Genomic DNA, 461,373 nt, shown 5'->3' on the forward strand with positions numbered 1-461,373 from the left:
TGTGTAAACACGGTGTAAGTAAGACTCCTGGAAGAACACCAGGTTGATAGGTTAGAGGTGTAAGCATGGTAACATGTTCAGCTGACTAATACTAATAAGTCGAGGGCTTGACCTTAATATATATATAGCGTAAGCTTCAAGCGAAAGCGAGAAGATAATTTCACTGTGCAATTTTGAGAGAATATAATTTTCTCAATCTGGTGATTATGGCATGAAGGTAACACCCCTTCCCATACCGAACAGGTAGGTTAAGCTTCAATGCGCTAATGGTACTGCAGGGGCAACCTTGTGGGAGAGTAAGTCGTCGCCAGGTAAACAAAAAAACACTAAGTCTAACTTAGTGTTTTTTATTTTATATTAAGCCTAGAAGGTTCATTGAATTGATGGAAATATTCAGGCTCTAACATACCACTGGGCTTGAGCTTCATACATTTTAGCGTATTTGCAACCCTTATTCATTAACTCTTGGTGAGTTCCTATTTCAGCAATTCTACCGCAATCCATAACCACAATCCGGTCAGCTATTTTAGCTGAGCCTAGTCTATGAGTAACAATAATGGACGTTTTGCCCTTGGATATAGATGCGAACTTTTCATATATCCTTGTTTCCTCTACTGGATCAATGGCTGCTGTTGGTTCATCAAGAATTATCATGTGGTGGCTCTTGTAGAAACCACGAGCGATGGCTACCCTTTGCCACTGTCCACCAGACAAATCTATACCATCAAACTCACGAGAAAGCATGGTATCAAAGCCATCTTTGAAGGTTTCATCTCCTACATTAAGGTCAGCTTTTTCAGTGGAAAGCTTTAAAAATTCATCTGAAATATTCTTAGTGTCGCTTATAGTTATATTTTCGGAAAGATTCATTTTATATTTTTGATATTTTTGAAACACCCCTGAGGTATGTTTGTATATTGATTTTGCAGATATTTTTCTAGTATCAATGCCACCAAACTCTACCGCACCTTCTGTTGGCAAATATAATCCTGTTATTAGTCTTACAAGAGTTGATTTACCGGAACCATTTTCTCCTACGACGGCAATGATTTCTTTTGGCTTTATTTCTAAGTTTATATCCTTTAAGGAGTAATTTTTTGCTGATGGATATATGAAATTTACATTTTTAAGTGAAATTCCATTCTCAGCACTAAGCTCTATATCCTTACCGCCTCTTTCAGGAAGGTCAAAAAAATTAACAAAATTTCTTACTGTTCCAAGCTCTTTTGTTAACTTTCCAATGTACCTACATATTATCTCTTCCATTACACCAATCATAAAACTTATTGATGCAAATACTGCAGCAAAAGCCCCTATGGTGATGTTTCCTTTAAATAAAGAACGGAATAAAAGATAAAGTACTCCCAAATAACCTGCAAGGGTTAAAAGCTTCATGTAAAGTTCCATAAGTCCCGTCTTCTTTTCTGCCTTCCATACCTTTTGTCCTAAAAGATCCATGGAACCTTTATAAAGGTCTGCAAAGTAGTTAAAACTACCTAAAATACGAGTTTCCTTAAAATACTCTCTATCACATATACAACCTTCGTAATAATCATATTCACGACGTATAGGTGCTATTTCATTTTCAAGCTTATCAAAGACAGTTACTCGTATAAGTTGAGAAAAGGCTACAGGTATAAATATGAATACTATAGATACTGCCAGTATCTTATCAAGTCTAAAAAGATATACTCCCATAAATAAAAAATAAGGTAAATAGAAAGCAAATAAGCCTGCAAGAACTATGAATAATCTAATACCTCCGGTAGCACCCTTTTGAGCCTTGTTTATACTATCTAGCAGCTCAGTATCTTCATATACTAAAGGGTCAATATTTGCAGATTTGTCATTAATCTTTTTAAATAAATGTCCAGATGCTTTAGTTTCAAAAACACCATACAGAAAATTAGTAACACCATTTAATATTTGAGAAATGATAATAACAAGGCCCAACATAAATGCCAACATAATTGCTCTATCTATTGTTCCATTACCACCTACAGTTTTGTTTACTCCATCAAATAATTTTTGAGTTGCAAAGGTAATAATACCAAAAGATACCCCATGAAAAAAATCAAGTATTAAAAGTGAAATTGCAAGAATTGGACAATAATGGAACAACATAGGAATAATCTTGGCTATGATTTTAGTTAGAGATATTTCTTTTTTCTTTTCCATTATATATACCATCCTTTCTGACTTTCATACATTTCTGTATAAACTCCATTTTTATTTATAAGCTCATTATGACTTCCACTTTCAAGAACTTGTCCATTACCAAGTACAAAAATTTCATCTGCAAGCTTAGTAGAACCTAAACGATGGCTTATAAATATAGTAGTGCCCCCGCGACTTATCTCCTCAAACTTTTCGTAGATGTTGCTTTCACTTATAGGGTCAAGAGCTGCCGTAGGTTCATCCAATATTCTAAGAGGTGATGGGTTTATAATAGCTCTCGCCATAGCTATACGCTGCCATTGTCCACCGGAAACATCGACGCCCTTACTTTTAATTTTACCAAGAGGGGTATCCATCCCCTGTGGAAGAACATCTATTACATCATCAAGTGACATAGTACAAACAGCATCATGAATAAGTACATCATTTTCTCCATTTTTAACACCATTTATCCTACCAATAGAGATATTGTCCTTAAAGGAAATGAAATATTTAGCAAAATCTTGATATACCACTGAACATAATGTTTTAAGGTAGCTTTGACTGTATTTCTTTATACTTTTACCATCAATTAATATATCACCTTCATATTCATCATAAAGACCAGTTATAAGCTTTGTTATAGTTGTCTTACCTGCTCCATTTGATCCTACAAAGGCATAGTGTTTTCCGTGCTCTATAACAAAGGACATTCCATCTAATATATAATTTTCAGTCTCAGGATATTTAAACCGCACATTCTTAAACTCTAAACTCTTAAATTTAACAGTAGTTTTTAGAGGATTATCAGTAGCTCCTTCTTCTTCCTTAAGAGAAGAGAAATTTGTTAAATCCTTTAAATACTCAATATTTTTTGTAAGTTCACTTACAAAAAAGGAAAGTGTCCAAGATAACATTTGAACAAGTGAAGTCACTGCACTCACAAGGGATATAAACATACCAATAGTTATAAGTCCTGTTGCTACAGGTTTTATAAGTACTATTATTATAAAAATGGATATAAAAGATGTAATAATACCTCCTGCTTTCATCTTTAAAAACCACTTAGCTTCAGTCTTTAGAATTATCTTTCTAGATATTTCATATTGCTCCCACCACTTTTTATTGATGCTATTACTAAACCCAAATAAGGTTCTTTCATCTACACATTCTCTTCCCGTAAGCACTTCTTTAAGATATTCATATTTTCTTTTGTACTTTGATGTTTCTTTATCAGCCTCATAGGTAGCCTTTCCACCTTTCATAGATAACATAAATAGTGGAACAGAAACACTTAAAATAATTAAAGCAGCCCACCAAACCTGAGATATAAGTATAATTAAAAGACCAGCAACCTTTATAATCATTGCTATTAGATTTAGAAAGTTGCTATAAGCCCCACTTAATTTAGTTTCTGGTTCCTTGCAAACTCTTGAAATTAAATCCCAACTATCACTATTTTCTATGTATTTATAAGATAACCTTGCTCTTTTTTCTACTATGCCTAATCTAAGATCTTCTCTAAGCTTAATTTCTAGCTTAACTTCCACAAATTTTATAAGTCTTGCTGAAATCCAGCTATAGCCAACTAGTGCAACTACAAGGAACATTGATGGGAAAACTTTTTTAATATCTCCACTGGAAGATACCACTAAAATGGAGATATCTATAAATTTTGCAGTAGCCAGTATTAACAAACTAGGAACGATACCATCTAATATTTTTGAAATTGCTATTAGTATCCCATACAGTGGTGAACACTTTAATGGAAGTCGTGCAATATCAAGTACAGTATACTTTTTATTTTCAATTAGCATATTTAATCCCCCTAAACCTAAATTATGTATATAATTAGATGAATTCATACAAGTAGTATTATAATGATATTACAAATTATACATAAAAGCAACAAATTTACCCAATGAAATTCTGTTGCTAATATTGTAAAATTAGTTTAAATATGATATAATTTGTTGGTGGGGAGTCAACTGTTTAAAAATGGTGGGCTTTTTTTGTTTTCCTAAAATTAAGGCCTCCTCCAAAACAACTAATTAAAAATTGTTTTGGAGGAGGCTTATTATAAAAAAGGAGTTGTAAGTAGATGGTAAAAATGGATTCTATATTTAATGAATTTCCTATGCTTGAGACTGAAAGATTTATATTAAGAGAGGTAGTGGAAACGGATTATCCAGCTATATATGATATATATTCTGATGAGGATGCAGTAAAATACCAGCAAATAAAATCTATGTCAACTATTGAACAAGCAAAGAAATCAGTGGAGTTTTTTATAAATGGATTTAAGACTAAAAAGTTTATTAGGTGGTGCATTGCACTTAAAAAAAATGATGATGTTATAGGTTTAATAACACTTCATGATTTTGACATTTGGAATTCAAAATCAGAGATAGGTTATATGCTTAATAAAAAATATTGGGGACAAAATATAATGAGTGAAGTCTCGAAAAAAGTAATAGATTATGCATTTGAGGTTATAGAGCTTAATAGAATAGAGGCATTGATAGATCCTGAAAATATTGCCTCAATTAAATTAAATATAAAACTCCGATTTGAAAAAGAGGGTTTAAAAAAAGAAGCAGCTTATAATAGAAGAACAGGTAAATATGAAGATAGGTTGATATTTGGAATTATAAAAAGTAATTGGTAAACTGTCATTTATTTTAAAATAAACACCTTTTCTATATTTGCTAATAGTATATTGATCAAAAGTATAGTCATGGTAGTTTACATAAAATATTGAAACAGTAAACTTAATATGGTGTAACATTTGCAAAAATTGCGTAACTATTGCAAGAAAAAAGTTGACACATGTCAGATTTCATGATAATATCATTCCCAACAGGAAAAACTAATTAGTTTAAATTACTAATATTATACAAGAATTTAAAAACGATGACGAAGAAAAAAACTATGGGAAAGTTGATTACAGAGAACCGGACAAGCTGAGAACCGGATTGACTAGATAGAAATAATCACTTCAGAGTTGTATGGCTGAAAATTAGTAAGCTATACCGTAAGGCCGCGTTAAAAAGCCAAGGTTTGATAAGAACCTACAGAGTCCTATTTACCGTAAGGTAATAGTTAAATAGAGTGGTAACGTGTTAATCACACCTCTATATGTATTTTTATACATATAGAGGTGTTTTTTTTATGAATTTTGAAAGAGGAGGAGATTTTCTTGGAAATAATAACACAAGCTGATGAGGATGATATTAGATCTTTATGAAAAACCATAGTAAAAAAATATGACAACAAGAGGAGAGAGAAAATTATGAAAAAGAAAGTTTCATTATTATTGGCATCATTATTGGTAACAGCTTCATTTACAGGTTGCGGTAAAAATACAGCATCAGCAGCAAAATCGGAAACTATTAAGGTTGGTCTAAATTATGAATTATCCGGGCCAGCAGCTACATATGGACAAAGTCTAGTTAATGGAATTGAGCTTGCCTTTGAAGAAATAAATAACAAGGGTGGGGTTCTTGGTAAAAAGATAGAAATCGTTAAGGCTGATAATAAATCTGAAAATACAGAAGCTGCAAATGTAGCTGCAAAACTTGCTACAAGAGATAAGGTTGTTGCAATGCTGGGACCTGCAACTTCAGGAAATACAAAATCTGCAGCACCTATAGCTGTTCAAAATAAAGTTCCGCTTATATCTGCTTCTGCTACGGCAGACGATGTTACTGTAGATAGAAATGGTAAAGTGAGAGAATTTGTATTCAAAACTTGTTTTAGTGATTCCTTCCAAGGAGTTGTAATGGCAACCTTTGCCTATAAGGATCTTGGCAAGAAAAATGTAGCGTTACTTGTAGACAACACAAGTGATTATAGTAAAGGACTTGCAAAAAGCTTTAAAGAAACCTATACAAAGCTTGGTGGTAATCTTGTAACAGAGCAGGCCTATCAAGCTAAAGAAACAGATTTTAAAGCAGTTCTTACAAAGATAAAAGGGACAAAGGCAGATGTATTATTCCTTCCTGGTTACTATGAGGAAGTAGGCTTAATTGTAAAACAAGCTCGAGAATTAGGAATTACTATGCCAATCCTTGGAGGAGACGGGTATGACTCACCGAAACTTTCAGAGCTAGCAGGAAAGACAGCCTTAAATGATGTTTATTTTACTAATCATTATTCTTCTAAAGACACAGCGCCTGAAGTTGTAAAGTTCCAAAAGGCATTTAAAGCAAAATACAATAAAAATGCAGATGCATTTAACGCTCTTGGGTATGACATGGTATATTTACTTGCAGATGCTTTAAAGAGAAGTGGAGAGGTTGATGCTATAAAACTTAAAGATGCTCTTGCCTCCACAAAAGACTTTAAAGCAATTACAGGTAAAATTTCCATAGATAAGAATCATAATCCGGTAAAAGCAATCACCATACTTCAAATGAAAAATGGAGAACAAACTTTCTTGAAGAAACTCTCTCCACAATAATATATTTAAAGTTAATTAAAAAAATAGCACAGAAAACAAATGCTGTGCTTTTTACTAAATTTAGAAGGAAGTGATATAAAGTGAAACAACTTTTACAACAGCTTATCAACGGTCTTACTTTAGGAAGTATATATGCATTAATAGCTTTAGGCTACACTATGGTATATGGGGTTATAAATTTAATAAATTTTGCTCATGGTGATATATATATGCTGGGAGCCTATATCGGGTTTGCAATTACAACTTTTTTTCATCTAAGTTTTTTCTCAGCACTGGTTATCACTATGCTACTATGTGCGATTTTGGGGGTTGTACTTGAAAAAGTGGCATATAAACCCATAAGAAAGTCTACTAGAATCGCGGCACTTATCACTGCAATTAGTGTTTCACTATTTCTAGAATATGGGACCATGTACTTTGTAAAAGCAGAAACTAGAACTTTTCCAGAGGTAATTACAAGTAAGAGTTTACAGCTGTTTAATGGAGCAATTGTTGTAAATACTATTGAAATCTACATCATACTCACCACCCTAGTATTAGTGGTACTGCTTCAATATGTAATACATAGAACAAAAATGGGAAAAGCAATGAGAGCGGTAGCAATGGATAAAGAAGCGGCACAATACATGGGCATAAGTATTGATAAAACAGTATCTTTTACTTTTGCAATTGGTTCTGCTCTTGCTGGAGCGGCAGGAGTCCTTGTCGGAGTATATTATAATTCTATAAATCCTCTTATGGGAGTTATACCTGGACTTAAAGCCTTTATCGCAGCGGTAATAGGTGGGATTGGTATTATACCTGGAGCTATGATTGGTGGATATTTCCTTGGTATGACAGAGACTATGGTAAGTGCCTATGGAGGCTCTTTATATAAAGATGGAGTAGCCTTTGCAATTTTAATACTCGTACTTTTAATAAAACCCAATGGACTTTTAGGTCGAAATGTAAAAGAAAAGGTATAGGAGGTATAACATGAAAATAGTAAATAGAAACAATGTCTTTGGCTCATCTATAGTGATTTTACTATATATATTGGGACAAGTACTCATAAATGCTGGAATTATAGATTCGTATATTTTTCTTAATATAGTAGTTATCGGAATAAATATTATACTTGCTGTAAGTCTTAACCTTATTACAGGATTCACTGGTCAGTTTTCACTAGGACATGCGGCCTTTATGGCAATTGGAGCTTATGTGTCAGCTGTAGCTACTATGAACTTTGGACTCCCCTTTGCATTAGCTCTGATGCTTGGAGCTGTAAGTGCAGCTCTAGCTGGTATTGTTATAGGAATTCCTACATTGAGATTAAAAGGTGACTATCTAGCTATTGCCACTTTAGGATTTGGAGAAATAGTAAGAATTATAATTTTGAATAACGAATATGTAGGTGGGGCTAGCGGATTAAATGACATTCCTCAAAGTACAAACTGGACATGGCTTTATTTTATGACCGCGGCTACAGTTATACTTATAAAAAATTTCATAAATTCAAAGAGTGGAAGAGCTTGCATCGCAATTCGTGAAGATGAGATCGCTTCAGAATCCATGGGCATTAACACTACTTTTTATAAAGTACTTGCCTTTGCCATTGGTGCTTTTTCGCAGGTATTGGGGGCGCTTTATATTCTGGATATTTCTTTTTTATAAAACCAGAAGCCTTTGGATTTATGAAATCTATAGATATACTTGTGATTTTAGTATTTGGGGGTATGGGAAGCATTGAGGGCTCTATTGCAGGTGCAATTGTACTTTCTTTAATCTCCTTAGCACTTCAAAATATACCTGAGCTTAGAATGGTGATTTATTCTGTTATACTTTTCCTTATTATGGTCTATAGACCTCAGGGACTTATGGGAAATTATAAAATGAAACTATTCAAGAAAGGAGGTCTTGAAAATGTCAGTACTAAAAGTAAGTAATTTATCTAGATTTTTCGGAGGGGTAAAGGCCGTATCTGGTGTTAATATGGACATAAAGCATGGTGAAATAATAGGTCTTATTGGTCCTAATGGTGCAGGGAAAACCACTTTTTTTAACTTGCTTACAGGTATATACAATCCGACGGAAGGAAAGATTGTATATAATTTTAATAAGGGAAACCCCATAAAAAATAAAGCACCTTATAAAATTGCCGCTTCTGGCGTTTGTAGAACCTTTCAAAATATAAGACTTTTTAGCAATATGACAGTAGAAGAAAATGTAAAAGTAGGACTACATAAAAATATACATTATGGGGTATTGTCATCTTTCTTTAGAACGGGTAGATTTTATAGTGAGGAAAAAGTTGCACAGGAAAAAACAATAGAACTCCTTAGAGTCTTTAATCTTTATGATAAAAAAGATTACTTAGCTAAAAATTTGCCTTATGGACAGCAAAGAAGACTGGAAATAGCAAGAGCACTTGCATCAGGTCCTAAAATTCTTCTTCTTGATGAGCCTGCTGCTGGTATGAATCCAAATGAAACAAAAGAATTGATGGAACTTATAACTTGGATTAGAAAGCAGTTTGATATTACTATTTTGCTTATAGAACATGATATGCCTCTTGTAATGGCACTATGTAGCAGAATTTATGTGCTTGATTATGGTCAGCTTATAGCAGAAGGAACACCAGAAGAGATAAAAAGGAATCCTAAGGTTATAAAAGCCTATCTTGGGGGGGAGGATGAAGCATGTTAGAACTAATTGATGTAAACATATATTATGGTGCAATCCATGCATTAAAAGGAATAAGTTTAAATGTACAGGAGGGTGAGATTGTTACCTTAATTGGTGCCAATGGAGCCGGTAAAACTACTGCCCTTAAAACTATATCAGGAGTTTTAAGGCCAAAGAGTGGGAAGGTGCTATTTAAAGGTAATGAAATACAAAAAATAAATGCAGAAAAGCTAGTGGGTCTTGGAATTTCCCATGTACCAGAAGGCAGAAGAGTTTTTATGAATATGTCCATTATGGAAAATCTTGAAATGGGGGCCTATTCAAGAAAGGATAAATCTGAAATTAAAAAGGACTATGAAAAAATATTTGCAACCTTTCCAAGACTTTTAGAGCGTAAAAATCAAATGGCAGGAACGCTTTCAGGAGGAGAACAGCAAATGCTTGCTATTGGGCGTGCGCTGATGGCAAGACCTAAACTTCTTCTTTTAGATGAACCTTCTATGGGACTTGCACCTTTAATGGTAAAACAAATTTTTTCTATAATAAAAGATATTAATGAAAAGGGAACTACAATTTTACTTATAGAACAAAACGCAACTATGGCGCTTAAAATTGCAGATCGGGCTTATGTTATACAAAATGGATGTATTCAAATGACAGGGAACGCCCATGAGCTTTTAAATGATGATAGTATAAAAACTGCCTATCTTGGAGCATAAAGGGCCTTAGTAATTTTACAAATAAAAAAGTGCTGTAATTCCTTAAATTAAAGGAGATACAGCACTTTTTATTATATTGATTTTAATTTGAATTACTTTTTTTACGAACAAAAATATTTTAATTAAATATATAAAATGTTAATTATAGTGTTTAGGTAAATAGTGCGTAAAGCAAGAAAACAGGATATAATAAAGTAGAGTCACTGGCGAGTTTAATTCTACCATAGAGCAGAAATGGGCAATTTTAGTGAAAATTCAAATGAAGAAGGAGTTTTATTTTATGAATGAATTAATTAAAGAAATTGAGTATAATAATGGAAAGTTTCCAGAGGAGCAATTAAAGGAAATAATAAGTCGCAGAGAAGAATTTATACCTGAATTACTCCAGATATTAGAAAATGCTAAAGAGAATTATGAAGAGATTTTAGATAAACCTAATTATTTTGCACATATATATGCAACTTTCTTGTTAGCACAGTTTAAAGAAAAGAAAAGTTTTAAGTCAATTATAGATTTAATTAGTTTGCCAAAGGAAATTCCAGATGATATTTTTGGAGAATTTCTTACAGAAGATTTACATAAAATTTTAGCCTCAGTTTGTGGTGGAGACACAGAGCCAATAAAGAGATTAGTGGAAGATAGCAATGTTAATGAATATGTTAGATGTGCTGCTATTAAATCATATATTGTACTACTAGGTGAAGGTGTTATATCACAAAGTGAAGTTATTGAATACTATAAAAGTTTATTTGAAGTAAAACTTGAGAGGGAATTTTCACAAGTTTGGAATGAGCTTATATATGATTCTTGTGAAGCAGGTCCTAGTGAATTGTATAAACACATAGAAAAAGCTTACGCAGATGAATTAGTTGACGAGGAATGTATATCTTTAGAAGAAGTAGATGGGGCTGTTAAAATTCATGATAAAACAAAATTCCCCAAATTAAAAGATGAGGGGTATTCATTTATTGCGGATACTATAGAAGAGCTAGGCTGCTGGAGATGTTTTACTAAGAGTAGTGAGACTAAATCACAATTTATGCTAGGGATTAATAAGATGAAAAAAAATAACAAAAACAAAACAAATAAAAAGCAGGTAAAAGCTACTAAAAAGAAGCAAAGAAAAAAATAATATAACAGCCTAGAGCTAGGAGCAGTAGTGGAAATATAAGAAAAGAGATGATCATATGATAAAAGAAAAATTTGAAGATTTTAAATTAAGTAGTGACTTATTAAAAGCAATTAGTATGTTGAATTTTAAAGATTTAACAAAAGTCCAGAAACATGTTATACCGGCTGTGCTGGCGAAAAAGGATGTAGTAGTAAAGTCCCAAACAGGAAGTGGTAAGACTGCAGCATATGCCATTCCTATTTGCGAACTTGTAGATTGGGAAGAAAATAAACCTCAAGCATTAGTGCTTACACCAACAAGAGAACTTGCTATGCAAGTCAAAGAAGATATTTTTAATATAGGTAGATTTAAAAGACTTAAAGTAGCTGCAATTTATGGGCAGTCACCTTTTTACAATCAGAAAAAAGAACTCCAGCAAAAAACACATGTAGTTGTTGGCACACCGGGTCGTATTATAGATCATTTGGATAAAGGCACATTGGATACATCAAATATAAAGTATCTTATAATAGATGAAGCCGATGAAATGCTTAATATGGGATTTGTAGATCAGATAGAAATAATAATAAAGAGCCTTCCAAAAGAACGTGTCACCATGTTATTGTCAGCTACAATGCCTAGTGATATAGAGAATTTATGCAGAAGATACATGAAGGACCCTATGCGCATTGACATAGAGGACCAAAATAAAGCTGCAGATAGAATATGTCAAGAAAGATATGATGTAAATGAACAGAGTAAAATAAAACTTTTAAGCGATATAACAGTAGTAGAAAACCCAGATAGCTGTATCATATTTTGTAATACAAAAATAAAGGTAGATGAGGTTTATAATGAGATGGTTAAGCTTCATTATACTTGTAAGAAAATACATGGTGGTATGGAACAAAGTGATAGATTAAGAGTAATGAATGATTTTAAGAGTGGTTATTTTAGATATTTGGTAGCTACAGATGTTGCAGCTAGAGGGATAGATATAGATAATATTACCCTTGTAATTAATTATGATATACCAGAAGATAAGGAAAGCTATGTTCATAGGATAGGAAGAACTGGGCGCATAGGAAAGCTGGGCCACGCAATTACTTTTGTTACCCAAAATGAAAATAGATTCTTAGATGATATAGAGGAATATATAGGTAAAGAGATTCCGCTTAAGACAAAACCAGAAGTGGAAACTGTAAACAATGCCAAAGAAGAATTTGAGGATAAAATGAATACAAGACCTGAAATTAAAGAGGCAAAAGGCGCAGAGCTAAGCAAAGAAATTATGAAATTACATATTAATGCAGGTAAGAAAACAAAGATGAGGGCCATGGATATAGTAGGTACTCTTTGCAATGTTAAAGGAATGACAAAGGATGATATAGGAATCATCAATATAGTTGATATATCTACTTTTGTAGAAATATTAAATAATAAGGGTGAGTCGGTGTTCCAGGAATTACAAAATACACCTATCAAAGGCAGACTTCGTACCGTAAGTAAAGTTGATATGTAATAATTATTTTTTATAACATGCACAATTTGTAGTTAAACTACATACAATATAATTGTTTAGTATATATAATAAGGATACCGCAGGACACAACAGATTAAGAATGATTATTTAAAATAGATAGTACGCCTAACTATCTATTTTGTTTTTTCAGGATCTTTAGCTACTTCAATGCCAAATTCTGTTTCAGTCTGATCAGGTAGCTTGGTACGAGCTTTTATATTAAAATTCACTTTATCTTTTGAAAAACATACTACTGCGGATGTCACACCAAGAACAGCTATTAAGGTAATACAAAACAGCATGAACATTTGGATACTATCCGACATTTATTCTTACCTCCCTTTATTTTTGTTCCTGCGGTGTCCCATAAATAGGGAGATATTAAATCTGTTGTGAAAATATTAACTACATCTATTAATGTAAATATGTGGTATAAGTATAATATATACCTATATCAACTTTAATTCAATATTTAATATAATACAATAAGTTACAAGAAATATCACTAGTGAGTTCCGTTTAGGTAATAAAATGTACGTTATGAGGATTATGTATTGTATTATATAAAAAAATAAGTAAACTTTAATTATAAGGATGAATGAGGTAGGTGATAATAATATGTTTAACATCTTTAATACTTATAGCAATGAATCAATGGTAATGATTTTATTCATATACCCATTATTAGTTGTCCTTACATCTTTAGTAATGCAACTTATATTTAAGAGAATGCTTATTATTTTATTGATTAACTTTGTATTTTGGTTGATTGTAACATTTACTATATTTAATCCAGGGTTTTTAATTTGGTGTTTTATATATACCTTCATTTCCATGTTTGGAACACTGATTGGAGATTTAATCATTATACATAAGGAAGGTGCTATTAAAAAAAGATAAAAATATAAGAATTGCTGTTTAAAATAGTTTTCTGAATACTACCGTTGATATTGTAAATAAATGATTGAGAATTAATAATAAATAAATATTATAGTAACTCTGTTACTGGAATTAAGAAGGAGAAAATTTTATGGCTATTCGGAATATTTTATTTGATTTGGATGGAACTTTATTAGATACAAATGAATTAATTATACAATCCTTTAAACATACTTATCAAAAACACTTGAATAAACAAGTGGGTAACACAGAAATTATTAAAAACTTTGGGGAAATTTTAAAAGTCACCTTAGATAGGGAACTTGGTGAGGACGGCGCTGAAGGTATTAAAACCTATCGAGATTTCCAAGTTGGAAACTTCGAAAAGCTAATTACCATCCATAGTGGGATAAAGGAAGGGGTAATAGAGCTTCATAATCAGGGCTATAAACTTGGAATTGTAACTTCACGTTTAAATGAATCCGCCTTGAGGGGGTTAAACCATTTTGGACTTAAGGATTATTTTGAAAGTATTGTAGGAGCAGATAATACTGATGTACATAAGCCAGACCCTACTCCAGCATTGATGGCTTTAAAAGAATTGGGAGGAAAACCTGAGGAGACATTACTTGTGGGGGACAGTCCCTATGATATCTTATGCGGAAAAAATGCAGGAATTACTTCTGTGCTTGTTGGTTGGAGTGCATTACCTATGGATATGCTTCTTAAGCATGAACCCGATTATGTTGTAGATAGCATGGAAGAACTGGTGTCATTAGTTGAAAAATTAAAGGATTAAAAGCTTTAAAGAAATTTAAAAACTTATATTCAACGTTATAGGAAAATCAGAGAAATAAGGATACCGAATTTGGTATCCTTATTTCTCTGATTTTAATAATTAAGATGTTATTAATTATATATAGTGAATCTTGTGTAGCATGAACTCTTGGTACACTGTTAACATCAGCAATGAAGCGGAAACTTCTATTATAATTTTCGAAATAATAAAAAAAATCTGAAAATAATAGAATTACTGACATAATAAATCTTCTTTAATCTATATATAAATATATTAGATAATATATTTAATTATCTTTTTAAATATGTTATTCTTACTACGCTTTCGTTTACGTAAGCAGATGTATCTCTAAGAGATAACGATATATTTTTTCCATTCCATGGGAATGAAGCTACATTCGTACTATAGTTATCTTTTATTAATCTTATTTCTACGGGACCTTTTTCTGAAAGATCTTCTATGTTATTCCCTATACTGCCATTCTTCATAGCGTTAAATGCAGTGCTTACAGACCATATACCCCCATATGGTTGAGGTAAAAATAATCCAGCAATGAGTTGTGCACCAGTAGATGTATTTGATCCTTTTATTGCTCTTGCAAATTTACGTGCAGCAGGAGCAGGTAAATACATATATTCAATAGTTTGTCCAAATCTTGGAGCTGATAACTTTGTGGTTATACAAGCTGCATTATAACCAGCAGGTATATTATATTTTGCAGTTTTGGCTTCAGCTATAGTTGAATTTACTCCTATTAATAAAAACAATGCTAACAAAAAAGAAAACCCTTTAAATTTATTTTTTCTCATGTTCAAACCCCTTTCAAAAAAATATATTTAATTTATACAGTCAATAATTCTATATGTACATTATTACATATTTCCAGTTATTATAGTATCGTTAACATTGTGCGGATTTGCAACCTTAAGCAGTGAAATTGGTTAAGTATGCCTATTGTATAAGTGCTAAAGCTTTAGCCACTTATTTTAGTAATCAGCTCTTACTAGTAGAATTAATTTCTAGGTAATCAGTTTTAGAATTTATAAACATGGAATCACTAATAGTAGTATAATAGGATGGTGTTCTATTTGATAGAATACTATATCCACAAGTAACGTGAGATTTAAAATTAACTATTCATGAATGAGTTTTGCTTACAAAAGGAAAGGAAGTGACTATTTGGTGTTTTTGTGTACGTATAGCACACTATCTCGCTAAATATAATACATGGAAATAAAAGAAATAAAGGGAAATACATTTTGTATTGATACTGGAATGACAGACATACCTTTTTATAAAGTTAATAATCAAGAAATTATTATGTTGGATTCAGGATGGGCAGAAGGGGAAAGAGAAGGAATAGATAAGCTTCTGGAAAAAAATAACTTTAAGGTAGTTGCTATAATATGTAGTCATGCTCATGTAGACCATATAGGGAATAATGCGTATTTGAAGAAAAAATATAACTGCGTTATTGCTATGCCAGCTTATGAAGCTCTTATTTGCAGTTCCACAGTAAGTCTCAAGCTTTATTATAATAGCCAAACTTTATCTGAGGTTACAGAGCATTTTGGACATATGGTTTGTGAAACAGACATTATGATTTTGGATAACCAGGATAGCATAACTGTTCATGGCATTAAATTTAAGATTATTCATACACCAGGACACAGTCCAGCACATATATGTATCACTACCCCTGATGATGTTGCATATTTAGGTGACACCCTTATAAGCTATGAAGTCATGAGGGGTGCTAAAATGCCCTACGCATATATACTCAGTGAGGATTTGAAAAGTAAATTAAAGCTTTATGACTTAAAATATAGCAAATATATAGTGGCGCATAAAGGTATGTACGATGATATTACAGAACTTATAATTGATAATATAAACTTTTATAAGGGCAGGGCTTCAAGAATATATACCCTTATCGAAGGAGCTATGACAATGGAAGATATCCTAAAGGCTGCTATTGAAAATTTTAATATTCATGTAAAAAGTAAATATAGATATACCATAATAGTAAGAATGTTAAGATCCTATGTTGAATATTTAAATGAAACAGGAATGATAGAGTTAAATATGGATAAGGGGTTTCTTAAATATTCTGTAGTTGGTGCCACCCACGTGGCAAGTGGCAAGAACGCTTTGAAGTAGATATAATGAAAGATAATTCTAATTGTGAAAAATAAAAAAAGCACTCATAAAATGAATGCTTTTTTTTGGTGCAGATGACAGGAATTGAACCTGCACGCCGTAAAGCGCTAGATCCTAAGTCTAGTGCGTCTGCCGATTCCGCCACATCTGCATAGATTGTGATTAATGAAAACGTTTCATTAATATAAATTATATTATCATCTATTCCTATATATGTCAATACAATATTTTATTTGTTTTAAACAGGTAAGGAAAAAAGCTTTTATAATACGTGAAGACCCTACATCTCTTATGTTTACAACAACACAGGAGATGTAGGGTCTATTTTTAAAGTAAAGCATTTATTATTTTGCTTTCATTGTTTTTAGATATGGTGCCTATAGCAACAAGGGTATCTAGCCTTCTATGTAATTCTAGCTTTTTTGAATCATCATTAGGAATTTTAGCAAGATTTATTACAGCAGCCCTTTGATCACCATTTATAGTTCCCAGTGAAATTAACTTATCAAGTTTGGACAATAAAATGTCATTAATAGTTTTAGAGGTTGATTTTTTGCAATAGTTAAAGCAATTTAATATAGTGATTTCTTGATCTTTTGTTATAGTTTTACTTGTAACAAGGGTACTAATATCAATCAGTACCTCGGGGTTAGTTTCAGAAATAGGATATAAATTCATAATTTCTTTTTTGTGAAGCTCAGTAATAGTTCCTAAATCTATAAGGGTATTTAGTCTAGAACTAAAATTATCCTTAATAGCTTTTGAAATAGAATTTTTATAAGTTGCAAAAAGATTGCTTATAATAGCTTCATCTGTTTTAGAAACTGCTCCAGTGGGAGATAATTTATCAATATTTGAGTTTGGCATTGGTTGTTTATAAGTTACAAGGTATTTTATCACAGCGGCCTTTTGAAATTGGTTAATACTGCCTGAAGTAACAAGACCATCTAATTTACTTATAATATTGATACTGTTTTTATAATGTTGTGCATTTGAAGTATTATTATTTTGTGATTTACTATTTGATAAAGTAAGTGCGTAAGCAGGTAAACCTGAACCAGATATTGATACTATAATCGCTAGTACAGCAATTTTGTTAAATTTAACTTTTTTAATTTTTTTCATTAATATTTCCTCCAATATGTATATTTTATTGTGTGAAATCTGAAATTTAATCATAAATATACCATATTAATAGTATATTACATTTTAATGACAATGGAGTGGCAAAATTATTAACTTTTAATGAAGGCTATACAAGAGCGAGTGACTGTCAAAAAGTGTGGCGGTTTATTTTTATGCCCAGCATGCTTGCTGAGTCTATAGGTAATATAGAGGCTATTAGGTAAGCTCTTAAAAATTATAAGTAGAAGGGTTAGAATTTGTAAGGAAATTTATTAAAAAGGAGCTACAATAAATGATAGAAATATCAAATTTACAAAAATGTTATGGAGATATAAAAGGATTACGTGATATAAATGTGGAAATAGATGAGTGAGATATATATGGCCTTTTAGGAGTAAGTGGAGCAGGGTAATCAACTCTATTAAGGTGTATAAATGGACTTGAATCATATGAAGGTGGTAGCCTAAATAGAAGGTATTGTTTTAGTAACAAAGGAAGAAAAAGAATGGGCAAAGGAAGTTGAAGAAGCTTTAACTAGTAATGAAGTTAAAATCTTTATAAAAGAAAAAAGTAAAGGAACAAAAACACCTCTATTTTAATTTATGAAGGCTAAAGATAAAAAATATAAAAATAGATAATACTATAAATTAGAAGGGAAGGTGGAAGAGTGGGTATTTTTAGAGATGAAATGACGTCTATTGAGAGAAGAGAAGCTTATTTTAGAGGAGAAGAAGTAGACAGGTTACCTTGTGCTATTATGTTTGAAGAAACAGCAGCAGTATACGCAGGTATAAATGTTAAAGAATATTATTTTGACTCTGATAAAATGCTTCAAGCTGAAAAATTTATAGTAAGAGAATTTGGAGCAGAAAGCTGTGGAATTAATGTAACCTTAAGGGGAATGGCTGAAGCCCTTGGAAGTAATATAGGCTATAGCGCTACAAGAGCTTCCTTTTTAATAGATCCTGTTTTAAAAGATTATAAAATGTTAGATAATATGGATATTGTAAACCCTTATAAAGATGGTAGACTTCCAATAATATTAGAGGCATTGGGTAAGATAAAAAAGGAATTAGGCAATGAGGCAAGTGTAGGAAGTGGAGTATCAGGGCCTATTAGCGCAGCTGCCTTAGTTAGAGGCACAGAGAATCTTATGAGAGATTTTCTACAAAACAAAGAAGGCTTACATAAGCTATTAGAATTTATAACAGAGTGTAACTTAGCCTATGTTCGCGCAGTCTATATGGAACATGGATTAGTCTGTGGCATAGGGGATCCAGTATCTTGTGGAAATTTACTAAGCCCTAAGCTGTTTAATGAATTTTCAAAGCCATATCTTAAAAAAACTATAGATGGAATATATAAGATAACAGGTAAAAAGCCATCACTTCATATATGTGGAAAAACAAAAGGAATTTGGAGTGAATTACGTGATCTAAATATATCGGCTTTTAGTGTTGATAATTGTGAAGATATAGAAGAAGTGAAAAATATACTAGGGAATAAGATGTGTATAATTGGAAATATTGATCCTGTTTCTGTTATAAGAAATGGAACAGTTGAGGATGTGTATAGAGAAGTTAAAAACTGTATACAAAAGGGAGCAGATAGTCCAAAAGGGTATATAATTGGAACAGGATGTGATATTCCTAGCGGCGCTCCAATTGAAAATATAAAAGCAGTTATAGAGGCAACTAAAAAATATAGTGGTAGAGTTTCTATTGGGAAAAGAAATAAATAGGACTTTGAAATACTTATAATTTATAGAAAAATATACAACAAATTCCTATAGTGTTGTATAATAGAGTCTAGCATAAATATTGTTAATATATTTATGCTAGACTCTATTATTATGATACGGGGGATGGCGAAATAAAATGAAAAACATTTATAAAATAGCAATTAGTATTATTACAGTAATATGCGTTATATTTACACCGGCAAATTTTGCTTTTGCATCAACGAAAACAAGTACTATACCTAAAAATATATATAAGTATGTAGCACTAGGGGATTCTATAGGTTTTGGTATGAGTGCATCAGAGGGAAAGGATTATGTTAGTTTATTTGGTGATTATTTAAAGTCGCAACCTGGAAATTCTAAAATCCAAATTTACAATTTGGCAAAACCTGGGGATACAACTGAGGACTTACTTAATAAATTGAAAAATAATGTTTCTATGAAGGATACTCTTAAGGATGCAACTGTGATAACTATAAGTATTGGTGGAAACAATTTATTGTCCACTGTTATTCAAGAAGTTTCAAGGGCTTTTGCTGTGAATTCTAATAATAATCCCAATTTTATGAATGAGATAGCAGCTGCAATTACCTCAAATCCTAAAAAAGATGCCATAATAGAAGGGCTAACTAAATCGCGAAAATTACCAATAGCTTTAGCAGAAGGAGTAGTACAATTTGTTAAACAATGGGATGATATAATCAAATCAATAAATACACTTGCACCTAAAGCAAAAGTTTATGTTACAACTATATATAATCCATTTAATTCGCAGGATTCTTTACATGATTTTTTTGAAAAATATATAAAGGTTATAAATGGAATAATGGAAGTAGGTTCAATTCCAGGCAGCTATAAGGTCGTGGATAGTTATAAGGTATTTAAGGATTATAATGGGACAGACCCCTTAGTTAATTTTAATGTAGCTAAAGGGAAATTAGACCCACATCCTACAGATAAGGGTCACAGCGTAATTTTCCAAGCACATATTGATAGGAGTGCACTACTTGAAACAACCATTGCATCATTTGCTGTTAATAAGGCGGAAAGAAGCAAATCTCAGAGAGATATTCTGTTTGCAAAAGTGTTAGTGTCACAACTACCACCAGTTACAATGAAGTCTGAATTTGAAAAGAGAATAGAATTTCTATCTAGAATTTAATTAAAGTCTTAATAGGTATAATTAACACTGCATATGAATCGTTGTCCATATGCAGCGTTTTTATATTTTCTAGGGATTAAGACATCCTAAGAAACAACTAATTAACATGATAGAAAATATAATAAATAGGAGAATATAGTTATGAAAAAAAGCAAACTTATTAAAAATTCTGTAATATATACTATTGGAGATTTATTGCCAAAAGTAATTTCAGTTTTTATGATTCCAATATATACAAATCCGGCTATCTTAAGTATTAGCCAAAAGGGAATAGTAGATCTTATAATGCCTGTTGGATCTATATTTACTACTTTCTATTTATTGGGATTAGATGCAGCACTAAGTAGATTTTATTATAGTGATAAAGATGAAGAAAAGAGAAAAGTACTTATTAGTACTTTATGGATATTTTTATTTGCATATACTTTGATATTAAGTGTTTGTTTAATTATATTTGGAAGAGGATTAAGTAAGTTAGTATTTAAGAATGTACCCTTTGACCCATTCTTTAAATTAATGATTGTAAATTGTTTTTTTTCTACTTTTTCTGTAATGCCATTAACTCTTTTTAGAATGAAAGAACAAGCATTTAAATTTGGTATTTGCAACATATTAACCACAGTTTTAAATGTAAGCTTTTTTATTTATTTTGTAGTTTTTTTAAAACAAGGAGCAACAGGAAATATAAAGGGATATATTCTGTGTAATTTTGTATTTGCAATATTATATTTGGTATTAACATTTAAGGATTTAAAATGTAAATTTTCCGTTCCTATTTTAAAAGAAAGCTTAAAGTATGGTATTCCCCTTATTCCACATGCTATTGGCGGATGGGTTCTTAATGTTTCGGATAGGTGGTTTATTGATAGATACAGAGACCTTAAACAGGTAGCTATTTATGGATTAGCATATCAAATAGGTTCATTATTAGATTTTTTAGTTGGAGCCTTAAATAAGGCTTATGTTCCATTTTTCTTTAAAACCATAGATGAGAATGAAAATGCTAAAACGATATTCGAGGATATATTAAAATATTATTCAGTACTGATTCTTTCATTAGGATTAGGCATTGCTATGTTTTCCAAAGAAGTAATTATACTATTGGCTCGCGGTAAGGTTTACATGGTAGCATATAAGATAATACCTATAATTATATTAGTTTCAGTTGTTCATGGATACTATTTTATGAGTGTAAATAGTATATTTTATGCTAAAAAGACTAAATTTTTAGCAACAGTAACGGCTATATCAGCAGTTATTAATATAGTACTTAACTTTATATTTGTTCCTAAGTATGGGATGTATGCAGCAGCATATACAACGCTAGTAGCATACTTATTTTCTTCTATAGCCACATATATTGTTGCACAAAAATGCTATTATATAAAATGGCATTGGAAGGTTATTATTATGAATATGGCAATATGTTTGGGTACTTATCTTATAAGTATGATAGGGTTTGGTAATGTATTTATCAATATAATTTATAAAACAGTTATATATGTAGGATATATTTCAGTGCTATTTATGTTTAAGATACTTTCTTTTGATAAGTTTTTATATTATAAAAGCAAGATTTTAAAAAGATAAAGAGTGGATTTTTTCTTTTTTATTCTCTCTTCACTTTAGCTTTGTCTATTAACTTTTTAAAAATTTTAAGCATAACGGGATGATCTTTTGCCATCATCTCTGGATGCCATTGAACGCCTAATATAAATCCGCCTCCTTCTTTTTCAATTGCTTCTATAACACCATCCTTTGAAATAGCGGATATTTTATAGCCAGGTGCTACTTCTTTAATAGCTAGGTGATGAAAACTATTAGTCATAACTGTATCACCAAGTATTTCATGTAATTTTGTGCCTTCTAATATTTGCACAGTATGTGTGGCCACACTTGGTAATGAGCCTTGATTATGTTTTATAAAGCACCCATCAATATAAGATAAATCTTGATGTAAACTTCCGCCACCGGCTACGTTCAAAATTTGTTCGCCTCTACATATACCTAAAATAGGCTTGTTCATTTCCAGGGCAATTTTAACTAGCTTTATATCAAAAGTATCTCTTTTAGGAAGAATTCCACCTAAATTTTGGATGGGTTCTTCCCCATAAAGCAAGGGATTTACATCATGACCACCAGAAAGTATTAATGCATCAATGACCTCAATTTGGCTTATTAATACGTTTTCATCATATACCATGGGAATAATAAATGGAGTTCCACCAGCATTAGCTACTGACTGAACATAATCGTCATTAACATATGATCTCTCATAGCCAGGAAAATTTCCGCCTTGATCTATTATCAGACTACCTGAAATTCCTATTATTGGTTTTTTACTCATAATGTTGCCTCCTAGAAAATATAGTTTATTGTTATGTTTTAATGGGGTTTCATCCTCCAAAGATGCTTAAAGACGGGGATGTAGCGGAATGCTATGTGAAAAATATAGGGACTATTGCAATTACAGTTTCTACGTCTAAAAATCAAGCAAAATGATAAAAGGTATTTAATATATAATAGGGACTGAATCAGTCCCTATTATATATTAATGGTAGTTATTTTTCGTATTTTGAAATTAATTGGATATTATACATTTCTATATCGGTTAATTCTCCATCAGAGCCTTGAAAGCTAGGATTTGGTTTATACCAAGATTTTTTTCCGAAATAACTCTTAAATTGTTCAGCTTTAAATACAAACCCATGTCTAGCAAAGATTTCATTTCTAGCTAAAGGTAAGTTTTCTTTCATTAATTTAGAAACATCGGATTCTATTAGCTTTTCACTTGCACTTTTAGGAAAGATATAATAATCTGGGGAATTGAGGTTACTTATATCAGTTTTATCTACAGATGCAGGAACAGCTGGTTTTATAGTAGTATCTTTTTTAGGGGTAGTTTCAGTAGGTGTAGCTTTATTTTTTGTGGGTGCCTTCTCCAATTTTTTAGAACTATCAGAGAAAAATTTTGAAAACGAAATGTAATAGCTGCCAAAACCTACAGATAAAAGGAGTATTAAAATTCCAAGTATAATAAAACCTTTGGGCTTAGTGTGTTTAGTATTACTTTTTTTTGAATTAGTTTGTTTAGTATTAATTTCTTTTGAAGTAGTATTTAAATCTAAAGTCGATTTTTTTTCAGCAGGTACTAAATTATTAAATATATTTTTACTTCCACATTTTCTGCAAAAACTAGTGCCATCTTCTAATTCATAACCACATTTAGAACAATACATAAATTATCGTCTCCTTACTAAGCTGTATATAACTAGTATACTAAAACAAAGGTAGGTTTTAAAGGTTATAATACAGAAAAATTATCAATTCATAATAAGTTTATATTGTAAACCAAGTAAGGTTCATTGGAGTGGCGTGAGTGTTGGTTAGAAATAGGAGGAAATTGAAATATAGGGAATATTGTATAAATTCAATCTATTTGCAATGATTTTGTAATAAACAATTGAAAATATGCGATATAAGTGGTAATATATAGTAATAAAGTGTTCTGTTATTATGAAAATTATTACTATAATAAAAAAAATAAAATATAGGGTTAGTGAGGTGAACATGATTAAAAGTAAAAGGAAATATTACTTTATCGCTATATTATTTGCAGCGTTTTTCATTATAGGTACCTGTGAAACATATGCTAATTCTGAGAACACTAAGAGTATAAGTGTTGTAATGGATGATAATTATCCACCTTATTGTTTTCGAGATAGTTACGGAAATTTGCAAGGCATAACTATTGACCAATGGAAACTTTTCCAGGTCAAAACAGGAATAAAACCTGTAATCACTGGTATGGAATGGAGTAAAGCATACGCAGCTATGAAAAATAGTGAATTTGATGTAATTGACACAATTTCTTATAATGTGGAAAGAGAAAAAATATTTGATTATACGGAGCCTTATGCAGTAATTGATGTTCCAATTTTTTCTCAAAAGAATATTTCGGGAATTACTAATGTAGAGTCTTTAAAAGGCTTTACTGTAGGAGCAAAAAAAGGTGATAATAGTATCGACATTCTTAAGAAAAATGGAATTACAAACATAATAGAATATAATAGTTCAGAGGATATTGTTAAAGCTGCTAAGGAACAAAAACTTGTAATATTTGTTTTAGGTAAATCTCCAGGACTTTATTATTTATATAAAATGCAAATCCAGGATAATTTTAATTATTCAAAGTCATTATATACAAGCAAATTTTATAGGGCAGTAAAAAAAGGGGATACAAATATCCTAGGGGTTATAAATGAAGGATTTTCTAAGATATCAAAAGCTGAATATGAGTCAATTGATAAAAAATGGTTTGGGAAAACCAAGCGGAACTTTTATAAGAGTAAGTTTTTTAAGAGTAAGTTTTTTAAGTTTAGTGTATTTGGAATAATAGGCATTACTTTATTTGTATTGCTACTTATTGTTTGGAATAGGTCATTACATAGCAAGGTTAAACAGAAGACAAAAGAATTATATGATTCCATTGAAGAACTACAAAATAGTGAGTCAAGAAGCAGAGCACTTTTAGAAGCCATTCCAGATATGTTTATTTTGGTTAATAAGTATGGCAAAATCATCGATTATCATTCAATGGAAGAGAAAATCAAATGTTTTAATAAGGAAAATTATATAAATAAAAATGTTTATGATATATTGCCTATTGAGATATCTAAACAAATTACATTTTTAATTAATCAGGACTGTATAATAGAAAAAGTTCAGACAATTGAATATTGTTTAAATATAGAAGATGGTAGGAGAGATTTTGAAGCTCGATTGGTAGCGAGTGGAAAAAATACTGTGTTAGGTATTATTAGGGATATAACAAAGCGAAAACAAATGGAACAAAAGTTAGAATCTTTAGGGTACCAAGATCAATTAACAGGATTATATAACAGAAGGTTTTTTGAAGAACAGGTAGCACTATTAGATTTGGAAGAGAACTTACCTTTAACTATTGTTATGGCGGATGTAAATGGCTTAAAGCTTGTCAATGATTCATTTGGACATGCTGTCGGAGATGATTTGCTTAAGGTGGTTGCTAAAGTTATTTTAAAGGGGTGCAGAGCTTTTGACATTGTTGCTAGACTTGGAGGAGATGAGTTTGTCATTCTGCTATGTAAAACAGATATTTATGAAACTGAGCAAATCATTAAGAATATACAGATAATCGCCCAAGAGGAAAAAGTAGGGTCTGTTGATATATCGATTTCTTTTGGATATGAAACAAAGAATAGTATAAGTGAAAAAACTCAAGAAATTTTCAAAAAAGCTGAAGACCATATGTATAAAAGAAAGATATTTGAAGGCCCTAGTATGCGGGGGAGAACAATAAACACTATTATTAAGACCCTTCATGAAAAAAATAAAAGGGAGGAGCAACATTCCCATAGAGTTTCCTCATTATGTGAAAGTATGGGTAGAGCTATTGGGCTAAATGAAGTAGGAATTCATGAACTCAAAACCGTTGGCTTGCTTCATGACATAGGGAAAATAGCTATAGATGAAAATATACTTAATAAGCCTGGTAAGCTTGATGAGAGTGAAAGAGATGAAATTGAGCGTCACCCTGAAATAGGATATAGAATACTTAGCACAGTGAACGATATGTCTGAAATGGCTGAATATATATTAGCTCATCATGAAAAGTGGGATGGTAGTGGATATCCTAAAGGTCTAAAGGGTGAAGAAATACCACTTCAATCAAGAATAATAGCTATAGCGGATTCTTATGATGCAATGACTAGTGAAAGAAGTTACCGAAGTGCCTTATCGGAAGAAATTGCAATTGCTGAATTACAAAAATATGCAGGTATTCAATTTGATGAAGAACTTATAGTGGTGTTTATAGAAAAAGTGTTAGGCAAGTCCACTGATTAGTTTAGAGACATTTCAACAGCATAGGTGATGATTTAATTTAAAGTCTGTTTTTTAGCAGGCTTTTTTTATTATATAGAAAAGATTGTAAAATATATTGACTTTGTACTAAAGTAGTGCTAAGGTTATAGTATCAAAGTAGTACAAAGAAGATTAACTGTACATATTCATAAAAATAATAAATAAGAAAGGGAAATGATTATGAGGAGTATGGATATAAAAAATAAAGATGGATTAACTGAAAAAGAGTTTTTAGATAGTTATATACCAGGCAATTATAAAAGTCCAGCGAACACTGTGGATATGTTGCTTTTTACGGTAGATGATGTACCTATAAAAGGGAAAGACCCAGATAAAGCACTTAAATTGCTTTTAATAAAAAGAGCAGACCATCCATACATGGGATGCTATGCTATTCCAGGAGGGTTTGTACATATTGATGAGGCCTTAAGCACTGCTTGCTTTAGAGAATTGAAAGAAGAAACTAATGTTGACAGCGTATATTTTGAACAGTTAAAAACTTTCGGTGATTTAGTAGAGCGAGATCCAAGAATGCGAGTTATTTCAATAGCTTATTTGGCCTTAGCTGATAAAAGTAATATTAAGCCAGTAGCTGGAGACGACGCTTCTTATGCACAATGGTTTACGGTAAGCAAAGATTTTATTACATCTAATAATTCAGGAATAGAGAGAGTTGATACCTATAATCTAACTTTTGTTTCTGATGATGGTGAGGTCAAGATAGGGTATCTTGTCACTGAGAGATTTATTAAAAATGGTATTATTTCAATTAAAGTACCTTCTTATGAGCTTTTAGGATGGAGTAAAGAGGAGCTTGCCTTTGATCATATTGATTTGGTATATTGCGGCATTGAAAGATTAAAAAATAAAATAGAGTATACACCAATAGCATTTACTCTTTTACCTAAATATTTTACCTTAAGAGAAATTCAAAAGGTTTATGAAGCAATATTAAATGTAGAAAAACCATTTTCAAGAGCTAATTTTAGAAGAAAAATTAAAAAAATGGTAATAAAGACTGAAAAAGAAAAATTAACCTCAGGAAGACCTGCAATTTGCTATAGGTTTAATGAAAGCTGGGAACATAGCTTTTTTGACGAATAATGGAAAATAAATTATATTAAATTAAATATAAAAATAGGGAGGGTGATTTATATGATGGCTTTAATGATAAATAAAATATTTGATATGGAAAAAGAAATAAGGGGTAAGAACGTTAACTTATCAGACCTTTCAAAAGAAAAAACAGCGCTAATTATAGTAGATATGGTAAATGGATTTGTACACCAAGGTGCATTATCATCACAAAGAGTTACAGAGATAATAAGTAAATTAGTAACTATTAATGAAAGGACACTTGGGTATAAAAAAATATTTTTTTTAGATCAGCATGATGAAAATTCAGTGGAGTTTAAAAATTATGCTAAACATTGTTTAAAAGATAATATAGAATCAGATCTTATTCCAGAGTTAAGAGGTCAGGATGTTACCTGTAATAGCAACACTACAATGATATCTAAAAATAGTACTAATGGTTTTCATGCACCAGAATTTAAAGTATGGCTTGATGCGAACGAGGAGAGCATTGAAAACTATATTATTGTAGGTTGTGAAGTAGATATTTGTGTAAGTCAGTTTGCTACAACACTAAAGACATACTTCAATCAAAAAAACCTATGCAGAAGAATAATAGTTCCTGTGGACTCCGTTGAAACCTTTGATTTTGGAATTCACGATGGAGATTTAATGAAAGTTATTTCACTATGGGAAATGCAATCAAATGGTATAGAAGTAGTAGATAGTATAATTTAAAATTAAGAAGGAGCGATATAAATGAGTAAATTATTAAACAAATTTAATCTTAAAGATGAAAGAAACCTTTCAATGTTAATGGATTTTTATGAACTAACCATGTCAAATGGGTATTTTGTAAATGGGCTTTCAGATACTATTGTGTATTTTGATATGTTTTACAGAAAGAATCCAGATGGAGCAGGTTACTCAATAGTTGCAGGTCTTGAGCAACTTATTGATTTTATAAAGAAGTTGAAATTTACAGAAGATGATATTGATTATTTAAGAAGCAAAGGAATTCTATCAGAGGAATTTTTACAATATTTATTAAGCTTTAAATTTACAGGAGATGTTTATGCAATACCTGAGGGAACACCAGTATTTCCTAATGAAGCACTTGTTACGGTTAAATCAAAGGTAATTGATGCACAACTTATTGAAACAATGCTTTTATTAACAGTTAATCACCAAAGTTTAATTGTTACTAAGGCCAATAGAATTGTTAGGGCTGCAAAAGGTAGACCAGTTTTAGAACTGGGGGCAAGAAGAGCACATGGAGCTGACGGAGCTATAATGGGAGCAAGAGCTTCTTATATAGGGGGCGTAACTGGCACTGCCACTGTAATGGCGGAAACAATGTTTGGAGTTCCTGCAACTGGTACAATGGCTCATTCCTGGATACAATTATTTGGAGATGAATATAAGGCATTTGAGACCTACGCAAAAACTTACCCAGATTCTTGCACATTGCTTGTTGATACTTATAACGTTTTAAATAGTGGTATTCCTAATGCTATTAAAGTTTCCAGGGATGTGCTAGAACCAATTGGAATGAGATTGAAAGCAATTAGGTTAGATAGTGGAGACCTTGCATACCTTTCTAAGAAAGTAAGAATTATGCTTGACGACGCAGGTCTTACAGACTGTAAGATAGTAGCTTCCAACAGTTTAGATGAATATATAATTACGGATTTATTAAATCAAGATGCTAAAATAGATATATTTGGTGTTGGTGAAAGAATGGTTACTGCTAAGTCAGAACCGGTATTTGGTGGAGTTTATAAATTAGTAGCTGTTGAAGAAAACGGAGAAATTTCACCAAGAATTAAATTAAGTGAAAACGAAGAGAAAATTATTAATCCAGGATACAAGATGATTTGGAGATTATATGATAAAAATACACATAAGGCAATTGCTGATGTTATCACATTGGCGGGCGAGGTTATAAATGAAGCAGTATCTTATACTATCTTTGACCCAGTTTCTATTTGGAAGAAGAAAAGAGTCACCAATTTTTATGCTAAAAAGCTTCAAGTTCCAGTTTTCATTAAGGGAGAATGTGTATATGAATTACCAACCATAGAAGAAATAAGAACTTACTGTAAAAACCAAGTAGATAGCATATGGGAGGAAGTTAGGAGATTTTCTAATCCTCATAAATACTATGTGGATTTATCTCAGGAACTTTGGCTGGTTAAACAGGAATTAATTAAAAGGTATAAAAATTCAGAAGATAAAAATGAAGCATAGTAAATAAAATAGTATTTAGGAAGGGAGTCTTGTTATGTTAGGTTTTAGGTTTATTAAGTTTCAGCCAAGCGAATATGTCCTAAAGTATAAAAATGGTAAAGTAGTTAAAGAGGGCACAGGGATATATTTTAACTATTATGGTCCTACTACTTCTATTGTTGTAGTTCCAATAGGAAGTAATGATGAGCCTTTTATGTTTGAAGGATTAACAGTGGATTATCAAACTGTTACAATACAAGGTCAAGTTACTTATAGAATAATTGATCAGAAAAAAGTATGCAATCTTTTGAATTATACTTTGGATACTAGTGGAAAAGGTTATGTTTCAGATGATCCAAAGAAGCTAACACAGAGGGTTATAAATATAGTTAAGGTTTCTACTAAAAAACACCTTGAAAGTTTACAACTTAGAGAAGCTATAAAATCTACGGAAAACATAGCACAAACTGTGATTACTGAAATAAAAGAAATTGAAGAAATAAATTTACTTGGCATTGAGATTTTGGGGCTTTCTATCCTTAATATACAACCCAATAAAGAGACCTCAAGGGCCTTGGAAGCACAAGCTAGAGAGCAAATTTTAAAAATGGCAGATGAAGCAGTATACGAAAGACGCAATGCTTCAATAGAGCAGGAAAGAAAAGTAAAGGAAAATGAGCTTAATACTGAAATAGCTATAGAAAATAAGAAAAGACAAATCAGAGAAACTCAACTTGAATCAGAAAAAGCTATAAAGCAAAAGGAAAACGAACTTAAGGATGAAAATATGAACTTTGAGATTTCCCTTGAAGGAAAAAGAAAAGAGCTAATTGAGAAAGCAGTGGAGAATTCTAAAGTAGAGGCAGATGAAAAGGCTTATGAGTTATCCTCCATAATGAGGGCTTTTGACAATATAAACCCAAATGTAATTCAAACACTAGCAAGTATGGGTATGAAGCCTAATAAGCTAATCGCAATTGCTTTCCAAGAGATGGCAGCAAATGCAAGCAAAATTGGTCAATTAAATATTACACCTGATTTGCTTTCAGATATTATAAAAGGATCAAAATAATCATGAATAGGTTAACCGAAAATAAAATTATAATTATAAAGAGAAGAACAAGGCTTGAGGAACTTATTGTACGGTACAATACTGTGGCGCAAGCTAAGTTTTATATCGAACATCTAGGAGCAGATTTTTCAGATTATATTTTAGAGGATGAAAACTATAAAAGAGTGGTAAAGCAGGCCTTTGAAACTCTTAGTAGCATTGGACGGGTACAACTTGTGGATAGAGAATATGTGCCCAATTTTATCTTTGGAAGGGAAGATGTGGTAATAGTTATTGGACAAGATGGCCTTGTGGCAAATACACTTAAGTATCTTGAAAATCAGTCATTAATTGGTGTAAATCCTGATCCTAAAAGATGGGAAGGTGTATTATTGCCTTTTCAGGTATCAGATTTAAAGCTTGTGATGCTTGATGTATTTAATAAAAAAAGAAGTATAAAAGAAGTAACTATGGCTAAAGCTTCATTAAATGATGGGCAGGTTATATATGGAGTGAATGATTTGTTTATTGGACAAAAAACTCATTCATCTGCAAGGTACCAGCTTCAGCAAGGCAGTAATAAAGAACAACAGTCTTCTAGCGGCATAATAATTTCTACAGGTCTAGGATCAACTGGGTGGTTAAAAAGTGTTCTTTCAGGTGCTTACAGTATAGTAAATAGTGTGTCCCAGAATAAAATTAATAACACAAGGTCAGAAAGAATAGATTGGAGCGAAGAACATTTGTATTATTCCGTAAGAGAGCCTTTCCCTAGCAGGAACTCTGAGGCAAATCTTGTCTTCGGTAAAATATCAAAATATGTACCTCTTAAAATTCTTTCTTCAATGCCAGAAAATGGAGTAATTTTTAGTGATGGTGTTGAAAATGATTTTTTAGAGTTTAATTCGGGAATACAAGCTACTGTTACTGTGGCTGAGAAGAAGGGACACTTAGTTATTTAGTTGAGGTATATAATTAAATTGATTATTGACTTGGTATAAATCAGAGTGTATTATTTTTGTAGTACAATTTATGGGTTTGGAGTTGAATTAATTGAAAATAGAATTTGATGAGTTTACACCTATTTTCTTTCAGGTTATTAGTTTTATTAAAATTCAGATCATTACTGGAGTTATGAAATCTGGTACGAAAATACCTTCTGTAAGAGAGCTTGCAAAGAAGTTTGAGATTAACCCTAACACAGTTCAAAAATCTTATCAGGAGCTTGAGAGGGTAGGACTTCTAAGAAGTGAAAGAGGCTCGGGTAATTATATCACAGAGGATTTGAATATCATTACTAAGGCTAAGAATGAAATGGCTAATGAGGCTGCCACTAATTATATTGAAAAAATGAACAGTTATGGATATAGCCCTGAAGAAATAATAGATATAATTAATAAGTATCTTGGGGGGTGTGAGTAATGGGAGAAATATTGAGTGTTAATGGACTATCAAAAAAACATTTTAATAAAAAGATTCTTGATAATGTTGAGTTCAATTTAGGAATAGGGCGTATAATGGGGATTTTTGGCCCTAATTCTAGTGGCAAATCAACCTTGCTTAAAATTATTGCTGGAATAACAAGCTATAATTCAGGTGAAGTACTGATTGGTGGAAAAGCAGTAGGATTTGATACAAAATCCTATGTTGCGTATCTTCCTGAAATAGGGTGTTTTGAAAAATGGATGAGTATAAAGGATTGTATAAGGCTATATTCATCATTTTATAAGGATTTTGATAGGGAAAAGGCTGAAAAAATGGTGAGTACTTATGGAATGACTACTAAGGACAGAATATCATCCCTTTCTAAGGGAAAGCAGGAGATTTTGAATGTTATTATTACATTTTCTCGAGATGCAAAGCTTTATTTACTGGATGAACCTTTAGCATCCATTGACCCAATGGCCAGGGAAAAGATCATAGAAATGTTTTTGGATAATTTTCATGAGGAGTGTTCTATAATTATGGTAACTCACCTCATAAAAGATGTTGGTAAAATATTTGATGATATTATTTTCATGGACAAAGGTAGTATAAAATTATTGGGAAATGTGGAAGAGTTAAAAATGAATACAGGGAAATCAGTTGAAGAAGCTTTTAAGGAGATGTTCGTAAATGCGTACATTAGTTAAATATCAGATTTCAAAAAGAATTAAATTTTCTGTGGGAATTATTATAGGACTAATTTTAATTAATACATTTTTTACTGGAATAATTGAGATAGGTACAAATAATAGTAAGAATCCATATGAAGGATATGATATTGCATTTGGAATTTCACTGGCGGTTATAATTCTATTACATATTATATCTATGAAAAATGAATTTTATAATGATAGAGGTAAACTGCTGTTTTCTTTTCCAGTAAGGGGATATTCTATAGTATTATCAAGGCTTGTAATATTACTGATAGATGTGGTTTTAGCTGCGTTTCTAAATTTATTTGTAAGCTTTTTAGTAAGGCTTGTAGTTATACAGAATTTTAAAGTTCCTATAAAATTCTTAAAGGAAACATTAGGCGTTATTTCTAGTAGTTCAATATTAGTTATTGCTATTATAGTAATGATGTTTTTATTTGTGTACTTTGCCATTGCTTTAAGCGAAACATTATTTTATCAAAATGGTATAGCAGGATTAATATCTACTATTGTGATGTTTGTGCTTTATGGATTCGTAGTTACTTCTATTTCCTATTTATTAAATTTGTTTATTACTTTAAAATTGCCAACGGGAATCCCAAATCAAGGGGAAGTTATGTTTATTATACCTGTAGTTGAAAATTCATATTATAATATTACAAATATATTTCTGGTAATTGTTTTTATGATTGCTAGCTTCATTGGTTGTTCAAAAATTATAGATAAACATTTAAATTTATAATTAAGCATATTTATAAAAATGTTCATATTAACAGTGAAAAAAAACACATTAAGATTTTACTTAATGTGTTTTTTACGTATAAAGAAATAAAGAGGAAAAGGTTACTATATTTGTAAAAGAACTCTTGACTAATAAAAAAACAAAGTGTATTGTTGTAATAGTACAAAGTGTATTAATGATACGATACAATGTCTGATTTAAAGCTGAAACAATTGAAATTAGAAATTGATGAGCCAATTTGGGAGGGGTGTAATATGGAACTTAAAATTAAAAATTTATCAAAAAAGTATAATAATAATGTTTGGGCTTTAAAGGATTTAAATCTTGAATTGAAATCAGGGGTTTGTGGACTACTTGGTCCTAATGGAGCAGGAAAATCAACTATGATGAGGATAATTTCCACTATTACAAAAGCAACAGAGGGTGAAATATTATGGAATGGTAAAGATATTGGGAAAGAACCTAATGCAATAAGGAAAGTTCTTGGATATCTACCTCAAGATTTTGGTGTATATCCGAATCTTAATGCAGTGGAGTTTCTAGAGTATATGGCAGGTATAAAAGGAATCAATGGAAGGGATACAAAAAAAAGAATCGAGGAGCTGCTTGATCTTGTAAACCTAAGAGATGCTAAAAAGAGGGCTCTATCAGGTTATTCAGGAGGTATGAAACAGAGAGTTGGAATTGCACAGGCACTTTTAAATGATCCTGAAATTCTTATAGTAGATGAACCAACCGTAGGGCTCGATCCTGAGGAAAGAGTAAGATTTAGAAATCTTATAAGTGATCTTTCCATTAATAGAATAGTAATATTTTCCACGCACATAGTATCCGATATAGAAGCCACAGCTGCCAGCATTGCAATAATCTCCAAGGGACAGCTACTAACTCATTCAACACCAGAGGGGCTTTTAAATGAAGTGGAAGGAAAGGTATGGGAGTGGGTGGTTCCTGAAAATGAACTGGAAATAGTAAGAAATAATTGGATTATCAGCGGTACAATAAGAAGAAATGATGGAGTGCATATTAGAGTTGTATCACCTAAAGCCCCTAAAGAGGGCCTTCTTAGTATTGCTCCAAACCTTGAAGACGCTTACTTATACTTTATATCAAATAATAAAGGAGAGATAAGGTAATGAAAAAACTTATTGTCCTATATAGTATATGTAAAGCAGATTTTTTAGAACGTACAAGAAGATATAGCTTCCTTATAACTATGTTTATAACAGTGTATGTGGCATTTTATGTGATACCTACACCTGATAAGTATGGAAAGACTTTAACCTTACACCTAGGAGTTTATAGAGGTATTTACAATTCAGCATGGATTGGGATTTGTGAAACCCTTGTTGCAGTGACATTTCTTTCGCTTTTTGGCTTTTATATTGTTAAGGGCACTATTGAAAGAGATAAGGCTACAGGAGTTGGGCAAATTATTGCAACTACGCCTATAAGTAAATTTGATTATATGTTTGGGAAATTTTTAAGTAATTTTATATTTCTTTCATTTATGGCCTTTATTATAGGTATAGTGGCACTCATAATGCAATTTATTCGTGCTGAAGATATGAAAATTAACTTATGGAATTTATATTCACCATTTCTTATGATTGTGCTTCCTATGATGGCACTAGTGGCTGCACTGGCACTTTTATTTGAAAATATTAAGTTTCTTAGAGGAGGTTTTGGGAATATAGTATACTTCTTTCTGTGGACTGGCTTTATTGTAACTTCAATTGCTGTCAAGGGGAAAAGCAATGTTTTTATTGGAGCTTTTAGTGATATATGTGGAGTAAATATAGCTGGAAGTAGTTTTAAGAAAGCACTTAGTGGGTTTTCAGATTATAATGGTGATTTAGTTATAGGAACGTCTCCAGAGCTTGCAAATAAAGCGTTAAAGGTTTTTCATTATAATGGTATTAACTGGACTAGTGAATATATCATAGAAAAGATCATCTTAATTCTTTTCGCAGTAATATTAGTTTTTGTGGCTTCTTTATTATTCAAAAGATTTGATTCATATGTAGAGAAGGTTACTAAAATTAAAAAAGCATCAAGGACTGAAAAGGAGAAAGGGTATGATAAAAAATCATTTATCGCTATACCAGCATCAAAACTCACAAGACCAAATCATAAATATAGCTTTATTAATGTGCTGAAAAATGAGCTTAAGCTTATGTTAAAGGGTATAAAATGGTGGGGGTATATAGTAGTTTTAGGAGTGATTATTGCATCAGTAGCAAGTAGAGGAAATGATGCAAATAAAATAATTTTATCAATCTCAATGATATTGCCAATATTAATCTGGTCTAAAATGGGGACCATGGAAAATAGATTTGGCACAAATCAATTAGTATTTACCTGTGAGAATATTATAAAAGCTCAGTTCTTAGCGGTATATTTATCAGGGGTAGTTGTAGCAGTCTTGATAAATTCAGGCTTTTTTATTAAATTTGTAGTCACTGGAAATTTTTCAGGAGTATTATGCTTAATATCTGCTTGTGTATTTGTACCAGCTATGGCCTTTGCACTTGGTAGTGTAACAGGTGGAAGTAAGATTTTTGAGGTGATATATCTTTTAATGTGGTATATGGAACCTTTAAATGATATGCCATATCTTGATTATATAGGTGTTACTAAATATGCTGTTAACCTTGGAATTCCATATGTTTATGGGGCAGTAGGAATTTTACTACTTGGAGTTGCTTTAATTGCTAGGAAAAGAAGGATGGTAATATAAATAGCCTATGCCGGTTTTGTGGACATATTTTCTCAAGATGGAAAATCAATATATTACTCACTAAATATAAAAGAAATAGAGCAGTCATTTAAAATGATTTTGAATTATATAAAAGAGGGGGAGGTTTAAATGATACGAGATATTGAGGAGATGTCACTTAATGCATTTCCTGCATTACAAAATATGGTATATGATGGATGGGTGTTAAGATTTGCAGATGGTTATGCAAGGAGGGCAAATTCAATTAATCCATTGTATTTTTCAAATGAAAACATAAATCAAAAGATAAAAAACTGTGAGGAAATTTACAATTCAAGAAATTTAGATGTAATTTATAAAATAACACCTAATGTTTATCCAAGCAACCTAGATTCAATATTGGAGGATTTACATTATAAAATAGATGCTGCTACTAGTTTGCAGGTATTAGAATTAGATAATATATCTGAGCCTTCAAATGAAAATATAATATGCAATAATGATATTAATGAGGCGTGGCTAAATTATTTCTGTGAAATGGACAATATTTCAGATAAGAACAAAGTTATATTGAAAAGCATGCTTAAAAATATTATACCCCAAAAATATTTTATTTTATTGCAGGTAGAGGGTAAGATTATTGGCTGTGGATTAGGTGTATTGGATAAGGGATTTATTGGAATATATGATATTGTTGTGGATAAAGATTATAGGAACAAAGGATATGGTAGGGAGCTTGTGTTAAATTTATTAAAGCTAGGAAAGAAAGATGGGGCAAAAAAAGCTTATCTTCAAGTTATGCTAAATAATCCGCCAGCTCTAAAGGTGTATTCAAATATAGGGTTTAAAGAAGTATATAAGTATTGGTATAGGGTTAAATCTGCGTAAAACCCAAGAAGTTTTTATTTTTCTGTAACTATTTTTTACTTCTATGTAACTATTTAATGTCAAATAAGGTTTAGAATAGAAACATAGACAGGAAAAAATAATTAAGGGGTGTTTTATATGAATAGAAAAGCTATATTAACTTTTTCGCTAGTGGCTTCTTTAATGTTTACAGGGGGATGTAGTGCACCAAGTCCAAGTGAATTAATAGTGTCACCTAAAATTTTAGAATCACAGGTTAAAAAGGAAGACATAAATTCAATAGCAAAACAATTTTTACCTAATAAATCAAAACTAGTAGATGTATCAAAGATAGCTACAGGAAAGTCTGTTATTAAGGCGGATTTTGATAATGATAAAAAAGATGAGATTATAGGATTTTTTGATATTCCAGAATCCTTTGAAAAGGGGTTTGTGGTAATTAAAGAAAAAGACGGAAAATGGAATAAGATTTATGAGTATAAAAATCAAGGGAACAATATATTAAAAAGTGAATTTATAGATTTATATGGAAATGGTAAAAAAATCTTGCTATTTGGAAATCTTATTTCTACCCATGCAGGGACGACATATAACTTATTTACGTTTAATGATGATGAAATGAATAAAGTAGATTTAGGAATATGGAATAAGATGGAGATATTAAATACTTCTTTAGAAAATGATAAAAAGGGATTTGTTTTTGCAGGATGGTCAGTATGTGGACCAGATAAATCCTATAGAATTGACTTAATTAGATTTGATGGTGAAAAATTCACTTATGCTAAAGATTTATATCCACAATATTTTAAAAATGTAGTAAAATACTATAAAGATATAATGGCTAAGAACTCCAAGGATGTTGCACATTGGTACTTTTTAGCGGATTCACAGGTGAAAACAAATATGTACAATGATGCTATTAACTCTATAAAGATAGGCATTGATGCAAATAATGATAAAAATGGAACGTTTAAATTTTTTACTGACACTGAATTTTATTTACTAAAGGCACAGTCATTAAATGGGCTTAAAAAATATGAGGAAGCAAAGATTGTTTCGGAAGATGCAGCAGCAAAACAACTTAAGAAACTACAAGCAAATAATATGGTTAAAGATGATAAAAATGATTTTAGTTATATGAACGATGAAAAAACTTTATCAAATATTTATTTGGAACTTGCAAAATCATACTATAAACTAAAACAAGATGATAAGGGAATGGGATATTATCAAAAATATTTGGACGTAATTAAAAGCCTTGAAAAAAAGGAGTATTTTAAAAATGAAACTGTAAAAGACCATGTAGAATTGAGTGAAATAAAATAATAATTTGGGGTGTGGAACTTAATGAATGAAAAGGTTCTTGTTGTAGAGGATGAAAAACATATTAGAGACTTTATAACTTTAAATTTGTCGTTAAGTAAATTTCAAGTTATAGAAGCATCTTCTGGGGAAGAAGGACTGATTAAATATGAAACTGAAAAACCTGATGTAGTAATTCTTGATATAATGCTACCTAATATAGATGGTTATGAGGTATGTAAAAGATTAAGGGGAAAGGGTTATGACTGCTGCATAATTATGTTAACAGCAAAGGCACAGGATATGGATAAAATAATAGGGCTAGATATTGGGGCTGACGATTACATGGTCAAGCCCTTTAATCCTATGGAACTTATTTCAAGAATAAATGCTAATTTAAGAAAAATAAAAAGAAATAATGTTAATTCAGATAATCTTATCTATAGACAATTGGAACTTAATAAGTCATCAAAAAAGTTCTTCAAAAATAGTGTGGAAATAGAATTAACCTTTAGAGAGTTTTGTCTTATAGAAGTATTTATGGGAAATATAAATAAAGCACTTTCTAGGGAAAATCTTTTAGATTTAGCTTGGGGAGAGGACTTTTTTGGAGAAATAAAAACTGTTGATGTTCATGTAAGGAGAATAAGAGAAAAAATAGAAGATAATCCATCGAAACCTATTTACATAGAAACGGTTTGGGGCGTAGGCTATAGGTTTGGGAAATGAAGGGGGTTATGCTTTGAGAAGTATTAAGACAAGGCTTACAGTAAGTTACTTAATACTTATAATTATAATTGTAGTTATATTTGAGACTATATTTATGATTAGTATAAAAAAATATTATATAAGCGCCATTGAAAATACATTGAAAAATCAAGCTGAGATATCAAGTAATTTTTTCAAGAAATACTCTGTGGGTACAGATATTTCAAAGGCATCTAATGATATAATGGACAATTTATCTTATTTAACAAACTCACAAATTCAAATAGTGGACACAAATGGAATAGTAATTAACGATAGTAAAGGCGTTTCAACTGGAATAAAGATAAAATCACCAGATATTGATGAAGCACTAAATGGAAAAATAGCAGTATTCAAGGGCAAATATAAAGAGAGTAGCGAAAGTGTAATGGCAGTTTCAAAGGGTTTAACATCAAATGGTAGTAAGGTTGGAGTTATACGATTTATAACATCAATGGAAATGGTAAATAAACTGCTTAAAAATATATTTTTCATATTTGTGTTAATAGGAGTACTTGTTATTTTAGTCACAGCAATACTCAGTTTCATTATGTCTAAAAGCATTATAGAGCCTTTAAAAACTGTAACAAATGCAGCTAATGAAATGGCCAGTGGTAAATTTTCAATAAAAGTAGATAAAAAATATAATGATGAAGTAGGTGTGATGGCGGATACTTTAAACTATATGTCTGAGGAAATATTAAAAAATGATAAATTGAAAAATGAATTTATCTCATCAATATCACATGAACTTAGGACACCATTAACCTCTATAAAAGGATGGGCATTAACATTAAAAAGAAAAGAATTTACGGGTGAGGTTAAAAGAGAGGAAGCACTTAATATTATAGTTGAAGAAAGTGAAAGATTGGCACTAATGGTTGAGGAGCTTTTAGACTTTTCAAGATTTCAATCTGGTAGGATTACTCTTCACGTTGATAAAATTGATATAGGGAAACTTTTAAAAAATATAATTATGGAATTTCAGCCAAGAGCACAGAAAAGTGGAATTATGTTAACTTACAATATTTACGAAACTACAATTATTGATGGAGATAAAAACAGGCTAAAACAAGTTTTTATAAATATATTAGATAATGCATTGAAGTTTACAAATGAAGGGGAAGAAATTTGTATATCCTATGTAGAGAATGAGGAAAATATAGCAATAACCATTAAAGATAATGGTATAGGAATAAGTGAAGAAGATTTAAAAAATATTACCAAAAAGTTTTACAAAGGAAATTCAAAAAAATCAGGAAGTGGACTGGGACTTGCAATATCAAGTGGAATAGTAAATCTACATAAGGGTGAATTAAATTTTGAAAGTGAGTATGGGAAGGGAACTAAGGTTGAAGTGAAATTGCCTAAAAAATAAATAGAACATAAACTGTCATTTTTATTGTGGTAATTACGTCATCGGGGGTAAGATGACCGTGTTTAGTATGATTTACAAAAGGTATATGGAATAGCTTCTTAGCTAGACTATATACCTTTTAATAATGAGGCTGATGTGAAAAAAATATATAAAGAATTAGCTAAAAAAAACGATAATATAAACAAAAGAAAGATTAGGAGGAAATTATGAAACAAGCAAATGATAAAAGCTTTAAATTATTTAACAGAGCAAAGAAAATAAATACAATTATATTAACATCAATTTTACCTGTATTTCTATTAACGGTTATGACTATAGGAATTTTTGCTTATAATAATGCAAAAAAAACGATAAGTACTGAGATTGAGCAAAAAATGAATCATCAATTAAAAGAAACAATAAATTCCATACAAACAGATTTACAAAAAAACGGTCAAATTCCAGCTTCAATATCAAGAAGTGTGGAATCTATGGGTAAAATTATGAAAAAAGATAATTTTGTTTCTCTTACACAAAAAAGTATAAGTACCAATGAGGATACTTTTGGACTTGGAATATGGTTTGAACCTTATAAATACGATGCAACTTTAAAGTATTTTTCGCCATATGCATTTAAAGAAAATGGGAAACCGAAATATTCAGATGAGTACATAACTACACAATATGAATACACTAAAGAGGAATGGTATACTTTGGGTAAAAACACTGAAAAGGTTGTTGTTTGGTCTTCTGCATATGTTGATGCCGTAACTAAGGTTGCTATGGTAACAGCTACAGCTCCTTTTTATGATGCTAATCATAATTTTATTGGAGCTACTACAGCGGATATGAGTTTAGAGGCGATTCAAAAGAAAATAGCTGGAATTAAAGTTGGTAATTCTGGGAAAGCTGTCCTTTTAAGTGGTGATGGAACATATCTAGCAGGTACTAGCAAAGAAAATATAATGAAATTGAAGATTAAGGACAATTCTAACAAAGCTATAGCCGAAGTAGGTCAAAAAATTATAAAAGATAAAAATGGTAATGCTGGGTATAAAGATGTGGATGGTAAAAAACAAGTCTATTATCAAATAATACCTGAAACCGGTTGGATAGTTGCATTAGTAATGCCTGAAAGTGAACTTTATGCATCACTCCAAAATTTAATGTTAAAGATTACTGGAATTCTAATAGTAGCTTCCATTTTAATTATTATTGTAGTTCTTCTATTTAGTTCATACATAACAAAAAATATAAAGAGAGTAAATGATCTTTCTTTTGCTATCGCAGAAGGTGATTTAACTAAAATATTAGATGTTAATAGTAAAAATGAATTAGGTGAAATGGGAAGTAACTTAAATAAAATGACTAATAATTTAAGAACGCTAATTACAAGTACCATAGAAAGTTTAGAACAGGTTGTAGCAACATCAGAAGAGCTTACAGCAAGTTCAGATCAAACTCAGGAGTCAGCAGAAGAAATATCATTAGCTATTCAAAAGGTTGCTCAGGGAAGTGAAGAGCAGGTAGTGATTGCTCTTGATGCATCAAGAGTAGCAAAAGAGATATTTATAGGTATAGAACAAATATCACAAAATGTTCAAGAAGTTACCAATGTTTCACTAGCTACATTTACCAAAGCTGAAAAAGGTAATGGAGTTGTAAATTCTGCTGCCCAATATATGAATAATATTAGTGAAAAAGTAGCTATTTCCTCACAAGTAGTATCGGTATTAGGAGAAAAATCTACGGAAATAGGAAGTATAGTATCTTTAATAACATCTATTGCAGAGCAAACTAATTTATTAGCTTTAAATGCGGCTATTGAAGCAGCGAGAGCAGGAGAACAAGGTAGAGGTTTTGCTGTCGTGGCTGATGAAGTAAGGAAACTCGCAGAGCAATCGGCGGTGGCTGCAGGAAGTATATCTGGATTAATACATGAAATTCAAAGTGAAATTGTAAATGCGGTGCAAGCTATGAATAATGGAACTATAGCTGTGAATGATGGAACTAGAATGGTTAATGAAGCGGGTAAATCCTTTGCGGATATATTGCAGGATGTTAATTCTATGTCATCTCAGATGCAGGACATATCTGCTGTAGTAGAAGAAATAAGTGCAGGTACTCACAATATGCTTGAAGGTGTTGAAAATGTATCGAGAATATCTAGTGAATCATCAGGAAATTCTCAAAATGTATCAGCTAGCTCACAGCAGCAGACAGCATTAATGAAAGAAGTAGCGAGTGCTGCTGAAAACTTAACTACAATGGCTGCAGATCTACAAAATTCCATGAGCAATTTCAAATTGTAATGCTTTATGATTTTTCAAAATACAAGAAAAAGGGAGTTCATTTAATGAGCTCCCTTTTAGTGCATTTATACGCAGATTATGTTGACGCCTCTTAAAGAATACATAGATAAGGCTGATATAGAAGGATTAAGAGAGTTTTTTTGCGCAGGAGAATTTATTTAGTTTTCATAACAGTTAGTTTTTTAAGCCTTATCGTAAAAATAAGCTTTTTTATGAAGGATTAAATGTAACTTAGGAAGAGCTAAGCAATATAGGACTAAAAGATTGGTAATATATAATTATCAAGGAGAAATGGAGCTGATTATATATGACGCAAAAACATTTATTAGAAACTGAGGGTTTAACTAAAGAATATAATGGTAAGAAAGTGGTGAATAATCTAAGCATTACAATATATGAGGGAGATGTTTATGGATTTCTTGGACCAAATGGGGCGGGAAAAAGTACAACTATAAAGAGTATCATGGGCCTCATAAAGCCTTCATCAGGAAAGGTTATTATAAACGGGTATGACGTTCATAGTCAAAGAGAAAAGGCTATTGAAAGGATAGGTGCTATGGTAGAAGCACCAAGTTTTTATGGTGGATTATCAGGTTACAAAAATCTTCTTCTCATGGCTAATCTTTATGAACTTCCAAAGGAGAGGGTGAAGGAAGTACTTGAAATGGTAAATATGACTGAAGCTGCAAATAAAAAGGTTTCAAAATATTCCTTAGGTATGAAACAGAGGCTTGGAATTGCAAGAGCTTTTTTAAACAATCCCAATATAGTTATACTAAATGAACCTACCAATGGATTAGATCCTCAGGGCATAAAAGATATAAGAAAATTAATACATGATTTATCCGAAAAGTATGGAGTAACTTTTCTGATATCATCTCATATATTGAGTGAAATTCAAGCTGTATGTAACAGAATAGGAATTATAGAAAAAGGTTGTTTAAGGGTTCAAGGTTGTGTAGAAGAACTATTAAATACCGAGGAGGAAATAATCGAAATTCATACAAAAGAAGAGGAAAAGACTGCAAGGCTTCTCACAGGTATGGATATTTCAATGAAGATTGAGAAATTTGAGAGTGGTATAAGAATTAGGCTTAAAAAGGGTAATTTTCAGAAGATAAATAATCTACTAGTTTCCAATGAAATAAATATTGAAAATATATGCTGCAAGGAAAATTCTTTGGAGGATTACTTTTTAAATATAATGGAAGGAGAAAGAAAATATGCTTAAGATTTTTAAAAATGAGATAATAAAAATGGTTAGTAGTAAAAAGTTTTATTTACTGTGCGCTATATTAATTTTCAGTATAATCCTCATGGGTGCAGTGGGTTCTAGAATTAATGCAAATAATTTTGTGGTAGCAACTTTAGATGGTATGGTGATGAAACCTATAGTGCCAATATTTATGGTGTTGGTTATAGTAGAAGTTTTAACAGAGGACTACAGCCTTGGAACTATGAAGTTTTCTTTGATGACAACTATAAAGAAAAGTGATTTTATAATTGGAAAGCTTTTATTTATATCTTTATATGCATTGATATTTATGGCTATTAGTTTTATTTTTAGTTATATTGTAGGGACTATTATATTTGGATTGGGTGGAAAAGAAGAGACTATAAAAAATCTTGTTTACAATATTAAATGTTATGGCGTTCTAATACTTCCTTTACTATCCTTTTGTGCAATGATAAGTTTAATTGCGCTATTTATTAATAATAGTGGTGCAATGATTGGTTTAGGAATAGGAATTACTGTTATATTAAGTATGCTTATGCTTGTACAAAAGGATGTAATTTACTTTATGCCAGGTGGAGGAATGTATGCTGCGTCCTACATAAATAAGAGCGGTCCACACAGTATATTTTTATTCGCAATAATTGCTGTTATATATATAATAGTATTTTCGCAAGTAAGTTCATTGATTATAAAGAAAAAAGATATAGTGCTATAGATATCCATAAGATTCATGATTGTTATGAATTAAGATTCTAGCTTAACCTAGGGTTGAATTTTTGATATTATATTCAACTATGTATCCATTGGTATAAAGACGAAATCAAGCTATACTAAGAGTATAGGGCTTTATAATAAAATCATGGAGTGATAAACAATGAATAAATTATCAATAGGTGAAGTTATTTTTAAATTAAGAAAAGAAAAAAATATTACTCAAGAACAATTAGGGAATTTTATTGGTGTATCAACAGCAGCGGTATCAAAATGGGAAGGTGGAATTTCGTATCCAGATATAACACTATTACCTATTCTTGCAACTTTCTTTAATGTTTCTATAGATAAGTTATTGAACTTTAAAATCGAACTTTCAGATGAGGAAGTTATGAAAATATTTAGTGAATGCGAATCTTTATTTAGCAGTGGGGATTTAGATAAAGCAATAGATAAGAGTAAGGAGTATATATTAAAGTATCCAGGATGCTATTATTTAAAGCTTAGAATAGGGTTATTATTTAGTTTTTATTCTTGTAAAGCGGCAAATAGTGAGGAAAAATTCATGAACATTATATGCTATGCAATAGAATTACTTGAGGCCGTAGCACAAAATTCTAGCAAAGAAGAATCAGTTGAGCGGGCACTATATCAACTTGGTGCTCTTTATCAAGTTGTGAAGGAAGAAGATAAAGCCCTAGAGGCTTTAAAAAAAATTCATAAAAGTCAATTAGACCCCGATGTTATACTTTCAAGCATATATATGCAAAAGAATGAAATGAAAAAAGCTAGAAAGTTACTTCAAAGTAAGTTGTATAAGAATATAGAGGATATATGTATTATATGTTTAGGGTTGGCTAATTCATATATGAAAGATGAAAAAGATTTAAATATGATAGAGAGATACTACAACCTGTCTACTAATATTCAAAAAACTTTTTCTCCTGAAGGAGATTCAGTATTTAGGTTATCAATGGAATATTTGAATTTTGCCCGAACTTACTTACAATTTAATGAGAAGAAAAAGGCAATGGATATGTTACATAAAATGATAGAAGACATACGTAGAAATGATATGGATAAACCAGAGATATTTAGATATATTTGGTGCTTTAATGAAATTCCTGATGGAGAGCGAACAATAACAATGAATTCATATGAAAATATATTCGAGATTTTTCGTCAAGCAGTATTTGATTCAGTTAGGGAAAGTGGCGATTTTATAGGCATTATTAATAAATTAAAGGATTTAGAGAGAAAATCTGTTAACGACATTGCAGCTTCCAGGGTGATAACAAATTAATCGCTAGGATTGAAATAAAAACACTCATAGAAGTAGTAAAGTCGCTTCGCTCATAAATACACCCGGGAGTCATGAACAAATTGTGAACACAATTTGTTTTGCTATCGTAAAAAAATTTAATCAAAACTATCTTAAATTTACACAATTAAGCCCATTATAAAATATTATATGGTAACTTCCAATGAATAATTAACATAATATTCGCATTAATGAAGAATTAAAGAAACAAGCAGAAATCCTTTTTTCGGATTTTGGTATGAATATGACAACCGCATTTACTATTTTTGTAAAAGTAGTTGTTAGAGAGCGAAAAATACCTTTTGAAATTGCTGCAAGTGATTCTTTTTATAATGAATCTAATATGGCACACTTGAAAAAATCTATCAATCAACTTAATCAAGGAAAAGGTACAATACACGATATTGTTGAGGTAGAAAATGAAGAAAGTATGCTCTGATGAATCTTGGAGTGATTATGTTGAGTGGCAGTCACAGGATAAAAAACATTAAAGAAAATCAATCAACTTCTTAAAGATATAGATTGCAACGGATATACTGGCATTGGAAAACCCGAACCATTAAAATATGAGTTACAGGGTTTTTGGAGTAGAAAAATTGATGGTGAGAACCGTTTGGTATACCGCATTGAAGACTTCAGAAGGAGATTTTATACTCCTACTGAAGTTTTTTCTTTTTTCTGAGAATAAAGATGATTTAGTGGCTACAGTAAGTATGTAGATTACCTGCAACAACTAACGGTTTTCTCATAAAATAGCTTTGCATTAGTCAAAAACTAATGCAAAGCTATTTTAAATTCACTATTTTAATGAAAACGCGAGGAATAAGTAAATGAAAAAAATTATAAGAAAACATTTTATGATCTTATTGATAGAAGAAAACCGGCAAAAATTGAAGACTGCATTATTAATGCTAGAGAGGGTCTTCATCTGCTACCCAATAAACATATAGAAGAAATAAATGCAGAATTTCATAGAGCAGCTAGAATTGATTTATACCTCAGCGAAAAACTTAAGGGACTTGAGCAACTTGAATATGATGAAGGAGCTACCACGGAATTTTTAAAAGTATAGAGAGGTTGCTGAAAGGAATTGCCTAATCCAAAAGAACAAAATAATTTTGAAAAATTAAAAATTGAAATGCTTGTGAAAAAAAGGCAAGCAGAAGAAAATAGCAATACTAAAAAAACGAAGAAGATAAACTAATTAGAGCAACTTATTATCTTCGGGAAAGTCAGAATAAAAATCTTAATAAATTAGATAAAATGACTGGTAAAGGGAAAAATGATATTTCGTACGTTAAGGAAAATAAGATTCCGAAAATGTAAATGCTTTACTTATTAAGACTGTAAATCAGATTGTGTTTATATTCAATTTAAGGTAACAATGGTATAATCAAATAAATATTTTATGTAACAACAGTAAAATAATGTTTACTTGTAATGAAATTAGAATTATTTATTGTAATATTTAAGGGGGCTTATTAAATGAAAAATATGATATTAGAAAATGGAAAATCAGTTGTTATTAGAGAAGCAAGAGGTTCTGACGCAATTAAACTTTTAGAACATGTGAATACAATCAGTAATGAAACGGATTTTTTAACATTTGGATAAGGAGAATTTATAATGAGCGTTGAAGAGGAAGAAAAACATCTTGAAAATACATTGAGACAAAACAACGCTATATTTATAATTGCTGAAATTGATGAGAAGATAGTTGGATGTTTAAACTTCATGGCAGGTTCAAGACCAAGAGTAGCACACACTGGAGAATTTGGTGTAAGTGTTTTAAAAGAATATTGGGGAAATGGAATTGGAGCGGAACTAATAAAACAATTAATTAACTGGTGTAAACAGTCAGGGTCAATAAGAAAAATAAACTTGATAGTTAGAGATGATAATTTTTCAGCAATCCATGTATATAAAAAATTAGGATTTACACAAGAGGGGATAATAACTAGAAATTTACAGATTAACGATAGATTCTATGATGCTTTATTTATGGCGTACACAATTAACTAATATGATTTAGAAAATTATTTTTATAATATGGTGTCACTATTGTAAATAATTGCGGAGTAAAGATTATTTAACGGAGGTATTAAGATGGAAAAATATAAAGATTTATTTACTAAGAAATTTTTGTTTGTTTTAGCATGCTTTGCCGTAATAATTGATTTATCTGCCTTGATTTATGTTATTTATGCACATGATTTAAGAGTAGTAATTGTGGTAATGCTTGTAGCATTACCATCTGCTGGTTCAATTTATAGAGGATTAACTGGTTTAAAAAAGTAAATACAAAATATAACATAACATTGGTATGTTATATCCTTGCAAGAAACTTGATTCACATCTTTCCTAAAATGCGTCGGACTCGTAAAAAACTACGGTTCTAACGATTAGTTATATAATTTTACACTCCGCCGGCAGTAAGCTTGCCTCATCCGACACTAAAGTTATAGACGAAGCTTATTATTTCTTTTCAAGTGTCTAAGGGGTAGTGCTTGGAAATTTATACTTTGTAGTCACCATCCCTAATAGATAATAAAAGGAGCTAATATCAATGAAAAAGCATTACATATTAATTGTCATACCTATAATTATTTCAACTATAGTAATTTTTAATGGCTGCAGGAATAGTGAAGTAAGCAACGATAAGCAAAGTACAAGTAAACATACTGAGAAAATAAGTGAGACTTATAAAAGTATCTATGATGATGAAGAGCACATAGCTAATAATTGTGGAGGAGCCTATTATTCAACATATGCGGGCAATATAAAGAATAAGGAGATTGTTAGTTTGGAAGTTGAGGGGTATTATGGAGCAGTAAATTATTGGATTTTAGATGCAAAGGAAGCTGGCAAGATAACTTTAAATTATAATTTGGAATTTGGTAAAGAAGGAAAGTATAAGCTACTTTTATGTACTCCGGATAAAAAGCTTATAACAATATTTGAGCATACTTCAGGTAAGGGTAATGAAAAGAATGAGACAACAATAGATATAGCAAAAGGGGTAAACAGAGTAGTAGCTATTGGAAATAATGCTAGTGCAAAGGTATATGTATCAATTAAAACACAAGGAAATATAGAGACTAAAAATTCTACAAGTAATGACCAATTATTAGGGGGATTTGCCAGGGCGCTTTGCCTGAGCGTGCTAATGAAATTTTTGATTTTTTAACAGGAGGAATAAATATGAATAAGATAATAAACATATGTTTTTCACAAAGTGCAGGAGCAACTTTAGAACAGGCTGTAAGTACCAACGAACTTCAGGATAATAAAAAGGTTATAGTTCTTTTTGATAACCTTTCACAGGGAACTATAAAGGGTGGAGTAAATATTGAGCAAAGAATTAATTGGTATAATATTCTTGAGAGAGCGGATCCATTAAATTTATTTACTGATTCCGATATAGAGGAGTTAAAAGAAAATTATAATGCATTTCACGATGGAATTTCTAAGCTGGATAGCGGTGATACTTTATACCTCTGGTATGGATCTAGCCAAGAGTTCTGTGGAATGCTATATACCTTAGAATTTTTAAAAGGTAGGAAGCTAAATATATATATAATAGATGTAAAAGATACAGTTATTAAACATGAAGAGGATGTATTCCAAGCTAAGGATATGGGAGAAATCATACCAGAAAACATAGAAAAATATGCTGCTGCAAAAAGAAAGCTGGATTCAAATGAATATAAACAATTTTTTGATGATTGGGAATCATTAAAAAAGGATGATTCTATATTACGTGTTCTTAAAGATGGAAAAGTGAAAAGTGTAAATGAAAATTATTTTGATATAGATATACTAAAATATACACCAAAAGAATTTAGAAATTCTATGAGAACTTTAGGTAATGTGGTAGGTAAAAGTGAAGATAGAATTTCGGATGAGTATATATTTTGGAGAATAAAAGAACTGATTAAATCAGGAAAAATAGAATACAACGGCAAGTTTGGATTCATGGGAATGGAAATAAAAATAACAAAAGAAGGATTGAAATATCTTAGTACTGACAAAGATGCAATGAAGATTTGGGAAGAGGATAGAGAAGAGTCAAAGCAGGAACAAGAGATGAAAGATAAATATAGAGAAAAAGGTAGAATGAAAGAAAAAATAGATATAGCGAAAAAATTAAAGGATGTATTAGATATGGAGACTATAGCGGATAAAACAGGATTAAGCATAGAGCAAGTTAAAAATATAGAGAAAAATTAATGTAAGAAATGATTAGATTTAAGATATTATGTTATTTTTCTAGGTATTATTGGTGTGCGAACTTGAAAGGAGTATGAAATGAATAATATAGTTAATATATGTTTTTCAGAAGGTGCAGGAGGAAAATTTAGAGTTGCTATTAGGATGAGTGAACTGGATGCCCAGCAAAAGGTTATAGTTCTTTCAGATGATCTTTCACATGGACCTATAAAGGTTGGACTGAACATTGCAGAAAGAATTAATTGGGGGAGTATCGTTGATGAAGGGGAGTATTTTGCGAGTTATGGTGCAGAGGACTTAAAGGAAAATTATAATATATTTTACAATGAAATTTCTAAAATAGATGACAAGGATACTTTATACTTATGGTACGGTTCCAGTCAAGAGTTCTGTGGAATGTTATATGCCTTAGAACTTTTAAAGGATAGGAATTTAAATATATATTTAATAAATGCAACAGATACAGTAGTAAAAGATAAAGACAATGTGTATTTAGCTAGAGATACTGGAGATATTGTACCCCAATATATAGAAAAATATACCAGTGTAAAGCAAAAACTGAACTCAAATAAATATAAACAACTTCTTGATACATGGGAATTATTAAAAAATGATAACTGTATATTGCGTGTTTTCAAAAATGAACAAATAAAAAGTGTAGATGAAAATTACTTTGATATAGATGTATTAAAATACACCCCAAAAGAATTCAGAAACTCAGCTGAAATTGTGAGGTCTATAATGGAAAACAGTGATGTAGAAATTTCCTTTGATTATATATTATGGAGAGTAAGAAAATTAGTTAAGTTAGGAAAAATTGATTACACATGCTCTGAGGCATGCCAGGGTAAATTTGAGAGCATGGAAATAGAAATAAAGATAACAGAGGAAGGATTAAAGATTCTAAGTACCAATCAAAAGGCTATGAGTGTTTGGAAAAACAATAAAAAATCTTTAAATGAAGAAGAATATATGATAAATGAATATATAAAAGAAGGCAGGTTAGAAGAGAAAATAAGTATAGCTAAAAAGTTAAAGGATGTATTAGATTCAAAAATCATAGCAGATAAAACAGGATTAACTATAAGACAAGTTAAAAATTTATGATTAAGCAAGATATTTTTAGTAGTTAAGTTACAACTGTAAAAAAACGCAGAAATTATTTATATCTTGCTTATTTTAATTTCCACTTCAATCGTACTACGTGGAGGTGTTCTAATGAAAATTGATCGTTTACTAGGAATAACAATACATCTGCTTAATCGAGATAAAGTATGTGCCCGTACATTGGCAGAAAGATTCGAAGTATCACAAAGAACTATTCAGCGGGACATTGAATCACTAAATTTAGCGGGGATACCAGTTTCATCAAGTGCTGGCACAAATGGCGGTTACGAAATTATCGATAGCTTTAAACTCAATAAATCAATAACTAATACTGAGGATTATTTATTCATTGTAACAGCTTTAAAAGGATTATGTTCGGCTTATAACAATCAGAAATTAGAAGCAACTATAGATAAAGTATTACTGACATCTTTTCATAGTACTGATCTGAAACAGAAAATATTTCTTGATTTTAATGTCCTACGAGAGGGAAATAATACTGATAAATATCTAAAATTTTTAGAAAATTCAATTGCTGAAGAAAAGTCAATATGTTTTGATTATACTAATGCTGACAGTGCTATCACTCACAGATTAATCGAACCGCTGGCGATTACTTACAAATGGTATTCATGGTACCTGCTTGGCTATTGCACGAATAGGTGTGATTATTGTTTATTCAAACTCAGCAGAATTGAGAATTTAGAAAAGACACAAAAAAACTTTACTAAGGCGCATAAGTCGCCTGATATTTTACTTCTTAATCAGGAGAAACAAGATAACAGACAGTATTATGATATTAAACTTTTGTGCAAGAAAAAAGTTAAAATACAAGTATTAGAATATCTTAAAGGAAAAATAATAAATGAGTATGATAACGGAGATTTTTTATTAGCGATCCATGTACCTAAAAATGAAAGAATGTGGTTTTCAGTGCTTTTAGGATTTGGTAATAATATTACAGTTATAGAACCTGATGAGTTAAAAAATAGCTTGAAAGAAAAAGCAATAGAAATTTTAAAGTTGTACCATGAATAGCGACATACAGCTGTCATAGATCATCCTGTATAATAAAAGCAAAAACAGGAGGTTTTAGGGTGAATTTTTATGAAGAAAAAGGAATTGGATGTTGTGGCTTAGCATGTGTTTTATGCAGTGAGGAAGATTGTTTAGGGTGTCACAAAGATGGTTGTAGCAACAAAGGATCATGTAATATTTGTAAGTGTTGCAAAAGTAAAGACATGAATGGATGCTTTGAGTGTTCTGAATTTCCCTGCGATGAAAAAATGATGCAAAATATTCGTATTCGTGCTTTTAATCGCTTTGCTAAAGAAAAAGGGGTAGAGAAATTAGTAAAATGTCTAAAAATAAATTATAATAATGGAATTACATATCACGTTTCCAATGGCTTAAAAGGAGATTATGACAGCCTTGATTCTGAAGAGGAGATAATAAAGATTATAGAATATGGAAAAAGAAATAATCCTTTTATAAAGTGTCCAGTATATGAAACTGATAACTTAATATTTACAAAAGTTAAGGATGAAGACGCAATAGAACTATTTAAGTGTTATTCAGACCCAATTACTAGGAGCCATATTAACAATGACAATTGCGGTGGTGAATGGGATACCCATAATATTGATGTTGTAAAAAAAGGTATTATTGGATGGAAAGAAGAATTTGATGCAAAATTTTATATTAGATGGAGTGTAACACATAAACATACAAATACTATAATTGGTACTATAGAAATAGCACCTGTTCCTAATACAACAAGATTTCTAGATGGTGTTTGTCGAATTGGCATCCTTAGGATTGATATTCTATCATCTTTTGAAGATGAAGAGGTATTCTCTGAAATCTTAAAAATGGCAAAAGATAATTTTTATACAGATTTCGATATTGAAAATATTATAATTAAAGCCACCAAAGATGATACACAAAGGACCCTAGCCTTGGAAAATAATAGGTTTGAGAAGTGCGGAAATAATAGTATTGTGCCCTATAATGATTATTATTTAAAAAGAAAGTGGTGATTATTATTTCACCAAACAATTATGAAAAACAACAAATATGTAATTATTTAGTTAGATATCAACATTTATGTGATGATTCAATACTTCAAGTCAAAGATAGTATTGTAGAATATATTCGTAAGGTTGGGTGTATTCAGTATGACCCTCTAAATGTGGTAGGTCGAAATCCTGATTTGGTATTACAATCTCGATGTAGCTGTTATCAAAAGGGTGATATTGAAAAATATCTTTATTCTGATAGGGTTCTGTTTGATGTGTGGGACAAAAATATGTCCATATGCGCTGTAAGCGATTGGCCATATTTTGAAAGATATAGGAAAAGCTATTTGAATTGGTGTAATGAGCACAAAGATACCATTTACAAAATAACTGAGTATTTGCAAGTGAATGATTTTGCATGTTCCTCAGATTTTGCCTTTGATGAAAAAGTAGGTTGGCATTATGGACCACAGAGACTTGCAAAGGCAGCCTTAGAGTGCATGTGTTACGCCGGAATTGCTGTTGTTCACCATAAAAAAGGTACAAGAAGATATTATTGTCTATCTGACACGTACATATTAGAAAAGTATTTTACAATGCAGGAACGTTACACTACAGAGGAAGAATATTTTAAGTGGGTTGTACTCCGTAGAATTAATAGTATTGGTGTATTATGGAATAGACAGAGCGATGCTTGGCTTGGTATAAATGGACTAAAAAGTGAAGAGCGTAATAGAACATTTAATGCTTTACTCAATGATGGAAAAATTTCTAAAATAACTGTGGTTGGCATGAAACAAGATCTATACATTGCGACTGAAAATCTGGAACTGTTGCAAGCTTCAATAAAGAATCCTATTAAAAGTAGTTACGCTAGAATACTTGCCCCACTGGACAATTTACTTTGGGATAGGAAATTAATTGCTGAGTTGTTTGACTTTGAATACAAATGGGAAGTATACACTCCTATTGTAGAACGAAAGTATGGTTATTATGTTTTACCCATACTTTGTGATAATAAATTAATTGCTAGGATTGAAATGGAAACAGATAAGAAAAGCAAAACACTGATTGTTAAAAATTTTTGGGCTCAAGATGAAATGGATATTTCAGAGTATAGAAATAATATAATTTCTGGAATAAATAGATTTAAAGAATATAACCTTTGTGACAAAGTAAAAATTTGCTGTAGTATTTAAAAATGATTAAAGGAAACTATGTAAACGAATGAAATAATTAGAAATGAAGTAAGTGAGGAAATAGCCTATTCCGGTTACGTTGAAGCCTGTGATTTTATATTCTTAAGTTTCTGCGTATGAAATGTAGGCCAGTCAATAGAAAATCAGATTGATGGTGCTCTCGATAATATGAGTGCAGGATTAGAAAAGGTGAATCTTAACCTTGAAAATTGAAATGCTTGCGAAGAAACTATTAAATATTAGGGAGGGCTTATTGTGATAAAACAAAAAAAAATAGCAATGCTCATTTATCCAGGGTTTAGCAACTATGAAATAAGTATATTATCAGCAATGTTTAAGATTTTCGAGAAAGAAATTGATGTCTTTTCGGCTGAAAAAAATCCTGTTGATAGCGAAGAGGGGTTCCATTTTATTCCTGATAAAAGACTTGATGAATTTATCATAGATGATTATGATTGTTTAGTGTTACCTGGTATGTGGTGTTTTCCTAATGTTTTAAATGACGACAGGTATATAACTTTTTTAAGACAGTTCAAAAATAATAGTAAGATTATCATTGCAAGTATATCAAGTTCTCCAATATTATTGGCAAAGGCTGGTGTACTTGATGGGAGAAAATATTGTGCAGGTTTATATGAAGAAGATATTGATATGTATGATTTTATTAATCGAGACTATATTGTAAAAGCACCTCTTGTAACAGATGGAAATATTATTACTGCAATGGGGAAAGCCTACAGAGAGTTTTCAATAGAAGTTTGTCGTAAGTTAAATTTTGATTGTGATGAAAATTGGTTTAGTGGAATAAAAAAACCAATTATATCAGAGGACTACACATTTTTTAGAAATGTTAAGTAGTGATTTCAAAAAAAATTTAGTTCGTAACATTCTAAAAGCCAGTTCTAACAATAAATGTTCAATATGTGGATGCTATGAAATTGGGAAAGGTAAACTTAAGGGGTATGCTGATATTTGCACGAATTGTGGTCATATTTTATCCATGAGAGTCGAAAAACCAGAAAAATTTAAGTGATTCGGGATATTCTTATTAAGCATCACAACTATTAAAACAGAATAATACCTTAAAATGCCGTAAAATTCAGAAATTGAATTTTACGGCATTTTTACATCTTACTTCAAGAAAATGAGTAACTAAGGTACTTGAAAGGGTGTTTTTTATTACACTTGTTCTTATATAAGAAACAGTTTGCGGAAGTGGCTGTGGATAATATCTATATGCTAGAGCTTGTCACTTTTGCCACTTGCCACGTGGGTGGCACTATGAAATGTTAATAGGAAATAAAGTGGTAAAAAAGGGATTTCGGAAGTGAGTATAGAAAATTATAAATAGATGAATTTATTAAAAGTGTTATGTGCACTTAAGGATTACTAGGAGGATTTAAATATGGGATTATTCAACTTTATTAAAAATCAATTTATTGAGGTAATAGAATGGACTGATAATACTACAGATACAATGGTATATAGATTTCCAGTAGAAAACAAAGAGATAAAAATGGGAGCGCAATTAACTGTAAGAGAATCTCAACTTGCGGTATTTGTTAACGAGGGTGTTATAGCAGACGTATTTTATCCAGGTAGATATATTTTATCTACTGAAAATATGCCTATAACTACTAAGCTAAAATCATGGAAATATGGTTTTAATTCTCCTTTTAAAGCAGAAGTGTATTTTGTTAATTCAAAACAATTTACAGATCAAAAATGGGGTACGTCAAATCCTATAATGATGCGTGATAAAGAATTTGGTATGCTTAGATTAAGAGGATACGGTATTTATTCCTATGGAGTTACTAATGCTGAAATATTCTTAAAAGAGGTTTTTGGAACTAATCAGCGTTTTGATACTGAAAGTATTTCAGGACAATTAAAACGTACTATTCTATCAGGTATTACAGATTTACTAGGTGAATCAAAAATACCTGCACTGGATCTAGCTATGAATTATGATGAGTTAAGCGAGCAAGCTAAAAACAAATTACAACCTAAATTTTATGAATTTGGATTTGAACTTAAAACGCTAATAATTGAAAATTTGTCTCTTCCAGAAGAAGTTGAAAAAGTTATGGATAAAAGAACCTCTATGGGAGTGCTTGGAAATCTAAATCAGTATACTCAGTATCAAGCTGCAGAAGCAATAAGAGATGCTGCTCAAAATCCAGGTATGGGTGGTGTAGGAGCTTCCATAGGAGCTGGGGCAGCTATTGGGAATGTTATGGCAGAGTCATTAAAAGGAAATTCACATTTGCAGAATTCTTCTGAGGCTAGTACAGTTCAATGTCCTCACTGCCATTCACAAGTGTTAAACAATCATAAATTTTGTCCGGAATGTGGAAAACCATTAGAGCAGTTAAAGAATAAATGTAATAAGTGTGGAGCAGATGTTGATAGTAATGCAAAATTCTGCCCAGAATGTGGTTGTTCTCAGAATTTAGAAAAGTTCTGCTCAAATTGCAAAGCTAAAATGTCTCCAGGCGCAAAGTTCTGCCCTGAATGTGGAACTGCCAATGCTTAGACTTTAAAAAAATACTATGACGAAAAATATGCTAGCGTACTGACAATTTTTAAAGAAGTGTATTAGGGGGAAAATAATATGGCGGAAACACCTTGTACTGAAAATACTAATACTAAACAGGAACAAACAGAACGTTTTCTTTGCCCTTCCTGTGGCGGTAATATGGTATTTGATCCTAAAAAACAAAAATTAGTTTGTCTATATTGCTCTAGTGAAAGTGAAGTTAATTTTGAAAAAACAAATATAATTGAAAATGACTTTTATACCGCAGAGAATACTGGTAATAAAAATTGGGGAAATGAAAAAAGAATAATTAAGTGTGAGAGTTGTGGTGCTGAGACATTGCTGGATGAAAATAGCACAGCACAGTTTTGTGCCTTTTGTGGGTCTTCACATATAATAAAAACCCAGGAAGCTGCAGGTATAGTACCTGAGTCACTAATACCCTTTGTTATATCAAAAGATAGAGCGGGAGAATTATTTTCAAATTGGATAAAAAAATTATTTTTCGCTCCTAGAGCACTTAAATCTAGCTATAACAGGGACAAAATGAAGGGGGTATATATACCTTTCTGGACATATGACAGTGACACATTTTCAGATTACACCGCAGAAAGAGGCACATACTACTACGTAACTGAAACTGAATGGGTTGAACAGGACGGTGAAAGAAAGCAGGTTACAAAGCAAGTTAGAAAAACATCATGGAGCTATGTATCTGGAGATTATTCTAAATTTTTTGATGATATATTAATTAATGCGTCAGCGCAAATTAATAATCATATAATAAGCAAATTAGAACCCTTTAATCTAAATGATCTGGTCCAGTATAAACCGGAATTTTTATCAGGTTTTTTGGCTGAAAGATATAGCATAGATTTAAAATCAGGTTGGAAAATAGCTGAGGATAAAATAGAAAGTGATTTAAGAGGTGAGATTAGGAATCATATAGGTGGAGATGAAGTAAGAAACTTAAGTTTTTCAACTTCCTATGATGCTATAAAATTTAAACATATTTTATTACCTATATGGATTTCTGCGTATATTTATAAAACCAAGGTATACAGGTTTATGATAAACGGGCAAACCGGTGAAGTTGATGGTGAATCTCCAGTTAGTATTGTAAAAGTAATGTTACTCATTTTAGCTATTCTAGCTGTGATGGGTGGAGCATATTTCTATTTTTCAAATAAGTAGGTGATGTGCAAGTTTACTAAATAAAATAAAATTATATATTTAATAGGGACTAACTCAAAAGAGATAGTCCCTTAACCTTCTGCTTAAATCAATATTAACTTTAGTTGATAAAATAGTAATAATTTGAAAGAAGAGTTTTTAGCGCGTAAATATATTATTAAACCAAAAGCTTACAAGCTCCATTACAAATCATATTAAAAGGCATTGGTAAAGCTGCACAAAGGGTAGGACAGAGTGCACTACCAGCCGAACAAGCTCCTTTACATATAGATTGATAGTTTATTGGCAAAAGACTACAAGCGCTTTCACATAAACCACTTGGAGATATACTATTGTCTGTATCAACAATATATGAGGAACTTCTAGAAATTGGTTTTGATTGAGTTGGCAACATCATATGAATTCACCTCCCTTCATAGCTATGCAGAAATATTTAGAAGCGAATACACATAATTTTACAAGCGGTTTTTGCTGGCTCTGGTAAATTATCGCATTCCTGACATGCATAGAACATACTTGGCTTTATATTTCTATTATTTAAAATAATGTTTGTTGAATTTCTTATAATAGGTTTTGACTGATCTGGTAATTTCATAATAGTAAAACCTCCATTTAATTTTAATAATTAAATGTTAGTATCTCTAATATAGAGATTAATATATTTCCCAGGAACGTACAGTACCTATTGAAACAGGAACTACATCACTAACATCTAATGTAAAGAAGTATACAATTCTTGCTTTTTCAAGTCTATTTTTTGGATCAAACATGGTTAGTTTTATATCCCAACAATCGGAATTAGGTCGACAAATCATACTACGCTCGGCTTCTATTGTATCTAGAGACAAATTTTTCAATATTGCTGAATCAAGAACTTCCTGAATCTGGGCTAAATTGGTTCCTGTATAATTTAGTGCACGTTCCTTAGAAGTTATTCCAAAATTTCTGAGTTCATAATATACTCGTTTAAGAAAATTAGCCATAGTGTCTTTCTTTGTTTGTAAATCTTTTTGACAGTTTAGATCAATATGATTCAGTGGTTTTTTAAGGACAGATTCAATTAACTTATTAACAGACCAGTTATACATGCCTCTTAATTCAGGTACAATTACAGGAACGGTATAACCATTCATTAAAGTTACATTTCCCAAAACAATGCCAGGAATAGAAACAATATCACTAATTCCATCGCTCATATCCTTCAGAAATTCTCGTAGAATTTTATATCCTTCAGATCCAAAAACACCTAGGGGCTGAATTGCATAAATTGGTGTAGCTTCTTGATTCAGAACCCATATAAGTGATGCAGCGTGAGTTGAATTTTTTTCAAGATAATCTAATAATTGATTAGGTGAATAAGGATTAGGATGGGGATTTTGGGAACTACTCATCATTTGAGTGAATGAATCACGGCGAGCCTCACTACCAAAATCGTAGCCTATATTTCCAAGGGCATAAACAAGGGCTGGAGCTGAATTTTTGCTATTACAGCCACAATCAGAGGGTGCTACATTACATGATTTTAATTCTTCAGTATTTTTATTAGGATCAATGGGACTATTAGAATCATTTCTATTTTTCGAAATGGTGGTTGTATTATTATCTTCATAATTCATAAATTCTGAGCTTCCTTTCATTTTCAAATTATTTTCACTTAAATTTGATAATATATCATAAGAATTGTCAATCAATGATTTAGAACTTGCATTTATTAGTAGACGTTCTAGAGTGCCAGAAATATTTAGTTTACCTACTAAGCGGCGTTCCTGTTCTAAATTGCTGTTTAGCTCGCAAGAGGAGGCACTATTTAAAAGTGCATCTCTTATTACTATAGGATTAGGAGTGATTCCATGCTTAATTTGATAACTTAGTAAAAGAGAAATAACTCCTGTAACAATAGCGGTTGCAAAGCTTGTGCCACTTTTAGCAATAACTCCGCCGTAAGGAACAGCTCCAAAAATATTTTCACCAGGAGCAAGAATTCCTTGAATTTGATATGCTCCGCCCCAGTTACTGTATTTATTAGGTGATCCATGTGCATCCATAGCACCTACCGCAAGAACAGAAGGAGCAGCGGCTGGGACATGCAGACACCTACAACCATCATTTCCGGCGGCGGCAACAATAAGCACTCCTTTTTCTTGACAGTACTTAATTGCATCGCTTAAATAATGCTCGGGCTGTCCATCTGCTGCAAGCTGTCCACCACTAATATTAATAATATGAGCTCCAAGTTCTACAGCTCTAATGATAGCCCTAGCTAAATCTGATTGGTTGCATTTTACCTTTCCACTAATATCTTCCGAATATATTGGCAATATGATACCTTTACATCTTGGTGCGATTCCATGAACCCCTCCAGAATGTTGTCCTAATATGATACTAGTTACATGGGTTCCATGTGTTATTGCTCCTTTAATCCTATTAGAATGCATTACTGAATCTACTTCATCAATTTGAGCACCATTAAAACATGGATGTGATAAATCAACTTGTCCATCTAATATAGCAATACAAATGCGGGGATCTCCCGTTGTTAGAGACCATAGTAGTTGCAATTCATTTTCAAACATATCATAAGATGTTAAATTTTCGCTATTTTCACTTAAAGACAGTTTATTAGATGTTTGAACAAATTCAGTATTCGTTTTAGGAGACATAAATGTTAGTATTTTTGAAATTTCCTTAAGGACTTTAGTAATCTCCTCTTGGGTGGTTTCTTTTGACAGACTAAAGCGTATACTTGAACATATTTCTGAATCTGTTAATCCCATTGCTTTTAATACATGGGAATTCCCAATGTTATTGTTTGAGCATGCTGAACCATGAGATATATATATTCCATTTATTGAGAGTTTTTCAAGAAGTTCTTTTCCAGGAATTCCAGAAAATTTAATATTTGTAGTATTACATAATCTTAAAGAATTCAGTCCATTTATTGATGCCTTAGGCATAATTTTAAGAATACCTTGTTCTAATAGATCTCTATATTTAGTGATTTTTGGAATAATTTCATTTAATTTATTAAAAGTAATTTCACAGGATTTTCCTAAACCAACTATAGCAGGCAATGACTCGGTTCCACTACGTTTTCCTTTTTCTTGACCGCCACCTTTTGTTAACGGGACTATGCTATCAAGCTCACGAATATAGAGAGCACCTGCCCCTTTGGGAGCATGTATCTTATGGCCTGATATAGTGAGGAAATCTACTTTTAATTCTTCAATATTTATAGGCATCTTTCCTATACCTTGAACTGCATCACAATGAAATGGGATATTGTAATTTCTGGCAATTTTGCCTATTTCTCTGATTGGAAATATAACACCAGTCTCATTGTTTGCTAACATAAGTGAGATTAAAGCTGTATTTTTATGAGTTTTTATAGCTTCTTCTACTTGGCTAGGAGATATTAATCCATTCTTATCTACAGATAGATAAGTCACACTATGCCCTTTTTCTTCTAGAGCATGAAATACTTCTAATACAGACGAATGCTCAACCAGAGATGTTATAAAGTGATGTTTTCCAATTAAACTATTAGCTAAACCATTAATTGCAAGATTATTACCTTCTGTTCCTCCAGAAGTAAAAATAATATTTTCAGAATTGCACCCTAATAATGCTGCCACTCTTTTTCGAGCTATTTCTAAAACTTCTTTTGCATTTTGGCCTACCTTATGAAAGCTAGATGGATTTCCATAATTATCATTTAGTAGGGGAAGCAGTTCAACCAGTACTTCTGAATCAACATGTGTGCTTGCATTATTATCCAAATAAATAGGAGTCATTTTTGTTTGCACATCCTTCAAATTCAATAAGTTGTTCTATTTACAATCATAATATATGATGTTTTTAATAATAGGTTACATAAATAAAAAAAGTGCCAGGCACTTGGTCAAAAATATATTAGCTTTATTGGATATGTATAATGATTTGGAGTATATTATAATTAGAAACTTTTAATTTGATAAAGTTTTAGTATAACAACCTAAATGTAAATAATGGAAATGTTTAAATTATAAAAGGAGTGATTTAGTTGATTAAGCTAGTATTAATAAGACATGGCGAAAGCCTTTGGAATAAAGAAAATAGATTTACCGGTTGGACAGATGTAGATTTATCAGAGAATGGTTTAATTGAGGCAAGGAAAGCAGGTGAAATTCTTAAACAAAATGGTTATACCTTTGACATAGCATATACTTCTGTATTAAAAAGGGCAATTAGAACTCTTTGGATTGCACTGCATGAGATGGATTTAATGTGGATTCCTGTATATAAGTCATGGAAACTCAATGAAAGGCATTATGGCGCATTGCAAGGGTTAAACAAGACGGAAACTGCAGAAAAATATGGAGATGAGCAAGTTCATAAATGGAGAAGATATGTAGACGTAAGACCACCAGAACTTTTGAAAACTGATGAAAGATATCCAGGGAAGGAATTAAAATATAGTAAATTAAGAGAAGATGAGATTCCTACAACTGAAAATTTAGAGGATACTATAAAAAGGGTAATGCAGGAATGGTTTGGGGAAATAGCACCCAAAATTAAAGATGGTAAGAAGGTTATAATTTCTGCACATGGAAATACGCTAAGAGCATTAGTGAAATACCTGGATGACATATCTAGTGATAATATTGTAAATTTGAATATACCTACAGGAATTCCACTTGTGTATGAATTAGATGATAATTTGAAGCCTATTCGTCATTATTATTTAGAGCTAGATGGCAAGTTGCCTCAAGATGCAATTCCAAAAACATTCAAGGAATAAAATTAGACTTGAAATACTAAAAAAACCCTGGATAATCACATTAAAATGATGACCTGGGATTTAATATACACAATATTAAGTTTAATTAAATAAAAGGGTTGAAAGATGAGTATAATAATGTTACTGTGGACATATATAACGACATAGTAATAGTAATATAGTCGATTTATGAATGTAATGAATAAACTAGGAAGTGAAAAAAATTAAAATGGAGGTGCAATATGACAGAATCAAAAAATAAATTAGAAAATACAAAGGATAAAGTTGTGGGAAAAACCAAGGAAGCTGTTGGAAAAGCCACCGGTAACCAAGAAACGGAACTTAAAGGAAAGCTTCAGTACCAAAAGGGAGCTATAAATGACAAGGTTGACAACGTCAAAGATAAGGTTGCGGAAAAGATAAATGATACCTTAGATGAAAATGAAGAGGACAAAGGGAAGTATTAGTCCTTCTTTCAAATAAAGATTTTTCATAGATAAAAAGACATAAAAAAGCCTGTATCTAATTTATTTACTAATTAAGATACAGGCTTTTTTTTATTTACTTTACTTAAATATACAAAAAGTTTAAAATTAGTATTAGATACAGGTTAAATTATTATTTGCGAAGGAGGTATAAGCAGTATTGAACTCCATATTGAAAAATATACAGGAAGCGGTAATTAAATATGCAAATATTATATCCCAGATTCTTCAGGTAGAAGTTGAAATAGTAGATGATAATTTAATTAGAATAGCAGGTACAGGGATTTATAAAGATAAAATAGATGAGGATATATCAAAAGAAGGATATGTTTATAGAAAGGTTATAAAATCTGGAGAATCACAAATTATATATGAGCCAGGAAAAGATAAACTTTGCATCCCTTGCCCTAAAAGAGAATTTTGCGGGGAAAAATTTGAAATGAGTACACCTATAAAGTTAAATGAGAATACTATAGGGGTAATTGGATTAATATGTAGTAGCAACGAGCAAAAGGAACATCTAATGGCAAGCTTTGATATATACATGGCCTTCCTACAGCAGATTTCTGAGTTTATAAGTAGTACCGCCTATGAAAAAAGAGAAAAAATGAGAACACAGACCTTGCTACAACTTCTGAATTTTGTTGTAGATAAAACTGAGCAGGGGGTACTTATACTAGACAAAGACAATTGTATTACAAATATAAATGAAAATGGTTTGAAAGAACTAAATTTATCAGGAAATTTTATAAATCACAGTGTTCAAATTAAGATAAGTGGAGATAATGTTTTTGATCTTCAGGAATACAAACTAATGGTAGATAAAGAGGTTTTCTTTGTTATTGGTAGCATACACCCTATAAAATTTAATGAAGCACAATATGATAGGATGTTTTTCTTTCAAGATGCAAAGAAATTTAAAGAAAAGTTATCAAATTTTGCTGCCTTTAATAAAATAATAAAGAGTGTGGACATTTTTGGTCAATCAGAACAAATTTTGAAATTAAAGCAAAAAGTTAAGAAAATTGCAATGTCTTCATCTACAGTACTTATAACTGGAGAAAGTGGTACTGGAAAAGAGATGTTTGCAAGAGCTATACACGATGAAAGTAACAGGAAGGACAAGCCTTTTATTGCTATAAATTGTGGTGCTATTCCAGATATGCTTTTGGAAAGCGAACTTTTTGGATATGCAAAAGGCGCTTTTACTGGTGCAGATCCTATGGGTAAAATGGGCAAGTTTGAATTTGCCAGTAAAGGTACCATTTTGCTAGATGAGATTGGGGATATGCCTCTTTATCTTCAAACTAAACTTTTAAGAGTCTTGCAAGAGAGAAGTATTACAAGGATAGGATCAAATAAAACTATTGATATTGATGTTAGAGTCATAGCCGCAACAAATAAAGATTTAGTAAAAGCCATAAGAGAAAACAAATTTAGAGAAGAGTTATACTATAGATTAAATGTAATTCCACTTGAAATTCCGCCTTTAAGAGAAAGAAAAGAAGATATAAAACTACTTATAGAAACTTTCATTGAGAAATATTGCAATTTATTTAATAAAAATTTTTTAGATATAAAATTAGGGGATGACATATGGCAAATATTCTATAACTATGAATGGCCAGGTAATGTACGAGAACTTGAGAATACTGTGGAGTATATTATTAATATGATGGGAACTGATGGTATAATAACAAAAGAAATTTTACCTAAAAGTATTTTTCATAATACATCTAATATCTTTAATAATGAAGATGAGATATATACACTAAAACATCTTGAAAAAAACGCAATAAAAAACGCACTGGAAAGATGCGGTGAAACCACTGAAGGTAAAAAAAATGCAGCTATAAAACTTGGCATAGGAATAGCAACATTGTATAGAAAAATTGAAGAATATAATTTATCAAAATGATAATTTATTATTCATTAACATTTTGAATGAATGAAATTCAGACAATATATATTTTTATCATAATGATAATATTTATCATTATGATATTTTTTTTAAATTTTTTTAAAAAAAATGAGCAGGACTCATTGGTATCGGCTATGCTGCTAAGCAATGAGATTGGCACAATTATTGCGTGAATATTATAAATTAGTGGTAGCAAGTAGGAAAAGTAAACCACAGATAGACTTACTTATTAAAAATTTTGAAGAGAATAAATAAAATTATATATGCAAAGAGGAGGATTTTAAGTGAAAAATTTAATAGATTTAACAATCAATGAAGAGCAACTTAAAAAAACCGTGGAGAGTGCTAAAGAAAGAAATGTTGTTATACCAACTTTTGCTCAGATGAAGGACCCTAGTAAGATACCAGCAGAAATCAAAGAAAAACTTAAGACTACTGGTTTATGGGATATTGATCCTGTTAATTTGTTCAGAATTTCCTGGAAAAATCAGCCTGTGAAAGAGGGCGGACTATATAATGAACTGCCAAACTATATAGAAATTCCTTCAGAAATATCCGGTGTTAAAGCAAGAATTTTTGCTATGGTTGGAAAGTATTTTCCTGTTGGATGCCATAAGGTTGGAGCAAGTTTTGCTTGCTTAGTTCCACGTTTAGTTACTGGACAATTTGATCCTACTTACCATGAAGCAGTTTGGCCATCAACAGGCAATTACTGCCGTGGTGGAGCATATAACTCTGCACTGCTTGGGTGCAAAGCTGTTGCTATATTACCTGAGAATATGAGTAAAGAACGTTTCGACTGGCTTAAACAAGTGGCTGGAGAAGTTATTGCAACTCCTGGTTGTGAAAGTAATGTAAAAGAAATTTATGATAAAACTTGGGAACTTAGAAATACTAGAGATAACGTTGTTATATTTAACCAATTTGGTGAACTTGGCAATCATTTATGGCATTATGAAGTAACTGGTAATGCTATGAACGATATTATTAAAGCTGAAGCTGGTGAAAATGGAAGATTTGCTGGTGTATGCTTAACATCCGGTTCTGCAGGTACACTTGGAAGTGGAGACTTTATGAAAGATCAATACCCAAATTCTAAAATAGCAGTTGGTGAAGCGTTACAATGCCCAACATTACTAAATAATGGTTTTGGTGATCATAGAATTGAAGGGATTGGTGATAAACATATTCCTTGGATTCATAACGTGAAAAATACAGATATGGTTGTTGCTATTGATGATAATGATGCATTGGCTATGTTTAGGCTCTTTAATGAACCAACTGGTCAAGAGTATTTAAGAGAGAAGGGCGTTTCAGAGGAGTTAATTACTAAACTTGCATATGTTGGTATATCTGGTGCAGCAAATATATTAACCTGTATTAAATTTGCCAAATACTATGAGTTAACAGAAAATGATATGGTAATGACAGTACTTACAGATTCAGCAGAAATGTATGGATCAAGACTAAAAGAAATGCAAACAGAAAGAGGCAGAGATTACTTAGAAGTTGATGCTGCCATTGACCATAACAGAAGTGTTTTAGGTCTTAGAACAGACAGTATGGAAGAGCTAACTTACCAAAGTAAAAAACGAATTCACAATCTTAAGTACTACACTTGGATTGAACAACAAAAATACGATTTGGATGAGTTAAATGCACAATGGTATGACTATGATAATTATTGGGGAAAATTGCATCAAATGGGACCAGAACTAGATAAATTGATTGAACAATTTAATGAAAGAACTGGACTTGTAAACTCAAAATAAGCCATAAGAAAAATAACAGAAGCTATTGCCTAAGGGTAATAGCTTTTGTTATTTTTTAGTAAGTAAATAAAATTATGAGGAATTTGGGTTTTACCCCCTGAAAAATAAAAATATTTACGTATAAATAAATGGAGGGATAACTAACAAGGGATATTTAAATTGTGATATGTCATGTTTAAAGACCTAGTTATCTTTATTATTAAGGTCATTAAGAGATTAATCTACATAGGGAGGACTAATAAACTTATGAAAACATTCAATAAAATGAAATTAAAATCTTTACTACTTACACCACTACTGGTGGTTATGATGTCAGCACCTATAACAACTATGGCGGCCCAACCTACATTGAACTTAGGAACAACAGCAGGATTCGCTGTTTTGGCTGGATCTACTATTACTAATACTGGAACCACAACAATCAACGGAAGTGTGGGAGGAAATGTTGGACTATCTCCAGGTACTGTATTCTCTGGTAAGGAAAGCGTAACAGTGAGTGGTGGTGCTGTACATATTGCCGATACTGTAGCAGTTAAGGCAAAAGAAGACCTGGTAACGGCCTATGACGATGCAGTGGGAAGATTACCTGTAACTCGTATTCCTAGTGAACTTGGTGGGACTGTTTTAACTCCGGGCGTTTACGATTCAGCTGATGGTACTTTTCAGATAACTGGAAAAGTAACCTTGGATGCTAAGGGTGATCCTGATGGAGTTTTTATATTTAAGGCTGCATCCACATTAATAACGGCATCAAACAGTAATGTTAATCTCATTAACAGTGCTCGGTTCTGTCGAACATTTTGGAGCGTTGGAAGTTCTGCTACATTAGGAACAAACTCTAATTTTGTAGGACATATTTTAGCAATGGCGTCCATAACAGCCAATACTGGTGCAACCATTCAAGGACAATTGTTGGCAAGGAATGGTGCGGTTACGCTAGACAACAATACCATAACAAATGGGATATGTGAGGCGGTAACAACTCCGATTCCAACGCCAACGCCAACACCAACACCAACACCAGAACCAACACCAACACCAACACCAACACCAACACCAGAACCAACACCAACTCCTGAGCCAGCTATTCTTCATGTAATTAAACATGTTGTTAATGATGATGGCGGAAAAGCAATTGCCTCGAACTTTAAACTACACGTAAAGACTTCTGGTAATGATATTGCCAAAAGCCCAGCACCTGGTGTTGAATCACCGGGAAATACATACACCCTAGCTGCAGGTACTTATTCACTTAGCGAAGATGTTTTTGCTGGATATACCGCAAGCTATAGCGGCGATAGTGATGCTAAGGGTAATATAACTTTAGCTCCTGGTGATAATAAAACCATAACCATAACTAACAATGACATTGCATTACCACCAATTGTAAGCGGTAATGGAGAAGGAGGCCAACCGGTAGTTAATGCACCTGCTGTTGTTGCTCCGGCACCTGCTATCGTTACGGCGCCTGTGACCGTGGAGAGAGATGTTACAAAAACTGTTACAGGAGGACAACTTCCAAAAACATCAACACATTTGTACGAGCTACTCCTTTTAGGTGCTGTTTTAACAATGGGTGGAGCACTAGGCTGGAAAACCAGAAAGCGTTATGAATAAAATAAAACAATCAAGGGGCAAGCACTCCTTAATTAGGATCTTATCCTTGAGTTTTATAGTATTTGGGATAGGTTGTATATCCTACGCAATATTCAATATATGGCCACAATCTGGATATTATGCGAATAATACCCAAGGAGGCTATGTTGTTCCTAATGTTGCTACGACAGAGATAAATAAGATAAAGGAAAACAGTGCGCGTCCTATAGAAACAAATCCTTCACAGGATATGTCAGCACCTAATAAAGCACTTTACCCTGAACATATTGCGGAGGGTGATAATATTGGAAGTCTTAGCATCCCAGTTTTAGATCAGAAATTGCCTATCATTCAGGGCACAGGCGCAGCGGAACTTAAAAAAGGTGTGGGACATTTCACTCAAAGTGTACTTCCTGGAGAAGAAGACAATTGTGTTATTTCAGGGCATCGTGATACGGTGTTTAGGAAAATAGGCAAGTTGAAAATAGGTGATGAACTTATTGTGCAAACAGCTGCGGGTAAATTCACCTATGAAGTAAGTGGCACGCGAATTGTTCATGAAAATGACAAAACTGTTATCGTTCCTCTGGACCATGCAGTTTTGACATTGACAACGTGCTATCCCTTCAATTTTATTGGCTCTGCACCGGATAGATATATAGTCTCAGCAGACCTCGCACAAAGTAGATAAAATATAAAACGCCAGGTGGGTTGCAGATTATATTGCAACTTGCCTGGCGTTTTTTTTAACAACTCATATTTTTATAACTTGTCTTCTAGATTCTCAATTACACTTAAGACTTATTTATAGTATTTTTCTTATTTGATATCTTTGCAATTAAAGGTAAGATAAGTCCGAGTCCTAAAAGAACAAATGGTGTTAATAAATTAAGTACAAGTTGGAAAGTATACTCTGATGTGTTTGGTTTTGCTTTTGGAAACATTCCCATGATACATGCAAATGCTGTAAATGCAAAACACCACAACCCTATTATGAATGCTACCTTATCATTCTTTATAAATTTATATTCAGATGAGAATTTCTTTTTAGCAAAGCCTCTTAACGCCATATATGCTAAGAATACCCACAAATACCTTATTGGCATAACAATTGAGTTTAGGTCTAATAACCAGTTGAATAGTGTATTCATATCTCCAATACCTAAGGCTGGTACAATTATTAAAATTCCAACTAAAACAGCAGTCATTTTGTATCCATTAATTGGAGCCCCATATTTATTTGTTTTCATTAGACTAGCAGGAATATATTTTTTATCTCCTTCTGCAAATAATATTTTTAAAGGAGCATCAATTGAAAATGCTAATGCAGAAATTTGAGCAAGCATATTCGCAATTGCATATAAGATTAAAAGCAAGTTTCCTACACCATAGTAGTTACCTAATGTTTTAAATGCATAGTACTGTCCATTCATTTTTAAATCTACTGGAATGTTATTTGCATCAAACATCATTCCCATTGCAACTGAACCGAGTAGTGCTGATACTGCAACCATTATTGCAAGTACAATCATCCCCTTAGGAAAGTTTTTTGATGGATTTTTTGTATCGTTAACATAAGGGGCTATTTTTTCACAGCCACCTACTGCAAACACTAGCATAGATATTGTAGTAAAGTATGCAAAGTTAAAATCTGGTATAAATGATTTTAATGTTATATGTGCTGTTGCAATTTTTACGCCTGTAATTGAAGGTGCTGCAATCATCATCACTATGTATAACATTGACATTACAAATACGGATATCCCTGCTATGGTTCCTATTTTCTTCAAGGAATTAACACCTCTAGACGCAAACCATAAGAAAAAGAGAAATAGCAATAATGTTATTGATTGCAACACCAGTGGGCTGAAACCTTTAATGAATTTCCCATTTTGTGTTGTTACCCAACCTAGTGCTATTAAAATTGACTGAGGTTTTTGTGCTAAATAGGGTACATGAACTACCCAATAAGTCCATCCTGCGAGATAAGCGAGTTTTGGACTCATTGTAGATTTTATCCATGTACTAACCCCTGCTTTACCATCTTTAAAAGTAGAACCTAATTCTCCTACCATTAGTGCATAGGGTACAAAATATAATGAAATAATAAGTACCCATGATCCAACAACTTTTAAACCTTGATTGGCAAAGTTATTAACAACATTTCCAAATCCCCATACCATAACAAAAGCTATAAGTGCAAGATTTTGCCACGTAAGTTTTTTAACTCCTGTCTCGTTCATATTATGAACTCCCTCCAATTAATTAATGATTGTATTCAATCGTTTACAGCGACCATATTTAGCCAATTTTTTTTGATATCTATTTATAGTAACATTATTCGCGTATTTTTGCGATATTTAATGTCATTTTATTTTGAATTTGAATTATTGCATGTTATTTTTGAGTTCTTACTATGCTTTTTAAATAAATTGTGCTTTGTTAATTTTATTAGCAAAGCACAATTTGGTGTCAAAGTTTATAACCTCATGATGAATTTTAATATAATTTTAAATTTATTAAAAAAATATTTATAAAACATGGAGAAGAGAATAGATTTGTAGTATACTTAACTCAGAAATGATACCACAAATTACAATCATATTTAAAATTATACAAACTATAATATAATTAATTAAATATGAAAACTATGGGGACTCGGGAGGAATATATGAAAAATATCTTTAAATCAATTATGTTAATGATTTTAACTTTTGCATTGTGTATACCTATGCAAATAATAGTTAAGGCTAGTACGTATACGGATATAGGGGTTAAAAATAATGTGGTAGTAAGTAAACCTTGGACAGTGAGTTTTAATAAATCACTTAGCTCTAATACTGTGAATACCACAAATATTAAGGTTCTTGGAGAGGCGAATAAAAACATAGATATTGATGTTAGTTTAGCTAATAACAATAAAAATGTAATAGTAAGGCCTATAAAGAATTATGAAGCTAATAAGGAATACACTTTGATTGTGACAGAAAAGGTTAAGTCTGCAGATGGGAAGGTTCTTCCGAAAGAAGTCAGGATGAATTTTAATACTGAAAGTGCAGCTACAAAGCCAAGTGAGTTTACTGTATGCATTGATCCAGCTCAGTACTATAAAGACATAACTGGTGAAAATGGTGCTAAGGCTAAGGATGTAAACTTAAATACAGCGTTAAAACTAGGCAATATCCTAAAAACAAGGGGATTCAATGTAGTATATACTAGAGACAGTGATTCAGTATCTTGGGACAAGCTTAACGAGGATAATGCAAAAGCTGCAATAGCTAACAAGGCAAAGGCCGATGTATTTTTAAGCATAAATACCAATTCATATTCTTCAGACACTGCAAATGGTATTGAAACATATTATCTATCTGATATTAGTAATAATAATAAGGTATTAGCAGGGTTAATGCAAACCGAACTTATAAAAGCAACAGAAGCTAAAGATAGGGGAATAAAAGCGGCAAGTAACGAAGAAAATTTGGCAATATTAAATAAGACAAGCTGCCCTGGGGTAGTTTTGGAATTAGGATTTCTAAGTAATCCAGAAGAAGAGATATTATTAACTAGTGCAGATTATCAAAATAACGCTGCAAAGGCTATAGCTAATGGGCTAATGAAATATGCGGGTTTTGCAAATACAGACACTAGTTATGATTCTCTTTTTCAAATATCTTCAGTGGCAGATATAAGTGTTAATTTAGAAATTGGTGGCAAATATACATTTCCTAAAACTGTACTGGCTACTATGAGTAATAACTCAAAAAAAGAGGTTGGAGTAGAATGGCTTCAAGATTTAGTTTCTTTTACTAAGTCAGGTACTTATACCTATGAAGGAGTTATAAAAAATTATAATAAGAAAGTTAAAGTTACAATTAATGTAAAAGAGGCAGTTAAAAACAAGTATAGTGTAGTTTTAGACGCAGGGCATGGAGGAGCAGATTCAGGAGCAGTAGGACAAATGGGTACTAAAGAAAAGACTATAGTACTGGCAATTACTTTAAAAGTAGGAAATATATTAGCTAAGAATGGTGTGGGAGTCACATACACAAGAACAACTGATAAAACTCAGGGTCTTCAAGAAAAATGTGATGTTTCAAATAATGCTAAACCAAATTATTTTGTAAGTATTCATGCAAACAGCTATTCAGCTTCTACAGTTAGTGGCATCGAGACTTTCTATAATAGTGGTAGCGCAGCCGGACAAAAACTAGCTCAGGCTGTTCAGACTGAATTGATTAAAGCGACTGGAAGAGTAGATAGAAAGATTAAAACTGCAGGTTTTTATGTTTTAAAAAATACCGATGCTACTGCTATATTGGTAGAAACATCCTTTGTTTCTAATCCAACAGAGGAAAAACTATTAGTTACACAGGCTTATCAAACAAAGTTAGCTCAGGCGATTTCAACGGGAATTCTTAAGAGTTTAGGAATAACTAGAATAGTATTTTAAAGTATAAATTATGTTGAAAAAGAGTGGAATATAAAATATAATGGTACCTATAGGAAGGACACTTTGAAAAAAAGTATTTGGACTATAGGTATTTTTTTCGTTACTAATATACAAAATTTTATTTATGGCAAAGAATATAAAGTAGATATGCAATAAGTATTAGTTGATTATATGTCGTTAATACTGATATAATCATACTAATAATGACACCTTACTCTTGAATCTTTGTTGGGTTCAGATACAACAATTATATCGGAAGGAGGGCGTCATTACTTTTTATATAGACATAAGGGAGGAATTTGTTTAATGGCAGAAGAAGATAAGAAATTAGGACTTGGGTTACTTGTTGCTTTAGGGATAGGTACTATGATTGCATCAGGTATTTTTAATAGCCCTACTGACTTAATAGTAACAACAAATCCAATGGCAGTTCTCATTTCATGGGGTATTGGAGTTTTTGGTGTAATAATGCTGGGACTGGTATTTTATTTGCTCTCAAATAAGAAACCAGAGTTAAAAGGTGGAATTTATTCCTATGCTAAAGAAGGCTTTGGTGATTTTATAGGCTTTAATTCAGCGTGGGGTTACTTTACAAGTTCTTTCATTGGTAATGTTGCATTTGTTATTTTAATTTTTAAGACTATAAATAGTTTAATTGGAGAAGGATATTCAATGCCACCTATTTTAGCATTTTCACTTGCATCTATCCTTTTGTGGATATATTATTTTGTAATAGCGAGGGGCATTAAACAAGCTGGTATACTGAATTTAATAGTTACAATTGGTAAAGTTATACCACTACTTTTAGTAATTATATTTGGTTTTTCAGCCTTTAAATTAGGTATTTTTAATGTGGAAAATTGGCAGACAATTTTAGCATCCAATGGAAATACCGCTAGTTTAGGAAAACAGATAAGTGGAGCAATGGGAACAATTTTATGGTGCTTCGTAGGTGTTGAAGGTTTAGTAGTTTTGTCTCAAAGAGCGGAATCCCAAATAGTGGTTGGAAAAGGAACAATAATTTCACTCATTATAACAGCAACACTTTATATATCAATATCTATATTGTCAATGGGTATAATACCTGCTAAGGATTTAGTTGCAGCGCAAACACCACTGGCAGCAGTTCTCGCACAAACTGCATTGGGAAGTTCCGGAGCTATTATAGTTAAAGTGGGAATTTTAATTTCTCTTATGGGTGCTTTGCTTTGCTGGTTTTTGCTAACTACAGAAATTTTGTATACTCCAGCAGCACAGGATGGGCTAATGCCTAAGTGGTTTAAAGTGAATAATGATAAAAATGTACCTATAAATGCTCTTTTATTTTCAATTGTGGCAACACAAATAGGTCTTCTAGCTATGCTTTCGGAAGCTTTGCAAAAGGCTTATTACATTGCCACACATATTTGTACAACAAATATATTAATACCATATTTGTTATCTTCTATGTTTGCATTTCAGGTATTTAATAAAGAAAGTGGACATATTAAGGAGAAAATTATAGCAGTACTCGCATGTATATATTCAATTTATGTTATATATGCAGTAGGAATTGGATATTTAGGACTAGCATTTATAATTTATGCATTAGGGATAGGGTTTTACTTAAAAGCTAAAAAAGAGAAAAATGAAGTCATTATTAAGAGGGAAAAGGTGGCAATGATAGCTATGGTTATAATAGCCATAGTTATGATAGTAGCGGCGGCTACGGGCAAGATTTCTGTTTAACGACATTTCAGAAGGAAGTCTCCCACTTCTATGAGTGGGGGTAATATGCTATAACAAAAAGAAAACTTCAGTGGGAGGATAACAATTGAGAATTGTTATCTACTCCAGAGCCCTACAAGGGGGTAAATCTCCTTCTGAAGTCGTTAAATGTAGCATCGCAGATGATGATTTAATAATATTTAGAACTTGTTGAGATAAAACAGCAAGGAGTAATATAAAGGGCTGTGTCAAAACAGAATTATTTTCTGTTTTGACACAGCCCTTTTTTATTTTCTCAATAAACTATAGAATAAACATAGCAACTAAAGTTGTAACTGCCAGCCTTTATTTAATATCTACTTTGGAACTTTTATCTACAATATTCCACCAAGTCTTCCCAGGGTTTAATGGTAAATCATTACCGTCCTCATCGGTTAGAAGAGTTTGCGAAGTTGCATTTTTCTTAGACCAGTGCATTTTAACAAACTTACCATTGCTAATAACATAACCATTTCCATTGCCTACAAGAGCAATGTCTAAATGAAGTTCATCCTTTTGTGTTTTTATGGAAGTGATTTGCACCACTATATTTTTAAAGGCTAAGGGAAGCTTATTTTCTTTATTAATTGAAGACACTTTATCCATGCTCTTAAAGTAAAGACCATCTTTATAGGCATAACTAGTGTTATAAAGGTTGTTTATTCTTAAAAATACATTTGTAGCTGGCGAAAGTTTATCGCTATCCCAATAGATTTTGTCAAATTTTAAATTTACAATAGGAGCTTTTACATATTTTTTTGTTTTAACAAGCTCTCTTAATTTTTCCGTAGAAGTATAAAGATTATGAGGAGCTTTCCTTTGGTTATCTCGCCAATAAGTAGAAGCATAGGCCATTTCATTCATACTCATTAAATTTTCGTTTTTAATTTCGTCTAGAGCCTCTTGGCTGCCTCCACAATGAGCAAAGGGAAGGTTATATTCTTTTGAAATATCTAAGAAATAAGATCTGGCACTTCTAATTGGTCCAATCTTCTTAGCATCGCCGCTCTGAAATAATGCAATGAATCTTGGGGTTCCACCTTCAGCCAGGGTTTCATATACTATATCTGCAGCGTTTATTCCCGATTGAGGTCTTGCAGCTTCTGAGTTTTCAACTATGGCAAGTACAGCAATATTATCTAATATTTCTTTTTTTACATCTTCACCTGTATAGGGGGCAAAGTATTTTTGCTGGATTTTAACAGGGGCCTCTATTTTTGTAGGTTTTGATGGGCTAGGAGTAGTACCAGGTTCAGCTTTTTTGGTACAACCCTCTACAACAAAGCACATTGAAATAATTATACATAATAATAGCTTAGACTTATTTTTCAAATTAAACATCTCCTTAACAAATTCAAAAATAGTAAGAGTGTTACTTCTTGTATCACTACTGTACATGATACAAAAGGAAAAACATTCTTTCCTCTATTTTAAACTATTCGAATTATGGTGTATATAGTAGCAGGATTATATTAATAATACACCCAAAAGGTTAAAAAAATTCTAAATAACATTATAATTATATATATGTATGCAAATATGGTATTATATATATTAAATGTATAATATTATTTAGAAGTGTAATTTTTGTGAGTTTAATTTTAGATGTACTAATAAATAGGGGGAATAAATCTTATGGAAAACCTTAATGAAAAAATAGTTTTGAATTTTTACCTAGAGCAAATAGAAAATGATAATATTGAGTTTTTAAAAAACAAAAATAAATATAAGGAAATAGTAAAAAGTCTAGTTTTAGAGCTTCGGGATGAAGACAACATGCATAATAAAATAGAAATATCTAAAAAGTTGTGGAAAATTTTATTTGAAGCAGCTATGAGCTACATAGATTCTGACAAACGAGGATATGATGATTTATTTAAATTTTTCGATAAATATGTTAATTTTGAGGAGCTTATATTTGCTTCTGATTCTTTTTATAGAGATCATACTCTTCATTGTCTGTGGGTATATTTCTTAGGTGAATACATAATAAAACATAAGGAATTTAGCTTTATGTTAGAAAATATGTATAAGGAAAATAATCGTCTTACAAAATGGTTAAATAATCTTGAGGAATGTAATGAATATGATATATTTACTGAAATGATATCTTTAATGAAACAAGTGATAAATATTAAAGCCGATGATTCCATTAGATGTGTCTCTGCGCTTACCCATGATTTAGGGTATCCTATAAAAAAAATAAGCAAAATCAATAAGTGTATAAAAGAAATTCTTCCTCATTTTTCTATAAATAACTATGATGAATTTAATTTTAATTATACAGAAATACAACAAAAATTTATTGAGGACTTAATTAATTTTATAAGCATTGATATTAATAATGACTTTAATGTTACAATGGATACTATTGATACTAAAAATCTAATTGAAAGAGTGTTGGAATTTATTAAAGAAGAGAATATTATGAAAGTAAATCACGAGGAGTTATTAAAAGTTACAGAAGAGGAAAAGTTAATTTTAAAAAAAATGCTTAAACTGACTCCTAAGATCTTTAACAACGTTTCAAGTCGCATGAGATATTTTAACGATTTTGAACAGTATAATCACGGCATAATGAGTGCTTATTTGTTAATGAAAACCGTAAGCTCTTTTAGCAAGTTAAAATTAAGCTATATAGATTATGCAAATGTACCATCACGCGGTATTGATTTTTGTGATATTATCTCTAAACAAAATATTTTGAAGGCTATAACGGACCATACAAGTAGCTTATATCAAATAAAGTCTATTGAAGATCATTCATCTTTCTTAACACTTATAGATGAATTAGAAGAATTCTCTAGAATTTCTAGAGCAAATCAAAACAGACAGTATATTAACGAATTCTGCAAAACAAATATTTACATAGAGGATGCTGTGTTTAGAATTGATTTTACCTTCGATAACATTAAAATTGATAATTTAGATCCTGAACATGCCTTTAAAGCAAGATGCCACCGCTTCTTAAGCTTATTTGACATTACAGATATGGATGAAAACCTAAAAATTAAATTAAGATGTATTGGAAAACTTCCTTACGATAACAGTATATATGAACTAGAAATTAGAAGAAAGTTTGCTAATATTACTGTAAATGCGGTAGAACAAGATATTCCTACTTATTTAAAATCTAATCAGTTCTACTGTAAAGAAGAATATATAAATATGTAAAGTTACATCTAGCACTAGGGTAACTCTTGATTTTTAGACAGGAAACAACAATGAAATGCTATAGTTATAGCATTTCATTGTTGTTTATAAGGGGCAATCAATTATTATTCCTAAGGTTAGGTTGTAGTATTAGAAATTAATAGGTTGTGATATAATAAAAATAAATTTAAATTTAGAACAAAAAATATAGATAAATTTAAGGAGATAAATAACAATATGGATAGATTAATAAAGATTAATACTAAAGAGGATATATTTGCAGAATATAAAAATACACCAATCAGTGTTTTATTAGAATACCATAACTTAAACACCCACTATGAAGCTGTAAGTAGTCCACAGATGTTAATAGGAATGTGCATGGATAATAGAAAATATCTTCATATACCAGACAATTTCGCATATATCATTCGTTCTGGTGGAGGAACTTTGCGATTTAGTGAATTTAAGGTTTCTTATACAATAGCAATAGGAAAAATTAAAACTATTGCACTTATAGCTCATAATCATTGTGGAATGGTTAATCTGATGTCGAAAAGGGAGCAGTTTATTCAGGGACTTGTTGATGTAGTGGGCTGGGATAGGCAAAGGGCAGAAGATCATTTCATGAATTTTGCTCCAATGTTTGAGATTGGTAATGAGATAGAGTTTGTTTTGGAAGAGGCGAAGAGACTAAGAAATAAATACCCTAATATTTTGATAGCACCACTTTATTATAATCTAGATGACAATCTCTTATATTTGATTAATGAGGATTAAAAAGTTTAACCTTTACCTTGCCATTGAATTTATTATAATGTAAAGTAGTAAGAGAAACAATTTTAAAAGCGAGCTAGCTACGAAGGGGAGGGTAAAATGAAAATAGATAAAAAATTATTAAAATACTGCTTATATGCTACGGGCACCGTGCTTCTAATTTACATAGGTATAACGATTTTAAATAATATAGGTGGTATATTATCACTAGTATCAAGTACATTAGGGAAAATTATTGGACTTGTGAAGCCGCTTCTTATGGCATTAATAATTGTATATATATTGAAACCTGGGGTGCAAATTATTGAAAAGTTTTTAGAAAAGAAAAGAATATTTAGAAAAGCAGCTACTAGAAGAGCAGTTGGAATTTTAGCAGTGTACACATTAGTAATTGCTGTTTTCCTAGCTATTGTTAGTGGAATATATATTATGGTTGGCGGGAAAATTTCCAATAATATAACCATAGCTAATATGACTGAATACCTAACTAATTATTTAAAGAATTCCACATTGTCAGTTAGTGCTATTAGTGAAAAATTAGAAAGGACAAACATTTCAATACTAGGAGATTTGAATGGTAAGATTGCTAAAATTGTAAGCTATGTGCAATCATATCTTACTACAAGTATTGGAACAATGACAGATTCTGCCGTATCTATAGGAGGGAATATAGCTTCGTTTTTTATAGCTATAGTGTTAAGCATTTATTTAATACAGGACTCTAAGTATTTTGTGAACTTATGGAATAAAATTTTTAACCTTATATTTGGGAAAAGTAAATCAGGAAATAAAATAAAAGAAATATTATCTATTATAGATGATACATTTTATAAATATATAAGAGGTCAATTATTAGAAGCTTGCATTGTAGGAGTTTTATCAGGTACAGTACTGTATTTTATTGGAATAGATTATGCTTTTGTAATAGGAATTATTGCAGGTATTTGTAATATGATACCATATATCGGGCCTATTGTTGGAACTATTCTTGCAATAATTATGGCACTACTAAGTGGACAACCTATTACAGCAGTATGGGCAACTATTGGAATGGTTGTAGTTCAACAAGTAGATAATAACTTGCTGGCACCTAAAATTGTTGGAAATAGTGTGGGATTACATCCTGTATTCACTATGCTTGCTATTATTATAGGTGGAAGTGTAGGTGGACTTGTAGGGATGCTTATAGCTGTACCTGTTGCGGCTTCTTTGAAGGTATTAATTAGTAAATGGTATGCTTCTCATATGGAACAATTAACTACAGATGAAAATAATGGTGAGGAATAATTTCCGCATGATGGGAAAGGGCATCTGCATAGTTAATATGCAGATGCCCTTTAATCTCTTAGAATTATTTCCATTATACTACTCTTCTTGCTGTGTTATAATTTGGCATATACTTTAGATCTGCAATTTTAACGCTTGACCCTGGTTTGGGCGAATGTATAAACTGTCCATCTCCAACATAAATGCCAACATGACTTATTGCGGCTCCAAAAAAAACCAAATCTCCTATACGTAAGTTAGATTTACTAACTGCTGTACCTTTTGCTGTTTGACTTTTGGCGGTGCGTGGTAATGTTATGTCAAAATGATTATAAACATGCATAGTAAAACCAGAGCAATCAAATCCAGCTGTGGTAGTTCCACCCCTTTTATAGGGTATACCAGTGAGTTTTTTTGCATAGGCTACAATAGTAGCACCTGTAAGCTTAGTTTCTTTTGCAGCTAATTCAATACTGTTTGTTCCAAATACAATTTCTGTAGCTTGTACATTTGTAGAGCATATACTTATTGAACCTGCAAAAACTAAAGCAAGAGCAAAAGATGCCACACGTTTAAACTTTTTCATCAATATTCCCCCCATGTTTATAACTTGTAACCCTTTTGTAACCGTTTCCTAATTGTAGTATTCTACATAAATATGGGATTTCCTTCTATAAAACAAATATTAATGTAATTATATTAAGTTATATTGAAAATCCGAGAGGTTACTGCTGCTATTTGCTTAGTAAGGGTTATATTAAAGATGATGCTCAAAGGTAATGAATATACTATTAAAAGGAGAGTAAAATATGATTAATAAGTTAAAAGACATGTTTAAAAGGGTTTACTGCCATGAGGCAGAAAAAGTTTTTTTTGCTCCAGGAAGGGTGAATTTAATAGGAGAGCATACAGATTATAACGGAGGTAATGTTTTTCCTTGTGCATTAACTTTTGGTACCTATGCACTAATTACAAAGAGAAATGATAAGAAAATAAGATTTTATTCAAGGAATTTTGAAGTTTTGGGGATAATTGACGTGAATATAGATGAGATAGAATATAACAAAAAAGATGATTGGGCAAATTATCCTAAGGGAGTAATTTGGGCTTTTGAGAATAATGGTATGAAAATAGATAGTGGATTTGATATATTATTTTATGGAAATATTCCAAATGGCGCAGGATTATCTTCTTCTGCATCTATAGAAGTGCTTACAGGTATTGTTTTAAAGGATTTATATAATTTTGATATTGATATGGTTGATATCGCAAAATGTAGTAAAGAAGCGGAAAATAAATTTATAGGTGTAAATTGTGGCATTATGGATCAGTTTGCTATAGCAATGGGCAAAAAAGATTGCGCAATACTTTTAGATACAAACACATTAAAATATAAATATGCGAGTATCAAGCTTAATGGAGCAACTATAGTAGTAGCAAACACCAATAAAAGAAGAGGACTTGCTGATTCTAAATATAATGAAAGAAGAACAGAATGCGAAACAGCTCTTAAAGATTTGCAAACTGTTCTCCAGATAAATTCTCTTTGTGAATTAAATGAAGAAGAATTTGAAAAAAATAGACATCTTATAAAAGATGAAGTTTGCGTGCGGCGTGCAAAGCATGCTATTTATGAAAATCAAAGAACTTTAAAGGCTGCAGCAGCCCTTGAGAATAGTGATATAGAGTTATTTGGAAAGTTAATAAATAAATCTCATATATCGCTAAGAGATGATTATGAAGTTACAGGCATAGAGTTAGATACGTTAGTTGAAATAGCTTGGAAAACCCCAGGAGTCATAGGATCAAGAATGACTGGTGCAGGCTTTGGAGGATGCACAGTAAGTATAGTTAAAGCTGAATGTGTAGATGATTTTATTAAAAAAGCTTCGGCGGAATATAAAATAAAGATAGGATATGAGGCAGTGTTTTATGTAGCTCAAATAGGTGATGGTGCAAGAAAAATATAATAGGTTCTGTTTGAAATTTTCATAAAAACAATATAAGTGGGTTTGAGGACAAATAAGGGGTGGTAACATGATGGTGAATATTTCCATAGAGGTTCAAAAGCTACTTTATTATGCACTAAGAAAGCAATTAATAATACCTGCGGATATAATATATACAAGAAATAGGCTTTTAGAAGCTTTATCACTGCATGAAATTGAAAATGAAGCCCTTGGGGATAAGGACTATGGAATACAACAAGTTTTAGATAATATAACGGATTGGGCCTATGAAAATGAAAAAATAGAAGACAATGGTATAGTTACTAGAGATTTATTTGATACAAAAATAATGGCTTGTTTAATAGGAAGACCATCGGAAATAATAAGAGAATTTAAAAAACACTATAATGAAAGTCCAAGGAGTGCAACAGATTATTTTTATAAATTGTCAATTAGTTCAAATTATATAAGATGGGAAAGAGTACAAAAGGATTTAAAGTGGAAATGTGCAACAACCTTTGGGGATATAGATATTACTATTAATTTATCCAAACCAGAAAAGGATCCTAAAGCCATTTCTAGGGCGAAGAACTTAAAGGCAAGTGGCTATCCAACCTGCTTACTTTGTAAAGAAAATGAGGGTTATTCAGGTAGGGTAAATCATCCAGCAAGAAGTAATCACAGGATTATACCAATTGAATTAAATAGTGAAAAATGGTTTTTGCAATATTCTCCTTACGTTTACTATAATGAACATTGTATAGTACTTAAGGGTGAACATGAGCCTATGAAAATATGTAAAAATACCTTTAGGAGGCTACTAGATTTTGTACGCCAATACCCACATTATATCTTAGGATCTAATGCAGACCTTCCAATAGTTGGAGGCTCTATATTAAGTCATGACCATTTCCAAGGTGGAAACTATGAATTTGCTATGGCAAAGGCACCTGTGGAGGAAGAATTTGTTGTGGCCGGGTTTATGGGAGCTACTATTGGTAGAGTTAAGTGGCCTATGAGTGTTGTTAGAGTAGTGGGTAATGATAGAGAAACCTTGGTTAATTTAGCCTATTATATTTTAAATAGTTGGAGGAATTATTCAGATGAAAATGCTGATATAAGGGCATTTACTGAGGGGATGCCCCATAATACAATAACACCGATAGCTAGAAGACGAGGTGATGATTATGAGATGGATTTAGTTCTAAGAAATAATAGAACCTCAGAAGAGCATCCAGATGGAATATTTCATCCTCATGAAGAATTACACCATATAAAGAAAGAAAATATTGGTCTTATTGAGGTTATGGGACTTGCAGTATTACCTGCAAGACTAGAAACAGAGATAAAAGGACTTAGTTATTATTTAGTAAATAAGAATAAAATTAATGATTTGGACAATTGCACAGAGCTTGTGAAACATAAAAAATGGGCATTACAATTAGTTCGAAAATATTCAAATATAAATGAAACAAATGTAGGTGAAATATTAAAAAAAGAAATAGGTATAATATTTTTAGAAGTCCTAGAACATTCCGGAGTATTTAAAAGGGATGAAAGTGGAATAGGAGCTTTTAGTAGATTTATAAATAGTCTATAGAAAAAATAAGTGAGTGTGAAAATTATGACAACAATAAAAGACTACTGTTAAAATACACATGGAGTTTATGGGCGAAACAGCAGTAGACTTAATGATTGAAAAGTTAAAAGATGGAAGATAAATAGCTAAAAAAGTAGTTATACCAACAAAGCTTATAGTGAGGGACAGTTGCTGTGCAGTAAATAAAAACCTATAAAGTATAAATATCTATTATAATACAGAAATTTATACTATAATAGATATTAACAAAGATTAATTATTAATTTTCATTACTAATAATAGGTTAAGAGGGAGATATTTATGTATGATATAGTTATTATAGGAGCAGGAGTAGTAGGATCCGCTATAGCAAGGAATCTTTCAAGATATAATTTGAAAATTGGCATTTTAGAAAAAGAAGATGATGTTTCAACTGGAGCGTCAAAAGCCAATAGTGGAATAGTTCATGGTGGATACGCAGCTAAGTATGGTACATTAAAAGGACAATTGTGTGGAAAAGGTAACAAAATGTACAGAAAGCTCCAGGAAGAACTAAACTTTGGATACAGGAAAACAGGAGCTTTGGTCATTGGATTTAATGAAGAGGACGAGAAGAAAATTGTGGAGCTTTATGAAAATGGTCTAAAAATGGGATGTGATGATTTAGAGATAATAAGAGGAGAGAAACTAAAAGAAATAGAGCCAAATTTAAATAGTGATGTAACGGTAGCACTATATGCTAAAAGTGTAGGGGTTACTTCACCTTATGAATTTACTATTGCATTAGTAGAAAATGCTATTACGAATGGTGTAGAGCTTAAGCTTTTAAGTGAAGTATTATCTATAGAAAATCTAGAAGAAAAATTTATTGTACATATAAATAAAGAGGACATTGAAGCAAGATACGTTATAAATGCTGCTGGGCAATATAGCGATAAAATAGCTAATATGTTAGGTATGGATGATTTTAAAATAATGCCTAAAAAAGGTCAATATATCTTGATGGGAAAAGATCAAGGTCACTTGGTCAATACTGTTATTTTTCAAGTGCCCACAGATAAAGGCAAAGGAATATTAGTAACTACCACTTATCATGGCAATTTTATGATAGGACCTAACTCAGAAGAAATAAGTGATAAAGATGATGTAGCAACTACAACTAAGACTTTAAAAGATGTTATAGACACAGCTAGAAGGTCTATACCTGATTTTGATGTAAGAAAGACATTAACTACTTTTTCGGGTATAAGAGCTAGTAGCAATACAGGGGATTTTATTATTGAAGAAAGCCCCGTTAAAAGATTCATAAATGTTGCTGGTATAGATTCACCAGGACTTACATCATCACCAGCAATAGCTGAGATGGTAGCAGATATACTTGTGAAATCAGGAGTAGTGCTCCAGGAGAAAGATAATTTTATTTCACATAGAAGTGGAATAATAGTTAAAAAAGATAATAATTTTCATGGAAAAATTGATGATGAAGATCCAGAAAAGAATATAATATGCAGATGTGAGGTAGTTACAGAAGCAGAAATTGTGGATGCTATTCATAGAAATATACCTATTAATTCTACAGATGCTATTAAAAGAAGGACAAGAGCAGGAATGGGAACTTGCCAAGCTAATTTTTGTAAATCTAGAGTCAAGGCTATAATAGCTAGAGAACTTAATATGGATGTGGACAAAGTAACAGTAAGAGGAAATAGTTCATCTAAAGCACCTGTTAGAGCGCAAGTAAATTTGATTAGGAAATTGAAATAAAAAAAATAATGGTAGGTTAAGTTTGGATTATATTTAGTTAAATAGTAATATAATACAGGCCAATGAAAGACAATATTATTTTATGCTAGAGGAATAAGTTCGACATTTTAGCAAAACTGTGATATTATTATTAATGCGAGTAAGCCAGACAATCGCTGCTGTAGAAATACAGGAGAGGAAAGTCCGAGCTCCATAGGGCAAGGGTGCTGGCTAATTACCAGTGGAGGCGACTCTAAGGAAAGTGCAACAGAGATATACCGCTAAAGGTATTCTTAAAGGTCAGTTTTTCTGAACTTTTGAATATACTAGTAAGGATGGAAAGGCGAGGTAAGAGCTCACCAGCGCAATGGCGACTTTGCGGCTATGTAAACCCCATCTGGAGCAAGATCGAATAGGAAAGCATTTTGGGACTGCCCGTCCCGCTTTCGGGTGTATCGCTTGAGCCTATTGGAAACAATAGGCCTAGATAGATGATTGTCTAATACAGAACTCGGCTTATAGACTTACTCGAACAAAAACATTAGCATTTGCTAGTGTTTTTTTTATTTTCTTAATAAATTTGTAAGAATTATGATAAGTATTTTGTAAAAAGTACCCTGTATAATTAGTTATAGTTAGTTATATTGGGGGGAATGTCAAATGAAAAAACCAAAGTTAATTATAGTTGTGCTAGTGGTAACAAGTTTAGCAATAATCTTTTCAAAAATTATTAAACAGAATGCACAAGCAGAAGGAATATACTTAAGTCAAAATGTCTATAATTATCTAGAGACTGGGTCAAATCAAAGAGCTGTCTATAGTCGAGCCATAAAATTAAATCAGGGTAGCACGGCGAATACCTGTGTTTATTTTATGTCAGAAGTGCTAAGGGAAAATAATATTATGCTACCTATGGAAACAAGCAATACGCAGCAACTTATACCTTTACTTACAGAGAAGGGATTTGAAAAACAAAGGGATTATAAAAAATTAAGGCCTGGAGATATATGTTTCACTACAGATGATAATAAGGGTTTTCCAACTCACACCTATGTATTCATGAAATGGGTAAAGGAAGGGAACTACGATTATGCATATATATGTGACAATCAAGCAAAGGATTATAAGGGTAAAGTCTATCATATTCGGAACATAAATGTTGTAACTAAAGCTAATGGTGCTGATAAAGATGCTTTTTCGTTCTTCATGAGAAAGGGATGATTGTAAAGTTTTCTAGTTAAGATATATAATAGGGGTATAAGGGGTGATTAGCGTGAATAAGTTTAACGTTTTAATTGTAGATGATGAGTATGAAATAAGGGAAGCCATAGAAATATATTTAAAAAACGAAGGTATAACAGTACTTCATGCTATAGATGGTATAGAAGCCTTAGAGATTTTGAAAGCAGAAGAAGTTCATCTTATATTAATGGATATAATGATGCCTAGAATGGATGGAATTAAAGCTACTTTTAAAATTAGAGAAAGTAAAAACATTCCAATAATAATGCTATCAGCTAAATCAGAAGATAGCGATAAAATACTAGGTCTTAATATAGGTGCAGATGATTATATTACAAAGCCGTTTAATCCAATGGAACTTATAGCTAGAGTTAAGTCCCAGCTGAGAAGATATACAAGCCTTGGAAATTATAAAGAATGTGAGAATGAGATAAATGTACGAGGACTTATATTAAATAAAGACTCAAAAATGGTAACAGTGGAAGATAAAGAAATGAGTCTTACAGCTATTGAATATAAGATATTGGAACTTTTAATGGCAAGCAAGGGAAGGGTATTTTCAATTGAAGAAATATATGAAAGAGTTTGGGAAGAACCTTTTTATAATGGGGAAAATACTGTGTCAGTTCATATAAGGAGAATAAGGGAAAAGATAGAAATAAATCCAAAGGAACCTAAGTACTTAAAGGTGGTGTGGGGTATTGGATATAAAATCGAAAAATAAATATGTATTTATTACAGCTTTTATTTTATGTGTATATATGTTGGGGCTTTCAGTACTTTCAGCAACAGACTTTGTAAAAAATAAAAGTTATTTAAGACCAGAACCTTATTTTAGTAGTTCGGAATTCAAGAATGAATTAGTTGGTTATTTTAATAATATACAAGCATTAAATGGTATATATAAAGATTATTCACATAAGTCAGTTGATGAAAAAGTTACAAAAGATGAGCTGATGTCATCTAAAACAGTGTATGATTCTAATTTTAAAAATAAGGAATATGAAATAAATGATAAGTATAAAAATGATATAGTAGCAGCGGAGCAACAAGGTAATAAAGCAAAGCTAAGTAGGCTAATAGATGCAAAAACTAAAGAGCTTGATGAATTTAAAAAGGAAAATTCAAAAACTTTAGAGACTTTGAAAAAGGAAGTTGCTGCATATAAGACTAAAGACTATGAGAATATTAAAAGAGCTGTAGAGGGGAAAACTATAATAAAATATTACATAACAAAGGGTAAAAACAATGTTATAGATACCAACATAGAAAATGTTTCAGATATAGATTTATATGTAAAAAACAATGCATTGTACAGTATAAAATTTCCTGAGAAATCTTTAGTGAATAATAATGAATTGGTTTCAATAAATCAGTCTTTAGGTACTAATGGAGAAGCATATTTTATTATTCCTAAGGATATAGATCAAAGCAGTTATATATATAATAATTATAATTATTATAATTCCGTAAGACAAAGAATTGTTAAGGAGTCTATTATAGGATTTGTGGCATTTGTTATAGGGCTTATCATGCTAATATATATATTAAAGAAAAATAATGAAGAAATAGATTTTATTCAAAAATTAACGAAATGGTATAATAAGGTGCCTCTAGACTTGAGGATATTTATATTTATAGTTTACTCATTTATAATGAATTTATATATAAATAAGGTAGCGTTTTTCTACAAACCATATAGTTTTGGACATCTTTATAAACTTACTATTGTAGTATTTTATATATTTTACTTTATATTTAATGTAAGGGTGGCAGTTAATTTAAAAACAAACAAGGAAGAATTTAGGTCTGAGGTAAAAAAATGCTTATTTCATAAAGTCAGCCCTATAGTTCAAAGCCCTAAGTTTAAAGTAAGACGTATTATTTTACGTGCGGTAGTATTTGCACTATGTGTATTTGCTGCATTTATTGCATTAATGAAGGAGTCCATGCTCATAATAATACCAATAGCATATATATTTTGTTACCTGATGTTTATGTTAATTCACAAATTTAATAAAACAAGAGATTTTAATAATATTATAAAGGGGACAGAAGAAATAGTTTCAGGAAATCTTAATTATACTATAAAAGAAAGAGGGAGAGGTGATCTTTTTAAACTAGCCCATAACATAAACAATATGAAGGCTTCTTTTAAAAAATCCCTTGAAAATGAGATAAAAAGTGAAAGGCTTAAGTCTGAACTTATAACTAATGTGTCTCATGATTTAAAAACTCCACTTACATCCATTATAAATTATGTTGATTTGCTAAAAAAAGAAGGCTTATCTAAAGAAGAATCACAAGGGTATATAGATGTATTAGATAGAAAATCTCAGAGACTTAAAATACTTATTGATGACTTATTTGAAGCATCTAAGATGGCTAGTGGCGAAGTGGAACTTAATATAGAAAAAGTAGATGTAACTGCACTACTTTCGCAAGCCTTAGCAGAACTCCATGAGAAAATTAACAATTCATCCTTAATATTTAAGTTAAAGATGCCTAAAGAAAAGGTATATGCTAATTTAGATGGGAAAAAGACTTGGAGAGTATTTGAAAATCTCATAAATAATATACTAAAATACGCGCTTCCGAAAACTAGAGTATATATTGAGTTAGTAGTGGATGATGAAAAAATAATTATAACTATGAAAAATATTTCCTCTTATGAAATGGATTTTGACAAAGAAGAAATATTTGAAAGATTTATTAGGGGAGATAAGTCCAGAAATACTGAAGGGTCAGGTCTAGGACTTTCCATTGCTAAGAGCATTTTAGAGCTTCAAGGAGGAAATCTTAGTATTGAAATTGATGGAGATCTATTTAAAGCCAAGGTAACTGTCCCATGCTTTCAACCAGAAGCTTAATTATTGTTCCAAAAAATAAAAACAGAGCTTGTCAGTTTACTGACAAGCTCTGTTTTAAGCAATATAAATATTAGGCTACTATATCTCTTTTAGTAAATCCTATATAGGAAATAGCATTAAAGATTACAAAATAAACTATAAGTATAATAATTGAAAAGGTCATTGTCATTCCTTCAACTAAAGGCTGTCCAGTAATATATTGATTCAAATTAGTATTTGCAAACAATATATATTTTGCCCAATTAAATTTCATACTGAGTAGTTGTGTTATTCCTGGTGCTACAGTTAAAAGAAAAACACCAATTCCTATAGCCATTGAACTATTACGGAAAACTGAAGAAATCATAAATGCTAAAGTAACCATCATAACTAAGTTTATACACTGAAGTCCGTAAACCTGTATCATATGTGATATCATATTAACTTCAGTAACTATTCCATTAGTATTTGTAAGGAATGTTGTACCTGCACCTTTAAAGCTAAATAATATTCCTCCAACAAGGGATGACACTAATAAAAGTACCAAAAGCATTAAAAGAGTATATCCTAAAACAGAAATATATTTTGAAATTAGAATTTTAAAGCGTTTGGAAGGTCTAATTAGTAATAGTTTAATTGTGCCTCCTGAAAACTCATTGGCTACTATTCCACCACCCATTACAATGGCGAAAAGTGCTATTAAAGTTATTAAACCACTTGTTGAATCTACAAATCCCCATAAGGAGTTTTCTTGCACTGGTTGTATGTCGTTTTTAAGACGATATTCATTAGTTTGTAAATTCTTTTTATATACATCTTTGTCATCTTTAGGTATTTCTGGATTAGCTAGATCTTTCTTAATATTTTGATTTTGAATTGATATATCTGCTTTCCAATCACTTTTAGGCGCCTGGGTGCCTGTAAATCTAGTTACCAGCCCAAGTGTTACTATAATAGCAACTAATAGTCCCATCATTATCCACGTACTAATGCTATGAGAAAGCTTCATATTTTCATTACGAACTAAATTAATCATCTTACGCAATTTCATTACCCCCTGTCATTTCTAAGAATTTTGATTCTAAACTTTGTTGTACTTTGCGGACACCGTAAATTTTAATTCCCTGGCCCACAAGTTTTTCAACGAGTTCAGGAACTTTTTCTATGGTTTCACTAATTTCAATTTCCTTATCTTTAATTTCTGGTTTATATTTGCTACTAAGACTTTCTAAATATGATTTTGCTTTTGTAATTGGAGTAACAGTTAGCGCTATAACTGAATCTGACTCCTCTTCAAGCATTTCTTTCATATCCTGGATTCTAACCAATTTCCCGTTTTGTATTATTCCTACTCTATCGCACATAAGTTCCATTTCTGAAAGTAAGTGACTTGACACAATTACTGCAACATTTTCTTCTCTTGCAAGGGTTCTTAAATGACTACGTAGTTCATGAATACCAGCTGGATCCAGTCCATTAGTAGGTTCATCTAGTACCAATAATTTTGGAGAATTAAGTAGTGCTTGCGCAATCCCTAGTCTTTGGCGCATCCCTAGTGAATATGTTTTTATTTTGTTATTTATTGTTTTTTCAAGGCCAACAAGTTTTATAACCTCATCAATACGTTCCCGCTTTAAATCTGGGTACATCCTCCAAAAATGTATAAGATTTTGATATCCTGTTAAATATTTATACAAATCTGGATTTTCAATGATCCCACCTACTTTAGCAATGGCCTTTTCAAAATCTTTCTCAATATTTAATCCGTCAATATACATTTCACCTTTAGTAATAGACATAAGTCCTAAAAGCATTTTAATAGTAGTAGTTTTACCAGCACCATTGGGTCCGAGGAATCCAAACACCTCACCGGAACGTACGTCAAAAGTAAGATCGTCTATTATTACCTTTTTACCGATTTTCTTTGTAACATTCTTGATTTGTACTATAGTTTTCATTTTCATGTTCAACCTCCAGATATGATTTTAATTTTCAGTTTTTTATACTATAATTTAAGATATTTTAAAACTATTAAAGCTTATGATAAATCTAATTTTTTATCTATTAGATAGGTAGTGGTTATGAAAAATCCAGCAAAAGTAATAATTTCAAATATGACGTTAGCAATATTAATATTTAATGCTACGCCTGAAAGGGAAAAACTAGAATTGGGTGTTTTAAAACTATTAGCTAGTGTAAAACCACCAAAGTTAAGTGTTTGAGGAAATGCGGTTGTAATTTTAGTAGACAGCCAGCTTATTGCTATTGATAGTATTATAAAAATTATAAAAGAACCTATTTTGCCTAATTTTTTACCTTTTAAGGCTACTTTTCCAATAACCATGCAGAAGTATATAAAGGTTAAGGAAGAAACAAGGCCCCATATATATACAATTATAGAGAAGAATACTTGACTGAGCTTGAAATCTTTAAATAAATCTAAAAATGTTTTGTCTGGTACAGTAAAATTAAACATTAAAATGGATACGAAAAGAACAATAGATATTTGAATTAAAGCAGTTATCAGCCTTGAAGTTATTATTGACATACCAGATTGCGGAAGTGTAAATAATAGGTAACCTTCATCTCCATGCAAATATTTGCTCATAATTTTTAATGAAGATATAAATATTACTACTATGGCACCAATAATTAAGCAGGTAGATAATCCGGGTACTGCAACGCCCCAGGTATCTTTCTTTGTCATAAGAAACAGGTTAGCAATTATAACAGATATACAAATGCCGAGTATGGTTAAAAAAGTTGATCTTAATTCATATTTTATAAGCTTAAACATTACTTAAATACCTCCCTGTATAATTCATCAATTGACTTTCCCTTACTCATTCGTAATTCTTCTGCATTACCTTGAAGTACTATCTCTCCATGGTCTATGAAGACTACATCATCGAAAATTCGCTCTATATCATTTACAAGATGTGTTGTAATTAGCATGGAACTATTTTCAGTAAAATTATTGACTATAGCATTTAATATTTGTTCTCTAGTAGTGGGATCTACACCACCAAGTGGCTCATCAAGTATATAAAGCTTTGCGGATCTTGAAAGTACCAAGGTAAGCTTTAACTTTTCCTTCATTCCCTTTGATAGGCTTTTTACAGTGCTGTTTTCATCAAGTTTCATAAATTTGAGCATTTCTATTGCTTTTTTTTCATCAAAATCAGAATAAAAGTCCTTGAAATACTTCATAGCATCCTTTATTTTCATCCACTTTAGAAGATACTCATTATCAGGCAAATAGGAAACTATAGACTTTGTATAAACACCAGGTCTTTGACCATCTATGAGTATTTCTCCACTAGAGGAATGCAGAATGCCAGCTGCTATTTTTAAGAAGGTAGTTTTACCGCTACCATTGGGACCAAGAAGTCCTACAATTTTACCAGGCATTATTTCCAGATCTACTCCACGTAAAGCTTTTTTGTTTAAGTAGGACTTACAAATTCCTTCAGATTTTAATATATTAGTCATTCTGTTTTACCTCCGTAGTTTCATTTGAAACAGATTCAATTATTTCACTCGTAGTAAAGCCTAAGCTTTTCATTCTAAGTATAAAAGAATCGATAACTTCCTTTGCCATTTCTTTCTTTAAATCATCTACCATATTTTTACCCTCCCCCACGAATGTTCCGGTACCTCTTTGTGTAAAAACTATTCCAAGTCTTTCAAGTTCTTGATAGGACCTTTGAAGTGTATTCGGATTTACTCTCAAATTGCCTGCCATTTCTCTTACAGAAGGTAATTTGTCATTTGATTTTAGTTTTCCTGTAACGATGTCCATTTTTATAAGGTCCATAATTTGTAGATATATAGGCGTTTTGTCATTAAATTCTGTATTCATTGTTCCATCTCCTTTCAGAAAGTGCATCTATGTTCTAGTGACATATGTTAATAGTACACTAGAACATTAGCAGTGTCAATATGGAAATTAAAATAATTTTATTATATGATTATTAGGTAGCAGAAAATTAGAGTGTTATTCAGTGGCTAAAGCTCTGTGAAATTCATCTGTTATAGATTTAAGCTTATCCTCATAAGCTAACAGTGAAAGCCCTGTAAGTGCTATGGCTTTAGCACCGATAATTAAGGCCTCATCTCCCTGTTTTGATATTGCTGCATCACAAAATTCACTAGTATGACCTACTAAAGTGTCAGGTCCAATTTTAATAGTTGGCTGAATTGTTGGAACAACATGGCTTATATTTCCTACGTCTGAGGAACCTATACCAGATGCTTTTTTTCTATCTGTATCAAATCCTAAAAAATTTAAATTTTCTACAAAGATATTATCAAAAACACTATTTTTAAGCATATTATCTACCCTATTTTGAAAAGTTATAATATTGACTGCGCAGCCAGTAGCAAGAGCAGCTCCCTTAGCTATATTTTTAACCTTAGTTGTTACTTCATCGCAACTTTTACGAGTGGCAGCTCTAATGAAAAATCTTGCTTTGGCATATTCAGGAACAATATTTGGAGCATCTCCTCCATGAGTTATTATGCCATGTATACGTGCATCCTTTGATAAATGCTGTCTTAAGGCATTTATACCATTAAATAATTGTATAACACCATCTAGCGCATTTATACCTTTTTCAGGGCAAGCAGCTGCATGAGCGGGTCTGCCTATAAATTCAAAGTCTAATGGATCTACACATAGGGAATCACCTGTAATGCCAGTTCTGCTTGAAGGATGAGCAATTATACAAGCATCTATGCCTTTAAGTAAACCATACTTTACAAAGCTTGCCTTTGCACTTCCATTTTCGCCTCCTTCTTCTGCAGGAGTACCTAAAACTATTATTTCTCCTCCTACCTCATCTATTACTTTTGATAGAGCAATAGCAGCAGCAACGCTAGTGGTACCAATAATATTATGACCACAAGCATGCCCAAGGTTTGGAAGAGCATCATATTCTGCTAAAAAACCAATAGTTGCACCTTTTTTTTCTTTGGAGCACTTTTTTGCTATAAATGAAGTTTTATGACCAGCTACTCCTTTTTCTATATTAAATCCCTGTTTTTCTAGTGTTTCAGTAAGAATATTTGAAGCAAAAAACTCCTGGTTTCCTAGTTCTGGTCTTTTATGGATGCTGTGACTTATTTGTATGTAATTTTTTTTGTTGGCTTCAATGTTTGATAAAATTGTGTTTTTAAATTCGTTGATTTTTTCTGATGTAAATTTCATACTTGTTCCTCCAGTTTTTTTACGATTTGACGGGTGTACCGAAAATTAGAATTTTGAATTATAAGATAACTGTGCGTGCATGAAGTAAATAATTCATTTTAAACAAAAAAGCCTCTTCTATGAAAAGAAGAGGGTTAATTTATAGTTAAAATATAGCCATCTTATCTTTCAAGAATCATTTTGCTGGAATTGGCACAGTATTCTAAAAGAACCCGCTGCCGAGGTTTCAAAGGGCCAGTCCCTCCACCTCTCTTGATAAGAATTTTGTTATTAAGTTGTTTAAAAGTTATAATAAGGCTTTTATTTAATATTGTCAACAGTGGAAAATATTTTAGTTTCATTGTTGACATTTTTAAAAGTAGTAAGTATAATGAATCTCAAGCAATCAAAAATTGCAAAAATAAAAATTTAATAATTATTCTTATCGAGAGAAACTGAGGGATTGGCCCGATGAAGTTTCAGCAACCACATGTTATTATTTGCATGTAAGGTGCTAAGTCCATCAGAACATTGCTTCTGAAAGATGAGTGAAGGTACTATTAAAAGTCAACCCTTCTATGGGTTTTTTTATGTATTTATCCTCTTCTTTTTGAAAAGAAGGGGATTTTTTTATTGAGATTTTTAGTGGGGTTTCAGATGATAAGGTGATGATTTAAGGAGGGGAAATATGATTTGGATTAAAGGAGTAAGAAAAGTTTATGTAAATAAACAGGGAACAGTTGAAGCATTAAAAGAAATTGATCTACATATTGAAAAGGGTAAAATTTTTGGAATAATAGGATACAGTGGAGCAGGAAAAAGTACATTAATACGCTGTATAAATTTATTGGAAAAACCCACCTGTGGACAGGTTATAGTTAACAATAAAGAATTAACCAAGCTACCTGAAAAAGAGCTAAGAGACAGTAGGAAAAAAATTGGGATGATATTTCAACACTTTAACTTAATGAGCAGTAGAAATGTATTTCAAAATGTTGAGTATCCACTCAAGGGAAATAGCTATACTAAGGAGGATAAAAAACAAAAAGTTTTAAGTCTTCTAGAGTTAGTTGGCCTTAGTGATAAAATTCTAGCATATCCATCACAATTAAGTGGAGGTCAGAAACAGAGGGTTGCTATAGCTAGGGCCTTAGCAAACGATCCACAGGTTTTATTGTGTGACGAAGCAACTTCGGCAATAGATCCACAGACCACAGGGTCAATCTTAAAATTGTTAAAGGAAATTAATGAAAAGCTAGATTTAACTATAGTAATCATTACCCACCAGATGGAAGTAGTAAAAGAAATTTGTCATGAAGTTGCGGTAATGGAAGACGGACAAATAGTTGAACGTGGAGAGATAGTTGATATTTTTACAAATCCCAAGGCTGGAATAACCAAAGAATTTATATCTACTGTTTTTAATTATGATAAGATATATGATTTCCTATGCGATGTAGAATTTGCAGAAGGGGAAACTGTAGCTAAAATATCATTTGTGGGACAAAATACGGGACAGGCCTTTATTTCTAAGTTATCTAGAAAATTTAAAATAGATGCCAGTATCTTGTTTGGGAATATTGAAATTATTCAACATATACCTATTGGCAATTTAATTGTAAAGTTTAATGGAACTAAGGAAGGGATAGTAGAATCAATAAAATATCTAGAAGAAAATAATATAAATGTGGAGGTGATAGAGCATGCATCAGTTTTTAGTAAATTACCTGCCAAATGTAGTGGAATTATTTCCTGATATGATAAAAGCATTATGTGAAACCATTGGAATGGTGAGCATATCAGGATTTATTTCTACACTTATAGGAATTCCTTTAGGAATCATTTTAGTAGTTACAAGGCCAGATAATATTTTAGAGAATAGTGGGATTTACAACGTAGTGGGTAAAAGTATAAATATATTCAGAGCAATACCATTTGTAATATTACTTGCTGCAATAATACCTTTTACTCGTCTTGTGGTTGGGACTACTATTGGAATGAAGGGGGCTTTAGTCCCACTAGTTATTGGTTCGATTCCATTTGTGGCAAGACAAATTGAATCAGCCCTTTTGGATATTGACAAAGGAGTTATAGAAGCAGCTCAGGCCATGGGATCAAGTTCTTTTGAAATAATATATAGGGTTTTACTTAAAGAAGGACTGCCTGGAATTGTATATGCACTTACCATTACTACTGTCAGTTTGATTGGATTTTCTGCAGTGGCTGGAACTGTTGGTGGAGGAGGCTTAGGAGATTTCGCAATCAGATATGGTTATCAATATTTTAAAACGGATATAATGGTGGCAACAATATTAATTCTTCTTGTATTGGTAACATCAATACAAAGTTTTGGAGAATTTATACTAAAAAAATTAAATCATTAAAACAAAGATAGTGTTAACACTATCTTCAAAATAAAGGGGGATTTAAAATGATAATAAAAAAAATATCAATGTTAGTAGTAATAGCGTTAATTACAATAACTGCTTTAGTAGGTTGTGGAAGTTCAAAAGCGGTAAGCACTACTCCAAGCAATACACCAGCTAAAAAACAAGTAGTTAAATTAGGGGTTACAGGGGATGAACATGTGCTTTGGGATAAGATAAAAATAAAATTAGCTAAAGAAAACATTGATTTACAATTAGTAAACTTTAGCGATTATATAAGACCTAATCAAGCATTAAGTGATGGGGAAATTGATGCAAATGCATTCCAAACCATAGGCTATTTTAATAAATTTAAAGCAGATCATAAATTAGACCTTACATCAATAGGAAATACTGTTTTAGCACCTATGGGAATATATTCTAAAAAAGTTATGGATATAAAAACTCTTAAAGATGGAGCCAAAATTGCTATTCCAAACGATGCAAGTAATGGTGGAAGGGCACTTATATTGCTTCAGGAAGCAGGATTAATCAAATTAAAGGATGGGGTTGGTATAACTCCTACAATAAAAGACATCATAGAAAATAAAAAGAAGCTTAAGATAGTTGAACTTGCAGCTACACAAATTCCAAGATCAATACAGGATGTAGATATTGCTGCTATAAATAATGGTGTTGCAGTAGATGCAGGGTATTCACCACTTAAAGATTCTATTTTTACTGAAGATGTTAAAAAAGAAAGTGTAAAAAATTACTTTAATATAATCGCTGTAAAGACTAGAGACAAAGACAATGCAACCTTAAAAAAGTTAGTTAAGGCATACCAAACAGATGAAACAAAGAAAGTTATACAAGAATTATACAAGGGCGCTACTTTACCAGCATTTTAATTAAGCCTAGCGGGGCTAATGCTTATTGTTGCTTATTTTTGACACCACTCTGTGTATATGATATGATGAATGCTGTTCATCGGAGGGTATATAGATTACTATATGCTGGATAAGATGGTTGGATAAAGCCAACTGCCTTATCCAGCATTTTTTTTTATTTATGGGAGGTTTATTTATTATGGAACAACAAAACAATTTAACAGAGGGAAAGGTTATCCCCACACTATTAAAATTTGCTTTTCCTTTTCTACTCGCAAGTTTGCTTCAAGCACTCTATGGTGCAGCTGATTTGCTTATTGTTGGGCAATTTGACAATTCGGCGCAAGTTTCTTCGGTGGCTACAGGAAGTCAGATTATGCAGACAATTACAGGAGTTATTCTTGGATTAAGCACAGGTGGCACTATTTTAATAGGCCACTATTTGGGTGCGAAAAAAGATAAAGATATTGCAGATTCAGTTGGGACTATCATTTGCATCTTTGGTATAATGGCCGTTATTTTGACTACAATTATGGTGCTTCTTACAGGTAGTATTACAAATTTAATGAATACACCAACAGAGGCAATTAAACACACAAAACAGTATATACTCATCTGTTCTTGTGGTATCCCATTTATTATTGGTTACAATGCGTTAAGCGGTATTCTAAGAGGGCTAGGCAATTCAAAAGCACCGTTATTTTTTATTGCGGTAGCTTGTGTAACGAATATTGCTGTAGATTTAATTTTAGTGGGTGGCTTTAATATGGGGGCACCAGGAGCCGCAATTGCTACCATATCTGCTCAAGCTATAAGCTTCATACTTGGGGTATTTTATATAAAAAAGATGGGTTTTGCCTTTGAGTTTCATCGCAGTCATATTAGGCTTAAATCAGGGAAGGTAAAAAAGGTATTTAAGTTAGGACTACCAATTGCATTGCAGGATGGTTTAATTAACATTTCTTTTATAATAATTACAGCAGTTATTAATAAAATGGGACTTACTGCTTCTGCATCTTTAGGTGTTGTAGAAAAAATAATTATATTTACGATGCTTCCAACTATTGCATTTGCTTCAGCAATTGCAGCAATGACAGCTCAGAATATGGGGGCGAAGAAGCCGGAAAGAGCAAAACAGTGTTTGTACATAGGCATAGGAGGTTCTTTAATCATCGGAATAATATTCTATGTATATGCACAGTGGAATCCAACATCACTGACATCATTGTTTTCGAAAGATACGCAGGTAATAGCAACAGCTGCATTATACCTTAAATCATACAGTATCGACTGTATCTTGGTATGTTTTGTCTTTTGTATGAATTCATTTTTCAGTGGTTGTGGCAATTCATTATTTCCAATGATTCACAGTCTTATTACTACCTTTAGCATTCGTATTCCAGTCTCTTTTGCACTAAGTAGAGTTCCAGGTATAACACTATATGAAATTGGGTTTGCGTCTCCACTAGCAACATTTGCATCACTTGTGATGTGCATGATCTACATGAGGTCTGGAAAATGGCATAATAATTAAGTGGATTTGTAACTATTTTGTAGTGTAATTGACATTGATTTGATATAAAGTGGTAGAGAAAATCGCATATAATAAGTATTAATAGATAAGCTTATTAGAAGGAGCGATTTTTTATGAAAAAAATAGCTACATTAGCCATAGTGGTATTATTAACATTATTCACAGTGGCATATACATCAAAGGCTATGACTAAAGGGAATAATCCACCTACAAAGGAAACAGTTCAAAATGAACTGCCAAATGATGAAAGTGCTAAAGAAGCTTCTGAAAAAAATATCAGTTTTAAAAAATATATTAAATTGATAGGTCTAAGCAAAAAAGAACTTATCACAAAGCTTGGTGAGGAATCAACTACTATTGATGAGGGGGGACTGGAGTTTTCACAATTAGATATTCGAGTTTGGTTTAAAGATTATGGGAATGGCCCAGTAGACCAAGTATACATTGATAATAAGGATGTGGATTTTAATGGGGCAAAACTTGGTAGTAAAATAGGCAGTTTTCAGAGTGTATTCGGAAAAGCAGTGGAAGAACATATAACTTTTGCATATAGTAATTTTAAATATAATGGAATAGTGTTATCTGTATATTATGATCCAAAAACAGAAACAACTTTTGCAGCATATATTTTAGATAAAAATGTTAACTAAGTGGGTGGTTATAAATAGGAGTACTAGTTACTTTGTTAGAAAGATGCAGAGTAACTAGTGCTTTTATATTTATAAAAATTTACGTTTTCTATGAGGTCGGAGCCTAAGTATTGCTGCTGGTTTGAGGTTTTAAGTAACCAGTGATATAATAAAATATGGAAATAACCAATTTACTAGCAGAAGCAGTTTTAAATTTATATTAAGGGGTTGAACATGAAAATGAAAACTATTGTACAAATCAAGAATGTTACAAAGAAAATTGGAAAAAAAGTAATAATAGATGACCTTACTTTTGACGTACGTTCCGGTGAGGTGTTTGGATTCCTGGGGCCAAATGGAGCGGGTAAAACTACTACTATTAAAATGCTTTTAGGACTTATGTCTATTACTAAAGGTGAAATGTATATTGATGGAATTAATGTGGAGAAGGATTTTGAAAAGGCCATAGCTCAAGTAGGTGGAATTATTGAAAATCCAGATTTGTATAAATATTTAACAGGGTATCAAAATCTCCTTCATTTTTGGAGAATGTATCCAGATATAAAGAGGGAACGTATTGATGAGGTTATAAAAATTGTGGGACTAGAAAAAACAATACACAACAAAATAAAGACATATTCACTAGGGATGCGCCAAAGGCTAGGGGTTGCACAAGCACTTATTAACTCTCCAAAACTATTGGTACTAGATGAACCTACTAATGGACTAGATCCTGCTGGTATTCATGAATTGCGTAATCATTTGAGGACCCTTGCAAAAGAAGAAAACGTTGCAGTAATTGTATCAAGTCACTTGCTTTCAGAAATGGAGCTTATGTGTGATAGGGTTGGAATTATACAAAACGGAAAACTTGTTAGAATTCAGGATATGAAGGAAATGCTTGAAGATGAGGCAGATTCGGTTATAGCTCTAACTGTTACGCCAATTGAAACTGCAAAGGCATATTTAGAAAGTCTTAGTAGCAAATATAAACCAGAAATAAAAGATAAGGAAATCGAAATCATAGAAAATATAGAAAATATACCTGAGCTCGTTGAAAAACTTGTGGGCAAGGGAATTAAAATTTACGGCGTTCGCAGGGAGCAACAAAGCTTAGAGAAAAAATTCTTAGAAATGACAGGGGGTAACGAAATTGCGTAAGATGGTTAATTTAGTTCGTAATGAAAACATGAAGCTTTCTCATAGCATTAGTACATGGATAATGATGGGGATATTAGTTGCTATTATAGTAGCAGTTGGGCTCTTAACTAGATTTACAGGTACCCAGGCGCCTAAAAGTGATTGGAAAGCAGATATAACAATTGCAAATCAAAATATTAAGAAAGATCTAGCTAATCCCGAAATACCTAAAGATGACAAAGATGTATATAAAAAGAATTTGCAATCTAATGAATATCGTCTTAAACATGATATACAACCAGTGCAAGGTAACTCCTTATGGGGATTTGTAGAAGGAATGGGCGGTATAATATCTCTAATCGCTCTTTTTGCAATTGTAATGGGTGGCAAAATAGTAGCAAATGAGTTTTCCGAGGGTACAATTAAACTATTACTAATTAGACCTTCAAAGCGATGGAAAATTTTACTGTCTAAATATATTGCTGTTATAGGATATACTCTTTTAATGCTTTTGGTGCTTTTTATAGTGTCATTCCTTCTTGGAGGAATATTATTTAGCTTTAGTGGTGCAGGTACTCCATTCCTTACAAGTTCAAGTGGGAAAATTACTGAGGTTAATATGATAGTACACATTTTGGAACTTTATGGACTTAAGTCTATAAACTTAATTATGATGGTTACTTTAGCATTTATGATTTCTACAGTTTTCCGTAATAGTTCAATGGCTACAGGAGTTGGAGTTTTCCTTTTAACTATAGGAAATGTCATAACACTAATGCTTACTAAGTTTAATTGGTCAAAATATATTTTGTTTGCAAATACAGATTTGAACCAATATATTACTGGGGAGCCTTTAGTTAAAGGTATGACAATGAAATTCTCAATTATTGTACTAATAGTTTATTTTGTAATTTTCAATGTTATTTCATATATAGGATTTACTAAAAGAGATATAGTAGCATAATATTACAAAAAACAGAATAAATAAGTATAAAATTAAGGTGCCGCAGTAAAACGGCACCTTAATTTTATTTAGATAATTCTATAGATTTTTGAGTTGTTTTTCTAAGAGCTGAAATAATTGCATTTCTAAAGCCTTTTTCTTCAAGAGCAGCTACACCTTCTATAGTAGTTCCACCTGGAGAGCATACCATGTCCTTTAAAGCACCAGGATGTTTTCCTGTTTCTAGTACCATTTTGGCAGAACCAAGCACTGCTTGAGCTGCAAATGTGTAAGCTTGATTTCTAGGCATTCCACCTAGGACCGCTGCATCAGCCATTGATTCAATGAACATATATACAAAAGCTGGAGATGAACCACTGACCGCAGTTACTACATCCATTAATTTCTCATCAACTATTTCTGCTTTCCCAAAACTTTTAAATATATTAACTATCTCAGAAAGTTCTGATTTTGTAACCATTTCACTGGGGCAAATTGCAGACATTCCAGCGCCTACAAGTGCTGGGGTATTAGGCATTACTCTAATTATCTTAAGTTTTCGGCCAAACATCTCTTCTGTGCTTTTAATAGCTTTCCCAGCTGCAATAGTAACAATTATTACATCTTCTTTAATTTGATCTTTTATTTGTTTTATTACTATGGGATATAAGTTTGGTTTTACTGATAATACAATAATATCAGAAATTTTAGCAACTTCATTATTATCCGTAGTAGTCTTTATACCATATGTTAGAGTAGCTTCAGCTAAACTCTTTTCATTTAAGTCACCTACAATAATACTGCTAGGTGTTACTAAATTAGCATTTAATATTCCACCGATCATTGCCAGGCCCATGTTGCCACATCCAATAAATCCTATTATTTTATTCATATTATACCTCCGCTATTTTTTTAACAGCCACATCCACCAAAGGATTGATCTGTCCTTCCAATTATCTCATCTTGAAGCACCTTGTCTAGGTTATTAAAGTAATCACTGTATCCTGCAACTCTTACTATCAAATCATTATAATCCTCTGGATTTTTTTGTGCAGCGAGTAGTGTATCACTACTTACAATATTAAATTGAATATGATGACCATCTAATCTAAAATATGACCTTACCAAATTTGATAAATTATTCAAGCCATCTTCACCTTCTACAACAGCTGGCGTAAATTTTTGATTGAGTAATGTTCCTCCAGTTTTTAAGTGATCCATTTTTGCTGCAGATTTAAGAACTGCAGTTGGTCCGTTTACATCAGCACCTTTGTCAGGAGAAATCCCTTCAGATACAGGCATAAAAGCTTTTCTTCCATTAGGGGTAGCTCCAATAACTGAACCAAAGTAAATGTGACAGGTGGTAGGAAGCATATCTATTCTATATTCTCCACCTTTTCCATTTTTTCTTCCAGTTACTTCTTTATAGTAGGAATTAAATATTTCTCTCATAACATCATCAGCATAATCATCATCATTGCCATATTTTGGAGTTTTGCCTTTTAGTAGCTTTAATATATCTTCATGCCCCTTAAAATCAGTCTTCATTGCTTCTATTAATTCATTCATAGTAATGCTTTTATCTTCAAATACATGTTTTTTTATAGCTGTAAAGGCATCAGTAATTGTGCCAATACCAACACCTTGAATGTAGTTCGTATTGTATCTTGCACCTCCTGCATTATAATCTTTGCCTTTTGAAATACAATCGCTGGTTAATACTGAAAGGAAAGGTTCTGGCATAAGTGTTGCATATAATCTTTCAATAACTCTATTTCCTCTCATTTTTATATCTATAAAGTGTTTTAATTGTTTTTTATAAGCTTCAAATAATTCATCATATGTCTTGAACTTTGATGCATCTCCAGTTTCAAGCCCTAATTTTTTTCCACTCATTAAATCAATTCCATTATTAAGTGTTATTTCCATTACTTTAGGTAAGTTAAAGTAGCCTGTTAAAATATAAGCTTCTTTTCCAAAAGCACCTGCTTCAACGCAGCCACTAGTGCCTCCGCATCTTGCATCCTCCAGTGTTTTACCAGCATTAACAAGTTCCTGAGTAACTGCATCAGCATTGAACATTGAGGGCTGACCTAGGCCTTTTCGGGATATCGCGCAAGCTGCCTTTACAAACTTTTGCGGGCTTTTTTTACTTATTTGTACATTTGAACTTGGCTGTAAAAGCTGCATTTCATCTATTACATAAAGAAGAAGGTAACTTACATCATTTACTCCATCCTGGCCGTCAGCTTTAACTCCACCAATGTTTATATTTGCAAAGTCAGTATAAGTTCCACTTTCCTTTAATGTTATGCCAACTTTAGGAGGTGCGGGTTGGTTGTTAAACTTCACCCAGAAACATTCTAAAAATTCTATAGCCTCTTCTTTAGTTAATTCTCCATTCTCGATTTCACTTTCATAAAAAGGGTTTAAATGTTGATCAAGTCTTCCTGGATTGTATGCATCCCAAGGATTGAGTTCTGATATAACGCATATGTGAGCAAACCAATACATTTGAAGAGCTTCCCTAAAGTTTCTTGGAGCATGTGCAGGAACCTGTGTACAAATTTCAGCTATTTCTAAAAGTTCATTTTTTCGTATTGAATCTGATTCTTTCAGGGAAAGTTCCTTTGCATAGTCGCTGTAGCGCCGGCCTAAAATTATTACTGAGTCGCAAGCTATATCCATTGCATCTAATTGGTTTTTTTTATCAAGAGCCTCGTCATCATTATAAAAATCAAGCTTTGAAATAGCATTAGCTATATCCACTTTAAAATCCAAAAAGCCTCTTTTAAATATTTTATCATCACCACTTGTATGACCTGGTCCTCTTTGTTCCATGAATTCTGTAAACATTGCGGCTGCATAGCATTCCTTCCATTCCTCCGTCATGTTTTCAAGTATTCTATATCTCATTGATTTCTTTTCCCAGGCAGGTATGATTAAATCCTCTTGAATTTTTCTGCTTTCTGTGTCAACCTTAAAGGATATTCGCTGCCTAGCATTCATAACATCAAAATCTTGCAAAGTATGGCAACATAATTCTGGATAGGTGCAAGTTGAAGCAGGGGATTCACCTCTTTCACCAACAATTAATTCACCATCATTAATGCAAAGCTCTTTTTTTAACATAATCTCTTTTAAAACCAATGCGCGAAGTACGGGAATTGAAACTGTGCCCTCATATTTTTTGTAAACTTCATCAACTATTATTGCTCTTTCCATAGAAATGTGTGGGATTGCACGTAAGCTTTGCTCTCTTAATTTTTTTACTCTTTCACTCATCATAATACACTAACCCCCTATTATAATTTTTATTCCAGCATTTTTGAATTTATCTGCAATTTTATCTATAACTTCGTCCCTTGGTTTTTCCATACCTGATAATTTATATGACCTATTAAGTCTTCTATATTTGTCCATACCCATCTTATGGAAAGGTAATAAATTTACATGCATTATATTTAGCTTAGATAGGAAATTAACTGTAGCATCAATATTTTCATCATCATCATTTATACCAGCAATTAGTGGTAGCCGTATATAAATAGTGCTACCCTTTCCCGAAAGATTTTTTAGGTTTTCTAAGATTATAGTATTTTCCATGCCTGTGTATTTAATGTGTTTTTCATTGTTCATATGTTTAATATCAAATAGAAAAAGGTCTACCTTATCAACTATTTTTTCAAATTGTTCCCAAGATGCATAGCCGCTGGTGTCAACTGTTGTATGGATACCTTTATCTTTGCAAATTTTAAGGGTATTGTATAAATAATCTGCATGCATTAATGGTTCCCCTCCAGAAAATGTTACTCCACCATTTGATTCTTCATAAAATACTTCATCCTTAATTATTTCTTTCATAAGGTTCTTAACGGTTATATCTTTTCCTACAAGTTCGCGGGCATTACTTAGGCAAAAATCACTGCACTTTCCACAAAGAGTACATTTGCTTTCATTAAATACAGGGAATCCTTGTACCAATTTTATGGCTTTTGCCGGGCACCTTTTGACACATGTGCCGCAGCCAGTACATCTTTCCTTAAAGAACATGATTTCAGGATTTGGATTTTGACTTTCTGGGTTATGGCACCACCAGCAATTTAGCGGGCATCCTTTAAAAAAAACTGTAGTACGAATTCCAGGACCATCATGAATTGAATACTTTTGGATATTGAAAATAGTGGATGATGTCAAATAATTCGCCCCCTGTTTATTTTTTGAAAAGATTTGGAGTATGTACCGTTAGTATTTTTACTATTATACCATATGAAAACGTTTATCTATGACTTATTTGTATATGATAGTAGTTGTTTTTTTTGAAAATTGCATTTTTTTATTAAAAATATTATAATATGTTTGTTATTTAATATACTATTTTTTTTATTGACATATTTTCATCAATATTATATGATAGTCACCATAGGTAACTACTATTTTGAAGGAGAGACTAATTTATGGATAAAATAATATTACTTTTAAAGTCACTTGAATTAAATGATTCTGAAGCAAAAGTTTATGTAGAACTCCTAAAGAATGGTCCTTCAACGGGTTATCAAATTAGTAAGATCTCTGGGGTAGCACGTTCGAAAGTATATGCAGTACTTGAAAACTTGGTTCGGAAGAATTTTTCAATTTGTTCAAAATCTGAAAATCCTAAATATTACACCTGTATTCCTGTAAAGGAACTCATATCAAAAAAGAAGGATAACTATAACTCCTTACTTGAAGAGATAGAAAGTGAACTTTTAGAATATGATAAAAGCATAAATATGGATTTCATTTGGCATATAAAAGGTTATAATAATATTTTTGATAAGTGCAGAGAGATTATAAAAAATACAAAAAAAGAACTTTTCGTTCAAATTTGGCGGGAGGATATAGATGAAGTTTTTGATGAATTGAAATTATTAGAATCAAAGAAAATTGATCCTCTAGTTATTTTGTACAGTGCAGATCATAAATACGATGTTGATTTAAACATTTTGTATAAGCATGGTTTTGAAAGTGAAAAAATTAAAGATATTCCTGGAAGATGGGTTACTATAGTGTCCGATTCAAATGAAGTATTATTTGGTTGTATAGAAAATAATAAGATATGTGAAGTAATTTGGACACAAAATTACTCAATGGTTTTTATGGCTAAGGAATATGTGAAACATGATGCTTATTGTCTTAAACTTATAAAATCAGTCAATAATTCCGATAGCAAAGAACTTAAAAAATCTGTGGGCAATATTAGAAATATTTTCGAAAAAATATAGTTATATTTGAAGAAATTCTTCAAATATAAAATAGGTGGTATATTAATAAATATTTTTAAAGGTTGGTTGAAATAAACAATATAGGAGGTACAAAATGTTATTACTTACAAAACATGATATAGAAAATATTTTTAATATGAAAAATGCAATTGATTCGGATAAAACCGCTTTTAAATTATTTTCACAGAATAAAAGTGTGGTTCCATTAAGAACAAATATTGATATCCCCAAATTGTCAGGTCAAAGTCTGTTTATGCCAGCTTATGTGTAGGACATAGATAGTATAGGAATAAAGATAGTTTCTGTATTCCCAAAGAATGTTGAAAAGGGAATCCCCTCAGTACCTGCAAAAATGATACTGATGGATGGAAAAACTGGTGACGTCTGTTGCATAATGGATGGCACATATCTTACGCAGTTAAGAACAGGAGCAGGTTCTGGTGCTGCCACTGATGTACTTGCCGTTAAAAATGCTGAAAAAGGAGCCCTAATAGGTACTGGCGGACAAGCTGAATGTCAGTTAGAGGCAATGTTAACAGTTCGAAAACTTAAATCAGTAAAAGTCTTTGATATGAATTTACAAAGGTCACAGGAGTTTTGCACAAGAATGTCTGAAAAATTTGCTAAATTCGATACAGAAATAAGTTTTGCAAAAACAACACAGGAAGCTATTGAAAATGCAGATATCATAACAACTGTAACAACTTCAAAAATGCCTGTTATTGATGGGAAATTTGTAAAAAAAGGTGCTCACATAAATGCAGTAGGTTCGTACACTCCGGTTATGCAGGAAATAGATGAATATACAATAAAAAATGCGGATAAAGTATTTGTTGACTCTAAGGATGCAGTTCTTTCAGAATCAGGAGATCTGATAATACCAATAGATAAGGGTATTATTGATAAAAGCAGAATAGACGGAGAAATTGGTGAAGTTCTGCTAGGAAAGATTGAAGGAAGAAAAAATGATAATGAAATAACCATTTATAAAACAGTAGGTATAGCCGTTATGGATGTTGTAACTGCGTATGATATTTACAATTGTGCATTAAAAATGAACATAGGCACGGTTATAGATTTATAATCAAAGGAACAAAAACACTGATGATAAACATCAGTGTTTTTGTTTTTTTTTGATGATACAAAATACAACTTACATAACTTAGTAATAAAAGGCAAATACTATCTTATATTATATTGGATAAAAGGATGGTGTTTTTATGGATGATAAAATAGATAAGGCTAAAAGTAAAACTGACCAAGCTAAAATTATGGGGGTAAAAATACCTGAGGATGGGTACTGGGGTGATTATACCTCGAAAACCTGTGGTAGTGTTGGCGGAGCTACAAGTGGCAATTTTACAAAAGATGCCGGTACAACCTCTAATGAAAAGTAAATCCTATTAAAGATTATAAGTAAGACTTGTTTAAACTCAAGTCTTCTTCTTTTTTATAGTGATGATTTAAAAATAAATAAATAGCCCTAAAACAGGATGAATTATTTTTGTGGATTAGAGAACAATAATTATTAATCAATGCATTAATAATTATGCTAAGGAGGAACAAAATGAAGTCAAGTAGTAAAAGCAATAATAAATTAACATTGATATCATTAGTCTTAATGATTTTTACTTCAGTGTTCGGATTTAATAATATTCCAAGATCCTTTTATTTAATGGGGTATGGAGCCATTCCATGGTATATAATATCAGGCATTACTTTTTTCATTCCCTTTGCGCTAATGATAGGTGAATTTGGTGCAGCCTTTAGAAAAGAAAAAGGCGGTATATATTCATGGATGTCCAAATCAGTAAGTCCTAAGTATGCCTTCGTTGGAACATTTATGTGGTATGCTTCTTATATAGTGTGGATGGTTAATATTTCCAATGCAATATGGATTGTGTTTTCAAATGCTATATTTGGAAGAGATACAACTGCAAGCTGGTCATTGTTTGGATTAAATTCCACACAAACAATAGGAGTATTAGGTGTTTTATGGATAGTGGGTGTAACATTTACAGCAACTAAAGGCTTAGATAAAATTAGAAAGGTAACTTCGGTGGGCGGTGCTGCGGTTATGTTACTAAATGTTATATTAATATTTGGAGCAATAACGGTTTTAATAGGAAATGGCGGTGGATTAGCACAACCTATTGAAAGTGTTTCATCATTGCTAAAGTCACCCAATCCTAGTTATCAAAGCACAATTTCTATATTTGCATTTTTAGTATTCGCACTATTTGCTTATGGTGGAATAGAGGTAGCTGGAGGATTAGTAGATGAAACCGAAAATGCAGAAAAAACATTTCCAAAGGGTATTATCTTTGCTTCAATAGTTATTGCAGTTGGGTACTCGATAGGTATATTTACGGTTGGTATATTTACTAACTGGGGTAATGTTCTTTCCCTAAAGGGAGTACATATGGGTAACGTTGGGTATGTAACAATGAATAATTTAGGATATCAATTAGCACGTGTATTCAGAGGTAGTGAAGTTTTCTCAGTATCAATGGGTGATTGGATGGCTAGATATGTTGGAATCTCAATGGTTTTAGCATTAACGGGAGCTTTCTTTGTCTTGGCTTATTCTCCATTAAAACAAATAATTGAAGGTACTCCAAAGGAGTTATGGCCTGGGAAAATGGGAGAAATTAAAGACGGAATGCCGCATAATGCCATGTGGATTCAATGTATAGCAGTAGTTGTGATGGTATTACTATTATCTTTTGGTGGGGAAGCAGCTTCAAAATTTTTTAATAAATTAGTATTAATGACAAATGTAGCAATGACACTTCCCTATGTATTTATATCAATAGCATTTATTGCATTTAAGAAAAATAAAAATATTAAAAAATCCTTTGAAATTTTTAAAACCTACCGTAGTGCGTTAATTTGGGGTATTATTGTTACTTTCACGGTAGGATTTGCAAATTTCTTTACAATAATACAACCTGCAATGGATGGAGATTTGTCATCTACAATTTGGAGCATTGCTGGACCATTATTTTTTGCTATTGTTGCGTTAACAATGTACAACAGATATGAAAAGAAAACCATGAATAAAATTTAAATAAAAAACAAGCCAATATCAATAAACTTGACATTGGCTTGTTTTTGTAACATTTAGAGTAAGTAATCCACATGCTAAGATATTATGAATAAATATCAGAAAACTCAATGTTAATTGTTTGAAGTTCACTTCTTATACTTTTATTTTCAATTGTGTCACAAGGAACTGCTACTAGTCTGTTTGGAAATTCTATTGTAAATTTGCTGCCTTTTCCTAGTTCACTTTGTAGATTTATCCTTCCACCATGTAGTTCAACAATTGATTTAACAAGACATAATCCTATACCACTTCCCTCAGCATTTCGAGATAGTGACTTATCAACCTGCTTGAATCTTTCAAATATAACATCTAAATAATCAGTTTCAATTCCTATACCCGTATCTTTTACAGATATTTCAACACTATCAACTTTATCGTGTATATTTACGGAAATTTCATCTCCAGCCAGAGAAAATTTAATTGCATTTGAAATAAGATTTAGCATAACCCTTTCAATATTAGTGGGGTCACAAGAAATATTTTTCTCCTCTATGTCAGTATCAAAAATAATCTTTAGTCCCTTATTTTCAACATATTCTGATACGGATTGAACAATGTCATCAATAACATTAACTATATTTTCATTGGACATATGTAACTTGAAAAAACCAGATTCAATTTTGGATAAATCTACTAAGTTATTAACTAGTTTTAATTGCCTATTGCAGTTTTGCTTTATAACATTAATATACTTTTCAAGATTGTCTTGATTTTCTATTATGGAATTGTTTTTTACATATAAGCCAAATAGTTGAGTGGTACTAAAAATAACATTTAAAGGAGTTTTAATCTCATGTGAAATGTTTATGAAAAATTCTTCCTGCATTTTCAAGTTCTTTTCCAGTTGTAGCTTAGCCCTAGTTTCTTTAGTTATATCAATTATAATTGCGATTACTTGCTTGATGTTACCCTCCAGGCCAAGTATTGGTTGATATAATACATTTACGAATATTTTTTTTCCAAAGACAATTAACTCCTTATATTTTATGTAGGATGTTTCTTTCTTCTCCTTAATCATTTGAAAATGGTAAAAAACATCAGTTTTATCAAACTCGGTAATGATATCTCCATAATTTTGTCCTTTAACAATATCAATAGAGTTCATCTCAGGATTTAATCCCTCTATAATATTTAATGCCTTTTGGTTAATGTCAGTTATACTAAAATCAGGATATGATAATCTTATAAATGGTAAATCAAGGGTATCTATGGTTGTATGCAGAAGGTCAAATTGACTTTGCAATATTTCTTCATGTAACACAGTTTCTGTAATGTTATTCCAACACTGTATTCCTGCAATAAAATTTCCCTTATCATCATAAATAGGAATGCCATTTATATTATAAAAAGTAATACTATCATTAATTTTCATCACTCTATACCCCAATATTTTCTCGCCTCTTAATATCCTAAAACCGGGCATATCTTGGAGTTGGATTAAGTTGCCATCAATATCATAATATTTATTTTCTTTAAGACTATCTCCTATTTTACTGAAATTATGAAATGTAGAGGGGAATATGTCCCTGGCTGATCGATTAAATGTTGTATAGTTACCATTTTTATCAGAAATGAACGTGGCCTCAGATATATTTTCAATAATTGCCTTTAATTTTTCATTGCTAGCATATATTGTTTGCTCAAGATCCATTTTATTACTTATATCACTGCCAGCTACATAGATAATTCCTTCATCCCACTCAAATTTTATATTCCATGAAATCCATTTGTAATTGCCAGCCTTGCACTTATATCTAGATTCTAAATTTATAATATTTTGTCGCTCTTTATGAGCTAATAATAATGAATTATTTAGGCTGTTTTTATCAGCCGGATGTATAATAGAAAATAAATATAACTCTTTTACTTCATCATTACTATATCCAAAAACATTATTAAAAGCTGGATTTGCATATTTAATTCTACCATCCAAAAAAGCGATACATAAAATTTGTGGAGTTAAGTTTACCATCTTTTCATAATTTTCTTTATCTAATGTTGAATTATTCAATATTGGCTCCTCCTAAAGAAAAATAAACTTTATCAATTATTTAAAATAACAGCATTTATATTTTTAGTTTAAACGTACTTTATAATTCTATCACTATTTAACACCTTTAGAAATAACTTTCGAAAGCAGTAAGCTCATTTTGACTAATCTATATTTTTATTTTAATTTTGCAATGCTGTAGAAAACATCCACACCTGTTTTAATAATACTATCTGGGAAATCATAATCAGTGGTATGAAGTTGGGGCTGTAATTTGCCATCACCCAGGCCAAACATTGCACCTTTTATATTTTTTAAATAGTACCCAAAATCTTCAGACCATCTAAAGGGATACTGAAGTTCTTCATAAGTATAATTATTATTAGTGCACACTTCTAGTATTTTATTAATACATATATCATGATTTCTTGTTTCTGGAAACTCATCAGAATAGCTAATTTTGAAGTCTATTTTATGCAACCTGCAGCACTGCTTCACAAATAATAATATGCTGTTTTCAAGTTTCATTAAATCTTCTTCATTTTCTCCTCGTAATGTTAATAAAATTTCACCTGAGGCTGCAGCTGTGCCAAAGGACCTTTCTCCAATATTGATATTTACGATAGTGCAAAGAACCATTCCACTATAAATACTGGAACTAGTACTACTATTTAAAAAATTAATAATATCAGCAGCGGCATATGAGGGGTTTATTCCAAACTCGGGATAAGCCGCATGAGAGGGAGTTCCCTTTAAATTAATTATAATTCCTTTTGAAGCACAAGCAAATACACCTCTTTTATAAATAAGGCTTCCCAGCTCATAACCAGGAATATTATGCAGTGAATATATTTCATCAATTTTATTTTCCTGTAAAAAACCATCTTGAACTATTTTTTTAGCACCTTCGCCTGTTTCTTCAGAAGGTTGAAATAATAAAAATATATTCTTATGTTCTATTGGTTTTTCTTCTATTTCTAATGCTAGGCCTGCGAGTATTGCACAATGTCCATCATGCCCACATTTATGAGCGGCTGTTATATTATTAGATTTATATTGAATATCTATTGTTTCTAACATTGGAATAGCATCCATATCTGCTCTAAAGGCAATATTCATGACATTTTTATTTGCTGTTTTTTCTGCAATGAAATATCCATCTTTCAGAACGATGTTGAAATTAGTATTATTTCTTAGGAAATCTATTAAAATCTCCATAGTTTTATTTTCATGTCCTGAAATCTCAGCATTTTCATGAAGTTTATGTCTTAAATTTATACACAGAAGCTGATTGTGATTATTCATTACTATTCACCCCTTTATAATGTGCTATGTTAGATTATTATTAATATAATAGATCATTTTAAATATTTTTTCAACTTTTCTATGGTTATAACTTGATTGACCTAAAATATTGGAGCATTGTAGATCCTATAAAATCGTTAAAAGGGGAATAGGCCAGGTACCTGAGGGAAAGCTTATTTTTGTAATAATTATATTCACTAGCTAGCAATTATATATATAAATAACCCAATGCAGTTTAAGCACAGCATTGGGTTATACTACTTTCTTTTAATTTAAGTAATAAACTATTCTCCTATATCATCTTGATTTGTCATATGCATCATAGGATTCATACCCATTTGACACATAGGCATCATGTGCATCATAGGATTCATACCCATGTTTTGATCCATAGGCATCATGTGCATCATGGGATTCATACCCATGTTTTGATCCATAGGCATCATGTGCATCATGGGTTTCATGCCCATCATTTGATCCATAGGCATCATTTGCATCATTTGACACATACACATTTGCATCATGTGCATCATATGCATCATATGCATCATAGGGTTCATTGGCATCATGTGTGTCATGGGTTTCATACCCATCATTTGATTCATTGCCTTATCTTTAGATTTCTTGGACCTCATTGAATAATCTTCCATATATATCTCCTTATAAACATTTTATACAATATATTAATATGAGAAATAGTATTTTGTGTTACTGTTTTTTGTAAATGCAACTCTAAAATTCAACAAGCCTATTTAGGCGCCAGTAAAAAATAGAGGGGCGATGATAAGTTTGCCAAAGATTGACTATTCTGTATTTTCAGTATATTATGTAAGAAAAAGAATAATTAATTTTAAATTATAAAGAATTTGTGCGGAAAGACTACTCTCTTTAGGTGTGGGAGTTTCAGTATTTTGTTTATACAGATACCTAAAGCATTGTTGTAAAAAAGCCCCAGTGAATGAGTACATTTACTGGGGCTTTTTTGGTATATTAAATATCTAAGATATTTAATGAAAAAGAGCAATCAATATTTCAAAATTTGAGGGTGGTTTTTATGGAGATAAAAAATGCTATTCAAAAAATAATTAATGAAAATAAGGGTAATGTTGGTATAGCTATTAAAAATATCAGCACTAATGAGATTCTAAATTTTAATGAACAACTGGTATTTCCATCAGCAAGTACAATTAAGCTTGTGATTATGGCAGAAATATTGAGACAAGTTAAAGAAAAAAAAATTTCTTTAGATGAAACAATTAAAATAACTGAGGAAATTAAAACAGATGGCGATGGAATACTAAAAGAATTAAATAATGACAATAAATATACTCTGAAAGAAATATTAATTTTAATGATTATTATAAGTGACAATACAGCGGCTAACATTCTTATTAATAGGGCTGGGATTGGAAATGTTAATAAGATGGCTATGGACCTTGGAATGAATCATACAAAATTACAGCGAAGAATGATGGACTCAGCTGCGGCAAGAGCAGGTAGAGAAAATTTAACTTGTGCAGAGGATATGTCTATATTCTTTGAATTATTATATAATAAAAAAATACTTAATGAAGAATACAGTAATATTATGATAGATATATTAAAAAGGCAGCAAGTTGATGGAAGGATCACACTCTATTTGCCTGAAGAGGTGATTGTTGCCCACAAAACAGGCGACCTATATAACCTTGAACATGATGTTGGTATAGTATATCTTAATAGCTGTGATTATATTATCTGTATTCTAACTAACGACACAGAGACCAACAAAGATGGACGAGAAATAATAGGTAAGATATCAAAATTAGTGTACAATGCTTATAACAAATAAGGTAAATGGAATTTAAGGAGGAATTTTCATGAAAATAACTGATATAAAAATAGGACGAATATCTGTTCTGCTTAGAACACCATTTAAAACTGCTTTAAGAACTGTAAATAGTGTGGAGGATGTTATAGTGGAAATACACACTGACACAGGTAATATAGGTTTTGGCGAGGCACCACCAACAGGGATTATAACAGGTGATACTACAGGAGCCATAATAGGAGCTATAGAAGATCATATAAAGAAAGTTATAGTTGGCATGAAAATAGAAAATTTTGAGGATCTAATGTTAAAATTGCAAAGTTGCATTTTAAAGAACACCAGTGCAAAGGCCGCAGTTGATATAGCGCTATATGATTTATATGGGCAGTTATACGGGGCACCACTATACAAGTTGTTAGGTGGGTATAGAAGTGAAATATTGACTGACATAACTATCAGCGTGAATGATCCAGAAGAAATGGCAAAGGATAGTTTAGATGCTATAAACAGAGGGTACAGTACTTTGAAAATAAAGGTAGGAAAAGATTCCCTGCGAGACATGGAAAGATTGAAAGCAATAAGAAGAACTGTAGGTTATGATGTTAATCTTAGAATTGATGCAAATCAAGGTTGGAAGCCAAAGGAAGCTGTAAATGTATTAAGAAAAATGGAGGATGCAGGACTACAAATTGAGTTTGTAGAACAACCAGTTTCAGCTCATGATATAGATGGACTAAAATTTGTAACAGATAATGTATATATACCTGTTTTAGCAGATGAAAGCGTATTTTCTCCTATGGATGCACTAAATATCCTGCAGAGGAGAGCTGCAGATTTTATAAATATAAAACTTATGAAAACAGGTGGGATATATAACGCTCTTAAAATATGTTCCTTAGCAGAAATCTATGGAGTTGAATGTATGATAGGATGTATGCTTGAAGCAAAGGTAAGTGTAACTGCTGCTGTACATTTAGCTTGTGCAAAGAGTATTATAACTAAAATTGATTTGGATGGTCCTGTTCTATGCAGTGGGGATCCAATAAATGGAGGCGCAATATTTAATGAATCTAAAATAATACTTACAGATGCAGTAGGACTAGGGATACAATCTATAAATTATTAAATAACAACTATACTCCAAATTGTTATAGCTAAATTAATTTTTTTGATATTCTGTATAATATTTAGGGGAATTGTGCGTAAGGTAAGAAAAAGGTTATAATAAATTGAGACTTATGTTAATTGATATTGTGATAAATGCATAAAAACAAAGGGGAAAACAATGATAAAAACAAATGCCATGCGAATGTTAGATAAAATGAAGGTAGAATATGATGTTATAACTTATGATGTAAAAGATGATAAAATAGATGGAATATCTGTGTCAAAAAAGATGGGTAGAGATGAAAAATATGTCTATAAAACTTTAGTTACCCAGGGGATTTCTAAAAGTATTTATGTTTTTCTAATTCCAGTTAGAGAGGAAATAGACTTTAAGAAAGTAGCTAAAGTAGCTAACGAGAAGACAATAGAAATGTTAGATTTGAGTGAACTCCAACACTATACTGGGTATATTAGAGGAGGATGTTCCCCTATAGGTATGAAGAAACAGTATAGAACATTTATCCATGAAAGTGCTCTTGAGATACAAAGCATAATTGTAAGTGCTGGGAAAATAGGATTTCAAATAGAAATTAATCCGAATTTGTTAAAGGATATTGTTGAAGGGGAATTTGAAGATTTGATAAAATAAACTAATAAATTTAAGAAAATAATAACATAAATTTCCTTGCGTTTGCAGGTTTCGACTTAAAATGTTATACTTAACACAAGATAAACTTAGTAAATTAAGCATTTGCAGTAGATGAGATTGTAGTCAACGATGTGTTTAAAACTGATTAGATTGTTGGAAGTCTTTTAAGTAAGGTGAAAAAATGCATAAAAAAATTTTTATAACTGCAATAGAAACAGGGCATACTATGTTAGATAGTGAAATATGATAGACAGTTGAAGTTCAAGCACTCTACATTTAACAAAAAGGTTAGAGTTTTTTTGAATTTATTTATAAGTAAATTTTGAAGGAGAGATTATGCGAAAAAGTGGAAGAACACCGTTAATGAGAGCAAAGAAATTAGAAAAAGTATTAAATATCGGAGAGATATATTTGAAACTTGAAGGAGCTAATCCTTCAGGACATAAATATGACCGTATTTCAGAGGTTTTAGTAAAAGATGCTGTTGCTAATGGTTTTAAGCAAATTTTAGTTGATGGTTCTGAAAGTTACATAAAATCAGTAATGCTATTTGCAAAACTTAAAGAACTTGAAGTCAAGGTTCCACTGTTCAAAAATGAAAAATGGAAAATATCTCGTTTAGATAAAGATATTTTACTAGATTTGCGAGAAAAAAAAGATAATTTTTCACGTCCCCAATTAAGAAATATAGCAGAGCAAAGCAACATGTACTTGACCTGTGAATGGGATTTAAACACCATTATAAGTCATCTCATCTTTGAGGACATGACTAAAGAATGTTTGGAACGTATGGATTTTAAAGTGGATACTATAACCACTAAATTAGGATTTGGGTATACACTTTCAAGTATTTATAGTGGCTTAATAAAAAGCTGGGTACATGAAGAATTGAGTGAAATACCTCAATTATTATGTGGGGCTAGTTCATCATGGCAAGAGGATCTCAATCAATATGTTAGGAAAATGAACATTAGACAAATTGAAACTAATAACACTAAAAAAACAGTTTTGTATTCACCAGGCAGAGATACAGATATAGTTGAAAGCATTAATAAAATTATTGTGGAGACTGGTGTCGAAATGTTTGGCATTGAAGAAGAAGATCTCAAGCAGGCAGTTACTATGCTACGTGAAACAGAGGGCGTTGTTATTTCAAGGAAAGAAGCGTATGCAATGGCAGCCTTTATCAAGAAAGCGCAACAAGGGTTGCTTAAAAATGGAAAGCATTTAATTATTCTGAACGATGCAAGAAGTGAAGTTGAAGTATGTGAAATTACAAGTTTTGATGATAAAAACAAAGATGATTTACTGGAGATGACACGAACTTGGCTAGCAGCTTATAATGATTCAGTGGGAGAGACCGTAGATGCTATAGAAAAGGCTATGAAGGAAGGATTTTTGTTAATAGCCAAACGAAATGGAGAAGAACAAGGTATCTGTATTGTTGTAAATATGGGATTTGAGACGTTTATTTCCACTTATCATTTAGCTTATATTGGTGTTAAACCCGGTAATAAAGGACGTGGTGTGGCATCAGAACTGATTGGGCGGGCAATAGAACTTACAGATGGTAATCTGTCACTTCACGTAGATCTTGATAATAAGCGTGCGAAAAATCTTTATCGTAAGATGGGATTTAACCATGTATATGATCGTATGATTTATAACCATCCAATGGATTAATCTAAGAGGTTGAAATTAGTGAAATATATTTAAATAGAGTATTAGAAATAGTGAATAGATAGTGTGAAATAGCTATCTATTCACTATTTTTTTTGTTACAGATATAATAAAGGACCAAAATACATATATTAAATGGACACTGTTGCATATCTTGCTATTTTAGCTTAAGTTATGCGATGAGTATAAATTTTGAGAACTCAAAATCATATGAGGGATGTGTATTATGGATAAAAAGAGAAGTTTTATTGTGGTTGAAGGAATAGTTCAAGGTGTAGGCTTCCGTCCATTTGTATATAATCTAGCAAAAGATTTTGGGTTAAAAGGCTGGGTGAATAATAACTCTCAAGGAGTTTATATAGATGTTGAGGGATTTGAGGAAGATATAGATAGGTTTTTAAAAGCTCTTAAAAATAATACGCTTCCTCTTGCTAGAATAGAAAAAATAACAATAAAATCTGGTAGTGTCTTAAATTATTCTAGTTTTGAAATTAAAGAAAGCCAGGTGAGTTTAGATAAAATCACTTTTATATCCCCTGATATAGCTACTTGTAGTGATTGCACAGAAGATATACTGAATTTAAATAATAGAAGGCAAGGCTATGCTTTTACTAATTGTACAAATTGTGGTCCCAGGTTTTCTATAATTAAAGAATTGCCTTACGATAGGGGACTTACTACAATGAGTGAATTTAAAATGTGCGAAAAATGTAATAGTGAATATTTAGATCCTACAAATAGGAGGTTTCATGCACAACCAAATGCTTGCAGGTCATGTGGTCCGGAGCTTTGGCTAGAAGATTCTAAAGGTAATAGACTGGATATAGATGATCCTATAGACTTTGCTCAAAAACAGCTTTGTGAAGGGAAGATATTTGCCATAAAAGGTCTAGGCGGGTTTCATCTTGCCTGCGATGGATTAAATGAAACTGCAGTGGATAATTTAAGGAAGCGGAAAAAAAGACCCTTTAAGCCTTTTGCGGTTATGATAAAGGATATAGAAACAGTAAAGAGTCATTGTAGAGTGTCACAGCTAGAAGAAAAAATATTAACTGGGATAAAAAAACCAATTGTTATTTTAAATCAAAAGGAAAGTTATGATTTACCTGGAAACATTGCACCTAATCAAAAAACATTGGGAGTAATGCTGACCTACACACCTATTCATATTTTATTGTTTTCAGCAAAACTTAAGGTGCTTATTATGACTAGTGCAAATATTAATGGTTTACCTATAGAGTATAAAGACAGTTCTGCAAGAGTAGGACTTACAGGTATCGTAGATTATTTTCTCATGCATAACCGTGAAATATATGTGCCAGTTGATGACTCTGTTTTAAAGGTTGTAGACAAACAACAAACAATCATAAGGAGAGCTCGAGGCTTTGTACCTGAACCTTTTAAATGGAATAATACTAGAAATATCTTAGCTTGTGGCCCTAACATGAAAAATACTTTCTGCATAAGTAAAGAGGGGTCTTTGTTTTTAAGTCAATTTAATGGTGATCTAGAAAATTTAGAGACTTTTGAACACTATAAAAAAAATGTTGAGCATTTTAAAAAGATATTTTCTTTTTCTCCCCAATTTATAGCCCATGATATGCATCCAGGATATATGTCAACTGTGTATGCACTAGAATATGATTTGCCTAAGATAGGGGTTCAGCATCATCATGCCCACATAGTTAGTTGCATGTTTGAAAATAATTTAGATGCAAAGGTTATTGGAGTTTGTTTTGATGGAACTGGTTATGGCACTGATGGAAAAATATGGGGTGGAGAATTTTTTATTTGTGACCGTCTTGGATTTACAAGGGTAGCTCATCTTGATTATATAAAAATGCCTGGAGGTCAAAAAGCTATTAAGGAACCCTGGACAATGGGAGTTTCTTATGTTTATAAGGCTTTAAGTGCACTAAGCAGTAAAAATGAAGTTAATGACATTATATTTGAGTTATACGGTAAAAAAGGTATTGATTTAATGAATATTTTAAATTCAAATATCAATTGTCCAAAGACCTCCAGTATGGGAAGGCTTTTTGATGCTATGGCAAATATAATTGGGATTTCAGAGGTGGTTACCTATGAAGGGCAGGCGTCCATTGAACTTGAAGCTATATCAGATATGGATATTGAAGAATCATACACTTATAAAGTGTTAAAACAGGATATGTATATTATACAGGCCTATGAAATGATTATTGAGGCTTTAAATGATAAAAAAAAGGGCGTATCAGGTAGAATTATTGCTTCAAAATTTCAAAATACTATTGTTAATTTAACTGTCAGTGTTTGCCTGCGAATTAGAGAAGAGGTAGGTATAAATGAAGTTGTTTTGAGTGGAGGTGTTTTTCAAAATTCTTTTTTATTAGAGAAAATATGTTGCAATCTCAAAAGAAATAATTTTGGAGTTTATACTCATAAAGATTTACCTTCTAATGATGGAGGTGTAGCGATTGGGCAGATAATTATAGCTAATGCAATTATTGGAAATAATTGATGAAATCGTAAATCCATTTTTTTAATTTAGGCTATATTAATGTAATTATTTAGATGTTTAATACAGTTTTATAGTTATTGTAGTGGTAGCTCCTATGTTATTAATGTATGAAGTAAGTATTTGGATAATACACTTAAATGAAAGAAGAAAAAGGAGGAAGGGAAATGTGTCTAGCAATTCCAGGAAAGGTTTTAAGTTTAGACGGAAATAGAGGTATTGTTGAGGTTGGAAATATGAGAAGAGAAGTATATATGCATCTAGTGCCATCTGTAGATGTGAATGAATATGTACTTGTGCATGCGGGTTGTGCAATTCAAATGATAGATGAAGAAGAGGCAAAAATAACCTTAGATATCTTCAAGGAGCTTATAGAAAATGAAATTTGTTGACGAATTCAGAAATAGCGAATGCTCTAAAAAACTAGTTGAAAAGTTAAATAATATTAATACAGAAAAGATAAACATTATGGAGGTTTGTGGTACTCATACTATGGCTATATTCAGATATGGTATTAGGGATGTTCTTCCTGTCAATATAAATCTGATATCCGGTCCAGGTTGTCCTGTTTGTGTCACACCGCAAAGCTATATAGATACAGCAATAACACTTTCTGAAAAGGTGGATGTAATTATTGCAACCTTTGGGGATATGATGAAAGTTCCCGGAAAAAAAGGGTCACTAAGTGTGAAAAAGGCAGAAGGTGCAGATGTAAGAATAGTATATTCACCTATGGATTGCCTCCAAATGGCTTCACAAAACCCTTCTAAAAAGATAGTATTTTTGTCAGTGGGTTTTGAAACTACGGCTCCTATGGCAGCAATTACTGCTATAGAGGCTAAAAAAAATAATATAAGTAATTTATTCTTTTTTGTGGCCCATAAAATTGTTCCACCAGCTATGGAAGTACTAGTTCAAGATGTGGAATTGAAAATAGATGGTTTTTTACTACCTGGGCATGTTTGTGCAATTATTGGCACAAAACCCTATGAACTTTTGAGTAGAGATTATAATATACCTGCCGTAGTTACAGGGTTCGAACCACTAGATATACTTCAAGGTTTAAATACATTAGTAAGCTTAATAAGTAAAAAGGATTATAGGATTTACAATGAATATAAAAGAATAGTTAAAACTGAGGGTAACATATATGCTTTGGAATATTTAAATAGTGTTTTTGATATTGTGGATAGTAGTTGGAGAGGAATTGGTAGAATATGTGGAAGTGGCTTGGAGTTTAATAGTAAGTATGAACATTTTGATGCAATTAAGCATTTTAATATAAATTATGAAGAATATGATGGTAGTCCACGCTGCAAATGTGGAGAAATACTAAAAGGGAAAATTAAACCAATAGATTGTCCACTTTTCAAAAAAATTTGCAATCCAGAAAATCCAGTTGGTTCCTGCATGGTTTCATCAGAAGGTACCTGTGCTGCATATTATAGATACCACAAAGACACTAAATAACAGGAGCGTAAAAATTGATAATGGTTATGTGATTATAAGGAGAATACAGGAGGGCTTCGAATGAAAGGCAAGATAACTCTAAGTCACGGAAGTGGCGGCGTACAAACTAATAAATTGATTAATGAAGTGTTTTTTAAATATTTTAATAATGATATTTTAAATCAGATGAATGATGCAGCTCAAATAGATATAGATTTTAAAAAACTTGCTTTTACTACGGATTCTTTTGTAGTAAATCCAATATTTTTTAATGGTGGTAATATTGGTAAATTAGCAGTTTGCGGTACTGTAAATGATATAGCCGTAAGTGGAGCAAAACCACTTTACCTAACAAGTGCTTTTATTATAGAAGAGGGCTTCTCTATTGAAAAATTAGAAGAGATTGTGAAGTCTATGGCAGAAGAAGCCAGGAGAGCTAGGGTAAAAATTGTAACTGGAGACACAAAAGTTGTGGAAAAAGGCAATGTGGATGGAATTTATATTAACACTTCTGGTATTGGTAGAATTTATGAAAATGTAAATATTAATTGTGCCAATGCAAGACCGGGAGATGTAATAATAGTAAATGGAACACTAGGAGACCATGGTATGACCATAATGTGCGCGCGAAATAAACTTGGTCTGGAAGGGAATTTAAAAAGTGATTGTGCCTCCTTGAATTCCTTAGTAGATACAATGCTTGAAGCGTATCATGGAATCCATGTTATTCGTGATGCTACAAGAGGTGGAATAGCAGCGGTACTTAATGAAATCAGTGAGTTTAGCAATGTAACTATAGCTCTTGAGGAAAATGCTATACCATTAAAAGAAGAAGTAAAAGGTGCAACTGAGATTCTGGGACTTGATCCATTATATATTGCCAACGAAGGAAAACTTTGTGTTTTTGTACCAGAAGCCTATGCGCAAAAGGTACTGAGTGCAATGCGTGAGCACCCGCTTGGTCTTCAAGCAGCAATTATAGGGAAAGTTACTGGAGAGCTGGGGCAAAAAGTTTATTTAAACACAGTGGTGGGTGGAAAAAGACTAGTTGATATGCCATCTGGAATTCAGCTTCCAAGAATATGTTAGATTTAGTACAATGAAGATACAGTTTGATTTATGTTTTTTAACTTTAGCCTGCCCCAAAAATAATAAATAGCAGCAACCAGTTTATTCAGGCTGCTGCTATTTATTATTTTTATATTATTACTACAGGTTTGATTAAATCCTGAGGTTTATCCTTCATTATGAGAAGGGCTTCTTCAATTTTATCAAAACCATGATAAACATGTGTTACTAATCTACTTAAATCAACACGGTTATATTTTACCAAATCAATTAGCCTTTCCATTCTAAGACGGCCTCCAGGACAAAGACCTCCAACTATTGTTTTATGAGCCATTCCACATCCCCATTCAGCGCGAGGTATTGGAAGGAAATCGCCTTCACCGTGATAGTTAACATTTGAAACAACTCCACCTGGTTTAACAATACTTACAGCTTGTATTAGTGTTTCAGGGGTTCCACCTGCGATTATTACACGGTCAACACCTTTTCCATTAGTCAAATCCATTATTTGCTTTGCAATATCACCAGTTTTATAATTTACTATTTCTGAAGCACCATAAAAATATGCTGCTTCAACACAGGTTGGCCTAGAGCCTACTGCTATTATTCTACCAGCACCACGCAATTTAGCACCAGCTATTGCCATTAGTCCAACTGCGCCAATTCCTATGACAGCAACACTTGAGCCTACTTCAATATTTGCCAGTTCTGCACCATGAAAGCCTGTAGTCATCATATCTGTTATCATAACAGCACTTTCTAAAGAAATTTCATCTGGCAAAAGAGCTAAGTTCATATCTGCATCGTTTACATGAAAATAATCTGCAAAGACACCATCTTTAAAATTTGAGAATTTCCAACCTGCAAGCATTCCACCTGAATGTTGTGGAAAACCTGCTTGAACCTCTAGGGTTCTCCAATCAGGAGTTATTGCAGGAACTATTACTCTATCTCCTACTTTGAAATCTTTTACTTCACAACCTACCTCATGGATTATACCTACAGCCTCATGTCCTAAAATCATATCATTTCTGTCCCCAATTGCTCCTTCATATACAGTGTGAATGTCTGATGTGCAGGGTGATACTGCTAGTGGACGAACAATTGCATCATATGGACCTGCAACTGGTTTCTTTTTTTCAATCCAGCCTACATTATTGATACTTAACATTGCAAAACCTTTCATTTCAAAAACCTCCTAATATTTTGGTATTGTTATTATAGCTTTTGTTTGAATAGGGTTGATATTTTATTAACTATTAAACCATAATAATTTTATGGTTTAGTAGTTAGCCTTATATTTAAAGCTATTTTTTTAACAATCTTTTTATATTGTACAGTTATACTATTAGCAATAGTCATGCCAAAAAAAAATACATTTAATAGAGCCAGTGAGTAGCCAATCCACATTTCAACAAAATAAAAGTGATGTAAAACGCAACGGTTTCTAATGAAACATCGTTGTATTTCGCAACACTGTTGTAATTTTAAACAATATTTAATTGAAACAATTGTTTTTTATTTAACAATAGATTTTAAAAAAATAGTTAAACAATAAATAATATTAGAGTTAGCTACTATGATTTTTTATTTTTGAATAGATAGTACTTCTATTTATTCCTAATATTTTAGATGCCTTAGTTATATTTCCACCGCATTTTTTTATGCAATTTATTATTGCCATGTTTTCCCATTGTTTCAATGTATACATATCATATTGAAAGGTTTCGGTTGAAAGAGGGGATTCCTTTTTTTCTAATGATTTATCTTCAAAGTTAAATGAAGTATCTCCATCCATATTTACAATGTTTTCAATACAATTTTCTAATTCACGAACATTGCCGGGCCAAGTATAATTTACGAGCGTTCTATAAATATCATAGGATATTTTGGGTACAGGTTTATCTAGTTTGATAGCTTTAGCTTTTAAAAAATACTCAATAAGTATTTCAATATCTCCAACTCGCATTCTTAGTGGTGGAAGGAATATAGGAATTACACTTAATCTATAATATAAGTCTTCTCGGAAATTCCCGTTTTTCACTTCGGTTTTCAAATCTTTATTTGTAGCAGCAATAATTCTTACATCTACATTTATATATTTGTTTCCACCCACTCTATTAAAACAAGAAGTTTGCAGTACGGTTAAAAGGTGTACTTGCATTTCAAAGGGCATTTCTCCTATTTCATCAAGAAATATAGTACCGCCATTTGCAAGCTCAAATTTTCCGAGTTGTCCACCTCGTTTTGCACCTGTAAAAGCTCCATCTTCATATCCGAAAAGTTCACTTTCTATTAAGCCTTTTGTTATTGCTCCACAATTAATTGAAATAAAGCTATTATCTTTTCTACTACTATTGTTATGAATTGACTGAGCTATAAGTTCTTTACCTGTTCCACTTTCGCCTTGAATTAGAACCGTTGAGGGACTATTTGCAATGTTTTTTGCCTGCTCAATTACTTTGATTATTACTTCACTGTTTCCAATTATGTCCTCAAAATTGTAGCTTGCATTTTTACCGGTGCGCTTGTTAGCCAAATTATACATATTTTGATACTTTTCTACTTTTAATTGACTTTCAATGGACTTAACTGCAGCCACAACTAGCCCTAAGGTATGAGGATGAGCTAACTGACGTTTTCCCGTTAAATTTAGACAACCGATAATAGTGCCTTCTTCATTATGAATAATCGCTGCAGAACATGTTAACGTATGATATGCAGTAATGTAATGTTCTTCACCTGAAATTTGAACTGATAAGTCCTCATGAATCGCAGTCCCAATTGCATTTGTGCCAGTACTTTTTTCACTCATATCTGCACCTTCCACAATGCCTACTTCTGCCATACATTTAATTATATTATCATCACCTGTAATAAAAAGCACAAAACCTACTTTGTCTGTAAGATATAATGCAAATCCAGATCCTTTTAAAAAATTATATAGTGTTTCCATAAATGGTCTAGATATTTTTATTAACTGACTATTCCTATCTAAAGAATCATGGAATGCCTTTCCTTCAAGTGTTGTTGTAGGAAATATTCTCTGCACATTAATTTTGTATTTCCTACAGTTATTTTGAGAGCTTTTTATTATATCTTTGAAATTATATTTTTGGCTCATAAACTTCACCTCTTTAGCGTTCAACGTAATTATATCACAGTCCATTGTTCCACCCTTAATAATAAGACACATAGATAAAATAAAATGGATCCTATGTCAAGGACATTTAAAAAAGACTATGCAACTAAAAGTTGATTTCTGTATTGTACAGGAGTCAACTTTTTTAATCCCCATTGATATCTATAGTTATTATAATAATCCATATAATTATCAATTAGATTCTGTAAATCAGTGAATGTATCGCAACTTTTATAGTCAATCTCATCCTTCATGTGACCAAAAAAAGATTCTTGTGGGGCATTATCCCAACAGTTTCCCCTTCTAGACATTGACTGTCCAAGTTTATATTTTTTAAGTAGTTTTTGAAACCTTAGACTAGTATAATGAACACCCTGGTCTGAATGTATAAAAGCTTCTGAAGTCAATAATTTCTTATGCGATTTAATTAATTTTTCAATCGTTTCTGTTGCAATATCTAATGTAATGCGTCTTGATAAGTGATACGAAAGTATTTCATTTGTAGAAGCATCTTTAATCGTTGATAAATAAGCCATACAGGAAGCTCCATATGGCATATAGGTGATATCTGTTAACAAAACTTTTCCGGCTACGCCCTGCTTAAATTCCCTATTTAAAAGATTTGGTACAACGGTATGCTCTCTAGTGGCTTTCATCATTCTACGATACGGATTGGCTTTTCTAATAGGGCACTTAATATTATATTTACGCATAATTCTTTGAATACATTTTCTATTAATAATTAAATTGAACTCTTGCTCTAGTACCATCTTAATAGAACGTGAACCCTTCTTGTAACCCCTATGGTCAAATGCCTTAAGAACTATATTCCTTAACTCCAAATCTCTTTGTTCTCGAATATTACGTGTAGATTCTGATTTTAGGTAATTATAATAACCTGATCTTGATACTCCAATTACATCACATAGATGCCTAATCGTATTTTTATATTTAGATTTAGAGAGGATGTTCTGAATAAGTGCAAAAATTGAAGAAATCCGTAAACTACCGCTTTTCACCTGCCTTTCTTGCAGTTCGATTTTTTTTAATAGTTCTGCTTCCGCCTTCCAGTATTCAATCTCAGCATCTTTTCTTGTGATTATTTCTTCTAGGGTTAATTCATGTTTAAGTGGGCGTCCGCTGCTAAATTTTCTAGTATCTCTAAGTCCTAATTCGCCAGACTCCTTATAAGCCTTGCGCCATCTCTTACTAAATGACTTGATTCTATTAGTACCAAGTGCTTCTATATCGAACCCAGCATCTTGAAAAATCTGAGACGTTAATTTTTCCATTATATGCTCAGATACAAATAAGGATTTGAACTCATCTGTATATGTAATTCCCTTTTCACTAACTCGTTTAATATATCTATTTTTTGAGAGTGCTAAAATTTGTTCATTAGTAAATACTTTTCTAATCATAATGCCCACAACCTTTCTAATTTAATTGTACAAAAAAAGATCCCATATGAATAGACTTTTTTAGTGTCTATCACATAGGATCCATTTTAAAATATCTATGTGTCTTATTATTAAGTATTATTTTCTAATACCATAACCACCATATATAGTTTTAGTATCCATTAGAGAAACTACGGCCTTTATATGTGAATTTTGTATTATTTTTAATATTTGAGATTTTCTTTTTCTTTTAACATGTAATATAAGCATTTTTTTATCTTCCTTTAATCCTTCTGCATCAATAAGAGTAACCCCTACATTTTCTGCTCTCAATATTTCAGCAAGTGTATTGCCATCTTTTTCAGATACTATTGCATTTATGGTCATAAGTCCTAGCGCTAGTTTATCTTCTAAAATACAACCAATATAATTTCCACAAGAAAATCCTAATGCATAAATTACCATTTTGAATGGTTCTTTACTTATTCCTACAAGTACAGTACTAATTACATATAACCATATAAGTACTTCAAAAAAACCAATAATAGCTCCATAAAATTTTTCACCTCTAGTTATGAGTACTACTCTAACTGTGGTTAAGGAAACCTCAATTATTTTAGCGAAAAAAATAAGGATATAACTAAACATACGCAACGCTCCTTTATGAAAACATATAATGCTTGTGCGTCTTCTAATAAATAGCATGCTCCTTTTAAGGCATTTTTACAAGACTTATTCATGAAAGTTAATACATATTTAATTAAATTTATTATTGTGCAAAAACTCTATTTAAAATTGCTTACATTATAAAGTAGCAATGTATAATTTTACATGATATAGTAACTATAATATATAAATATATGTTATTAGGAGGATAAAAATGGATTATATCAATGAAAATGTGGTTTTATGTTTTTATTTAGAGCAAATTGAGAAAAACAATATTGTATTCTTAGATGGAAGAGAGGAGTTTAAAGAAAGAATAAAAGAAAACATAGTAAAATTAAGAGATGCAGAGGACATGCATGATAAAATACAGACAGCTAAAAATTTGTGGAAATCATTATTTACAGCTTCCATGAGTTACATTGACTCAGATATGAGGGGTTATGATAAGTTATTTACTTATTTTGATGAATATGTTAACTTTGAAGAATTAATCTTTGCTTCTGATTCTTTTTATAGGGATCATACACTACACTGCTTATGGGTTTACTTCCTTGGAGAATATCTCACCAAGAATGAAGAGTTTAGTCCATTGTTTAATAAATTAGATTTACAATCCAATTCTATAGCTAATTTAGTATCAGTAATAGAGAACTCTAGCATAGCAGATATTTTAAAAAAGTTCACTGATTTCGGTCATGCTGTGGATGCATCAAAATGCAAAGATTCAATATGGTGCGTAACCGCTTTAACTCATGACCTAGGATATCCTATTAAAAAAATCTATAAAATAAATAATTGTATAGGAAAGGTATTACCTTATTTTTCCTTGGAGAATTATAATGAATTTAACTTTAACTATAGTCCTACTCAACAACATTTTGTAGAGAATTTTATAAAACTTATGACTATGAATATATCATTTTCAAATGATAATACGGGCAAAAAATTAGAGGAATTGACTGTTAGAATTTTTGATATAGATAAAAATGGTAGCATGCTGGGGCTAAATGAAACCGAAATAAAGAATTTAACTAATGGAGAACGTGAAATCTTAAAGGATTCTTTAAAATTTAAATGTGTAATTAAAGAAAATCTAACCAAACGATTACAGTTTTTTAACGATTTTGAACAATATCAACATGGTATTATGAGTGCTTTTTTGCTTATGAAAACTGTTAAATCCTTTAGTAATATTAATTTTAATTATACTGATAATCTAAATTTAGAGCTCAAGGAGCTTGATGTTAAAGCATTGGAAACTAAAATGCAAATACTAAGTGCTATTTCTGACCACACAAATGAAGCCAAGCAAATAAAAGGAATAGATGAGGTTTCAGATATGTTAATTCTAATAGATGAATTAGAAGAATTTTCAAGAATATCTAGAGCTAATATGAACAGACAATTTATACGTGAGTTTTGTAAATCAGATATATACTTTAAGGATGGCGTAATTAATATAGATTTTATATTTGATAACGAAAATATTAAGAATCTCGATCCAGAAAAAGCGTTTAAGGGAAGATGCAAGAGATTTTTAAGCATATTTAATATAAATAAACTGGATGAAGATTTAAAAATAAAACTAAGATGTATAGGTAAACTATCTTATGATAACAATGTCTATAGCCTAGAAATTGCAAAAAAATATGCCAATATTACCATTAACGATGTAGAACAGGATATACCAAAATATTTAAAATCCAATGAGTTTTACACTAAAGCAATGTATATGAAGCTATCATAACATGTTACTTAATAGGTGTTAGGGTGGGTTTTGTGATGAAACTTACTAGAGTTTTTTATGAAGTGATACATAATAATATTAACACTGTCACAATTAATAGTAAATTAAGTTAATGGGGGTATCATAGGTGAGTAGAGAAAAAGCATGGTTTGTCTTTCATAATGAGGTAGTACCACAAATAAGAATATTGGATGAAAAAGGAATGTTGAAATTTGAAAGTACAACATATTCTGATAAAGATTGGGATAATGGAGTGTGCGTTGTGACCAATAAAGGAGAAATCCATATTTTAGAAGATGGTAAAGTAGTTGATGACGGTAATTTATTGAAATTGTAGAGGATTATAAATTAATTTTGAATAAACATAAAAAAATAGCCCCAAAATATATTAGTATATTTTGGGGCTATTTAAAATCGACGTGAAATCAATGGACCCAAGAGGAATAGTTGCATTCAAAAGTGTTTAGAGAATACAAAAAACTTGGTGAAAGTAAGAGTTTAAAAAAACTATTGACATAGTAAGACAAATTACATACTTAGATAGTAAAGTTTTCTAAAATATGATATTATTACATTAAAATTATAATTTAAATATTATAGAAAATAAAAAAATGTAGTGTAATTTAAATTTTAAGGGGGATACAAATGAAAAATCAAAAATCAAAGACATTAAAGAGAAAGTTAGTTTTTATAACCTTATCTATTTTTTTAACAGTATTAGTATTAAGTACATTTATTGTAAGCTTTCTCATAAAAAATGAGATGAAGACTGTTTTATTAAATAAATCCTTAGAAACTGCAAAAGAAATTTCCTATGAAGTAAATAATATACTAGATACAAAAGAAGTTAATATTGAAGCCTTGCAAAGTTTTGTTGTTAACAAGGCAAAGCAGAGTAATATTACATATGCAGTTATAATAGATACTAATGTTAAGGCCATAGCTCATAGTGATAAGGAGAAAATAGGAAAGGTTTATGATGATGACTATACCATAGACGGAGCAAAAAATGGGAATATAAAAACCTCTAGGTTTTATGCAGATGTTCAAAAGTATTGGACATATGACATTATGGTTCCAATATATGAAAATAAAACACTAATAGGAGTACTTGATATTGGTATACCAGAAAAGGGTATAACAGAGGTTGTAAATAAAATACTACTTATTCAATTCATACTACTTATTATTTCACTTATAGTAATTAGTATATTACTTATGATTATTTTTGGTAAAGCTCTCGCCCCACTTAATAAAATGGTAGTTGGGCTTGATAAAATAGGGAAATTTGATTTGACTGATAGCGATGAAATCAGTGAACTTATAAAACGACAAGATGAGATGGGCAAAATAGCAAATTCAATACGCAATATGCAAAATGGAGTGTCTTCTTTGATAAAAGGAATTATGGATAATTCACAAAATCTTAGGGGATCATCTGAGGAACTTTCAGCAACCATGGAGGAATTAACATCAACAATTGTAACGATAGATGGCGCTGTTAAGAATATTGCAAATGAAATTCAGGAGTCAAGTGCAGCAACTGAGGAAATAAGTGCATCAGTAGAAGAAGTAGACTCAAGCATTAATGAGCTTTCACAAAAGGCAGTGGAAGGAAGTAATAATGCAAATGGAGCAAAGGAAAGGGCCACAGAAGTTAAAAAGAGTAGCGAAAAGGCTATAGAAGATACTCAAAAACTATATGCTGAGAAGCAAGATAAGATGCTAAAAGCAATTGAAGATGGTCAGGTAGTAGATAGTATCAAGGTTATGGCGGATACCATAGCAAGCATTGCAGAACAGACTAACCTACTTGCACTAAATGCTGCTATAGAAGCAGCAAGGGCTGGAGAGCAGGGAAGAGGGTTTGCAGTAGTAGCTGATGAGGTTAGAAAGCTTGCAGAACAATCATCACAGGCGGTAACAAGTATTCAAGAAACAATTATAAGGGTTCAGGATGCATTTAAAAGTAGTACTGATACCGGTAGTGATATATTACAATTCATTAATAAAGATATATATGAACAATTTGATGCTTATGGAGAAGCAGGAAATCAGTATTATAATGATTCTGATTTTGTAAGCAAAAAGTCAGAGGAAATTGCTTCTATGTCAGAACAGATTACAGCAACAGTAGGTCAAGTAAGTGAAGCAGTGCAGAATATGGCGCAATCTTCGCAAAAATCCAATGAACAGGCTGAAACAATAAAAGAGAGTATGGATGAAACTACGAAAGCCATAGAACAGGTAGCTATTATTGCGCAAAGTCAATCTGAATTTGCTCAAAAGCTTAATGAAATGGTGAAAGAGTTTAAGATATAAATAATAAGCTATACTTGCAGCTACGCAATATAGTAAAACATTTGATTTTAAATAACACAGGGAAAGAAAAATCAAGGAATAGAATTAAAAGTCTATAAGATTTAGATAAAAGTCCAGCAAATTTAAAAAATTTGCTGGACTTTTATCTATTCTATAGGACCTTTTTTTTTATTAAAAATATACATATAGATATTATGCAGTATAATATCTATATGAGTAAATGATATCTATATAAGTAAATGATATGAAATAATTAATTTAAGGAGAAATATATGACCCATATCCTATGGATAAAAGGGTTTTATGGAGGATTTAGTTATGAATGAACTAAGATATAGACAAGTGCATTTAGATTTTCACACCAGTGAATATATTCCTATGGTAGCTCAAGAATTTGAACCAGAAAAATTTGTAGCTACTCTGAAAAAGGCAAATATAAACTCTATTACCTGTTTTGCAAGATGCCATCATGGATGGCTGTATTATCCGTCAAAAATTACACCTGAGTTCATACATCCTAATTTGGTAGATAAAAATCTTTTATTAGAGCAAATTGAAGCTTGTCATAAAAATGATATAAAGGTTCCTATATATACTACTGTGCAGTGGGATGGGCATATTGCAAAAATCCATCCGGAGTGGTTAGCGGTGGACGAAAATGGTGAGTTTATTAACAGTCAAAAGATAGCGAAGCCTCATTTTTACTACACTATTTGTATAAATAGTGGCTATAGACAGTATTTTAAGGAACATCTTCAGGATATTATTGATGTAGTTGGAGCAGAAAATGTAGATGGGTTCTTTATGGATATTCTTTTTAAAGTAGATTGTAATTGTGTGAATTGTATCAGTAAAATGACTGCTTTAGGATTTAACCCTGAAGCTAAGCATGAGAGAATTCAATATTCTATAGTGATGCTGGATGAATTTAAAACAGAAATAACTCAGTTTATAAAAAATAGGGTTCCGGGTGTCAGTATTTTTTATAATAGTTCACATATAGGTCCTAATAGCAAAAAAAGTGTGGAGGAGTGTACTCATTTAGAACTAGAGTCTCTTCCTAGTGGGGGCTGGGGTTATGATCATTTTCCAGCAACAGTGAGATATGCCAGAAGTTTAGGAAAGAATATATTGGGTATGACAGGTAAGTTTCACACCTATTGGGGAGATTTTCATTCTCTTAAAAACAAGGCTGCATTAGAATTTGAGTGTTTTAATATGTTAGCTTTAGGTGCAGGTTGTTCCATAGGAGACCAACTTCATCCTAGCGGTAAGTTGTCTGAAGGGGCTTACCAGTTAATAGGGTCAGTATATGAAAAAGTAAAAGAAAGGGAAGACTACTGCATAGGTGCAAAGCCAATTTCAGAAATTGCAGTATTTACACCTGAAGAATTTTACTCCTTTAAGGATTATGATTTAGGGATTCCACCAGCCTTAATAGGAGCGGTGAGAATGCTTCAAGAGCTTGCTTATCAGTTTGATATCATAGACAGTAGCTTTGATTTTAATAAATATAGATTACTGATTTTGCCAGATTATATAAATTTCATACCTAAGTTTGAAAATAAGCTTATTAAATATGTAGAAAATGGTGGTAAGGTAATTGGTAGCTATAAATCTCTTTTAAGTGAAGAAAGCAAAATAAGTAGTTTGTATGGTATTTCCTATGAGAAGGAGTCAGATTATTATAGGGATTTCATATTACCAAATGAAGTTATAGGAAAAGGCTTATATAAGGAAGAATATGTTATGTACCTTAGAGGAATGGAAACAAAAGTTCAAGAGGCTGAAGTTTTAATGTATTCTGTAGAACCCTACTTTAATAGAGAAGGCGATATGTTCTGTTCTCATCAACACACTCCATCCTCAGGAAAGCTTGGCTACCCAGCTGTAACCAAGAAAAATAATGTTATATATTTTTCTCATCCTATATTTAAAATTTATCGAAAAAATTGCGCTAGGTGGTGCAAAGCAATAATGAAGGATGCTATAGAACTACTTCTTAAGGACAAACTCCTTACCCACAATGGACCCTCTACCATTATTACAGCTTTAAATACACAGTGCGAGGAGCATAGAGACATACTACATGTTCTACACTATATAACTGAAAAACGTTCAGAGGATATCTACACTATAGAGGATATTATTCCAATCTACAACACAGAATTCAAAATATATGTTGGGGATAAAAATATAAAATCATTAAAAAAAATTCCTAAGCTTGAAAGCATAGATTTTCAAAGATTAGACAACTGTATAATCTTTAATCTAGACAAAATAGAAGGATATAGTATGGTTTCTATAGAATACTAATCAGAAATAAATGGAATCACTGAGGAGCGCTTCCATTAAATATAAGTATTTAAGGGATGGGTAGAGAGGGGGTAGACTACTATGTCATTTATTTTAGAAGTTTGTGTGGATTCAGTAGAGTCAGCTATGGAAGCAGTAAAAGGTGGAGCGAATCGTCTTGAACTTTGCAGTGCTCTAATTATTGGAGGTGCTACACCTAATATAAACTTATTTAAATTAATAAAAGAAAAAACCAATATACAAGTGAATGTTTTAGTCAGACCTAGATATGGTGATTTTTGTTATACAGAAGATGAATTTGAGATAATGAAAAGAGATATCCAAATGTTCAAAAAAGCTGGTGCCAATGGAGTAGTTATAGGAATGCTAAAACCAGATGGAACCTTGGATATAGATAGAATGAAAGAGCTTATAGCAGAGGCAGAAGGAATGCATATAACCCTTCATCGCGCCTTTGATGTTTGCAGAAATCCTTTTACTACCTTAGACGAGGCAAAAAAATTAGGAATCAGTTCTATTTTGACCTCAGGTCAGAAAAATAAATGTACGGAAGGGAGAGAACTTTTAAAGCAGTTGGTAGAAAAATCAGAAGACAAGATTGAAATTCTCATAGGAAGTGGTATAAATTCAGGTAATGTAGAGGATGTAATAAGATATACTAAATCCTATGCGGTACATACTTCTGGAAAGATGGAAATTAAGAGTGATATGAAATATAGAAAAGGAGATATAAGTATGGGATTTCCTATACTTAGTGAATATGTTATTCTAAGAACTCAAAGTGAAGAAATAGCAAAGGTTAGAGAAATTTTAGAAAAGCTTTAGATGAAATGGACAAGTGAATGAGTATAGAATGTGTAAAAGGAGATGGAATATGGTATATACAGAGGAGGTAAAACAATATATAAATTCTAAATTCATAGAATCATTAGACTTATTTGGATATAAAAGAGAGGATATACTTTATAAGCTTTCCTTATGTAAGGAAGAGGATAGGTTTTTAATGGAATATTTATATTCTACAATGACTATAAGTGACATCTCTAATTATGATTTTGAACTTTTTTATAAATATGTTAAACATGCTGTACTTTTAAGGGCAAATACTCCTTGGGGTGATAAAATTCCTGAAGATATTTTTTTGAATTATGTGCTTCACTACCGCATTAATAATGAGGCTATAGAAGACTGTAGAAAAATATTTTATGATATGATATATCATAGATTAGAAAATAAAAGCATGTATAAGGCGGTTTTAGAAGTTAACTATTGGTGCGCTGAGAATGCAACATATAAATCAACGGATGAAAGAACAGCCTCACCTCTCACAGTATTAAAATGTTCATATGGAAGGTGTGGAGAAGAATCTACTTTTACAGTTACGGCTCTTCGAAGTGTGGGAATACCAGCAAGGCAGATATATACTCCGAGATGGGCTCATTGTGATGATAACCATGCTTGGGTAGAGGCATGGTGTGATGGACGGTGGCACTATCTGGGAGCATGCGAGCCAGAACCAATGTTGGACAAAGGGTGGTTTACCACAGCAGCTTCTAGAGCCATGGTTATTCATAGTAGGGTATTTTCAGGTTATTGCAAAAATGAGGATATAATATCAAAGAATAAGGCAGTAACAACTATTAACAATATTAGTAAATATGCTGATTCAAAAGCTTTTTATGTTAAGGTTATAAATTCAAAAAATGTGCCTGTAGAGGGCGCTGTAGTGAGATTTGAAGTGCTTAACTATTCTGAATTAACACCTGTAGCAATATTGTGCACAGATGAAAAAGGATTAGCCTACATAAATATTGGACTTGGAACCATAGCTATTTATGTAGTGAAATATGGTAGATTTATTTATAAAATGGTTGATACAAGAGTCTCCACGGAAATCATATTTAACATTGATGATGCAGTAGATTATGAAAAGGAAATGCATGGACAAAAAATTGATATAGTACCTCCAGTTGATAAAAGGGCTTTGCCTTACAACATAACAGAAGAAGAAAAAGACACAGGAAAAAAGAGATTTGAATATTGCAATAAAACTCGAGAAGAAAAGAACAATAAAATAATGGCGGCTATAGACAAAATTAAGTATTTAGGTAAATATGATTCTGAAATTAGAGATATACTATTAGCTGCTATGGGAAACTATACTGAAATATTACAATTTTTAAATTATAATCTTAATGATGAGGACTTAAAAAAGAGGATAGATTTATTAATGTGTTTATCAAACAAGGATTATGTAGACATCAGATGCAGCATATTAAATTCTCACATTAATAGTATTGATGGTTTTGAGGGAAATTATCCTAAAAAAATATTTTATGAATATATACTTTGTCCAAGAATATACCTGGAAAAAATTACGGATTTTAGGCAACCTATTATTAACTATTTTACTAGTAATATAAAAGATAGCTTTATAAAAAATCCTACAAAGGTATGGAATTATATTAAGGAAAATATAGCAGAACTTCAAGAGTATGACTATGAAGAGTTATATGCCACCCCTGCAGCAGTACTTAAAATGGGAAGGGGTAGTCTTATGTCTAAGAAGATTTTTTTTGTTGCTATATGCAGAAGCATAGGTATACCTGCTAGGATAAATAATAGTGATTTATCTATAGAATATTATAAATATTATAATGAAAGTCGCGGAAGCTTTATAAAGGTAGAGGATAAATATAACTCAGTAAATTCTCAGGTTATAATTAATAATAGGAGTAAAATAGAGATTAAGTACTATCAGAATTGGACTATAGCATTATTAGAAAATGGAGTGTATAGAACCCTTGTTTTAAGTAAGGATATATTACCGGGCAATAAAGTAAATATTACTGTTGCTGCTGGGTATTATAGAATTTTAACCACCAACAGATTACCTAATGGAAGCACATTTGTAAATAAGCATACTTTTGAGGTTAAGCACAAAAAAACAAAATCTATAAATATAAGCCTTAGAGATGCGAAACTTTCAGACATGTTGGAAAATTATGAGCTTCAAGATTTTAGGCTTAGGGATAATAATAGAAATTTAATACATGCCACTGATTTAATAAAAGATGAAAAAAGCATCATTATATGGATAGAAGCAGGCAAAGAGCCTGCGGAGCATATCCTAAATGAAATGATAGAACGGCAACAAGATTTTAAAAATATAAAGGGACAAATTATATTTGTGCTAAGAGACACTTCTGCAAAGCAGAATAAAACATTACAAAGAGTGTATGAACTAATTCCAAGCATAAAAACTTATTTTGATGATTTTACTGAAAATGTAAATGCCATAGCTAGAAGAATGTATTTAGATCCAGATAAACTTCCTTTGGTGCTTGTTTCTAATAATTGCAATAATGATCAAGAAATTAACAATAAATGTATAAATGGAATCTATGCCTGTAGTGGATATAATGTGGGTATAGGAGATATGTTAATTAAAATTATAAAGTCATAATTACTGAACTTATAAAAAAAATGTGGCTACTTGAAAAAATAAAAAACAGTATAATAATAAATAAAAAATTCCAATATTGATATTTAATAAAATTTATGGTAATATTGGATTAATTAGTTTTTAATATACGGAGGTGAAAATGATGGCTAAGCTCTTTTTAGAAAATACAATTTTAGATAGACTACCGATGGCATTATCTGGAATTACGCATACTGATTTCAATTTTACGGGAGAAGTCTGTCCAAAATTGAATATATCACTAAAAAGAAGTGAGTTATCTTTGCCTTAAATACATTATAATTATGTTATTTTGAAACCAGGTGGGGATTGTCTTGCCTGGTTTTTTACTGCGATTATATAATGGATTAGTTTAACTGATTTAGAAAAATCAAAATACAAAACTCCGGCAAGGGCTTCTTGCTGGGGTTTTATTATTTTGCGAGTCAAAATCTATATTGTAAATACAGAGGAGGAATTAATAATGATAGAACTTGCGTTAAAAGAAGTAGAAAAATATTTTGGAGGTAATAGGATTTTTGAAAATATTACTTTCGAAGTTCAAAATGGAGAAAGAGTTGGGTTAATAGGGAGAAATGGATGTGGTAAAACTACAGTTTTTAAAATTATTGCTGGTGTGGAAAGCCAAGATAAAGGTAGCATATCCATAAGGAAAAATGCTACTGTAGGATATTTACATCAAATACCAGATTATCCGCTGCAGTTTAAAGTAATAGATGTTTTAAAAATTGCTTTCCAAATTCAATACCAAATAAATAGGGAACTTAAAATATTAGAAGAGCAAATGGCGAGTTTAAAGGACAGTGAATTAGAATATGCATTAAGAAAATATGGTAAGCAAAATGAACTTTATGAAGCAAAAGGTGGTTATGAAATAGAAGAAAAAATGAGTAAGGTATGTACTGGATTAAAGTTTACTGAGGAGTTTTTAAGTAGAGAATTTATAAGTCTAAGTGGTGGTGAAAAAACCATAGTAATATTAGGGAAAATTTTACTTGAAAATCCAGACATACTTCTTCTAGATGAACCTTCAAATCATTTAGACGTAACATCTATAGAATGGCTTGAAACTTATCTTAAGGGGTACAAAGGTACAGTAATAGTTATTTCACATGATAGATATTTTTTGGATAGAGTTGTAACAAAAATAGTTGAAATTGAGGATGGGGAAACTTCACTTTATAATGGTAATTATTCTTATTACGTAAAAGAAAAGGAAAGAAGGGTTGTTGAACAATTTGAAGCATTTAAAGATCAACAGAAAAAAATAAAGGCTATGGAAAAAGCTATAAAGCAATTAAGGGAATGGGCTATTCAGGCGGATAACGAAAAATTCTTTAAAAGGGCAGCAAGTATGCAAAAAAGGTTAGATAAAGTAGTAAGAGTTGATAAGCCAATAATAAATCAACCTAAAATTCAATTGGATTTTGGGGAGACTGATAGATCTGGCAGGGATGTAGTAAGTATTAAAGGTTTATGTAAAAGCTTTGACCAAAAGCAAATATTAGAGGATTTAAATTTAGATATTAGATATGGTGAGCGTACTGCTTTATTAGGAGATAATGGAAGCGGTAAATCAACTATTATAAAAACACTTTTAGGTGAAGTTCAGGGGGATTATGGCGAAGTCAAGTTAGGGTCTAACACCAAAATAGGATATCTTCCTCAAAATATAATTTTTAATAATGAAGATTTAACTGTGATTGATGCTTTTAGAGAGGATATGTTTATCTTGGAAGGCCCAGCTAGAGGAATACTTGCTAAATTTTTATTTTATGGGGAGAGTGTTTTCAAAAAGGTTAAAAATCTTTCAGGAGGAGAAAAAAGTAGACTTAAGCTTTGCAAACTAATTCAAAATGATATAAATGTATTGATACTTGATGAACCTACAAATCATTTGGATATAGATTCAAGAGAAAATCTTGAAGAAGCTTTAATGGAATTTAGTGGAACTATATTATTTATATCTCATGATAGATTTTTCATAAATAAGCTTGCAGTAAGAATATGTGAAATAGAAGATAAAAAGATTGTAAGTTACCAGGGAAATTATGAATATTACAAAGAAAAGAAAAATGAATTTAAGCGAAATAAAATAGAGACTCCTAATAAGGAAAAAGAGAAAAAGTTAAAATATAGAGAAAACACTCAAAAACAAACAAGCAATAATAAACTAAGGGAAGTAGAAACCTTAGAAAGTAGAATACAAGACCTTGAAGCAAAACTTAAAGAGATAGATATTGAAATGAATCAAAAGGGCCGTGAATATGAAAAATTGTTAGAGCTAGGTAAAGAAAAAGAAAAAGTTCAAGAACAATTAGATAAAGCCATTGAAAAGTGGATGGAAATAGAAAACTCTTAATAGTGGGGGGTGGCAAAATGGAACATATAAATAAATTAAGAAAAAACGTATTTAAAAATTATATCTTTACTTTTATTAATAGATTTGATCTTACACGCGGAATATGGATGATATATTTAGCATCAAAAGGTTTATCTTTGGCGGAAGTTGGATTGGTAGAAGCTATCTTTCATATAACTTCATTTCTAATGGAAATACCTACTGGAGCAGTAGCGGATGTTTGGGGAAGAAAAGCTAGTAGAATATGTGGGAGAATCAGCGCATTAATAGCTGCTATTATATTAATATATTCAAATAGTTTTTGGGGCTTTGTAGTAGGATTTATAGTATCAGCATTGTCTTACAATTTAGAATCAGGTGCAGGGGAAGCGTTATTATATGATTCTTTAAAAGAAATAGGTGAAGAAAAAAAATATATGAAGACATTAGGTATAAATGAAATAATAACGCAAACGGCTCATACCTGTGGGCTATTAGTTGGTGGTTTTTTATCTAATTATGGTTATATTTATGCTTATGGTATAACTATATTAGTTAGCATGGGATCTATAATCCAAGCCTTTTCTTTTACTGAACCTAATATTAAAATAAAAATTGAAGAGAAGAGCTTCAAAATATTAAAAAACCAAGTAGTTGAGAGTTTTCACATTATAGCTGGAAATAAAAAACTAGCATTTTTAATTGTGTTTTCCCAAGGGATTTTTATGTTCAATGCAAGTATATTCTTTTATTTTCAGAACTACTTATTGGATAAGGGGATTTCAAAAGGAAATATAGGTGTAATACTAGCTATTTCAGCATTAGCAGCTGCGATTACAGCATCTCAAACACATAAAATTGAGAGAAAAATAGGGGAGAAAGTAATCGTATCATTATTTCCTATAATTATAGCTATGTGTATATGGGGAGTCGCCTTAAGTAAATACTATTGTATATTTTTTATAGTAATAAATACTATAGATTCTATTGTTTTTGTAGCAGTTGGAGATTATATAAATAAATTAATACCTTCAGAGAAGAGGGCCACAATACTTTCAATGGCAAGCATGATATTTAGTTTATACATGATAGTGTTATTCCCTATTATAGGTAAACTTGGAGATGAATTTTCTTTGCAAATTGCATTTCAGGTTTTAGCTATGGTAGCAACTATTATGGCAGTTATAAATATTATTGTTCTTAGGTGTAATAAAAAAAATAGATAATTTTAAATAAATCACTTTAAATACCCTAAAATGACCTTTTGTGATATTACTTTCTCAAAGTATATGTTAAAATATCATAATTAGACTTATAATAGTATTTAAATTAGGAATTTCAAAGAATTGCTAGATAGTATAGTGGTTAGTTTATTTCAGAAGACACATATTTAGATTGTAGAAGGAGGAGTTTTATTGTGAAAAATGAATTATTAGAAAAATATGCTCTTTTATTGGTGAAAACGGGAATTAATATTCAAAAGGATCAAACACTTGTAATCAAATCTCCTATAGAGTGTGCTGATTTTGCTAGAACTCTATCTAAAATTGCTTATGTTGAAGGTGCTAGAGAGGTAGTTATAAATTGGGTGGATGAATTATCTTCAAAAATCAAATTCATGCATGCTCCAGAAGAGGTTTTTGAAGAATATCCAGACTGGCAGAGAGATTTTTACTTGTCAAATGTACGCAAGGGAGCTGCTTTTTTAAGTATTTTAGCCTCTGACCCTGAACTTATGAAGGATGTTAACCCTGAGAGGATGGCGAAATCAAATAAAGCAGCTAGTAATGCAATAAAAGAATATAGAGATAGGCTTATGAGCAATAGAAATGTTTGGTGTGTTGCATCAATTCCAACTATAGCCTGGGCAAAAAAAGTTTTTCCAGAATTATCAGAGGAAGCGTCAGTGGAAAAACTTTGGGATGCTATATTTAAAACAGTAAGAGTAGATACAATCGACCCTGTTGCTTCATGGGAAACACACAAAAGCAATCTAAAGAAAAGCATGGATTTTTTAAATGGCAGTAACTTTAAATACCTAAAATATAAAAATTCATTGGGAACTGATCTTCTCATTGAACTTCCAGAAAATCATTTATGGCTTGGAGGATCGGAATATTCACCAGAGGGCGTAGAGTTTATAGCTAATATGCCGACTGAAGAGGTATTTACACTTCCTAAAAAAAATGGAGTTAATGGAACAGTATTTTGCTCAAAACCTTTAAACTATAATGGGAACTTAATTGAAAAATTTTCCATTACTTTTAAGGATGGGAAAATTGTAGATTTCAAAGCAGAAAAGGGTTACGATATTTTAAAGAGCATAATTGAAACTGATGAAGGATCACATTATCTTGGTGAAGTAGCACTAGTACCATATGATTCCCCTATATCAAATTCAAATATACTGTTTTACAATACACTTTTTGATGAAAATGCCTCTTGTCATTTGGCTATCGGTAAAGCATATCCAGTATGTATAAAAAATGGTGAAAATTTAAGTGACGAGGAGCTTTCAAAATCAGGAGTTAATGATTCCACTGTGCATGAAGATTTTATGGTTGGCACAGAAGACCTGCAAATAATAGGGATTAAAGCAGATGGAAGTGAAATACCTGTATTTAAAAATGGGAATTTTGCATTTTAACCATATGTCAGCGTAGCAAGTGATGATTTAAATATCATAAAAAATAACAAGTAAGTATGTTATCATACCGACTTGTTATTTTTTTATTATCTATATTTTTCTGAATAAAACACAAATACATGTAAATAATTACAATGTATATAATAAATAAGATAATAAGGAGTAGACAATGGAAATAATTGATTTGAAAAAAATGTTAGATAAGAAGCTAGAACCTGTTTGCAAATTAGAAGGAAAACTCTTTTTAAGGGAAACGGTAAAAGTTTTTGATGACTTATTTAAGGACTCAGACATTACAAATTATTACACTTATAATATTCAGAATAAAGAAATGTCTTCTATTAATGTAGGGAGTGAAAAAATATTACTAGATTTTTTTCAGCAAAAGGAAGTAGAAGGAGAAGATGGTTTTTACTATGTTACTGTTAAAAAACAACTTTTAATTAATGAATATACATTGAATAGTGTTAACATTAATACATCTGAGATTACATCAGTATTTAAATTTGAAATGGACACGCGATTTGATAGTTTGCTATTAGAAAAATTAGATGTGGCTAAATTTTTAGTATTTTTCAAGGAAGAACATAATTTAACATTTGAAGAATTTGAGAGTTTTAAAACGCCCATTGAAAGTTATGGGTATGAAAAGGCAATACTTTATAATGTAAATAGTGGTGAGAATTTTGAAGTAAAGGATAAAGCGTTCTTAAGGGGAGTCCGCTCCGTATTTTTTAAGACCGCTTTAAAAAATGAACAATGTGTAGTTTATGAAGAAAATTATTTAGAACCTTATGATAAAGAGCAAATATATAATGAGGTGCATAGGGGAAGAAAATCTAAAAGAGATCAATTTTTTTACTGGGATAGTCTTAAATACTTAACATTAAAAAAATTCATTAGTGAAATTGAAGGTAGCTATAAAAAATTAAGCTTTGTAGATATTGAAAGTCAGGGGCTTGATGGTTATGAGTTTTTTTCTGGAGTAGATAAAGACAACATATATTATGAAGTAAATAAGTTTGGGAAAAAAAATAGTGACGCTATGATTATATTAAACAAGAAAAGTTTTGAAAAAAGCACTATTGCATTACTTTCAGAATGTGAGGGTGGTGCATTTATAAATTCTTCCGCTTTTTCTTGGAACTTAGATGGAAAGTATAAAGTTGTTTTTAGACAAAGTATTATTTCTGATAAGCAATTAAAAGTGAAAGAAATTATAAATGGTAATATTGATTATACTTATGAAAAAAAATTAGGATATCCAAAGGGGTGTATAAATAGTCGTTATTTAATTACTTCTACTAGTAGAGAGGGACAAAGTACGTCTATTATTGATATGGAAACAAATAAAATACATACATATAAAAGTGAACATACAGTTTTTGATGATTATTTAGTTTTATTTTAAACTATAAATAGAGGAAAAAATGTATTTATGTGTAATTATATAGTATGGTAATTATTGTATCAAAAGGGGGATAAAATTAGATATGATTCTATATGCTCATATTGCTTTTATAGTTATTTTTTTAATACTTATTATTTTTTTCCTTTTTACAAATATTTTGAAACTTACAACAGTAAAGAAAGAGATGGTAAAAGAAAAGAAAATACTTCAATCTATATTAGATTCAACTGGTGATGGTATTTTAGTTGTGAATAAAGATGGAAGAAAAATTCACAATAACAATAAATTCGCTAACATGTGGGGAATGTCTGAAGAAATTTTAGAGAGAAATAATAATATAGAAATGATTAATTATGCTAGAAATCAATTATCGGATCCAAATGAACTTGATATAAGTATAAAAGCAAAACTTAATGCTTTGCAAAGGGAAATAGATTTTATTAATTTTAAAGATGGAAGAGTATTTGAATTGTTAGTTCAACCGTTAATAATAGAAAATAAATCTAGTGGTATGGTTTGGAATTTTAGAGACATTACAGAAAAAATACAAATAGACCAGTTGCAGAAGGAAGTTAAGATAAAAGAAAATTTAATAGAAAAGGCAAAGGAATATGAAAACAATAAGGATCAATTTTTTAGTACCATATCGCATGAATTGAAAACACCTTTAAATATAATATTAGGTGTTGTTCAATTAGTAGATAAAACTTTTTGTCAGGAAGAATTTTGTACTAATCATGAAAAACTAAAAAAGTATATGAATATATCTAAGCAAAATTGCTTTAGACTGGTAAAACTAATTAATAATTTAATCGATATTAGTAAGTTTGATTCAGGGTTTATGCATATGGAGTATAAAAATTATAATATTGTTAGTGTGGTAGAAAATATTACTCTTTCTATTGCAGAATTCGTAGAGAGCAAAGGAATTCAACTTATATTTGATACAGAAATAGAAGAAAAAATAGTTTCCTGTGATGCAGAAAAACTTGAAAGAGTTATGTTAAACTTACTTTCTAACTCTATAAAGTTTACAGAATGTGGTGGGACTATAATAGTGAGCATATATGATAAAGGGGAAAGTATACTGATTTCTGTAAAAGATACTGGTATAGGAATACCATCAGATATGAAGGAAAAAGTATTTGACAGATTTACACAAGTGGATTCTATTTTAAGGAGAGAAGCAGAGGGAAGTGGAATTGGACTTTCACTAGTAAAAGCAATTGTAGAACTTCATAAGGGAACAATTAATTTGGAAAGCAGTCTTGGGATTGGAAGCGAATTTATAATGGAATTCCCAGTATTAGTAGTAGAAGAACAATCTTATGTTCAAGAAGAAGTTGCCGCATCCATTCACAGCAATGTAGAAAGGATAAGTATTGAATTTTCTGATATATATTCATAAAATTATAATGATATAATCACATTTTAATTCAAAATAAACAGGGCGACATGATTTTTAAGTGGCAATATTTAATTGAAAAAATTAAACACAATATACAAATATATATTGTAAATTTTTTTAAATATGTTAAAATAAGTATATACATGGTGATGAAAAATTATTATGTAGAAGAATCTAATCTGATAAACAACATATCCTCTTTTGTTTAGGAAATTATTGTTAATCAAATTTAGATCTTAATTTTCAAATAAAAGGGGGAATATTTAAAATGGCAGACAAAAATCTTATTTGCAAAGACTGTGGGAAAGAATTTGTATTCACTGAGGGCGAACAAGCTTTTTACAAAGAAAAAGGATTCGAAAATGAACCACAAAGATGCGTTGAGTGTAGAAAAGCAAGAAAACAACAAAACAACAAGCCATCATTCAAAAGATAGTATGAATAAGTAATGCATACCCTATAAGAATTAATCTTATAGGGTTTTTTATATAATTTGACATAATATTAAGATAATTATTCGAAATTTATTTTTTATAATTTAGTCATAAACAAAATAAAAAATATTGAGAATTCATCATATATAAGAGCAGTGGATAGAATACTGTTATGTAGTAAAAATCTAGTGCTCTTATATTACGTTGTAGATATAGTATCTATTATTTCAGTAGGAATACATTCAAAAACAGCATAGGAGAAATAAAAGTGGATATTTTAATTAAAAGAAGAGAAACTATGTAATATAAAAAACAAAATGGAATTAAATTTTAATAATTCTATTTATGATTATCTATGAGAAAAGGGGATGGTAATTGCAATGGAAAATGGAGAGCTAAATGGAAATATAGATTTGATCAGAGCTGGGCTCGGCACGCAAAGTCCTATGGTAGTAAAGCATTTTTATATTGGTATGGATGAACCTTTGGAAGCTGCTATTATCTATGTTAATGGGATTACAAACAAGGATATTATTGATAGGGACATATTAAATCCTCTGATGATTCATATAGGAGAAAATTTATATGGAAAGGCGAATATAGGAGATTATCTTTGTAAAAGATATATTTCTATGAGCAACACATCCGTAGAATTAGATTTAAATGTAGTGGTTGATCATCTTAAAAGAGGTAAAACTGCAGTTTTAATAAATGGCGCTCTAGAAGTTATAATAGCTGACACTACAGGGGGACAACAGAGGGCAATTATGGAGCCTATGAATGAAACAGCAGCTAAAGGTCCAAGAGATGGTTTCGTAGAAAATTTAGAAGTAAATGTTAGCCTTATTCGAAGAAAAGTAAAGGATAAGAATCTCACCATTGAGTCATTTAATGTAGGAAGAAGACTTCAGAGTGACGTGGTAATGGTTTACATAGGCGATATAGTAGATAAACAGGTATTGGAAGAATTAAAAAACAGAATAGAAGCCATTGATGTAGACTCTGTACTTTCAGTTGGAAAGCTAGAGCAATATATTGAAGACTATACTTATTCAATGTTTCCACAAGCCTATAGTACAGAGAGGCCAGATAGAGCTATTGGAAATATGTTAGAGGGAAGAATAATTGTTATTGTAGAAGGAACACCAATGGTTCTTTTATATCCAGCAACATTCATGCAATTTTTCCAGGCCACGGAGGATTATACTCAAAGAACTGTGATAGCATCTTTTGCAAGACTTCTTAGAATTTTGGCGGCAATTATTGTTGTTACCCTGCCTTCTATTTATTTAACATTAATAAAGTTTAATGTAGAACTTATTCCCATAAAATTTGTAACCCCTATTGTTCAATCAAGGGTAGGAATTGCTTTAACTCCATTTTTAGAGATTATGGCTATGGAATTAGTTATAGAGTTTTTAAGAGAGGGTGGATTAAGACTACCTACGAAAATAGCTCAAACCTTAAGTTTAGTAGGTGGTATTATTATAGGTGATACTGCAATTAGATCTAAAATAGTGAGTCCTACTACCTTGCTTATAGTAGGAATTACAGTAATCACTACTTTTTTAATACCTAATTATGATATGTCGCTTTCTATTAGATTGTTACGGTTTCCCATGCTTATACTAGCAAATCTTATGGGCGTATTTGGAATAGCTGTAGGATGGTTTTTAATTTTAGTTCATCTTTCCTCTTTAGATAGTTTAGGTGTACCATATTTTGAATTTCATAAAAGTGACATGAAGGATACCTTTATTAGAGCACCCTTGTGGAAGATGAACAAACGGCCAGAGGCTATTCCCAATGGAAATCCAATAAGGCAGACGAATTTTAGGAATAAGTTTAAGAAAAAAAGGTAGTGAATGAAATGCAAGGAGGCGCGAGTAAAAAACAAAGTTACTTAACTGTAAATCAGTTTGCACTTATTATATTTGGTAGCATTGTTGGAGTTGGTGTTTTATCACTTCCCAATGGTGTAGTAAAAGTTGCTCATCAGGATGGATGGATTTCTACTTTAATAGGGGGAATATATCCCTTGTATGTTGTCATAATAGCTAGCTATATTAGCAAAAAGTTTCCGGGTGATAGTATATTAGTATTAAGCAAAAAATATTTTGGTAAAGTCTTTGGAAGTCTGTTTAATTTAATTTTTGCTACTTATTTTATTTTTATTGCATCAATGATAGCTAGTTATTATACAAATTTAATGCGAAATTATATAGTAGGATTTTTAACTCCTTTTAAAATCATAGCTATCCTATTTATTTGCATTATTTATGCGGCTTCTAGAGGTTTGAAAGTAGTAGGGAAAATTAGTGAAATTTCTTTTTATTATACATTAATTCTCCTTTTATCTACTATAGTAGCGCTGAGAGATGCCAATATGGTGAATATTTCCCCTGTATTTGGTTCTGGTATTAATTCAATATCAAAGGGAATTGTGAAATCAGTTTTTAGTTATGCAGGAGCTGAAATAATTTTACTGATTTATCCTTTTCTTAAAGAGAAAAATAAGATGCTGAGCTCTTCAATTATAAGTGTAGCTATAGTTATAGTTTTGTATGCATGGTGCGTTTTTATAACCACTTATTATCTAGGTCCGGATATTGTGAGTAAAAACTATTGGTCACTTTTATTGGTGATGGGAAGTGTAACAGTATCAGTAATCAATAATTATAAATATGTTTTTATGACTTTTTGGAGTTTAATTGCATTCAAAAGTATGAGCATTAACGGATACGCAAGTATGCATATTATAAAAGATTTTCAACCTAAAATAGAAATGAAAAAAATTTGTTTTTTAATATATCCAATTCTTGTATATTTAGCCCTAACATATGGCAATGAAATAAGTAGACAAAGCATTAGTGAAAGTATTATGCCTTACTATGTGATATTTAACTTAGTATATATGACGGCTATTGCTGTATGTATATTTATTAAGGGAGGAGGTAAAAATTGAATAAGAAAAAATACATAGTCATAATAATAGGTATTTTTGTTTATGTATTTATTATGCTTGGGCAAGGCAGGGCTCCTATTGAAGATGTAGCGATTATTAATGGCATTGGCTATGATATAGAGAGAAAAGGAGAAAATATCATTGAATATATTGTACCGATTAGTACAAATATTTATAAGCCTAGTGGCACCCAAGTGAATTTAATATTTAAAGATGGAGGTCAAAATTTAGGAGAAGTAATTCAAAAAAGGCAACAACAGATGGATAAAAAGTTTATCCAAGGCCATGAACGGGTAATATTGATTAGCGATGATTATGCAAGGTATGGTTTAAAAACTTTAATAGAGGATAGATTTAGAAATTCAGAAGCAAATGATATGGCTTATATGGCAGTATGCAAAGGGAAAACAGAGGATTACTTAAAATATCAGAAAAAGGGGTACAGCAACTCTTCAGAGTATGTGGGTGGGCTCATAGAAACTTATGGTGATTACAGTTTTTTTTCTAATAATTATAAACTAATAGATGCATATGTGAGGATTGGAGCTGAGGGTAGAGAGTTGGTTCTTCCATATATAGATATAACAGAAGAAGGAATAGAAATTACTGGTGTGGCTATTTTTAAGCAGGATAAAATGGAAGTAGTTGCAGATATAAAAAATGCTAAGATTCTTAATGTGTTGAAAAACGATGCAGTAAAAGGGATAATTTCACTACAAAAGAGTCCTAAAGAATACATTGATTTTGATGCAAAAACTGGTATAAGAAAAATCAAGTGTTATAAGCAAGGAAATAAATACAGTTTCATTATTGACTTATCATTTACAGGTACAATTTCTAATAATGAAATGTATGTTGATATTATAAAAAATATAAACAAAAAAAAAGAATTTGAAAAAAACATGGCGAAAAGTATAGAAAAAGAATGTTATGATTTTATAAAAACAATGCAAAATGATTATAAGATTGACTGTATTGGGCTGGGAAGAGAAGCGGCTGCAACCTATGGAAGACGAAAAGGCGAAAATTGGAACGAGGTGGTTTCCAATGCAGATATTAAAGTAAATGTAAAGGCTAAGGTGGATTTACAGGGTAGAGGAGATTATTAAGGATGCAGATAGAAAAGAAAAATCTACTAACTCCAAATGAAGTTACATTTTTATTAGTAGGAATTATGCTGGATATAACAGTAGCAGGGTTACCTAATGATGTAGTGGAGGCTGCAAAACAAGATGGGTGGATTTCTGTAATAATAGGGGCTATATATCCAATATATGTAGCGCTCTTAGCTATATATGTTAGCGGGAAATTCCCTAAGGACAATATTTTAGTGTTGAGTAAAAGATACATGGGTAAGACCATTGGAACAATATTAAATTTTCTTTTTTTACTGAGTTTTTTTAGTTATTTTCCACCCTTGATTTCAACCTTTGCCATAATTACAAGAACTGAAGCAATGCCTGATTTAACTCCACTAAAAATTTATGTATTTTTATTTTTTGTAGGAGCATACACGGCCAGTAAAGGAATTAAAGTGTTGGGAAGGATGGGGTCTATCACTTTTGGGATGTTATTAATAATCATAATACCTACTATTTCTATTTTAAAACAAGGAAGCTATTTAAATATAAGTCCTATATTCGGATCAGGCATATTAAACATTTTAAAAGGGAGCATGGCTTGTGTTTATGATTACTCATTAATGGAACTTATATTTTTAATTTATCCATTTATAAATGATAGTAGCAAGATAAAGAACTCTGCTTTAAAGGCAGTAGGGATTACTACTATTATATATACCTGGGTTACTTTTATAACTATGTATTATATGGGAAAAGATATTATTCCTAAGACAATATGGAGTTTTTTTACGGTTACATTAGCAGTAAAAGTTGAAGTAATAAACAATTTTAGATATATTTTTGTAGCTTTTTGGATGATTATTGCAATTAAATCTGTAGCTATTTTTAATTATGTGTGTGTATTTATTTTAGATGATATTAAAAAGATAAAAAGCAAAAAGATAATATATGTAGCTATTGCTACTTCTGTTATTATCATTGCAAAGACTTATTATGGCGATAAAGTAGCGTTGGACCAAATTACAAAGTATACATCTAACATAAGTACTATATACAATTTAATATATATAACCTTGATCACAATTTTAATATGGATAAAAAAAGGAGGTGTAAAATGAAAAAATATATGAATATAATATTTATTGTTTTTTTATTCAGTACTTTCTTTCTTGTGTTTTTTACCGGTGAAAAAATGAGATCACTCAGTGTGGAGGATTTAGGTATTTCCGTGGGAGTTGGGATGGGGATAGATAAAAATGGAGAAGGCGATATAATATATAGGGTATCTACTACTGCTAATGAATATAAACAAGATGAAACAATTGAAAGTATATTAGGTACTGGAGTAGGTAGTACTATTGGTATAACAAGAGAAAACAGACAAAAAAAAATAGGAAAAGAATTTTTTTTAGGACTTTCAAAAATTTATTTAATAGAAGAGGGTTATGCTGAATATGGAATAAGAGCGTTAATAGACGTTAATTTTAAGAATCCTGTGGTTAATGATGATTCATTTTTAGTGGTGTGTAAAGGTAGGAATGAAGAATATTTTAAATATAACATCCCAGGATATGATAATTCTGCGGAGTATATAAGCGATATGATTAAAAGTTCATCAAACTATAATTTTTTCAAGGAAAACTATATGTTTAAAAATGCATTATTATCAATGGATGCAGAGGGGAAAAATATAGTTAGCCCATATATTCAAATGATGGAAGATGGGATTAAAATAACAGGAATGGCAGTTTTTAAAAAGGATAAGCTTGCTGCTATTTTAGATATCAATGATACAAAATTAATGAATATGCTAAGGGAAAATAAGGTAAATGGCATATTAGCTATAAAAGATGATTCAGGAAAATATATAAATTATGAGGCTCAATCTAAAAGGAAAATAAAATGTATAAAAACAGGGAATAAATATACTTTTATTATTGACTTAAATTTGAAAGGAGAAATTATTAACAATACTTTATACAAAAACATGGCAGAAGATACAAAAATAATGAAAAAGTTTGAAGAAGACATGGCAAAAGAGGTTAAGGAAATGTGCACTGCTTTCTTGGATAAGATGAAGAATGAATATAAAGTAGATCTTTTGCAGCTAGGGTGGGTGGCTGTAGCAAAATATGGAAGAGATACAGGCGTAGATTGGGATGAGGTTATTTGTAACTCTGACATTATTGTAAATGCAAAGGTTAATGTAGATAAAGTAGGAAGAGGGGAGTATTAAATATAAGATAAGTATGAAGAAATAGAAGGTGATCCCTTGTGAAAAGGAAAATAATAATAATTATGTTTTTAGCGGCCTTAATAGTTCCTGTTTATGCAGAAAAATTAAAGGTAACTCCCATGGAACAGTTAAATATAGCAGCAAGTTTTGGGTATGATATTGTCAGAGAGTTAAATGGTAATGTGCAATATAGCATTCCTTTTACTATATATGATTTCAAAAAGAAGGAAAAAGAAAGTTCAAGGAGAATTGCTGAAAAGGCGGAAATTACTGAACAAGGTAGTACTAATGTAAAGTCTAAGGCAGGTAGTATTGGTGAAACAAGAGAACAAAGACAATTGAATTCTAGCAAACCTATAATAATCGGAACTGAAAAAATAGCTATAATAAGCTCAGATTCAGCAAAGTATGGCATCAAAGACATAATAAATATACTGTTTGCCAATGCGAAAACTAATGATAGAGGTGTTTTTTCAATATGCAAAGGTAAGGCAGAAGATATAATGCGTTTTAATGTTGAAGGGTATCCTAGTTCTGCAGATTATATGAGCGGAATAATTGGTAATGCAGCAAGGTATAATTTTTTATATAACAACTATACACTATTGAATATATATGTAGCATTGGAATCAGAAGGAGAAAATTTAGTGCTCCCTTATCAAGAGATAAAAGATGAAAAGATTTCTATTACAGGTATGGCTCTATTCAAAGGCGATAAAATGGCTTATGTATTACCTATGAATGAGGGTAAAATTATGAATATGCTTAGAGAGAAAACAGGAAAAGGGATTTTAAGTTTGCAGGAAGACCCAGCTAAGTATATTAGTTATGATGCAGTGGTTAAAAGGAAGGTGAAATGTAATAAGAAAGAAGGAAAATATGAATTCAGCATTGAGTTAGATTTTAAGGGAGACATCATAAATAATACCTTATATAAAGATATGAAAAAAGAAAATGAAAGTGAATTTGAAGAACTCATGGAAAAAAAAATAGAGAATATGTGTTACGGTTTTCTTGATAAAATGAAAAATGTTTATAAAATAGATTGCTTAAATTTAGGAATGGTTGCTGCAGCCAAATATGGCAGGGAAACTGGGGTAGATTGGAATGAAGAGGTTTGTAATGCAGACATTAAAGTAAATGTAGTGGTGAAAATTGATAAAATTGGAATTGGACAGTACTAAATGTATATGGAGAGTAAATATGATGGATAATGTAAAAAAGAACTTGTTGGAAGAGGGCGAAGCTACAGCAATCTTAGTAGGATTTATAATCGGAACGGCTATTCTATCATTACCAAATGCAGTTGTACAGGATGCAAAGCAAGATGGGTGGATAGCTGTATTAGGTGGTGGTCTACATCCTATATATATAGTCTTGGTATCTATCTATTATGTGAAAAAACATCCCAACCAGGATATATTGGCTTTAAGCAACATATATTTAGGTCGGATTCTAGGAACTATTTGCAACATTTTATTCATGGCGCAATTTTGTGTTTTTACAATAGAAGGTATTGTTAGTTTAAGTAATATTTTTAGAGTATATGCAACACCATTTTTAACACCAATAAAGATTTTTATTCCTACCATCCTAATAGCCATATATTTAAGTAATAAAGGGATAAAGGTATTGGGAAGAATCAATAAGATATCCCTGTATGTTATTTTTATTTTAACATTAGCACTATTAACAACAGTAAAAAATGGAAATTATTTAAATCTGTTTCCTATATTCGGATCAGGTGTTAAAAATATTTTTAGTGGCAGCATTGAATCTGCCTTATCCTATGGAGGTATGGAAGCAATATTTCTAATTTATCCATTTGTAAAACAAAAGGAAAAAATAAAAAAGATAACTTTAAAGGCCTTACTTATTACTATGGCAATTTATGTTTGGGTTACTTTGATATGTATATATACTTTAGGTTACAAGGTTACATCTAAAGCCATTTGGCCAGTTTTACTAGTAACAGAAGGATTAAATGTATCAGTTCTAAATAGTTTACGATTTTTATTCTTATTTTTATGGAGTATAGCAATGCTTAAGAGCATAGCAAATGTATACTATGCATTTACATATAGTATAAGTCATATATTTAAAATCAAAAATAAAAAGAAAATTTACTGGTTTTCATTTCCAATTGTGCTTTTTTTATGTTTGACAATTAAAAGTGAAATGCAAAGAAGAGCCATCCTTGGATATCTAGTTCCTAAAATAACGTTGTTTATTATTGCATACATTTCTATTATTGCTATATTGATATTTATAAAAGACAAAAGTCGAAAGTAAAGTTTACACTTGAATAACCATTATGGGTCCTTTTAATCACACTAGCGACATATATTGGTTTTTAATAAAGTTGTAAATATATGATATGAGCAGGTAACTAACCAGAAACCGGTTGTGTACCTGCTCTTTATGATTGTGGTAAGTAATACTATTTGTTATGAGATAATTTAGAACGTTTAGTGAATTTATCATTATTTGCATCTATTTTTTCACCATTTTCAATGCCAATATCCCCGCCACTTTGCGGAAACATTTTTCTAAGTTCAGCCTTAGTTTTTTTATCAGTTTTCATGTGACTTTTATTATTGTCCATAAATATCCCTCCTTTTATATTAATTTATAAAGCATCTTCGAAATATAATTAATATTATATTTTATTTTTTCGGATTGCTTATATTAATATAACCCTAATATCATGAAAATATTTGTGCGAAAAAATATCATAAAAATTATTTTATTCACAATTAACCAAATAAAATAAAAATTTATAAAATTTGTATTTATCAATTTTAAATAGTGTGTATAATACTAATATGGAGTATTTTATTTATATAATTTAAAAATAGTTTATGAGGAAGTGACTTAATATGCCTTTTAATGTATATGATAGAAATAGAAAATATTTAGGATTTATTCAGTGTGCATATCCACAATATACAAATGTATTTATGGTTGCTAGTACAGATGAAAAGCTTTCGGACAAGGATTTTAATATAAATAACATTAAATCTGAATTAGCTGGATTTTTGGGTTGTAAAAACATTTTAGGAAAAATTAATGAACCAAGATTAACTAAAAGTATAGACAATATAATAAGTAAAGAATTTGGTAAATTCAAAGATAATACTTATAATGAATTATTGAAACTGGTATATCTTAGAATATTACGGTATGAAGAAAAAAAATATTCTAAAAATATTAAAAAAGAACAAATTAATGCGTATTTTTTGATTGACATTAATAATGTTGTAATTGAAAATAACTCTATAATTATAGATGAGGAAATAGATTATATTGAAAATGAAAAACTAGAAAATTATATTCCTATGGTTGCAAAAATCATTGATTATCCAAGAATACAAATTGACAGCATATCCTCAGGACAGGGTTTGTTATTAGGCGCAGATCTTGCTGATTTATCCTTAAGAAACCATGTTCACAAGACAAAATTAAAAATAAAATCAGGGAATTTTGTTTATGAAATTAATTTACCTGTAGAACTGTACTTAAAAAAAGGTGATACAATTCAGATTTATGTAGATAATAGAGTTATTAAAAGAGTATTTTGCGATGGTATAATATATGACTTCTAATATTTTATAAGTTAAGCGTTTTTTCTTAGACTATGCTATAACAAAAGTATATTTTGCTAGAAATTCGTTCACTTAGCCAAGTAATTCTAAAAATTATTTTATTTACAGTTGCTAAAAAACATAAACTCGCTCCGCTCAAACATATGTTTTTCTTAACGCAACTGTAAATAAAATAAATTCTGAATTACTAAGGCACATTCAAACGCATTTTACGCAATATATACTTTTGTTAGCATAATCTAAGAAAAAAATCTAAGTTCTAAAAGGATTATTATTATTATTATTATGGGGGTAAAAACGATATTAATCTATTTAAGAAAGCTGACCTAATATTTATGCAGATAGGAGAAATGGATATGTATATTAATGAAACAAAATTAAAAGTAAGATATGTAGAGACAGACCAGATGGGAATCGTTCATCATTCAAATTACTATGCTTGGTTTGAAGTAGGTAGAGGGGAGTATATAACAGAAATAGGGATGACATATAAAGAAATGGAAGAAAACAATATTATGTTACCAGTGGTAGAGAGCTCTTGTAGGTACATAGAAGGGGCAAAATATGAGGATATAATTATGATTCAAACATTTATGAAAGAGCTAAATGGTGCAAAGGTAATATTTAATTATAATGTTATAAGAGAGAAAGATGGAAAAATCTTAGCTAAAGGTAGCACAACACACGCTTTTGTCAATGAAAAATTTAGAGTAGTAAATCTTAAAAAAGCTAATGTAGATATGTGGAATAGGTTTCAAAAACTCTTTGAAAAGACAGAATAACGTCCTATTAATAATAATGAAAACAATATTTAGTTAATTAGGGGGAAGAAATGATTTTTGAAACTTTAGGTTATATTGGTGAAAAATTAAATGAAAAGGGAGTTGTATGGGCAGTAGGGGCTTCTATCTTATTGCATAATTATGGGCTTATAGAAAATCCTAATGATATAGATATTTTAGTAGATTTAAAGGATATTGAAAGAGTAGACAAAATTCTAAAAAGTGTTGGAGAAAAGAAAATTAGAGAAAAATCAGATTTATATTCAACAAAATATTTTTATGAATATGTTGTCCATGGATTTGATATTGATGTTATGGCAGGACTTAGCATTAATTATAATAGTGGAACATTTGAATATATCTTTGATCATACTTCTATTTCAGACTTCGAAAAAATTAATGGAGTAAATATCCCATTATCTTCTTTAGAAGATTGGTATATACTATATCAATTAATTACTAATAGGGAGGTAAAAGTAAAGATGATAGAAGATTATCTACTATTAAATGGAGTAAAGAATCCTACTTTATTTGAAAGATCATTAAGAGGTAACTTACCAAGTGAAGTTAGGGATAAAATTCAAGGAATATTAAAATCGTAATATTCCTGTATTATTTCTTAGTATGGGAAAATCTAGTACCACTATAGTGAATGTGATTTTTTAACTCTATTGTTTTTTCTTGGATTCTGCTAACAAAAGGATATATCACGTAAAATGCATGTGAACAAGCTCTAATAAATTGTAGAATTACTTAGCGCTGTGAATGCATTTCTAGTGATATATCCTTTTGTTATAGCAGAATCCAAGAAAAAACTCGTAGTTTAGAAATTACTTAGCAAGCTGCGTAAAATAATGTTTAGGGATAAAACCTTTCTTAATACCTTCTGTTACTAGTAAATAGGTTGCGGTAGTATCAAATCTAGCATCATGAAAATTTGCAGTATCTCCAAAATATTCATTACTCTTTAAATTTATTTGATTTTCATTTAATTGGAGGAATTTAATGGCTTCTGATAATTTGGGGTTTTTATAGCCACCACGTACAGTGTAAAGTTTGCATACATCTTTATAATATTTCATTGTACAAAATATATGTTTAGGGTCAAGAGTATGTCCACAATTTTTAAGCTCATGAGTTAAAAATTTTATATCAAAATTAACATTGTGGCCTATAAGAATATCTGCATCTATAAAATCATTAATAAAATCTTGGTATAAATCTTCAAAAGTTTTGCCATCACTTAGTTCAAATAGTGCATCTACACTAAAACCATGAACATCTTCTGCAGAGGGTTCTACGTAGTCTACTGTAAAAAAAATATTTTTACCTATTGTTTTTATAGGCTTATAACTGGTATCAACAAGTATATAACTTAACTGACATATGTTTCCTGGTCTTATACCAGTAGTTTCTGTATCAAAAAAAATCATTTTCATTAAAATACCCTCCTGCGGTTGTCTGGGGCATAGAACAATTATGGATTGTTCTGCCTACTCTATTTGTTCTTTTTCACTTTTTTTCAAGCCACTATATACAAGTTCGAAAGATAAATCCACTAGAAATAGGATTTTATCATCAGAAATGGAACCATCAAAAATTATGGTATTCCAATGTTTTTTATTCATATGATACCCTGGAATAATTGCATCAAAGTCTCTACGTAAATCCTGGCACATAAAAGGCTCACATTTCAAGTTAACTTCCAGTATTGGCTTATTGATATTTGTTAAGGCAAACATTTTAGAGCCAACCTTAAAAACTAGTGTTTCATCATCAAAGGGAAAACATTCTGTAACACCCTTTTTACTTAGGCAATATTTTTTGAAAGTTTCTAAAGATAACATAATAAATCACCCTTTATTTTTTTATTCATTAAAAATAACGTTACGTTAATTATAGCATAGATTTTATATCTTTATATATTAGAGAATATTGTATATACTATTTATAAAACCTTCTTTATGTACATGAAAATAAATCAAGCTAGAATAGAATAGACTATTATGCTTACTTGTTATTTGTTTGTGCCTTTAGATGAAATGGAGTTATGTGTATGATTGAACTAATAAGAAGTCTTACTAATAATTTAGGGTATGTCATTCTTATCGCTTTTTTTGTTTCTAGGATAGGAAGCTTTAAGAATATCGTGCAAAGGGATAAATTTAAAAAAAGAGATTTAATTATGCTTTCAATAATTTTTGGATCATTTGGAATTTTGGGAACCTACACAGGAACACTGGTTAATGGCGCTATTGCCAACACTAGAATTATTGGTGTAATGGCAGGAGGAATACTCTGTGGCCCTTTTGTAGGGCTTATGGCAGGAGTAATTGCTGGAATGCACAGGTTACTTGTAGATATTGGAGGAATTACATCAATACCCTGCATGATAACCACTATAATTTCAGGAATATTTGCAGGAATATTATATAAAGTATCAAATGAAAATAACAAGTGGGGCTATGGGTTAATTGGTGGCCTTCTAATGGAAATTTTAGAAATGATTTTAATACTTACAATGGCACACCCTTTTAGCAAAGCTTTAACTATTGTAAAAAGTATATATTTTCCTATGAGTTTTACTAATGCTATAGGTATTGCAATCTTAATAGTGATAATTCAAAAAATATATGAGGAAAAAGAAGAGATAGCAGCAAAGCAAGCACAAATTGCACTTGAGATAGCTAATAAAACTTTGCCATATTTTAGAGAAATGGATGAAAATTCACTAGAACAGATATGTAGTATAATAAGAGAGTCTATTGGTGCAGATGCGGTGGCTATAACAAATAAGGAGTATATATTAGCTCATGTAGGTGTAGGTGCTGACCATCATATAAAAGGGCATAGGATTATAACGGAGGCTACAAAAAAAGTTATTCAGGAGGGGAATTTGGTTTCCTTAACTAATGCAAATCAGATAGATTGTCCTAATATAAATTGTAATTTAAAATCTGCAATTATTGCTCCTTTAAAGGAAGGAAATAAGATGATAGGCACATTAAAAATATATTATTGCAAAGATGACGCAATTTCCTTTAGAAACATAAATTTAGCTGTAGGATTATCTCAAATTATTTCCACTCAACTTGAAATAAGCAAACTTGGAGAGTTAAAGCATATGGCAAATAAGGCTGAAATAAAGGCACTGCAAGCTCAAATAAATCCTCATTTTTTATTTAATGCACTAAATACTATAATTTCCTTTATTAGACTTAATCCAAATCGTGCAAGAGAATTAATTATAAATTTATCCACTTACTTAAGGTATAATTTAGAAGCAGGTGAGAAACCTGTGGATATTTATAGAGAACTTGAGCAGGTGAAAGCTTATATAGAGATAGAAAAAGCAAGGTTTGGGGAAAAACTTCATATAATTTATAATATTGAAGATAATCTAGATGTTAAAATTCCAAGTCTTATAATTCAACCAATAGTAGAAAATGCTATAAAGCACGGTATTTTAGAGGGAAAAAAATATGGAACAGTAACAATTGAAATAAAAAAAAATATTGGCGATAACATTATGATAGTAATTGAAGATGATGGAGTGGGTATTTCAGAAGAGATTATAGAAAAAGTCTATGAAAGTAAAATGGAAGAAAATAAAATAGGCATGTCAAATGTTCATAATAGGTTAAAATATATTTATGGTGAAGGATTAAAAATAGAAAGACTCGAGAATGGTACTAGAATCCATTTTAATGTTAGGAAAATAAAGGAGTGACAATGTGAACTGTATTATTGTTGATGATGAATTTCCTTCAAGAGAAGAACTAAAGTATTTCATAAACAATTTCAGTAATATTAAAATTGTTGAGGAATTTGATGATTCGATTATCGCGCTAGAGTACATTGAATTAAATAAACCAGATATTATTTTTCTGGATATTAATATGCCCAAGCTGGATGGAATGGCACTGTGCAAAATTATTAGCCACTTCCCCAAAAAATCTCTTATTATTTTTATTACGGCTCATAAAGATTATGCTGTAGACGCTTTTGAAATTCAAGCTTATGATTATATATTAAAGCCCTATTCCGAAGAACGTATAGTTAGTACATTGAAAAAAATTGAGAAATGTTCAGATGAAAAATGTACAAATAGTAAAATAACACTTTGGAAAGATAATAAAATGATTGTAAGGAGCATAGCTCAAATTTCTTACTGTGAAGCAAAAGAACGAGAAACACTAATTTATATAGAGGGGGAACAATACAAGGTAAGTTGTAGTATATCAGAATTCTATAAAAAGCTTCCAAAAGAATTGTTTTTTAGAAGCCATAGATCATATATAATAAATATTGATAAAATAATAGAAATAATCCCATGGTTTAACAACACTTATATGCTAAAACTACAAGGAGAGAACGTGGAAATACCAGTAAGTAGAAATAATATAATTGAGTTTAAACGAATAATGGGTATATAAAAGCACTTCATGTGCTTTTTTTGTTTTTTCATGTATGAAATCGTCTTCAATTCACAAAAACCTATTATAATTTAGTTATTAAAACTTTATAACTAGATTATAGAAGGAGGAATTCATATGATATCGTTTATTTTAGCAATTATTGCTCTTATTGTAGGTTATTTTATTTATGGCACAATTGTAGAAAAAGCTTTTGGTGCAGATGAGAAAATTAAAACTCCAGCTGTGAGGTTGGCGGATGGTGTAGATTTTGTTGAGATGCCTGAATGGAAGATTTTCTTAATTCAATTTCTTAATATTGCAGGACTCGGACCTATTTTTGGTGCAATAGCAGGTGCAATGTGGGGACCCGCAGCATTTTTATGGATTGTCTTTGGATGTATATTTGCAGGAGGAGTTCACGATTATTTTTCAGGTATGTTATCAGTAAGACATGATGGTGCAAGTATTCCTGAAGTTGTAGGAAAATATCTTGGTAAAGGCTTTCAAAATTTTATGAGAGTGTTTTCAGTAATACTTTTAGTGCTTGTAGGAGTTGTGTTTGTAACTGGACCAGCTAGTATATTAAAAGGTTTAACAGGAATGAATGTTACAGTGTTAATATATATTATATTTGCATATTATTTAATAGCAACAATGGTTCCAATAGATAAGCTTATTGGAAAAATATATCCTATTTTTGGTTTTTGTTTATTAATCATGGCAGTAGGTGTTGGTGGTTCCTTGATTTTTGGAGGATATCATATTCCAGAAATAATACCAGCCAATTTGATAAATATGCATTCAGCCCCAGGTAAAAATCCAATATTTCCTATGTTATTCATAACCATTGCTTGTGGAGCTATATCAGGCTTTCATGCAACACAATCGCCTTTAATGGCAAGATGTATATCTAGTGAAAAACAAGGTAGAAAAATATTTTATGGTTCAATGATAGTAGAGGGAATAGTTGCATTAGTTTGGGCAGCGGCAGCAATGAGTTTCTTTGGAGGAGTAGGAAAGTTAAATGCTACTATGGCTTTACCAGGTCATACAGCAGCATGGGTAGTAAATGAAGTTTCAATTGGGTTGCTTGGAAAAGTTGGCGGAATCTTAGCTATACTTGGAGTTGTAGCTTGTCCTATAACCTCTGGGGATACAGCATTTAGAAGTGCAAGGTTAACTATAGCTGATGCATTTAAATTTAAACAAGGTCCTATTATAAATAGATTTCTTATTAGTATTCCACTATTTTTAGTAGGGTTCATGCTAACTAAGATGGATTTTGCAATAATATGGAGATACTTTGGATGGTCAAACCAAACTTTAGCTACTATAGTCTTATGGACAGCAGGTATGTATATGGTTACTATAGGTAAAAAACACTGGATGGCTACAGTGCCTGCTACATTTATGACTGCAGTATGTACCTCTTACATTTTAATTGCACCAGAAGGTTTTAAGCTTTCTCAAGGAATTGCATATCCAGTAGGAATTATAGCAGCAATTGCAGCAATGGTAATTTTCTTAGTTGCAGCAAAAAAGGTAGAAGTAAAGACAAAGGTAAAAATGTAGATATTTTATAAATCCCCCTTTATAAAATAAAAAGGCTGTTAACATAATAATTATGTTAACAGCCTTTGCTTATTTGCTTTTTATAATTTTACCATTAATCATTACAAATTCTACTTTACTTCTTAAATCAAAGGGATGTCCACTATATATAACAATATCAGCATCCTTTCCAAGTTCTAAGCTTCCAACTTTGCCTTGGATACCAAGTATTTCTGCAGCATTTATAGTTATTGATTTTAGAGCTTCTTCTTCATCCATACCCTCTCTTGCAGCAATGCCAGCACATACTGGAAGATATTGAAGTGGAATGACTGGATGATCTGTCATTATAGCTACCTTCAGGCCAGCTTTGGAAAGAATTCCTGGGGTTTCAAAAGTTAGATTTTGAAGTTCTACTTTTGATCTATTAGATAGTGTGGGGCCTAGAATTATTCCCTTTTGAATACCCTCTTTCAAATAATCTACAATCAAGTGCCCTTCCGTGCAATGGTCAAGGGTTATATCTATGTCAAACTCCTTTGCAATTCGAAGTGCAGTGAGAATATCATCTGCTCTATGAGCATGAGCTTTTAAAGGTATTTGTTTTTTTATAACCTTTGCTAGTGCTTCCATTTTCATATCGAAATCGGGTACTTTATCAGGGTTTTCTTTGGATTTATTTTGTTTTTCTATATACATCTTTGCTTTAAAAAGATTTTCCCTGAGGATAGCAGCAGTGCTCATTCTTGTGCTTGGAGATTTTTTTTGAGCATGATATACTCTTTTAGGATTTTCACCAAAAGCTACCTTCATAGCAAGACAATCATTTACAATCATATCGTCGATCCTATCTCCATAGGTTTTAATAACTGCAAACTGTCCACCAATTACATTAGCGCTGCCTGGACCGGTTGCAACAGTTGTTATTCCAGCTTCTGACGCATCTTTAAAACATATGTCTCTAGGATTAATTGCGTCTATTGCTCTTAAATGAGGAGTAACGGGGTCAACTGCCTCATTACCATCAGCACCTTCAAAGCCCATTCCGTCTTCCCACATTCCTAGATGACAGTGAGCATCAATCATTCCTGGCATAACAAATTTACCTTTAGCATCAATTATTTCTGCATTGCTCGGTGGCCTTACGTCATTTCCAATAGCGATAATTTTATCGTGATCAACTAAGATCATTCCATTTTTGAAATTCTCCTTGGCCATTGTATGTATATTGGCATTTTTAATTAAAATCATATAAAAACCTCCTCAATTTCCAGCGATTTTATAGCAAATGAGATGAAAAAATCTATTTCGCTATATTAATATTTTTAGATTGAATATATTATACTAAAGATATTATAACATATTTTTCTAAATATTATTAAAGTCAAAATTCAAAAAAGATAAATAAAAAAAACTGATTAGAAAGTAAAATTTCTAATCAGTTTTTTCTTTTATTCTAAAATATTTTCTTGGAAAGTTTTTCATATTTAAAGTGTTCATAAGCAAACTCTAATCGAGCTTAAGTTATCTTCTATGCTCCACAAGATCAATGGCTCCTAGTACTATGTGAGCCAAGCCAAATCCAATAACGCCTGCTTCAATCATAGGAAGCACATTTTTCTTTTTCATATTATTTCTTGAAAACGATGCACCGGCAGCGGTTACAACTGTACCTAGCATAGTTGGAATTAATCCTTCACGCATATTAAAAACCTCCCTTTTTAATTTTATGTTATTATCTTTTACAAATGCGAGGTTTTTAATACTGCAAAATATATAGAATATATGCTTTATATTTCTAGCGGATTAATCATTGAAACCTTTAAGAAATTTATTAAGAGTATTATCAGTTTTTTTTGGATTTTTATAGCTATCAGAATGCTTATTAGTACTGTGTTTTTCTTTTATTTCAAATGAATTATTCTTAGAATTGTCATAATTCTCAGTGGTTTTAAAAACTTTTACACTTTTGGCTTTTTTATTGTGAAAGTTGTCTTTAATTTTATCTGGAGCAACAAATTTTTTTATAGTTGATGAGTTATTATTAGTATTTTTGTTTTCAGATTTAGCATCTTTGTTGATTTTATTATCCTTACTTTTAATTGTTTTGTCCTTGTTTTTAATTTCTGAGGACTTATCTTTTATTTTATTAGTATTAATGTGTACTGAAGGTTTTTTTAGGGAATCTTTCAAAGTATCTTCATCTTTATTAGTGGACTCTTTTTTATGACTATTAGAATTCAAAGTGGATATATCTATTTTTTTATTATTAGCTGTAATATCCAGTTTCTTATTATTACTTGAAGATGCATTAATTATAATATTTAGATTATTACTATCTATAATATTTTTAAAATTAGAAATATCTATAGAGTTATCTTTATTCCCTTTAATATCAAGACTAATAATTTTTTTATCATTTACATATTCAGCGTTTATAAAATTATCAGCTTTTGCTTCATTAACTAAAAGCTCAAGACCGTCATCTATAGATTTATTTTTTAGTTTAATATTACTAAGTATTAGTGAGCCATCTGAATTTAGTGCTTTAAAACTAATGATTTTATTCCACCTGTTAGCTTTAAGAGAAACAGAGGGGTTAATATTGAGAAGTATAGTTGTAACTGGAGCGTAGTAAGCATGAGCAAAAGAACTTGAAATAAGTAGAAACATTAATGAAGCAGCCGTTATGGCATATTTGTAGTGAAACAAGTTTTTCTTATATAGCTCTCCGGTGTGAAGTTCCCCTATCTTAGGTAATACTTTACTTGCTTTTATATACACAAACTCTCCACTTGAGGTCATAATTCCAGCTTTTTTATTCATAATACACATTACAATACCTGTTTTAATCATTTAATTCACCCTCTTTTATATTTAGATAGGATTTTAGATACACATATTCTGGATTTATAAGTATCAATATTAAAGAAATTATATATATACGCCATTTTTCAATTAATTTTCTATTTGAGGCAGTTAATATTATTATTTCTTTAGTTGGAAGCCTTCGTTTAGTCTTTAAATGATTAAGTATTGATTCTTCTCTAGCGCATAAAAAGGCAACATTTAATAGATTACTTCTAGTATCTTTGTGAGAGGGGGATAAATTAATGAGAGAATCAAAATTTATTTTGTATTTTAATAGCTCCTCTGAAAATAAATTTATTTCATAAGCTCTAAATTCATTATCAATTTCAATTTCAAAATTGTTAATAGAATTTTTACCATCTATATAATCCACACTCCCCTTACTGTTATCAAAGATTAGACTTGGACAAGTTTTATTTTTTCTGAAAAAATCTATAAGTGCGTTTTTAATAATTATTTTAACAAAACCATAAAAATTTCCTTTAGTTTTATCATATTTGTCGCAGGCTATGTTAAAAGCCATAAGAGAGATACTAAGTTCTTCATCATTTTCCCAAATCAAGTGCCTTTTGCAGATTTTACTTGTAGTTGAATAAATAAAACCTTTGTTCGATTCAATAAAATTGCTACGATTTTCGAAAATTAAAACATCCATATTAAAACTTTGTTCTTCATCTAAAGCCACGACTGTTTTTTTGTTTTTATGAAAAAGAAGTTTCAAGTTCATTTGTCCACCCCTTATATTCTGTATACGTAAATACTACCAATTTTAAGAGGGAAAAGAAACATAAATATATTTTTGAAAGAAATATAAAATATAATTCAAAAAATAATAGAAATACCCTCTAATAAATCTTACCATGTTTCGTATATATAAGGGAAATGAAAAATATGGGATAACATTTAACATTTGATATCTACGTAAGAACAATATGAGGAGGAATTAACATGAAAAAAGTAGCTATTTTAGTTGCAGCCATAGCTTTTACAGTAAGCATAAATACAAAGGTGTTTGCAACAGGTGCTGAAAATTCAGTTACTACAAGTACAAGTATTGATGCAAATATAAGTGAGGTTGTTGATAAGGATACAGGAATTATGCCAGACAGTATGTTTTATTTCTTTGATAAGGCCTTTGATAATCTTAAAGTATTTTTAACCTTTGATGATGCAAAGAAAGCAGAAATAATTTCACAAATAGTAAATGAAAGAATAGCTGAATATGACAGTATGACAGAAAAAGAAAAATATGATTTGGCACAAAATATAATTAAAGAATTAGATAAGTTAAGTGAAAAATTAGATGTATTGGAAGAAGATAATGATAAGGAGGTTAATATAGAGCATAAGGAAGCAGTAGCTAGCATGGTAGAAAAAAGACATTTGTTAAATACAGCAAGACAAGAGTATCAATCAGTAATGGTTGATTTAAAACAAGCTACAAAATCTGGTGATGAAGTGGCTATAAAAGCTGCGCAGGAACTATTAAAAGTAAATGAAGATTTATATAAAAATGCTAAAGAAGCATTTAAAACAGCTTTTGAAGAAATGAAAGCAGTTAAAAAAGATATTGTGAAAAGTGATGAAAAGATAGAACAACCAAAAGTAACAGAAGAAAAGGTTGAAGAAGAAAAAGTAGAAAAAGCAAAAGAAATAAAAGAAGCTAAAGAAATAAAAGAAGCTAAAGAAGCAAAAGAAGCGAAAGAAGTAAAAGAAGTAAAAGAAGTAAAAGAAGTTAAAAAAAATATAATTAGAAATGAGAATAAAAGAGAAGAAATAAAAGAAAAATTAGAAAATATACAAATTAGAAATGATAATAAAAAAGAAGAAATAAAAGAAAAATTAGAAAACATACAAATTAAAAATGATAATAAAAAAGAAGAAATAAAAGAAAATAAAAAGAAATAAATAGAACCTTAGTCATTTAGAATAAAAGTTCTCATCTAGGTAAAAATAAGATATTGTAATATAAAATTACAATATCTTATTTTAATTTAGAGGAGGAAAATAAAATTTATGAGAAAAACAAAGTTACCAAAAGGCCAGCATGAAGAACAAGTCGAAAATGTAAAAAATATGCTCCAAAGAGGTATGGGTCTTATTGAAATTATAGACTTAACAAGTCTAAATGAAGAGGAAGTCATAAAAATCAATAATGAACTTAGAGGTGAATAGTAAAAAAAATGACGGGGAGTCCCGCCATTTATTTATTTATTATTAATGCCTGCAACAAAATTTAATTCCCGAACTGCAGCTAAAACCTGTTCCTTATCCACAGTACAAGTAGCAGTGGAAAGACCATGTTTTTCTAAAATGCTAGTTACTTCAGCATGAGTAATAGCAGTAGAAGGATATTCTCCTTGTATTCGTAAATCTAAGTCACTATTATCACGTTTGAAAGATACAAAATATTCACCTGCATCATTTTTATCTAGTACAAAACCTTTAGCCATTATTATGCCCCCCTTTTTTACACAAATAGTACAATTATAGTATAGTGCACAGCTAATTAATTATCAAAGTATTTTATTTGCACAATAAAATGTATTAAACAAAATAATAAGTAAAAGATAATAAATGTAATAAGTAAGTTAATAAATAAATTTAAGGAGAGAAGATTATGCCCAAAAAAGGAATGAGTAGACCACAAGTTCAACCAAAAGGGGATAAAAATAAGAAAATGAAGGGTGACGATGCAAAAAGAGTTCCCGAAATAGGAAAATAATAAAAAGCTGCTTATAGGCAGCTTTTTATTATGATTGGACTGCACACCTAATATTTTACAGCTATACTGTAAAATATTTAAACTTATTCATTATTAATGAATTTATTGATTGTTTTTAAATGGATATTAGAGTAAAATCTACATATATGAAATAATAAAATAATACATTTATATTTTAGGGGGATTTTAGTGCAGAAAGTTTATAAGAAGATTTTTTTTGGATTGATTTTTATGGTTTTTATTTTGAGCAAGTCTTTTAATGTTCTAGCAGTTAATTTAGAAGGTGAACAAAAGGTTACAAAGGATAAAATTTGGACAATAACTTTTAATTATTCTATTTTATTTGATGAACTAGCCCATGACAATATTACTGTAATAAATAATCAAGGGCAAAAGATGAATGTAATTTTAGAACTTAGTGAAGATAAAAAAAAGGTCATAGTAAAACCACCTCTTGATGGGTATATAGAAGGCGAAAAATACCAATTAAACATAGGCGATAAGTTACAGTCGATTGAAGGTAAGCCACTAAATAAGGCTGTCAGTATTATGTTTGCGGTAGAAAAGCCAGTGTCTATTGTAAAAGTAAATAATATCAACTTATCTATAAAACAAGGACAAGCATTTATTCCTCAAAAAAAAGTAACAGTAGATTTAAGTAATGGTATACGTCAGGATAGGGATGTTATTTGGGATAGCAGTATTGTAGATACAACTAAAGTAGGAATACATATTTTTAAAGGAAAAGTTGAAGGATATGAATTAGAAGTAATTTTAACTTTAACAATTTTAAAAGTTGAAGTTAATTATAATGATATGGTAAAGGCATCACCAGTAATTGCCACTATATCACGGGATTCAAATTTATATGCTGAAATGTCTACTAAATCTAATAAACTTGCCTTAGTAAAAAAGGGAATCAAGGTAGAGGTTATTAAGGACAGCGGATATAAATGGTATTATATAAAAACTAATTTAGGGAAATATGGCTGGGTAGAAGCATATAGTTTAATAATACCTAGTGATCCGGCAACAAACACAATTAAGCTTTCAACAGCACAACTAGAAGGCTATGTGAATTTTAAAAAATTTAAAAGTAATAATAAATATTTCATGTGGGTAGATCTTAACCGTCAAATTGTTAACGTATTTCAGGGAACAGAGGGAAAGTACAAGCTTTTAAAAACTATGAGTTGTGCAACAGGAAGAAATATTTCTCCTACAGTGAGAGGTACTTTTGCAATTCAAAACAGGGGGACTTGGTTTTTCACAGGTAAAAGTGGAGCGAAAAATTGGGTGGCATGGAATGGACAATATTTATTTCATTCTATAATTATGGACGCCAATGGAAATGTAAAAGATTATACCTTAGGGAAAAGGGCCTCTGCTGGATGCATAAGATTATCAATAAATGATAGTAAATGGGTGTATGATAATATGCCTAATGGAACAGCAGTGTGGGTTAATTAACCAATAGTAAGGTGAATAAGTATACATTAATATTTTTTAAAATTGGCTTAATGCAAATTAAACACCATGTTGAATTATCTCAACATGGTGTTTAATTATCACTATGAATTTAAAGTAAACGTTAAATTCATGCCTTATTCATATAACCCAAATCCAGTAATAACTAGTGTATCCCAATCAGTTTCTTCATTTTTAACCCAAGTGTATTCAATACATAGCTGTTTTAACCAGGCATTAAGGCCACTACTTTTTTTACTGGCATTTGGCGCTTGTCTACCGAAACTTTCTTTTATGGTTTCAAGTAATTCTATTTGATCGTCTTTTCCCATCTCTTTATCTAACATTTCTTCTATAACATCGCAGCATTCTTCATAACATTTTTTATCCTCAGCATACAATTCATCTGCCAGGAGCTGACGTTTGTTATTTAGTGTATCTCGGACAACATTAATTTCTTCTAAATTTGATAAGTATTTTTTAGCTATGTTCATAGCGGCAATATCATTATCTATTCTAATTATTGCTCTTTCTAATTTTGCATTTCTCATTCTAATCTTCTCACTTTACATTTTTTATTTAGTCATTAATTTAGGCATCTTGAAAAAAATAACTATTGTGAATGCTTGTTATTTTTTTCAAGATGCCTAATGACAATAAATCAATTATATCATAAATTTACTATGATACAAAGCTCTTCGTATATTAAGGCTTTTTCTAGTGGTAACTCAAAAATTATTTAGAATAAAAAAATCAAAATTGTTGAAATTATGCGAGAAAGAGTATAATATTAGAAATATATCAAACAATTAACATTTGAATGTAGGATTATCTACTCTAGACAAAAGGAGGAAGGAATAATGTGGAAAAATTAAAGGGTGTCTTAAATAATATTTATGGTGGCAAGGTTCTAGATGTAGGCACCGGTAGAGGCGAATTTATCGATTTACTTAAAGAAAACTTAAAGGATTACACCGAGATAATAGGTATAGATATGAATGATATTGCTTTGGAAAAGGCAAAAGAGAGATTTAAAGATGAAAATATAGAATTTATAAAAATGGATGCAGAAAATTTGAATTTTAAGGATAACACTTTTGATATAGTATGTCTTTCAAATTCTATACATCATCTGCCAAACATACAAAAAGTTCTTAATGAAATGAAAAGGGTTTTAAAACCAAGTGGATATTTTTTACTTCAAGAAATGTTTTGCGATAATCAAAATAAAACGCAACTTACCTATGTTTATTTCCATCACTTTATTGCAGAAATTCAGACTTTGATCGGAGGATATCATAATAAAACACTAAAAAAACAAGAAATATTAGATATTGGTAATAGTTTAACACTAGAAAAATTAATATATTTTGAATGTAATTATGAAGAAGATAATCCAATGAGCGACGAGGAATTAAAAGGTATGCATAAAGCTGTAGATGATTATGTTGAGAAAACTAAAGATTTTCCTCAATATGAAAGTTATAAAGATCAGGGACAAATTATTAAAGAAAGACTTTCAAATATAGGGGTGTCCCTTGCTACAGAATTATTTGTTATGGGAAATAAATAATTAAAAGAATTTAAAGATTAATTGAAAATTTAAAAAACAGGGGTGATATTTCATGCTATCAAAAATATTAATCGAGGAAGTATTAAGCAAAGCTTTATGTACAGGAGGGGATTTTTCAGAATTATTTTTAGAGGACACTGTAAAAAATAATATATCAATGGTTGATGGAAGAGTAGATAATTCTGTATCTGGAAGAGAGTTTGGAATAGGTATTAGAATATTTAAAGGTCTTAATAGTGTATATGCATATACAAATGATGCAAGTCGCGAATCCTTATTAGAAACAGCTTACAAAGCGGCCTGTGCTGTAGGAAATATTAATAATGAAAAAAGTATAGATATAAACTTAACAGAAAGAATATGTTCAAACATTCATCCGATTTTATATGTTCCATCCACTGTTAGCAACTTAAAAAAGGTAGTGGAAATGAAAAAAGCCTATACTGCAGCTAAAGATTATAGCAGTGAAATAGCTCAGGTAACCATAAATTATGGAGACGTGGACCAAAAGGTTTTAATAGCAAATAGTGAAGGCTTATTAACTAATGATAGAAGAATAAGAACAAGAGCATTTATACAAGCGGTAGCCAGTAATGGAGTAGAAAACCAAATGGGTGTCCAAGGTCCAGGAAGAACAATGGGATTTGAAATGTTCCATGCTATTAATATTGAAGAAATAGCAAGACAAGCTAGTAAAACAGCTGTTACTATGTTACATGCAGCAGTTTGTCCAGCAGGGAAAATGCCTGTAGTAATAGATAATGGATTTGGTGGAGTTATATTCCATGAAGCATGTGGCCATGCTTTAGAAGCTGCAGCTGTAGCAAAAGGCAACTCGGTATTTGCAGGCAAATTAGGAGAGAAGATTGCATCAGACAAGGTAACGGCAATTGATGATGGTATTATGCCAAATTTATGGGGTTCAATAAATATTGACGATGAAGGAACTCCAGCTAAAAGGAATGTATTAATCGAAAATGGTATTCTAAAAGGATATATGATAGACAAATTAAATAGTAGAAGAATGAATATGGAGATTACAGGAAGTAGTAGACGGGAATCCTATAAGTTTGCACCAACTTCAAGAATGACTAATACCTTTATTGCTCCAGGTAAAGATGATGAAAATGCTATTATAAGCACAATGCAACAGGGCTTATATGCAAAACAAATGGGTGGAGGTTCCGTAAATCCTGTAACAGGAGAATTTAATTTTGCAGTAGTGGAGGGGTATTTAATTAAAAATGGTAAAATAGATAGCCCAGTAAGAGGAGCTACATTGATAGGAAAAGGATCAGACATATTACTTAATATTGATATGGTAGGAAAAAATTTAAAGCATGGTCAGGGAATGTGTGGCGCATCAAGTGGAAGTGTACCAACAAATGTTGGACAGCCTATGATTAGGGTATCAGAAATTACAGTAGGTGGAAGATAGGAGGGATTTATATGTTATTAAATGAATTTGCAGAAAAATTATTTAAAAGAGCTGAAGAAGCTTGCTTTAGCGAGTATGAAATATATTACGAAGCAGGAGAAAGTTTAGACATAGAAATATTTAAAAAGGAAGTAGATAAATATAGTTTAAATAAAACTATGGGTATAAGCTTTAGAGGTATTTATGAAGGCAAAATGGGATATGCATACACAGAAATTATGGACGATGAAGCAATAGAATTATTAGTAGAAAAAGCAAAGGCAAATGCCCAAATTATTGAGAATGAAGAGAAAGAAATTATTTTTGAAGGTAGCAACAAATATGAGGATTTTAATGGATATAATGAGGACATTAACAGCATATCACCTGAAAATAAGATAAAACTTGCAATTGAGCTTGAGGATGAAGCTTACAAATGCAGTGAGTATGTTAAAAATACAGGAGGATGTTCTTTAGGAACAACAGAAAATGAAAGAAGAATAATAAATTCAAAAGGATTAGACATTAGCACTAAAGCAAACGGCATATATGGATTTATGGAACCCGTTGTTACTAAGGAGGGAAAAACTAATAATTCCTATGCATATAAATTTACAAATGATATGGCGGAATTTGATATAAAAAAAATTGCAAGAGAAAGTGTAGATGAGTCTTTAGCTTACTTTGGTGCAGAATCAGTGAAAACAGGTAAATATAGAGTATTATTTAAAAATTCAGTATCTTCGGAATTTCTTCAAACCTTTGGAGGAATATTTAGCGCTGACAATACTCAAAAGGGATTATCACTATTAAAAGGTAAAGTAGGAGAAACTATTGCTTCTGAGAGTTTAACAATAGTTGATAATCCATTTTTAAAAGGGAGTCTATGTTGTACACCTTTTGATGCAGAAGGTGTAGCTACATATTGTAAGAATATAGTGGAAAAAGGGAAGCTAAAAACATTACTTCATAATCTTAAGACTGCTACAGTGGAGACATTACAGAGTACAGGAAATGCCTCAAAAGCATCCTTCACGGCGCCTATAAAGGTTGCGCCTACAACTTTATATATTGAAAAAGGAATAAAATCCTATGAAGATATGATTAAAGCCTTAGATAATGGAATTATAATAACCGAGGTACAGGGAACTCATTCAGGAGCTAACCCTATATCAGGAGATTTCTCACTAGCAGCTAAAGGCTTTTTAGTAGAAAGCGGAAAAATAATAAGACCAGTTGAGCAGATAACTATAGCTGGTAACTATTTTGAAGTGATGAAAGATACTTTGGAGGTCGGATGTGACTTTAAACTAGGAATACCAAGATCAGGATCATGTTTTGGTAGCCCCTGCGTTTTAATAAGGGAAATTTCAGTTGCAGGTCTTTAGGTAAAAGTAGAAAGTAATTGTGGACAGCTTACAGCTGTCCACAATTACCTTCTACTTTATTTTAGCTTCTAATTCACTTAATATGTTAATATATCTATCTTGAAGACTATTTTTTGTAGCCTCAGTTTCTACGGCCAAGCATAATGTATCTACTTCTGCTAGCTGATCTTTACTTAATCTTTTTTGTGCGAAAGTATAAATGGCGGTATCTTCCTTGTCGATGTGTCTATGAAGTAAGTCGGTATATGCTATAGCGTTGGCAATTATATCTACTCTTGAGTCATTATCGCCAGATTGAAATTTAACTAAGGCTGCTTCTAGATTGCTCATAAAAAGTCTACCCAAATCATGTTCAACTAGCATGCCCATAATAGGACCATTCGCTATTCTCTCACCTAAAACTTCACTCATTTTTTTGAAGAGAATGACCTCTTCTTTATTATGATGGTGTTTGTCTGCATAATTTCTAACAAAATCAATAACAATATTAAAGTCATTATAATCCACTTCTTCATTGTTAAGTACTTTAATAGAGAATTTGCGAACCACGACTAACATTCTTTTTATAATTTTATGTTCTTCCATCATTAATTCTATAGCATTCATAATAGTTCCTCCTAAAATTAATATTTTATGGATTAAGTAAACTTAGTTTTAGCTGTTTATAAGAAAATTATAAACATCTATACTTTAGTTTAACCCAAAAAGTATATTATATAAATATCTTAAAATTGATAATTATTATTAATTAATAATATATCATACAAAAATCTGAAAGTAAATGCTACTTGCTACATAATATCAAAAAGGATATATTGTTATTAACTGTATTTTAATATTAGCTTTTGCATAATTTAGATGAATATGTATAGTTAGTTTTATAGTCCTAAATATTAGTTTTAAAATGTAAAAGTTTTAAATAAAAGTATTTCGAGTAACGAAGAAATATAGTGATTATTGGAAAATAATATGATATTCTTAAAATATAAATAATGGATGGAGAGGATAGACATGATTGATTTGAATATAGGACAAGTAGCGGCTTTTGTTACGGCTATTTGTTGGACAATAACGCCTATTGCTTTTGAAGCAGCTGGAAAAAGAGTAGGTTCACTTTCTGTAAATTTCATAAGACTTATTATAGCATTTTTCTTAATAGGGATATTTACATTCACTACGAGAGGTATGTTTTTGCCACTAGATGCTTCAATAAATACGTGGTTATGGTTAAGTGTTTCTGGGGTTATAGGATTCGTTTTAGGAGATCTATTTTTGTTTGAAGCCTTTGTCCTTATAGGATCAAGGATATCCTTATTGATTATGGCGGTGGTTCCACCAATAACAGCATTAATTGGTTTTTTTATTCTAGGTGAAAGACTTACAGTTTTAGATTTCCTAGGAATGTTTATAACTATGGGTGGAATATTTCTTGTTATATTAGTGAAAGGATCTAAGGAGAAAAAAGTAAAATTATCTCATCCACTAAAAGGCATTTCCTATGCATTTATTGGTGCAATAGGACAAGCTGTAGGCATGGTGTTTAGCAAATTAGGAATGGGAAATTATAATGCTTTTGCTGCAACTCAAATTCGAATTATAGCAGCTACAGTTGCTTTTGTAATAATAATTACATTAAGGAAGAATTGGAGTAACTTAGCTCTAGCAATGAAAAATTTTAAAGCCCTAAAATACATTTCTATAGGGTCATTTTTCGGTCCATTCATAGGAGTGTCTTTATCATTATTAGCTGTGCAATACATATCTACAGGAGTAGCTTCTACAATTTCCTCAGTTTCCCGTATTTTAATTATACCAATTTCTATAATTGTATTTAAAGAAAAAGTATCAGCAAAAGAGGTATTGGGAGCAGCTATAACCATAGGAGGAGTTGCATTATTGTTTATCTAAAGTTGAATCTAGGGATTTTAGTATTGAAAAATTAAATTCAATAATTTAACAATAAATAAAGCAAAATAAGGAATATTGATGATATAATTGACTTATACTTTATTAAGTATAAATAGTACTTTAGCTAAAGGCTGACTACTTCACAAGTAAATTTACAAAAAAAAGAATATTTCGAAAAGGAGTTGATGTTATGACAATTAATTACGCACACAGAGGTGCAAGTGCATATTACCCGGAAAATACAATGCTTTCCTTTAAAAAGGCTTTAGAAATGGGTGCTACAGGAATAGAAACAGATGTGCAGTTAACAAAGGATGGTGTGTTAGTACTTATTCATGACGAGATGGTTAATAGGACAACTAATGGAGAGGGATTTGTAGCAGACTATACCTATAAGGAATTAAATAAGTTAGATGCTGGTTCTTGGATGGGTGAGGAGTTTGCAGGGATTAAAATTCCTACAGTAGAGGAGTTAATTTACCTAACTTTGGATAAAGATATTATTATTAATTTTGAAATTAAAAATGGAATAGTATTATATGAAGATATTGAACAAAAACTTATTGATCTAATTTATAAGCATAAAATAAATCGTAAAGTTATTTTATCTAGTTTTAATCACTATTCTATAGCTATGTGTAATAAAATTTCTAAGGGAATTAATACAGGAGTACTATATATGGAAGGGATTTATAAGCCATATAATTATGCAAGCACTGTTGGAGCAAATGCTATTCATCCATATTTTCATGCAATAAATGAACAAGTAATAAAGCAAACCCAAAAGCATAAGACTCAAATAAATGTGTTTACTGTGGATGATGAAGAGAAAATGAAATTTTTCTTAGATATGAAAGTTGATGGTATTATCACAAATTGTCCAGATATTCTCAATAAAATAATGTTAGACAACAATTAATAATTGTTTCGTGCTCCAGAGCACCACAAGGAGGATTATGAAAAAACTGGATTATAAAAAGGTTTTTTTACTGGGAATAGGCTTTTTTGCAATTAGTGTTACTTGGTCTATATATAATGCTTTTGTTCCTAAAATATTAAGCAATTTTATAAGTAGTACAACGATAATAGGGTTCATTATGACTATTGATAATTATTTTGCACTGTTCTTGCAACCTGCAGTTGGAATATTAAGTGATAAGGTTGATACAAAACACGGAAAACGAATGCCTTTCATAATGGTAGGGATGCCACTAGCTGTAGTGTTTATAATACTTGTGGCAAATTATAAAAATTTGCCTATGTTAATAACATTCATAGTGCTTATGAACCTTTCTATGAGTATCTTCAGATCGCCTGTTGTAGCTCTAATGCCGGATATAACTGCAAAGGAAAATAGAAGTAAGGCAAATAGTATAATAAATTTAATGGGTGGAATAGGATCGGTTATAGCATATATTGTAGGCTCTAAGCTATGGGATGTAGACCAGAAATACCCATTTTATCTTGCAGCCATATTAATGTGTTTTTCTTTTATTCTACTTTTTAATTCTATAAAGGAGAGACGAGATGTAGAACATTATGAAAAAGATGAAGAAGTAAATAATGGCTTTGTACGAAGCATAAAGGAAGCTGTAAAAAACAAGAGTGTACTGTTTTTATTATTAGCTATATGTAGTTGGTTTATTGGGTTTGCAGGCGTTGAGACATTATTTACATTGTATGGTGAGAAATATTTAGGAATAAAGACAAGCGCAGCAGCATTTTCATTTACCTTCATTTCAATTGCATTTTTGATATCTGCAATTCCAGCAGGGATTTTGGGAACTAAGTTTGGAAAGAAAAAAACAATTACAGCTGGAATAGTGGGTATTGTAGTTAGTTTTTTAATTATAGCTTTTATGAGAAATATTCTATATATTAGAGGAATGTTTTTAATATGTGGATTTTTCTGGGCACTAATTAATATAAATTCTTATCCTTTTGTTACAGATATGGCTCCAAAAGGAAAAATTGGCACATTTACTGGGCTTTACTATCTTACAGCCTCTGTAGCAGCTATAATATCGCCACCACTTTTAGGTTTTATAATCGATTTATTAGGTTATAAATATATGTTTTTTTATGGAGCTATATTTTTTCTCATAGCTATAATATTTATTAATAAGGTAAAAGTTGAAACCCTAGGTTAGATAATACATGAATTTAATATATTTGGAAAAAAGAATGTAGGTACGAAATATAATTGTGCAATGCATTCTTTTTATTTAATAGGAAATTAAAAAAGTTAAAAAATATGGATTATTTGAAATTTTTAATTTAAATTGTCATAATTATGACACCGTCTATATAAAAAATAATGATATTATATAAATAAAATTGTTATTTAAAACAGGAGAGGCTAGGGGAATTATGAAAAATAAGAGTAATGTATATTTAGTTTTAGGCATATTATGTGAAGGTTACTTTATAGGAACAATAATATTTGGAGGAAGAGTAACTTTTGCTGAGTTTTATCTGGCCCTTGGAGTATTATTAATAACACTAGGATTAATTAAACGTAAAAGTAAAAGTGAATATATTTTAATAAGACCAGGCAGGACTCGAACAGCAATAAAGATATGTTTTTTTATAGGACTAGCTTCCTTTGCAGTTATTGAAGCATGCATAATTCAATCAGCTATATCAAAGCATACAGATAAAAGTGATTACCTAGTGATTCTAGGGGCAGGAATTAGAGGAGAAGTTCCGTCAACGGCACTATATCAAAGGCTTTATGCTAGCCTAGAATATATTAAAATCAATCCTAAGGTTAAGATAGTAGTATCTGGGGGGAAGGGTTCAGGGGAAAGTATTACTGAAGCAGAAGCTATGGAAAGATTTTTAATAAAACATGGAGTAGCGGAGAAGCAGATAATAAAGGAGGAAAAATCAACCAGCACTTTAGAAAACATGAAATTCACAACAGATATTTTGCAAGCATTAGAGGAGAGTGAAAATATAGAAGTAACTATTGTAACAAATAATTTTCATATGTTTAGAGCTAAATTTTTAGCAAAAAGGCAGGGATTAAAGGTATATGGATATCCAGCTGCGCTTCATCCAATGCTAGTGCCTACTTGCTTTGTTCGTGAGTATTTAGCAGTGATAAATTCGTTTATATTTGATAGATAATTATTAATACAAAAGAATGTAGCTGTATTTGTTAAGCAAATATAGCTACATTCAAATAGAAAAAATTATTTCATAAGCCCTCTCATATATCTAGTAGAAGCAAAGCATTGCTCTCCATTTATCATATATATTATTCTTTCTTTTTTATCAATCCTATTTATCATATCTCTATTTACTATAAAAGAACGGTGACATCTATAAAATCTGTCATCTAATGTATTCTCAATATCCTTTAGGGTACCATAAAATTCAACCTGTTTATTTTGTGCGTGTATTCTAACCTTGTGTATTTGCTCTGAAGTTTCAAGAAATAATATATCTCTATATTTAATATTTAAAACGGAATCATCACAAGTTACAGTAAAGAATTTATCAGTATTATTATTTTTAGAGTAGTAAAGATTATTAGATTTTTGTATGCACTTGTTTACTCGTTCTTTAATGTTTTGATAATTATCTTTTAGAATATAATCCATAGCCTCTACTTTATATTCAAAGGTTAAAAAGCTCATTTCAGAATGAGTTGTTATGAATATTATAAAGCCATTAGGGTCTAATTCTCTTATTTTTTCAGCTAATTGTAAACCATTCATAGATGCATGTAAAGATACATCTAAAAAATATATTCCTATCATGTCTTTGTTGTTTTCCATATAATCTAATATTTCTTTTGGGTACTGTGATGCTATAGCAAGTTCCATATCAAAATCTTCCATAAGGATTGCATTTTCTACTATTTGGGTTATTTCTTCACGTTGATTTTTATTATCTTCACATATAACAACCTTTAACATAACATCGCCCCTTCTATAAAGTGAATTTTATCTTACTTTATATATGTAAGTTTTTATGCGTTGTAATTATAATTAGATATACTTTCATAAGTAGAGAAGTTCTCTTTTGAAATGTCTTTAAATTTAATTATTAATTCTTGTTTAAATATTTGATTTTCAATAGAGGTGTTTAGGAAAACATTAGTATATTTCTTATTTAATATTTCCTTAACATTCAGAAGACCTAAGCCTCTATTGCTTCCTCTTGTTGAAAAACCTTTTTCAAACATTTTATATATAGGTGGAGTATTAATCTCACAAGAGTTTATAATAACCACAGCTACAGAATTTTTTCTGTTTATAATACCAAATTTTATATTAGACTCATTGCAATTAATAGTTGATTCAATAGCATTATCAAATAAAATGCCTATAATTCTACAAAGGTCTATAATATCCATATCAATTCTTTCAATATCTTCAGCTATATCTATGAACACATCAATTTTCTTACTGAGAGCTTGTACAACTTTAGAAGATAGTAATCCTTTTAAACCTGTAACTTTTATATGCTGTAAAAGTCCAAGTTTAGTATTTTCACTTTGTGTATTTTTACTTAGGGGAATTATATTTTCAGTAAAATACTTTTCTAGTTCATTAATGTTTTTTTCGACAACATACCCATTTATAGTTGATATTATATTTACATAATCATGCTTAAACTTTCTCATTTCATTATTTATATATTCAAGATTATCTGTATATTCTTTTAGCTGCTTAAGATCTTCTTGCCTGTGCTTATATAAAATATCTTTTTTCACATAATTGCCATAAAAAATCGTTATGCTTATAGTAGATATAAAATAGATTGCAAATAGGAAAATATTCAAAATAACTACAAATTTGCTTGTGTTTACAAATCTATTTATCATTGCAAGAATATACAGTACTATACCGGCAGTAATTATATTAGTTAAAACTAAGATAGTTAGTTTTATGTTTGCATTATCCAAATATTCAAGAAAGTTTATCCGCTTAATAAGGGAGCCTATTAATTTACTTAATAAAAAACATACTGTGAAAACTGTTAAAAGTAAAATGGCATAAAGAATTTTATTCGTAAATAATTCTTTCGTTGATATTTTAAATAAACTTAAGAAGGAATATCCACATAGGAGATCAATAGTTAAAAACAATAATATAGATAATACTATATTTATTATATTAATTATTACTTTTCTATTTTTAAAAAACAAATATGCAAAATTTAATATAAAAATTAATGGTATACCTAAAGAGACATTTACTATAAGCGCTAATAATGTTATTAAGGAATTGATTATGCTTAATACTGCGAAATCTTTATAATTTAGTTTTACTGAATTTAAATTAAATGAAATAAATGTAAACATTAACCCAGAGGTTAATGAGTTAAACATTATATATACCATAAAAAATTCCCCTTTTATAGATAATTATAACACAAATTGTAAATTATAAAAATATTTAAAATTAAAAACATTGCGTTTATGACAGAAACTATACATTATGAGACTTTTGTATAGTTTTGTTTCAAAGTAGTGGTAGCATTAGCATGTAAGGTGCGTTAAGAAATAAATCAGAAGCAACTTGAGTATGAAAGGTGGGGTAGGGATGGAAATAATAATAAAAGATTTAAATAAGAGTATAGATGGCAAACAAATATTAAGTAATATTTGTTTGCATATAAAATCAGGAGAGGTATTTTCACTTGTTGGACCTAATGGAGCAGGAAAAACAACATTAATTAGAATATTATTAAATTTATACAAGAGTGATACTGGATTCGTTACAATAAATGGTGTAGATGTAAAAAGTAATGAATTTAATAAAGTAAAGGAAAATATAGGGTTCGTTCTAGATAATATAGGATTATTTAAAGATTTAACTGCAGAAGAAAATTTAGAATTCTTTTTTAGAATTTATAAAAGTAAAATAGACGCTAAAACAAGACAATCTGAAATCGACAAATTGTTAAAATTAGTAAAATTGCATGACGAAAAATCAAATAAAGTGATCTTTTTTTCTAGAGGGATGAAACAAAGACTTGCTATTGCAAGGAGTCTTATAAATGAGCCAAAACTTATTATTTTAGATGAACCGTTAAGAGGATTGGATTTAGATGGTATGTGGACAATTAGAAAAATTATACAAGAACTATCACAAAAAAACTGTACAGTTTTTATTAATTCACATAATCTAGATGAAGTGGAAAGATGTTCAAATCATGTTGCATTTATAAATCAAGGTAAAATTATTGAAGATGGAAATCTAGAACAATTACGAAGTAAATATCAAAAAGAAATTTATATTGTAAAAGTAAAAAAAATTGGAGCATGGATCGAAGAATTAAAAAATTTAGAGGAAGTAGATAATGTTATTGTTAGTGAAAATACTCTAAATATATTTCTTAAAAAAGATGATTTTGAGTTATTCGAATGGTTTTCTAAAAAGAATATAATTATATTAGAATTAAAAAAGGAAAATAAAAATTTAGAAAATATATATTTAGATATCATAGGAGAATAAACATGAAATCAAAAGTTTGGAATGTTTTTTTATGGAAGGAATTTTTAAATTACAAAAAAATCATTATCAATATGTGCATTTTTCTTGCAATTTCTTATTTTTTTATATTCAATAATAAGGATATTATAACTAATATCCATTTGATTTGTTGTAATATAGTAATTTTTTCTATGATGGCTTCAATGATAGACACATTTATGAATAATATTGACATGAATAACATGGAAATATATCTAGCAACTTCTTTGAGTTTAGAAGAAATTATATTTAGTAAAGCAATATGTATTTTTATTAAAATGGTTATACAATTCGTATTACTAATAGTTGGAATTTTGATAATAGTGCCCTTGGGTTTGAATTTCAATATAATAAGTTTTGTGACATTTATATTTTTGTTAATTTCATTAAAATATTTTATAATATTATTGGGAACCATAGCTACTATTTATTTAAAAAAATGTAAATCTTTAATTATTGTTCTACAAATGCTTATGTTTATTATAGTGAATATTACTTATATAGTAGATCATACTTTAAAATTTCAGTTAAGCATAATAATTATGGTAGGTTTGATTTCGCACTTGCTTACAAAAAAAATATTGCAAAATTGTGTTTATGAAAATATAGTTGAAAGGAGTATAAAACGATGAGTGCTATCTTATGGAGAAAAATAAAGATTATAACAACTAGCAAGTTAAAAGTATTTATTTTTTTTATAAATCCATTTATAATTCTACCTCTATTCTACTATCGACAAATAAACATAGAATCTATTGTGGTAATTTTCCCATATATATTTACTGGAATATGTACTATGTTATTTTTTTCTATGGAAGATTTAATATTTTCTGAGGTCATATTAGCTACGCCCATAACTCTTAAAAAAATTTGGGTAACAAATGCCTTATTTACATTAGTTGTAGCATTTGTTTATGCAGAAATTACATTAGCAATTTTTATTTTTACATTACATTCGTTGAATTTAATTCAAGGATTAAGCATATTAAGCATAATTTTAAATGTTTCAGGAATATTCTTTACGTTTGGAATGCTTTTGGCTTCAACTTTACATTTGTCAGATTACAGTAAAAGCAAACAATATTTCTCTTCAGTTTTTGCAGGAATTAATGTTTTAGTTGCTTTTGTTTTTATAATAAAAGGCGATATATTGAATGTTACATTTAATGTGCTTATAATAGTGCTTGTTGCAACTATATTACTAGTGACAATATCTTTTATGCTGTTTAAAAATGGGAATAAAGAAAGATTAATAATCAATACTCAAAGTTTCATAAATAATATTGATGTTGATGAAAATATAATAAGTGAGTGATGTAGATATGTTTAGTTTTAATAAGAGTATTAATTTGAAAAAAGAGTTTGTTTTAATATTAGATTTTTTTGAAAAAAATAACATGTCGTGTATATATTCTAGGGATTATATACACGACAAAAACGAGCTTTTCAATAAAAAATTCATAAATTTAAAATTAATGGACGGTTTTATCCGAAATTATGCAACTGATAAAAAGCACTTATAGAGGAGTTGAAAAAAATTAGAGCAATAAAAATACTGTTTTGGTGCATTAATATAGGATTAATAATTAATATTATGACTTTTCAAATTTTTGAAGAAGTATCAGAAAGGTTACTAATAATTTTATCCGCATTATATCTAATAAAATTATTTGTAAATATAATTTTCGGCAATAAAAAGAAGAGATAGGAAAATAATTTATTACGAAATCCCTATATTTAATATTAGGGATTTTTTAATTTGCATTATCCCTTATATAAATTTATCTAATATATGTATAATGCGATTAAAAAAATGTGAATTCAAACAGATATTTTGGAAAAATACAAGCAATTATAACTTGATTTTAAAACAAGATAACATGCATATGTATATGAATATTTATACGACTATATTCATCAGAGGCTAATTTAAAAGCTATTATATTATTCTTCAAACAACGTATTTAAGCTTTATGAATTGTAATATGTTTAGAATATACTAAAATGAACTATTGACTTATGCATTAAGATGCAATACAATGTATAAAAGTATATGGTTTACTTTAGAAATTTAGGGGGTAATATAAATGTCAAACACACAATTATTTCAATCAAAAAAAGAATTAGTAGGTTTTATTTCGGAGTATCTCATTAAACATGATGACACAATAGCAATCATAAAGAAAGATTTAAGAAAAGATGTAATTAAGTCTTTACTTATAAATGAAGATTTTAATATCTTTAAAGATCTTTCTGATTCAGAGGAAAATGTATTATTTCTAATTAAGACAGGTGATAAACAAGGAAAGAATTTAAGCCTTAAAATCTGCGATGCACATAATCAAAACACTAAAGCTTTTAAGATGGTGGATATCGATAATATATTACTTGTTGATAATTTGATTACTAGTGACGAAGCTAGAAGTATTACTTACTATAAAGAAATTACAAGAATGAAATTACAATGAAGTTATCTTCCGTCAATGAAATCTATTTGAGATTTCCTATTATCTTAATTCATTCCAAATACATACTCTATTTATAAAGTAACCAACTTATTTAGTTCATAGTAAGCTGGTTATTTTTATGGTTTCAAAGTTTATAAATTCATATATTCTTCTTTTGTGTAGAATACCTTTGACTTTAAATATCTAGGTATATTTTGTTCTTCTCCATTTATAGTTATATTGGCATATTTATTGGCTATTTCCAAAGTATAGACATTGTCATCATAAGAAAGAGATGCTATGCACCTTAATCTTATTTTTAAACCTTCAGTAATAGCTGAAATTCTGAATAAACTTAGGAACCTTTTACATCTGCTTTTAAATGCAAATTCTGGGTCTAAATCTTCTAATTTCTCATTGTCAAAAATAAAATCTATTTGAAACCATCCATCCACCACAGAAATATCTGTTTTACAAAATTCATTTACATATTGTCTATTTTGGTTTGCTCTTGATATTCTTGAAAATTCCTCTATTTCATCTATAAAAATAAGGAAATCTGAAAAATCAGTTAAATTTTCAATTTGATATTTAGCACTTACTCCCCTAAAAAATATACCCAAAGACAATGCAAAGTATGGTCTCTATAAAAAGAATCTGATGCAAATATAAGCTCTTCAAACTTTACATACTCATCAAAATAATCGAATAAATCATCATAGCCTCTTTTATCATAATCAACATAACTCATAGCCGCTTCAAAAAGGTTCTTCCACAATGCCTTTGCAGTTTCAATTTTGTCATGCATTTCGGAAGAGAATGCTAGAAAGAAAATAAATACACATAGAATAAAATGGTATAATTAGAATTATAAATATAAAACTAGGAGATTTAATATGAACAAAATTTTAATAATAGAAGATGATTTGAAACTTAAAAAGTATATGCAAGAATATTTAAATGCCTATGAATATGACACCATTCTCTTAAATGACTTCGGGAATGTATTAGAAGATGTACAGAGCATAGACCCTAATCTTATAATATTAGATATTAACCTTCCAACCTTTGATGGTTTTTATTTTTTAAAAATAATTAGAAATAAATCCAAGGTTCCAGTAATTATTGTTTCAGCTAGAAGCGAGGAGGGGGAACAAATTAGAGGAATGGAGCTAGGGGCAGATGATTATGTAACAAAGCCTTTTAGTATGGGGATATTACTGGCAAAGGTAAATGCTGTGCTGAGAAGAACAAATAATGTAGTTGCTACTGAAGAATTTAATGTTGGCGGACTAACTTTGAATAGTGATAGTATGAGGTTAATGTTTGAAGAAAAGATAGTAGAGCTTAGTAAAAATGAATACAAGCTACTAAAGTTATTTATGAGTAATGATGGAAAGGTTATAACCAGAGAAGAATTACTGGAAACATTATGGGATGACACGGCTTTTATTGATGACAATACCTTAACGGTGAATATAACTAGGGTTAAAAAGAAACTTAAAGATTTGAAAGCTGAAAATTCAATTGTAACAAAACGAGGAGTGGGATATGTGTTTAACTAAATTAGTGTTAATGGTTTTGAAAAAAGAAAAAATTTCCATAATAATATATTTACTAAATGCGGGAGTTTTAGTGAGCTTTTATTATTTAATATTTAATAGTAGAGAAATTATATATCCTATAACTGTAAGTCTATTTTTCTTAATTATTTTTATTATTTATAAAACTATTGAGTATAACAATTTCTATATAAGCCTTGATGAAGCTAAAAAAAGTCCCAATTATAAGGGGAAATCTGATAGTAATAAAGAAGTTTTTGAAGCTATTAATGAAATACATGATAGCTATATAAACAAGTTTTATAAGATGCAAAATAGGATAAAGGAAAGAGATACCCTTATGGCTCAATGGGTGCATAATATGAAAACATCTATAACAGTTATAGATTTGGCTTGTGAAAAAGGGTTAAAAGAGTTAGGTAGTAGCAATGTTATTGATGACATAATAGAAGAGAATAAGAAGCTGGAGGATAACTTGGAAGAAACTCTTAATTTGTTTAGATTAGATGAATTTGCAAAAGATTATATTCCAGAGAAAATTAATCTAAGGGATCTGGTAAATACTGCTGTTAATAATAAAAAAAGAGAATTTATATATAGTAAGGTATACCCTAAGGTTATTATAGATGAAAAATATAATATATACACAGATAAAAAGTGGTCAAAATATATGTTAGAGCAGATAATAGCTAATGCAATAAAGTATTCAGAAAAAGAAAATAGCTACGTTACATTTAGTTTAAAACAGGAGGGTAATTACATAACATTATGTGTAGAAGACAAAGGTATAGGTATAAGGAAGGAAGATATATCGCGAGTATTTCAGGCTTTTTTTACTGGGAGTAATGGTAGAAATAATAAGAAGTCATCAGGAATTGGGCTATATATGGTTAAGCTGGTGGCTGATGAATTAGGTCATGAAATTCATATAAAGTCTAAGGTAGGAGAAGGAACTATAGTAGAAATCAGCTACCTTTCAAAATTGTAAGGTTAAGTAATGTTTTTCAATTAGAGAATTGGGACATTAGATTTATACTTAAGCTACAATAAAGGAGTGGATTTATATGGAAATATTACAAATTAAAAAACTTACTAAAGTTTATAATGCGTTTAAAGACGCAAAGGAAGTTATAGCACTTAATGAGGTAAGTTTTAATGTGGATAAGGGTGAGTTTATAGGGATAATGGGACCTAGTGGAAGTGGAAAAACTACACTATTAAATATATTATCGGGTATAGATAAAGCTACCTCAGGAGAAGTTCATATTAATGGACAGGATATTATTAAAATGAAAAAGGATGAGCTAGCTTTATTTAGAAGAAGAAAGGTAGGCTTTATATTTCAAGATTTTAATCTTTTAGATAGCTTAAGTGTTAAAGAGAATATAGCGTTTCCACTAATAATAGATAGAGTTAATCCAAGAGAAATAGACCGAAAAGCTAAAGATATTATGAAGTACTTAGGGATAGAAGAGTTGCAGAAAAAGTACCCTTATAATATATCAGGTGGAGAAAAACAAAGAACAGCGGCTGCTAGAGCACTCATATGTGAACCTTCAGTTATATTTGCTGATGAACCAACAGGTAATTTGGATTCAAAGTCTTCAAAAAGTATAATGACAACTTTTAAGAATATGAATGAGGAGAAAAGCGCTACAGTAATTATGGTAACTCATGATGCCTTTGCAGCATCTTTCTGTAAAAGAATAATTTTCATAAAGGATGGGGCTATAAGATTAGAAATAACATCAGATGGTGATAGAAACAAATTCTTTGATAAAATTCTAGAAGCACAAAGTGTTATAGGAGGGGAGAAATAATGACTTTTTCTTCTATAATCATAAAGAACATTAAGTTTAATTTTAAGAAATATATAGCTTATTTTATAGCTAATAGTTTTATTATTGCTGTTCTACTAATGTATGGTAGTCTAGTGTTTAGTAAGGAATTTATAGAAGGTTCTAATGCGAATAGTTTAACGGATAACGTAAATGCTACGTTGGTGCTCATGATTGCATTTTCAATTGTCTTTATTTCTTATACAACTATATCCTTTATAAGGTATAGGGGAAAAGAATTTGGAGTATATCTGACTTTAGGGGTTACTACTAGGGATTTAAGGAAGATATTATTTATTGAAAATATTCTAATACTGTTTGCGTCGCTGGTAACAGGTATGATAGTTGGAACCTTGTTTTCTAGGCTATTTTATATGATAATAGGTAAAATACTTTGGATTGACAATTTTAAACCTAGCCTAAATATAAAGACTTACATTATGTGTTTAGTTATAGCGTTAATTATTTTCTTGATAAATTCAATATTTCAACTGATATTTGTAGGAAGGCTATCAATAATAGAACTTATAAAATCCTCTTCTAAAGCAGGGATAGGTAAGGGTAAATATATAATTGGGGGAGTAGCTTCAATAGCGTTAATAACGGTATTGATTCTTTTTCCTAAAGTAATGAGGCGTGAAATATTTAAAGAAAGTGAAAGAGCAATGCTCATAATTATTATAACAACAATAATAGCACCTTATTTTATAATAGGATCACTAATATCTATGGTAAATAGAGTGCTTATGAATTTTAAAAAGACATACAATAATAATCTTTTAGTATTATCTAGTGTGCAGCATAAGTTTACATCTTATAAAAGTGTTATTTACTTAGTTTTCATATTGGCAGCAGCAGCTATTACTTTAATAAGCATGACATATAGTATATATGCCACAATAGATACAAACATAAACGCTAGGTATCCTTATGATATTAGATTTATGGAAAATACTGTGCTTAACAAAATATCAGACAAGGAGCTTAAAAACATAGTAAAAGCCAGTGGTGGAGAAATAAAGCAGCATAAACTTTTAGAAAGCATAGATCTTATGGAATACAGAGTTTATGAAGGCAGGGTTACGGAAAACGGAAATATTGCTGTCATAAGCCAGAAAAATTACAATAAGCATATGGGTACAAATTTGGTTGTAAATACTGGCGAACTAGTGCAGGTACGTAACTCTGCTACAGATAGTAAATATGAAGATAGTGACGTAATTATTAATTTCAATGATTTATCTAAACAAAAGGAACAAATTGCTAAGTTTGAAAAAGATAAGAATATAAGTAAAGAGGCTTTTTTAGCTAATATGGATAAGGATAGCTATATATATGTTGAAAAAAATAAAATGAAATACACAAAAGGCAAATTTACTAACGATTCTTACTCATTAGCCTATTCAATGGGAACAGCTCTTATAATTAATGATGAAGATTATAAAAAAGTAAAAGAAAAGTTAGGACCAAAGGTTGTTTCGTGCGACCATTTGATTAATTTAAAAGACCCTAAAGATTATAAAAGTTTTAATAGTATTTCAAGTGAACTAAAGAGAGTGAATCACGGAGATGAATCTTTAAAACCGGAATTTAAACAGCAAATTTTAGAAGAAAATATAAGAGAAAATGGTTTTATGCTTTTCTCAAGTTTATTTTTAGGAATGATGCTGTTAATATCCAGTGGAGTTGTATTATATTTTAAGGTGTTAACTGGTGTTGATGAAGAAAAGGAAAGAGTGAAAAAACTGGTTCAATTGGGCATGACAGATAGTGAGATATCAAAGGTTTTAGCAAAAGAACTTGCAATAATATTTTTTACTCCAGTAGTTTTGGCTGTTAGTTTAATAGCATATTTTTTATCAATAGCATTTGGAGTTGCAGCAAATGGGGAGTATATGTTTAATAAATCACTTTGCGTTTTTGCAGCTTATATAGTTTTACAAATGGTAGCTTTCTTTATTACAAGGGGGAGGTACATTAGGGAAGTAGTTGGATAGTATTGTTTTTATGATTTGTTTTCAGCACTTTTTTATAGTCATTCCACCTTTGATTTTTCTGAATAAAACAACAATTCCTCAATTGCATTTATAGTTTGCCGTGTAACTTGTAAATCTTATGCTATTTTAACTTGTATTATAAAGGAAATATAACTGAGTGTAAAGGTATGTTTACACTAGATATAATATACTTATTACTTTGAGTTATTTTAAACCGCGTATGTTGTTTCAATATAGAATTATGGTTATAATAAAGAATATAGGAAGTAAAGATTATATGTACGTGTAGTGAAGAGTGAGGTGAAAGAAAAAGTGGAAACCGAAAATATAAGGAATTTTATAAATAGTTCATCGCTTGGTGTTTATGAAAAATACATTATAATTAGAGGAAATCATAAGTATTTGGTGAAGTCAGGAAGAGGTAGCACAGAAAAAGAAAGTTCAATATTGGAACCAGTAACAGAATGTATTTGCTATGAATTGGCAAAATTAATGGGGATAGATTGTGCAGAATATACATTAGAAAAAAGAAATGGTAGATTGGTTTCAGTTTCTAAATGGTTTTACAATGAAGAAGAAGAACGATTTTATAGTGCCAACAGACTGATGAGAATACTTGGTATAGCTAGAGAAAATTTATATAATAAATTAGTTGAAACTTTTCCTGAAATAAAGATAAATTTAAATAATATGATTATTTTTGATTATATTGTAAATAATACAGACAGGCATTTGAAAAATTTTGCTTTTCTTGAAAAGGATGATAAATTAAGATTTGCACCTATTTATGACAATGGATTATCTTTAGGTTCACATTTAGATGAAGAGGATTTAATAAATGAAGGCATGGATGATTTATTATTAGACGCGGACTATGCTAAATGTTTTGAAAGTAGCAATAAAAAACAATTAAGACTAGTAGATAAACATAGTTTAAATATTGATATTGATTTTGAGCAAATAATAGATAAGTACAAAGAGCATTTTAGTGGAAAAAGAGTGGATTTTATTTTGCAATTGTTGAGAGAAAGAATAAAGGAGGTTAAAAGATGCTTCCCAAATCAGTAATTGAAACAGTAGAGCTTATGAATAAAGATTATTTTTTAGGACAATTGTCCTATGATATAGTGTCAGAAGAATATAGTTTTAAGCGAAATAAAGAAATTAATGATTTAAAGTTATATCCAGCAGAATTTTATGGATTGTTTGAGTTTAAAGAAATAAAAGTACAAAGTGATGTTATTAGAGAATTTATAGTTAATAGGATAATACCATATAATCGGATGAATTTGAGTAAATATCTTAAATATTATGATATGGAATTTTGGGATGAATGGGAATTGTTTTTAAAAGCAAAGGGAATGTGTTTTTTGGATACTTTTTGGGTAAGAAGAAATAGTAAAGAAACTTATATAAAATGTCATATTAAATTTACTAACTCTGTTAGGGATGATTTATTAACAGAAGAATATTTTTTAAAAAATTAAGGTGGGTTCATATTTTTATATAGGGATATCATGGTTCAAGTGGATTTAGATTTAAATCTACTTGTGCTTTTTATTTCTCATGATGATATTGTGTTTTGGCTTGAGGATAGAGTTGTCCCAAAAGAGAGAGCCAATATTGATGAGATATTAAAAGCCATGGGATTAATTGATTATGATTTTTGGCAGTTATGCAGAAAAACTAGAGCGATGTGATTAGAAGATTATTTTTGGTTAAGTAAAGGGGAAAAATATGAAGAGGTTCATTTAAGATATTTAGCAGAACATAATAGAATAAATTAAACTCCAATACCTTTTGAAGCAAAAGCATATCCAAGTGAGTTTAAAATTTTAGATAATAATAAAGTTATTAGGAATATTACTTATGGGATTATATAAGGAAAAGATAAATATAAAAATGCTTTGTTATTAAATAATCATTTTATAACAAAGCATTTTTTATGTTAGTTCATAGTGCTCAAGTTTGATATATACCTGTTTATGGGCTTTCAGTATAATTACATTAATGTTAAAATTTTATTGCGCATTAAAACTATAACTGCGATAAAGTTAACATAAAGATTTTTTTTATAAAAGAAGTTTATAAATTTATGCGCTAGATATTGAAAGGAGAATGAAATATGGACAACAATGCACTAAAAATGAGGAATTTTTTAGAATTAAGTGGTAATTTAGTTTATTTAAAAAAACAAGGTAAAGAACATATTGAAAAATATTGGGAAATGTTTGAAGAGTCTAGCGTTGAGGTAACGGTTTTTACTGGAACACAACAAGTGTTTAGTAAATCAAATCTTGAAAATTTTGTGGAAAATATATCGTCTGATAATAGTAGGGTTGATTTTTTAATTTTTTCGAAAGAAACAAATAAAATGGTTGGTGAAGTTGTTATTAATGATATTTATAGAAATAATAGAAGTGGTAGCATGCGAATTTTGATCAATAGAAAAGAAGACTTTAACAAAGGATACGGTAGTGAAGCCTTAATTTTAGCTTTACATTATGGATTTGGAATGTTTAATTTACACAGAATAGAATTAGAAGTATATGATTATAATGAACGTGGCATTCATGTATATGAAAAAACAGGATTTAAAAAAGAAGGAATCAAAAGAGACGGATGGTTTTTCAACCACAAGTATTATGATGTAATGACCATGAGTATTTTGGAGGATGAATTTAGGTGGAAATATATTAGTAGTCAGGATTCATTAAGGGAATTTCTATAAAAAAATAGCTAATTAATTATAAAAATCATACTTCATTTTTAAATAATTAATTAGGCTCTTCATATAAAAAAGTATCTTTTCTTAAGATACTTTTTTATATTGATTTCAACAAGTCACCATTGAGATATACAATTGCAATTAAATTATATTTACAATAAAACACCAATAAAATACTTGAGTAGCAAGCTATATATGATTTTGTTCTATAAGTATGCACAAATTTAATATATAGAATTTGTGCATACTTATAGAAAATTCAAAATCCATAGACTTAAAGCAAGGAATAAATTATTATATAAGTGATTAAGCATCAGAAAAAATAACAAGTCAATCATGCCGCAGATATTTTTTGAAGATGACTTAAGCTATTAAAATATGATTTTATAGGAAAGAAGGTATGCAGGATGTTTGGAAAAATTAAAAGTTTTGAACGTTTAGGAAATAAAATAAAAATAAGTTTTGAAAAGAGAATAGGAGAAATAGAAGTAATATCTCCCTATATAATAAATATATTTGCAGCTTTTAAAAGAGAGGAACATTTTTCAAGAGCTATTGAAGGTGAGAAAACTCAAAGTTGTGATATAAAAGTAATTGGGTATGAGGATAGAATAGAAATTCATACAGAAGCTGTAAAGGTTTTAGTATATGATAACTTTAAAGTAGATTTTTTTGATGTAAACGGTATAGCACTTTGTGAAGACTATAGAGGTAGCAGAGAACCCTTCATAAGGCGGGGTAATGGTAGTATTGCTGAGGGAGAAGGACATAAAACAGAAAACAATTACGATTTACATAAAATCGAAGTGATTAAGACTATGAAGGGAAATGAGTACTTTTATGGTTTTGGAGATAAAACAGGACCTTTAAATAAAAAGGGCTATCAATATGAAATGTGGAATACTGATGATCCATCACCACATGTAGAAAGTCATAAAGCTCTTTATAAATCTATACCTTTCTTCATTACTCTAAAAGAGAAACAAGCTTTTGGAATATTTTTTGATAATACTTTTAAATCTAACTTTGATATGGGTAAGGAAAATTCTAACTACTATTACTTTGGTGCAAACGATGGCAATCTAGATTATTATTTTATAGCAGGACCAAAGATTACAGATATACTAGATAGATATACTTATCTTACAGGCAAGACACCACTGCCACAAAAATGGACTTTAGGTTATCAACAGTGTAGATGGAGTTATGCATCAGAAAGTAGAGTGATGGAGATTGCAGAAAACTTTAGAAAAAAAGATATACCTTGTGATGTACTATATCTAGATATTGATTATATGGATGGGTATAGAGTATTTACCTGGGATAAAGAGAAGTTTGAAGAGCCTAAATTAATGATAAAAAAACTTAAAGAAATGGGATTTAAACTTGTTACAATAATTGATCCTGGTGTTAAAAAAGATAAGGGCTACAGTATATATGATCAAGGTATTAAAAATAATTATTTTGCTACAGATAAGGATGGAAATCCCTATGTAAATGAAGTATGGCCAGGAGATTCACTATATCCGGATTTTTCAAAACCAGAAGTTCGCCAGTGGTGGAGTGAAAATCAAAAAATCATGATGGATGCTGGAGTAGAAGGTATATGGAATGATATGAATGAACCTGCTAGTTTTAGAGGACCACTGCCAGATGATGTTATGTTTGATAATGATGGTAGACTTAGCGACCATACAGAAATTCATAATGTGTACGGACATCTTATGTCAAAGGCTACATTTAAAGGGATAAAAAAACACACAGGAAAAAGACCTTTTGTTGTAACAAGAGCTTGTTATGCAGGTACTCAAAAGTATTCTACTGCTTGGACAGGTGACAATCAAAGTTTTTGGGAGCACCTTAGAATGTCTCTTCCTATGCTTATGAATCTAGGGATTAGTGGGATTACGTTTTGTGGCACTGATGTAGGCGGGTTTAGTTCTGACTGCACAGCAGAACTTCTATCAAGATGGGTGCAGGTAGGGTGCTTTACCCCATTGTTTAGAAATCATTCAGCAATTCATACAAGAGATCAGGAACCATGGGCTTTTGATAAAACAACTGAGGATATAAATAGAAAATATATAAAATTAAGATATAAGCTACTTCCATATCTTTATGATTTGATGTGGACTTCAGAGAATACAGGGCTTCCAGTAATGAGGGCTTTAATGTTACATTATCAGCAGGATGAAAAAACTTATGAAATAAATGATGAGTTTATGTTTGGTGAGAATATTCTTGTGGCACCGGTTTTAGAGCAAGGTCAAAAAGCAAGAACTGTATATTTACCACAAGGAACTTGGATAGATTACTGGACAAAAGAAGTTATAGAAGGAGAAAAATATATACTTCGCGAAACTCCTCTTGACGTATGTCCAATATATATTAAGGCTGGTAGCATAATTCCGAGTTATGAGCCACAAAGTTATGTAGGTGAGGCTCAGAATAAAAACCTTATACTTGATGTGTATTTAGGTAAAGGGAAATATGTTCATTATGGAGATGATGGTGAAAGTTTTAAATATAAGGATGGAGAATATAATTTATATGAATTTACTATGGAAGAGTCACAGAAAGCGGTAATTATAAATATAGACAATGTTCATAATAATTATAAAACAACTTATGAAAGCTTTACATTTAATATTAACAATTTTATTGCTAGAGAAATATTAGTAGATGGAAAAGCAATTGATTTTAACATTAATAAGGATGAGTTTGAAAAAACCACATTTGTAATTTCAGCTAAAAACTCAAAGATATCCATAAGATAATAAGGCATAAGCAAATAGTAAAAACCCCAAGCAACCTTGGGGTTTTTACTATTTGAAAGAGCTTTTAGAGAATATGAGCTAGTATAACTGAGTGAACTTAGAAAATGAAGTTTATTTGTTAGGAGAATAAAATAAAATTCACTTAACATTTAATAGTTTAGCCATATTATTTTTATTTAAACATATGTGAAAGATTATTATATAAAAAAATACATTTATAAAAATTAGAAGTTGATGTTAACATTAAAAAATAGGAACATAAGAGTAAATCTTATGTTCCTATTTTTTATATTTAAGATCATTTATTCATTGCAGAATAAACTATAGATTCTTTATTTTCTACCCGTTTTTTCTGTAACACAATAGCACAAATAGTAATAGTATATACTATAGATTTCACTATGAATCTTACATTTAACCAAGTGTATCACAAAATCTTTAGCAGTAAGAGTAAAGGTAGAATGTAGTAGATTTAGTGTAATATATATAATTCAAAGATTATATTTTGTTAGATTAAGAGGAGGATAATATTATTTATGAATATTAATTATAAATATAAAGATAGTGAAATGGCACAGTGTAATGATTCTCAAATTGCAGCTTGTTCTTTAGAAAGGCAGGCTTGTGCAACCGTTACTACTCAAGCTGAATCAATAACTGAACAAATGGATGTAGATCCTTGTGTTATTAAATGCGGACCTGTAGTAGTTAAGATTCCAGTTGTAATAGCAGAGACCAATATAACAATCCCTGTTGAAGCTACTATCACATTAGATCAAACAGTTATGGAAGTTAAACGTATTAAAAAGAATGTATTTTTAACTCAATCTCGTCTTATCCCATTTTCTCATGACAGCCGTAATTGTACTGGAATATTATTTATAGCAGGGTTTATTAGAAAGAATATTGAGTATGCAACTCAAACTTGTCCATCTGGTGTAAATGTAAATGTATGTGGGGATATAAGGCACTGTACAGTTCAAGTTCCTTTTAATTTCACTACTAGAGTTACTTTCCTTAGACCACCTATTTTTACTGAAAACACTACTCCAAGTGAACTAGAATTCTTTACAGATAAACTTGCAGGCTGCGATGCTTGTGCAGATCCAGTACTTGGACGTAATCCTTGTGATCAAAATTTCTATTTCACAGAATACTTTAATGAAAAACCTTTTGTTGAATTAGTAAGGGCAGATATTACTGAAATAGATATTCACACAAATCCAACTTCAAACTGCCAAACTCCTACAGAGCAAAGGTTCACGGAACTCACTGAAAAAATAGTAGTTAATTTAACACTAAAAGTTTTACAAAACCAACAAGTAAGAATTACAGCACTTTAATCTTTACTTTAGATATTAATTAATTTATATTCTCTAGACCCAAAGCTTACTAAGAGTGGTTTTGGGTCTGTTTCTTAGGAAGAGTTACATTTAAAGTTTTTTAGGCTATAGCATTTTTAATAGGAGGAGAAGTTGTGTTCACAATAAACAATTCAATGGAATATGATGATATCCGGCATAAGAAAAAATGTGATGAAGAACATTATAATGAAAAGCAACATAAAAGGGAACATGATGATGAAAGGCATAAAAGAAAACAAGAGGAAAAGCAACATAAAAGGGAACATGATGATGAAAGACATAAGAAAAAACAAGATAAAAATCAACATAAAAAAGATTATAATGATGAAAGGCATAAGAGAAAACATAATAAAGAACATCATAAAAAGGATCATGATAATGAGCCACATAAAAGAAAACATCACAGAAAAAATCATGACGAAGAACATCATAAAAGGGATCATGATGATAATCTACTCCAAATAAAACCGGATAAAATTTATTTTACAGAAAGAGATTTATTTAATTTTTTTAAAACTTATAGTGTAGAAAATGATAAATATGTCCCCTTGGAAAAAAATTCAGAAGATAAAAAACCTGATATATCCAAGGAGGATGACATAGATAATAATGTAGAAGGCAAAAACCTTGATTTATCCAATGAGGATCACTTAGAAAGTAATGTAGAAGATGGAAACTATAACTTATCAAAGGAGGATACCTTAGAAAAAGATATAGAAGACAAAAACTATGATTTATTCAAAGATGATGACTTAGAAAACAATGTAGAAAATGAAAACTGCAATTTATCCAAGGACGATAGCTTAGAAAATAAGAATTATACTTGTTTTGGAGATTTGCATAATGAAGACTTCCTAGAAGAAAATCATAACGCCATTGTAAATGAAGAGGTTCTAGAAGAAAATCATAATACCATTGAAGCAGAAGAGTTCTCTAAAGATACGCTTAATAATAAAGTGGATGAGGTTCAAATTGTGAATTGTAAAACAAGGGTTACTTCTGAAATTCTAACTCTTTGTGATAATATTACTCATACTTCTGAGGTCACTGTAGAGCCTGTAACAGTAAAAATTCCAGTAGTGCTAACAGAATGTACTATAACTATTACTGTTGAGTCTTCTCTTAAGCTAGAGGATGTTGTATTAGAAATTAAACACATTAGAAAAAATGTATATTTAAATCAGTGCGAACTTATTCCGAGCTCCGAAGATGGTAAACCCAATACTGGAATACTATTTGTAGATGGCTTTATTAGGAAAAATATAGAATACAGCACTAAAGACCATAATGATAATGGAGTATCATGCGGAAAAGTTAAACATGTTACAGTTAATGTTCCTTTTAAATGCACTACCAGAGTAATGTTTAAGACTTACCCTAAGTTTAAACCAAATAATTATCAAGATGAAGTAAAAATACTACAAACTAGCATTGAAGTTTACAAGCCCTGTGAAGAAGACATAATTGGAGAAGATATTCGAGAGCAAAGTTTTAAAATAATCGAATACTTTAATGAAAAAGTATTTTGTGAATTAATTAGTGCTGAAATTATTGAATCTGACATTATTGAAAATTCAATAAATAAAGAGTGTAAAATACCTTTAGAAGGCGAATTTCACAACATAACTGAAAAGGTAGTGCTGTCATTAACAATAAAATTATTACAAAATCAACATGTAGATATTTCAAAAAAAAGTTAGTAGTGCTGTAACGCAAAACATAAATTGCAATAGTATATAATAGAAAGATTATACTACAAATCTTATATTTTACTGGGTAGCTCGCCAACTTTTCAATCATACGTATACTTTCGTTTAATAAAAAGGAGGATAATTTATTATGAATATTGATTCTAAATTAAATCAAGAAAATCCAATAAACACAGGTAATGATTCATATATTGCAGATATTGCAGATTGTTGTTTAAAAAATAATCATTGTGCAACAGTTACTACTCAAGCTGAAACAATAACTGAAGAAATTGATGTGATTCCTACTGTTATTTGTGCTGGGAATGTAGTAGTTAAGCTCCCTGTTGTGCTAGCAGAGACAAAAATAATAATTCCGGTAGAAGCTACTATCACATTTGACCAAGTAGTTATGGAAATTAAACGCACTAAAAAGAATGTATTTTTAACTCAATCTCGTTTAATTCCATTTTCTCAAGACAACCGTACTGGCACTGGGATATTATTTATAGCAGGTTTTGTTAGAAAGAATATTGAGTATGCAACTCAAACTTGTCCATCAGGTACAAGTATAAATGTATGCGGAGATATAAGGCACTGTACAGTTCAAGTTCCTTTTAACTTTACTACTAGAGTTACTTTCCTTAGGCCACCTGTTTTTAATGAAAACACCACTCCAAGTGAAATAGAATTTTTTACAGATAAAATTGAAGGCTGCGATAATTGTGCAGATCCTGTACTTGGACGTAATCCTTGCGATCAGAGTTTCTTTATCACAGAATTCTATAATGAAAAACCCTATGTTGAATTAGTAAGAGCAGATGTTACTGAAGTTGATATTCACACAAATCCAACTTCAAGGTGTGAAACTTCTACAGAGCAAAGGTTTACACAACTTACCGAAAAAGTAGTGATAAATTTAACACTAAAAGTATTACAAAATCAGCAGGTAAGAATTTTGGCAGTCTAGGACATGTCTACCAGAACTACATGAGGATTGTTAAAATACAAAAAAACAGTAAACATAAGAGTAAATCTTATGTTCCTGTTTTTTTATACATAAATTTTTCGGTATTACATGGATACATCTTATTCTTGTAAAATGTTAATTAAAGACATTATTAATACATGGGGAGTACCTTACTAGTAGTTAAATATATGTGATTTTTCATGTTTTCTATATCTAATGTAGCATTTTTTAATTTAAATGTTGATTTAATAGGAATGTCTATATTTATTTTGGATATTATGATGGGAACTGTTGATAGGATGTTTTTATTATGATTAGTATTTATATTTTCAGGAATTTCATAAATATGTTTGCCAGGAGTATTCGTGTTAATATTAGATTTATCCTTAATACATTGTGTATCATCTTCTATATTTTCTTCTTGTATAGGAAATATACATTCTGCATTCATTATATTTTTTGTGTTCTTTTTGAAACTTAAATTATTTAAGTTTACTTTGTTTTTAAGATTAATATTTGGTGGATTTTTTATAGGTTTTTTGTTGAAATTTTCATTATAATATGATTGCTGTAAAATCTTGATAATAATAATTAGGGTTAATATATTTAATTTATCGCAGTTACTGTATGGTATCATAGAAAAATACTCCTTTCTCACAAAAATTAGGTGCCTGAAATTCCTACTTTTATTAAGGCATTAAGACCTACTTTATAATATGTGGAAAATAAAAAAAGAGTTACTTTTAATAGGGTTATATTTTAAACTCTAAATATCAAAGATAAAAGTATAGAAGGGTTGAAATAATATAGTTAAATGAAGTAATATATAGACAAGTAGGATATAATAGTCTTGTAGTAAAGCACGGAAAATAAAATAAACTTGATTAAAACAGTGAGGTTGGTAATTATGTCGCAGCAAAATATTTTTGATGAAGAAGTTAATATTAAAGAGAAAATAGAAATTGAGATTAAGAAGCCCAATAAGTACAACGTAATCATTCACAATGATGATTATACAAGTATGGAGTTTGTTGTGCAGGTTTTAGTTGGAGTTTTTAAAAAACAGGTTGTGGAAGCCACGAAAATTATGTTTGATGTCCATAAAAAAGGTAGAGGCATTGCAGGAATATATAGCTATGATGTAGGCGTAACAAAGATTATTCAAGCTATGGAGATGTGTGAGGAAAGTGGCTTTCCATTAAAATTAACATTAGAAGAGGAGTAATTATGCAATTAGATAATATAGTAAATGAGATTATTACAGCAGCTTATAATGAAGCTCAAATGTCCAATCATGAATATTTCACACCAGAACACATTCTTTACGCCTCTTTATTTTTTGAAGAGGGAATTGATATAGTAGAGAATAGTGGTGGTAATGTTAAGAGACTAAAAAAACAGATAATTAAATTCTTAAAGGAAAATATAGAGGTTGTAGAAGATGCGGAGCCAATACAAACCATTGGAATCCAGACAATTTTATCAACAGCCGAAGATCACGTTATGCTTTCGGGAAAAGAGCTGGTTAAGATTGGTGATGTGATTGTAGCCATGTATGATGATGAGGAAAGCTTTGCCTCATATTTTTTGAGAAAACAGCAAATGAAAAGACGGGATCTTCTCAATTACATAGCTCATGGTATTTCTGTAGTAGATACTTTTGACTTTGCAGGGACAACAAACCATGAGGAAGAAGAAGCAGTTGAATTTGAGGAAGAGGAAGAGGAAGAAGAAGAGTCAGAACACACATATGATGAGGAAATGAATTTTAGTGAGAAAGAAGATTTTTTAAGTAATTTTACTGTGGAGTTAACGCAGAAAGCAGGCAGGGGAGAAATGGATCCTCTTATTGGGAGGCAAGATATTCTGCAAAGGACACTGCAAATATTATGTAGGAGACTTAAAAATAATCCAGTACATGTAGGAGAACCAGGAGTAGGTAAAACTGCTATCACTGAGGGTCTTGCACAACTAATTGTAGAAAATAAAGTTCCTAAGATATTACAGGGAAGTAAGATATATTATTTGGATATGGGTTCTCTCCTAGCAGGAACAAAGTATAGAGGCGATTTTGAAGAACGCATAAAAAGAGTATTAAGGGAGATTAGTAAAGAAGAAAAGCCTATAGTATATATCGATGAGATCCATACCATTGTTGGAGCTGGTGCAGTTTCTGGAGGATCAATGGATGCTTCTAATATTTTAAAACCCTTTCTTGCAGATGGTAAGGTAAGATTCATTGGTTCAACTACTTATGATGAATATAAAAAGCATTTTGAAAAAGATAGTGCACTAGCTAGAAGATTCCAAAAGATTGAAGTGCCAGAGCCATCAACTGAAGATACTTTTAATATTCTTATGGGACTAAGGGATAGATACGAAACTTACCATAAAGTTACGTACAAGGAAGAAGCTTTAAAAACAGCGGTAGAATTATCTAGCAAGTATATTAATGATAGATATCTTCCAGATAAAGCTATAGATATTATGGATGAAGCGGGTGCTTATGCTAGGCTTAATGCTCAGGATAGTGAAGAAAATATTGTTATAACAGAAGGTGCAGTAGAAAAAATAGTAGCTTCTATTGCAAAGATTCCAGAGCAAAGCGTATCAAATAATGAAACCTCAACACTAAAAAATCTAGACCAAAATTTAAAGAAACAAGTTTTTGGGCAAAGTGCCGCTATAGACACTCTAGTAAGAGCTATAAAGAGATCTAGGGCAGGGTTTAATGATGAAGAAAAGCCAATAGCATCTCTTCTTTTTGTGGGGCCTACAGGAGTAGGAAAGACAGAAGTAAGTAAGCAATTATCAAAGAGCCTCGCTATTCCACTTATTAGATTTGATATGAGTGAATACCAAGAAAAGCATACTGTGGCTAGACTTATTGGTGCACCACCAGGATATGTAGGTTATGAAGAGGGTGGATTATTAATCGAAGCCATTAAAAAAAATCCCCATTGTGTGCTACTGCTTGATGAAATCGAAAAAGCTCACCCGGATGTATATAATGTGCTACTTCAGGTTATGGATTATGCTACTTTGACAGATAATACTGGTAAAAAGGCAGATTTCAGAAATGTTATTTTAATAATGACATCTAACGCAGGAGCAAGAGAAGCTAGCAAAAATATAATTGGATTTGGAGACAGAATAGAATCAGGGGGAGCAGTTACTAAAGAAGTGGAACGTGTGTTTTCTCCAGAATTTAGAAATAGATTGGATAATATAATTGTATTTAATAAAATAGACGAAGCTATGGCGCTTCAAATAGCTAAGAAAGCTATGAAACAGTTCCAGGAAAAGCTTTTAACTAAAAATATTAAATTAGAGGTAACAGATAATTTGTATGCTTGGTTAAGTAAAAAGGGCTATTCAGAGGTTTATGGAGCTAGAGAAATTAATAGAGTAGTTCAACAAGAGATAAAGACCTATTTTGTTGATGAGGTATTATTTGGAGAACTTTCCAAAGGTGGTAGCGCCACAATTGATATTGTGGATGGTAAACTTACAATTATTAAAGGGAAATAATAAAAAGATGTTGCTTTTCAATGGCAACATCTTTTTATTAGAATTTTTTTATGCCTATTTTCTTGGAATAATCTCTATCCAGTAGCCATCAGGATCCATAATAAAATATATTCCCATAGGTTTATTTTCAAAACAGATGCATCTCATTTTTTTATGGTGCGCATAGGCTTCCTCAAAATTATCTGTAACTACAGCAAGATGAAATTCATTTTCGCCTAAATTGTAGCCTTCGGTTCTATCTTTAAGACAAGTGAGCTCTAACTTATGATTAGTAGTTTCATCACCTAAAAACACAAGAGTGAAACTATTGTCGGGCGCATTAAATCGTCTAGTTTCTACAAAGCCAAGTGCCTCCTTATAAAACTTTACACTTTTTTCTAAATCCAATACGTTTATATTATTATGGTCAAAAGAAAACTTCATTTAACATAACCACCTTTTGGGATAATTTAATATATCACATATACTATATCATCATTATATATTTGTGATAAAATAAGGGCAATAGATTTATTATTTATCAAAAATATTTTAAATATAAGGAGATATAATTATGGAAAAGATAAAAGCAAAAATATACTATATTTATCATAGTGGCTTTGCAATTAAAACTAAAAATCATTTTTTAATATTTGATTATTATAAAGAGCCTATAGAAAATGATGCAACTCATAGACCCTCAGATGTATTGTCCCCTAAAAATATTAAACAAATGAAAAATGTGGTTGTGTTTGCTTCTCATAGTCATGAAGATCATTTTAACTCTAGTATTTTGGAATGGGAGAATTATAACAGTAATATAAAATATATATTTAGTAGTGACATAACAATAAATAAAAATAGACCTAGTTATAGCTTTATAGAAGAAGGTCAGGAAAGAACATTGGGCGACCTTTATGTAAAAGCTTATGGTTCAACGGATATTGGCATATCTTTCCTCGTAAAAGTGGATGGATTAACTATTTTTCATGCGGGAGATCTTAACTGGTGGCACTGGGAAGAGGATAGCTTAGAGGAGCAGTCCTTATCGGAGTCTTCATTTAAAGCTCAGATAGACAAGTTAAGTAAAGAAAAATCAATTGATATAGCGTTTTTTCCTGTAGATCCAAGACTCCAAGAATCTTATTATATAGGTGGAGAATATTTTGCTAAAAAAATTCAACCTAAATTACTTATACCTATGCATTTCGGAGAGGATGTAAATATTACTAGTGAATTTGCAGATAAAATGAGAAAACAAAACATAAATGCAGTCGGAATAGATTATTCTGGACAAGAAATAATATATTAAAATTTATTTTTAATATATTTGAATAAATATATTGATTTATGTTAATGATTTAGGTAAACCAAATAAAAAAGCACTTGATGCAGTATTTTTTTTAGTCCCCCTAAATTAATATTGCATGAGGTGCTTTTTTTATTTACATAATTTAATAATTGTGATAACTTTATTGAGGAGAAGTTAGAAATAGTAAGTAAAGATCAGAAAGTGGGATAAAGTAAATGAGAATAGAAACTAAAAATGAAAAGATTTTAAATTATATTTATATTATGGTTGGAGCAACAATCCTTGCAGCAGGGATAAATATGTTTTTGGCAAAATTAAAGCTAGTAACTGGTGGAGTATCAGGTCTTGCAATTATAATTCAGTATGTAACAGAAAAACATTATGGAAACGGAGTGCCTTTATGGCTTACTAATATTGTTGTAAATATACCATTATTCGCCATAGCTGTAAAACTTAAGGGAAGACAATTTGTAGGAAAATCTATGTTTGCAGCAGCATACTTATCTTTTGCCTTGTTTTATACAAGCTTTCTACCTGCACCAGAGGTTGATTTTTTGCTAGCAAGTATATTTGGTGGGGTATTTGTTGGTACAGGCTTAGGCTTTGTATTAAGAGCGTCTGCTAGTACTGGCGGCACTGATTTAGCTGCAAATATCATAAAGATTTATTTAAAGGATGTACCAATAGCTAAAATTATACTAACACTAGATTCAACTATAATACTATTAGGCGCCTTTGTATTTGGAGTTGAAAAGGCGATGTATGCCCTAATATCCGTATATATAGTTTCTAAGGTTATAGATAGTATACTAGAAGGAATAAATTTTTCGAAAGCGGTATTTATTATTTCAGATAATTCTAAGGAAATAGCGGAAACATTAATGAAAGATTTAAAGCGAGGTGTTACAGGAATAAATGGTACAGGAATGTATACAAAGGGAGAAAAGCAGGTGCTATTTGTAGTAGTTGGTAAAAATCAAATAGTACATCTTCAAAAAATGGTTAAAGAAATAGATGCCAGTGCATTTATTACTATCGCTGATGTGCGGGAAGTGTTAGGAGAAGGATTTACAGAATAAAAAGGTGATATGCTAAATAAAATTAGGCAACATTTTCAAAGTATATTTGGAACCCTTCCTGTGCAAACTATATTTAGAAAGGAAGTGAGTATACTATGAGTGATAGATTAAATAGCAAGCCTGTTACCTTTGATCATCCTGAAAAACTTACACAAGGAGTATCATTAGAAGAAGGGGATATTGTAGCAAAAACTTTTATCAATGAAGAAGATGGATGTGTAAAATCAAACATCGTTATTGAAAACAAGGCAACTGGAGAAATAGCTAAGAGAGATTCGGTTATTGGTGAGATAGTTGAAGATGAATATGAAGAGGTCGATGAAGACGAAGAATTTTAAATAGATATATTTTTTAGTATTGAATATAATGTGGATAATTTAAGAAGAGATATTTAAGAACACCTATTAGATTATTAATAGGTGTTCTTAAATTTTTAATAAAATAAACAAGCTTAATTAGGCTAAATTATTTTTGTTTTTATTAGTACTTAGAAAAATAATTTGAGAATATAAGTACAAGTGTATTATAATTAATAAATATAGTTAAAATACATATAATATAAGGGGTGGCAATTATGTTTTACATAGGAATAGATATAGGCTCAACAGCAGCTAAAGTAGCAATATTTAAGGAAGATAAATTAGAAAAATACTTTGTAATGCCTACAGGATGGAGTAGTGTTGAAACTGCCAATACTATAAAAGAAAAACTGGAATTATTGGGAATAAATAAGGAAAATTCAAAGTCAGTAGCAACGGGTTATGGAAGAGTATCTGTGCCTTATGCAGACAAAACTATAACAGAGATAACTTGTCATGGTAAGGGGGCGGCATATTTATTATGCTGTGACTGTACAGTAATTGATATAGGTGGACAAGATACAAAGGTTATTACTGTGGAGAATGGTATGATAACAAATTTTATTATGAATGATAAATGCTCTGCAGGCACTGGTCGGTTTCTAGAAATTATGGCTAATGCTTTAGGAATGGATATAGATTCACTTTGTGATTTAGCAAGGCAAGGCAGTGGAATTACCATAAGCTCCATGTGTACTGTTTTTGCTGAGTCTGAAGTTATTAGTCTTATAGGTAGAGGAGAGAAAAAAGAGGATATAGCCTATGCTATTGTGGACTCGATAGTTAGTAAGGTTAGTTCATTATGTGGAAAACATTCAGAAGGATTTAATTACTTTCTTACAGGGGGGCTATCAGGGAATGCATATATTTTAAGTAGTCTTTCAGAAAAATTAGCGAAAGAAGTTAGTACAAATGAATTAGGAAGATATGCGGGTGCTATAGGGGCGGGGTTAATGGCCAGAAAGTTATAAGTAGCTGAATAGAATATTTCAAAGGAAACACATAGTTCATGAGTTTTTGATAGATAATTTAAAAGCAATTACTTTTAAAATTATTGGCTGCTCATATAAAATAACACGAAGCCATGTGAAAATAAATGACAAGTCAAAGGGGCTAATATGACTTGTCATTTACTTGAATGTGCCTTATATTTTTTATATGCAATTCTTCAATGCTAGTGTTATTGTTTCACTTGTAGCTATAATAAAGTCATCCATCTCTTTTTCATTTAGGTAAATAAAGTTTTCTTTTGTTTCTTCATTTTCTCCTAAATAATATTCTGTAATACGTTTAATCTGCAGTTGAAATGCATTTTCAGGAAAGTAATCTAGATAATCTGGTACTGTCTTTATATCTTTAATTACTGTAAAAAATAAGCATTTAGGATTATTTTTTAAATATAGAAAGTCTAATCCATACCAATCTTTTTTTATCGTCCAAATAAACTTAGGGTCTTTGTCTAAGCCTTCTTTATGTAAAACTCCTTTTTTCTTTTCAGCATAAAGCTTTGACCACTCTATATCAGTTAATAAGTGCACATAATAGCCTAATATAAATGAAGATAAATTCTTATCTTGTTTTAAACTAGGACTGTTTACGTATTTGTCATAGAAGGCTTTAGCGTTTATTTTATTTTGATCATCTAACCAGTGTGTAATTTTTTTTGAAGGTGTAAAACTGCTGTAATCTTCATTAGGCACTCCTGAATCGGGACCTATATTGCCTACTACAAATGGAGAAGTTTCTAAATCGTATCCCTTATTTAAAATATTTTCTGCTATTCTAAGATGAGCTATCCATGTAGCCATATAAATCACTCTCTTTCTAATATTACAATATTTAAAATATAACATAAAATACATAGCGTGGTTTGTGGCATTATCTTTGTCAAAACAATAAAAGTGGAGATAATAAAAAATTCTGGTAATTTGTACTAGAATTTTTTAAAGTAATTTCAAAATTTAAAGATTAATTATACTATTGTAGCGATTGATACAACTATTAATTTTCTTTATATACCATGTCTACAGCTAAACCGGCAGCTAGTAGCAATATAATTTTATCTTGGGTATACTCGCCTTCATCTAAAGAAATCATATAATTATCTGCAGATGTGAATAATTCTTTTCCTATTCCAGACCATTTTTTTGTAATAGTGCCCGCAGATTTTCCATTTTGAAAAATATTAAAGTTCCAACCCTTCCAATCTCCTTTTAGTTCAGCTATTTCATTTCCATTTGAATCAAAAACCCAAAAACCTCCGCCTAAAGTTAATATTTTACCTTTAAAATATCCCTTGTAAGTTCCAGCGCCATCATATACACTGACTTTTGAGCGTAGAAATGTGAATGGTTTTTTTATTGTAAACGCAATTGAATTGGTTTCTGTATCACTAACGTTTATTTTATTAGGGAGCATTCCCTTACCTAGAATTAATCGTAAAAAATAAACCAATGGACCAGGTTCTTCTTTAGCAAAACCAATTTGTGTATTAAGCGTTGGATCAAAAATATCATATATCCCTGAAAATTTCATAAATTGTACCTGTTCTTTAATAAAAAAATTCTTTTTATCTAGTAACATAACATCAGTCCTTCCAAAATAGTTTTATTTTAATATTTAATTTATAAGTGCATATTATTTTACATTTAAATCAATTATACATAGCAAATTGATTTAAATATAAAAACGATAATAAAGATTTATTATAACATATTTATGGTAAATATGTTAAATGCTCATAAAGTTAATGGGGATTCAAATATTTTACTTACCAAAACAGTGGGAGCGTACTTAAAACAAAGAAGGCCAATTTAAAGCTTTATACATTTATTATAAAAGAAATTTTTGCTTAATAATATAAAAAAATTGACATTTATCATTATGAATATTATAATTAAAGTTATAATACAAAAATAATTAATTTACATGCTAATTATTATAAATTTTTAATTTAAAGACTGTGAAGAGAAGAGTAAATATAAAAAGTAGTCATAGCGAGTTGGTGGTGGTGAAAGACCAATACAAAGTTTATATTGAAGAACATCTCAGAGTTTCTAACCGAAATCCTTAGGAGAGTAGGCTTAGACGGGTTCAATCCGTTAATAGTTGTACAGTATCGAATTTATAATTCTGTACTGATTAGAGTGGTCATATTTTATGACAAACTGGGTGGTACCGCGAAATTATAGCCTTTCGTCCCTTTATTATTAAGGGAGGGAAGGCTTTTTTATTTTTAATATTAGTACAAAATTATAAGGAGGGCAATTTTATGGAAAAATTGTTAGTAAAACAAATTTACAGAGAAAAAGAAAAGTATAGTGATTGCGATGTATCTATCTCAGGATGGATAAGAACTTTAAGATCTTCTAAAGCATTTGGATTTATAGAAATTAATGATGGAAGTTTCTTTAAAAATATTCAAGTGGTTTTTGAGGAAGGTTTAGATAATTTTTCTGAAATAGCTAAATTGCCTATAAGCTCTTCTTTGACTATAGAAGGAAAATTAGTTGTAACACCAGATGCTAAGCAACCATTTGAGCTTAAAGCTACTAAAATAGTTTTAGAAGGAATGTCAGATGTTGATTATCCATTGCAAAAGAAAAGGCACTCTTTTGAGTATTTAAGAACTATTGCACACCTTAGACCAAGAAGTAATGCTTTCTCAGCAGTGTTTAGAGTTCGTTCACTAACTGCTTTTGCTATCCATGAGTTTTTTCAAAAGAGAAACTTTGTATATACACATACACCAATAATTACTGGTAGTGATTGCGAAGGTGCAGGTGAAATGTTCAGAATATCTACCCTTGATTTTAATGATATGCCTATGGGTGAAAACAAAAAAGCTGATTTTTCACAAGACTTTTTTGGTAAAGAAACTAGCTTAACTGTAAGTGGACAGCTCGCAGCAGAAGCTTTTGCACTTGCTTTTAGGAGCGTTTATACCTTCGGACCAACGTTTAGAGCAGAAAATTCTAATACAACAAAACATGCAGCTGAATTCTGGATGATAGAGCCTGAAATAGCTTTTGCGGATTTAAATGATGATATGATGCTTGCAGAAGATATGATGAAATATATTATAAAGTATGTTATGGAAAATGCTCCTGAAGAAATGGAATTTTTCAACAGCTTTGTAGATAAAGGTCTAATTGAAAGATTAAATAGTGTTGTAAATGCAGAATTTGGTCGTGTGACATATACTGAGGCCGTAGACATTTTACAAAAATCAGGAAAGGAATTCCAGTATCCAGTAACTTGGGGCTGTGATCTTCAAACTGAGCATGAAAGATATTTAACAGAAGAAGTGTATAATAAACCATTATTTGTAACTGACTATCCAAAAGAAATAAAATCTTTCTATATGAGAATAAATGATGACAATAAAACAGTTGCAGCTATGGATTTACTTGTGCCAGGAATAGGAGAAATTATAGGTGGAAGCCAAAGAGAAGAAAGACAAGACGTTTTAGAAGCTAGAATGGAAGAATGCGGTCTTAATAGTGAAGATTACTGGTGGTACTTGGAGCTAAGAAAATACGGCGGAACTAAACATGCTGGATTTGGATTAGGATTTGAAAGGGCTATTATGTATATTACAGGAATGAGTAACATTAGAGACGTTATTCCATTCCCAAGAACAACTGGTAGTGCTGAATTTTAATAATAGTTAAATTGATTTATATGTTAATCTCTTAGCTGGTAGGCTGAGAGATTTTTTTCCTTTAAGATCTCTATAAAGTTTGACACATGATTGAAATAGTATATAATTTTGTATAATATGAGAAAATATAAATAAGGAGGGGACTCGCATGAAAAAAATAATTAAAGAATATGTCTTAATAACTATTGGGCTAGCACTTGTAGCTGCAGGATTTTATTTCTTTTTAGTTCCAAATAATTTAGCTGTAGGAGGAGTTAGTGGCCTTGCTATGATTATAAATTTGTATGTGCCAGCTCTTTCTATTGGAGCCATAATGCTTGTACTAAATGTAATCCTATTCATTATAGGATTTATATTTATAGGATCTAGCTTTGGAATTAAGACAATTTATTCTAGCTTGGGATTATCAGGTATGATATGGGTTTTAGAGAAGGTATACCCTATGACAGGCAGTATAACAAATGATTTATTTCTAGAGCTAATCTTCGGGATATTAATTGGAGCAGTAGGCATGGGTATGGTGTTTAACCAAAATGCTTCCACAGGAGGAACTGATATAATAGCTAAAATACTTTATAAGTATTTTCACTTAGATATAGGAAAGGCTTTGCTTTTGGCTGATTTTTTCGTAACTATTTTCGCAGGTATTGCCTTTGGACCTAAAATTGGAATGTATGCACTGCTTGGAGTTATTATCAATGGGTTTACTATAGATGCAGTTATTGCAGGAATGAATATTTGCAAAAAAATTGAAGTAGTTAGCTCAAGAGGTGAAGATATAAAAAGATTTATTATTGAAGATTTAGGTAGAGGAGCCACTTTGTATACTGCTAAAGGAGCTTATACAAATGAGGAAAAAGAAGTTATAACTACTGTTTTAGGTAAAAAAGAATTTATAAGATTAAAAATTTATATAAAAGAAATTGATAAGAAAGCTTTTATAATCACATATAACGTACATGAAATTCTTGGAGAGGGTTTTAAGGACATAAACGAATAAAAAAATATAAGCTACTGACAAAGTCAGTAGCTTATATTTTAATAATGTGAAATATGTTCTTAATTAAGCTTCAACTGGAGCGCCTACAGGACAAACGCCAGCACAAGCTCCACAATCGATACAAGTATCAGCATCTATAACATATATAGAATCTCCTTGGCTTATAGCGTTAACTGGACATTCAGGCTCACAAGCACCACAACTTACACATGCATCAGTAATTTTATATGACATAATAATCAACCTCCTTTTTTAATAATCCACGTACATAGTAACATAATTGTCCTAATAAATAAAGCGTTTTTTGTAAATAGAAAGTTATATAGACATTAACAGAAATGCCATAAAGTAGAACACTATAAATATTAATTGTACAAAATAAAAACCATAGAATTCAATCTATGGTAAATTAGAGGTGCCTAATTTGTCAGTATTAAAAAGTTGGGTATTAAATTAACTGAATTAAATATAGTTACAGCTAAAAACTAAATTTAAAACAGTTAACTTAATACATTGCTAGTTAGTAACTTTTAGCTGTATCTATATATTAAAGATGAGCTCATCTACTTAGCTGTGAGTTAATAACTATCGGTAGTATTATATGTAGGCAATTCATAAACTATTCAATGTAAATAAAAAATTATATTTTTATATTTGGTTATAATAATGAAAAAGCATATAAAACATTTTCATAAAGTATAGAAAAATGTAGAATTTATAGTTTTGAATAGTTTTTTTAATATAGTGAATATCATTACTTGATAAATAAAAAAATAAGAGTTATTATATAAGTGATGATTTGTTTTGATAATAATGTATTATATGAATAAATTTACTAAATAAAATAATGGGTGGTGTTTTCATGATAGCAAACATTTACATGGAAAATTTATTTGAAAAATATAACAAGAATTTTAATATAAGCAAAAACATAGAGTTATGTGAAAAAAAAATAAGTCTATTTGCTGAATACAAAGGCATAGGAGCACGAACTTTTATTACACAAAAGGATGTTATTGATAAATTTGAATTTAATGAGTACTGCATTGTAAACGATTACAATAAAATCAGTATACAAGAGGTTGTAGAATATACAGAGTATTTAAAGACATTAATAAACACTTTGGTAAAGCCTCATAGGGAGCACAAGAGTTCTACAATTACAGGAGTAATTGTATGTAGTACACCTATAGATAAAAGCACTGAAAATTTCATAAAAAAATTCAGGTTTACAAAACATTACAAGTTATATTTTCATGGGTGGAGTGATATACGATTATTATTAGTTGATTTAAGTAATAATTTAGTTATTTCAAATAAGCAGGGCAACAGCGTAAAAAAGGTGTATATTCCTACATCTTTATAATAAATAAAGGGGGCATATCAATGAATTCAATAGTATTATTACTTCTAGGAATCATTATTTTCTTAACGGCTTATATTACGTACGGTGGATATCTAGCTAAAAAATGGGGCATTGACATTAAAAAAGAAACACCGGCTCACACAAAATTTGATAATATAGACTATTGTCCGGCAGATGCAAAAATTCTCTTAGGACATCATTTTTCGTCAATTGCTGGTGCTGGGCCTATAGCAGGTCCAATTCAAGCTGCTGTTTTTGGTTGGATTCCAGTTATATTATGGATTTTGATTGGTAGTGTTTTTATAGGTGGTGTGCATGACTTTGGTTCATTATTTGCATCTATGAGACATGAAGGAAAATCTATAGGTGAAATTATTCGTATTAATATTGGCGAAAGAGGTAAAATGATATTTAATATTTTTGCATGGGTTACATTAATCCTTGTAGTTGCTGCTTTTACAGATATATGTGCTTCTACATTTGCATATGATGCCATGAGTCCTACACTTCTTACTGGCGCTCAGGCAGGAACTGCCTCCATATTATTCATTTTTCTTGCTATGGCCTTTGGATTTGTTGTTTATAGAAAAAATGCTGGAATTGGATTATCTACAATTGTAGGTGTTGCTCTATTATTTGCATGTATATGGATTGGTTATTCTTTCCCTTTTGTTAAGCTTACTAAATTCCAATGGGATATTGTTCTTTTGATTTACATTACTTTGGCATCCATACTTCCTGTTTGGATGTTACTTCAACCTAGAGATTATTTATGCTCTTTCTTACTTTATGCAATGCTAGGTGGTGCAGTACTCGGAATATTCTTAACTCGCCCTACTATGCAGCTCGCTGGTTTTACATCATTTAAAGTTAAGAATCAAACACTATTTCCATTCTTATTTGTTACTGTTGCCTGTGGAGCAGTTTCAGGTTTTCACTCTTTAGTAGCTTCGGGTACTACTTCAAAACAAATTTCTAAAGAAGGTGATGCAAAACTTATAGGGTATGGTGCAATGCTAATAGAAGGATTAGTTGCAATAGTTGCACTTATTTCTGTGGGCTATGTTGCAAAATCACAAGGTACACCAGCACAGGTTTTTGCGGGTGGAGTTGCAACGTTTATGAATAGTTTTGGAATACCAATGCAAATCGGAAAAGTTTTTGTAATTCTTGCCTTCTCTGCATTTGCTTTAACAAGCCTCGATACTGCTACAAGAATTGGTAGATATATATTCCAAGAATTTTTTACCAATGCATCTGAAAAAACAAAGAAAACATATGCAAACATGTATACCTCAACGTTTATAACTGTAGCTGCAGCAGCTGCATTATTAGCATATGGTTATCAAAAGATTTGGCCAATATTCGGTTCGGCGAATCAATTGTTGTCAGCACTAGCGTTACTTGCGGTAACTTCATGGCTTGCAAAATGTGGAAAGAAAACTGCTATGACTTTAATCCCTATGATCTTTATGTTTGCAGTTTCACTTTCAGCATTATTCCTACTTATTAAACAATATTTATTCAGCGCAGAAAAAAATATGATTCTTGGTACTTTTGCAGTTCTTTTATTTGGTCTTGCAATAGTGCTAATAATAGAAGCTTATAGGTCCTTAAGTGGTAAATCAAAAGGTAAAGATGTAAGTATTTAAAAAATTGACTAACTATTTAACGACATTTCAGAAGGGAAGTCTCCTACTTCTATAAGGGGGTAAATCTCCTTCTGAAGTCGTTAATATTGCAGCACCGTAGGTGATGATTTAACTTAAAAGGTAGAGCAAATTCATGATTTTCATGAACATACTCTACCTTTTTTAATTTACAATTAATTATTCACAACACTTTACATAATTTTATGGTGATGCCACTTGCCACGTGGGTGGCACTTTATTTGAGTAATTTAAGTGCTCTACTAACAACATTTTCTGTTGTAAATCCAAATTCTTTGAATAGTGCTTCAGCGGGAGCAGAAGCTCCGAATCTATCAATAGCTATTACATCGCCATCAAGACCCACATATTTATGCCAACCAAAGGAAGAACCTGCCTCAACTGCTAATCTAGTTCTTACATTTGAAGGCAATATAGCTTCTTTATATTCTTTTGATTGTGCTTCAAAGAGATCTAAACAAGGCATACTTATTACTCTAGCCTTTATACCTTTGTCATTTAATAACTTAGCTCCTTCATAAATAAATTCTACTTCAGAACCAGAAGCCATTAAAATGATATCCGGGTTTTTACCTTTTTCTTCATAGGTTTTTAATACATAGGCACCTTTTAGTGCTTCTATTGAAGTTTCGGCGTATAGTGGAAGATTCTGTCTTGTAAGTATTAATGCAGTAGGAGTTGTCTTTGAAGTCATTGCAGCATACCAACCAACAGCGGTTTCTCTAGAATCAGCTGGTCTAAACACATTAAAGTTCGGTAGAGCCCGAAGTGCTGCAAGATGTTCAATAGGTTCATGAGTCGGTCCGTCTTCACCAACTGCTATACTATCATGAGTTAGAACATAAGCTATTGGAAGATTCATAAGGGCAGATAATCTCATAGCACCCTTCATATAATCACTAAATACAAAGAAAGTTGAAACAAAGGTTTTAAGACCTCCATGTACATAGATTCCATTTGCAATAGCTGCCATTGCGTGTTCTCTTACTCCAAAATGAAGATTAGAACCATTTCTATCTTCTCTTGAAAAATCACCCATGTCCTTCATATATGTTTTATTAGAAGGTGCAAGATCGGCTGAACCACCTATAAGGTTTGGTACATATTTAGCTAATGTATTTATTATTGCTCCAGAAGAGTTTCTTGTTGCGGCTTTGCCCTCAAACTTCCACATTTCCTCCACTTTAAGTAAATCTATAGGAAGTTCTCCACTTTGCCATGCTTCATATTCTTTAGCAAGCTGTGGATTTGATTTGCTGTACTGAGCATAAAGAGTATTCCATGCAGTTTCCTTTGCTTTAAGATCTGCTTTTACATTTTCCATATGCTTAGTTACTTCACTTGGAACTGTAAATGGTTCTTCACTCCAGCCCATGCATTTTTTCATTTCAACTATATTATCTTCACCAAGTGGTTCGCCATGTGCTGAGGAAGTCCCTTGTTTTTTAGCACAACCAAATCCGATAATAGTTTTAACTACAATAAAGGAAGGTTTATTTAACTCAAGTTTAGCATTTTCAATGGCATTACCTATTGCTTCCATATCATTGCCGTCTTCTACATATAACACTTGCCATCCATAGGCATCAAATCGCATGCCTACATCTTCTGTAAATGCAATACTTGTACTGCCTTCTATAGATATGCTATTTGAATCATACATTACGATAAGTTTAGAAAGTCCTAAGGTACCTGCAAGGGATGCTGCTTCGCCAGAGATTCCTTCCATATTGTCCCCGTCACCACATATAGCAAAGGTATAATGATCTACAATCGCATGATCTTTTGTATTAAATTTTGCTGCAAGATGACTTTCAGCGATTGCCATACCTACTGCATTAGCAATTCCTTGACCTAATGGTCCTGTGGTAACTTCAACACCATTTGTATGACCGTATTCTGGATGACCAGGTGTTAAGCTTCCCAATTGTCTGAAATTCTTTAAGTCTTCAGTAGTTAGGCCATATCCAAAAAGATGGAGTAGTGAATATTCAAGCATTGAACCATGTCCTGCAGAAAGCACAAATCTATCTCTATCCTGCCATTTTGAATTGAGAGGATTATGTTTCATATGGTTTGCCCATAGTGTATATGCCATTGGTGCCACTCCGAGAGGTAGCCCTGGATGTCCTGAATTTGATTTTTGTATTGCTTCAGCTGATAAAACCCTTATAGTATCTACGGTTAATTGTTCAATTTTACTCAATTTAATTTCCTCCTTATTTATACAACTTAATGTTTATGTTTATTTAAATTACTTATAATAGGTAAATGTCCTATTATAAATATAAAAGATAATCCTATATATTGCAAGAAATTATCATTTTTCTTAAAATATTTTTTGAATATCTCATAAAATTTGTAATTAATAATAATATAGCATAGAGTATACTACTTAATCCTTATATTTATCACCAAACAATTTTTTCTGAAAACTATACTTTAATACAACATCCTTATTTTTCCGGCCATAGCGCTAGGAATAATTCTCTCATCTATTCCAATATAATCCATTTTGCCCTTCTTTCTGATATTAATAGAGCTTTTAGTTAATGGTTTGTAACATATTATAGAACTTTTCAAAGCTCATAATTTAATTATAATATACTATATAGTTTAGCACACATAGAGATATATACAAAAAACTTAAGGGGACAGTTAGGTACTATTTTAATTTTATTAAATAGTACCTAACTGTCCCCTGCTTTTATCTTTTTTTATAGCATGCTTTATCCTTGAATATTTTCAGTATTTTTTTTAAGCTTATCTTCAATTTCAAGTAGTATTTTTTGTTGATAAAACATTAATAAATAACATATAGCACTAGCCATAAATAATAATATAAAATTAGAAACTTTATACAATACGAAGCCTATAACTAAAAAGCTAGCAAAATTTAATAGCGTAATATGAATTTTTTTAATGGAATAGTATGCTGCAGTTTTAAGAATATCTTTCCAACCTAAATAAAATCTTGAGATTATTGGGAATACATAAAGACTTATTAAAAAAATAAAAGCAATAATAATAAAAATAAGCGAAGTTACAATTTGTGGGTAACCCTTTGAGATAAAGAATTTAGTATTAATAAATAATATACCTATTATAAGCAATTCTATAGTCCAAAAAAATAATGATTGAAAAAAATTAGCTTTATAAGCTTTAAAAAAATCCTTTGTAATACTTATATCTTTTTCCCTTATAAGCTTTCCCATTACACTAAGTAGTGCGGTTGCGGCGGGTCCGATGGGGATACAGCATAAAATAATAATAAAAGCAAACCAGGGTGGAATTGGGACTCCACCATTAGAGATAACCACAAGTAATATAAAAAGTAGTGGAATATTGAGAAGACAAAAGTAAAAATTGCCAGAAAAAAACCAAAATATGTAATTAGATATGTTTTGAATAGTTCCTTCACCAAATTCTCTTTTTGTTTTTGACATTTTTTCCTCCAATTGCATTTATCAAATGCTACTATTTAAATTGAACTAAGTAAATAGATCTAATAATAAGAAAATTTTTATAACTACTTAAAATGTAACATAAAATATGTTAAATGCAAATAGGTAGAACTATATTGTTATTTATTTGAATTTGCCTTATTATTAAATTAGAGATAATAGTGTTAAATTAATGAAATTACGTTAGTAAATAATAAATAATGAAGGAGGAATGCAATGATAGTTTTTAGAAAACTAATACACGAAGACTATGAAGATATTGAAGAAATTTCAAAGGATATTTGGGAAGGTGGCGATTATCTACCCAGTGTATTCCACAAATGGGTAGAGGATAAAGGAATATTTTTAGGTGGAGTTGATACGGATAATAATAAAGTTGTTGTAGTAGCTAAACTATCCATACTTTATGATGGAAGTGGTTGGCTGGAAGGACTTAGGGTACATACTAATTACAGAGGTCAGAAATTGGCAAAGAGAGCTACAGAGGAGATATTAAAAAGAGCAACTGAATCCTTAGAAAAGGGGGTTATAAATAAAATTGCCTTTGCAACTCATATTACCAGTATAGAAAGCAAAACTATGATGGAAAAATTGAACTTTAAGTTAAAGGAAACTCAAGTTTTGGCAATTAAGAATATATCCTCTTTAGATTCAAATATAAATATAGAAGATTTTCGTGTAGAAGTCTGGGATATTAACTTTGAGGAATTCAAAAATCATTATTATATAAAAAGAAGAAATGGATTATTACCACTAGCCTTCGTTTTTGAAGAAGTTACTGGTAAGTTATATGAAAGTCTTAAAGCTAATAATTCACTTGTTAAAATAAATGGTCATCCTGGACTGTTTAAATATAAAGGCGAAGCTAATTTTATTGCAATGGAAGATACCTTTGAAGGAATAAATACATTTATGGATTATTATTTATTGAACTATAAGAACAAGGGAGTCAAAGAGCTATCTACCCCTGTTTGTCCACAGGACAAGGCTCTAATAGAAAAATTAAAGTCAGTTGGCTACATTTCTTTGGCAGATTGGAAGCCAGATTGTTTATATTATATTGGTGAAAGGTAAGGTATAAAAAAGGATTAGAAAGAAAACATTATAAGTTAGGAGCGATTTTTATGAATTTAAAAGGTAAAGTAGCTATAGTTACAGGAGGATCTAGAGGAATTGGAAAAGGAATTGCTATAGAACTAGCTAAGTCTGGAGCTTGTGTAGTAATAAATTATAAAAGTAATGATAAGGAAGCTGAAAAAACTCTGCAGGAAATTGAAGAAATAGGAGCTTACGCCTTGAAAATCAAGGGGGATGTAAGTGAATATGAATTTTCAAAACAGTTGATAAAAACTACTGTTGAAAAATTAGGCAAAGTAGACATATTGATAAATAATGCAGGAATCTCAAAGGTTGGTCTATTTATGGATGAGTCACCGGGTGAATGGGACAATATTTTAAATGTAAATCTTAAGGGTACAATTAATTGTTCACATAGCGTAGTAAAAGAAATGATAAAACAAAAAAGTGGAGTAATAATAAATATATCCTCAATGTGGGGGAATGTAGGTGCTTCTTGTGAAGTTATTTATTCAGCTTCTAAAGGAGCGATTAACTCTTTTACAAAGGCACTAGCTAAGGAACTTGCACCATCTAATATTAGGGTTAATGCTATAGCACCAGGAGTTATAGATACAGAAATGAATAGTTGGCTTAGTAGTGAAGAACGCAAATCACTAGCTTCTGAAATACCTATGATGAAATTTGGGGAAGTGCAGGATGTTGGTATGCTTGTAGCCTTTTTAGTCAGTGAAAAATCAAAATATATTACTGGACAAGTGATAACAATAGATGGAGGAATGCAATAGCAGTTTAGAATAAATTGAAAGTTATAGTATAAATTAGATATATATACTATACTATACATAAAATAAAGTTACAAAGGGAGACATGTATGAAGGTTGGACAAGAACTCACGAATAGAAATAAAAAAATCTTAAATTTTAATATTATAGCTATATGGGTATCCACTATTGTATTAACATTGCAAACCGCATTAGCACAAGGAAAAGATGCAGGGGTTGAAGTTTTGATTGTAACTGGAATATCTTCAATAATTGCAAGCATTTTTTATATTTCCAAGATGAATTTCAGAATTAAGGGACTACTAGTAAATTTATCACCACTTTTTGGGTGTTTGTATTTAGCTTATTTACAAGGGGGATTAGAATCTGGGGTTTTAGTATTTAATGCTTGCCTGTTATTAGTAGCATTATACAGTGATATTATTTTATTATGTATTTATGGATTTATTTTAGATTTTTCATTAATTTTAATGTATATTTTGTCACCAAAATCTATACTGGGAACTACCATGGAATTTAGAGGCTTTATAAGTAGTTTAGCTATTATAACTCTTAGCATATTTTTATTATGTTTACTTACAAAATGGAGTTCAGAGTTAATTCGCGAAAGTTTAGAAAAAGAGGAAAAAACATTGGACTTATTAAGCAAATTGGAAAATACAATGGATGGCATAGATAAAAACACGGGGGTTTTGAATAGTAGTATTGGAAAATGTAATATAAATATAAACACGGTAAAGGAAATAAGTGAAAGTGTTGTTTCAGCAGTTAATGAGATGACAAATGGCATAACTATGCAAGCGGATAATGTCAACAACATAAGTCAAACCATAATTAGCACTTCCAATACTGTGGAACAAAGTAAAGAAATTTCACGAAAAATAGTAAGTGTTTCAGGAGTAGTAAATAATGATGTTACAGAAGGGACACAGCAAATAAAAGAATTGGACAAGCAGATGAGTATAATTAAGAATGCTGTTAAATCTTCTTTGGATACAGTAATTACGCTTCAAAGCCAGATGGGGGATATAGATAAGTTTTTAGCGGGAATAAAAAATATAGCGCAGCAGACAAATTTATTAGCTTTAAATGCTTCAATAGAAGCTTCAAGGGCTGGAGAAGCTGGCAGAGGGTTTTCAGTTGTAGCGAATGAAGTTGGTAAATTAGCAGAGGAAAGTAATATCACTGTTGAAAATATTTATAAGATTATAAAAAGTACAAGTATAACCACCAGTGTAGCTTTAGGAGAGGCACAAAAAGGTAATGAAGCAGTAAACATAGGGGACCAAATTGCTCGAAAGCTTTACGGTACATTTGAGAATTTAATAACAACATTTGAAGAGTTGAATTTACACATTTCAAAACAAAGTCATGTTATAAACGATGTTAAAGATACATTTACTGTAGTTGATACAGAGGTGCAAAACATTGCTGCGGTATCGCAGGAGTATGCAGCTACTACAGAACAAATTTTGTCTGTGATACATGAACAGAACAATAAAATTTCTGATATTGTACAGGAAATTGGAGAGATTGGCAATATAAGCAATGAGTTAAACAAGATGATAAAATAAATTATTTAATAGATTATTAATACTTTCTTAAGATACAATTAATATATGGGGCTATTTATATGATATAATTAGATTATTAGTTAACAAATAAATCACATAAAATGAAAGAAGGAAAATATTATCATGGAATATACGAAGGGCAAGAACATAATTTCAAAGTTAATGAAATCAGCAATATCTATTGGTATTTTTATCCTTATATTAGTAGCGATACCTTATATAGCTATCTTTGTTATTAGAGCCTTGCTTTTTATTGCAGTTTTTGGAGTTTTAGTATGGGGTAGTTTCAAACTAGTAAGGAACATTAAAAATTTTATCTATAAGCTAAGTACAAAGAGAAATGCTAACATACAAGATAATATGTCTAGTAGTGATACGTCTACAACAGACTCCATTGATATTAATTATGAGGATAGCGTTATTATCGATGTAGATTATGAAAAGGTAGAATAAGTACGTGCTAATACGGCTAATTTATAAATGATGTTTTAAAAGCCAGTCTATATATTAGATTGGTTTTTTGTTTTAAGGATTTTGTAAAACCTTTATTATAATTTAGAAAGCTCTTATAAATTGTAGTAATGTTTGATATAATTTTAGTATTAGGTAAATGGGGGTGCAAGAATGAGTAGAATATTAATAGTGGAAGACGAAGAGTCTATTAGAAAGTTTATTAAAATTAGTTTAAAGAGAGAAAAATTCCAAGTTTTTGAGGCTGCCTCAGCGGAAGAAGGCATACAAAAAATACTTCAGGAAACCCCAGATGTGCTTATATTAGATGTTATGCTTCCGGGTATGAATGGATTTGAACTTTGTGAAAAATTAAAAAAACAAAATGAAAATATTGGGATAATTATTTTGACAGCTAGAGGACAAGATATGGATAAAATAATGGGATTAGAATTTGGTGCAGATGATTACATGGTAAAGCCTTTTAATCCATTGGAACTTGTTGCACGGATAAATTCTCTTTTAAGACGAATGAAGTACAAAAGTAATGAAGGATCAAATTTTATTAATTCTAGAGAATTCAAAATTGATCTGTACTCAAAGAAGATTTTTAAAAGTGATATAGAATTAGATTTAACACCAAAAGAATTTTTGCTTATGAAAATGTTTATTCAAAACCCTAGTAAGGCATTGAGTCGCGATGAACTTTTAAATTCAATTTGGGGATATGAGTTTATTGGAGATACTAAAATAGTTGATGTAAATATTAGAAGACTTAGAAGTAAAGTTGAAAAAGACCCATCAAATCCTCAATATATAGAGACAGTTTGGGGAACAGGTTATAGATGGGGGGATTCTTAAATTGAAATCCATAAGAACGAAGCTGGCTGGTAGTTACTTATTGGTAATACTAATTACTGTTATAATTGTAGAGGGATTTTTAATAGCAGGAACTAAAAAATACTATTACAAAAATTTAGAATCAAATCTATCCAATCAGTTAAAGTTATCTACTAGCTTTTATAATACATATTTAGCTTCAGCAGGCGTGAAGGAAAATGTAGCTAATAATGTAGATGTGTTTTATGAAAATATTAATGCTGAAGTTCAAATTATAGATTTAAAGGGATTTGTTATTATGGATTCTCTAGGATCAATACCAGTAGAAAAATTGGAGGGAAAAGATTTTAAAACAGCCTTAGATGGAGGACTTGGTAGCATAATTGACAGACAAATACATGAAAATGAGGGGGTTATGACAGTAGCATATCCCTTGTTTTATAATGGAAAAATAAATGGGGTATTGAGGTTTATAACTTCCCTTAAGAAAATTGATGAGGATATTTATGCACTATCCAGATTTTTCCTTATTACTGGTGGGATGGTTATTATATTATCAGGAATAGTAAGTCTCTTTATTTCTAATATAATAACTAAGCCTATAAAAAAAATCATGGTAGGGGCAGAAAAGATGGCCAGTGGAAATTTTAATGAGAAAATCAATATAAATTCAGATGATGAATTAGGACAGCTAGCAAAAACGTTGAACTATATGACTGACGAAATATTAAAAAACGAAAGGCTGAAGGATGAATTTATTGCCTCTGTATCACATGAACTGAGAACACCACTTACATCTATTAAAGGATGGTCTATTGTATTGAATTCTAGTAAGTTAGAAGATGAAGAAGAACTTAAAGAGGGGCTTTGCATTATAGAACAAGAATCTGATAGATTAACTTTTTTAGTTGAGGATTTGTTGGACTTCTCTAAATTATCTTCAGGAAAAGTGTCTATAAAGAAGGACTTTATTGATTTAAAGGATATTTTAATGAATATAAAAATGCAGACTGTGCCTAGAGTTTTAAAGGATAACATCCATTTAAATTTAGAAATAGAAGAAAATTTACCGAAAATATTTGTGGATAGAAATAGGTTGAAACAAGTACTGATAAATATTTTAGATAATTCTTTTAAATTCACACCTAATGGAGGGAATGTAACTATAAGGGCAAATTTAGAAGTTGAAAATATTATTATAAAAATAATAGATACAGGATGCGGTATACCGAAAGATGAATTACCAAGAGTAAAAGAAAAGTTTTTTAAAGGTAGAAATGCTAATTCAAAAAATGGTATAGGACTTTCAATATGTGATGAAATTATAAAGCTTCATGGGGGTAAACTCCAAATTAGTAGTGCGATTGATAAGGGCACAGAAGTATGTATAATTATCCCAGTGTAATTTGCGAATAATTAATACTGTGCAAGGGAGCAAAGTTATGAAAAAAATAATATCTTTATTTATTTTAGTGTTAGTATTAGTAAGTTTTACGGCCTGCAATAATGTTGATTTATCAACAACCAGCAGAGTAGTACCACCTAAAGTAGCAATTTCTGTCCATGGAATTTGGAAGGTAGAAAGCTATGCATTTTCAGCTGTGTCTAAAATGGAGGAAGCAGAGGCAAAGGAGTGGATTGGAAAAAAGGCATCCTTTGATGAGCAAAAAATTGTTCTTCCAGATGATAATTGTGAAAAGCCTGAGTTTAAGATTAAAAGTGTAGATTCTAATACATATTTATACAATAATTACAAATCGTCTATGAAGAGTATTAATATAAATCAAAGTGAAATTAAGATTATTACTATTACTTCTAATCAAAATTATTTTAGAGATATTATAAAAATTGATGATAGCAGGATAGTCATAATAAAGGATGGAGTATTCTTCTTTCTGTCAAAGCAACCTAATGAAAACAAAATAAGTATAGATGACATTGAAAATGGAAAAAAATTATCTTATAGTAAAATAGATCCCTATACAAAAGGAAATCAATCTGGACTTTTGTTAGGCTTAAAATATTATAAAAGTGTTGATTATAAATTACCTTATGCTAATGAAAATAAAACTATATTGGAACCGGTATATAGAACATTATGGATTAGCTATGATGGTTCAGTAGAGCCTATATCCGAGTTGCCATTTTTATTTGTGCCAAGGAGGACTGGTTTTTGGAAACTCCAGGTTAGTAGAGAAATTACTGATAATTATGGGGTGGATTCCGTGCTAGCGGCGCCCGTAGGCAAAGAAATGAAAAAAGCAAGCATAAAAGTCGAAAATACAGGTTTTTATGATTTTAAAAGTGTTAATTTTGTGGGAAATGATTATGTGTGTTATGAGAGAGATATTGAAAGTGATGTAAAAGGTGACAAACAATCAAATTCATCTCATTTATTAGAAGTGGTTCCCTTGGATACTATATATACTGGGTCAGAAGTTCCAATTGTTGCATCGAAGGTATTAGGTGAAAAAGGGATAGATGGGCTAAATGCTGGTGCAAAATCATATTTAAGAACTATTCCAGAAAAAGATAAAAATGTAGTAAATAGTACGCCACTGCCTACAAGTTTTGGGATTTTTAGAAAGAACGGGAAATGGTTATTACGTGGTAGATTAAATTTTTCAGGTGCGATGGTAAAAAATGAATATGCGGATTTTAATGTTCCTATAGAAGCACCTGAAAACTTGGTAAACTATGATTCACTATTTCCATCTTGGGAGGTTATAAAGCAAAAAGTTCCTAATGCATTAGATGCATATACATCTCCTAATAAAGATATTGTAGTAGTGTTAACAAATTCAAAATTGTCAGTTTATGCTATAAAAGATAATGTTTTAGGGGAGGTTCCCTTGAAAGAGTTACAACTTAAAAATTCGGAAGTGTCTGTTATGGCACAGTGGGCAACAGATGATTATGTTAAAATTTGGTCTGAAGATGTAAAGAAAATTAAAGGTAAATAATACAAAGGAATTTTATAGAGTGAGCACAAATGTATGTAATATATTAACTTTATGAGATGGATAAGGAGGAAATATGCAGATCGAAATTATTAAATTTATTCAATCTATAAAATCCCCATTTTTGGATATTTTTTTTCAAATAGTTACAATGACTGGAGAACAGTATTTTTACATTATTGCAGCTGCTATAATATTTTGGTGCGTAAATAAAAAATTTGGGTATAAATTAGGCTTCGCATTACTTACAAGCACAATTGTAAACACCGCGCTTAAGGATATAGTAAATTCAGTAAGACCAATAGGAGTGACTGGTATAAGCTCTTTGAGAGTAGAAACTGCTACAGGACAATCTTTTCCAAGTGGACATACTCAAGGAGCAGCCACGTTTTGGATTTCGTGGATTGATCAGGTGAAGAGAAAGTGGATGTATATAGTTGGAATACTAGCTATTATCTTAGTTGGAATTTCAAGATTATATCTTGGTGTACATTGGCCCATAGATGTAGTTGGCGGAATAGTAGTTGGAATTATATGGACTTTGATATCTAATTATATTTTTGAATATGCTGAATCTACTGAAAAAAAATGGATACTAATGATAATTGTTGTACCTATGCTTATTGGAATGATATTTTTTAGAGAAAAAACTTATTATACAATAGCAGGAATAGTATTGGGTTTCTATATTGGATACATTCTAGAGTCTAAGTATGTGCAGTATGATGTTAGAAATACTATTTTAAAGCAAGTAATAAAATTAGTATCTGGATTAACTATTCTCATAGCATTAAAAAGTACATTAAAGGTAATTTTGCCTATCAGCATATTTGCTGATTTCTTTAGATATTTTGTAATTGGATTGTGGATTACAATTGGAGCACCATGGATATTCAAAAGATTTAGTGGAGAGGTTTAAGCATAATAGATTATTACAATAACTATTTTTTGTATTTTTTAATTTAGTTAACATTAAAATTAAAATCACTGTAGACATGCTATAGTATATAGTGCTAAAATTATTATAAAAACACAAGATTATAGTGTGTTTTATAAAAAGAGGTGCTAATGTGAAATATCATAAAAGTATAGTAAAAAAAGTATGTATCTTATTATTAATTTTAATATTAGAAACAATGAATTTACCCTTAATGTCAATAAATACAGCGGCAGTAGAATTAAATGGCAATTCAGACAGAGCATATAATGCTTTAAATGTGGAAAAAATAGCATATTCTGCACAAGATTTAAATAGTATTATAAAAAACCAGTTAGCGCAAAGAGAGACAAGCTTTAACATAAGGTACAAGGCAGACATAACTAATCTAAAATCTATAATTGAAACTGAGATTTATGGGATTTTTAAAGCTGATGATTATTTGAAAAGTTGCATAAAATCATATCAATGTAGTTATAGAGGATATGAAAATGATGTTACAATAAATTTTGATTTTAGTTTTTATACCACAAAAATACAAGAGGATTATGTGAACTCACAGGTAACTATAATCCTCAAAGATATAATAAAAGTTAGTATGAATGATGATCAAAAAGAGAAAGTAATTCACGATTATATTGTATCCCATGTAGCTTATGATACTACAATTAGTAAATTTACTGCTTATGAAGCATTAAAAAATGGAACAACTGTGTGTAGTGGTTATGCGCAATTAGCTTACAAAATGTTAAATGAGGTAGGAATTGAAACTAAAATAGTTTTGGGTAAAGGAAATGGTGAAGATCATGCATGGAACTTAGTTAAGCTCCATGATGCATGGTATCATTTGGATTGTACCTGGGATGACCCATTACCTGATATAAAAGGAAGAGTGCTTTATAATTATTATAATTTAAATGATAAAAAAATCTCAGAGGATCATACATTTGTAAAATCGGATTATCTTGCAGCAACTCAGATTTATAATGCTAGATTACCAATATTTGACGAAAAAGAATTTGTGCAATGGGCTAAAGTAGATAGTAATGCTGCGGTTATATCGACAAAAGAGTGGAATATTAACTTTAACAAGGAAATTGATGAATTGAGTCTAAAGGATAAAATATTTATATGTAGACAAGGAGAAAACTCCAATTTTCCTATAAAACTTCAGTTATCTGGAGATAAGAAAACTGTGAAAATCCTTCATAATACACCTTTTGAACTTGGTCAAAATTATACTTTATATATAAGCAAGGATATAAGCGGGTTATATAATGATAAGAATTTAAAAACTTCTATGAAAATGAGTTTTAAGATTTCAAACTAGAAAAATTAATTTTTTGAATTAATAATTACAAGACTTAAAATACAAAATTAGATAATTTAATAAGGAGTTGATAGATATGCCACAGTTAAAGTTGCAAGGTGTGGAAGTAAATGATATTTGTAAAATAAGTGTAGATATGTTACAAGAAATGCAAGAACTTCTTGAATGCCCTAAAAATTATTTTACCTTTGAATGTATTAGTTCAACATTTATTATGGAAGGTGAAATAATAAAGACATATCCCATGGTAGAGGTTGCATGGTTTGATAGAGGTCAAGAAGTTCAGGATGCCATGGCTAAAATAATCACAAAGTATATTCATTCAGCTGGGTATAAAGATGTAGATGTAATTTTTACAATTCTAGAAGAAAAGCGATACTATGAAAATGGAGAGCATTTTTAGAATTAGACAAATAAAAATACTATTAACAATAGTAGAGAATCTATTATTGTTAATAGTATTTTTTTAATTACCCCCACTTGTAGGAGTGTGAGACTTCTTTCTGAAATGTCGTTAAAATAATAAATGAAATAGAATATAATTTTTTTAATTGTAAAACATATAAACATAAATAAATAAAAGGGAGATGTTTTTATGCCTAAAGATAGTCAACCTGATAATAAATTTTCTAGATTAGTTAAGAGTAATTATGATACTCCAATAACAAGAGAAACTGGAAAAAACCAAAATGCTACAACAAAAAAACAATCTGCTGACAGAAAGTAAAAAAAGAGAAGCATTAAACTTTTGTTTATATGCTTCTCTTTTTTATTTTATAGGAAAATAAAAAACAAAAGTAGTTTAATGAACTCATCCTTAGTTTGATATTATATAATTTCCTAAGAAATAAAATAATATTGTGATAATTTATTGCATTATCTTAATATTATGTTAGAATTTATATATATATTTTTTTAAAAAGCAAAACAATTAATTTTGCAGTTGTTGATACTTTTAAGCTACAGCATACCTGTGGTTTTTTTATATTTTTTAATTATTAGTGTGAGTTTCTGAAAGTCGTTGATACTAATTGTACTATTTAAGAAGGAGTGGATATAGTGAGTTTTTACGTTTATAATACTTTGACTAGAAATAAAGATGAGTTTATACCTTATAAAGAAGGTGTGGTGGGAATGTACACATGTGGACCTACGGTGTACAACTATGCGCATATAGGTAATTTAAGGACATATATTTTTGAAGATGTACTTAAAAAATCCTTAGAGTATATAAATTATAAAGTTAAGCATGTAATGAATGTAACGGATGTAGGTCACCTCCAATCAGATGGAGATGAAGGCGAAGATAAGATGGCCCTGGGAGCAAGCCGTGAACATAAAACTGTGTGGGAAATTGCTAAGTTTTATGAAGACGCTTTTTTTGAAGATTGCACTAAACTTAATATAAAAAGACCAACTATTGTGTGTAGAGCAACAGAGCATATACAGGATATGATAGATTTTATAAAAAAACTTGAAGAAAAAGGCTATACTTATGTTTCGAATGGAAATGTATATTTTGAAATTGATAAATTTGCAGATTACACTAAGCTTGCAAATATTAGTATTGATGAACTTAAAGCAGGAAGTAGAATAGAAATAGATCCTAATAAAAAAAATCCACTAGATTTTGTATTATGGTTTACAAACTCTAAGTTTTCTAATCAAATTATGCAGTGGGAGTCACCCTGGGGTAAAGGTTTTCCAGGCTGGCATTTAGAATGTTCTGCTATGTCTGTTAAATATATTGGTGAATATTTAGATATTCATTGTGGTGGAGTAGATCATATTCCTATACATCACACTAACGAAGTAGCTCAATCAGAAGGAGTACTCGGACATAAATGGGTAAATTACTGGATGCATGCAGAGTTTCTAGTAGTAGATAATGGTAAAATGTCAAAATCTACAGGGGAGTTCTTAACTATAGCAAAACTTGAAGAAGAAGGCTACAGTCCTTTAGATTATAGATATTTCTGTCTTCTATCTAAATATAGAAGACAGTTAGTCTTTAGTTTTGAGAGTTTAGCTGATGCTAAGAAGGGACTAAAAAAACTTAAAGACAGAATTGCTAGTGTTTTAATTTCTAGTGATGAAAATGCTATAGTAAGTGATGAGAAAATTAAAGGGTACAAAGAAAAATTTACATCCTACATTTGTGATGATTTAAATATAGCAAATGCTTTTACTGTACTTTTTGATGTTTTAAAAGATGATGGACTTAATAATAAAGAAAAAGCTATACTCATAGAAAATTTTGATAGGGTATTGTCATTAGATCTTATGACAATGGAAAAAGGAGTTTCGAATGTAGATGAGGAGCTTATAAATAAGCTTATAATTGAAAGAACTGACGCAAGAGCAAATAAAAATTGGGCAAGAGCAGATGAGATAAGAAATGAATTTATAGCTATGAATGTTGAACTCTTTGATACTAAGGAAGGAACAACTTGGAAAACTAAATAAGTGTGAACTAAAAAAGTGTTTATGAGTAATCATAGATACTTTTTTCATGTGTTCATTGATTTGATATAAAGGTAATGATATGATAAAATATACATAAAATAACTATTAAGATTAGGGGGATTTTATGATAACTAAATTAATAATTGGGGGATTGTTTTGTATAACATTTGTTATGCATATGGTTTTTACTAAAAATGCATACAATAAGGGGCGCTGCTATACAAAACCATTTTTAATGCCCCTACTGGCAATTTATTATATATCAAGTGTAGCACAAGTTAATAAATTCATTGTAATGGCATTAATATTTGGGTTCATGGGAGATGTGTTTTTAATGTGGCCAGAAATGAAAAATAATTTTATGTTAGGCCTGGGAGCTTTTCTCATAGGTCACCTATGTTATGCTTTACTTTTTTTAAAAAGCATTTCCTTTGCAAAAGATGTACCAGTGTGGTTTTACCTTATTATCATAATATATGCTATGGTCGCTTTCATTGTAATGAAAAAATTAAAAGTGTATTTAGGGGATATGAAAATAGCCACTTATATATATGGGGCAGTTATTTTATTAATGAGTTTTGCTAGTTTAGCACGTATTTGGGTTACGGGTATGAGTATAACGTTTTTTCTTCCTTTTATTGGGTCATTATTGTTTTTATGTTCAGATTCTATGTTAGGATTTTACACTTTCAAAGGTAAATTTAAAAATGGAAATGTATATATTATGTTAACTTATGTTTTAGCTCAGGTTTTAATTGTAGGTGGATATTTGTATTAGATGAGAAAAACCCCTTAATTTAAGGGGTTTTTCTTATTCTATTTTACTGCCCTCAGAAGCAGCTTGGATTTTTTCATGACTACCAAGTGATTTTGGTAATCTAGCATCATCATTTTTCTTAATGATAATTTGCTCTTGAGTAGTATAATTGTAGTTTTTGGAATTTTTTCTTGCCATAGATATTGCCACCTTTCTAAATTTTAATAAGATATTATTAATACTATTTACATTAGTTTCTCCAACATTTATAGTATGATGCGTCTAAGTTAAGACTAAAATTTTTACCTCTTAGCGTATTTATGTTTTTACTTAATTTATTATAGAATTGTAAATTTTTCCTATAATAATAGAAATCAGGTTGGTATTGTGATAAAATATTTAGAGTGTCTAAATATTCCGAAATAGGAAGTGACAAAAAATGATGAAATCTTTAGTGGCAAAAATCAAAATTATGATTTTTAAAATGAAAAACCCTAGATCAAAAGAGGTTTTTAATATTGCTTGGCCCGTTCTAACGGAATTATTACTGGGAACCTTATTTGGTATGATTGATATGATTATGCTAGGGAGAATTACAGACACAGCTGTAGCTGCTGCATCTGTAGCAGCGGTGGGAATTACCAATCAGCCATTATTTATTGGTTTATCTTTAATTCAAGCCTTAAATATAGGTGGAACAGCAATGGTAGCTAGGTACATAGGATCAAAAAGACTAGATAAAGTTGAAAATACTATTAAACATATTATGTTGTTAAGCCAAGTATTTTTTGCTTTACCCTTAAGTATAATTGGATTAGTATTTACTAAGGAAATAATGGTGTTTATAGGGGCTCAATCGGATACCTTATTAGTAGGAGTAAATTATTTCAGGGCTATTATGCTTGGTTTTATATTTCAATCCTTTAATTTTTCATTATCAGCGGTATTAAGAGGTGCTGGTGATACTAAGACTCCAATGAAGATAAATTTAAAAGCTAACTTTATTAATGTTTTTGGAAATGCAGTTTTAATTTATGGATTAATAGGTTTTCCAGCTTTGGGAGTAACAGGAGCAGGTATATCTACAGCAGTTTCAAATATGATTGCAACTGTCTTGTTATGTACAAAATTATTGTCCGGAAAATGCATGATTAAATTCAATATTAAAAGTCATTTTAAATTTGATAAGAATATAATGTATAATTTAGTTAAAATCGGGATACCAGCGTCTCTAGAACAAATGGCAATGAGAGTTGGTATTATGATATTTATTAAAGTGGTTGCAGGACTCGGTACTCTTACTTTCGCAGCTCATCAAATTTGTTTAAGTATACTGGGACTATCATTTACACCAGGGCAAGCCTTTGGAATTTCGGCAGCTTCTCTAATAGGACGGAGCTTAGGAGAAGGTAAACCGGGTAAGGCAGATGAATATGGAAAGGAAGCTAGAAGAATAGGTTCAATAATCTCTTCTATAATGGCAATAATACTATTTGTTTTTGGTCCGCAATTAGTAGGATTATATACTAAAGATCCAGAAATTATAAAAATGTCATCTACTGCTTTAAAAATCATTGCATTTGTACAACCATTTCAATCTTCCCAGTTAATTTTAGCAGGAGCATTGAGGGGAGCAGGGGATACAATATGGCCATTAGTTTCTACGTTTATTGGTGTAATTGGTATTAGAACAGTCCTTGCATATATTCTTGTAAGCAAGTTAGGACTTGGCCTTTCAGGAGCATGGATAGCGGTATTTGTTGACCAATTTATAAGATGGGTATTAATATATTCAAGATATAGAACTGGAAAATGGAAATACATAAAATTAAGATAAATAAGAGGGTCGTTTAAAGGGTTTTTATCAAAAGCTTCGTAAAGGGCACCTTACTTTACTTTTTCTAATGCACTATAAGACAATTTAGTTTATAATATTATGTATAGCTAAAAGCAAGAGGAGAAATAGTGTTAACGACATTTTAGAAGGAAGTCTCCCACTTCTATAAGTGGGGGTCAAATGCTATAACAAAAAGAAAACTTCAGTGGGATTCTAAATCTCCTTCTGAAGTCGTTAATTGCAGCATCGCAGATGATGATTTAATAGAAATAATTTGAATTTGAGGTGAAGAATATGGATAAGGTAAGCTTAAAAGCTTCATTAGTAATTGGAATTATTGGTATAATTTTAATATCCGTTATATATTTTAGACCGGTGAGCATAGAAAGAAACTATAGTGGATATGTCTTCGATGACAATAGTGGATTTGAAAAATCTACAGAAATTAAGCTTGTTGGACAACTAAAAAAGAAATTATCTTTAAATTATGTGTTTACTGGAAGTGTAGAAGTGGATGGTATTAAAGAGAAGGTTATTTTAAAGAGAATATGGTCGAAAAATAATATTTTTAAAAGTTTGGGATATAATGCATTTATAGAAACTAAAAATAGTAAAACAGGCCAATATGAAGTGACGGGAACACTAGATACATCAAAGAACTTTAATGAAATACTTATAAGACTTAGTAAAGTAGACAGTAAATATAATGGCAAATTTAATATTTGTGGTCCAAGTAGTAGTAAAGCAGAGGCCAAAGATATCATTAAAATTATGGAGAAAAAAAATTAAGGGATATTGGAGAGGTTATAATGTCTAAAGAATTAATTTTAAAATTAAAACCCTACGTAAGTAAGAAAATATGGGGCTGGGAGAAATGGGTGCTTTCATGCCATGAAGATGGGAAATCTACAATACAAGAAGGTATTTATAAGGGGCAAGAATTGTCTGACATTCTGGGATGTGGCTGTAATTTTCCCATATTAAATAAAATTATAAAAGCAGAAGATACACTATCAGTACAAGTACATCCAAATGATGATTATGCTAAAAGGGTTGAAAATGCAAATGGAAAAACGGAGTGTTGGTATATATTAGAAGCAAAAGAAGGCGCGACTTTAGTATCAGGAATAAAAAAGGGATTAAACAGTGAAAAGCTAAGAGAAATTATAAAAGCTGGCAAATTACAAGAGTATTTACATCGAATCAATATTAAAAGAGGAGATTTTATTTATATACCAGCTGGGACTGTACATGCTATAGAAGCGGGTGTAAAGCTTATTGAAGTACAGCAAAATAGCAATATAACTTATAGACTTCATGACTGGGGACGCGGCAGAGAAGTACATATTGAAAAATCCTTGGACGTCATAGATTATGAAGGCATAAATAATGGTGGCAAGATTGAAAAATTTGATAAATTAGAGACACCTTATTTTAAAGTAGAAAAAATTATTGTACAGAGCAATTATGTAGATAGGGTTAATGAAAGTTTTCATAGCTATACCGTAATAAGCGGTGAGGGAGTAATAAAAGCTAACAATGTGGAAATGAAATTAAAACTGGAAGAAACAATTTATATATCAAAAGAAATAGAGTATACATTACAAGGAAATATGGAATTAATAAAATCAAGTGTCTAGAATTGTTACAAAGTAGGATTTCTACATAATTTAATAACATGACTAAAAAAAATAAAGGTGGTTTATAAGATGAAAAAAATGAAATTTTTAAAGAGAGTAATGGCATTATTTACATTAGTTTTTGTGATTTTTATAGGAGGCTGTACTAATAAAGAGCAAGTTAAGGCTGATAGTACTCCACCGGTAGTGGAAAAGGTAGAACCTTCAAAGGAAGTTAAAATAGCCAAGAAAACAGAAAAGACAGCTAATGACAAAAATCCTATGGTTACTATTGAAATGGAAAATGGTTCAATTATAAAAGTGGAATTATATCCAGAGATTGCACCTAATACTGTTAGAAATTTTGTTTCACTAATTCAGAGTGGCTCTTATAATGGGTTGATTTTTCATAGAGTAATACCCGGTTTTATGATACAAGGAGGAGATCCAGATGGAACAGGTATGGGTGGCCCAGGGTATTCAATAGCTGGTGAGTTTAGCAGTAATAAGTTTGCTAATGCACTAAAGCATGAAAGAGGAGTAATTTCCATGGCTAGAGGAGATGACAAGAATTCAGCTGGCTCACAATTCTATATAATGGTTAATGCTGCGAGTCATTTAGATGGTAACTATGCTGCTTTTGGTAAGGTTAAAGAAGGTATGGGAGCAGTAGATAAAATAGTTGCTGTAGAGACTGACGATAATGATAGACCTAAAAAAGATCAAAAAATGAAAAAAGTTACGGTGGACACCTTTGGTGTAAAGTATGGTGAAGTAGAAAAGACAAAATAAGAATAAGAGATGTCACTAGTAAGTTAATCTTATTAGTGGCATCTCTTATTTTTTAAGCGTCTTCACCATCTGAATGAGAGGTTAAGAAGCAATATAATTAAAAGTGTATGTTTTGTTATTTTAAATTACAAGCAATATACATACTTTGACTACTTTCACTTTAAGGTATACATTTAATAGGTTGAGGCTCAAAAACTCTAACAAACTTAATAGAATATATATCACACATTAGCATATCCATTGTACCAGCTTCTTCAATAACAATAAAACTAATTCCAACTTCTTTTAAAACTCCTTCTCTATCTATTAACATACCAGTTCCTATTAAAAACTCTATTTTTATATATTTACCTATTTGCGTTGTTAGCCAGCCTTGATTATATAGTGGATTATTTACTATAGGGGATCCAGGTGCAATTTCAAAGTCCTGGTTAGAAGGTGGAACTTCCAACATAGGTTTTTGCCTTGTATCATAAGGCGTATCAAAATTTGGCAAAGGCATCATCGGAGGCTCTGAAAACATAGGATAAGCACTCCACATTGGTGTTTCATTAAAATTATTAGGTGGTACTATAAACATAAAATATCCTCCTTAAAAAATTATATTTAATCATCATCTAAAGATATTGTTAGTAATGATTTCGAGCTAAGTTGTAAAATACTTTGCTGTGGGATTATAAAAGCAATGTTGAGCTACACTAACTTGATAGGTGCCACTACCATTAAAAGGAAACTCATATGGGCAACCTGGTGCAAATGGATTAAAGTACCACAAGGAAGAACCTGTCGTATATAATCTATGGCCAGATAGAGCCCAATCAGCAATATCATAATGGATTTGTTCTGGTGGACTTGACCATATGGTCTGTGGGTTAGATATGCCACCAAGTACAGAAGCTACACAATCAAATTGTCCTGGTTGAAATATAATCTTTCTTAGATCACCTTGACCTAGCCTAAGGTATTCACCATCGGATACATTAACTCTATTCATAACTACAGAAGCAACGGCTTTCATTCCGTTTTCTCCTTCTCCACCAGCTTCACACTTTATTATTCTAGCTAATAACTCTCTAGCACTGTAAGCCATCTTTAGTCATCTCCTCGATTTACTTTACAGTAATATTATATTCATGATTTTAAAAATGGTACTTGAAAATTAAAATAAATTGCTTCATTAAAGAGAGTGATTTATCATAGGCATCTAGTAAATCAAATGAAAGTTTGATATAATTAGTTTGCATTTGCGTTCTCATTTGGTGAGATATTATTATTTGTGATAAACCAATAATAGCAAATGTGTTTTTTTATTTGTAAAAACTTACGCTTTGAAAAAAAAAAAAATATATATATATATATATATACTGATGTTGGACAAGATATGCCTGTCAACTGCCAACTATTCTAAAGGGATAGTGATTTTTACGCTCAACATATAAATAAAATGCCCCCCTTAAAATTGGGTTGTTATACGTATATTCTTAAATAGACAAGTTATGAAACATTTATATAAGAGGTGAATTGGTTAATTATGCTAAATAATGGAGATATATTAGACCAAAAATATGAGGTAATTAAAACTTTAGGCAAGGGTGGTATGGGCACAGTTTATTTATGTAAAAATAAAAGACTTGGAAACCTATGGGCTATAAAAGAAGTAATACAAAATATAAAAAATACAGGAATTTTAACAGAAGCTAATATTTTAAAGAATCTAAACCATGTGGGTATTCGTAGAATAGTAGACATATTTTATGAGAATAATAATCTATATATGGTTCAAGACTATGTAGAAGGGCAAACACTCAAAGAGTATGTTAAAGTAAATGGTAAACTGGACACCGAAAAAGTATGTAGGATTACATCGGATTTGTGTGACATTTTAGGTTATTTGCACAATCAAAAACCGGCTATTCTATATAGAGATATAAAACCATCTAATATAATGATAACGCCTAGTGGTAAAATTGTGCTAATTGACTTTGGTATTTCCAAAGCTTATAAGAGCGATACAGAGAAAGATACAGTGAGTGCAGGTTCTAATGGATTTGCGGCGCCAGAGCAATATGGCTTAGGGAAATGTTGCGCCCAAACAGATATATATGGTATTGGGATGTTAATATACTTTATGGTTAAAGGGAAGGTTCCAACTACAGGCATAGAACCTCTTTTTGACGAGAATTATGAGGCAGATATTGATGATAATTTAAGAAAAATAATACAGAAATGTGTTAAAATTGATATTGTGGATAGATATATATCAGCTGAAATTTTAAAAAAAGAGATTTTAGAAGTATTAAAAGCAGATAAATATGAAAAAACAGTGATTTTTAACAATTATAATAGTAGCACTAAAGTGTTTATTAAAAAAGATGAAAAAAAAATTACTGATAAGGGTGAATTTAAAAAAACTATTAGCGGATTTTCTATTTTTATAATTGCAATTTTAGCAAGTATTTATATTTTATATGGTAATAAAAAAGAAAGTGTAGATATGAAAACTAATGATACACCCAAAATAGTGAGCCCCCTAGTAGGTTCCTCAATTATAGAGAAAGAGGCGATTATAAAATCTGTTATAGTCCCTGTGAAAGAGCCTGCTATAGTCCCAAAGAAAAACACTAGAGGAATCACACAAGATAGCAATATAAATTCAATAATGCCACTACAATCAAAAATCAAGGTAGAAGGAAAGCGGAAAAAATAAATAGGCACAGTCAATAGGGAACCATTGAATTTAATTCATAAATTGAAATATATTAAAAATTTTCGGAAATAATATAAAGGTAGTGTAGTTATATCCGAAGATATAAGTATAAAAGGTATTATTATATAATACTGCAAGGAGTGAAGATATGTCTAAATTTACAATGAAAAGAAATACGAATTTTATAAAGGTTAAAAGTATTAAGACACTAATACTTGTTTCCATTTTACCAATAGTTTTAATATCCTTAGCAATAATGGGCATTTTTACTAATTATACTTCTAAAAAACTTATAACTACAGAAATTGAAAATAGGATGAAACATCAGTTACAAGAAACTATTAATCTAATCGATAGGGACATGCAAAAACATGCTCAAATAGCAGTAGATTTAGGAAAATTTACTGGTACTAGTAGATTGTTATTAACCAAGGCGGAAATCACAAAAACCCAAAAGGAAGTACTTTCTACCAATGAAGCTACACTAGGAGTGGGAGTTTATTTTGAACCATATAAATATAAGAAAGATATAAAATTCTTTGGACCCTATGCATACAAAGAGGCTGGAGCTTTAGTGATTACTGATAAGTATGCTACTGAAAAATATAATTATCCAGCACAATCTTGGTATACTTTAGGTAAAAATATTGAAAAAAATGTTGCTTGGCAGGAACCTTACTATGATGATGAGTTAAAAATGGCTATGTTAACAACTACTGCACCAATATATGGTGATAATAAAGAATTTTTAGGTGTAGTAACTGCTGACATGAGTTTAAAGACTATACAAGAAAATATTAAAAGTATTAAAGTAGGTCAAACAGGAAAAGCAATGCTGATGGGAAAAGATGGAACATATTTGGCAGGTGTTTCTGAAAAATTAGTTATGAAGATTAAGGCTACAGAAGATGAGAATAAAAGTATGGCAAAGCTAGGAAAAGATATTTTACAAAATAAAGAAGGGATATCTTCTTTTGAAGATGAAAATGGAAAAAATATTACATATTATAAACAGATACCAGAACTTGGATGGAATGTAGTGTTAACAATTCCAGAAAAGGAGCTTTTTGCTCCAATTAATAAGCTATTGCTTAGTATAGTTATACTAAGTCTAATTACTTGTTTACTAGTGGCATTGGTAGTTGGTATATTCAGTAGATATCTTACTAAGAATGTTAAAGAAGTAAATGACCTTTCACATGCAATTGCAGAAGGGGATTTGACTCAGACAATAAATGTTAAAAGTGAGAATGAAATAGGAGCCATGGGAACCAATTTAAACAAAATGACTAATAATTTAAGAGAATTAGTTCAAAAGGTTACGGAAAGTTTAGAACAAGTAGTAGCAACCTCAGAGGAACTTACAGCAAGTTCTGACCAAACACAACAATCTGCAGAACAAGTTTCTCTAGCTATTCAGCAGGTAGCAATTGGTAGTGGAGAGCAAGTTGATATAGCTAATGATACATCAAAAATTGCAGAAGAAATATTTACAGGTATGGAACAGATATCAAACAATATTCAAACAGTAGCAAATACTTCACTAGAAGCAATTAAGAGAGCAGAAAAAGGTAATGGTGTAGTAGGTTTAGCTATAGAACAAATGAATAATATTCAGGGGAAAGTAGCGGTGTCTACGCAGGCTGTGTCAATTCTTGGAGATAAATCAAAAGAAATTGGAAGCATAGTGTCATTAATAACGTCTATTGCTGCTCAGACAAATTTATTAGCGCTAAATGCAGCTATTGAAGCAGCTAGAGCTGGTGAGCAGGGAAAAGGTTTTGCAGTGGTAGCTGATGAGGTTAGAAAATTGGCAGAACAATCTGCATCAGCAGCTGGGAATATATCAAGCTTAATAAATGAAATTCAAAAGGAAATAGTAAATGCTGTTAAGGCTATGGATAATGGTAGTATTGCAGTTAAAGATGGAATAAACATGGTAGACCTGGCAGGTAAATCTTTTGGAGAGATATTAGAGGATATAAATCATATAGCTTCCCAAATGCAGGATGTGTCTGCAGTAACAGAAGAAATAGGTGCAGGAACACATAATATGCTAGGGGCCATTGAAAATGTAGCTAAGATTTCTAATGAGTCTTCAGGAAATGCTGAAAATGTAGTAGCAGCATCTGAGGAACAAACAGCGCTAATGAAAGAAGTAGCCAATGCTGCTGAAAATCTAACACAAATGGCTGTAGAACTTCAGAGTTTAATGGGTAGTTTTAGGTTATAGTAGTGTGTTAAAAATAGAGATGAGTCAAAATAACCCTATAGATTAAAACCTATAGGGTTATTTTGTTTTGTTATATTTTCAAATAGAATATATAATAGATAAGAAATAATAAATTTTATTTTTAGCAAATAAAAAAATCAGTTGTTTCTATAATTATTACTGGAAATCCATTGAGTTTATGTGGAATAGTTTTTTCGATTTCAGCATCTATTGATCTCACAAAAACAAGGATGCAGTCATTTCCATTTTCAATACTGGAAGCAATATCAATTACATAAGGAATATGGAGCCATTCTTTTCTAATCTGTAATATTAGTTTATCAACGGCTTTACTCATATATTTACTTACTCCTTAAATTAAATTAAACTATTAATACAATATATGTGGTTTTTATGATATTAATGCGAATTATAAACAACAAACATTTGGGTTTGTACTAATATAGTGATATAATGTTGTTAAAATTAAAATATAGAAGTCATAATCATTTTATAACTTTTAATATGGGGGAATAATAATGAGAAGAAGAATATTATCTTTATTTATAGCTACTGGACTAGTCATGTCGGTAAGTATGCCAATTTTAGCAGCACCATTAAGTGAGCAACTAAATAATCAAAAGAAGCAACTTCTAGAGCAACAAGGTTCATATACTAAGCTGCAGAAGAATTTTGAAAAATTACAGATATCTATTGAAATGCTAGACTTTGATATTGAGGGTATGTACGCAGGTATCGATAAAGCAAAAAATGAGATTAATGTTACTGAAAGTAAAATAGAGCAAACTACAAAAGATATTGTAATTGCGGAAAGTAATATAAAGGGCGAGGAAGATTTATTTAATCAAAGAATGAGAGTAATGTTCATGAATGGTGCAGACACCTACTTAGAGATTTTACTGGATTCAGAAGGAGTAGAAGACTTTATTTCAAGAGTAGAAAATGTTAAAAAGATTGTAGAATATGATAACCAAATTATTAGTGAATTAAATGCGAAAAAGCAAGATATCGAGCAAAGGAAAAAATCTCTTAATGACAATAAAACAAAAATATTAACATTACAAGCTGATAATCAAAAAAAATTGGACAAGCTTAGTATAAAGAAACAGGAACAAAGTAAATTAATAGTAGAAGCTGAAAAACAACAAAAATTACATAAGAATGAAATAGCAGAAACTCAGGTGCTTCTTGGAAGTACTATGAATAAAATAAAAAATGCAAATCAAGCAGCTAAATATGATGTAGCAATAGCTACTAAAAAAGCTCAAGAAATTACCCCATCAAGAGGTACAGTAAGCAATGTAGTAAAAAATGAACCGAAAGATGAACCGAAAGAAGAAGTAAGTCAACCACAAAGACCATCATCAGGTAATTCAAGTGAAGTAATAGCTTATGCGCAAAGTTTCATGGGAACACGCTATGAATGGGGAGCGACTGGACCAAATACTTTTGATTGTTCAGGTTTTGTTCAATATGTATATGCTCATTTTGGAGTTAGCACAGGTAGAACTACATATGATCAGATAACTGCAGGAGAATATGTGTCACGAGGGAATTTACAGCCAGGAGATTTGGTGTTCTTTGGATCAGGAAGCCCTCATCACGTTGGTATGTATGTGGGAAATAACTCATACATACATGCACCAAGTACAGGTGATGTAGTTAAAATATCAGCATTAACAAGAAGTGATTATTTATCTGCAAGAAGAGTTAGATAATAAATTGTAAAACAACATAAAATGATTTGAATCAAATAGAAATACAGGCATATTTGTTGAAACAAATATGCCTGTATTATTTTCTGTACTCAGCAAGAAGTAAATCCACCATTGCGCCGTAGCTTTTTGTTCCAGATTGTTGATTTTGAGATTTAAGATAAGTGTCGTTAATTTTATCATTTATTTTTTCTATAGGACCAGAGTACTGATTCCAAAAAAATTGATTGTACCTTAAATCATTAAGTACGCCATTACTACAGGTCAAAATCAATTCACTATATTTTTGAGAATCACTTTTTTGTAATGCATTAAATGAATAAGATAAAGCTGTAAGGGTTCCAGAATATTGAAAGTTAATATCAAGATGATTTATACAGGCTATATATGCAATATAGTTTGCTTCATCTTCCTTGGCGAATCCTCTTTGATGGGCCATTTCATGAGTGGTTGTAAAGGGGAGGAAGCAGGCAGGTTCTGCCATATTAATATTTGCTTCGCTTGTAAAAGGGAAATAAAAACCTGTAATTCCTGTATAGCACATTGGAATTGACAATAATATGCCCTTAGGTGTTCCATAGTTACCTTTTAATTTAGGATATTTTAGTGAAGCGCTATCATATCCTAATTGAGCAGTTTTTAGTATATATTTTTTGTTATAGGGAAGTTCCATTACACCAAACTGATTTTCCTTTATTTTTGTTCTGATAGTGTTTGACTTATTTACAAGTATTTCACATAGGCCAGCAAGTTCTTTTGAAGATGACGTGCGAACATTTAATTGGAATATTTTGTCTAGTGTAAGTCTTTGATAATTAAACCCCCACAAAAGTTGGAATGAAAAATATATTAGTCCAGATATTGCCAGCATATTTAAAATAAAGTTTTTTGAAATTTCTAATCTTCTATTTTTGCCTTTAAGTAAGTTGAAAATAGTTTTTAAAACATACCATAATATGAAAATTATAAAAGATACAATTATAAGTTCTGCGAAAGAAAAGGGTAAAGATCCTGTAATCCAACTTAATATATTAGCTATTATTTTATAAAAAAATGAAGAATAGAAGGTTTCTATATAGTTTGGGAACATTGTAGATATTTGTGAAAATATAATACCTAAGGGTAAAAGTAAAATTAAAAATGATTGCTTATTAAATGAAAATTTTTTCAAGAAACACCTCCTATATATAATTAATTATATAAAAAACTCCAAGTGGAAACTTTACTTGGAGTTTTTTTCTTTTAGTAAGTCTCTAATTTCAGCTAATAGTACTTCTTCATTTGAGGGTTTAATAACAATAACTTCTTCAGCTTTTTTCTTTTTAATGGAGGTTATAGCCTTTATAAAAATGAAAAGTGAAAATGCAATTATTAAAAAATCAATAATAGATTGAATAAATAATCCGTATTTAATGGATAACTCTAACGTTCCAGTTGCAGCTGGGTGTATAACATATTTTAAATTAGTGAAATTAATTCCACCTAATAATAAACCAAGTATAGGCATTATAAGATCATTTACTAAAGAGGTAACAATTTTAGAAAATGCCGCACCTATAACAACACCTAATGCTAAATCTAAAACATTTCCTTTAAGAACAAATTTTTTAAATTCTTTCAACATATATGTAGCACATCCTTTCAAATTCTATTTTACCAATTTAATGATAAATTATCAAAGGTATTTTCTGTGAACAATATAGGATTATAAATTTATATTTTATAATTTTAAAATTCTATATTGTATTTATTGAATATTAATGATACTATATACCTATGGGGGGTATAATGTATTGGATAACTTAAATAATTAAAAGAAAATAAGAGAAACATATATAGTTACAAATAAATATTAAAAAATAAAATTTGAAGGAGAAAAATATGAATAATTTATTTACTATAATAGCCATTCTTGTACTAGCATATATGCTCTATCCTAAAATAATGGTTAAGTTCAATAAAAATGTAAAAAATGTTTCTGGAGCAGAGGCAGTCTCCTTTATCAAAAATACTAAAAATCTTGTTATTTTGGATGTTAGAACTAAGAGTGAGTATCAAGCAGGTCATATAACTGGCTCTAACCTAATCCCTGTTAATGAAATTACATCAAGGATTGCAGAGTTAGAAAAATTTCGCGGGAAACCAATTTTAGTACATTGTGCATCAGGTAGTAGAAGCCCTAAAGCAGTGAGTGTATTATTAAAAAACAAATTTGGGACAATATATCATATGAACCATGGACTAGTAGATTTTAATGGAAAATTAAAAAGATAATTCATTATTTAGCTTAATGTAAAATCAAAATATTTACTATAAAATTTATAAAAGTAAACAATACTCCGTTTCAATCCAAGATGATAAAATTACTGAAAAAAAAGAAGCATAAAAAAACTAATCCATACTTCTTAAAATGTTATATTACTATAATCAATCATAATAAAAAAACTAATTATTTTTACCCAATATTACTTCTACAATGTACCTTATTCCATTTGATGGACTTGGTAACTGTACCCCTAAAGTTAGAAGAACGCTAATTATCATTGAAAATATAATAAGAGAAAAATATAAAAATATTTTACCACTATTCTTTTCTTTCAAAAGTGGGATAGTTTCAAAAAACATAACTATGATATATAAAATTATTACAAGTAAAAACATCTGTAGATTCTCCTTTTATTATTTTCCTATTGTAATAGGTTCATTTGCTCTACAACTACCATTTGTTTCCAGAAGTTACGCTTGTAGCTGCTAAAATTCTGATTCTAATTTCTGCCACAACAAAAACAATTAATGGTATTATAACTTCAAAAACAAAGGAATAATATGGCCATACATTAGAAGTCCAGAATGACATTTCCATGATGCTTTTGTAAACGAAAAAGGAGAAGCTTAACATTAAAAGAGCTACAGGTGTTGTAATAAATTTGTAATCATCAAAGCCAAAGACCTTGGAAATTCCATTGCAAACTGCAAAAATGCAGATACATACTTTAACGAAGATACATACTATAAAAACAATAACTACTAACATTTCAAGTCTTTCAAGCAATTCCCCTAGGTGAATAAGGCTTATTGCCAGGGGAGAGGGGAAATATACTCTAGATATGGCATCACTACCTAATATTAAAATATCTCTTAATGTTGATAAAACTATAAGCCCTCCACCTATGAGTAAGCCTACTATAAATGTTTTTTTATAATTTTTAACTTTGGATATATTTGAAAATACCATTGTAAAAATTACGGTTTCACCCAAGGGATAAGAAAAACTTGAGAAAGCACCTTTTAAAATTGGTGTGACACCATTGTTTAGTATTGGTTTTAATCTGCTTATATTCATTTTTGGAATTGCTAATATAGAGATAGTTAAAAATATTAGAATTACAACCCAAATGAAGAACTCAGACCATCTTCCTAAGACTTCAATACCTTCTTTTGTACACCATATAAGCAGTATAGTAAATAAAAACATAGGTACTACCATCGGTGTTTCATCGAATACTAAAGCACTAGTAAAGTCTGATAGAGTTCTAAGAATTAAGGATCCATCATGAAAGGCAAACCATATAATTAATATACTTATTAATTTTCCTATAAACTTGCCCATAAGGATTTGAAGTATATCAAATAAATCTTTTCCAGGGAATAAAGATAAAATTCTAGAAAAGATAAGTAACAATATAATAGACCAAGTCATAGCAATAATAATTGAAATCCAGGCATCTTGCTTTGCATAACCCCCAGCTCCTGCTAAAAAACTACTTCCAATTATGAAAAGTATTATAAGTATTGTAGCTTGTCTTTCAGAAATAACTTCATTTTTCATTTATGCCTCCCACACTATTTACTATTATAATAAACGGTAAATAACAAGCTTATTGTTATACTGCAATTGCTTTGGTTATTTTTCTAATATAATAGGGGCGTTTGTAATACCACTGCCATTTATTTGAAGGTGTATGTTAACTTCAGTTTTTATGTTAGCAAAAATATCTTTTCCGTTTTTTTTAAAAAATTCACTTGCTTTTGGTTTTTCTTTATCAAAAATTTGTCCAAAGCCTAAAATATCACTTTCATAATCTTTCTGTAATTTACTAATTAAAGACTGTATCTGGGTCTTGATTTTATCTTCTGCTTCGCCTTGAAATATTTTCAAGGATTCTTCTTCCATGAAATTCTTACTTCCTCCAATTTCTTCTATAGTTACAACCGGGTATATATCTATTACAAGTGATACTATTCCATTGTTGTAAAGGGGAGTTAATTTAGTCCTATTTTCATGTATTCCTAAGGTCACAAAAGTATCAGAACCAGAAACATTTTTTATAACAATTAGTCCATCTTTTAATTTGTTTTTAATCATAAGCATGTATAGGGTTTCGTTCCCATTTAGATATCCTATAAGTTTATCTGATTTAAAAATAGCAGAGCCTTCTAGATGAGGGGATATAACCCCATTATTTAGTTCATTTTTAACTATAGCTATTGTTTCAGACTTTCCTTTTTGAGATATCCCATCTATAAATGACCATAACTTTGAATCAGTAAATTTAGAAAGTGTTTTTCCTGACCTCATGGTCTTCTCAAGATGAAAGGAAGTTACTTCGTTAAGCTTAACCTTACCTTCTAAAATTTCGGCAGCACTATTCTCCTTTGATATTAACATCCACATATCTGATCTAACGTAGGGGGATCTATTAACCCAATCAATTACAGGAATTACACCTTCTCTTGCTAAAGAATCACTTATTATTACTACCTTTGCGTCACTCCAAAAAAGTTTTAAACCGGTTTTTTCTATGGTATCTCTCACCGCGTTAAATATACTGTCACCTTCGGATCTGTAAAGGTCAGAACTAATGATCGAGGATACCCCTTGCGTTTGTGTGGTTATAATTTCTGTTGTTACAATATATTTATTTGTTATTAAATCTTTATCTATTGCCATGCCAGCTACTATTGCTAAATTGTTTATTTCTACATAATTCCAGCACCCGCATAATATGATAGGACATATAGCTATTAAAAAAACTACAATTACTAATTTTTTTTTTTCATTTTAAACCTTCTTTCGCCCTTTTTTTTATGCGCTTTTTATTTTTTGTAAACATCTTCGGTCTTAAATACATAGCCCACCAGGGGGCTCTAATTGCAGTATCTTTTATATCCTGGGTGGAAAAAGAAGGGACGTTAAGCATATAGGGTATACCAAAGGAGCGTATAGACATCATATGGAGAACTAAACCCATTACGCCAAAAATATAACCATACAAACCTAAGAAGGAAGATAATAACAAAAAAATAATTCGTATCTCTACTAGTCCTAAAACTTGAGGCAACATAATGCTTGCAATTCCTGTTATTGCAGTAATTATTACTATAGGGGCGCTGACTAGTCTTGCGCTAACAGCAGCATCACCAAGAACTAAGGCACCTACGATACTAATTGCGGCACCAACTTGTTTAGGCATTCTAAGACCTGCTTCCTTAAGTATCTCAAATATAATCATCATAGCCATGGCTTCTACAATTGAAGGGAAAGGTGTTCCTTTTCTCGCAGAATATATACTTAGAAGAAAGGGAGTTGGAATAAGTTCTTGATGGAAGGTAACAAGTGCTACATATATGGCTGAAGTACTAGTACTAATAAAAAAACATAACCATCTAAGCAACCTTACAAAAGAGGAATATAAAAAATTGTCATAATAGTCTTCATTGCTTTGAAAAACCTCAACAAAGATAGTCGGAAGAGTTAAAACAATAGGACTTCCATCACAGATTACTGCAAATCTACCTTCAAGAAGTTTTGCTACAACAACATCAGGTCTTTCTGTATTAATTATGGTTCTAAAAGGAGAATAGGGAGCATCTTTAATAAGTTCTTCAACGTAACCAGAATCTAAAATACCGTCAATATCAATATTATTTAGTCTTTTCATTAATTCCTTAAGTATAGGTTCCTTTGCTATGCCCTCAATATAACACACACAAATTTGAGTTTTAGTTTGTTTCCCCATTTTCATAAATATGAATTTTAAGTTAGGGTTAATAACGCGCCGCCTAATAAGTGTAAGGTTTAAATTCATTGATTCAGTAAAGCCTTCGCGAGGACCCCTAACTATAGTTTCTGCTTGAGGTTCTGAAATATTCCGTGTTTCCCAACCGATAGTATCTATAATAATTACATTGGCAAAACCATCTATGAAAAGCATAGTTTTTCCGTATATAATCCCACATATAATATCATCAACAAGGTCGGATTTTTTATTGTTTCCGGTTAAAAGTACTTCTTGCATTAAAACATCCATAATTTCACTAGGATTAATACCTGCTATAGGACTTAATAAAATTGGTTTTATAATATTATCATTAATTAATTGGGTATTTGCCATTCCGTCAATGTAAATCAGCATACACTTAGTTATATTAGGTCTACCAACTGATAGCACTCTATATACTACTGTTGTATCGTTAGTAAAAATATTTTTTATTATATTAATATTTTCATCTAATGAGGTTACTAGTTTTATATTTGAAAAGTCATTTGTATTCATAAATTAGGCTTCCTTTATATTATAATAATTAACCACGTTGAGATATTTTATCCAATTTGTAAATACATTATTCGCATACATATTTATGTGAAAAAATATGGGGACAGTTAACAATTAATTGTTATAAAGTACAATTAGTTGTTAACCGTCCCCTTGTTTTTAACCTTGTTTTTAACCTTGTTTTTAGCTTTATTTTTAATGATAAAATGAGAAATATTGTTAAAAAACAATAAAAAATATATTGCATTTAACTTTTATATATGGTAATATAAGCTCATACTAACTGTTTAGTAGCAGTTAGTGCTGAGATTAACTAGATAACAACATATCCTCTTTTTAGAATATAATTGTTAATCGGTTGTTAGATCTTAATATTTGGAAAAAGGAGGAATGTTTAAAATGGCAGATAAAACTTTAGTTTGTAAAGACTGTTCTAAAGACTTCGTATTCACTGAAGGCGAGCAAGAATTCTACAAAGAAAAAGGATTCGATAATGAACCTCAAAGATGTGTTGATTGCAGAAGAGCAAGAAAACAACAAAATGACAGAGGATTCAGAAGATAGTAAAAAGAATATTATAACCCTATAGGATTAAACCTATAGGGTTTATTTTTTTGCTCTAAAACTATAATTATACGGTTCCATGGGTTGGGAATATAGTATAATGCTTAATAAGGAGTGGATTAAGTGATTAAAAACTACTTAGGTCAGGGCAGTTTGAGGGGAAATAGAAACTTAAGAAAACCCAAAACACTTAAATATCTTAAGTGTTTTGGGTTTTTAGTATTTAAGAGAAATCATTTAAATTTTTGATTGCAGGATTTTCTTTTACTTTGCTGTGCTTTGAATTATTAAAAAACTTAACAATTTCCCACCAACCAGTAGACGCGGCACCAAGGATGCAGGCTAGCACAGCTGTTTTAAAATTAAGCGTCACAGTTTTAAAAATAGGGTGAGCAGCTGGAATATACACTATAGAAAATAACATTACTAAGGCTAAGCTATTAATGTAAAATCTAGCTTTACTACCTTTTTCTTTGAAAATACTAATTAGATACTTAGTGTTAGATCTATTAACTAAGACTAGAATTACATTTCCAACTATTAAGACCATTAGTGAAAAAGTTCTTGCAAAGTCTGCACTTAAACCTGAATCAACCATATAGTGAAAAGGCAAAAATGATGCTAAAAACATTGTTGTACCCTGGAGTAGAACTTTTTTTGTTAAGTCTTTTGTAAGTAGTGGCTCTTTTGGTGATCGTGGGGGCTGCTCCATTATATAATCTTCTGCTGGTTCACCTTCGAAAACTATAGAGCAAGTTGGGTCTAAAATTAGCTCCAAAAGCACAATATGAACGGGCAGTAATATTTGAGGTAAGTTAAAAATAGGTGAAAATAATGCTAAGGTCATAATAGGAATATGAATTATCATTATATATACCATAGCTTTTCGAATGTTATCAAAAACCCTTCTTCCATCTTCTATAGAGTGAACTATAGTTGTGAAATTATCGTCCATTAGAATCATATCCGCAGCTTCTTTCGCAACCTCTGTTCCCCTTTTTCCCATTGCAATTCCTATATTAGCATTTTTTAGTGCTGGTGCATCATTTACTCCATCACCAGTCATTGCAACGATTTCACCATTCTTTTTAAGTGCCTTAACTATCTTCATTTTATGTTCTGGAATTACTCTTGAGAAAATATCACAATGCTTCACTGCGGTGCAAAGTTCATCCTCTGTCATAACATCAATTTCATCTCCAGTAATTGCACAATTATTAGATTTAAGACCTATTTCATTGCCTATAGCCATAGCTGTTTTAGAATAATCTCCTGTTATCATCATTACTCTTACACCAGCTTTTTTACAGAGGTCTATAGCATCTTCTACCCCTTCTTTTGGTGGATCTTGAAGTCCAATTAATCCCTTAAAACATAAACTATATTGTTCTAAACTATCATTAAGGGTAGAAGTTAATAAATCTGCCATTGCAAGAACTCTTAATCCCTTGCTAGCCATACCGTCTATAATATCTAAAATTTTTATTTCTTCATCTTGGGTTAAATTACATAAGGGTAGTATAGTTTCTGGGGAACCTTTAGCTGCTACATAGTAGCTAGCATTTTCTTTGTAGATATTTGCCATTCTTTTATTTTTAGAATCAAAAGCAAATTTTTTAGCAAGCTCAAGATTGTAAAGCTCAGTTATGTCTATTTTATTTTTGCCAGCATCTACTATAGCTTTCTCCATAGGATCATAGGGATCTTTTTCACAAGCTAAAACTAAAAGCTTAGCTAAATCTTTATCCTGCATTTTATCAGGATCTATAAATCCATTGCTATATATAGTTTTTGTGCGCATTATATTTTGTGTAATTGTTCCTGTTTTATCTACGCAAAGCACTGTGGTAGAACCTAAAGTTTCCACTGCAGGGATGCTGCGAATTAAGGTGTTCTTTTTAGCTAGCCTAAAGGCACCTAGGGATAAGAATATTGTAAGCACCACTGGAAATTCTTCTGGTATAATAGCCATAGCCAAGGTTATACCTGCAAGGATACTCTTAACAAATTCACCAGTGTACATATATGAAAGTCCTATTACTAAAATGCATAGTATAAAACCTGCAATAGCTAAGGTTTTTACTAATTGAGATACCTTTTTTTGAAGTGGAGAAAGTTCCTGCCTTGTTTCACTTATTGCTTTCCCTATTTTCCCATACTCAGTTTCAAAGCCTATTGTTTTTACTCTAGCAGTACATTTTCCGAAATTAGACAATGTACCTGCATATAAATAATCTTGTTTCCAATAGGTTTTTGAGGAATCTATAGTTCCCACTGTTACCTTGTATACAGGTTCACTCTCTCCAGTAAGGGAAGATTCATCCACTGAGAAATTTGATTCCTCAATAACTTCACAATCTGCAGGAATACGGTTTCCCTCGGATAAAAAAATTATATCAGAAGGTACAAGCTCGCGGCTTTTAATTACTTGTTTTTTACCATTTCTCATTGCGGTAACATGAGGCGCGGTCAAATCTTTTAGCGCATCTATAGTTTTTTCGGTTTTCCATTCCTGAACGAAAGTTATGGTGGCAACAAAAATAACAAAGATAAGCATTATACTACCTTCGCGAGGTTCCCCTAATATAAAATATAAGGTAGCGGCTCCTGCTAATAATAAAAACATAGGCTCTTTGAATACACTTAAAAACTTTAGTATAGGGTTAGATTTTTTAGTTTTTATAAGCTCATTAAAACCATATTTCTCTCTGAGGACTTTTACTTGTTCATTATTCAGATCATTTAATAATTCTTTTTCCATTTATTACACCTCGTTATCAATTAATAATTAGTACATTAACTATTATATGCTACAAACATAGAAATGTTAAGCATTATTAAAAATAATTATGTGGAGATATATTATCAATTGATAATTAAAAATAGATATTAATGGTAATTAATTGTAAATAATATGTATTAATATATGATAACAATTATTAAATGAATAAATTGAAGTATAGAAAAACCATATCATCAGTTTTTTTGGCATATATACACTCCAGCAATTATCAGAAAAGTAGTGATGATTTTTACAGCTGATATACTCTCATTTAATATGGTTACTGAAAGTATAATAGAAAAAATAGGTACTAAATTAATAAAGATTGAAGTTTTGCTTGGACCTATCTTTTTAATGGAGATTTGCTGAACTAAATAGCCTATAACAGATGCGAATATGCTCATATATACCACGGCTAAAAATGAGTAGTAGGGAATTTGATTTATAAAAGTCCAAGGCTTTTCATATATAACAAAAGGAATTAAAAAAATGCTACAAAATAAAAAGCTGTAAAAGGTTAGTATTAGCGGTGAAAATTTATGCAGATACACTTTGCTAAAAACAGAATAGGCAGCCCACAAACAAACAGCTATAAGCATTAATAAATCGCCTTTGTTTAAGGATAGGTTATGCATTGTGGATAGATTCGCATTTGTTATAGTTAAAAAAACACCTAAAAATGATAAAATTATTCCAATAGCTCTTTTAAAGGTTATTTTATCTTTTAGGAATATAATGCATAAAATTGTTGTTATTATAGGATTTGTGGCTCCTATTAGTGAAGAATTTATTGCGGTAGTATATTTTAAGGCAGTAAAAAAGAAAACATGATAGCCAAACATTCCAATTATACCTGTAAATAAAAATATAGGGATATCTTTTTTAGTTAATTTATAATTGCTTTTGTCCCTAGATTTTACTACAAAATAAAGAATAGTGGTTGCAATAAAAAACCTTAAAAAAGTCAAAGTAAAGGTTGGGATAAAAGGTACTGAGAGTTTCCCAGCAATAAATGCACCTGCCCAAAAAAATGTGGATAAAACCATTAGTAAGTATATTTTTCTGTTTGACAAAATACCAACTCCTTATTATTAGTAATTACTCAGCTACTATTTTAAGTAAACTTTATATTCATTTAAAAAAATTACACATTCAAATATGTATAACGTTAATGTTACTACCTTTTAGCCTATTATGAAAGATAATTATAAGCAGAATAGATTAAAATTAGAAGGGCGATGAAAATATATTATGTTAAATATTTGAAAGTTATATTGATATTATGTATAATTGAACAAGGGTACAGTTATAGTGTTTAGAGTTTATGTTTTATATAAATAGGGGGAATGGCATTGTTAAAAAAAACTACTCTAATTCTAGTGATAATATTGCTTATACCAATTATGTCTGCTTGCAATATATTTAAGAAGGGTATTAATCAAAAAGCAAATAATACGCTAGCACAGGAAGAGGCAACAAAAGCTAATGATTCACAAGATTTAGAAGTGATATCTGAGCCTAAAGAAATAGATCCAATTATAGAGCAAATAGGTAAAATGACTATAGATGAAAAAATAGGACAAATGCTAGTAGTAGGGATTGAGGGTCATGATTTAAATGATAATACCAAAAGTCTCATAGAAAAGTCTAAGGTAGGTGGCGTTATATTATTCTCAAATAATATTCAAGATGCCAGGCAGTTACTTAATTTATTGAATTCTTTAAAAAATGAAAATTCACATAACAAAGTACCTCTGTTTTTATCCCTTGATGAAGAGGGTGGTAGAGTAACAAGGATGCCAAAGGAATTTAAAAGGATTCCAACAAATAAAGCAATAGGAAAAATAAATGATAAGACACTATCCTATAAGATAGGTGCTGCAATAGGGTATGAAATAGGTGCTTTTGGATTTAATATGGACTTTGCACCGGTTCTTGATGTTAACAGTAATCCCAAAAATTCAGTTATAGGGGATAGGTCTTTTGGATGGGATATAAATCTCGTAAGCAACTTAGCTATCCAAACTATGAAGGGAATTCAATCGCAAAATGTTATACCTGTAGTGAAACATTTTCCAGGACATGGGGATACCTCTGTAGATTCTCATATGGGACTTCCTTCTGTAAATAATGATTTGAAAAGGTTAAAGAGCTTTGAGCTAATACCTTTTGCAAAGGCAATAAAAAATAATGCAGATGCAGTAATGATTGCACATATACTTTTGTCTAAGATAGATAGTGAAAATCCCTCCTCATTGTCAAAAACAATTATTACAGATATCTTAAGAACTGACCTTAAGTTTAATGGTGTTATAATCACTGATGATATGACTATGGGTGCTATAGTGAAAAATTATGATATTGGAGGAGCTGCAGTAAAATCAGTAAAGGCAGGAACCGACATAGTGCTTGTGTGCCACGGATATGATAATGAATTAGCAGTAATTAATGCACTGAAAAATTCACTATTAAAGGGAGAGGTATCTGGGCAACGGATAGATGAAAGTGTTTATAGGATACTGAGTCTTAAACAAAAATATAAATTAAAAGATGAAATAATAAAGTCTGTAGATGTTAAGGGTATAAATAATAAAATATACAATGTACTAAAAAATAAATTTTAAGAACTCATACAACAATATAAAAATAAGGATACCAATTTGGTATCCTTATTTTAAATGTATTAAGTAAAAATTAATGTTTTTATCTCCCCAGCCTAAGTCCCAAGGTACATGAAATCTATCAATGGTGTGCGTATTAACAAGAGGGTATCCATGAGAGTCAAAGCCCGTAACTATAGCGAAATGATCTATATCACTACCTTTGGCATAACAAATAAGATCACCTAATTCCAATTTTTGTACTGCTCCACATGGATAGCCTGGAAGTGGAGAAATTAACTGGTTAAATGTACCTTTTCCTAGTAGCTTTCCACGGCCACTATAAAGCAAATAATTTTTAAAGGCATCAGCATTAACCCATGCTGAGCTTCCGTCAGCTCCACCATATTTTTTATAAGTACATTGCCAAATACTATCAAACCGTAGGCCGCCACCTTCACTATCTCCAATTGATTGAGATACATAATTAGTGCAATTGCCCCCATTGCCGGTATAGTTTGTATATTTTTTATTATATTTTGTTGAATTTCCACTTGCCCATGGTATTCCACAGTATTTATCCGCATATTTAACGGCGTTAATTTTGTCGTATCGACCTTTGGGAACAACCTTCACTTCGGGTGGTATTTTAGGACAATTACCTAGGGTGTAAATAGTTTTTTTGTTGGCATCAAGTTTAAAGTTTTTTAACTCTCCCACATAAGCTTTTAAAGCATCTTCAAAACAATCTAAATACCAATCAGAATAAATTATCCATTTTTCATCTTTTTTTATTAGCTCCATAGAGTGTGTTAGTCCTACTCCAAATACATTTGTAGTAGGCGTTATATCATTTTTATAAGTGTATTCAAATTTATAATATTCATCCACCAATAAGCGAAGACCTCTTTTGGTTGTAGTTATGTTTCTAACTTTGGGAGTAGATTCAACTTTTGTAAAATTCATACCTCTTTGACTTGACCAATCATTAAAATAATTAAATCTTTTTACCTCATGCTCTAAACTCCACTTTCCAAGCTTTTGAGAAGGATCATAATAACTAGGGAGATTAGTAAGATCTTTAGTAATAAACATGGAGCAACGATCATTATAAATATTTTCTATCACCTGTGTGATTTCAGTTTTATCAGGAGGTAATAAAGCTATTGTAGAAATAGTTAAATTTTTATTTGTGTAAAAATCATTGAATTTATAAAAAAACAAATTTAATAGTAAAACAAACAAAATAGCAGTAAAAATAACAGCTTTGCAAGTGTGTTTTTTCATGAATTTATACACCTCCGAATTATTTAAAACAAAAAATAAGCACTAAGTTAGTATTCCACATTAATAAGATTTATTGCAAGAATTAATGATAAATTAATTTCAAATGCTGGAAAATTGTTCATCAAAATGAATTTTATTAATATACTTAATAAAGGTAATTAATTTTTGTGAGGTAGCTTATGTATGGTGAATAAATATACAACCAATGAGGTTTTAAATACTTCGCTGCCTGTAGTTGCGGAGATAACAATATATACTTTAATGTCTATTTTCGATTTAATGATGATTGGAAAATATGGCGGGAATATAGCAGTAAGTGCGGTGGGAATAAGTAATAGTTTAACAAATGCATTTATAGGTATATTTATTTCTGGGGGAGTTTGTATAAGTATTGTTTCACTAGTGTCTAGACTAGTAGGTGCAAAACAGTATAAAATTGCTGAAAAATTCGCAGCAATAGGGTTTGTTTTAGGTGCTAGCATTTGTTTAATTATTACAATTTTATTTTTTCACTTTGGAAAAGAACTTCTTTATGTACTTGGAGCTAGAAATGAAATTTTACAAATAGGATATTCATTTATAAGAATTAATTCTATAGCCTTGTTTTTTTGTATGAATATGCGACTTTTAAATTCTGTTTTAATAGGATATGGAAACACGTTTATACCATTCATATGTTCTTTAATTGTATTTTGTCTTAAAATACTTTTCAATTATTTGTTAATTTTTGGTGTTATGTTTAAGGAGATGGGTATAGAAGGAGCTGCTATTGCTTCTACAATTGCTTATTTATGTGGTTTTGTTTTTTCTTTTTACAATACTGTTCTAAAGGCTAAAATCAATTTTAAAACCATTTTCAATCTCAAAATTTTAAATAGTGATATTAAAAAAATATTAAGATTAGCTATTCCTTGTTCATTGGAAGAAGCGGCCTTCAGCATTAGCAAACTGATATGTGTTGCTATTATAATCAAATCTGGAAGTGTTTCCTTTGCAGCTGATGAAATAGCTAATATGATAGAAGGAATTTCCGTTATGCCTGGTATTGGATTTGGTATGGCAGTTATTACTTTAGTAGGACATAATATAGGGAAAAAGGATTATAAAAAAGCAAAAGCGGCTACTTTTAATTGTGCTTTTTATGCTTTATTTATGATGAGCATATTCGCAATAATATTCTTATTTATGCCAAATATTCTGGTGAATTTTTTTGTTAGTGAAAAAGAAAAAAAAGTTGCTTATTTAGCTGGGAGGTGTCTTGCTATAGGAGCAGCAGAGCAACCGCTTATAGGTATATCACTAGTCTTTGCTGGTGCATTAAAGGGTTTAGGAGATGTAAAGAGCCCCTTTTTAATTTCTTGTTTTACAAGTTGGGTTATAAGATTACCACTAACATATTATTTTATACATCTTTTAAAGTATCCAGTTACAGCAGTATGGTGGATTACTGCATTGCAATGGGGAATAGATGCATTGCTTATGTTCATATTTTTTAAGTGCAAATTTAATAAATTATCAAAAAATCAATAAGGATTTAGATATACTTAAAGAAAATCATGTAAAGGCTACTTTTTTTCTTATAGGCAATCAAATTAAAGGTCAAGAAGCACATGGAAGTAGGTATGAGATTAAAAAGACTAAGTGCAAAGTCTGCAATTAGTCTTTTATATTTTCTAAAGATAAAAATCAAATAAGTATTTCTTTTTATATAAAACCAAACATTAAGTTAGCGATTTAGGCCCTCGATTAGTTTAGTTTTGGTTTTAATCATGTCAGATAATATTATATATGCTTTTGAGTTTGTATCATAGGAAGTTACAACTAATCTTCCTTGTATATCAAGAAATAAAGCTAATATTTCCTTTTCAAACTGGAGAGAAAAATTCATAAATTCTTTAGACGTTGTAGCGTCAGTAGTATGTACTCTTAAATTAAATTGACTTATTAAAAATGAAATCTTATCATAAATTGCAAAATCAATTTTTTCAGTTTCATCGTCATTGACTTCTTTTTTTAGTTTTTGGTAATAAAGAAAGGTTTTATCAACGTTGTCAGCCAAAACCTTAGATAATATCTTTACAGCAGGAGAAAGATGAGTTTGCTTACTAATTTCTGTGTAAAGATCCTTTCGCTTATATGCAATGGCTATAGCTTTATCTATAATGTCTATAATGTCGTATCCCAAAACAAAATAACCTCCTTTTAATATTGTGTGGTAGATAACAATTATATTTCCTAAAGTTGTTAAATTTAAACATCGTTAATTTTTCAAGATTAACTGTTTTGATGCCAGTATCCATAGAAAAAAAGCTTGCTTTAAAACAAGCTCTTTCTGAAAAAAATTAATAAAATCTGGCGTTTTTTAAATCAATCCCCAATTGTTGAAACTCTGCTACATTTTTATAATTCAAGTTTTTATTTGAATTTAGAATCATAAAAATATACTATAATTGTACTATAACAGAAAAGGCGGAACTATGGAGACGTTGAAATTAGATTAAAAGCTTGTTTTTCGGTAATTTCTGTTGAATCCTTCATTTTGCTAACTGTTTCACATTCGACTATTTATGCAAAATTTATGAAATAAGCACACAAATATACTGATATCAATGAAAAAATTTACATTATATGCTACAAGTGCTTTTTATATAGTTGCAAATGTTGGAAATTGTCACCTGAAAAAAATGTAAGCTATTAAATTCGGTTTTACAAAAGCAGGTTTTAATTTTGAAAACTCTTAGTTAAGGAGCTTGTTTAAAAAACAAGCTCCTTCTGCTTAATATTAGTAAAATATTATTTTATATGGTTTCTACTCTGTGTAATTTGAAAGTGTTTCAGTAGCTGTTTGTAATGCAGATTGAACAGCATTAAGAGTATTTTGAATTTGTTGCCTATTTTCTTCCTTTTCTACTGTGCTTATGGCTTCAGTAAGACTAGTTCTTGAAGTTTGAAGTTTGTGATATACATCTTCAACATGTTGTCTTGCATTCTTTTCCATATGGATTTCCTCCTTTATTTCTTAATAGTATGGTTATAGTATCTGAATTTCACTGAAAAAAATACTTGTAAATTATAGAAAGTATGCTATAATTTACTTTAATGTGAGAGTGTATCTAGGGTTCCGGTTTTAAAAATGTCTGGTCCGAGCGATACAGGATGATATCTACACTTTTAGGGAAAAAGCCTGAAGGACGAGTCTCAATATGGAGATTTGTTTTGGAGGCTTTATTTTTTTTGAAAAAAAGGAGATGTTAAAAATGAGCATAATAAAAGTTGATAATCTTTGCAAAACTTTTAAAGTTAAAACCAAGGAACAAGGACTACGGGGCAGTGTTAAGTCGATTTTTTCACCAAGCTATAGGGAGATTGAGGCCGTTAATAATATTTCCTTTGAAGTAGAAAAGGGAGAAATATTAGCCTTCATAGGTCCAAATGGAGCAGGAAAATCCACTACTATAAAAATGATGACAGGTATATTATATCCATCCTCAGGAAATATTGAAGTCCTGGGTATGAATCCAGCTACTGAAAGAAAAGAATTGTCTTATAAAATAGGTACAGTTTTTGGGCAAAAATCACAACTTTGGTTTCACCTACCACCACTTGATAGCTTTCATTTACTTGGGAATATTTATGAAATGGATAAAGTGAAACTTCAAAAGAGAATAGAGCTCCTAAAGGAGATTTTTGAAATAGGAGATTTAATGGATATTCCCGTTAGAAAACTTTCTTTAGGTCAAAGAATACGCTGTGAGATTGCAGCATCTATTTTACACGAACCTGAGATTATATTTTTAGATGAGCCTACTATAGGCCTGGATGTGGTTGTAAAACAGAAGATTAGAGAACTTATATTGCAGCTTAATAAGGAAGAAAAAACCACTATATTCTTAACCTCTCATGATTCCGGCGATATAGAACAATTATGCAAAAGGGCAATCATTATAAATCATGGAGAGGTGGTATTAAACGAAACAATTAAGAGTCTTAAGCATGATTATTTAAACAAGAAGATAATACAGATTAAGTATAATGAAATAGTAAATCTAGACAATTGCGAACTAAATATTATTAAAAATAAGGGGAATGCCATAAAGGTTCAAGTGGACACATCAAAGCAAGATATAGAGCAAGTGCTAACTAACCTAATAAAATGCGGAAAGGTGAATGACATAACCATATCAGAGCCACCACTTGAGGAAATAATATCTCATATTTATAAGCAAAGTAAGGAGGGTGACACGCATGAAGGCACTTCGTAAATATGGACAAATATCTAAAATAACAATGTCTAATAGCTTGGTATATTTTTGGAATTTTCTTAGTAAAAATATATTTTTTGTATTCATAATGTTTATATATTTAATGCTTTGGAAAAATATATATGCACAAAAAGGTAGTACAATTGCTGGGCTAAGTTTAAATGCAATGATTTGGTACTTGATAGTTACAGAGCTTGTTACTCTTTCAAGAACAGATATACATGTACAAGTAAATGAAGATGTGAAAAGTGGTAACATAGCTTATTTATTGAACAAACCTTATAACTATGTTATTTATTGCTTTTCCTACTTTGTAGGTGAAATTGGCATAAAACTTTTAACTAATGGTATAATTGGACTTTCTATAGGGTTCATCTATGCTGGGACCTTGGAAAATTTTAACGTACTGCACCTCCCTTTTATATTTATATCATTAATTGTAGGCTGCTGTATTAACTTTTTTATCTATATAACGTTAGCATTAACCTCATTTTGGTTTGAGGACAATACAGCTTTCTTTTGGATTTATTCAAAGCTGATATTTACCTTAGGGGGAATGCTTATGCCTATAGAACTTTTTCCGGATTGGCTCCAAAAGGTATCAAAGTATCTACCCTTTGCTTATGTAACTTACGTGCCAGCAAAACTTGCAGTAGATTTTTCTTTCATAAGTTTTTATAAACAATTTTCAATTCAACTATTATATTTAGGGATATTTTTTACTTTAGCTATGACATTATATAAGAAGGGGGCAAAGAATTTAAATGTTAATGGAGGTTAAGAAGAGCTTAAAGCTTATGGGTTATTATTTTAAATTTAATATATCTTCAGTCATGGAATACAGGATGAGTTTTCTTGTACAATGTTTTGGGATGATACTAAATAATTCAGCATTTATATTCTTTTGGTGGATATTATTTGAAAAGGTAAACACTATTGGTGGATATGGTTTTAAGGATGAAATGATGCTTTGGGCTTTAATGTCCACTAGTTTTGGTCTTTGTTTTGTGGTTTTTGGTAATGTAAATCAGATTACAAGAATGATAATAAATGGTGAACTAGATAGCTATTTACTACAGCCTAAAGACCCTCTTATTAATATACTTTGCTCTAAAACCATAGTATCTGCATGGGGTGATACCTTATATGGAGTGATTTTATTTTTTATAATCAAAGGTTTTCATCTTAAAAGTTTCTTATTGTTTTTGTTATTTTCTATTACAGGGGCTTTAATATTAGCTTCAGTACTAGTGACCTTTCATGCCTTAAGTTTTTATGCAGGCAACACAGAGGGATTAGCACAGCTTGCAACAGAATTTTTCATAAGCTTTAGTATTTATCCGGAAGGCATATTTAGCAATACTGTAAAATATATACTTTATACTGTTATACCAGTAGCATTTGTGGTGTATATACCTGCAAAGGTGATAAATCAATTTTCGCTTGTTATGCTTTTAGAGGTTTTAGGAGTAGCATTAATATGGATAGTAATAGCTTATACTATGTTCTACAAAGGCCTTAAAAAATATGAATCTGGAAATTTAATAACAAATAAACTATAATGGTGCCACCAACGTGGCAAGTGTAAAATTGAACTTACCATACAATAATTCAATGAGGTGATGAGATGATAAATACAAAATCAATTGAGGCAGTTGATAAAAGCAAATATAAGGAATTTACTGTTCCATTATATGATAGTTACTGTTTTTCTAATATTTTTGGAAGTATAAAACACTTATTTGATATTCCATCAGATAAAAAATTACCTAAGGATACTCTAGGAAATTCACAGGATTCTCCTAATAAAATAGTTTTCTTTCTTGTGGATGCTTTTGGCTGGTGTTTTTATGAGAAATACAAGGAGTCTTCCAGTTTCTTACGTGAAATAGAAGAAAGAGGAATTGTTTCAAAGTTAACTTCACAGTTTCCGTCTACTACAACAGCTCATGTAACCACAGCTTTAAGTGGAGAACCAGTATACGAACACGGGCTTTATGAATGGTTCTATTATGAGCCAGAAGCCGATGATATCATAACAGCTTTCTTATTTAAAGAAGCAAGAAAAAAGGGTATAGAAACTTTAAAGAATAAGAATATAGATCCTAAAAGCTTCTTACCTAAAAAAAGCTTTTTCAAGGACTTATTAGAAAATGGAATTAAAAGCACTGTTTATCAGCCAAGCTTTATAAATGATAGTACCTACTCGAGTGTAATGTGTAAAGATGCAACGGTGAAAGGGTATCATGAATATGAAGATTTATTTGAATCGCTATCAAAGGATTTAATAAAGAATAATGAGAAAGAATATTTTTATGTTTATTTACCAGACATTGATCATATTGCTCATGAAAAAGGAAATTGTTCAGAAGAATTTAAAGAAGCCATGGAGAAATTATTAAAACATATGGATAAATTCTATAAAAATGGCAAAGAAAGCTTTGAAAATACAGCGATTATGATCTCAGCGGATCATGGACAAGTGGATACTGATTTAAGTAGGAAGTATTATTTGAATGACATAATACCCGATATAGATAAATACTTAAAGCACAATAAAAACAATGATCTAATTTCACCAGCAGGTTTTTGTAGAGATTTATTTCTCTACGTTAAGGACGAACACTTATTTACAGTTAAGAAAATGATAGAAAAGCAGTTAAAAGATATAGTTTACGTATATACTTTTGAGGAATTGACGAAAAAAGGCTTTTTCGGAAATCCAAGTAAGAGAATGTTAGAAAGATGTGGAAATCTTATTTTATTACCCAAAGGCAATAATCATATTTGGTGGTATGAAAAGGATGTTTTTGAACTTACACTTATAGGACTTCATGGTGGCGCGAGTAGGGATGAGATGGAGATACCACTTTTGTTTTATAGATTTTAATAAAATTATACAAATTTGACTTTTTAATATAAAAATAGGATAATTATAATTACTTTAAATGCAATTACGATAATATTATATTATGAAAAAGAAGTGAAAATTAAAATTTATTTGAGAAAATAAGACTGAATGGAGGAATATTTATGGGGAAGTATACTGCTTTTAAGATATTTTCATGCTCATAGCAAAGACTGCTTTAAAGAAGTAAGCTATGATTTGTTTTGAGTTTAAGTTATAAAATTAGGTATAAATAAACTAAACATATAATTTATATGCATAATACATTGTTTTACTTTATTTAGTAGTCTTTGCTTTAATTCTTTATATTTTATAAGGAGGAGCAAAGCTGTGGGATATATTAAAGCACAAAATGTGTTGCCAGAAGAAATAATAAAGTTAATTCAAGAATACGTAGATGGGGAATGTTTATACATTCCAAGAAAAAATGGAAATGAAAAATCTTGGGGTGAAAAAAATGGTACAAGAAACAGTCTTAGAAAGAGGAATAATGAAATATTTTGCAAATATACTCAGGGAGTAACCATTATTGAATTAGCTAGTCGATATTACCTTTCAGAAAAAAGTATAGGAAGAATTATAGGTAAAGAAAAATTATTATGTTCATAATAAAAAAAGATGTTAATTATTAAATGAAATTTTAATAATTAACATCCTTTTTCATTTGATTCTTTGATGAGACCTAAATTATGGCATGTGTAAATTAGTTTACAATAAAGATTGCTAGGTATAAAGATAATAGTATAGATGCTCAAGTTCTATTGTGAACTGTTTATGAGGTTTTAATATAATAATATGGGTGTTAGAATATAGTTACGAAGGTTACTAAGAATAGAATTTTGAGGAGGAAATAATATGAAGTTTGAATTTAGAAAGCCCACAGAAAGTGATGCTAAAGATACTGTAACATGGAAGTATGAAGGTGAGTATTCCTTCTATAATAATGATAAAACCGAAGCTAAAAAACAATGGGTAAGTAATATACATAATGAAGAAAATACATTTGCTATATACGATGAAAAAAGCGAACTAATAGGAAATTGTAGTTTTGATTATGAGGATGGTCAAATAAATCTTGGGTTACAAATCAGGCCAAGCTTAACAGGAAAAGGTAGGGGAACAGAAATAGTTAAAGCCATATTAGAATTTGGAAAAGAAAAATATAAGTTTAATGATATAGAGCTGCTTGTTGCAAAGTTTAATAAGAGAGCCATAAAGATATATGAAAGGTTAGAATTTAAGATCACAGAGGAGTTTATGTGGCATGTAAATGGTGAAGACAAAGAATTTGTTGCAATGAGAAAAGTTTGGGGAAATTAAAGGACAAGTATTTTTGTGAATAGAACAATGAAAATGAGTAGCATTTAAGAGAAAAAGGTAACTCTTATCTAAAAGAATTACCTTTTTGTACTATGGCAATTGACACCTATATAAAACTATCCTATCCTCATCTAATTCTACCTTTAATTTGTCCAGTCCACTAATATTAAGTGCATCTAAGTATTCCTCTGGAATATGAATTCTTCCATTCTTATCTATAACAGCAAGTTCAACATGACTTTCATCTTTTTTTAATCCTGTGCTTAGGTTAGCTAATGTTTCTGCATAACTGCTTTTTCTTAAAATTTCACTGCTTATTTTCCCATCTCTTATAGATACTACTCTATCAACTTTTTTTGCTAACTGACTATCGTGAGTTACTATAACAATAGTTACATTTAGCGTCTGGTTTAATTTTTGAAACAAATCCAAAATCTGAGCAGAAGTTTTTGTATCTACAGAACCAGTAGGCTCGTCGGCAAGCAAAAGCTTAGGATTATTGGAAAGTGCTATAGCTATAGCTATTCTCTGCTGTTCGCCTCCTGATAGCTGACTTAATTTACTTTTCTTCCTATGAAGCATACCTACCATTTCCAAAAGGTCTAAAGCTCTATTTTTTTCATTAGACTGCTTTCCTACACTTAAAATCAGTTCAATATTTTCCTGTGCAGTAAGATATGGAATTAAATTCCTTGCATTATTTTTCCATACGAATCCTACAGTTTGTTTTTTATATTTTATCATTTCTTTTTCATTAAGCTTAAATAAATCTTTCCCCTCTACAATCAATTTACCTGCATTAGCACGATCAAGGCCTCCTAGCATATTAAGTAGGGTTGATTTTCCACTTCCACTGTTTCCTACGATAGCCATTAGTTCTCCTTCTTCTACAACTAGATCCAATCCTTGAAGTGCAACAACTTCTGTGTCTACAGTTTTATATATTTTTATCAGGTTTTCACATACAATCATTTTATTTTTATTACTCATTTACAAGCTCACCATCCTGTAATGTATATACGCAGTTGGCAATTTCCATCATATTTGGATCATGGGTGGTCATAACCACGGATATGCCTTCCTTCTGTACCATATCCTTGAAAATTTTAACTATCTGTAATCCTCTATTAGTATCCAGTGCAGCAGTGGGCTCATCTGCAAAAATAATTTTAGGACGATGGGCAATTGCACGTGCAATTGCTACTCGCTGAACTTCTCCTCCAGATAACTCATAAGGAAAATGTGCCATTCTTTTCTTTAAACCCACTAGTTCAAGGCATTCCGCTACTCTCTTTTTTCTTTCATTCTTATCAAACCCTACTATTCTAAGAGCTAGGTCAACATTTTCAAAAGCAGTCATATTTGAGAGAAGTGCTCCAGATTGAAATACATAGCCTATTTGCTGTTTTCTTAGTTCATTTCTTTCTTTTATGGACATACTGGTTAAGTCTACTTTATCAAAAAAAATTTTGCCGGATGTTGGGTTATCCAATGCTCCTAATAAATTAATTAACGAGGTCTTACCTGAACCTGAGCGTCCCTTAATTATAGTGAATTGCCCTTTAAGAATTTCTAAACTTAAATTCTTTACTGCATGAATTTGCTGTCCACCTACCACATATGTTCGCCATAAATCTTGAGTTTTTATTATACCTCGCATACTAATCCTCTCCTAACTTGATGGCTTGATCCATTTTTATATGTGAAATATAAATTCCAAGTAGCACTATAATTCCTAAAATTACTGTACCAAACAAAAGTGCCATCTTCATATAATCATTACCAAAGGATATTATTGGCGGTGGAAGAAATTGCTCCTTAGTATCAGTTACAATTTTCATAAGTGGCATAAATATCTTACTATTTATATTTCCAACTAAAATACCCATACCAATTGCAGTACCTGTTATTAAAAGCTGTTCTCCTAAAAGCATAAGCACTACTTCTTTTAGTGACATCCCTAATGCCTGTAATATTCCAAACTGAAGTATTCTGCTCTTTATAGATAGTATCCAGTATATAGAAAATCCAAGTGCAGCTATAATCATACTAGAAATAAAAGCTAAGGTTAATGCGCCATTATTTCCCTGTATCATAGGGTCATTCTTAAACTTAATTATCTCTTGATTTCTATCCTTTATCTCAGTTACAGGTAGCTTTTTATCCGCTATGGCCTTATATAATTTTTCTGTAGAACCAGCTTCTTTCTTTATCCAAACTTCATAAGGTGCTACCGGCATATTGGCATTCATATAATTTAAATTAGCCAATATAAGCCCACCATCATTAGGAATATACGCTGGCCAATAATCAATAAAACCATAAACTACAAAATTTACATAAAGTCCATTGCCCCACTTTAACTTTATACTGTCTCCCTCAATTATAGCTAATTTTTCTTTAAGAGAAGTTGATACATATACTGCACTAGGATTTTTTGATATCATATTTAAATAGTCATACCAGTGAAATGGGAGCAATCGTTCATCAAACCATGCAACTTGTCCAAATTCATGAGGGATAATTCCCATCAATTTAAATCCAGCTAAGTTACCAGTAAAGCATTCTAATTGAGTATTATTTGAAAAATAAACTTTAGTTGCTTTTTCTACTCCAGGTAAAGATGAATAGCTACTAAAGCTAGGCTCTATATAAAGGCCTGAGTTTTTACTCTCTGTAGTTTCTTCGTAATTAATATCATTTTTCAGTTTTTTATCATTTTTCTGCCAGAGTGTAATCAATCTACTATCTGCTCCCACTGTATAATTTATTTTTCTCTCCAGATAGGAATTAAAGATTCTAGCGGATTTAACATCGAAAATTCCTACTGCAATTGTGAGTATTAAGAACAGCATTATAAATCCATTTTTGCCATTATCCCTTGCAGTATTAATAAGTGCCATATAGCTCTCTGGGGACCAATACTTTTTACCAAGGTTTATAATTAATTTTAATATATATGGATAAATTCTTAATATTAACATACCGAGTCCTAGAATAAATAATGTAGTAAGCAAGTACATAAGTGGATCAACAGGTATTTCACTTGCGTTTGCGCCTGTAACTTGAAGAATTTTTTCTCTAGTTTTGAATACTCTATAACCATATAAAACTATTCCAAGTAAAACAAAATCTAAATAAAGCCTCTTCCAAAATGGTACAGATTTCCTTTTTGATTTTTTTTGTTTTCGCATAACTATATTTTCTCTACAGGCAAGTACCACAGGAATTAGCATAGTTAGAATGAATACAAAAATACCTATTGAAGCATATTTATATTCATTAATTGAAAGATTAACCTTCAGTGGATTTCTGCTAACAAACTGTAAAAATCCATTAGCACTACCAATTACCTTTACAAAAAATAATCCGAGTAATGGTCCTAAAATAAGTGCTATTATGCTTATAACTATTCCTTCTAGAAAATACGTAGTAATAATCTGAATATTAGCTGCGCCTCTACTCCTTAAAACAGATATCTCATTCTTTTCCTGTTCAACAATTAGCTGTGAAACCATAAAAATATAAAATAGTATCATAAGTAAAACTGGAGTCTGCAAAACCCATAAAACTATGCTTAAATCCTTGGATTTCTTCTCAAATTCTTGAAAGGAATCGAAAATATTCATTTTAGGTACAATCCCATGTTTAGTATGCAATATTTGTTCATGATTTTGTAGAACATTTAAAATATGTTTGTAGTTTTCTGTAGTTATTTTCTTATAATCATATGCTATTTCCCATTGACTTTTGGTATATGGAATAGAAAGGGTTTTAAGTAAATCATCTAAAAATAGTTTTTCATTAACTATCATTATTGGTTCATAAGGATCCCAGTTTCCTTTTGTCCAATAAGAATCGTCTTCCTTTACATCATATGTCCCAACAATTTTAACAAGAAAATATTTCTTTTCAATCATCACCTTATAAGTTTTGTTTAATCTGATTTTTAGATTATCCATTTGATTTTGAGGTATTATAACTTCATAGCACCCATCTGAAGTCTTTGAACTAGAAAATATTCTTCCGTTTTTTATTATTATATGCTTTTCAATATCCGATACTTTACCTAACTTCACTCCATTCTTAATAGTCTCTGATCTTTCTCCATCAATTGATAAAATCTCCAAATTATTAAGAGTAGTAATATTTTTTTTGCTTATTATAGGGATATTCATTTCTTTAAGCATACCACTACTTAGTGATTTTTCTATACTGGCATGGCTAGCTTTTATAACTAGGTAGTCTGTAATTTGTGGTAAATACTCCACATAATAAATACCTGCAGATTGCTTTTTACTTTCTTGAAAATCTTCGAATTGTTTTAACATTACCTTCTGCATAATTCCTCTAGTATAAAGAGGTACAGCAGATATAATAGCTAAAGCTAGTACTACCCCTATAAGCATACTGAAGAATAACCATTTATTTCTATAAATCTTACGAAATAATCTAAGCAACATTTTTATCACCTCGCATCCCTAATAACCTTTTCCCCTTCTTTTATTCCACTAACTACTTGAACTTGTTCTTTATTTCCAATTCCTATTTCAATAAATTTTTCTACTTTCTCACCGTTTGCTAACACTTGAACACAGCTTTGATCGCCTAAAATATATACTACTTTTCTAGGTAACACTAATATATTATCTTTCTTTTGTTGTATAGTATAAAAATCCACATTAGCCCCTAAACTTATGTCATTTGCCTTTTCTAAAAACTTAACTTTAACATATGGATATTTATGTGATTTGTCCTCTTTCCGCAGGGTATGTTCTACTGTAATAACTTCTCCAACATAGGAATTATTGTTACATAAAATTTTACCTTTCATTCCAATCTTATAATCAGATACATTTTCACCTTCAAACTCGGCAACATAGCTATTGGGGTCTGATACAGAATAAATTGTTTCATATGCACTTAATAAAGCTCCAACACCATCGTTAATACAAAAATCAACAATTCCTGATACTGGGGATAAAAGCTTAGACTTCTCCAATTCTTTTTTATAATTTTCTAAAGTCAATTCTTCAATTTGTACATCTAGGGTTGCTTTAGCTATTTCATACTTTTGCTTTTTTTCTTCTGTAAGCTGAGTTAATGTTATCTTTGCCTTTTTTAATTTAAGTTGCTGTTCTTTTATTTCACATTCCAAATTATCGGAATCTAATACTGCTAAAAGTTGACCTTTTTTTACCGTATCTCCAGGCTTAACAAGTAACTTCTTTAAAACTCCACCCTTTTTTTCAAAATATAATTTGTGCTTACTACTTGATATAATTACAGCCGTTACTTTTAACTCATTTGAAATACTCCCCTTTTTAACATCTACAGTTGTATAATTCATCTTAGGTGGTGCAACTAAAACAGGTTTTTGAACATTTTCTTCCTTTGGGAACAATCTACATCCAGTAAATGTTGAACTTAATACCCCTGTAATTAAAATTAAAGTAAACGCTCTTGTAAATTTCTTTTTTTTGCATAACCATTTCTTATTAAAATGCATACATCTCCCCCCTAAATTTCAAAGGTATCTTTATGTAATTATACAAGTTTATATTAAAATATATACTGTTTTGGAAAATTTAACAAATTAAATATAGTATATGACTTTTCTTTCTCTTGAAATCTTTTTTGACATTATAACACCTCCACTAGAAATAATTATTACATAATATACCAAAGATATTAAATTATATAAATTATAACATAAATAGTTAAGAAAGTGTATAATAATATATACTAAGAAAAAAAATCGTTATAATAATCAAGAAACAATGTAAAAAACTGAACTTTATAGTTCAAAAAAATATATCAAGAAATGAAGAAAATACATTTGCTATATATGATAAAAAAACGAACTAATAGGAAATTGTAGTTTTGATTATGAGGATGGCCAAATAAATCTTGGGCTACAAATGAGTCCAAGCTTAACAGGCAAAGGTATGGGAACAGAAACAATTAAAGTTATAAGAAGGTACGGTTTTAAAATTGTAAGATTTGAAACCGTACCTTTTTATATATTAATAATTTAGTTTGAAATAAGGAGGATATATCATGTAAAATGAATATCTCTTTATTCTTTTATGGGAATATAAACATCAACTTCAAATTTATTATCATTAAATCGCTCATCATAAAGTTCAAAATCAACAGCAGCTTTTTCATTATAAGGACTGTTTGCACTAGGAGGACATAACCCCGGTTGGCTATAAACTGAATTAGGAAGCCAGGTTTCGAAAAAGTAATGCCAAATTTGTCCTAGCTTCTTACCAAGCTTTGATTTATCCGTGCCTTTTGCAGTGAATATAGCATATTTGGAACTTGGTACAATCTTTCCAACCATTCCTTCAGGGATATTATCTAGACTATCTACTTCTTTACATATTATATAAGAAAAATTACCCTCACCGTCAAAGTCTGTGTTCATTCCTAAAATAGCATTAGAATTTATTTTATTGGGAATGCCAGCTTCTATTCTATCTTGAAAATATCTATCCCATAAGCTGTGAATCAGTTCTGGAAAATGCATATCCTCAAATGAAGTTTTAACGTCAATACCTATTACCTTAAATTCATCTTTTTCTATAATTATAGGTTCCATCATAAAAGCTCCTCCAATATTTTTATATTTTATTTCGTTTAAATCTCTCTTTTTAAAAAACACTTTATGTTTATTATTGTTTCGATATTTACTTGGGGTTAACCCGTACATTTTACTGAAAGCTCTCGTAAAGGATTCAGGGGTTTCATATCCATATTTAAGAGCAATATCAAGTATTTTATATTTTGTAGAAACTAGTTCATAAGCTGATTCAGCCAGTCTTCTTTTTCGTACATACTCTTTTATAGAATATCCAACAAGGGCATGAAAAAGCTGATGAAAATAGGATAAAGAACAGTATGATTTATTTGCAATTTCAGTAAGGGAAATATCTGTAGTTAAATTTTCTTCTATGAAATCCATGGATTTTTCAATTCTATGGTATAGGTTCATGAACATAACCTCCATATTCTTACTATTGGCGCCTGTGATAATAGTATCACAGTTTAAAAGGTTAAATCTTGATATTTTCTACTGTTTTGCAAATGAACTTTATAGTAGTGTAGTTGTTTAAATGTGTAAAATAGGAAAGAATTAGGCTGGCATTGAGCTTGAAATATAATACAGGATAAAGATTAGCAAATTAATTGATAGTCTTTATTGTTTTAGTATTAAATTTCAAAATATGTTATTATATGAGTAATTGCTGAAATGTTAAGGTAAAGGAGAGTTTGAAAAATGAAAATACTATTTGTTGAGGATGATAAAATAATTGCAACGGGAATTTGTTACTCCCTGTCGCAGGAGGGGTATTTTGTAACTCACTGTCTGAACGTGGAGTCAGCAAAAACTATGATAAATAAAAATAGCTTTAACTTGGCAATACTTGATTTATCTCTTCCAGATGGAAGTGGCTACGATATCTGCAAAATAATTAAGGTGAAAGAAGATATTCCAGTAATATTTCTAACGGCAATAGATGATGAGGTCAATGTAGTTATGGGTCTTGATATGGGGGCAGATGATTATATAACAAAGCCTTTTCGTATAAGAGAACTTCTCTCTCGAATTAAAGCTGTACTTCGCAGATATGAGAAGACAGAATTTACAAAAACACTGTTTGAATTTAGTGGTATAAAAATAGACACAGCGCAGGTAAAAGTGTATAAAGAAGAGAAGGAAGTTATATTAACCTCTCTTGAATACCGACTACTTCTAATCTTTGCAAATAACCAGAGGCAAGTTCTTAATCGAAACCAGCTTTTAGAAGGGCTATGGGATTTTGCAGGGGACTTCGTAAATGACAATACCTTAACCGTATATATTAAACGGTTGCGTGAAAAGATTGAGGATGACAGCAAAAATCCAAAAATTATAAAAACAATTCGTGGAATTGGATATAAGGTTGGTGATTAATATTCTACGAAACAAAGAAATAAAAATATATATAACTCTTTTGGTTTCAATTTTAATAATAGGATCTGCTGCCTGCTTTTTCGTTAATATCATTTCAGGAATTATATCACTTTCAGCTTTGCTTTTAATGATTGTCATATCTTTCATTTTTACTAAGTGGAGATATAAGCAATTAGACCAATTATCTGAGTATCTAAGGAGAATCAAAAGTGGCGAGTATTCCCTTGATATTAGAGATAATGATGAGGGCGAGCTTAGTATACTTAAAAATGAAATATATAAAGTAACAGTAAGCCTACAGGAACAGGCTGAGCTATTAAAGAAAGACAAGCTTTTTCTTGCGGATTCAATTTCTGATATTTCTCATCAGCTTAAAACTCCAATAACTTCAATGTTTGTTATGACAGACCTTATATGTGACGAAAGCCTACCTCGAGATAAACGCCAGGAATTTTCCCGGAATATTCGGTCACAACTTGAAAGACTTAAGTGGCTTGTTGCGTCACTACTAAAGCTCTCTAAGATTGATGCAGGCACAATTGAGTTTAAAAAAGAGAATGTGAATGTACGAGAGCTTATCAGTAGGGCTACCCAGCACCTGCTAATTCCTATGGAAATCAAAGAGCAGATTCTTGAAATTATCGGTGATGAGCATACTAAATTTATTGGTGATTTTAATTGGTCCTCAGAGGCTGTTTCAAATGTAATAAAAAATTGTATTGAGCATACACCTTATGCTGGGAAGATAGTTATTGATTTTTGCGAAACAACAATATATACAATGATTAAAATAGTTGATAACGGTTGTGGTATCTATAAGGAGGAGTTGCCATATATATTTAATAGATTTTATAAGGGCAAAAACGCGCAGAATGACAGCATTGGTATTGGTCTTGCAATGTCAAAAATTATTTTGCAAAAACAAGGTGGTATCATTGAAGTTACCAGCGAAAAAGGTAAAGGCACAGAATTTGTTATAAAGATTTATAAAAGTGTTGTGTGACAAAATAGTCACATAAACAGTCACTACAAAGTCACATTAGGCAGATATACTAAGGTTATAAACTAATAGAGGAGTGAGCAGCAATGGAGATATTAAGAGTAGAAAATCTGTCTAAAACATATGGCAGGGGTGAATCAGCCGTAAAGGCTCTAGATAATGTGTCGTTTTCGGTGAATAAAGGTGAATTTGTTGCAATTATTGGACCGTCAGGATCAGGCAAATCAACACTTTTGCATATATTGGGTGGTGTGGATACCCCAACAAGTGGCAAGGTTTTTGTAGAAAATACTGATATTTATGCTTTTGACGAAACAAAGCTTGCTATATTTAGACGCAGGCAAATCGGTCTTATCTATCAATTTTATAATTTAATACCAGTTTTGAATGTGGAAGAAAATATCACCTTACCGCTATTACTGGATGGTCAAAAGATAAAAGAAGGGCAACTAGATGAGATAATTAGTATACTGGGACTTGTAGATAGATTAAAACATCTGCCTAATCAGCTTTCAGGAGGTCAACAGCAACGTGTATCAATAGGAAGGGCACTTATTAACAAACCGGCAATTGTACTTGCAGATGAGCCTACGGGTAACCTTGATAGTAAAAACAGTGGGGAAATAATAGAACTTTTAAAGTTGTCAAATAAAAAATACCATCAGACTTTAATAATAATAACGCATGATGAACGCATTGCTTTGCAGGCGGACCGAATAATTTCAATTGAAGACGGTCATATTGAAAGCGATGAGGTGATTCGTAGATGAATATCATAAATTCTTTGACCCTTCGTCATATGAAGCTAAATAAAAAACGTACTATTGTTACCATTATCGGTGTCATATTATCAGTTTCCATGATAACAGCCATACCTACTTCTGTGATGTCTTTTCTTAGTATGATGCAACGAAATATCATAGAGGATACAGGAAATTGGCATGTACGCTATAATAATTTACACAGTAAAAACATTAATGTAGTGATGAATGATAAAAACACGGACAGAGCATCACTAAGCAGAAATATAGGATATGCAAAGCTTGAAGGTTCTAAAAATAAGAATAAGCCTTATCTTTTTATACAAGCTTATGATGAGCAGGGCCTAGAGAGCTTTAATTTAAATTTAGTTCAGGGTCATTTTCCTAAAAACTCAAATGAAATAGTTATATCTTCTCATATTTCAGAAAATGGTGGAGTGGCATATAAGGTTGGTGACATACTTAAATTGGATGTTGGACAGCGTTATGAAGATGGAAATAAGATAGACCTTGGACAGGATTACAGCTTTAAAAAGAAAGGAGAAAAATTTATTGTAAAATCTAAAAAAGAATATACTGTAACAGGAATCATAAGTAGGCCAAAATTTGAACTTTACTGGTCACCTGGCTATACAGTGATATCCTATCTTGATAAAAATCAACTTACTCCTAATGATACTGTTAATATGTCGGTAGTTTGGAAAAATGTGAGCAAAAAAGTAAATACAGCAGCCAATGAGCTTTCGGAAAGAGTAGGTGTTTCTAGTGATAATAAAATCTATAATAGTGAGCTTTTAAGGTACTATGGAATTATTAATGATGATTTACTTTCAACTCTATATATTATTGCAGGTATAATGGTAACTATTATAATTATAGGTTCCGTAGCGCTTATATATAATTCCTTTGCAATTTCAATCTCGGAGCGAAGCCGTCATTTAGGAATGCTCGCAAGTGTAGGGGCAACAAAAAAGCAAAAGCGTAAATCTGTATTTTTTGAAGGCTTTGTTGTTGGGGTTATTGGTATCCCTATAGGTATATTTTTGGGGACTATAGCAATGGGTATAACCTTTAAGATTGTGCAGCCACTAATAGAAGGCTTCAGAGCAGGTCTTAAACTAAAGCTTGTAATATCTCCTGGCGCAATACTCGTTGCTATATCACTTTCCATTATTACTATTTTAATATCAGTTTATATTCCAGCAAAACGTGCATCGAAGATATCACCTGTTGATGCGCTACGTCAATCGAGAGACATAAGGCTCACCAGTAAAGCTGTGAAAACATCTAAACTTACAAGATTTATATTTGGATTTGAAGCAGAGCTAGGGCTTAAAAACTTAAAGCGAAATAGTCGCAGATATAAATCTACAATATTTTCCCTGGTTATTAGTATTGTTTTATTTTTATCAGTTTCATCCCTATCCTTGCTGTCTCAAAAATCAGCAGAAAGTGCAGCTAATAATACGACCTATGATCTTAATTTGTATGTAACATCCTCCGCCACATCACAAGAGAAAAAGGATTTTTATAAGGCAATAACAAAAATGGAATATATGGATGAAAGTATTATTCAAGAAACTGTGAATGAGATTGTAGTAGATGTTAAAAGTAGTTTAATTCCAGATGAAATTAAAGCAATTATTTCACCAAATAATAAAGAAGAAAAGTCTGAAACCTATAAAACGCATTTTCAGATAAAATCTATTGATGAGTCAGCACTTAAAAGATATGCTAAAGAAACTGAAACTGATCTTACTGGTTTAAAAGATATTGTAAATCCCTCTGGCATACTCATTAACAATGTGTCTATGAAAGTAAATAATAAATATTTGCGTATGAATCGCTTTAATATTAAGCCAGGGGAAAAATTGAAACTTACGTATCCAGTTAATAAGTCTAATAAATATAGTGTTTTGTTAGAAATAGCAGCACTTGCAGATAAGACGCCTATTGGTGAGACCATGTTAACTAACATAAAAGAACCTATTATTATAGTATCAGAGCAGGTATATGCTAGTATAAAAGAGAAGCTTCCAAAAATATCTGAGAGTAACAATTTGGATATGCTTATTAAAAGTTCTAATCCTTTAAAGCTTGTGGAAAGCATCAAGGAATATCAAAACAAGACCGCAATTGCAAGGGTAGATATTATTGATTTCGCAATGCAAAATAAACAAGGGAGGCAAATGTGGATTTTTATCCAGGTGTTTTTATACGGCTTTATAGCAATTATTACTGCTATTTGCGTAGCCAATATTTTCAATACCATATCAACCAGCATATCCCTACGTAGACGGGAATTTGCAATGCTTAAATCCGTTGGAATGACACCAAAGAGTTTCAATAAGATGATTAATTACGAAAGCTGGTTTTATGGAATTAAGGGCTTACTCTATGGGCTTCCCATTAGTTTTGGAATGATGTATTTGATTTACAGGGTTTTGAGCCACTCATTCGATGCTCAATTTGCGGTTCCATGGGGCAGTGTTATTGTCACTATAATTGCTGTATTTGCAATTGTTCGTTCAACGATGCTATATGCAATTTCAAAGATTAAGAAAGAAAATATTATTGATGTATTGAAAACAGAAAACATATAGTAAAGACGCCCAGGGTTGGCATGTAGTACAGGTGACACGTAACTTTATAGTGATCTGATTGTATGAATATGTAAAATAAAACCTATATTATAGTATAATAGGAACGAAATACAAATAATTTAGTGATGGTGATATGATGAGGATAGGTGAATTTGCTGAAACAAATAAACTAAGTATTGATACAATAAGACATTATATGGATTTGGAGTTGATAATAGCTGAAAAGCAAAATGGACAGTATTATTTTGATTCAAGATGTCAGAAAGATTTAGATGATATATTGAATTTTAAAAGTATGGGTTTTAGTTTAAATGAGATTAAAACAATATTTTTTTATAAAGGGTTTGGGATGTTTACAAACTACCAAGAGGATGTGTATTATAAAGCACTTTTCATGGATAAATATAAAAAACTAGAGAATGATATTGATAAATTAATTAAAATTAAAGAAAAATTACAAATTAAAATAGAAAATCTTGCAGATAGTACATTTAAACAAGTTAATCCACTTGGCATAGATTTAAGAAATTTAAGTCTTTTTAAATGCAATAAATGCAAGGGGGATTTAATTCTTATGGATGGAGTTATAAACAATAATCAAGTTATTGAAGGTAAGTTAAAATGTAGTTGTGGAGAAGAATATTATATTGAGGCCGGTATATTAAAAGTTGGGGAAGTCTGCACTAAATCAAAGGTTAACTTTAATCACGATTTTGTTATGGAATATGTAAATGTAACGGATACCTGCTACCTAGATAATTTGCGAAAGGGATTTGAATGGATGGTTAGAAAAATATCTGATTGTAATTTGGATAATAAGATACTACTTGAGCTTGGAACAGGTGTGGGATTTTTCCTTAGAAATATTTATAATGAAATTCCAGATAGCTGTTTATATATAGCCGTTGATCATGATTTTGAAAGGCAGAATTTTTTAAAAAGCTTATTTGAAAGAATTGATTGTAAAAAAAACATAATTTTCATATGCTCTGATTTTTTAGAAGTTCCTATTAAAGAAAAATCAGTAGATATAGTTTTAGATATTTCTGGGACGAGCAATTATAGTTTTGAACATGAAGATTTTCTATTAGATTTAGTAGATTCATATATTAAAGAAGATGGGTACTTATTTGGATTATATATTTTATTTAAAAATTTTAGTGTTAACAGTTTGATAGAAAACAAGTATAGAAAAAATTTTGTTTTCAAAAATGTAAAAGAAAGTATAACTACTTTAAAATACCAAGTATCTGATGAAAAGACCTGGGAGTACGTAGAAAAAGGTGGGAAATATGATAATTACTTTGTAGAAGGAGAAAAAGTTTATACTTATTCATTTTATGGAAAAAGATAGGGTTAACCCTATCTTTTATCATTTTTTGAATGAAAATATTTCAATTTGCCTATTGATATGGTGTTAAGCCTATGACTTAAAATTAAATTAATGATAATATTGCAGTTTCAAAGAAGATGAACAGCTTGGCAGACGATGATTTAAAAGGAGGCAACAAAATGGAACTAATAAAAAAAATATATTCACCTTACGTGGGGTTACCTAAAGAAATCTACATTATTTTTATATCTAGAATTATAAATACAATGGGGTGTTTTGTTCACCCCTTATTAGCACTTATATTAACTCAGAAAATAGGACTGCAAAAGGATGCTGCGGGGATGTATATTACAGTCTTAAGTTTACTTAGTGCTCCTTGCTTAATTTTAGGAGGAAAACTGGTTGATACAATTGGTAGAAAAAAGGTGATTTTAATTTCTCAAGGATTTGGCGCGATTACACTTATTTGTTGTGGATTCATAAAGCCTAATATCATGATGACATATATTCTTATGTTATCTTCTATATTATATTCATTGTCCACACCAGCATATGATGCAATGCTTGCGGATTTGACAACGCCTGAAAATAGAAAAGCTAGCTATTCATTAGTTTATATGGGATGGAATCTAGGATTCGTCATAGGCCCCTTAATTGGTGGTATGCTATTTAAAAATTATTTGTCTTTAGTTTTTATAGGTGATGGTATAACAACTATTTTATCATTAGTGCTGGTAATGGTTTATGTTAAAGAAACCATAGGAAAAGAAATGGGTTTAACACAAGGAAATAGACAGCAAGAAAAAAGGGTAGAAGGGTCCGTCTTCTCAGTTCTTCTTAGTAGGCCAATTCTCTTGCTTTTTTCTCTAATATTATTTTTTTACCATTTTGAATATTCTCAATGGGGATTTACTTTACCATTGCAGCTTGGAGAAATTTACAAAAATTCAGGAGCTTTTTATTATGGGATTCTTGCTGCGCTTAATGGAGCTATTGTGATACTTATAACTCCAGTAATTTCAAAAATTACTTTTTCAATTAAAGCAATTAGGGCTATATCAATAGGGGGACTATTCTATGCAGTTGCCTTTGGAATGTTTGCTGTAACAAAAATTTTCTCTATATTTTTATTTTTTACCATCATAATGACCATTGGAGAAATTATGATAAACATAAATGCCGCCACATTTATTGCAAATCATACGCCATCATCCCATAGAGGAAGAGTTAGTGCAATACTTCCTATAATTTCAGGTGCAGGGTATGCGTTTGGTCCAATTATTATGGGGAAAATTATAACGAAGTATAGTATTTCTTTTGGGTGGATTATTATTGGGATAATTGGAGTTATTTCAGCATTTATGATGTTTTTGCTTGAGAGAATGGATAAGGATATAATAAGTGATTGAACACTTTTATCATGAAAATATTTTTAGTGTATTAAAAATATATATTAGTGACAAAAGCAATACTAAAATATATAAATCTCTTAAGTTTATTCCGATTAATAGTAATTTATGGCGAAAAAAATGGTATAATATTGTGTAAATGTAAATAATATTGGTAGACTTTGGAGGATATAATTATGGTTAAAAACATGGTTGAATACTTACTAGGTGGAGTGGTTGCTGGTGTAATAGGATATTTTTTGGCAAGCATATACGGCGTTGCATTTGTTATGCTGTTATATTACATTGTTTTATGCTTAGTTAAATTAAGCAATATAGAAAAGAAAATAGACAAAATTATTAACACAAATCACGGTATTGTTAAACCGAAATCATAGTTTGATAGAAAGTGAAAATCATTAAAATTGAAATTAAGCAGTATATTATGGCTTTTATATAAAATATTGAAAGGACGTGACCTCATAATGAGAATTAAACGAATTAAACACTCAGTACAGTTGAAATAATCTGTAAGCAGATTGTACTGAGGTTGAATTTATTTGCTAGCAGTCTCAACTGTACTAATTTTTGATAACATATTAAAAATTAGGAGGAGTACAGTTATGAAACATTTTTTAGATATTTTAAACAAAAAGAAATTATTGATTACTGTTTACATATTATTGGGAATAGTATTGGCTTTGTTGGATGCTTTTAGTGCTAGCTATTTTAAAAGGGTATTAGATGATTTTGGAGATAAGTCCCTTTCTATTGCGACAATATGTATTTATGGGTTTGTTTTAGTGCTGATATGTTGTCTTAACTATTTCCATGAATATCCAAGTTGTAAATTGTCCCAAAGTATATATTTGAATTTCAAGTTAAAAGCATTGAGAAAAATGAGTACCATAGACTATGGATACTATCAATCATTAGGGACAGGCAATTTAATACAAAAAATAGAAAACGGAGCTAATGCAGGTAAAAGTATATTATTTGATTTTTACTTTCGATTATTTAGTGAATTGCTTCCAAGTATAGTTTTCAGTTTGATTTTCATTGCCAATATTGATAAGAATATTATGATTTATATTGCAATTGGTTATGTGCTTGTCTTTGTGGTAACAAATATCTTGCTGAAATATTTATATAATATTAAAGCACATATTTTAAGTAATGAAGAAATTTTTAATAAATATGTAGTTCGTGGATTTATGGAATTAATTGTTTTTAGAACTAACAAAAGATTTGAGCATGAGATAGGCAAAGCAACTAAGGCATCTGAAGAAATTGTGAAATCAAAGACCAAAATGAGGATGATTCATGAAGCATTTTTCGCTATTTTTGCATTATTTATAACACTAATAAAAGTGATTATTATATATATTAGTTGGAAAAACAATGCATTGTCGGTAGGTGACCTAGTTGCGTTACTTATCTTGATTGATAAGGCATATTCACCCATTGCTATATTTAATGTATTGTTCGTGCAATATAAATTAGATATGAGTGCCTTTAGGAGATATACAGATTTATTGGATATGCCAGATGATACTAGATTAAATTCTGGAAAGATAGTAAATTCCATAGAGGGGAATATCTCTTTTAAGAATGTATGTTTTTCCTATGATGAGAAGAATATCTTTAAGGATTTATCCTTTGATATTCCGGCTGGAAGCTCAGTTGCATTCGTGGGAGAAAGTGGTTCAGGAAAATCAACAATTGTTAAGCAAATCATGAGTCTAATTAAGCCAGATGCGGGTAGTATTTATGTTGATAGAAATGATTTGTCAGAGATTAACTTAAATCATTTTTACAATTACGTTTCCTATACGACCCAGGAATCCCCTATTTTTGATGGAACATTAAGAGAGAATATTGTTTTCGACAATGATATTTGCGATGAGGCAATTATTGAAGTATTAGAACGTGTTGGACTCACATCATTTTATTCTGCTCTACCAAAAGGACTCTATACAGAAGTTGGCGAAAGAGGTGTTATGCTTTCGGGGGGAGAACGTCAAAGGCTGGCATTAGCCAGAGTCTTCTTTGGAGACGCAAAAATTGTTATATTTGATGAAGCTACTTCAGCCATGGATAATGTTACAGAAGAATTGGTAATGAAAAATATAATGCAATTCTTAGAAAACAAAACAATTATAACTATTGCTCATCGCCTTGGTACAATAAAAAATGTTGATAAAATATATGCATTCAAAGATGGTGAAATTGTTGGTGCGGGTGGTTTTAAGGAACTCTTAGATCATAACCAATATTTTGGACTGTTATGGAATGCTACAATGAAAAATTAGATAAAGGTTTTGATTATGGCATTAGCTTGGATATTTGCTAATGCCTTTTTTATTTTAAAGGTGGCAAATTATATTAATTTAAAATCCTAATAAAAATCTAATGAAGCATCCACTCTAGATTTTTTCTCGAAATATGCAAATAAGAAATACCCAAGAATAATATAAAGTATACTTAAAACAATTTCTTTACTTAAAAGAGTATAAATTAGTGAGGAGGAACCCTTAGAAGCAACTAGCCTAGAAGCCTCAATGCTTCTGGTGATTGGAATGAATTTTGATATTACTACTGCAAAATAAGGAAGCCTTTCTATTGGATAACTAGCACCGGTTAGTATAAATAAAAGCATAGCGGCAACATTTAGAAACATATGTATTTCTCTAACTACTAGAGCAATACTTCCTAGAACAAGGCCAATAGACATACCAGCAATCATTGCTATTAAAATTGATAGGGAAAACTGAAAATGATTTATTCCTGACAGGTCAATTTTAAACATGAAAACACCTATCAATAATCCTACTATTACTGTTACTGCTGCATCAAAGATATTAAAAAAAGATCTTGCTATAAAAGCTAAAAATTTATTAGCAGGGGATGCAATTATTAATTCCAAGGTGCCTTGAGATCTTTCACTTCGTAGTAGTGAGCCTACTACAAATACAGAATTCCTTGTACAGAGTAAAAATGCATTTCCTATAATCCAGGGAGTAATGTCTGAAGATTTATTGACGTATTTAACTAAAAGGGAATAAAATATCATATTAAGAGAAGGGTCTATTATTTTCATTATTAGATAAAGTTTAGGGTCAAGCCACCCAAAGAGGGCTTTAAAGTATAAAAGAGATTGTCTAAAAAACCTTTTCATTAAAACACCTCCAAAGTTGCTTCTTTTCTGGCTTTCACATCGATTATATTGTAAAACCATTTATAAAGAATAAAGTATACAATTGTAATTACTATTAATCCTAATAAATATATATAGAATTCTCTAAAATTTGTTATACCAGAAATACACATTCTACATAGTTTTAGCACATAAGTGGGAGTTAAAATATATGAAATAGGGCGTGTCCAAATAGGAAGTACCTCTATTGGGAAAACTGTTCCGCAAAACAGAAAAATAGGATAATCCAAGCAGTTCATTAATACCCTTGTGTTTCTTGAAATGGCTAAGAGGCCTGATAACATCATTGCGATGAAGGTAAAGGAGATAACCCCTAGAATCATACTAAGTGAAAAGTAAAATGGATTTGTAATTGAAAACTTTACTCCAAAGAAGAGTATTACAAAAGCAAAACTTAAGATCATTGAAAATACGCCTAAGATAGTGTTTCCTATTACCTTTCCAAACATAATAGTTGAAAACTTTGCAGGAGAAGAGAAAATAACTTGCAGAGCCCCCATAAATCTTTCTCTATCAATGTCGCCTGCAGAAGAAAAGCTTATAGAAGTCCACATGCTTGTTACAGCAGTGCCTAAGATAACATAGGATACAAACATATCATTGCTCTGTCCTTTATAGATAAGATATAGGGTCCATGAAAAAAGTATGGGATAAGCTATTATACAAAATTTAAACATAGACCTTGAAAAGGACTGCTTCATTTGTAATAAACAAGATGAAAATACTACTTTTAAGGTGTTACTCATTTTTTGTCACCTTCTATCATTTTTAAATATACATCTTCTAAGGTTGTCTCTCTCATTCCCATAGATAATACCTTATGGTTTGATAATTTTTCATTTATTGAGGTGATTGTTTTTCTTGCATCTTTACAGGAGATATTTAAAATATAGGTTTGGTCCTCTTCCTTCACTGAGACATTTGATACATTTTCAATTGTCTTAAGAGAAGATAATAAATTATCGTCTAAAGTTAACAGTTTAACTTCTATTACGCTTCCGTCCATATCTTTTTTTAGGTTTTCAGGTTTATCCAGAGCTATTATTTCTCCATTATTTATAACGGCTATTCTATCACAGAGCTCATCTGCTTCATGCATATAATGAGTTGTCAAAATAATAGTTTTGCCCTCATTTGATAAACGCCTAATTATATCTCTTAATGTTTTCGCGCCAGAGGGGTCTAGTCCAATAGTTGGTTCATCTAAGAATAAAACTTCAGGATCATTGACGAGCCCTCTTGCAATTTGAAGTCTTTGTTTCATACCTTTTGAATAGGATTCAACCTTAAAATGAGCTTTGTCAGATAAACCCACAAGTTCCAAAAGCTTTTGAATTCTTTCTTTTTTTATTTTTTCATCAATACTGTATAAATCACAAAAATAGGAGAGATTGTCCCAGGCGGATAATCTCCAATAAAGACTTCTTTCTCCACCGAAAATAAAGTTTATTCTTTTTCTAAGTTTTTTTTCATCTCCAAAGCAATTGTATCCAAGTACCTTTGCTTCGCCTGAAGTTGGGATTAATAGTGTTGTTAATATTTTTATGGTACTAGTTTTTCCTGCGCCATTAGGACCTAAAAGACCGAATATCTCTCCTTTTTTCACACTGAAACTTATTCCTTTTAAAGCGTTTACAGTTTTATGTTCATGTTTTATTATACCGACCTTTGTTTTATAATCACGCTTTAAATCTTTTACTTCAATGACATTCATAATCATACCTCCTTTTACATTCAACTAATTAGACCAACATCTAATTACAAGTATATATTACCATATGAATTATGCGATTACAACAGAATAAAATAAAAAATCTTACATTAATTGCAAGATTTTTCTATAAGTAGTTATTTAATGTGTCTATTATATCCTTGTAGGCATTTTTATTTAAGGTGTAGTATTTAGTGTTTTTATCTCTTTCTTCATATATAAGACCAATAGATTTAAGTTGATCTAAATGATGTGATATTGTTGGGGTACTTACACCGATTTTAGCAGCTAGTGTCTTACCAGAATAAGATTCAGAAGATAAAGCTTTAATAATATCAAGTCTACTTTTGTCACCAATTATTTTTAATGTTTTGGCAAGTTCAGTAGAATTTATAGATGAATTTAATAGGTTTACTGGATAAACTAATAATTGAGTATTAAAATTAAATATCCTCATAGGTTTATTGATGTAATAAAAGCTTGGCGCAAATAAATAATAATTAAAATCATATACCCTTTTGAATTTTTTTCCCATTATATCTTGAGCAATATTTAATGGTGATTTTTCCTTTAATTCAAGGGTTATATTATTAGTTTTTTCACTATATACATCATAATCTATGATAGCTTCTTCTTTTATAAAGCTATCTATATGTTTTAATGTCACAAGGAAATCTTCTTTAAAATTATTTGTATCATTAAATAAAATATCTAAATCATAAAGATTTAACCACTTAGCCTTAATATTTTCATCAAGGACATCATTTAATTTGTCGTACTCTTTATAGATTAATTCAACTTCCTCTTTAGAAATTGAATCTCCAAAAAAGGTATAAATAAATTCAGTGTGTGACATAGCATTTATATTAGATATAATGGCTTCCATATCATCAAGATTATCTATACACAAAGCAAACTCAAAGAATTCTAAACCCTTAAGCCTTAAATTTTTAATTTTATCAAAGAATGTATTAGATTTATTAACAATTTTTCTAAATCTATCTATATCAGTATTCTCAGCTATGTGGTTTAAGCAACTTACTAATTCCACATAGTATAGAGGTTTATTTAAAACTTTTAATGCATAGTTATTATTCATAAAATCACCCTTTATATGTAATAACTATAGTATATCATATCACAGAGAAACAATTATTAAATTAAGTGTATAATTAAAGACGTATTGTTCTATGGAACTGGGGTCCCTTATTATAACAAAAGTCTTTACTATTAAAAATAAAAGATATACAATCATATTGGAAACCGGTTTCAAATATATTGAGAATTTATGGAGATTAAGTTTATGGATATGAGAGATATTGCCAAACTGGCAAAAGTTTCAAAAGCAACAGTGTCAAGAGTAATTAATAATTCACAAAATGTAAGTCCGGAATTAAGGGCAAGGGTAGAAAAAGTTTTAAAAGAAACGGGGTATACCCCTAATTTATTAGCACAGGAGTTAGTAACTAAGAAAACAAAATTAATAGGAGTTATATTACCTAGAATTGGTATTGATACATTTTCGCATATAACTCAAGGCATTACCGATAAGTTGAACCAAGAAGGATATAATATTTTGCTTGCGAGTTCAAGGGGAAGTGAAAATGATGAATTCAAATATTTTGATATTTTTCAAAAGAAACATTTGGATGGAATTATATTTTTCCACACTGAGATTACAGACAAACACGTAAAATTGATTAATAAAATTAATATTCCAGTTGTAATAATGGGGCAACAAAATAGTGAAATAGATTCTTCCTATGTAACATATGATGATTTTAATGCAGCTAAGGAAATAGTATTACATTTGATTAGTCAAGGGCATGAAAAAATTGCATATATTGGCTTATCAGAAACTAAAGTTGCAATAGGAAGTTTTAGAAAACAAGGTTATATTGCTGCATTAAAAGAGAATAACATTGATGTACCGGATGAATATTTATCAATAGGAGATTTTGAAATATCATCAGGATATGATGCAATGAAAAGTATAATTAATAATTCCAAAACAATTCCTACTGCAGTATTTGCAGCCATAGATCGTTTAGCCTTTGGAGCAATACAGTATTTAAAAGAAAAAGGATACAGGGTTCCAGAGGATATATCAGTAGTTGGTATAGATGATATGGATATTTCATCTATATTTGAACCGACTTTAACAACAATGCATTTTGATTATTATGATTCTGGAATTAAGGCGGCAAAACTAATATTAGAAAAATTGCAGAATGAAAAGATAGAAAATAAAAATATTGTTATGGCATATGAACTAAAGATTAGAAATAGTACAAAAAAATTATAACAAGCCGTAGCATTATTTTTTTATATAATTGGAAATCGGTTTCTAGTTGTAACAAATTTTTAGGAGGATAAAAATATGAAGAACATGTATGATAAAGTTAGCGAATCAGCAAAGTATATAGAAAGCAAAATGAGCTTAAAGCCTAAAGTAGCAGTTATTTTAGGCTCAGGACTGGGTGATTTGGCTGATGCCATAGAAAATAAAGAATATATTAACTATAAGGATATACCAAATTTTCCACAATCAACAGTGGTGGGACATGAAGGAAGATTAGTTTTAGGGAAAATAAAAGGCGTAGCTGTACTTGCAATGCAAGGCAGATTTCATTATTTCGAAGGTTATACAATGAAAGAAGTTGCATACCCTGTGTTTGTGATGAAGCTTTTAGGCATTGAAAAGCTTATAGTAACTAATGCCTGTGGAGGTATAAACACAAGCTTTAGTCCTGGAACATTAATGATTATTACAGATTTTATTAATTTAGTTTCGGATAACCCATTGATTGGACTTAATGATGAAAGATTTGGTCCAAGATTCCCTGATATGTCAGAACCATATAAACTTGATCTAATAGATAAAGCAAAGAAAATTGCAGATGAAATAGGCGTTGAATATAAAGAGGGCGTTTATGCAGGGTTTATGGGGCCTTATTATGAAACCGCAGCAGAGATAAGATCAATGGGCAGGCAAGGGGCAGATGCTGTTGGAATGTCTACGGTTCCTGAAACTATAGCTGCAAATTATTTAGGCATAGATGTGCTTGGAATATCTTGCATTACAAATATGGCTACAGGTATACAAAAACAAAAACATTCTCATGCAAGAGTGTTAGAAATAGCTAAAAAAGCATCAGTGGATTTCTGCAGATGGGTAGCTAAAATAATAGAGGATATTTAGTTAAAAATGGAACCAAATTATAAGATAATTAATCATATTAAATGCAATCTAATCTCTTAGATAAATTGAAATTTTTATCTTTGTTGTAACTTTTTCCACTTTCTTATTTTTGTTCTGAAGGATTTGAACGGTGCAACAGTATTGATGTGAATCCACTTCCATATTGCCCAATTAGAGGGAGTGGATGATGACCAATTTCTTCCGCCTTGCTGAAATAATTCGACATCTTTATAACTGTTAATCAGTTCTATAATTTGCTGTTCTGCCTTTATAAACATAGTGCATAACTCTTTGAGAGTATATGCCTCGTATTGTTTATAAAAATTTTCATATAAACCACCGAGATTATTCCATTTATAGTCTGGAGTTGGCGTGATAACAATATGTCCTTGCTGTTCTTGTTTCTCCCAATCAAGAATGAGATTCAGCCAACCCAACTGATAAGCAATCATTTGAGAAGGTGTTCTGTCAGCTCAGTGATTTGTTTTTGAATTGTTATTAGCTAAAGTTAAATTTATTAATCAACAAATTTAAATAATTCTTCAACAGTCGTATTGAATACCTTGGCTATATCCATAGCTAATTTTAAGGATGGATTATATCTACCATTTTCTAAATGTACTATGGTTTCTCGTCTAACCTCCACTAATTTTGCAAGTTCAGCTTGCTTCATTAATGCTTTCTCTCTATATTCTTTAATGTTTGTATATAAAATCGGCACTTATTTACAAATCCCCTTTCTATCAAAATATATAAAGGATAATAATCTTATTACAGTAAATATAAATAGGATTAACATTAAACAGATTCCTACTGCAACCTTTGAGATAACAAAGTCCTTATAAGTTGGAGATACAAGTAGTATGCTGAATAAACCAATTGAAATCACTAAGAAATTCATACCAATCTTATTTACTTCCGATAATATACTAATTACTAATTCATCAGTTATACCATTTAACTTTTTTTCATTCAATATAATTATGCCCCATATTATAAACCAAATAACACTTGAAATAGTCATGAATTTTTCAGAATTGGTTGGATTTAATTTACTTAGTAATGCACTAATTAATAGATATAATACTGTTACTACTTGCATAGCAAGCTTTAATTTAATATTCATTTTTGTATTCATAAAAGAAGCCTCCCTAAAGTTATATATTTATAACTTGTATGTTATAAATATATAACTTTAGGAAGGTTCTGTCAATATAAAAGTTTGGCATTCCCTCTTAGAAATTTTGAACTTACCAATACTAAATTTGTAGTCACATAAGACTTTCGCTTAGCTATAGGAAATTAAGGCTATATTTAAGAATATTGTTATAACCATACCAATTTTTAGGAAGCCATTTGACTTCCCTTAGTTTAGATTTTATGAAAATTGTGAATTAATAATATTTAAATCTCCTTATCCACTAAAATTACTTAGGGATGCTTCTAACGTATATATGATTGCCGTCAGGGTCACAAAAATGCATATTCTTTGCTCCCCATGGTTGTAATTTAGGAGCATCAATAATATATATACCTAACTTTAGCAACCTCTCATATTCTGACTCTAAATCATCAACGGTAAAAGCAATACTAACATTTTGATTTTGATTATTCTTACTTTCTCCATTATTGTAAACACTTAAGGTTGTACCTTCAGTGATAATAAACTGATGTACTTCATCCTTACAGTCTGAATAGATATTTAAGATTTCCCTATAAAAATCAGCCATTTTTATTACATTATTTGTTTCTAAACAAACTTCTCCTAAATCCATTTATTTCCTCTGTTAGCAATTGTCACTTGATGACCATTTTTTAATAAATTATCTACTAAATGAACTCCGAAAAATCTTGTGCCACCTAATACAAGTATATTCATCTTTCGTCCCCCTATTTTATAAAATTAATAATTACACTTTGCATTTTTTAACAATGTCGTATTAACTAATGGTAATTATAGCATATTTTCATATAGGTAATCACTATTTTTGTAAAATATAGAAATTATTCTTATTTTTTAATGCCATATTATTCAATTTTCAAAGCCCATTGTTCATATTTCCAAATTCAATAGTTATGTCGTCCAATTTTCAAAGCTTGAAACAACCTGTCCTATTAATAAATACCTCTTATTTAGTATTTCTATTTTATAACGAAAATGATGGTAAATTCAATTCCTATAATAATGCTTAAAATATATTGAATTGTATAAGCTTTAAAAGGTGTCATAGTAGCATCTATAGGAAGAATAACCATTAATTTTCCGTAAATTAAGGAATATATCGATCTATATTTAGCATAAGTACATATAATTTGCTATGATTTTAATTAGAATTAGAAAGTCATACATAAAACATATTCAGCTACAATGTACTAACTGCAGTCATTTACAACATATCAAAAAATATCAAGAATAGTAAATCATTAGATGATATACTATATTTAAAGGTTGGTGATGGATTATGTCTGATTATTTTAAGCAGCTCCAAAAGACATTAGATTATATAGAAGAACATATTAAGGAAGATATTACTCTTGAACAATTATCAGCGTTATGTTTTTATTCTACTCATCATTATCATCGAGTATTTCAATCAGTTATAGGAATTCCTGTAGCAGATTATATAAAGAAAAGAAAATTATCTGTGGCAGCTGGGGAAATTATAGGAACTGATAAGAAGATAATTGATATTGCATTAGACTTTGGATTCAACTGTCATGAAACCTTTTCCAGGGCATTCAAGAGAATATTTGACATTACACCTAATGACTATAGAAAACTAAATACACATGCTATCCCAACAGATTTTTGGAAGGTCAGTTTTGCCAGCAGCGATTTACAAAAACGATATATGCAGGCAGTAGAGACATTGTGCGAAAGACTTAAGCAGGACAGCAATGTCATAGCAGTAATTTTAGAAGGTAGCTTATCTTATGATCAGGTCTGGGAGAAATCAGATATTGATATGGAGATTATTGTTAATGATAACAGTAAGCCTAATCCAAGTATTTGCCTTATAGAAGATGATATATATATAAATGGGAATATAATGACTAGAAGTGAATTTAGACAGAGTGTAGCAAGGATAACAAGGGGTTCAATGGCACATTCATACTTTTCCTTAGGGACTATGGTCTACTGCAAGGATGAATCTGTAAGGGAGCTCTTCGAAAGTATTAATGTAGCAGATGAAATAGGTGAGAGAGATAAATCTTTTGCGCTGATGAAGAGGCTTTATGGCATACTAGGACCCTTATATAAGGCAGAAAAGTGGTTAAAAGTTAAAAGTGATGCAAGGTATTCTTATATATGGATTGTAGAAACATTAAAAAATATTGCAGCTATAGAGGTATTGATGAACAATAATATACCTTCACGAGAGGTTATATTGCAGGCACTAAAGTATAATAATCCAATCATTGAGAAGTTATATGTTGGGCTAATGGATGAGCGGAAAAATAGTATAAACATATCTCAGGCAATTGAGAAAATCTATGAATATCTAAGACAGAATATGGAGGCAATCTGCAAGCCTATTTTGGACTATTTTAATAAGGCGAATGTGATGAAACCACTTTCTACAATAGTACAGGATTTTAATAATACTTTGGATAGTCATATAATCTGTGAAATTTGTGAATGGCTTTGCGCGGAGGGGGTACTACTTAAAGATATTTCACAAACTCATTTAACAAATAAAAGTAGTAGCATTGTGTACGAACCAGCCTATTTCAAGGTTGATAGTGATATGGATGTATTAATCTAGAAAAGTTTAGTCAGCTCTGAAGAAATAGTAACTTATTAGTTCTTTCAGATGATTTAGTAAGCTTCATAGATAGAGGAGGGGTATTTAGTGCTAGTAAAAAAGAATATTGAGATAAAGGGTGCAAGACAAAATAATCTTAAGAATATTGATGTAAATATTCCACGAGATAAGATTACAGTGATTACAGGTGTAAGTGGATCGGGTAAGTCATCACTTGCTTTTGATATTATTTATGGAGAGGGTCAAAGGAGATTTCTTGACTCATTACCTACTTTTTCAAGAAGCAGAATACCACAAGTGAAGAAACCAGAAGTAGATTTTGTTTTTGGTTTATCTCCAGTTATAGCTATAGAACAAAAAAGAGGCCTTGTTAACCCAAGATCTACAGTAGGGACTATGACAGATATTTATGATTATATGAGGTTATTATATGCAACAGCTGGTACAGCTAAATGTCCCTATTGTGGGCAGAAATACCAGGTTAAGACATCAGGGCAGATAGTTGAATCTGTATTATCCCTACCAAAGGGAACAAAGATTGAGTTTTTGACACCGGTACATAAGCTATACGGGGAGGATTATGCATATCTTTTTGATGACATAAGGCAGAAGGGATATAATAATCTAATTATAGATGGGAATAGAGTGGATATAAGCCAAGAAATAGAGAACGATGAATATTGTGAGCATGATATTAAAATAGTCATTGATAGATTTGAAATAAAGGGTAATATTGAAAAAAACATAACTAATTCTTTAGAAACTGCACTAGAGGTAATGGGGGAACATGTACTTATAGCGGAAATCATTTCTGAAGATATACCGCAAGAGATAAAAGATAAATTCTACAGCAAATTTGGTTGCCTTAAACATCATATTACTATGGCTAACATTCAATCACAGTACTTCGCCTTTAATAACATGTCTAGTTCCTGTAGAACTTGTGGTGGAATAGGAGCTACGAAAAAAGCAGATCAAAGGCTTATGGTGCTAAATCATGAAAAGAGTATAAATGAAGGAGCTTTTGATCCAAGTGTATATAATCCTAAGGGAGAAATTACATCTAAACATATCATAATGTATAGCCTTTCATTGTATTATGGTTTCAGTCTTGATACACCTTTTAATAAATTATCTGATGAAGTAAAAGACGTATTGTTCTATGGAACAAAAGGTGAAAAAATTATGATGGAAGCACCATCCAATGCAAAAAATAGATGCTGGCTTGTTGGTAGAAAAATTCAATTTACGGGATATATAAATCAAATTGAACATTGGTATAGGGAAGAAACTAGAAGAGATAAAGTAAATGAAGTAGCTCTTGAATGGTTTAAAAAAAAGATGGTGGAGTATACATGTCCAGATTGTGGTGGCAAGAAATTAAAAAGACAGAGGTTCGATATTCTTATTGAAAATAAGAATATACATCAGCTATGCTGGATGCAATTAACGGAACTATATGATTTTATGGAAAAATTAACATTCTCAGAGGATAAAAGATATATAGCAGAGCCCATAGTGAATGAGATAAAAAAGAGGATTTCACTTTTAATAGAGATTGGACTAGATTATCTTGCACTTGGCAGGAGAGCGGACACTATATCAGGTGGAGAAGCACAGAGGATAAGACTTGCATCACAGATTAGTTCAGGGCTTATGGGAATGATATATATACTTGATGAGCCAAGTGTAGGGCTTCATGCTAGAGATAGTAAAAAAGTTATAAAGATATTGAAGCACCTTAGAGATATCGGCAATACTGTCATAGTAGTTGAACATGACATGGAAACAATAGAAAATGCAGATAACATAGTGGAGATTGGACCAGGACCTGGAATACATGGTGGAGAAATAGTTGAAACAGGAAACATAGATAAAATTAAGAAATCTAAACATTCTTTAACGGGAAGATATCTATCAGGGAAAGAAATGATAGCTGTGCCTAGGGAAAGACGTAAGCATAATGGTAATAAGTTGAATGTTTTAGGCGCTAGAGAGAATAATTTAAAAGACATAGATGTAGATATTCCATTAGGTATTTTTGTATGCATATCAGGGGTGTCTGGGTCAGGAAAAAGCACGCTTGTCAATGATATCATTTATAAGAGACTGAGGAGTTTAAAAGACCCAAGGATTATTCCAGGCGAGCATAGGGGCCTTACAGGACATGAACATATAAATGAGGTTATAAATATAGACCAATCTCCAATAGGAAAGAATAGTAGGTCCAATCCCGCAACTTATATAGGTCTCTTTGATAGCATAAGGCTGCTCTTCACAAAAACTGAGGAAGCTATAGCTTTGGGATACGTAAACTCTAACTTTAGCTTTAATAGTAAGAACAGCGGAAGATGTGAACATTGCAAGGGAGACGGAAGAATAGTAACAAAGCTGCAGTTTATGCCAGATGTAGAAATTGTATGTCCAATATGCAAGGGACAAAGATATAAAAAAGAGATACTGGACGTTAGGTATAAGGGAAAGAATATATATGAGATTCTTGATATGAGTGTTGAAGAAGCATTAGAGTTTTTTAGGGATAAGAAAAATATACATTATAAATTAGATATTCTTAATCAATTAGGAATGGGATACATCAAATTAGGTCAGTCCTCATCAACCTTATCAGGAGGAGAGGCACAGAGAATAAAACTTGCGTCGGAACTTGGGAAGATAAAGAGTGGCTCAAATAATCTATATATATTAGATGAGCCTACTACAGGACTTCACATTTCAGACATAAAAAAACTATTGAATTGTTTAAACCTATTTGTGGAGATGGGACATTCCTTACTTGTTATTGAACACAATCTAGAAGTGCTTAAAACAGCGGATCATATAATTGATCTTGGTCCTGAGGGCGGTAAAAATGGAGGCTATGTGGTAGCACAAGGAACACCAGAAGGAGTGATGGAAGTAAAAGAATCTGTGACTGGGGAGTGGTTGAAGAAGGTTTTGTAAATATATAAAAAAGTTAACAAGGGGGGAATTAAGAAATGATTAATATTATAAAAGCTAAAGTTGAAGATTCTAAAATTATAACTGAAATTAAGAAATTAGCATATAATGATGAAACCCGTAGATTTGGACCTGGAAGAGATGGAGGTCCTCCTGGATATGAATCCCAAGAAGAAACGGAGAGTTTGATTAAAAATTATTTATTCTATAAGATTATGCATGATAATATGATAATTGGGTTCTTTTGGTTGCACGGGGAGGACAATAAAGTTTATGAATTAGAAGACCTATGTATTCATCCAGAATATCATAATAAAGGATACGGTTTTAACACATTAAAGTTAATGGAAGAATTACATCCACAGATAAAAAAATGGGTGTTAGGAACGCCTTATTATAGTGTAAGAAATCAACATTTATATGAAAAAGTTGGTTATAAAAAAACTGGACAAACTGAGGATGGGTTTTTATTCTTTTATGAAAAGTTAATTGGTTCAACTATTTGCTAAGAAAAAAACAACCCTCGTGCCTAAAAAGCATGGGGGTTAATTTTTAGATAAGAAGAGTGTGTGGTTAGATTATTGCTTATGAATTTAATATAGTATTGATATAACTTCTAAGGTTTTTACGACTTAATAGATATAAGAGCGTTTATAGGAAGGAGAATAATTATGAGACTAAATGAGGATAATGTTATTTCTGAGCTTAGGAAAAGAAATCCTAAAGCACTAGATTTCATTATTGATAAGTACGGCGGACTTATTCAATCTATAGTTAAGAAAACACTTTTTAATTTTGAAGGAAGCGGAAGCGTTGAAGAATGCATGAATGATGTTTTCTTAGCTATTTGGAACAATATAGATAAATTTTATAAGGAAAACAGCTTTAAAAGTTGGATAGCTGCTATTGCAAAGTATAAAGCAATAGATTATAAAAGAAAGCTGCTTAAGGAATTGTATAATGAAAATTTAGAAAATATAGAAATGCAACAGGAAGATACCTCAGATAAGAAGATTTTAGAGAAAGAAAACCATGAGGAATTGATGGCATTGCTATCTAGGCTTAAGCCAGAAGATAAAAAAATATTTATCCTTAGATATTTTAATGAGGAGAGTACAAAAGAAATTGCAGAGAAGTTAGATGTAAACAAAGAGGTTATAAATAATAGATTGAGTAGGGGAAGAAAAAAGCTTAGGAAATTAATATTTAGTGAGGTGAATAAACAATGAAGGATATATACGAATTACTAAATTATGCTGAAATAGGTGTAGAAGAATTTGATGAAACTTCATTAGATGATATATATAAGAAAAAGCTAAAAAAGAGATTACATCAGCAAATAAAAATTAGAGGAAATAATTTTGGCAAGACTTTAAAAGTGGCTGCGGTAGTATTAAGTATTATATCTTTAACAGCATTTGTTTCATTTAAGATCAACCCAACTTTCGCAACAGGAATACCAGTGGTAGGAAGTATAATTAAAAATATAACAGGATACGGTAATGAGGAGTTTGATAAATATACTTCAGTGATAAATAAAACTATAGAAAAAGATGGTCTTAAGGTTACTTTAAATGAAATAATGTTAGATGATAATCAGCTTAGAATTGCAGCAACCTTTAAAAGTGATAAAAATATGGAAAGCAAAATATTTAGTACACATATTCCTGAGGTGTTTATTGATGGAAAAAAAATAAATTTTTTAGGTGCTAGCGGAGTTAGTGAGAATATTGACGATTATACCTGTGTAACTGTAAATACCATTGAGGTTCATGATATCAAAATCCCTTATAACATGGATATGAAGGTTGTTTATGAAAATATTAGATTCACAACAGAAAAGGGAGAAGAGCAGGTAGTAAAAGGAGTATGGGAATTTAAAGTTAATATATCAAAAGAAGAAATTCAAACTAAAACTAAGAATATTAAGATAAATAAACGTGTTAAGTATAAGAATATCATCGATATGGATATAAAGGACATAAGAATAACACCACTTACAATGAATGTCTACTTTAAACTAAGAGGTGAAAACCAACTAAGTTTTATTATAAGAGATGATAAGGGAAGGGAATTAAGACAAGAAAGTTCAAGCTGTGGTTCAGATGGATTACTTGGGGCTATAGGTAATTACACAAAAGGTCATATTAGTTTCTCAGGAGTACCCCAGGATTCAAAAAAGCTTACTATAATTCCTTACTATGAAGATAAAGCGTTAAAGTATGAAGTTATAGAAAATAACAAAACAGAGCATATAAAGTACAATAACAATTTACCTGTGATTTTGAAACAAAATAATGAAAACAAAATAATTATCCATAAAATAGAACGTAAAGATGGTAAAGTATATGTAGAATATAAAACTGAAGGAATATCCTGTGAAATGCAAAAGTACAGATTGTATTTATATGATAGTAATAAAAAGTTGCTAGAACGTATATATGATGAAGGAAATATAGGTAAAGTAAATAATAGTGATGATATGATTATTGGAGTATTCAAAGCTAGTGAAAATGGGGATATCTATTTGGGAACGGATAATATGAAGGATATACAAGTAGTAAAGGATGAAGAGTTTACTGTTGATTTAAATAATTAATACTAGTGTAAGGAATCAACACTTATATTAAAAGGTTGGTTATAAAAAAACTGGTATATCTATAATAAAAAAGCAAAGTCTATAAAGGAAATTAATGATTCTGAAATGAAATAATTTTTTGAGGTTTAGAAGACAACATCACAAAATGTATATAACGATGATTAAAGATAGGTATACCTATCTTTTTTTTCATTAAAAGCATATAAAAAAAATAAAAATTGGAAATGTTTATTTTTATAGGAAATTATAGAAAACGTTGACATTTGGATAAATACGACATATAATAAAAATAAATATATCAATAAAATTTATTTTATTGATATAAATTGTTTGAATAATAAATAATTATTGAAAGGCGGGTATATGTTAGAGTACAAAAGAATAACGAAACCAGAGGAAATAAGAATTTTATCAAATACTTTTAGAATGAAAATTATTTCACTATTTAATCTAAATAAAGAATCTCTTACAGTAAAGCAGATGGCAGATAAATTAGGAGAAGTACCATCAAAGGTTCATTATCATGTAAAAATGTTAAAACAAATAGGTGTTATGGAGATAGTAGAAACTAGAGAAAAATCTGGAATAGTAGAGAAATATTATCTTCCTACAGCAGAAAATTTTAAAATTGATAATGCTATTAAAACAGCAGGAAGTGACATTTATGAAGAAGAACAGGACGACGTTTTAGGTATTCTAATCAAAAACATCAAAAACAATACGGATATATACAGAAAAAATGTTAAAGTAGGCGAAGATGATGGAAGGCTATTTAGTGATGTTATAGGTTATCTTACACCAGCAGAAACAAGAGAACTTCATGATATATGTGTGGAGTATATTAAAAATAAGCCTAAAAGGGAAGGCACAAAGCTATACGATTGTACTTTACTTACTGTCAGAAAATATGATAAAGAGTAGAAAATAATTGTCTTTCAATTTTTAGATGGAAGGGGAATTTTAATGGGGGCTATTAAGAAATTTTTGAGGGATAAAAATATACTTTTATTATGGAGTACTAGGGCATTTTCAAGATTTGGGGATGCCATGGAAATGCTTGCTTTACTATACCTCGTATATGATATAACGGGATCAGGGCTAGCTATGGGAAGCTTAATGCTATTTAGTGTACTTCCTAATGCAATAATAAGTCCAATTGCAGGGGTAGTATCAGATAAATATAACAAAAATAAGATTATGTTTGTGTCAGAAATGGTAAGAACAGTGTGTATAATTTTTATTCCTATACTAATGGTTACAAATTTAATAGAGTTATGGCACATATACACTATATCGGTGTTAGTATCTATTGCTGAAAGCTTTTTTGAACCTACTGCAGGAACAGCAATGGTATTGGTAGTAGGCAAAAAAGATATGCCTGTTTTTAACAGTGTTGCAACTATCTCAAATCATATAATGAGGATACTAGGTTATAGTTTGAGTGGTATTTTGATAGCAACAGTGGGGAAAGAAATTATTTTTGTGATAGATGGGATAACTTTCTTAGCATCTGCATTAGCTGCTCTATTTATAAAAATACCTTTTAAAGAAAATATATCTTCTGAAAAATCACCACATTTTATGATTGAACTTATAGAAGGCTTCAAATATGTATTTACCAACAAAATAATTATTGCAATTCTTTTTGTAATATTAATGATTGAATTTTTAGGTACGCCATTACAAATCTATATACCCTTAATAATTGAAAGAGTATTGAAAGTTAAAACAGTATGGTCGGGGTATTTTGCAACTGCAACTATAGTAGGAGCAATTATAGGTAATATACTGTACCCAATATTAAATAAGACATTTATAAAGCTTCATCATATTTATTTGGTTGGAATTCTTATATTAGGATTATTCATAGGGGGATGTGGATATATAATAAATCCTATATATTACACTGCAATGTTTTTTATATCTGGTTTAGTAAGTTCATTAATTGGTGTTTGGAGTTTTACAGAAATCCAGATGCGTGTTGATACCAGTTATCTTGGAAGAGTAGTCTCAATAGTAACAATGGTTATGCTTATAAGTTCACCACTGGCAGGTGTAGTATTTGGAGGATTGGCGGATAAGGTATATATACCAACAATTTTCAAATATTTATCAGTAATTTGGGTTATAGTTGCTATTATTTCGTATATTTCAATAAAGTTATCATATAGAAAGAATAAAGATGAAATGTTAAATCAAGAAAGTGTTAATTTAAATTAAAATAGACAGGTGAGTTTCTAAGTTTAAAATTTATTAGAATATTGTTCTCCCCCCTTGCCTAAAAAGCGGGGGGATTTTGTAATAACTTCTAGAAAGTACACTAATTAAAAACTTATTTTTTTTAATGTACCTTTATCTATATGTAATTCAATATCAATAGCTGCTATAAATTATAGCACGTTATACATATTTATACATTAAATATTGCTATAATAGTACATATTTTCATTTTTAAAGAACTCTGTTGGTACGTTCAATTTCTATGCTTTTCACTTAAGAAATATATAGATTCTTTATTTTATTAATATTAACTATACAATAAATCAGTAAGAATTCATTAAGAATTACATAAAGGCTATGAAAGATTTAAGATGTATTATAAGAGTATAAGATGATTATTTAAAAATAAGCGATGAAATAATTGGAGGGGGAAAATGAAGTTTATTAAATTTAGAAAAAAGAAAAAACAGTATTTTTTATTAGGACTAATTTTTACAATTGCAGTAACCTTATTCTCAGTATGTACTATATTTACTCTAGTAGCTAATACTTTTGCAACGCAGTATTATAAGGGAGATAGAACACCGGATCTTACCTATGTAACTATTTCAGAAAGTTGCTTTAATAAGTCAGTAGATTGGTGCACTTTGCAGGGTGAGAAAGTAAGGAACTTATCTAAAAGAGAGATATTAGCAGTTTCTAATAACATTAGAGTTAATAATAAACTATTAGATTTATCCTTTAGCTACGTAATTCCTATTAAAAATGTAAAAGAATTAAACTGGAAGGTAAATGTAATCAGTGGAGATACAAAGAGTTTAGCACCTAAAAAGAATGAAATATGGGTACCCAAGACATTTGCAGATACTAAGGGGATTAAGCTAGGTGATGAAATAGTTATTAAGAATTCTAAAGATGAGAATGTGCCGTTAAAGGTTACAACTTTAATAACGGATTCAAATCAGCCATCTACTACAATGGGAATAACTTATTTTTATATTAATAGTGATAAAATGAGTAGTTTAAGTGGTGTAACAAAGGCTTATTTAACTACCTTTAATGCAGAAGATGGAGGTGCAAAATCAACTGCTAATATAATTAAATATATAAATGAGCCACTTGCAGGGCTTATGTTTAATAAAGAATTTTTTAAAATGGCAGCAACCACGATACCAATTATGGTAGGTGGAATTGGTCTTGTTGCAGGAATGCTTTTAATAGGCGTTTTAATAATAATTCTAAGAGCTAATTTAAGCAGTAACATATTAAAGGAATATAAATCAATCGGAATATATAAATCAATCGGCATGAGTTCTAGGAAAATTGGGAGGCTATATTTAGCGACGTATGAAGCAGTATCAATAGTTTCATCTTTAATTGGGATATTATTAAGCGTTCCAATATCAAATTATATTTGCAATATTATTTTTGAATATATAGGAAAGTATAGCTTCGATTTAACTTCACTAATAATTATAGTAATGATATTTTCAATTTTTAATTTATTAGTTTATATAAATTTGAAGCTGATTTTAAGGAGAATAGATAAGATAAAGCCTGTGGAGGCAATTAATATAGGGGTAACTTCCTCAAAGGAAAAGTTCAAAAAATCTCTAATAAAAAATAATAGCAGTTCTTTTGCAATGGCAATAAATGATATTTTTAAATACAAAAAGATTAATTTTATTATTTTAATTATATTTGCTTTATGCTTTTATATTTCTATACTTTTTGTGAATATGCAGAATTCAATGGTTACTATTGAGAAGAATTGTCATACATGGTTTGGCAATCCTAAAAGTGATATGGTTATAACGTCAGATATTAATAAAGAGAACCCATTAAGAGAAGTAACAAAATATGTGGATAAAATGAAGTATGCACAAAAAAACTATTTATGGGATGTTTATAGTGGCAGTCGTAAGGTATCTATTGATAGTAAAAAATATAAGGTGAATCTTCAAGTGTTTTTTATAAATGTTTATAATGAATACAAAGAAGAGGATTATTCTATAACGAAGGGAAGAAACCCCAGGGAAATAAATGAAATATCTTTAAGTGGAAAAGTTATGAAGGATAATAATTTAGCTATAGGTGATTATATGGAGTTTTTTGTAGAAGGGGAACATAGAGAATTTCTGATAACAGGAACCTATAATTCTATGATGGCAGATAACCAGAGTATAAGGGTACTTACAAGAGCTGTAAATGGTCATGGTGGAAATGTAGCTTTTATAAAGTTGAATAATAAGGATAATTTTGAAGCAATTAAAAAAGATTTAGAAGAAAAGTTTGATTATATTACAGTGGAAAGAGTTTATCCATTATTGAAAGATTCAGTAGTACAAATTAAGTCAATAACGGGTACAGTTACCATCATAATATTAGTGGGAATAGTAGCGTTTTCTATAGTTAATGTTATAAGTGCAGTTATGTCCATAAATGCTGATAATAGAAAGAACTATGGCATTATGAAATCTCAAGGATTTAGTAGCAGTTATATAAGAAATAGATGTTTATATAGAATAATGATTTTAAGCACTATAGGAGCGGCAATTGGATTAGTAATTAATTTACTTTCTTCAAGAACTTTGATGAAAACTATGCTTCGTGGTACTGATGGCTATGTATTTACACTTTTAGGTACAGTTTTAATAGTAACTATATTACTAGCAGTTACTGCTATTTCAACTGTTTTATGCTGTAGGAGCATTAAAAATATTTCAACTGTAGAATTAATTGTGGATTAGGGGGATAAAAATGAAAGAAGTGTTAATAAAAACTGAGGATTTGTGTAAATCTTTTATTATAGGAAAAACAGGTAGCCATGTACTTAAAAATTTAAATCTTGAAATATACAAAGGGGATTTTACAGTAATTATGGGCAGTTCTGGATCGGGAAAATCTACACTGTTATATTCTTTAAGCACTATGGATAATCCAACCTCAGGAAAGGTTACTTTATTAGATAAAGATATCACTGCACTTAATGAAAAACAAGCCACGCAGATTCGTAACAAGGATATAAGCTTTATATTTCAAGGGATTAATTTATTGCCAGATCTAAGTGTGTATGAAAATATTTCTTATACAGCTCTTTTAAATAATAAAAATAAGGAAGGAGTAAAGAAAAGGGTTGAAGAAATTCTTAAAAGGCTAGAATTATGGGAAGATAGAGACAAATATCCATCAGAAATATCAGGAGGAATGCAGCAAAGGGTAGCTATAGGGCGGGCAATTGTTAATAATCCAAAGGTGGTTTTTGGAGATGAGCCTACAGGTGCATTAAATTCCTCTATGGGAGATATAGTTTTAGATATTCTTACCGATATAAATGAAGAAGGACAATCCATAGTGATGGTAACTCACGATATAAAGGCAGCCTTAAGAGGAAGCAGAGTATTATATATTAAGGATGGTAGAATAGATGGAGAGCTAAGGCTTGGGAAATATTCAAGTGAGGGATTTAGGGAAAGAAAAGCAGCTTTAAAAGGATTTTTAGATGAAAAAGGTTGGTAAAATATGCTATGATATTTGTAGATAGAAAATGATCAATTATCAATGATCAATGATTGATGATTAATGAATGAAATTTTTTTTGAAGAAAAAATATCTACTAATATAATTTGATAAGGTGTGATAATAAAATGGATAAGGCAAAAATTCTAATAGTTGAGGATGATGAGGATTTAGGCAATTTGATTTGTGATTATTTAAGTATTGAAGGTTTTACGGGCATTTTAGCAAGGGATGGAACTTTAGGACTTAAGCTAATACTAGAGGAAACCTTTGATTTGATAGTTTTAGATATAATGCTACCTAATATGGATGGAATACAGTTATGTAGAAAGACTAGAGAAAAATCCCATGCACCAATAATTATGCTTTCTGCAAAATCAGGAGAAATGGATAAAATACTATCCCTAGGTGTTGGAGCTGATGATTATGTAACAAAGCCTTTTTCACCTATGGAGTTAATGGCAAGGATTAAGGCACATTTAAGAAGACAAGAATACTCAGAAGTAAAAAAGATAGATGAAGATTGTGTAACCTATGGAGAGCTTAAAATATATTCTAAAAGCTATAAGCTTATGATAAAGGATATTGAAATTCCATTAACTACAAGGGAGTTTCAATTATTAGACTTTTTAATAAAAAATGAAAAAATAGTGTTCACAAAGGAACAACTATGTAATGAAGTTTGGGGATATAATGAGTTTATGGACGGGAATACTATAGCTGTTTATGTGAAAAGGCTAAGAGAGAAGCTTTCAGATATAGGCAAGGAATCTATAAAAACAGTTTGGGGGGTAGGCTATAAATGGGAGTTTAAACATGAATAATTATTTAAAAAATAGATTAAGAAACCTTATTTTATTTTTGATTTCTGGAATTATTATTTTGTCCTTTGTTATAATAAACGTAAACTACAATAGTGACTTTGATAACAAAATAAATTATTGCAGAGTATTAACCTCAGAGTTAATGAATAATGTAGAGAAGGCTTATACTATGGATAATATTAAAAGCCTTACAATAAATAAATACGAGTATTCATTAATTTCCTTGGAGGGTAAAATAATAAAAACTACTGAAAAAGGAATGACCCAGGGAGACACCCAAAACTTAAGAGGTAACCTAGCCTTTGATAACTGGTATGAAGAAAATAATCGGAAGAAAATTAGATATTCTACTCCTCTTATTATTAATAATAAGATAGTGGCAATAGTAAGAGTTATAGTTCCTAAAAGTGAGGTTTTAAACATAGCAGAGAGGAAAGACCATAGATATATCATTTGGGCAGTTATAATTTCGCTTATTATAATTTTCTGTTCAATATATAAAATGTATAAATTTATAACAATTGATATTTTGAGCCCTATTTCAAAAATGCATAAGTCTTCAAAAAGTGTCTTAAAAGGAGACTTTAGTGAAAAAGTTTCCTATGATTACCAGGGTGAAATAGGAGAGTTTTCTCATGATTTTGAAGCTATGAGAGACAATCTAAGGAAAGCTAAAGATTTAGAAGAAAAGCTAAAAAAAAGTGAAAAGGAGCTTATTGCATGTATTTCCCATGATTTGAAAACACCTATAGCATCAATATCTGGATACTGTGAGGGCATAATTGATGGTGTGGTAAAAGAAGAAAGGGACATAAAAAGATATAGTAATATTATATTAAAAAAGGCAAGGGTTTTAACTAAGCTAATTGATGATATATTAGAATTTTCAAAAGCTGAAATAAATCAGATGACAATAAATAAAGAGGAGATATACTGGACTGACTTTTTTACTGAAGTGTTAGAGGAGTTATCAATGGATGTTGAATCTACAGGTCGAAAATTACAGCTGGAAAAAGGGCTTCCAAATGTAATTGCGAGTATTGATAAAAAGAGAATAGAGCAGGTAATGTATAATTTAGTGACTAACTCAATAAAATATACTAAATGTGATGGAGTTATAACCATTTCAGTGAAAAGGGCTCTAGGCTATTTAGTGATTAGTGTAAAAGACAATGGAGTTGGTATAGGAGAATCAGAGCTCCCCTATGTATTTAATAAATTTTATAGGGGAGAAAAGCATAGAAATCTTGATATACCAGGCTCAGGCTTGGGACTTTCTATTGCAAAATATATAGTAGAAAAGCATGGTGGAAATATTGAAATTGAAAGTTCTTCGCAGCATGGCACAGAGGTTACTTTTAGTATTTTGATTTAACGACATTTAAGAAGGAAAGTTAGTTTTGGGAATAATAAAAGCTACAGACATAAAGTTTATTTTAAATATATAATAAATTGAGGCAGGTGATTTTATGTATTCTTATAATGAAATGGCTTTAGTAGAACTGAATAAATGGAAGATAGAAATGAGAAAAAAATCAACATTAGTTGAAAAGGTATCAAAGGGTATCCAAAATAAATTTAATGGAATATTACCTGAAAAATATCATGAAATAATAACATCAGCTATAAAAAATATGATTAAAGTAGTTTTAGTTGGGTCTAAATATATAACTAAGGAGCCCTCTATAAATCTATCTCTTAAGGAAAGAGAAGAATTAGTTGCACAAAAAACCAAGACCTATAAAACTACTGCTATGATAGAGGGTGCAGGAACAGGGGCAGGTGGATTTCTTTTGGCACTTGCAGACTTACCTTTACTTCTAAGTATAAAAATTAAATTTCTTTATGACATTGCTGCAATTTATGGATTTGACGTTAATGATTATAAAGAAAGAATTTATATATTATATGTATTTCAGCTTGCTTTTTCTAGTAAAAGTAATGTAAATGAAGTATTTGATAGAATGGAAAATTTTGAAGAATATTATAGTACACTGCCTAAAGATATTAACTCTTTTGATTGGAGAGCATTTCAGCAAGAGTATAGAGATTATATTGATTTAGCAAAACTATTACAGATGGTTCCTGGAATAGGGGCGTTTGTAGGAGCTTATGTCAATACTAAATTTATTGATAAACTTAGTGAAACGGCTGTTCAAGCCTATCGTATGAGAATATTATAATAAAATAATTTTTAATAATGAAAAGAGTGTATATTATGCTCTCTTTTTTTTGCTACCAGTATTACAAAAATGTAAGGAAAGTGTAATGAAGTTAGATGTTTGAATCCCTGTTTTAAATATATAATAGAAATATAAGATAACAAAAGAGGAGACTTAAAACATGATAAAATTAAATGCATTTCAATTAAAGATTATCGCACTTATAGTAATGTTAATGGACCATTTATACTTCGCATTTCCAAAAGTATTTCCATTATGCTTTCATCCATTATCAAGATTTGTAGCACTGTATAATGCAATTTGTATTAAAGTAAAGATAGGGTGTTGTTACATATAATAGAGAAAATTAAAATATAATTAATATTTTAATTTAGCAATATTTTATTCGAAAATTGATTGTAAATATCAAATTTCTGTAGTGTTTTTTTAAGGTAACCAGTACTTTGTTGATGAATTTAGTCATTATATTTACTTTTTAGTAGAATAATGCTAATATTTATATGAGACAAAATACTTGGAGGTGATTTTAATGAAAGGAATTACAAGAAGTGTAGCTGGACTTATAATTTTTACAATTTTAACATGTGGGATATATCATATGTATTGGATGTATGTTACCACTAATGAAGTAAACCAATTTTTATGTGAAGAAGATACTAGCGGTGGAATGGTTTTAGTTTTTAGTATTATTACTTGTGGAATTTATGCTTTATATTGGTATTACAATATGGGTAAAAAACTTCAAGTTGCTCAATGTAGAGATTTTGGTAAGAGTATTGATAATAATAATAATAATAATAATAATAATAATGATGATTCTGTACTTTACCTTCTTTTATCTCTTTTTGGATTTGCTATTGTATCTTCAGCCATAATCCAAGCAAACTTGAATAAGGTATGGGGAAGAATATAATATTTTTAATTATTTTATATTTTGCTATGAAACTTAACTCCTTTTTAACAACTACAATATGTTTTATCCGTGGGATTTTGGGTATACCATGTCCTTCATGTGGAATGACTAGAGCATATAAGTTGTTATTTAAGGGAGATTTAGTGGGAGCATTTCATATGCATCCACTATTCTTCATACCAATTATAATTGTTGTATTGTTCGTAACAAGAAAAATGCAGATTATATATAAATATAAATATCATTTATTAGTACTTTTTTTAGTGGTATATGTATATAGGATGATTGTTTTATTTCCAAATGAAGCGCCAATGATGTTTAATCATAAGGCGTTATTACCAAGAATATTTAAAATGTTTATGAATATAGTAAGGAGTTGAATAAATCATTCAGCTCCTTATTTGGGTTTCTATTAGGTCAAAACTCCAGGGGATAGACTGAAATACTTTTGAACATTTTAAGGCTTTATAGAATTGTTTTTTTAAATAAACAAATATTGACAAATTGAAAAAGGTAACTATAATAAGGGTTAGATGGGTTTTTATGATATAAAGTATAGCTCATTTTATGTAAAGCATAAAGCTGTAAATTAAAGTTGTTTTAAATTTTATAAGAATATAAAAATCATTGGAGGTAAATATGAAAAAAATATTATTATATTGTTTAACAATTCTGTCACTATTGATTTTATTAGCGGGATGTTCAAAGAAAGTGAATGATAATAATAAACCTGAAATGTTTAAGAGTGATAAACTTGGGTTTTCGATTGTTTTCCCAGAAACTTGGAAAGATAAATATAGGATTGAAGAAAATGATATGGGGATAACTGTTTATTTTAAACCAAAGGAAAAAATAGAGGATTGCTACGGGAAATTATTTGCTTTTACTAATAAAAATTCAGTTAATTTCTATGAAGATAGTTTTGATACAGTTTGTGACCAACGATATTTTGAAGCAAAAGGCGTTACTTATGTTATAGGTGGACCAACAGATGTAAATTTTCCAGAAGACCATTCTGAATTTAATACTTTTTTAAAGATGAAGGGAGAACTAAAAGAAGCATTAAAGACATTAAAAATAATAGATAAGTAATGGTTTTTATAATAGAAAAGGAGATTATATGATTAAAAAAGAAAAACAAAATCTTTTGAACGTATGGGACAAGGTTGCACCCACATTTGGTAAAATCGGTCCTATTTATTGGCAGAAATTTGGTAGTAGATTAGTTGAGCTTTCAAGAATGAACAAAGGTGAAAAAATATTAGATATTGGAGTGGGGAGGGGAGCTTCATTATTTCCTGCAATAAATAAAATAGGAAAAGAAGGATATGTTGTAGGCATAGACACTTCAGAAGTTATGGTAAGTGAAACATATAAAGATATTGTGAAGCAAAAAATAGATAATGCCAAAGTAATAAAGATGAATGCACAAACCTTAGAATTTGATGATGATTTTTTTGACAATGTTATTTGTGGGTTTGGAATGGGGTATCTTTTATACAGTGATTGTAAATTAACAGAAATAATAAGAGTACTTAAAAAAGAAGGACAAGTTGGATTTAGTATATGGGCGCTACAAGAAGACCAAAAGTGGCTAACGGAGATAGTTAATAAATATTTACATACAGATTCCTCAAATCAAAATAACAATAAAAAATCAGATCTTCCCAAATTTGATACAGCGAAGGATGTTAGAAAAATATTAGAAGATGCTGGTTTAAGAAATGTTAATATTTATAAGGAAAATGCAGATGTAAATTATACAACCAAAGAACAATGGTGGGAAGAAATGTGGTCTAATGCAGTAAGGGCAGTTTTTGAGGCAGTAGAAGAGCTGGGTGATGATAAATTTAAAGAGTTTAAAGTAGAGGTATTTAATGGACTTGAAAAGTATAAAAAGCTAGATGGGTTGCACTTTAATATGCCAGTGATATATGCATTTGGAGAAAAATAAAATGCAACTTAATATTGTAATACATATTAATATTAACAAATAGAATTATTTAATTACTACTTAGTTTTTCGAGTAAATATTCTCCTTTAAATATTCCAATTAAAAAAATTAAGACTACAATAAGTAGCATAAAAAATAATATTGGTTTACTACAAGATAGCATGTTTGAACCAAAATAGCAGGAAAGCGCTAATGTAGGAATTCTTCCAATAGTTGAGTATATTATAAATTTTTTAAGAGATATTTTTGAAATACCACAGGCGAAAATTATTGAGTCCTTTGGTATACCAGGTAAAAAATAAATTAGAAATACAATAAGGTTTATTTTTTTTGAGTTCAAGGCTGATTCAATACTTAGCAATTTCTTTTCAGAAATGAATTTTTGAACAAGTGATCGTCCATATTTTTTTGAAAGTGAAAATAGCAATATAGATCCAATAGTTATTCCAATAAGAGAAAGAATAGTCGCAGCAAGAGTGCCATAAATCCATCCTCCAGAAGCCTGAATTACTTCGCCAGGAATAAAAAATATTGCTACTTGAAGAAATTGAGAAAATATAAAAACAAGTATTCCATAGTATCCAAAGGAAGTTATGAAATTTTTGAATTGTTCAGGGTTTTTTAACATAAAAAAATATTGTTTATACTTATAGCCTAACATTAAGGTGATTATAACTAATGTGGATATTAAAATTAAAGTCCTGTGGTTTTTTATAAATTGTCTAAGCTTCATATATGTACCCCCGTATTTTAAATATCAAATTTAGCGTATGCTTTAATTTGTTGTTCAACTATTATTATAAGCGTTTTATAAATTTTGAAAAAGCGATTGATATAACATTTGCCTTACATTATTGTAATGTTGATAACATAATAAGAGGCTATATCAGAACAAAATAAAGAACTATCTGAGCTCCAGATGGTTCTTTATTTTAGCTTTTTAAAGTTTTATATAATTATATTTAGCAGCTTGTGTATCAAATACTCTCGCTTTCTTTGTCCAATTCAACATGTGTATACAGAATTTCCTTATTGTAAAATTATATCGGTATTAGTTGTATTTGTAAAGAAAAAAATCCCTGCTAAAAATTGTTTGAAAATAATATACCCTCAAAATAATTATATGATTTCATTATTATGTAAATATATTGACAACAAGTAAATTAATGGTTATAATTTATTTAGATATCAATAGAAATGAATTGAAAGTATTTATTTTTGTGATAAATTGGGTTATGTCATAATACATAATAGAATTAGAAATAGGGGGGGTTCAAAATGACACTATGTGCACAATTGAAAGAAGAGTTTTTAAACGAGATTGAAGTGTTAATAAATGGATGGAAAGAAAAGTCTATTAAATTAGCTTCAGAAGGTTCATCTGATGAAGCGATTCTAGAAACTATAAAAGCGAATATTGGGGATATATTCTATAAGTTGTTTAATGTAAGTTATAAAAATTCATGTAAAAATGTTGAGAGTGATGAAATTGAGCTTAGGAAGCTTTCAAAAGCGTACTTTGATTTCTTTGAAAAGATACCGGCTCCATGGAGGGCGAAAATGGCTAAGGATAAGGAGTACAATATAATTGAGGAATATTATAAGGAGCAAATTAAGCTAGAGACAGTAGCGGAGATTAAAAATCTATTTATAAAATATTACAATAGATTTTATAAGGAGGTATAAATGGAAAAGGATTGCATAAAGATTTTTAAGTGTCTGGGTGATAAATCAAGACTATTAATAATAAATAATTTGATAGAGTGTCCTATGTATGTTGAACTATTATCAGAGAGATTAAATCTAGCACCTTCTACAATATCATTTCACTTAAAGAAGCTGGAAGAAATTAAATTAGTGTACTCCGTTAAGGAACAATATTATGTAGTTTATCATTTAAATAATGATATGCTTTCATTAAGATTGAATGATTTGATTAATGTAGTAGAGCCGGAAAATGATATACAAACTGAAAGAGAGGCTCAGTACAAAAGAAGCGTGATAAATGCCTTTTTTGAATATGGAAAGTTAAAATCTATACCTGCTGCGCAAAAGAAAAGAAAAATTGTACTTGGGGAAATTGCAAAAGAATTTGAAGTAGGCAAGGCATACGCTGAAAGAGAGGTTAATATAATCATAGCTGATTTTCATGATGATTTTTGCACAATTAGAAGAGAAATGATAGCATTTAATATACTCCAAAGAGAACATAATATTTACAGGTTAGTGAATTAAGTAAAAGGCAAACAAAATGTAATATGGAGGGGATTTACATGAGTAAAATATTGGTATTTATTTATGATGAAATGGCAGACTTTGAAATGACGTTTGTTACTCATATTTTAGGAGCAGATTTAGGGAAGGAAATAATTACGGTTGCATATGAAGATAAATTAATAAGAAGTAAATCGGGAATTATTTATAAACCTATAAAGCTTATTAAAGATGTTTTAGAAGAAGAGGCAGAAGGCTTAATAATTCCAGGAGGATGGAACGGGGAAATAAGGCCAGAACTTATAGAACTAATACAAAACCTTAATGAAAAAGGGAATTTATTAGGAGCTATTTGTGGGGGTTCAAGGTTTTTAGCTAAGGCAGGAGTTTTGGATAATGTAAAGTATACCACTTCAATTGTTGACTGGACAGAAACATATGTACAACAGTTTATGGAAAGTGACCCATTTCCAAGACAGAATTTTGTTTTAGGTAGGGTCATAAGAGATGGCAATATTATAACAGCACAAGGTAATGCTTTTATTGATTTTGCAATTGAGGTGTGTGATTGGTTTGGTTCATTTGAGGGGGAAGAGGATAAGAATAATTTTGCAAAAGCTATAAAAGGGGCTTAATTGAAGATTTATCTGCTATTTATTAATAGGTAGTCCGTTCTGAGACTACCTATTTTATATGTATATATCAATAATTCAATATTTTAATCCACCAATTTTCAATGCAATTGTTTATATCAACATAATTTTTTAATCACTTTGAAGATCATAAAACCTAAAACACAACCTAATGTATTTAAAATAAGATCATCAATATCTAAAACACCCACATTTAGAATAAACTGACCTAGCTCAATACAAATTATAATAAGCATACAGGGTAATGTTGTATTGAGTAGCTTGCAAGACCTTCTAAATAATAATGCTATAAAAAATCCTAAGGGTATAAAGGTAATAATGTTTGCTGCAAGATTTATAAATATTACTCTAAAATTATATTTAGTAGTATTTAAAAGAAATTCCATTATCGTCTTAAATGGATAAAGATTATATCTCCGCACATCACTATAACTACGATAGGGACCAATAAACACCTCCCAAATAATTAAACACAAATACAATAAGAAAAGTATATATAATCCTATAAGGATTTTTTCTTTCTTGCGGTGTGATAAATTTCTAATTTGTTTTAGCATCATAAATTCCTCCCTTCTTCGTATAATTTAATATTCTTAATTAAAGTAATGTCATATTTTACAATTGTGTCATTATTCAATTATAGAGAATATTAACATGGGTTTCAATATTTATGATAAAAAGGAAAAAATGGTTATAGTTATTTTTTACGTTGATATTATAATATTTTACAATTAAAATAGAAATAACTTACTGGCTTAGATGACAAGTTAATAAAGTTAATAAAGCAATTATTTTTTATACGAAAAATGAAAGGGAATGAATATAAATTTGAGAAGCAGTACTGAAATAGATAGTATTATAACTAAATTGAAAATGAGAAAAGGTAACCCAATGCGATATACTCGAGAACTTAATATGGCGTTAGACTTAATAGAAGAAGGTAATTCATTTTCAAAGATTGAAAAAATCACGCAGTTAAATAAAAGTATGCTAGCAAGAGAAATAAGAAAAAGAAAAAATATAAAAGCGAGATAAATTAAGGGGGAATTATAGAAATATGAGTAGCGAAATATTTAGTTCATTTCCTAAAATAATCACTGAAAGTTTAGTTTTAAGACAAATAACAGAGCGGGATGCGGAAAGTATATATAAACTTTTAAGTAATCCTGAAGTGATAAAGCATGATACCTTTGAATTGTTTACAAACATAAAGCAAGCAGAGGACTTAATTGAATGTTTTAGTGAGGAATTTAGGCAAAAACGAGCCATATTTTGGGGGATTTCTTTGGCAAATGCGTCTGAAATTATTGGGTTTTGTAAGTGTGAAATAGAAATCCCTAAAATAAGAGCAGATTTGGGATATGATTTAAGACCTGAATATTGGAATAATGGAATTATCAGCGAAGCGCTAGGTGCAGTAATTGACGTTACGTTTAATAAGATCCAGGTTAATAGAATAGAAGCCTCAGTATCTAATGAAAATAATGCATCAATTAGGGTACTTGAAAAATTAGGTTTTGTAAAAGAGGGAGTTTTGAGAAAGAGAAGCTATTGGGGCGGTAGTTATCATGATATGGTAATGCTTTCTATATTAAGAGATGAGTATTGATATATATAGTTAAATTTCATCTTATTTTGTTTTCATAGAAGTAAAAATGAGGGGGGTAATTGAATGATAGAAATAGAAAAAATAGTAAATGAAGAAATAAAATTCAACTTACATAAGGAGTACATTAACACCTTAGCAGAGCCAATAGATGGGTTTTGGGAAAATGTAATGATTGGTAGATCAGAATGCTATAAAATTATTTATGATGAGAAAGTAGCAGGGCATTTTTTTGTAAATTCAAGCAAAACTTTAGTGCAATTTCATGTTTCGAAAGAGTACTTTACATATGCAGAAGAAATTTTTGAATATGTTATTAAAAGTGAAATAGTAGGAAATGCTGCTGTTTCAACTAAAGAACCAGAATTTTTGTCCTTGTGTCTTGATTATCAAAAAAGTGTAGTGACGGATAGTTATCTTTTTATTGATAATAAAAAAATCAAATATGAATTAGAGGGTTTTAAAAATCTATCTTTCATATTAGCAAAAACAGTTGATATTGAAACTATAAAAAACAAATGCGATGTTGCATTTGACGGCTATTATGAAGATCTAATAGAAAACGATCAGATATTTGTATTATATGATGATTCTAGTTTGCTCGGAATAGGTGAATTTAGAATAATGAAATCGAATAAAAAATTTGGGGATATAGGAATGATTGTAGCAGAAGAATATCGCAGAAAGGGAGTAGGAACCTATATTATTACGAAGCTTAAAGAACACTGTTATAACAACAACTTGAAGCCTATGGCATGTTGTGATATTAAAAATACAGCATCTAAGAAAACATTAGAAAAATCAGGATTTATTAGTAATCATAGAATTATGCTTGTAAACTTTAATTAGATACTTTTGAAAAGTTGTAATACTATAATATGATGAAACAAAAGGCTATAGATTGGATAGGGGGAAAAGTGAAGATGAGAAACTATGTTATTGAAGGTAGTACCAGAGACGAAGCAGAGGTAGTTGAAAACGCGATGGATGAATATAATTTATCCAAAGTTCCTTTTACGCAAGAGCCATCTTTTATTTCAATTAATAAAATCATAAAAGGGCCAAATGAAGATATATTAGCAGGGATAAATAGCGTGTTATATTGTTGGAATTGCATGTATATAGATGTTTTGTGGGTTAGAGAGGAGTTTCGAGGAGTTGGGTATGGGTCCGTACTTTTAAATGAAGTAGAGAAAATTGCAAAAGAAAAAGGGTGTAAATTAATTCATTTAGTTACTTTTGATTTTCAAGCAAAAGATTTTTATCTTAAGCATGGATATGAGATTTTTGGTGTATTAGATGATTGCCCCTTGAACCATAAACAATATTCTATGAAAAAGAATATATAGTTTGTATTTTTTTCATGTTGTGTCACACTGCTACTTTTATTGCTCAATAAAAGTAGTAAGAAATCGCAAATCAAATTCAAAAGGAAACAAAACAAGTGAGTTTTATTTAAAAAATAATTTCACTGAATGGGATAGCATGGCTATGATGGGTAAGGAGGTATAAACATTGTCTTTAATTGTTGTAACTGCAAAGAAAATGATGGTCTATAAAGTCATTTGAATTACTACTTGCAATACTTTTAATATATTGAGCATAGCTAATTTCTTTATCATTAAATAGTAGATATGTTTTGTGATGATTTTCTTCAAATACTTTTAAATATTTAAACTCAAATTCGCGATATTCTTCAGTAAATCTTGTATCATCTCTTATTCCGTAATATTTAATTCCATCATAGACTATTTTAGTTATAATTGGTTTTCTATTTGTGCTATAGTAAACAATTGTTATAAATGCAGGTTTTTCATTTTGAGAATCAGAAACAAATTTATCTATAATTTCAAATTTTGATTTTACTTCTCCATTTGAAATAACAAAATAACCATCTTTATCAGCGTTATTTATATTATATTCTTTTGGTATAAGTGATAATTCGGATTTTATTTTATCAAATTTATTAGTACCTTCTGTATTTACAGTTTTATCATTACATCCAACTAATAAAATCATAAGAATTGCACAAATCAAAATATAAACTTTTTTCAAAATTAACCCTTCCCCCTTTTTTAATGAATAATATTTCTTCCCGTCCTGTTGTTTTTAACGCCTCTAAATTTTTTTTACTGAATTTACACTTGGTATAACAAGACCCTGTATTTCTGTTCGTAGTAATATTATACCATATTTACAATGTATATACATTATAGATTATAAATATCTTTACTAAACATAGCGTCCATATAAATATATAAAGCAGAAAATGTTTTTCATTCAATATATTGACAATAGAAATAAAATAATGTAATATAAAACTACAAGTTATTTTAATGGAGGTAAAACTATATGAGAAAGCTAATTCTTAACGTTGTAAGATAATACAATTTAATATTTTATCTAAAAAATGTTTTGCTTGTTTATAACGCAAGTTTATTTGCTGTACTTTTGTAATCTTAATACTGTAAATATAGATGCAGACTTTTATATGTGTGTAGTTTATTTGGAGAGGTGTTGAAAGTTACTTAGGGCTTAATAAGCGTAGTTAAAAATCTGTTTATATCAGGTTTATTGGTGTTGCATTTTTTTAGATGAATATAATGTTAAGGAATAGTTTCAGCGTTTATACCTTTTATGAATAATCTTCTTAAAATAATATAGAATTATGTTCTATTTTTAAGTTGTATATTTGTATTTTGTTATGATTATAAATGCCGTACTTACTGTGCGGTTTTTTTTATACCTTTAAATTATCACATAAATATTGTTAAGATGCAGTATATGTTTTTGTGATAGGGCTCGTAGGAGGGTATTGCCTATTTAATTTGAGGTATTGTAGCATAACAAAAATTCTGAGGTTGTAATGAAATTTAATTTCGTTACAACTTTATTTTTTTGCATTGAATTTATTAGTTAATAATGGTTTATGAAGTGAGGTAGTGTTTAAAGCAACATATGATTTTATTCTTACTTTAAAGTATGGCAGGAGGGGTGCTTGTGCCAGTTATTTAAATATATGAGGTAAAGGATAATAAATTAAATTTTAGGGGGAAATAATTAATGAGTAGTTTAAATAAAAATATAGAATTCCGTATTTTAACAATAAATGAATGTGATAGAATATCGGAAATTGATCCTAGTCAATTGATTGAGAAGGCGTGGCGAAATGTGGATGGGCAATATAAGCTAGTGACAATTAACTATATGGAAAGCGATTGGCCTGATGGATATGAAACTTATAGAGATGAACTTAAAAATACTATTGCATCAGGAGGTATTGCAGTTGGTGCCTTTAAAAAAGATTGTCTAGTAGGATTTGTAACAATAAATCATAGCTTTTTTGGAGAAACAGCACGTTATCTTCTTCTTGAGTCTATGTTTGTTTCACGCACATATCGTGGGTCAGGATTAGGAAAGGAGCTATTTAAACATTGCGCTAATAAGGCTTATGAATGGGGTGCAGATAAACTGTATTTGTGTGCTGCTTCATCTGAAGATACTATAGCATTTTACAAAGCTGTTGGCTGTATAAATGCTGAAGAAATTAATCAAGAATTGTTTGAGAGAGATCATAGAGATATTCAGCTTGAGTATGATTTAAGAATACAAAAATCAATGAATATATTGACATATTAAGAGACTAGTTAAAGATAAAATTATAGAAGATTTAAGTAGAAAGGAAAGATAATTATGTTTAAAGATATAAATGTAGAAACAGAAAGACTGACACTTAGACCTTATCATATTAAGGATATAGATGATCTATATAAAATTTACAGCGATCCAAAGGTTATGGCATTTATTCCAGAAGGAGTAATGTCATATGAATGGGTAAAGAATTTAATTATTTGGATGAATGAATATTGTTATGAAAAAAATACTCCGGAGAACATAATCAAGTTTGGAGTTTCAGTAGTGCTTAAAGATACAAATAAAGTGATTGGTTGGTGCGGATTAGGGCAACTTGACTGCAAGCCAGTGGATGTAGAGATATTTTATGGGCTGTCAAGTGAATACTGGGGGAAGGGATTAGCTACTGAGGCAGCAGGAGGTATGCTCAAATATGCCTTTGAGGTAATTGGGTTAGAGCGTGTAGTTGCTGCAATAAATGACAATAATAACTTGTCAAAGAGAGTAGCTGAAAAACTTTATATGAAAACGCAGGGAAAGCTTGAAAATTTGTCTGAGGAGTGTAGTGGGTTTGATGGGGAATGGCTGTATGCAATAACAAGGGATGTTTATGCAAGTGATTTAAATATATGAGGTAAAGATAAACAAATTAAATTTTAGGGGGAAATAATATGAGTGAAAATACAAAAGAACAAATAGAAAAAATGGGGGAATTCTTTAATAAAAGAGCTGATACCTATGAAGATCATATGAAGGAAACAGTAGAATTTTTTACAGAATACTATAAAGCTATAGCGAGTCCAATTAAAAAAACAGAAAGTAAGATTAATATCCTAGATTTAGGGTGTGGAACGGGGCTAGAAATTGAAGGAATTTTTGAAAAAGCTCCTAATTGTAAAATAACAGGAATTGATATGTCAGAGGAAATGATGAGTAAGCTTAAGGAGAAATATAATAATAAGTTAGAGAATATAAGTCTAATAAAGGATTCTTATCTAACACGTCCTTTTGAAAAAGAAAACTACGATTACGTTGTTTCATGTATGACTATGCATCATTTTGTGGAGGAAGTAAAGCTTGAACTTTATAAAAAAATTATACAAGCTTTAAAGCCAGGTGGAAAGTATATAGAGGGAGACTATATGGTCAGTGAGGAAAATGAAATTGAGTATTTAGATAGATATTATCATTTAATGAATTCCTTAACGAAGGAGCAGAAGGATTTATATCATATAGATATTCCATTATCAATAAAAACACAAAAGGAACTTTTAAAAGAAGCTGGTTTTAGAAATATTGAGATTATATGGCATGTTGAAGACAAAATAATAATGGTTGCGGAAGTATAGGAACAAAAAAATATAAATATGGGGGAGATAATATGAGCAGTAATAAATTATTTAGTTCTAAAATAAATGAATTGACGAAAGAGATACAAAATAATAATATAAATGCAGTAAATGATTTTTGGACAAGTATAGAAAAAGAAGGTGCGCCTTTAATTGAGAAAATTCCTACTGATAAAGATAATGTATTGCTTACATTTATATATAAAGAGAAGAAAGCTATAGAAAATATATTAATCTATGGGGCAATCCCAGGATACCGGTATTCAGAAAATGTAATGGAGAAATTGCTTAATACAGATATTTGGTTTAAAACATATAAGGTTAGAAATGATGTTAAATTTAAATATAATTTTTCACTAAATTATGAATTTGATAACGTTTATAAAAAGATAAAAGAGAATACTATTAAAGATGAGTTAAATCCAAATGAAATAGTATTTATGAAAGACGATGAAGATGATGAAAGTGAAGAAGAAATCTATTCCTTAATAGAATTAGAAAATGTAAAAACAGCAATATGGACGAAAGATAGAAATACACAGCAAAAAGGAAAAATCAATTTGCATAGATTTAATAGCAATAGTCTAAAAAATCCACGGCGTGTATGGATTTACACACCTTATGAATACGCGGGAAACAATGAGCCATATAATTTATTAGTACTTACAGATGGCTTTGAGTATATAAATTTGTTGTCAGCACAAACAGTACTTGACAATCTGATAGAAAGTAAAAGAATTCCACCAACAGTATGTGTCTTTATTGCCAGTAATAGTGATAGATACGAAGAATTAACTTGTAATGAGAACTTTTCAAACTTTATATCACAAGAGTTAATGGCTTGGATATATGATAATTATAATGTAACTAAAGAACCACAAAAGACAATTATAGGTGGCGTTAGCCTTGGTGGACTTATGGCATCTTTTATAGCTATTAAAAATTCTAATATATTTGGAAATGTGCTTTCACAATCAGGCTCATATTGGTATGAAGAGCGATGGTTAACTAAAGAATTTGAAAAAACAAATAAGCTACCAATAAACTTTTATTTAAATGCTGGGGTACTAGAAGATCATCCATATGATGATGAACCGATAATGATGGAAGCAATAAATAACATGCGGGATGTTTTATTATCTAAGGGATATAACGTGAAATATGAAAATTTTTATTCAGGTCATGATTATTTAAGTTGGGGAGAAACATTAGCTACTGGTCTTATAGCGTTAATAGGAAAAGCTAATAAAGCAGATTAAGTGTAAATTTAATAGATAAATTAGGGGGAAATTGTAATGATTTATTATCAAGATAATAAAATTCTAATAAGAGATATATATTCAAGTGATGCGATTAACTTATTTACATGGCAAATTGATAAAGAACTAAATAAGCATGATCCAAGACCAATACCTAATAGCAGTAAGGCATTAATTGAAGAATGTATAAATTATTGTCATAGGTTTGATACTGAAATAATGAACGAAAATATTGAGGATATAAAATATAAATATTTTATAATTACAGATAATGAAGACAATGCTATAGGTTTTGTTAACTTCTTTAGTATAGACAAGATTAAAAAGCAAGGGGAAATGGGAATTACTATAGGTGATAAAAGATACTGGAATAAAGGAATTGCGTGTACTGCAATAAAGACAGCTGTTGATTATATATTCAGCAATATGGATATAGACAGGATATATATTGAAACAGGTGAAGGCAATAAACCAGCTTTGAGATTATTTGAGAAACTAGATTTTACAAAATGTGGTGAATATATTGAAGATGAAGATTTCAAGTTTATTGTAATGGAGAAGATGAAGGAAATAGAATTAGTATCTATTTCAAATTAACTTGAAACAGGAGGCGTAAAATAATAAAAATGGTAGGGGGACTAAATAATGAATAAAAAAATAGCATTACTTATTGTAGATGTACAGGTTGCGATGTTTTCATATCAAGATGAAGCTTTATATAACGGAGAGAATGTATTAAATAATATTTTAAGTTTGCTTAATAAGGCACGATTAACAAAAACGCCAGTTATATTTATCCAACATACTAGCACGGAAGATGATGTATTTAGTAAAGGAAAGAACACGTGGGATATTCATCCTAAAATTAAACCAATAATTAATGAAAAAGTTATAGAGAAAACTACATGTGATTCTTTTTTTAAAACAACTTTACATGAGGAATTACAGAAAAGAGGCATTGAAAAATTAGTTATTGTAGGAATGCAAACAGAGTATTGCATAGATACTACTTGTAGAAGAGCACTTAGTATGGGATATGAAATTATTTTAGTTCAAGATGCTCATAGCACTTTTGATGGAAATATTCTTAAGGCTTTACAAATAATAGAGCATCATAATGATGTATTGGGTGGGGGATTTGTAGAGTTAAAACATAGTGATGAAATTGAATTTTTATAGCATATTCTTTAAAATGAAAATTTATAGTTGATGAAAAAAGGTGCGAACTCATAGGAATTATCGCACCTTTTTTTCTTTGTTATAATAGGCCACAGCAACAAATAGAAGCATGAGGCTTTCTTTCTGAAATGTCGTTAAAAATCAGTCATACACAATGGCTTTTCATCAGATGAAAAAAGCACATTTAAAGTATTTAAATAACCTTCATCAGATAACTGGACACGTCCATACTTATACAAAGATTTTAAGTCAATAGCACAAATAATCAATGAAGAAAAATCAGCAACGTCCACAGTCAACTCCACATCGTAATCATCATTTTCAACTAGTGAAGAATTACCATTATTAAAGTGGATTACATAACTACCGCCGTTCTCAGGAATAAAGCTATCTAATATAGAAAGCTTTAATTTGCAGTTTATATTATTAAAGTTATGATCCTTTAAATCTTCAAAAAGCTTAGGTATACTAATAACCCTGTACATTATACCAGTTCCTTGGGTACTACATTCATGATGCAAAGACACCAAAAGTCTATCAGAATTATTTCTTGGATCATTTAAAGCAAATCTAAAGTTTTCATCTTGGGTGTTTATTATCGCATATCTTATTTGGTCACTTTGTGAATTTAAGAAAGTCATGAGCTCTAGAAAAACCTCAGAATTATAAAATAGCATTTGAGATACAAAAATATCATTTACAACAAAGGAACCCGTTTCTCCCTTTTGAAAGTGGAAAATTAAATATCCTAATATTGTATTACCTACTTTGAATCCTACAATTTTGTTGGATTCAAAATTGAAAAGGTTATTAAATTCTTTTGGTGATTTTTCCATAAGACCATTAGTTTTATTTACAATGCTGTTATAAAATTTGCACATTTCTGTAGCATCATCTTTACTTAAGAACTTAATATTTTTCTTAGAGTTTCCTTTTGGAAGATCACAAGGCTTAATTTTAAACTGATTAATGCTTGTACCAAAACCAAATCCCATTTTTTTATAAAAGTCAGGTCTAAAAGGATACAATAAAGCCATGGATGCCCCTCTTTCTTTATAATGATAAATAAAGAATTTAATAATTTCTAAAGCAACCTTTTCTTTTTTGTGAAGTAAATCTACAGCAACGGAGCCAACCCCACCAGCAAAAATTTTCTGATTAAGTAAATTCATTTTAAAATCATGTAATCTCATTCCGCCTATAAGAGTTTCCTCATTAAATAAACCATAAAAATTCATAAAGTCATATTCATTTTGAAGATTCATTATTTCAGCATGTTTTTCAAGTGGGAGAGAAATTGCAGGGAAGGAATTAGCACGTATTTTAGCTAAGTCAGTTATCTGGGTATTGTCTAGTTTCTTTATGGAATACATGTAGGTATACCTCCTTAATTTATAAAACATAAGTTTATTATCTATGAAATATAAGCAAAAGTAAATATATATACGATATGTAGTTTATTGTTAAAAGATTACTGTATAATTAAAGGGGCATTAACAAAAAAAGTCTTGACCGTGACGTAAGGTTACTGTTTATAATAAAGTTGGGTGATGAAAATGAATTCTAAAAAAGGTAAATTTTATACTGCAGGTAAATTTGCTGAAAAAGCAGGGGTTACACTTAGAACCATAAGATACTATGATAAAAAGGATTTGCTTAAGCCTACTGAATACAGTGAATCGGGCTATAGACTATTTAGTAATCAGGATTTCGCGGTGCTTCAAAAAATCTTAACGCTTAAATTTATGGGATTTTCATTAGAAGAAATAAAAGAGGTAATGAAAGAGGAGTCAGATAAGGATGACTTTAAGCATTCTCTTAATATACAAAGGCATGCCATAGAAAGGAAAATGGAGCATATGTCACACATTTTAGAAGCAATTAATGAAACAGAACAAATGTTGGATAGTGAAGATACATTGGATTGGGATAAATTTATTTTGATTATTAAAGCTATCAATTTAGAAAAAATATCTGCTGAGCAGTTTAAGAATGCAGCAAAACTAAAAGACCGCATTAATCTTCATGAGAAATATAGCACAAATAAACAGGGATGGCACAGATGGATGTTTGAGAGGATTCCTATTTTTAAAGGTGCAAAAATCCTAGAACTAGGATGTGGTGATGGAAGCTTCTGGCTCAGGAATAAGGACAGACTTCCAGAGCAGTGTGAAATTACTCTTACAGATATTTCTGAAGGTATGATAGAGGATGCAAGAAATAACTTAGCAGGTTTGGATAAAACTTTTACATTTAAAGCTATGGATGCACAAAATATTACCTTTGGAGATTCGGAGTTTGATATTGTCATTGCAAATCATATGATTTACTATATACAAAACAGGGAAAAGGTTTTTTCAGAGGTTAATAGAGTGTTAAAATCAAATGGAGTTTTTTATGCTGGTACCAATGGTAAAAAGCATATGGAGGAACTTTTTAATATGGTAGAAAACTTTAGAGAAAAAGTAACTTTTTCTTACATTAGAAAAAATCATAAATTCAAACTTGAGGATGGGAAAAAACAATTAGAGGAATGGTTTTATCCTGTGCAGCTTTATTGCTATAAAGATTCTTTAAAAGTAACAGAAGTGGAGCCCTTGATGGATTATGTTCTTTCAGCACCAGGTAATTTAAATGAAATTTTAAATGAAAAAGATTTTAAAGAGCTAGAAGAATTATTTAGAAATATCATAGAAAAAGTAGGCTATATGTATATTACAAAGGATTCAGGAGTTCTTGAAGCTAAGAAAAGATAATACAAAAATACTTTATTTAGGAGGCAATTATGGAGAATATTGAAATTAATAAACAACCAATAAAAGAGCAATATAAAGATGATAAAAATTTAAATTCAAGGTTGAATTTACACAAGTATAATATAAATAAGATAGATTGGAATGAGTGGTGCTTTAATCAAATGGATTTTCCTCAAAAGGCGAGAATACTAGAACTGGGTTGTGGGCCTGGAGGTTTGTGGGTAAGAAATAAATATAAATTAAATCAAGACTGGAATATTACGTTATCTGATTTTTCTAAGGGGATGCTTGAATGTGCTAAAAATACGTTAGCAGAGGTAGATTATGACTTCAAATATAAAGAGATCGATATACAAGATATTCCCTATGAAGAGGGAAGTTTTGATGTGGTAATTGCAAGACATATGCTTTATCATGTTCCAGATATAGAAAAAGCTTTATCAGAAATAAAAAGAGTCCTTGCTCCTGGTGGAACCTTCTATGCAACTACCAATGGGCGTGGAGCAATGGCGGAGCTTTTTGAACTTATAGAAAAATTTGACCCTGAAATAGGCCTTAATAACTTAGGAATGGGGGATAGGTTTGAATTTGAGGGTGGTAGGCTTTTACTGGAGAAATACTTTAGTGAAGTTGAAATGCAGGTTTTTGAAGGGGAAATTGTGGTACCTCAGGCTGAACCTATAGTTTCATATGTAGATTCAACCATGAGGGGTAGAGCTATACTTGTAGGACAAAAAAAGCAAGAATTCATAAAGTATGTGGAGGATTATATTGAAGAAAATGGGGATATGTCTATAACTACAGAAGCTTGCATATTTAAAGTTAAAAAAATTTAGCTGAATTATATGAACATAATCCCATACACGTGACTTCTAGGAGAAAAATAGCCATAGGGAGTTAAAAAATAAAAATTGCTAAATTATATAAATATTACATAAAATCAATTGTTTTATTTTTTTTATGTGATATAATCAATTTGGTAATTCATAAATAAATAAATAATAGGTACTAGTTATGTTTTTATGAAAATCATAGTTAGGTAAAAGGAAAGTGGGTGTAAATCCCACACGGTCCCGCCGCTGTAAAAGATGAGCCAATACAATATGCCACTGGGTAACTGGGAAGGCTGTATGGGTGATGATACTTAAGTCAGAATATCTGCCTGTTTTTATCTACCAGAATCTACGAGTGATAGAGAGGTGGTTTTTTGATGCGTAATAGGGCTTTTATGCTTATGCTAAAGCTTTTTGATGTATAAACCTCTTGACAATTTTAGTCGAGAGGTTTTCGTTTTGATTAAATTTATTAGAGGGTAAGTGAAAATGTTCTACAAGAATAAAAAAATATGTATTACTGGTTATAGGGGGAGCTTGATGATAGATAATAAAAATTTTGTTAATGACAAGGAAGTAAAGCTAATAAAAATCATTAGAGATATAGCCTTTGGAGAAATAAAGGTTATTATTCAAGATGGAATTCCAATAAGAATTGAAGAGATAAAAAAATCTATTAAACTTTAAAAATTACATATTTAAATACATTGACCAGAAAACTGGAGGTGCCGTAAAGAAAGATTAATTAACGGTTCTGCAGTTTTTTTGTTGCGAAAAATTAGTTATCACACATTATGTAGTTATCAAAACTTAACAAACAATAAAGATTATATTTGATTAAAAATATTAAGGAAAATAATATGAAGGTGGAGGTAAAATATAATGAAAAAGTTAGGTTCAATTTTATTGACCCTGTGTTTGATGTTTAATATGTTTGCGAATATTAATGTTTATGCCAATGAAAGTGACAAAAATATAAATGTTGATGTTGGCGTAACAGAAATTAAAGAAGAAATAAAAGAAGAAACTGAAAAAGATACAGAAAAACCAATTATAAAGGTAGAGAATTTAATAAATGGACAAACTGTAACAGATTCAAATTTAACATTTAAAATAGCAGTTACAGATAATTTAGATAAAAAAATAATTTCTGTAGTGAAGTTTAACAATGAAGTTGTAACAGGCACAGATGGAACATATAAAGTTACATTAAAAAATGGAGAAAATACAATAACAATAGAAGCAACAGATGTAGCTGGAAATAAGGCAGATGTATTATATAAAATAATATATGAAGAAGAAAAGGAGACAAAAAAACCAGAGGTAACACCAGATATTAATCCTGGTGGAGTAGTGATTCCAGCTCAAAAATCACATATTACTCTATCTGTTGATAAACTAACTATCAATGAAGGATATACAATTCAGACTATTAATATAGAACTTCAACCTGATGATACAGCATGGACAGTGTTAAAAAGAGAACTTGATAACCGCAGTCTAAAATGCGATTTTGAGTGGACTGAAAAATATGGCAGTGTTTATGTACAATCTATAGAGGAAGATGGAGAATTTGATCATGGTCCTTGTAGTGGATGGATGTATAATGTAAACGGAACTTATCCTAATTTTGGTGCTAGCAAGTATATTCTAAAAGATGGGGACATACTTCAATGGCGTTATACAACCGATCTGGGTGCAGATTTAGGAGAAGACCTTAGTAAGTGGGAAACAAAGGATATAGAAAAACCAGTTATAAAAGTAGAGAATTTAATAGATGGACAAACTGTAATAGATTTAAACTTAACATTTAAAGCAACCGTTACAGACAATGTAGATAAAAATATAGTTTCCACAGTAAAGTTTAATAATGAAGTTGTAACAGGAACAGATGGAACATATAAGGTTACATTAAAGGCTGGAGAAAATACAGTAACAATAGAAGCAACAGATGCAGCAGGAAATAAGACAGATATAATCTATAAAACAATATATCAGGTACCTGAAGTAAAGGATACAGAAAAACCAGTTATAAAGGTAGAGAATTTAATAGATGGAAAAACTGTAATAGATTCAAACTTAACATTTAAAGCAACAGTTACAGACAATGTAGATAAAAATATAGTTTCCACAGTAAAGTTTAATAATGAAGTTGTAACAGGAACAGATGGAACATATAAGGTTACATTAAAGGCTGGAGAAAATACAGTAACAATAGAAGCAACAGATGCAGCAGGAAATAAGATAGATGTAATCTATAAAACAATATATCAGGTACCTGAAGTAAAGGATACAGAAAAACCAGTTATAACGGTAGAGAATTTAACAGATGAACAAACTGTAACAGATTCAAACTTAACATTTAAAATAGCAGTTACAGATAATATAGATAAAAATATAGTTCCAATAGTTAAATTTAACAATGAAGTTATAACAGGAACAGATGGAACATATAAGATTACAATAAAAGATGGAGAAAACACAATAACAGTAGAAGCTGTAGATGCAGCAGAAAATAAGTGTGACAAGCAATACAGGCTTATATATAAGGCAATCATCACGAATCCCTACAAAACTCAGTTGGATAAAAACCTTGCCTTAATTTTAAAAAATGTTGAAAATCCTAAATGCGGAACATTAGATGGAGAATGGTCTATTATTTCTCTGGCAAGAGCAAATTATCTTGTACCTCATGGATATTATGAAAAATACTACAATAATGTAGTTGAAAAATTAAAAGAGAAGCAGGGCGTGTTACATACCAAAAAATATACAGAGTATTCAAGGGTGAGTTTGGGATTAACAGCTATTGGTAAGGATATTTCTGATGTTGGAGGGTATAATCAACTTGAAAAACTTGCTGACTTCAATAGTGTTATTTATCAAGGTATAAATGGACCTATATTTGCGCTTATAGCTCTTGATAGTAAAAATTATGAAATATCAAATCCAGTAACAAATATAGAAGTGCAAACTACAAGAGAGATGCTTATTAAATATATATTAGATCGAGAAATTAACAAAGGTAAAGATAATGCAGGTGGATGGAATCTTTATGGAGATAAGGCAGATATTGATATCACTGCAATGGCGATTCAAGCACTTACACCATATTATAAAACCAATGATGATGTAAAAACTGCAGTAGATAGAGGAATTAACTTTTTATCAAGTAATCAGTTAATGAGTGGAGGATATAAAGCCTGGGGTTCAGAAAGCTCCGAAAGCATTGCTCAAGTTGTAATAGCTTTATCAGGACTAGGTATTGATCCTGCTAAAGACGCGCAATTTACAAAGGATGGGAATTCGCTTATTGACACACTACTTTCCTATGCTGTGCATGACGGTGGTTTTAAGCATATAAAAACAGGCGATACAGATGCTATGGCTACCGATCAAGGTACGCTTGCTCTAGTTGCTTATGATAGATTTGTAAATAAAAAAAATTCTCTTTACAATATGAGTGATGTAGAATTTGAAAAGCTAAAAGATATAGAAAAGCCAGTTATAAAGGTAGAAAATTTAGCAGATGGACAAACTGTAACAGATATAAACTTAACATTTAAAGCAATAGTTACAGATAATGTAGATGAAAATATAGTTTCCACAGTAAAGGTTAACAATGAAGTAGCAACAGGAACAGATGGAACCTATAAAGTTACATTAAAAGATGGAGAAAACATAATAACAATAGAAGCAATAGATGCAGCAGGAAATAAGGAAACTGTAACCTATAAAGTAATATGTAAAGTGCCTCAATCAAAGGATACAGAGAAACCAGTTATAAATGTAGAGAATTTAACAGATAGACAAACTGTAACAGATTCAAAGTTAACATTTAAAGTAATAGTTACAGACAATGTAGATAAAAAAATAATTTCTGTAGTGAGGTTTAACAATGAAGTTATAACAGGAACAGATGGAACATATAAGGTTACATTAAAGGATGGAGAAAACACAATAACAATAGGAGTAGTAGATGCAGCAGGAAATAAGTGTGACAAACAATACAGCCTAATATATAAGGCAAGCACTGGTGGCGAAGGTACAAATACTGGTGGTGGAGTGCTTCCAATTCAAAAACAATATATTACTCTATCTGTTGATAAACTAACTATCAATGAAGGGTATACAATTCAACCTATTACGATAGAACTTAAATCTGGCGATACAGCATGGTCAGTATTAAAGACAGAACTTGATAAACACAATTTTAAATACGAGTATGAGTGGACTGAAAAATATGGCAGTATTTATGTACAGTCTATGGATGGTGATGGAGAATTCGATCATGGTAGTGGTAGTGGATGGATGTATAATGTAAACGGAACTTATCCTATGTTTGGTGCTAGTAAGTATACGCTAGAAAATGGAGACGTGCTTCAATGGCGATACACAACTAATCTTGGTGAGGACTTAGGAGAAGACTTGAGTAAATGGGAAACACCAGTTATTCCAGTTATTCCTGGTATTCCTGGAGTAACAGTTATTCCTGGTACTCCAGCTATTCAGATTACCCCTAACGCGGGAGAACAGCAAAGTGGAAAAACACTCACAATAGATGTGCCAAAGGATATAAAAAATGATTGCGACATAAACATAAAAAATGATTTGAAAAACACTGATAATATTATAATTAATGTGCCAGAGCTTAAATCAAAGGTTTTTCTGAATTTAGAGAATGTTAAAAGTAATATACCAAAAATAACAGCTGTAAAAGGGAACATATCTGTTGTTGTTGATAAAGGTACACAAATAGAATCAGGTGATAGCAAAATAGAACTTATAACATCAGTTGACAAAACTGATTCTAAAATTCAAGAGATTATAAAGAAGAGCATAGATGATGATTACAAACGCGTAAAACTTAATAATGCCTTTGTCCTAGGAAATATAAATGAAACAATATTATTTAATCAGCCAGTAACCCTAACTTTTAAAAATAGTAAAGGTCAATTTGTAGGATTTGTTGAAGGAAATAAATTTACTCCTATAAAGGTTTATCAATCAGAAGAAAAAGGTGCAGCTGATGCAAAGAATAATAACAAGAAAAATTATGCATTTGTTGTTGGAAATGATTTAATTGTTAAGACTAATCATTTTACAACATATGTAACATATAATCAGGTGAAAAGTTACACGTATAAAGATGGAAATGATATTTCAAAGGATGTTCTACAACAAGTTCTAAAGGCAACTGAAAAAGGTTTCATAAGCCCACAGAATGGAAGATTTGATCCGGAAAAATATATTACAAGAGCAGATTTTGCAAAACTATTAGTGGAAGCATTGAATCTTGATACAAAACCAGCGAAAAAAATTGAATTTGAGGATGTAAAGATTGGTACACCTTATTATTCATACTACACATATATTAATGCTGTATGTAACTCGGGAATTATGAAATGTACAGGGAATAAATTCAATCCCAATTATGCTATTACTCGTGAACAAATGGCCTCGGCTATTGCCAAAGCACTTTCTATTAAGAATGTTTATACAAATGTAAAAATAAATGATATTAAATATGTATCTAAAGCCTATAAAGCTGATATTGAAACATTAGGTACTCTTGGTTTAATACCAATAGAAAACAATCAATTTAGACCAAAGAGTTATGCTACAAGAGAATTTGCAGTAGCTTCTGTTATAAGGTCATATGAATATAAAAATAGTAAGAAATTTACTAACACAGGAGTTGAAAATAAAAATAGTAAGGAAGTTACTAACACAGAAGTTAAAAAGTATATAGATGAGACAGCAATTTTGATGCAGAAAAACATAACAAATCCCGTGGTAGCTTCAGTTGGTGGAGAATGGACTGTTTTATCACTTGCACGTTCTGGTGTGTCAGTGCCAGATAGTTATTACAGTAAATACTATAGTAATGTAGAGAATAAATTGAAAGAGAAAAATGGAAAACTTCATAATATAAAATATACGGAATATGACAGAGTTATACTTGCACTATCATCAATTGGTAAAAATGTTGATAGCGTTGCCAAATATAATCTTTTAAAACCGCTTGTTGATTTTGATACTGCTGTAAAGCAAGGATTGAATGGACCTATTTGGGCGCTGATTGCACTTGATTGCTGTAATTATGAAATGCCTGTAGACAAGTCTATTAGTAATCAAAGTACAAGAGAAAAGTTTGTTAATTACATTTTGTCCAGGGAATTACCAGGTGGTGGGTGGTCACTTACTTCAAAAGCACCTTCAGATATAGATATTACAGCAATGGCGCTTATAGCGTTGTCAAAGTATCAAGATAATCCAAAGGTAAAAGCTGCTACTGACCGCGCGTTATTATATATGTCAAAAACACAGGATATGGATGGTAAATACAAATCCGTTTGGGGAGATGAGAATAGTAGTGAAAGTATTGCACAGGTAATAGTAGCATTAACTTCACTTAAGATTGATCCTAAAACAGATGAAAGATTTATAAAAAATGGTAATGATACAATTAGCGCCTTACTTAGTTTTTATGTAAAAGGCGGAGGATTTAAACATGTTTTAAGCGGAGATTTAGATGGCATGGCTACAGATCAAGGTATGTATGCCATTATAGCTTATAATAGATTTGCAAATGGCCAAACACATCTTTTTGATATGACAGATGTAGAAAAAAAATAAGTTGAAAACTAAGCAAGGATAAAGTTTTTTTCCTTGCTTAGAATTTAAGATAGGAGTATGAAAAATGAAGAATAGAAGATGGATGGTTGCCGTAGTTATAATAAGTATAGTAGCTATTACATTTTTTTGTGATGGGAATAAAAATGTAAAGCCATTAAAAGATAGTAAAATAACAAGCGGAGAAAATATTAAAAGTGATATAGCATTAAATAAAGAATATAAAGAACAAGAGAATAAGAAAAAAAAGGTTTCAATAGAATTGCAAAAAAAGAAAGACGAACAGCAAACAAGTAAAAAAAAGAATAAAGAAATTAGTGAAAAAAAAGCAAGTCAAAAGAAGGATGAAAAGCAAACAAGTAAAACAATTGATAAAACAACAGAAGGTCAAAAAAAGATTGAAAAAGATAGCGGTAAAGGTAAAAAAGACAAATATCTTACGGATCCAGTTCCTATAGGTAAGCCTAAACCTGTTGAACCTGGAGATGTAGCTATAAATGCCAAGAAAAAATTAAGCTGTACATTGTCCGTAACATGTAAAAGTATATTAAATAATATGGACAAGTTTAATAAGGATAAATTAGAAGTGCTCCCTAAGGATGGTGTAATTTACAGAGAAAAGACTGTAAGCTTTTCAGAAGGTGAAGCAGTTTTTGATGTACTTTTGCGGGAAATGAAAAAAAATAAAATACATATGGAATTTGAAATGACACCAATTTATAACAGTAACTACATTGAGGGTATAAATAATCTATATGAATTTGATTGTGGCGAACTTAGTGGTTGGATGTATAAAATTAATGGATGGTTTCCAAACTATGGATGTAGTAGATACGTACTAAAGAAGGGGGATATAATTGAATGGGTGTACACCTGTGATTTAGGGCGAGACATTGGAGGAGACACTGTATTTGGAGGGGATAAATGATGACAGACAGTTTCTCAACTTTTCATCCCATTATTAATTTTAGTTATTTTATAGCTATATTGATATTTAGTATGGTTTTTATGCATCCTATATTTCTTGGAATAGCTTTGATTTCTTGTTTTACATATTCAACTATGTTAAAGGGAAGAAGTGCATTGAAGTTTAATCTGCTTTATATGTTACCATTGCTGATATTTATGGCAATAATTAATCCAGCATTTAATCATGAAGGTGCTACAATTATGTTTTATCTTAAAAATGGTAATCCCATTACGTTGGAATCAATATTTTACGGAATAATGTCAGCAGGTACATTTGTTTCTGTGATTATATGGTTTTCCTGTTATAACGTTGTTATGACTTCTGATAAATTCATATACATCTTTGGCAAAATAATACCTGCGTTATCTTTAATTTTTTCAATGGTACTTCGTTTTGTTCCGAGATATAAACAGCAAATAAAAATTATTTCAAATGGTCAAAAATGTATAGGACGGGATGTGTCACAGGGCAATATAATAAGAAGGGCTAGAAATGGAATTAAAATTTTATCAATTATGACTACCTGGGCATTGGAGAATGCTATTGAAACAGCAGATTCCATGAAGTCAAGAGGTTATGGATTAACAAAACGGAGCAGTTTTTCCATATTTCGTTTTGATAATAGGGACAAAATAACCTTAACTGTAATTTGGAGTTTAATTGTTTATGTATCCATTGGGATGGTTGTGGGAGAAAACACAATGCGTTTTTTTCCTTCAATAAAGATTAGAAATATTACTTTTTTTAGTATTAGTATCTATATAAGTTATTTTATTTTGTGTATGCTACCAGTTATCATAAACATTGCGGAGGAAATTAAATGGAAACATATAAAATCAATAATTTAAATTTTACATACCCTCAAAAAGATAAACCAGCTATTTCAAATATTAATTTTGTGGTAAATTCTGGAGAATTCATTACTATATGTGGAAAATCAGGAAGTGGCAAAAGTACTTTACTGAGACAGTTAAAAACAATACTAGCTCCACATGGAAAACGGCAGGGAGAAATTTATTTCTATGGGAGGCTTCTAGAAGAAGTTGATCAATTTACACAAACATCACAAATAGGATATGTTCTTCAAAGTCCTGACAACCAAATTGTCACAGATAAGGTATGGCATGAACTTGCATTTGGACTAGAAAGTCTTGGATATGACAATAGCACGATTCGATTACGGGTGGCTGAAATGGCAAGTTTTTTTGGAATACATACATGGTTTCACAAAAATGTTTCAGAACTTTCCGGAGGACAAAAACAGTTGCTAAATCTAGCGTCAATTATGACCATGCAACCAGAGATATTAATCCTTGATGAACCAACAGCACAGCTGGATCCTATAGCAGCTCTGGAATTTCTTAAAACTCTAAAAAAAATCAATAGTGAACTTGGTACAAATATTATAATGACAGAACACCGTTTAGAGGAAGTAATTCCTATGTCGGATCGTGTTGTGGTAATGGAAAAAGGATGTATTATTGCAGATGATAACCCTGAAGACCTGGGGAAACAAATAAGTGAAATGGATCATACAATGTTTTTTGCAATGACTTCTCCTATGAGAATTTATTCACAAGTTAAAAATGATTTGAAATGTCCTGTTACTGTAAAGGATGGACGTAAGTGGATTGACACGTATTTTGATAACAAGACTGTTAAAAAAATTTGTTTTGAAAACAAAGAAGAGTCCGTATCAGACAATGTAGTTATAAAGCTTAAAGATGTGTGGTTTAAATACGGTAAAAATATGCCTGATATTATAAAGGGCTTGTCGTTAGAGGTTAAAGAAGGAGAGATTTTTTGCATTGTTGGTGGTAATGGAACTGGAAAGACAACTGCTTTATCAATAATAAGTGGCATCAACAAACATTATAGAGGTAAAGTTATTATTAATGGAAAAAACATTGAAAAAATAAGCATAAAGGATAGATATAGAAATAATATAGGAGTGCTTCCCCAAAATCCGCAGACATTGTTTGTAAAAAAGACGGTGGAAATGGATTTATATGAAATGTTAGGGGACATAAAATTAACTAAAGAGGAAAAGGAAGCAAAGGTAAGGGTAATTGTAGATATGATGGAACTTAATGAACTACTTCAGATGCATCCTTATGATTTAAGTGGAGGGGAACAGCAGAGGGCAGCCCTTGCAAAGGTGCTACTGCTGGAACCAAAAATATTGCTTCTAGATGAACCAACAAAGGGAATTGATGACTATTTTAAAGAAAAGTTGGCCGAAATTCTTAAAACAATTGCTAAAAAAGGAACTACAATTGTTATGGTTTCCCATGATATCGAATTTTGTGCAGAGTACACAGACACCTGCGGATTGTTTTTTGATGGAAATATAATAACAACCAATACTACAAAGAAATTTTTCTCGGGAAATAGCTTTTATACTACTGCAGCCAATCGTATGGCTCGCCACATTTGTTGTGATGCAGTAACAGTAGAGGATGTGATTAACCTATGTCAGGAAAACATTTAAAGGGAAGTAAGTTAAACAGTCGTAAGCTGCTTTCAGGGTTTCTAATATTAATTATTGTACCTGCTACAATTTTATTTGGTATTTTTTTTCTCGATGATAGAAAATATCATTTCATTAGCCTCCTGATTATAATATATACAATAATTCCATTTTTCATGGCATTCGAAAACCGAAAACCCCAGACAAGGGAGATTATTATTATTGCTGTACTGTCAGCAATTGCCGTTGCCGGACGTGCAGCATTTTTTATGTTGCCTCAATTTAAACCTGTGGTGGCTATCGTGATTATAGCAGGTGTATGTTTTGGAGCAGAATCAGGATTTCTTGTAGGTGCAGTTTCAGGATTTGTATCCAATTTTTTCTTTGGCCAAGGTCCTTGGACACCATGGCAAATGTTTTGTTTTGGAATTATTGGATTTTTAGCAGGAATATTATTTAAAATTGGAATACTTAAAAAAACAAAGTTATCTTTATGTGTTTTTGGGGGAATCAGTACCTTTTTTGTATATGGGGGGATTATAAATATTGGTTCACTTTTAATGTTTACATCTCATTTTTCATGGAAAGCATTGATTGCAACTTATATATCAGGTTTTTGGTTCGATATGGTTCATGCAATTGCTACAGTTTTTTTCCTGTATGTAATTTCGCAGTCTATGATAGAAAAGCTAGAACGAATTAAAATAAAATATGGGCTTATAGATATATAGATTTAAAGCTCGCAAAGCCGAAAAGCTTTATGTTATCTAATATTGTCTCGTGCATTAATAAAAATTAAGTAGTTAATAAATTATCAAATTTTAAATAGAAAAGGAAGGTAAATAAAATGAATAAAAAAAGAATTTTTTCAATACTAATGTCAACAACTTTAATATTTGGAACTGCCACACCTAGCTTTGCAGCACAAATGAACACAAAAAACGCCGCTAAAATAGTAATAGTGAATGAAAAAAAAGAAGTAACTATTTCTGAGGATAAAGCAGAAGAAATAGCAATGAGTGCTTTAAAAACGTATTTTGATGTGGATGTTAAAGCTGAAAAATTAAAAAACACATCAGCTTCAGAGCTAGATTCTTATGAGAAAAATAGTTTTTGGAATTTGAATTGGCAAAATGAAGCAAAGGCCATATATGTAAATGCACATATGGATGCTAAAACAGGAAAATTACTAAGAATTAATACTACTAGGGATACTTCTGAAATTGATGAAGAGATAAAAGTTAAGATTTCATCAAAAGAGGCTGAAAAAATATCAAATGAATTTTTGGAAAAGTTTAATAAGGATGACTTGAAAGAATGTGCAGAGGCAAAGGTAGATATTGATTGGAAATATTATAGGGTTAATTATGTGAAAAAAGTAAATGGAATAAAAGTTCCAGGCGAGAGCATAAATGTTGTAGTAGATGGTTCAAGCAAAAATATAATATCATATAGTACTTTTTTGAATAAAAATATTAAGTTTCCTGAAAACAAGAATACTATAGATATTAAAAAAGCTGAAGAAAAGCTTAGGAAGGAAATAAACTTAGAACCTTTGTATAGAGAAAAATATGTGCAAGATAAGAATGGTGTATATAAGTCAGCTATAGAATTGGTGTATTTACAAAATTGTAATACAGTTGATTATATAGATGCATTTACAGGAGAAATATTAAAATATGGAGGATTCGAAGAAATAAATGATAAACTTGATTTAGATAGTAAAGAAAAAGAAAGTTTTTGCAAAAAATACAAGGTAAATATAAATAAAGAATTAATAGATACAAAAGAAGCAGAAAATATAGCTAAAGAACATATAAAAAATTTATATGGTAGTGAATATACATTAGAAAAATTGTCCTGTAATGAACAATCTAAAAGGTGGATAGGTCATTTTTATAAAGAAAAAGATGGTAAAAGAGATTATGAAGGAGATATAAGCATTAATAAAAATACACGAGAAATTTCATATATAGGAACATACTCAAAGGAAGAAAATCTCATTACAAACGCAAAACCTAAATTAAGTTGTAAGGAAGCTTACGAAAAAGCTCTAGACACTGTAGTAAAATATTATCCTAATAAAATAAGAAATATAATTACTAAGCAACAAGTTAATGTAGCAGATGTTAAACAATATATGACTTTCAATTTTGGGAGAGTAGAAGACGGTATTCCTTTCTTTGAAAATAATATAGCTGTAACGGTAAACACAATAACAGGAAATATTGAAACTATAAACATGGAGTGGAGTGAAGGTGTTCAATTACCAAGTGAAAAAAACATGATTTCAAAAGATAAGGCCTTAGATAATCTTTTTAAAAAATACAAACCAGAATTGATTTATAGCTTTGATGGTTATGGGGATGATGCTAAGGTTAGACTTGTGTACACTATTAATGGGAATGATGATATTAATGCTATAACTGGTGAAATAATTTTAAGAGAGGAAGGTGAAATTCGCTAAAGTTTGTATAATTAAAGTTGAAAAATAATTTTCAGAAGATTTATTTTTAAATTTAAATGCGACGATTTTTTTTTATAACATATAATAAGTGAGGACTTACACTTAAAGTCCTTGCTTATTATATGTTTAGATTCATTGTGTTACGTAGCAACAACCCATAAAGCTAAAATAAATGAAAGGATATGATAATTTGTATGGTTAAAAAGTTTTTAGGTAGAAAATATATTATATTTATTTCTATTATTATATTTTTAGTTTGCTTTTCATATTTTGAGAATAATAATATAGTAATCTCTAGATATAATGTAGAAAGTAGCAAGCTTCCAAAAGCCTTTAATAACTTTAAGATAGTCCAAATTTCAGATTTGCATAACAAAATATTTTATAAAGACAATAATACTCTTGTGAAAAAAATAAAATCACAAAAGCCTGACATTATAGTTATTACAGGGGATTTAGTGGATAGAAGAAAGTATAATGAGGAAAATGCACTATCTTTTATTGATAAAATAAATTCTATAGCACCCATATACTATGTTAATGGAAACCATGAAGGGTGGTCTGGAAAATTTGAATCTCTAGAAAAAAAACTTAAAGAAAAAGGAGTAATAGTCTTAAGAAATGAATCACTCTATTATGAAAAAAATAAAGAAAAAATTCTTATTTTAGGGGTTGATGATCCTGCGTTTAATACAACTAATCACTCTGAAGATTATATGAATGAAGATATAATGAAAAAAGAGTTGTTGGTTGGTAATAATGAAAAAAAATTCAAGATACTTCTTTCTCACAGGCCTGAACTTTTTGAGTTTTATGTTCATAATAATATAGATGTTGCTTTTACAGGGCATGCTCATGGTGGACAAGTTATTTTACCTTTTTTCGGTGGAATTATTTCACCAAATCAAGGCTTTTGGCCTAAATATTATAAAGGCATGTATGAAAAAAATAATACGGTTATGGTGGTAAGTAGAGGTCTTGGTAATAGCATCGTGCCTCAGAGGATATTTAATAGACCTGAGATTGTATCGGTCACATTAAAATCAGTTGAGAATTAAGAGGTGAGAATTTAAAATTAATTGAAACTGATAAAGAATCAATATAATAATTCTTTACATTGTATTTATTTGTAAGATTGATATAATTTAATTTAGATAAGATGCAATAATAATTAATGTTAGAGATAATAGATTGAAAAGGGGATATTAAAAAATGGGGAAAATATTATGCTTTATTTATGAAAATATGTAAGATTTTGAGACTGTATTAGCTTGCCACATGTTAGGAGGGATTGCAAAGAAAGAAATAGTTAGCGTTGGTTATGAAAAAGCACCAATTAAAGCTCTTTCCAAACTCCTGTACATGCCTGAAATCACAGTAAAAGAAGCTATTAATCTTGATGATGTAGAAGGATTAATTATACCAGGAGGATTGATAAGAGAATGCAGAGAGGAATTAATAGAATTAGTACAAAAGCTAGATGGAGATAAAAAGTTAATTTGTGCAATATGCGCTACTCCAGAGTTTTTAGCCAAAGCAGGTATATTAGATGATCATTCATACACTACAACCTTAGGTGAAGATTATTTCAAGAAAAATGGAATAAAAGATTGCTTTCCACGTCAAAACTATTTGGAAGAAAAAGTAGTAAGGCATGAAAACGTTATTACAGCTAAGGGGAAATCATTTGTAGATTTTGGCATAGAGATTTTAGATTATTTTAACATATTTGATGATGCTGAAGACAAAGAAATGTGTGGAAGGTCCTATAAAGGGGAATAACAGTCAAGATACGCCATATAGAACAAGATTAAAATATAGTTAGGCTTTATAGCTGGGAAGAAATATATTTTATAATAAATAAACTGTTATTACAAAGCGATGTAATAGCAGTTTATTTTTTATCTTAGACGAAATATAAAATTTATTTAGAAAATAGGAGTGCATATCAATTAGTTGATATATGCAAATTATAGTATTATCTACAAAATAATGTTATAATTTGCATATAAATAAACTGCAATTTAGTAAATACTTGAATGTTATTGATAGTAAACTCGATATACCAGTTTACTATAACGATAGAATTTTTTGGATGGAAATTTGGCAGAAGCGTCTAATAAATGAACAGATTGAAATAACTAAATGCATATCAGTAAGTGACTTTTAATATAGGGTATAATTCTAAATTAGAGTTAGAAAATGTACAAAAGGATAAATCAAATAATATAAATAATGTGCTGAAGGAGGATAAAATATGTCCAACTAAAGGTGTTAAAATAGGGTTATCTTTAGCATTAATTTCCTTAACAATGATTTTTATATATGGAGTGTACAGTTTATTGCAGCCTAAAGCCCTAGGAGATATTTTAGAGAAAACTTTTAACCACAGGGAAACTTCCTCTGTAGTTGTTAGATACGACGGAGAATATAAAGCTAAGGGTCTATCTTTTGATATGTCTTCAACATCTAAAGAAGATAAGATAAAGGAGATAAAAAAGTATCTTAATTCATTTTATATTAGAAAAATTCGCTTTGAAAATATAAAATACAGTTATATTAATGAATACCCATATTCAATTACACTTTATGAATTAAATGGGGATAAAATAGAAGTATTTATATCTAAAAAAGAACATGTAATTGAAATAGTAAGCGATAACAAGAAAAAAAGTTATTATATAGAGGAAGGATATAAAGATTCTGAATTTATAAATAAATTTGGCAAAAGTATAAAGTGATTTTTAAATAAATATGAATTATTATATAAAATAAGTAATTCAAGTGAGGATGAAGTATGTTAGATAATGTAAAAATATTAGGGGTATCATTTTCCAAAATGAATATGAAAGAAACAGTAAATATTATAGCTAATAAGATTGAGTGTAATAATAAATCAATTTTTAATATTATCACGGGAAATCCCGAAATAGTATTGCAAGTACAAAAAGATCCCGAACTTAAAACTATCCTTAATGAGGCTGATTTAATTACTCCAGACGGCGAAGGAATAGTTTTAGCTTCGAGGTGGAAGGGCGAGCCATTATTTGAAAGAGTTACAGGCGTGGATTTATTACTGGAAGTTTTAAAAATGGGAAATCAGCGAGGTTGGTCCTTTTATTTTCTAGGTGCTGACGAACAGGTTAATAAGAAAGCAACGGAAAATATATTAGAGGAATATCCAAATGTAATTCTATCAGGTAGGCATCATGGCTACTTTGATAATGTGCAAGAGGGAAAAATTCTTGTAGATATTGAGAGTAAAAGACCAAATATATTAATAGTTGCGCTAGGTGCACCAAGGGCTGAAAAATGGATCTATAGTTATAAACACAGACTACCAGTCAAGGTTGCCTTTGGAGTAGGTGGAAGCTTAGATATAATTTCAGGAAAAACAGCACGTGCTCCCCAGAAATGGCAACAACTAAAACTAGAATGGTTATATAGATTAATAATTCAGCCTTCCCGCTTACGTAGGCAAATGGTGTTGCCAATATTTGCTTACAAATCCTTAATGGAGGCGCTAAAGGAAAAACGTAAGAGGGTATAGGGGATTTTTTTCGCATAATGAAAAATTGTAAGATTCGATGACTTTATTTGATGATTTTAAGGCATAATAATTGATAATTGTTATGTGCTTATAGGAGAATACAAGGGGGGATAATTTATGTATGCCTATGCACTTGTAGGTTATTTAGACAATGAAACTGAATCATGTTTTAAAAAGATATGGAAATATTTAAGTGAAAATAATATTACACAATATGGTGTAGATACAAAAGGTAGGAGACCACATATAACTATTGGAGATTATGATGATTTAGATAGCGATAGATTTGTGGAATTAATTAGTGAATTCTATGAGGACAAGTCAAAAGTAGCTATATCTCTAAATATATTAGGGACCTTTATTAATACTGGAACCTTGTTTCTTGCTCCAATCTTATCAACTGAATTACTTCATTTTCATAATAGTCATCATGACTATTTTAAAGATTTCAATGAAAATGAAAATTCATTTTATCTTCCTGGTAAATGGAGTCCACATTGTACAATTGCAAGTAGATTGAGTGACGATAATATGATAAAAGCATTCCGATATTGTAAAAATAATTCTAATAAAATATATGGTGAATTAAATGAGATTGCTCTCATAGAAGTCAAATTTAATGAAGATGGCATAGCAATAGAAGATACAGTTATTTTTTCAAAAGAGCTCAAATAATTTGTGACTATCAATTAGCTTAGCATGGTAAATAATATTATTATATATAAATTTAAGTAACATATGTATAATAGTGGGTAGCATAAGCAGTAAATATAGCATTAATTAATTAATTAATTAATTAATTAATTAATTAATTAAACAAAGATTATATAAAATAGTTATATTAGGAGGATAATGATGTCAATTTTAGGGATATTGGGTACAGTTCATAGTGATGAAATGAGAAAAGAATATAATTTCTCCCTTGAAAAGATGGCAGAAATTATTAAACGATTTAAACCAGACATTATTTGTGGAGAAGTAAGACCAGAAGATTGGCAAAAATATTGTGATACCAGTGAATATACAGGGTATCTTGGTCCAAATGAATACAGAAAATTAATAATGCCTTTATGTGAAAAGCAAGGTATTAGATTTATACCTGTTGATTGGTTTGAAGATGACTTGGTTAATATTGATTATTTTCGTGGGAAAACAGATGTTGAAATTAATAGCATAGAGAAACAATTTGAATCAATAATGAGTATTTACATGGAAGTCGCTAAAAAAAGTATAATACCATTTAATTCATTTGAATTTAACGATATTGTAGAGAAAAAGCAAGATTTTCAAAATGGAATAAATCCTACTGTGCACAATTTATGTTGGATATATAGGAACCAAATAATGATAGAAAGAATTAAAAGAGTCCTAGAGAATAATAAGGGTAAGAGAATTCTCTGCACAGTTGGTGCAGAACATACTTATTTTTATTTTAATAACTTAAATGAAGAAGGTTGGGAATTAATTTATCCACTTAGTTAAAATATATCTCCAGAGCACATAAAAAAAGATGTAGATTTAGAATACGCACTACGATTTCTAAAAAATAAAATGTAAATTTTATTTGAGCTCTTGAATAATATTATTACAGTATCTATAATATTTTCTACAGTTTCAATTATAAATTGGTTAAAAAAACTAATTAAGACGCAATCGGGTTATAAAAGACTTTATGAGGTAGAGCAATTAAGGTTGTTTTAATCTCTATATTTTAAAAGGAGGACAAGCTAATGAAATATAAATTTATTAACATGAACTTAGAATATGCGAGTACTATTCACACTTGGAAATATGAGGGAGAATATTCAGTCTACAATTATGAAAATGATGACGGTTTATTAGACCCAAATAATTGGAGCGATATGTATGCAGTTTTAGATGAAAATAATGACCTGGTTGCAGAGATAACACTATATAATAATGATTTGCCTGAAGGATTAGACAATACGTTTGAGCAGGGGGATATGTTTTATGGTCAAGGGATGAGACCAGATCTTACGGGGAAAGGCTACGGACCAGAATTAATTTCACAATCTTTGGCCTTTGCACTTACTAAATATAATTATAATAGAGAATATATTTTATTAGACGTGATTTCTTTTAATAAAAGAGCCTTTAAAGCATATGAAAAATGTGGTTTTGAATTTGCTTACGAATATAGTGAGGAATGCGATGGAACTGTATATGATTTTATAAGGATGAGATATAAAAATCCAAAAGTAAAGTAGGAGGGACATACAATGAGTTTTGATAATTATGCTAAAACTTGGGACACTGATGTAAGAATTGATAGGGCAAAGATAATAGCAAGTGAAATAAGTAAATCCATTGCTATTGATAAAAATTATTCTGCTATGGAATTTGGGTGTGGAACAGGTCTTGTAAGCTTTAACCTTTATGATAAATTTAAAAATATTACCCTTGTTGATTCATCAAAAGGGATGATAGATATACTGGAATCTAAGATTGATAAATACAAAATAAATAACATGTTTTCTTATCATTTAGATATACCAAGCCAAAATTCAATAGATATGAAATTTGATGTAATTTATAATTCTATGGTATTGCATCATATACAAGATACTGAGTCTATAATAAATACTTTTTACGAATTACTCAATAAAGATGGATATTTATGTATAGTAGATTTGGATAAAGAAGATGGTAGCTTTCATAAGAATTATCCGGATTTTGATGGGCATAATGGTTTTAATCAAGATACTTTGAAAAACATCTTAATTAGTGCTGGCTTTAAAGATGTAGAAGTAAATACCTTTTTTTCTGGTGAGAAAATTATAGAGAATCAAAAGGTTGATTATTCTTTGTTCTTGATGAAAGCAAGGAAATATTAGTCAATGTGCTATCCATTATCAGAAAGGGGTACACTTTATGATCATTATGATTAATGGTGCCTTTGGTGCTGGAAAAACAACAGTATCAAAGGCTTTAGAAGAAAGAATTCCAAATAGTATGATCTATGATCCTGAAGAAGTGGGGATATTACTTAGAAATGTAATTTCTAGTGAAGTGATGGGACAAGCTGAAAAAACAGGGGATTTTCAAGATTTTGAACTATGGCCAAAACTTGTTGTAATGATAGCAGAGCAAATAAAGAGGCAATATAATAGGCACTTAATAGTTCCAATGACTTTAAGAAATATAGAATATTTTAAATATATATATGACGGTTTAGGATACATTGATAGTGAAACATACCATTTTTGCTTAAAAGCATCTGTTACTAGCATACATGACAGACTTAAATTAAGAGGAGAAAAACCGGGTAGTTGGCCTTTTCTACAAACTGAAAAATGTGTATGTGCATATGAAAAATATGATTTCAGTGAATACATAGATACTGAGCATTTAGGTGTTAAAGAGATTGTTGATATTATAGTAAGAAAAACTATAAGACTTGTAGACTAAATACTGCAATAAATATAATAAATTTAAGGAGGACTAAAATGAAAATTAACACTGTCTTAGCTAATAGTGAAACTTCAAATATTATTAAAAATTTATATCCATTATATTTGCACGATTTATCAGAACATTACGGGGACATACCTAATGAATATGGAATATATGAAGAAGAGCCTATCAAGACATTAGCAGAGCAATATGAGGTTCAAAATATATGGTTTGAGAAGCCTAATGTACTGTTTCCATATATTATTATGGCAGATGATAAACCAGCAGGATTTATCCTTATAGCTACTTCACCATATGCACCGAAAACAAGTGATTATTATGTTAATGAATTCTTTTTATTAAGACCCTATAGAGGTAAAAATGTAGGAGAAATTGCTGCAAAACAAGTATTTGATAAATTTCAAGGGAGATGGGAACTATATACAAACCATTTACCAAAGAATTTAAAAGGTCAGAAATTCTGGAGAAAAACTGTAAGCAGTTATACAAATAATAATTATGATGAATCTGCAGGACAAACTGTCCATGGGGAAAAATTAATATTTAGATTTAATAATAAGAAATTAAGATAGATTAAAGTTATCTTAATAAAACACCTATAGTTATGAATAGAAGCATCAGAGTGATAAGGATAGCTTTAGTGAAAATTGATATTAAGTATACAAAGTAAAAATGATCCCTAACACTATGATTATAAAAGCAAGAAAAAATGAAGAAAGGTAGAGAGTTGAAATGATAAGAAATTTTAAAGTTGAAGATAAAGAAAAACTTATCCGATTTATAAAAAAAGAAAATGTCGTTGATGGAGACAATATACTTAGCGATGTTGAAAGTAATGATAAAAAGCTAATAGTATATGATGAAGCTGGTATACGCGGATTTGCATATGTGAGTGTATGTAACAAAGAAACTAAAAGATACGATGTTAATTTATATGTAGAAGCCCCATCAAGAAGAAAAGGAATTGGTACAGCTTTATATAATGAAATGTCCAAATATTTACAAGAATTAAAGCCTAATCTTCTAGTCACAGAATTTAGTGTGGGCAAAGATAAGGAAGCTTCATTCTACAAAAAGCTAGGCTATAAAAAATGGTTTGGCTGCAATGAACTATATTATAGAGGAATAATTCAGCCTAATGTAGATATAGAGTTTGTACCTTATGAAGATAAGCACTATGATCAATATGTAAAGCTTGTGAAAGATTGCTTTTATGAGTTAAGAAAAGAAAATGATATACAACCATATTCAATTCCAGCTAGTAAGCAGGATAGAGAAAACAGATTTAAAAGCAAGGATTCTATATATGTTGCATTTGAGAATGAACAGCTAGTTGCATCTATCTTTGTAGAAGATGGAAACTTAGACTTCATAATGGTTACCCCATCTTATCAAGGAAAAGGCTATGGAAAGAAAGCTACTCAGTTTGGTATCAATAAGGCATTAAGCCAAGGTTCAAAGCTTATTCAGCTTAGTGCTTTAGAATGGAATATTAAAGCAATTGTTTTATATGAATCACTAGGTTTTGAAATAGTACAAACTGTTCACTTTTATAGACAGTTTTGTGAAAAATAATATTAATACAAAATTATAGTACCAGATATATATCTGATATGGTTAATTTAAATATTAACAGGGTATAAGGTAGATTAAAATCAACTAGAAAGCGAGTTGTTAAGAGTATGGCCTCAAGAATAATCCATATTTGCATTGCTGATAAACTAGCAAAAATCCACAATTTGAATTATGCTTGCTTTTTATTAGGTAGTATAGCTCCAGATGCACACTACCCAAACCTTCCTCCTCATGTAGGTTCTCATTTCGCACTACCTGAAGAAAAAAGGAAGGTTAATAACTTTATTGATTATCAAATTTTTATTGACAAGTATCTTAATAAGAATAGAAATGATTTTTTTCTAGGTTACTATTGTCATTTAATATCTGATGAAATATGGTATTCCGATATATACACTAAATATATACTTGCTAATAATGAAAAGGATATCTTAAGCAGAATGGAATTAGTTTATAGGGATTATAGGCGGTTAAATGGCAAGGTAATACAATATTACTGTCTTAATGACCTTAGCAATATATCATTAGATGTTTTAGATGGGCTGAGAATGGAAGAAATAGATTTAACTGCGTTTGAAAATGTTTTAGATGAAGCTAAAACAGATTTTAACTATGGGATGGAGAGAAATGAAACACTAGAACTATTAGAGTTTGAAGAAATCAGAAATTATATTAATAAAGCGGTTTCTGAATGTTCAGCTGCAATTAAGAAATATATGTAATGTTTATCCACATTGCATGTATTCATTTTTAAAGGAGGGTAACGATGGATGATAACAGATATTTAGCAGTTAGTGGAATAGTTATACGAGACAATAAAGTTTTACTCGTCAGACAATCCTATGGTTCAGCAAAAGGACTTTTGATTATACCAGGAGGGTATTTACAGGAAAAAGAAATGCCAGATAAGGCTCTTGAAAGAGAAATTTTTGAGGAAACTGGTATTGTGGCAAAAGCACGCTCATTGGTCGCTATTCGCTTTTCACCACAAGACTGGTGGGGGATTTTTCTTGCAGATTATATTTCTGGTGAATCAGTTTCAGATGATGATGAAAATAGCGAAGCGGTATTTATTAATATAGAAGAGGCGCTGAAACATTCTGATTTAACATACACAACAAAGGAAATTCTTTCACATTATAATGAAAAACAAACAATGTGCAAAACTGAGTTTTGTCCTGCAGGCGTAGAGGAAGAATATTATCAATTATTTATGTAACAAAGAGGTTTGGAATAATTTAAAATAAAGAATTTTAATAAATCAAAATTCTAATGATACTAAATATAAGGAGTGAAGCTAAAATATGGTGGGCTATGTTATGTGAATTTCTTAAGTAAAGAGTGTAATTCATATGGAAAAGGGGTAAAGGTAGGTGAAGGGGAGTTCATACAAGTTGAAGACAATGAAGAAGTGTTTTATTGTCATTATAAGGACAATGAAATAGAGCAATGCTTTAAACAATTTGAAGTTATTTATAAGGAAAAGCGATTAATTAAAAGAAAAATAGATGATAAGGAATATATTTCTGCATATTTTGATTATATATTGATGAAAAAATAATAAACAAGCATAATGAATAGTATTTGTATAAAGTGTTGGAATAGTAATTTATAATGAGTGAAAATTTTATAGAAAGGTGGGAAAAGATATTGTTGAACCTACGAAGTGCTAAAGCAGAAGAATATGAAATTTTAACCAATATTGCCATAAGATCAGAATTATATTGGGGTTATGACTGTGATTATATAGAAGAGTTTAAGTCTGTTTATAAGGTAACTGAAGAGTTTATAAATAATAATTCAACTTTTGTTATAGAAAAGGCTGAGAATATAATTGGATTTTATGGCGTTTTAGTTGAAAATAATGAAACCTATTTAGAGTATCTATTTGTTGAACCTGAGTATATAAATAAAGGATATGGAAAATTATTATGGAATCATATGGTGGAAAACTGTGATAAAAATGGCATAAAAGGGTTTTCAATAGTAACAAGTCCACAAGCAAAAGAATTTTATATAAAAATGGGAGCTATGCAGGTTGGTGAAGTTGAATCGCTTGTGAAGAAAGGGCGTAAAATTCCGCTATTAACTTATACACTGGAAAAATAATTTGCATAGCAAAAATTTTTATCGAGGATTAAAAAAATTAAAAGTAGAGAGGCGCAAAAAATGGTTGAAATCAAACTAGTTGGAATAAACAATTTAAATACTATAGTTGAATTATTAAATAAAGTAGCATTACATCTCCATGAAAAGGGAGTTAATCAGTGGACTTACCCTTGGAATAGAAGTGAAATAGAAATACACATAGAAAAAGGGTATATATATATGCTGGTAGTGGATAATTTAATAGTTGGTACATTTTCGTTGAAAGATATAAATAATTTTGATTTTTTCTCAATTGAGCCAAATAGCAAGTATCTTTATAGAATAGCAATATTACCAGAATATCAAGGGAAAAAATTAGGAATAGAAATTACAAATTATGTTTGTGGTTATTCAAGAAATTTAAAGAGTGCACTATATTTAGACTGCTGGGCAGGAAATGAAAAATTGCGTAATTTTTATTCAAGTGCAGGTTTTGATTTTATGGGAGATTTCCCAGAAGAAGATTATATGATTAGCGTGTTCAAATATCAATAGCGCCATTCTTAATATGCATCATCGAAGATGTGAAGCATTTATTCAGGTGATGATTTAATGGAAACAAAATGATAATTGGCAATACTATTGTTGATGAATTATTATCTATACAAAAGGAAGTATTTTTACCTTTATACCAAAAGTATCAAGATCATGAAACAAGTCCAGTAAATCAGACTATGTAGAAGTTTTTAAGAAGGATGAGAAAATGGGATATTTTCAAAGTGGAGAATTAAGGGTTATTAATGGTAAACTGACACTTGTAGGTTATAAAAAGAAAATGCATTAAACAGAGAGAGTATTCTCTTTATTACCAATATCTGAAAGCTACATTTAATCTTTCAGATATTGGCAGTTGATTTTTATTTTTTTAAATAATCTAATACATACTGAAATACTTCTTTCCCTACAGGAGCAGCAATTAGTCCCGCATAATAATTACTGGGATCTGGTTCATCAATAGAAACAAATACAGTAACTTTTGTATCCTTTGCTGGAGCCATGCCTACAAATGATGAAATATATTTTCCTTTTTCATAAGCTTTAAGATCTTGATTTAGTTTTTGTGCAGTACCGCATAATCCAGCAATATCATAACCTTTTATATAAGCTTTGTTTCCTCCACCTTCTGAAATAACCTTTGTTAAATATTCACATAACACTTTTGATGTATTGGTATCTAATACTTTTTGTTTGCTAAAATCATCATAAGATCTATTTATTACTTTTCTGCCCTTTGAATCTTCGATTTCAATCTGCTTCATAATGTGTGGACGAACCCATTCTCCTTGATTTGCTAATGCATTAAACGCTGCTAAAAATTGAATGGAAGATGTTTTGTTACGTTGGCCCAAAGCCATTATAGCTAAATCTACGTTACTTATATTTTCTGCTTTTTCTAAAGTTCCACTCACCTCGTAAGGTAAATCAATTCCTGTTTTTTGTCCAAATCCAAATTTTTCAATATATTGATTTAATTTTGAGGTGCCTAATCTTTCTGCGAGTTCTATAATTCCTATGTTGCATGAATTTTTCAATACCTCTTCAATATTTTGATTTCCATGTCCAACTGTTTTCCTGCATTTAATTTCTTTATTAGAAACTTTGATGCTTCCATTGCATACAAATTGTTCGTTTTCTTTTATTATTCCTTCTTCAATTGCAGCACTGGCAGTTATTGCTTTAAATATGGAGCCAGGAATAAAGGTATCATTCACAGCTTTATTTTTTAATGGATTACTAAATTCATCTGAAGTTTTAGCATCCTTTGAAATATTATTTATATTATGATCTGTCTTATTTGTCATTGCAAGAATTTCACCATTTTTAGGATTCATTACAATAATTGTTACTGCCTTTGCTTTGTTATTTTTTAGGGCCGTTTCAGCGGATTTTTCCACAAAATATTGAATGGAACTATCCACAGTCAGAACTAGATCTTTACCATTTTTCAAATCATTATCGTATTGAAGTTCAACTCCAGTAAGCCCTTTTTTATCTTTATCCGTGATGCCTAAAACATCAACTAAAAAATCGTTTTTAGAATATTTTCTATTTGCAATAATATTTTTGTTCTCATCTTGAGAAGGGCAATTATTATTGGTTACGAGTTCATTTCCTTTTCTATCTAATATCTTTCCTCTTTCTATAGAAAAATTTATTTCTTTAATATTTTTATTTATTGTGTTTTTCATAATTGGTAAAGTGAAAAATAATAGGGTGATAGATACAAGTACTGCTGAATAACGAAATTTATTTCTATTGAAATGATAAAGTGTTTTTTTTGCATAGGATTTATTATAGAATTTATTATCAAGCTGATTCATTATTTCACTCCTTTGTGAAGTATAATTCGGAACTTTAAATAATTCTTTAAGTAAAGATTTCATCTCAAGTCTTTCTTTGTATAATTTTTCACAGTCAGGACAATTATCAATATGCTCCTTCATTTGCTTATTAAGTTTTTCATTAAATTTATTTTCTGTATAATCTGTTAATTTTTTATTAAAATTTTTACAATTCATAACAAGAAGCAGCTCCTTTCCCACTATTTACGTATTTATCATATTTTTTATAAATCTTATAATACTTATATTTAACGGTAGATTCATTTATTTTAAGTATTTCAGCTATATCTTTAAAAGTAAGTTCCTTCTGAGAATATCTCAAAATCAATATCTGCTGTTCAACCTTGCCTAATGTGTTAATGAAATCTTCTAACTTTTTCTTTGTTTCTTTAAATTCTACAAAATGTTCAGGAGACATACTAAAATCACGAATTGTAATACTATCAATATTGACCTCTTGATTTTTCTTGCTTTTTCTAATTAAATCTATAGATTTATTTGTCGCTATTTGGAAAAGCCAAGAAGAAAACTTATATTTGTTCTTAAAAGTATGCAGTTTATAGTATGCTGTTATAAAAACCTCCTGTGTTACATCTTTTGCTATATCTTCATTTCTAATAATATTAAAAATAAATTTATATATAGCTAATTCATAACGAATTAAAACTTCATTATAAGCATCTATTTCTCCATTAAGTACGCACTCAATGATTTCTAAGTCTGTCATAGTTTAATCCCACCCTTTTTCAAAATCCTTTGCAAAGAACCTTCATAAGTAATACGAACTTTTTTGATTTTAGTTGGCTTATTTGTTAATTATTTTATATTATAATTGCTATCAAAGAAACATTAGTAGTTAAGACTATACTTATATGGTAATATATAGTATATAAATATGTTTTATATTAGGAGGAATTATGAAAAAAAAATTAGCGTTTTTGTTGTTTATTATGAGCCTAACTCTTTTTGGATGTGGATTTAAAAATGATAATCAAGGTCTAAAAGGAGTAGAAAAACAAGTTAAAGTAAGTGGAAAATCTAATAAAAATCAAAATGAAGTTGACATAAAAACAAGTGTGGATGAAATGGATTTAAGAAAATTATTTAAGATAGATGATAAGCAATTTGGAAGCATATGGACATACACTGGCCCAATTGAATATGGACATATTTTAAAATACAAGGCAACTAAGTATGATAAAGCAAATAATTGTGTAAATATTATAATGGATGGGTACAATAACAGCGGTGTAGGACTAATATCAGAGGGGGAAAATGGAGAAGTAGGAGCTTTTACATTAACATATACAGTGAAAAGTGATAGTGTGGTTGAGGTTATTACAAATAATAAAAAAGAAGAAACTAGACAAGGAAGCATAATACCAAATAAAATAATTTTAAAAGCTCCATTGAAGGTAGGGAATACATGGGAAGAAAAATTTCACTATAAGGGAAAAGAATATACTGCAATTTCTAAAATTACAGCTGATGAATATGAAGAAAAGTACAGTAAAGATAAAAAGAAATATAAAGGATATGTAGTAGAAACAATTGTTAAGGGTGTGGATAATTTTGAAAACAAGCAATTTAACGAAACTAGGATAGTAGATTTAAATAAAGGTGTTGTTGAACATTCTTATAAAATTATTGTTGGAGAAGGTAAGGATAGTTTTGAGTATCCTTTTGCATATAAACTATTTTGTATTAATAATGAGGTGCCTTATGATATAAGTCTATATGAAAGCTTAAAGGATAACATGGGCAATAAAAATATTGAAAGTATAAGCAGAATATACTCACAAGAAAAATCCATAGAAACAAAAGGTATGACTCTTGTTAAGAAAGTAACCGCTGATATAGATAAAGATAAGGTAGATGAAACTATAGAATTATTTGGAGAAGTGACAATATCCAAAGAGGGACAAATAATAAATACAGATGATAGAAATAAGTGGTGCTTAGTAGTTAATAAAGGTAAAAAGCAATTTGTATTATTCAATGATTATATTCAACTTGGAGAATTAGATTTTTGGGCATATGATTTAATGGATTATAAACAATTTAGAATTACAACGGTAAAATCTACAACTGCAAGTTTAGTTTTCACAGATTACATTTTTAATAAGCAGTCAGAGTGTTTTTGGAAAATAGAAAATAGAACATTAAAAGGTTCAGTAAACATGCACTAAATAAACATATAATTGACTCTTCCGGGGAAATCTTTAAATAAGCATTAGAACTTTTATTTTCTAATGCTTATTGACATTATGTGGAATAGTGCTATGATAGTACATAGGAAGTCGATGCATAGAAACAATAGGTATAAATGGTAACATCTAATAATATATGAGGAGGCGAGAACATGTCAATAAATAATGAACTTTTAAAAGGAAGTACGGTAACTCTTATTCTGAAATTAATTGATAAAAAACCAATGTATGGCTATGAGATGATAAAAGAAATGGAAGAGAAATCAAATGGGGTATTTACATTAAAAGAAGGGACACTTTATCCTATTCTACATACTTTAGAGTCAAAAGGAGTAGTAGAGGCATATTGGGATGAGGGCTGCGGAAGGCGCAAAAGAAAATACTACAAGATAACTGAGGAAGGGAGATTATCTTTAAAGGAAAAAAAAGAAGAATGGACAACTTTCCGATTAGCAGTTGATAAAATGTTAGGGGAGGCTATAGTATGGGGGTAGGAGCTAATTCTAAAATCAATGAATATATAGATTATGTTTGTTCCTTTGTGAAATATAAAGAAGCTCATAAAGAGATAAAAGCGGAGTTATCATCGCACATTGAGGATATCGTAGATGAGTATACCGAAAGTGGAATGTCTCAAGAAGAGGCAGGAATTAAGGCTGTTTCTCGAATGGGAGATAGCGATATCCTAGGTAAGCAGCTAAACATAGCACATAGTGGAACACCAGATTGGATTACATTAATTTTAACTATAGTACTGGTAAATACAGGGGTTATATTGATGTATCTTATGCAATATAAAAGCTCATATAGAAGTAGTGATTATTTATTTAAGCACAGCGTGCTATATGCTGCTATTGGTACTATAGGTATAGTATTATTATATTTCTTTGACTACAGAAAAATTCAAAAGTATTCCAACTATATTTTTATAGGAATGTGTTTATTATTTATCTTATCATTTTTTATAGGCCAAAGTATAAATGGAGCCAGTTTTATTAGTGTAGGAAACTTTACATTTAATATTAAAGCAATTAGTTTATATGTATTTGTAATTGCACTTGCAGGTATATTTAACAACTATGACTGGAAGAAAAAAATGAATTTAATCAAAGCTACAGGGTATTTGGGTATTCCAATGTTTTTTATGTTTTCAGCCCAGGGATTAAGTTACTGTGGGATGTATTTTATTGCATTTATAGTTTTAGCACTTAAATCTAATATGAAAAAAAGATATGCAATTTATATTGTTGCATTTAATACCTTTTGCGTTCTATTTTATTCTTGGTTAGAAATATATAGAATGCTAAGATTTTTGGTTTTTTTAGACCCATTCTCTGATCCAGAAGGAGCTGGATATTTAGGTGTACAGATGTACAAAATAACTCATACCTCTGGAATTTTAGGACATGGGTTTTCTGCAAATGAAAAACTATTACGAGTACCTGAGCTGCAATCTGACTTTGTATTTAATTATATAGTGCACACTTTTGGGTGGCTTGGGGCTGCAGTTATTATTACTCTTATTATTTCTTTCATATATAGAATGCTACATATTTCAAAATATGTTAGAGATAATTATGGTAGATTACTTATAAGTGGACTAATTAGCATATTCATAGTTCAATTTGCAGCGAATATATTAATGAATGTGAATTTGTTCCCTATTATTGGAATTGCACTTCCATTTATAAGCTATGGAGGATCTTTAGGCATTATTAATATGCTATCTGTAGGTGTTATTATGAGTGTGTATAGAAGGAGAAGTTTATCTAATTAATGAAGGTGAATTATTAGCAATAGAGTTAAAACTAACATAGTTTTAACTCTATTTTTTTATGGTTATTTTATCCATAAAAAATAATTTTCAGTCAAGGTTGTCAAATTCAAATTTCAAACGCTTTTATATAGTGTAGAGCAAATAAGCCGGCAAGTTTACTACAAAGATTTAGAATGATTTATAAAAAAAAGGAGGATATTTTCATGATAAATTTATTAATGGTAGCATCAATGTTAATTATGGTTACAGGAATTTCGACAGAGCAGGCTCATGCATTTCAACCGGTAAGCCACTATATACTAATGAAAAAAACAACAGAGAGACTGAAAAAGGACAGTATTATAAGAAAGGCGTTAGAAACATATCCTAAGATAGCAGCATGGGGTGCAAATGGACCCGATTTAGGATTAATACAACCAGGAGAAATTTTTGGTTATTCTCCATGGTCATCTGCATATCATTATTTTAAAGTAGGATCTTAAACAGCGAGGCAGCTTCAGAATGCATTGAAAAGTGGAGATTTAAAAAAGATTGCTTTTGCAGCAGGTTGGGCAACGCATGTTGGTGGTGATTTAGGTTGTCATGGAATTTTTGTTAATCCTGAATGTGGTGCTTATCTTGATAAGCCTGAAGGAAGACCTCTGCACGTAGCATTAGAAAGAGCAGCAGAACCTTATCTTTGGGTTAATATGGGAGGATATTCATCAGAGGATTATAAAAATGGAGTAGCGGATCTTTTCGCAGATGCAAGTGAAATTCCTTTCGATGTGATGATTAAGTCTTCTAGAGAAATTCATGGTGATGCGCCAAGTGAAACAGAAGCCAGAAACTGGGCAACGGTGTTAAAGTTAGGATTGAAAACAGGGGTAGGTTATAAATACTCAGAGTATGAAGAAGCTGTACTATTCTTATCAAGCAATAATAGAATATCAAGATTAGAAAATGCATTTAATTCTGCCCTTGAACGTTGTATAGAAATGCTTACATCTGCTGAAGAAGGAAGATTTGATGTATTTATGGATAGATGGAATTTAGATGTGGGAAGAAGTGATTCTCCAATAAGTAATCTAACTGTTAATATTACAACAGGTAAGAATCGTTTTACTGATTTTGGTACAGGAACCGATGATTATGTATATTTTGGCATGGAACTTAAAGATGGTACAAAAAAAGAATGGAGTTTAGATAACGGAAAAAATTACGGTATAACAGTAAATGACTTCGAAGCAGGCAATACAGATAAATTCTATTTATATATGGATAAATTGAGAAAGGATGTAGCACCTAATTCAATTAAAAAGATCTATCTTAGAAAAGAAAAATTTAAATCTAGCTTAGGACATGACTGGTATCCAGAACATATGATGGTGTTTATAAATGGACAAACAGCTTTTGACATGGACATTAAAGAATGGATTAATGATGAACACACTACTTATGAGAGAGAGGTTGATTTTAGTAGTATTATTGGAATTCCAGATGATGAAAATCCAGAACCAGTTATTAATGTACTAAAGGCAGTTTAACTACACTTTTTGAAATTGTTTCTCTATATAAAAAGGGCATGCATAATACAAGGATGCATGTCCCTTGTATATATACTTACAGTCTAACAAGGGGGTTAGAAAATGAACCTATGCATAAGTGTATTTGTTTTATTCTTAAGCTATTTACTACGGAGATATTTTAGAAATATTTTTCATGTTATTAAAATCAAGGGAAGCTCTATGTTTCCTACCTTTAGTCATGGGAACTTAGTAATAGTAAAAAAGTGCAGTAAATATAAAAATGGAGATATAATAGTTTTTAAAATGAAGAACTTATTTTTAATTAAACGAATTATTATTACTGAAGGAGAAATAATTGAATTGAAAAAAGGTTCTGTATTTAGAAATCATAATATTATATTTGAGCCCTATGTTCATAATCAGAAAACATATGGAGATGAAGGTATTCATATAATCAAAAAAAATCATGTGTTTGTTATGGGTGATAATAGAAATAACAGTTTAGATAGCCGTAGTAATAAAATTGGACAAGTTAAGGTAGATCAAGTTATTGGTAGAGTTTGTTTTATTAGGTTACATTATTTTAGAGAAAAAATTTTACGTAAATGAAAATGTTGAAAAAGTTTTTTTGAAAAACAAGGGACATAAAAAGAGTAAGGGAAAAGAGATATAAATATCTTTTTTTATAAATACTCGCTTTTTTTTACCTATAACGCGAACATAGGTTCGTACATGTGATATAATTAGCAAGGGGGATAAAATGAATTTTTTAATAGAAAATTTTATAAATAAAGATAAGGAAAATGAAGCTCTTTTTATTAAATTTAGATTATGTAATGATGAAAAAGCTTTAGAGGAACTAAATATGAAATTTAAGGTATATATGTTTCAATTAAGATTTCTCAGTTATATAAATAAAAGCATGATTTTTTATTCAATAAAATATAAAGAAAAGAAAGTCAAAAATGAGAACCGAGAAATATTAAATTTAAATGTTAAAAGTGAGGGGTTTGAAGAGGAGAGAATAAGTAGAATTTCAGATGAAGAATTAGACTTTATAGAAGAAATTTCAAAACCTGGTGAAGAAGTAGATTTCAAAAAAACAATAGAGAATCCTAGTCTTTTAAATGCACTTGAAAAACTTCCAGATAGGCAGAAAGAAATAATATATAAAATGATGGTACTTAATAAATCACAAAATGAGCTTATAAAAGAACTTGGAGTAAGCCGCCAGTCAATAAATAAAAGTAAGAATTTAGCTTTAAATAAGCTTAAAAATGAACTTATGGAGGTGGGCTAATGGATGATTTTTACACTATGGTTACAAATATAGGATTTCCAATTGCAGTTACAGGATTTCTGCTTGTTAGAGTAGAGAAAAAACTTGATGAATTAAATAATACTCTTATAAAAATGATGGAGCTGATTGTTAGAAATGATTAGGAGGAATATGGATGAGTGATAGAGAATTTCAGGAATTATTTATTTTAGCACATAATGGAGATACTTGTGCAGTGGATAAAATATTAAATAAATTCAAACCCTGTATTATAAAAAATAGTATTATAAATGGTAAATTTGATGAGGATTGTTTTCAGGAGTTAAATTTGAATTTAATAAAATGTATTTATAAATTCACATCTAACTCCAATGATGTAAATTTGAAAAATTATTTAATTTCATAAGCTTCAAATGTTTTGAACTGACCCGTGGATATTTTCAATGGGAAGTTGTCATTGCAGTAATGACAACAGTTTATTCTTTAAGAAGGGGGGCATATGGTATATAATAAGTATTGGGAAAGTGAAATTTATTTAATAGGAACACAAGAGGAGAGTTGGATGAAAAATTCAGAAGTATTAAAAAAAGATTTAGACAGAATTGATGGAAAAAGCTATAGGCTCTATAAAGATTTAGAGGGCGAATATGATTTCGGAAATTATACGCTTTGCATAGATCATGTTCAAGGTGACCCTTTTGCATCACCATCAAGAATTAGAGTAATCGTAAATCAGAATATTGCTAAATTTCCAAAGGAACTTTTTGATGATAAAATCAAAAATATTGCAGTAGCAGATTATTTGACAAGAGAATTTTATTCGAATATAAATAAGTGCTGCGTAAAAGTTTTTGGGTCTGGAAAGAGTGGACTATTAGCTATAAGCAAATGTCCACAGGAGATATTAAGTAGAACTTCAATAATTATAGATGAGAACAAAATAGAAGCAAGATTTTATGTTGGATTTCCAGCAAGAGGAAGAAGTGTTTTATCAAGAGAGCTTGAGAAGATTTTATATAATGTTATACCAAACATTGTAGAGAAAACTTTAATATATAAAAATATTAATAGTGAAAAATTAGTAAACAGGGTAAAGCTAGTAGAAGATCAAGAATATATACGAAGCGAACTCCCAAATAGAGGATTAGTAGCATTTGTGGCTAATGGATCAATGCTACCTAGAGAAAGTGGCATATCTACAAAAGCATTAAGTGGAGGCAGTGTATTTGTTTCACCAAAGGAATTAGAAGTGGAATTTAATACAAAGAGCCGTGGCGTAATTTGTGGTATGGGTATTAAAAAAGGTATAACGCTTATAGTAGGTGGAGGATATCATGGTAAATCTACATTATTAAAAGCAATAGAACTTGGAGTTTATGATCATATTGAAGGTGATGGTAGAGAGTTTGTTATAACAAATGAATCAGCTTTAAAAATAAGGGCGGAAGATAGTAGATGCATCACTAAAACAGATATATCATTATTTATAGGTAACTTGCCTAATGGGAAAGATACTGTAGAATTCTGCACAGAAAATGCAAGTGGAAGTACATCACAAGCGGCGAGTATTATAGAGGGCATAGAAAGTAACGCTAAGGTGCTTTTAATAGATGAGGATACTTCAGCTACTAATTTTATGATGAGAGATGACTTAATGCAGAAATTAGTTTGCAGTGAAAAGGAACCAATTACACCTTTTATTGAGATAGTGAGACCGCTATATAAGCAAAAAGGTATTTCAACAATAATTGTAGTAGGAAGCTGCGGAGATTTTTTTGATGTAGCAGATTGCGTAATACAAATGGATAATTACGAGACTGTGGATAGAACAGAAAAGGCTAAAAAGCTAAGTAAAGGTAATATTACAAAAAGAATTAATGATAGAAATTTAAAAATAGATATTAAATTTAATAGACAAGTTAAAGCTGGAACTATTAGGTCAGGAGAAAAGGGCATTAAAATCAAAACAATAGGACTAGATACATTAAGTATAAATAGAGAGGATATAGATTTAAGGGCTGTGGAACAAATAGTTGATACTGAGCAAATAAATGCTATAGGTTCAATTATGAAATGGGCAGAGGCGAGTATTATGAGTAGGGGCTTAAACTTTGAAAATATGGTGGACAATATAATTTGTGAAATAGAGAAAAATGGATTAATATCCATAGAGCGAATAAAAGGTGGAAGTGGAAGTTTAGCCATGCCGAGAAAGCAAGAAATAATGGCAGCATATAATAGATACAGAAGCTTGAAAATATAAATTATTAGGTTGCACTCAAAGATTTTAGAGCGAAAAGAGGATAAAAATGAATTTTAAAATAATAGATATGGAAAAATATGAACGTAAAGAGCATTTTGAACATTATGCACATAGATGTAACTGCTCCTACAGTTTAACTGCAAATATAGATGTAACAGGGCTTGTAGAAAAAATGCAAAGTGATAACTTGAAATTTTACCCAACTTTTATTTATATTGTTACAAAAGCTGTAAATAGTATTAAAGAGTTTAGAATGGCTGTTAATGAAAAAGGCGAGCTTGGAGTTTATAATGAGGTCTCAGCTTCTTATGTGATTTTTCATAGTGATGATAAAACATTTTCTAGTGCTTTTACAAGATATAATAGCGATTTTAAGAAGTTCTACAAGGCTATTACTGATGATATGGAAAAATATAAAGATATCAAAGGATATGAAACTATTAAATCCGATCCGAATAACTTTCCTGTATCTTGTTTGCCTTGGATAAATTATAGCGGATTCAATTTGAATCTTCCTATCAATGGTAATTTTTACGCGCCGATTATTACTTGGGGCAAATATGAAGATGTTAATGGGAAGCTTTTAATGCCAATTACAGTTCAGATAAATCATGCAGTTGCAGATGGGTATCATACATCAATGTTATTTAAGGAGATACAACAAATTTGTTTTTCATAATTTAGAAAATTGTTAAATTTATATACTATTCACATGAAAATAAATTGACTAGCATATTTGTTATTTACTTTTGTGTTTATTAGTATGTAGGCGCCAAATAGTCCCCACTTTAACTTAAGGTGGGGACTATTTGGCGCTTATAATTTAAAAGTTTACATATTACATAAAACACTTTAGACATGCATCTTTTTTATGACCTAAAGAATTCAAAAAACCATCTATGCTTATATATCCCAAGCTATCTACTCCAATAAAATCACGTATTGACTCTAAGGTCATATTAGAACCTATAAGTTCTTTTTTACTGGAAGTATCAATTCCTAAGCAGCAGGGTGATTTTATTATAGGTGAAGCCAGTCTATAATGAATTTCTTTTGCGCCTGCTTCTTTAAGGAGGGAGACAATTTTTTTACAGGTTGTGCCCCTTACCATGGAATCATCTATAACTACCACTTTTTTACCTCTAATATTTTCTTTGATAATATTTAATTTCAAAGATACTGCTTCTTCTCTTTTAGCTTGAGAGGGTTTTATAAAGCTTCGCCCTATAAAATTATTTTTTACAAAGCCTAGAGTATAAGGTATCTTTGAGGCTTTAGAATATCCTAAAGCAGCAGAGGTGCCAGAGTCAGGTACCCCGATTACAATATCAGCATCAGCTGGACATTCTTTAAATAAAAGCTCACCAGCTTTGAACCTGGAGTTATAAACACTAACCCCATCAATTTTACTATCTATTCTGGCAAAATATATATATTCAAAAGAGCAGGTGTTACATAGGGCATTTTTTATAAAACTTATTGTTTGTATTCCGCTACTATCAATCTTAATTATCTCTCCAGGAGCAACATCTCTTATAAATTCATAACCAAGCATATCTAAAACACAACTTTCAGAGCATACTATATAACTGTCCTTAAGCTTTCCTATGCATAAAGGTCTTATGCCATGACAGTCTCTCATAGCAAATAACTTGTCCTTTGTAAGCAGAACAACAGCATATCCACCTTCAATTTGTTTTGATATGATTTCTAAGGTGTTTTCTATAGAAGAATTGTAATGCTTTTCCATAAGTTTTAAAATAACCTCGGAATCCGTAGAAGTATTAAATTTCAATCCATAGTCTTCAAGAGGCTTTTTTAGTTTAACTGCATTTGTAAGATTACCATTATGTGCTATGGCTATTTGCCCAAAGGAAGATTCATCTAAAATCGGTTGAGCATTCACAGTATTACTCTCACCAAAGGTAGAATATCTTACATGACCTATGGCTGAAAAACCAATTATATTATTGAGATTATTTTTGGAAAACACCTCATTTACAAGCCCCATGTCCTTATGGCAAGTAAGGTTATGCCCATCTGAATATGTTAAGCCACAACTTTCCTGTCCACGATGTTGAAGCGAATTAAGTGCAGAATAAAGTATAGAAGACAAATTGATTTCTTCATTAGAAAATACCCCTAGGATTCCACATTCCTCTTTATATTTATCAGTGTCATTAATTTGCATTTTACCACTTCCTTTTAACGACATTTCTCAAGCCGTTAATATTGCAGTAGCCAAGATGATGATTTAATGTCTAAATTGAATCTACACATCTCATCATTTTATCAACATATTGCTTTGTTATAATGCAGGGGTCTTCAGCTTGCATTATAGTAGACATAACTGCCGCACCATCAGCCCCTGATTCCATAACCACAAGAATGTTTTCAGGCTTTATTCCACCTAGGGCAATTATAGGAATAGTAACATTTTTCTTAATAGTTTTAATAAGCTCTAGACCTCTAGGAGGAAGACCTTTTTTACAATCTGTTTGGAATATATGGCCTAATAATAAATAATCAGCACCTTGTTTTTGGGCTTCTATTGCTTGGTAAAGGCTGTGAACAGAAACTCCAATAATACCTTTAAAGGATAACTTTGTTCCAATAAATTTTTCAAAGCACAAGTGGAAGCCATAAGCTTCCACTTCCTTTGCTACTTCTAAATTACTATTTATTATTAGATTTACATCTCTACTGCCTATAACTTTCTTGACTTTTTTAGCAATTGTTAAAAGCTCAGCATAGGATAAATCTTTTTCACGAAGAATAATAGCAGATATACCGCCAATTATAGCTTCATCAATAATTTTATAAAAATCATTGTTATTAGCTAGTTTCCTATTGGTTATAAGGTATAGCACATTAGTTGTCTTCTCTTAAAATATTTATATCTTTGCCCTGCATTATTTTATTCATATTTCTCACAGCACACATTTTTCCACACATAGTACAGCTATGCTCATGTTCTGGAGTAGATTCTTTTCTATATCTTCTAGCTTTTTCTGGGTCAATAGAAAGCTGGAAGGTTTTCTCCCAATCAAGTTCTTGTCTTGCTTTAGCCATTTCATTATCCCAGTCTCTAGCACCTGGAATATTTTTAGCTATATCACCAGCATGAGCAGCTATCTTTGCAGCAATAATACCTTCTTTAACATCGTCGAGCATTGGTAATCTTAGATGCTCAGCTGGAGTTACGTAGCACAAGAAATCAGCGCCACAACTTGCAGCTAATGCTCCGCCAATGGCACTTGTTATATGGTCGTAGCCTGGTGCTATATCTGTAACTATAGGTCCTAATACATAAAAGGGAGCACCGTGACAAAGTTTCTTTTCAAGGAGCATATTTGCTTTAATTTCATTTAATGCCATATGACCTGGTCCTTCTATTATAACTTGTACATTTCTATCCCAAGCTCTTAGGGCGAGTTCTCCTAGTGTCATTAATTCTTTGATTTGACAAGCATCACTAGAATCACTTATACAACCTGGTCTGCAGGCATCTCCTAGACTTAAGGTTAAATCATATTTTTCGCATATATCTAATAATTCATCGAAATATTCGTAAAAAGGATTTTCCTTATTGTTAAGTTCCATCCATGCATAAAGAAGGGAACCACCTCTTGAAACAATGTTCATAAGTCGTTTATTTCTTTTAAATACACTAGCAGTTTCGCGGTTTATACCTGCGTGAATAGTTACAAAATCAACACCATCCACTGCATGTTTTTCTACAACATCTAAAAATTCCTTTGCAGTAATATCTTTTAATTCTTTATCATAAAAACCTACGGCATCATATATTGGCACAGTTCCTATCATAGCAGAGGATGATGCAACAAGTCTTTGTCTAAATTCTTTGGTTTTTCCAAAGGAGCTTAGGTCCATTATAGCCTCAGCCTTCATGTCTAAAGCTAGTTGTACTTTTTTCATTTCTTCATCAATATCATAGCAATCTTTTGAAATACCTAAATTTACATTTATTTTTGTTTTTAAGCCTTCTCCAACGCCTTCTGGGTCTAGGGATTTGTGATTCTTATTAGCAGGTATAACAATCTTACCTTGTGACATAAGCCTTTTTAAAAGTGCTATATCCATATTTTCTTTTTTAGCCACTATTTCCATTTCCTTTGTAGTAAAACCTTTTTTTGCAGCGTCCATTTGAGTTGTGTATATCATTTTAAAATCTCCTTTATTATTTAATTTTTTTAACACTGTATTTACAGTGCCATCCAGTCTTTAAAAATAGGTTGATAATTTTTAGCGAGTATTGCCCTCTTAACTTCATCAACAGTTCGATCATCACTTATTTCAAATTGACTCTCACCAGAGGATGAGGATGATGTATGGCCTCCAACTTCTGTAGATACGCCAGCTGACATTTTAGTTATTCCCAGGGGAATTAAATTATCTCTAAAGCTCTGGGTTTCCCTTGTAGAAAGTGTTATACCTACACGAGGAAGAAAAATTCTAAGAGCAAGAATTATTTGAAGTAAATTTTTATCTTCTACAAAACATAGATCATTAAAACTTCCTACATGCGGCCTTATCCTAGGAGTGGAAATACTAACTTCCATTTCAGTATATTTATTTTGAAGATATTCTGCATGAAGTGCTGTATAGAAGGCGTCCTTTCTCCAATCATCAAGACCTAGCAGTGCGCCAATATTAATGCTTCTAATTTTGGCGATGCAGCCTCTTTCAGGTGCATCTAATCTAAACTTGTAATCTTTCTTTGGACCTTTTATATGGACCTTGTCATAAATACGCTCATCATAAGTTTCTTGAAATAGGGTTAGACCATCCACACCAGCCTCAACGACTTTTATATATTCCTCTGTAGTTAAGGGATATATTTCTATTGAAATTGAATCAAAGTACTTCTTTAAAATTTTCACGGCATCAACTATATAAGATACAGGAGCTTCTGTGCTACTTTCACCAGTTAGTACAAGAATGTGTTTAAGCCCCGAAGACGCAATAGCCTTTGCTTCTTCTTCAATTTCTTCCATAGTTAAGGTTTTTCTTTTTATTTTATTTTCCACATTGTAGCTACAGTAGGCGCATTTATTAACACAATAATTTGATATATATAAGGGGGTAAATAGCACAATTGTTTTTCCAAAATGCTGTAGTGATAATTCATGAGCCTTTTGTGCTATTTTTTCCATATGTTTTTCGGCGGTTGGCGAAAGCAGAGCTAAAAAATCCTGTTTTGAAATTTTATCTTTATTAAGTATATTTAAAATATCTTCATCTTTTATTCGTTTAAAGAAATCCTCAAAGTCAATATTTTTATGCTCATTATAACAATCATAAAAGCCCATTATTTATCACCTTCATGTAAGAATCCAGTTAAAGGTGAAGAGGCTACAGCTAAACTATTTTCAAGGCCAAGCTTTGCAATATACGCAAGTCTTCCAGCTTTTACTGCAAGTGAAAAGGCTTCAGCCATTTGCACTGGATTATTTGAGGTTGCTATAGCAGTATTAACAAGTACTGCAGCAGCTCCCATTTCCATTGCTTCAGCTGCCTCAGAAGGTCTTCCTATACCAGCATCAACTATTATCGGAAGAGATATTTCGTCTATTAATATTTGTATTAATTCTTTAGTTCTTATTCCACGATTAGTTCCTATTGGAGAACCAAGAGGCATCACCGCAGCGGCACCGGCTTCAACTAATCTTTTTGCACTCATTAAATCAGGACTCATATAAGGAAGTACCACAAAACCTTCTTTTGCAAGAATCTCAGTTGCTTTTATGGTTTCATAGTTATCAGGTAATAGATATTTGTTATCTGATATAACTTCAATCTTAATCCAGTTACCACAGCCCATGGCTTTTGCAAGGTGAGCTATTCTAACTGCTTCTTCTGCATTTCTAGCCCCAGAAGTATTAGGTAACAATATACAATTTTTGGGTATGTACTCTAAAATGTTTTCTTCTTTCGATGATAAGTTAACTCTTCTAATTGCCATAGTAACTATTTGAGTACCACAAATTTCAATAACTTTGGGTACAATGGCATTATTACTAAACTTACCTGTACCTATTAATAGTCTGCTTTTAAGCTCTACACCAGAGATTATTAGATTGTCCATAATGTACACTCCCTTTATATAAAATAAATTTAAACATCATTTCCCCCCAAAATAAGTCTAAGTACCATGTTAGCTTGGTGATTTGCTACTATGCTTACTCTAGGTGAAAAAGGCTTGTAGCCTAGATCAATATCAGAAAATTCATCACCAGCTAGATAAAAATTATTTCGTACTTTTCTTGTTTTTATTGAGTTACTTGAAAAATATCCTGCCATACCAGAGCCAGCCACTATAGGCTTATTAGGCATTTTAAGCAAAGTAGTATTAACTAAGGTAGCTTTACTATGAGAATTATCAAAGGCTTCAACTAGGATATCTACATCCTTAAATAATCCTTCTATATTGGTTTCATCTACAAATACATTTGTGGTTTCAAGTTCTATATCAGGATTAATATCATTCAATATTTCTTTTAAGGCTTCTGTTTTATACATTCCAATATGCCTTAAAAAATATTGCTGCCTATTTAAATTACTTTTATCCACTTTATCAAAATCAACAAGTATAAGTTTGCCTATTCCTATTCTTGTTAAAGATACTGCTACATTTGAACCTAGACCACCAAGTCCAGCAATGCCAACCACAGCATTTTTAAGCTTTTCTGAAATTTCATCCATAGGTATCGTGTTAATATTATCCATTTCTAACCTCCTCCCACAAAGCTTACTACTTCAATTATGTCTGCTTGATAAAGTTTATGATTTTCATAGTTTTCTTTTGGTATGATTTCATAGTTTACTTCTATAACTACTTTTTCGGAAGATAGATTTAGATAAGTGAGTAGGCTAGTTATAGTTATGCAATTTTCAATGTCCATTTCATTGCCGTTGATAATCATGATTTCACCTCCTAAAAAGAATTTTATGGAAAAAAATACAAGCCCATAGAGAGCTTGCAATAAAAATACAAATGCGCTCCCTACGTTGGAATTACCCAAATCAGGTTATTAGGGTCAGAGATAACATCTCTTTCTCAGCTTATGAAGTCGCATTTTTCATGTGACCAGTAAGCTCCCCTTGCTTTAGATATCCTATAAAATAAATAGCAGTGATCACTTGTTATTTTATGGAGAGGTCTAACTATTTAATTATAAATATAAACTAAAAAAGCTTTGCCATAAGGCAAAGCTTGCTACAAACATTAATTATAAAAATTAATTATCGCAAATAACTTTCCTACGGTAGTTCTAGCTACGTCAGGTTCAGAGGGTTAGATTAGTGTAAATCTTCTCAGCCAAATAGGCACCCCTAGTTAATCATATTTATTTTTCGTGTAAATAATAACCAAAATATCACTTTGTGTTCATTATAGTACTGAAATATTATTCTGTAAAGGTTTTTTTAAAAGACAATAAAAATAATTATTTAGTATAACTTTTTAAAACCCTCATTGCTCACTAGTGGTAAAAATAGATAAACCATATTGAGGTGGCTTATCTATTTTTATTTTTAAATGTTAATACCAACCTCTTAATTTCATTGAAGCAGCAACACGTTTTACTGAGTGCATATATGCGGCATTTCTCATTGAAACATTATATTCTTCTTTTATTTTCCAAATATCATTGAAGGCATTAATCATAGCTATTTCTTCTTTTTCTTCAACTTCATTTTCGCTCCAGTAATATCCGTATAAGTTTTGTACCCATTCAAAGTATGATACAGTTACTCCGCCAGCATTAGTTAATATATCAGGTGTAACAAGGATTCCTTTTTCATTTAGAATTTTATCTGCATCTGGAGTAATTGGTCCATTAGCAGCTTCTGCAATTATTCTTGCATTAATACAGTTAACATTATCAAGAGTAATTTGATTTTCTCTTGCTGCTGGTACTAAAACGTCAACATTTAAAGCCCAGAAGTTATCCAGTGATATTTCTTTTCCACCTGGAAATCCGAGGAGTGTATGATTTTTTTTATTATATTCTTCTAGTGTTTTTGCATTAAGTCCATTTTCATTATAAATTGCGTAAGTTCTATTTTCTTCTCTGCTATATTCTGCAACAGCTACAACTTTAGCCCCCATGCTTTCTAGGATTGTGCCTGTGAAACTTCCTACATTACCATATGCTTGAATTGCAATACGTGCCTTGTTAATATTAATATAAAGCTTCTTTAAAGCTTCCCTAACAGTTACAGCAACCCCGAAACCTGTAGCTGCAGTTCTTCCTTTTGAACCACCAAATTCCAAAGGTTTACCAGTGAATGTTCCAATAGCACTATGTCCAACAAGTTTATTATATTCATCTGCCATCCAGGCCATGATTTGTCCATTAGTATTTACATCTGGTGCTGGGATATCAACCTTTTCACCTATTAATTTATATATACCATCTATATAGCCTCTACTTAATCTTTCAAGTTCTTCTTGTGAAAGTGATTTGGGATCAACAATTACGCCACCTTTTCCTCCACCATATGGAATACCAACTACAGAGCATTTGAAAGTCATCCAAAGTGAAAGAGCCTTAACTTCATCTCTTGTAACACCCAGATCAAATCTTATACCGCCTTTAGTAGGTCCAACAGCATCATTATGTTGAGCACGGAAGCCTTTAAATACTTTTAGAGTACCATCATCCAATTTAACAGGAATTGAAACTTCTATAACTCTTAGAGGTTCGCTTAAAATTTCGTAAACAGCTGCTTCAGTCCCTAATTTGTCACAAGCTTCTTTAAGCATTTTTTGCGCATTTTCAAAAGGATTAAGATTTTCTTTTAACATTTACTACACCCCTTTTAAATATTATAATAAATAAATGAAACAAGGTTAATAAAATTGGTAATTTATAGTTTCTATAATTCAATTATCATTTATTTTATGAATAATATCAATCATTAAATGAGTTTAAATACAGGATTTATTGCATATTACGTTTGAATATTTAACATATCCTACATTTTGCGTAACTTTGGAATTAATTTATTAAAATGGTAAAAATATGTATAGATAAAATTAAGATAGAAGAAAATCATTATTTTAATGATAAAAGCTGTGAATTTGACATTCACAGCTTTTATCATTAGGGGCATATTAAGTTTTTTACTTATGGGCATTGCTAGTGAATTCATCAATGCAAGTTACAAGCTCACCTATTTCGGGCTTGCTTAGTTGTGCATCTGCTCCAACAGATTCTCCCTTATGTTTTAAATCACTTGTAATTAATGAGGAGAACAGTATTACTGGCAATTTTTTAAGAAGGCTATGTTCTTTAATTTTTCTTGTTAGCGTATGACCATCCATTTGAGGCATTTCAATGTCAGTTATAAGTACGTGAACGTCTTCTATAAATTTTTCTTTTTTTTGATCAACTAAATCAAACAAATAATCGTAAGCTTGCTTTCCATCATCAAATATTTTTAAGTTGTTAAAGCCAGCCTTAACAAGAGTATCCTTTAATAATTTTCTAATTAGTGGAGAGTCATCAGCCAGGACTAGTTTAATCCTAGATCTATCTTTATAAGCTATGTCAACAATTTTATCCTCACTAATTCCTGTAGAAGGGCTGATATCAGTAACTATTTTTTCGAAATCTAGAAGTAGTATTATTTTATTGTTTAAAACAATATTTCCTATAACTAGTGAATTAACAGATATGTCATCTGGCTTGGTTATTTGTTCCCATTTAATACGATGAACACCTACAATATTATCAATACTAAAGGCAACCTGAATTTTATTAAATTCACAAAGAATAATTTTTGCTTCGATTTCACTTTTATGCTGTTTTTCTAAAACATATTTTAAATCTACTAAGGTTATTATTTTATCTCTATATAATGTAAGTCCTGCTATGGCAGGGTGTGAATCGGGGAGTTTTGTTAAATTATTTGCGTGTATTACCTCTTTAACTTTTATAATATTGATTGCATAATGCTTATCACCTATGACAAATTCTAGTATCTCAACTTCACCAGTTCCAGATTCTAATAGTATATTATTAGTATTCATAATTTCCCTCACTTTCAAATGTATATAAACATAGGATTTCATAAAAAAAATAAAATTTAATTAAATTATTTCGTAATTTTTTTTAAAAATTATATATACTATATATGTCGAACAAAAACTCCACAACTTTACTTTTAAATGTATGAATGATGATTTATTGGTCAAGTCTAATTTAAAAATAATAAAACAAGATATAAAAGTGAAATTTGTGTGTTAAATATGGTAAACTGTATAGTATGCAATAAAATATTAAGGTTATTATTTAGAGGGTGAAGTTAAATGATATTAAATGGCGGTTGGATAGAAACTACAGAAGGCATGCACACATTTATATTGTGGGGCGAGAACGGACAGACTAAGTGTACAAGAAAAGGTAGAACACCTAAAAATGCACTTCCACTATATGAAGAAATGGCTTCAGTGGCAGAGTTGCGTAGTAAAATAAATAATCCAGCACTAGAGATGAAATTTGGAAAATATAAATATGATGCAATAAAAAATAAGCTTCTTAAAAGAGAAATTAGAGGCATTACTTTTAGTGATTTGGATTCATTTCATATGATTTTAAATATAGATAGAAACCGCCCGGATGGAATAGAATTGTCACAGGAATTAAAATTTTGGAATACAGTGGCAAAATTTACAGCTGAGCTAATTATAAAGCATAAGTATTTGCCTTCTTTAACCATCGATAGGGTTCATAAAAAGGTAAATTCTAGGTGGAGATGGCATACAAGCGATTCAGAGTACATTGATAAAAAGAAGGCACTATGTGGTAATATGCCCGCAGAGTGTAAGGCTTATTTTCCTTTAGAGAATGAGGAATTTAAATATACCAATACAACTAAACTTGTAAGTAATTTTATAGATTCTATGATTGATAGTATGGTGAGATTGAGTTGTAGCGAAATAAACACAGAGCAGGATTATTTAAGAGAAGGTTTTAATAGCCTAGGAAGTACTTGGATACATTCTCTTTTTTCAAAATTACCTGAAATACCTATTGATACAAGTGATCAGATTAAAATGCTAAATGAGTATAAAAAATGGATAGAACCACTAAAAATTAAAAACAATAATTTCAAGTTTCGTACTTGTTTTAAAGTTGTTCCACCAAGCCGGGGCGAAGATTGGACAATTGAATACATGCTCCAAGCAAAAGATGATCTTAGCCTTATGCTACCAGCAAAAATGATTTTTGAAGAATCTTTAGATACCATAACTTATTTAAACAAAAAATTCAATAATCCCCAAGAACGGCTTTTAGAGGATTTAGCGGTTGCATCAAAAGTATTTATTCCCATTGAAAGGAGTCTTTATGATGCAGTACCTGTAGAGTGCAAAATATCTACGGAGGAAGCCTATTCATTTTTAAGGGAGTCAGCGTACTTTTTAAAGGAAAAAGGCTTCGGTATTATTGCACCAGCTTGGTGGAAAAAGCCTTCAAAACTTTCAGTTAAATTAAAGGATAAAAGCCATAGTGCAAATACTAATTTAGCAACAAAGAGTACATTTAATATGGATACTATTCTTGAATATGATTGGAAGCTTGCCTTAGATGGAAATGAGATAAGTGACAAAGAATTTGATAGGATTTCAGATTTAAAGGTGCCATTTATTCAATTAAGAGGTCAGTGGGTACAGGTTGATATACATCAAATTAAAACACTTTCTAAGATGAAAATGAACAAAGGCTTAAATGGAAAAATTCCTGTTGGAGAATTATTAAGAATTAATTTAAGTGATGAGGAAATAATGCCTGGAATTAGTGTTGATAATATAGACAATCAAGAAGCTGTAGGACGATTCTTTGAAAAATTATTTAATCTTAACAGTATAGAGGAAGTTAATATTCCAAAGGGATTTATTGGTACTCTAAGGGAATATCAAAAAAGAGGGTTTTACTGGCTAACTTTTTTGAGAGATCATGGTATAGGCGCCTGTCTTGCTGATGATATGGGCCTTGGAAAAACGGTGCAAAGTATATGCCTCTTGCTTCACGAGCGGGAAAATAAGTTAACAGATAAACCTACATTGATAATATGTCCTACTTCTGTTGTGGGAAATTGGGAAAAGGAAATTGAAAAGTTTGCACCTGGACTTAAAACTGCAATCCATCACGGGAATAGTAGGTGGACTTATGAAACCTTTAGCGAGGAAATACACAAAAATGAAGTTGTTATTACAACCTATGCGCTAATAGTAAGGGATAAGAATTTATTTCAAAAGGAAGAATGGGCAGGAATTATATTAGATGAAGCTCAAAATATTAAAAATAGCGCATCAAAACAAACCCAACATATAAAAGCCCTTAAAGCAGAATATAAGGTGGCATTAACAGGGACACCGGTTGAAAATAGACTTTCAGATTTATGGTCTATTATGGACTTTTTAAATAGTGGGTATTTATATAATTGGGCAACTTTTAGGCGTGAATTTGCAGTTCCTATTGAAAGACAGGGAGATCCTAAAAAAAGTAGTAAACTAAGGAAGATAATTTCCCCCTTTGTACTACGTAGACTTAAAACCGATGCAAATATTATTAAAGATTTACCTGAAAAAATTGAAACTAAGGAATATGCACCACTAACAAAAGAACAAGCTACACTATACCAAGCTGTAGTAAATGATTGTTTAAATAAAATTGATAGTTCTGAGGGTATACAGAGGCGAGGCTTAATTATTGCATCCTTAACAAAGTTTAAGCAAATTTGTAACCATCCTGTGCAGTTTTTAAAGGACAATGGTGAAATTGAAGGCCGCTCTGGAAAACTTGAAAGGCTACTGGAAATGCTAGAAGTTGTTATAGAAGAAGGGGATAGGTCACTTGTATTTACGCAGTTTGCAGAAATGGGACACATTTTGCAATCAGAAATCGAGAAAAAACTCCATGTAAAAACACTATTTTTACATGGAGGGACCAGTAGAAAGAAAAGAGAAGAATTGATAAATATTTTTCAAGATGACACAGTGGAACCTATGGTGTTTGTATTATCCTTAAAGGCTGGAGGCCTTGGGCTAAACCTTACAAAAGCTAATCATGTTTTTCATTTTGATAGATGGTGGAATCCTGCTGTAGAAAATCAAGCAACAGATAGAGCATTTAGAATAGGGCAAATTAAGAATGTTCATGTGCATAAATTCATATGTATGGGAACACTAGAGGAAAAAATAGATGAGATGTTAGAACGTAAACAGGCACTTGCTGAAAGTATAGTTTCCACAAATGAAAACTGGATCTCAGAAATGAGCAATGATGAACTTAGAGAACTATTTATATTAGAGCATGACAACATAGTTGATAGTTAACAATTTACAGATAGCAGATAAAGTGGATTAATAATGCATACCTAGATATGGTAAGGAGATGTAGCCCTGTGACTGGAAGAATAAGAAACGAATTTGGGATTAATTGGTGGTCTAAAAAATGGAATAATGCAATTTCAAGCTTTACTATAAGTTCCAGAATTGACAAAGGGCGTGAATACGCAAGAGCTGGAAATGTACTCAGCATGGAAGTTTCAAAGGGCGAAATCATTGCGGAAGTTCAGGGTGGCAGATTAACACCATATACAGTAAATATGGAGATTGATATTTTTTCAAAAGAGCAGTGGAAAAACATTATGAATATTATGGCACAAAAAGCTATATTTTGTGCCATGATTTTAAATGGAGAAATGCCTGAAAATATAGAGGAAGCTTTTAAAGAAGCTGGAGTTTCTCTTTTTCCTAAAAAGCAAATACATTTAATAACTCAGTGTTCATGTCCGGATGATGCAAATCCATGTAAACATATAGCTGCAGTTCATTATATGCTTGGACTTGAATTTGATAAAGATCCTTTTGTAATTTTAAAACTGAGAGGCATGGACAAAGAAGAATTTTTAAAAGCCTTGAGAATTTTAAGAAGTGGCAATGAAAGCGAATCAATTAAAAGAAAAGTAAAAAAACAGCTTAAGTCAAAAAAAACTATTATGGATTTAAAAAGAGAATTTGAGAATTCAAATGAAATAGATGAAGAGGTATTAGCCATGTCTTTTTCTTATGTATCACCTGAAGTTGTGCATGGCGTTATAAAAACATTGGGTATTCCAGGCTTTTGCACTGGTGAAGATGAGTTTGGATATAAAATGAAGATGGCTTATAGTAAAGCAGAAGAGGAGACTAGAAATTATATAGGTAGAAAGTGAAAAAATTTTATAACTAAAGAAAGTTTTCAGATATATCTGAATTATTTTAAAATTCACATTGTAATATATGTAATTGTGGTATATAATTACTTTGTTGGCAACAACTAATATTAAAAAGGAGGTCGTGACCATGCTTACAAATAAAAGATTTACATTAGAAAGTGTGAACTTTGCAGTGGAAATTAATGAATTATATAAACACGATCTTGGTACAAATATTTAATATTAATTAATTTTGTTATTTATATTAATTATCTAAGCCGAGGATTGTGTATTTACGGCTTTTTTTTATTAGTGTTTAAGGGAACTTTTATGTAGAACTACGAGTGCCGTTAATAGCTAATTATATGTTTAAAAAGCCGTAGAATATATTTATATTCTTTGGCTTTTTAATTTTTATATTAATAAATTTTGTTCTATTTAAAAGAAGGAGTGATTTGAAAATGATTAAAACACACAATTACAGGAAATTTAGGGGCTGGAATTATAATTTTCACACTTGAGTTTTCGAAAAATGTACTAAAACCATATTATTAAAAGGTGGAAAATATACAAGGAGTAATATCAGCTGTGACGGGTCACAAGGAGGGGATTTATATTAAGAAACTTTTAAAGTTAACTAAGGGAAATAGATTATTATACTTTGCAGCAATACTTTCTATAGCAGCAGCTACATTTATAGCCATGCTAGAGCCTATGATTATAAAAGTAACAATAGATTCAGTAATAGGAAATAAACCACTGGATGTTCCCAAAGCTATAGAAAATATGGTAATGATGGTAGGCGGAACAAAGGTACTTGTTAGGAATTTATGGATATGTTCTTTGAGTCTTGTAATATTGACCTGTGTACGCGGTGTTTTCCTATTTTTAAGAGGAAAGCTTTCCGCGCAGGCAGCTGAAAACATTGCAAGTAATATGAGAGTGAAGCTTTATGATCATATTCAGAATTTACCCTATGAGTATCATGTAAAAGCAGAATCTGGGGACTTAATTCAAAGATGTACTTCAGATGTGGATACCGTTAGAAAATTCTTTGCGACGCAAATGGTGGAAATCGGAAGAGCATTTTTTATAGTAACCTTTGCAATTATAATGATGTTGTCACTTAATAAAAAGATGACGGTTATAGCAATGGTGATTGTACCAATTATATTTATATTTTCATATGTGTTTTTTTATAAAATTAAAAATACCTTTGAAAAAGCTGATGCACAAGAGGGCGCTTTAACATCAGTGCTTCAAGAAAATCTAAGTGGAGTTAGAGTTGTAAAAGCATTTGGAAGACAAAACTTTGAAATCGAAAAATATGAAAAAGAAAATATGAAATATAGGGATTTGAATTTTAAATTAGTAAAACTGCTTTCAACTTATTGGTCTACATCCGATATTCTTTGTATGACTCAAATTGGTCTGGTTTTAATATCAGGCATATATTTTGCAGTTAATGGAGAAATAAGTTTGGGTACTTTGGTGGTATTTAACACCTATGAGGGAATGTTGTTATGGCCTGTAAGACAACTGGGTAGAATACTTTCCGATATGGGAAAGATGTCAGTTTCTCTTGAGAGGATAACAAATATTCTTGATGTGCCAGTGGAACAGGAATATGGTAAGGCACTAAAGCCTACGGTTAAAGGAGAAATAAGCTTTGAAAATGTAAGCTTTGAATATGAGAGTGATAATGAAATTCTGAGTGATATAAGTTTCAAAGTAAAGAAAGGCGAAACAGTGGCTATTGTTGGACCAACAGGTTCAGGTAAATCCTCTCTGGTGCATCTTCTATTAAGACTTTATGACTATGACAGTGGTTCAATAAAAGTTGATGGCGTAGAGCTTAAAGATATTGAAAGAAAGCATATGAGAAATAATATTGGAATAGTGCTTCAAGAACCATTCCTCTATGCAAGAACTATAAAGGAAAATATCAAAATGGCAAAGATAGACTCTAAAGATATAGAAATACACAATGCAGCCAATGTAGCTGCTGTGCATAATGTTATAACTTCCTTTGAAAAGGGTTATGACACCATCGTTGGAGAAAAGGGTGTTACCCTATCAGGAGGACAAAGACAAAGAGTTGCCATAGCAAGAACACTTATAAAGGATATGCCCATATTGATATTTGATGATTCACTAAGCGCGGTGGATGCTGAAACGGATAGAGTTATAAGGGGAGAACTTAAAAAGAAAAGTAAAAATAGTACTACCTTTATAATCTCTCATAGAATTTCAACAGTTATGGCTGCAGATAAAATTATAGTTTTAAACCATGGAAAGATTGAAACCATAGGAAATCATGAAACGCTTATTAAAAAAGATGGTATCTATAAAAGGATATGGGAAATACAGACATCACTAGATGCTTTAGATGATGAAAAGCAGGTATGCAATGAGTAAAAGGGAAGTGATATTATGTCTAGAATAGATGAAAATAAATCAGTAGAAAATAAATCAGCACAAAAGATAGATATAGGTATATGGAGAAGACTCTTTAAATACCTTACAGAATTTAAAAAGGGACTTGTATTTTTGGCTTTTTTAATGGTGGGTGTAGCAGGTATAGATGTAGTAATGCCACTCCTCACAAGGTATGCCATTGATAATTTTATAATGAAGAAAACTACAAATGGGCTTATCACCTTTGCAATAGTTTACTTTTGTATAATTGTTTTTCAAGCATTAAATGTAAGACTATTTATAATACATGCAGGTAAGATTGAAACACATCTGGCATATCATATAAGAAAACTAGGGTTTAAAAGGCTTCAACAGCTATCCTTTTCATATTATGATAACTCATCCGTGGGATGGCTTATGGCAAGAATGACCTCGGATGTAGCAAGGCTTAGTGAAATAATATCCTGGGGACTCATTGACATGGTATGGGCACTAGTTATGATGACTGGGTTTATAGGAGTAATGCTTTATAATAATGTGCGTCTAACCCTTATATGTATGAGTGTTGTACCACCATTATTTTTAATAGGAATGTTTTTTCAAAAGAAAATATTGAAATCCTATAGAAAAGTGAGAAAATTAAATTCACAATTAACTGCAGATTTTAGTGAAGAGATATCTGGGGCTAAAACTACTAAAACCATTGTTCGTGAAGAAGAAAATTTAAAAGAATTTGTGCAGGATGCAGGCCATATGAGGAAATCTGCTGTAAAAGCAGCTATGTTTTCTGCTCTATTTCTTCCAATTGTTATATCCATGGGAAGCCTTGGAGCGGGGTTTGTTCTTTGGATAGGAGGAAAAAGTGTTATAGCAGGACCACTATCTTATGGTACCTTTGTAATGTTTATTGCTTATACAATACAATTTTTTGATCCTGTAAGTCAGCTAGCTGGGACCATTGCAGAACTTCAGAATGCTCAGGCATCTGCAGAAAGAATTATAACATTAATAGAAACTGAGCCAGACATATGGGACAGAAAAGATGTAATTGAAAAGTACGGAGATTTATTCAATCCAAAAACAGAAAACTTTGAGCCAATACATGGAGATATTGAATTTAGAGATGTCTGCTTTTCTTATAAAAACGGAGAAAAGGTATTTCAAAATTTTAATTTAAAAGTTAAAAAAGGAGACACTATAGCACTAGTTGGAGAAACAGGTTCTGGAAAAAGCACCTTAGTAAATTTACTTTGTAGATTTTATGAACCAAGTAGTGGAGAAATATTAATTGACGGAAGTGACTATAGAGAAAGATCACTATTGTGGCTTCAATCTAGTATTGGCTATGTGCTTCAAAGCCCACATTTATTTAGTGGGAATATTAGAGATAATATTATGTATGGAAAGCTAGATGCAACGCAGGAAGAAATTGAAAATGCAGCAAAGCTTGTAAATGCCCATAGTTTTATAAGCAAACTAGAAAAAGGCTACGATTCAGAGGTTGGTGAAGGTGGCGGAAATCTATCCACAGGAGAGAAGCAACTTATCTCCTTTGCTAGAGCTATCGTAGCAGACCCAGCGTTATTTGTTCTTGATGAAGCTACCTCTTCTATAGATACGGAAACAGAAAGAATGATACAAAATGCCATAGAAAAAGTTCTTTCAGATAGAACTAGTTTTGTAGTTGCACATAGACTTTCCACCATTGTATCTGCAGATAAAATTCTTGTTATTAGACATGGAAAGATAACAGAATCAGGAACTCACAGAGAACTGCTAAGGAGAAAAGGTTACTATTATACCTTATATACAAACCAGTTGCTTGAGGAAAAAGAATTGGAAAGCAAAGCGGTGGTTTCCTAGGGAGGGTGCCACCCACGTGGCAAGTGGCAAGTTGAAGATTCTGGTGGAAGATAAATGGCAAGTTCATAATTAAAAAGAGCTAAAGCTTGTTTTAAATTATAAAGTGGTCTCCATGTCAAGGACATTTATAAAAAAAAGCATTAAATCTTGGCTATGTTCAATAGTGAAAATTACGGACTAACAATTGTTTATCATACCGATAAATAGTAATTTATTTTGAAAGAAAGGTGATCAATACGGAAGATGTAAAAATGATAACTAAAAAAGATGTGATGGAAGAGTTGCAACTATTGATTGAAAAATACAAATTTAATATAGAGGTGCTTTCAAGACTATTAGATGTAAAAAAAGAAGTTATTTTAAGCCAAGATGAAAAAAAACTGTTTGAAAATTCTAAAGACTTTTCTAAAATGTCTAATCTAATTTCTATGATTGAACTTAGTGGAAAAGATGATGCTGATTTTAAAATTGGAGCATTTTTGCAAGTGCTATTAGAATATCATAGTATTTCGGCAGAAACAATTGCATTAATGTCTGGAGTTAGTGAAAAAGAAGTTATTGATTTAGTGGAAAATCCTAAGTTAGTATCTTTAGAAAGTAAATATAAAATATCTAAAACAGTAATGTCATTACGTTTTTTATTTAAGGAATTAGAACCATAAATTCCAGTTTAAAGTTGAGTAATATAAATAGTGATTTGAAGGGGGAACAATTTATGGAGATAGTTAAGTTTAATTTAAAAGATAAAAATGAATTATTAGAGTTAGATAAAGAATGTTTTGGAGTAGATTACTGGGATAATGAATTATGGCAAGAAATTTTAGGGGATTTAGAACATAATATTATTTATTTAGTAAAACAAAATAATGAATTAATTGCATACTTGATGATATTCAATTGGGGAAAAGAAAAAAATTACGTTAAAATTACTAATATAGGAACTAAAAGTTGTTCTAGAGGACAAAAATTAGCTCATAAATTATTTGAAACAATGATAAATGAGATGAAAAAAGAAGGAATGAAAGATTTTAGAGGAGAGACAAGAATTACAAACTATCCAATGCAAAAAGTATTTAGTGATTTTGATTTCAGAAATGTAGAAACTTTTAAAGGGTATTATGATAATCCAACTGAAGATGCATTGAGATATCATTTAAGTATATAAATATGTTGATAAATTCAAATTTGTAGTGTAACTATTGCGCATAATTCTTCTATGACGCAAGAAAGGCAGCCTTGAGAGGTTGCCTTTCTATTTCAACATTATTTTTAAACAGAGTCTAAATCTTAAATCAAAATCATGTATCTTATCCGTAAGGAGAAGATGCAGCCAAAATGAGCCAACATTGAATCTTATATATTTAATGTTGGCTCATCTTAATAACTAACTGTATCTTATATGATTATCATGAATAAAAGAGTTATAGAAAACTTAAATAGTTTTAAACAATTTATGTTAAGTGATGATGTTCCCCGTCGTGAAATAGACTGCCTTAATTCTTTGTACTTCAGCAACTGACGAAAGAAAATGCTGGTATAATGACATCCCTGGTCCGAATGAAGAATGGCATCTGTACGAAGATCCTTGCCATGTTTCTCGATAAGTATATTGAACGTTTCTAAAACAAAATCCACCTCAAGAGATTCGCTTACTACATATGACAGAACCTGTTTTGTGCACGCATCTTTTATGACGGAAAGATAGGATTTACAGCCGTGGTTATAAAATAAGCTTTAGCTCTTTTTATGTTTAATAGTGGTTTTTTAGTAATTCATATAAATCTTTAGTTGAATCATCCTTAGGCATTTGTAATACAGCCTTTTTACCAGACCATTTAAGTTCTAAACAATAAAGATTTCCCTTGAAAAATACTTTATTAATCCATGAATTCTGTAGATTAACCATAGATATATGGACATTAGGGTTTTTAGTATTATCAATTATAAATTTTTCGTTATTAAGGTTTTCTTTAAAGGGTGTAAATATTAATGAGTTGGAATTCAAAGTAAGAGCACCAAAGGTTGGACCATTAAACTTTTTAAGGTTGCATATTACAGTGATTGCGTTAGTGACTTTTTTATTAGAATTAAATTCACCATTGTTATTATCATAGAATTCTAAAATGAATTTTTGGTTTTCTTTGTGAAGTAACTTAGCAGTAAAGAAAGAAGTACCTAAAGAACCAAGGATAATTATAAGCAAAATTATTATATAATTTACTATATAGTTGTTTGAAAAGCAATAAGCTAAAGTGCAAAATATTACCTGGAAAATGAAAAGCTTAAACCCAAAATGTTTGAAGTAGTTATTAAGAAAATTTTCAGTTTCATCTTGTGAGATTGTTATATTCATGTAAAATCATCCTTTCTCTTATAAATAATGTTTGTTTAATTATAGAGAATATAGTTCTTTTTGAAATATGGTTAAAATAATTTTATGTCAATACAATAATAACATATTTTTTAAAACATTACTAATTATTACATGTTGAAACCATTGTTTTACTGAGAAATTATTTTTATTTAAAAGACCACTTATTTTTATCTTTAATATAATTTCCAGACTTAATTATTTCAGATTTTTTTGCTATTACATAGTCAGTCCCACCATGAAGAATCTCATTAATATTAATAATATATTCTGGATTTTGCGCAGTATAAATAATTAAAGCATTATTTGAATTTTGAGGATTTGGCAAAGCGGTTATTAATTTTAAATTTGTACCATTATACTCAACATCAGTTTTGATTTTGTCATCTTCAATTTTAAAAGGGAACGAGCTTTTATATTTAGAAAGCCATAGATTACCCTCAATTGTGCCATAGGCTAGTATAGTATTTTTAGATAAATCTTGCGTAAGTGCTTTTTTATCTGTAATTATTGTAGCAGATAACTTAAAGGTATCATTTACATTTTCAACATCTTTTAAGATGGAATCATTATAAGCTTTATCATTTTCATTTGTAGGAACAATGAAAACTATATTTTTATTATTAAAAGCTGAGTTTATTGGGCCTTGGAATTTTAAAGTATAAAAGTCATCAGTTAGGTTCTGCTCAGAATAGTTCTTAAACACATTAATAAGTTCTGGATAAAAATCTTCAAAGGATGCATACTTATCTCTATTTTTCTCGTAATATTCTAATTTTGCACATAATCCATCTATATAATAAAAGCCATTAGTTTTTTCATATCTTAAAGCATTATCACCAGCTTGTTTACCTAAGTAAATGTAAGAAAGTCTTGTTGTTACAGCTCTTACTATATGCTCATTAACACAAACTTCCCAATTAGGGTATGCCTTCTTTGACATAATATCTGCAAGTGGTGTAAAAAGTGAATCGTATTTATTTACTTTCGTTATATTTTTTTCAGTAGTTGGATTTACAAATGAGTGACTGAATTCATGCCAGCCTATTCCGGACAAAGCTTCCTTTGAATATATAGGCATACTATCTTTTGAGTTATGAGGTCCTAGAAATCCGTATATATCAGAGTTATTATTTTTAGTTTTTATTTCAGCACCATAGCCACCACTATGGAATAAGGGGGATATTACTAAATTATAACTGTTTTTCTTAAGTCCATAATAATTTTCTAATTCCTTTGCAAAATCTCTGTCTTGTAATTGTTTTGAGACATTACCTACCAAGTCTTTATAAAATTCCATATGATTATTGTAGAATGTAGAGAAGTCGGATTCTACAGCGTAATTACTAAGAGTTAGCATAAAATTTTCAAGAGATTTCTTGCTACCACCGCGACCAATGAGATAATCTGAAAAAGGGGTTTGTTGTTCTAGCTTGGGTACTTTTGAAACGTACATCATTGTAGCTGGTGGAGCATCATAGGAAAAACCTGAGCGGGATAGTTTTTTAAAAGTATTTATAGCATTATGATTTTTGTATTTTGAGAAATAGTTCTTCACATCATCTTTATATTTAAAATCAATAGTTGTTAGAGGCTCATAGTTAGAATTTAATTGTACAGATAATAAAAGTTCTATACGGGGATCTATCATAATGTTAAAAGTTCCTTTTGAGATTTTTACAGGTTCAAGTTCAGATAATTTAGATAGTTTAGAAAGTTCAGTAGTTGAAGTGGTTACAGTCTTGTGGTTAGATTTATAAAGCAGGGTGCAACCTAAGATTAACATTAATCCTAGCGATATTATAGTTATTATTGCAGTTTGTCTTTTCATTTTTAGCCCTCCAAATTTATAGATTAATTTTTTGAAATACATTTTCTTATATATAGACGTAAAAATATATACAAATCCCACGAAAAATTATAAAATTTATAAGTCTTGTAATGCAAATTCAGAAAGAGTTTTTATATCTGGCTTTAAAGTTCCCACACTTGGCATATAACCATCTCATAGATGTATTCATTACCTTATTATAGCATATTATGTAAAAATATATACAATATCACTATTTATGTCTAACATAGCCTTAATTTAAAAAAATAGGTGCCACCCACAAGGCGAGTTTAAAAGCTGGTTGACAATATATACAAAATGTAATAAAATAGCATTAGATAGATTTTGTTAAAATAAAAGAATGAGGTGCTTTATGAGCGTGTTAGTATCCAAATAGATTAAATTTTATAATTAAATAAATCTTTGAAAAAGGGTATAGTATACCTTTATTTGTCACGGGTTTATTTGGTAATATCTATGAAGATACAAATCCACAAAGTACCGTTATAGTAAGAAAAGATAGATTGTTCTATCTTTTATGAAGTTACGTATTTTTAGCTGTGGGAGTATCCACGGCTTTTTTGTTTTGCAGATAAATAAAAATGTTTGTAAAATGAGTTGTACAGAAAATGGTAATGAAATCTATCTAGGGATTAGTATCTTCATAAAACAAAACAGTTAGCGACATTTCAGCGCTATAGGTGATGATTCAATATGAGGAGAGATAAAAATGAATATAAATACTTTTAATAAATTGCAATATAATGAGTTAAAGGAAATTGTAAAGTCTTATTGTGTAAGTGGACTCGGAAAAAACCTAATAGATAGATTGGAACCAAGCACCAGTTTAAAAGTTGTGGAGAGTAGGCTTAATGAAACAAGTGAGGGCAGATCTTTGCTAGATACGGTTGGTCACATTCCATTAGAAGGAATATTCAATATAAAAAATATTATTGAGAATATGGAAAAAGGTGCGATATTAGACCCGGAAGAGTTAACAAAACTTTGTAACTTTTTAAGAGGCTGTAGAAAAATCAAAGATTTTATGAAGGGCAAAGAGTTTTACGCTCCTACTTTAAGCAGTTATGGGGATTCAATTACAGAATTTAAATCCATAGAGGAAGAGATTGAATTTTCTATAAAAGGTAGCTTAGTAGATTCAAATGCTAGTAAGGAGCTTAAAAAAATCAGAAGATATATAGAAAATGCAGAAAGTAAAATACAAGAACAGTTAGAGAAGTTTTTGAAAAATAGTACTAACAAAGCTTATATACAAGAATTTTTTGTAAGCAAGAGAAATGGTAGATATACAATTCCTATAAAAGCAGCCTTTAAAAATCATGTGCAAGGGACAATTGTAGAAACCTCATCTAAAGGATGTACAGTATTTATAGAACCCAGTGTTATATCAAAAAATACAGCAGAGCTGGTAGTATTAAAATCTGAAGAGGCCATGGAAGAATATAAAGTATTATCGCATTTAACTGGATTAGTATTTGATAATTCAAAGGAAATTAAAATCAATATAGAAGTAATTGCAGTGTATGATATGATTTTTGCTAAGGCTAAATATAGTAGAGCCATAGAGGGAATAAAGCCTATAATTAATGATTATGGATATATAAACATTGCTGGCGGCAAGCATCCACTGTTAAAAGGAAATATAGTACCACTGGACTTCAATATCGGCACAAACTATAGAGCTTTAATAATAACAGGTCCTAATGCAGGGGGGAAAACTGTAGTCCTAAAAACCGTCGGGCTCTTAACAATAGCTGTACAATCAGGACTTCATATTGCAGCTGAAAATGGTACTGAAATATCTGTGTTTGAAAAGATATTCGTAGATATTGGAGACGATCAAAGTATAGAGAACTCCTTAAGCACCTTTTCTTCACATGTTAAAAATTTAGCTGCGATAATTAATAGTAGCAATAAATCTACTTTAGTACTGTGTGATGAGATAGGAAGTGGAACTGAGCCTAATGAGGGGGCTGGGCTTGCTATTGCAATACTCGAAGAGCTTTATCATAAAGGCTGCATCATAATGGCCACCACTCATTATGGAGAAATTAAAAAGTTTTCTCAAATGCATAGTGACTTTGAAAATGCAGCAATGCAGTTTGAAAACAATACATTGGAGCCACTGTATAAGTTAATTACAGGTAAATCGGGAGAGAGTAATGCTCTTTGGATCTCTAAAAAAATGGGTATAAGAGATTCCATTCTTCAAAAAGCAAAAAAGTATGCGGAAGATAAGAATTACAATTTAGATTTAATAAGAGATAGTAAGGTGAAAAAGAAAAAAGATGAAGAAGACATTAACTGCATAAAAACTTATGAGTATAAGATAGGTGACAAGGTGCTTCTTTTAGAGTATGGTGACTTTGCCATTGTTTATAAGCCAGTGGACAATTTTAATAATATAACTGTATTATATAAAGATGAATTCCTAGAGGTTAACGAAAAAAGGTTAAAGCTAGAGCTAAAAGCTGAGGAGTTATACCCAACAGATTATGATTTTAATACATTATTTGTAGATTATCAGCAGCGAAAATTAGAAAGAGATATTGAGAGAGGATCTAAGAAGGCATTAAAAAAAATTCGAAAGGAAATAAGGAATAGTAAGGAAAATTAAAGCAAACATTATAATCTGAGAAACTTTGATGAGTAAGGCTTTCATCTGAAATAGTAAAAAATATTTTTTTATGCTACAATATCAATATCCATAAATTTAATTATAATCCATAAAATGTTATGGATAATTATAAGGTTGAGCTACATGAGTTATATTATGAAAATTTAGGTTATATGATATTACTACATTAGAAAAATGGAAATATTTTTAGGAAAAAGGAGAGAAAGCATGATAGCGTTTTTTAAGAAGAAATCTACAATAAGGGTAACGGTTACTATAGTAATTGCTATTACTTTAAGCATTACTTATCTTAGTTGCAAAAAAACAAAGGACAATTATAAAAATACTCAAGCTAATATAACTAAGGTGAATAAAGTTTCTAAAGCTAGCAGTATCGCTAAAACAATTAATATTAGCGATTCATTTAAAGTTTTTCAGACAATTAATATGGATGTCAATAATGATGGATTCATAGATTTAGTTGAACTCTCTAAAGATGGTCCTGATAGTATTTTATTTTCAATTAAGGATGGTAAGGATAACTCAATAATGGGTAAGCTAAAGTTTTATCAGTATGGAGATAAAACTCTAACTGTAATTCCAGGAGATTTTTATGGGTATAAATCGACTGATTTTTTCATAAAAAGGCCTGGTTATGGATATCCTGTATCGGAAGATAACTTTTTAATTTCATTTAAAGGTAATGAATTAATTCGTGTACCATTAATTGATACTGAACTTGATAATGGCATTAATATTGACGAAAATGTAAATTATGAATTAAAAGACGATGCTATACGATTTTGGTCAAAAAATATAAATTTCAATACAAATATTAAGTTATCACCTAAGCAGATAGAATTATATAAGAAAAATGAAAATACAGCAAGAAGAAATATTGGTTTTGGTGAAGCTAATTTAGAACCAAAAGATGTGGATAAAGATGGTGTTTTTGAGCTAGAGTATACTACGGATTTCCACATATCAAAAAGGCAGCAAATTGCAGCTATTACTTCTGTATTTAAATATTTAGACGCAAAATGGAAACTAATATCAGTTCAAATTAAACCTGCTACTTTAAATAAAGAAGAGAATAATAAAACTGAAAAACCAATAGCAGAAGTAACAGTTTCTAATGTAGAGGAGCTGGTTGATGCCATAGGCTCTAATAAACATATAAAACTTCGAAAAGGTATATATAATGTTTCAAAAATTAAAGATATGGTATCTAAAAATAAAAAAATCAATTTTGTTCATGAAGAATATGGATATGGATATGGATATGGATATGATACTTGTATATTAAAAACGGGAGTCAATTATGTAGATGTAACTGATGGAAAAGAGTTAGCAATTTATGGAGTTAATAATCTTACTATTGAGGGGCAGGGAGATGAATACGTACAAATTGTAGCAGAACCAAGAGATTCGTATATTTTTCAATTCAATAATAGTGATAACATAACCTTGAAAAACTTAAAAATTGGACATACAATTAAAGATGAAGCATTTATTTGTAATGCTGGTGTTATTAAAGTTATTAACTCACAAAACTTTAATGTTTCTAATTGCCTTTTATATGGGTGTGGTACAATTGGAATTTATGCCTATGATGTAGATAATCTTAATTTTGATAATTCTATAATAGAAAAGTGCACTATGGGAATAATGGATGTAGATAGCTCCACAAATATTAATTTTACCAATAGTAAGCTTAGAAAATCCAAGGAGTATACTATGATTTGTCTAAATGAGTCACAGTCAATAAAATTTAGCAATTGTGAAATAGCTGATAACAACGTAATAAGTGGCCGTTTCGCATTTATGTCAGGTTCTAATACTAAAAATGTAGAATTTTTAAAGTGTAAATTTGAGAGAAATAGTGCTGAAGTATTTATGAATGCTCATTTTAAAGTGGATTTCAAAGGTTGTACTTTTGGAGAGAATAGGTTCGATGGTAAATGGTAAGCGGCAAGTGAGAACTTGCCACTTCCTATTGTACAAACAATAATTTATGTTTCACTAAAACTTTTACTAATACTTTTTATAAAATAACATATATCTCTTCCAAAGGCTATTAAAAATATAATTAATAAAAGAATTTTATTCTCATATGGAGTTATAGGTATACTATCTAATTGTTGGAATTTATTCCTGATCATATCCGACACACTAGAAGCTAAAAATATGCATATAGCTAAAAACACCCAAGAATAATCTTTTTTGTTCTTTCTTTTGAACATTTGATTCCTTCTTATCATAAAGCTTAGTGGAAACATAACTATAAACATAGGTACAAAGGTGACTATATCCATATAAAACACATCTTGGTTTTTAAAAGAATTATCCCATCCATTTGTAATTATATTAAATATAAACATCATTAAATAGTAAATGAATCCTGTTTGCAAAATAATTTCTATATAATTAAAACATTTGTGAAAAACATTTTTATTGTAGTTTGACTCTTCAATTATTGAATCACAAAAGCCTTTGATATCATAACCTATAACTTCACTTGCGAATTTTCCTTCATCTTTTGCTTGGAGCATCATATCTAGTACTTGTTGAAATATTACTTCTTGTTCTATTTGTCTTAAAGATGAAATTCCAATGTACTCAACAATATCATTGAAATTCTTTAAGTCTCTATAATTCAGCTCATTTTTGAGTTTGTGTCTTTTAAATATTAATATAAAAGTTCTAATCATAATTATTCCCCCAATACTCTATCTACATTTGTTTTTATGACCTTCCATGAAACAACAAAAATTTGGAGCTCCTCTGCTCCTTCATTCGTTAAATAATAATATTTTCGCTTAGGTCCAAAAGGTGAGTTTTTCATAATAGAATATATTAATTTTTTCTTTTCAAGGCGTATTAGTATAGGATAAACACTCCCCTCTGTTATATCTTTAAAACCATAGTTCATTAACATTTCACATATTTCATATCCGTAAGTTTCATTTTCTTTAGTTATTTTTAAAATGCAACCCTCTAATAAACCCTTTAGTATTTGTGTATCGCTTGCCAATTCATCACCTACTTTGTATTACATAATAGCTATATGTTAATATTATCCTGTGTACTTTGTATTGTCAAGTAGTTAGAGTGATTTATTTGATTTTTAGTAGAATGCCTGATGCTAATATGTTTTAAAAGTTTAATTTAGAGGTATGTGTAGTAATGAAACAGAAATGGGCTATATTTTATCAATGGTGCAATGATTATTGAAAAATTTGCCGCGAGGGAGTCACCCGCGTAATAAAAATGCTGCAGAAAGATATTAATATCTTTCTGCAGCATTTTTAACTTGCCACTTGCCACTTGCCACTTGGGTGGCACTTAGTGATCTTATTACTTATGAGCTTTTACAAATACTAGTTTATATATTTGAATAAGAATTAGAGGCATAAGTGATAACCCGTATACTATAGCACGCTGATTTAAAGTTAATGCAGCTACCTCAAAAACTCCCATAAGTGGATTGAAGCTTAAAACAAATTCTAAAAGTAAATAGCCGAGTATGGTGGCAATCCACAAATATTTATTTGAGAAAACGCCTATTCTAAATATGGATTCCTGTGACCTAGAGTTAAATCCATGGAGTAGTCTTGAAAAACATAGTGTTGCAAATGCCATTGTGCTTGCAACCAATGTATCACCGGTTGATAATCCTATATGGAATGCCGTCATTGTACCTAATGCAATAATTAATCCTTCAATTAGTACTTCTCTTGAAAAGGATTTATTTAATATAGGTGTGTTTATACTTCTAGGTTTTTCATCCATTATATTTTTATTATGAGGTTCAAGTCCTATTGCAATAGCTGGAAGACTATCTGTAACCAGGTTGATAAATAGAAGATGAACTGGTGCAAAAGGCATTGGAAGCGCTGCAAGTGAAGTATAAAGCACTGAAAGTACAGCTGCGGTATTTCCAGATAATAAAAACTTAATTGAATTTTTTATGTTTGAATATATACTTCTTCCATTGGAAATTGCCTTTACAATGGTTGAAAAGTTATCATCCATAAGTACTATAGAAGCAGCATCTTTAGCAACCTCAGTACCTGTTATTCCCATAGCAATACCAATATCTGCTTGCTTTAGCGCAGGAGCATCATTTACACCGTCACCGGTCATTGCAACTACATTTCCTCTTTCTTGCCATGCTCTTACTATTCTTATCTTATGTTCAGGGGATACTCTTGCATATACAGAAATATTCTCTACCTTAGTTTTAAGCTCTTCATCGCTTAAGGAGTCAATTTCGTAACCTTCTATAGCAACAGATTCATTAGTTAAAATGCCTATTTGTTTAGCTATGGCAGAAGCGGTTATCTTATGATCTCCAGTTATCATTACTGGCTTAATGCCAGACCTTATACAGTCTGCAACTGCTTTAGCAGATTCTATTCTTGGTGGGTCCATCATGGAAATTAGACCTACAAATATCAAGTCGTTTTCATCGTCAGTACCTATTGTTTTTCCGGTTTCTATTTCTTTATAAGCAAAGGCTAAAACTCTCAGGCCACTTTCTGAAAACTCCCTATTTACTCTTTCAATCTCTTTTTTATCATTCTCAGTCAGTGTTTTAACTCCACTTGATGTAACAATACTTATAGTTCTTAATAAAAGCACATCAAGTGCACCCTTGGTTATCATAAAGGTTTTGTCTTCAAGTATATTTGCTGTACTCATTAGCTTTCTATCAGAATCAAAGGGTACTTCAGAAACTCTTGGATAATCTTTTCTGATATCTAACTCGTCTAAATCATATACTTCACCTAGGTTTACAAGTGCAACCTCAGTGGGATCTCCAATCTCTTTGTCTTTAACAGTTACAGCATCATTACATAATAGTGCCATTAGTACAAGATTCTTTTCCAAAAGCTTATCATGGTCAAGTTCATCATGAGACAGTACTTTTTCATCAACGTATACCTTTTGTACAGTCATTTTATTCTGCGTTAGTGTTCCAGTTTTATCTGAACATATTACTGAAATACTTCCTAGACTTTCAACTGCATGAAGCTTTCTTACAACAGCATTTTCACGAGACATTTTTTGTGTTCCAATGGCAAGAACTATTGTTACTATTGAACTTAATGCTTCAGGTATTGCAGCAACAGCAAGAGATACAGCAAACATGAAGGAATCAATAATTGCGTAGCCTCTGAATATATTAAGGGTAAAAATAAGGGCTGATATTGCAAGTATAACAAAGGCAAGTTTTTTGCCGAAGTTGTCCAAGTTAATTTGTAATGGAGTCTTCTTTTCCTTCGCAGTATCTAAAAGGTTAGCTATTTTACCTAGCTCTGTTTTCATTCCAATAGATGTAACTAAAATTAAAGCTCTTCCATAGGTTACAAAGCTTCCGGAAAACACCATATTTTTTTTATCACCAATTGCTACATTATCTTCATTTATTATATCAGTTATCTTTAAAACACTTTCTGACTCACCTGTTAATGAACTTTCATTTATCTGAAGACTGTAGTTTTCAATTATTCGTCCATCAGCACTTACATAGTCTCCTGCATCTAAATATAAAATATCTCCAACTAGCAATTCCCTTGAAGGAATTTCTAGCTTCTGACCATTTCTCAAAACTTTGGCATTGGGTGAGGAAAGGGCCTTAAGACTTTTCAAAGATTGCTCGGCCTTAACATGTTGAACAGTTCCAAGAATAGCATTTATAACAACAACTACAATTATAACAAGTGTACTCTCAAACTTACCAAGGAAGGCTGATATAAGAGCGGCAGCTAAAAGTATTAGTACTAAAAAATCCTTAAACTGTTCTAGGAATACCTGTAGGTTGCTTTTTCTAGCGCCTTCAGTTAATTCATTAAAGCCCTGCTCTTCTCTCCGGTTTTTTATTTCAAGATCATTTAGTCCTTTGTCATTAACTCCCAGAGTGCTCATCGCCTCTTCTGATGTTTGTTTATAAAACATGTTCATTATTATTCCCCCTCGTAATGGTTATGGCTTCAACTGCTTTAGTATAGATAAAAATTATTGATTATAAAATAGGATAAAATAAAAAGGCTCTACAGTTGGCATAAATACCAGCTGTAGAGTCTTACTAAACTTTAGAAGTTATCAAAGCCGGGATTTAATCCGTGGTGACGACTTTGATTCTGCTTAAAAAAGCAGGAAGTTACTCCCTCTACATATATTATTTTGAAATCCGCACATAATCTCTATGTTTAATATAATAATGTGTTTTGATATATTTGTCAATGAATATATCCTTTATTTATTAAATAAAATCTTGACTTAATCTTTCAATAACACGTTTTTCACCCATAACCTGCATTACTTCATATAAATCCTGAGTTTGTGTTCTGTTAGTTAAAGCAACTCTAATAACTGTTGCAACATCAGAAATTAAACCTTTATATAATTCAGGATTCTTTTTATAAACTCTCCCGTTTTTTGCATATCCAAGTTTTTCAGAAAGGTCTTTTACACGTGAAAACCAAGTATCTGCATCATCAGAGTGATTATATATATCTATATAGTCCTTAAGGATTATTTTCACGTCTTCCGTTGGTATTTGTTCAGGAAAATTAGTGCCAGCGCTAATACTATTTTTATAAAAATCATCAAAGAAATATTCAATATGTTCTTTTACATCTAGCCATTTTACGAAATCTTTTCTTGGCTTTTCATTTTCTCTTTCAATATTAAATATTTGCTTTGCATAATCCTCATGCTGAGTAAGTATATCAGAAGTTGCAGTATCATTCTCTTTAGCCCAAGCAAGGTATAAGTCATAAACTGTGCCTGCGCTCATAGCAGCTATAATATCTTTACTCATATCGTTAAGTTTTAAAATATCAAATAGTGCACCACTTTTGCTCATGTTTTCAAGGATAATATTAAAGTTTGTACAAGGCTCATCTGCGTGCTGTGTTCTCCATTCTTGAAAATTAGAGTTAACCAAGTTTACAAGATACTCAGTTACAGATATAAGAGGATACCCCTCTGCTTTATAAAAATCTACACGAATTTCAGGGTCTTTTCTTTTACTAAGCTTACGTTTTGATGTTCCATCCATTTTCATTATTGTAGGTATATGAGCATAGTTTGGAGCAGTAAAGCCTAACATTTCAAATAATTGTAAATGTATAGGAAGAGAAGAGAACCATTCTTCCCCACGTATAACATGGGTTGTTCTCATTAAATGGTCATCTACAGCATGAGCTAAATGGTAGGTTGGAAGACCATTGGTTTTAAGTAAAACAATATCTTGATCATTTTCTGGAATACTTATATCACCTTTAATTAAATCATTACAAATTACTCTTTTATTTGGATCGCCAGGAGATTTAAGTCTTATAACAAAAGGTTTGCCTTTTGCTAAATTGTCAGTAATTTCATCGAAAGTGGCATTTCTGTGAATAGCCCATTTTCCGTGATACCCTGTATTAATTTTAAGTTCTTGTTGGATTTCTCTTGTGGCATTTAATTCTTCTTCCGTACAAAAGCAAGGGTAAGCTAAGCCTTTTTTTATTAAATCTTTTACGAAGGCATGATATATTTCCATCCTATCGCTTTGCTTGTAAGGCCCATAAGCACCTTTTTCACTATTAGAATCCACCATTCCTTCATCAAAGAAAATTCCAAAATCGCGTAGAGTGTTAATACTATCGGAAATGGCACCAACTACCTCTCTTTTCTTATCAGTATCTTCTACTCTAAAGTAGAAAATTCCTTCACTTTGATGAGCTACTCTTTCAGATATAAGAGCAGCAAATACTCCTCCAAGATGCTGAAAACCAGTAGGGCTAGGGGCATATCTTGTAACCATAGCGCCTTGTTTAAGGTTTCTTTCTGGGTAAAGATTAGTATAGTATTCTGGGGTTTTGTCAATGCTAGGAAGTAGTAAATCTGCTAATTTAGTATAATCCATTTTAATCATCCTTTCTTATATGAAAATTTAATGCCATTTGTGAAGTCGTTAATATTACAGCATCGCAGGTGAGAATTTAACGACAAAAAAACCTCTCATCCTATACTATATAGGACGAAAGGTAAACTTCCGCGGTACCACCTAAATTGATATAAAGGCATCTTGCAATACCTAAATCCACTCATTAACAGTATAAATCATACTGTACTTTTATAACGGAAAGCTACCGTTGGACTTACTCAAATATTTCAGTCCAATGCTCTAGAGCTTCTTTCTGTAGTTTCAAATACCAAATTTCCACCATCATTGGTTCTCTTTAAATTGAAATATACTTACTTTTCTCTTTCATTGCATTTATACTTAAATTTTATTGTTTAATTATAATTATACATTCATTATTTATAATGTCAACATGCAAGATTTCATCAATTAGACAAAATCTAGTGATGAAGCGTTTTTCATAGAATCATTTAAAGTGGCTTCAAGAATTTATGTGTAATTTTGTTAAATACTTGATATTTATATTATTATTCTGTATATTTAAATAATCAAACAATGGTTTTATATTATGTAATTAGTCTGAAGGTAGATTAAAACAGAATATGCGAAATGGAGGGTTTATGGAGATTTCAATTAATATAATAAAGGCAGTAAATAATAATAAGTATGTAAACATGAAAGATTACTATGAGTTAGCATTTAACACTAAACGTATATGGTTATCGGAGCCATGTAATATTTTTTTTGAAAAAAATAGAGTATATCACATAAAGCTTAAATCAGATGAGGTTATTGAGGGGTCAATTATTCAAATAGGACAAGATGAATTTGGATTTTACATAGTATTTAAAAGGGCAATAGTACCCTGGCAAAAAGGAAAATTACTAAATAACAGCGTTTTTTTTGAACGCCAAAGGATTCCTAAAGGATATGCAGTACTTAAAGAAGTTCTTGCACCTGACACTATAGCTGGTGGAAAAGAAGTAATACAATATTTTGAAGGGCAGTGGCCTAATTTTCATGGTTCGACCATTTCTATAAAGAAAGAAGATAGGAATTGTATTATTCACTTAATGAAAGGGAATTTAGGGGAAACTGCTGTAGAATTACGTCTTTGCAATGCTGATATTGGAAAATGTATTGGAGATGATTGCAATGATTTGGAATACTTTAATAATATTGGAATTAATTTAGACATTAAAAAGCTAGATGATTTTAATTATACAATTCATATACAAAATAATTTTATGGAATTTATTCGCATTGATGAGTTAACTTATAATTCAGTGGAACACAGAAATGAAGTAACGATTACTTGTAGTGAATTAAATATAACTTATTATAATAGCTTCTTAAGGGGACTAGAAGAAAAAGGTATCGTTATGACAAAGTTATATTCTGATAAGGATGATCATTACTCTGAAGCAGATACACTTAGAAGAAAATGGGTTGAAACTTTTACTCGAAATATAGATATCAGTGATGCTAACCTAGACCAATGTCTTTGGCATATATTTAGCTATGGGAAGTTGTCATGTACAGAAAGAGAAGAGGCAAATGCAGATCTAATTAAAATTAAAAAAGAAACATTATACGTATTCTTCAATGAGGGACCAACCTGTTACCGTTTAAATAATGCTGAAAAATTTACTACAGATAATATTGATTATTTTAATGATATTTATGTAACCAATGAAGATTTTACTTGGACCTATGTGCTAACACATGAAAGAGTAACTTGTGGTCCATATTTCTATTCCAAGTAAAGGAATAGGTGCCACCCACGTGGCAAGTGGCAAGATTGCATTAAACCCTAAGTATAATTGAACAGTTTTAGAGTTGTGTAATCTTAGATGGCAAAATAAAAATAGTGAGAATATTTTGTGCTTTTCATTACCTTTGTATTGACAATATATTGATAATGTAATAATATATAACATATACAGTGAGTGTACCTAACAAAATGTTAGCGGTACAGGGACTTTCCTACACGTAGATAACTCTACGGAGTCACTTCCAAAGTGATTTCGTGGAGTTTTTTTGTTTTATACGAATAGCTTGAGGAAGTGGCTGGGGATACGTTTATACTCGACCTTTGGGAGATTTCGTTCGATAGTAACTGTCTTACTTTAGAAGCATCTATACACTAGAGCTTGTCACTTTTGCCACTTGCCACGTGGGTGGCACTAATATAGGGGGTATTAAAATGGATTTTATTATTAGGCCAGTTAAAATTGAGGATGCAGTATTTATAAATGAAATACGCCGTCAAGATGGAGTTAGAGAAAACATAATGAGTATAACTAGTGAGAGAGTTACAGGAACTGAGGGCTTCATAAGTGGACTTACACTCAATAACCATATGCTAGTAGCAGAAGTAGAAGAAGAGGGAGTTAAAAAAGTAGTTGGAGTTGCATCTTTATCAGTAAATAAGTCAAATAGAGTAAGACACTCCGCCAGCATTGGATTAATGGTTAGGAAAGAATATCATAGAATGGGAATAGGTAGAGCTTTAATGATGGATTTAATTGATATAGGCGATAATTGGTTAATGCTTATTAGAATTGAATTGGGAGTTTTCACAGATAATGAAAAGGCAATAAATCTATATAAATCTCTAGGGTTTGCAATAGAAGGTACAAAAAAATACGCAATAATCAGAAATGGTAAATATGATGATGAGTACTTAATGGCAAGATATAATATATAGAATTATAGTCAATTTTAATTTCTTTAAAAAGTACAGTAGGGGGGATATACAATGAAAAGTATATTAGAATATTACGAAAGCTATGAGGAGGAAGCAAGACTTATTAAGGATAATGCACATAAAATAGAATTTATTACAACTATGCATTACTTAGATAAGGTTGTTAAACCGGGTTCCAAGATTCTAGAAGTTGGTGCAGGAACAGGAAGATACTCATTTTGTCTAGCAGAAAAAGGACATAGCGTTACTGCATTAGATATAACACCAAAGCATATTGCGATTATGAAAGAGGAGGCAAGTCATAAAGACTTAGACATAGACATTGTACTTGGAAATGCTAAAGAGCTAAGCGATTTTAAAGATAATAGTTACGATGTAGTTTTATGTCTTGGACCACTTTATCATTTTAGTGAGGAAGAAGAAAAAATACAATGTTTAGATGAATGCTTAAGGGTACTGAAAAGTGGTGGAATTTTAGCAGTTGCTTATATAAATAGATTTTCAACCTTTGTTAATATGATAAGTAGAAAAAAAGAAAATATTAATGATGAGGGCTTGCTGAGTATTGTGAAAACTGGATTAGAATATGGTGATGAAAGGGACTGTTTTTATTTTTCTAAGTATGATGATATTGAAAATTTAATGAATGGATTTAATGTAAGAAAAATTGATCATATTGGCACTGATGGTGTGGCTAGTACGATTAGTGATAAATTAAACGAATTTGATGAAGAGGAATTTCAAAAGTGGATGGATTATCATTTAATGACATGTGGTGATAGCAGTTTAATTGGATATAGTCAACATGGATTATATATATGTGAAAAAATATAAAATATTGAAGTCTGATTTAATAGTTTAAATAGCTTTAAATATAGAAAAAAAGGAAGAGATTAAAATGAATAGTAATATTAAGAGAAGAACTATAATGATATTTCCAGAATTTAAAAACATTAATATTATTAATGAAATAAGAGAGAAATATGACCCACTTGCAAAACATGTTAGACCACATATTACTTTGGTGTTTACTTTTGAAAGCAGCCTTACATCAATTGAAATTGAAGAACATTTAAAGAAAGCGCTTGATGGAACTAGATGCTTTACATTGACTTTACAGGGAATAATAAAAATTGATAACCCTTTAGGTAAGTATCTATTTTTAGAGATAAAGCAAGGTAATGAACAAATAAAAGAAATAAGTAAAAATTTATATACAGGAATTTTACAATCCTATAAACCAGATTGGTTAAATGAAGAGACATTTTTACCTCATATGACAATAGGCAGTTTTACTTTAAAAGAAGATTTAGATATAGCATTTAAAGATACTGAAGCTATTAAAAATAATTTCACAACAATAGTAGATAAAATTTCTGTTGAAATTATTGATGAAAGTGAAGATTCTATTATTGAGACTGAAGTAAATTTAAGTAATGAGTAAATTAAAGGGAGAAAGAACACATATAAAATGAATTAATAACTTATTAGACAGTAAAAATAATATAAAAAGAAAGGAAGTGAATTTTAGTGAGGGGTTGGTACTTATTATACACTCTCTCACTAAAGATAATATATGTATACAGGTAAAAAGGTTCGACTTAGAGAATATAAAAAAGAAGATATAAAGCAAGCTCAAAGTTTTATAAATGATCCTGAGGTGAATAGACTCTTACAACCAGGAATTCCTTATCTATTTACCTTTGAAGATGAACAGAAATGGTTTGAAGGAATGTCTGCAACAAAGGAAAAATACAGTTTTGCCATAGAAACATTAGAGGATAACAAATATATAGGTGGCTGCGGAATAAACGATATAGATTGGAAAAATAGCGTTATAGTTGTAGGTATATTCATCGGGGATAAAGATTATTGGAGTAAGGGCTATGGCACGGATGCAATGAAGGTTCTAATTAAGTTTATTTTTGAGCAGATGAATATACACAAAATAAAATTGCATGTATATTCCTTTAATGAACGTGCAATTAAATGCTATGAAAAATGTGGATTTAAACAAGAAGGTAGACTAAGAAAAGAAATATTTAGAGATGGAAAGTATTATGATGAAATTGTTATGGGACTTTTAAGCGAGGAATATTTCAGGTAAAATATAAATTAAAAAACCCAATGTAATAATTATACATTGGGTTTTTTATTCTCAACTTTTGTATGACTCTAGTGCCACCCATGTGGCAAGTGGCAAGTTAGCGGAGTAATTTAATGAAAAGTTGTCAATTTTATAAGAATATATCCTTTTTAAATACCAACAGGAGCAAGTCTAGATTTAGCAAGTTTAGCCTTATTCTTCTTATAAATCTGATGCATTTCTAGTATTTCTAAAGAAGTATAAGTGTATTTAATGAATATAGCAGCTGTAATAAAAGATATTACATCGGATATGGGATAAGCTAGCCATGCTCCAAAGACTCCCATGTCTAAACCCATTACAAGTGCATACACTAGTGGAATAAATACTATTATTTGTCTGTAAATAGATAGCTTGAAAGAAGCTTTAACTCTATTTATAGCTTGGCAATATGAGATTGCCAAATAATATATTCCAAGGCAAGGGAATACGGCTATAACTGTTCTAAAAGCCTTTGCTGTTCCTACTATAATAGCGCTATCATTTATAAATATACCTATAAGTGATTCTGCAAAAATCATAAATATTGCCCACAGTATAGTTGAACTTACAGACACTGCAATTATAGCTGTTTTAACAACTTCTTTTAATCTGGTATAATTTCCAGCACCATAATTATAAGCAGCTATAGGTTGCATAGCTGAGCTTATGCCCATTACTGTCATAAATAAAAACATTGAAACTCTGGTAGTTAAACCAACTGTTACAATGGCCAAATCTCCGCCATAGGAGGATAGTAAATTGTTTAATATAGCAGCTACCACTGCATCTGAGATTTCTATTATAAATGTTGAAAATCCAACATATACTATTCCAATTGATACTGCTTTATTAAGAGTTAATTTAATAGAAAATTTTAACTCCTTCTTTATTTTCATAAATACAGTTAATACATACATAAAACCGATAATTTGAGATACTACTGTTGCAATAGCAGCTCCTTTTACCCCATATGAAAATACATTTATTAGAAAATAATCTATAATTACATTACAAATTGCACCAATAGAAGTACTAAATAAAACTATTTTAGTGTTACCAAAAGCAGTTATAATGTAAGATGCAATTATTGTAAAGGATTGAAATAGCACACCAATTAATATTATACTTACATAGTCTTTTGCAAGAGGGAATATCTTTTCCGAAGCACCTAAACTAATTAAAATTTTATCTTGAAAAATAAAAATACCAGTACCAATTATAGATACCATTATAAGCATTAGAACTATAGCATTAGGTATTATAGTTCTTAAATTTTCAAAATCTTCGTCTCCACAGCTTCTTGCCACTGAGGTAGAAGCACCAACAGCTATAAGCATAGATATAGCTAAAAATAATCTTTGGATTGGAAAGGCTATAGTCAATGCACCGATAGCATCAGCGCCTATGGCTTGACCTAAAAACATAGAATCCACCATGTTGTACATTTCTGCTACCATTAGTGAAATTATTGCTGGCACAGAAAATTTTAACAATAGTTTTCCGATTTTTTCCTCGCCAAATGTTTTGTTGCTTTCTGCCACGTTACCCATTGTCATGAAATTCACGTCTCCTTAAAAATTTTTGTTTCCATAGTATTATTCTACGCTATTATGAGTATATTAGCATTCACAGGGTTGCTAGATAAGAAGTACAAAATTGCTAACATGTAACTTTCTATAATACTTAAATAACAAAAAAACACCTTAAAATAGGTGTTTTTGTACTTTTTGAAGAACTATTAGTGTAGAACCATAGCCTTCTATCTTTATTATGTTATTATAAACTGCTGTTTTTTTAGCATAGGATAGAGAAACGTTAGGAGTGGAAATTTTAGTTAAAATTTTCCATTCGTCATAACTAAGCCTTTTGGGCTTACCCATACGTAACCAGATATCATAAGCTGAGCCAAAATTTTCACCAATTTCATATTTAATAACTTTATAGTCATTAACTAAATTTTTAATGGATAAGGATATCTTTCGCTCAGTTATATTTTTACTACCCTTTCCCTTGGGTAAATCTTCTAACTTAATTAGACTATTAAGTTCCTCGCTGTAACTGTAAAGTAAGACCTGGATATCTTCATCTTGCCTTGTGATAATATATCCATCACCCTGGTCTATAACTTCATTTCCTAGTTTTGACAATAAATAATAAGCATAGTAGGAAACCTTTTTTATTCCATTTAAAGTAAGTAATCCCGGTGAACCAAAAAATAATTCATTATTTAAAATTGAATTTTCCTCTACAGTATCAAAAGCCTTTAGAGTAAGTAGGCTATTATTATTGCTACTAATAAAATTATGAATAATATATGGAAGCATGTAGGAGGAATCATAAATAGTATTTATAGTTTCTGGAACATTAAAAGGATCCTCTATTAAATTCTGTAATTCATATTTTTCGAAAATTTCCCTTGTAATATCTTTATACTCAACAGATAAATCACTGGAGGCTTGGAATTTCCACAGTTTAACTACTTCAATGCCATATATATCAGCAAAATACATTATAAAGCTTTCTAAAAGCTTTATAAAAGAACTTTTATCTTCAAAGGTTTGATTCAAAATTATTAAGGGTACCAAGGATATATCCATTAAAAATTCTAATAGTTTTTCAACTTCATTCCAATTTAAAAATCTTACATTTTCATTAAAATATACTTTCATTTCTTTTCCAAATAAGTTTTGAACTATACCATTTTTAAAGCCTATAGCCTCTTGAATAGATCTCAGATATCCTTGTTCACCTGCTTTAACAAGTTCTTCTGCTTGCCCTAAATTAATTTTTTCTGTCCATCTATGGTCTAGGTTTGCGCTTGGTAGCAGAGAGTCTGTTTGGATTTTTATAATTTTGTTGGTGTAGTTGAACCTATCGTAGTCTTCTAAATAATAAGATATATACTCCAGTGTTTCAGATAAATCATGTGTATCCATTTTTTTAAAGTTATCAAATTCTTCCTCTGGTATATCATATTTTTTTCTAAATTGTAGGGGAGTACAATTATAGTGATCTTTAAAGCTCTTATTGTAATATCTAGCATGAGAAAAGCCAACATCCAGAGAAATATCTGAGATAGTTTTATCTGTATCTAATAGTAATTTAATAGATTCATCTACTCGTACAATATTTACGAGTTCACTAAAATTTGTTCCAGCCATTTCTTTTATTTGATGAGATAAATAATAAGAACTTAAATATTCTTGGTTTGCTATATCCTGCAAACTAATTTTATTCATGTAATTATTATAGATGTATTTTCTAATCCTATGATACCTTTGAAATTGTATTACATTTTCTTTTAAATCTTTTTCATCATAATTAAGATAGTGAAATTTGTTTATTAAATGAAATAATAACTTAACTAAAACAGCCTCTATTTGATCATCAAAGTTTTCACTTTTTTGGATTATTTCGCAAGCTAGAATAGATAAGTATTTCCTAAGAACATCATACTTTTCTTCCTGTTGTGCGCCTTCTTCACTGGAGTTTGTATAAAAATAAATATTTTTCATATCATCATAATACTTTTCGAAAAATATAGGGTCTAGGTGAAAAATTAGAACCTTATTGTTTACATCCGAATAGATTCTATGGGCTTCATCACAATTTACAATCTCAATTTCACTTTCGTATACTTCATAATTTCCTGACTCAATAAGTACATTAACAGTGCCCTCAAGCACGAAAATTATTTCTATAGAATTATGCCAATGTATTGGATAGTCCGTTATACTCTCTAGGGAGATGTTTATAGGCAGATCATTTATAAAACTTATATATTCTTTTCTCATTTAAACTCCTTTATTGTCTTTGGTGCCACCCACGTGGCAAGTGGCAAGTCTTTTACATATTCATAAAAATCCTCATATTCCCCTGAATAGTCAGTTATTATTTCCTCATTAGTCCTATGTAGTAAATTATTTGTAATTAAATATGTCCTTAGTCCAAGTTTTTTAGCTATTAAATCTTCTTGAACATCATTACCTACCATTAAGCAGTCTTCAGGTTTCTTTTCTATATCTTTTAATATCTCTTCATAATACTTTAATTGAGGTTTGCAATAATGATTTTTCTCAAAGGTTGAAACATATGAAAAGTCTTCTGGCTCAAAGCCTGCCCAACGTATTCTATGATGAATAGCTTTTTCGGGAAAAAGAGGATTTGTGGCAAGTGCAACAGTATAACCTTTTGATTTTAATGTTTTAACACTTTCTTTTATACATTGAATATCTTGTGCATATTCTTTAATTTTTAAAAAATTTGTATCGTAAAAATCATCGAAACGTTTTTGCAAAGCAGGAAGTTTCATATTCATTCTAGTAGAAAAGTCAGCCATGAATATTTCTTCATTAGTTTTGTAGTCTGTGTTTTCTACCATGATTTTAGAAGAACTCCATATATTTTTAGCCAATTCCTCAGGTGATATTATATCCGCAAAATTCTTTGAAAGTTCTTCAAAATATAGTTTTTCAAATAGAACCATGTCTATAGGAAGTAAAGTACCATCAAGATCAAATAATATTGTATTCATTTATTAAAACACCCCTTCATAATAAAATAGTTGTTTGTGTTTTATATTATAGCCAATAAAGAAATATTATGTTTAATTTCAAATTTTGTCAATGAAAAATAATGGTATGGTTATAGTAACTATATGTTAGAAAAGTGGGTACTTGCATTAAATGATTATAGTAGTACAATAATAATTATAGATAAAAAAATATGAATAAAATTAAAATATTAAAAAATTAAAAAATTAAAAAATTAGGTTATGAAATTAATTAGTCCATCCAATATGAAAGAAGTAAAAAGTATAAAGTGAAAAGGAGAGATTAATAATGAAAAATTTTAATTATTCAATTCCAACTAAGGTATTTTTCGGTAAAGATCAGATAAATGTACTCCCTAGTGAAATAAAAAACTACGGTTCTAAGGTATTGCTTGTTTACGGAGGCGGTAGCATAAAAAAAAGTGGATTACATGACAAAATTACTGGAATATTAAAAACTAATAACATTAAATTTTGGGAACTTCCAGGTGTAGAGCCAAACCCAAGAGTAACCAGCGTAAATAAAGGTGTTCAGCTTTGCCGTGAAAATAAAATAGACCTTATACTTGCAGTAGGTGGCGGAAGTTCCATTGATTGTGCAAAGGTTATAGCAGCAGGTTATTACTATGAAGGAGATGCATGGGATATAGTGCTAGATCCAAGTAAAATTAAAAAGGTACTTCCGCTTGCGACTATATTAACACTAGCAGCTACGGGTTCTGAAATGAATGCAGGAGCTGTAATTACAAATTTTGATACAAAGGAAAAATTAGCTACAGGACACGAAGATATGGCACCTAAGTTCTCTATATTAGATCCTACTTACACTTATACCTTGCCTGTAAAACAAACAGCAGCAGGCACTGCAGATATAACTAGTCACATTTTCGAAGTATACTTTAGCAGCACAAAAGAAGCATTTTTGCAAAATAGAATGGCTGAAGGAATGCTTAAAACTTGTATAAAATATGGTCCAATAGCTCTAAAAGATCCAGAAAATTATGAAGCAAGATCTAATTTAATGTGGACTTCAAGTCTAGCAATAAATGGACTCATAAGCTATGGTAAAGAAACAGAGTGGAGTGTTCATGCAATGGAACATGAATTAAGTGCATACTATGATATTACTCATGGAGTGGGTCTTGCAATTTTAACACCACATTGGATGAAATACATTTTAAATGATTCAACTTTAGATAAATTTGTTGAATATGGAGTAAATGTTTGGGATATTGATGAAAATGGTGATAAATATGCAATAGCCAACGCGGCAATTGAAAAGACAAGAGAATATTATAATTCATTAGGAATTCCTTCTTCATTAAAGGAAGTTGGTATCAATGAAGAAAAATTAGAAGAAATGGCAAAGCAAGCTACAAGGAGAGGTAAATTAGGAAACTTCGGAGTCTTAGAAGCAGAAGACGTATTGAATATATTTAGAGCAGCATTATAATATAGGCATATGAAAAAAGTAGATTAGTACTGACTAGTAAGCTTTGAAGATGTCTAAAACATAAAGAACTCCAAGATCTTAGAAATTTATTGAGATTTTGGAGTTCTTATAATGTTAACGAGATTTCTAAAGGCGTTAATATTGTAACTTCGAAGAAGATGAATAGTTGATGATTTAATTATACAAACTTCTTTTTTCCTAGCATTGTTGAGATACACACCATAACAATACACAAACTAATAATAACCACAATTGGAGTTAATATATTTATAAGCTTATAGCCATTTTCTATAGATTTTGTCAGCTCAATTATCCACTTAGTTACTGTGCCATTGCTTATAATTTTTAGACCATGAGGCATTTTTTCAAGGGGGAGGAAGGCACCACCAATTAGTGACATAATCATAGCAATTGAGGAGGCGCCAATACTTGCTTGTAGCTCACTTTCACATAGGTTAGAAAACAAACAAGCAAAACTAGAAGAAATTATTGATATTATTAAACCTATTAGAAAAAATTCAAGAGATGTAATTCCTAAATTTATAGGTATAAATGTTAATACTAGGGTTGATATAAGCACCTGAATACCAGCGAAGAGGAGGTTATAAGCATACATTCCCAATATATAAGTGTATGGTTTAAAGCAGCACATTTTATATCTCTTTAGAATACCCTCGTTTTTATCTTTTATGATGTTACATGCTGATAGGGTACAAGTAATTATTAAGGTCAATAATATAAAGCTACATCCTCTTTGGGCTGCCGTAAAGCCTTCCTTGCCCATATTATTTAACAAGATTTGAAATCCGCTTAAATTCTTAGATGAAGCATAGCTAGTTATTATTTCATTTACAATAGTTCTATTATAACTATCCAAGCATTTCACATTTATATCGCTATTCTCTTTAAATTCAACAATAGCAGCGTATTTTCCAAGTATCATATTTGTATTTAGGGAAACTAAAGTTGCTTCATTAATCTTTAATCCTTTAATTCCATTAGCATCTTTTTTAAATTCCGATCCAATTCCAATCTTGCTATTATCTATATATCCTATACTAATTGATGGTTTCATTAAACCATTGAGAACCATTGCTACAATTACCGCCAATACTGGTATTAATAGAGAATATATTACCTTTTTTTTATTTTTAGATGACCTAATAAATTCATTTTTAAGAATTAGTAATATACTCATTATAGAAAAGCCTCCTTTTTAAAGCCCTTTATTGATGATATTGTAAATATCAATCCAGTAATTAAGCTTAAAAGCATTGCAATAAAGTAAAGTGTCATACTATTGTCATTCATCATATTGAAGACCCCTCTATTTATCCATGTAAGCGGTGAAATATAACTTATTATATTCACTACATTACCTAAACTACCAATTGGGAAGAAGGATCCACCTAGAGCTGCCATTATTAAAATTGGCATACTTACAAAGTTTTTTACTGCCATAAAATCCTTTGTACAAATACCTATAAAAGTACCTATTGAACAGGACATGAATGCGATTACCATTAGTAAAAGGATTAATTCTATAAAATTCCCTTTAAAATCTACTTTAAATATAAATCTACAAATAATCATAATAATAATATTAAAAATTGTCATAGCAATGGTTGATGGTATAATCTTTGATAATACTATGGCACCGTTGCCTATTGGCGCTATAATAAATCTTTTCCCGCACTTAGCTAAGCACTCTTCTTTGGCTATATATATTAAAGAAACTGCGCCTAAAAATGTACAAAAGGGAATAGATACAATGGTATAGTAGTAAAATGAAGTTATTCCCTGTTCTCCAGAATAATAATTGCTAGCTATATATCCAAATAAACCTATTAATATTAATGGATATATAATTCCATAACCTATTAAAAAGGAATCTTTTATTCTTTTTTTTATTCCATATCTAAATAAAATCCCAAATCCATGCATACTTTACCTCCTATTAATCTCTTAATTCCTTTCCAGTTATATTAAGGAAAATTTCTTCCAAGCTATTTAATCCTTTTATCCTATAATTTTCCTTAATGACGCTGAGAATGCCTTGTTCAATTATTTCACCCTTGTCGAGTATAATTATTCGCGAACATATTGTATCAACTTCTTCCATATAGTGAGATGTATAAATTATTGTAGTTCCTTGTTTTTGTAAATTTTTTATAACATCTAAGATATTATTTCTGGACTGTGGATCTATTCCTACCGTTGGCTCATCCATTATTAATAGCTTAGGGCTATGAACGATGGAGCAGGCTATATTTAACCTTCTTTTCATTCCTCCTGAAAATGAATCAGAATAATCATTTTTTCTTTCCCATAAACCTACAGCTTCTAAAGCCTGTTTTGTTTTATCTCTTAATTTTTGCCCTTTAATCCCGTACAAAGAGCCAAAAAACTTTACATTGTTATATGCTGACAAATCTGAAAATAATGCAATATCTTGTGGTACAAGTCCTAATGATTTTTTAAATTCTTCCTCATTATTAGTTATATCTTTATTGTTAAATAATACCTTCCCTTTATCCATATCAACTAATGTGCATATCATACTTAAAGTTGTACTTTTGCCAGCCCCATTTGGTCCTAAAAATCCTAAAATTTCACCTTTTTCAACTTCAAAACTTAAGTCTTTCACCACTTGATTTTCACCATAACTCTTATTTAAGCCTATAACCTTTAATAAATTTTCCACAATACCAGCTCCTTAGTAAATGTTTTATATACAATGTTGACTATACAATTTAAAAATTTTTACAGCAATTTCCGGCTGTAAAAAATCTTTAATTAGAGGACATTAGTTTTATTAGCTTCTCTAATGCTTCTTTTGATTTATCGGGATTATTTAAAATAGTTTCTCGAAGTTCACTTATTCTTTCTTCATTAATTTTTTCTAGGTGTTTATTTTCACTTTCTTCATCAAAATTAAAAGTTGCTATAATTTTTTCTTGTTGCTGGCTAACATTTTTTATAATATCATATTCTTTAATTAAGGCCTTGTGCCAACTTATAGAATACTCGAAATTCACTATGGTCATTTCAAAAGCTATTCTCTCTATTTCTAAGCAAGCTCCAGTTGTCTTAATGTTTTTCCAATGTTTCCAGTAATCTAAGGCTTTATTTAAGTCGTTAATATGATTATTCAGAATATTTATTGCTTTTTCTTTAGCTAACCTGTTTATTGTGATGGGTAGAATAAATTTCTCTACATTTACTGGCAATAATTGTTTATCTAGTTCTTTTTCTAGGGTAACCTTTAACTCTTTTCTTCCTTTGTCTGTTATTCTATATATTTTCCTTACTCTTGAACCCTTGGTCTCTTCGCGTGCAAGCTCTATTTCACCACTTTTCTCCATCTTGCTTAGGGCATAGTATATGGAGCCTGCTTTTATGTTTGCCCAAGTATCCATACCATTTAGCTGTAAGAATTTTTGAATTTCATATCCGTGTGTTTCTTTTATATTTAAATAATATAAAATTAATGCTTTTACCATGTTTTACTTAAACTCCTTTCCTTGTATAAATCTATTCTATACTCAACGTTGAATAAAATCAACAGTTTTATTCAACGTTGTATATAATATATTTAAAAAATAGAGATTATTCGTTTCAGTGGATCAATATTTTTAATTGTATGAAAAAATAGAGATTAACTACTATTGATAATAATATGCTTGGATTATGTTATTATAGTTAGGGGCGTTTTAAAAGTCCTTAAATTATATGAACAAAAGAATAAAAGTTGATACAGGAGACTAATTATAATAATTTTATGGAAATCAAAAGGAGAAAATTTAAATGAAAGATTATTACGAAATATTAAACAGTTCATTTGATGCACCTGCAAATGAGATTAAAAAAGCATACTTTGAGATGGTAAGAAAGTATCCACCAGATAGATGCCCAAATGAATTTATGGAAATACAAAAGGCATATGAAACCTTAAGTAATGAAAAAATGAAAAAAGAATATGATATGTTTGCATCAATGCCAAACATGATTCACATAGACTTTGAGCAAGCTAAGAAATACATAGAAGAAAATGAGATAACAAAAGCTATAAGTATTTTAGAAGATATTTTAATTAGGGAGCCAGAACTTTTAATACCTAAAAGTTTGCTAGGTGAAGTATATATGGCTAACGACAACAGTGGAAAGGCAGTTAAAATATATGAAGAACTTGTAAAAAAAGAACCTGATAATGCTGGGTTTAGAGGAGCTTTAGCCTATGCTTATCTTCAAAGAAAGTACAATAGAAAAGCTATTAGAGCTTTTGAAAAAGCAATAAAAAATGATGAAGATAATATTTCATTATGGTTTGGACTTAGTGAAGCATATATCATAAGTGATTTACCTACTGAGGCTAAGAAAATTTTAAACAAGGCTATAGAAATATGTTCTTCAAAAGAAATGGATATTACTAGTCTTTATTTTAAAATTATACTTATAGATGTAGAAATAGATTCTCAGGCAGATATGATGGAGGATTTAGAGAAGCTTGTAAATATTGCTATGCAAAACGAAGAATTTACAGAAAATGTGGCATGGAGTCTTGTTGAAATGGCTGAATTTATTATGGGTGATGGACTGACTGCAGAGGCTATAGCAATAGCGGAGACGGCCTTAAGATTAAAGCCTAGAGATAAAGATATTCTAGTATTAAAAAATGAACTTATTAAATTTGAAAAATTTCAAGTGCCCTTTGAGGCTTTTTCAGAAGATGATAGATTTCAGGAGGATATTGTAACTCTCATAGCAATAGAAGTTGTTCCAGCAGAGGCCATGGAGATAGAAAGAGAGGACCGACTGGAATATAGTACGATGCTTGAGATGTCTTTGTTAATTGAGCGTGAAAAATCTATAAGTGATATAAAAGAAATAAAAAAATATTATCCGGAGCTTTATAAAGTCAAAGAGGAATTTTTTGAAGCTGTTTTGAATGATGAAAATTCAGAGAAATTATTAAAAAAATACGAAAAAGAATTTAATAAAAAAGGTTTTTTAAATAAAATAAAAAATCATTACGATTTAGAAGATTCTGGTTTTGATGAGGACTGCTCTTATGAGGAAGATAAAGAAGAAACCTTTGTTAGAGAAGAAGAGAAAATAGGAAGAAATGATCCATGTCCCTGTGGAAGTGGAAAAAAATATAAAAAATGTTGTGGTAAGAGTATATAACTTTTGTAAGATCAAGATGCCACTTGCCACGTGGGTGGCACCTTTTATCCGAATGGAAAAATTAGTTATAATAATTCTTTCCCTTGATGTAACTATATAATGTATGTCAAAATATACATGTAACAAAATAGAAAAACTTGGGGGAAAATAAATGATAGAGATAACTACTCAAAGACTAAAAATCATACCATTAGATATTGAAAATTATAGACTATATATAGAAGCTACTAATAAAATGGAAGAAAATTTAGGTTTAAAAATAACTAATAAAATATGGAATGAATCTATTAAAGGCGCTTTTCAATATAGATTAAAAAAAGTTATTGAAAATAAGGAGCAATATTTGTGGGAAACCTTATGGATTGTTATATGCAAGGAAGAAAATTGTGAGATAGCAAGTCTTATGATAAAAGGTTATCCCAATGAAAAGGGTGAGGTCATAATAGGTTACGGTACAAATGAATCTTACCAAAGTAAAGGATATATGACTGAAGCCGTAGAAGGATTAATAAAATGGATATTTGAAAATCCTAAAGCCTTATCAATTGTAGCGGACACTGAAAAAACTAATATTGCATCGCATAGAGTATTAGAGAAAAATGGATTTATTAAATATAAGGAAAGTGTTAAAACATCAGATGGGGGAGAAGTAGAGGAATTAGTATGGTGGAGCCTAGTTAAATGAAATTTTTGTGGAAGATTAGTTAAGATGAACTAATAAAAATGGGGGCATTTCATATGGGGAAAATCACATATACAAAACTTATCAATGCGACACTAAATTTATATATGAAAGAAGACTACTTAGAGGCGTACAATTTTATTTCCAAAAACAGCATAGGAATAAAAGTAAATGAAGCTCAAATATACAATTTTAGATATTCCATTGCATGCAAAGCAGGGCTTACGGGGATTGCAATGGAGATTATGAGGGAAGCCATTGTTGAAAAGGGTTATTGGTATTCATATGAGTACTTGATTGCAGATGATGATTTAAATCCATTAAAGAAATATAGTGAATTTGATATATTAGCTAATATTTGCAAAGATAGAGAGGCGAAAGCAAAAATAAATTCAAAGCCTGATATAAAAATAATTAAACCTAATAATATACCCAATAATGAAAAACAACCATTATTAATTGCTCTTCATGGAAATGAAGAAAATATTATAGTTACGGAGGATTATTGGAGTTCATGTGTAGATAACAATTATATATTAGCATTACCTCAATCTTCTGAAATTGGATTTTCAAATGGTTATTATTGGAATAACCTTGAAAAGGGTTGTGATGAGTTAAAAGAAGAGTATGACAAGGTTTTACAAGGATATAACATTAATTTAGATAATATCATTATAGGTGGATTTTCAGCAGGTGCAAGAGTAGCATTATATGCTATGTTGAAAGATCTTATTAATGCAAAGGGATTTATTTTTGTTGGCCCTTGGTTGCCAGAAATTAATGAATGGGAGCACTTATTAGATAAACTCAAATCAAAAGGTGTTAAGGGTTATATTATTTGTGGTGATAAAGATGAAGATTGCCTTGATTGTACTGAAAGCTTTGTAAGGATGCTAAATGAGAGAAATATACCAAATGTATTTAAAGTTGTTAAGGATTTAGAGCATGATTACCCTGATAATTTTGATGGATTTTTAGATGAGGGTATAGAATTTATTTCAAATTAGTTAATATAAAGTTACTCATTATTTTTTATATGCCATAAGGATTTATAAAACCATGTAGGTACCTCTGCCTTATGGTTTTTTTGTTTTGAAATATATATTAAGAAATATTACATTATATGTTTACTTTTCCACAATATGATGTTAAAATTAATTTAACGTTAAAATAATTTTAACGTTAAATTAATTTTAATAGGGGGATTTTATGAATGGAAACTGTAGTAACAAATAAAAAAAATGGAATTGTGGAGTTACTTCCTCATAAAAGTTATGTAACTTTAGTATTTGCAAATGTTATATCTCGTTTTGGTGATTCATTAGATTCTTTGGCTTTTGGTTGGATGGTTTATAATTTAACAGGTTCAAAACTTTTACTAGGTACGCTTTTAGCTGTAAATGCTATTCCAAATATTCTATTTAGTGCTTTTGCAGGAGTGTTAGTAGACAGATTAAAGAAAAAATCTGTACTAATAGTAGGATATATAGGAAGAGGCATCCTGGTATCTATAGTAGCTTTTCTATTTATGACAAAATTATTAAGACCCTGGCATTTATTTGTATTCACATTTATAAGCTCAACCTTTGAGAGCTTTACAGCGCCTGCACAAAGTGCTATATTACCCTTACTTTTACCTAAAGAACTTTTTTTAGCAGCGAGTGCTATATCTACATCTGCATATAAATTTGCTGAGCTTATTGGACTCGGTGCAGCAGCTGCTATTATTGCCATTTTCGGCATTTCTGGTGCATTCTTTATTGATGGAGCAACTTTTTTTATAGCTGCTATTCTCATACTTTTTATTAAAGTGAAAAGTGATAGAAGCAGTGCTTCTAAATTAACTTTAACCTCCTATTTTGATGAACTTAAAGAAGGGTTTTCATTTATCAAAAACAATAAATTACTTCGTACTACTATAATATTATTTGCACTAATAAATTTATGTCTTTCCCCTGTAGGTGTTATGTTACCAGCATTTGTTAGTGAAAACTTGAAAAGTGGTCCTGAAATGCTAAGTACTTTAGGAATTTCATTAACAATAGGAATGATACTAGGAGGATTTTTAGTAGCACAATTGGGTTCTCGTTTTAAAATATCAACTCTTATTATATTAGGTTTCTTTTCTCTTGGTATAAATTATGCTTTACTTTGTATACCAGGGAATGTAATTACCAATACTACTATATCTTGCATTTTAGCAAGTATATTATTTGGATTAATCGGATTATCAGTACCTGTCATTTCAAGCCCGGTATCCACTTACTTCTTAAATGTAACTCCAAGAGAAATATTAGGTCGTGTATCTGCTGTAGTAGGTATGGTATCTATGTGTGCTCTTCCACTAGGAAGTGCTGCTTCTGGAGTTGTAAGTGAATATATTTCAATATCAGTCTTATTTGCAGCAATGGGAATAATAATAATTTTAATATCGTTATCCCTTGTTTTTAATAAAAAATTTCGTCAAGCAGCTGAGTAAAAAATTAAGGGTATATATTGCTATTAGTACCCTGAAAACTTCAAAAAATTAATCAGTATGAGATTTTTGAGGGTACTTAATTGTTTTTTTTATATATGATTCATCTAAAAATAAGTTATAATAGGGTTTGAGGTGTATATAATGGAAGAGTCAAAAATATTATCAACAATAGAACAGGTAAAGGCCATATCTGACCCTTACAAATTTAGAATTCTAAAAACTTTTAAAGCTATAAATGAACCTGCTACTGTAAAACAGGTAGCAGATTATTTAAATGAAGTTCCGGCAAAAGTATATTATCACGTGAAAAAAATGGAGAAATTAGGAATATTACAACTTATATTTACTAAAGAGATAAATGGTATAATTGCTAAATATTATGAGCCTACAGCATCACATTTTGAAGTGAAATGTGATGCTAATATAGATGATGCCTATAAAGCTGTAATGTTAGGCGAGACACAAATAATGATTGCTGAAATTTACAATAACAGCAAGAATATTTTTTTAGAAGACGTAAGTTTTAGTGAAAAAAATGATAAAAAACCCGAAGGTAAATTAACTATGGCGGATTTATATCTTACAGAGCAGCAGTCAAAAGAGTTTTCTAAATACGTAGAAGATTTTATCTTAGAACATGGGATTAAAGACAAAAATGCTACTGATGAAAATAAATATCATTGTTTTATGAGTTTTATAAAATTAAGGGATGATAGTAATATTAAGCCTAAATAACCTTATTTGGGTACATACTCCAAAACCCAATATCCTTAAATCCTAATCTTCTATAAATAGCTCCCGCTTTAGGGTTTCTATAAAATAAACATAGTGTTTTGCCTTGTGCTATCATATCATCACATAACATTTTTATACAAGCAGAGGCAAATCCCTTCCCTCTATAATCTTTATCGGTCATTACACTGACAACCATTGCAGATATGCTATTTTCGGCTGAAGTTTGGGCATATGAAACTATTTTATCATCACATTCTATAAAATAGCCGTGGGTTGTACCTGATTTAATATTATTTATAAGAATTTCTTCGAATTTTTCATTACCACTATTAAATTCTTCCATTGTATTTTTTAGGCTTGCTATTTTAGCTATATCATCTAAAGTAGCAGTTTTAACTTCCAAGTTTTTGTCTATTACAAAATCCACATTTATGTCCTTTAATACTGCAAAATGATGTTGTTCTGGCTGAGCAAGCTGGAGTGATGTTTCTTCAAATTTCAAGATAACCTCAGTTTTTCCAACCAACATGCTAAAATCTTTATTATTAATTAACTCTACATACCCTTGTACATCATAATCACCTTTTGAGTAAACCATAAATACGTTAAAATATCGCACAAGTACTGATTCTAATTCTCCATATATATTAATCTCACCAAAAAACTCTAAAAAATCTTCTTCAAATCCAAAGCTTTCAATGTCTCCAATAATATAAAGATTAAACTCTGGCTCGTCCTTAACTAGATTCATAAGTATTTCATAGTCTTTTGTATTTAGTTTTCTTATCATAACTATCCCCCCATTTTAAAGTATGTACATCTAACATTTATAATTTTACCAAAACATTGTATTTTTTCCAAGTTAAAGTTAATTTAAACAGCTATTAATCATCTTCTATGCTGCAATACTAATTAATTCAATATATAGGGAAGCCGTAATATTAAAACTATCACACCTACTGCCAGTAATATACCTTCAGGTCTTCCTAAATTCAAGGTCCATCCAACACCAAATCTTTTTTCAATAAAAATTGTTGGATCATCTTTATTTGTGTAAAAAATTCCGAATTTCCAGTACTTATCGTCATTTCTATCTAGCATTCTACCAGCAGCTAGGACCTTGTCTTTTAAAACTAATCTACTTCCTCCTTGGCCTGTATATAGTGATAAACCAACAAAAACAGCAACAAGAATTATAATGATTGTAAATAACATAATTATTAGTGATTTACCAGACAAGTGTGCAACTTGAAAGATAATTAAGTTTGTATAAAGAAAATATAAATTAATAATGGTTACAGTAAAAATCATATATCCTGACCATATATATCTAAATTTTTTATTTTTCTCTTTTGATTGTTCTGGATTTGAGGTATTTAACTGTTGTTTTCCCTATCCAATTATCTTATATAATGTAAATAAAATAATGAGGAAAATTATTTGAAATTTAGGCATTACATAAATGATTTTTGGGGATTTTATAATGTATCCATTCACTTCTCCAGCAAGGTCCCAATGGGTTGGAACTATCCCTGGTAGTAAATCATAATATTTAAAACCTATATAAAAAGTAATTACAATCATTAATACTGAAACTAAAAACCACCAAGGTGATACCAATGTTTTTGTGCTTTTATCTTTTGAAAACTTAGTGTCAATTGTAACAATTTGCTTTTTTTCAGTATTCCAGCATTGCTTTTGTTTTATTTTAAATACTTTTCTGTTGCAAAAGATGTATATGCTTAGGGTAAATAACAAATACAATAAAATTAACATAATATACTCAGTAGCAGCATAATAGTTAAGAAAAATATACATTATTATCGCTATAAAAACAACAAATACAATAGTGTTAAGTATAAGATAGGTGTTGTACACTTTTTTAAGTAATGTAGTATTTCTCTCATTTTCAGGTATTCTTATTCCAAAATATATTTCTTTTCTTGTAAGCTTTGGTTTAATAATCTGAAATGCATAAATTAGTACAAAAATGCAGAAATTAAAAATAAAATTACCAATGTCATTAATCATACCGTTTCACCTCATCTATTTGGATATTGTTTAAAAGTCGCTGTAGTGAGCTTTATAAATTCTTCCTTAGTTATGCCTCTACAATAAGCCTCACCTATTATAAAATCCAATTCTTCTTTCAAATGTTCATGATATTCATCTGTGAGTAAATTATTTGTACTGTTTACAACTGCACCTTTTCTTCTATCAACCGAAATAAACCCTTCGGCCTTTAGTTCATTATATGTTTTATTTACGGTGTGCATGTTTATACCAATATCCTCTGCCATTTGACGTACTGAAGGCAAGCTTTCTAACTGTGAAAGCTCGCCCTTTGCTATACCTATAATAATTTGCCTTTTTAATTGAACATATATGGGTGTTTCGCTTTGGAAATCTATTTTTATTATCATTATTATCACCTGTCTTTAGTTTATTTTACAAGATTAGGAGAATTGAAAAATATACCTTGTACAAGTACTTTGCCCGCATTTTCTGAAAAGGTAGCAGTAATCTGAACATCTTTTTCTTCTTTCGAGTATTTTGCTTTGTATATTATAATTTTAGATATCTTACCTTCTTTTTCAGCTTCAGTTGCAGCAGAAAATTTCTTGGATTCATATTTACCTATTTTTTCGCTAAAAGAAGTACAAAGTGTTTTAAAGCTATCTTCTGTCATAGCTTTTTTTAATTCAGGGCTAAAATCCTTTGAAAATTGTGTATAATCACTTTTATCTACCGCCTGAAGCATATTCTCTGTTAATGGTTCCGCATAGGCCATATCTTTCTCAGTTAACTTTTTGCTGCACCCAGAGAACATTGAAACCATAACAAGCATTGAACATAAAATAATCAATAGTTTTTTTGATGAATTTTTCATAGTATTCCTCCTAATATATTTATTATATCATTTAATTAATCCACAAACAGATCTGATTTTTCCAGAGTTTTAAATTTGTTTTTAAATTTGAAAATTACTATTATAGATATCAAAGCCATAATCATTAGATAAACTTCAATAAATATTGGGTTTACTCCAAAATGCTTGAAAATTCCTAAAGGACTATCTAGTAGTGCATGAAATAGTATTGCATAAAGAAAATAAATATTTTTTCTATTCTTTACGGCATAAAGAACCATTAAAGACATAGCTATATGAAATATTATAGTAAATACTCTCTCAAGGCCTGACATAAGAAATAAATAAGACTTAGCGTTAATTAGTGATTCTTTCATTTGAGATATCATATTTGATGAAATGCCACTTTTAGTTAATAGAGATTCAAACTTACCACCATTTATTGATAAGGAATAAATCAAATTGTTTATACAAGCAGGAAGTACAAAAATCAAAGCTTCTATACCACCATGACCAACACCAAAGGCTATGCCGCTCTTCCATTGATATTTGTTTTTAAGAAAAAACTTAAAGCAAATAAATCTTGCAGTTTCCTCAAAAATACCTGCCGTTATGCCTAGAAAAAGGGAATACACTATATAGTCTTGCATTACATTAATATTAAACCATACAGAATTATTAAGAGCATTTAAAATATTTATCCTTAGTATTGGTTGAGATATTATAAAAGCTGCTGATCCTACTAATAAAACTTTCCATGATATACCGTATTTTCGGTACATATATATTACAATTGCTAATGGGAATCCTACACATAGAATAATACTTATAATAATGAAAACAATACTTGAAATGCTGACCATACCTAGCCCCCTTTTTGCACTTGTTATAATAGTTATATCTGTTATATACATAGTATAACAGATATAACTATTAATCAAAGACTATAATAGCTTATTTTTTAACTGAAAATAACAATTATAAGCATTCTCATGTTAATATCTTCTATTTACTTAAGTTTTCATTGTTTTACTTAAAATTCCACAATTTCCAAGGTATTTTCTGAATTCAAGCTTTGCATTTGAAGTGCTCTGTCTGCCATCCGAAAAAATTGAAAATATTACATTTAATGATATGATAGTATAATTAAGAATCTATGATTAATTAACATGGATTCATTTATTTGAGAGATTTTGGCTATTATGTGTGTATTACTATATGAGAGGTGTTTAAAGATGATAGATAAATTGATTAAGGCGTTAAAAGCAAAAGATGATAGTGCTGTAGATGATCTATATGATATGTACTTTGACAGAATATATTATTACTCTAAAAGAATTCTGGGTACCATTGGAACTAAAGAGGATATTGAAGAATGTGTAAGTGATGTGTTTTTAGCTATATGGAAAGAAATTGATAAATTTGATGTAGAACGAGGTTCTTTTGATACCTTTGTAAATGTAAAGACAAGAACCATAGCACTTAACTTAAGAAGAAAAATTCAAAAACATACACAAAAGTATTTAAATGAATCTATTGATGATATAGACATAGGAGAGAATGCATCAATTAGCGTTGAAGAGGAAGTGTTTGATAAAATTACTGAACAGGATTTTTTAGAACTGATTGATAAATTCAAAGAACCTGATAAGACATATTTTCACCTTAGATATTTTATGAATTATGGAATAAAGGAAATAGCTAAGGCCTTCAATACTACTGTTAGTTCTGTAGACAATAGATTATATAGATGCAGACTTTTGCTCAAAAAAATTAGATGTGAGGAGATAGTGTGATATGAATGAAAAGGATATACTTAATATGATAGATAATATTTCTGAAGATGATTTGAGTATAATAATGGATAAGACGTACACAAAGAAATATATAGAAAAATCCGTTGATGATTGTAATGAAAAAGTAAAAATTAGAGAAAAAGTACATAAAAAAATCAAGGTGGATATAAAGCAGCAAGGGGTATCACAAGAAAATATTATTAATAATAAAGGTTCCCAAATAGTAAATTCAGAAGATAATGAGTTGGACTTGAAAAAATATAAAAAAGAAAAAGTCACCGGGAAAAATAAAGTTATTAACAATGTAATAAAATCTGTAGTAGCAGCAATGTTAGTATTTGTAGTATCAGTTAATATTTTTCCGGATTTAGCACTAGCTTTAACCCAAATACCAGTATTAAATAAGCTAATAGAAGTAGTGACATTTGACAAGGGATTTAAGACTGTAGTCGATAATGGCAATGTTCAAGAAGTAAATACTACTATAGAAGATAAGGGGGTAAAATTCACTGTAACAACAATAGCAGGGGATGACTTAAAGTTATGGATTGGGTATGAGCTTCAAGGGGAAGGTTTAATTCTGGGAAAAATAGTAAGATTTAGAAATGAAGCTAATGGTAAAGAACTTCCCTGGATTGGTTATGAACCAGAGGAAGGTAAAGACTATATAGAAGTTCATATGGACAGGTTAGTTAAAGATTTTAAAATGGAAGTAGAGATTTATAAAGATGATCCATCCTTTCATATACCATCTTCAGAGTTAGATGAAAAAGCTAGAAGTGATGTGAAACAGCTTTATGAAAAAAATAAAATTACAACCTTAAATATACCTATATCACTAAATGATAAAATTTATAATAAGGATTTAAGAGTTTTGAATATACAGGGAAAAGAATTTAAAAGTGAAGCTGGTATATTTAAGATTGAAAAATTGGAACTTTCTAAGTCAAGGAGTAGAGTTTATTGCAAATTGGTAAGTGAGGAAAATGAGTTAGCTGGTGTCCTAGTTCCAAGGCTTGTTGATGGAGAGGGTAAAAATTACTCAAGTCCTAATGAGTTTGTATCATACATTGGAAATAATACGCTTTGTTTAGAAGTCAGTGGTGGAATAAGTAGCATAAAGGGATTGAGTTTTACATGTAATGGATTAAAATATATAAATAAGAAGGATAAACATATTACTATAGATTTAAAAAATAAATGGATAGAGCCTAATAATTTAGGTATATCTCTTATTAGTATTGTCAGTTCTAATATTGTTTTAAATGTACCTAAATATGGAGTAGAGTTTAAACTAGAGGCAAAAAATGAAAAAGGCAATAAAGTTGAAATCAAAGAAATGATAGAAGAGTCTTCTAAAGAAACGGTTGAATTCAAGTTTAAGGAATTAAAAGCTGAAAAAATAATTCTGGATGTAAAGAGCGCACAGTATAATGAACAAAAAGGTTTTGAAATGAGGTTGATAGATTAAATAATCACCTGTGTAGCTATTAATCATCTCCACTGACGCCAATATAACCACTGAAGAAGGAAAGCCCACACTTGTAGTAGAAGTGGGGGCTTTATTTCTAAAGTTTTATTATAGGACATCTTTCCTAACAAAAACAATATGAGAAATGCTATAGCATCCAATAATCCATATCACTGATATAAGTTGAGCAAAATGTAAATTTACAATAGGATTAATTATTCTTTCTGCCATATCACCTTGAATAACTAAAGATACATCATAGTAGCTTGTAAATATAAATGGTAAAATCTTATTAGTTATTGAGGGCATTCCTCCCATGCTAAATGCCATAACTTTAGTAGCTATAACAATAGTAAGGAACACTGTAATAAGACAAACTCCAGTTGAAACGTCGCTATTTTTAATTAAAGTAGATATAAGAAAGGAAAAAGCAATACAAGCAGAAACCGTGAGGGCTTGAAGGATTAGTATACTAATAATAACCTTCCAAGCTGGAAGTATGTAGCTGCTTCCCAGTACAGCAGATATAGACTTCCCATTGTTACCAATAAGACCTAAGTCCATTTTATATATAGTCCCCACTGCGATAGGTGTACTAGGGCTTCCAAAACCTGCAAGCAAGCCAATTACAACAAATCCAATTGTTTCTGTAACTAATACCATAACATTAGCTGTAATAATTGATGTTATAAACTTTGAAAAAAGTATTTTACCTCTTGATATAGGCTTTGTTAAAAGCATTTTTATCGTAGCTGGATTATTCTCTCCTGAAACCATATCTGAAGCAAGAAGGCCAATTACAACAAATAACAGTGTTCGACCAATAGTATTAAAAAATATCGGGAAAACTTTAAAAATCTGATTTGTTTTCATGTAATCATACTCTATGTTATTGCTTAAGTAATATTGTTTTATAAGAATGTTTTTGTTTTGGTTTTCTATTTCAGTGTCTAAAGAAGATACAATTGGTGCCCTTTTCAGTTCTTCTGAAGAGGCTATATCTGTTTTAAGTTTTTCCTTCCAGTTAGTGCGGATGTCCCCTAATTTTTTAAAACTATCTAACTCAGCTTGTGCTACATTTATTTGAATTTTATAGTCATAAATTCTACCTTTGTCTTTATTTTCTTCAGCAACCTTTTTCTTTTGATTTAAATATTCTACCTGATTTTCTGCCATAGCAATCTTGGACTGTATATTTTCCTTTTTAGTATTTTTATAAGTTGAAAAAACATTTAATGCCACTAATATACATAACATTATAAGCGTAACTGTAAATCTCTTTCTACTTATAAGTTTTTTTAATTCGTTTGAGATTAAAAATCCCATGATTTATCCCCCTCTATGCTAGAACATCCCGCCCTGCAAACTTTTTTAATGATAAGCTATAACAAATAATCCCCCAAACTATAATTACAAAAATTCCAGTTTTAAAATTTATTAAAGGGTTACTCAATTTCATAGCTAAGTCACCAGTTAATAAATCCAAAGGGTTACTAAATGTTGTAAATAGCAATGGATAGACCTTACTTAAAAATCCTAAAGGTGTCATAAAAGTAATTAATGATAAAAATGCAACTGGCATAACACTAGTTATTAATGATAAAATATTACTTATAAAAAAAGTTGAAATAGCCATGGAGAAAATAACACAAATCATTATATATAATATTTGATACAAGGCTGTAATAACTGATACTTTCCATACAGGTAAAATATAAGAAGTACCACGGATTGCTATCGCTTGAATATCTCCTGTGAAGACGCTAGTACCTAATGTATATCTAGTTCCAATGATTGTTGGATAAAGAGGGTTACCAAACTTAAACATTATCCCAAGGATTAGGAATGCAACCATCTCTAAAATGCATATAGTTGATATGCATACAATTGTTGCTCCAATAAATTTAGAATTAAATATACTTGTCCTTTTTACTGGCTTGGTTAATAACATTTTTATTGTATTGCTAGCATGTTCACCTGAAATTATGTCTGAACATAGAAAAGTTATTAATAGTGGCAAAAATATAACATTCATAAAACTAAGCATCTTTATAATATCCTTATGGGCAGTGACCTGATATGCTTTAGGAGGCTCTATAGAATTTTCAAGATAATAATTGTAATATTTAATTTGAGCATCTGTCTCTTCTAGTCTATTTTCATCTAATGCCATAGAGGAATTTTCTTTACTTTCTTTAAGTGCTTGGATTCTCTTTTGCGTGCTAAGTTTCCAATCAGTACTAGTTGTGCTCATCTCATATTTCAAAACCTTATTTTCTTCTTCTAAACTTTTTATCTGTATCACATAATTTGATTTCTTTTCTTTTGATAGGGTATTTCCAGCAAGGCTTGTTTTAAGCTCTAAAAGTATCTGTTGGTTATCTTTTATACGAGTTTCTGGTTTGAATTTTAAAGCACTGTTATAAATATTAAATCCCTTAAAGATTAAAATGAGAATAATAAAGCAAAGAAATATAATGTATTTTTTGCTGTGAATAAGCTTAATCATCTCATTTCTTACTAGATTCAGCAAATTCACTACCCCCTTCTACTATCTCCATAAATCTATCCTCTAAATTCTGTTGGACTTTGTTTATTTCTCCTATATCAATATTTTTCCTAGCTAGTAAATTAATAATTTTAGAAAAACTATCCTCATCACATTCTAAAATTAATTTCCCTTCTACATCATTAATAGAATGTATATAATAAGTATCTCTTAATATCTCCTTGCATTTTATATTGTCTGCAGTTATTAAAGATATTTTTTCAAATTTACATTTTTTATTTAACTCCCTAGTGTTTTCAATTGACTTAATCTCACCATTGCTAATAAAAGCTACTCTATCGCAGAGCTGTTCTATTTCAGACAGTATATGGGAGGATATGAAAACTGCTGCGTTGTTATCTCTTACTAAATCTTTTATTATCTTTCTAAATTCAACTATGCCTACAGGATCTAGTCCATTTGTTGGCTCGTCTAATATAAGTAAGTTAGGTTTGGGAAGCAGAGCTTGACCTAATCCTAGTCTTTGTCTCATACCAAGTGAATATTTTCGTACTTTATCATCAATTCTATCCTTAAGGCCGATAAGTTCTATAACCTCATCTATTCTTTCCTTAGATACATTTCCATACATTCTAGCAAATATTTTTAAATTTTCTCTTCCTGTTAAATCTATATACATTTCTGGATTTTCAACAATACAGCCTAAATTTCTCATGGCTTTTATAAAGTCTTTACGTACATCATATCCATTAATTAAAACTTCCCCTTTATCAGGCTTAATAAGGCCAACTATCATTCGTATAGTTGTAGTTTTCCCCGCTCCATTAGGTCCTAGAAAGCCGAATACCTCTCCTTTATTAACCTGAAAGCTTATCCCTTTTATAATTTCTCTTTTACTTAAGCTTTTGTATAAGTTATTTACCTGAAGTATAGTGTCCATTAGTTCGCCTCCGTTTATTTTTAATAATTTAGTATCTAATATTATTAAAAATATCAGCTACTAAAAATGTTATATTGTTCAACTTAGCTATTTGAAAAGATTTTCTTATATATTTTGAATGCAGTTACGTTCAAATGTAAATAATTACATAATTGTATTCAATGACATTATATGCCTATATATAGTATAAAACAATAAATTTATACACAACATCATGGAGAATATTAGCTCGGTTAGTTATAATAATGGAAAGTTCTTCACTTTTATAAGTAGAAGAGAAGCATAATAATTATTAAATTAAATTTCAAAAATTTAAAAGCACTTTATTTCAAAATTCAAAATAATAATAAAAACTTAGAATGTGGGATAAATTATGACTACAAAGGTATATTAGCTAATGGTATAAAAAATCAAGTTCAATTATATACGGAGCAGAAATAGTATACTAGAATTATAGTGCAATCTACTAGTTATGGTAAAAGTGTATTATTTTTACAAGTAATATGGTAAAATATAGATTGAAGTTTCGGTAGAATATATGTGGGTAGTTATTGTTTAGTAAAAAAATTAATTTATAACTAGATGGTTGCAAGGAGAAGCGAAATGGGAAAATATGTTTATGTTATTATTTCAAGAACGCCAACTTCTATGGGAAAGATAATTAGAAAACTTTTAAAAGAAAAATATAACCATGCTTCGATCAGTTTAGATGAAAATTTAAGCCAAATGTATTCTTTTTGTAGGCTGTCAGTTAGCAATCCTCTTGTAGGTGGTATTATCAGAGAGAGTGTGTTTACACTTACAATAGGACTCAAGGATGATGTCCCTATTAATGTATATCGCATACCTGTAACTTTAGAGCAATATGAATTAATAAGTAAATTTATATATGATATATATAATGATGAAGAGATTTATTACTACAATTTCATTCAAGCGTTTGGTCTTATTTCAAAAAAAAAGCATGCTATTTACAAGACCTATATATGCTCTGAATTTGTAATGGAAACCCTAAGACATGGAGGGTTAAAACTTACAACATTAGAATCATATAAAATAACACCAACTGATATTACCCAAATTATAGGTGAATTTATTTATTATTACGGAAACCTCAATGATTATCCATTTATACAAAATGTAAAAACAAAAGAGGATGAGCGTTTCTTTTGCAAGACAGGATTTCTTTATGAAGGGGTGCATACTCTTAGCCACTTCTGGAATGTTATGATTAGAGATAGGAATAAAAAAAGGGATAATACGGGAATTTAATTTGGAATTATCAACAATACACTGTATAATAAAGCTATAAAATTAATTAGAATATATTTACAATATATTTGTCTGGAGTAGTGTTAAAGTTATGAAGAATGTTATTGATGAATTAAAAGCTTCCTCTGTTTTGACTAAAGAAGAAATTCAAAGAATAAAATCATATGTTGTGAAAAAATATCCCGATAATTCTTCTGAGCAAAATGCTTCTATACTATCAAGGACTATACATGAAATTCTTGATAAGAGTTTAGAAGGAATAGATGGGGAAGTTAAACAAAACATCAAACAAAACATCATAAAAAGCACAATTTTAAAAGACAATAAAGATATATTGAAATGGGATATTTTTAATGCCTATACTGATGAATTAAGAGAAAATACACAACTGAAAACTTCTCTTATGGGGTGGATAAATAAAAATCAAAAAAATACTATATCGCGGGAAAGTTTTGAAGAATATGTGGTCTCTATAAATAACAGCAGTGATATTGATAATTTACCACGTTTAGATATTAAATTGACGCCTAAAGACAAGGTGGTTAAGTATGATGGACTGTTGATTTGGAAACACAATTTTAAAAGTGTAATACTAAAATATAAAAAGCAAACATTAGCAAAAATTTATAGCACTTCTAAAAAAATTAATACCCTACTAGAGGAGCTTTCAAAAACTATTTTATCTAGAAAAATAGTTTTTTCTCTATTAACTTTATTGATATTATCTTTATATTCTTTAAATAATTTCATTGCGGATAGTAAGATCATAAGTGATAAAAATAAAAATGAAATAAAGCAGAGTAAGGTTTCAAGTATTGTTGTACCTGATTTATATGTTAAAGATGCAATGAGCTATCACCCTCATCTGCCTGATTATTTTAATTATAAAAGCATTAATAAAGAAAAATTATTAGTATTTTTAAATACAAAAAATTCAATGCTTGCTGAGGAACCGTATTTCTCTACTATACTTAGAGCTTCTATAGAGTTCAACTTAAATCCACATATATTATTTGCGATTACAGGGCAGGAACAGTCTTTCGTTCCAAAGAACCATGAAAATGCTAAAAAAATTGCAAATAATCCCTTTAATGTATTCCATAGCTGGCAGGAATATAATACGGATATCTATGATTCTAGCAAAATAGCAGCTAGAACGGTTATTAATCTTTCTAAGGACAAGCCTGCCAATATTGACATCTTTGACTGGATAAATAGTAAATATGCAGATGATAAGGGTTGGGGAAGAGGAGTTAAGGAGATTTTTGAAGAACTTGGTGAATAAGGGTAATGTAGAATTAATATATTTATATGAATAATTTTATTGTTCTAGAATAATAAATAAAAGGGGTATTAATGTGAATAAAGAGTTTTATGTTGGTTACGGCACCTTAGCATTAATTAATGCTGGATTAGCACAGGGTAAAAACAGGTCTGGTCTTAATTGGTTTCTTTTATCACTATTTTTAGGGCCTATTGCTACCTTGCTGATTGTTACATCTGATAAAAAATAGTCAGTATAAATAAGTTTATTCAAAAATAAGCAAAACTGTTTTTTATATTGATATTTACAAAAAAGTAAGCTATAGTTTAGCGACATTTTAGAAATACGAGGGGGAAATAATGGATAATTACCAGCATAGCATTTTAATGAAGTTAGAATTAAATGAACAAGAATATGAAGCTATTAAAAATCTAGAAGCTGTTTGCTATGAAGAGCAAAAAACTAATCTAAAATTAGAACTTGATTTTAAAATGCACCAAATGAAAAATTCCATAAAAAATAAAAGTGTGGCAGAGTTTCTATATTACGAAAATGAAATTTTAATAGGTTATTTAGGCTTATGTAATTTTGGTGGAAATACAGTGGAAGTCAGTGGTATGGTGCACCCTAAGTTTCGCAGAAAAGGAATTTTCAGAAAACTATATTTGATAGCTAAGGAAGAATGGCAAAGAACATGCCCATCAGAGGTGTTATTGTTATGTGACCATACATCTATTTCAGGTTTAGCCTTTATAAACGACATTGGAGCTGAATACGGTTCCTCAGAGTACAAAATGTGCTTAAATAAAAAAAATTTGGAACTTACGCATACCCAGGGCATTAAACTTAGATTGGCAACTAATGAAGACGCAGCTGAAATTGATAGGCAGAGTTCTATTTATTTTGGACTTCTTGAAAAAGAAGATGAGGATAAAGAGAGTGAAGAGGACACAGAAAAATTATCAATTCAGGGATATGATAATTTTATTAATTATATGGCTGAGCTTGCGGGAGAAATCATAGGAAAAATTCATATTAATATAGTTGATAATGAGGGTTTTATTTATGGATTTGGAGTACTTCCAGAGTATAGAGGAAAGGGCTATGGACGAGAAGTTTTGTGCTTAGCACTGGATATATTAAAGAAAAAACAGGTGGATAATATTTTTCTTGAAGTTGCTACAGAAAATAAAAACGCACTTGGACTTTATGAATCCTGTGGATTTGAAGAGATTTCTGTAATGGATTATTATGTAGTATCTTGAAAAATTAAGGACTGACATCACCAAAATAGAATATATAAAACCTGCAAATAAACATCTGCTTTTAACATTGTGGATGTTTATTTTTTATATGAATTAATATTTGGAAAAATACTATAATTAAATGGAACTTTTTACATAGATGGAAACTCTAATTGTATGAAAAGGGGTGAATAAAAATAATGATTGAGTTAGTTAGCAAATTAATATATCACAATAAAAATAACAAAGTTAAAAATATTGTTATTGAGCGGATAAAGAAAAAAGATATGAATGCATTAATAAATTGGATGGAGGGAAAAAAAGACAAATATTATAAGATCGGATGGTGTTATTTATATAATCAGTATGATATAGAAGATGTATTTCAAACAACTATTATAAAGGGTTATGAAAATATACGGCAGTTAAAAGAAGAAAAGTATTTTGAAACATGGATAACCTCAATATTTATAAATGAATGTAAAAAGATAATTAAAAACAAAAAAAGAAGCATTCCTATTGAAAATATTCACCAGGAAAATACTTCATATGAAGATCACACAAATTTTGAACTTATAGAGCAATTAAATAAACTAGAGGATATTCATAAAGAGGTAATTCTACTTAAGTATATTAGTGGATATTCTGGGGAAGAAATATCAAAATCACTTCATATACCAGTAGGTACAGTTAAGTCAAGAATTTATAGAGCCTTAAAAGCATTAAAAAATCAAATAAATAAGGAGGGAGTATAATTGAATTGTGAAGATGTTAGAGCTAAATTAATAGATTATATAGATGGTAGTTTAGATGATCAAGAAAAAGAAATAATAGGAGACCATATAAAAGAATGTGAGCAGTGTAGGGTAGAATTAGAAGAGTTACAAAGTGTAATTTTATATGTAGAAAATAAAAAACAAGAGATAATAACACCTAATAATTTATTTGAAAATATCAAAGTAAAATTAAGCAATAAACCAAGTTTCAAAATGAAAAAAAGAGGAGTTAAGGTAACGTTTATAGCAGCTGCAATAGTTGTATTATTAACGGTAACAGTATTTGCTGTTGAGAAATTGAATTTATCCCTTAAATGGTGGCAAAAGACCTCTGTTAAGCAGAGTAGCGCTATTGAAGAATTAATACAAGAGGGGTATGGGCAAAGAGTGGATCTTTCGGTCAGTGATAATAATACAAAAATTACCATTGAAAATATAATTGGTGATGATTTAAATACCTTAGTAACCTACAAGATAGAGGATTTACAAAAGAAAGAAAAATATGTACTAGATATAGCAGATGGAATTGTGGCTGATGGAGATTTTAATAATAAGGATAAAAAATTCGATAAAAATATAGGAGGATTTATGAATTTTTACTCGGATAGTCATTATGTGCAAAGAGGTTGTATAACACTGGAACCTGTTACTAAAAAGCAGTCAATGATTCATTTGGCTATTAGTGAAATTAATAAGATGGGAAGCGTAGAGGCTATGGTAAAGGGCAAATGGGAATTTAATATTCCTGTTACTAAATATGATTCTAAAACCTATATTTTAAATAAGGACATGATTGTTGATGAGCATAAGCTTACTTTTGAGGAGATAACAATTGCTCCAACTGCAACAGTGTTAAAGTATAAATACAAAGAAAATAGTGTTAACGGATACACAATTGATTATTTTTCAAATATAACGCTTATAGGTAGCGGAAAAGAGTATAAAGAAAAGTTTATGGGAAGTGGCAATCATTATGGCAGTGGTGGTAATGGGTGGAATGAAAGTACAGTAGAGTTTGATTCTATGTATATTGATAACCCAGGTAAGGTTAAAATTAAAATGGGAAAATATGGAACTCGTGTAAATAAAGTTGAAAAAATCAACATCGATATGAACAAACAATTTCCACAAGAGTTTGAATATAGGGGGAGCAAAATAATAATTAAAGACATTATGATTCAGCAAGATACCGTTAAAATAATTATAACAGAATCACTTGAAAATAGAAATTATGAAAATTTAGATATGGAAATCAAATGTGCTAATAACATTTCTATAGGACAAGTACAACAATGCGATGGATATACTATTGATAAAGACGGAACAAAGGTTAGTATGAGTGAAGGCTTCTTTGCTGGGGATGAATTAAATAAACCTAAGAATTATGTAACAAAAAGAACTGTAACCTTGAAAAAGGCATCTCCAATAGAGAAGAAGGATAAAATACAAAAAATAATTCCTATGACATTAGATATTAATGGATATAGTGAAACTAGATATATTCAAAAAAGCATAAAAGTAAAATTACATTAATATAGAAGGATAGGATAATATAAAATTTGTTAAAGATGCCACTTGCCACGTGGGTGGCACTTGGCATCTTTACTTTTTCTTACCAGGTATGTCCTTCAGAGCACTTATGATTGCCAGAATGTCCTTCACACAATTCACATTTTCGTACTCCACACTTAGGACAGGAATGACTGCAATGAGCTGTAGTTTCATCATCATTATTAGAAGAATTAATCAGTTGGCCTTTTACTAATAGTTCCTTTTGTATAAAACCATCATATGGTAAATTTGCCATCTCACAACAACTCCCTTGTAGTTTATTCTTATAGTTATTATTTGATATTTAATGATTTATATTCGTAGTTTAAATTGCTAAAATTCTCAAAATTTAAACAAATCATAATACAAGTTTAACTTGTTCTTAACTTTTAACGCATATAATAAAAGCATAAGGGAGATGAAGATAATATGAAAAATTTAAATATATGCATTGATATTGATGGGACAATAACGGATGCTTATTATTGGCTTAATATTACAAATAAGTATTTCAACAAAAATATAACTGAAAATCAGATAACTAAATACTATATCCATGAGGTAATGGGCATTAAGCAGAGCGAATATGAGGAATTTTATGAAAAAAATAAAGTTCAAATTCATTCAGAGCAAATACTTCGCGAAGATGTGCAAATTGTTATAAAAAGATTAAGTCTTATGCATAATATATTTTTCGTTACAGCAAGAGAAAAATCACTCACTATGTTAACTCATTCATATCTAAGGAAAAATGAAATACCATATGATGATTTGTTTGTTTTAGGTAGTCATTATAAAGTGGATAAAGCAAGAGAATTAGAATGCAATGTGTTTATTGAAGATAATTATGATAACGCAGTTCAGCTATCAAAGGCAGGATTCAAGGTTCTTTTATTAGATACTAATTATAATCGAAAGCCACTAAATGAAAATATAATTAGGGTTTATAGTTGGAAAGAAATATACTCAATAATAGATAAACTGATATTACAATGCAAAGCAATGTAATATCAGTTTATTTTATTATCAGGCATGACCATCAGAGTATTTATAATTATTCATTAGTTATAAAGAGGGTAACATATAACAAAATATAGAAATTAATGTTATAATTAGGGCGTAAACAAGCTACAGTTTAGTGGATTCTTGTATAATAATACAAAATAATATTGTACAACTACATATATAAAGGAGACTATACTATGAACGTAAAAATGCTACACCATGTCTGTATCCAAACAGAAAAATATGAAGAATCACTTAAGTTTTATACTGAAATTTTAGAATTTGAATTAGTTAAAACAGCAGTAAATTTTCACAAACGAGATTTTAATACATGGTTAAGACTAGGAACATTTATGATCGAATTACAGACTGCTAAAAAGGGAGATAAATTAAAGGATTGGAGTTCGTTAAATGAAGGCATAGTACATATGTGTTTTTTAGTTGATAGTGTTCAGGTCGAGTTTGAGAAGATAGAAAAATTAGGTTATACCAACTTTAAGATTAAAAATGGAGAAAAAATTTATAAAGTTGAAGATGGATATTTATTTAAAATTAAAGCACCAGAAGGGACTGAAATTGAAATAAGAGATATGCTAATATAAAAATTTATACAATGGTTGCAAGATGATTAATTAGAAAGCCTTATAACTTTGGGGGAGAAAACATGTATATATATTTAATTAGGCACGGTGATAAATATGAGCAATTAGGAAATAGGGATTTACTTGAGCTTACTGAGAAAGGATTTAGACAAGCTGAATTGTTAGGGAAGAGGCTTAGAAAATATAATATAGAAAAAATATATTCAAGCAAAATGCTAAGAGCAGTGCAAACATCTGAAATCATTAATAAGTATATGAATGTAGACATTGTAATAAGACCTAATTTAAGAGAAATCGATATGGGAGAATGTGAAGTTAAAGGATGGGAATATGTGAAAGAAAACTACCCTGATTTTATGGAAGAATTTTTAAAGCATAAAATAGATATTCCCTATCCAAAGGGTGAATGTGGCAAGGATGTTTGGGAACGCTCAATAAAAGTAATAAATGAAATTACAAGTAGTGATTTGAATAATGTAGCGGTTGTTACACATGCTGGCGTAATAAGAGCTTTAATAAGTGGGTTTTTAGGACTTGCACAACAAAGAAGATTTTATATAGGGTTTCCTCCAGAAAATTGTAGCATAAGTATTATAAAATATGATAAAAGCACTGGAGAATTCTATGTTCATTGCGTTAATGATTATGCTCATTTAGAGGAATTAAAAGAATTAGAGGATAAAAGAACAATATAATTTAACCGTAATATAACATTAATGAGATTATATATTTACTTTAATACTTTTTTTGAAAAAAGTATTAAAGTAAAGTTATTGTGGGGGGATATATGAAAAGCAGATTCATAAAAAAAGGTTACATAAAGAGACTTCTCATCATAATATTAGTTATAATTTTAGGTATATTTGTCTTTGATTTATATAAATATCAACAGGAAAAAAATAAATTTAATATTATTTTCACATATGGTGTTGAAGGAGAAGACGTAAATCTAATATTATTTAAGTACAATAAAAAACCTAAGAATGTTTTAAATACTTTAAATGATACCTTTGTAAAGGATTTGGTGTTAAAGGGGAAAGCTAAAACAAAGCTAGTACTTACTGAAAATGAGATGAAGGAAATTCAAACCTACATTACAGGAAAAAAAATTATGAGCTATCCAGATAAAATAACACACGGATCAAAAATGGACACAGGAAGATGGAAATCATACCTAACCATATATTTAAATGGACGCAAGAAAACTATAGAGTGGAATAACATATGGTGTGGAAAAGATTATACAGTAGAAATGAAGAATCAAGTGAAAAATTTAGACCAATTGCATTTTAGAATTGAAAAAATCATTAGGAATAAAGAAGAATTTAAAAAACTACCAGATAGTGAAGGTGGCTATATGTAGTAGAGTATATTTAATGAAAAATTTAAATTATGAATATTCGCTAGTGCTCTTAAATAATATAAAGTAGTAATTAAAACTAGTTAAAGATGCCACTTGCCACGTGGGTGGCACCAGGGGGTGATAAATATGATAGATACTAAATGTATAAAAGCAATATTATTTGATTCAGGGCGTGTACTTAATAGACCACGAACGGGGCATTGGTTTATGCCACCAAATTTTTTCAAATATGTTGATAAGGATAAATTTGAAACATTAAATATAGATCTTGTAGATAATGCATTTCATAAAGGCGATGAGTATTTTCACAAGCATCCACTAATTTTAACTGAAATAGAAGAATTAGAACATTTTATTGAATTTTATACTATTCTTGCAAAGGAACTACCAGACCTTGGAATAAGTTTGGAGTATATTTTAGAAATAGCCAAAGATACAGTTTATAATGATGAGAAATTTGAATTTTATAAAGATGTATTTCAAGTTATACCAAGGTTAAGCCAGAATTATAAGCTAGGTGTAGTTTCTGATACTTGGCCTTCACTAGAGCGGGTTTTTAAAAATGCTGGGCTAAGAGAATACTTTTCTACCTTTGTTATGTCGTCAACGCTTGGGGTATTGAAACCACATGAGCTAATGTTTAATACGGCTCTTTCGGAGTTAAATATAAAACCAGAAGGAGCAATATTTATTGATGATAATATTGTGAATGTTGAAGCTGCTATAAAGCTAGGTATGCAGGGAATTGTGATATTAAGGGGCGGGGAATTAAAAGAAAGTACAGATATTATATGTGTTGATGATTTAAGTGAGCTTGAAGTGTTATTCACCAAATAGAATTTTAGAGCTTTTTTCAAAGAAAAAAATAAAAGATCGTAGGTAAATTAAGTTAAGTCATCTACGATCTTTTATTTTATTTATGGGTTTATTATAAATACTGGTAAATAAAATTCACTCCTTAGTTTGAATTTTATTTAGTATCATAGTCTCCTTTTAACACTTTATCTCCAAAATATAGAACAAATTGCTTGTTATAGAACTCATCGCCATATATCATATTAAAGTTGTTAATCTTATCTAGTCCTAAGATAACAAGGGCAATATTATTCTTGCTTTTAGAAGTATCTGCAACTAGCATACCTGAAATATCTTTGTTTTTTATAGTAGTATCATTAAATTTGATTTCATCTTTTGAAAAATCAATAGGGAGTTTATCTGTAACTGATTTTAAAGATGCATTTTGGGTAATATCTCCTATAAATATTAAGCTGTTTTCTTTAAGTTCTTGCTCTGTTAAATCCTTGTCCTCTTTAACAATAAGGTTAAGTCTAAAATTATTTTTGAAAGTCTCTTTTAATATGTTTATTGTGTCATCAAAGGTTTTTTTAGTATCTTCAGACATTTTACAATTTGAAGGTTTTACTAAATAAACATCAGGATTATCTAGCGCTTGAATAATAAATGAAGCAAATGTATTCTTATTTTCTTTTTTGAAATACATAAGTGCGTGTTTATTTTGATTTCTTGTTAACCTATCATCTTCTTTTTGTAGTTCATCTAATTCTAAGGTAGATAATGCAAGATGTTTAGGATAAAAATCTTTGGAATTAATATCTGAAAAGACTTGGTCTTTTGCTTCTTTTCCGCCAATTTCCTCTATTACACTCAAAAGTCCATCTAAAGTAGCGTTTTTAAGTGAATTTTTTGCATAGTAAGTTTTTATTATTTTTAAGAATTTTTCTTCTCCTACTTTTTGTCTAAGGTTTTCAAATACTAAAGCACCCATTTTATAAACTAGTTTTCCAAATTCTCTTTCTTTTACTTGGTCAACAGGTACATTGATTGGGGTTGAGCATCCTTTAAAAAACTCCATTGGGCTTCTTAATGAAACAGCTACACCAGCTGGTGAGTATTTACCCTGCTTTTTTTCGAAATAGTAAGCAGTTGAAAAAGCAGTGAGAGATTCATCTAAAAATGAATCTTTAAATTCATTATTACCTACTGTTACATACCACCATTGATGCCCTACTTCATGTACAGTTGCTTCTTCTATAAAGCTAGTTTGACCATTATTGTTAGGCAAATATTTGCCCATTTGAATTAATTGAGGGTATTCCATAGCGAATCCCTGTACATAAGTTTCAACTGTGTCAAATTCTTTATATGGATATTTACCAAAATTATCGCCGAAAAACTTTAAAGAATCTATACTTAAATCTAGTAATTCCTCGGCTCTTTTCGAAGTCTCTTTAGCACCATCTTCAAGATAGAAGCTATTTACTGTTATATCATCACATTTTTTTGTTATAATTTTAAAATTAGGACTCATAATAAAAACAAAGTCGCGAACATTTTCAGCAGTAATATCATAAGTTTTAGTGGGCTTTTCATCTTTTTTGCTAGGTTTAGTTGTACCAGTAGATGCTAATATCATATTGTCTGGAACATTTATAGAAACATTATAATTTGCTACATCACTATAGTTTGATTCTCCAGTAGTATGGAATGGATTTTCATCCCATTTATCTGTTTTAGTATCATAAATTGATATTATAGGATACCAATTTGAAACTGAGTAAACATTATTGTAATAGCCTAATCTGTTTTGGCTCATAGGCAGTTTTAATGTGAAATTTATTTGAATTTTTATGTTTTGATTTGGCTTTATATCAGCTGTAGGCTTAATCTTTAAAATTTGCTTATCTTGAGTAAATTTCATTTCTTTATTGTCAATAGTAACCTTAGTTATAGTAATATCGCCTATCTCATCTTTTTCAAGCTTTTCTTTTTTCATACCTAAAGCAGGAATTGTGGTTACACTCCCATAAGAATCTGCATATAAGTGAAATGCTAAGGAATTAAGACTTTCATCATAAGTATTAGTAAAGTTAACTGTTTCTGTAGAGGTAAAAGTTTTACTTGCTTCATCAAACTTAGTATTAATATCGTATTGCGTTAAAGTACCTTCACTAGCTGTTACAACAGGATTTGCTACTTTAGGAGCTTTTGGTGATGTTGCAAGAACAGAAGATGATTTAAATGATAAAATCATAGTAAGTGCAAGTACGCCACTTAAGAATTGTTTATAAAATTTTTTTCTAAACATTGTAATTGTCCCTCCCCGTAATGGATTTAATTTTGATTATAATGATTATTATAACAAATAATTACTTAAGTGTATATATATTATAATTATAGATGCGTATTGACATATTATATAAGAGAGAATATAATTTAAATTAAGTATAGGGGTAGGGGGTATGTAAAAAATAAATTTTTGCATATAGACTTCTATTTAATTTCTAGTGGTTTTATAGTTCACAATTAAGGAGATGAGAAAATGATACAATTAAATACTTTGGATGAAATGGACGAGTTCATAAAAAATAATACAATAGCAATGATTTACTTTGCATCAGAAGGCTGCAGTGTATGTGGCGCACTGCTTCCTAAAATTGAAGAAATGATTATTCAATTTCCAAAGCTTAAAATAAGTAAGGTTATGGTTGATAAATTTACTAAGGCGGCAGGACAGTACTCAATATTTACTTTGCCTGCAATTTTGGTTTATATTGAGGGTAAAGAAATTATTCGGGATGCAAGATTTATTAGCGTTGAAATGTTAGAAAAAACTATAAAGAGATATTATGATATTTTGTTTTAAGGCTATGTTTAAGATAAATGAAAAAACTATGGAAAAAGGGGGGAATTACTAATGAATATAAAAGGGTTTGCCACTTTAGAAGGCACAAAGAATTATTTTACAAATAGAAATGTTGATAGCTTTTTAATAAGAAACACAGAATGGTTTTATAGTTTACCTATAGCAATAGGAACACACCTAGGGAATTTTTCTGATGAACATTCAGAGTTATATATGGATTGCTTAACTTATGGTTTAGAAAAAGAGATAAACTTTATTGATACTGCAGTAAACTATAGAGGAATGAGATCAGAAAAAGATATAGGAAAAGTATTAAACATATTAATTAATGAAAAAAATGCTTTAAAACGTGAAGAAATTATTATTTCAACAAAAGGTGGACAAATATTTGGGGACATTGATTTAGGAATAACACCTTTAGATTATTTAGATAAAATTTTAATTGTCAATGGAATTCTTGAAAGAAATGATGTAAATATTGTTGAAAATCATAGGCATACTTTAGCTCCTGAATTTTATGAGTTTTCTATAGAACAAAGTAAAAAAAATCTGGGTATTGAAACAATTGATATTCATTATATACATAATCCGGAAATTTCTATGTATGTTCTAGGAAAAGATTTGTTTTATAAAAAGCTTGAAAAGCTAATTGAATTCTATGAAGAGCAGGTTGAAATAGGAAGCATAAAGTCTTATGGGATGGCTACATGGGATGCATTCTTAGCTGATATGCATTCTAAATATTATATTTCTATTAAAACTGTAATGGATATGGTTAAAGCAGTAGCAGGAGAAAAACATCACTTTAAATTTATACAATTACCATATAATAAGAAAAATAATTTAGCAAGCACAAAGAAAAATCAAAATGTGAAAGGTAAATACTATACACCTATTCAGGCTGCTAACGAATTAGGTATAAACGTAACAATAAGCTCTCCACTAAATCAAGGTGAAGAATTTAATAAAAGTTATTTATCTTCAAAGGAATTATTAAAGTATGTAATAGATACTGAAGGTGTATATGCAGCTATGGTTGGAACAAAGAGAAGGGAGCATTTAGAAGAAAATATAGCAGCTATTGAAGAGATAGTATCAGAAATATAATGTAGTAAAAAAATCTAGTTAAAGTGATTGGTAGTTACTTTAACTAGATTTAAATTTGTCAACACTATTTTTTAAAGATATTTTTCTTTGAATTCCAAATACCCTTTCTTTCTTAATTTACAGGAAGGGCAGTCCCCACAACCATTACCTTTTATTCCATTATAACAAGTTAAAGTATCCTCTTTAACTACAGGGAGCACACCTAAATCATAAGCCATTTTCCAAGTTTCTGCTTTGTTAATCCACATTAATGGGGTTTCAATTACAAAATCATAGCCCATAGCTAAGTTTAAGGTAACATTCAAGGATTTTATAAACACATCTCTACAATCTGGGTATCCACTAAAATCACTTTGAGATACACCGGTTATAATATTATTGATCCCTCTTTGCTTTGCAAATACTGCTACAAAGGTTAAGAATAATAAGTTTCTTCCATCTACAAAGGAATTAGGGACACCATCACTGGGAGCGTCGGTGTCCACGATCATATCTTTTCTTGTTAAGGAATTTGGTGCTAGCTGATTTAAAAGGTTTAGATCTAAAGAATGATATTCTACACCATGTTTTTTACATATATCCTTTGCACAATCTAGTTCTAATATATGTTTTTGACTATAATCAAAAGACACAGCTATAACCTCTTTATATTTCTTTAAAGCCCAAAACAAGCAAGTTGTGCTATCTTGTCCACCACTGAATACTACTACTGCTTTTTCACTATTCATAATTAATGCACCATCCCTTATTTATTATAAAGCATCATCAATTTATTATTTAAAATCACATCCGTATTAAATCTTCCTCTAAAAGTAGTTGACATTGTTTTAGTGCCAGTCTTTTTTATTCCACGAGTTGTCATGCAGGCATGTTCACCCTCTATAACAATAGCCACATCGGGGGAGTTAGTTACTATCTGCATAATTTCAGCTATGTCTGTTCCTATTCTTTCTTGAAGCTGCAATCTTCGACCTACCATATCAGCTATTCTTGCAATTTTGCTTAGCCCTATAATTTTTTTAGTAGGAACATATGCAACTGAAACCTTCATATTATACATAAGTGCTAAATGATGTTCGCAATGGCTAAAGATTTCGATATCCTTCATTATAACCATATCGCGAGAGCCCTCTTCAATTATTAAATCATCAACAAAGGTTGTATTAAACATTTCAGCAATTTCATCATTGCTGTAGCACATGCCAGCGAATACTTCTTCATACATTTTAGCTACACGTGCAGGGGTGTCTTTAAGCCCTTCGCGACATGGGTCATCACCTAAAGCTATTAAAATCCCTCTTATATGTTCTTCTATTGCTTTTGTATCAATTGCCATAATTTTATACACCTCTCTTATTTGGATCCCAGATGATTTTATGAAGTTGGATTTGAAGATTAACTCCATTCATTTTATTATCCTTCATAAAGTCTACAATCATATCTAGGTCAATTTGTCCAAATACTGGACTAATATATACATTGGTTTTATTAGAAAGATCGTATTTATCTATTATGAATTTGGACTTTTGTAAATCCGACATGCTACCACACACAAATTTAACTGTATCTTTATAACTTAAATACGCAAAGTTATTTAAATTCATTTTATCTTCCATATTGCTAGAAGGCAATTTATAATCCATATTAAAGCTTGGTGGATTTTCTATAATGTCAAACTCATTTAAAGCAGCACTGCCATTAGTTTCAATTTCAACATGAAGTAATTTATCTTTAGAAAGCATTTCCAATAGTTCTATAATTCCTTCTTGAAGTAATGGTTCGCCACCAGTTAAGGTTACATTTCTAATGTCAGTAGATTTAATATATTTATATATATCGGTTGCTGTCATGAAGTCATAACAAGCATCGGGAGAATTAGCCCAAGTGGTATCGCAGTAACTACAATTTAAATTACAGCCTGCAAATCTTATAAATACTACAAGCTGCCCTGAAAGAGGGCCTTCACCGTTGACGCTTGTGAACTTTTCAACTACTTTAAATTTCATTTAACGTGCCTCGCTTTCTTCATATGTTGCACTATTAGTAGGTGTTTCATAAACCGTAGTTCTTTTTACATTATAGCCCATATTCTTCATTAGTTTAAAGAAAAATCCTGAAAAGTTTTCTGCTGTTGGTCTAAAATTAACCTCAATTACATTAAAGCCATCTTGCTTTATACAATTTAAGGTTTCGCTACGCATGGTGCCTTCTTGCACGATTAAGGCGTGGTCATAATCATCTACCATAGCCTTAACATCTTTTTTTAAATCTCCAAAATCTATTACCATACCATCAAGTTGACCGCCTTTTAGCAAGGTTTCTGATTGTACTTCAACTTCAACCTTCCATCTATGTCCGTGAATATTCGAACATTTTCCGACGTAACCAGAAAGAAAATGTGCACTGTCAAAGCTATGATCTGCCTTTAAAATATACATATAGGACACTCCTCCTAGAATTTATGTTAATTTAATTATTATTTCACCTGAAATCCTCATAATTTTTGTATTTTACGATTTTTTTATAAATAAAAAAGGGCATAATCCACCCTTATACAAAAAAAAGCTACCTAAAACGGTAGTTACGTCCTAGTTTTATTTATAGACAGGATGGTTTAGAACTGTCTTATTAAGTTTTATCATTTTTAATATTACTATAAGTTAGGAGGTATGTCAAATTTCAATTACAATTTCAGTTTACTTTAAACTAAAAATGTGTAATAATATAAAGTTGTAAAAGCATATTTATTTATATTATTTATGGAAAAATATTGGTTGTAAAATATTAGTTGTAAAATATCTAAAAAATAATGTTGTAAGTGAGGAATAAAAATGAAAATAGGATTTGATCAGAAAAAATATTTAGAAGAACAATCAAAGTATATATTAGAAAGAGTTAATGATTATGATAAGTTATATCTAGAATTTGGTGGGAAACTTTTTAATGATCTTCATGCAAAAAGAGTTTTACCAGGATTTGATGAAAATGCAAAAATTAAACTACTACATAAGTTAAAAGAAAAAGTTGAGGTCATCATTTGTGTATTTGCAGGAGATATCGAAAGAAACAAAATAAGAGGGGACTATGGTATCACTTATGATGTGGATGTTTTAAGATTAATTGATGATCTGCGCGCTTATGATCTTGATGTAAATAGCGTTGTAATCACTAGATATGACGAGCAGCCAGCAACTAAGATTTTTATAAATAAGCTTGAACGTAGAGGCATAAAGGTATATAAACATAGAGCAACTAAAGGATATCCTACGGATGTAGATGCAATTGTAAGTGATGAGGGATATGGTAAAAATCCATTTATTGAAACTACAAAATCTATTGTAGTTGTAACAGCACCAGGACCAGGAAGTGGAAAGCTCGCTACTTGCCTTAGTCAGCTTTATCATGAACATAAGCAAGGTAGAGCTGCTGGATATTCAAAATTTGAAACCTTCCCAGTATGGAATGTTCCACTAAAGCATCCAGTAAACATAGCATATGAAGCTGCAACAGCAGATCTTAATGACGTAAATATGCTAGACTCATTCCACTTTGATGCTTATAATAAGATATCTGTAAACTATAATCGGGATATAGAAACTTTTCCTGTACTTAGGCGAATTATAGAAAGGATAACTGGAGAAGAAGCTGTTTATAAATCTCCAACAGATATGGGAGTTAATAGAGTAGGCTTTGGAATTATTGACGATGAGGTTATTAAAGAAGCATCTAAACAAGAGATAATAAGAAGGTATTTCAAAACAGGCTGCGAATATAAAAAAGGTTATATAGATAAAGAAACTTTTGATAGAGTTAAGCTTCTTATGGAAGAACTTAATTTAAAACAGCAAGATAGAAAAGTTGTTATGCCTGCGAGGGAACGCTCAGCTGCTTTAAAGCAATGTTCGAGCAAAAATGAAAATTGCCCAGCACTTGCAATAGAGCTTAATGATGGAACAATATTAACTAGTAAAAGTTCAGATATAATGGATGCAACAGCTGCTATAATTTTAAATGCTGTTAAATATTTTGCGAATATAGATGACGAAATTCATCTTATTTCTCCAGTTATACTTGAGCCAATTATAAATTTAAAATCAAAAATCTTAGGCAGTAAAAAACCAGCTTTAGATTGTGAAAATATATTAATTGCACTTAGCATATGTGCTGCTACAAATCCAATAGCAAAAGTAGCTATGGATAAGTTAGCAATGTTAAAAGGGTGTCAAGCGCACTCAACTACAATTATAAGTACAAATGATGAGCAGACTTTTAGAAAACTTGGTATAGATATAACATCTGATGCGGAATACGCAACGGAAAGTCTTTACTATATATAATGCCACCCACGTGGCAAGTGGCATGTTGAGAGTTGCAATCGAGGTAAAAGGTGTTATTTAAGTTATAGATTATAAACAGAATAAATAAATAAGGATGGGGACAGTTAATAGCTTTAACAAAGTATTAACTGTCCCTATTATTTTATTAATTGCTTGAAATTACTCTGTAGATAGTAGTATAAAATAATAAAAAAAATTACTATAAAAGGATAGGTAGGCTTATTATTGATAATAAGATGATTAATATTGACTTGTGATGAAAGGGGATAGATTATATGTATAAAGTACTATTAGTTGAAGACGATATTTCAATTTCTGAATTGTTGGCAGAACATATAGAAAAATATGGAATTGAATGTTTAGTATGCACTGATTTTGATAATGTTACTGAGGAATTTATAAAATTTGATCCTCATCTTGTATTAATGGATGTTAATTTACCTAAATACGATGGATTTTACTGGTGCAGAAAATTAAGACAAATATCAAAATGCCCAATAATATTTATTTCAGCAAGACATGGTGATATAGATCAGGTATATGCTATGGAAAATGGTGCTGATGATTATATTACAAAGCCATTTTCATTTGACATTGTTCTAGCAAAAATAAATGCCAATTTAAGAAGGGTATATGGAGATTATGCAAAGGAGCAACAAGAGCGAACACTGATAAAGGGAAGTTTAATATTTTATTTTGAAAGTCTTATTCTTGAGAATGATGCTAAAAAAGTAATGCTTACAAAGAAGGAAGGAACCCTTGCAGCGGTTTTGATAGAAAATTCTCCAAAGGTTTTAAGTCGTGAAAAATTACTTGCCAAGCTTTGGGATGATGAAAGCTTTGTTGAGGAGAACACACTAAATGTCAATGTTGCCAGACTTCGAAAAAAATTCGAGGAAATCCATGCAAAAGTAGAAATTGAAGCAGTACGTGGACTAGGCTATCGTCTAATTGAGGTGTGATATGAAATTATTTTTAAAAGATATTATGGGATTCGTAATACTTTATATGGTTAGCTTTATAGCTTTAGTATTTCTTTATAAGGAACTAGATGGTTTTGAGCAAAACATGGGTTATTTTATATTTTTAAGTTTATTTTTACTTTTTTGTTTTTTAATATATAGGTATATTTCAAATAAACAATTTTATAAAATGCTTTCAGAAAAACCAGAACATATTGAAGATATGTTAACTCAAAATGCTCATTCAGAACTAGAAAAAGCTTTTTCAAAAAATATGCAGGAATATATGAAACTTTACAACAGTGAAATAAACAGTTTGGAAAATGCTCAAAAAGAGTATAAAATAATGCTAAATCAATGGGTACATCAAATGAAGACGCCTATTTCTGTTATAAATCTAATTGCTGAGAATAATGCTGATAATACAGATTTTCAAAAGGTGATATTCCAAACTCAAAGACTTGATTATGATCTTTTACAAATACTTACTTTTCTTAGAATGGAGGATTTTGCAAAAGACATGAAAATCGAAAATATAAATCTTAAAGGAACTGTTTTAGAGGTAGTAAATGAGCTAAAAGAATTCTTTATTATTCAATCTGTATTCCCAAAAGTATCAATACCTAGGGAGTTAATTATAAACACGGATAAAAAATGGTTAAAATATGCCATTTATCAAATAATAAATAATGCTATAAAATACAGCGATAAAAATAAAGTAGTCAATTTAAACTCATATGCGGAAAAGGATATGATTATTCTTGAAATTACCAATGAAGGTGTGGGTATAAAAAAAAGCGATATTAATAGAGTTTTTAATTTATTTTTTACTGGTGACAATGGTCGTATTTTTGGAGAATCAACTGGAGTAGGATTATATATTGTAAAAAAAATAATGGATTTGCTGGGACATAAAATTTATGTGAAATCACAGCCAGGAGAACAAACAACATTTTATATGCATTTTAAGCCTTGATATTTGGGGGCTTTTTTTATTACGAAAATGTAATGAAAGTGAAATGTTAATGAATTGTTGAAATTATACCATTGAAGTATTATTAATGTAATAAGAGAAACAAATGAGGGAGGATTTATTATGAGTATATTAGAGGTAAAAGAGCTTGAAAAAATATATTGTGGGAAAGTAAACTATACAGCTTTAAATGGTGTGAGTTTTGATTTAGAAAAGGGGGAATTTGTTGCTATAATGGGACCTTCAGGTAGTGGAAAGACTACTCTACTTAATTGTGTATCTACAATTGATAGCCCTACTGGTGGACAAATAATTGTGAATGGTAAATCGCCACATGAATTAAATAACGATAATCTTGCGAAATTTAGAAGGCAGGAACTTGGTTTTGTTTTCCAGGATTTTAATTTGGTAAATACATTAACTGTGGAGGAAAATATAATTTTGCCTCTTACCCTTGACAGTATTTCAGAAAAAGATATGAAAAAACGATTAAAAAGTGCTACAGAACTACTGGGTATTGAAGCACTACTAAAAAAACGGACCTTTGAGATTTCTGGTGGTCAAGCTCAGAGAGTGGCAATTGCTAGAGCAATAATTCATGAACCATCTCTACTTTTAGCAGATGAACCTACAGGTAACCTAGATTCAAAAGCTGTAAAAGACGTAATGGATCTTTTTACATCAATAAATAAAAGTTTTCATACCACAATTTTAATGGTTACCCATGATGCTTATGTAGCCAGCTTTTGTAGTAGAGTAATTTTCATTAAAGATGGGCAATTATGTAACGAAATTCATTGTGGTGATAATAAAAGTGAATTTTACGGAAAAATTATTGATATGCTAAGTTTCCTAGGGGGTGGAACAAATGACCTTAAATAAACTTGCTTTAAATAATGTGGTAAGGGATAAGTGGACATATTTTGCATACTTTTTAAGCAGTATGTTTTCGGCTTTTATATTCTTTACTTTTGCAGTTTCAATGTTTCACCCTGATTTAAGTATTATTGCTAATGGCTCTGTCCTTTCAATGGCAATGATGGCTGGAGCTATTCTTGTATACCTTTTTTCATTTATGTTTATTTCTTACTCTGTAAGAGCTTTTATGAAATCTCGAAAAAAAACTTTAGGACTTTTTACAATAATGGGTGCATCTAAGAAGCAACTTAACAAAATGATATTTAAAGAAAATATGATTATAGGTGTTGCAGCAATAATAACAGCAATTATATTTGGACTTGTGTTTTCACCACTTTTTTTAATGCTTGCAAAAAAAATAATGGTTGTTGAAGGCTTTGCAATGTATGTTCCAATTAAAGCCATACTTTTGACTTTTGTTATGTTCTTTATATTATTTTTAATAATATCACTTATTTTCCCAATTTTCATTGGCAAAGAAAAGGTTATAAAAATGTTGAAATCAGATAAAACAGATGAAAAGGAGATGTCATTCTCACTTTTATTAATGATAATTGGAGTATTAATAATTTTATCCTTTATATTTATTTTTATATTTTATAATAAAATTGATTCATTGAAGACCTTTGTTAACACTGGTATGGGTACTGCATTGATGTTTGGAGCTATCATGGTTGCAATATATCTTTTATATGTACAAATATCAATTTTAATAATAGGAAGTATGAAAAAAGGGAAAATGTATCATAGAAGAACTAATATGATTATAATAGCTGATATTAAATCAAAACTTCGTGAAAATGTAAAAATGATGTATCTTATTACAATTTTATTTACAGTAGCATTTTATACAATTGTTATGCTTTATGCTCAAAATATAGATGTAGAAAAAAATACAAAGGCTAATTACCCACTTAACTATACTTATATATCACAAAGCAAGAATAATCATGAAAAGGAGCATGTAAAACTGATTGAAGAAACTTTAAAAGAAAAAAACGGTTATAAAGAATATAAATACAAAGTAAGGGCTAAGGCTGGAGATGGTAGAAATGGCATAATATCTGAGAGTGAGTATAATTTAGCTTTAAAGGGTACTTACGGTAAATCAATTTCACTTAAAAAGAATGAGGTTTATATAGTGAGTGGTTCACCAAAAATTATGCCCAATAATAATATAGGCGGTCAGATAAAAATATCTTTAGAAAAAGTAGGGGTTACGCCTATTGTAGCAGGTATAAGTGACCGGAATATAACACCAACAGGCTTTTTTAACACAATTAGCGTATTGAATGATGAAATGTTAAATAAATTAGATGAAAAAGAAACTTATAGTATTGTGAAAATTTACGCATATAATACAAATAGCTGGAAAGAAGAAGGAAACATTACAAAGGAATTGAACTCAAAGATAATAATGGAGGAAGAATATAAGTTTGGCTTTTTTAGTGCAAATGAACTTTTAGAAACTGAAAAAAATTCTAAAAACCTTATGCTTTATATAGGCTTTTCTATAAGTCTAATTTTTGTTATTGCAGCTTCAAGTATGATTTATTTCAGACTTATTACAGAACTTGAAAAAGAATGTGTTAAGTTTAAAGGAATAGTAAAGCTTGGACTTTCCGAAAAAGAACTTTCGAAGATTATATCTATACAGAATTTTATATTAATGTTTGTTCCATTTTCAGTAGCAATAATTTTGCTCTTTATAGGCATAGGATCTATAAGTAACAACTCAGGTCAATCATATTTTACAGTTGCACTGGCATGTTCTGCAGCATTTCTAGTGATTCAGATTATTGGTTATATTATGGTAAATTCAAAATATAAAAAGGCTGTATTCAAAGAAGTTATGTAATATTAGAAATTCATCTTGACTCTAACCTAGCGTTATAGTTTATTATAAATTTATAGGAGGATAATAGTAAATACATTTCTAGTTTAAAGATATTTTAGTGAATGTATCATCAAATACCATGAGCAGCTTAGAAGGTAATTATTAACTAAAAACAAAGGAGCTGATTTTATGCCTTATAAAATAAAAGAAGTAGCTGATATGGTTGGAGTAAGCATACGTACTCTTCATCATTATGATCAAATTGGTATACTAAAGCCGGATTCTGTAACAGCGGCGGGATACAGACTTTACACTGATGTTGACCTTGAAAGATTACAGCAAGTACTGTTTTTTAAGGAACTGGATTTCAATTTGGAAGAAATAAAAGAAATTTTAGATAATCCAGACTTTGATAGGAAACATGCACTAAGGGCCCACAGAGAACTACTGATAGAAAAAAAGAAGAGACTAAGTAAGATAATAAAATCTGTTGATAAAACTATAGATTCCATAGAGGGAGGAACAAATATGAATAATAAGGAAATGTTTGAAGGCTTTGATATTACTGAAATAGAAATAGCTAAAGAAAAATATGCAGAGGAGGCAAAGCAAAAATATGGTAACACTGAGGCCTACAAGGAAAGCGCTAAAAAAACCTCAAAGTACACAAAAGCAGATTGGGCTAAAATCAATATAACAAATGAAAAAATCTACGGTGAAATTGTAGCTAATATGCATAAGGGAATAACGGATCCAGAAGTTCAAAATGCAGTAGCTGAGCTAAGACAGGAAATTACAAGTAATTTCTATAATTGTACTATAGAAATATTTAGGGGGCTTGGAGATTTATATGTTAATGATGAACGCTTTACAGCTAATATTGATAAGCATAAAGAGGGTTTAGCTAAGTTCTTAAGTGAGGCAATTAAGTATTATTGTGATGGTGCCACCCAGGTGGCAAGTGGCAAGTAAGAAGGAGCCAGTTAATAATTTTTTTGAATTATTAACTGGCCCCTTGAAAATTCTATTATTGTATATTTTATAAATACTACAAAAAACAACAAAATAACAAATAAAATTGTAACATTTATATTAAAATGGTACTATTAAACTGTAAATCTTTAAATTATATAAAGGATTTCATTATTATATTTAAAATTTTGTTACGGGGATAAATAAATATGAGGATTATAAAGACTAACAAATTAAAAAGAATGATTGCAATATCTATAATTATTGCAATAACTTCACAAATAAATATGAATTTGCTTATATCTGATTTTAGAGTTTCTGTGGCAATAGTATTATTTCCTGTGTTTTTATATTTTTTTGATGAACTAGATACTATAAAAACAGGTGTTATGTGTGCTGTTTCTGTTTATCTTTTAAGAGTAGGTATCTATTTTATTGAAAATGGTAGTTTTATTGAAATTTTATTAGCTTACTTTCCAGAAATATTTTTTTATGCTTTTTATAGTATATTTTTTAAAATTTTCAATAAAATAATAACCACAATTGATTTAAAAAGATTATTAATAACATTGATATTAAGTGATTACCTAGGAAATTTTGTAGAAATAATAATAAGAAACTTTGAGAATTTTACTATGCTAAAATTAAATGTAGTTACTACATTATTTTATGTTGCAGTTATACGTTCTATTATAAGTTTAATAATATTAAATAGTCTAAAGTTTTATAAGCTACTTCTTCAAAAAGAGGAACATGAAGAAAGGTATAAAAAACTTCTACTATTAACTTCTGATTTAAAAACAGAAATGTATTGGATGAAAAAAAACATGAGTGGCATAGAAAAAGTTATGAGTAACGCTTATGAATTATTTGAAAAAATATCCACAGACGAAGAGTCAGACACCTGGGCTCAGCGGTCTTTAAATATAGCTAAAGATGTTCACGAAATAAAGAAAGAATACGGACTTGTTGTAAGAGGTATTGAAGAAATAACAGAAGATAAAACTAAGGACAAAGGTATGTATTTTAAAGATATTATTAATATATTAGAAGATAGCATGAAAAATGAAGTGAAATTTAGAGAACTTAATGTAGCTTTAGTTTTTAAGGTAAATAAAAATTTTTATACAACTAAACATTATTATCTTATGTCTATTTTTAGAAATTTAATTATGAATTCGCTAGATGCACTAAGCACTACAATTGACAATATTCGTATTTCCTTTGAAGAAAAGTCAACAGATGAAAAGTTTGTTTTTGTAATAAGTGATACAGGCTCTGGAATAAAAGAATGTGATTTAATGTACATATTTTCTCCAGGATTCTCAACTAAAATCAACTATAGTACAGGTGAAATAAATCGTGGTCTTGGATTAAGTATTGTTAAAAATATTGTTGAAGAAGATTTAAAAGGTACTATTAAAGTAAACTCTACAGAAAATGTTGGAACTACTTTTTACATAACTATTAATAAATCAGAACTGGAGGACTCATAATGAATATATTTATAATCGAAGATGATATTAATATTGTCAAGATTTTAGAAAAGATAATATGTGATAGAGATTTGGGTACAGTTATAGGTTATTCTCTTGAAGGTTGAGAAGGTTTAAAAGAGATTCAGTGTCTGAATCCAGATATAGTTTTAGTGGATCTTTTCATCCCTGGCGTTGATGGATTATCCATAGTTAAGAAGGTAAAACCTACGCGTCCTGAAATGCAATTTATAATGATTTCTCAGGTATCAGCTAAAAATATGATTGAAAAAGCTTATAAAAATGGAATAGAATTTTATATACAAAAACCAATAAATGCAGTTGAGATTGAAACTATTATAAAAAAAGTATCTGAAAATTTAGAAACCAACCGAACTTTAAATAAAATTCAAAAACTTTTTAATAAAGATACCAGCATCATTTTAGATAGTAATTGTTTAAAATCAGAAGATGAATTACAAACAATAAAAAATATAATGCTTAGAATAGGAATAATAGGTGAAGTGGGCAGTAAAGACTTAATCCATATTACTGTATTTTTAATTAAAAATAATCAATATATGGACAACTATACATTAAAAGAATTATGTATTAAATTTACTGATAATCCTAAATCCATGGAACAAAGAATTAGAAGAACAATTTCTACAGGTATGAGCAATATTGCGAGTTTAGGAATAGAGGATTATATGAACGATGTTTTTGTAGAATACTCAACCGGACTTTTTAATTTTGAACAAGTAAAAAAAGAAATGGACTATATTAGAAAAAAGAGCTCTGATAGAGGTAAAGTAACCATAAAAAAATTTATTGATGGACTTATTTCCTACTGTGAAAAATAATTATTAAAATTTTCCAATTTACATTTTGAAGTCTTATGAAAGCGTTTGAAGGCTTTCGAAACTTCGCAAGTATAATGGTCCTATGAATAAATATACTTGTTTTAAAATGCAAAGGAGGAAAATATGTTTGTATTAATTAAAGGTATGGGATTATTACTTTTCACATTATTTTTGTTTTCACTTTTTAGTTTAAAAATGCCTAAAGGCCAAAAAGCTATGTCAGGCCTTGCAAATGCCGCTGTAGCAACGTTTTTAGTGGAGGCAATACATAAATATATAAGCGGGAATTTATTACACATTAAATTTTTAGGTGAAGTAGGTGCTTCTTCTGGAAATATGGGTGGAGTTGCTGCTGTAATACTAGTTGGTTTAAATATGGGGTTAAATCCTGTATATGCAGTAACAGCTGGTGCTGCGGTATTGGGATATGGTATTCTTCCAGGATTTGTAGCTGGATATATAATTTCATTTATTGGACCAATCTTAGAGAAAAAACTTCCAAAAGGATTAGATATAATAATTGGTGCTCTTTTAATTGCACCACTTGCAAGAGGGATCGCTTTAGGGGTAGATCCCATAGTAAATTCAACTTTAATTAGTATTGGAAGTATGATAACTGTGGCTTCGGAACAATCGCCTTACATGATGGGCTTTTTACTGGGAGGAATTATGAAAATGGTATGCACCTCCCCTTTAAGCGCCATGGCACTAACTGCAATGCTTGGATTACAAGGTCTTGCAATGGGGATATCATCTATCGCCTGTGTTGGTGGGGCTTTTTCAGATGGTATAGTATTCAAAAGACTTAAACTTGGTGATAAAAGTAACATAATAGGTGTGATGCTTGAACCATTAACGCAAGCACCTATAGTAACTTCAAATGCACTTCCTATATTCTGTTCAAACTTTATAGGTGGCGGACTAGCTGGTTTAAGTGCTGCTTATTTTAAAATAATAAATAATGCGCCAGGTACAGCAGCACCTATTCCTGGATTGTTAGCACCATTTGGGTTCAATGAACCCAAAACAGTTATTTTTGCTGTGTTATTTGCTATATGTGGTGGAATAATTGGTGGACTTCTTGGGTCTACTGTAACTCTCTGTATTAGAAAGAAAAAAAATAAAACAGTTGAAGTATAAGCTGATGGCCATGTGGCAAGTAAGTAAGTAAGTAAGTAAGTAAGTAAGTAAGTAAGTAAGTAAGTAAGTAAGTAAGTAAGTAAGTAAGTAAGTAAGTAAAAGATAGGGACAGTTAATAATTTATAAAAATTATTAACTGTCCCTATCTTTCGTTTTTTTACATTTTCACTAAATCCTTTATTTTTATCGCTATACTGATTTCCTACTGTAAAAAATTTTTTTATTGTATTTTGAAGTCTCGTGAAGTTTTTTGAAACTTTGCAATTATAATAATTGCATGACAAATCACAATATTGAAAATTCAGCATACTGAAAATTTATTGCAGTTATTTTAAAATACAAAGGAGGAATATATGTTTATATTAATTAAAGGTATTGGATTATTACTTTTCACTTTATTCTTGTTTTCACTTTTTAGTTTAAAAATGCCTAAGGGTCAAAAGGCTATGTCCGGTCTTGCAAATGCAGCTGTAGCAACATTTTTGGTTGAAGCAATACATAAATACATAAGCGGGAATTTATTACACATTAAATTTTTGGGCGAAGTAGGTGCTTCTTCTGGAAATATGGGTGGTGTCGCTGCTGTAATACTAGTTGGCTTAAATATGGGATTAAATCCTGTATATGCAGTAACAGCTGGTGCTGCGGTATTGGGATATGGTATTCTTCCAGGATTTGTAGCTGGATATCTAATTTCATTTATTGGACCAATTTTAGAGAAAAAACTTCCAAAAGGATTAGATATAATAGTTGGTGCTCTTTTGATTGCACCGCTTGCAAGAGGGATTGCTTTTGTGGTAGATCCAATGGTAAATTCAACTTTAATTAGCATTGGAAGTATGATAACTGTGGCGGCTGTACAGTCTCCTTATGTAATGGGTTTCTTATTAGGCGGAATTATGAAAATGATATGTACATCTCCTTTAAGTTCTATGGCACTAACAGCAATGCTTGGATTACAAGGGCTTGCAATGGGTATAGCATCTATAGCCTGTGTTGGTGGCTCTTTTACAAACGGAATAATATTCAAAAGACTTAAACTTGGTGATAAAAGCAACGTAATAGCTGTGATGCTTGAACCATTAACACAAGCTGATATAGTAACTGCAAACGCACTTCCTATATATTGCTCAAACTTCATTGGTGGTGGACTAGCTGGTTTAAGTGCTGCTTATTTTAAAATAATAAATAATGCTCCAGGTACAGCTTCACCTATTCCTGGATTATTAGCACCATTTGGGTTCAATGAACCTAAAGCTGTTATTTTTTCTATATTATTTGCTATATGTGGTGGAATCGCTGCTGGACTTGTCAGTTCTACTATAATTCTATTTCTTAGAAAGAAAAGAAATAGAAAAGTGGAAGAAGCAATTGCAGCATAAGGTGCCATCCACGTGGCAAGTGGCAAGTTGAATAAATAAAGAATAAAATTCCACTGCTATCAAAGGATGCAGTGGGATTTTTATAATAAACAAGCAGATAGTACTATAAAAACTTACTTCCATAGTAACAGCACCCAATGGCTCCGTTAAATTGAGGTTGCTCAATAGATACTATATCTTCATAATCTTGTTTTAAAAATTTTTTTATTGCAGAATTATTTGCAACACCACCAGTTAAAATTAATTTTTTACCTTTAAATTTACTTAAAAGAGGTTTAAGTCTCTTGTATAGCGAATAGTTAACACTAGAACACAAGCACTCCATACTTACGCCCTCAGCTATCTTGCCAATTAACTCTGATTCGGAAAATACAGCACAAGTTGAATTAAGTTCCACAGGATTTTCATAATACACACTCATGTCCTGAAGTGATATTTCAAGTATGTTTGACATATTTTCTAAATATCTACCACAGGATGCAGCACATTTTTCGTTAAGCTCTAGGTCTGTAATGAGGCCTTTTTCCACTTTTACAACTTTAACATCTTGGCCACCTACATCTAGAAGTATAAAATCCTTTAATCCAGTTTGATAAAAGCCTCCATACACATGTGCTTTTAGCTCATTAATTGGTGTGAATAGCAATAAATCCGTGTTGTTTTTACCATAGCCTGTAGATACCGCATTATCAATTTGACCAATATTAAGTTTTTCTAAATTAACAATAATCTTACCATCAAAATCACAGTAATTTTTGTAAAAGTTCATGGTACTTACTTTCACCTTCTGTATTATTTTATTATCTTCCATTAAAACAATTTTAACCTCGCGACTTCCAAGGTCTATACCTAACACTCGCATTTTACAGCCTCCTTTAAATCTAATAGCATATCAAGAAAAGCTTCTAACCTAAGTTTTGTCCTTGCATCTAAGACATTTAACTTGTCACCTTCGATATTTAATATGGGAATATCCAATTTTTCTTTTAATACAATATGTTCTACGGCTCTATAGCAAAAGGCTTGAGTGTAATGAATTATACCATCTAATTTTCTTTCATGGATTTGCTTTTGCAATTCTTTGATTCTAAATTTTGTATCATAAGGATAAGTGTAGTCGTAATATTGCTGAAATATATCTAAAGCACTTTCTGCTCTTGGAAAAGCAAATTCTCTTTGAACCTCATTGTACACAAAATTAGCATCAAACTTTTCTACAAATTCATATATATCTGCAGTCATAGGAGGAACCCCTATATATCCAAGTCGCAGTTTTTTAAATACTTGTTTTCTGTTTTTCATATCACAAATAACTTTTTTAAGGTCAGCTTCAAATACATCTATATCTCCATTAAAATCGCTTGTGCACACTTGGTATAGGTGATTTTCAAAGCCCGTAGCTTTATTATGAATATAGGTCAATTCATCAATTTCTTTAGTGAGGCATCTAATTTCATTTAGTCTTTTTCTAACCACTTCAACTTCTTTAATTGTTACATTAAAGGTGTTCATAAATTCATTTATTTCACGTTTTACATCCTCTGGCTTGTGACTATGGGGGAATGAAAAGGGATAAACCTTAATTCCTTTTAACTCAAGTACGTCGATAAGGGCTTTTGTATTAGAACAATCACCCTCCACAACTCCAATTATTTCTGTAATGTGGTTTTCTAAGCACGCCCCATAAATTCCCTTTGTCCAAGTGCAGAGGCTTTTAGGAAATCCATCTCTTTCTGCAATATCTATATATTTCAAATAGTCCTTAGAGGTTATAAAAATATTATTTAAATCTATAGGGGTATAACCTGCTGCAATAAGAACCTCTACTGGTACGGTAGTTGTTAAGCCTATTTTTTTCATTACGAATCCTCCTAGTTGGTCTAACTTATAGTTGATAATTAAGGGTGGACAGCCAGTGTAATCTATTTTTTTATGCAAAATTAAGCAAATAAAAAAGGGCGCAAACCGCCCTAAAACAAAAAACTACCTAAAACGGTAGTTACGTCCTAGTTTTGTTTATAGACAGGATGGTTTAGAACTGTCTTATTTAAGTTTTATAATTATAAAGTTTACTATATGCTACTCAGTATGTCAAATGTATAAAAGGTGCCAACCACGTGGCAAGTGGCAAGTTCGAAGAATTGAATATGAATAGTTAATAACTTTCAACTTATTAATTTGTTGTATTTATGGTATAATATTGTAACAAAACTAAGGGGGCGGTTAAAACGAATTCAATAAATAAAATTACAGAAATCGCTAAAAAAATTCAAGAAGCTGATATTCAGTATAGTAAACTTTCATGGACTCAATACACTTCAGGATACGATTTTGGCGCAGATGAAGCATATAAAAAAATAGTGGATATAATGCAGGATAAAGAAAACTTTGAATTAATTTGTGAGTATCGTAATAAAGATTTAGATGCAGTAGATAAAAGAAGAGTAGATATTATGTATGCAGCTTTTGAGCCCTATCATTTATCAAAGGAGCTTAATGAGTTAAGTTTTGAAATTGAGACCAAGACCAATGAACTTTCAAAAATATTAAATACTCATAGAAATATCCTAGATGGACAAGAAATATCAGCAGTGGAGATAGCACAAATCTTAGCAAGTGAGGAAGATGGCAATAGAAGAAAACAGGCTTTTCTTGCACGTAGTCAAGTAAACAAGCCATTAGTTGATGGTGGATTTATTGATCTTATCAATTTGCGTAAGGAATATGCAAAGCTTTCAGGGTTTAATAATTTTGTTGAACTTCAGCTACATAAACAGGAGCTTGACTCCTCAATATTTAACAATTGGACAAAACAGCTTCAGGAAATTCTTCCTAAAATGGAAGATAAAAGAACTGAATATGCAAAGAAATATATAAATGCTGATAAAATTATGCCTTGGGATGAAGCTTATGTAAATTCTAAGATTGCTCCATTATTAAATTCAACGGTGGATATGTCCGAATATTATAAAAATATTCATGAATTCTTTAAGATGTTTGGTATTGATATTTCTAAATATAATATTACTTACGATATTTTTGCTAGAGCAAATAAGTCGGAATGGGGATATAATTTTCCAATAGAAACTGCAAAGGATTCTAGAATTATAGCTAATGTGAAAAATCAATATCATGAATACAATGTTCTGCTACACGAGACGGGACATGCAGTCCATTCTTTCCTATTAAATCCTGAAGAATTAATATTAAATAATGGAGTAAGCGGCATAATTTCCGAAGGTATTGCTAATCTTTTTGGAGGATTCATTTATGAAAAAATATTCTCTCAAAAGTTCTTCAAGGATGGAGAGGCTGCAGCAAAGGAATTTAATAGTATAAGGGAGTTTAAAAAGTTAAATTCCTTAAGGGCAATTAACAATATTTTCTTTGACCAAGAGTTATATAGAAGTAATGTTAGTTGTCTTGATGATATTTATAATATTTACTGGAAAACTCAAAAACAAGTTCTGAATGAAGAACCTTTTGGTGAAGAAGCACCTTGGGGATTTAGAATACATCATACTACTCATCCAATTTACTTGCAAAACTATTTTATGGGAGATGTAACCTGTGAGATGCTTTCAAAGGTATTTAATAAGAAATATGGTACAGAAAGTATAATAGACAAACCATTACAATTTGGTGAATTTCTTATTGATGAAGTTATTAAGCCTTCTGGATTATATAAGTATGGTGATTTGTTTAAAAAAATTAGTGGAGAGGATTTCTCTCTTAAATATATTCTTGATTAATATATGAAAAGTGAGAGATAGTAGGCACCGTATTTATTTTTAGAATATGGGTAGATAATAGAAGAATTAGGGACCGTTAATAATTTTTCAAAAATTATTAACGGTCCCTAATTCTTTTTTTATTATTTATTGCTATTTGACATTTTAACTAGATCTTTTATTTTTAATCGCTTGCCGTAATGAAGTACAGCAGAGGAATATATTTTTATGGATATCCAAGCTATAAACACAATTGTTATTGCCAAGGAGAATAGGGAGGCTACAATTTGCCAAGCAGGAACTTCTGTAGCTAATATTCTAGAAGGCATGGAAAAGGGTGCGGAAAATGGAATGATAGATGATACCATTGATAGACTTCCATTTGGAACTAAAATTGAAAAATATCCCATATAGAAAGCCACCATAGATATCATACTTATAGGCATAAGAGATGAGTTAACATCTTCCGCCTTACTAACAGTAGCCCCAGCAACAGCATTCATCATAGCATACAGGGAATAACCTAATATAAAGTATACTACTATCATTACAAGACTAAAGGGTGTGAAGCTAGAAAAATTAAGTGCTTGACCCGCTATTGTAAAATTTTCGGGAAAAGTTAATTTATAAGTTAATGCACCGGTAAATACAACCATAAATAACTGAAGTAAACCAAGGATCCCCATAGCTGCACTTTTTCCGAGAATTATTATTGATGGTTTTGTTGAGGTTACAAGTAGTTCCATCACTCTTGAAGTTTTTTCCGAAGCAACTGACATAGCTACCCCATAACCATAAAAATAAATTGCAAAGAATAGCAACATACTTATAACAATACTTGAAATAGAGCTATTCATTTTTCCTTTTCCTAGTTCGTTAACATTAAAGGAAACATCACTTTGTACTATTTGTGATATGTTATCAGATACATTAGAAGTCCGTAATAAGTCGCTTACAAAAATGCTTTTTATTACGCGACTTATGCCTTCGGCTTCAAGGCCACTGCCAGATTGTTTAACTGAATAATCAAAAATAGGCACATCATTTTTCGTATCTAAAATTAATAGAGCATTATTTTTTTCTTCTTTAACTTTATTCTTAAGAGTATCAATATTACCAGCAGGTTCGGATTTAAATTCGTATTCTGAAAAAACTGTGCCAAGTTTATTTAAATCTCCCTTTAGAATACCCTTGGAATCAACTACAAACACAATTCCTTTCTTAGTTTTGTCAATATTTGCCCCTTGCTCTGTTTTATTTTTTCCATTACTGTCAAAGCTTTTTATTATAGCGGGCATGCTAATTATTAAAATAGTTAAAATAAGTGTGATTATAGTTGAAATAATAAATGATTTTTTTCTGGAGTTTTCCTTAAAGGTATAGCCTAATACGGTAAGAAATTCTTTCATTATTATTCACCAACCTTTTCAATAAATATCTCATGTAGAGAGGGTTCACGAATTTCAAATTTATCAAGTCTTATTTTTGATTGCATCATTTTTTCAAGAAGACTATATGCCTGTTCATCGGATTTAATTTTAAACTCATACCCTGTAGCGTTTTTTGATATAAGATTTATGCCTTGGTCTTTTATTAGAGCATCTATTTCCTCTTGACAGTTCACTGTAAGATTTGTTCTTCCATAACCAGCCTTTATTTCTTTCAGGTTTCCCTTAAGAATAGTTTGTCCATCTTTTAATATTACAAGGTCTTGACAATATTCTTCAATGGATTGCATTTGATGACTGGACATTATAATGAATTTATCCTTTTCAACCAATTCATAAATTACACTTTTGAACAAATCAGCATTAACTGGATCAAGACCACTTAGAGGTTCGTCTAGAATAATCAATTCAGGATCGTGTAGAAGTGCTGTTATCAATTGGATTTTTTGTTGATTACCTTTAGATAATTGCTCTGCAGTAGAGTTTAAATATTCAGATACCTTAAGTCTATCAACCCAATAGTTTATTGATTTTTTCACTGACTTTCCATTCATGCCTCTAAGTTTACCAAAGTATGAAAGTTGATCTACTATCTTAGCCTTAGGATATAAGCCTCTTTCCTCTGGCAGATATCCAAATTTTACGGTTTCCCTTGTAACGGGTTTTCCATTCCAATGAATGTTTCCACTATCCTTTCCAAGAATCCCTAAAATCATTCTTATTGTAGTGGTTTTTCCTGCTCCATTTGTGCCAAGTAAACCAAATACACCTGGCTTTTCAATTTTAAAAGAAATTTGGTCTACAGCAGTTTTTTTACCAAATTTTTTTACTAGATCTGATACATCTAATGCCACATTATTACCCCCCTTGTATTCCTTATAAGTACATAACTGTTATTAAAAGTTATGCACCCTTAATATCATTACATCCATATTATAGCATAAAATTGTCACTCAATTGGAAACTTAAGTAGTTTTTTTAAAAAAATTGCACTATGCGAATATGTTATATCATGGATAAAATTACAAAACATTAAGTTAAATAAAATTAATAGTAACTATGAAGCATGGAATTTATATTCATAAGTAAGCGTATATATATTGATGTATTTTTATAAATAGAATACATATAATAAAGTATTGTTAATAGAATGTAAAGTTTACTTAAACATTGCAAAAAAAAACATTTTTCGTTGCTTTACAGCAGAAAACAGTGTAAAATAACCAAGGAATAGACTTTATTTTAATGGAATGTTTAAGAAAATTTAAAAATATGTAATAAAAATTGAAAAGTGTATAAAAGAGGTGTTAATTTGTTATTTAATTCTATTGATTTTTTGGTGTTTTTCCCCATCGTTACAATTCTATATTTTTTCATACCGCACAAGTTTAGATGGGTATGGCTACTAATAACTAGTTATTATTTTTATATGTGTTGGAATCCCCAATATGCAATACTAATTGGAATATCCACTATAATTACATACCTTAGTGGGTTACTAATACAAAAAATAAATACAACTAAAAATGCACAAAAGGCTATTAGATTAAAAAAACTTATTGTTTTTGCAAGTTTTGCTAGTAATTTAGGAATTTTGTTCACATTTAAATATTTAAATTTCTTTATTTCAAGTTTAACTGCGGTGCTATTAAAATTTCATATTTTACTAACAATACCAACCTTTGATTTTTTATTACCAGCTGGTATTTCTTTTTATACATTTCAGGCTTTAAGTTATACAATGGATGTTTATAGAGGAGATATTAAAGCAGTAAAGAGCTTAGGAAAATATGCTTTGTTTGTATCTTTTTTTCCGCAATTAGTAGCGGGACCTATAGAAAAATCTAAGGATTTATTATATCAATTTAATGAAAAACATTATTTTGATTATAATAGAGTCAAAAATGGTTTGCTATTAATGCTGTGGGGCTTTGTTCAAAAGGTTTTAATTGCAGATAGGTTAGCGCTATTAGTTAATACAGTATATGATAATCCAAAGAATTATAGAGGTTTTGAGATTATAATTGCTACTGTTTTTTTTGCTTTTCAAATATATTGTGACTTTTCATCCTATTCAGATATAGCAAGGGGCTCTGCAGAAGTTATGGGCTTTAGACTATCCAAAAATTTTGAAAGTCCTTACTTTTCGAAATCTATAAAAGAGTTTTGGAGACGTTGGCATATAACTTTAAGTGGATGGTTTAAGGACTATTTGTATTTTCCCTTAGGTGGAAATAGATGTAGTAAGTTAAGAAATTATTTTAATATCATGGTTGTATTTATAGCTAGTGGATTGTGGCATGGTGCTGCAATAAATTTTGTTATTTGGGGAGGATTGCATGGTATATATCAAGTAATAGGAGACTTGTTTAAGCCAGTAAAAGAAAAATTAGTAAGTATATTTAAAATTAAAACCGATGTTTTGGGATATAAAGTTTTTCAAGCATTAACTACATTTATACTTGTTGATTTTGCGTGGATATTTTTTAGAGCAGGTTCATTTAGCCATGCAAAAATAATAATTAAAAATATGATGACTTTTAACCCTTGGGTATTTACTGATGGTTCTATATTTAAGCTAGGCTTAGATTATAAAGATTTTTTAGTATCAGTAATTGGCATATTTATTATTTTAGCTATAAATGCTATACAGTCATGTAAAAACTTACGGCTAGAATTAGCAAATCAAAACCTAATATTTAGATGGAGTTTGTATATAGTTACTATAATATCAATATTGGTATTTGGAATGTATGGTCCCACATTTGATGTTCAAAAGTTTATATATTTTCAATTTTAATTAGGGATTTTAGGTTTCAATTTAAAAGGTTATGTTTGTACTATAGGAGGCGCTCCATTGATTAAAAAAAGTATTTTTAAAGCAAGTATTTTTACGATTATATTAATATTTATTATATCATGTTTAAATTCTTTGTTCATAATAAAAACAAGTTATTTTGGCAGCTTTCATCAAGGGTTATATGCAGATATGGGGGAAAAATATGATGTTGTATTATTAGGTTCTAGTCATATGCTTGGGGGTATTAGTCCGAATCTATTATGGAAGGATTATGGAATAACTAGTTTTGATTATGCAACAGCTGGGCAACCTTTTGATGTTACATATTATCTATTAAAAGAAATATTAAAAAAACAAGAAAATCCTATTGTTGTTGTAGATTTGTATTATTTGGGTTTAACTGATGAATATGGGCACGGTCCCTACATTAGTAACGTGCTTGATAACATGAAATTGTCTAAAAATAAAATTGAAGCAATTTTAGCCTGCACCCCAGAAAAGGAAAGAGCAAATTATATATTTCCATTTACCAAGTATTTGGGTAGATGGAAAGTATTAACTAAAACCGATTATAAATATGATAAGTTAAGTAATTACTTTGAAAAAGGTTTTTATGTTGGACAGAATAAGTATGGTAAAGATAATAAAGCTGATGTTTTTATCCAAGGGGTAGAAGAACTTCCGCCTAAATCAAAAGAGTATTTAGATAAAATGATTAATCTATCTAAAGAGCAGGGATTCAAACTTGTATTTATTAATGCTCCACATGATTATACAAGTACATCAAGCAATCCAAAGTGGCATAAAGCTCCAGGAAAAATGTTTAATAAGGTAGAAGAAATATGTAAAGATAATAATATTGAGTTCATTAATTATAATAAGAAGTATAAAGAAATGGGGTTTGATTTTAAGTATGATATGTATAACATTGGTCATCTAAACCTTGCGGGCTCTAATAGAGTTACAAAAAATTTAGGTGAATTTTTGAAGAAAAAGTATGAACTAAAAGATCATAGGAATGATAAGAGCTATGAACAATGGAATGTGGATTATCTGCTATATTTGAAAAATCATCCAATTGCCAAGTAGCTACCTGGTGAATTTATTCTATATTTTAAGTTTTATAATTTAAAAATAGAAAAAAACAATGCTTAAAATAAGAGAGGCCCTATCTTTAAAAAGATGGGGTTTTTAATTTTATCCAAAAATTTCACCATTTGTTCTGAATTCTATCATACTTTTATCACAATTGCCCTCTATACTAAATATATAAAGCAATTTAAAAAAATTATGAGGAGTGTGTGTATTATGAAAAATA

General features: G+C 30.4%; 423 protein-coding genes, 1 tRNA gene, 2 rRNA genes, 1 other RNA gene, 7 pseudogenes, 5 riboswitches and 2 other annotated features (1 of these 441 only partly in view). Of the genes and pseudogenes, 306 read left to right on the forward strand and 128 right to left on the reverse strand.

The features are described from left to right. A 23S ribosomal RNA gene (locus tag ACREV6_RS09525) occupies window positions 1-115 on the forward strand; the annotation flags it as partial. Between the two features lie 81 nt (window positions 116-196). Further along, window positions 197-313, forward strand: a 5S ribosomal RNA gene (rrf, locus tag ACREV6_RS09530). An 80-nt stretch (window positions 314-393) separates the two neighbouring features. Here rrf and ACREV6_RS09535 read toward each other — a convergent pair. Next, a complete protein-coding gene (locus ACREV6_RS09535; RefSeq protein ID WP_431577784.1) occupies window positions 394-2,178 on the reverse strand; it encodes an ABC transporter ATP-binding protein in 1,785 nt (594 codons plus the stop codon). Further along, window positions 2,178-3,974: an ABC transporter ATP-binding protein gene (locus ACREV6_RS09540; protein ID WP_431577785.1), complete on the reverse strand. Its 1,797-nt coding sequence runs from the start codon at window positions 3,972-3,974 to the stop codon at window positions 2,178-2,180. Before ACREV6_RS09540 ends, ACREV6_RS09535 begins: the two co-directional genes overlap by 1 nt. Window positions 3,975-4,258: 284 nt before the next feature. Between ACREV6_RS09540 and ACREV6_RS09545 the strand changes: the two genes are divergently transcribed. From ACREV6_RS09545 to ACREV6_RS09585, 9 genes are all read left to right on the forward strand, one after another. Beyond that, complete coding sequence (locus tag ACREV6_RS09545) at window positions 4,259-4,825, forward strand: GNAT family N-acetyltransferase (protein WP_431577786.1); 567 nt, start codon at window positions 4,259-4,261, stop codon at window positions 4,823-4,825. Window positions 4,826-5,449: 624 nt separating this feature from the next. Continuing rightward, complete coding sequence (locus tag ACREV6_RS09550) at window positions 5,450-6,619, forward strand: ABC transporter substrate-binding protein (protein ID WP_431577787.1); 1,170 nt, start codon at window positions 5,450-5,452, stop codon at window positions 6,617-6,619. A gap of 80 nt (window positions 6,620-6,699) precedes the next feature. Beyond that, window positions 6,700-7,584 (forward strand): branched-chain amino acid ABC transporter permease, encoded by an 885-nt coding sequence (locus ACREV6_RS09555; protein ID WP_431577788.1) that lies wholly within the window; start codon window positions 6,700-6,702, stop codon window positions 7,582-7,584. Between the two features lie 10 nt (window positions 7,585-7,594). Beyond that, a complete protein-coding gene (locus ACREV6_RS09560; RefSeq protein WP_431577789.1) occupies window positions 7,595-8,272 on the forward strand; it encodes a branched-chain amino acid ABC transporter permease in 678 nt (225 codons plus the stop codon). Continuing rightward, entirely contained in the window at window positions 8,269-8,544 is a 276-nt protein-coding gene (locus tag ACREV6_RS09565) for a hypothetical protein (protein ID WP_431578249.1), read from the forward strand. The genes ACREV6_RS09560 and ACREV6_RS09565 overlap by 4 nt, the downstream gene beginning before the upstream one ends. After that, window positions 8,522-9,304 carry an ABC transporter ATP-binding protein gene (locus ACREV6_RS09570; protein ID WP_431577790.1) on the forward strand — a complete coding sequence of 261 codons (783 nt, stop codon included), beginning with the start codon at window positions 8,522-8,524 and terminating at the stop codon, window positions 9,302-9,304. The genes ACREV6_RS09565 and ACREV6_RS09570 overlap by 23 nt, the downstream gene beginning before the upstream one ends. Next, complete coding sequence (locus ACREV6_RS09575) at window positions 9,298-10,002, forward strand: ABC transporter ATP-binding protein (protein WP_431577791.1); 705 nt, start codon at window positions 9,298-9,300, stop codon at window positions 10,000-10,002. Before ACREV6_RS09570 ends, ACREV6_RS09575 begins: the two co-directional genes overlap by 7 nt. Window positions 10,003-10,282: 280 nt before the next feature. Beyond that, window positions 10,283-11,134 carry a DUF1186 domain-containing protein gene (locus ACREV6_RS09580; RefSeq protein ID WP_431577792.1) on the forward strand — a complete coding sequence of 284 codons (852 nt, stop codon included), beginning with the start codon at window positions 10,283-10,285 and terminating at the stop codon, window positions 11,132-11,134. A 55-nt stretch (window positions 11,135-11,189) separates the two neighbouring features. Continuing rightward, window positions 11,190-12,635 carry a DEAD/DEAH box helicase gene (locus tag ACREV6_RS09585; protein WP_431577793.1) on the forward strand — a complete coding sequence of 482 codons (1,446 nt, stop codon included), beginning with the start codon at window positions 11,190-11,192 and terminating at the stop codon, window positions 12,633-12,635. A 134-nt stretch (window positions 12,636-12,769) separates the two neighbouring features. On the opposite strand, the gene ACREV6_RS09590 is transcribed toward ACREV6_RS09585, so the two are convergent. Next, a complete protein-coding gene (locus tag ACREV6_RS09590; protein WP_431577794.1) occupies window positions 12,770-12,961 on the reverse strand; it encodes a hypothetical protein in 192 nt (63 codons plus the stop codon). A 292-nt stretch (window positions 12,962-13,253) separates the two neighbouring features. Between ACREV6_RS09590 and ACREV6_RS09595 the strand changes: the two genes are divergently transcribed. Then, complete coding sequence (locus ACREV6_RS09595; RefSeq protein WP_431577795.1) at window positions 13,254-13,535, forward strand: DUF2651 family protein; 282 nt, start codon at window positions 13,254-13,256, stop codon at window positions 13,533-13,535. Window positions 13,536-13,665: 130 nt separating this feature from the next. Beyond that, the gene (gene ppaX / locus ACREV6_RS09600; RefSeq protein WP_431577796.1) at window positions 13,666-14,313 is read left to right on the forward strand and encodes a pyrophosphatase PpaX; all 648 of its coding nucleotides are present in this window, start codon (window positions 13,666-13,668) and stop codon (window positions 14,311-14,313) included. Window positions 14,314-14,603: 290 nt separating this feature from the next. On the opposite strand, the gene ACREV6_RS09605 is transcribed toward ppaX, so the two are convergent. Beyond that, a complete protein-coding gene (locus ACREV6_RS09605; protein WP_431577797.1) occupies window positions 14,604-15,122 on the reverse strand; it encodes a hypothetical protein in 519 nt (172 codons plus the stop codon). 418 nt (window positions 15,123-15,540) lie between these two features. Here ACREV6_RS09605 and ACREV6_RS09610 point away from each other — a divergent pair, with 418 nt between their 5' ends. Then, complete coding sequence (locus ACREV6_RS09610) at window positions 15,541-16,473, forward strand: MBL fold metallo-hydrolase (RefSeq protein WP_431577798.1); 933 nt, start codon at window positions 15,541-15,543, stop codon at window positions 16,471-16,473. 66 nt (window positions 16,474-16,539) lie between these two features. Here the strand turns inward: ACREV6_RS09610 and ACREV6_RS09615 are convergent. After that, window positions 16,540-16,624: transfer RNA gene (locus ACREV6_RS09615), tRNA-Leu, on the reverse strand. Between the two features lie 176 nt (window positions 16,625-16,800). After that, on the reverse strand, window positions 16,801-17,598 hold the full coding sequence (locus ACREV6_RS09620) for a hypothetical protein (protein WP_431577799.1): 798 nt from the start codon (window positions 17,596-17,598) through the stop codon (window positions 16,801-16,803). Between the two features lie 292 nt (window positions 17,599-17,890). Between ACREV6_RS09620 and ACREV6_RS09625 the strand changes: the two are divergent. The 5 genes and pseudogenes from ACREV6_RS09625 to ACREV6_RS09645 all read left to right on the forward strand — a co-directional run. Continuing rightward, window positions 17,891-18,007: pseudogene (locus ACREV6_RS09625) on the forward strand (methionine ABC transporter ATP-binding protein); the annotation flags it as partial. Between the two features lie 61 nt (window positions 18,008-18,068). Then, window positions 18,069-18,197: pseudogene (locus ACREV6_RS09630) on the forward strand (MetQ/NlpA family ABC transporter substrate-binding protein); the annotation flags it as partial. Window positions 18,198-18,265: 68 nt separating this feature from the next. Continuing rightward, entirely contained in the window at window positions 18,266-19,339 is a 1,074-nt protein-coding gene (locus ACREV6_RS09635; protein WP_431577800.1) for a uroporphyrinogen decarboxylase family protein, read from the forward strand. 136 nt (window positions 19,340-19,475) lie between these two features. Next, window positions 19,476-20,501 carry a GDSL-type esterase/lipase family protein gene (locus ACREV6_RS09640; protein WP_431577801.1) on the forward strand — a complete coding sequence of 342 codons (1,026 nt, stop codon included), beginning with the start codon at window positions 19,476-19,478 and terminating at the stop codon, window positions 20,499-20,501. Between the two features lie 141 nt (window positions 20,502-20,642). Beyond that, window positions 20,643-22,091 (forward strand): lipopolysaccharide biosynthesis protein, encoded by a 1,449-nt coding sequence (locus tag ACREV6_RS09645; RefSeq protein ID WP_431577802.1) that lies wholly within the window; start codon window positions 20,643-20,645, stop codon window positions 22,089-22,091. A gap of 19 nt (window positions 22,092-22,110) precedes the next feature. On the opposite strand, the gene ACREV6_RS09650 is transcribed toward ACREV6_RS09645, so the two are convergent. Then, window positions 22,111-22,848: a gamma-glutamyl-gamma-aminobutyrate hydrolase family protein gene (locus ACREV6_RS09650; protein ID WP_431577803.1), complete on the reverse strand. Its 738-nt coding sequence runs from the start codon at window positions 22,846-22,848 to the stop codon at window positions 22,111-22,113. Window positions 22,849-23,062: 214 nt separating this feature from the next. Beyond that, the gene (locus ACREV6_RS09655; protein WP_431577804.1) at window positions 23,063-23,740 is read right to left on the reverse strand and encodes a YARHG domain-containing protein; all 678 of its coding nucleotides are present in this window, start codon (window positions 23,738-23,740) and stop codon (window positions 23,063-23,065) included. A gap of 331 nt (window positions 23,741-24,071) precedes the next feature. Between ACREV6_RS09655 and ACREV6_RS09660 the strand changes: the two genes are divergently transcribed. The 33 genes and pseudogenes from ACREV6_RS09660 to ACREV6_RS09820 all read left to right on the forward strand — a co-directional run bounded on the left by ACREV6_RS09660 (window position 24,072) and on the right by ACREV6_RS09820 (window position 58,499). Then, window positions 24,072-26,387, forward strand: a complete 2,316-nt coding sequence (locus tag ACREV6_RS09660; RefSeq protein WP_431577805.1) for an HD domain-containing phosphohydrolase — start codon at window positions 24,072-24,074, stop codon at window positions 26,385-26,387. A 207-nt stretch (window positions 26,388-26,594) separates the two neighbouring features. Further along, on the forward strand, window positions 26,595-27,509 hold the full coding sequence (locus ACREV6_RS09665) for an NUDIX hydrolase (RefSeq protein WP_431577806.1): 915 nt from the start codon (window positions 26,595-26,597) through the stop codon (window positions 27,507-27,509). Between the two features lie 51 nt (window positions 27,510-27,560). After that, entirely contained in the window at window positions 27,561-28,217 is a 657-nt protein-coding gene (locus ACREV6_RS09670) for a cysteine hydrolase family protein (protein WP_431577807.1), read from the forward strand. Window positions 28,218-28,238: 21 nt separating this feature from the next. Further along, window positions 28,239-29,729 carry a nicotinate phosphoribosyltransferase gene (locus ACREV6_RS09675; RefSeq protein ID WP_431577808.1) on the forward strand — a complete coding sequence of 497 codons (1,491 nt, stop codon included), beginning with the start codon at window positions 28,239-28,241 and terminating at the stop codon, window positions 29,727-29,729. 34 nt (window positions 29,730-29,763) lie between these two features. Beyond that, window positions 29,764-30,780: an SPFH domain-containing protein gene (locus tag ACREV6_RS09680; RefSeq protein ID WP_431577809.1), complete on the forward strand. Its 1,017-nt coding sequence runs from the start codon at window positions 29,764-29,766 to the stop codon at window positions 30,778-30,780. A 2-nt stretch (window positions 30,781-30,782) separates the two neighbouring features. After that, window positions 30,783-31,721 (forward strand): diacylglycerol kinase catalytic domain-containing protein, encoded by a 939-nt coding sequence (locus ACREV6_RS09685; RefSeq protein ID WP_431577810.1) that lies wholly within the window; start codon window positions 30,783-30,785, stop codon window positions 31,719-31,721. Window positions 31,722-31,812: 91 nt separating this feature from the next. Then, complete coding sequence (locus ACREV6_RS09690; RefSeq protein ID WP_431577811.1) at window positions 31,813-32,181, forward strand: GntR family transcriptional regulator; 369 nt, start codon at window positions 31,813-31,815, stop codon at window positions 32,179-32,181. Then, entirely contained in the window at window positions 32,181-32,891 is a 711-nt protein-coding gene (locus ACREV6_RS09695) for an ATP-binding cassette domain-containing protein (RefSeq protein ID WP_431577812.1), read from the forward strand. Before ACREV6_RS09690 ends, ACREV6_RS09695 begins: the two co-directional genes overlap by 1 nt. Next, window positions 32,875-33,639: a hypothetical protein gene (locus tag ACREV6_RS09700; RefSeq protein ID WP_431577813.1), complete on the forward strand. Its 765-nt coding sequence runs from the start codon at window positions 32,875-32,877 to the stop codon at window positions 33,637-33,639. Before ACREV6_RS09695 ends, ACREV6_RS09700 begins: the two co-directional genes overlap by 17 nt. Before the next feature lie 254 nt (window positions 33,640-33,893). Then, a complete protein-coding gene (locus tag ACREV6_RS09705; protein ID WP_431577814.1) occupies window positions 33,894-34,775 on the forward strand; it encodes an ABC transporter ATP-binding protein in 882 nt (293 codons plus the stop codon). Further along, on the forward strand, window positions 34,775-36,379 hold the full coding sequence (locus ACREV6_RS09710; RefSeq protein ID WP_431577815.1) for an ABC transporter permease: 1,605 nt from the start codon (window positions 34,775-34,777) through the stop codon (window positions 36,377-36,379). Before ACREV6_RS09705 ends, ACREV6_RS09710 begins: the two co-directional genes overlap by 1 nt. A gap of 129 nt (window positions 36,380-36,508) precedes the next feature. After that, window positions 36,509-37,246, forward strand: coding sequence for a GNAT family N-acetyltransferase (locus ACREV6_RS09715; protein ID WP_431577816.1), 738 nt, complete (start codon window positions 36,509-36,511; stop codon window positions 37,244-37,246). 117 nt (window positions 37,247-37,363) lie between these two features. Next, window positions 37,364-38,551 (forward strand): tetratricopeptide repeat protein, encoded by a 1,188-nt coding sequence (locus ACREV6_RS09720; RefSeq protein ID WP_431577817.1) that lies wholly within the window; start codon window positions 37,364-37,366, stop codon window positions 38,549-38,551. Between the two features lie 21 nt (window positions 38,552-38,572). Continuing rightward, the gene (locus ACREV6_RS09725; RefSeq protein ID WP_431577818.1) at window positions 38,573-39,256 is read left to right on the forward strand and encodes a response regulator transcription factor; all 684 of its coding nucleotides are present in this window, start codon (window positions 38,573-38,575) and stop codon (window positions 39,254-39,256) included. Window positions 39,257-39,269: 13 nt separating this feature from the next. Beyond that, a complete protein-coding gene (locus ACREV6_RS09730) occupies window positions 39,270-40,652 on the forward strand; it encodes a HAMP domain-containing sensor histidine kinase (protein WP_431577819.1) in 1,383 nt (460 codons plus the stop codon). 206 nt (window positions 40,653-40,858) lie between these two features. Beyond that, window positions 40,859-42,943 carry a methyl-accepting chemotaxis protein gene (locus tag ACREV6_RS09735; protein ID WP_431577820.1) on the forward strand — a complete coding sequence of 695 codons (2,085 nt, stop codon included), beginning with the start codon at window positions 40,859-40,861 and terminating at the stop codon, window positions 42,941-42,943. Between the two features lie 307 nt (window positions 42,944-43,250). Beyond that, window positions 43,251-44,174: an ABC transporter ATP-binding protein gene (locus ACREV6_RS09740; RefSeq protein ID WP_431577821.1), complete on the forward strand. Its 924-nt coding sequence runs from the start codon at window positions 43,251-43,253 to the stop codon at window positions 44,172-44,174. Further along, window positions 44,167-44,895: an ABC transporter permease gene (locus ACREV6_RS09745; RefSeq protein ID WP_431577822.1), complete on the forward strand. Its 729-nt coding sequence runs from the start codon at window positions 44,167-44,169 to the stop codon at window positions 44,893-44,895. Before ACREV6_RS09740 ends, ACREV6_RS09745 begins: the two co-directional genes overlap by 8 nt. A gap of 159 nt (window positions 44,896-45,054) precedes the next feature. Beyond that, entirely contained in the window at window positions 45,055-46,194 is a 1,140-nt protein-coding gene (locus ACREV6_RS09750) for a helix-turn-helix domain-containing protein (protein WP_431577823.1), read from the forward strand. A 205-nt stretch (window positions 46,195-46,399) separates the two neighbouring features. Next, a complete protein-coding gene (locus tag ACREV6_RS09755) occupies window positions 46,400-46,651 on the forward strand; it encodes a type II toxin-antitoxin system RelB/DinJ family antitoxin (protein WP_431578250.1) in 252 nt (83 codons plus the stop codon). After that, window positions 46,632-46,894, forward strand: a pseudogene (locus ACREV6_RS09760) (Txe/YoeB family addiction module toxin). Before ACREV6_RS09755 ends, ACREV6_RS09760 begins: the two are co-directional and overlap by 20 nt. An 803-nt stretch (window positions 46,895-47,697) precedes the next feature. Continuing rightward, window positions 47,698-47,826, forward strand: a complete 129-nt coding sequence (locus tag ACREV6_RS09765) for a hypothetical protein (protein ID WP_431577824.1) — start codon at window positions 47,698-47,700, stop codon at window positions 47,824-47,826. Window positions 47,827-47,838: 12 nt separating this feature from the next. After that, window positions 47,839-48,234, forward strand: a complete 396-nt coding sequence (locus ACREV6_RS09770; RefSeq protein WP_431577825.1) for a GNAT family N-acetyltransferase — start codon at window positions 47,839-47,841, stop codon at window positions 48,232-48,234. Between the two features lie 84 nt (window positions 48,235-48,318). Beyond that, on the forward strand, window positions 48,319-48,510 hold the full coding sequence (locus ACREV6_RS09775) for a hypothetical protein (RefSeq protein ID WP_431577826.1): 192 nt from the start codon (window positions 48,319-48,321) through the stop codon (window positions 48,508-48,510). Between the two features lie 268 nt (window positions 48,511-48,778). Beyond that, the gene (locus ACREV6_RS09780) at window positions 48,779-49,399 is read left to right on the forward strand and encodes a hypothetical protein (protein ID WP_431577827.1); all 621 of its coding nucleotides are present in this window, start codon (window positions 48,779-48,781) and stop codon (window positions 49,397-49,399) included. 14 nt (window positions 49,400-49,413) lie between these two features. Next, entirely contained in the window at window positions 49,414-50,442 is a 1,029-nt protein-coding gene (locus tag ACREV6_RS09785) for a DUF3658 domain-containing protein (RefSeq protein ID WP_431577828.1), read from the forward strand. 78 nt (window positions 50,443-50,520) lie between these two features. Beyond that, entirely contained in the window at window positions 50,521-51,549 is a 1,029-nt protein-coding gene (locus tag ACREV6_RS09790) for a DUF1835 domain-containing protein (RefSeq protein ID WP_431577829.1), read from the forward strand. Window positions 51,550-51,660: 111 nt separating this feature from the next. Beyond that, complete coding sequence (locus tag ACREV6_RS09795; protein ID WP_431577830.1) at window positions 51,661-52,587, forward strand: helix-turn-helix transcriptional regulator; 927 nt, start codon at window positions 51,661-51,663, stop codon at window positions 52,585-52,587. 59 nt (window positions 52,588-52,646) lie between these two features. Then, entirely contained in the window at window positions 52,647-53,588 is a 942-nt protein-coding gene (locus ACREV6_RS09800) for a hypothetical protein (RefSeq protein WP_431577831.1), read from the forward strand. Beyond that, on the forward strand, window positions 53,582-54,766 hold the full coding sequence (locus tag ACREV6_RS09805) for a DNA glycosylase AlkZ-like family protein (protein ID WP_431577832.1): 1,185 nt from the start codon (window positions 53,582-53,584) through the stop codon (window positions 54,764-54,766). The genes ACREV6_RS09800 and ACREV6_RS09805 overlap by 7 nt, the downstream gene beginning before the upstream one ends. A gap of 255 nt (window positions 54,767-55,021) precedes the next feature. Then, window positions 55,022-55,624 carry a DJ-1/PfpI family protein gene (locus ACREV6_RS09810; protein ID WP_431577833.1) on the forward strand — a complete coding sequence of 201 codons (603 nt, stop codon included), beginning with the start codon at window positions 55,022-55,024 and terminating at the stop codon, window positions 55,622-55,624. 547 nt (window positions 55,625-56,171) lie between these two features. Then, a complete protein-coding gene (locus ACREV6_RS09815) occupies window positions 56,172-57,302 on the forward strand; it encodes an SPFH domain-containing protein (protein ID WP_431577834.1) in 1,131 nt (376 codons plus the stop codon). A gap of 78 nt (window positions 57,303-57,380) precedes the next feature. Next, window positions 57,381-58,499, forward strand: a complete 1,119-nt coding sequence (locus ACREV6_RS09820) for a hypothetical protein (protein ID WP_431577835.1) — start codon at window positions 57,381-57,383, stop codon at window positions 58,497-58,499. A gap of 157 nt (window positions 58,500-58,656) precedes the next feature. Here ACREV6_RS09820 and ACREV6_RS09825 read toward each other — a convergent pair whose 3' ends face one another. The 3 genes from ACREV6_RS09825 to ACREV6_RS09835 are packed head-to-tail and all read right to left on the reverse strand — an operon-like array spanning window position 58,657 to window position 62,275. Then, complete coding sequence (locus ACREV6_RS09825) at window positions 58,657-58,896, reverse strand: hypothetical protein (RefSeq protein ID WP_431577836.1); 240 nt, start codon at window positions 58,894-58,896, stop codon at window positions 58,657-58,659. 36 nt (window positions 58,897-58,932) lie between these two features. Further along, window positions 58,933-59,094, reverse strand: a complete 162-nt coding sequence (locus ACREV6_RS09830; RefSeq protein WP_431577837.1) for a hypothetical protein — start codon at window positions 59,092-59,094, stop codon at window positions 58,933-58,935. Between the two features lie 58 nt (window positions 59,095-59,152). Further along, window positions 59,153-62,275, reverse strand: a complete 3,123-nt coding sequence (locus tag ACREV6_RS09835; RefSeq protein WP_431577838.1) for a PatA/PatG family cyanobactin maturation protease — start codon at window positions 62,273-62,275, stop codon at window positions 59,153-59,155. 263 nt (window positions 62,276-62,538) lie between these two features. On the opposite strand from ACREV6_RS09835, the gene gpmA reads away from it, so the two are divergent. The 6 genes from gpmA to srtD all read left to right on the forward strand — a co-directional run bounded on the left by gpmA (window position 62,539) and on the right by srtD (window position 69,720). After that, a complete protein-coding gene (gene gpmA, locus ACREV6_RS09840) occupies window positions 62,539-63,276 on the forward strand; it encodes a 2,3-diphosphoglycerate-dependent phosphoglycerate mutase (protein WP_431577839.1) in 738 nt (245 codons plus the stop codon). Window positions 63,277-63,497: 221 nt separating this feature from the next. After that, a complete protein-coding gene (locus ACREV6_RS09845; RefSeq protein ID WP_431577840.1) occupies window positions 63,498-63,722 on the forward strand; it encodes a CsbD family protein in 225 nt (74 codons plus the stop codon). A 178-nt stretch (window positions 63,723-63,900) separates the two neighbouring features. After that, on the forward strand, window positions 63,901-65,658 hold the full coding sequence (locus ACREV6_RS09850; RefSeq protein ID WP_431577841.1) for a sigma-54 interaction domain-containing protein: 1,758 nt from the start codon (window positions 63,901-63,903) through the stop codon (window positions 65,656-65,658). A 287-nt stretch (window positions 65,659-65,945) separates the two neighbouring features. Next, window positions 65,946-67,433: a pyridoxal-phosphate dependent enzyme gene (locus tag ACREV6_RS09855; RefSeq protein ID WP_431577842.1), complete on the forward strand. Its 1,488-nt coding sequence runs from the start codon at window positions 65,946-65,948 to the stop codon at window positions 67,431-67,433. A 246-nt stretch (window positions 67,434-67,679) separates the two neighbouring features. Continuing rightward, window positions 67,680-69,050 carry an ice-binding family protein gene (locus tag ACREV6_RS09860; protein ID WP_431577843.1) on the forward strand — a complete coding sequence of 457 codons (1,371 nt, stop codon included), beginning with the start codon at window positions 67,680-67,682 and terminating at the stop codon, window positions 69,048-69,050. A gap of 46 nt (window positions 69,051-69,096) precedes the next feature. Continuing rightward, a complete protein-coding gene (gene srtD, locus ACREV6_RS09865) occupies window positions 69,097-69,720 on the forward strand; it encodes a class D sortase, LPxTATN-specific (protein WP_431577844.1) in 624 nt (207 codons plus the stop codon). A gap of 103 nt (window positions 69,721-69,823) precedes the next feature. On the opposite strand, the gene ACREV6_RS09870 is transcribed toward srtD, so the two are convergent. Beyond that, window positions 69,824-71,272 (reverse strand): amino acid permease, encoded by a 1,449-nt coding sequence (locus ACREV6_RS09870; RefSeq protein WP_431577845.1) that lies wholly within the window; start codon window positions 71,270-71,272, stop codon window positions 69,824-69,826. Window positions 71,273-71,700: 428 nt separating this feature from the next. Between ACREV6_RS09870 and ACREV6_RS09875 the strand changes: the two genes are divergently transcribed. Both ACREV6_RS09875 and ACREV6_RS09880 read left to right on the forward strand, forming a co-directional pair. Further along, window positions 71,701-73,479: an N-acetylmuramoyl-L-alanine amidase gene (locus ACREV6_RS09875; protein ID WP_431577846.1), complete on the forward strand. Its 1,779-nt coding sequence runs from the start codon at window positions 71,701-71,703 to the stop codon at window positions 73,477-73,479. A 306-nt stretch (window positions 73,480-73,785) separates the two neighbouring features. Further along, window positions 73,786-75,207, forward strand: a complete 1,422-nt coding sequence (locus ACREV6_RS09880; protein ID WP_431577847.1) for an amino acid permease — start codon at window positions 73,786-73,788, stop codon at window positions 75,205-75,207. 324 nt (window positions 75,208-75,531) lie between these two features. Here ACREV6_RS09880 and ACREV6_RS09885 read toward each other — a convergent pair whose 3' ends face one another. Beyond that, the gene (locus ACREV6_RS09885) at window positions 75,532-76,557 is read right to left on the reverse strand and encodes a DUF3048 domain-containing protein (protein ID WP_431577848.1); all 1,026 of its coding nucleotides are present in this window, start codon (window positions 76,555-76,557) and stop codon (window positions 75,532-75,534) included. 303 nt (window positions 76,558-76,860) lie between these two features. Here ACREV6_RS09885 and ACREV6_RS09890 point away from each other — a divergent pair, with 303 nt between their 5' ends. From ACREV6_RS09890 to ACREV6_RS09900, 3 genes are all read left to right on the forward strand, one after another. Continuing rightward, entirely contained in the window at window positions 76,861-78,399 is a 1,539-nt protein-coding gene (locus tag ACREV6_RS09890; RefSeq protein WP_431577849.1) for a hypothetical protein, read from the forward strand. A 216-nt stretch (window positions 78,400-78,615) separates the two neighbouring features. Further along, window positions 78,616-79,158 carry a carbonic anhydrase gene (locus tag ACREV6_RS09895; protein ID WP_431577850.1) on the forward strand — a complete coding sequence of 181 codons (543 nt, stop codon included), beginning with the start codon at window positions 78,616-78,618 and terminating at the stop codon, window positions 79,156-79,158. Window positions 79,159-79,254: 96 nt separating this feature from the next. Then, window positions 79,255-80,442: an AI-2E family transporter gene (locus tag ACREV6_RS09900; protein ID WP_431577851.1), complete on the forward strand. Its 1,188-nt coding sequence runs from the start codon at window positions 79,255-79,257 to the stop codon at window positions 80,440-80,442. A 73-nt stretch (window positions 80,443-80,515) separates the two neighbouring features. On the opposite strand, the gene ACREV6_RS09905 is transcribed toward ACREV6_RS09900, so the two are convergent. Next, window positions 80,516-81,007: a C40 family peptidase gene (locus ACREV6_RS09905; protein WP_431577852.1), complete on the reverse strand. Its 492-nt coding sequence runs from the start codon at window positions 81,005-81,007 to the stop codon at window positions 80,516-80,518. A 223-nt stretch (window positions 81,008-81,230) separates the two neighbouring features. Here ACREV6_RS09905 and ACREV6_RS09910 point away from each other — a divergent pair, with 223 nt between their 5' ends. The 7 genes from ACREV6_RS09910 (at window position 81,231) to ACREV6_RS09940 (ending at window position 89,804) form a co-directional block, all read left to right on the forward strand. Further along, a complete protein-coding gene (locus ACREV6_RS09910) occupies window positions 81,231-82,391 on the forward strand; it encodes a galactokinase (RefSeq protein ID WP_431577853.1) in 1,161 nt (386 codons plus the stop codon). A gap of 70 nt (window positions 82,392-82,461) precedes the next feature. After that, on the forward strand, window positions 82,462-83,970 hold the full coding sequence (gene galT / locus ACREV6_RS09915; RefSeq protein WP_431578251.1) for a UDP-glucose--hexose-1-phosphate uridylyltransferase: 1,509 nt from the start codon (window positions 82,462-82,464) through the stop codon (window positions 83,968-83,970). A 300-nt stretch (window positions 83,971-84,270) separates the two neighbouring features. Beyond that, complete coding sequence (locus ACREV6_RS09920) at window positions 84,271-85,713, forward strand: NAD(P)/FAD-dependent oxidoreductase (RefSeq protein ID WP_431577854.1); 1,443 nt, start codon at window positions 84,271-84,273, stop codon at window positions 85,711-85,713. A 136-nt stretch (window positions 85,714-85,849) separates the two neighbouring features. Further along, an RNA gene (gene rnpB / locus ACREV6_RS09925) (RNase P RNA component class A) lies at window positions 85,850-86,227 on the forward strand. 125 nt (window positions 86,228-86,352) lie between these two features. Beyond that, entirely contained in the window at window positions 86,353-86,913 is a 561-nt protein-coding gene (locus tag ACREV6_RS09930) for a hypothetical protein (RefSeq protein ID WP_431577855.1), read from the forward strand. 52 nt (window positions 86,914-86,965) lie between these two features. After that, window positions 86,966-87,658, forward strand: coding sequence for a response regulator transcription factor (locus ACREV6_RS09935; protein ID WP_431577856.1), 693 nt, complete (start codon window positions 86,966-86,968; stop codon window positions 87,656-87,658). A gap of 37 nt (window positions 87,659-87,695) precedes the next feature. After that, entirely contained in the window at window positions 87,696-89,804 is a 2,109-nt protein-coding gene (locus ACREV6_RS09940; protein WP_431578252.1) for a sensor histidine kinase, read from the forward strand. Between the two features lie 70 nt (window positions 89,805-89,874). Here ACREV6_RS09940 and ACREV6_RS09945 read toward each other — a convergent pair whose 3' ends face one another. The 6 genes from ACREV6_RS09945 to ACREV6_RS09970 all read right to left on the reverse strand — a co-directional run bounded on the left by ACREV6_RS09945 (window position 89,875) and on the right by ACREV6_RS09970 (window position 94,992). Beyond that, entirely contained in the window at window positions 89,875-90,819 is a 945-nt protein-coding gene (locus ACREV6_RS09945; RefSeq protein ID WP_431578253.1) for an ABC transporter permease, read from the reverse strand. A gap of 1 nt (window position 90,820) precedes the next feature. Beyond that, complete coding sequence (locus ACREV6_RS09950) at window positions 90,821-91,747, reverse strand: ABC transporter ATP-binding protein (protein WP_431577857.1); 927 nt, start codon at window positions 91,745-91,747, stop codon at window positions 90,821-90,823. Between the two features lie 74 nt (window positions 91,748-91,821). After that, entirely contained in the window at window positions 91,822-92,580 is a 759-nt protein-coding gene (locus ACREV6_RS09955) for a hypothetical protein (protein WP_431577858.1), read from the reverse strand. Beyond that, window positions 92,580-93,275: an ABC transporter ATP-binding protein gene (locus tag ACREV6_RS09960; RefSeq protein WP_431577859.1), complete on the reverse strand. Its 696-nt coding sequence runs from the start codon at window positions 93,273-93,275 to the stop codon at window positions 92,580-92,582. The genes ACREV6_RS09955 and ACREV6_RS09960 overlap by 1 nt, the downstream gene beginning before the upstream one ends. Beyond that, a complete protein-coding gene (locus ACREV6_RS09965; protein WP_431577860.1) occupies window positions 93,268-93,645 on the reverse strand; it encodes a GntR family transcriptional regulator in 378 nt (125 codons plus the stop codon). The genes ACREV6_RS09960 and ACREV6_RS09965 overlap by 8 nt, the downstream gene beginning before the upstream one ends. A 135-nt stretch (window positions 93,646-93,780) precedes the next feature. Then, the gene (locus ACREV6_RS09970; protein ID WP_431577861.1) at window positions 93,781-94,992 is read right to left on the reverse strand and encodes a M20 family metallopeptidase; all 1,212 of its coding nucleotides are present in this window, start codon (window positions 94,990-94,992) and stop codon (window positions 93,781-93,783) included. A gap of 158 nt (window positions 94,993-95,150) precedes the next feature. Continuing rightward, window positions 95,151-95,254, reverse strand: a riboswitch (SAM riboswitch). Between the two features lie 156 nt (window positions 95,255-95,410). Further along, window positions 95,411-95,522, forward strand: a riboswitch (SAM riboswitch). 137 nt (window positions 95,523-95,659) lie between these two features. Here ACREV6_RS09970 and ACREV6_RS09975 point away from each other — a divergent pair. The 7 genes from ACREV6_RS09975 (at window position 95,660) to ACREV6_RS10005 (ending at window position 102,494) form a co-directional block, all read left to right on the forward strand. Continuing rightward, on the forward strand, window positions 95,660-96,727 hold the full coding sequence (locus tag ACREV6_RS09975) for a methionine ABC transporter ATP-binding protein (RefSeq protein ID WP_431577862.1): 1,068 nt from the start codon (window positions 95,660-95,662) through the stop codon (window positions 96,725-96,727). Continuing rightward, window positions 96,675-97,355: a methionine ABC transporter permease gene (locus tag ACREV6_RS09980; protein WP_431577863.1), complete on the forward strand. Its 681-nt coding sequence runs from the start codon at window positions 96,675-96,677 to the stop codon at window positions 97,353-97,355. Before ACREV6_RS09975 ends, ACREV6_RS09980 begins: the two co-directional genes overlap by 53 nt. Window positions 97,356-97,402: 47 nt before the next feature. After that, complete coding sequence (locus ACREV6_RS09985; RefSeq protein WP_431577864.1) at window positions 97,403-98,248, forward strand: MetQ/NlpA family ABC transporter substrate-binding protein; 846 nt, start codon at window positions 97,403-97,405, stop codon at window positions 98,246-98,248. 178 nt (window positions 98,249-98,426) lie between these two features. Continuing rightward, window positions 98,427-99,761 (forward strand): MATE family efflux transporter, encoded by a 1,335-nt coding sequence (locus tag ACREV6_RS09990; protein WP_431577865.1) that lies wholly within the window; start codon window positions 98,427-98,429, stop codon window positions 99,759-99,761. A 113-nt stretch (window positions 99,762-99,874) separates the two neighbouring features. Next, entirely contained in the window at window positions 99,875-100,411 is a 537-nt protein-coding gene (locus tag ACREV6_RS09995; RefSeq protein WP_431577866.1) for a hypothetical protein, read from the forward strand. Between the two features lie 213 nt (window positions 100,412-100,624). Next, window positions 100,625-101,551, forward strand: a complete 927-nt coding sequence (locus tag ACREV6_RS10000) for an ABC transporter ATP-binding protein (RefSeq protein WP_431577867.1) — start codon at window positions 100,625-100,627, stop codon at window positions 101,549-101,551. Between the two features lies 1 nt (window position 101,552). Then, window positions 101,553-102,494, forward strand: a complete 942-nt coding sequence (locus ACREV6_RS10005; RefSeq protein ID WP_431578254.1) for an ABC transporter permease — start codon at window positions 101,553-101,555, stop codon at window positions 102,492-102,494. Window positions 102,495-102,558: 64 nt separating this feature from the next. On the opposite strand, the gene proC is transcribed toward ACREV6_RS10005, so the two are convergent. The 3 genes from proC to ACREV6_RS10020 are packed head-to-tail and all read right to left on the reverse strand — an operon-like array spanning window position 102,559 to window position 106,670. Then, the gene (proC, locus tag ACREV6_RS10010) at window positions 102,559-103,365 is read right to left on the reverse strand and encodes a pyrroline-5-carboxylate reductase (RefSeq protein ID WP_431577868.1); all 807 of its coding nucleotides are present in this window, start codon (window positions 103,363-103,365) and stop codon (window positions 102,559-102,561) included. A 20-nt stretch (window positions 103,366-103,385) separates the two neighbouring features. Continuing rightward, complete coding sequence (gene hypD / locus ACREV6_RS10015; protein WP_431577869.1) at window positions 103,386-105,761, reverse strand: trans-4-hydroxy-L-proline dehydratase; 2,376 nt, start codon at window positions 105,759-105,761, stop codon at window positions 103,386-103,388. A 6-nt stretch (window positions 105,762-105,767) separates the two neighbouring features. Next, window positions 105,768-106,670 carry a trans-4-hydroxy-L-proline dehydratase activase gene (locus tag ACREV6_RS10020; protein WP_431577870.1) on the reverse strand — a complete coding sequence of 301 codons (903 nt, stop codon included), beginning with the start codon at window positions 106,668-106,670 and terminating at the stop codon, window positions 105,768-105,770. Window positions 106,671-106,930: 260 nt separating this feature from the next. Here ACREV6_RS10020 and ACREV6_RS10025 point away from each other — a divergent pair, with 260 nt between their 5' ends. The 5 genes from ACREV6_RS10025 (at window position 106,931) to yjeM (ending at window position 110,807) form a co-directional block, all read left to right on the forward strand. Next, the gene (locus ACREV6_RS10025; RefSeq protein WP_431577871.1) at window positions 106,931-107,737 is read left to right on the forward strand and encodes a TrmB family transcriptional regulator; all 807 of its coding nucleotides are present in this window, start codon (window positions 106,931-106,933) and stop codon (window positions 107,735-107,737) included. A gap of 94 nt (window positions 107,738-107,831) precedes the next feature. Next, window positions 107,832-108,008, forward strand: coding sequence for a hypothetical protein (locus ACREV6_RS10030; RefSeq protein ID WP_431577872.1), 177 nt, complete (start codon window positions 107,832-107,834; stop codon window positions 108,006-108,008). An 18-nt stretch (window positions 108,009-108,026) separates the two neighbouring features. Then, complete coding sequence (locus ACREV6_RS10035) at window positions 108,027-108,821, forward strand: ornithine cyclodeaminase family protein (protein WP_431578255.1); 795 nt, start codon at window positions 108,027-108,029, stop codon at window positions 108,819-108,821. Window positions 108,822-108,957: 136 nt separating this feature from the next. Beyond that, window positions 108,958-109,134 (forward strand): small, acid-soluble spore protein, alpha/beta type, encoded by a 177-nt coding sequence (locus ACREV6_RS10040; RefSeq protein WP_431577873.1) that lies wholly within the window; start codon window positions 108,958-108,960, stop codon window positions 109,132-109,134. 170 nt (window positions 109,135-109,304) lie between these two features. Further along, window positions 109,305-110,807, forward strand: a complete 1,503-nt coding sequence (yjeM, locus tag ACREV6_RS10045) for a glutamate/gamma-aminobutyrate family transporter YjeM (protein WP_431577874.1) — start codon at window positions 109,305-109,307, stop codon at window positions 110,805-110,807. 82 nt (window positions 110,808-110,889) lie between these two features. On the opposite strand, the gene ACREV6_RS10050 is transcribed toward yjeM, so the two are convergent. The 3 genes from ACREV6_RS10050 to ACREV6_RS10060 all read right to left on the reverse strand — a co-directional run bounded on the left by ACREV6_RS10050 (window position 110,890) and on the right by ACREV6_RS10060 (window position 114,791). Continuing rightward, window positions 110,890-112,857: a PAS domain-containing sensor histidine kinase gene (locus tag ACREV6_RS10050; protein WP_431577875.1), complete on the reverse strand. Its 1,968-nt coding sequence runs from the start codon at window positions 112,855-112,857 to the stop codon at window positions 110,890-110,892. A gap of 156 nt (window positions 112,858-113,013) precedes the next feature. Beyond that, window positions 113,014-114,141 (reverse strand): amidohydrolase, encoded by a 1,128-nt coding sequence (locus ACREV6_RS10055; RefSeq protein WP_431577876.1) that lies wholly within the window; start codon window positions 114,139-114,141, stop codon window positions 113,014-113,016. Between the two features lie 284 nt (window positions 114,142-114,425). Continuing rightward, window positions 114,426-114,791, reverse strand: coding sequence for a hypothetical protein (locus ACREV6_RS10060; RefSeq protein ID WP_431577877.1), 366 nt, complete (start codon window positions 114,789-114,791; stop codon window positions 114,426-114,428). A gap of 404 nt (window positions 114,792-115,195) precedes the next feature. On the opposite strand from ACREV6_RS10060, the gene ACREV6_RS10065 reads away from it, so the two are divergent. The 8 genes from ACREV6_RS10065 to hypE all read left to right on the forward strand — a co-directional run bounded on the left by ACREV6_RS10065 (window position 115,196) and on the right by hypE (window position 124,422). Next, the gene (locus ACREV6_RS10065) at window positions 115,196-115,972 is read left to right on the forward strand and encodes a serine hydrolase (RefSeq protein WP_431577878.1); all 777 of its coding nucleotides are present in this window, start codon (window positions 115,196-115,198) and stop codon (window positions 115,970-115,972) included. A gap of 28 nt (window positions 115,973-116,000) precedes the next feature. Further along, entirely contained in the window at window positions 116,001-117,077 is a 1,077-nt protein-coding gene (locus tag ACREV6_RS10070; protein WP_431577879.1) for a dipeptide epimerase, read from the forward strand. A gap of 159 nt (window positions 117,078-117,236) precedes the next feature. Next, window positions 117,237-117,707: a Cys-tRNA(Pro) deacylase gene (ybaK, locus tag ACREV6_RS10075; protein WP_431577880.1), complete on the forward strand. Its 471-nt coding sequence runs from the start codon at window positions 117,237-117,239 to the stop codon at window positions 117,705-117,707. Between the two features lie 336 nt (window positions 117,708-118,043). Beyond that, window positions 118,044-119,390 (forward strand): pyridoxal-phosphate dependent enzyme, encoded by a 1,347-nt coding sequence (locus ACREV6_RS10080; protein ID WP_431577881.1) that lies wholly within the window; start codon window positions 118,044-118,046, stop codon window positions 119,388-119,390. Between the two features lie 223 nt (window positions 119,391-119,613). Then, window positions 119,614-121,887 (forward strand): carbamoyltransferase HypF, encoded by a 2,274-nt coding sequence (hypF, locus tag ACREV6_RS10085; protein ID WP_431577882.1) that lies wholly within the window; start codon window positions 119,614-119,616, stop codon window positions 121,885-121,887. 164 nt (window positions 121,888-122,051) lie between these two features. Continuing rightward, a complete protein-coding gene (locus tag ACREV6_RS10090) occupies window positions 122,052-122,276 on the forward strand; it encodes a HypC/HybG/HupF family hydrogenase formation chaperone (RefSeq protein WP_431578256.1) in 225 nt (74 codons plus the stop codon). Continuing rightward, window positions 122,263-123,354: a hydrogenase formation protein HypD gene (gene hypD, locus ACREV6_RS10095; protein ID WP_431577883.1), complete on the forward strand. Its 1,092-nt coding sequence runs from the start codon at window positions 122,263-122,265 to the stop codon at window positions 123,352-123,354. Before ACREV6_RS10090 ends, hypD (ACREV6_RS10095) begins: the two co-directional genes overlap by 14 nt. A gap of 60 nt (window positions 123,355-123,414) precedes the next feature. Beyond that, window positions 123,415-124,422 (forward strand): hydrogenase expression/formation protein HypE, encoded by a 1,008-nt coding sequence (gene hypE / locus ACREV6_RS10100; protein WP_431577884.1) that lies wholly within the window; start codon window positions 123,415-123,417, stop codon window positions 124,420-124,422. Between the two features lie 109 nt (window positions 124,423-124,531). Here the strand turns inward: hypE and ACREV6_RS10105 are convergent, their stop codons facing one another. From ACREV6_RS10105 to ACREV6_RS10120, 4 genes are all read right to left on the reverse strand, one after another. Further along, on the reverse strand, window positions 124,532-125,587 hold the full coding sequence (locus tag ACREV6_RS10105) for an NAD(P)-dependent alcohol dehydrogenase (RefSeq protein WP_431577885.1): 1,056 nt from the start codon (window positions 125,585-125,587) through the stop codon (window positions 124,532-124,534). Between the two features lie 384 nt (window positions 125,588-125,971). Further along, window positions 125,972-127,525, reverse strand: coding sequence for a sigma-54-dependent Fis family transcriptional regulator (locus ACREV6_RS10110; RefSeq protein ID WP_431577886.1), 1,554 nt, complete (start codon window positions 127,523-127,525; stop codon window positions 125,972-125,974). A 116-nt stretch (window positions 127,526-127,641) separates the two neighbouring features. Further along, entirely contained in the window at window positions 127,642-128,964 is a 1,323-nt protein-coding gene (locus ACREV6_RS10115; RefSeq protein ID WP_431577887.1) for an IS3 family transposase, read from the reverse strand. 117 nt (window positions 128,965-129,081) lie between these two features. Continuing rightward, window positions 129,082-129,591 carry a DUF2179 domain-containing protein gene (locus ACREV6_RS10120; protein WP_431577888.1) on the reverse strand — a complete coding sequence of 170 codons (510 nt, stop codon included), beginning with the start codon at window positions 129,589-129,591 and terminating at the stop codon, window positions 129,082-129,084. 232 nt (window positions 129,592-129,823) lie between these two features. Between ACREV6_RS10120 and ACREV6_RS10125 the strand changes: the two genes are divergently transcribed. The 20 genes from ACREV6_RS10125 (at window position 129,824) to ACREV6_RS10220 (ending at window position 156,297) form a co-directional block, all read left to right on the forward strand. Then, a complete protein-coding gene (locus ACREV6_RS10125) occupies window positions 129,824-131,359 on the forward strand; it encodes a hypothetical protein (protein WP_431577889.1) in 1,536 nt (511 codons plus the stop codon). Window positions 131,360-131,486: 127 nt separating this feature from the next. Then, complete coding sequence (locus ACREV6_RS10130; RefSeq protein ID WP_431577890.1) at window positions 131,487-131,696, forward strand: hypothetical protein; 210 nt, start codon at window positions 131,487-131,489, stop codon at window positions 131,694-131,696. A 308-nt stretch (window positions 131,697-132,004) separates the two neighbouring features. Further along, complete coding sequence (locus ACREV6_RS10135) at window positions 132,005-133,681, forward strand: methyl-accepting chemotaxis protein (RefSeq protein WP_431577891.1); 1,677 nt, start codon at window positions 132,005-132,007, stop codon at window positions 133,679-133,681. Between the two features lie 318 nt (window positions 133,682-133,999). Then, window positions 134,000-135,997: a beta-galactosidase trimerization domain-containing protein gene (locus tag ACREV6_RS10140; RefSeq protein WP_431577892.1), complete on the forward strand. Its 1,998-nt coding sequence runs from the start codon at window positions 134,000-134,002 to the stop codon at window positions 135,995-135,997. Window positions 135,998-136,078: 81 nt separating this feature from the next. Continuing rightward, window positions 136,079-136,822: a copper homeostasis protein CutC gene (locus ACREV6_RS10145; RefSeq protein WP_431577893.1), complete on the forward strand. Its 744-nt coding sequence runs from the start codon at window positions 136,079-136,081 to the stop codon at window positions 136,820-136,822. A 49-nt stretch (window positions 136,823-136,871) separates the two neighbouring features. Next, window positions 136,872-139,463, forward strand: coding sequence for a transglutaminase-like domain-containing protein (locus tag ACREV6_RS10150; RefSeq protein ID WP_431577894.1), 2,592 nt, complete (start codon window positions 136,872-136,874; stop codon window positions 139,461-139,463). Between the two features lie 139 nt (window positions 139,464-139,602). Next, window positions 139,603-139,752 carry a hypothetical protein gene (locus ACREV6_RS10155; protein WP_431577895.1) on the forward strand — a complete coding sequence of 50 codons (150 nt, stop codon included), beginning with the start codon at window positions 139,603-139,605 and terminating at the stop codon, window positions 139,750-139,752. Window positions 139,753-139,944: 192 nt separating this feature from the next. After that, a complete protein-coding gene (gene abc-f, locus ACREV6_RS10160) occupies window positions 139,945-141,843 on the forward strand; it encodes a ribosomal protection-like ABC-F family protein (RefSeq protein WP_431577896.1) in 1,899 nt (632 codons plus the stop codon). 17 nt (window positions 141,844-141,860) lie between these two features. Continuing rightward, the gene (locus tag ACREV6_RS10165) at window positions 141,861-143,048 is read left to right on the forward strand and encodes an MFS transporter (protein WP_431577897.1); all 1,188 of its coding nucleotides are present in this window, start codon (window positions 141,861-141,863) and stop codon (window positions 143,046-143,048) included. Between the two features lie 191 nt (window positions 143,049-143,239). Continuing rightward, window positions 143,240-144,469, forward strand: coding sequence for an aminopeptidase (locus ACREV6_RS10170; RefSeq protein ID WP_431577898.1), 1,230 nt, complete (start codon window positions 143,240-143,242; stop codon window positions 144,467-144,469). Window positions 144,470-144,638: 169 nt separating this feature from the next. Continuing rightward, window positions 144,639-145,880: a hypothetical protein gene (locus ACREV6_RS10175; protein ID WP_431577899.1), complete on the forward strand. Its 1,242-nt coding sequence runs from the start codon at window positions 144,639-144,641 to the stop codon at window positions 145,878-145,880. An 82-nt stretch (window positions 145,881-145,962) separates the two neighbouring features. Beyond that, window positions 145,963-147,288: a sensor histidine kinase gene (locus tag ACREV6_RS10180; RefSeq protein WP_431577900.1), complete on the forward strand. Its 1,326-nt coding sequence runs from the start codon at window positions 145,963-145,965 to the stop codon at window positions 147,286-147,288. A gap of 268 nt (window positions 147,289-147,556) precedes the next feature. Next, window positions 147,557-147,724: a zinc-ribbon domain-containing protein gene (locus tag ACREV6_RS10185; RefSeq protein ID WP_164956708.1), complete on the forward strand. Its 168-nt coding sequence runs from the start codon at window positions 147,557-147,559 to the stop codon at window positions 147,722-147,724. Between the two features lie 378 nt (window positions 147,725-148,102). Then, complete coding sequence (locus ACREV6_RS10190) at window positions 148,103-149,584, forward strand: spore germination protein (RefSeq protein WP_431577901.1); 1,482 nt, start codon at window positions 148,103-148,105, stop codon at window positions 149,582-149,584. Between the two features lie 8 nt (window positions 149,585-149,592). Beyond that, complete coding sequence (locus tag ACREV6_RS10195; RefSeq protein WP_431578257.1) at window positions 149,593-150,687, forward strand: GerAB/ArcD/ProY family transporter; 1,095 nt, start codon at window positions 149,593-149,595, stop codon at window positions 150,685-150,687. Continuing rightward, entirely contained in the window at window positions 150,684-151,796 is a 1,113-nt protein-coding gene (locus tag ACREV6_RS10200) for a Ger(x)C family spore germination protein (protein WP_431577902.1), read from the forward strand. The genes ACREV6_RS10195 and ACREV6_RS10200 overlap by 4 nt, the downstream gene beginning before the upstream one ends. A gap of 2 nt (window positions 151,797-151,798) precedes the next feature. Then, window positions 151,799-152,887, forward strand: a complete 1,089-nt coding sequence (locus ACREV6_RS10205; RefSeq protein WP_431577903.1) for a GerAB/ArcD/ProY family transporter — start codon at window positions 151,799-151,801, stop codon at window positions 152,885-152,887. Then, complete coding sequence (locus tag ACREV6_RS10210) at window positions 152,884-154,005, forward strand: Ger(x)C family spore germination protein (RefSeq protein WP_431577904.1); 1,122 nt, start codon at window positions 152,884-152,886, stop codon at window positions 154,003-154,005. The genes ACREV6_RS10205 and ACREV6_RS10210 overlap by 4 nt, the downstream gene beginning before the upstream one ends. Window positions 154,006-154,043: 38 nt before the next feature. Further along, window positions 154,044-155,189 (forward strand): Ger(x)C family spore germination protein, encoded by a 1,146-nt coding sequence (locus ACREV6_RS10215; protein WP_431577905.1) that lies wholly within the window; start codon window positions 154,044-154,046, stop codon window positions 155,187-155,189. 19 nt (window positions 155,190-155,208) lie between these two features. After that, window positions 155,209-156,297 (forward strand): GerAB/ArcD/ProY family transporter, encoded by a 1,089-nt coding sequence (locus tag ACREV6_RS10220; RefSeq protein ID WP_431577906.1) that lies wholly within the window; start codon window positions 155,209-155,211, stop codon window positions 156,295-156,297. A gap of 148 nt (window positions 156,298-156,445) precedes the next feature. On the opposite strand, the gene ACREV6_RS10225 is transcribed toward ACREV6_RS10220, so the two are convergent. Further along, the gene (locus ACREV6_RS10225) at window positions 156,446-156,610 is read right to left on the reverse strand and encodes a hypothetical protein (RefSeq protein WP_431577907.1); all 165 of its coding nucleotides are present in this window, start codon (window positions 156,608-156,610) and stop codon (window positions 156,446-156,448) included. 274 nt (window positions 156,611-156,884) lie between these two features. Between ACREV6_RS10225 and ACREV6_RS10230 the strand changes: the two genes are divergently transcribed. The 3 genes from ACREV6_RS10230 (at window position 156,885) to ACREV6_RS10240 (ending at window position 158,994) form a co-directional block, all read left to right on the forward strand. After that, window positions 156,885-157,610 carry a hypothetical protein gene (locus ACREV6_RS10230; RefSeq protein WP_431577908.1) on the forward strand — a complete coding sequence of 242 codons (726 nt, stop codon included), beginning with the start codon at window positions 156,885-156,887 and terminating at the stop codon, window positions 157,608-157,610. Between the two features lie 356 nt (window positions 157,611-157,966). Next, window positions 157,967-158,392 (forward strand): acyl-CoA thioesterase, encoded by a 426-nt coding sequence (locus ACREV6_RS10235; protein ID WP_431577909.1) that lies wholly within the window; start codon window positions 157,967-157,969, stop codon window positions 158,390-158,392. Between the two features lie 50 nt (window positions 158,393-158,442). Next, window positions 158,443-158,994, forward strand: a complete 552-nt coding sequence (locus ACREV6_RS10240) for a nucleotidyltransferase family protein (protein ID WP_431577910.1) — start codon at window positions 158,443-158,445, stop codon at window positions 158,992-158,994. A gap of 228 nt (window positions 158,995-159,222) precedes the next feature. Here the strand turns inward: ACREV6_RS10240 and ACREV6_RS10245 are convergent, their stop codons facing one another. Together ACREV6_RS10245 and ACREV6_RS10250 are read right to left on the reverse strand one after the other, a co-directional pair. Next, on the reverse strand, window positions 159,223-159,831 hold the full coding sequence (locus ACREV6_RS10245) for a 3'-5' exonuclease (RefSeq protein WP_431577911.1): 609 nt from the start codon (window positions 159,829-159,831) through the stop codon (window positions 159,223-159,225). Window positions 159,832-159,885: 54 nt separating this feature from the next. After that, on the reverse strand, window positions 159,886-160,239 hold the full coding sequence (locus ACREV6_RS10250) for an MmcQ/YjbR family DNA-binding protein (protein ID WP_431577912.1): 354 nt from the start codon (window positions 160,237-160,239) through the stop codon (window positions 159,886-159,888). A 209-nt stretch (window positions 160,240-160,448) separates the two neighbouring features. Between ACREV6_RS10250 and ACREV6_RS10255 the strand changes: the two genes are divergently transcribed. From ACREV6_RS10255 to ACREV6_RS10265, 3 genes are all read left to right on the forward strand, one after another. Then, on the forward strand, window positions 160,449-162,122 hold the full coding sequence (locus ACREV6_RS10255) for a LytS/YhcK type 5TM receptor domain-containing protein (protein WP_431577913.1): 1,674 nt from the start codon (window positions 160,449-160,451) through the stop codon (window positions 162,120-162,122). Between the two features lie 4 nt (window positions 162,123-162,126). Continuing rightward, entirely contained in the window at window positions 162,127-162,828 is a 702-nt protein-coding gene (locus ACREV6_RS10260) for a LytR/AlgR family response regulator transcription factor (RefSeq protein ID WP_431577914.1), read from the forward strand. 117 nt (window positions 162,829-162,945) lie between these two features. Further along, a complete protein-coding gene (locus tag ACREV6_RS10265; protein WP_431577915.1) occupies window positions 162,946-164,382 on the forward strand; it encodes a carbon starvation CstA family protein in 1,437 nt (478 codons plus the stop codon). A 69-nt stretch (window positions 164,383-164,451) separates the two neighbouring features. Here the strand turns inward: ACREV6_RS10265 and ACREV6_RS10270 are convergent, their stop codons facing one another. From ACREV6_RS10270 to ACREV6_RS10285, 4 genes are all read right to left on the reverse strand, one after another. Further along, the gene (locus tag ACREV6_RS10270; RefSeq protein ID WP_431577916.1) at window positions 164,452-165,612 is read right to left on the reverse strand and encodes an amidohydrolase; all 1,161 of its coding nucleotides are present in this window, start codon (window positions 165,610-165,612) and stop codon (window positions 164,452-164,454) included. 273 nt (window positions 165,613-165,885) lie between these two features. Beyond that, on the reverse strand, window positions 165,886-166,065 hold the full coding sequence (locus ACREV6_RS10275) for an asparagine synthase (protein WP_431577917.1): 180 nt from the start codon (window positions 166,063-166,065) through the stop codon (window positions 165,886-165,888). 102 nt (window positions 166,066-166,167) lie between these two features. After that, the gene (locus ACREV6_RS10280; protein WP_431577918.1) at window positions 166,168-167,217 is read right to left on the reverse strand and encodes an anti-sigma-I factor RsgI family protein; all 1,050 of its coding nucleotides are present in this window, start codon (window positions 167,215-167,217) and stop codon (window positions 166,168-166,170) included. Then, entirely contained in the window at window positions 167,210-167,959 is a 750-nt protein-coding gene (locus ACREV6_RS10285) for a sigma factor (RefSeq protein WP_431577919.1), read from the reverse strand. Before ACREV6_RS10285 ends, ACREV6_RS10280 begins: the two co-directional genes overlap by 8 nt. Before the next feature lie 221 nt (window positions 167,960-168,180). On the opposite strand from ACREV6_RS10285, the gene ACREV6_RS10290 reads away from it, so the two are divergent. Together ACREV6_RS10290 and ACREV6_RS10295 are read left to right on the forward strand one after the other, a co-directional pair. Beyond that, on the forward strand, window positions 168,181-169,140 hold the full coding sequence (locus ACREV6_RS10290) for a DUF5667 domain-containing protein (RefSeq protein ID WP_431577920.1): 960 nt from the start codon (window positions 168,181-168,183) through the stop codon (window positions 169,138-169,140). 108 nt (window positions 169,141-169,248) lie between these two features. After that, complete coding sequence (locus ACREV6_RS10295; RefSeq protein WP_431577921.1) at window positions 169,249-169,407, forward strand: hypothetical protein; 159 nt, start codon at window positions 169,249-169,251, stop codon at window positions 169,405-169,407. A gap of 32 nt (window positions 169,408-169,439) precedes the next feature. Here ACREV6_RS10295 and ACREV6_RS10300 read toward each other — a convergent pair whose 3' ends face one another. Further along, window positions 169,440-169,685 carry a hypothetical protein gene (locus ACREV6_RS10300; protein WP_431577922.1) on the reverse strand — a complete coding sequence of 82 codons (246 nt, stop codon included), beginning with the start codon at window positions 169,683-169,685 and terminating at the stop codon, window positions 169,440-169,442. A gap of 461 nt (window positions 169,686-170,146) precedes the next feature. Here ACREV6_RS10300 and ACREV6_RS10305 point away from each other — a divergent pair, with 461 nt between their 5' ends. After that, complete coding sequence (locus ACREV6_RS10305; RefSeq protein ID WP_431577923.1) at window positions 170,147-171,427, forward strand: L,D-transpeptidase family protein; 1,281 nt, start codon at window positions 170,147-170,149, stop codon at window positions 171,425-171,427. 134 nt (window positions 171,428-171,561) lie between these two features. Here ACREV6_RS10305 and ACREV6_RS10310 read toward each other — a convergent pair whose 3' ends face one another. Beyond that, entirely contained in the window at window positions 171,562-171,975 is a 414-nt protein-coding gene (locus ACREV6_RS10310) for a hypothetical protein (RefSeq protein WP_431577924.1), read from the reverse strand. Between the two features lie 311 nt (window positions 171,976-172,286). On the opposite strand from ACREV6_RS10310, the gene ACREV6_RS10315 reads away from it, so the two are divergent. The 3 genes from ACREV6_RS10315 to ACREV6_RS10325 are packed head-to-tail and all read left to right on the forward strand — an operon-like array spanning window position 172,287 to window position 175,802. Continuing rightward, a complete protein-coding gene (locus ACREV6_RS10315) occupies window positions 172,287-172,997 on the forward strand; it encodes a class I SAM-dependent methyltransferase (protein WP_431577925.1) in 711 nt (236 codons plus the stop codon). 52 nt (window positions 172,998-173,049) lie between these two features. Beyond that, window positions 173,050-174,435: a TldD/PmbA family protein gene (locus ACREV6_RS10320; protein ID WP_431577926.1), complete on the forward strand. Its 1,386-nt coding sequence runs from the start codon at window positions 173,050-173,052 to the stop codon at window positions 174,433-174,435. 11 nt (window positions 174,436-174,446) lie between these two features. After that, window positions 174,447-175,802 (forward strand): TldD/PmbA family protein, encoded by a 1,356-nt coding sequence (locus ACREV6_RS10325; RefSeq protein ID WP_431577927.1) that lies wholly within the window; start codon window positions 174,447-174,449, stop codon window positions 175,800-175,802. A gap of 51 nt (window positions 175,803-175,853) precedes the next feature. Here ACREV6_RS10325 and ACREV6_RS10330 read toward each other — a convergent pair whose 3' ends face one another. After that, complete coding sequence (locus ACREV6_RS10330) at window positions 175,854-176,408, reverse strand: hemerythrin domain-containing protein (RefSeq protein WP_431577928.1); 555 nt, start codon at window positions 176,406-176,408, stop codon at window positions 175,854-175,856. Window positions 176,409-176,813: 405 nt separating this feature from the next. Between ACREV6_RS10330 and ACREV6_RS10335 the strand changes: the two genes are divergently transcribed. The 4 genes from ACREV6_RS10335 (at window position 176,814) to ACREV6_RS10350 (ending at window position 180,842) form a co-directional block, all read left to right on the forward strand. Then, a complete protein-coding gene (locus ACREV6_RS10335; RefSeq protein ID WP_431577929.1) occupies window positions 176,814-177,710 on the forward strand; it encodes a DMT family transporter in 897 nt (298 codons plus the stop codon). A 190-nt stretch (window positions 177,711-177,900) separates the two neighbouring features. Then, entirely contained in the window at window positions 177,901-178,629 is a 729-nt protein-coding gene (locus ACREV6_RS10340; RefSeq protein ID WP_431577930.1) for a glycerophosphodiester phosphodiesterase, read from the forward strand. Window positions 178,630-178,666: 37 nt separating this feature from the next. Further along, window positions 178,667-179,860 carry an SLC45 family MFS transporter gene (locus tag ACREV6_RS10345; RefSeq protein ID WP_431577931.1) on the forward strand — a complete coding sequence of 398 codons (1,194 nt, stop codon included), beginning with the start codon at window positions 178,667-178,669 and terminating at the stop codon, window positions 179,858-179,860. 220 nt (window positions 179,861-180,080) lie between these two features. Further along, window positions 180,081-180,842: a YdcF family protein gene (locus tag ACREV6_RS10350; protein ID WP_431577932.1), complete on the forward strand. Its 762-nt coding sequence runs from the start codon at window positions 180,081-180,083 to the stop codon at window positions 180,840-180,842. Window positions 180,843-180,907: 65 nt separating this feature from the next. On the opposite strand, the gene ACREV6_RS10355 is transcribed toward ACREV6_RS10350, so the two are convergent. After that, on the reverse strand, window positions 180,908-181,636 hold the full coding sequence (locus tag ACREV6_RS10355) for a LytR/AlgR family response regulator transcription factor (RefSeq protein WP_431577933.1): 729 nt from the start codon (window positions 181,634-181,636) through the stop codon (window positions 180,908-180,910). Between the two features lie 53 nt (window positions 181,637-181,689). Further along, window positions 181,690-183,066 carry a sensor histidine kinase gene (locus ACREV6_RS10360; RefSeq protein WP_431577934.1) on the reverse strand — a complete coding sequence of 459 codons (1,377 nt, stop codon included), beginning with the start codon at window positions 183,064-183,066 and terminating at the stop codon, window positions 181,690-181,692. Window positions 183,067-183,268: 202 nt separating this feature from the next. Between ACREV6_RS10360 and ACREV6_RS10365 the strand changes: the two genes are divergently transcribed. The 4 genes from ACREV6_RS10365 to ACREV6_RS10380 all read left to right on the forward strand — a co-directional run bounded on the left by ACREV6_RS10365 (window position 183,269) and on the right by ACREV6_RS10380 (window position 186,669). Continuing rightward, window positions 183,269-184,183 carry an ABC transporter ATP-binding protein gene (locus tag ACREV6_RS10365; protein ID WP_431577935.1) on the forward strand — a complete coding sequence of 305 codons (915 nt, stop codon included), beginning with the start codon at window positions 183,269-183,271 and terminating at the stop codon, window positions 184,181-184,183. Window positions 184,184-184,185: 2 nt separating this feature from the next. After that, the gene (locus tag ACREV6_RS10370) at window positions 184,186-184,833 is read left to right on the forward strand and encodes a hypothetical protein (protein WP_431577936.1); all 648 of its coding nucleotides are present in this window, start codon (window positions 184,186-184,188) and stop codon (window positions 184,831-184,833) included. Further along, entirely contained in the window at window positions 184,830-185,516 is a 687-nt protein-coding gene (locus ACREV6_RS10375) for a hypothetical protein (protein WP_431577937.1), read from the forward strand. The genes ACREV6_RS10370 and ACREV6_RS10375 overlap by 4 nt, the downstream gene beginning before the upstream one ends. A 772-nt stretch (window positions 185,517-186,288) precedes the next feature. Continuing rightward, the gene (locus ACREV6_RS10380) at window positions 186,289-186,669 is read left to right on the forward strand and encodes a hypothetical protein (protein ID WP_431577938.1); all 381 of its coding nucleotides are present in this window, start codon (window positions 186,289-186,291) and stop codon (window positions 186,667-186,669) included. Between the two features lie 131 nt (window positions 186,670-186,800). On the opposite strand, the gene ACREV6_RS10385 is transcribed toward ACREV6_RS10380, so the two are convergent. After that, the gene (locus tag ACREV6_RS10385) at window positions 186,801-187,271 is read right to left on the reverse strand and encodes a hypothetical protein (protein ID WP_431577939.1); all 471 of its coding nucleotides are present in this window, start codon (window positions 187,269-187,271) and stop codon (window positions 186,801-186,803) included. Next, the gene (locus ACREV6_RS10390; protein ID WP_431577940.1) at window positions 187,247-187,456 is read right to left on the reverse strand and encodes a hypothetical protein; all 210 of its coding nucleotides are present in this window, start codon (window positions 187,454-187,456) and stop codon (window positions 187,247-187,249) included. The genes ACREV6_RS10385 and ACREV6_RS10390 overlap by 25 nt, the downstream gene beginning before the upstream one ends. Window positions 187,457-187,544: 88 nt before the next feature. Here ACREV6_RS10390 and ACREV6_RS10395 point away from each other — a divergent pair, with 88 nt between their 5' ends. The 12 genes from ACREV6_RS10395 (at window position 187,545) to ACREV6_RS10450 (ending at window position 201,572) form a co-directional block, all read left to right on the forward strand. Continuing rightward, window positions 187,545-188,213: a response regulator transcription factor gene (locus ACREV6_RS10395; RefSeq protein WP_431577941.1), complete on the forward strand. Its 669-nt coding sequence runs from the start codon at window positions 187,545-187,547 to the stop codon at window positions 188,211-188,213. Then, on the forward strand, window positions 188,200-189,198 hold the full coding sequence (locus ACREV6_RS10400; protein WP_431577942.1) for a sensor histidine kinase: 999 nt from the start codon (window positions 188,200-188,202) through the stop codon (window positions 189,196-189,198). The genes ACREV6_RS10395 and ACREV6_RS10400 overlap by 14 nt, the downstream gene beginning before the upstream one ends. Before the next feature lie 76 nt (window positions 189,199-189,274). After that, window positions 189,275-190,030 (forward strand): ABC transporter ATP-binding protein, encoded by a 756-nt coding sequence (locus ACREV6_RS10405; RefSeq protein WP_431577943.1) that lies wholly within the window; start codon window positions 189,275-189,277, stop codon window positions 190,028-190,030. Then, window positions 190,030-192,045 carry an FtsX-like permease family protein gene (locus tag ACREV6_RS10410; protein ID WP_431577944.1) on the forward strand — a complete coding sequence of 672 codons (2,016 nt, stop codon included), beginning with the start codon at window positions 190,030-190,032 and terminating at the stop codon, window positions 192,043-192,045. The genes ACREV6_RS10405 and ACREV6_RS10410 overlap by 1 nt, the downstream gene beginning before the upstream one ends. A 312-nt stretch (window positions 192,046-192,357) precedes the next feature. Beyond that, on the forward strand, window positions 192,358-193,113 hold the full coding sequence (locus ACREV6_RS10415; RefSeq protein WP_431577945.1) for a HipA domain-containing protein: 756 nt from the start codon (window positions 192,358-192,360) through the stop codon (window positions 193,111-193,113). After that, window positions 193,095-193,532 (forward strand): hypothetical protein, encoded by a 438-nt coding sequence (locus ACREV6_RS10420; protein WP_431577946.1) that lies wholly within the window; start codon window positions 193,095-193,097, stop codon window positions 193,530-193,532. Before ACREV6_RS10415 ends, ACREV6_RS10420 begins: the two co-directional genes overlap by 19 nt. A gap of 30 nt (window positions 193,533-193,562) precedes the next feature. Then, window positions 193,563-193,745: a hypothetical protein gene (locus tag ACREV6_RS10425; protein WP_431577947.1), complete on the forward strand. Its 183-nt coding sequence runs from the start codon at window positions 193,563-193,565 to the stop codon at window positions 193,743-193,745. A 425-nt stretch (window positions 193,746-194,170) separates the two neighbouring features. Continuing rightward, window positions 194,171-194,776, forward strand: coding sequence for a GNAT family N-acetyltransferase (locus tag ACREV6_RS10430; RefSeq protein WP_431577948.1), 606 nt, complete (start codon window positions 194,171-194,173; stop codon window positions 194,774-194,776). A 404-nt stretch (window positions 194,777-195,180) separates the two neighbouring features. Then, window positions 195,181-197,550, forward strand: coding sequence for a glycoside hydrolase family 31 protein (locus ACREV6_RS10435; protein WP_431577949.1), 2,370 nt, complete (start codon window positions 195,181-195,183; stop codon window positions 197,548-197,550). Window positions 197,551-198,119: 569 nt separating this feature from the next. After that, entirely contained in the window at window positions 198,120-198,893 is a 774-nt protein-coding gene (locus tag ACREV6_RS10440) for a CsxC family protein (RefSeq protein WP_431578258.1), read from the forward strand. A 134-nt stretch (window positions 198,894-199,027) separates the two neighbouring features. Beyond that, window positions 199,028-200,614 (forward strand): CsxC family protein, encoded by a 1,587-nt coding sequence (locus ACREV6_RS10445; protein WP_431577950.1) that lies wholly within the window; start codon window positions 199,028-199,030, stop codon window positions 200,612-200,614. 139 nt (window positions 200,615-200,753) lie between these two features. Beyond that, on the forward strand, window positions 200,754-201,572 hold the full coding sequence (locus tag ACREV6_RS10450) for a CsxC family protein (RefSeq protein ID WP_431577951.1): 819 nt from the start codon (window positions 200,754-200,756) through the stop codon (window positions 201,570-201,572). A gap of 151 nt (window positions 201,573-201,723) precedes the next feature. Here the strand turns inward: ACREV6_RS10450 and ACREV6_RS10455 are convergent, their stop codons facing one another. Next, window positions 201,724-202,209, reverse strand: a complete 486-nt coding sequence (locus tag ACREV6_RS10455) for a hypothetical protein (protein ID WP_431577952.1) — start codon at window positions 202,207-202,209, stop codon at window positions 201,724-201,726. A gap of 270 nt (window positions 202,210-202,479) precedes the next feature. On the opposite strand from ACREV6_RS10455, the gene ACREV6_RS10460 reads away from it, so the two are divergent. Both ACREV6_RS10460 and clpA read left to right on the forward strand, forming a co-directional pair. Then, a complete protein-coding gene (locus ACREV6_RS10460; protein WP_431577953.1) occupies window positions 202,480-202,797 on the forward strand; it encodes an ATP-dependent Clp protease adaptor ClpS in 318 nt (105 codons plus the stop codon). 2 nt (window positions 202,798-202,799) lie between these two features. Continuing rightward, window positions 202,800-205,103 (forward strand): ATP-dependent Clp protease ATP-binding subunit ClpA, encoded by a 2,304-nt coding sequence (gene clpA / locus ACREV6_RS10465; RefSeq protein WP_431577954.1) that lies wholly within the window; start codon window positions 202,800-202,802, stop codon window positions 205,101-205,103. A gap of 54 nt (window positions 205,104-205,157) precedes the next feature. Here the strand turns inward: clpA and ACREV6_RS10470 are convergent, their stop codons facing one another. Beyond that, window positions 205,158-205,526, reverse strand: coding sequence for a VOC family protein (locus tag ACREV6_RS10470; RefSeq protein ID WP_431577955.1), 369 nt, complete (start codon window positions 205,524-205,526; stop codon window positions 205,158-205,160). Window positions 205,527-205,656: 130 nt separating this feature from the next. On the opposite strand from ACREV6_RS10470, the gene ACREV6_RS10475 reads away from it, so the two are divergent. The 4 genes from ACREV6_RS10475 (at window position 205,657) to ACREV6_RS10490 (ending at window position 208,803) form a co-directional block, all read left to right on the forward strand. Next, window positions 205,657-206,394 (forward strand): MBL fold metallo-hydrolase, encoded by a 738-nt coding sequence (locus ACREV6_RS10475; protein WP_431577956.1) that lies wholly within the window; start codon window positions 205,657-205,659, stop codon window positions 206,392-206,394. A gap of 215 nt (window positions 206,395-206,609) precedes the next feature. Next, the gene (locus ACREV6_RS10480; protein ID WP_431577957.1) at window positions 206,610-207,473 is read left to right on the forward strand and encodes a YitT family protein; all 864 of its coding nucleotides are present in this window, start codon (window positions 206,610-206,612) and stop codon (window positions 207,471-207,473) included. A gap of 95 nt (window positions 207,474-207,568) precedes the next feature. After that, window positions 207,569-207,811: a hypothetical protein gene (locus tag ACREV6_RS10485; RefSeq protein ID WP_431577958.1), complete on the forward strand. Its 243-nt coding sequence runs from the start codon at window positions 207,569-207,571 to the stop codon at window positions 207,809-207,811. A 236-nt stretch (window positions 207,812-208,047) separates the two neighbouring features. Next, the gene (locus tag ACREV6_RS10490; RefSeq protein ID WP_431577959.1) at window positions 208,048-208,803 is read left to right on the forward strand and encodes an acyl-CoA dehydratase activase; all 756 of its coding nucleotides are present in this window, start codon (window positions 208,048-208,050) and stop codon (window positions 208,801-208,803) included. Between the two features lie 183 nt (window positions 208,804-208,986). On the opposite strand, the gene ACREV6_RS10495 is transcribed toward ACREV6_RS10490, so the two are convergent. Beyond that, window positions 208,987-209,640, reverse strand: coding sequence for a zinc dependent phospholipase C family protein (locus tag ACREV6_RS10495; RefSeq protein WP_431577960.1), 654 nt, complete (start codon window positions 209,638-209,640; stop codon window positions 208,987-208,989). Window positions 209,641-209,833: 193 nt separating this feature from the next. Beyond that, window positions 209,834-210,415 carry a phospholipid scramblase-related protein gene (locus ACREV6_RS10500; RefSeq protein ID WP_431577961.1) on the reverse strand — a complete coding sequence of 194 codons (582 nt, stop codon included), beginning with the start codon at window positions 210,413-210,415 and terminating at the stop codon, window positions 209,834-209,836. 370 nt (window positions 210,416-210,785) lie between these two features. Next, window positions 210,786-211,038 (forward strand) — a binding site (T-box leader). Between the two features lie 65 nt (window positions 211,039-211,103). On the opposite strand from ACREV6_RS10500, the gene asnS reads away from it, so the two are divergent. Together asnS and ACREV6_RS10510 are read left to right on the forward strand one after the other, a co-directional pair. Next, window positions 211,104-212,495 (forward strand): asparagine--tRNA ligase, encoded by a 1,392-nt coding sequence (gene asnS / locus ACREV6_RS10505; RefSeq protein ID WP_431577962.1) that lies wholly within the window; start codon window positions 211,104-211,106, stop codon window positions 212,493-212,495. 148 nt (window positions 212,496-212,643) lie between these two features. After that, window positions 212,644-213,495, forward strand: coding sequence for a YitT family protein (locus tag ACREV6_RS10510; RefSeq protein ID WP_431577963.1), 852 nt, complete (start codon window positions 212,644-212,646; stop codon window positions 213,493-213,495). Window positions 213,496-213,558: 63 nt separating this feature from the next. Here the strand turns inward: ACREV6_RS10510 and fdxA are convergent, their stop codons facing one another. Then, entirely contained in the window at window positions 213,559-213,729 is a 171-nt protein-coding gene (fdxA, locus tag ACREV6_RS10515; RefSeq protein ID WP_164956761.1) for a 4Fe-4S ferredoxin, read from the reverse strand. Between the two features lie 628 nt (window positions 213,730-214,357). Between fdxA and ACREV6_RS10520 the strand changes: the two genes are divergently transcribed. Together ACREV6_RS10520 and ACREV6_RS10525 are read left to right on the forward strand one after the other, a co-directional pair. Continuing rightward, window positions 214,358-214,861 carry a DUF8052 family protein gene (locus ACREV6_RS10520; protein ID WP_431577964.1) on the forward strand — a complete coding sequence of 168 codons (504 nt, stop codon included), beginning with the start codon at window positions 214,358-214,360 and terminating at the stop codon, window positions 214,859-214,861. Window positions 214,862-214,881: 20 nt separating this feature from the next. Next, window positions 214,882-216,513, forward strand: a complete 1,632-nt coding sequence (locus ACREV6_RS10525; protein ID WP_431577965.1) for a carbon starvation CstA family protein — start codon at window positions 214,882-214,884, stop codon at window positions 216,511-216,513. 235 nt (window positions 216,514-216,748) lie between these two features. Here the strand turns inward: ACREV6_RS10525 and tkt are convergent, their stop codons facing one another. After that, the gene (tkt, locus tag ACREV6_RS10530; protein WP_431577966.1) at window positions 216,749-218,737 is read right to left on the reverse strand and encodes a transketolase; all 1,989 of its coding nucleotides are present in this window, start codon (window positions 218,735-218,737) and stop codon (window positions 216,749-216,751) included. Window positions 218,738-219,260: 523 nt separating this feature from the next. Beyond that, on the reverse strand, window positions 219,261-219,977 hold the full coding sequence (locus ACREV6_RS10535) for a YesL family protein (RefSeq protein WP_431577967.1): 717 nt from the start codon (window positions 219,975-219,977) through the stop codon (window positions 219,261-219,263). A gap of 234 nt (window positions 219,978-220,211) precedes the next feature. Between ACREV6_RS10535 and ACREV6_RS10540 the strand changes: the two genes are divergently transcribed. The 13 genes from ACREV6_RS10540 to ACREV6_RS10600 all read left to right on the forward strand — a co-directional run bounded on the left by ACREV6_RS10540 (window position 220,212) and on the right by ACREV6_RS10600 (window position 233,192). Further along, on the forward strand, window positions 220,212-221,069 hold the full coding sequence (locus ACREV6_RS10540) for a GNAT family N-acetyltransferase (protein WP_431577968.1): 858 nt from the start codon (window positions 220,212-220,214) through the stop codon (window positions 221,067-221,069). Between the two features lie 50 nt (window positions 221,070-221,119). Continuing rightward, complete coding sequence (ymfI, locus tag ACREV6_RS10545; protein ID WP_431577969.1) at window positions 221,120-221,860, forward strand: elongation factor P 5-aminopentanone reductase; 741 nt, start codon at window positions 221,120-221,122, stop codon at window positions 221,858-221,860. An 86-nt stretch (window positions 221,861-221,946) separates the two neighbouring features. After that, window positions 221,947-223,431 (forward strand): methyl-accepting chemotaxis protein, encoded by a 1,485-nt coding sequence (locus ACREV6_RS10550; RefSeq protein WP_431577970.1) that lies wholly within the window; start codon window positions 221,947-221,949, stop codon window positions 223,429-223,431. Window positions 223,432-223,554: 123 nt separating this feature from the next. After that, window positions 223,555-223,884, forward strand: a complete 330-nt coding sequence (locus ACREV6_RS10555; protein ID WP_431577971.1) for a hypothetical protein — start codon at window positions 223,555-223,557, stop codon at window positions 223,882-223,884. Between the two features lie 171 nt (window positions 223,885-224,055). Further along, window positions 224,056-224,742, forward strand: a complete 687-nt coding sequence (locus ACREV6_RS10560; RefSeq protein ID WP_431577972.1) for a response regulator transcription factor — start codon at window positions 224,056-224,058, stop codon at window positions 224,740-224,742. Between the two features lies 1 nt (window position 224,743). Further along, window positions 224,744-226,126: a sensor histidine kinase gene (locus ACREV6_RS10565; RefSeq protein WP_431577973.1), complete on the forward strand. Its 1,383-nt coding sequence runs from the start codon at window positions 224,744-224,746 to the stop codon at window positions 226,124-226,126. A gap of 37 nt (window positions 226,127-226,163) precedes the next feature. After that, window positions 226,164-227,684 (forward strand): hypothetical protein, encoded by a 1,521-nt coding sequence (locus ACREV6_RS10570; RefSeq protein WP_431577974.1) that lies wholly within the window; start codon window positions 226,164-226,166, stop codon window positions 227,682-227,684. Window positions 227,685-227,757: 73 nt separating this feature from the next. Continuing rightward, on the forward strand, window positions 227,758-228,600 hold the full coding sequence (locus ACREV6_RS10575; RefSeq protein ID WP_431577975.1) for a phosphatase PAP2 family protein: 843 nt from the start codon (window positions 227,758-227,760) through the stop codon (window positions 228,598-228,600). Between the two features lie 151 nt (window positions 228,601-228,751). Further along, entirely contained in the window at window positions 228,752-229,948 is a 1,197-nt protein-coding gene (locus ACREV6_RS10580; RefSeq protein ID WP_431577976.1) for a transglutaminase domain-containing protein, read from the forward strand. Between the two features lie 76 nt (window positions 229,949-230,024). Continuing rightward, on the forward strand, window positions 230,025-230,351 hold the full coding sequence (locus ACREV6_RS10585) for a DUF1904 domain-containing protein (RefSeq protein WP_431577977.1): 327 nt from the start codon (window positions 230,025-230,027) through the stop codon (window positions 230,349-230,351). A gap of 192 nt (window positions 230,352-230,543) precedes the next feature. Continuing rightward, entirely contained in the window at window positions 230,544-230,675 is a 132-nt protein-coding gene (locus tag ACREV6_RS10590; RefSeq protein ID WP_258881059.1) for a hypothetical protein, read from the forward strand. A gap of 332 nt (window positions 230,676-231,007) precedes the next feature. After that, window positions 231,008-232,414 carry a cysteine--tRNA ligase gene (gene cysS, locus ACREV6_RS10595; RefSeq protein WP_431577978.1) on the forward strand — a complete coding sequence of 469 codons (1,407 nt, stop codon included), beginning with the start codon at window positions 231,008-231,010 and terminating at the stop codon, window positions 232,412-232,414. A gap of 124 nt (window positions 232,415-232,538) precedes the next feature. Beyond that, window positions 232,539-233,192, forward strand: a complete 654-nt coding sequence (locus tag ACREV6_RS10600; protein ID WP_431577979.1) for a lysoplasmalogenase — start codon at window positions 232,539-232,541, stop codon at window positions 233,190-233,192. A 33-nt stretch (window positions 233,193-233,225) separates the two neighbouring features. Here ACREV6_RS10600 and ACREV6_RS10605 read toward each other — a convergent pair whose 3' ends face one another. Continuing rightward, a complete protein-coding gene (locus ACREV6_RS10605; RefSeq protein WP_431577980.1) occupies window positions 233,226-233,369 on the reverse strand; it encodes a hypothetical protein in 144 nt (47 codons plus the stop codon). 241 nt (window positions 233,370-233,610) lie between these two features. Between ACREV6_RS10605 and ACREV6_RS10610 the strand changes: the two genes are divergently transcribed. The 4 genes from ACREV6_RS10610 to ACREV6_RS10625 all read left to right on the forward strand — a co-directional run bounded on the left by ACREV6_RS10610 (window position 233,611) and on the right by ACREV6_RS10625 (window position 237,419). Then, window positions 233,611-235,008, forward strand: a complete 1,398-nt coding sequence (locus ACREV6_RS10610; RefSeq protein WP_431577981.1) for an MATE family efflux transporter — start codon at window positions 233,611-233,613, stop codon at window positions 235,006-235,008. Between the two features lie 294 nt (window positions 235,009-235,302). Beyond that, the gene (locus ACREV6_RS10615; RefSeq protein WP_431577982.1) at window positions 235,303-235,797 is read left to right on the forward strand and encodes a hypothetical protein; all 495 of its coding nucleotides are present in this window, start codon (window positions 235,303-235,305) and stop codon (window positions 235,795-235,797) included. A gap of 20 nt (window positions 235,798-235,817) precedes the next feature. Then, a complete protein-coding gene (locus tag ACREV6_RS10620; RefSeq protein WP_431577983.1) occupies window positions 235,818-236,648 on the forward strand; it encodes a type I phosphomannose isomerase catalytic subunit in 831 nt (276 codons plus the stop codon). Window positions 236,649-236,909: 261 nt separating this feature from the next. Continuing rightward, complete coding sequence (locus ACREV6_RS10625; protein WP_431578259.1) at window positions 236,910-237,419, forward strand: peptidylprolyl isomerase; 510 nt, start codon at window positions 236,910-236,912, stop codon at window positions 237,417-237,419. Window positions 237,420-237,579: 160 nt separating this feature from the next. Here the strand turns inward: ACREV6_RS10625 and ACREV6_RS10630 are convergent, their stop codons facing one another. Next, entirely contained in the window at window positions 237,580-237,999 is a 420-nt protein-coding gene (locus tag ACREV6_RS10630) for a hypothetical protein (protein ID WP_431577984.1), read from the reverse strand. A 66-nt stretch (window positions 238,000-238,065) separates the two neighbouring features. Then, window positions 238,066-238,509, reverse strand: a complete 444-nt coding sequence (locus tag ACREV6_RS10635; RefSeq protein ID WP_431577985.1) for a cell wall hydrolase — start codon at window positions 238,507-238,509, stop codon at window positions 238,066-238,068. A gap of 441 nt (window positions 238,510-238,950) precedes the next feature. On the opposite strand from ACREV6_RS10635, the gene ACREV6_RS10640 reads away from it, so the two are divergent. Continuing rightward, window positions 238,951-240,126 (forward strand): serine/threonine-protein kinase, encoded by a 1,176-nt coding sequence (locus tag ACREV6_RS10640; protein WP_431577986.1) that lies wholly within the window; start codon window positions 238,951-238,953, stop codon window positions 240,124-240,126. 148 nt (window positions 240,127-240,274) lie between these two features. After that, a complete protein-coding gene (locus tag ACREV6_RS10645; RefSeq protein ID WP_431577987.1) occupies window positions 240,275-242,359 on the forward strand; it encodes a methyl-accepting chemotaxis protein in 2,085 nt (694 codons plus the stop codon). Between the two features lie 121 nt (window positions 242,360-242,480). Here ACREV6_RS10645 and ACREV6_RS10650 read toward each other — a convergent pair whose 3' ends face one another. After that, on the reverse strand, window positions 242,481-242,696 hold the full coding sequence (locus ACREV6_RS10650; RefSeq protein WP_431577988.1) for a hypothetical protein: 216 nt from the start codon (window positions 242,694-242,696) through the stop codon (window positions 242,481-242,483). A 181-nt stretch (window positions 242,697-242,877) separates the two neighbouring features. On the opposite strand from ACREV6_RS10650, the gene ACREV6_RS10655 reads away from it, so the two are divergent. Beyond that, window positions 242,878-244,077, forward strand: coding sequence for a C40 family peptidase (locus tag ACREV6_RS10655; protein ID WP_431577989.1), 1,200 nt, complete (start codon window positions 242,878-242,880; stop codon window positions 244,075-244,077). 76 nt (window positions 244,078-244,153) lie between these two features. Here the strand turns inward: ACREV6_RS10655 and ACREV6_RS10660 are convergent, their stop codons facing one another. Continuing rightward, the gene (locus ACREV6_RS10660; RefSeq protein WP_431577990.1) at window positions 244,154-245,245 is read right to left on the reverse strand and encodes a DUF3810 domain-containing protein; all 1,092 of its coding nucleotides are present in this window, start codon (window positions 245,243-245,245) and stop codon (window positions 244,154-244,156) included. 51 nt (window positions 245,246-245,296) lie between these two features. Next, complete coding sequence (mscL, locus tag ACREV6_RS10665; RefSeq protein ID WP_431577991.1) at window positions 245,297-245,698, reverse strand: large-conductance mechanosensitive channel protein MscL; 402 nt, start codon at window positions 245,696-245,698, stop codon at window positions 245,297-245,299. A 257-nt stretch (window positions 245,699-245,955) separates the two neighbouring features. On the opposite strand from mscL, the gene ACREV6_RS10670 reads away from it, so the two are divergent. Beyond that, the gene (locus ACREV6_RS10670) at window positions 245,956-246,348 is read left to right on the forward strand and encodes a rhodanese-like domain-containing protein (protein WP_431577992.1); all 393 of its coding nucleotides are present in this window, start codon (window positions 245,956-245,958) and stop codon (window positions 246,346-246,348) included. 171 nt (window positions 246,349-246,519) lie between these two features. On the opposite strand, the gene ACREV6_RS10675 is transcribed toward ACREV6_RS10670, so the two are convergent. The 4 genes from ACREV6_RS10675 to ACREV6_RS10690 all read right to left on the reverse strand — a co-directional run bounded on the left by ACREV6_RS10675 (window position 246,520) and on the right by ACREV6_RS10690 (window position 250,631). Beyond that, a complete protein-coding gene (locus ACREV6_RS10675) occupies window positions 246,520-246,735 on the reverse strand; it encodes a hypothetical protein (RefSeq protein WP_431577993.1) in 216 nt (71 codons plus the stop codon). Between the two features lie 55 nt (window positions 246,736-246,790). Continuing rightward, a complete protein-coding gene (locus tag ACREV6_RS10680; protein ID WP_431577994.1) occupies window positions 246,791-247,903 on the reverse strand; it encodes a GerAB/ArcD/ProY family transporter in 1,113 nt (370 codons plus the stop codon). A 75-nt stretch (window positions 247,904-247,978) separates the two neighbouring features. Then, window positions 247,979-249,115 carry a Ger(x)C family spore germination protein gene (locus ACREV6_RS10685; RefSeq protein ID WP_431578260.1) on the reverse strand — a complete coding sequence of 379 codons (1,137 nt, stop codon included), beginning with the start codon at window positions 249,113-249,115 and terminating at the stop codon, window positions 247,979-247,981. Window positions 249,116-249,131: 16 nt separating this feature from the next. Continuing rightward, window positions 249,132-250,631 carry a spore germination protein gene (locus tag ACREV6_RS10690; protein WP_431577995.1) on the reverse strand — a complete coding sequence of 500 codons (1,500 nt, stop codon included), beginning with the start codon at window positions 250,629-250,631 and terminating at the stop codon, window positions 249,132-249,134. Window positions 250,632-251,030: 399 nt separating this feature from the next. On the opposite strand from ACREV6_RS10690, the gene ACREV6_RS10695 reads away from it, so the two are divergent. Then, window positions 251,031-251,195: a zinc-ribbon domain-containing protein gene (locus tag ACREV6_RS10695; protein WP_125002068.1), complete on the forward strand. Its 165-nt coding sequence runs from the start codon at window positions 251,031-251,033 to the stop codon at window positions 251,193-251,195. A 223-nt stretch (window positions 251,196-251,418) separates the two neighbouring features. Here ACREV6_RS10695 and ACREV6_RS10700 read toward each other — a convergent pair whose 3' ends face one another. Together ACREV6_RS10700 and ACREV6_RS10705 are read right to left on the reverse strand one after the other, a co-directional pair. Beyond that, window positions 251,419-253,956, reverse strand: a complete 2,538-nt coding sequence (locus ACREV6_RS10700; RefSeq protein ID WP_431577996.1) for a cation-translocating P-type ATPase — start codon at window positions 253,954-253,956, stop codon at window positions 251,419-251,421. Window positions 253,957-254,171: 215 nt separating this feature from the next. Further along, window positions 254,172-255,050, reverse strand: coding sequence for a DMT family transporter (locus ACREV6_RS10705; protein ID WP_431577997.1), 879 nt, complete (start codon window positions 255,048-255,050; stop codon window positions 254,172-254,174). Window positions 255,051-255,323: 273 nt separating this feature from the next. On the opposite strand from ACREV6_RS10705, the gene nagZ reads away from it, so the two are divergent. Next, the gene (gene nagZ, locus ACREV6_RS10710) at window positions 255,324-256,601 is read left to right on the forward strand and encodes a beta-N-acetylhexosaminidase (RefSeq protein ID WP_431577998.1); all 1,278 of its coding nucleotides are present in this window, start codon (window positions 255,324-255,326) and stop codon (window positions 256,599-256,601) included. A 45-nt stretch (window positions 256,602-256,646) separates the two neighbouring features. Here nagZ and ACREV6_RS10715 read toward each other — a convergent pair whose 3' ends face one another. Beyond that, window positions 256,647-257,864 (reverse strand): amidase domain-containing protein, encoded by a 1,218-nt coding sequence (locus ACREV6_RS10715; RefSeq protein WP_431577999.1) that lies wholly within the window; start codon window positions 257,862-257,864, stop codon window positions 256,647-256,649. Between the two features lie 183 nt (window positions 257,865-258,047). On the opposite strand from ACREV6_RS10715, the gene ACREV6_RS10720 reads away from it, so the two are divergent. Both ACREV6_RS10720 and ACREV6_RS10725 read left to right on the forward strand, forming a co-directional pair. Next, window positions 258,048-259,394, forward strand: a complete 1,347-nt coding sequence (locus ACREV6_RS10720; RefSeq protein ID WP_431578000.1) for an MATE family efflux transporter — start codon at window positions 258,048-258,050, stop codon at window positions 259,392-259,394. Then, window positions 259,390-259,470: pseudogene (locus ACREV6_RS10725) on the forward strand (polysaccharide deacetylase family protein); the annotation flags it as partial. The gene ACREV6_RS10720 and the pseudogene ACREV6_RS10725, both read left to right, overlap by 5 nt. 120 nt (window positions 259,471-259,590) lie before the next feature. Here ACREV6_RS10725 and ACREV6_RS10730 read toward each other — a convergent pair. Both ACREV6_RS10730 and ACREV6_RS10735 read right to left on the reverse strand, forming a co-directional pair. Further along, complete coding sequence (locus ACREV6_RS10730; protein WP_431578001.1) at window positions 259,591-260,049, reverse strand: hypothetical protein; 459 nt, start codon at window positions 260,047-260,049, stop codon at window positions 259,591-259,593. A gap of 624 nt (window positions 260,050-260,673) precedes the next feature. Further along, on the reverse strand, window positions 260,674-260,862 hold the full coding sequence (locus ACREV6_RS10735; protein ID WP_431578002.1) for an EscE/YscE/SsaE family type III secretion system needle protein co-chaperone: 189 nt from the start codon (window positions 260,860-260,862) through the stop codon (window positions 260,674-260,676). A 259-nt stretch (window positions 260,863-261,121) separates the two neighbouring features. On the opposite strand from ACREV6_RS10735, the gene ACREV6_RS10740 reads away from it, so the two are divergent. The 6 genes from ACREV6_RS10740 to ACREV6_RS10765 all read left to right on the forward strand — a co-directional run bounded on the left by ACREV6_RS10740 (window position 261,122) and on the right by ACREV6_RS10765 (window position 266,354). Next, complete coding sequence (locus tag ACREV6_RS10740) at window positions 261,122-262,126, forward strand: ABC transporter ATP-binding protein (protein ID WP_431578003.1); 1,005 nt, start codon at window positions 261,122-261,124, stop codon at window positions 262,124-262,126. Next, complete coding sequence (locus ACREV6_RS10745; RefSeq protein ID WP_431578004.1) at window positions 262,110-262,907, forward strand: ABC transporter permease; 798 nt, start codon at window positions 262,110-262,112, stop codon at window positions 262,905-262,907. Before ACREV6_RS10740 ends, ACREV6_RS10745 begins: the two co-directional genes overlap by 17 nt. Continuing rightward, window positions 262,891-263,688: an ABC transporter permease gene (locus ACREV6_RS10750; protein ID WP_431578005.1), complete on the forward strand. Its 798-nt coding sequence runs from the start codon at window positions 262,891-262,893 to the stop codon at window positions 263,686-263,688. Before ACREV6_RS10745 ends, ACREV6_RS10750 begins: the two co-directional genes overlap by 17 nt. A gap of 65 nt (window positions 263,689-263,753) precedes the next feature. Beyond that, the gene (locus ACREV6_RS10755; RefSeq protein WP_431578006.1) at window positions 263,754-265,016 is read left to right on the forward strand and encodes an alkaline phosphatase family protein; all 1,263 of its coding nucleotides are present in this window, start codon (window positions 263,754-263,756) and stop codon (window positions 265,014-265,016) included. 348 nt (window positions 265,017-265,364) lie between these two features. Then, window positions 265,365-265,643 carry a CD3324 family protein gene (locus ACREV6_RS10760; RefSeq protein WP_431578007.1) on the forward strand — a complete coding sequence of 93 codons (279 nt, stop codon included), beginning with the start codon at window positions 265,365-265,367 and terminating at the stop codon, window positions 265,641-265,643. Between the two features lie 246 nt (window positions 265,644-265,889). Further along, window positions 265,890-266,354 carry a GNAT family N-acetyltransferase gene (locus ACREV6_RS10765; protein ID WP_431578008.1) on the forward strand — a complete coding sequence of 155 codons (465 nt, stop codon included), beginning with the start codon at window positions 265,890-265,892 and terminating at the stop codon, window positions 266,352-266,354. A 90-nt stretch (window positions 266,355-266,444) separates the two neighbouring features. Here ACREV6_RS10765 and ACREV6_RS10770 read toward each other — a convergent pair whose 3' ends face one another. The 5 genes from ACREV6_RS10770 to ACREV6_RS10790 form a co-directional block, all read right to left on the reverse strand. Beyond that, on the reverse strand, window positions 266,445-267,344 hold the full coding sequence (locus ACREV6_RS10770; protein WP_431578009.1) for an ATP-binding cassette domain-containing protein: 900 nt from the start codon (window positions 267,342-267,344) through the stop codon (window positions 266,445-266,447). After that, on the reverse strand, window positions 267,337-268,014 hold the full coding sequence (locus ACREV6_RS10775) for an ABC transporter ATP-binding protein (protein ID WP_431578010.1): 678 nt from the start codon (window positions 268,012-268,014) through the stop codon (window positions 267,337-267,339). The genes ACREV6_RS10770 and ACREV6_RS10775 overlap by 8 nt, the downstream gene beginning before the upstream one ends. 1 nt (window position 268,015) lies before the next feature. Further along, complete coding sequence (locus tag ACREV6_RS10780) at window positions 268,016-270,817, reverse strand: ABC transporter permease (RefSeq protein WP_431578011.1); 2,802 nt, start codon at window positions 270,815-270,817, stop codon at window positions 268,016-268,018. 5 nt (window positions 270,818-270,822) lie between these two features. Then, window positions 270,823-271,863 (reverse strand): efflux RND transporter periplasmic adaptor subunit, encoded by a 1,041-nt coding sequence (locus ACREV6_RS10785; RefSeq protein ID WP_431578012.1) that lies wholly within the window; start codon window positions 271,861-271,863, stop codon window positions 270,823-270,825. Between the two features lie 570 nt (window positions 271,864-272,433). Beyond that, window positions 272,434-273,354: an AraC family transcriptional regulator gene (locus ACREV6_RS10790; RefSeq protein WP_431578013.1), complete on the reverse strand. Its 921-nt coding sequence runs from the start codon at window positions 273,352-273,354 to the stop codon at window positions 272,434-272,436. 285 nt (window positions 273,355-273,639) lie between these two features. On the opposite strand from ACREV6_RS10790, the gene ACREV6_RS10795 reads away from it, so the two are divergent. The 8 genes from ACREV6_RS10795 (at window position 273,640) to ACREV6_RS10830 (ending at window position 283,714) form a co-directional block, all read left to right on the forward strand. Further along, entirely contained in the window at window positions 273,640-274,317 is a 678-nt protein-coding gene (locus ACREV6_RS10795) for a response regulator transcription factor (protein WP_431578014.1), read from the forward strand. Further along, window positions 274,310-275,320 carry a sensor histidine kinase gene (locus ACREV6_RS10800; RefSeq protein ID WP_431578261.1) on the forward strand — a complete coding sequence of 337 codons (1,011 nt, stop codon included), beginning with the start codon at window positions 274,310-274,312 and terminating at the stop codon, window positions 275,318-275,320. The genes ACREV6_RS10795 and ACREV6_RS10800 overlap by 8 nt, the downstream gene beginning before the upstream one ends. Before the next feature lie 83 nt (window positions 275,321-275,403). Next, window positions 275,404-276,087, forward strand: a complete 684-nt coding sequence (locus ACREV6_RS10805; RefSeq protein WP_431578015.1) for an ABC transporter ATP-binding protein — start codon at window positions 275,404-275,406, stop codon at window positions 276,085-276,087. Next, on the forward strand, window positions 276,084-278,681 hold the full coding sequence (locus ACREV6_RS10810) for an ABC transporter permease (RefSeq protein WP_431578016.1): 2,598 nt from the start codon (window positions 276,084-276,086) through the stop codon (window positions 278,679-278,681). The genes ACREV6_RS10805 and ACREV6_RS10810 overlap by 4 nt, the downstream gene beginning before the upstream one ends. 133 nt (window positions 278,682-278,814) lie before the next feature. Then, entirely contained in the window at window positions 278,815-280,035 is a 1,221-nt protein-coding gene (locus ACREV6_RS10815) for a MerR family transcriptional regulator (RefSeq protein WP_431578017.1), read from the forward strand. A gap of 158 nt (window positions 280,036-280,193) precedes the next feature. Further along, window positions 280,194-281,423: an MFS transporter gene (locus tag ACREV6_RS10820; RefSeq protein WP_431578018.1), complete on the forward strand. Its 1,230-nt coding sequence runs from the start codon at window positions 280,194-280,196 to the stop codon at window positions 281,421-281,423. A gap of 176 nt (window positions 281,424-281,599) precedes the next feature. Further along, window positions 281,600-281,800, forward strand: coding sequence for a hypothetical protein (locus ACREV6_RS10825; RefSeq protein ID WP_431578019.1), 201 nt, complete (start codon window positions 281,600-281,602; stop codon window positions 281,798-281,800). 225 nt (window positions 281,801-282,025) lie between these two features. Beyond that, window positions 282,026-283,714, forward strand: a complete 1,689-nt coding sequence (locus ACREV6_RS10830; RefSeq protein WP_431578020.1) for an ABC transporter ATP-binding protein — start codon at window positions 282,026-282,028, stop codon at window positions 283,712-283,714. A gap of 86 nt (window positions 283,715-283,800) precedes the next feature. On the opposite strand, the gene ACREV6_RS10835 is transcribed toward ACREV6_RS10830, so the two are convergent. The 4 genes from ACREV6_RS10835 to ACREV6_RS10850 form a co-directional block, all read right to left on the reverse strand. Next, window positions 283,801-284,580 (reverse strand): ABC transporter permease, encoded by a 780-nt coding sequence (locus tag ACREV6_RS10835; protein ID WP_431578021.1) that lies wholly within the window; start codon window positions 284,578-284,580, stop codon window positions 283,801-283,803. Continuing rightward, window positions 284,580-285,365 carry an ABC transporter permease gene (locus ACREV6_RS10840; protein ID WP_431578022.1) on the reverse strand — a complete coding sequence of 262 codons (786 nt, stop codon included), beginning with the start codon at window positions 285,363-285,365 and terminating at the stop codon, window positions 284,580-284,582. Before ACREV6_RS10840 ends, ACREV6_RS10835 begins: the two co-directional genes overlap by 1 nt. Beyond that, window positions 285,362-286,333, reverse strand: a complete 972-nt coding sequence (locus ACREV6_RS10845) for an ABC transporter ATP-binding protein (RefSeq protein WP_431578023.1) — start codon at window positions 286,331-286,333, stop codon at window positions 285,362-285,364. Before ACREV6_RS10845 ends, ACREV6_RS10840 begins: the two co-directional genes overlap by 4 nt. A gap of 124 nt (window positions 286,334-286,457) precedes the next feature. Next, complete coding sequence (locus tag ACREV6_RS10850; RefSeq protein ID WP_431578024.1) at window positions 286,458-287,429, reverse strand: ArsR/SmtB family transcription factor; 972 nt, start codon at window positions 287,427-287,429, stop codon at window positions 286,458-286,460. A 204-nt stretch (window positions 287,430-287,633) separates the two neighbouring features. On the opposite strand from ACREV6_RS10850, the gene ACREV6_RS10855 reads away from it, so the two are divergent. Next, window positions 287,634-288,635, forward strand: a complete 1,002-nt coding sequence (locus ACREV6_RS10855) for a LacI family DNA-binding transcriptional regulator (protein ID WP_431578025.1) — start codon at window positions 287,634-287,636, stop codon at window positions 288,633-288,635. Between the two features lie 84 nt (window positions 288,636-288,719). Continuing rightward, window positions 288,720-289,532 carry a purine-nucleoside phosphorylase gene (locus ACREV6_RS10860; protein WP_431578262.1) on the forward strand — a complete coding sequence of 271 codons (813 nt, stop codon included), beginning with the start codon at window positions 288,720-288,722 and terminating at the stop codon, window positions 289,530-289,532. A gap of 74 nt (window positions 289,533-289,606) precedes the next feature. Here the strand turns inward: ACREV6_RS10860 and ACREV6_RS10865 are convergent. From ACREV6_RS10865 to ACREV6_RS10885, 5 genes and pseudogenes are all read right to left on the reverse strand, one after another. Further along, window positions 289,607-289,990: pseudogene (locus ACREV6_RS10865) on the reverse strand (ClbS/DfsB family four-helix bundle protein); the annotation flags it as partial. A gap of 59 nt (window positions 289,991-290,049) precedes the next feature. After that, window positions 290,050-290,253: a helix-turn-helix transcriptional regulator gene (locus tag ACREV6_RS10870; RefSeq protein ID WP_431578026.1), complete on the reverse strand. Its 204-nt coding sequence runs from the start codon at window positions 290,251-290,253 to the stop codon at window positions 290,050-290,052. Further along, on the reverse strand, window positions 290,254-290,670 hold the full coding sequence (locus ACREV6_RS10875) for a hypothetical protein (protein ID WP_431578027.1): 417 nt from the start codon (window positions 290,668-290,670) through the stop codon (window positions 290,254-290,256). It lies immediately after the preceding gene. 289 nt (window positions 290,671-290,959) lie between these two features. Continuing rightward, the gene (locus ACREV6_RS10880) at window positions 290,960-291,307 is read right to left on the reverse strand and encodes a VOC family protein (RefSeq protein WP_431578028.1); all 348 of its coding nucleotides are present in this window, start codon (window positions 291,305-291,307) and stop codon (window positions 290,960-290,962) included. Continuing rightward, entirely contained in the window at window positions 291,298-291,411 is a 114-nt protein-coding gene (locus ACREV6_RS10885; RefSeq protein ID WP_431578029.1) for an NAD-dependent epimerase/dehydratase family protein, read from the reverse strand. The genes ACREV6_RS10880 and ACREV6_RS10885 overlap by 10 nt, the downstream gene beginning before the upstream one ends. Window positions 291,412-291,994: 583 nt before the next feature. On the opposite strand from ACREV6_RS10885, the gene ACREV6_RS10890 reads away from it, so the two are divergent. The 16 genes from ACREV6_RS10890 (at window position 291,995) to ACREV6_RS10965 (ending at window position 310,469) form a co-directional block, all read left to right on the forward strand. Then, complete coding sequence (locus ACREV6_RS10890; protein ID WP_431578030.1) at window positions 291,995-293,299, forward strand: helix-turn-helix domain-containing protein; 1,305 nt, start codon at window positions 291,995-291,997, stop codon at window positions 293,297-293,299. A gap of 87 nt (window positions 293,300-293,386) precedes the next feature. Further along, a complete protein-coding gene (uvrA, locus tag ACREV6_RS10895) occupies window positions 293,387-296,260 on the forward strand; it encodes an excinuclease ABC subunit UvrA (RefSeq protein WP_431578031.1) in 2,874 nt (957 codons plus the stop codon). 35 nt (window positions 296,261-296,295) lie between these two features. Continuing rightward, complete coding sequence (locus ACREV6_RS10900) at window positions 296,296-296,766, forward strand: GNAT family N-acetyltransferase (RefSeq protein ID WP_431578032.1); 471 nt, start codon at window positions 296,296-296,298, stop codon at window positions 296,764-296,766. 162 nt (window positions 296,767-296,928) lie between these two features. Further along, the gene (locus tag ACREV6_RS10905; RefSeq protein WP_431578033.1) at window positions 296,929-297,486 is read left to right on the forward strand and encodes a sigma-70 family RNA polymerase sigma factor; all 558 of its coding nucleotides are present in this window, start codon (window positions 296,929-296,931) and stop codon (window positions 297,484-297,486) included. Beyond that, window positions 297,483-298,856: a DUF4179 domain-containing protein gene (locus ACREV6_RS10910; RefSeq protein WP_431578034.1), complete on the forward strand. Its 1,374-nt coding sequence runs from the start codon at window positions 297,483-297,485 to the stop codon at window positions 298,854-298,856. The genes ACREV6_RS10905 and ACREV6_RS10910 overlap by 4 nt, the downstream gene beginning before the upstream one ends. Window positions 298,857-299,219: 363 nt before the next feature. Continuing rightward, window positions 299,220-299,777: an ArsR/SmtB family transcription factor gene (locus tag ACREV6_RS10915; RefSeq protein ID WP_431578035.1), complete on the forward strand. Its 558-nt coding sequence runs from the start codon at window positions 299,220-299,222 to the stop codon at window positions 299,775-299,777. 42 nt (window positions 299,778-299,819) lie between these two features. Next, window positions 299,820-301,076, forward strand: coding sequence for an MFS transporter (locus ACREV6_RS10920; RefSeq protein WP_431578036.1), 1,257 nt, complete (start codon window positions 299,820-299,822; stop codon window positions 301,074-301,076). A 434-nt stretch (window positions 301,077-301,510) separates the two neighbouring features. Beyond that, window positions 301,511-303,826, forward strand: a complete 2,316-nt coding sequence (locus ACREV6_RS10925; RefSeq protein WP_431578037.1) for an ABC transporter permease — start codon at window positions 301,511-301,513, stop codon at window positions 303,824-303,826. A 10-nt stretch (window positions 303,827-303,836) separates the two neighbouring features. After that, the gene (locus ACREV6_RS10930; protein WP_431578038.1) at window positions 303,837-304,595 is read left to right on the forward strand and encodes an ABC transporter ATP-binding protein; all 759 of its coding nucleotides are present in this window, start codon (window positions 303,837-303,839) and stop codon (window positions 304,593-304,595) included. Between the two features lie 128 nt (window positions 304,596-304,723). Next, the gene (locus ACREV6_RS10935) at window positions 304,724-305,419 is read left to right on the forward strand and encodes a response regulator transcription factor (protein ID WP_431578039.1); all 696 of its coding nucleotides are present in this window, start codon (window positions 304,724-304,726) and stop codon (window positions 305,417-305,419) included. After that, window positions 305,412-306,794: a HAMP domain-containing sensor histidine kinase gene (locus tag ACREV6_RS10940; protein WP_431578040.1), complete on the forward strand. Its 1,383-nt coding sequence runs from the start codon at window positions 305,412-305,414 to the stop codon at window positions 306,792-306,794. The genes ACREV6_RS10935 and ACREV6_RS10940 overlap by 8 nt, the downstream gene beginning before the upstream one ends. A gap of 94 nt (window positions 306,795-306,888) precedes the next feature. Continuing rightward, window positions 306,889-307,602 carry an EcsC family protein gene (locus ACREV6_RS10945; protein ID WP_431578041.1) on the forward strand — a complete coding sequence of 238 codons (714 nt, stop codon included), beginning with the start codon at window positions 306,889-306,891 and terminating at the stop codon, window positions 307,600-307,602. A 529-nt stretch (window positions 307,603-308,131) separates the two neighbouring features. Then, window positions 308,132-308,515, forward strand: coding sequence for a DUF4234 domain-containing protein (locus tag ACREV6_RS10950; protein ID WP_431578042.1), 384 nt, complete (start codon window positions 308,132-308,134; stop codon window positions 308,513-308,515). Between the two features lie 26 nt (window positions 308,516-308,541). Beyond that, on the forward strand, window positions 308,542-308,895 hold the full coding sequence (locus tag ACREV6_RS10955) for a DUF2752 domain-containing protein (protein ID WP_431578043.1): 354 nt from the start codon (window positions 308,542-308,544) through the stop codon (window positions 308,893-308,895). 259 nt (window positions 308,896-309,154) lie between these two features. Then, window positions 309,155-309,607, forward strand: a complete 453-nt coding sequence (locus ACREV6_RS10960) for a hypothetical protein (RefSeq protein WP_431578044.1) — start codon at window positions 309,155-309,157, stop codon at window positions 309,605-309,607. 28 nt (window positions 309,608-309,635) lie between these two features. Further along, window positions 309,636-310,469, forward strand: coding sequence for a class I SAM-dependent methyltransferase (locus tag ACREV6_RS10965; RefSeq protein WP_431578045.1), 834 nt, complete (start codon window positions 309,636-309,638; stop codon window positions 310,467-310,469). A gap of 49 nt (window positions 310,470-310,518) precedes the next feature. On the opposite strand, the gene ACREV6_RS10970 is transcribed toward ACREV6_RS10965, so the two are convergent. After that, a complete protein-coding gene (locus tag ACREV6_RS10970) occupies window positions 310,519-311,202 on the reverse strand; it encodes a TVP38/TMEM64 family protein (RefSeq protein ID WP_431578046.1) in 684 nt (227 codons plus the stop codon). Between the two features lie 545 nt (window positions 311,203-311,747). Between ACREV6_RS10970 and ACREV6_RS10975 the strand changes: the two genes are divergently transcribed. From ACREV6_RS10975 to ACREV6_RS10985, 3 genes are read left to right on the forward strand one after another with little or no spacing between them, the layout of a single operon-like run. After that, entirely contained in the window at window positions 311,748-312,155 is a 408-nt protein-coding gene (locus ACREV6_RS10975) for a hypothetical protein (protein WP_431578047.1), read from the forward strand. Beyond that, window positions 312,156-312,704: a DUF2087 domain-containing protein gene (locus tag ACREV6_RS10980; RefSeq protein ID WP_431578048.1), complete on the forward strand. Its 549-nt coding sequence runs from the start codon at window positions 312,156-312,158 to the stop codon at window positions 312,702-312,704. Between the two features lie 38 nt (window positions 312,705-312,742). After that, window positions 312,743-313,318 (forward strand): DJ-1/PfpI family protein, encoded by a 576-nt coding sequence (locus ACREV6_RS10985; RefSeq protein WP_431578049.1) that lies wholly within the window; start codon window positions 312,743-312,745, stop codon window positions 313,316-313,318. A 116-nt stretch (window positions 313,319-313,434) separates the two neighbouring features. Here the strand turns inward: ACREV6_RS10985 and ACREV6_RS10990 are convergent, their stop codons facing one another. Beyond that, window positions 313,435-313,896 (reverse strand): VanZ family protein, encoded by a 462-nt coding sequence (locus tag ACREV6_RS10990; RefSeq protein WP_431578050.1) that lies wholly within the window; start codon window positions 313,894-313,896, stop codon window positions 313,435-313,437. Window positions 313,897-314,164: 268 nt separating this feature from the next. Between ACREV6_RS10990 and ACREV6_RS10995 the strand changes: the two genes are divergently transcribed. From ACREV6_RS10995 to ACREV6_RS11010, 4 genes are all read left to right on the forward strand, one after another. Beyond that, a complete protein-coding gene (locus ACREV6_RS10995) occupies window positions 314,165-314,371 on the forward strand; it encodes a hypothetical protein (RefSeq protein ID WP_431578051.1) in 207 nt (68 codons plus the stop codon). Between the two features lie 22 nt (window positions 314,372-314,393). Continuing rightward, the gene (locus ACREV6_RS11000) at window positions 314,394-314,945 is read left to right on the forward strand and encodes a GNAT family N-acetyltransferase (RefSeq protein WP_431578052.1); all 552 of its coding nucleotides are present in this window, start codon (window positions 314,394-314,396) and stop codon (window positions 314,943-314,945) included. 63 nt (window positions 314,946-315,008) lie between these two features. Next, on the forward strand, window positions 315,009-315,791 hold the full coding sequence (locus ACREV6_RS11005) for a GNAT family N-acetyltransferase (protein WP_431578053.1): 783 nt from the start codon (window positions 315,009-315,011) through the stop codon (window positions 315,789-315,791). 74 nt (window positions 315,792-315,865) lie between these two features. Further along, entirely contained in the window at window positions 315,866-316,291 is a 426-nt protein-coding gene (locus tag ACREV6_RS11010; protein WP_431578054.1) for a GNAT family N-acetyltransferase, read from the forward strand. Window positions 316,292-316,463: 172 nt separating this feature from the next. Here the strand turns inward: ACREV6_RS11010 and ACREV6_RS11015 are convergent, their stop codons facing one another. Beyond that, complete coding sequence (locus tag ACREV6_RS11015) at window positions 316,464-316,997, reverse strand: hypothetical protein (protein ID WP_431578055.1); 534 nt, start codon at window positions 316,995-316,997, stop codon at window positions 316,464-316,466. Between the two features lie 1,008 nt (window positions 316,998-318,005). On the opposite strand from ACREV6_RS11015, the gene ACREV6_RS11020 reads away from it, so the two are divergent. Genes ACREV6_RS11020 through ACREV6_RS11045 form a run of 6 tightly spaced genes read left to right on the forward strand, consistent with a single transcriptional unit; the run spans window position 318,006 to window position 322,362 of the window. After that, window positions 318,006-318,581 (forward strand): GNAT family N-acetyltransferase, encoded by a 576-nt coding sequence (locus tag ACREV6_RS11020; RefSeq protein ID WP_431578056.1) that lies wholly within the window; start codon window positions 318,006-318,008, stop codon window positions 318,579-318,581. 54 nt (window positions 318,582-318,635) lie between these two features. Beyond that, window positions 318,636-319,208, forward strand: coding sequence for a GNAT family N-acetyltransferase (locus ACREV6_RS11025; protein ID WP_431578057.1), 573 nt, complete (start codon window positions 318,636-318,638; stop codon window positions 319,206-319,208). 38 nt (window positions 319,209-319,246) lie between these two features. Then, window positions 319,247-319,924 (forward strand): class I SAM-dependent methyltransferase, encoded by a 678-nt coding sequence (locus tag ACREV6_RS11030; protein ID WP_431578058.1) that lies wholly within the window; start codon window positions 319,247-319,249, stop codon window positions 319,922-319,924. A gap of 32 nt (window positions 319,925-319,956) precedes the next feature. Beyond that, complete coding sequence (locus tag ACREV6_RS11035) at window positions 319,957-321,183, forward strand: alpha/beta hydrolase (protein ID WP_431578059.1); 1,227 nt, start codon at window positions 319,957-319,959, stop codon at window positions 321,181-321,183. Window positions 321,184-321,219: 36 nt separating this feature from the next. Continuing rightward, the gene (locus ACREV6_RS11040; protein WP_431578060.1) at window positions 321,220-321,780 is read left to right on the forward strand and encodes a GNAT family N-acetyltransferase; all 561 of its coding nucleotides are present in this window, start codon (window positions 321,220-321,222) and stop codon (window positions 321,778-321,780) included. Between the two features lie 48 nt (window positions 321,781-321,828). Continuing rightward, window positions 321,829-322,362, forward strand: a complete 534-nt coding sequence (locus ACREV6_RS11045) for a cysteine hydrolase family protein (RefSeq protein WP_431578061.1) — start codon at window positions 321,829-321,831, stop codon at window positions 322,360-322,362. Between the two features lie 134 nt (window positions 322,363-322,496). On the opposite strand, the gene ACREV6_RS11050 is transcribed toward ACREV6_RS11045, so the two are convergent. Next, window positions 322,497-323,735 carry a GNAT family N-acetyltransferase gene (locus tag ACREV6_RS11050; protein WP_431578062.1) on the reverse strand — a complete coding sequence of 413 codons (1,239 nt, stop codon included), beginning with the start codon at window positions 323,733-323,735 and terminating at the stop codon, window positions 322,497-322,499. A gap of 183 nt (window positions 323,736-323,918) precedes the next feature. Between ACREV6_RS11050 and ACREV6_RS11055 the strand changes: the two genes are divergently transcribed. The 25 genes and pseudogenes from ACREV6_RS11055 to ACREV6_RS11175 all read left to right on the forward strand — a co-directional run bounded on the left by ACREV6_RS11055 (window position 323,919) and on the right by ACREV6_RS11175 (window position 349,697). Beyond that, window positions 323,919-325,118 (forward strand): MerR family transcriptional regulator, encoded by a 1,200-nt coding sequence (locus ACREV6_RS11055; protein ID WP_431578063.1) that lies wholly within the window; start codon window positions 323,919-323,921, stop codon window positions 325,116-325,118. Between the two features lie 29 nt (window positions 325,119-325,147). After that, window positions 325,148-325,954, forward strand: coding sequence for a class I SAM-dependent methyltransferase (locus tag ACREV6_RS11060; protein WP_431578064.1), 807 nt, complete (start codon window positions 325,148-325,150; stop codon window positions 325,952-325,954). A gap of 150 nt (window positions 325,955-326,104) precedes the next feature. Then, window positions 326,105-326,297: riboswitch (cobalamin riboswitch) on the forward strand. Window positions 326,298-326,491: 194 nt separating this feature from the next. After that, window positions 326,492-326,638, forward strand: coding sequence for a DUF2292 domain-containing protein (locus tag ACREV6_RS11065; RefSeq protein ID WP_431578065.1), 147 nt, complete (start codon window positions 326,492-326,494; stop codon window positions 326,636-326,638). A 195-nt stretch (window positions 326,639-326,833) separates the two neighbouring features. Further along, window positions 326,834-332,590 carry a DUF4430 domain-containing protein gene (locus ACREV6_RS11070; RefSeq protein ID WP_431578066.1) on the forward strand — a complete coding sequence of 1,919 codons (5,757 nt, stop codon included), beginning with the start codon at window positions 326,834-326,836 and terminating at the stop codon, window positions 332,588-332,590. A 64-nt stretch (window positions 332,591-332,654) separates the two neighbouring features. Next, window positions 332,655-333,515 carry a DUF4430 domain-containing protein gene (locus ACREV6_RS11075; protein WP_431578067.1) on the forward strand — a complete coding sequence of 287 codons (861 nt, stop codon included), beginning with the start codon at window positions 332,655-332,657 and terminating at the stop codon, window positions 333,513-333,515. Next, window positions 333,512-334,405, forward strand: coding sequence for an energy-coupling factor transporter transmembrane component T (locus ACREV6_RS11080; protein WP_431578068.1), 894 nt, complete (start codon window positions 333,512-333,514; stop codon window positions 334,403-334,405). The genes ACREV6_RS11075 and ACREV6_RS11080 overlap by 4 nt, the downstream gene beginning before the upstream one ends. Next, window positions 334,378-336,048 (forward strand): ABC transporter ATP-binding protein, encoded by a 1,671-nt coding sequence (locus ACREV6_RS11085; RefSeq protein ID WP_431578069.1) that lies wholly within the window; start codon window positions 334,378-334,380, stop codon window positions 336,046-336,048. Before ACREV6_RS11080 ends, ACREV6_RS11085 begins: the two co-directional genes overlap by 28 nt. Beyond that, window positions 336,030-336,758, forward strand: a complete 729-nt coding sequence (locus ACREV6_RS11090) for an ECF transporter S component (protein WP_431578070.1) — start codon at window positions 336,030-336,032, stop codon at window positions 336,756-336,758. The genes ACREV6_RS11085 and ACREV6_RS11090 overlap by 19 nt, the downstream gene beginning before the upstream one ends. Before the next feature lie 116 nt (window positions 336,759-336,874). Further along, window positions 336,875-338,494, forward strand: coding sequence for a YcdB/YcdC domain-containing protein (locus tag ACREV6_RS11095; RefSeq protein WP_431578071.1), 1,620 nt, complete (start codon window positions 336,875-336,877; stop codon window positions 338,492-338,494). Window positions 338,495-338,688: 194 nt separating this feature from the next. Further along, window positions 338,689-339,552, forward strand: coding sequence for a metallophosphoesterase (locus tag ACREV6_RS11100; RefSeq protein ID WP_431578072.1), 864 nt, complete (start codon window positions 338,689-338,691; stop codon window positions 339,550-339,552). 211 nt (window positions 339,553-339,763) lie between these two features. Further along, window positions 339,764-340,276: pseudogene (locus ACREV6_RS11105) on the forward strand (DJ-1/PfpI family protein); the annotation flags it as partial. A gap of 377 nt (window positions 340,277-340,653) precedes the next feature. After that, on the forward strand, window positions 340,654-341,235 hold the full coding sequence (locus ACREV6_RS11110) for a hypothetical protein (protein ID WP_431578073.1): 582 nt from the start codon (window positions 340,654-340,656) through the stop codon (window positions 341,233-341,235). A gap of 56 nt (window positions 341,236-341,291) precedes the next feature. Next, window positions 341,292-342,044, forward strand: a complete 753-nt coding sequence (locus tag ACREV6_RS11115) for a WecB/TagA/CpsF family glycosyltransferase (protein WP_431578074.1) — start codon at window positions 341,292-341,294, stop codon at window positions 342,042-342,044. Window positions 342,045-342,161: 117 nt separating this feature from the next. Beyond that, entirely contained in the window at window positions 342,162-342,719 is a 558-nt protein-coding gene (locus ACREV6_RS11120) for a 2'-5' RNA ligase family protein (protein WP_431578075.1), read from the forward strand. A 177-nt stretch (window positions 342,720-342,896) separates the two neighbouring features. Next, the gene (locus tag ACREV6_RS11125; protein WP_431578076.1) at window positions 342,897-343,526 is read left to right on the forward strand and encodes a hypothetical protein; all 630 of its coding nucleotides are present in this window, start codon (window positions 342,897-342,899) and stop codon (window positions 343,524-343,526) included. Between the two features lie 248 nt (window positions 343,527-343,774). After that, entirely contained in the window at window positions 343,775-344,272 is a 498-nt protein-coding gene (locus tag ACREV6_RS11130; protein WP_431578077.1) for a GNAT family N-acetyltransferase, read from the forward strand. A 12-nt stretch (window positions 344,273-344,284) separates the two neighbouring features. Continuing rightward, window positions 344,285-344,899 carry a class I SAM-dependent DNA methyltransferase gene (locus tag ACREV6_RS11135; protein WP_431578078.1) on the forward strand — a complete coding sequence of 205 codons (615 nt, stop codon included), beginning with the start codon at window positions 344,285-344,287 and terminating at the stop codon, window positions 344,897-344,899. A gap of 37 nt (window positions 344,900-344,936) precedes the next feature. Continuing rightward, a complete protein-coding gene (locus ACREV6_RS11140) occupies window positions 344,937-345,473 on the forward strand; it encodes a P-loop NTPase family protein (RefSeq protein WP_431578079.1) in 537 nt (178 codons plus the stop codon). Between the two features lie 38 nt (window positions 345,474-345,511). Next, window positions 345,512-346,051 carry a GNAT family N-acetyltransferase gene (locus ACREV6_RS11145; RefSeq protein WP_431578080.1) on the forward strand — a complete coding sequence of 180 codons (540 nt, stop codon included), beginning with the start codon at window positions 345,512-345,514 and terminating at the stop codon, window positions 346,049-346,051. Between the two features lie 160 nt (window positions 346,052-346,211). Next, window positions 346,212-347,054, forward strand: a complete 843-nt coding sequence (locus ACREV6_RS11150; protein ID WP_431578081.1) for a GNAT family N-acetyltransferase — start codon at window positions 346,212-346,214, stop codon at window positions 347,052-347,054. Window positions 347,055-347,161: 107 nt separating this feature from the next. After that, on the forward strand, window positions 347,162-347,776 hold the full coding sequence (locus ACREV6_RS11155; protein ID WP_431578082.1) for a zinc dependent phospholipase C family protein: 615 nt from the start codon (window positions 347,162-347,164) through the stop codon (window positions 347,774-347,776). 44 nt (window positions 347,777-347,820) lie between these two features. After that, complete coding sequence (locus tag ACREV6_RS11160; RefSeq protein ID WP_431578083.1) at window positions 347,821-348,273, forward strand: NUDIX domain-containing protein; 453 nt, start codon at window positions 347,821-347,823, stop codon at window positions 348,271-348,273. A gap of 102 nt (window positions 348,274-348,375) precedes the next feature. Next, on the forward strand, window positions 348,376-348,615 hold the full coding sequence (locus tag ACREV6_RS11165) for a hypothetical protein (protein ID WP_431578084.1): 240 nt from the start codon (window positions 348,376-348,378) through the stop codon (window positions 348,613-348,615). Between the two features lie 53 nt (window positions 348,616-348,668). Continuing rightward, window positions 348,669-349,163 carry a GNAT family N-acetyltransferase gene (locus tag ACREV6_RS11170; RefSeq protein WP_431578085.1) on the forward strand — a complete coding sequence of 165 codons (495 nt, stop codon included), beginning with the start codon at window positions 348,669-348,671 and terminating at the stop codon, window positions 349,161-349,163. A gap of 60 nt (window positions 349,164-349,223) precedes the next feature. Next, on the forward strand, window positions 349,224-349,697 hold the full coding sequence (locus tag ACREV6_RS11175) for a GNAT family N-acetyltransferase (RefSeq protein WP_431578086.1): 474 nt from the start codon (window positions 349,224-349,226) through the stop codon (window positions 349,695-349,697). A 362-nt stretch (window positions 349,698-350,059) separates the two neighbouring features. On the opposite strand, the gene ACREV6_RS11180 is transcribed toward ACREV6_RS11175, so the two are convergent. Both ACREV6_RS11180 and ACREV6_RS11185 read right to left on the reverse strand, forming a co-directional pair. Continuing rightward, window positions 350,060-351,721, reverse strand: a complete 1,662-nt coding sequence (locus ACREV6_RS11180) for a penicillin-binding transpeptidase domain-containing protein (protein WP_431578087.1) — start codon at window positions 351,719-351,721, stop codon at window positions 350,060-350,062. Beyond that, complete coding sequence (locus ACREV6_RS11185) at window positions 351,711-352,271, reverse strand: RNA polymerase sigma factor (protein WP_431578088.1); 561 nt, start codon at window positions 352,269-352,271, stop codon at window positions 351,711-351,713. Before ACREV6_RS11185 ends, ACREV6_RS11180 begins: the two co-directional genes overlap by 11 nt. A 190-nt stretch (window positions 352,272-352,461) precedes the next feature. On the opposite strand from ACREV6_RS11185, the gene ACREV6_RS11190 reads away from it, so the two are divergent. The 11 genes from ACREV6_RS11190 to ACREV6_RS11240 all read left to right on the forward strand — a co-directional run bounded on the left by ACREV6_RS11190 (window position 352,462) and on the right by ACREV6_RS11240 (window position 361,260). After that, window positions 352,462-353,733 (forward strand): hypothetical protein, encoded by a 1,272-nt coding sequence (locus ACREV6_RS11190; RefSeq protein ID WP_431578089.1) that lies wholly within the window; start codon window positions 352,462-352,464, stop codon window positions 353,731-353,733. Window positions 353,734-353,906: 173 nt separating this feature from the next. Beyond that, entirely contained in the window at window positions 353,907-354,248 is a 342-nt protein-coding gene (locus tag ACREV6_RS11195; RefSeq protein WP_431578090.1) for a PadR family transcriptional regulator, read from the forward strand. Continuing rightward, entirely contained in the window at window positions 354,239-355,531 is a 1,293-nt protein-coding gene (locus ACREV6_RS11200; protein WP_431578091.1) for an FtsW/RodA/SpoVE family cell cycle protein, read from the forward strand. Before ACREV6_RS11195 ends, ACREV6_RS11200 begins: the two co-directional genes overlap by 10 nt. A gap of 203 nt (window positions 355,532-355,734) precedes the next feature. Further along, window positions 355,735-356,013 (forward strand): hypothetical protein, encoded by a 279-nt coding sequence (locus ACREV6_RS11205; protein WP_431578092.1) that lies wholly within the window; start codon window positions 355,735-355,737, stop codon window positions 356,011-356,013. A 24-nt stretch (window positions 356,014-356,037) separates the two neighbouring features. Further along, a complete protein-coding gene (locus tag ACREV6_RS11210; RefSeq protein WP_431578093.1) occupies window positions 356,038-357,057 on the forward strand; it encodes a PLAT/LH2 domain-containing protein in 1,020 nt (339 codons plus the stop codon). 102 nt (window positions 357,058-357,159) lie between these two features. Then, the gene (gene lepB, locus ACREV6_RS11215) at window positions 357,160-357,648 is read left to right on the forward strand and encodes a signal peptidase I (RefSeq protein ID WP_431578094.1); all 489 of its coding nucleotides are present in this window, start codon (window positions 357,160-357,162) and stop codon (window positions 357,646-357,648) included. 151 nt (window positions 357,649-357,799) lie between these two features. Further along, window positions 357,800-358,339: a sigma-70 family RNA polymerase sigma factor gene (locus tag ACREV6_RS11220; protein ID WP_431578095.1), complete on the forward strand. Its 540-nt coding sequence runs from the start codon at window positions 357,800-357,802 to the stop codon at window positions 358,337-358,339. After that, entirely contained in the window at window positions 358,339-358,482 is a 144-nt protein-coding gene (locus tag ACREV6_RS11225; protein WP_431578096.1) for a YvrJ family protein, read from the forward strand. The genes ACREV6_RS11220 and ACREV6_RS11225 overlap by 1 nt, the downstream gene beginning before the upstream one ends. Window positions 358,483-358,493: 11 nt before the next feature. Next, the gene (locus tag ACREV6_RS11230) at window positions 358,494-358,724 is read left to right on the forward strand and encodes a helix-turn-helix domain-containing protein (protein ID WP_431578097.1); all 231 of its coding nucleotides are present in this window, start codon (window positions 358,494-358,496) and stop codon (window positions 358,722-358,724) included. A 156-nt stretch (window positions 358,725-358,880) separates the two neighbouring features. Next, window positions 358,881-360,581 carry an ABC-ATPase domain-containing protein gene (locus ACREV6_RS11235; RefSeq protein ID WP_431578263.1) on the forward strand — a complete coding sequence of 567 codons (1,701 nt, stop codon included), beginning with the start codon at window positions 358,881-358,883 and terminating at the stop codon, window positions 360,579-360,581. A gap of 46 nt (window positions 360,582-360,627) precedes the next feature. Further along, window positions 360,628-361,260, forward strand: coding sequence for a CatA-like O-acetyltransferase (locus ACREV6_RS11240; protein WP_431578098.1), 633 nt, complete (start codon window positions 360,628-360,630; stop codon window positions 361,258-361,260). Between the two features lie 159 nt (window positions 361,261-361,419). Here the strand turns inward: ACREV6_RS11240 and purF are convergent, their stop codons facing one another. From purF to ACREV6_RS11285, 9 genes are all read right to left on the reverse strand, one after another. Continuing rightward, window positions 361,420-362,796 (reverse strand): amidophosphoribosyltransferase, encoded by a 1,377-nt coding sequence (purF, locus tag ACREV6_RS11245; RefSeq protein WP_431578099.1) that lies wholly within the window; start codon window positions 362,794-362,796, stop codon window positions 361,420-361,422. Between the two features lie 46 nt (window positions 362,797-362,842). After that, window positions 362,843-363,451, reverse strand: coding sequence for a thiamine phosphate synthase (gene thiE, locus ACREV6_RS11250; RefSeq protein ID WP_431578100.1), 609 nt, complete (start codon window positions 363,449-363,451; stop codon window positions 362,843-362,845). A gap of 1 nt (window position 363,452) precedes the next feature. Continuing rightward, window positions 363,453-364,766: a phosphomethylpyrimidine synthase ThiC gene (gene thiC, locus ACREV6_RS11255; RefSeq protein ID WP_431578101.1), complete on the reverse strand. Its 1,314-nt coding sequence runs from the start codon at window positions 364,764-364,766 to the stop codon at window positions 363,453-363,455. A 41-nt stretch (window positions 364,767-364,807) separates the two neighbouring features. Further along, a complete protein-coding gene (gene thiH / locus ACREV6_RS11260) occupies window positions 364,808-365,914 on the reverse strand; it encodes a 2-iminoacetate synthase ThiH (RefSeq protein WP_431578102.1) in 1,107 nt (368 codons plus the stop codon). After that, entirely contained in the window at window positions 365,914-366,690 is a 777-nt protein-coding gene (locus tag ACREV6_RS11265) for a thiazole synthase (protein ID WP_431578103.1), read from the reverse strand. Before ACREV6_RS11265 ends, thiH begins: the two co-directional genes overlap by 1 nt. A 29-nt stretch (window positions 366,691-366,719) precedes the next feature. Further along, window positions 366,720-367,331, reverse strand: coding sequence for a sulfur carrier protein ThiS adenylyltransferase ThiF (gene thiF, locus ACREV6_RS11270; protein WP_431578104.1), 612 nt, complete (start codon window positions 367,329-367,331; stop codon window positions 366,720-366,722). A 2-nt stretch (window positions 367,332-367,333) separates the two neighbouring features. Beyond that, complete coding sequence (gene thiS / locus ACREV6_RS11275) at window positions 367,334-367,528, reverse strand: sulfur carrier protein ThiS (protein ID WP_431578105.1); 195 nt, start codon at window positions 367,526-367,528, stop codon at window positions 367,334-367,336. A 59-nt stretch (window positions 367,529-367,587) separates the two neighbouring features. After that, window positions 367,588-367,717, reverse strand: a riboswitch (TPP riboswitch). Window positions 367,718-367,845: 128 nt separating this feature from the next. After that, window positions 367,846-367,949, reverse strand: a riboswitch (TPP riboswitch). Between the two features lie 196 nt (window positions 367,950-368,145). Beyond that, window positions 368,146-369,414, reverse strand: a complete 1,269-nt coding sequence (locus ACREV6_RS11280) for a Glu/Leu/Phe/Val family dehydrogenase (RefSeq protein WP_431578106.1) — start codon at window positions 369,412-369,414, stop codon at window positions 368,146-368,148. Between the two features lie 318 nt (window positions 369,415-369,732). Then, window positions 369,733-370,641, reverse strand: coding sequence for a chemotaxis protein (locus ACREV6_RS11285; protein ID WP_431578107.1), 909 nt, complete (start codon window positions 370,639-370,641; stop codon window positions 369,733-369,735). 279 nt (window positions 370,642-370,920) lie between these two features. Between ACREV6_RS11285 and ACREV6_RS11290 the strand changes: the two genes are divergently transcribed. The 6 genes from ACREV6_RS11290 to ACREV6_RS11315 all read left to right on the forward strand — a co-directional run bounded on the left by ACREV6_RS11290 (window position 370,921) and on the right by ACREV6_RS11315 (window position 380,259). Next, complete coding sequence (locus tag ACREV6_RS11290; protein ID WP_431578108.1) at window positions 370,921-373,950, forward strand: DEAD/DEAH box helicase; 3,030 nt, start codon at window positions 370,921-370,923, stop codon at window positions 373,948-373,950. A gap of 68 nt (window positions 373,951-374,018) precedes the next feature. Beyond that, window positions 374,019-374,831, forward strand: a complete 813-nt coding sequence (locus ACREV6_RS11295) for an SWIM zinc finger family protein (RefSeq protein WP_431578109.1) — start codon at window positions 374,019-374,021, stop codon at window positions 374,829-374,831. Window positions 374,832-375,401: 570 nt separating this feature from the next. Next, entirely contained in the window at window positions 375,402-377,231 is a 1,830-nt protein-coding gene (locus tag ACREV6_RS11300) for an ABC transporter ATP-binding protein (protein ID WP_431578110.1), read from the forward strand. Between the two features lie 15 nt (window positions 377,232-377,246). Further along, entirely contained in the window at window positions 377,247-379,094 is a 1,848-nt protein-coding gene (locus ACREV6_RS11305; RefSeq protein ID WP_431578111.1) for an ABC transporter ATP-binding protein, read from the forward strand. A 251-nt stretch (window positions 379,095-379,345) separates the two neighbouring features. Then, the gene (locus tag ACREV6_RS11310) at window positions 379,346-379,756 is read left to right on the forward strand and encodes an HTH domain-containing protein (protein ID WP_431578112.1); all 411 of its coding nucleotides are present in this window, start codon (window positions 379,346-379,348) and stop codon (window positions 379,754-379,756) included. 53 nt (window positions 379,757-379,809) lie between these two features. Then, entirely contained in the window at window positions 379,810-380,259 is a 450-nt protein-coding gene (locus tag ACREV6_RS11315; protein WP_431578113.1) for a GNAT family N-acetyltransferase, read from the forward strand. 230 nt (window positions 380,260-380,489) lie between these two features. Here ACREV6_RS11315 and ACREV6_RS11320 read toward each other — a convergent pair. From ACREV6_RS11320 to ACREV6_RS11330, 3 genes and pseudogenes are all read right to left on the reverse strand, one after another. Continuing rightward, window positions 380,490-380,804: pseudogene (locus ACREV6_RS11320) on the reverse strand (DDE-type integrase/transposase/recombinase); the annotation flags it as partial. A 40-nt stretch (window positions 380,805-380,844) separates the two neighbouring features. After that, the gene (locus tag ACREV6_RS11325) at window positions 380,845-381,447 is read right to left on the reverse strand and encodes a hypothetical protein (protein WP_431578114.1); all 603 of its coding nucleotides are present in this window, start codon (window positions 381,445-381,447) and stop codon (window positions 380,845-380,847) included. Between the two features lie 166 nt (window positions 381,448-381,613). After that, window positions 381,614-383,296, reverse strand: coding sequence for a DUF4932 domain-containing protein (locus ACREV6_RS11330; protein WP_431578115.1), 1,683 nt, complete (start codon window positions 383,294-383,296; stop codon window positions 381,614-381,616). Between the two features lie 730 nt (window positions 383,297-384,026). Between ACREV6_RS11330 and ACREV6_RS11335 the strand changes: the two genes are divergently transcribed. Together ACREV6_RS11335 and ACREV6_RS11340 are read left to right on the forward strand one after the other, a co-directional pair. After that, complete coding sequence (locus ACREV6_RS11335) at window positions 384,027-385,934, forward strand: endonuclease MutS2 (RefSeq protein WP_431578116.1); 1,908 nt, start codon at window positions 384,027-384,029, stop codon at window positions 385,932-385,934. A gap of 228 nt (window positions 385,935-386,162) precedes the next feature. Continuing rightward, the gene (locus ACREV6_RS11340) at window positions 386,163-387,902 is read left to right on the forward strand and encodes a right-handed parallel beta-helix repeat-containing protein (RefSeq protein ID WP_431578117.1); all 1,740 of its coding nucleotides are present in this window, start codon (window positions 386,163-386,165) and stop codon (window positions 387,900-387,902) included. A gap of 44 nt (window positions 387,903-387,946) precedes the next feature. Here ACREV6_RS11340 and ACREV6_RS11345 read toward each other — a convergent pair whose 3' ends face one another. From ACREV6_RS11345 to gltX, 4 genes are all read right to left on the reverse strand, one after another. Then, window positions 387,947-388,645: a DUF1048 domain-containing protein gene (locus ACREV6_RS11345; protein WP_431578118.1), complete on the reverse strand. Its 699-nt coding sequence runs from the start codon at window positions 388,643-388,645 to the stop codon at window positions 387,947-387,949. Window positions 388,646-388,647: 2 nt separating this feature from the next. Beyond that, window positions 388,648-388,968 carry a PadR family transcriptional regulator gene (locus tag ACREV6_RS11350; protein ID WP_431578119.1) on the reverse strand — a complete coding sequence of 107 codons (321 nt, stop codon included), beginning with the start codon at window positions 388,966-388,968 and terminating at the stop codon, window positions 388,648-388,650. Window positions 388,969-389,291: 323 nt separating this feature from the next. Beyond that, on the reverse strand, window positions 389,292-391,901 hold the full coding sequence (locus ACREV6_RS11355) for a cation-translocating P-type ATPase (RefSeq protein WP_431578120.1): 2,610 nt from the start codon (window positions 391,899-391,901) through the stop codon (window positions 389,292-389,294). A gap of 301 nt (window positions 391,902-392,202) precedes the next feature. After that, window positions 392,203-393,858, reverse strand: a complete 1,656-nt coding sequence (gene gltX, locus ACREV6_RS11360; protein ID WP_431578121.1) for a glutamate--tRNA ligase — start codon at window positions 393,856-393,858, stop codon at window positions 392,203-392,205. 107 nt (window positions 393,859-393,965) lie between these two features. Next, window positions 393,966-394,216: a binding site (T-box leader), on the reverse strand. 262 nt (window positions 394,217-394,478) lie between these two features. Between gltX and ACREV6_RS11365 the strand changes: the two genes are divergently transcribed. The 5 genes from ACREV6_RS11365 to ACREV6_RS11385 all read left to right on the forward strand — a co-directional run bounded on the left by ACREV6_RS11365 (window position 394,479) and on the right by ACREV6_RS11385 (window position 398,675). Further along, a complete protein-coding gene (locus tag ACREV6_RS11365; protein WP_431578122.1) occupies window positions 394,479-395,624 on the forward strand; it encodes a DUF4275 family protein in 1,146 nt (381 codons plus the stop codon). Between the two features lie 440 nt (window positions 395,625-396,064). Next, a complete protein-coding gene (locus ACREV6_RS11370; protein ID WP_431578123.1) occupies window positions 396,065-396,568 on the forward strand; it encodes a GNAT family N-acetyltransferase in 504 nt (167 codons plus the stop codon). A 51-nt stretch (window positions 396,569-396,619) separates the two neighbouring features. Then, the gene (locus tag ACREV6_RS11375; RefSeq protein WP_431578124.1) at window positions 396,620-397,402 is read left to right on the forward strand and encodes a class I SAM-dependent methyltransferase; all 783 of its coding nucleotides are present in this window, start codon (window positions 396,620-396,622) and stop codon (window positions 397,400-397,402) included. Between the two features lie 64 nt (window positions 397,403-397,466). Beyond that, window positions 397,467-398,012, forward strand: a complete 546-nt coding sequence (locus tag ACREV6_RS11380) for a 2'-5' RNA ligase family protein (RefSeq protein ID WP_431578125.1) — start codon at window positions 397,467-397,469, stop codon at window positions 398,010-398,012. A gap of 132 nt (window positions 398,013-398,144) precedes the next feature. After that, window positions 398,145-398,675 carry a GNAT family N-acetyltransferase gene (locus ACREV6_RS11385; RefSeq protein ID WP_431578126.1) on the forward strand — a complete coding sequence of 177 codons (531 nt, stop codon included), beginning with the start codon at window positions 398,145-398,147 and terminating at the stop codon, window positions 398,673-398,675. 149 nt (window positions 398,676-398,824) lie between these two features. Here ACREV6_RS11385 and ACREV6_RS11390 read toward each other — a convergent pair whose 3' ends face one another. The 3 genes from ACREV6_RS11390 to ACREV6_RS11400 all read right to left on the reverse strand — a co-directional run bounded on the left by ACREV6_RS11390 (window position 398,825) and on the right by ACREV6_RS11400 (window position 403,230). Beyond that, window positions 398,825-400,252, reverse strand: coding sequence for an MATE family efflux transporter (locus ACREV6_RS11390; RefSeq protein WP_431578127.1), 1,428 nt, complete (start codon window positions 400,250-400,252; stop codon window positions 398,825-398,827). Between the two features lie 147 nt (window positions 400,253-400,399). Beyond that, complete coding sequence (locus ACREV6_RS11395) at window positions 400,400-402,490, reverse strand: AraC family transcriptional regulator (protein ID WP_431578128.1); 2,091 nt, start codon at window positions 402,488-402,490, stop codon at window positions 400,400-400,402. After that, window positions 402,487-403,230, reverse strand: coding sequence for an HAD family hydrolase (locus tag ACREV6_RS11400; protein WP_431578129.1), 744 nt, complete (start codon window positions 403,228-403,230; stop codon window positions 402,487-402,489). Before ACREV6_RS11400 ends, ACREV6_RS11395 begins: the two co-directional genes overlap by 4 nt. A 307-nt stretch (window positions 403,231-403,537) precedes the next feature. Between ACREV6_RS11400 and ACREV6_RS11405 the strand changes: the two genes are divergently transcribed. Beyond that, on the forward strand, window positions 403,538-404,701 hold the full coding sequence (locus ACREV6_RS11405) for an iron-containing alcohol dehydrogenase (protein ID WP_431578130.1): 1,164 nt from the start codon (window positions 403,538-403,540) through the stop codon (window positions 404,699-404,701). A gap of 178 nt (window positions 404,702-404,879) precedes the next feature. On the opposite strand, the gene ACREV6_RS11410 is transcribed toward ACREV6_RS11405, so the two are convergent. The 4 genes from ACREV6_RS11410 to ACREV6_RS11425 form a co-directional block, all read right to left on the reverse strand. After that, window positions 404,880-405,899, reverse strand: coding sequence for an ABC transporter permease (locus ACREV6_RS11410; protein ID WP_431578131.1), 1,020 nt, complete (start codon window positions 405,897-405,899; stop codon window positions 404,880-404,882). After that, on the reverse strand, window positions 405,899-406,645 hold the full coding sequence (locus ACREV6_RS11415) for an ABC transporter permease (RefSeq protein ID WP_431578132.1): 747 nt from the start codon (window positions 406,643-406,645) through the stop codon (window positions 405,899-405,901). The genes ACREV6_RS11410 and ACREV6_RS11415 overlap by 1 nt, the downstream gene beginning before the upstream one ends. Window positions 406,646-406,658: 13 nt before the next feature. Then, complete coding sequence (locus ACREV6_RS11420; protein WP_431578133.1) at window positions 406,659-407,405, reverse strand: ABC transporter ATP-binding protein; 747 nt, start codon at window positions 407,403-407,405, stop codon at window positions 406,659-406,661. A gap of 88 nt (window positions 407,406-407,493) precedes the next feature. Next, window positions 407,494-408,204 carry a PadR family transcriptional regulator gene (locus ACREV6_RS11425; RefSeq protein WP_431578134.1) on the reverse strand — a complete coding sequence of 237 codons (711 nt, stop codon included), beginning with the start codon at window positions 408,202-408,204 and terminating at the stop codon, window positions 407,494-407,496. A 304-nt stretch (window positions 408,205-408,508) separates the two neighbouring features. On the opposite strand from ACREV6_RS11425, the gene ACREV6_RS11430 reads away from it, so the two are divergent. The 5 genes from ACREV6_RS11430 (at window position 408,509) to ACREV6_RS11450 (ending at window position 413,784) form a co-directional block, all read left to right on the forward strand. Further along, complete coding sequence (locus tag ACREV6_RS11430) at window positions 408,509-409,888, forward strand: DnaJ domain-containing protein (RefSeq protein WP_431578135.1); 1,380 nt, start codon at window positions 408,509-408,511, stop codon at window positions 409,886-409,888. A gap of 151 nt (window positions 409,889-410,039) precedes the next feature. Then, window positions 410,040-410,573, forward strand: a complete 534-nt coding sequence (locus ACREV6_RS11435; RefSeq protein WP_431578136.1) for a GNAT family N-acetyltransferase — start codon at window positions 410,040-410,042, stop codon at window positions 410,571-410,573. Window positions 410,574-410,626: 53 nt separating this feature from the next. Next, a complete protein-coding gene (locus tag ACREV6_RS11440; protein WP_431578137.1) occupies window positions 410,627-411,577 on the forward strand; it encodes an alpha/beta hydrolase in 951 nt (316 codons plus the stop codon). A gap of 206 nt (window positions 411,578-411,783) precedes the next feature. Continuing rightward, complete coding sequence (locus ACREV6_RS11445; protein WP_431578138.1) at window positions 411,784-413,049, forward strand: MFS transporter; 1,266 nt, start codon at window positions 411,784-411,786, stop codon at window positions 413,047-413,049. 141 nt (window positions 413,050-413,190) lie between these two features. Beyond that, a complete protein-coding gene (locus ACREV6_RS11450) occupies window positions 413,191-413,784 on the forward strand; it encodes an ArsR/SmtB family transcription factor (RefSeq protein ID WP_431578139.1) in 594 nt (197 codons plus the stop codon). Here ACREV6_RS11450 and ACREV6_RS11455 read toward each other — a convergent pair. The 6 genes from ACREV6_RS11455 to ACREV6_RS11480 all read right to left on the reverse strand — a co-directional run bounded on the left by ACREV6_RS11455 (window position 413,777) and on the right by ACREV6_RS11480 (window position 417,516). Further along, a complete protein-coding gene (locus tag ACREV6_RS11455; protein WP_431578140.1) occupies window positions 413,777-414,574 on the reverse strand; it encodes a GNAT family N-acetyltransferase in 798 nt (265 codons plus the stop codon). The two genes, ACREV6_RS11450 and ACREV6_RS11455, sit on opposite strands and share 8 nt — an antisense overlap. A gap of 122 nt (window positions 414,575-414,696) precedes the next feature. After that, on the reverse strand, window positions 414,697-414,999 hold the full coding sequence (locus ACREV6_RS11460) for a DUF5808 domain-containing protein (protein ID WP_431578141.1): 303 nt from the start codon (window positions 414,997-414,999) through the stop codon (window positions 414,697-414,699). 177 nt (window positions 415,000-415,176) lie between these two features. Continuing rightward, on the reverse strand, window positions 415,177-415,815 hold the full coding sequence (locus tag ACREV6_RS11465; protein ID WP_431578142.1) for a DUF1648 domain-containing protein: 639 nt from the start codon (window positions 415,813-415,815) through the stop codon (window positions 415,177-415,179). Between the two features lie 11 nt (window positions 415,816-415,826). Next, complete coding sequence (locus ACREV6_RS11470) at window positions 415,827-416,207, reverse strand: GntR family transcriptional regulator (protein ID WP_431578143.1); 381 nt, start codon at window positions 416,205-416,207, stop codon at window positions 415,827-415,829. 20 nt (window positions 416,208-416,227) lie between these two features. Continuing rightward, window positions 416,228-416,674 carry a DUF3887 domain-containing protein gene (locus tag ACREV6_RS11475; RefSeq protein ID WP_431578144.1) on the reverse strand — a complete coding sequence of 149 codons (447 nt, stop codon included), beginning with the start codon at window positions 416,672-416,674 and terminating at the stop codon, window positions 416,228-416,230. Between the two features lie 35 nt (window positions 416,675-416,709). Next, window positions 416,710-417,516 (reverse strand): YhfC family intramembrane metalloprotease, encoded by an 807-nt coding sequence (locus ACREV6_RS11480; protein WP_431578145.1) that lies wholly within the window; start codon window positions 417,514-417,516, stop codon window positions 416,710-416,712. 372 nt (window positions 417,517-417,888) lie between these two features. On the opposite strand from ACREV6_RS11480, the gene ACREV6_RS11485 reads away from it, so the two are divergent. Continuing rightward, a complete protein-coding gene (locus ACREV6_RS11485; protein ID WP_431578146.1) occupies window positions 417,889-418,449 on the forward strand; it encodes a sigma-70 family RNA polymerase sigma factor in 561 nt (186 codons plus the stop codon). Between the two features lies 1 nt (window position 418,450). Further along, on the forward strand, window positions 418,451-419,920 hold the full coding sequence (locus ACREV6_RS11490) for a DUF4179 domain-containing protein (protein ID WP_431578147.1): 1,470 nt from the start codon (window positions 418,451-418,453) through the stop codon (window positions 419,918-419,920). Between the two features lie 108 nt (window positions 419,921-420,028). Here ACREV6_RS11490 and ACREV6_RS11495 read toward each other — a convergent pair whose 3' ends face one another. The 3 genes from ACREV6_RS11495 to ACREV6_RS11505 are packed head-to-tail and all read right to left on the reverse strand — an operon-like array spanning window position 420,029 to window position 423,369. Then, a complete protein-coding gene (locus ACREV6_RS11495; protein WP_431578148.1) occupies window positions 420,029-421,246 on the reverse strand; it encodes an ABC transporter permease in 1,218 nt (405 codons plus the stop codon). A 13-nt stretch (window positions 421,247-421,259) separates the two neighbouring features. Then, window positions 421,260-422,453 carry a DUF2705 family protein gene (locus tag ACREV6_RS11500; RefSeq protein WP_431578149.1) on the reverse strand — a complete coding sequence of 398 codons (1,194 nt, stop codon included), beginning with the start codon at window positions 422,451-422,453 and terminating at the stop codon, window positions 421,260-421,262. Then, complete coding sequence (locus ACREV6_RS11505; protein WP_431578150.1) at window positions 422,431-423,369, reverse strand: ABC transporter ATP-binding protein; 939 nt, start codon at window positions 423,367-423,369, stop codon at window positions 422,431-422,433. The genes ACREV6_RS11500 and ACREV6_RS11505 overlap by 23 nt, the downstream gene beginning before the upstream one ends. Window positions 423,370-423,972: 603 nt before the next feature. Between ACREV6_RS11505 and ACREV6_RS11510 the strand changes: the two genes are divergently transcribed. The 6 genes from ACREV6_RS11510 (at window position 423,973) to ACREV6_RS11535 (ending at window position 429,458) form a co-directional block, all read left to right on the forward strand. Beyond that, window positions 423,973-424,641, forward strand: a complete 669-nt coding sequence (locus ACREV6_RS11510; RefSeq protein ID WP_431578151.1) for a hypothetical protein — start codon at window positions 423,973-423,975, stop codon at window positions 424,639-424,641. 91 nt (window positions 424,642-424,732) lie between these two features. Further along, entirely contained in the window at window positions 424,733-425,926 is a 1,194-nt protein-coding gene (locus tag ACREV6_RS11515) for a hypothetical protein (RefSeq protein ID WP_431578152.1), read from the forward strand. A 73-nt stretch (window positions 425,927-425,999) separates the two neighbouring features. Next, entirely contained in the window at window positions 426,000-426,155 is a 156-nt protein-coding gene (locus tag ACREV6_RS11520) for a hypothetical protein (protein ID WP_431578153.1), read from the forward strand. Between the two features lie 109 nt (window positions 426,156-426,264). Continuing rightward, complete coding sequence (locus tag ACREV6_RS11525) at window positions 426,265-427,170, forward strand: GNAT family N-acetyltransferase (protein WP_431578154.1); 906 nt, start codon at window positions 426,265-426,267, stop codon at window positions 427,168-427,170. A gap of 179 nt (window positions 427,171-427,349) precedes the next feature. Further along, the gene (locus tag ACREV6_RS11530) at window positions 427,350-427,904 is read left to right on the forward strand and encodes an RNA polymerase sigma factor (protein WP_431578155.1); all 555 of its coding nucleotides are present in this window, start codon (window positions 427,350-427,352) and stop codon (window positions 427,902-427,904) included. Then, on the forward strand, window positions 427,905-429,458 hold the full coding sequence (locus tag ACREV6_RS11535) for a DUF4179 domain-containing protein (RefSeq protein WP_431578156.1): 1,554 nt from the start codon (window positions 427,905-427,907) through the stop codon (window positions 429,456-429,458). It abuts the gene before it with no gap. Window positions 429,459-429,537: 79 nt separating this feature from the next. Here ACREV6_RS11535 and ACREV6_RS11540 read toward each other — a convergent pair whose 3' ends face one another. Continuing rightward, window positions 429,538-429,732, reverse strand: a complete 195-nt coding sequence (locus ACREV6_RS11540) for a hypothetical protein (RefSeq protein ID WP_431578157.1) — start codon at window positions 429,730-429,732, stop codon at window positions 429,538-429,540. A 173-nt stretch (window positions 429,733-429,905) separates the two neighbouring features. On the opposite strand from ACREV6_RS11540, the gene ACREV6_RS11545 reads away from it, so the two are divergent. From ACREV6_RS11545 to ACREV6_RS11565, 5 genes are all read left to right on the forward strand, one after another. Next, window positions 429,906-430,484 (forward strand): 5' nucleotidase, NT5C type, encoded by a 579-nt coding sequence (locus ACREV6_RS11545; RefSeq protein WP_431578158.1) that lies wholly within the window; start codon window positions 429,906-429,908, stop codon window positions 430,482-430,484. A 194-nt stretch (window positions 430,485-430,678) separates the two neighbouring features. Beyond that, window positions 430,679-431,083: a VOC family protein gene (locus tag ACREV6_RS11550; RefSeq protein WP_431578159.1), complete on the forward strand. Its 405-nt coding sequence runs from the start codon at window positions 430,679-430,681 to the stop codon at window positions 431,081-431,083. Between the two features lie 62 nt (window positions 431,084-431,145). Further along, window positions 431,146-431,778 (forward strand): histidine phosphatase family protein, encoded by a 633-nt coding sequence (locus ACREV6_RS11555; protein WP_431578160.1) that lies wholly within the window; start codon window positions 431,146-431,148, stop codon window positions 431,776-431,778. A gap of 92 nt (window positions 431,779-431,870) precedes the next feature. Continuing rightward, window positions 431,871-432,446 carry a hypothetical protein gene (locus tag ACREV6_RS11560; protein WP_431578161.1) on the forward strand — a complete coding sequence of 192 codons (576 nt, stop codon included), beginning with the start codon at window positions 431,871-431,873 and terminating at the stop codon, window positions 432,444-432,446. 126 nt (window positions 432,447-432,572) lie between these two features. Beyond that, window positions 432,573-433,283 carry an HAD-IA family hydrolase gene (locus ACREV6_RS11565; protein ID WP_431578162.1) on the forward strand — a complete coding sequence of 237 codons (711 nt, stop codon included), beginning with the start codon at window positions 432,573-432,575 and terminating at the stop codon, window positions 433,281-433,283. A gap of 133 nt (window positions 433,284-433,416) precedes the next feature. Here ACREV6_RS11565 and ACREV6_RS11570 read toward each other — a convergent pair whose 3' ends face one another. Then, window positions 433,417-435,552 (reverse strand): M1 family metallopeptidase, encoded by a 2,136-nt coding sequence (locus tag ACREV6_RS11570; protein WP_431578163.1) that lies wholly within the window; start codon window positions 435,550-435,552, stop codon window positions 433,417-433,419. Window positions 435,553-435,786: 234 nt separating this feature from the next. Between ACREV6_RS11570 and ACREV6_RS11575 the strand changes: the two genes are divergently transcribed. Then, window positions 435,787-436,110, forward strand: a complete 324-nt coding sequence (locus tag ACREV6_RS11575; protein WP_431578164.1) for a thioredoxin family protein — start codon at window positions 435,787-435,789, stop codon at window positions 436,108-436,110. A gap of 51 nt (window positions 436,111-436,161) precedes the next feature. After that, window positions 436,162-437,217 carry an aldo/keto reductase gene (locus ACREV6_RS11580; RefSeq protein WP_431578165.1) on the forward strand — a complete coding sequence of 352 codons (1,056 nt, stop codon included), beginning with the start codon at window positions 436,162-436,164 and terminating at the stop codon, window positions 437,215-437,217. A gap of 71 nt (window positions 437,218-437,288) precedes the next feature. Here ACREV6_RS11580 and queC read toward each other — a convergent pair whose 3' ends face one another. Genes queC through queD form a run of 4 tightly spaced genes read right to left on the reverse strand, consistent with a single transcriptional unit; the run spans window position 437,289 to window position 439,655 of the window. After that, entirely contained in the window at window positions 437,289-437,945 is a 657-nt protein-coding gene (gene queC / locus ACREV6_RS11585) for a 7-cyano-7-deazaguanine synthase QueC (protein ID WP_431578166.1), read from the reverse strand. Window positions 437,946-437,962: 17 nt separating this feature from the next. Then, window positions 437,963-438,553 carry a GTP cyclohydrolase I gene (folE, locus tag ACREV6_RS11590; RefSeq protein WP_431578167.1) on the reverse strand — a complete coding sequence of 197 codons (591 nt, stop codon included), beginning with the start codon at window positions 438,551-438,553 and terminating at the stop codon, window positions 437,963-437,965. A 4-nt stretch (window positions 438,554-438,557) separates the two neighbouring features. Then, entirely contained in the window at window positions 438,558-439,223 is a 666-nt protein-coding gene (gene queE, locus ACREV6_RS11595) for a putative 7-carboxy-7-deazaguanine synthase QueE (RefSeq protein WP_431578168.1), read from the reverse strand. Continuing rightward, a complete protein-coding gene (gene queD / locus ACREV6_RS11600) occupies window positions 439,224-439,655 on the reverse strand; it encodes a 6-carboxytetrahydropterin synthase QueD (RefSeq protein WP_431578169.1) in 432 nt (143 codons plus the stop codon). Window positions 439,656-440,048: 393 nt separating this feature from the next. Between queD and ACREV6_RS11605 the strand changes: the two genes are divergently transcribed. The 10 genes from ACREV6_RS11605 (at window position 440,049) to ACREV6_RS11650 (ending at window position 452,076) form a co-directional block, all read left to right on the forward strand. Then, window positions 440,049-441,554, forward strand: a complete 1,506-nt coding sequence (locus ACREV6_RS11605) for a DUF1846 domain-containing protein (protein ID WP_431578170.1) — start codon at window positions 440,049-440,051, stop codon at window positions 441,552-441,554. A gap of 275 nt (window positions 441,555-441,829) precedes the next feature. Then, window positions 441,830-442,516, forward strand: coding sequence for a response regulator transcription factor (locus tag ACREV6_RS11610; RefSeq protein ID WP_431578171.1), 687 nt, complete (start codon window positions 441,830-441,832; stop codon window positions 442,514-442,516). A 1-nt stretch (window position 442,517) separates the two neighbouring features. Then, window positions 442,518-443,492 (forward strand): sensor histidine kinase, encoded by a 975-nt coding sequence (locus ACREV6_RS11615; RefSeq protein ID WP_431578172.1) that lies wholly within the window; start codon window positions 442,518-442,520, stop codon window positions 443,490-443,492. 120 nt (window positions 443,493-443,612) lie between these two features. After that, complete coding sequence (locus ACREV6_RS11620; RefSeq protein WP_431578173.1) at window positions 443,613-444,371, forward strand: ABC transporter ATP-binding protein; 759 nt, start codon at window positions 443,613-443,615, stop codon at window positions 444,369-444,371. Beyond that, window positions 444,358-446,265 (forward strand): ABC transporter permease, encoded by a 1,908-nt coding sequence (locus ACREV6_RS11625; RefSeq protein ID WP_431578174.1) that lies wholly within the window; start codon window positions 444,358-444,360, stop codon window positions 446,263-446,265. Before ACREV6_RS11620 ends, ACREV6_RS11625 begins: the two co-directional genes overlap by 14 nt. A 168-nt stretch (window positions 446,266-446,433) precedes the next feature. Beyond that, window positions 446,434-447,216 carry a MerR family transcriptional regulator gene (locus ACREV6_RS11630; protein WP_431578175.1) on the forward strand — a complete coding sequence of 261 codons (783 nt, stop codon included), beginning with the start codon at window positions 446,434-446,436 and terminating at the stop codon, window positions 447,214-447,216. A gap of 209 nt (window positions 447,217-447,425) precedes the next feature. Then, window positions 447,426-448,712 carry an ATP-binding protein gene (locus tag ACREV6_RS11635; protein ID WP_431578176.1) on the forward strand — a complete coding sequence of 429 codons (1,287 nt, stop codon included), beginning with the start codon at window positions 447,426-447,428 and terminating at the stop codon, window positions 448,710-448,712. 122 nt (window positions 448,713-448,834) lie between these two features. Beyond that, window positions 448,835-449,554 carry a response regulator gene (locus ACREV6_RS11640; protein ID WP_431578264.1) on the forward strand — a complete coding sequence of 240 codons (720 nt, stop codon included), beginning with the start codon at window positions 448,835-448,837 and terminating at the stop codon, window positions 449,552-449,554. Window positions 449,555-449,677: 123 nt separating this feature from the next. Next, entirely contained in the window at window positions 449,678-450,694 is a 1,017-nt protein-coding gene (locus ACREV6_RS11645) for a PTS sugar transporter subunit IIC (RefSeq protein WP_431578177.1), read from the forward strand. Between the two features lie 353 nt (window positions 450,695-451,047). Beyond that, window positions 451,048-452,076, forward strand: a complete 1,029-nt coding sequence (locus ACREV6_RS11650; RefSeq protein ID WP_431578178.1) for a PTS sugar transporter subunit IIC — start codon at window positions 451,048-451,050, stop codon at window positions 452,074-452,076. A 103-nt stretch (window positions 452,077-452,179) separates the two neighbouring features. On the opposite strand, the gene ACREV6_RS11655 is transcribed toward ACREV6_RS11650, so the two are convergent. Together ACREV6_RS11655 and ACREV6_RS11660 are read right to left on the reverse strand one after the other, a co-directional pair. After that, entirely contained in the window at window positions 452,180-452,938 is a 759-nt protein-coding gene (locus tag ACREV6_RS11655; protein ID WP_431578179.1) for an acyl-CoA dehydratase activase, read from the reverse strand. Further along, window positions 452,926-453,936, reverse strand: coding sequence for a 2-hydroxyacyl-CoA dehydratase family protein (locus tag ACREV6_RS11660; protein ID WP_431578180.1), 1,011 nt, complete (start codon window positions 453,934-453,936; stop codon window positions 452,926-452,928). The genes ACREV6_RS11655 and ACREV6_RS11660 overlap by 13 nt, the downstream gene beginning before the upstream one ends. 509 nt (window positions 453,937-454,445) lie before the next feature. Here ACREV6_RS11660 and ACREV6_RS11665 point away from each other — a divergent pair. After that, window positions 454,446-455,828 carry a M3 family metallopeptidase gene (locus tag ACREV6_RS11665; RefSeq protein ID WP_431578265.1) on the forward strand — a complete coding sequence of 461 codons (1,383 nt, stop codon included), beginning with the start codon at window positions 454,446-454,448 and terminating at the stop codon, window positions 455,826-455,828. 122 nt (window positions 455,829-455,950) lie between these two features. Here the strand turns inward: ACREV6_RS11665 and ACREV6_RS11670 are convergent, their stop codons facing one another. Continuing rightward, window positions 455,951-457,216, reverse strand: a complete 1,266-nt coding sequence (locus ACREV6_RS11670) for an ABC transporter permease (RefSeq protein WP_431578181.1) — start codon at window positions 457,214-457,216, stop codon at window positions 455,951-455,953. A 2-nt stretch (window positions 457,217-457,218) separates the two neighbouring features. After that, window positions 457,219-458,109, reverse strand: coding sequence for an ABC transporter ATP-binding protein (locus tag ACREV6_RS11675; protein ID WP_431578182.1), 891 nt, complete (start codon window positions 458,107-458,109; stop codon window positions 457,219-457,221). A 458-nt stretch (window positions 458,110-458,567) separates the two neighbouring features. On the opposite strand from ACREV6_RS11675, the gene ACREV6_RS11680 reads away from it, so the two are divergent. From ACREV6_RS11680 to ACREV6_RS11690, 3 genes are all read left to right on the forward strand, one after another. Further along, window positions 458,568-460,055, forward strand: a complete 1,488-nt coding sequence (locus ACREV6_RS11680; RefSeq protein ID WP_431578183.1) for an MBOAT family O-acyltransferase — start codon at window positions 458,568-458,570, stop codon at window positions 460,053-460,055. Window positions 460,056-460,112: 57 nt separating this feature from the next. After that, window positions 460,113-461,144 carry a hypothetical protein gene (locus ACREV6_RS11685; RefSeq protein WP_431578184.1) on the forward strand — a complete coding sequence of 344 codons (1,032 nt, stop codon included), beginning with the start codon at window positions 460,113-460,115 and terminating at the stop codon, window positions 461,142-461,144. A 219-nt stretch (window positions 461,145-461,363) separates the two neighbouring features. Further along, on the forward strand, window positions 461,364-461,373 hold the 5' portion of the coding sequence (locus tag ACREV6_RS11690; RefSeq protein ID WP_431578185.1) for a hypothetical protein. 458 nt of this gene lie beyond the right edge of the window; the window shows 10 of its 468 coding nt (coding positions 1-10); the start codon lies at window positions 461,364-461,366; its stop codon lies beyond the right edge, outside the window.

The organism is Clostridium sp., from assembly GCF_050717515.1.
GTDB lineage: Bacteria > Bacillota > Clostridia > Clostridiales > Clostridiaceae > Clostridium_AD.

Excerpts from the sequence above, each read along its gene's own strand:
- ACREV6_RS10820 (WP_431578018.1), top strand. The coding sequence starts at position 280,194 with ATGGAACTAATAAAAAAAATATATTCACCTTACGTGGGGTTACCTAAA.
- ACREV6_RS10375 (WP_431577937.1), top strand. The coding sequence starts at position 184,830 with ATGAGTGCTATCTTATGGAGAAAAATAAAGATTATAACAACTAGCAAG.
- ACREV6_RS10650 (WP_431577988.1), bottom strand. The coding sequence starts at position 242,696 with ATGAGTAAAGCCGTTGATAAACTAATATTACAGATTAGAAAAGAATGG.
- ACREV6_RS10715 (WP_431577999.1), bottom strand. The coding sequence starts at position 257,864 with ATGAAAAAACACACTTGCAAAGCTGTTATTTTTACTGCTATTTTGTTT.
- ACREV6_RS10090 (WP_431578256.1), top strand. The coding sequence starts at position 122,052 with ATGTGTCTAGCAATTCCAGGAAAGGTTTTAAGTTTAGACGGAAATAGA.
- ACREV6_RS11545 (WP_431578158.1), top strand. The coding sequence starts at position 429,906 with ATGAAAAATTTAAATATATGCATTGATATTGATGGGACAATAACGGAT.
- ACREV6_RS10250 (WP_431577912.1), bottom strand. The coding sequence starts at position 160,239 with ATGTTATCTTTAGAAACTTTCAAAAAATATTGCCTAAGTAAAAAGGGT.
- ACREV6_RS10140 (WP_431577892.1), top strand. The coding sequence starts at position 134,000 with ATGAATGAACTAAGATATAGACAAGTGCATTTAGATTTTCACACCAGT.
- ACREV6_RS09930 (WP_431577855.1), top strand. The coding sequence starts at position 86,353 with ATGAAAAAACCAAAGTTAATTATAGTTGTGCTAGTGGTAACAAGTTTA.
- ACREV6_RS09965 (WP_431577860.1), bottom strand. The coding sequence starts at position 93,645 with ATGAATACAGAATTTAATGACAAAACGCCTATATATCTACAAATTATG.
- ACREV6_RS09705 (WP_431577814.1), top strand. The coding sequence starts at position 33,894 with ATGGAACTTAAAATTAAAAATTTATCAAAAAAGTATAATAATAATGTT.
- ACREV6_RS10940 (WP_431578040.1), top strand. The coding sequence starts at position 305,412 with ATGAATAATTATTTAAAAAATAGATTAAGAAACCTTATTTTATTTTTG.
- ACREV6_RS10355 (WP_431577933.1), bottom strand. The coding sequence starts at position 181,636 with ATGTTAAAGGTTGTTATATGTGAAGATAATAAAAATCAACGTGAAGAA.
- ACREV6_RS09585 (WP_431577793.1), top strand. The coding sequence starts at position 11,190 with ATGATAAAAGAAAAATTTGAAGATTTTAAATTAAGTAGTGACTTATTA.
- ACREV6_RS11630 (WP_431578175.1), top strand. The coding sequence starts at position 446,434 with ATGCCTTATAAAATAAAAGAAGTAGCTGATATGGTTGGAGTAAGCATA.
- ACREV6_RS09735 (WP_431577820.1), top strand. The coding sequence starts at position 40,859 with ATGAAACAAGCAAATGATAAAAGCTTTAAATTATTTAACAGAGCAAAG.
- ACREV6_RS10460 (WP_431577953.1), top strand. The coding sequence starts at position 202,480 with ATGTCGCAGCAAAATATTTTTGATGAAGAAGTTAATATTAAAGAGAAA.
- ACREV6_RS11220 (WP_431578095.1), top strand. The coding sequence starts at position 357,800 with ATGAATTTTTTAATAGAAAATTTTATAAATAAAGATAAGGAAAATGAA.
- ACREV6_RS11375 (WP_431578124.1), top strand. The coding sequence starts at position 396,620 with ATGAAAAGTATATTAGAATATTACGAAAGCTATGAGGAGGAAGCAAGA.
- ACREV6_RS11340 (WP_431578117.1), top strand. The coding sequence starts at position 386,163 with ATGATAGCGTTTTTTAAGAAGAAATCTACAATAAGGGTAACGGTTACT.
- ACREV6_RS11445 (WP_431578138.1), top strand. The coding sequence starts at position 411,784 with ATGGAAACTGTAGTAACAAATAAAAAAAATGGAATTGTGGAGTTACTT.
- ACREV6_RS11195 (WP_431578090.1), top strand. The coding sequence starts at position 353,907 with ATGTCAATAAATAATGAACTTTTAAAAGGAAGTACGGTAACTCTTATT.
- ACREV6_RS09695 (WP_431577812.1), top strand. The coding sequence starts at position 32,181 with ATGGGAGAAATATTGAGTGTTAATGGACTATCAAAAAAACATTTTAAT.
- ACREV6_RS10700 (WP_431577996.1), bottom strand. The coding sequence starts at position 253,956 with ATGGAAAAAGAATTATTAAATGATCTGAATAATGAACAAGTAAAAGTC.
- ACREV6_RS09790 (WP_431577829.1), top strand. The coding sequence starts at position 50,521 with ATGAATAATATAGTTAATATATGTTTTTCAGAAGGTGCAGGAGGAAAA.
- ACREV6_RS11625 (WP_431578174.1), top strand. The coding sequence starts at position 444,358 with ATGACCTTAAATAAACTTGCTTTAAATAATGTGGTAAGGGATAAGTGG.
- ACREV6_RS09875 (WP_431577846.1), top strand. The coding sequence starts at position 71,701 with ATGAAAAATATCTTTAAATCAATTATGTTAATGATTTTAACTTTTGCA.
- ACREV6_RS10190 (WP_431577901.1), top strand. The coding sequence starts at position 148,103 with ATGGAAAATGGAGAGCTAAATGGAAATATAGATTTGATCAGAGCTGGG.
- ACREV6_RS10110 (WP_431577886.1), bottom strand. The coding sequence starts at position 127,525 with ATGAGCCAAAAATATAATTTCAAAGATATAATAAAAAGCTCTCAAAAT.
- ACREV6_RS10560 (WP_431577972.1), top strand. The coding sequence starts at position 224,056 with ATGAGTAGAATATTAATAGTGGAAGACGAAGAGTCTATTAGAAAGTTT.
- ACREV6_RS10765 (WP_431578008.1), top strand. The coding sequence starts at position 265,890 with ATGAAGTTTGAATTTAGAAAGCCCACAGAAAGTGATGCTAAAGATACT.
- ACREV6_RS09860 (WP_431577843.1), top strand. The coding sequence starts at position 67,680 with ATGAAAACATTCAATAAAATGAAATTAAAATCTTTACTACTTACACCA.
- galT (WP_431578251.1), top strand. The coding sequence starts at position 82,462 with ATGGTGAATATTTCCATAGAGGTTCAAAAGCTACTTTATTATGCACTA.
- ACREV6_RS11515 (WP_431578152.1), top strand. The coding sequence starts at position 424,733 with ATGAAGAATGTTATTGATGAATTAAAAGCTTCCTCTGTTTTGACTAAA.
- ACREV6_RS10360 (WP_431577934.1), bottom strand. The coding sequence starts at position 183,066 with ATGGTATATATAATGTTTAACTCATTAACCTCTGGGTTAATGTTTACA.
- ACREV6_RS10000 (WP_431577867.1), top strand. The coding sequence starts at position 100,625 with ATGAAAATGAAAACTATTGTACAAATCAAGAATGTTACAAAGAAAATT.
- ACREV6_RS10255 (WP_431577913.1), top strand. The coding sequence starts at position 160,449 with ATGATTGAACTAATAAGAAGTCTTACTAATAATTTAGGGTATGTCATT.
- ACREV6_RS10640 (WP_431577986.1), top strand. The coding sequence starts at position 238,951 with ATGCTAAATAATGGAGATATATTAGACCAAAAATATGAGGTAATTAAA.
- ACREV6_RS11050 (WP_431578062.1), bottom strand. The coding sequence starts at position 323,735 with ATGTATTCCATAAAGAAACTAGACAATACCCAGATAACTGACTTAGCT.
- ACREV6_RS11265 (WP_431578103.1), bottom strand. The coding sequence starts at position 366,690 with ATGGACAATCTAATAATCTCTGGTGTAGAGCTTAAAAGCAGACTATTA.
- ACREV6_RS09910 (WP_431577853.1), top strand. The coding sequence starts at position 81,231 with ATGATTAATAAGTTAAAAGACATGTTTAAAAGGGTTTACTGCCATGAG.
- ACREV6_RS09720 (WP_431577817.1), top strand. The coding sequence starts at position 37,364 with ATGAATAGAAAAGCTATATTAACTTTTTCGCTAGTGGCTTCTTTAATG.
- ACREV6_RS11080 (WP_431578068.1), top strand. The coding sequence starts at position 333,512 with ATGATGACAGACAGTTTCTCAACTTTTCATCCCATTATTAATTTTAGT.
- ACREV6_RS09795 (WP_431577830.1), top strand. The coding sequence starts at position 51,661 with ATGAAAATTGATCGTTTACTAGGAATAACAATACATCTGCTTAATCGA.
- hypD (WP_431577869.1), bottom strand. The coding sequence starts at position 105,761 with ATGATGAGTGAAAGAGTAAAAAAATTAAGAGAGCAAAGCTTACGTGCA.
- ACREV6_RS10410 (WP_431577944.1), top strand. The coding sequence starts at position 190,030 with ATGACTTTTTCTTCTATAATCATAAAGAACATTAAGTTTAATTTTAAG.
- ACREV6_RS11170 (WP_431578085.1), top strand. The coding sequence starts at position 348,669 with ATGAGTGAAAATTTTATAGAAAGGTGGGAAAAGATATTGTTGAACCTA.
- ACREV6_RS11335 (WP_431578116.1), top strand. The coding sequence starts at position 384,027 with ATGAATATAAATACTTTTAATAAATTGCAATATAATGAGTTAAAGGAA.
- ACREV6_RS11325 (WP_431578114.1), bottom strand. The coding sequence starts at position 381,447 with ATGAATATAACAATCTCACAAGATGAAACTGAAAATTTTCTTAATAAC.
- ACREV6_RS10605 (WP_431577980.1), bottom strand. The coding sequence starts at position 233,369 with ATGGCAAGAAAAAATTCCAAAAACTACAATTATACTACTCAAGAGCAA.
- ACREV6_RS11115 (WP_431578074.1), top strand. The coding sequence starts at position 341,292 with ATGTTAGATAATGTAAAAATATTAGGGGTATCATTTTCCAAAATGAAT.
- ACREV6_RS09775 (WP_431577826.1), top strand. The coding sequence starts at position 48,319 with ATGGAAAAATATAAAGATTTATTTACTAAGAAATTTTTGTTTGTTTTA.
- ACREV6_RS11330 (WP_431578115.1), bottom strand. The coding sequence starts at position 383,296 with ATGAAAAGACAAACTGCAATAATAACTATAATATCGCTAGGATTAATG.
- ACREV6_RS09825 (WP_431577836.1), bottom strand. The coding sequence starts at position 58,896 with ATGATGTTGCCAACTCAATCAAAACCAATTTCTAGAAGTTCCTCATAT.
- ACREV6_RS11280 (WP_431578106.1), bottom strand. The coding sequence starts at position 369,414 with ATGTTAAAAGAAAATCTTAATCCTTTTGAAAATGCGCAAAAAATGCTT.
- ACREV6_RS09980 (WP_431577863.1), top strand. The coding sequence starts at position 96,675 with ATGCATCAGTTTTTAGTAAATTACCTGCCAAATGTAGTGGAATTATTT.
- ACREV6_RS10345 (WP_431577931.1), top strand. The coding sequence starts at position 178,667 with ATGAAAAAACTGGATTATAAAAAGGTTTTTTTACTGGGAATAGGCTTT.
- ACREV6_RS09765 (WP_431577824.1), top strand. The coding sequence starts at position 47,698 with ATGAAAAATATGATATTAGAAAATGGAAAATCAGTTGTTATTAGAGAA.
- ACREV6_RS10350 (WP_431577932.1), top strand. The coding sequence starts at position 180,081 with ATGAAAAATAAGAGTAATGTATATTTAGTTTTAGGCATATTATGTGAA.
- ACREV6_RS09680 (WP_431577809.1), top strand. The coding sequence starts at position 29,764 with ATGTTAGGTTTTAGGTTTATTAAGTTTCAGCCAAGCGAATATGTCCTA.
- ACREV6_RS10080 (WP_431577881.1), top strand. The coding sequence starts at position 118,044 with ATGCGAAAAAGTGGAAGAACACCGTTAATGAGAGCAAAGAAATTAGAA.
- ACREV6_RS09830 (WP_431577837.1), bottom strand. The coding sequence starts at position 59,094 with ATGAAATTACCAGATCAGTCAAAACCTATTATAAGAAATTCAACAAAC.
- ACREV6_RS10210 (WP_431577904.1), top strand. The coding sequence starts at position 152,884 with ATGAAAAAATATATGAATATAATATTTATTGTTTTTTTATTCAGTACT.
- ACREV6_RS11305 (WP_431578111.1), top strand. The coding sequence starts at position 377,247 with ATGTCTAGAATAGATGAAAATAAATCAGTAGAAAATAAATCAGCACAA.
- ACREV6_RS09785 (WP_431577828.1), top strand. The coding sequence starts at position 49,414 with ATGAATAAGATAATAAACATATGTTTTTCACAAAGTGCAGGAGCAACT.
- ACREV6_RS11470 (WP_431578143.1), bottom strand. The coding sequence starts at position 416,207 with ATGATAATAAAAATAGATTTCCAAAGCGAAACACCCATATATGTTCAA.
- ACREV6_RS10440 (WP_431578258.1), top strand. The coding sequence starts at position 198,120 with ATGGCACAGTGTAATGATTCTCAAATTGCAGCTTGTTCTTTAGAAAGG.
- ACREV6_RS11190 (WP_431578089.1), top strand. The coding sequence starts at position 352,462 with ATGAAAAAAAAATTAGCGTTTTTGTTGTTTATTATGAGCCTAACTCTT.
- ACREV6_RS11435 (WP_431578136.1), top strand. The coding sequence starts at position 410,040 with ATGATAGAGATAACTACTCAAAGACTAAAAATCATACCATTAGATATT.
- ACREV6_RS10590 (WP_258881059.1), top strand. The coding sequence starts at position 230,544 with ATGCCTAAAGATAGTCAACCTGATAATAAATTTTCTAGATTAGTTAAG.
- gltX (WP_431578121.1), bottom strand. The coding sequence starts at position 393,858 with ATGGATTATACTAAATTAGCAGATTTACTACTTCCTAGCATTGACAAA.
- ACREV6_RS10985 (WP_431578049.1), top strand. The coding sequence starts at position 312,743 with ATGAGTAAAATATTGGTATTTATTTATGATGAAATGGCAGACTTTGAA.
- ACREV6_RS11130 (WP_431578077.1), top strand. The coding sequence starts at position 343,775 with ATGAAATATAAATTTATTAACATGAACTTAGAATATGCGAGTACTATT.
- ACREV6_RS10745 (WP_431578004.1), top strand. The coding sequence starts at position 262,110 with ATGAAGGCACTTCGTAAATATGGACAAATATCTAAAATAACAATGTCT.
- queD (WP_431578169.1), bottom strand. The coding sequence starts at position 439,655 with ATGTATATTTTAAAGGCAGATCATAGCTTTGACAGTGCACATTTTCTT.
- ACREV6_RS11525 (WP_431578154.1), top strand. The coding sequence starts at position 426,265 with ATGGATAATTACCAGCATAGCATTTTAATGAAGTTAGAATTAAATGAA.
- ACREV6_RS10485 (WP_431577958.1), top strand. The coding sequence starts at position 207,569 with ATGAGTGATAGATTAAATAGCAAGCCTGTTACCTTTGATCATCCTGAA.
- nagZ (WP_431577998.1), top strand. The coding sequence starts at position 255,324 with ATGGCATTGTTAAAAAAAACTACTCTAATTCTAGTGATAATATTGCTT.
- ACREV6_RS11020 (WP_431578056.1), top strand. The coding sequence starts at position 318,006 with ATGAGTAGTTTAAATAAAAATATAGAATTCCGTATTTTAACAATAAAT.
- ACREV6_RS10670 (WP_431577992.1), top strand. The coding sequence starts at position 245,956 with ATGAATAATTTATTTACTATAATAGCCATTCTTGTACTAGCATATATG.
- ACREV6_RS10925 (WP_431578037.1), top strand. The coding sequence starts at position 301,511 with ATGAAGTTTATTAAATTTAGAAAAAAGAAAAAACAGTATTTTTTATTA.
- ACREV6_RS10525 (WP_431577965.1), top strand. The coding sequence starts at position 214,882 with ATGAATTCAATAGTATTATTACTTCTAGGAATCATTATTTTCTTAACG.
- ACREV6_RS10055 (WP_431577876.1), bottom strand. The coding sequence starts at position 114,141 with ATGAATAATCACAATCAGCTTCTGTGTATAAATTTAAGACATAAACTT.
- ACREV6_RS10325 (WP_431577927.1), top strand. The coding sequence starts at position 174,447 with ATGTTATTAAATGAATTTGCAGAAAAATTATTTAAAAGAGCTGAAGAA.
- ACREV6_RS11560 (WP_431578161.1), top strand. The coding sequence starts at position 431,871 with ATGAAAAGCAGATTCATAAAAAAAGGTTACATAAAGAGACTTCTCATC.
- ACREV6_RS10625 (WP_431578259.1), top strand. The coding sequence starts at position 236,910 with ATGGTTACTATTGAAATGGAAAATGGTTCAATTATAAAAGTGGAATTA.
- hypD (WP_431577883.1), top strand. The coding sequence starts at position 122,263 with ATGAAATTTGTTGACGAATTCAGAAATAGCGAATGCTCTAAAAAACTA.
- ACREV6_RS11510 (WP_431578151.1), top strand. The coding sequence starts at position 423,973 with ATGGGAAAATATGTTTATGTTATTATTTCAAGAACGCCAACTTCTATG.
- ACREV6_RS11055 (WP_431578063.1), top strand. The coding sequence starts at position 323,919 with ATGAATTCTAAAAAAGGTAAATTTTATACTGCAGGTAAATTTGCTGAA.
- ACREV6_RS10575 (WP_431577975.1), top strand. The coding sequence starts at position 227,758 with ATGCAGATCGAAATTATTAAATTTATTCAATCTATAAAATCCCCATTT.
- ACREV6_RS10690 (WP_431577995.1), bottom strand. The coding sequence starts at position 250,631 with ATGAATACAAATGACTTTTCAAATATAAAACTAGTAACCTCATTAGAT.
- ACREV6_RS11505 (WP_431578150.1), bottom strand. The coding sequence starts at position 423,369 with ATGGACACTATACTTCAGGTAAATAACTTATACAAAAGCTTAAGTAAA.
- ACREV6_RS10220 (WP_431577906.1), top strand. The coding sequence starts at position 155,209 with ATGATGGATAATGTAAAAAAGAACTTGTTGGAAGAGGGCGAAGCTACA.
- ACREV6_RS09610 (WP_431577798.1), top strand. The coding sequence starts at position 15,541 with ATGGAAATAAAAGAAATAAAGGGAAATACATTTTGTATTGATACTGGA.
- ACREV6_RS11160 (WP_431578083.1), top strand. The coding sequence starts at position 347,821 with ATGGATGATAACAGATATTTAGCAGTTAGTGGAATAGTTATACGAGAC.
- ACREV6_RS10185 (WP_164956708.1), top strand. The coding sequence starts at position 147,557 with ATGGCAGACAAAAATCTTATTTGCAAAGACTGTGGGAAAGAATTTGTA.
- ACREV6_RS09665 (WP_431577806.1), top strand. The coding sequence starts at position 26,595 with ATGGATATAAAAAATAAAGATGGATTAACTGAAAAAGAGTTTTTAGAT.
- ACREV6_RS10270 (WP_431577916.1), bottom strand. The coding sequence starts at position 165,612 with ATGATTTTAATTAAAAATGCCAATATACATACAATGGCCAAGGAGAAT.
- ACREV6_RS11180 (WP_431578087.1), bottom strand. The coding sequence starts at position 351,721 with ATGAATTGTAAAAATTTTAATAAAAAATTAACAGATTATACAGAAAAT.
- ACREV6_RS10900 (WP_431578032.1), top strand. The coding sequence starts at position 296,296 with ATGATTAATATTATAAAAGCTAAAGTTGAAGATTCTAAAATTATAACT.
- ACREV6_RS09575 (WP_431577791.1), top strand. The coding sequence starts at position 9,298 with ATGTTAGAACTAATTGATGTAAACATATATTATGGTGCAATCCATGCA.
- ACREV6_RS10490 (WP_431577959.1), top strand. The coding sequence starts at position 208,048 with ATGTTTTACATAGGAATAGATATAGGCTCAACAGCAGCTAAAGTAGCA.
- thiH (WP_431578102.1), bottom strand. The coding sequence starts at position 365,914 with ATGGGCTTTTATGATTGTTATAATGAGCATAAAAATATTGACTTTGAG.
- ACREV6_RS10855 (WP_431578025.1), top strand. The coding sequence starts at position 287,634 with ATGGATATGAGAGATATTGCCAAACTGGCAAAAGTTTCAAAAGCAACA.
- ACREV6_RS10195 (WP_431578257.1), top strand. The coding sequence starts at position 149,593 with ATGCAAGGAGGCGCGAGTAAAAAACAAAGTTACTTAACTGTAAATCAG.
- ACREV6_RS09945 (WP_431578253.1), bottom strand. The coding sequence starts at position 90,819 with ATGATTAATTTAGTTCGTAATGAAAATATGAAGCTTTCTCATAGCATT.
- ACREV6_RS10365 (WP_431577935.1), top strand. The coding sequence starts at position 183,269 with ATGGAAATAATAATAAAAGATTTAAATAAGAGTATAGATGGCAAACAA.
- ACREV6_RS10150 (WP_431577894.1), top strand. The coding sequence starts at position 136,872 with ATGGTATATACAGAGGAGGTAAAACAATATATAAATTCTAAATTCATA.
- ACREV6_RS10230 (WP_431577908.1), top strand. The coding sequence starts at position 156,885 with ATGCCTTTTAATGTATATGATAGAAATAGAAAATATTTAGGATTTATT.
- ACREV6_RS11425 (WP_431578134.1), bottom strand. The coding sequence starts at position 408,204 with ATGGTAAAAGCATTAATTTTATATTATTTAAATATAAAAGAAACACAC.
- ACREV6_RS10400 (WP_431577942.1), top strand. The coding sequence starts at position 188,200 with ATGTGTTTAACTAAATTAGTGTTAATGGTTTTGAAAAAAGAAAAAATT.
- ACREV6_RS11095 (WP_431578071.1), top strand. The coding sequence starts at position 336,875 with ATGAATAAAAAAAGAATTTTTTCAATACTAATGTCAACAACTTTAATA.
- ACREV6_RS10330 (WP_431577928.1), bottom strand. The coding sequence starts at position 176,408 with ATGAATGCTATAGAATTAATGATGGAAGAACATAAAATTATAAAAAGA.
- ACREV6_RS11660 (WP_431578180.1), bottom strand. The coding sequence starts at position 453,936 with ATGAAAAAAATAGGCTTAACAACTACCGTACCAGTAGAGGTTCTTATT.
- ACREV6_RS10425 (WP_431577947.1), top strand. The coding sequence starts at position 193,563 with ATGGTTCAAGTGGATTTAGATTTAAATCTACTTGTGCTTTTTATTTCT.
- ACREV6_RS11410 (WP_431578131.1), bottom strand. The coding sequence starts at position 405,899 with ATGAGTATATTACTAATTCTTAAAAATGAATTTATTAGGTCATCTAAA.
- ACREV6_RS09955 (WP_431577858.1), bottom strand. The coding sequence starts at position 92,580 with ATGTTTAAGCTTATAAAATATGAATTAAGATCAACTTTTTTAACCATA.
- ACREV6_RS10265 (WP_431577915.1), top strand. The coding sequence starts at position 162,946 with ATGATATCGTTTATTTTAGCAATTATTGCTCTTATTGTAGGTTATTTT.
- ACREV6_RS09700 (WP_431577813.1), top strand. The coding sequence starts at position 32,875 with ATGCGTACATTAGTTAAATATCAGATTTCAAAAAGAATTAAATTTTCT.
- queC (WP_431578166.1), bottom strand. The coding sequence starts at position 437,945 with ATGAATAGTGAAAAAGCAGTAGTAGTATTCAGTGGTGGACAAGATAGC.
- ACREV6_RS11185 (WP_431578088.1), bottom strand. The coding sequence starts at position 352,271 with ATGACAGACTTAGAAATCATTGAGTGCGTACTTAATGGAGAAATAGAT.
- ACREV6_RS10430 (WP_431577948.1), top strand. The coding sequence starts at position 194,171 with ATGGACAACAATGCACTAAAAATGAGGAATTTTTTAGAATTAAGTGGT.
- ACREV6_RS11440 (WP_431578137.1), top strand. The coding sequence starts at position 410,627 with ATGGGGAAAATCACATATACAAAACTTATCAATGCGACACTAAATTTA.
- ACREV6_RS11575 (WP_431578164.1), top strand. The coding sequence starts at position 435,787 with ATGATACAATTAAATACTTTGGATGAAATGGACGAGTTCATAAAAAAT.
- ACREV6_RS10775 (WP_431578010.1), bottom strand. The coding sequence starts at position 268,014 with ATGCGAGGTATAATAAAAACTCAAGATTTATGGCGAACATATGTGGTA.
- ymfI (WP_431577969.1), top strand. The coding sequence starts at position 221,120 with ATGAATTTAAAAGGTAAAGTAGCTATAGTTACAGGAGGATCTAGAGGA.
- ACREV6_RS09540 (WP_431577785.1), bottom strand. The coding sequence starts at position 3,974 with ATGCTAATTGAAAATAAAAAGTATACTGTACTTGATATTGCACGACTT.
- ACREV6_RS11355 (WP_431578120.1), bottom strand. The coding sequence starts at position 391,901 with ATGAACATGTTTTATAAACAAACATCAGAAGAGGCGATGAGCACTCTG.
- ACREV6_RS10680 (WP_431577994.1), bottom strand. The coding sequence starts at position 247,903 with ATGAAAAATGAAGTTATTTCTGAAAGACAAGCTACAATACTTATAATA.
- ACREV6_RS09990 (WP_431577865.1), top strand. The coding sequence starts at position 98,427 with ATGGAACAACAAAACAATTTAACAGAGGGAAAGGTTATCCCCACACTA.
- ACREV6_RS09650 (WP_431577803.1), bottom strand. The coding sequence starts at position 22,848 with ATGAGTAAAAAACCAATAATAGGAATTTCAGGTAGTCTGATAATAGAT.
- proC (WP_431577868.1), bottom strand. The coding sequence starts at position 103,365 with ATGAATAAAATAATAGGATTTATTGGATGTGGCAACATGGGCCTGGCA.
- ACREV6_RS09620 (WP_431577799.1), bottom strand. The coding sequence starts at position 17,598 with ATGAAAAAAATTAAAAAAGTTAAATTTAACAAAATTGCTGTACTAGCG.
- ACREV6_RS11010 (WP_431578054.1), top strand. The coding sequence starts at position 315,866 with ATGAGAAACTATGTTATTGAAGGTAGTACCAGAGACGAAGCAGAGGTA.
- ACREV6_RS11235 (WP_431578263.1), top strand. The coding sequence starts at position 358,881 with ATGAAAAATTCAGAAGTATTAAAAAAAGATTTAGACAGAATTGATGGA.
- ACREV6_RS11075 (WP_431578067.1), top strand. The coding sequence starts at position 332,655 with ATGAAGAATAGAAGATGGATGGTTGCCGTAGTTATAATAAGTATAGTA.
- ACREV6_RS09960 (WP_431577859.1), bottom strand. The coding sequence starts at position 93,275 with ATGACTAATATATTAAAATCTGAAGGAATTTGTAAGTCCTACTTAAAC.
- ACREV6_RS11230 (WP_431578097.1), top strand. The coding sequence starts at position 358,494 with ATGAGTGATAGAGAATTTCAGGAATTATTTATTTTAGCACATAATGGA.
- ACREV6_RS10175 (WP_431577899.1), top strand. The coding sequence starts at position 144,639 with ATGGAAATAATTGATTTGAAAAAAATGTTAGATAAGAAGCTAGAACCT.
- ACREV6_RS10225 (WP_431577907.1), bottom strand. The coding sequence starts at position 156,610 with ATGGACAATAATAAAAGTCACATGAAAACTGATAAAAAAACTAAGGCT.
- ACREV6_RS11565 (WP_431578162.1), top strand. The coding sequence starts at position 432,573 with ATGATAGATACTAAATGTATAAAAGCAATATTATTTGATTCAGGGCGT.
- ACREV6_RS10965 (WP_431578045.1), top strand. The coding sequence starts at position 309,636 with ATGATTAAAAAAGAAAAACAAAATCTTTTGAACGTATGGGACAAGGTT.
- ACREV6_RS10310 (WP_431577924.1), bottom strand. The coding sequence starts at position 171,975 with ATGAGAAATGCAAAATTAGAAAGAGCAATAATTAGAATAGATAATGAT.
- ACREV6_RS11490 (WP_431578147.1), top strand. The coding sequence starts at position 418,451 with ATGAATGAAAAGGATATACTTAATATGATAGATAATATTTCTGAAGAT.
- ACREV6_RS10025 (WP_431577871.1), top strand. The coding sequence starts at position 106,931 with ATGGATAAAATAATATTACTTTTAAAGTCACTTGAATTAAATGATTCT.
- ACREV6_RS11555 (WP_431578160.1), top strand. The coding sequence starts at position 431,146 with ATGTATATATATTTAATTAGGCACGGTGATAAATATGAGCAATTAGGA.
- ACREV6_RS11370 (WP_431578123.1), top strand. The coding sequence starts at position 396,065 with ATGGATTTTATTATTAGGCCAGTTAAAATTGAGGATGCAGTATTTATA.
- ACREV6_RS11495 (WP_431578148.1), bottom strand. The coding sequence starts at position 421,246 with ATGGGATTTTTAATCTCAAACGAATTAAAAAAACTTATAAGTAGAAAG.
- ACREV6_RS11430 (WP_431578135.1), top strand. The coding sequence starts at position 408,509 with ATGAAAGATTATTACGAAATATTAAACAGTTCATTTGATGCACCTGCA.
- ACREV6_RS11000 (WP_431578052.1), top strand. The coding sequence starts at position 314,394 with ATGAGTAGCGAAATATTTAGTTCATTTCCTAAAATAATCACTGAAAGT.
- ACREV6_RS11065 (WP_431578065.1), top strand. The coding sequence starts at position 326,492 with ATGATAGATAATAAAAATTTTGTTAATGACAAGGAAGTAAAGCTAATA.
- ACREV6_RS09985 (WP_431577864.1), top strand. The coding sequence starts at position 97,403 with ATGATAATAAAAAAAATATCAATGTTAGTAGTAATAGCGTTAATTACA.
- ACREV6_RS11645 (WP_431578177.1), top strand. The coding sequence starts at position 449,678 with ATGTTTGTATTAATTAAAGGTATGGGATTATTACTTTTCACATTATTT.
- ACREV6_RS11380 (WP_431578125.1), top strand. The coding sequence starts at position 397,467 with ATGAATAGTAATATTAAGAGAAGAACTATAATGATATTTCCAGAATTT.
- ACREV6_RS10750 (WP_431578005.1), top strand. The coding sequence starts at position 262,891 with ATGTTAATGGAGGTTAAGAAGAGCTTAAAGCTTATGGGTTATTATTTT.
- ACREV6_RS11100 (WP_431578072.1), top strand. The coding sequence starts at position 338,689 with ATGGTTAAAAAGTTTTTAGGTAGAAAATATATTATATTTATTTCTATT.
- ACREV6_RS10645 (WP_431577987.1), top strand. The coding sequence starts at position 240,275 with ATGTCTAAATTTACAATGAAAAGAAATACGAATTTTATAAAGGTTAAA.
- ACREV6_RS10735 (WP_431578002.1), bottom strand. The coding sequence starts at position 260,862 with ATGGAAAAGAATGCAAGACAACATGTTGAAGATGTATATCACAAACTT.
- ACREV6_RS09655 (WP_431577804.1), bottom strand. The coding sequence starts at position 23,740 with ATGTATTGTTCTAAATGTGGTTATGAATTAGAAGATGGCACTAGTTTT.
- ACREV6_RS10990 (WP_431578050.1), bottom strand. The coding sequence starts at position 313,896 with ATGATGCTAAAACAAATTAGAAATTTATCACACCGCAAGAAAGAAAAA.
- ACREV6_RS10380 (WP_431577938.1), top strand. The coding sequence starts at position 186,289 with ATGTCAAACACACAATTATTTCAATCAAAAAAAGAATTAGTAGGTTTT.
- ACREV6_RS10740 (WP_431578003.1), top strand. The coding sequence starts at position 261,122 with ATGAGCATAATAAAAGTTGATAATCTTTGCAAAACTTTTAAAGTTAAA.
- ACREV6_RS10920 (WP_431578036.1), top strand. The coding sequence starts at position 299,820 with ATGGGGGCTATTAAGAAATTTTTGAGGGATAAAAATATACTTTTATTA.
- ACREV6_RS11060 (WP_431578064.1), top strand. The coding sequence starts at position 325,148 with ATGGAGAATATTGAAATTAATAAACAACCAATAAAAGAGCAATATAAA.
- ACREV6_RS10295 (WP_431577921.1), top strand. The coding sequence starts at position 169,249 with ATGAGAAAAACAAAGTTACCAAAAGGCCAGCATGAAGAACAAGTCGAA.
- ACREV6_RS10470 (WP_431577955.1), bottom strand. The coding sequence starts at position 205,526 with ATGAAGTTTTCTTTTGACCATAATAATATAAACGTATTGGATTTAGAA.
- ACREV6_RS11455 (WP_431578140.1), bottom strand. The coding sequence starts at position 414,574 with ATGATAAGAAAACTAAATACAAAAGACTATGAAATACTTATGAATCTA.
- ACREV6_RS09780 (WP_431577827.1), top strand. The coding sequence starts at position 48,779 with ATGAAAAAGCATTACATATTAATTGTCATACCTATAATTATTTCAACT.
- ACREV6_RS09820 (WP_431577835.1), top strand. The coding sequence starts at position 57,381 with ATGGCGGAAACACCTTGTACTGAAAATACTAATACTAAACAGGAACAA.
- ACREV6_RS11460 (WP_431578141.1), bottom strand. The coding sequence starts at position 414,999 with ATGTTATTTACAATCATTATAATTCTTGTTGCTGTTTTTGTTGGTTTA.
- ACREV6_RS11085 (WP_431578069.1), top strand. The coding sequence starts at position 334,378 with ATGGAAACATATAAAATCAATAATTTAAATTTTACATACCCTCAAAAA.
- ybaK (WP_431577880.1), top strand. The coding sequence starts at position 117,237 with ATGATAAAAACAAATGCCATGCGAATGTTAGATAAAATGAAGGTAGAA.
- ACREV6_RS11670 (WP_431578181.1), bottom strand. The coding sequence starts at position 457,216 with ATGAAAGAATTTCTTACCGTATTAGGCTATACCTTTAAGGAAAACTCC.
- ACREV6_RS09550 (WP_431577787.1), top strand. The coding sequence starts at position 5,450 with ATGAAAAAGAAAGTTTCATTATTATTGGCATCATTATTGGTAACAGCT.
- ACREV6_RS10155 (WP_431577895.1), top strand. The coding sequence starts at position 139,603 with ATGATGGCTAAGCTCTTTTTAGAAAATACAATTTTAGATAGACTACCG.
- ACREV6_RS10570 (WP_431577974.1), top strand. The coding sequence starts at position 226,164 with ATGAAAAAAATAATATCTTTATTTATTTTAGTGTTAGTATTAGTAAGT.
- ACREV6_RS09685 (WP_431577810.1), top strand. The coding sequence starts at position 30,783 with ATGAATAGGTTAACCGAAAATAAAATTATAATTATAAAGAGAAGAACA.
- ACREV6_RS11145 (WP_431578080.1), top strand. The coding sequence starts at position 345,512 with ATGAAAATTAACACTGTCTTAGCTAATAGTGAAACTTCAAATATTATT.
- ACREV6_RS10960 (WP_431578044.1), top strand. The coding sequence starts at position 309,155 with ATGAAAAAAATATTATTATATTGTTTAACAATTCTGTCACTATTGATT.
- ACREV6_RS11205 (WP_431578092.1), top strand. The coding sequence starts at position 355,735 with ATGATAAATTTATTAATGGTAGCATCAATGTTAATTATGGTTACAGGA.
- ACREV6_RS10165 (WP_431577897.1), top strand. The coding sequence starts at position 141,861 with ATGGAACATATAAATAAATTAAGAAAAAACGTATTTAAAAATTATATC.
- ACREV6_RS10335 (WP_431577929.1), top strand. The coding sequence starts at position 176,814 with ATGATTGATTTGAATATAGGACAAGTAGCGGCTTTTGTTACGGCTATT.
- ACREV6_RS11365 (WP_431578122.1), top strand. The coding sequence starts at position 394,479 with ATGGAGATTTCAATTAATATAATAAAGGCAGTAAATAATAATAAGTAT.
- ACREV6_RS10105 (WP_431577885.1), bottom strand. The coding sequence starts at position 125,587 with ATGAAAGGTTTTGCAATGTTAAGTATCAATAATGTAGGCTGGATTGAA.
- ACREV6_RS11655 (WP_431578179.1), bottom strand. The coding sequence starts at position 452,938 with ATGCGAGTGTTAGGTATAGACCTTGGAAGTCGCGAGGTTAAAATTGTT.
- ACREV6_RS10455 (WP_431577952.1), bottom strand. The coding sequence starts at position 202,209 with ATGATACCATACAGTAACTGCGATAAATTAAATATATTAACCCTAATT.
- ACREV6_RS11025 (WP_431578057.1), top strand. The coding sequence starts at position 318,636 with ATGTTTAAAGATATAAATGTAGAAACAGAAAGACTGACACTTAGACCT.
- ACREV6_RS09595 (WP_431577795.1), top strand. The coding sequence starts at position 13,254 with ATGTTTAACATCTTTAATACTTATAGCAATGAATCAATGGTAATGATT.
- ACREV6_RS10890 (WP_431578030.1), top strand. The coding sequence starts at position 291,995 with ATGTCTGATTATTTTAAGCAGCTCCAAAAGACATTAGATTATATAGAA.
- ACREV6_RS10785 (WP_431578012.1), bottom strand. The coding sequence starts at position 271,863 with ATGCATTTTAATAAGAAATGGTTATGCAAAAAAAAGAAATTTACAAGA.
- ACREV6_RS10540 (WP_431577968.1), top strand. The coding sequence starts at position 220,212 with ATGATAGTTTTTAGAAAACTAATACACGAAGACTATGAAGATATTGAA.
- ACREV6_RS11610 (WP_431578171.1), top strand. The coding sequence starts at position 441,830 with ATGTATAAAGTACTATTAGTTGAAGACGATATTTCAATTTCTGAATTG.
- ACREV6_RS10030 (WP_431577872.1), top strand. The coding sequence starts at position 107,832 with ATGTTATTACTTACAAAACATGATATAGAAAATATTTTTAATATGAAA.
- ACREV6_RS10850 (WP_431578024.1), bottom strand. The coding sequence starts at position 287,429 with ATGAATAATAACTATGCATTAAAAGTTTTAAATAAACCTCTATACTAT.
- ACREV6_RS09710 (WP_431577815.1), top strand. The coding sequence starts at position 34,775 with ATGAAAAAACTTATTGTCCTATATAGTATATGTAAAGCAGATTTTTTA.
- ACREV6_RS11005 (WP_431578053.1), top strand. The coding sequence starts at position 315,009 with ATGATAGAAATAGAAAAAATAGTAAATGAAGAAATAAAATTCAACTTA.
- ACREV6_RS11620 (WP_431578173.1), top strand. The coding sequence starts at position 443,613 with ATGAGTATATTAGAGGTAAAAGAGCTTGAAAAAATATATTGTGGGAAA.
- ACREV6_RS10205 (WP_431577903.1), top strand. The coding sequence starts at position 151,799 with ATGCAGATAGAAAAGAAAAATCTACTAACTCCAAATGAAGTTACATTT.
- ACREV6_RS09995 (WP_431577866.1), top strand. The coding sequence starts at position 99,875 with ATGAAAAAAATAGCTACATTAGCCATAGTGGTATTATTAACATTATTC.
- ACREV6_RS10135 (WP_431577891.1), top strand. The coding sequence starts at position 132,005 with ATGAAAAATCAAAAATCAAAGACATTAAAGAGAAAGTTAGTTTTTATA.
- ACREV6_RS11345 (WP_431578118.1), bottom strand. The coding sequence starts at position 388,645 with ATGATTAGAACTTTTATATTAATATTTAAAAGACACAAACTCAAAAAT.
- ACREV6_RS10905 (WP_431578033.1), top strand. The coding sequence starts at position 296,929 with ATGAGACTAAATGAGGATAATGTTATTTCTGAGCTTAGGAAAAGAAAT.
- mscL (WP_431577991.1), bottom strand. The coding sequence starts at position 245,698 with ATGTTGAAAGAATTTAAAAAATTTGTTCTTAAAGGAAATGTTTTAGAT.
- ACREV6_RS10980 (WP_431578048.1), top strand. The coding sequence starts at position 312,156 with ATGGAAAAGGATTGCATAAAGATTTTTAAGTGTCTGGGTGATAAATCA.
- ACREV6_RS10275 (WP_431577917.1), bottom strand. The coding sequence starts at position 166,065 with ATGCGTGAAGGATTAATTCCAACTATGCTAGGTACAGTTGTAACCGCT.
- clpA (WP_431577954.1), top strand. The coding sequence starts at position 202,800 with ATGCAATTAGATAATATAGTAAATGAGATTATTACAGCAGCTTATAAT.
- ACREV6_RS11225 (WP_431578096.1), top strand. The coding sequence starts at position 358,339 with ATGGATGATTTTTACACTATGGTTACAAATATAGGATTTCCAATTGCA.
- ACREV6_RS11465 (WP_431578142.1), bottom strand. The coding sequence starts at position 415,815 with ATGATTAATGACATTGGTAATTTTATTTTTAATTTCTGCATTTTTGTA.
- ACREV6_RS11405 (WP_431578130.1), top strand. The coding sequence starts at position 403,538 with ATGAAAAATTTTAATTATTCAATTCCAACTAAGGTATTTTTCGGTAAA.
- ACREV6_RS09815 (WP_431577834.1), top strand. The coding sequence starts at position 56,172 with ATGGGATTATTCAACTTTATTAAAAATCAATTTATTGAGGTAATAGAA.
- ACREV6_RS10815 (WP_431578017.1), top strand. The coding sequence starts at position 278,815 with ATGATGAGGATAGGTGAATTTGCTGAAACAAATAAACTAAGTATTGAT.
- ACREV6_RS10885 (WP_431578029.1), bottom strand. The coding sequence starts at position 291,411 with ATGAATATACTTGTATTAGGTGGCACAAGATTTTTCGGAGTTCATTTA.
- ACREV6_RS11400 (WP_431578129.1), bottom strand. The coding sequence starts at position 403,230 with ATGAATACAATATTATTTGATCTTGATGGTACTTTACTTCCTATAGAC.
- ACREV6_RS10615 (WP_431577982.1), top strand. The coding sequence starts at position 235,303 with ATGGATAAGGTAAGCTTAAAAGCTTCATTAGTAATTGGAATTATTGGT.
- ACREV6_RS11570 (WP_431578163.1), bottom strand. The coding sequence starts at position 435,552 with ATGTTTAGAAAAAAATTTTATAAACAATTCTTAAGTGGCGTACTTGCA.
- ACREV6_RS10520 (WP_431577964.1), top strand. The coding sequence starts at position 214,358 with ATGATAGCAAACATTTACATGGAAAATTTATTTGAAAAATATAACAAG.
- ACREV6_RS09545 (WP_431577786.1), top strand. The coding sequence starts at position 4,259 with ATGGTAAAAATGGATTCTATATTTAATGAATTTCCTATGCTTGAGACT.
- ACREV6_RS10805 (WP_431578015.1), top strand. The coding sequence starts at position 275,404 with ATGGAGATATTAAGAGTAGAAAATCTGTCTAAAACATATGGCAGGGGT.
- ACREV6_RS09660 (WP_431577805.1), top strand. The coding sequence starts at position 24,072 with ATGATTAAAAGTAAAAGGAAATATTACTTTATCGCTATATTATTTGCA.
- ACREV6_RS10290 (WP_431577920.1), top strand. The coding sequence starts at position 168,181 with ATGAAAAAAGTAGCTATTTTAGTTGCAGCCATAGCTTTTACAGTAAGC.
- ACREV6_RS11290 (WP_431578108.1), top strand. The coding sequence starts at position 370,921 with ATGATATTAAATGGCGGTTGGATAGAAACTACAGAAGGCATGCACACA.
- ACREV6_RS10720 (WP_431578000.1), top strand. The coding sequence starts at position 258,048 with ATGGTGAATAAATATACAACCAATGAGGTTTTAAATACTTCGCTGCCT.
- ACREV6_RS10675 (WP_431577993.1), bottom strand. The coding sequence starts at position 246,735 with ATGTTTTTACTTGTAATAATTTTATATATCATAGTTATGTTTTTTGAA.
- ACREV6_RS09725 (WP_431577818.1), top strand. The coding sequence starts at position 38,573 with ATGAATGAAAAGGTTCTTGTTGTAGAGGATGAAAAACATATTAGAGAC.
- ACREV6_RS10935 (WP_431578039.1), top strand. The coding sequence starts at position 304,724 with ATGGATAAGGCAAAAATTCTAATAGTTGAGGATGATGAGGATTTAGGC.
- ACREV6_RS11480 (WP_431578145.1), bottom strand. The coding sequence starts at position 417,516 with ATGGTCAGCATTTCAAGTATTGTTTTCATTATTATAAGTATTATTCTA.
- ACREV6_RS09580 (WP_431577792.1), top strand. The coding sequence starts at position 10,283 with ATGAATGAATTAATTAAAGAAATTGAGTATAATAATGGAAAGTTTCCA.
- ACREV6_RS11090 (WP_431578070.1), top strand. The coding sequence starts at position 336,030 with ATGTCAGGAAAACATTTAAAGGGAAGTAAGTTAAACAGTCGTAAGCTG.
- folE (WP_431578167.1), bottom strand. The coding sequence starts at position 438,553 with ATGGCAATTGATACAAAAGCAATAGAAGAACATATAAGAGGGATTTTA.
- ACREV6_RS10120 (WP_431577888.1), bottom strand. The coding sequence starts at position 129,591 with ATGTTTAGTTATATCCTTATTTTTTTCGCTAAAATAATTGAGGTTTCC.
- ACREV6_RS11315 (WP_431578113.1), top strand. The coding sequence starts at position 379,810 with ATGGAGATAGTTAAGTTTAATTTAAAAGATAAAAATGAATTATTAGAG.
- ACREV6_RS10535 (WP_431577967.1), bottom strand. The coding sequence starts at position 219,977 with ATGTCAAAAACAAAAAGAGAATTTGGTGAAGGAACTATTCAAAACATA.
- ACREV6_RS10405 (WP_431577943.1), top strand. The coding sequence starts at position 189,275 with ATGGAAATATTACAAATTAAAAAACTTACTAAAGTTTATAATGCGTTT.
- ppaX (WP_431577796.1), top strand. The coding sequence starts at position 13,666 with ATGGCTATTCGGAATATTTTATTTGATTTGGATGGAACTTTATTAGAT.
- ACREV6_RS10695 (WP_125002068.1), top strand. The coding sequence starts at position 251,031 with ATGGCAGATAAAACTTTAGTTTGTAAAGACTGTTCTAAAGACTTCGTA.
- ACREV6_RS11650 (WP_431578178.1), top strand. The coding sequence starts at position 451,048 with ATGTTTATATTAATTAAAGGTATTGGATTATTACTTTTCACTTTATTC.
- ACREV6_RS10945 (WP_431578041.1), top strand. The coding sequence starts at position 306,889 with ATGTATTCTTATAATGAAATGGCTTTAGTAGAACTGAATAAATGGAAG.
- ACREV6_RS11240 (WP_431578098.1), top strand. The coding sequence starts at position 360,628 with ATGAATTTTAAAATAATAGATATGGAAAAATATGAACGTAAAGAGCAT.
- ACREV6_RS10845 (WP_431578023.1), bottom strand. The coding sequence starts at position 286,333 with ATGAATGTCATTGAAGTAAAAGATTTAAAGCGTGATTATAAAACAAAG.
- ACREV6_RS10280 (WP_431577918.1), bottom strand. The coding sequence starts at position 167,217 with ATGATTAAAACAGGTATTGTAATGTGTATTATGAATAAAAAAGCTGGA.
- abc-f (WP_431577896.1), top strand. The coding sequence starts at position 139,945 with ATGATAGAACTTGCGTTAAAAGAAGTAGAAAAATATTTTGGAGGTAAT.
- ACREV6_RS10125 (WP_431577889.1), top strand. The coding sequence starts at position 129,824 with ATGGATTATATCAATGAAAATGTGGTTTTATGTTTTTATTTAGAGCAA.
- ACREV6_RS11175 (WP_431578086.1), top strand. The coding sequence starts at position 349,224 with ATGGTTGAAATCAAACTAGTTGGAATAAACAATTTAAATACTATAGTT.
- yjeM (WP_431577874.1), top strand. The coding sequence starts at position 109,305 with ATGAAGTCAAGTAGTAAAAGCAATAATAAATTAACATTGATATCATTA.
- ACREV6_RS10620 (WP_431577983.1), top strand. The coding sequence starts at position 235,818 with ATGTCTAAAGAATTAATTTTAAAATTAAAACCCTACGTAAGTAAGAAA.
- fdxA (WP_164956761.1), bottom strand. The coding sequence starts at position 213,729 with ATGTCATATAAAATTACTGATGCATGTGTAAGTTGTGGTGCTTGTGAG.
- ACREV6_RS11155 (WP_431578082.1), top strand. The coding sequence starts at position 347,162 with ATGGCCTCAAGAATAATCCATATTTGCATTGCTGATAAACTAGCAAAA.
- ACREV6_RS09895 (WP_431577850.1), top strand. The coding sequence starts at position 78,616 with ATGGATAGATTAATAAAGATTAATACTAAAGAGGATATATTTGCAGAA.
- ACREV6_RS09590 (WP_431577794.1), bottom strand. The coding sequence starts at position 12,961 with ATGTCGGATAGTATCCAAATGTTCATGCTGTTTTGTATTACCTTAATA.
- ACREV6_RS09845 (WP_431577840.1), top strand. The coding sequence starts at position 63,498 with ATGACAGAATCAAAAAATAAATTAGAAAATACAAAGGATAAAGTTGTG.
- ACREV6_RS11070 (WP_431578066.1), top strand. The coding sequence starts at position 326,834 with ATGAAAAAGTTAGGTTCAATTTTATTGACCCTGTGTTTGATGTTTAAT.
- ACREV6_RS11635 (WP_431578176.1), top strand. The coding sequence starts at position 447,426 with ATGAGGATTATAAAGACTAACAAATTAAAAAGAATGATTGCAATATCT.
- ACREV6_RS11665 (WP_431578265.1), top strand. The coding sequence starts at position 454,446 with ATGCAGGATAAAGAAAACTTTGAATTAATTTGTGAGTATCGTAATAAA.
- ACREV6_RS11385 (WP_431578126.1), top strand. The coding sequence starts at position 398,145 with ATGTATACAGGTAAAAAGGTTCGACTTAGAGAATATAAAAAAGAAGAT.
- ACREV6_RS10395 (WP_431577941.1), top strand. The coding sequence starts at position 187,545 with ATGAACAAAATTTTAATAATAGAAGATGATTTGAAACTTAAAAAGTAT.
- ACREV6_RS10930 (WP_431578038.1), top strand. The coding sequence starts at position 303,837 with ATGAAAGAAGTGTTAATAAAAACTGAGGATTTGTGTAAATCTTTTATT.
- ACREV6_RS10600 (WP_431577979.1), top strand. The coding sequence starts at position 232,539 with ATGATAACTAAATTAATAATTGGGGGATTGTTTTGTATAACATTTGTT.
- ACREV6_RS09975 (WP_431577862.1), top strand. The coding sequence starts at position 95,660 with ATGATTTGGATTAAAGGAGTAAGAAAAGTTTATGTAAATAAACAGGGA.
- ACREV6_RS10435 (WP_431577949.1), top strand. The coding sequence starts at position 195,181 with ATGTTTGGAAAAATTAAAAGTTTTGAACGTTTAGGAAATAAAATAAAA.
- ACREV6_RS10300 (WP_431577922.1), bottom strand. The coding sequence starts at position 169,685 with ATGGCTAAAGGTTTTGTACTAGATAAAAATGATGCAGGTGAATATTTT.
- ACREV6_RS11390 (WP_431578127.1), bottom strand. The coding sequence starts at position 400,252 with ATGACAATGGGTAACGTGGCAGAAAGCAACAAAACATTTGGCGAGGAA.
- ACREV6_RS10655 (WP_431577989.1), top strand. The coding sequence starts at position 242,878 with ATGAGAAGAAGAATATTATCTTTATTTATAGCTACTGGACTAGTCATG.
- hypF (WP_431577882.1), top strand. The coding sequence starts at position 119,614 with ATGGATAAAAAGAGAAGTTTTATTGTGGTTGAAGGAATAGTTCAAGGT.
- ACREV6_RS11285 (WP_431578107.1), bottom strand. The coding sequence starts at position 370,641 with ATGAATACTAATAATATACTATTAGAATCTGGAACTGGTGAAGTTGAG.
- ACREV6_RS09670 (WP_431577807.1), top strand. The coding sequence starts at position 27,561 with ATGATGGCTTTAATGATAAATAAAATATTTGATATGGAAAAAGAAATA.
- ACREV6_RS09940 (WP_431578252.1), top strand. The coding sequence starts at position 87,696 with ATGTTGGGGCTTTCAGTACTTTCAGCAACAGACTTTGTAAAAAATAAA.
- ACREV6_RS10810 (WP_431578016.1), top strand. The coding sequence starts at position 276,084 with ATGAATATCATAAATTCTTTGACCCTTCGTCATATGAAGCTAAATAAA.
- ACREV6_RS11135 (WP_431578078.1), top strand. The coding sequence starts at position 344,285 with ATGAGTTTTGATAATTATGCTAAAACTTGGGACACTGATGTAAGAATT.
- ACREV6_RS10070 (WP_431577879.1), top strand. The coding sequence starts at position 116,001 with ATGAAAATAACTGATATAAAAATAGGACGAATATCTGTTCTGCTTAGA.
- ACREV6_RS11045 (WP_431578061.1), top strand. The coding sequence starts at position 321,829 with ATGAATAAAAAAATAGCATTACTTATTGTAGATGTACAGGTTGCGATG.
- ACREV6_RS10510 (WP_431577963.1), top strand. The coding sequence starts at position 212,644 with ATGAAAAAAATAATTAAAGAATATGTCTTAATAACTATTGGGCTAGCA.
- ACREV6_RS10245 (WP_431577911.1), bottom strand. The coding sequence starts at position 159,831 with ATGAAAATGATTTTTTTTGATACAGAAACTACTGGTATAAGACCAGGA.
- ACREV6_RS09640 (WP_431577801.1), top strand. The coding sequence starts at position 19,476 with ATGAAAAACATTTATAAAATAGCAATTAGTATTATTACAGTAATATGC.
- ACREV6_RS10450 (WP_431577951.1), top strand. The coding sequence starts at position 200,754 with ATGAATATTGATTCTAAATTAAATCAAGAAAATCCAATAAACACAGGT.
- ACREV6_RS09605 (WP_431577797.1), bottom strand. The coding sequence starts at position 15,122 with ATGAGAAAAAATAAATTTAAAGGGTTTTCTTTTTTGTTAGCATTGTTT.
- asnS (WP_431577962.1), top strand. The coding sequence starts at position 211,104 with ATGGAAAAATTGTTAGTAAAACAAATTTACAGAGAAAAAGAAAAGTAT.
- ACREV6_RS09900 (WP_431577851.1), top strand. The coding sequence starts at position 79,255 with ATGAAAATAGATAAAAAATTATTAAAATACTGCTTATATGCTACGGGC.
- ACREV6_RS09920 (WP_431577854.1), top strand. The coding sequence starts at position 84,271 with ATGTATGATATAGTTATTATAGGAGCAGGAGTAGTAGGATCCGCTATA.
- ACREV6_RS11030 (WP_431578058.1), top strand. The coding sequence starts at position 319,247 with ATGAGTGAAAATACAAAAGAACAAATAGAAAAAATGGGGGAATTCTTT.
- ACREV6_RS10240 (WP_431577910.1), top strand. The coding sequence starts at position 158,443 with ATGATTTTTGAAACTTTAGGTTATATTGGTGAAAAATTAAATGAAAAG.
- ACREV6_RS10235 (WP_431577909.1), top strand. The coding sequence starts at position 157,967 with ATGTATATTAATGAAACAAAATTAAAAGTAAGATATGTAGAGACAGAC.
- ACREV6_RS11550 (WP_431578159.1), top strand. The coding sequence starts at position 430,679 with ATGAACGTAAAAATGCTACACCATGTCTGTATCCAAACAGAAAAATAT.
- ACREV6_RS10875 (WP_431578027.1), bottom strand. The coding sequence starts at position 290,670 with ATGAATACAAAAATGAATATTAAATTAAAGCTTGCTATGCAAGTAGTA.
- ACREV6_RS09970 (WP_431577861.1), bottom strand. The coding sequence starts at position 94,992 with ATGAAATTTACATCAGAAAAAATCAACGAATTTAAAAACACAATTTTA.
- thiC (WP_431578101.1), bottom strand. The coding sequence starts at position 364,766 with ATGATATACACAACTCAAATGGACGCTGCAAAAAAAGGTTTTACTACA.
- ACREV6_RS11615 (WP_431578172.1), top strand. The coding sequence starts at position 442,518 with ATGAAATTATTTTTAAAAGATATTATGGGATTCGTAATACTTTATATG.
- ACREV6_RS09770 (WP_431577825.1), top strand. The coding sequence starts at position 47,839 with ATGAGCGTTGAAGAGGAAGAAAAACATCTTGAAAATACATTGAGACAA.
- ACREV6_RS10840 (WP_431578022.1), bottom strand. The coding sequence starts at position 285,365 with ATGAGTAACACCTTAAAAGTAGTATTTTCATCTTGTTTATTACAAATG.
- ACREV6_RS10955 (WP_431578043.1), top strand. The coding sequence starts at position 308,542 with ATGAAACTTAACTCCTTTTTAACAACTACAATATGTTTTATCCGTGGG.
- ACREV6_RS10005 (WP_431578254.1), top strand. The coding sequence starts at position 101,553 with ATGGTTAATTTAGTTCGTAATGAAAACATGAAGCTTTCTCATAGCATT.
- ACREV6_RS11035 (WP_431578059.1), top strand. The coding sequence starts at position 319,957 with ATGAGCAGTAATAAATTATTTAGTTCTAAAATAAATGAATTGACGAAA.
- ACREV6_RS10830 (WP_431578020.1), top strand. The coding sequence starts at position 282,026 with ATGAAACATTTTTTAGATATTTTAAACAAAAAGAAATTATTGATTACT.
- ACREV6_RS09715 (WP_431577816.1), top strand. The coding sequence starts at position 36,509 with ATGATACGAGATATTGAGGAGATGTCACTTAATGCATTTCCTGCATTA.
- ACREV6_RS10390 (WP_431577940.1), bottom strand. The coding sequence starts at position 187,456 with ATGCATGACAAAATTGAAACTGCAAAGGCATTGTGGAAGAACCTTTTT.
- ACREV6_RS10790 (WP_431578013.1), bottom strand. The coding sequence starts at position 273,354 with ATGAACCTATACCATAGAATTGAAAAATCCATGGATTTCATAGAAGAA.
- ACREV6_RS10480 (WP_431577957.1), top strand. The coding sequence starts at position 206,610 with ATGAGAATAGAAACTAAAAATGAAAAGATTTTAAATTATATTTATATT.
- thiS (WP_431578105.1), bottom strand. The coding sequence starts at position 367,528 with ATGATTATCAACGGCAATGAAATGGACATTGAAAATTGCATAACTATA.
- ACREV6_RS09560 (WP_431577789.1), top strand. The coding sequence starts at position 7,595 with ATGAAAATAGTAAATAGAAACAATGTCTTTGGCTCATCTATAGTGATT.
- ACREV6_RS11540 (WP_431578157.1), bottom strand. The coding sequence starts at position 429,732 with ATGGCAAATTTACCATATGATGGTTTTATACAAAAGGAACTATTAGTA.
- ACREV6_RS10770 (WP_431578009.1), bottom strand. The coding sequence starts at position 267,344 with ATGAGTAATAAAAATAAAATGATTGTATGTGAAAACCTGATAAAAATA.
- ACREV6_RS10420 (WP_431577946.1), top strand. The coding sequence starts at position 193,095 with ATGCTTCCCAAATCAGTAATTGAAACAGTAGAGCTTATGAATAAAGAT.
- ACREV6_RS10370 (WP_431577936.1), top strand. The coding sequence starts at position 184,186 with ATGAAATCAAAAGTTTGGAATGTTTTTTTATGGAAGGAATTTTTAAAT.
- ACREV6_RS10065 (WP_431577878.1), top strand. The coding sequence starts at position 115,196 with ATGGAGATAAAAAATGCTATTCAAAAAATAATTAATGAAAATAAGGGT.
- ACREV6_RS09645 (WP_431577802.1), top strand. The coding sequence starts at position 20,643 with ATGAAAAAAAGCAAACTTATTAAAAATTCTGTAATATATACTATTGGA.
- ACREV6_RS09950 (WP_431577857.1), bottom strand. The coding sequence starts at position 91,747 with ATGAAAATGAAAACTATAGTACAAATCAAGAATGTTACAAAGAAAATC.
- ACREV6_RS10115 (WP_431577887.1), bottom strand. The coding sequence starts at position 128,964 with ATGATTAGAAAAGTATTTACTAATGAACAAATTTTAGCACTCTCAAAA.
- ACREV6_RS10180 (WP_431577900.1), top strand. The coding sequence starts at position 145,963 with ATGATTCTATATGCTCATATTGCTTTTATAGTTATTTTTTTAATACTT.
- purF (WP_431578099.1), bottom strand. The coding sequence starts at position 362,796 with ATGTCGTTAAAAGGAAGTGGTAAAATGCAAATTAATGACACTGATAAA.
- ACREV6_RS11395 (WP_431578128.1), bottom strand. The coding sequence starts at position 402,490 with ATGAGAAAAGAATATATAAGTTTTATAAATGATCTGCCTATAAACATC.
- ACREV6_RS10755 (WP_431578006.1), top strand. The coding sequence starts at position 263,754 with ATGATAAATACAAAATCAATTGAGGCAGTTGATAAAAGCAAATATAAG.
- ACREV6_RS11120 (WP_431578075.1), top strand. The coding sequence starts at position 342,162 with ATGTATGCCTATGCACTTGTAGGTTATTTAGACAATGAAACTGAATCA.
- ACREV6_RS10060 (WP_431577877.1), bottom strand. The coding sequence starts at position 114,791 with ATGGAAGATTATTCAATGAGGTCCAAGAAATCTAAAGATAAGGCAATG.
- ACREV6_RS09740 (WP_431577821.1), top strand. The coding sequence starts at position 43,251 with ATGACGCAAAAACATTTATTAGAAACTGAGGGTTTAACTAAAGAATAT.
- ACREV6_RS09880 (WP_431577847.1), top strand. The coding sequence starts at position 73,786 with ATGGCAGAAGAAGATAAGAAATTAGGACTTGGGTTACTTGTTGCTTTA.
- ACREV6_RS10915 (WP_431578035.1), top strand. The coding sequence starts at position 299,220 with ATGTTAGAGTACAAAAGAATAACGAAACCAGAGGAAATAAGAATTTTA.
- ACREV6_RS10880 (WP_431578028.1), bottom strand. The coding sequence starts at position 291,307 with ATGGATTTAGGAGAAGTTTGTTTAGAAACAAATAATGTAATAAAAATG.
- ACREV6_RS11310 (WP_431578112.1), top strand. The coding sequence starts at position 379,346 with ATGATAACTAAAAAAGATGTGATGGAAGAGTTGCAACTATTGATTGAA.
- ACREV6_RS11475 (WP_431578144.1), bottom strand. The coding sequence starts at position 416,674 with ATGAAAAATTCATCAAAAAAACTATTGATTATTTTATGTTCAATGCTT.
- ACREV6_RS09745 (WP_431577822.1), top strand. The coding sequence starts at position 44,167 with ATGCTTAAGATTTTTAAAAATGAGATAATAAAAATGGTTAGTAGTAAA.
- ACREV6_RS09570 (WP_431577790.1), top strand. The coding sequence starts at position 8,522 with ATGTCAGTACTAAAAGTAAGTAATTTATCTAGATTTTTCGGAGGGGTA.
- ACREV6_RS10495 (WP_431577960.1), bottom strand. The coding sequence starts at position 209,640 with ATGGCTACATGGATAGCTCATCTTAGAATAGCAGAAAATATTTTAAAT.
- ACREV6_RS11125 (WP_431578076.1), top strand. The coding sequence starts at position 342,897 with ATGATGTCAATTTTAGGGATATTGGGTACAGTTCATAGTGATGAAATG.
- ACREV6_RS10475 (WP_431577956.1), top strand. The coding sequence starts at position 205,657 with ATGGAAAAGATAAAAGCAAAAATATACTATATTTATCATAGTGGCTTT.
- ACREV6_RS09750 (WP_431577823.1), top strand. The coding sequence starts at position 45,055 with ATGAATAAATTATCAATAGGTGAAGTTATTTTTAAATTAAGAAAAGAA.
- ACREV6_RS10145 (WP_431577893.1), top strand. The coding sequence starts at position 136,079 with ATGTCATTTATTTTAGAAGTTTGTGTGGATTCAGTAGAGTCAGCTATG.
- ACREV6_RS11140 (WP_431578079.1), top strand. The coding sequence starts at position 344,937 with ATGATCATTATGATTAATGGTGCCTTTGGTGCTGGAAAAACAACAGTA.
- ACREV6_RS10550 (WP_431577970.1), top strand. The coding sequence starts at position 221,947 with ATGAAGGTTGGACAAGAACTCACGAATAGAAATAAAAAAATCTTAAAT.
- ACREV6_RS10950 (WP_431578042.1), top strand. The coding sequence starts at position 308,132 with ATGAAAGGAATTACAAGAAGTGTAGCTGGACTTATAATTTTTACAATT.
- ACREV6_RS10585 (WP_431577977.1), top strand. The coding sequence starts at position 230,025 with ATGCCACAGTTAAAGTTGCAAGGTGTGGAAGTAAATGATATTTGTAAA.
- ACREV6_RS10340 (WP_431577930.1), top strand. The coding sequence starts at position 177,901 with ATGACAATTAATTACGCACACAGAGGTGCAAGTGCATATTACCCGGAA.
- ACREV6_RS09905 (WP_431577852.1), bottom strand. The coding sequence starts at position 81,007 with ATGAAAAAGTTTAAACGTGTGGCATCTTTTGCTCTTGCTTTAGTTTTT.
- ACREV6_RS10040 (WP_431577873.1), top strand. The coding sequence starts at position 108,958 with ATGGATGATAAAATAGATAAGGCTAAAAGTAAAACTGACCAAGCTAAA.
- ACREV6_RS11150 (WP_431578081.1), top strand. The coding sequence starts at position 346,212 with ATGATAAGAAATTTTAAAGTTGAAGATAAAGAAAAACTTATCCGATTT.
- lepB (WP_431578094.1), top strand. The coding sequence starts at position 357,160 with ATGAACCTATGCATAAGTGTATTTGTTTTATTCTTAAGCTATTTACTA.
- ACREV6_RS10555 (WP_431577971.1), top strand. The coding sequence starts at position 223,555 with ATGGAATATACGAAGGGCAAGAACATAATTTCAAAGTTAATGAAATCA.
- ACREV6_RS10610 (WP_431577981.1), top strand. The coding sequence starts at position 233,611 with ATGATGAAATCTTTAGTGGCAAAAATCAAAATTATGATTTTTAAAATG.
- ACREV6_RS11415 (WP_431578132.1), bottom strand. The coding sequence starts at position 406,645 with ATGCATGGATTTGGGATTTTATTTAGATATGGAATAAAAAAAAGAATA.
- ACREV6_RS10975 (WP_431578047.1), top strand. The coding sequence starts at position 311,748 with ATGACACTATGTGCACAATTGAAAGAAGAGTTTTTAAACGAGATTGAA.
- ACREV6_RS10970 (WP_431578046.1), bottom strand. The coding sequence starts at position 311,202 with ATGAAGCTTAGACAATTTATAAAAAACCACAGGACTTTAATTTTAATA.
- ACREV6_RS11580 (WP_431578165.1), top strand. The coding sequence starts at position 436,162 with ATGAATATAAAAGGGTTTGCCACTTTAGAAGGCACAAAGAATTATTTT.
- ACREV6_RS10835 (WP_431578021.1), bottom strand. The coding sequence starts at position 284,580 with ATGAAAAGGTTTTTTAGACAATCTCTTTTATACTTTAAAGCCCTCTTT.
- ACREV6_RS10285 (WP_431577919.1), bottom strand. The coding sequence starts at position 167,959 with ATGAACTTGAAACTTCTTTTTCATAAAAACAAAAAAACAGTCGTGGCT.
- ACREV6_RS09890 (WP_431577849.1), top strand. The coding sequence starts at position 76,861 with ATGGAAAACCTTAATGAAAAAATAGTTTTGAATTTTTACCTAGAGCAA.
- ACREV6_RS09535 (WP_431577784.1), bottom strand. The coding sequence starts at position 2,178 with ATGGAAAAGAAAAAAGAAATATCTCTAACTAAAATCATAGCCAAGATT.
- ACREV6_RS10860 (WP_431578262.1), top strand. The coding sequence starts at position 288,720 with ATGTATGATAAAGTTAGCGAATCAGCAAAGTATATAGAAAGCAAAATG.
- ACREV6_RS09870 (WP_431577845.1), bottom strand. The coding sequence starts at position 71,272 with ATGAACGAGACAGGAGTTAAAAAACTTACGTGGCAAAATCTTGCACTT.
- ACREV6_RS11530 (WP_431578155.1), top strand. The coding sequence starts at position 427,350 with ATGATTGAGTTAGTTAGCAAATTAATATATCACAATAAAAATAACAAA.
- ACREV6_RS09675 (WP_431577808.1), top strand. The coding sequence starts at position 28,239 with ATGAGTAAATTATTAAACAAATTTAATCTTAAAGATGAAAGAAACCTT.
- ACREV6_RS10320 (WP_431577926.1), top strand. The coding sequence starts at position 173,050 with ATGCTATCAAAAATATTAATCGAGGAAGTATTAAGCAAAGCTTTATGT.
- ACREV6_RS10635 (WP_431577985.1), bottom strand. The coding sequence starts at position 238,509 with ATGGCTTACAGTGCTAGAGAGTTATTAGCTAGAATAATAAAGTGTGAA.
- ACREV6_RS11040 (WP_431578060.1), top strand. The coding sequence starts at position 321,220 with ATGATTTATTATCAAGATAATAAAATTCTAATAAGAGATATATATTCA.
- ACREV6_RS11200 (WP_431578091.1), top strand. The coding sequence starts at position 354,239 with ATGGGGGTAGGAGCTAATTCTAAAATCAATGAATATATAGATTATGTT.
- queE (WP_431578168.1), bottom strand. The coding sequence starts at position 439,223 with ATGAAATTTAAAGTAGTTGAAAAGTTCACAAGCGTCAACGGTGAAGGC.
- ACREV6_RS11485 (WP_431578146.1), top strand. The coding sequence starts at position 417,889 with ATGATAGATAAATTGATTAAGGCGTTAAAAGCAAAAGATGATAGTGCT.
- ACREV6_RS10780 (WP_431578011.1), bottom strand. The coding sequence starts at position 270,817 with ATGTTGCTTAGATTATTTCGTAAGATTTATAGAAATAAATGGTTATTC.
- ACREV6_RS10630 (WP_431577984.1), bottom strand. The coding sequence starts at position 237,999 with ATGTTTATAGTACCACCTAATAATTTTAATGAAACACCAATGTGGAGT.
- hypE (WP_431577884.1), top strand. The coding sequence starts at position 123,415 with ATGAAAGGCAAGATAACTCTAAGTCACGGAAGTGGCGGCGTACAAACT.
- ACREV6_RS10910 (WP_431578034.1), top strand. The coding sequence starts at position 297,483 with ATGAAGGATATATACGAATTACTAAATTATGCTGAAATAGGTGTAGAA.
- ACREV6_RS10500 (WP_431577961.1), bottom strand. The coding sequence starts at position 210,415 with ATGTTACTAGATAAAAAGAATTTTTTTATTAAAGAACAGGTACAATTT.
- ACREV6_RS11450 (WP_431578139.1), top strand. The coding sequence starts at position 413,191 with ATGGAAGAGTCAAAAATATTATCAACAATAGAACAGGTAAAGGCCATA.
- ACREV6_RS11605 (WP_431578170.1), top strand. The coding sequence starts at position 440,049 with ATGAAAATAGGATTTGATCAGAAAAAATATTTAGAAGAACAATCAAAG.
- ACREV6_RS10825 (WP_431578019.1), top strand. The coding sequence starts at position 281,600 with ATGGTTAAAAACATGGTTGAATACTTACTAGGTGGAGTGGTTGCTGGT.
- ACREV6_RS10795 (WP_431578014.1), top strand. The coding sequence starts at position 273,640 with ATGAAAATACTATTTGTTGAGGATGATAAAATAATTGCAACGGGAATT.
- thiF (WP_431578104.1), bottom strand. The coding sequence starts at position 367,331 with ATGGATAATATTAACACGATACCTATGGATGAAATTTCAGAAAAGCTT.